The sequence below is a fragment of the Bacillus shivajii genome (genome assembly GCF_020519665.1).
GTDB classification, from domain to species: Bacteria; Bacillota; Bacilli; order Bacillales; family Salisediminibacteriaceae; genus Bacillus_CA; species Bacillus_CA shivajii.
This window is the reverse complement of the sequence record NZ_CP084703.1, coordinates 3,287,281-3,748,653: the sequence shown is the minus strand read 5'-3', so window position 1 is coordinate 3,748,653 and position 461,373 is coordinate 3,287,281. Positions and strand designations below refer to the sequence as shown.

Genomic DNA, 461,373 nt, shown 5'->3' with positions numbered 1-461,373 from the left:
TCAACTTCGCCTAATAGGGTTGGAGCATTTACTTCCGAAGTTCCTCCATGTCAATGAGAATACGGATGATGCTCTTTGGTTAATTCCGGAACCTTTCATAAAGGATGTTCGAGGCTTTGAAATATCAAATCAACTCCATCCCCCGATGCCAAGTTCGTCCCCAGTGACACAATCTCAACTCCCTGATAAACACGACCATCGAACTCCTCGACCGATAACAAAAGAAACCGCGATACGCGCGCAACTCTCAGAACCGAAACCGATCTCCAATTTTAAAGAGACTCAACTTTATTTTTCCCCACCTTATGAATTCACCCATTTTAACGAAGATCTTCACAAATATTTATATGGTCGCCGCTTGCTTTTGGACGAACTCCCATTTTCACTCGCTGAAGTTTACGAGCATGTACGTAATGGCTGGGTTCGCTATGAGCCTGGGGTGGTGAAAGAAGGTTCAACGTACCAATGCCAGCGATGTGGCAATCGCGATCCGGCGATGTTTGGACAATTTAATTGCTTTCGTTGCAAGACGACGTGTCATTATTGCCGAAGTTGTATCATGATGGGCCGTGTGACGACGTGCACGCCGCTTTTTACATGGCAAACTCCACATAACACACCATCTTCTGACACTCACCACAAAATGAAGTGGGAGGGCACACTCTCAATTTTTCAACAAAAGGCTTCAAACGAGTTATGTGAAACGATTAAATCGTACTGGGCAACAGAAAAAAATGAGCCGGACGAGTTTTTGATGTGGGCGGTCTGTGGAGCAGGGAAAACGGAAATGTTGTTTCATGGCATTGAGTTAGCACTCAATAAAGGACTGAGAGTGTTAATTGCGACACCGAGAACGGATGTTGTCCTTGAATTGGAGCCACGTATTCAGGAGGCGTTTCCAGACACGGACGTGCGCGCTTTTTACGGTGGAGTGAAAGATCGTTTTGCTCAAGGAGAGCTAGTTATAAGCACGACGCATCAACTTTTGCGTTTTTATCACGCATTTGATCTTGTCATCATTGATGAAGTTGATGCTTTTCCGTATACGGCCGATGAAAAACTAAAGTATGCGGTCCGACACGCTCGAAAGCCTCAAAGTTTATGTGTGTATGTTACGGCAACCCCAGATCCGAAAATGAAAAAATTCGCAGAAGCGGGACGACTAAAGACAGCGAAAGTAGCGAGAAGGTATCACCGTCATCCGTTACCGGTCCCGACGTTTCAGTGGATTGGTTCTTGGAAGAAAAAACTAGGTGCGGGGAAGTTACCTGGCCAGGTCATTTCATGGGTGAAAAAACATGGTGAGGCAAAAAAGCAAATGTTTTTGTTTGTTCCGAGTGTCAACGTGATGAATGAAGTCGTTGAGGTTTTAAAGGAAGCAGTTGATTTCAACGTTGATGGGGTACATTCAGCAGATGAAGACCGACGTCAAAAAGTGATGAAGTTTCGAGACGGCAAAACGCAGGTTCTTGTAACGACAACGATATTAGAGCGAGGTGTCACTGTAAAAGGAGTTCAAGTCGCGGTGCTAGGGGCAGAAGAAGCGATTTTTACAGAGTCAGCGCTCGTCCAAATAGCAGGGCGTGTGGGAAGAAGTCCAGATGAACCGAACGGCGACGTCGTCTACTTTCACTATGGAAAAACAAAGGAAATGATCAAAGCCGTCGAGCATATTAAAGAAATGAACCGATTGGGGGAGGAGGAATTAGAGGGAGCCCCCGTTACCGAATAAATAATTGTTCTTAAAGCGGTGGTTCGCGCGCATAGGAGTTGTGATCTTGCGCATAGAGCAGTGGTTCGCGCGCATAGGAGTTGTGATTTTGCGCATAGAGAGATGGTTCGCGCTCGTAGAAATTGTGATCCTGCACCTAGGCAGTGGTTCGTGCGCATAGAAGGTGTGTGATTCTCCGCATAGGGGTTGTGATTCTGCGCATAGGAGTTGTGATCTTGCGCATAGGAGTTGTGATCTTGCGCATAGAGCAGTGGTTCGCGCGCATAGGAGTTGTGATTTTGCGCATAGAGCAGTGTTTTGCGCGCATAGAAGTGTGATCCCGCGCATAGACCGGTGCCCCACGCGCATAGGAACTTTAATCCATCGATATTAAATGTCCAGTCAAAAAGGGAGGAATATAGATGTCGAGATTCGCTGAGTGGATTCATGAAACGGAACGTTGTTTATGGTGCCATGAGTATTATCACGAGCCTGTCGAGTGGCGATGGGTGCTCGGATTAAAAGAAAGTTCGTCCCTTTGCCCAAGATGCAGTGCACAACTCAAAAAAATAACGAAGGTCAGCTGTGAGATTTGCGGACGCCCTCCGCAACAAAACATGCACATCGAGATTAACCCCGATCAACAAAAAAATCACTTACATAACGAAGAGGTTCCTATTTGCACTGACTGCATTCGTTGGAAAACCGTTGCCCCATGGGATCAGTATCCATTTCAACACCGAGCTCTATATGAATATAATGGATTTTTACAGGAGGTTCTTGCTCGTTTTAAATATCGCGGGGATGCTGAGATTGCCAAGTTGTTTTCCGAAAAAATAAAAGCACTGGTTAAATCGCTGGGGCGGTTTGATCTTGTCACAGTGATTCCGTTAAGTGCGGGGCGTGAGTGGGAGCGGGGCTTTAACCAGGCAGAACTCCTTGCAATGGAGTTGCCAGTGCAAAAAACATTGAGACGTGTAGGCGAACCGAAACGAAAACAAAGTAAATCTTCACGCGAGGAAAGAATAGCTGCATTAAGTGGTACCTTTGAAATAAACGGAGAAACGAAGGTTTCTGGAAAAAAGGTAGTTATAATCGACGACATTTATACGACAGGTGCCACAGTGAGGAGTGCTGCGTCTTGCCTTTACAAGGCAGGGGCAAAACATGTTTCTGCAGTAACAGTCGCAAGAAGCACAGGTGAACGTAAATAGACCCATCTAAAATGGAAAAATAAACCTAAAAGTTAGGTAGTAAGGAGATACTTTTCTTGAAATTGACCTTCTTATATTGGCGGTGACGATTTTTGTCGATATAATAGTAGGCAAAAGAGACGATTGGAGGAGTCCATATGGCTGATTTACAAAACTGTCCGAATTGTGGAGAACTCTTTGTAAAGGCATTTCGCCCAGTTTGTTCGAAGTGTCATCGTGAAATAGAAGAGAAATTCGAGACCGTGTACACGTTCATACGTAAGCGTGAAAACCGACAATCCCCATTAGAAGAAGTCCATGCGAAAACGGGCGTAGAAAGAGATTTAATTACTCAGTTTATTCGCGAAGGACGAATTAATTTATCCCAATTCCCAAACTTAGGCTACCCATGTGAAAAATGTGGAGACAACATTCGCGAAGGCCGCCTATGCCGTAATTGCCGTGAGGGTATTCAGTCTGATTTGGATACAATCGATCGTCAAAAACAGTTTGAAGAGCGGAGAAAAGAAGAAGAACGAAAAAAAGTAACGACATACCACTCATTAAATGGACGAATAGATAGAAGGTAATCACAATCGGCTGGTAAACAGCTGGTTGTTTTTTTTCTGCAAAATTTGAGGGTGTTTTATTCGGACTTGAGGAAGGGGGAATTCCACGCGAAAAGGGATTAATCGCACGTGAGAAGGTGTTTATTCCACGTGAGGAAGGGTTGATCGCACGTGAGAAGGGTTTATTCCACGTGAGGAAGGATTAATCGCACGTAAGCGGAGAATAATTCCACGCGAGACAGAAACAATCCCACGCGATCAGAAGATAACCCCACATGAGAAGCAACCCAATTGCACCTAAAAAACACAATCGAACGACGCACCAGCAAACGAGCGAACTTTTTGTACTATCAGAATTTATATAATTTCGGTTGATAGTACAACTGCAACTAAGGCTTTCGCTATTAGGACTTGGCGATAAGCCAAGTTTTGTATGTCGAAGAGTTTCTTTGATAAACTTCACACGAATGCTTAAACATTTTCGCTTAAGTGTCGATAATAAATGTAGAGTATAGTTACTGTGGTTATAGATAGCCCTGAACGGTTTTACAATAAAAGCAGAAACGTAAGGAGGGATTGGCGTGAAAATTAATCCGATACACTCTCTCAATATGTATCGCAAGAGTCAGGAAGTAAAAGGCAAGCAAGATGTCAATCAAGTGAATAAGCGCGATGAGGTGAAGATCTCATCAGAGGCAAAGCAAATGCAAGCTACACAAAAAACGTCTCTTGATCGCCAAGAAAAAATTAATGACATTAAAGCACAAATCGAGAACGGGACGTATCAAGTAGATGCGAAAGAAGTTGCGCGTAAGTTCCACGATTTCTGGTCGAAATAAAACGAATAGAGGCGTGTCAGAAACGCCTTTAGTAAAAACAAGTGTAAGGAGCTGAACATGATGAGTAAGCAGCTAGCCCAAATTTTGCAAGCGATGACAGCCATTCATAAAAAATTTAATGACCAAGCGAAAGAAAAACAAGCTGTGATTAAAGAAGGCGACATGGCGCAGCTAGAACAGCTTATGAAGGATGAAACGGTCCTTATTCAACAGCTCCGAAAGCTTGAAGCGACACGCCAGCATACCGTGGAACAATGGATGGCGGACAAGGGGCTTGTGAAAGAAGACGTGACGATGGAGACAATCCTTCAGTTTTTCCCAGAAGAACGTACAGAGCTTGAAGAGTGGCAGGAGAAGCTCCTTCACGAAATCGAACAATTAAAACAACAGAACGACTTGAATCAACAGCTGTTAGAAGAGTCGTTGCGTTTTGTCAACATGTCTCTTGATTCGATGCAGCCGCAGTCCCACTTCCAAAATTACGGACGTCCAGATGTAAAAACAGAGGAAGGGCCTGCTCCAGAGCGGTCGTTATTTGATTCGAAAGCGTAAGTAGAGAGAAACAGCGAGAGTTAGGAGAGGAAGACCGATGAAGTCAACATTTCATGGCCTAGAAACGGCGCGGCGAGCAATTTCAACGCAGCAAACAGCGATCCAAACAACAGGTCATAACATCGCAAATGCTAATACACCTGGATACTCGAGACAGCGGGTAAACTTTAGTACAACAGAAGCGTACCCGAGTCCAGGTTTTAATAAACCAAATATGCCAGGGCAGTTGGGGACAGGTGTTAAAGCGGGAGATATTCAACGAGTGCGTGAATCATTTCTCGACATGCAGTACCGTGAAGAGAACAACAAACATGGCTATTGGAGTGCAAGACATACAGCCCTTGAAAAAATGGAAGACATTATGAACGAGCCAACAGAAGATGGGCTTGCTAATACGATGGACCGTTTTTGGCAGTCGCTACAAGATCTATCTGTGCACCCAGAGGATTCTGGTGCTCGTTCTGTTGTCAGGCAGCGCGGATTAGCGGTTGCTGAAACGTTCAACTATACGCATGATTCACTCCAGTCGATTCAACGAGACTACCAAAGTCAAATTGGTGTCCATCAAGATCGGGTTAATTCATTAACGCACCAGATCAACGAAATTAATAAGCAAATTGGTGGGCTTGAACCACACGGTGATTTAGCCAATGACTTATACGATCAACGTGATCTACTAGTGGACGAGCTTTCTCAATTTATGAATATTAGTGTGGAACAAGTAAGCAGTGGTGGGTTAGCGAAAGAGCATGCCGACGGAAAATATACGATAAAACTACTTGATGATGCTGGTCACGACATGGGTGTCACGTTAGTTGACGGACGGAAGCTGGAAGCAAATCAGCTCCACGTATCGTATAACGAAGATACAAACCTTGTGGATCGTATTTTTATCGCACAACCGAAAGCACTTGAAGGCATTGATGAAGTGAGTGACTTAAGTGGTAAAGGTGGCGTAAAAGAATTTAGTCTTGAAGACTTCCGTTCATTCGGTGAACTGCGTGCGACGATTGAAGCGTACGGATACATGGGCAACGATGGAGAAGAAAAAGGTCTTTATCCAGATATGCTTCATGAGCTCGATCAAATGGTTGCTACCTTTGCAGAAGAATTTAATGATGTTCATAGTAATGGCTGGAGCCTGTCTGAAATTGAAGATGGTGAAAAAGCCAATAATGAGGAAGGTTACAACTTTTTCGCTTTTGCCGATGAGTTTGACCAGGATAATGGCATTAAAGGTGCCGCAAAATTCCTTAAGCTTGATGACGCAATGAATGACTTAGATAATATTGCCGCAGCTACTGAAGTAGATGGTGAGGCATTCTCTGGTGATGGTTCGAACGCTCTCAACCTTGCGAATGTGAAAGATGCTCAACTTGATTTTGGCGGGACGACAACGAACGTACAAAGCTTTTACCAAGGTGTCATTGGAGACATGGCAGTACAAACAAACGAAGCAGAGCGAATGACACGAAACTCTGAAACGCTACGTGATTCTGTTGAGGATCGTCGCGAGTCAGTGAGCGGGGTTTCTCTTGACGAAGAAATGTCGAACTTAATTCAATTCCAGCATGCATACAATGCTGCTGCACGTAACTTGACGGCAATAGATGAAATGCTCGATCGCATCATTAACGGCATGGGTGTCGTTGGCCGATAATAAAGAAATTGATGGTGGAGTTTTAAGCTCGCCAATATAAAGAAGGTGAAACAACATGCGTGTAACGCAATCGATGTTAACAAACAACTCATTAAGACACCTCAATCAAAGCTATGAAGGAATGAAAAACCTTCAAGACCAGCTTTCGACGGGGAAAAAAATAAGTAGAGCCTCACAAGATCCTGTCGTTGCCATGAATGGCATGCGCTATCGTACCCAGGTCACAGAGGTAGAACAATTTAAACGAAACTTATCAGAAGTGTATAACTGGATGGATACTTCTGATTCAACATTAGATGAAACGACACAAGCGATGCATCGTATTCGCGAGCTTACTGTACAGGCATCAAACGATACGTATGAAGGAACGCAACGAGCGAATATTGGTAAAGAGGTGGCGCAGCTTCGCGAACACCTCCAATCATTAGCGAATACGCAAGCAAATAATAAATACATTTTTAATGGAACAAACACGACGAATCCGCCTGTTCGAGAAGAGCTGTTAGATGTAAAACTTGATGGCTTTAAAGATCAAATGGGTGAGTTTGATCCAGACGAAGCTGGCGAATTCCCATTAGAAATCTCCCATAACAGTGCTCGTTACACACTCAATCCTGTTGACCAAGCGGGTCCTGAATATACGTTCACACATGTTGATGAAAACGTAGAAAAATCAATCACAGTGAATGCAGACAGTAACCAAATCACATTCATCAACAATGAAGGTGATGAAACAGAAGAAACATCGTTAAAAGAACGCCAAGTCGTTTTCTCTCATGTGGACGCTGTTTCAACGAACGCACAAAACGTTGAAATTGAACTCTTAAAAGGTGTCAATGTTCCAGTTAACGTTGATGCTGGGGAAATCTTCTCCAATGACTTCTTCGGTGATATTATTCAGCTTGAAAAAGCACTGGAAGATCCTAATGCGAGTGCACAAGAACTGACACAAATGCTTGACCGCCTCGATCATCAGATGAATAAGATCGTTGATGAACGTGCCGAACTTGGTGCGCGTCAAAACCGTGTTGAAATGATTGACGATCGCGTTCAAGAGCAAGAAGTCATCTCAAAGCGGATCTTATCTGATAATGAAGACGCTGATATTGAAAAGGTTATTACAGAATTAATGATGCAAGAAAACGTTCATCGTGCGGCGCTTTCAGCAAGTTCACGAATTATCCAGCCGTCACTGATCGATTTCTTACGATAGTACTTATTCAAAGCCATCGGTTCACCGGTGGCTTTTGTTGAATTTCATCATTTATTATGTGAGGCCTTACACGTTGTTGATTTGATGAATCGCTTAAGGCGCACGCTTGCACCTCTAGGCACAAGTGCGACATCCGTTCATGCTGCACTTTGTTTGCATTCACGGTGTCTTCTTTGCCGCGGGCACGGCCTCAACTTCCCAAAACCCAGCACGTTTTGGGTGATTTTCGGCTCGTGCTGTTCCCGCAGGCGTCGGCGCCTTGCTCTTCACATTGTATCAGATAATATTACTTAATTATCCAACTACAACAGAGCCTAGCGAATGAGGAAGATAGTGACTATCTTCAAGTAGATCACTATCAATGGTTCGTCCAAAGACCATAGTGTCATGTACTGTGACATGCCTGGAATTATGATGTTATGTCTATTGAATTAGGTCGATGACTTAAAACCAATTATCTTTTTTATAAACATTTATATTGTCTAAACTAGGAGGGATGAACATGCAATTGCCTCGGGTAGAGATCCAATCACAACAGGCACAAATTGGCATGCAACAGCAAAAACCAGAAATGTCGATCACACAGCGCCCAGCAGACATATCGATTGACCAAGAACTCGTTGGTACGCTCAGAATTAGTACAACAGCATCAAAGCTTCACATCGACCAATCTGAAGCGTTTGCCGATACTGGGTTGAAAGGTCCACTTCGCCGAAATGAAGAATGGGGAGCGCAAGGGAAACAAAGCGTCATGCAATACATTGCGAAAACCGTCCAACAAGGGGAACAGTTAAAGAAGATTGAACATGGAACAGAGGCGATCGCACAACTTGCAAAACAAAACGGGGAACGCCCCACGAAGGAAATCAATGTCGGCTTCGTACCAGAACATGCCTTTAAAGTAAACTTTCAATACGAACCATCCGACATTCAAGTTGATGTGGACTGGCCAGAACCAAACATACATGTACAAAAGCATGACCCTGAGATTCATATTCCGCGTTGGGAAACAAATGTGTACTTACAGCAAAAAGAAAGTATCCAATTTCACGCAGTAGATCCTACGGTAAACCGCACGTTATAACATAAACCAACAAATATTTTTATCTAAAACGAAAAAAAGGTACAATAAGCATTAACGATAGAATGACATACGTGGAGTGATTTTTTATGAAAATCGAAACGAAATACGCAGGAGAAGTAGAAATTAACGAACAAAACATCCTTAAATTCGAACAAGGGATTCCTAGTTTTGAGGAAGAAAAACAGTTTGTGCTGCTTCCATTTAATGATCAACCTAGCCCATTTTATATTTTGCAATCAACGAATACGACTGGACTTGCCTTTGTTGTCATGACGCCATTTTCATTTTTCCCAGACTATGAAGCGAAGCTTTCCGACAGCACAATCGAGCAACTCGGAATCGAAGAAGATAAAGATGTCGCGATCTTTGTCATTCTTACGCTACGCGAGACGCTGGAGGAGTCGACAGCGAACTTACGCGGTCCAATCGTTATTAACAGCGCAAAACAAAAAGGAAAACAAATCGTTTTAAACGACACGGACTATGAAACGAAGCACGCATTAAAAGTTCCTGCAGCCTCCGGGCAAAAGGGGGATGAGTGATGCTCGTTCTAACGCGAAAACTAAATGAATCAATCAAAATCGGGGATGACATTGAAGTAAAAGTGATCGGTGTCGAAGGGGATCAAGTAAAACTCGGGATCAACGCTCCGAAGAACATCGACATCCACCGGAAAGAAATTTATTTAGCCATTCAAGAAGAAAACAATGAAGCGGCCAAAACTTCGGTTGATTTATTAAAACAATTAAATGATTCTGTGCAACATTCGACAAAAACGCAATAGTCCATTGCGTTTTTTCTTATGAAATCAGAAAAAGAGAAACACTATTAAGTTACTACCCAGAAACAAAAAACGGCTTAAAATATAGTAAAATATACTTATGGAAGAGGCATTATTGAAGTAAGTTACTATAACTATTTTCTTTGTAAGCGTGAAAATTCGTGTTCGACAGAAAAAGACATGACTTTTATACCTGAAAATAAATGACTATCGAATCTTGTGAAAATATGACCGAATTTGTAAACTTTAATAACATAAAAGGGGGATGAGAACATGACAACGACATTAAACAAATCACAAACAAAACTCAAAGTTCAAATCTATAGTAGCTGTAATGAAATCTCCCTCGACATCTCAGAAAGACTAGAAAGAAAGTATAAAGATATTCGTTTTGACCCGTTATCTGCACAAGTCCATAAAGAGTCGTGTAACTGCATCTTATTTATCGTCAACGGCTACGAGCGGAAAACAACAGCTTTCATTCATAAACTCGTATCGATGAACTCGAAAATCCCTATTTTACTCGTATATACAGATGGTGAAGATAAAAACCTTTTTACATATTTAAATCACCCAATAAGTGGCATTGCCTCATTAACGTTTGTCGAGGAACACTTCCAAATGATTACGAAAGAACTCGAAAGTCATCACGTATTTATTGAACCAGCTTTTCATAGAGAGCTCGTGTTAGAGATTGAACGGAAAAAACAAAAAGATAAACCGATCGATAAACTTGTGTTAAAACGATCCGAGCTTAAAGGGGTCTTAACGGAAAACGAGCAAAATGTCTTGCAGCTCATTTTAGACGGATTTAACAACCGAACGATTGCAGAAAAACTTTTCCTCGCGCCGTCCACAGTGAGCACGATTATTAGTCACTTGCTACGTAAAATAGGAGCCAATGATCGAACAGAAGCAATCATTCTCGCGATCCGTGAAGGCTGGGTCGACGCATACCGATAAAAAGTGAAGGAGAGATCCTTTGCTTTTTTATTTGGCTAATTTCTAAAAGGTTGTTGTTTTAGGACGAAACCATAATGCTTGGATACGCTAAGGCGGACGCTTTCCGTGGGCAATGCCTCAGCTAAACATGACTAGCGTCATGTTTAGCTGAGGCTATTGCTTTTCCCACTGGAGTGGCCGCCTTCTGCTTCTCCAAGCATTAAAAACAACCACACTTACGAAAACAGTCTTTCGTAAAACTAGAGTCTAGTTTGCACAATATCTATAGAAAGTAGAATTTTTGACAAAAAAATTATATTTTTTTCTTTCAAACTATTAAAACTTTCGTCGTATCGTCCGATAAAAGGAATGTAGCAATCATTAGGGGATAAGGCGGCCGACTTTTCTACTAATGATTCAAAATCTTTCTTCCAATCACAAGGATGTGAACGGAAGTAAACACAACCAAATTCAAGGAGGAATTTTATTATGATTATTAACAACAATATTTCTGCAATGAACACTCATCGCCAGATGGGAATCAACCAACAAGCAAACCAAAACTCTATGGAGAAACTTTCTTCAGGTATGCGTATTAACCGTGCAGGTGACGATGCAGCAGGTCTTGCAATCTCTGAAAAAATGCGTGCACAAATCAACGGTTTAGACCAAGCTAGCCGTAACTCACAAGATGGGATTTCTATGATTCAAACAGCTGAAGGTGCATTAAATGAAACTCATGACATCCTACAACGTATGCGTGAACTAGCGGTTCAATCTTCAAACGATACAAACACAAATGATGATCGTGAAGAGATCCAAAAAGAAATTGATCAATTAGTAACTGAAATTGATCGAATTGCTGATAATACAGAATTTAACACACAAAATCTTTTAGATGGTTCTTTTGACGGAACTTTCCAGATTGGTGCGAATGAAGGTCAATCGATGGATTTATCAATTGGTGCGATGGGTTCTGCAGCACTTGGATTAACTTCTAGTGCGACAGTTCAAACTGGTGTAGATGTATCTGGAGGAACTGGACTTATTGATGGTTCTTACACAGTTGATGATAGTGACAATGTTTTAGATGCTTCCGGAAATGTGGTTGGACGAGTAAATGGTACAGCGATCGAAGATCCAGCAGGTGCACAAATAGGTGATTTTGGTGATGCTGACGCATTAGCAGAAGGCTCAACTATTATTGTGAAAGATGGAGAAGCTGAATTAAGACAAGAGTTAGGTGATAATGCTTTACAACTAGCTGCAGGTGATTATGAAGTTGATGGTGAAAACTTAATAAAAGATGGACAAATTGTAGGAAAAGTAGAGGGTGGCGCAATTACTGAATTAAATGGAGAAGAATTAGAGGTTGCGGATCAGATTGCAGCTGCTGATTTAGGACTTGATGCTATTGCTGATGAGGATGTTTTTAGTATTAATGGGGCTGAGGTATCAAATAGAGAAAGTGCTTCAGGTACAATTACAGCAATTGAAAATGCTATTGCGCAAGTATCTGAACAACGTTCTGACTTAGGTGCTGTTCAAAACCGTTTAGAGCACACAATCTCTAACTTAGACAATGCTTCTGAGAACTTATCAGCTGCGGAATCTCGTATCCGTGACGTTGATATGGCTGCTGAGATGATGGAAATGACTCGTACTAACATCCTTTCACAAGCATCTCAATCAATGCTTGCACAAGCTAATCAACAACCACAATCTGTATTACAATTACTTGGATAATTTTATTATTCAACTTAAGAGAGGCTCTAGTCATGCTAGAGTCTCTTTTCTTATATCTTAGCAAAGGAGAGAGTTTACTGATGCCATTGTTCAGAAAACTAGATGCGGAACTAGTTAGTAAAAGAAATAACTTAAAAACTATTATTTATGAAAGTGGTATTGAAATAAGGTTATATTTGGATCAAGTCGAAAAGGAAAATATACATCTAGGGGCTTTTAAATGGGTTGTAGAAATAGGAGGAGGGAGCTTTACAGTTCCCTTGGATGTCCAAAAAAGATCATCATCGAGAGAAGAAGAAATAAATTTTTATTACTTTTTAGAGGGAGTGATTTGATGGAAAAATACATAGACGTAATGAAACAATCAGTAGACCTGTCACAAACAATTCTTGAAGGGTTACAACACATTCAAAAACTTCAAGGTGAAGGAAAGTTTGAAGAAACGATGTACTTATTTGAGGATGTCGTAGCAGGGTTCTCATCTGTTGAGAAATCAATGCAGCCATTACTAAAAGAATTAAACAACGATGAATTAGAGGCTAGAATGAACAGTGTGAAAATTGCATTAGACCTCGTCGTTAGTTCCTACGAATCTAACAATTACGGTAAGGTACAGGAAATCATGCAGTTTACACTCGTTCCTCAATTCATGAAATTAAAACAAGAGCTTGAGCGTACATTTGAAACGTATCTATTGTCTTAAGTAAAAGAGGTGCAGGATGCACGTACATTGCATTAAATGTTGATGCAGTCTAAAATACAATGCAGGGTGCAGATGCATTGCACAATTGAATAATGTAAAGAGAGGGAAATGAATAAAGGTGGCTCTTTTTCCAACGATAATAATTGGATTTTGGAATCTCTAGTAGTGATCGTGTATTTTCCTTTATAAGCTTCTACGACTTCGACTAATACTTCTGGAACCACTTCCTTTCGATTTCTTTGTACTTTCCCGACAATTCTCCTCGCACTTCATAATAGCTTACCCTTTTTCTTAACTGACATATTTCACTTTCATCATCGAGGCCTTTACTGAAAGCATATTGCTTTCGAATTGGTTGAGATAACTTATGCTCTTCACCATTCATGTACCATCTCATCCAAGTCTTGATTTGTGACCTATATTAATACCAAATTTCTCGATAACCTCTTTGTTCGTTAGTTGCCCTGGAGGTTTTAAGCGTATTACTTCTCTTTTTATTTATTCAGGATAAACCATCTCTTCTTCCCCTTAACAAAAAACACCTCTAAATGTCGATAAATAATTAATACGACTCTAGTGGTGTTTTTTCTTGTCTTATATTATTGGGTCACTCTACTATAGCTGTTTAGTAGTTAGTTTTTCACGAACTTTTGCTAACTTCATTATGAACATCCTCACCTATATAAAATATTTTGACTGTTTAAATCGCAACATAAAGTAGGGAAATGGCACTTCATTACATCGTAGGTCTCATATGATACAGTGGAGGTACGAAAAAATTCGCAGGGTTATAAATGGACATCGGACTTATGTCAATGGCGCTAAGCCAAGGGCAAGTCAAACAGCAGGCAAGTCTTTCTGTTATGAAAAAAGCGATGGGAAGTGCTGAACAAAACGCAGATTTTTTGAACAAAATGGTGGATGAATCACAAGTGTCAAAAATGGAACAAGCTACTCAACCTCATTTAGGGTCGAGTATTGATGTGAAATTGTAGAATTTCTTAAGTGAAGGAGTAGTCACAACAGTGGCTGCTCTTATTTCTTTATAGGAACATTAAGGTATATGGATGTTGACTGTTTTTTATGGGAGAATAGAGATAATCATTATCGATAAACAAACGGAGGGTATCAATGTCAGAGGAAGAACGACGAAAGTTTTTATTAGAGCAGCTGGAATGGGTGAAAGATCGACAGAGAATATATGATGAGATTGACCGGAAATTACGGGAGATGCGAGGCATTGCTGAAATCGCTGCTCGTGAGGCAGTATCTGATGCTGAGCGGGAAGTTCTTCAAGAGCAAATGAATGAGCTTAGGGATGAAGTTGAAAAACTCAATGCACAACTATGTCAAAGCGTTCATTAAATAGATTGAAACTGAGTGACAATAGTGCTGGACTTAGTTTGTTATTGAAGTTGCGATTGTTTGCGGCGAAACGTAACAAAATATGATAAATTGGTTTAATCATTAAACAAAATGTAAAATCATCCGATATAAAAAATAGAATGAATAAGAGTGACTGAAAACAGAAAAAAGAGTGAGCACAACTCACGTTTTTTTCTGTTTTTTATTTATATCGTAAAGAGACATAAAAAGGGTGATACATATGAGACTTTCCGGCTTTGCTTCTGGTATGGATATTAATCAGATGGTATCGGATTTAATGCAGGCTGAGCGACAACCACTTCAAAGAATGCAGCAAGACCAACAAGAATTAGTATTGAAAATGACGGAATATCGAGAAGTGAACCGTGCGTTTATGGACTTTCGAAATAACACATTTGATACAGTTATGCGCCGGTCGAACATGGATGTTAAACAAGTAACGAGTTCAAATGAGAGCTTAGTGAGTGGAACAGCTAATGCTGGTGCTGCAAACGGTACATATACGATCTCAAACGTCCAGCAACTAGCTACTTCGGCTTATAACTTTAGTTCTGGAGAAGATGGCGTTGATGGAGATCACGGGTCAATTGTTATCGATGGAGAAGAGTTTGATCCGAATGATAGTTTACTAGGACAAACTGATAAGTTGCGAGATGAAAACATCACTACTGATGATACTGAGATTGCGTTCGGGATGACGACTTTTGATGAAAACGGAGATCGTGTAGAAGTTGAATTCTCTTTTGACGAAGATGACAGCTTAAATGACATGTTAGATGAAATTAATCGTTCAGAACTAGGCGTACAAAGCTTTTACGATGCAAACAGTGGGCGAGTTTCGCTCACTCGGACAGATACTGGAACTTTTAATCCGGAAGAAGGCGGGAATGAGATTCTTTTCGGTGTTTTTGAGGAAGGTGAAACCGAGGAAGATGAGGAGACGTTTGTTGAGAGTGCATTTTTAACTGAGACGTTAAGGTTTGACCAAGAAAAGGAAGTCGAAGCTCAAAATGCAAAGTTTACGTTAAATGGTCTTGATGGCGTTGAGCGTCGCAGTAATGAGTTTGAAATCGAAGGATTAAACATTTCATTGCATAATCAATTTGATGATCCTGTTACGTTACATGTTTCAAATGATACTGATGATATCTTTGACACAGTCATGGGGTTTGTCGATGAATATAATGAGTTAATTGAAATGGTCGATGAGAAAGTATCCCAAGAGTACCATCGTGATTACGCACCACTAACGGATGAGCAACGTCGTGAAATGTCAGAAAGTGAAATTGAAATGTGGGAAGAGCGTGCTCATAGTGGACTTCTTCGGAATGACCGTATGCTCACTGGTGCATTAGATCAGATGCGTCAAGACTTTTACGGAACGGTTGATTCAGGAGATGCTAACCAAACGTTCGATCAAATTACTGAGCTTGGGATTACGACTACCCGTAACTTTCGTGATAGAGGGCGACTAGAAGTTGATGAGAATAAATTACGTCAAGCGATAGAGCAAGATCCTGATTCTGTTTATCAAATGTTTGCAGCAGATGGTGAGGAATATGAAGAGCGTGGCATTGCACGTCGTCTTCGTGATACGTTATCTGGTCAGATCGACATGATTTCACAACGCGCCGGTCGCTCAGAAATGGCATCAAACCAGCAATTTACGATTGGACGTGAAATTGATCAAGCAGAAGACCGTATTTCAAATTTTGAACGTCGTATGCAACAAGTAGAAGAACGGTATTGGTCTCAGTTTACGGCGATGGAACAAGCGATGGCAGAAGCAAATAATCAGGCAGGACAACTAATGTCACAACTAGGTGGCATGGGTGGCGGCCAAATGTAAAGGTGAGCTAAGGTGTACTCGAGGGAGTGCACCTTTTTCTATAAATATACGATTGTAAATAGGAGGGGAGTGGTCGTGATTGAGTAGGTTTATATCGTTTTTAGGTGAGAGTTTTGGGTTGGGGAGGTCTGACCTTTGTTTTTCTGTATTGACGATAGTTTCTCTCGTGTTTTGAACCCTGCAAAGTTGAAGCTGCTTCACGTGAACATGCTTCAACTTTGCAGGGTTCAATTCAAGAATAAATGAAAAGAAAAATTGAATATTAAAGCCCAAAATATTAATAAATATACAGCGCCTAACCCCCAAAATATAGGTCCATTTAACTAATATTCAACCTTCGCCCTTTTCCCCTCAATATTCGTCATATTTCTTCCGATACTTATAATAGATAACTAGTATTTCATTTTAAGTTTTAAATAGCTGGTAACACAATAAACACCTTTTTAACAGGATAAAAAATAGCATAGACAACAGAATAATGGAAGAGGAGTGGTGGAAGGTGAGACTTTCAGGCTTTGCCACAGGAATGGATATTAATCAAATGGTGCAAGACTTAATGCGTGCTGAACGTATGCCGATGGATCGTATGCAACAAGATCAGCAGTTGTTAGAATGGCGTATGGAAGAGTTCCGTGCGATGAACCTAAAATTGGATCAATTCCGGACAAATATTTTTGATACGATATTAAGAAGATCGAATATGACGGCTAATACAGCGACGAGTTCAAATGAACAGCTCGTTACAGCAACGGCAACTTCTTCTGCAAACCCAGGAACATTACGTATTAGTGAAGTGAAGAATTTAGCGACAGCTGCCTCAAATGCGAGTACGAATCAGATTTCTGGTGATGAGAAGATTGATACGTCAAAACCGATGCATACACAAAGTTTTGCAAATGATTTTTGGGATACAGGGATTATCCATCAAGAGGAGAAGACAGTTGAATCACAGACTGATTTGCTCACTCTTGATCACGAAGGTAATATTCATAACGCTAATTTAACACAAGTCACGGTTAATGGTGTGGCAATAGAAGTCGTCACTGATGAAGCCAACCTCAACGAACACAATGTTTTAGTGAACGAAGATGGAACGTTACAATTTGGAAAAGAATTGCGCTCCAATGATAAAGTAGACGTTAAGTTTTTTACTGAAAATGCAGAGGAACAATTCGAAATTGATCCCGATAACTTATCATTAAAGTTAGATAAGAGCTTCATAGATATAGCTTCATTATCTGTAGAGGGAAATGAGGGCCCGTATGAGGTCGTCACGGAGCTTGACTCAGGTACTGAATTAAGCGCCAATCAAGTTTTTGTTAACCTTGAAACAGGTGAACTCCGTTTTGCAGAAGGCACAACGGATTCGATTGATGTCACATACAGTCAGCAATATTCCTCTTCAAGTATAAAAGTTTATAATGAAGATGGGGATCCTGTTGTTGAGAATTTCTTGATTACCCCAGATCAATCGATGGACGATGTCATTAAGAAAATGAATGATTCAAGTTTAGAGATTAATGTTTACTACGATGAGTTTTCAGATAAACTTTCTGTCATTCGCACGGAAACCGGCCAGTTTAACGAAGACGGACCAGAAATCACGTTTTCAGGCGGCCTCTTTACAGAAGGCTTTCATTTACAAAATGAAAATGAACGTGGCGGTCAAAATGCGAGTTTTACAGTTAATGGTTTAGAGACGGAAAGAAGATCGAATACATTCTCTATCAATGGTGTAACGATGACGCTTCAAGGAACTTTTGCAGAAGGGGAAGATAGTGTCACGATCGGAGCGTCAACGGATGTTGAGTCAATCATGGAGACGATTACTGGGTTTATTGATGAGTACAATGAGTTAGTGGACTTTGCGAATGAAAAACTCCGTGAAGAGCGGCATCGTGATTATCATCCTTTAACAGATGATCAACGTGATGCGATGACGGAAAGAGAAATTGAGCGCTGGGAAGAGCGAGCGATGAGCGGGATGTTGCGAAATGACCGCACGATTCGAAGTGGTTTCAATACATTCCGAAACGATATGTATGCGCCAGTAAACATTGGCCTAGAATCAGAGATTAACCATCTCTCTCAAATTGGGATTACGACGACGAATAACTTCCGTGACGGCGGAAAGCTTGAGATCGATGAGGACAAGCTTCGTGGGGCAATTGAAAATGATGCCGAAGCGGTGTTTCAACTTTTTGCTGGAGATGGTGATACACATGCGGACAAAGGATTGGCTCGTCGCGTTCGTGAAAGTGCAAATGGTTTAATTGATCAAATTTCTCAGCAGGCAGGTGGAATGCGCGGACGAAACTTAAACCACCAGTTTACGATAGGTCGTGAAATGGATCGTATTGATGACCGGGTTTCCAATTTTGAGCGCCGCATGCAGCAAGTTGAACAGCGTTATTGGTCTCAATTTACTGCGATGGAAAAAGCCGTTGCCCAAGCGAACTCTCAAGCAGAATCGTTGTTTGCTCAACTTTATGGTGGTTTTTAATATAGAACGTAGGGCAGCATGATTTTTACATTTTTATTCTTGAATGGAGGCTAAGCATGTCATCAGTTTTACAGGAAGTACATGCCATTACAAAAGCATTATATGAGCATTTAAATGAGCCGCTTCCGAAAGATGAAGGACGCGAAGAATATATTGAAACAGTTGAATCGTATTTAACAAAGCGCGGAAAGTTAATGGAAAAACTGGAGCAGCCAAAAACTGACGAGGAAAAGCAGCTTGCAAAGGAAGTGCTTGACATGAATCAGCCGATTAATGAACGACTGGCTGCAGCTCAAGGAATGATTCGAATTGATTTGAACCAATTAAAAAAACGTAAGAACACGGGAAAAAAGTATGAGACCCCTTATGCAGGTCCAACTGCTGACGGCGTCTTTTTTGACTCGAAAAAATAAAACGATATAAAGGTTTTAGCAAATGGCTTAATAAAAGGCATAGTGCTCTTTTTTGTAAAAGAACCTATGCCTGATTTTATGTCATTTTTCATAGGGAAAATTGAAAAAGGTTTTACACTATCAATCTTTAGTACTATAGTAGTAGAGTGCTGAATCTATGGTTAAAGGTGTATATGTTATGAATCATATTTATCGTCAAATTAATAAAAGGTTATATTATACGGCTATGCTCATGATCATTGCGATGATGTTTATTGGGTTACTTGTTGCTAATCCGCGTATGGGCGAAATGGACGCAGGGTACATTTTGCATGGTTTGCTTGTTGTCAGCTTGTCTGTGTGTTTATTACTTTACCCGAAGTATGAAACGTATCGTTATCGACAATTCATGATTACAGGAATTGCTATTTATTTTTATTTACTATTCTTATTATATGCTGATACGCCATCTACGTTTATTTTTATATGTTTACTTCCCGGACTTTCGATCTTGTTTTTTGACTCGCGGTTGTTCTATTTTACATTGCTATTAAACGGTATTTTTATTTCGGCTCTCTTTTCTTACATTATATACGTTGACCAAGGTAATGTGTATCCATTTATGGAAATGGACGTGTCAGGAAATGTCATTAATTTTGTTGGTAGCCAAGTGATTTTATTTCTTATCTTTAAATTAAATGATGCAAGAATTAAAAATCAGCAGGCGTATTATGAGCAAGTGCAACAATCTGAGCGGTTAAAAACAACAGGGCAATTAGCAGCGGCTGTTGCGCATGAGATTAGAAATCCCTTAACCGTTGTCAAAGGCTTTTTACAAATGTACGAAAAAGATCAATCGCTAGATCATAAAGTTAAACGCAATTTTTCGTTAATGATTAATGAATTAGATTCTGCTGAGTATGTGATTTCTGACTTTCTTTCGATTGCGAAGTCAGATAGCAACCAACCGTTAGAAACGGTAAATGTGAAGGTTGCTTTAGAAGATGTATCAGACTTATTAAATTCTTACGGTCACCTGCACAGTAATGAGGTTGAATTACAAGTAGGGGATGGCTGTAACATCTCAGCGAATACGATTGAATTTAAACAATTAATCATTAATCTTATAAAAAATGCTATCGAAGCATCCAGCCTAAACGACTTTGTATCAGTGACTGCGGTAAGAATGAATGATCATGTAGACATTCGCATTCACGACCAAGGCTGCGGCATGACAGAAGAAGAAATTAAGGCGATTGGAACACCTTTCTATTCGTTAAAAAGTAAAGGAACAGGATTAGGCTTGATGATTTGTTATAATATCGTAGAAAAATATAATGGAGCGATGGAATTTCGTAGTGTGAAAGGTGAAGGAACGACTGTTCATATTACATTTCCAGCAGTAGAAAACCCGATCCAGTGATTAAGGATCGGGTGCTTTACTTTATAAAAATAATCATGTGATCAATGGTAAGTTTTTGGTAGACTATAGTGGTGTGTATGAAGACTAAATTAAAAGGTGTATTATGATGAATTCTATTTATAGTCAAATTAATAAAAAGCAATATTTTATTGCTATGCTCTTAATTATCGCGATGAAGTTCCTCGGGTTATTTATAGGTTACATGCATCATATGGGGGAAATAAATGTAGGGTATATACTGCATGTATTGTTAGTTGTTGGTATTTCTATATGTTTTTTGTTGTACCCGAAGTATGAATCATATCGTTATAGACAATTCATGATTATAGAAATTACGATCTATTATTATCTACTGTTCTTTTTATATCCTGATACTGTGTCTATGATTATCTTGATCTGTTTCCTTCCTGGACTTTCGATCTTGTTTTTTGACTCAAGGCTTTTTTATTTTACGTTAATATTAAATGGCGTATTTATTTCGTTTTTATTTTTCTACATTATATTTATTGATCAAGGAAATGTATACTCGCATATGAAAATGGACGTAGTAGGAAATATGATCAACTTTGCCGCAAGCCAAATTTTTTTATATCTTATCTTTAAACTAAAAGATGCGAGAATTAAAAATCAGCAGGCGTATTATGAGAAGCTGCAACAATCGGAACGGTTAAAGACGACGGGACAGTTAGCAGCAGCGGTGGCACACGAAATTAGAAATCCGCTAACTGTTGTAAAAGGCTTTTTACAAATGTACCAACAAGATCAATCATTGGAGCATCGTGTAAAAAGAAACTTTTCATTAATGATTGATGAATTAAATGCTGCAGAGTACGTCATATCTGACTTTTTAACGATTGCAAAGTCTGATAAAGATCAACCAATGGAAACGGTAGATGTAAAGGTTGCTTTAGAAGATGTTGCAGATTTATTAAATTCTTACGGCAATCTACACAGTAATGAAGTTGAATTACAAGTAGGGGATGGCTGTTACATCTCAGCGAATACGATTGAATTTAAACAATTAGTGATCAACCTTTTAAAAAATGCAATCGAAGCATCCAACGTAAATGACTTTGTTTCAGTGACTGCGGTAAGAATGAATGATCATGTAGACATTCGCATTCACGACCAAGGGTGCGGCATGTCAGATGAAGAAATTCAGTCGGTTGGTACCCCTTTCTATTCGTTAAAAAGTAAAGGAACGGGCTTAGGATTAATGATTTGCTTTAATATCGTTGAAAAATACAATGGTAGTATCAAATTTCATAGTGTGAAAGGTGAAGGAACAACCGTACACATTACATTTCCAGTAGTAGATGAAAGTTAGTAGAGGCCCGATCCCCTTTCAAGGGTTCGGGCCTTTTTCGCGAGTGGCAGCACATGTGCTAAAGGGTGAGAGTCCCGAATGCATCGGCCAGCCGGCAAGCATTAGCTGACAGATAGTGCGTTGACTGTGAAGTAGCGTGCGGAGGATCTGAAGGCAAACCTCTGAACAGAGCTGATATCCCATGTTGGCACGAGAGTTGGATGACTGTGCAAGAGAACAGAAAGTCCGAATAGCTGGAAACTCAAAGTGTTATGAGGGCTGGATTAGAGGGAAAGTACATGATGTGACCCATTGAGATCTCCCTGCTTCCTAAAGTAGGTATTGATGTTACAAGGCTAAGCCAAGGACACAAGATGAGCTTTAAAGGGAGAAGTCAGAGATCGCCATAGTAGTGGAGAAGCTCATGCCAATGACCTACTGGCGACAGTAGCGAGGACAGCACATGAGTGAAACTGTACACAGATACAGTTGCGAACCTATACCCAAAAGGTGAGGAATCGTGCGAAGGGCGTGACCCATAGAAGAACAATGTGAGTAGGCTTACTTATGACTGCGGAAATAGACAGAAGCTGGACAAGAGCCAAGGGGGCTGATGCCAGGGTGGAACAGAAGGGTACACCGTCTATCGCCGAAATGTGAAATATAAGGTATTGCCATCGGCTACCAACCTTGATATGTTCGACATTTCATATGGAGAAGCAGAAGCAAAGGAAGAAACGAAAGCAGTGGCGTAAGGGGAATAACAGATGGAAAGACGTGTATGGTACAGTTTGTACGACAAAGTGTACAAGAAAGCGAATCTAGTAAGTGCCTTTTATCAAGTAAAGAAGAACAAAGGTGCACCAGGGGTCGATAAAGTAACAATTGAAGGATATGAAGCAAAGCTGGAGGACAATCTAGAAGTGCTCCAACAGAAGCTAAAAGGTAAACGATATCGACCCAAACCTGTTCGACGAAAGATGATCGATAAAGATAATGGGAAGAAACAACGTCCACTAGGGATACCAGCGGTGGAAGATCGCATCGTACAAGCTTCTCTACGGAATGTATTGGAACCTATCTTCGAAGAAGAGTTTCTTCCGTGTAGTTATGGTTTCCGCCCAAGGATAAGTGCTCATATGGCTCTAGACAAAGTTACTGAACACTTGAGAGCAGGATACCATTATGTCATTGATGCCGATCTACAGTCCTACTTTGATACGATTCCACATGATAAATTGGAACAACAAATAAGGAAACGAGTGACGGATGGGTCTATTATCGAACTCATTCACCGTTTTCTCAAAGCAGGTGTCATGGTAGAGGATCTTTACGAAGATACTCCCGAGGGAGCTCCGCAAGGTGGTGTGTTAAGTCCGTTACTTTCGAACATCTACTTACATCAGCTTGATCAACTGATGACCGAACGTGGTCACCGTATCGTCCGCTTTGCGGATGATTTTATCATTCTTTGTAAAAGCCCAAAAGGTGCAGAAAGAGTCATGCGAAGTGTCTCAAGATTTCTTGAGAAAGAACTAAGTTTAACTGTCAATCAAGAGAAGACTAAAGTTGTCGACGCCATGAAAGAGCCATTTACATTCTTAGGGTATGAATTCATTGGCAATATTCGAAGAATAGACCCTAAGAAAGAGGTAAAATTCAAGGAGCGAGTGAGAGAAATTACTCGTAGGAACCAAACAGTTGATATCCAACTCCTTATCCAAGACAAGCTGAACCCCTACATTCGAGGTTGGGCAAATTATTTCCGCTACGGCAATGTGAAGAACAAATTCAAAGAGTGGGATAGTTGGATAAGAAGAAGGTTAAGAATGGTACAACTTAGAAGCTGGAGACATATAAAGAACCTCCATCGCCTTCTTAGAAGGAAGGGATGGAGGGAAGAAAACCTCAGAGGAATCCGTATGTTTGCTTGGCGAAGTTCCAAAAGTCCAATGGTTCATGCGGCGTTAGACAATGAGTTCTTTTCAGAGCTGGGACTCGTAAGTTTACCATCTGTTCATGATGAACGTTATCTCTAGAAGGGATATATGGGAAGAGCCACATGCGAAGATCCGCACGTGTGTGCTCTGTGAGAGGCGTGGTCAGTAATGGCGACGCCTACTCGGTACGATTATAAAATGATTAATTCTTTACTAGATGGTGTTAAGTTTTCAATACCATCTTTTTTTATAACGACATCGTCTTCAAGACGAACGCCACCTAAATCAGGAATATAAATTCCTGGTTCAACGGTAAACACCATGTTTTCTTCAAATACTTCATTTGCCGCGACAGTTGGACCTTCGTGAAGATCTAACCCAAGGCCGTGACCGATCCCGTGGATAAAATACTTCCCATATCCTTTTTCTTCAATGTATTCTCTTGCAAGTTGATCGTATTCTTTGACAGTGAGGCCTGGTTTTATTTTTTCCTTCGCGTATTCTAGTGTTTCTCGGACGATGTGATAGATTTTCTTCAGTTCTGCAGGTGGTTCTCCAACGGAAACGGTTCGAGTCATGTCTGAGCGATACCCGTTATAAATCGCGCCAAAGTCGAACGTAATGATGTCTCCTTTTTCAATCACTTTCTCTGATGCTCTTCCATGAGGTAGCGCTGATCTTACTCCAGAAGCAACAATTGGGTCATTGGCAGGACCGCTTGCACCTAGCTTTTGCATTTTGTAAATCAATTCAGCGGAGAGGTCTTTTTCAGTAATTCCTGGTTTGATCATAGTTAGCACGTGCTCGAGTGCTTTTTCAGCAATTCGTGCTGCTTCGCGCATTAATCCAAGTTCTTCTTCTGTTTTCACCATTCTTAGTGATTCAACGATGTTCGATGTCTCGACCATTTCTGCATCAATTTGTTTTTGATAGTTTTTAAATTGGCTTACACTCACATGATCCGCTTCGTAGCTTAACTGTTTTACGTTCATTTTTCCTACTTCGTTTGCAGAGACTTCAAGCAAGTTTTTATTGTGTTCAACGATTTCAAATTGTTTGGCTTGGGCCTTGGCTTGTTCTGTATAACGGCCATCAACAATCACTTTTGCTTCCGTTAAAGAAATGAGGATGACACCAGCGGTCCCAGTAAAATCCGATATGTACCTTCGATTGGATGCATTGGTAATTAAAATCGCATCTAAATCTAGTTCTTGTAACTTCTCACGTATTTTCGTTAGCTTCATAATGTGGATCATCTCCAATATGAAAATTTATAATATTTATATCGTAACATAAAGGGAATTGAGAAGAGGGAGAGAAAGGTATAAGTAGTTTATCTTTTAAATTCGTCTATCCTTCTACTCATCAAGTGTCGTGCATAAATAAGAGGTAAAAGATATTTTTTTATGAACAAAAATAAGGAGTGAGTGGGCCGTGATGAGGAACTTAACTTATACTGAGTTAACCATTTCAGAGGCGCAAGAAATATCAGGAGTAAAAGAATATATAAATAAGCTAAGGACAGGGGCTGATATCCGAGGGTGGAAGACTTTTTTTCGTAATGGTGATGTAGTGGTTGTCATTTCAGCTGGACAAAGAAGGACAGGGGGATATTCTTTAAGTGTTGAAGATGTCATTGGAAATGGGGAGGTCCATATTTATATTAGAGAGCATGAACCGTCCCCAGACCAATTTGTCACACAGGTTTTAACCAACCCATTTATTGTCCTTGAAATTCAAAATGTGAAAGTGAATAAAAAGTGGAAAGTCATTGATGTAAATAAAAGTGAGTATTTTCCTATGTTAAGGAATAATTAGCTATCGATAATTCCGTCAACACGAACTAGAGAATTCATACAATTTTTCACATTGTCTTAAAAAGTGATGACACCCTGCCGATATAAAGATTGATAGTTCAGTTCATGAGTAGGAGTGATACACATGGAAGTGAAGTCATCAGGCTCTATGACGGTAGGGGATTTATACTCTCAAGTAAAATCTGAGCGTAACCCTGCCCAAGACCGAAAAAACGTTGAGACACAAGGAAGTGTAGATACGTCTTCAAGGTTAACGGAGCACGAATCGCGAATGAAGGCGAAGGAATGGTCACTGGACGAGCTCGATCAAGCGGTTGAAGCGATGAATGATTTAAGTATGTTTCGTCATACGTCGCTCCAATTTGAGCAGCATGAAGTGCTTGATCGCACGATGGTAAAAGTCGTCGACCAGGAGACTGAAGAAATTGTGAAAGAGATTCCTCCAGAGGAGTTTCTCGATATGATTTCATCGATGCTAGAATTTGCAGGTATTATTATTGACGAAAAGATTTAATAGGAAAAGCAAAAGAACTCGGGCTAGGGCTCGAGTTTTTTTGTTTGTGTTTTGCTGTTGTTGGTTTTGTGTCTTCGCTTTCGGCGGACGCTTTCCACGGGCACGGCCTCAACTTCCCAAAACTCATCAAATTCGTTTTGGGTGATTTTCAGCTCGCGCTGTTCCCACTGGAGTCGCCGCCTATCGCTCAACACACTATAACCACATCAATATCTCATTTTTTTTAACAACACTAAAACTTAACAGTTACATACGAGAAGTTGTTTTCGAACCATGAAGCATGAAAATAAGTGTTCATCGTTTGAATGAGCGGGTCCACGAGACCCGGTGGGAATAGCAACGAGCAAAACTTCCTTGAAAACAGCTACAAGCTGCCCCGACGTAGGAACTTCAGTGTGTTTACTAGAAGAGGAAGGGGCAACAAACAACACTACACTGATTAAGCTATGAGCTGCGACGACGCATCAAGCTACGTAGCACAGCTATAAGAGGAAGAAGCAATTTAGCTGAGGCATTGCCCACGGTAAAGAAGACACTGCTCTAGCAAGTGGAACGTAGATAGAGCAGATGTCGCACTTATGCCTAGAGGTGAAAGCGAGTGGACAAAAGTGAAGACCTCATTATTAAACATATTTTCAGGTTAGTGTTTTGTTAAGACTTGACGGAGTCGGCATTTAGAGGTTTTGGTAAAAATTGTTGATATTTTTTGAGTGGATTTGTTAAAGGTTGTCGGATTGTGGCCGATAAAAATAGTAGAGTACTATGACAATGTGTCTAGAATTTTTGAAAAAGTAGATGGTTATTCGTTGTGACGTATTCATCCGGCTTAGGGCGGTATGAAATTGAGAGAAGTAGAAAGGGTGTTTTTAGTATGGCTGTTAATAACCCGTATGCAAATTATAAGAAGAATTCGATGGAAACAAAATCTCCAGGGGAGCTTACGTTAATGCTTTACGAAGGGTGTTTAAAGTTTATTAAACGCGCGGAAAAGGCAATCGATGAGAACAACATAGAAGATCGCAATACGAATTTGATTAAAGCGCAAAATATTATTCGTGAACTGATGGTGACGTTGAAAACGGATGTGGAAGTTGCGCAAAATATGATGCAACTGTATGACTTTATTTTAAATCGCCTTGTTGATGCGAATACGAATAATGACAAAAAAGCGTTGAAGGAAGCGGAGCAATTTGTTGTTGAGTTTCGTGATACGTGGAAAGAGGTCATTAAAATAGATCGCCAACGTCGTCACGGTAGCGGTGTCGGTGGAGGACAGCAATTAGGCGCGATGAGGAAGTAACCTTTATAAGATTATATATTTATGAAAGAGCAACAGGCTAAATCCTGTTGCTCTTTTAAATGCTTAATAACAAACGGTATCAAGTTCATAATCTTCAGAGTCATCGGCTTCACCAGTAGTACATGTGAAACAGAAATTCATGTCGGTAATACCAGAGCCAATTGCCCAGATAGGTTTTCCACATTGAATGCATGACTGCCCATTCTTTTTCCTTTGTGCAGCGGCTAATATACTTTCTTTCATTTCCTTCAGTTCTTTTTCGCTATGACCTTTTTCCATACCCTGTATGAACTTCTCAATCGAAATAGGAACCATATAGCACCTCTCAATGTTTTAGGTTTAGTTGTATTTTACGTTAGACCCTATTAGATTGTAAAACTTATATCATTATTTTTTTCCGTTGAGAAATAATGAATTACCAGCCACATTCTCATCCTCCTAACCAAAACGTTGAGAGGAATGAGATGAACGGGATCGTTAACAAAGAAAGTAAGGTAGAAAAAGCGATCGTGATGACAGCTGTTTTTTCATCGTTTAAGTAACGAGCGAAAATAATTGCTGCTAATGTGAAAGTTGGCATCGCGGACAGGATAATCACCACATTTTTTATAAAGTCATCAAGGGGTGTAAAAGAATTGATCGTCATCGTGATGACTGGGATGATTAATAACCGAATGCTCAAAGGAAAATATATTTGCTTGTAAATGGTGAAGCCTGTTTCTTTAAATAAGTTTTGCAGGAGCATCCCGAGATACAGCATGGCTAATGGTGTTGCGAGCCCTGCTAAAAGTCCAGTAAGTTGCTTAATGAAATCGGGTGGATTGAATCCGACGACCGCTGATGTTAACCCGACAATGACTGCAATGAGCGGCATGTTAATTAAAGACTTAAGTACTTGGCGCACGTTGAGTCCTTTCCCTGATTGGAGCATGTAAATGACTAAGCTAAAAAGGATGAGGTCAAGGCCAGCATCGAAAATCGCAGCCATTAGTCCCCCGATTGGTCCGAAGATCGTTGCACATAAGGGGATGCCGATAAAGCCGGTGTTTCCGAGAGCAGCTAAGACGGTCATTTTTTTCGCAAATAACGATTCGAAGCGAAAAACTTTTGTCAGGCACCAGGCAAGAAGGAGTGCGGCTAAATGAAAGATGATTGAGATGACAAAAATGGTGATTGCTTGGCTTAATAGTTGGTCACTGACTTCCGTATTGAAAACACCGTTTAAGATGATCGATGGTACAGCGATGTTTAGTACGATAAGAATAAGCGCTTGTTTTACTTCAGCGGTAATTGGCACTTTATGGGCAAAAAAGGCGCCTATGGCAATGATCACACCCATGACAGCAATGGATGTGGCAACAACGGTTACGTCCATATGTAAAAATCCTTTCAAACAAAAATAGAATGATAGCGTTGATCATGTATCATTTAGCTTACTGATTTTTCAATTATCTGTAAATGATTTCGACCTTTTTATAGAATGTGAGCATGCTGTTTTTTACTTCGTATTTTATTCGCATCATTCGACGAGCCTTGATACAATCGTTCATAAGAGATCATTTTTGAAAGGGTGAGGAGCGTGTCCAAACGTTTGACAGAGGCGCAACTTCAGTTTTTGACAAATTATAAAGATCTTCTTCAAGAAGTTGAGTCAGCGATACAATATGTCAGTGATTGTTACATTCAAGAGGATTTAGATATCGGGGACAGGCTCATGAAAAGTGTAATGGCAGGGCTTATTTCATATAATGAAGAGAATATGACGATGTACTCGGTGTTTGGTGATGACGAAACGGCGATTGAGCATTTGCGATCGTTTCAAGAGGCTGTGACGGGATCAATGAAGATCGAAGAAACTTGTGCAGATACGGAGGAACGAATGCGGTTTGTTCATGAAACTGTGATGCCGCGATTGCAAAAATGGAAACAACTTGTTGAGTTGAAGCTTGTTGAGCGAAACGAGTTAGATTGAAACGGATAGCTAAAAAAAAAGACATGACCTCGAATGGTGAGATCATGTCTTTTTTCTATGGTTGATTCATTACCCTGCTTTTTTCATATCATCAATCATTTCATTGGCGTTAGCAGGTTTTTTCGTAAATAAGCTGACAACGACGGTGAAGAACGTTGCGATTAAAAAGCCAGGAACCGCTTCGTACGTAATACCAAAGAAGTAAGTGTTCAAGAATTCGTGGACGTCGATGAAGCGATACGTCCATTCAGGCTGTTGTTTAACCATAATAACTGTAAAGAGACCGGTGATCATTCCAGTTAGTACGCCTGCACGTGACAAACCTTTCCAATAGAATGATAGAATTAGGGCTGGACCAAAGCATGCGCCTAGTCCACCGAAAGCGAATAGTACCATCCAGAAGACAAACGCTTCGGCTGTCGTAGCTAGCCAAATCGATAACGCCATGATAATAACGATCGTCATTCGGCTGTACATGACGAGACGTTGTTGTGGAATTTCTTTTCCTTTGCCGAACGTTTTATCAACGATATCACGAACGACAGCACTTGATCCGACGAGAAGCTGACTGTCAGCACTACTCATAATCGCGGCTAGAACGGCGACAAGTAGGATACCGGCAAAGAATGGGTTCATTACTTCAGCACCAAGAGAAGTAAAGATTTGCTCATTGTTTTCTCCTGGAAGCATGTCGACACTTGGGAAGTACGCACGCCCGATTAAACCAACCATAACGGCTCCCCAACCCATTATTACGTTCCAAAACGTTGCAATAAGTGCTGCTTGGCGCATTTCTTTCACATTTTTTAAACTCATGTAACGCACGACGATGTGTGGGTTACCTGGGCTTCCAAATCCAATTCCTAATAAACCGATTACAGCACCAAAGGCGAATGCAAACGGGCTTGTAAATCCGCCGCCTTCTGCGTGCATGGTCGCTAGTACTGGTTCGAATCCGCCAAGTTGAACGAGCGCGACAATCGGCAGGATGACGAGTGAGAAAAACATAAATAAAATTTGTAAAACGTCTGTTCTACTAACGGCATGGAATCCACCGAGAATCGTATATAAGAAAATGATTGCTGCTGTTAGCCACATTCCTTGTGTACTTGAAATTCCTAATGCTCCCGAGAACGCTGTTGCTCCACCGACTAATTGACTTCCGACGTAGGCAACCATGAAAAAGAGAATGATTAATGCACTGACAACACGCAAGATTTTCCAAGGGTCACCTAAGCGGCTTTCAAAAATATCAGGGATTGTAATACTTCCTGTTTTTTCACTAAAACTGCGGAACCGTTTTGCGACAAAGAAAAACATAAATACTTCGACTGTTATGTAACCGGCGACCGCCCAAACGGCATTAAGTCCAGTTAGGTATGCTGTACCACTGACACCTAAGACGAGCCAAGAGCTTCTTCCTGAACTAACAGCTGAAAAGGCAACGGTCCATTTACTTAATTTTCTTCCGGCAAGGAAAAAGTCAGTTAGACCACCTGAACTTTTGCGGGAGCTGATAATCCCGATCGCAACAAGTAAAATCAAATATAAAATAAGTACGGTGACGGTAAGCGGATGTGCTGTTATATCCATCGTTAGGTTCCTCCTATTTTTTTGTAGTGGGTTTGTAAGTTAATAGCAACGTTGATGTAGGTTTGTGACTTGTTGTTTGAGGCTATTCGTGGTGTCCATAGTTTGTTAGCTTCGTTCTTTTTGACTTTCTTGTTCTTCTTGCTTACCGGTAATGTAGTAACAAAGAAGTCCAAGTCCAATAATAGAGAGCGGTACGATAACAAGAGCAAAGAAAATATCAAACGTCAACGGCTTCACCTCCTTAGTCCAACATCATAATACAAATAATTCAGAAAATAAAGAATAGTGTTTTGGTAAAAGTTCGGGGACCAGGTCTGTGACAATTTTGTGAACTGGCAGGAGTTTAAGATTATGCGGAGCGGGAAATGTACGGACAACACTAGTTATCTTGGACAAGAGGAGGCAAAGTGAATGCTTTGGACAATTATTACGATTTTACTTGTTTTATGGTTACTTGGGTTGTTGTTTGAAATTGCAGGCGGGCTCATTCATATTTTGCTCGTGATTGCGTTAATTGTGTTTATCTTTAACATGATTACAGGGAGAAATCGGGCGTGACGATTTTCCTTGTTATGAGAGGACAAATAAAGTATGGACGTTAAAACACGGACGGGAAAATTGTCCGTGTTTTTTTAGTTGGATGCGTGATCGTGATCATGATCATGATAAGGGGGAAGGGACGGTTGGATTGTTCTATTGGCGTGAAGGCGAGTGGCCAAAATAAAAGAAAAGAAGCCCTGGTGAGCTCAAAAGGGGGCGAGACATACCAGGGCTTCTTCTATACATATTTGTACCAGGTACAATTCTACCAGGTAGTTTATTACCTGGTACGATCCTACCTGGTACTTCGAACAGTCAAGATTTTATCGTGTGACGGAACCCCGTCCCGATTTTTGTTCCTCAATTTATTTCAAAACTTTATGCAACAATCATGCCAATATCGCCGTTTTCCCAAAAAGTTCGGGGACCAGGTCCCCGAACTTTTTATTGTTCTTTGAGGATGAGGATGCTGAGTGGTTCGGTTGTTATGGTTAGTTCGTTGTTGCGAATCGTGTAGCGTTCGTCCGTAGATACGTCACGGAACGCGCCTTGCTTTACGTCTTTCAGTGTTACTGTTTGTTCTTTTTCATCACCATTTAATACGATGATAAAACGGTCGTTTTCATCCGCGCGCTCATAAGCGACGTAATACGTGCCTTCTTCTGCTGAAAGGAAACGGAATGTGCCGTCTTTTAGTGCGCGGTGATCTTTACGAAGCTTGATCATAGTTTTATAAAAGTTTAAGAGATCATGATCTTGTGCTTCACTGTCCCACACCATTGGTTTACGGCATCCTGGATCTTGACCGCCGTCCATCCCCACTTCATCTCCGTAGTAAATACAAGGGGCTCCCATATAGGTGAGCTTGAAGGCAGCTGCAAGCTTCATACGATCTTTGTTACCGTCCGCAATCGTTAATAGACGTGGTGTGTCATGAGAATCTAATAAATTAAAGGCAACTTCATTGATTTGCTTCGGATAAGCAATTTGCATTTGATCAAGCCGTCCCATAAACTGCTCGGCATCGACTTCTTTTTTGATGAAAAAATCAAGAATACTGTTCGTTACAGGATAGTTCATGACCGCATCAAACTGGTCACCGCCAAGCCATGCCATCGAGTTATGCCAAATCTCACCGAGAATATAAGCATCAGGATTTGCTTTTTTCACGACTTTACGGAAATCGCGCCAAAATTCGTGATCGACTTCGTTAGCAACATCTAAACGCCACGCATCTACACCAATATCTTCCACCCAGTATCGAGCGACTTCAAGAAGGTAAACACGCACTTCAGGGTTTTCGGTATTAAGCTTTGGCATCGCTGGTACGAAAGCGAATGTATCATAGTTTAATGGATCTGTTTCAACCGGGAATTCACGAATGTGGAACCAGTCTTTGAAACGAGACTTCTCCCCATTTTTCAGCACGTCTTGGAAAGGTGGGAAGTAAAAACCAGAGTGGTTAAAGACCGCATCAAGCATGATTTTAATCCCGCGTTTATGTGCTTCATCAACGAGTTTTTTCGCCAGTTCATTATCACCAAATTGCGGATCAACCTTCAAATAATCAATCGTATCGTACTTGTGGTTGGATTTCCCTTCAAAAAACGGTGTGAAATAAATGCAGTTCACCCCAAGGTCAACAAGGTAATCTAGGTGATCGATGACTCCTTGCAAGTCTCCGCCGTAAAAGTTTGTCGCTGTAGGTTCAGCGTCTGGTGTCCATGGCTCGACGTTCTCAGGGTTAAGTGAAGAGTCGCCATTTGCAAAACGCTCCGGGAAAATTTGATAGAAAACAGCGTCTTTCACCCACTCAGGAGGAGTGTTCACATCGACAGGGTTTAAAAACGGAAATTCGAACATGCCAGAAGGGGACCAAAGCATCCCAATTCCAGAATTACTTAAAGTGTCCTTTTTAAAACCTAGTTCATTATAGTAGAGCGTTTCCTCGCCACTTTCGAACTTAAATGCGTACGCAAAACGACGAAAAGGCGGTTTTACAGCTGCTTGGTAATAATCAAACAATGTATCTTGAGCAAAAATCTCCATCTTCGTTGTTTGAATTTTCTCAGGCTGAAAATCATACTTGTCGCCCCATACAACAGAAACATTGTCCATGTCACCACGTTTTGTACGCACACGGATATGAAGCGTTTCTTTGTCATATGCATAAGCATAGTGGGACTTCGGTTGATGATAAATCGCTTCCAATAACATTTGTCAAGTACCTCCTCAAAAAGTTCAGGGACCAAGTCCCGTACAATTTTGTGAACTTTGATTTTTGTTTTGTTTGGTTGATTCCATTAGGATGGAAGGCTAAAATGAAAAAGGAATATGAATGGTTTTGAATCACATTCTTTTTGCATTTGTTTGGAAAAAAATTTTATAACAATAGATTGGTGCAATCGTTTGCGCAAAATGTTATAAAAAAAGAAATACAATTGTGCTCAGTATAACATGACAATGTAAGCGTGTCCATGAAAGCTGAATGAATCAAAACGTCCATGTTGGGGAAGGGGAAGACGACGAATGATGAAAGATATTTTAAAGTTAAAGCCTGTGTTACAAGAGAAGATTTGGGGTGGATCGAAATTAAAGACGCAATTTCATTACGAGATTCCATCATCACAGACGGGAGAATGCTGGGGGATTTCTGGTCATAGTAATGGAACGAACATTATTGAAAGTGGCCCGTATAAAGGAATGACGTTAAGAGAGTTGTGGGCGAGTCACCGAGAACTTTTTGACAATGAAACTGGTGAGGAGTTCCCTCTATTAGTGAAAATTATTGATGCACAAGATGATTTATCTGTGCAAGTTCATCCTGATGATGAGTATGCAAAAAAGAACGAAGGGTATGCGTTTGGAAAGACGGAGTGCTGGTACATTTTAGATGCGGAACCTGGAGCAGAGCTCGTCCTCGGCCACCATGCCAAAACACGCGATGAGCTTAGGGACATGGTCGAAAAGGAAGAGTGGGACGAACTGTTTAGAAAAGTCCCTGTTAAAAAAGGTGACTTCGTCTATGTTCCTAGTGGGACGGTTCATGCAATCGGAAAAGGAATTGTCATTTTAGAAATTCAGCAAAGCTCTGATATTACGTACCGTTTTTACGATTATGATCGAAAAGACAAAGAAGGAAATACGAGAGATCTCCATATTGAAGACTCTATTGCATGCTCGATGGTTCCTCATGAAGATCCGAAGCTGGACCGTGATACATGGGAAACGGACCGGATGAAGGTAGAGCGCTTAATTAAGGAGCATTATTTCACTGTTGATAAATGGCATGTCAATGGAAAAACACAGTTTAACAACCGTACTTATTTATTAATGAGTGTAATTGATGGTGAAGGAACGATTAAGACAGAAGAGGGATCTCACTTTTTGAAAAAAGGAACACACTTCCTTATTCCATCGACCGTTGAAAAGTACACATTGAAAGGGAAAATGACGGTTGTAGTATCTCAAACGACAAAAAAATAAGGAAAATTTAAAAGAGAAAGAGGTGAAATGAGCCTCTTTCTCTTTTTTCAATATCAGGATTAAAAAATACGCACGGACGAATGCTCCTTTTTGATTTGTTTTATCGTTATAATTCCACTGGCTCTGTCGGCTCGAGAATCGACCGCAGTAGCATTTCATCTGAATTAATATTTTCAAGATGTTTCTCATCAACACTTCTTCTTAATTCATGCAATGTATCATACGTTGCTTGGATTTGCTCCTCTTGCTCTTCAAGTTGTACTGTGATTTCACTTATATCTTTTCTTTTAACCATTTCTCCTTCCATTTTGGCCAGTTTATGCAAAATTGTTTTTAACAAATCTAGTTCGGTCATATCGGTCTTCTCCTTTACGTTTGTATGGAAACTAGTGATTTCGAGATTGAGGTGGTGGCGCTTGCTCTTCTGGTGGTGGAAAGGCTTCTGCAGGAAGTTCTTTCGGGGTTTCATCGTTTCGTTGTTTTAATTGGAGGAAGGTGATGTTTTCTGCAACGATATCAGAATAGGAAAGGCGTTTATTGTCTCCAAGGTCATACGTTCTCATCTGGACTCTTCCGGTAACACAAATGAGTGAGCCTTTCGTGCAATAGTCTGCTGTTGTTTCTGCGAGCTTTTTCCAGGCGGTACAAGAAATGAAATCTGTATCGTAGTTTCCTTCTCCGTTTTTAAATGGCCGACGAACAGCAAGGTTAAAACGTGAATACGTCGTGCCTTCCTTTGTTGTCGCAGTTGTTGGGTCTTTCGTTAGGCGCCCAATTAATGTCACTTGGTTATACATATTAATCAGCTCCATTTTTCTTTAATCGTTTTCGTGTGGTATTCGTTGCTCATTCGCTTGTTCTTTTAGTAGCTGCTGTAATTTCCACTCTCTTTCAACGTATCGTTCATAGTGGGGAACAAATGGTGCAGGGAAAAGAGACTCTAGTTTTTCTTTCGTAAAGGGCATTGGTGGGGAGCGGGAAAGTAGCTCGTGGGTGGCTAAGGACTTCCATTCGTTCATGTTAGGGGAAAAATGGAATAGGTGCTCAGTAGAAATGCTAGATGAAAACGGTGTTTTGGTTTCCGAGACGAAGTCGTTATGCGGAAGGGAGATGTTTAAATAATGCGGGTAGCTGCTAAACGGGTAAGAAGCAGGGGTTTCAATGTGTTTTAAACTGCGAGGATTGTTATGAATGTAGGCACTAATAACCATGAAGCGATATTCACTGGGAACGGGGACGCTCGTATATCGTCTTTCAAAGAGATGTCCCGTTGTTTCATATTTTCGATTAAACCATTGTGCGTAAGGGGTGTTAATTGCATGCATGATTTTAGAAATAGGTTGATCTTTTGTACCGGTCAGCATGTGATAATGATTCGTCATAAAGCAATAGGCGTATATGTCGAACGGAGTTCCGATCGCGGCATCATCTATAAATGATTGGAACTTTGCGATATCCTTTGGGTGTAAAAATATAGGCGTTCTCCTGACTCCGCGGCAAATAATATGGTAAATAGCGCCGGGGAACCACTGTCTGTTCTGACTTGGCATGTTGTCATTTCCTCCTTTAGATATGATGATATATTGAAAATATAATGATTTGGCCACATTTGTGATAAAACGATAGATTTGTGAGTAATTCTTATAAATTGTTGTGGTGGAAGATTGCTAGTTCATTTGATGAAATGACTCTCCTTCCACCGCAACATATATTTCGCTTACTGCGTGAGGGTTATGTACACTCCCCTGGAAGGCAGGGCGCAATAAGCACACACTCCACACACAGAGAGTGAACAAATGCATGAAGTGCTTGTAGCATAATAAAAACAAAAAACTATAAAAGTTTATATCGAAAAAAAGATAATATTTGAGAGGATAAAGCTTTTAAAATTAGGTAAAGCAAAAGTAGAAGTAGAATATATGAAGCTAATGGATCAATGTTCAATAAGAAGTAAGGAAAGCTTGTGAGTAATATCTAGGAGAATGGATAATAGGAGAATATTCTATGAAAATGATCCGTTAGCAGGGAAAAAATACAACTAAACAAAAGTTACACCTGATCATCACTATATGTCATAACATAGAAGGAATTAGATAAATTTGTAAATTGTCATTGACTAAAAATATAATAAAAGAATTCTCAGAAAAATACAACCCCTTTTTTAAAGAATTTTATAAAAATTTGTAAAAAAAATAGTGAGTAAGAATGGAAAGAAAATTGTGCGGGACCAGGTCCCGCACAATTTTGTGAACTGTATTGACTATTTTCCTGGTTCTATGGTATTATTTGTGATTTTTATATGGTATTATTTGTGATTTTTATATGATGTTGTTGTGTGAGCGGTCTTTTTTTTCGTTTTCGATGAACTGGTTATGCCATATCATGTAGGTGAGGATTGTCCATATTTTTCTGCTTGCTTCGATTTTCCCAGCTCGGTGCATGTCGAGCATATTCAGACAAGCATCTTTATTAAAGATATGCTCTGTTTGACTTTGGTTCATCCAATTTCTTGCCCATTCATACATCTCATCTTTTAGCCAATGTTTGATCGGCACTGGAAATCCGAGCTTTTTTCGGTTTAATACGTGCTCGGGAACAATGTCGCGCAATGCTTCGCGAAGCCATACTTTCGTTTGTTTGCCGTGTACTTTTCCTTTGATAGGAAGGGAAACAGCTGCTTTAAACACTTCTCGATCAAGAAATGGTACCCGTAGTTCAAGGGAGTGGGCCATCGTCATTTTATCGGCTTTCACGAGAATGTCGCCTCTTAGCCACGTATGAAGGTCAATATGCTGCATCGTTGTCACATCATCATAGTGATTGATCCTTGCTTCTTCATATAAAGGGGCGAGCACATCTCCTGTTTTCCACCCCGGTGAGCGAGGGAACAATACGTGAGATTTTTCTTCGTCTGTAAAAATCTTTGCATTTCCAACAAATCGGTCTTCTAACCGATGACAACCGCGCATTAGAAAACTACGACCTTTCATCCCATAGGGGAGTTGTTCGGCGAACTTACGAATGTGAGGCTTTATCATATCTGGGACGAAACGAAACAACCGTAAAGACTGTGGTTCTCGGTAAATGTTGTAACCACCGAACAATTCATCAGCCCCTTCGCCAGATAAGACAACTTTTACATGTTCACTCGCTTTTTTGGCGACAAAATATAATGGAATAGCCGCTGGATCGGCAACAGGCTCATCCATATGCCAAATGATCTTCGGAAGTTCATTCATGACGTCCTCGGCAGATAGACTAATCCGCTCATGATTAACACCAAGAGCTTTTGCGGTCTCCGCAGCAACGTCAGCTTCGCTATATCCGTCTCTTTCAAACTCAGCCGTGAACGTTCTTATATCAGGGTGATACTGTTTGGCAATAGAAACAATCGCAGATGAATCAATCCCTCCTGATAAAAAGGCCCCGACTGGAACATCACTACGTAAATGTTGTTCCACCGATTTTTTCAATGCTTCAGCAATATTTTGTAAATGATTCTCTTTATTTGTTTTCGTAAATACTGAAAAAGGGTTCCACCTTTGTTTTTCTGGTGTGAACGTTGGTTTCCAATATTGCTTGAATTGAAGTTTGTGATCCGGTTTCCATGTAAAACAAGATCCGGGCTTAACTTTTTTTATTGATGATGTTGCAGTAAATGGTTCTGGAACGTATTGAAAGGTTAAGTAATGAAAGGCGCCTTCACCATAAATGTAACTCCTCTTATTTTCGAAAAATAACGATTTTTTCTCTGAGGAAAAAAGGATTGTGCCGTCAAAAAACTGTTTATAATACAACGGCTTTATCCCGAATGGGTCACGGGCCCCAAATAAAACCTTGTCTTTCGCATCCCAAATCAAAAAAGAAAACATCCCTCGCAAATCATCGACACAATTTTCGCCTTTCTTCTTATATAAATGAAGAATCACTTCTGTATCTGAATGTGTTTTCGTTTCCACCCCTTTTGTTTGCAACCATTCCCTTAGCTCAGGGGTATTATAAATTTCACCGTTAAAAATGATTGTGTAGCGACGGTCATCTGTACTCATTGGTTGTTGGCCACCATCTAAGTCGACGATGCTTAACCGTTGAAAGCCAAATCTCACATAATCACTTTCATATATACCTTTGTCATCAGGTCCTCTATGGTGAATGACAGATGTCATTTTTTCAATCGGAAGTTTATATAAAATATCTTGTTTTGTTGTTGCAATTCCAACAAATCCACACATGATTTTAGCCCCTTTCAACAGATCATTTTTAGCAGTATTGGAAAAAAATAGAGCAGTCATACTTCGATTGTTTTTCGAAAAGTAAATGAAACGAGACTTTTTATCTATAAGTTTCACTTTGATATAGAGGGAAGGGGTATTTTGTCGAAATAGTCAGATATGTTTTGTTTGACGATTGGAAAAATGATTTGTTATAGTGAAATTGTGGTATTGATAGAGCTTGTTGAAACACGAGGATTAAAGCTTAGAAAGCTTGAGGGAGTGTAGGAAAGTACTTACATTCTTAATTGAATCATCATTTCTTGAAAACGTTTACGAAATGGGAAAGAAAAGTACATGGAGAACCTCATTTACTTCGGTTTTCTTGGAATTTTTCTTCAAGTGTTTTTTAAACATGATCTCTGAAAAGCATGCCACGAGATTTTCAAAATGAAAGGGATGTTTAAGTTACATGCAAGGAAAAGTAAAATGGTTTAATGCAGAAAAAGGTTTTGGATTTATTGAGCGTGAAGATGGTGACGATGTATTCGTTCATTTCTCTGCGATCAATGAAGAAGGATTTAAAACGCTTGAAGAAGGTCAAGGTGTTGAATTTGAAATCGTTGAAGGTTCACGCGGACCTCAAGCTTCGAACGTAACAAAAGTATAACAACAACAACGTAAACAAATTTGAATCGTTTTGACCCATTTTTCCTGAGCCATAACATTCAAATCACTGCATATACAAAAGAATTCACACAAGCACTAGCCCGGCTCCCATTTGAGGAGTCCGGGTTTTATTTACACCATACAAAATTGTAAAAATTTAACTGTAGGGCTGGGGTGCCATAACAAAAAGGTAAGGTATTCTGCGATGATTCATTGCAGCTTGAAACTGAAACTAAGAAGTGTAGCTCGTCACAACAACGCGTCATCTTCACGAAAGGCTTGGAATTCGCTGAGTTATCTTAAAAAGTATGGAGTTAATTTAAGCGTTATTGGACACTCTATAAATGAACACAATGTAATATTTAACCATCAGAAGGTTGTGTGTTATAAGAGGAAATTTTACAAAGCTTCAACCACTGTAATATCGGTAGGGGAATCAAGTTCCTGACTTACTGTTCACGGCATTTTTTGTCTACCTCACGCCAATCATAAACGGCAACATTCTTCAGCACGATTAACCGTCATACACTTTATATGAGAGTGACTCATTATTCCATTACAAAATATTCACATTTTCGACATATATTTTTGCTTTTTTCTTATGTTTTAGCAGGAATATATATAGGGTATGAAGAATATTACATACATAACCGAAAGGAGGAGTTTGCTTATGAATTTCAATATTCGTGGCGAAAACCTAGAAATCACTCCAGCACTAAAGGATTACGTAGAAAAAAAGGTAGGCAAACTTGAAAAGTATTTTGATGAACCATTAAAATCTGATGTACACGTCAAAATGAGTGTATTAAACACTGATCAAAAAGTTGAGATTACAATCCCAATGCCAAAGCTGGTACTTCGTGCAGAAGAGAAGCACGCTGATATGTATGCAGCCATCGATTTGGTCATTGAAAAATTAGAACGCCAAATCCGTAAACATAAAACGAAAGTGAACCGTAAATTCAGAGCTGATGACAGCTTAAAGTATATGTTCAAAAATGAGTTAGAGCCATTAGCAGAGGAGGAACCAGAAAGCGATGATTTAGAAATCGTTCGTACGAAGCGATTTGACCTTAAGCCAATGGATACAGAAGAAGCAATTTTACAAATGGACATGTTAGGTCACAACTTCTTCGTCTTCTCAAACTCAGTAAGTGGAGATACAAATGTTGTATACAAACGCCGAGATGGCCGTTACGGCTTAATCGAGCCAGAATAAAATAAGAAGAGGCTGCCAAGCGCAGCCTCTTTTTTTATCAATTTTATTTACCGAAAATATCCATGTGCCAGGCACTTGGATATGGTTTCCATGTGCCTGGTACCTTTACTTGTAAGGGGCTTGGCAAACTGATAAAATGGTGAATAAGTGTTTTAGTAGAATTGACTTGATTTCACATGGGTGGACATGTGAAAGGAAGAATGAGAAACATCTTACATAAACAATCGTTTTACCTATTGAATTTCTAGGCGACTGTCAGTTTAAGGTGCGTGACTTCACATTGATCATAAATCGTGTGTTCGCACTCACATGACACTCGTAAGGACTTATAAACGACGATTCATTAACGTTTTTATGAAAAAATTGATAAGGGAGCAATGTCCGATGTTAGGATTGATAAAAAAGGTCATTGGGGATACTGATGCACGGCATCTGAAAAAACTTCAAAAACGAGTAGACCAAATTGACGCGTTAAAAGATGACATGAAAAAACTGAGTGACGATGATCTCAGAAAGAAGACAGAAGAGTTTAAGGAACGTCACCGTAATGGTGAGTCTTTAGATGATTTAATGCCTGAAGCATTCGCAGTTGTGCGTGAAGGTGCGACTCGATCACTCGGAATGACGCATTACCCTGTTCAGTTACTTGGGGGAATTGTCCTTCATCACGGTGATATTTCTGAGATGAAAACAGGTGAAGGTAAAACGCTCGTTGCAACATTAGCTGTGTACTTAAATGCGATTACAGAAAAAGGGGTACACGTTGTTACAGTAAACGAATACCTTGCTCGTCGTGATGCGGAAGATATGGGTAAACTATATAACTTTCTCGGTTTAACAGTGGGCTTAAACATTTCAGGTTTATCGAAAGAAGAAAAACGTGAAGCTTACCAAGCCGATGTTTTATATGGAACGAACAATGAGTTTGGCTTCGACTATTTACGAGACAACATGGTGCAATATAAAGAACAAATGGTTCAACGTCCTCTTCATTTTGCGATCGTCGATGAGGTTGACTCGATTTTAATTGATGAAGCGCGTACACCGTTAATTATTTCAGGTTCAGCAGAGCGTTCCACGCAGCTATATACTGCGGCCAATTCATTTGTACGTATGCTCGAAGAAGAAGTCGACTACACGTATGATGAAAAAACGAAGAACGTTCAAATTACAGACGAAGGTGTTAGTAAAGCCGAAAGAGCTTTCAATATTGATAACTTATTCGATTCAGAACACGTTCAATTAAATCATCATATTAACCAAGCGTTAAAAGCGCACAAAGTGATGGTCGTTGATGAAGACTATGTTGTACAAGACGGAGAAGTAGTCATCATTGATCAATTTACAGGTCGTCTTATGAGTGGACGTCGTTACAGTGATGGGCTTCACCAAGCAATTGAAGCAAAAGAAGGGCTTGAAATTAAGAAGGAAAGTATGACGCTTGCATCGATTACATTCCAAAACTACTTCCGTATGTACGAAAAATTGTCGGGAATGACAGGTACAGCGAAGACGGAAGAAGAAGAATTCCGAAACATTTACGGTATGAATGTGTACGCTGTTCCAACAAATGAACCGATTGCTCGAAGGGACAACGCTGACTTAATTTTTAAAACAATGGATGCGAAATACCGCGCGATTATTGAAGAAATTGCTGAGTTATATGAAAAAGGACAGCCAGTTCTCGTTGGTACTGTAAACGTTGATACATCTGAGCTTATTTCTTCGATGTTGAAAAAGAAGCGTATACCGCACAACGTGTTAAATGCCAAACACCACGAGCAAGAAGCGGATATCATTGAAAATGCAGGTCAGAAAAAAGCAGTAACAATTGCGACAAATATGGCCGGTCGTGGTACTGATATAAAACTCGGTGATGGCGTAAAAGAACTTGGTGGTTTATACGTCCTTGGTACAGAGCGCCACGAAAGTCGCCGTATCGATAACCAGCTTCGCGGACGTTCTGGTCGTCAAGGTGACCCAGGTATGTCACAATTTTATTTATCGCTTGAAGATACATTGATGCGTCGCTTCGGTTCAGAGAACATGCGAAACATGATGGAAAAGCTCGGGATGGATGAAGATCAACCGATCGAAAGTAAACTCGTTTCACGAGCAGTCGAGCAAGCACAAAAACGAGTTGAAGGGAACAACTTTGACGCTCGTAAACAATTACTTCAATATGATGACGTCATGCGTGAGCAACGTGATGTGATTTATGAACAACGTATGGAAGTGCTTGAATCTGATAATTTACGCTCTGTTGTTGAAAAAATGATTGAATCAACAATCGAAAGAACCGTCGCATCTTATACGCCGGCAGAAGAAGTTCCTGAGGACTGGAACTTACAAGGGATCGTCGATTATGTGAACGCGAATGTCTTCGATGAACATGAAATTGAAGAAAAAGATATTAAAGGTCTTGAACCTGAAGAAATTAATGAACTCATTTGGGACAAAGTTCAAGAAGAGTACAATCGTCGTGAAGAAGAATTCACACCAGAACGTATGCGTGAATTCGAAAAAGTGATTTTATTACGTACGGTTGATACGAAATGGATGAACCATATTGACCAAATGGACCAGCTCCGTCAAGGAATTCATTTACGTGCATACGGTCAAAATGATCCATTACGTGAGTACAAGTTTGAAGGCTTCCAAATGTTCGAAGAAATGGTTGCTTCTATAGAAGAAGAAGTGACACGTTACGCGATGAATGCTCAAATAGAATCCAATCTTGAACGTAAACAAGTTGCTGAAGGAAAAGCGGTTCATAGAAGTACGAATGAAGCGAATGAGCAGAAAAAACGTAAAACGCCATTTAAAAAAGAAAGTACGATCGGAAGAAATGACCCATGTCCATGTGGCTCTGGGAAAAAATATAAACAATGTCACGGACGATAAAGAATTGTTTTTGAAAACGAAGTAACGCACTCTGATGAATAAGAGGCTTTACTCAAGTTTTTCCCAGATTTTAATAGGTGTTTATAACTAGCGGCCTGATATGATGATCATCAGGTCGCTCGCGTGTTAAAGAATATCGTTAGAGGTGAGTGAACAATGGAATTAGTAGAATTAAAACAAGAGCTTTCAAGTATGGCTAAACGACTAGCGGACTTTAGGGGGTCTCTTTGACCTCGAAGAAAAAGAGACACGTATTGCGGAATTAGAAGAGAGAATGGCAGATCCTTCATTTTGGGATGATCAAAATGAAGCACAAAAGGTGATCTCTGAAAACAATGCGTTAAAAGGGATGGCAAATACGTATCGTGATCTTGAAGCAGCACATGAGGATCTCGAAGTTTCCTATGAACTTGTCAAAGAAGAAGGAGATCAGGAGCTTGCTGCAGAGCTTGAAGAAGGGGTAAAAGAACTTGTGGAAAAGTTGAACGAGTTTGAATTACTTCTACTTTTAAGCGAACCACACGACCAAAACAGTGCGATCTTAGAATTGCACCCAGGTGCAGGTGGTACAGAATCACAAGATTGGGCTTCGATGCTTCTACGTATGTACACGCGTTGGGCAGAATCGAGAGACTTTAAAGTCGAAACGCTTGACTACTTACCTGGAGATGAAGCGGGTGTGAAGAGCGTGACGCTTCTTATAAAAGGGCATAATGCTTACGGGTATTTAAAGGCGGAAAAAGGGGTTCACCGACTCGTACGTATTTCGCCATTTGATTCATCAGGAAGAAGACATACATCGTTCGTTTCTTGTGAAGTCATGCCAGAGCTTGATGATAATGTCGAAGTTGAAATTTCAACAGATGAATTGAAGATTGATACGTATCGCTCAAGTGGTGCGGGTGGTCAGCACGTGAATACGACTGACTCTGCCGTACGAATTACACACCTACCGACAAATACGGTCGTGACGTGTCAATCTGAGCGGTCGCAAATTAAAAACCGTGAAAAAGCAATGAAAATGTTAAAAGCAAAGCTTTATCAACTAGAATTAGAAAAACAAAAACAAGAACTTGATGAAATTCGTGGTGAGCAATCGGATATCGGCTGGGGAAGCCAAATTCGTTCATACGTGTTCCATCCATATAATATGGTAAAAGATCACCGTACGAATTATGAAACAGGTAATACGCAATCTGTTATGGACGGGGAACTAGATCCGTTTATCGATGCATATCTGCGTTCAAAAATAAATTAATGCTAAAAGAGGTGCCATCTTGGCATCTCTTTTTCACTCTGATTACTTCTAGTTACCCTAACTCCGCTTTTATGTACCTTTTGTAACCTCATAAAATTCCTAGGTACCTGGCACTTTTGGGGGTGGAAATCATATAGGGATGATATAGGGAAAAACTTAAAAGTCATATGGATTAAATCAAAGCTGAGTGATTGAGTGTAAGTGAAGATTGATGAAAGTTTATTATGGCACGTAAATAAAATGGATATCATGCCCTTTTATCCTGCTAAAGCGTTAATATGACTGCGTTTACACCTTTTGAGGTTGGTGATATACTACTTTAGGGTTTGTCGAAGCGTGGCTATTTTTGAATGATTATTGGCCTTTATTTACATAATAATGTGAAATCATCTTCCTACTTTTGATAACCACGGTGTTCGAAAATCTTATGAATGATACATATTTAAAGGAAAACAGGTGATCATGAATAATGATGAAGCAAATGCAGCGTAGACTTGACAGTCAGCCATTAAATCCAGTACAGCAAACGATTTTTGAATTTGGCCATGTATTTTTAGGTTCAGCGATTGTTGCTATTGCCTTTAATATCTTTTTACTGCCAAATCAAATCGCATCTGGCGGCGTTTCAGGTATTTCAACATTGCTAATGTATACATTTGGTTTTGAACCAGCATTTACGCAATGGGCATTTAATATTCCCTTGTTTATAGCTGGGGTCCTTCTACTAGGGGGAAGTTTAGTCGGAAGTATTTTATATGGAGCAAAGACATTAACAGGAACGCTCTTTTTACCACTCGTAGTTTATCTTACTCGTCATCTAGAGCCAGCAACATTGGACCCACTCCTTGCCGCTATTTTTGGAGGGATCGGTGTTGGACTCGGGTTAGGAATTGTCTTTCGCTCGAATTCATCAACTGGTGGCACCGATTTAGCAGCACAAATCATTAACAAATATACAGGGATGTCATTAGGTGTTTGTGTATTTTTAATGGATGGGCTCGTCGTAATCTCGTCCGCGTTTGTTTTTGGTTTTGAATTTGCACTGTACGCACTCATCGGTTTATTCATTACCGGAAAAACAATTGACCTTGTACAAATAGGTTTTGGATATTCGAAAATGGCAATCATCATTTCTGAGTATGAGGAAGAAGTGAAACAAGGTTTATTAACACAAGTTGACCGAGGCGTGACAAAGCTTTCAGGGTATGGCGGTTATACGAATCATGAAAAACCAGTTTTAATGTGTGTGGTCGGTCGAAATGAAGTCACAAAATTGAAACAAATTGTTCAAACAATTGACCCATCTGCGTTTGTCATCGTTACGAACGCATCTGAAGTACACGGAAAGGGTTTCAAAAAACAATGAATAGGTTATAATATGGTTGGAACACAATTAGCAAAACGTTCCAATTATCAAAAAACTTTGAGGAGGGTTTAACATGAAGAAGTTACTAGCAGCAACGTTGGGGGCAGTGCTAGTCCTAGGAGCTTGTGGAGGTGCAGATGAGCCAGCGCCAGAAGAACCGGCAGACGATACAGGTACTGAAGAAACAGCAGGAGATGCTACATATGATGCTGCCAATGGTGAGTCAGTTTATCAGCAAAGTTGCGTAGCATGCCACGGTGGGAACCTTGAAGGTGCTTCGGGACCAGGGTTAGAAGGTCTTACTTATGATGCAGTTATGACAGCAATCGAAGAAGGCCCAGGGACGATGCCAGCAGGCTTAGTAGAAGGCCAAGATGCTGAAGACGTTTCAGCTTGGATTGCAGATCAATAAAACGAAAATCAATGAACAGTGTTCCTTATATGGGGGCACTGTTTTTTTTGTTTTTATACGGCAATTCCGTATGGAAAAATAAACTAGATGCTAGAAACTTGGTTTATTTTCCCATATAGTGTTACAAAACGTTACTCATTATGCTATGAATGAAATGAAATTGTAAAAAAATATTGCTTAACTTGTCTACTTTTGGTGATATAATGTGTAAGTGAAATAGTTTTGTAGATTTATGAGAGTTTTCTTTGAAATAGATGCTACTATTAATGGATGAATTGACATAAATATTCATAATTCGCACGGAGAAATATTCGATATTTAACTATTACTAAACCACAATTCGCACCACGATCTGTTAACCTTTCGAGTGTTACAACTTAGACTAACTGAAAATAGGAAGTGATATTGTTGATTAGTATGAAGGATGTTTGGAAAACTTACCCAAATGGGGTAATGGCTATAAATGGCATTGATGTTACGATCGATAAAGGAGAATTTGTTTACGTTGTAGGTCCTAGTGGGGCTGGTAAATCTACCTTTATTAAGATGATGTACCGTGAAGAAAAGCCAACTCGCGGTGAAATCATGATAGACGGGAAAAACTTGACAAAAGTAAAAGAACGACACATTCCTTACTTACGGAGAAATATGGGCGTTGTCTTCCAAGACTTTAAGTTATTACCCTCATTAACGGTGTTTGAAAACATCGCCTTTGCAATGGAAGTAATAGAAGAAAGTAAAACAACAATCCGAAAACGTGTCATGAATGTGCTAGACATTGTTCGTCTAAAAAATAAAGCACGTTTCCTTCCTCATGAAATTTCTGGGGGAGAACAACAGCGTGTCGCGATTGCTCGAGCGATCGTCAATAATCCAGCCGTTTTAATTGCCGATGAGCCGACTGGAAACTTAGATCCTGAAACATCATGGGAAATCATGCACATTTTAGAAGAAATCAATGACCGTGGAACAACGATTGTCATGGCTACTCATAACAAAGATATTGTTAATACAATGCGAAAAAGAGTAATTGCTGTCGAAAATGGCAGAATTGCGCGTGATGAAGTGAGGGGTGAATACGGCTATGAAAGGTAGAACCCTCTTTCGTCATATAAAGGAAGGCGGTAAAAATATCGGCCGAAATGGATGGATGACTTTTGCATCTGTCAGTGCTGTAACTGTCATGTTATTTGTTGTTGGTGCTTTCTTACTACTAATAATGAATATTAATCACTTTGCATCTTCCTTAGAAGAAGATGTAGAAGTACAAGTATTTATTGATTTAACTGCATCTGAAGAACAACAAGAAGAACTGAAAGATGAACTTACAGGAATAGGTGGAATAGAGGAAATAACCTATGTATCAAAAGATGAAGGTCTTGATATATTTATTGATAGTTTAGGGGAGCAAGGAGAGTTTTTTGAAACACTCCGAGATGAGAATCCGTTGAATGATAAATTTGTTATCCGTGCGGAAGATCCTCAAGAAACTGTCTATATTGCTAGTGAGGTAGAAGAATTATCTCACGTAGAGACGGTTGAATATGGACAAGACATCTTTGACCAACTCTTTGCTGCTACTGATTTAATTCGTCTTGTCGGCATTATTTTAATTGCAGGATTAATGTTCACAGCGATGTTCCTAATCGCCAATACAATAAAAATCACAATCATTGCTAGAAAACGTGAAATTCAGATTATGAAACTTGTAGGAGCTACAAATTGGTTTATTCGTTGGCCATTCTTTATTGAAGGGCTTCTGCTAGGTGTTTTAGGTGCGGTCATTCCTATCAGTCTACTAACTTATGGTTACATTCACTTTTACGATTCGATTGGAAAACAAACGGGTCTTGACTTCTTCGAGTTTTTACCTGTGTACCCATTAACATTACAAATGGCATTGCTGCTACTTGGGATCGGTGCTTTTGTAGGTGTATGGGGAAGTATTATGAGTGTTCGTAAATTCTTAAAAGTTTAAATGATTAAATCATGACAGAGTTAAATGACAAAATTAGACAATTTCCGCGGAAATACTAAGATGTCGCAAGGGGGAAACGAGATGAATCGGAGACTGTTCATAGTGTCTCTAGCCTTGCTGGTTGCGTTCTCAACATTGTTGGGAACGAACCAGTTGCTTTCAGTTGAAGCGAATACAGGGCAGGATCTAGAGGATAAAATCGACAACTATCAGCAGCAGCAAAGTGACAAAGAGCGTGAAGCAAGAGAAACTGAAGAAGAGTTGCAAAAAGTAGAAGAAGAAATTCAAGAAGTAAATGCAGAGATTCGTCAATTGGATGAGGATACCGCAAGAACAAATGCCAATATCCGAGACAAACAAGCAGAAATTGATGCTACGAATGAAAGAATTGAAGATTTAAGAGAAAGAATTATAGAACTGCAAGAAAGAATTGCAGAACGTGATGAGTTATTAAAGGACCGCGTTCGCTCCATGTACCAAAACGGTGGATCTATCAATTACATAGAAGTAATTTTAGGGGCGCAAAGTTTTGGTGATTTGATTGAGCGTGTTTCAGCATTAAATATGATTGCTCAGCAAGATCAAAATATCCTTGAGCAACATGTTGCAGATATGGAAGAACTAGAAAAAGCTAAGCAACTTCTAGAAGATGAATTAGCATCACTAGAAGCTCAAATGGCTGAACTTGAGAGTTTAAGAGAAAAATTGGAACAACAGCGTGATGAAAAAGAACGTTTAATGAACACGTTAGAACAGAAAGAATCTAGTTTAGCAGACAAGATTATTGGGCTAGAAGAAGAACAAGAGATTTTAGCAGCTCAGGAGGCAGCAGCTAAACAAGAATTAGCAGAATGGGAAGAAGAACAGCGGCGTATTGAAGAAGAAAGAAAGCGTCAAGAAGAAGAACGTAAACGTCAAGAACAGAATAATAACCAAAATAACAATAGTACTAACGACAATTCTGTAAATAGTACACCGAATAATTCAGGAACCTTAATGCGTCCTGCAACAGGAAGGATTACTTCTGGATATGGTCCGAGGTGGGGGAGAGTCCACCATGGGATCGATATAGGCTTAGGTGGAAGAAGTAACGTGGAAGTTGTTGCAGCAGAAGCAGGAATAGTTGTTCGTTCCTACTACTCAGCAAGTTACGGTAATACCGTGTTAATTCGCCATAATGTTAATGGACAAACCATTACGACATTGTATGCTCACCTAGAAAATCGTGCTGTCAGTGATGGTGAGCGTGTGAGTCGAGGTCAATTCCTAGGTTATATGGGGAATACAGGTCGTTCAACAGGACCACACCTTCACTTTGAAGTGCATGAAGGGAATTGGAATGCAGCAAAATCGAACTCTGTTAACCCAATGAATTATATTAACTAAAACTACGATGAAAAAGATCACTAAGAATGAGGTCATCTCCCTCAATTCTAGTGATCTTTTTATTTTTTAGTAAGCTCAAAAAATAGAGTTCACAAGAAGGAAAAGTCATACACATAACATTTTATTTAATCACACATAATAAAGGTTGTTTTTTACTAGCACTTTGAGAATGTAGGAAATTTTAGCACTGGTGCTTATACTTGGCGTAACTAAATTTTTTTGGTGGATTACGGTTATCGGTTAAAAACGTGATGTCTATTCCAACTCCGGTACTAACAAGCCCGATTCGTAGCGACTATTTAGCTCGGCAGACTCGTAGCAGTTTGCAATATTTCTTTGAAGTGGTGTTGTTCGTCGCAATTAAGCCTCTAACTACGTCTAGAACTTCAATTCCGGAGACATGTTCTCTTTATCCGACAAAATTTACGATAGTTAATAGTGTAACGGGCACAATGACGTTCGCCACTACGACTTTGCGATAAGCCAAGTTTTGTTGTAAATATAATATACATAATGAAATGAATAGATGTGCTTCATTCATAATGAAGATTTTGGTATGATAAAGACAACATTAACAGGCTGAAGTTAGCGTGTTTTTGAATGTGTATGCGCTAATTGTAAATTACTAGTCAATCTGTTACGCTATGTTTACTTGTTTTTACTATGGGAAAAGTATATGTTTTTTTATAAGTAACCAATGCATAACAATGAATGAATAGAAAGTGAAGAGTAGAAGATGAGGTGAGTCCATGAATAATAACAAAGCAATTCTCCCAATTGTCATTATCATTTCACTTTTAGTTGGAGCAGGTGGAATGTATGCTGGCGTTCAATTTGCTGAAGGGAATCAAGCAGAGCCAGTGATCGAACAAATTAGTGAAGACGAACTGACTGAGGCAGATTCAAGTGATGAAGAACAAACAGAACCGACTATTTCTACAGAGGAGCAAATGGAAAAGTTCCAAAAAACGTACGAAATGGTATTGAGTCGTTATGTTGATGATTTAGATGAATCGGAGTTACTTGAAGGAGCAATTAACGGTATGCTCGAAAGCTTGGATGACCCATATTCTGTCTATATGGACCAAGAAACAGCACAAGAGTTTATGGAATCACTCGATTCTTCCTTTGAAGGTATTGGTGCTGAAGTAAGTATGACAAATGGGAAAGTGACAATTGTCGCGCCATTTAGAGATTCACCTGCAGAAAAAGCTGGACTACGTCCAAATGACCAAATTATTAAAGTAGATGGCGAGGACATTGAGGGCTTATCGTTATATGATGCTGTACTGCAGATTCGTGGAGAAAAAGGAACGACCGTGACTTTAACGGTTCAGCGTCCAGGTGTAAATGATCTATTAGATTTTGATGTTGTTCGTGATGAGATCCCAATAGAAACGGTTTATAGCGATGTTGTCGAAGAAAATGGTAACCGAATTGGTGTCATTGAATTAACATCGTTTTCAACTAACACATCGCAACGATTTGAAGAAGAATTAACGCAACTTGAAAGTGAAGGCATTGATGGCTTAATCATCGATGTACGCGGAAACCCAGGCGGTTTTCTACAAAGTGTAGAGGAAATAGGGAACCTTATTATTCCGGGTGGAGAGCCTGTTGTACAAATTGAAAATCGAGATGGTGAACGGGTCAGACATATTTCAAGTTTGCAGGAAGATAAAGACTATCCGATGGTTGCTCTCATTAATGAGGGGAGTGCCTCTGCATCAGAAATTTTATCAGCTGCAATGAAAGAAGCTGGCGGGCATGAAGTTATTGGTAGATCAACTTTTGGTAAAGGAACGGTGCAACAAACATTGCAAATAGGGGACGGTAGTGAATTAAAATTAACCATTTATAAATGGCTTACTTCTGATGGCAACTTTATAAATGAAGAAGGTGTTCAGCCAACGATTGAGGTCGATCAACCTGACTTTTTCTACGTCTCACCAATCAATGTTAATGAAGAACCATTAACATTTGATATGAACAATGATCAAATTAAAAATGCACAAACAATGCTTGATGGTTTAGGGTATGATCCAGGGCGATTAGATGGATATTTCGGTGAGAAAACGGAAGATGCCGTGCGTAGCTTCCAAGCGGATGAAGGTTTGGAAGAAACAGGCGAGATCAATGAAGAAACGGCAGAATTTATTCAAAAACGAGTATTTGAAGCTGTTCAAGATCGTGAATATGACAATCAGTTTAAAAAAGCGATTGAAGTGCTTACGCAATAACAAATGTTTAGGAGACCTGACCATAGGTCTCCTTTTCGTTTTCTCCCCTTAAAAAACTAAGGTGATCATTCCGAATTTTTAAACATTCGTCTAGTTTATGAAAAAAAGCACTTTTCTTTTTCTTAATTTGTTTTACAATGAAAGGAAGAACAATTCGGGAAGTGTCTTTTTAAAGAGGTAAGAATATAAATTTTAATTTCAGGGAAATTGTTTAGTCTAAGGTGCCTTGCGTTTTTTCTTAATAGACAAGCATACAGCACATCATTTGAGGAGGGATAGGTTTGGAAGTCATAGGCTTGGAAGTGTTAAAAGCTATTGGACAGTTTTTTATTCATCCCTTAACGTACATATTTTTTCTTGCGGTTCTTTGGCTTGGTACTCGCCGTGTGAAGAGGGAAAGAGAAGATTTTCATACACGTGTTTATGATTTTATACATGAAGTGACGTTTCCACTACTAGTCGGGCTAGTTAGTGCCGTAGCAGTTTCGATCGTTGTAATGACTGTTGGGATTGTCATTCCAGTTGGAATGCTTGTTTTGTTAATGACTTTATGGGGGCTACTTCTTCCATTTAGACAAGTAAGATGGTTAAGTATGACAACGATCGGTTCGGTTGCGATGTTATTAATATTTGTGCTTCCAGAAGGTGGAACACCGTATTCACTATTAAATACATGGTTAATCGATATTCATAATATGAACATGGTTGGATTTGCATGGTTACTTGTGATTTTGTTTACAGCAGAAGCAATTCTTCATCTTGCACAAGGTTGGAAAAGTACAACACCAGCATTAAGTAAAAGTACAAGAGGAAAAACAGTCGGTATTCATAAAGTGGATCGACTTTGGTTTTTACCGATTTTTCTTCTCGTTCCTGCAGGTGCAATTTCCTATTACGAGTGGTGGCCGCTCTTTTCGCCGTCCGGAACTGAAAGTGCAGGTCTTCTGCTTGTCCCATTTGTATTAACGTGCCAAGTTGCCGTACAGAGCCAATTTCCGAAAGACGGAATTAAAATCTATGGGAAACGATTATTACTTTTAAGTATGATTTCCATTGTCGTTGCTGTATGTGCAATTTTTTGGCCTATTTTAGCTCCTGTCGTTGCTGCAACGATTTTGCTGTTAAAAGAAGGATTGTACGTATGGTATCACTCTGTTGACCGTCGTCGTAACAGCATGTTTAGCAATCATGCAGAAGGGTTAGTTGTACTTGGTGTTCTTCCGTACTCAACAGCTGATAAGATGAACATTGAAGTTGGAGAAGTGATTTCGAAAGTAAATGGTTACGAAGTGAATTCACAGCGTGAACTTTATGAAGCGCTCCAAATGAGTCCAGCATACTGTAAATTAGAAGTGATTGACCAAGAAGGAGAAATTAGGTTTACGCAATCTTCAAGGTATGAAGGAGATCACCATCAAGTAGGGTTATTATTTATTCCAGATGATCCATATGGAAACTTGTCACCTCGTGCATTACGCTCTTCTGTCGTGATTTATAAAGATCGTGAAGGTACAAAAGTTGAGGGCGAAGGGTTTGACGAAGTTGCATCGTCTGAAGAAGAACAACAACCAATAAGTGAAAAAGAAACGGAAGCTCACGATAAACTTATCGAAAATAACGGGAATATTGACGTTCCTCAAACTGAAAAGGATAACGAAGTTGCTAGTGAAGAAGAGGTTCAAGTAGAGCCATTTGAGGAAGTGGCAGCAACGACCGAAGACAATGAAGAGGTTTTAGTAGATAAAGAGATAGAGTCCTCACAAGAAGAGGCAAACAGTAATGAAGAAAAAGTAAAACTTTTTTCTAATGAGGAAGAAGCAAAGCAATTAAATGAATCGTTAGCAGAAGATGTATCAAAACCGACACCTACTGTGCAAGATGAGGCTCCATACGGACAAGCATCTGGGTTATCAGCTTTTTACGAAGAGTTTCGAAAAAGTAAACCTTCAAAAGATCAATGGAAACAAGATGCATCTGACGGAGCAAGTGAAACGGAAGAGAATGACGATAAAAAGAGTTAGTAAATCACCGCATACACTGCAAGGTTTACAAAGTATATAAACGAAACGTAAAGTCGCCTGAGGAGCTATATTCCAGAGGCGGCTTTCTTTATTGAATACCTTTATACTTTTTTCCTTGAAGGGACGACATAGTACGAATGTATGTTCGTTATTTTTCATTTATGTGTTATAATGATACACAAAGGTTAAGAATGGGTAATAAAGGTAATATGACCGAGCTCGTTACTTGCATTTTAGAGCTACGTTCGTAATGATAGATACAAGGAAAAGAGAAATGAAACTCGATATTTTCTACTTTATATTAATAATAGTGATTAACAATAGACGAAAAGCTTCTTACTAATTTTTAAAACGAGGGGGTACAGTCATAATGGAACAACCGATGGTCAATACATTTGATTTACACTCCAAATATTCACCTCAAGGAGATCAGCCGAAAGCGATCTCAGAGCTCGTCAAAGGAGTGAATGAAGAAAAGAGATTTCAAACGTTACTTGGAGCGACAGGGACAGGTAAAACATTTACGGTTTCTAACGTCATTAAAGAAGTGAACAAACCGACACTCGTTATTGCCCATAACAAAACATTAGCGGGGCAGCTCTACAGTGAGTTTAAAGAATTTTTCCCGAACAACGCTGTAGAATACTTTGTAAGCTACTATGATTACTACCAGCCAGAAGCATATATTCCACAATCTGATACGTACATAGAGAAAGATGCAAGCATTAATGACGAAATTGATAAGTTACGTCACTCAGCTACAAGTTCACTCTTTGAAAGAAACGATGTCATTATCGTCGCAAGTGTATCGTGTATATACGGTTTAGGTTCGCCTTCAGAATATCGTGATTTAGTTGTTTCGTTGCGTACAGGAATGGAGATTGAACGAAATGATCTTCTACGTAATCTCGTAGACGTGCAATACGAGAGAAACGACATTAATTTTACTCGTGGAACGTTTCGTGTTCGTGGAGATGTCGTTGAAATTTTCCCAGCATCAAGAGATGAACATTGTCTTCGTGTGGAATTTTTCGGTGATGAAATCGACCGAATTACAGAAGTGGACGCTCTAACTGGTGAGGTACTAGGTGAACGAAATCATGCCGCGATTTTCCCAGCTTCTCACTTCGTTACGCGTGAGGAAAAACTAAAACGTGCGATCGTAAACATTGAAAAAGAATTAGAAGAGCGTTTAGCAGATTTGAACGACAAAGGAAAACTCCTAGAAGCACAGCGACTTGAGCAGCGGACAAGGTACGACATCGAAATGATGCAAGAAATGGGATATTGTTCTGGGATCGAGAACTATTCAAGACATTTGACGTTTCGAGAAGCTGGAGCAACGCCTTATACATTATTAGACTTCTTCCCAGATGATTTTCTTATTGTCGTCGATGAATCGCATGTGACGTTACCACAAGTACGTGGGATGTACAATGGTGACCAAGCTAGAAAAGGCGTGCTTGTCGACCACGGGTTCCGTCTCCCTTCAGCAAAAGATAATCGACCGTTGAAATTTGAAGAGTTTGAAAAGCATATTTCACAAACAATTTTTGTTTCAGCAACACCAGGACCGTACGAACTAGAAAAGTGTCCAACTGTTGTCGAACAAATTATTCGTCCGACTGGGCTACTTGATCCATCAATCGATGTTCGTCCGATCGAAGGGCAAATTGACGACCTCATCGAAGAAATCCGTGTTCGAAAAGAACGTAAGGAACGTGTTCTTGTGACAACGTTAACGAAGAAAATGTCTGAGGATTTAACGGATTACTTTAAAGAAATCGGTATTCGTGTGAAGTATTTACATTCTGATATTAAAACGTTAGAACGAATTCAAATCCTTCGCGACTTACGACTCGGAGAATTTGATGTTCTCGTCGGAATTAACCTTTTAAGAGAAGGACTTGATATTCCAGAAGTATCACTAGTCGCTATTCTCGATGCGGATAAAGAAGGCTTCTTAAGAGCAGAGCGTTCGCTAATCCAAACGATGGGGCGTGCTGCACGTAATGCGAATGGACACGTGATTATGTACGCTGATAAAATGACAAAATCAATGAACATTGCGATAGAAGAGACGAAACGCCGTCGTTCCATTCAAAAAGAATTTAATGAGAAACATGGCATAACGCCTCAAACGATTCAAAAAGCAGTGCCAGAACTTATCCAAGCAACATTTGCAGCTGAAGATGAAGAAACGTATGATGTAAAAGAAGTTGCGAAAGCCGAGAAGATGAGTAAGAAAGATCGCGAGAAGGTTATTGAACGAATGGAAGCAGAAATGAAAGAAGCAGCGAAAGGTCTCGACTTCGAACGTGCCGCCGAGTTACGAGATGTCATTATTGAATTAAAAGCAGGAGGATGAAACTGATCATGACTCAACAAAATATCGTTGTTAAAGGGGCGAGGTCCCACAATTTAAAAAATATTGATGTGACGATTCCGAGAAATAATCTAGTCGTTTTAACTGGTTTATCTGGATCAGGAAAGTCATCACTTGCTTTCGATACGATTTACGCAGAAGGGCAACGCAGGTATGTTGAATCGCTGTCTGCTTATGCTCGTCAATTTTTAGGACAGATGGACAAGCCAGATGTTGATACAATTGAAGGACTGTCACCGGCCATTTCGATCGACCAAAAAACAACAAGTAGAAACCCACGTTCAACCGTGGGGACCGTTACCGAAATTTACGATTATTTACGACTTCTTTTTGCTCGTGTCGGAAGACCAATTTGTCCTAAACATGGAGTTGAAATAAGCTCACAAACGGTCCAGCAAATGGTAGATCGCATGACGGCTTACCCTGAGCGAACGAAAATGCAGATTCTTGCCCCTGTTGTATCAGGTCGTAAAGGGACACATGTGAAAGTGCTTGAAGATATAAAAAAACAAGGTTTTGTTCGTATACGTGTTAATGGTGAAATGCGCGAAGCAGCGGAAGAAATCGAACTTGATAAAAATAAAAAGCATAATATCGAAGTGGTCGTTGATCGGATTGTGATCAAAGAGGGAGTTGAATCGCGTTTAGCCGACTCGATAGAAACGGCATTAAATTTAGCAGACGGTAGAGCGATGGTCGATGTGATTGGCGAAGAAGAGCTGTTATTTAGTCAAAAACATGCCTGCCCTCACTGTGGTTTTTCGATTGGTGAACTAGAGCCACGGATGTTTTCTTTTAACAGTCCATTTGGCGCTTGTCAGTCTTGTGATGGTTTAGGAAGTAAACTTGAGGTAGACTTAGAGCTCGTTGTTCCTGATTGGAGCAAGGCGCTTAATGAACATGCAATTGCTCCTTGGGTACCGACGAGCTCACAATACTACCCGCAGTTATTGAAAAGTGTTTGTGAGCATTATGGAATTGATATGGACGTCCCTGTCGAGAACCTTCCAAAACATCAAATCGATAAAGTTTTGTATGGAAGCGGGAATGAGAAAATCTACTTCTATTATGAAAACGAATTTGGTCAAGTAAGAGAAAAAGAAATTTACTTCGAAGGTGTGGTTCACAATATATCACGTCGATATCATGAAACAGCGTCGGATTATATACGCGAGCAAATGGAAGGATATATGGCGCAAAAGCCTTGTCCGACATGTAAAAGTCACCGTCTTCGAAAAGAATCGCTTGCTGTGAAAGTAGACGGTCAACATATTGGGGAAGTGACAAAGCTATCTGTAAAGGATGCCAAAGTATTTTTTTCACAACTTGAATTGACCGATAAGGAACTTGCCATTGCTCGTATGATTCTAAGAGAGATTGAAGAAAGACTAGGCTTTTTAGTAAATGTCGGATTAGAGTATTTGACCTTATCACGGTCTGCTGGAACTCTTTCCGGAGGTGAGGCGCAGCGAATCCGCTTAGCAACGCAAATCGGTTCCTCACTCATGGGCGTTCTCTATATTCTTGATGAACCTTCGATAGGACTTCACCAGCGTGATAATACTCGGTTGATTCGAACGTTAGAAAAAATGCGTGACCTCGGCAACACATTAATTGTCGTTGAGCATGATGAAGATACAATGCTTGCTGCGGATCATATTATTGATGTCGGTCCTGGAGCAGGAGTTCACGGTGGGGAAGTGATCGCAGAAGGTTCACCGAACGAAGTTATGAAAGACGAGAATTCGTTAACGGGACAGTTTTTGTCTGGGAAGAAATTTATTCCTCTACCTGTTGAAAGGCGGAAACCAGATGGTCGAAAACTATCGATCAAAGGGGCCGAAGAGAACAACTTACAAAAAACAAGTGTAGACTTACCGTTAGGTGTGTTCGTTGCTGTAACGGGCGTTTCCGGATCAGGAAAGAGTACCTTAATTAACGATATCCTATATAAATCACTTGCTCAAAAACTAACGACTGCAAAAGATAAGCCAGGTAAACATAAAAAAATTGAAGGTATTGAACACCTCGAAAAAGTCGTTGACATTGATCAATCACCAATCGGGCGTACACCACGGTCAAACCCAGCAACGTATACAGGCGTTTTTGATGATGTTCGCGATGTGTTTGCGATGACAAATGAAGCAAAGGTTCGTGGGTATAAGAAAGGACGTTTTAGTTTTAACGTAAAAGGCGGTCGCTGTGAAGCTTGCCGTGGTGACGGAATTATTAAAATCGAGATGCACTTCTTGCCGGACGTGTACGTCCCTTGTGAAGAATGTGATGGGAAACGATACAATCGTGAAACGCTCGACGTGAATTATAAAGGAAAAACGATTGCTGATGTGTTAAGTATGACAGTGGAAGATGCGTTAAGTTTCTTTGAAAATATTCCGCGTATTAAGCGAAAAGTTCAAACGTTGTATGATGTCGGTTTAGGGTACATGACGCTTGGTCAGCCAGCGACGACCCTATCTGGTGGTGAGGCACAAAGAGTGAAGCTTGCCTCTCAGCTACATCGCAGGTCAAATGGTAAAACTCTTTATATTTTAGATGAACCAACAACTGGACTTCACGTAGCAGACATTGACCGACTTTTAAACGTACTCCAACGACTTGTCGAAAATGGAGATACCGTGTTAGTCATTGAGCATAATTTGGATGTGGTCAAGACTGTAGACTATGTTGTAGACCTCGGACCTGAGGGCGGCGATAAAGGTGGTAAGCTTGTTGCACAAGGAACACCAGAAGAAGTCTCTGAAGTGGATGGGTCTTATACTGGTCAATATTTAAAACCAATCTTAGAGCGTGAGCGAAAAAGAATGGAGAAAAGGTTACAAGAAAAGGAAAACGTGCAAACAACTTCATGAAAATGAATATATTATAAGACTGCTTAAGAACGTGTCAGTGTACCTCAATGATGGAAAATAAGGTGAAATCGTAGTGATTGATCTTATCTTTTTCTCTGAAAGTACCTGGCACTACTTTTTTTGCCATGAGCTTTTCATTGGACTGACCTAGTTTTCCTACGTCTCAAGTCTTAGAAAAAAATCGAATTTGCGACGGTTTTCACATAAAGTGTGAAACCTTTATAATGAACATACGTTAAATATAGTATTGGAAGAAACGATGAAGGAATCACTTCACAACTTGGAATATATGAACATGCATTATAACGAATTCATGAGGAGGAGAAAGGGATGCAAGAAGAAAGAAAGAAAATTTTACAAATGATTGAAGACGGCAAAATATCTGCAGATGAAGGTGTGGATTTACTGAATGCTCTAAAGGAAACTGAAAAGGAAAAACATGGAGCGAAAAGTGACAAGGGATCAGAAACGGAAGAACAGTCGCTTTCACGTGATGTTGACTGGGAAAAAGGCACTGGGTACCGACAAACAGAACAAAAAGTCAGTTCCTTTGCTTCGAAGTTTACAGATTTCATTGAAGATGCTGTTCAAAAAATTAAAGAGTTTGACCTTGATTTCAATTTCGGATCTTCTGTTGAAATTCAGCACATTTTTCAGCATAAAGAGGCAACGGTAAGACATGCCGATATTTCTATCGAAAATGGCAGTATCACTTTCCGCCCGTGGGAAGAAGATGATATTCGAGTCGAGTGTAATGTGAAGGTGTACAAAGTGCGCGATTCAGACGAAGCGCGTCGTCATTTTTTAGATGAAGTCGTTTTTGATTTATCAAATGAAAAGCTTCGTTTAGAATCACGAAAAAAATCAATGAAAGTAAATACCATTGTTTATGTTCCAAAGAAAGACTTAGAACGATTAAAACTGTATGCGTTTAACGGGAAGTTAACAGGGGAACATGTCTCAGTAAAGAAGTTTGAAGCGCAAACCGTTAACGGTCGAATTAGCTTTGATGAAGTTGAGGCTGAAGACGTTCGCTTAGAAACGGTCAATGGGACCATTTCAATTAGCAAGCTTCAATCTGAACATTGTGATGCGAAAACAGTAAACGGGACGGTTGCGATTAGTGCAGCAAAAGGTGATATTGATGCCGAAACGTTAAATGGCACAATCAATTATAAGCTACTTAAGCCAAGTAATAGTCGAGCGTACTTAAAGACGACGACAGGAAGTGTGACATTTACGGTTCCAGAAAACGTGAAAACAGAAGGTGAGCTAAAAACGACAGTTGGTGGCATTCACTGTGACTTACCAAACGTATCTGTTATTGATGAGAAAAAAGAGATTGCAAGTAAGAAGATGACATTTTTATCAAATAGGGATGAGGAATCAGCATCTGTGTATATAGAAGCAGAAGCAACAACAGGGTCAATTACAGTAAGAAATTAACTGGCAGAAAATCTCGCCCTATGGTGAATGAAAAAAAGTATGTGACAGAAAAGGATGTCGCACTTGTGCCTTGAGGTGAAAGCGAGTGGACCAAAGCGAATGATTCATTATTCAACTCTTTTCAGGATCGAAGCTGTGTTGTTCGTATAAATTCACCAACTCTCTATTTTAAGGAGAGCTAGAGACTTGTAAAATTATGTTTTATGCCGGTTCGCGTGATAAAAATGAGTGAAAAGGACAAATTAGGTGTGATTGCGAAAGGAGTGGTCTTATGAAACGACTATACCGTACAGTTGATGATAGAAAAATCGCTGGAGTTTGCGGCGGACTTGGGAAGTATTTTAATATCGATCCGACTGTTGTACGAATTCTTGCATTAGTATTGATGATTGTTACAGCGGTTGCTCCCGTTGTTATTGGTTATTTCATCGGTGTTTTCGTTATGCCAAATGAAACGGAAGCTTACGACTGATGAGTTGGCTTATTCAACTTGTTGTTAATGCCGTTGTCCTTCTTATCATTGCCCATTTCTTTCAAGGGGTCCATGTTGAAGGTTTTACAGCGGCATTGATTGCAAGCTTTATTCTCGCGATCGTCAATGTGATTGTAAAACCGATTCTTGTTGTTCTGACGTTGCCAATTACGGTATTGACACTTGGACTATTCCTCTTTGTCATTAATGCGATCACTTTAATGCTTACATCAGCGTTTATGGGAGACAGCTTTGTTATCGATGGATTTGGGATCGCGATTTTAGCAGCAATCATCTTTGCAATTTTGAGTGCACTCATCCATTCATTTATTGTCGATCCACTAACTAAAAGATAGTTGATCAAATGCTTGCGTTTGCGCCAGCATTTTTTTACATATTTTTTCACAAAATTGTGCGGGACCTGGTCCCGCACAATTTTGTGAAAAAGGAACAGATTTGGGTTCTGGAATATTTGTGATAAAATAAATGCGATTCAATTGTGGTGAAGATGCTATGAATAAATCATACATACAGGAGGGGCTTATAATGGCCAAAATTACTGCGAAAGACTTGATGACACAATTTGACCTAACGTTATTGAATAACAATGAAGAGGTTGTTTTTCGTCCGATTTCTACGAGCGATATTTCTCGCCCTGGTATGGAAATGGCCGGGTACTTTACATATTATCCAGCAAAACGAATTCAACTATTAGGGAAGACCGAGATGTCTTTTTATCATCAACTGGCTGATGAAGAAAAAAGAGATCGAATGGAGCGACTTTGTACATATGACACCCCAGGAATTATTCTTTCTAGAAATATCGAAGCACCAGAATATTTAATTGAGGCAGCAAATGAGGTTGGAGTACCGGTACTTCAATCCGAAGTAACAACGACACGCTTAAGTTCACAACTTGCAAACTATTTAGAGAGTCAGCTAGCTCCAATGACTGCCGTTCACGGGGTTCTGATTGATATTTACGGTATCGGTGTCTTAATTACTGGAAGTAGTGGTGTAGGTAAAAGTGAAACAGCATTAGACCTTGTCCGTCGTGGTCACCGACTTGTTGCTGATGACTCTGTTGAAATTCGTGAAGAGCATGATGGTGTACTCGTTGGACGAGCTCCAGAATTAATTAAACACCTACTTGAAATTCGTGGTCTAGGTATTATTAACGTGATGACGTTATTTGGGGCAGGAGCCGTTCGCAATTTTAAACGTATTGGTCTTGTCATTAATTTGGAGCTTTGGGATCAGAAAAAACAATATGACCGTCTTGGACTCGACGAAGAGACGATGAAAATCTTTAATACAGAGCTGACGAAAATTACGATCCCAGTTCGTCCAGGTAGAAACTTAGCTGTAATTATTGAAGTCGCGGCTATGAACTTCCGATTAAAGCGAATGGGCATTAATGCAGCACAACAGTTTTCAGAGCGTTTAACGAATGTAATGGAAGAAGGAGAAGACCCGAGCGACAGTGACCAATATGAAGATTAGAAAAAAAGTCATCCCTTCATAAAATTTTCACATCTTTCATGTAAAATGTGAAAAAAGAGGAAATATCCTACGCTTATTTTAAGCTAACTTTTTCGTGATATGGTAAAGTGAAAAATAGATTCTTCCTCTAAGGAATTGAAGAAAGATTATTTAGGAACTTCGGCTAAAAGCGAACACGTCTTTTAATCAACGCTGAAGTCAACACGCCCTGTGCAAGTAAAATAAAAGAGGTGTCAAACAATGCTAGGAACAATTGAACCATTAAATCCAGTAGCACTTGAACTTGGACCGTTAACGATATACTGGTACGGTCTGTTAATTGGACTAGGAGCTTTTATCGGATATTTAGTTGTAAACCATGAAGCGAAAAAGCGTGGCTTGCCAAAAGATATGTTTGCAGATTTATTATTATTTGCACTTCCTGCAGCGATCATTGGGGCTAGAATATACTACGTCATTTTCCGTTGGGAGCAATTTGCCGGCGATCCAATGCGTGCTTTCGCCATTTGGGAAGGTGGACTTGCCATCCATGGTGGACTCATTGGGGCATTTCTTACAACGTACATTTTTGCCAAAAAGCGTGGGTTGTCTTTTTGGAAAATATTAGACATCGCTGCCCCTGGTATTTTAATTGGACAAATTGTTGGCCGCTGGGGAAATTTTATGAATCAGGAAGTTTACGGTGGAGAAGTGTCACGCCAGTTTTTAGAAAGCTTGATGCTTCCAGAATTCATCATTAACCAAATGTACATTAACGGAGCGTATTATCAACCGACATTTTTGTATGAGTCGATCTGGAACATCCTCGGTTTAGCGCTCATTTTATCCTTACGTCGTGTCAACTTGCGTAGAGGAGAAATGATTTTAACGTATGCGATTTGGTATTCGATTGGCCGCTTCTTTATCGAAGAAATCCGTACAGACTACTTGTTAATATTTGGCGTATTAAAAACGGCTCAAGTTGTTTCTGTTATAACAATCATCGGTGCAATCATTCTGATTATTTACAGACGTAAGACAGGACTTGCTGATATCGGCTATTTAGATGACGATACCCCACCGAATAAAAAGAAAAAGAACCCAAATAAGAAAAAGAAAAAATAAATGTACTAGCGTTAAGGATTCTAGCCTTGACGCTTTCTTTTTTTTCGCAAATAATGACTAGTATGGGTCAAAACGAAGGAGGCTAAAAATGAAAACAATCAAACAGGGCTTAAAGGTTGGTCTCCAAACCACTTGGAAGTTAGGAAAAATCATTTTTCCGATTACGTTAATTGTGACGATTTTAAGCCAAACGGTGATTATGGATTGGCTAATAAAAATGCTTTCACCGCTTATGGGATATATCGGTTTAAGTGGAGAAGCGGCGATTCCGTTAGTGTTAGGGAATGTCCTTAACTTGTATGCAGCAATTGGAGCTATTTTGACGATGGGTTTAACCGTCAAGGAAGTGTTTATCTTAGCAGTTATGCTATCATTTTCTCATAATTTATTCGTTGAATCTGCCGTTGCTAAGCAAATTGGTATCAAAATTTGGGTTGTCTTACTCGTTCGAATTGGGCTTGCCTTATTTTCAGCGTGGATCATCCACCTTGTTTGGCAAGGTGGAGGAGAGCGTGCTCAATACGGGTTTGTTCCTTCAGGTGGAACAGAGAATATTGAAGGATATGGTGCAATCGCGCTTCACGGAATGGAAAGTGCAGTGATCGGTATTTTACAGTTAGCTGCAATCGTGATTCCACTAATGGTTTTTATTCAAATAATGAAAGATTTGAAATGGCTTGATGTCTTTGCAAAATGGATGGCGCCATTTACAAAGATGTTAGGGATCAGGGAAAATACATCCACTACGTTAGCGGCAGGGCTCATATTTGGTCTAGCATATGGAGCAGGGGTAATGATTCAAGCAGCCAAAGAAGATGGGGTGAAAAAGAAAGACTTATACCTTGTCTTCATATTTTTAGTCGCATGTCACGCAGTAATAGAAGATACATTGATTTTTGCGCCACTAGGGATCCCACTATGGCCACTCTTATTAATCAGGCTCGTTGTCGCGATCCTCTTGACAATTACTGTTGCGATCGTTTGGAACCGTATTGAAAAGAAACAACAGCAACAACAAGAAGAAACCGTCGCCAGCTAAAGAAAACTCGCCGAGGTGAGCCTTTAAGCGAAAGCAACGGCGCAGTTGCAACAAGCATTACTTCAACGAATAATCTTCAAGCTGCATCGAGCAAAAGTTCGGGGACTAGGTCCCCGAACTTTTGCGGAATTGTATTGACAAATGTTTGTCTTGTTGATCAATTTTTTATTATGATAGATTTTGAAGGGAGTTTTTTAGATGACGAAAGAGGCGAATGGAATGAACAAGCAAATTGATACGATTTTATTTGATTTAGACGGAACGTTAATTAATACGATTGAACTGATCGTTGCTTCGTTTTTACATACAATGGAGCATTATTATCCAGGAAAGTACAAGCGTGAAGATGTGATTAACTTTATTGGACCACCTTTGTCTGAAACATTTGAAAAGCTTGATTCGGAGAAGGTTGAAGAAATGTCACACGTGTACCGAACGTTTAACCATGAAAAACATGATGAGCTCGTTCAAGAATACGAAGGCGTTTTTGATACAGTGAAAACACTTCATGAAAAAGGTTATAAGTTAGCAATTGTAACGACAAAGCGCCGTGAAACAGCGGTAAGAGGCATGAAGCTAATGAACCTTGACCAATTTTTCGATGTCGTCGTATCACTAGACGAAGTGACGAAGTACAAGCCAGATCCTGAACCATTACTAATGGCGCTAAACGGCTTAAAAGCGAAGCCTGAAAGTGCACTAATGGTCGGTGATAGCGAACATGACATTTTAGGCGGAAAAAATACTGGAACGAAAACAGCAGGAGTCGCTTGGAGTATTAAAGGTGAAAAGCATTTAGCATCATTTGAGCCAGATGTGATGCTTCATAAAATGCCTGAGCTGCTCACATATTTAGGAATTGAACCAACGTCTGCTTCTTCATAAAACGTAGGATTTACTAAGAAAAAGACCTCCCCATATTTTTTACGGTGAAACAAACAGAAAGAGGTGCGATGCAATGAGACGCACAACGAGGTACCCGGTCAAAGAAGCGAATTCGTTATGGCAAGTGTATAAAACTGTACCGTTTTTTAAAGTTGTAAAAAACTTTATTGTCATTCAGTTAGCTCGATATACGCCATTTCTAGGCATGAAAAATTGGTTATATCGTACGTTTTTACGAATGAAAGTCGGCGATCAGGCAGCAATTGCCTTAATGGTTATGATGGATGTCATGTTTCCGGAGAAGATCAGCATTGGAAAAAACAGTGTCATCGGCTATAATACGACGATTCTTGCCCATGAATACTTAATAGACGAATACCGTTTAGGCGATGTTCGTATAGGTGACAACGTCTTAGTCGGAGCAAATACGACCATTTTACCTGGTGTTGAAATTGGAGACGGAGCAATTGTCTCTGCAGGAACGCTCGTCCATAAAGATGTACCTGCAGGCTCATTTGTTGGGGGAAACCCGATGCAAATGATCAAGACGAAAGAAGAACGTGAAGTTGATGAAGCAAATACGAAGTCCATTTCAGAGTAATGCTCTGAAGTGGACTTTTCTTTGTAGTTACAGGTATCAATATGCAAAGTCATCACAATTGTTTTGGTTGGAAAAAAGGTGAGAATGCGAGCAGGGGAGGAGTGAATTCGCTTGGGAGATGTCTGACCTCGTTCATTCATATACTTACTTGAGTTTTCTTGAAAATCGAGTTCTGCAAAATTGAGTCCGGGTCAACTGAGTCAGACACAAATATGTAGGACTCAATGCATGAATAATAGAAAGAATAAACGAATATACAAGACCTCTTTTTAAATAAATATGTAATCTATAAAAATCTAATATGAGGTACCTAAATACAAAAAAACTTCTGAAAAATCCTCCCTTTTCTGTTGACGGATGGTTCTAACCCTTGTAGACTACTAATTATCATCTTTAATCCGTTATCACATTAGCACACTAAAGCAAAAAACCGAACAAAGAATCGAGAAAGTAACCTTATTTTTACCTGAACTATCCTTATTCAATCAACAAAACTTCCACATACTATAACGTGGATAGCGCAGAAAATACAGAAATCATAAATTTATATTAAATTGAGGTGTCATCACAAATGTCAAAGCGGTATATGTTTGAAAAACCTATTGGTATGAGAGATACATTACCTGAATTGTACGAACTAAAACGCCAAGTGCGTGAATCAATCTTAAGTGAAGTTGCATGTTGGGGCTATTCACCCGTTGAAACGCCGACACTAGAATTTCACGACACTGTTGGAGAAGCATCAGCGATCCTTGATCAACAGCTTTTTAAACTGCTGGACCAAGAAGGAAATACCCTCGTTTTACGTCCAGACATGACAGCCCCGATTGCAAGGATCGTTGCTTCAACGTTAAAAAACGCGGAGCGCCCGTTACGTTTAACGTATGATGCGCCAGTTTTTCGATCACAGCAGCGTGAAGGTGGGAAGTCTGCCGAATTCGAACAAGTCGGTATTGAATTGATCGGTGACAAATCAAATAGTGCTGATGGAGAAGTGATTGCACTGATGATGTCGTCGTTAGAAAAATCTGGTCTTCAATCTTATCAAATTGCGGTCGGACACGTTGGCTTCGTGAATGCTTTACTGAAAGATATTCTCGGGAGTGATGAGCGAGCAGGAGTTTTCCGACGGTATTTATATGAAAAAAACTACGTCGGGTTTCGCCAGGAGGTCGATCAGCTTCCACTTTCATCAATCGATAAACAACGTTTGAATGGCCTTCTCGGATTAAAAGGTGGTCCTACGACCATTGAAAAAGCACGTGACCTTGTTGAAACTGACGAAGGGAAAGAAGCACTTAATGAACTTGAAAACTTGATGAACGTTCTCGAATCTTATAACCTAACAGATCATGTTCTGATCGACTTAAATTTAGTGATGCATATGAGTTATTACACTGGAACCGTTTTTGAAGCGTATAGTGATGAACTCGGCTACCCACTTGGGAGTGGTGGACGATATGATCAATTGTTAAACCAATTCAATGGCGGTGAGCCAGCAACAGGATTTGGCGTTCGCCTGGATCGCTTGACAGAAGCGTTAGGTAAAACGAAAGAAGCGGTCTTACATGATGTTTGCTTTGTTTTCAGTGAAGAACGGCGTAAAGAGGCAATGGAGCAAGCGAAAGAGCTCAGAGCCGAAGGTCGCTCAGCCGTGATGCAAGACATTACAGGACTTACGAACGTCGATGCGTTTACAAAACAGTTTCGTGAAGTCATCTACTTAGTAGGATCGAATGGGAATGGAGGGAGCAAGCAATGATACTACAAGAAGATCTATTAACCGTAGCGATGCCAAAAGGTCGCATCTTTGATGAAGCCGTCTCTCTTCTCCGTGAAGCGGGATACCCTCTACCTCCAGAATTTGACGAATCGAGAAAACTCATTATTGAAGTACCTGAAGCAGGCATGCAATTTATTTTAGCAAAGCCGATGGATGTTCCGACTTATGTTGAACATGGTGTTGCCGATGTCGGTGTTGCCGGTAAAGACACAATGATCGAAGAGAAGCGAGATGTGTATGAAGTACTCGACTTAAAAATTAGCGAGTGTTACATGGCTGTTGCGGGGCTTCCGACATATAATCCGAAAGCAGATATCTCACCAAAAATTGCGACGAAATATCCGAACCTTGCTTCAGAATATTTTAGGCAGCAAGGTGAACAAGTAGAAGTGATTAAGCTGAATGGATCGATCGAATTAGCACCAATTGTTGGTCTTGCAGATCGAATTGTTGATATCGTCTCAACAGGGAGAACACTCCGAGAAAATGGACTTGTTGAATTAGAAACGATGATGTCAATCACCTCTCGTTTTATCGTCAACCCTGTTAGTTATCGCACGAAATCGGCACAAATTGACGAGATGGTTGAACGTTTAGCTACAGTGATTGAAAAGGAGAATGCCGAATGAAGATCATCCCCTTATCAGAAAGCGTGTCGCTAAAACGATCGATTGACCAAGGTACAGAAGAACAAAGGCAATCTGTCATAAATATCATTTCGAACGTAAAAAGTGAAGGAGACGAAGCACTGAAACGGTTTACAGAACAGTTTGACGGTGTCAGCCTCGATGATTTTCGCGTAACAGAAGAAGAAACAAAAGAAGCGTATTCGAAGGTCGATGAAGAAACGATCGCGATTATCCGAGAAGCACGAGACAATATTCAAGACTTTCATGCTCGTCAAGAACAGCAGTCTTGGATGACGACGAAAGATGACGGGACGATTCTCGGACAAAAGGTCACACCACTTGATTCTGTTGGTGTGTATGTTCCAGGGGGAAGAGCGGCATATCCGTCAACAATCTTAATGAATGTTGTTCCAGCGCAAGTTGCGGGTGTTCAGCGGATCGTGATGGTTTCTCCGCCACAAAAAGATGGTTCTCTAAACCCGGTAGTTCTCGTGACAGCAGCAGAACTGGGAGTAAAGGAAATCTATAAAACCGGTGGTGCTCAAGCAGTTGCTGCACTTGCCTACGGAACAGAAACAATTGCGCCAGTAGATAAAATCGTTGGTCCTGGGAATATTTTTGTTGCGATAGCGAAACAACTTGTTTTTGGCACAGTTGATATCGATATGATTGCAGGCCCTAGTGAAATTGTCGTACTCGCTGATCGTAGTGCGAAGCCTTCCTACATTGCCGCTGATTTACTTTCACAAGCAGAGCACGATCCGATGTCCTCTGCTGTTCTCGTTACGACGTGTGAAACAATCGCAAAAGAAGTTGCGTCAGAAGTGGAAAATCAGCTTACATCTCTTCCAAAGCGGGAGATCGCGCAAGCTTCGGTTGAAAACTTCGGTGCGATTTATGTAGCCAATGGTTTGTCTGAAGCAATTGAGGCTGTCAATGAACTCGCTCCTGAACATTTAGAAGTAATGATTGAAGAGGCATGGGCACATCTAGGAAAGATCCGTCATGCTGGGGCAATCTTTATTGGGGAACACAGTTCTGAACCGGTCGGTGATTATTTTGCCGGACCGAACCACGTATTACCAACGAATGGTACGGCGAGGTTTTCCAGTCCGTTAAATGTTGAAGACTTTACGAAAAAATCGAGTATTATCTCTTATTCAAAAGCAGCACTTCAAGACAATGGTGAAAAAATAGCAGCCTTTGCACGCTTAGAAGGATTAGAAGCCCATGCTAGAGCAGTTGAACAACGAATGGAGGATCAAGATGGAGAATCTTAACAGACAAAGTAGCCGAAAAAGAACAACGAATGAAACAGAGATTGAACTTCAGTTTTCGATAGATGGTGAAGGGAACGCAAATATTGGCACGGATGTTCCGTTCATGAGCCATATGCTTGATCTTTTTACCCGACATGGTTTATTTGATTTACATGTCTGTGCTAAGGGGGACACAGAAATTGATGATCATCATACGACGGAAGATGTTGGGATCGTCCTCGGCGAAGTATTAAAAGAGGCGTTAGGAGATAAAAAAGGGATTCGTCGTTACGGAAATGCGTTTGTACCTATGGATGATGCGTTAGCTCAAGTGGTTGTTGATTTAAGTAACCGTCCCCACTTGGAGTTTCGCGGGGAGCTTCCAGCCGCAAAAGTCGGTACGTTTGATACAGAGCTTGTAAAAGAATTTTTATGGAAGTTCGCGTTAGAGTCTCGGATGAATTTGCATGTGATTGTTCATTATGGAGAAAATACGCATCATATTATTGAAGCCATTTTTAAAGCGTTAGGTCGTGCTCTTGATGAAGCGACATCTCTTGATCCGAGAGTGAAAGGTGTACCTTCGACGAAAGGAAGTTTATGATGATTGGAATTATCGATTATGGGATGGGGAATTTACATAGTGTTACCAAAGCGTTGGAGCGTATTGGGGTAACACCGTTTATTTCAGAGGATGTTGAGAAATTGCAGAAAGCCGATAGTCTCATCTTGCCTGGGGTAGGATCTTTCCGCGATGGAATGGAAGAGTTAGAAAAAAGAGACCTCATCTCGTTTATTCAGAATTGGGCATCACAAGGCCGGCCACTCTTAGGGATTTGCCTTGGTATGCAGCTTTTATTTGATGATAGTGAGGAGAATGGGTTAACTGAAGGACTCGGTTTATTACCAGGAAGCGTTCGACGTTTTCCTGGGGTTACAAACGATGGACGATCGTATAAAGTACCACATATGGGTTGGAATCAATTGCGTGTTCATCAACTTAATCATCCCATTCTAAATGAGGTCCCGGCAGGTCATGTGTACTTTGTGCACTCGTACGTGGTTGAAGTATGCGAAGAGGATGTGTTGATTGCTTCAACCCAGTATGGGCAACTCGTTCCAGCCGTCGTTGGACGACAGAACGTGTGGGGAACGCAGTTTCATCCAGAAAAGAGCAGTACATTAGGCATGACAATGCTGAAAAACTTTACAGAGTGGAGAGGAGAGTAAAGTATGTTCACAATTTATCCAGCAATTGATATTCGTGGCGGAAAGTGTGTCCGTCTTTTACAAGGTGATTATAATCAAGAAACCGTGTATGGAGACTCTCCTTTTGACATGGCAAAGTCGTTTTATGAGCAAGGAACGTCATGGGTTCATATGGTCGATTTAGATGGAGCGAAAGAAGGCAAGCCAGTCAATGATGATGTTGTTCGTCAAGCAGCCGCTCAGCTAGGGGCAAACATTCAAATTGGTGGAGGAATCCGTACAGCAGAATGCGTCGCAGCATATTTAGATAATGGTGTTTCACGCGTTATTTTAGGAAGCTCAGCGATTTCAGATCCATCCTTTGTGAAGTCGATGCTTAAACAGTACGGAGGGGAAAAAATCGCGATCGGTATTGACGCACGAGATGGTTATGTGGCTACACATGGCTGGTTGCAAACGTCAGAGGTGAAAGCAGAAGAGCTAGGTGAAGAATTAGCGTCATATGGTGCGAAGACATTTATTATGACAGATATCTCCCGGGACGGGATGATGTCAGGACCAAACGTTGAGGCGATTGCCAATCTTGGTCGCGTGACTGGAAAACAAGTGATTGCTTCAGGTGGCGTCAGCTCTCTTGAAGATGTGAAGACGCTCAAGAAATTTGAAAACGACGGGATATCTGGCGCGATTATCGGAAAGGCAATTTATACAGGGAAAGTGTCACTGAAAGATGCGATTGCGGAGGTGACGTCCTGATGCTTACAAAACGAATCGTTCCGTGTTTAGATGTAAAAGAAGGGCGTGTCGTTAAAGGCGTTCAGTTTGTTGATTTACGAGATGCAGGGGATCCTGTTGAGCTCGCTGCATTTTACGATGAGCAAGGCGCAGACGAACTTGTTTTTTTAGACATTTCCGCATCACACGAAGGCCGTGAAACGATGGTGGACGTTGTTGAAGAAGTTGCAGGGAAGCTGGCCATTCCGTTTACCGTTGGTGGCGGTATTAATACCGTTGATGATATGAAGCGAATTCTACGAGCTGGCGCAGATAAAGTGTCGTTAAATACGGCGGCAGTGAAACGACCAGAAGTAATCACTGAAGGTGCTGACTACTTTGGCTCGCAATGTATTGTCGTTGCGATTGATGCGAAGTGGGATGAAGAGCTCGGGTCATGGCGCGTTTATACACATGGCGGCCGTCAGGAAACAGAGCGTGAAGTCATCGAATGGGCAAAAGAAATCGTTAAGCGTGGCGCAGGCGAAATACTATTAACGAGTATGGACCAAGACGGGGCAAAAACAGGGTTTGACCTCTCCTTAACGAAGGCGGTCAGTGAAGCTGTTTCCGTTCCTGTCATTGCTTCAGGCGGAGCTGGCTCGAAAGAACATTTTTACGATGTATTTGAAGACGCCGGGCAAGCAGATGCAGCTTTAGCTGCGTCAATTTTCCACTATAAAGAAACGTCTGTTGCTGAAGTGAAAGAGTATTTAAAGGAGAGGGGGCTGTCGATCAGATGAACATAGAAAACGTTCGTTTTGATGAAAAGGGGCTAGTACCTGCAATTGTGCAAGATGCGCAAAGTAAAGAAGTATTGACCCTCGCTTATATGAACGAGGAATCGTTGAAAAAAAGTGTGGAAACGCGAGAAACGTGGTTTTTCAGCCGATCAAGGCAGGAATTGTGGCATAAAGGAGCAACGAGCGGGAATACGCAAAAGATCACTGACATTCGTTATGATTGTGATGAGGACGCTCTAGTTGTTCTTGTTGAGCCAGCAGGTCCAGCTTGTCATAAAGGATCATATAGTTGTTTTTCAGACAGTTTACTAGCTGGTGAAGGTGAAGCGGTAGAAGCTAACGATGATCGTTTTGAGATTTTAAATACGTTAGAAGAAGTGATTGCAAAGCGTGATGCAGAACGTCCCGAAGGTTCTTATACGACGTACTTATTTGAAGAAGGTGTCGATAAGATTTTGAAGAAAGTCGGAGAGGAAGCATCAGAAGTGATCATTGCAGCGAAAAACAAAGATAAAGAGGAACTAACATGGGAAAGTGCAGATCTTCTCTTCCACCTACTCGTTCTCTTAAGAGAACAGCAGCTACCACTTGATGATATATTAGCAAGGCTAAAGGAACGCCACGGAAATTAATGCAAAATAAAGTGCCAGGAACCTGGAAAGTGATTTCTAGGCACCTGGCACTTGGTTAAAAATGTAAACCGGAGATAATGACTTATTAGCTATCTTCGTTGATTTCGAACTCCCAAATGGCCTGGCCACTTGTAAAGGGATCTTCAAAAATAAATTCATAATAATTGGATTCATCCGCATCGAAAGCGACTTCACCACGCATCGTTCGGCCTGGTCCAAGTTCTCCATCTAACGAGCCTTTCGTATCTGCCATAAAAGCTAAATCTTGAGAGTAGTGTTCTTCATCAAATAAGCTCATTTGTAGCATCGAAGAGACGTTGTATGATTCCTCTAATGTATTTTCGATTGTTAAATGAACAATCACGTATTGATCGTTGTTTGGAGCGTCCCATTCATCAGTCCCGTGATCAATGCGAACATCATCTAATGTGATTTGAACTCCATTAAACATCACAGCGTCACCAATAGATAGATCTTCTTCAACCTCTTCCTCTTTTTCCTCTTCAGGCTCTACAATATCTTCGACTTCTCCTTCATCTTCGGTTGTTCCAGTTTCTACATCTTCAATGATGTCTTCTTCTGTATCGTCAACACGTTCGATCTCAGCTTCACCGCCACAAGCAACAAGTGCTGTTGCCAATACTAAGAACATGATTTTTTTCATGGTTATATTTCTTCCCTCCATTTATCATCCTCTTCTAACTTACTTATTTTTAATAATGTCCAAAAGCTATATAACTCATCCTTCATCTCTGGATGGTAAAGCTTTCATTAAATTTCAGTGATGAAATAAAAAAGAACTAGTGTCCCTTTCATCACGAATGACACTAGTTCTTCTATAAATAACAGATTGGGCAAGAGCGTGATACTGTTGTGGTTATTTCCAATCCCAGTTCGTATGAAAGGAAATTTGACTAGCTTTTAACATCGTATACATTGGACAACGTAATTCAACTTGCTGGATAAGTTGTTCTTTCACCCCATCGCCAATAGTCCCAGCATGAATCGTCACATGTACATTGATCGTTTGGAAATACGGCCTAATATTACCTTCACCCATTAATCCGCGCTCATCAAATGTCCCGTCTGCCGCAAGTTCAAGGTCATTTATTGTTACCTCTAATTCTTTTGCGACCATTCGAATAATAACGTTCATACAACCAATTAATGCACCTAAACAATACTCTAATGGGTTCGCACCTTGATCCGTTCCGCCTAACTCTTCAGGCTCATCTGTTAAAAATTGATGGGATCGAACATTTATCGTAGTGGAAAATTGTTCCGTTGCTCCTTGTACTGCTAAAGTAGCTAGCTGTTCGTCTTTATTTATGTTTTCTCTCATATCCTTTTCACTCCATACATTCATTATTATTGTCTATCCTGAAAATAAGTTTAATAATCGGACCATTCGCTTTTGTCGACTCGCTTTCACCTCTAGTCAGAAGTACGTTCGTCCTTCACTTGGCTTGTGTTCACGGTGTCTTCTTTGCACCTCTAGGCACAAGTGCGACATCCGTTCGCCCTTCACATTGCTTGGGTTCACGGTGTCTTCTATGTCGCGGACGAAGTGCGATCTACTTATAAAGCTACAATTATCTTGAGGATAAACGAGAAAGAACATGTATATTGCGCAGTAAGTTCACAAAAATGTCAGGGACCAGGTCCCCGACAATTTTGTGAACATTGCGTTGTTCATTCAAAGGCTGCGTGTTATACTCTCTAAAGTGATTGAAAGATAGGAGGGCTCTATACGTGCGGAATACGAATGTAAAAGAAAAAAGAGGGCAGATCATCCCGTTTTTGCAAAATGGTGCATACTTTTATAAAAAGGGGATCGAAGCTTATCAGAACCGCAATATAAAGCACGCGATTAACTTTATTGAAAGAGCAATTCGCATGGAACCAGATGAGCCTGTGTTTAAGTGTCAATTAGCGATTATTTTTGCTGAGCAGGGTAAGTATGAAGAGGCAAATGTTATCTTAGAGAAGCTTATCGAAAAAGGTGATGAGTCATTAAGTGAAAGCTTCTTCTTTTATGCAAATAATCTTGCTCATCTTGGAAAACTTGAAGAAGCAAAAAGCCACCTTAATAAATATTTAGAGCTAGACCCTGAAGGAGACTTTTCTGAGGATGCTCATTCTCTTTTAGATATGATTGATAGTGAAGACATTTTGAGTGAAGACAGTGAGGAAATTGAGCCACTTAAACAAGATGAATTAGTCATTGACTATTTAAATAAAGGTGATTTTGATTGGGCAGAAAAAGAAGCGAGAGGACATCTAACTGAACAACCACAAGATTGGGATGTTTATGCGTATCTTGCTGAAGCTTTAATGAATCAAGGAAACCTTGAAGAAGCGCAGTCGATCTTACAAAACTTATTACTAAAAAATGAACCGAACTTTTTAGCACAATGCCTTATGTGTGATCTATTGAATAGGACAGATGACCCACAAGCAAATACATGGGTAGAAAACGTTGTCCATTTAAGACCGATGACAGAGGCTCATCAATATTATTTAGCAAGAACCTTATACTTTTTAGAACAATATCAACAAGCTTATAAATGGTTTCAAAAACTTCATCGTAGCAGTTCTTTCCAGAAGCCTACTGCTTTTTACCATCAAATGGCGATTTTAGCGTGGAAAAATGGCGAAAAACAAACGGCAGAAAAGCTATGGGAAAGATTGAAACGACTTGATCGTGAAAATGAAGGTATGATTAATGATTATGTAGCTGCGATGGAAAATGAAGCAGATTATCCATTGCCGAAAGATGAATGGTTTTATTACAAAGAGCAGCTAATGACTCAGTAACATTCTTTATCGTATGTTTTAAACTGCAATCGTGAAAACTATATAATAATATACCTGTTCCCCTTTCGTCATTCTTCAACCTTCCAAATATCTTTTTTACTTGAAGTAAAGGTTTTGAAAGGTCTTGCATTTGGCAACTCTTGTAGAAGACACATTTTCGAGAAAGCGTGAGCAGGTTTTTGGATTTTTAGTTAGTTTTAACTTAGGATAGAGTTGAGTCAAACAAGAAGAATGACTAAATACTCATTTCACTAGGGGAGATGAACCATGAGCGAAGAAAAAATTTATGATGTAGCGATTATTGGAGCTGGTCCTGCAGGAATGACAGCGGCTGTTTATACGTCACGAGCAAACCTTTCAACCATTATGATTGAACGTGGGGTTCCTGGCGGACAAATGGCGAACACGGAGGATGTTGAAAACTATCCAGGTTATGACCATATTCTTGGTCCAGACTTGTCGAATAAAATGTTTGAACACTCACGGAAGTTCGGTGCAGAATACAAATATGGTGATGTCAAAGAAATCATCGATGGCAAGGAATATAAACGCATTGTTGCAGGCAACGGTGAATACAAAGCACGTGCGATCATTATTACGACAGGTGCCAAGTATAAATCATTAGATGTACCTGGTGAAAAAGAATTAAGCGGAAAAGGTGTTTCATATTGTGCAGTTTGTGACGGCGCATTCTTTAAAAATAAAGAGCTTGTTGTCGTTGGTGGTGGAGATTCTGCCGTTGAAGAAGCCGTATATTTAACACGTTTTGCAAGTAAAGTAACAGTCATTCACCGTCGTGATGAATTAAGAGCACAAAAGATCTTACAAGACCGTGCGTTTGACAACGAAAAGATTGACTTCATTTGGAGTCACGTCGTAAAAGAAATTAACGAAAAAGATGGCAAAGTAGGCAGTGTCACGCTTATAAACAAGGAAGATGGTTCAGAGCGTGAATTTAAGACAGACGGTGTATTTATTTACATCGGTATGTTACCAATCAATGAGCCGTTCCTTAACTTAGGGGTTACAAATGCAGATGGTTACGTTGAAACAAACGAAGAAATGGAAACGAAAGTTCCTGGTGTTTTTGCAGCAGGAGATATTCGAGAAAAAACGCTTCGTCAAATTGTAACAGCAACAGGTGATGGTAGTATCGCAGCTCAAAATGTCCAGCATTACGTAGAAAATTTAATGGAAGAGTTAAAGGAAACATCCAACTCATAATGAAAAAGGCCTCCAGTCAGGAGGTCTTTTTAAAATTAATATAACTTTAGCCCCTTTTTGTCTACACGCATGACGTATCATTTAAGAGGGTACCGACCATTAGCTATTGCCACGTGCCCCCTAGGATATCCTTTTTGATCTGCCCCTATAAAACCTCCGACAACATAAGCACAGCAAATAGATTTTCCTTGTAATTCAGGCAAAAAAATGAAAAGGATACTGAGGATATAGGTTTCTACCGCAAACGTTTTCATGAACTGTTATATATGTGAAGATGGAGCTGTAATAAAGTTGTATATCTCTATGTTTCATTTATTAATGGGATTTAATAAAAAGTAACTGTCACTTAATTGAACTGTAACAATGCTGAAATAAAAAAAGGTTATTATAAAATTAGTAATTGACCCCCTTTTTATATATTCACTTTGCACGGGCAAATGCCCGTGCCTTTTTTTTTTGTACATATAGAGTTTGATCGTATAATCGGTAACTAACGTGCGTCGCCATAAACTTATAGGGATGAAGACAAGGTTTGTTTCAGTTTAGGAGGAGATTTTTCTTCATCTAATCCAGGCAAAAGGCATACCGTCTTATTGGTTGTGGAAGGCAAGATGTAGTATAATTATAACAACATCTGTTATAATCTTGTCTTTTAAAAGAAATCATTTCCAATGACTCTTCATTGGTCATAGATATATACTGAATGTGTTAATGATGATTTTAATTTTTGCCTTATATACACATTCATAAATAGTGTATTGTAATATAATGGTATAACAACTCGAGCGTACACTGAAAACTTAATAGAGGTGAGACAGTTGCAACGAGTGACAAATTGTTTATTAACAAATGAAGACGAAGTATTAATGTTAAAAAAGCCTAGTAAAGGCTGGTGGGTAGCACCAGGTGGAAAAATGGAACAACGTGAATCCATTTTAGAGAGTGTGACAAGAGAATTTATTGAAGAAACGGGTTTAAAGATAAAAGAGCCAGAACTTAGAGGGATTTTTACGATCATTATCGAAGAAAAAGGGAACGTTGTTGATGAATGGATGATGTTTACATTTCATGCAAAGGACCACTCAGGAAAACTTTTGGAAGAATCACCTGAAGGTCAACTAGCTTGGCAAAAGAAAGATGCTTTTTTGAACCTTCCTATGGCACGTGGTGATTATGAAATTTTTGACCATGTTCTAAAAGGAGAAGGGATTATGTATGGAAACTTTACGTATTCAAAGTCATATGAATTACTTTCCTATCGCCTCGAAGTTGCGGGATTGCCTACAAAGGTATTCGATGTAAAAGAAAATAAATAAAGGTGGGATGGTAATGCCTGTTAATGCAAAAAACCAACAAGAATTTGAACTAGTTATTATTACAGGAATGTCTGGCGCAGGAAAAACGGTTGCTGTGCAAAGCTTTGAAGATATGGGATATTTCTGTATAGATAACTTACCACCTGCACTTATTCCTAAATTTATTGATTTAGTAAAAGAATCAGGCGGGAAGATGCAAAAAGTTGCTCTCGTTATTGACTTAAGAGGAAGAGAGTTTTTCGATCAACTATTTACATCGATTGACAAGATTGGTTCAGAGTCTATGGTAAAGCCACAAATCTTGTTTTTAGATGCGAAAGATCATGCGTTAGTGAGACGCTATAAAGAAACGAGACGTTCACATCCACTTGCAGGTGGAGGTCCTCCACTAGAGGGAATTGCTGTTGAACGTGATTTGTTAGATGATTTAAAAGGTCAAGCTCAAATGATCATTGATACAACTGAATTGAAGCCTTTACAGCTTAGAGAAAGAATCATTCAGCGTTTTTCTTCATCTGATAAGCAAGTATTTAATGTCCACGTTCTTTCATTTGGGTACAAGCACGGGATTCCAATCGATGCGGACTTAGTATTTGATGTTCGCTTCTTACCGAACCCTCACTATATTGAAAGTATGAGGCCTAAAACAGGGCTTGATAAAGAAGTATCCGATTATGTGTTAAAATGGACAGAAACTCAACAGTTTATTGAAAAACTTCATGATTTATTAAAATATATTCTTCCCCAATATAAGCGTGAAGGTAAGAGCCAGCTCATTTTAGCGATCGGTTGCACAGGTGGAAAGCACCGTTCGATTACGTTAGCTGAATACTTTAAAAAACGTCTTGCTGACGATGGGTATCATACGTACGCCACCCATCGAGACTATGAAAAAGGAAAGCGAGAAGGTTGAAGAAAGCCAACGTCGTTGTTATAGGGGGAGGAACGGGGCTCTCTGTTTTACTACGAGGATTAAAAACATTTCCTGTTGATATTACAGCAATTGTGACCGTTGCAGATGACGGTGGAAGCTCTGGGCGATTAAGAAAAGAATTAAGAATCCCACCACCTGGGGATGTGCGGAATGTCTTAATCGCATTATCTGAAGTTGAGCCGCTAGTAGAGGAGTTATTCCAGCACCGTTTTCAAAATGGGAACGGGTTAAGTGGACACTCATTAGGTAATTTACTATTGGCAGGAATGACCTCTATTACAGGTGACTTTTCTCGTGGAGTGCAAGAGCTAAGTAAAGTATTAAATGTAAAAGGGAAGGTTCTGCCGGCAGCGAACGAAGAGATTGTTCTTCATGCAGAGTTTGAAGACGGGACATATATTGAAGGTGAGTCCCAAATCCCTCTTTCTGGAAAGAAGATTAAACGTGTTTTTCTTGAACCTTCACACCCGGAACCGTTGCAAGAGTCGCTACTTGCAATCGAGGAAGCAGACCTCCTTGTATTTGGCCCTGGTAGTTTATATACAAGCATTATTCCAAACTTGCTAGTACCAGAGATGACAGAAGCGATTCGGAATTCGAAGGCGTGGAAAGTTTATATTTGTAACGTCATGACACAACCCGGAGAAACAGATCATTATTCTGCTGGCGATCATATTCAAGCGATTTATGATCACGTCGGCGGAGACTTATTAAACGCTATTTTAGTGAATACACAGAAGATCCCATTTTCATATGCGCAGCGTTACGCAGAAGAAGGGGCAACAGAAGTCGAAGTGGATGAAAGTAGATTAAAGAATATGGGACTAGACATCATCGGTGATGACTTGCTATATTATGAAAATCAATTATTACGTCATGATGCATTGAAGTTATCGCAACGATTAGTATCAATGTTATAAACTTATAGATATCTATCTGTAAAAAAATGTTTAAGAAAGTTGGAGGTGAGACAGGTGTCTTTTGCTTCCATGACGAAAAAAGAACTAACACAATTAGATGTGAAACCATGCTGTGCGAAAGCAGAGCTAGCTGCACTCATTCGCATGAATGGATCGATTTCTTTACGCCAAATGCAAATCACTCTTGATATACAGACAGAAAATGCTGCAATAGCCCGTCGAATATATACGCTTATTAAGAAAATCTTTGATGTCCATGTTGAGCTTCTTGTGCGCCGAAAAATGAGATTGAAAAAGAACAATGTGTATGTCGTAAGAGTTTCAAAAGAAGCAAGGTATATGCTTGAAAATTTAAGTATTGTAGATGCAACATTTGCATTTACGCGAGAAATATCATCAGAGTTAATTAAGAAAGATTGCTGTAAACGTTCGTATTTAAGAGGCGCGTTTTTAGCAGGAGGGTCAGTGAACCACCCGGAGACATCATCTTACCATTTAGAAATTTTCTCTTTTTATGAGGAACACATTCAATCATTACTTTCTTTAATGGATGAATTTGATTTAAAAGCGAAAACATTAGAAAGAAAAAAAGGGTTTATCCTCTACTTAAAAGAAGGAGAACGTATTAGTGAATTTTTAAATGTCATTGGCGCACACCAAGCATTGCTTCGATTTGAAGATGTAAGGATCATGAAGGATATGAGAAACTCGGTTAATCGTCTCGTTAATTGTGAAACAGCAAACTTAAACAAGACGGTCGGAGCAGCGATGCGTCAAGTAGAAAACATCCGTTTTATTCAAAAAGAAGTAGGCTTAGAGACTCTACCTGATAAACTAAGAGAAATTGCGGAATTAAGAGTGAAGCACCAAGATGTGACGTTAAAAGAGCTAGGTGAAATGGTTCAAAGCGGGAAAGTAAGTAAATCAGGTGTCAATCACAGACTACGTAAAATTGATGAATTCGCTACAAAATTAAGAGCAGGAGAGAAGGTTTAACTCCTGCTTCTCAAAAAAAGCGGGATGAAAGCGCTTGAATGAAAATGCAAATAAAATTTGATTCGTTTTTAATGGGATAAGGAGGAAGGACAATGGTGGAAAAACAAGTTGTAGTAAAAAGGAAAACAGGATTACAAGCTAGGCCGGCAGCATTATTTGTACAAGAAGCAAACAAATTCCAATCAGATATTTTTATTGAAAAAGACGATAAAAAAATAAACGCCAAAAGTATCATGGGGATTATGAGTCTTGCGGTTAGTGCTAATACAGAAATCAAATTAATGATTGACGGTACAGATGAAGAAGCGGCTATGGATTCACTCGTATCATTCATTGAATCTGAAGAATAAGAGCGAGGGTCGATCGACATATCCTAAAAAAATGTTGATTGATCAATAACATGATTGTTATTAAAAAAGCCCCTCTGGAAATCCAGAGGGGCTTCAATGTGGATATTAGCTATTCGGCTTTTTGTCCATGACTTCATCAATTAAGCCATACTTTTGCGCTTCTACGGCATCCATGAAGTTGTCACGATCTGTGTCGCGTGCAATGACTTCAAGCGATTGACCAGTGCGTTCAGATAAAATTTTGTTTAGTTTTTCGCGCATTTCAATAATGCGCTTTGCGTGAATTTCAATATCAGAAGCTTGCCCTTGTGCACCACCAAGTGGTTGGTGAATCATGACTTCACTGTTTGGAAGAGCAAAGCGTTTGCCTGGCTCACCAGCAGCAAGTAAAAATGCACCCATAGATGCAGCCATACCGATACAAATTGTTTGTACTTTCGGTTTAATAAACTGCATCGTATCATAAATGGCCATACCTGCAGTGATTGATCCTCCAGGACTATTAATATATAATGAGATGTCCTTATCTGGATCATCGGCTGCTAAGAATAGTAGCTGAGCAACGATCGAATTTGAAACATTATCATCAATCGGCGTTCCTAGCATAATAATGCGGTCTTTAAGTAAGCGTGAATAAATATCATATGCACGTTCCCCGCGGTTTGTTTGTTCAATAACTGTAGGTACTAAATTCATTCTATACTCCTCCTTTATTTATCTTACAGGATGTGATTTTAAAGAGGATGTTCAAAAATATTCGTCAATTGACCCCTTTTTGAACAACACTTTATTATATTGATGGTACACCTTTATGATAACCAAAAAGGTCAATAAAGGTCAAATGATTTACCTCTAAAAAAAGTTATATACATAACATACTCCATCATATCCGAAAATCCTCCTTTTCAAACTATTCATTTGTATAATAAAGAAAATTTCATGAATCAATGACATAGAAGTAATAACGGAAGTGTTATTGTTATGAGTGTCAAAGAAGCTGCCTTGTTTTCGTAAACATTGTTGTTTTTTTACTTGTGTTCGCTAACGGCGGACGCTTACACCTCTAGGTACAAGTGCGACATCCGTTCATGCATCACTTCGTTCGCATTCACGGTGTCTTCTTTGCCGCAGCACGACCAAGCGAGTGAAAATAACCAAAATCAAAAACGAGTTCACAAAAGATTCCATTCGTATTCTTTTCTATGAAAGGCACAAAGGTCGGACGTTATCATGTATAATAGACTTAGGGAGGAAGGCCTTATGAATATGGATTTTGGATTGTTTCAGAAACAATCAATGAAGCTGGTCATGACGAATGAATTACGTCAGGCAATAACAATTTTACAATATTCTGTTCTCGACTTACGTGAATATTTGCATGAGCAGCAGCTTGAAAATCCGTTGATTGAGCTGAAAGATCATGAGGCTCATGAAGACATTCAGCGGCAACAACTTGACTCATCATCCTTAACTTCCTATGGAAGCACCCACCGTAATCAGGACGATGATGATGATGAGTATTCACCACTGGATCATATTAGTGATCAACAAGAAGGACTGCAAGATTACTTATTAAATCAAGTTCGCTACTTGCATTTAGAAGAGCAAATGAAGAGGATTGTCACTTATTTAGCATTAAGTGTCGATGAAAACGGGTATTTAACCCAGACGTATGAAGAAATGGCGCGTGAAATGGATGAACCAATAGAACTTGTAGATGAAGCGATTCAAGTACTACAAAGCTTTGAACCGCATGGGATTGGAGCGTCATCATTAAAGGAATGTTTACTCATCCAGCTTAGACAAATGGAAACTCGTGACGAGTTAGCGGAAGTCATTGTCGATCGTTATCTTGATGAATTAGCCAAAAAACAATATAAAAAAATCGCCCAAGAACTAGAGGTTCAAACCGAAGATATACAACTTGTAGCTGATTATATCCAAACGTTGAATCCAAAGCCTGGAGCGCTTTTTCATACAGAACCAGCAAAGTATGTTGTTCCTGATATAACGTTGAAAAAAGTGCAAGGACAATATATCGTCGTTTTAAATGAACAGCAGTTACCGAAATTACTTATGAATAAGAAATATGAATCTTTGTTAAATGAGCAAGGTAGTGAAATTGAACAATACGTCAAACAAAAGTATGAACAATTTCAATGGATTATAAAAAGTATTCAACAAAGACAAGAAACATTAAAGAAAGTAACTGAAGCCATTGCACGTCACCAATATGAATTTCTTGAGTATGGCCCATCTCATTTGAAACCGTTAACATTAAAGGAGATTGCTGAAGAAGTCGACGTTCACGAATCGACTGTTTCGAGAGCGACGACGAACAAATATGTGCAAACCCCCAAAGGGTTATATGAGTTGAAATATTTCTTTACGTCCTCTGTCGGAAAAGGAACGGAAGAATCTGCATCTTCAGAGAAAGTAAAAATATTTTTGAAAAAAATGGTTGATGCAGAAAATAAGAAAAAGCCTCTTTCTGATCAAAAATTAGCAAATGAGCTGAAAGAGGATCATGGAATTCATGTTTCGAGACGGACGGTAGCAAAATATCGAGAAGAAATGCATATTCCATCATCTTCTCAAAGGAAACGTTTTGATTAAAGGAGCTATTAAGATGCCGACTTATTATTTTTACACGAAAGAGGATTGCCCTCTTTGCATAAAAGGCTTGGCGGTTGTGAAAGAGCTTCAGCGAGATTACCGATTTGACATTGAGATGCGAGACATTTATAAAAATGATAAGTGGTTAGAAACTTATCAAATTCGTATCCCGGTTCTGGAAAGTGATTCTGGTGAAGTATTAGATGAAGGAATTATTTCTTACTATACTCTTGAAGAGAAGCTAAAAAAAATATTTTGTTAATAGCAGTTGCCTGCTGACCATTTCCTTGCTACAATAAGAGTTGAAAGGACTCGAACCTTTTCCAAATTGTTGCAAAAAGAGAAATGGTCTTTTTTTTCGTTTAGGTGGGACACAATAAGTCTACGAGGGACGAAAAGTAACCCACTCGATAAACGAGCGGCAAAAAGGAGCTTTTTACATGAACATGTTATTAGAAATCCAAAAAAAACTTTTACCCGATTTACTCGATGTTTTAGGTATGAGGTTTCGAGTATTGCGATTCATCAGGCTAATGGAACCAATTGGAAGGCGAGCGTTAGCGAATAGTATTGAAATGTCAGAAAGAACACTTCGAACAGAAGTGACATTTCTAAAGGAACAAGGCCTTGTCAATTTTTCCACAGCAGGAATGACGTTAACAGAAGAAGGGAAAAACCTTCTAGTTCAATTAGAAGAGGTAATGAAAGAAGTTTTCGACATCCGTTCGATGGAAGAAAAGCTTCAAAACACTCTCGGATTAAAAGAAGTGATCATCGTCCCTGGTAATAGTGATGAATTCACATGGGTAAAAAAAGAAATGGGAAGAGCTTGTGTTTCTTTTATGAAAAAGAAATTGTCTGAAACAGATAACACAATCGCTGTAACAGGGGGAACTTCGATTGCTGCTGTTGCAGAAATGATGGTTCCAGATACAGACTTAAAACAAGCGTTGTTTGTCCCGGCGCGTGGTGGGCTTGGTGAACAAGTAGAGAACCAAGCGAATACAATTTGTGCAACGATGGCGCGAAAAGCAATGGGCAGTTATAAGTTATTACATGTTCCAGACCAATTAAGTAATGATGCTTACCAATCGTTAATTGAAGAGCCATCAGTTAAGCAAATTTTAGAATTGATTCGTTCTGCAAACATGGTTATCCATGGGATTGGTGATGCGAAAAAGATGGCCGAGCGACGCAACTCTCCAGAAGGAATTATAGAAAAACTGGAAAAAGAGAGAGCAGTTGCTGAAGCCTTTGGTTATTATTTTGATGAGTCGGGGGATATTATACATAAAGTCTTGACTATCGGCTTACAGCTGAAAGATTTGCAAGACATTCCTCACATCATAGCTGTTTCAGGAGGAGCCTCAAAGGCAAAAGCCATTAAAGCATATATGAAGCACGGTCCTAGTGACGTACTTGTCACTGATGAAGGAGCAGCAAGAGCAATTTTGAATGAAGTTTAAGGATTCTTGTTAAGCTATTCAAGGGTTTTCCCTTTGAAAGATAAATTAGCGATTTTTTATATTCTTAAGGAGGAATTTTATTATGGCTACAAAAATTGGTATTAATGGATTTGGACGTATTGGACGTAACGTTTTCCGTGCAGCAATCAATAACCCTGAGGTAGATATTGTTGCAGTAAACGACTTAACAGATGCAAACATGTTAGCACACTTATTACAATATGACACTGTTCACGGTAAGTTTGATGCAACGGTTGAAGTACAAGGCGAAAACCTTGTTGTCGATGGAAAAGAAATTAAAGTATTAGCTGAGCGTGATCCAGCACAATTAGGGTGGAGCGATCTAGGTGTTGAAGTTGTTGTTGAATCAACAGGCCGTTTCACAAAGCGTGACGATGCTGCTAAACATATTGAAGCAGGTGCGAAAAAAGTAATCATCTCTGCTCCAGCTAACCAAGAAGATATCACAATTGTTATGGGTGTTAACGAAGATAAGTATGATGCAGGAAGCCACCATGTTATTTCAAACGCTTCTTGTACAACAAACTGTCTTGCACCATTTGCGAAAGTATTAAATGACAAGTTCGGACTTAAGCGTGGTATGATGACAACGGTTCACTCTTACACAAACGATCAGCAAATTCTTGATCTTCCACATAAAGATTACCGTCGTGCGCGTGCTGCTGCAGAGAACATCATCCCGACATCAACTGGTGCGGCAAAAGCGGTATCACTTGTTCTTCCAGAGCTTGAAGGTAAGTTAAACGGTGGAGCAATGCGCGTACCAACTCCAAACGTTTCTCTAGTTGACCTTGTTGCTGAGTTAGACAAAGATGTAACAGCAGACGAAGTAAATGCAGCATTTAAAGAAGCAGCTGAAGGAGAGCTTAACGGTGTACTAGCTTACAGCGAAGAGCCATTAGTATCTGGTGACTATAACGGAAACCCATCTTCTTCAACAATTGATTCACTTTCTACAATGGTTATGGAAGGAAACATGGTAAAAGTAATTTCTTGGTACGATAACGAAGCTGGTTACTCTCACCGTGTTGTTGACCTTGTTGAATACATTGCTAAGCAAGGACTATAATATCCTCGAACGTAAAACAAACATGTAACACAATGAAGATCAAAAAGCTACCTAATCGTTCTTTTTGATCTTCATTATAAAAGGGGGGGGGAGGCAGATGTAATCCTGTTCTCCTCTTTCATCTTTATTTTCAACTTTCCATGGTTCACTCTGTAAAAAGGGAAAATTGAGCTTTGAATGTGATATCCTAACAATTATGTCATATGATTGTGAACTGGAGGCAGACTAACAAAAAGTCGAGCTTCTTTACATACCATTCATAGAGGCTAATTCCCTTGTATTTAATAATTTAAGGAGGCATTCCGGGATGAACAAAATGTCAGTCCGCAATATTGATGTAAAAGGTAAGCGTGTTTTTTGCCGTGTTGACTTCAATGTTCCGATGAAAAATGGAGAAGTCACTGATGACACAAGAATTCGCGCAGCCCTTCCGACGATTCAGCATTTGACGGAAAATGGTGGGAAGGTTATTTTAGCGAGCCATTTAGGACGTCCGAAAGGGGAAGTTGTTGAGGAACTCCGTTTAGACCCTGTCGCAAAACGTCTTAGTGATCTTCTTGGCAAGGAAGTCATCAAAACGGACGAAGTTTTTGGTGATGAACCGAAGCAAGCAATTGAGCAGCTCGAAGAAGGCGGCGTTGTGTTATTAGAAAACGTCCGTTTTGAAGCTGGAGAAGAAAAAAATGACTCAGACTTAGCTACAAATTTTGCTGAGCTTGCTGATGTTTATGTGAATGATGCGTTTGGAGCGGCACACCGTGCTCATGCTTCAACAGAAGGAATCGCACACCACTTGCCAGCCGTAGCGGGTTTACTCATGGAAAAAGAGCTTGAAGTATTAGGAAAAGCCCTTTTAAATCCAGAACGACCATTTACCGCGATTATCGGTGGAGCAAAAGTTAAGGATAAAATTGGCGTGATCGATAACTTGTTAGACAAAGTAGATAACTTAATTATCGGTGGCGGATTAGCTTATACGTTTGTTAAAGCACAAGGTCATGAAATCGGGAAATCACTTTTAGAAGAAGATAAAATTGATCTTGCCAAACAATTTATGCAAAAAGCAAAAGACAAAGGTGTTAATTTTTATATGCCAGTTGATGCCACAGTTGCAGACGATTTTGGCGAACATGCAAATACACAAGTTGTTGATATTGACAGCATTCCATCTGACTGGGAAGCACTTGATATTGGACCAAGAACAATTGATGCATTCCGTGACGTTATCTTAAATTCAAAACTTGTGATTTGGAATGGCCCAATGGGGGTATTTGAATTAGAAAAGTTTGCAACAGGTACGAAGTCTGTTGCAAGTGCTCTAGCAGATGCACAAGATACTTATACTGTTATTGGTGGCGGTGATTCTGCAGCTGCTGTTGAAAAATTCGGATTTGCAGAAAATATGGATCACATCTCAACAGGTGGAGGCGCTTCCTTAGAATTTATGGAAGGAAAAGATCTTCCAGGTGTTGTGGCTCTAAACGATCAGGAATAAATCATTGTTTTTTACAGGAGGTACTTTAGATGCGTAAACCGATCATTGCAGGAAATTGGAAGATGAATAAAACGAAGGGTGAGGCAATTGAGTTTGTAAACGAAGTCAAGAGCCTTATTCCAGGAAAAGACGCCGTTGAATCGATTGTCTGCGTGCCAGATTTATTCCTTGATGCTCTTGTAAAGGAAGCAGAAGGAACAAATTTAGAAATTGGTGCACAAAACATGCACTTTGAAGAGAGTGGAGCGTTTACAGGTGAAACAAGCCCAGTAGCGTTAAAAGATATTGGTGTAAACTATGCGATCATCGGCCACTCTGAGCGTCGTGAAATGTTTGGAGAGACAGATGAGAGTGTCAACGAAAAGACGCTATCTGCATTTAAACATGACATAACTCCAATCGTTTGTGTTGGTGAAACACTTCAAGAGCGTGAAGCAAACCAAACAGCTGAAGTTGTGACAAAACAAGTGAAGGCTGCTCTAGAAGGATTAACTGAAGAACAAGTGAAGGAAACGGTTATTGCTTATGAGCCAATTTGGGCAATTGGGACAGGAAAAACGGCTTCATCTGAAGATGCGAACGATACGTGTGGCGTTATTCGTAACGTGATTAAAGAAAGTGTCTCTGAAGACGCGGCAAATGCTGTTCGTATTCAATACGGTGGTAGCGTGAAACCAGCAAATATTCATGAGCTACTCTCTCAATCTGATATTGATGGCGCTCTAGTTGGAGGAGCAAGCCTCGAACCGAAATCTTATCTTCAGCTAGTGGAGGCAGGAAATGAGTAAACAACCAACAGCTTTAATTATTCTCGATGGTTATGCCCTTCGAGATGAGGAGAAAGGAAATGCGGTAGCGCAAGCGAATACACCAAACTTCGATCGCTATTGGAATAAGTTTCCTCACTCTACGTTAACAGCGAGTGGTGAAGCAGTAGGGCTACCAGAAGGTCAAATGGGTAATTCTGAGGTAGGTCACATGAACATCGGTGCTGGCCGTATTGTTTACCAAAGTTTAACTCGTGTAAATTTAGCGATTCGTGAAGGCGAGTTTGCAGAAAATGATACGTTCCTTAATGCAATGAAGCACGTCAAAGATAAAGGGACGAACCTTCATGTTTACGGTTTACTTTCTGATGGAGGGATTCATAGTCACATTGAGCATATGTTTGCTCTCTTAGAGCTTGCAAAAGAGCAAGGGATTGAAAATGTGTACATTCATGGATTCTTAGATGGTCGTGATGTTGGACCGCAATCTGCTGAAACGTACTTACAGCAAACGGAAGAGAAAATCGGAGAATTAGGAATTGGTGAGATTGCATCTATTCAAGGACGATATTATGCGATGGACCGCGATAAGCGTTGGGATCGTGTAGAAAAGTCCTACCGCGCGATGGTTTATGGCGAAGGTTTGAAATATAAGAGTGCAGTTGAAGCACTACAAGACTCTTATAAAAACGAGATTCACGATGAATTCGTCCTTCCTTCTGTCATGACAAAAGAAGATGGTGAGACACCACGTGGTACGATTCAAGATGATGATGCAGTTATTTTCTTTAACTTCCGTCCCGACCGTGCCATTCAAATGTCTCAAGTTTTTACTAATAAAAACTTTGACGGATTTGACCGCGGGAATAAGTTCCCTGAAAATCTTCACTATGTATGTATGACACATTTTAGTGAATCGGTGGATGGGTTTGTTGCCTTTAAACCAACGAACTTAGATAACACGATGGGGGAAGTTGTTTCAAAAGCCGGGTTAAATCAATTACGGATTGCAGAAACGGAAAAGTACCCTCACGTAACGTTCTTCTTTAGTGGTGGTCGTGAAGAAACGTTTGCAGGAGAAGAGAGAGCTCTCATTGATTCTCCTAAAGTTGCAACGTACGACTTAAAACCTGAAATGAGCGCTTATGAAGTGACAGACAGGTTATTGGATGAAATTAATGCAGACAAGCATGATGTCATCGTCTTAAACTTTGCTAACCCTGATATGGTTGGACATTCAGGAATGTTAGAACCAACCATTAAGGCAGTTGAAACTGTCGATGAGTGTTTAGGAAAAGTCGTCGATTTAATTGTAGAAAAAGGTGGAAATGCTGTTATTACAGCAGACCACGGAAATGCCGATATGCTTGAAACAGATGAAGGTGGTCCGATGACCGCTCATACGACCAACCCTGTTCCTGTCATTGTAACGAAAAACGGAGCAGAACTTCGTAACGACGGTATATTAGGAGATTTAGCTCCAACAGTTCTTGAGTTACTAAATGTTGAACAACCAGCTGAGATGACAGGGAAATCATTAATTAAGAAGTAAATGTACCCACGATTTGGACAGAATGTTTGATGATAAGTGGATGTTTACATTTATATACAAAGGCTAAACATAGAAAATATCGAAAATAGATAAGCTCAAATCATATAACTTTAAGGAGTGAATGTTTCATGACAATTATTACAGATGTTTATGCACGTCAAGTATTAGATTCTCGTGGTAACCCTACTGTAGAAGTTGAAGTACACACAGAAAGCGGCGCTTATGGTCGCGCACTAGTTCCAAGTGGTGCATCAACTGGTGAGTACGAAGCTGTTGAATTACGTGACGGTGGAGATGCATGGATGGGTAAAGGTGTTTTAAAAGCTGTTGAAAACGTAAACGAAGTCATTGCACCTGAACTAGTAGGTTTCGATGCACTTGATCAACTTGGAATTGACCAATTAATGATCGAGTTAGACGGTACAGACAACAAAGGAAAATTAGGTGCGAATGCAATCCTTGGTGTATCAATGGCTGTTGCTCGTGCTGCTGCTGAAGCATTAGGTTTACCTTTATACGTATACCTTGGTGGATTCAACGCAAAAACTCTACCAACACCAATGATGAATATCTTAAACGGTGGAGAGCATGCGGATAACAACGTAGACATTCAAGAATTCATGGTTATGCCAGTTGGAGCAGAGAGCTTCACTCAAGCACTTCAAATGGGTGCAGAAATCTTCCATAACTTAAAGAAAGTATTAAAAGACAAAGGCTACAACACAGCTGTAGGTGACGAAGGTGGTTTCGCACCAAACTTAGCTTCAAACGAAGAAGCTTTATCTACAATCATTGAAGCGATTGAAGCTGCTGGATATAAGCCAGAAGAGGAAGTTGTTCTTGCAATGGACGTAGCGGCTTCTGAAATTTTCGAAGACGGAAAGTACAACTTAAAAGGTGAAGGTGTTGTAAAAACATCTGAAGAAATGGTTGCTTTCTATGAAGACCTTTGCTCTAAGTACCCAATCGTTTCAATTGAAGACGGCTTAGATGAAAACGACTGGGAAGGCTTCAAACAACTAACTGACAAGCTAGGTGACAAAGTTCAGCTAGTAGGTGACGATCTATTCGTAACAAACACTGAAAAGCTTTCTCGTGGTATTAAAGAAGGCATCGGTAACTCAATCTTAATCAAAGTAAACCAAATCGGTACATTAACAGAAACATTTGATGCAATCGAAATGGCGAAACGCGCAGGTTACACAGCCGTAATCTCTCACCGTTCTGGTGAAACAGAAGACAGCACAATTGCTGACATCGCTGTTGCAACAAATGCTGGACAAATCAAAACAGGTGCACCATCTCGTACAGACCGCGTAGCGAAGTACAACCAGTTACTACGTATTGAAGATGAGCTACAATACATCAGCCAATACGCTGGTAACAGTGCATTCTACAACTTAAACAAATAATTCATCGGTCATTTTTGACCATGAACGAATAGCAAAGGAGGACCTGGTCATAGCACCAAGTCCTCCTTCTTTTTAAGGTGAATTTTCGGGGACCAGGTCCCCGAAAATTTTGTGAACGGTTTTGTGTGGAAAGTTTATACGGAATTTTATTCACTTTTTCTCGTTTTTATTCATGAGTTGAGTCCTACAAAATTGAGTCAGACTCAGCCGACCCGGACTCGATTTTGTAGGACTCAATAATCAAGTAAAATAGAGGTAAAGAGAGAAATTGGAAGGTCAGACAAGACAACCAACTAACTAATGATCACAACAACTAATATTCCGAACATAGACACTCAAAGCCATGGATAAACGTTCTTGAGAAAGTAAAAAAGATAAAGGATGCATGAAATTGTATGTAGGATAATTCCGGCTTTTGCTGTGCTTTTAAATTGATCGGCGGTATCATACCCTTTAGCTCCTAAAAGAATTCCAATGATATTTAAAATGAAATTGAGTGGACCTAAAAAGAAATAGCTAAAAAAACTAATCACTCCTAATGTAAAGCTCCATTTAGCGAAACGATTACCTTTTTTTCTATCCATATCTCCTCTCCTTTCTCACTGAACTTATAATCTATTTATATTTTTTATCACGGACAAGTATGACGATCGTTCAAATATTCATTACATATTGCACACAATAGTATTTCATGGTATTATTTAAACACGTTTAAGTGTCGGTATGGAGGTGTAGGGTTTGCAAACTGTAGCATCAATTTTACTAATTATTGTTTCAATCTTACTTATTACAGTCGTATTATTACAATCTGGTCGAAGCGCTGGGTTATCAGGTGCCATCTCTGGTGGAGCTGAACAAATGGTAGGGAAGCAGAAAGCACGTGGCTTAGAAGCGGTTTTAAGCAAAGCGACGATTGTATTAGCAGTGCTTTTCTTCTTATTAACGATTGCAGTAGCATTTTACATGTAATAAAGATGAAGAACAGAAGCAGTGAGTTTATCCTTAAACTTACTGCTTTTTTACGTCTTAAAATCGTGGCACAGCCAACGACAGAAAAACAAAAAACTCATTCTATCATATACATATGAGTAATAGACCATATGTTGCATAGAGATTAAATTTGCAAACGGAAGGGCATAAAAAAGATAGAGACAATTGACAAGGTCATGCGACCATGATCATATAACATCCCGAATTTGTGAAGGCGGGGAGTGAATAAAAAAATGATTGGATGCTTATGTTTACACGGTTTTGCAGGTACACCAAAAGAGATCGATGTCATAACAAAACATTTTGAAAAGAAGAAGTGGCTCGTATATTCTCCTGTTCTTCCAGGACACGATGACATAGAAACGGGGTTAAAAAAAGTCACGTATAAAGAATGGGTGTATGCAGCGACCGTTGCTGTTGAAGAACTATTAAAGCGTTGTGAAAAAGTATATGTGGTCGGTTTTTCAATGGGGGGCATGATCGCAAGCTATATTGCTTCTAAATATCCAGTTGATAAACTCGTCCTCTTAAGTGCTGCAGCTTATTACATTAATCCAAAACAAATTGTTTCAGAAGTCACTGGCTGGGTTCTTGAAGGGATTCGAGGCAGTCTTGACGATGTTGAGCTATATAAATTTTATCGCGAAAAAATCAAAAAGACCCCACTAGTAGCAACGAAGGAATTTGCAAAAATGGTGAGGCAACTCCGACCATATTTAGATAACATAAAAGCACCAACATTAATTATTCAAGGTGAAAGTGATGGTTTGGTTCCTCGAAAGAGTGCTCAATATATATATGAACATATTCAATCTGAGAATAAAAAGCTTTTTTATTTTCCAAACGCCAAGCATTACATTTGGTTTGGGGACGAACGAGAAGAAATGTTAAAGGAAATCGAGCATTTTCTTTGCGATATGCCAGGTGAAGAAGCAAAATAGTATAGGTGATTATTGCCAAAAAATAAATTATGGAACAAGCAGCGAGAAAAGGAGTTAGTAACTATGAAAGTAAAGCAACCAGAACCATTTACTTTAGAAGGCGGCAACCGTGCTGTACTACTTTTACACGGTTTTACAGGGAACTCAGCAGACGTTCGGATGATCGGACGCTTTTTAAACGGAAAAGGATATACATGTCATGCACCGCACATGAAAGGTCATGGCGTACCACCAGAGGAACTTGTTCACACAGGTCCTGAAGATTGGTGGGATGATGTAGTCAATGCATACAATCATTTAAAGGAAATGGGCCACGATGAAATTGCTGTATGCGGTTTATCGTTAGGCGGTGTATTTTCCTTAAAGCTCGGGTATACACTACCAGTAAAGGGAATTATACCAATGTGTGCACCGATGTATATAAAAAGTGAAGAAACGATGTATCAAGGGGTTCTTGCTTATGCAAGAAAATATAAGAAATGGGAAGGCAAGAGCGATGAGCAAATCGAGGCTGAAATGGAAAAATTCCAAGAGACCCCAATGAATACGTTGAAAGCCTTGCAAAAGTTAAATCAAGAAGTACGTGAAAATGTCAATATGATCTATGCACCGACATTTGTTGTACAAGCACGTCATGATGAAATGATTAACACTGATAGTGCAAATATTATATATGACGAAGTGGAATCTGAAGTGAAAGACCTTAAATGGTTTGAAGAGTCGGGGCATATTATTACTTTAGATAAAGAACGGGATCAGTTGCACGAAGATATTTATGCGTTTCTAGAAAAACTAGACTGGAACGATTAAACATTCGTGTGCAAGTTCCCGCATGAAAGGAGCTGGCAAACAAGATGAGTATGACAAAAGACGAACTACTAGAGTATATGAAAAATGAAGCAGAGAAACCATTAGCAATTTCAGATTTAGAAGAAATATTTGGGCTTGAGGATTCAAGTCAATTTAAGGAGTTTGTGAAGCTGCTCAACGAATTAGAAGAAGCGGGTGAACTTGTTCGCACACGAAGTAACCGATACGGAATACCGGAAAAGTTAAACCTTATTCGTGGTGAAGTGATTATGCACCCGAAAGGTTTTGCTTTTGTAAAAACTGACGAAGGTTTCGATGATATTTATATTGCTAGTGCAGAGATGAATGGAGCAATGAATAAAGATAAAGTGCTTGTTCGTCTCCATGGCGATTCCAAGGGTGAAAAGCCAGAAGGAGCCATCATCCGCATTTTAGAGCGTGGTGTGACACGTACGGTCGGAACGTATGTTGATGATAAGCATTACGGCTTTGTTGTCACTGATGACAAGCGAATTCCAAACGATATTTTTATTCCGAAGAATAAAGAACATGGTGCTGTAGATGGGCATAAAGTCGTTGTCGAGATTACGAAATACCCTGAAGGACGAATGAGTGCTGAAGGTCAAGTCATAGATATTCTTGGTCATAAAAATGACCCAGGAGTCGATATTTTATCTGTCATTTATAAACACGGCTTACCTGGTGAGTTTCCTCAAGAAGTCATTGACCAAGCGAATTCAGTTCCTGATGAAATTGACCCGTCGGAAGTTGAAAACCGTCGTGACCTTCGTGATGAAACAATCGTTACGATTGATGGTGCTGATGCGAAAGACTTAGATGATGCCGTTCAAGTGAAAAAACTAGAGAACGGTAACTATTTATTAGGTGTTCATATTGCCGATGTGTCTTATTACGTGAAGGAAGGATCTCCGATTGATGAGGAAGCATTTGAGCGAGCAACGAGCTGTTATTTAGTGGACCGAGTCATTCCGATGATTCCGCACCGTCTCTCAAATGGGATTTGTTCATTAAACCCACAAGTTGACCGATTAACGCTATCTTGTGAGATGGAAATTTCGCCAACAGGTGAAGTCGTTAATCATGATATTTTCCAAAGTGTTATTAAGACAAACGAACGAATGACATATACAGATGTTCGTAAGATTCTTCTTGAAGAAGACGAAGAAGTGATGAAGCGTTATGAGGACCTCATTCCATTTTTTAAACAAATGGAAGAGCTTGCAGAGATTCTTCGTAAAAAACGGTTCGAACGTGGCGCGATTGACTTTGACTTTAAAGAAGCGAAGGTGGTCGTGGATGAAGAAGGGACACCAACAGATGTTGTTTTACGTGAGCGTTCGGTTGCTGAACGTTTAATCGAAGAGTTTATGCTTGCAGCAAACGAAACGATCGCTGAACACTTCCATTGGATGAAGCTTCCATTCGTTTACCGTATTCACGAAGATCCGAATGAAGAAAAGCTGAATAAGTTTTTAGAGTTTATAACGAATTTCGGTTATGTTGTTAAAGGAACCGCAAACTCTGTGCATCCACAGGCATTACAAAAGCTGTTAGAAGAAGTGAAAGGTGAACCGGAAGAAGCGGTAATTAGTACAGTGATGCTACGCTCGATGCAACAAGCGAAATATGACCCGGAAAACATCGGGCACTTCGGTTTATCAGCAGATTTTTATACACACTTTACTTCACCGATTCGTCGTTATCCTGACTTGATTGTGCACCGATTAATCCGCACGTACTTAATTGAAGGAAAAACAAGTGACAAAGTACAGCATAGTTGGTCAGAGAAACTTCCAGGCATCACGAAGCATTCGTCTGAAATGGAACGTCGTGCAGAAGACGCTTCTCGAGAAACCGATGAGATGAAAAAAGTACAGTACATGGAAGACAAAGTTGGCGAAGAGTACGAAGGAATCATTAGTGGGGTTACGAACTTTGGTTTATTCGTTGAGCTGCCGAATACGATTGAAGGACTTGTCCATGTCAGTTACTTAACCGATGATTACTATCGTTACGATGAGCAACATTATGCGATGATTGGTGAGCGAAGCGGGAATGTCTTTAGAATTGGTGATGGCATTGACGTACGCCTGATTAACGTTAATGTTGAAGAACGAATCATTGACTTTGAAGTCGTCGGCATGAAGCCACGTAAAGAGAAAAAACAAGATCGCCCACGTGTCATTGAAGGTGGAAACCGTAAATCACGTAAGAAAGATCGAAATCCAGACGGGTTGACCCTTGGCGGTAAACCGAAAAAAGATAAGAAGAAAAAGAAAGACCGCGGCGGGTTTTACGAAAATGCACCGAAGAATAAGCGGAAAAAGGGAAAGAAAAAGAGGAAATAGAATAGCTTAAGATCAGGACCACTCAAAACGAGGTGGTCCTGTTTTTTGCTTTTTTAATCGAACCCATAAAATCTAGCATGATATCAGCTCGAAGTAGTGAAAGTCTTTATTTCTAAGTTCGAAGTGCCACTTCAACTCTTTCATTGCACCATGTTGTGTCTTGGTTAAGTTAGAATAATTCTAAGTTACGGATAAAATGACATTTTCGCGGACAAAATGAGATTTTCACGGATAAAACAAAATGTTCGCGGATAAACAGAAAAAGTTACGGATAAAATGACATTTTCGCGGACAAACAGAAAAAGTTACGGATAAATCAAAATGTTCGCGGACAAACAGAAAAAGTTACGGATAAATCAAAATGTTCACGGACAAACAGAAAAAGTTACGGATAAAACAAAATGTTCGCGGACAAACAGAAAAAGTTACGGATAAATCAAAATGTTCACGGATAGACAGAAAAAGTTACGGACAAATCATAGTAGCTTAACAATCACCGAGCTTTCTTTAGATTAACCGAGGGAAAATATGGTAAAATCAGGGAGGGAGAAGTTATAAATAAAGAAAGGGTGGAGGAGAGTAAATGGATCTTTTCTTTTACATTACGGTTATTGTTGCTCTATCACTCATTTACTATGGCTATAAACATAAGGCAGAGCTTTCATTAAAAGAGAAAGAAATAGAACTTGAAGCAAAGAAGGTTGACCTCGAATCAAAAAAATTAGATTTTGCAAAGAAGAATCAAGAAGAACATATGTAACCTATCGTTTACAGTACACTTCGCAGCTGAAGTGTTTTTTTTCTTACCTGAATCCAATTCGAAAGGTGTAAGGGAGCACTCTTATCGATACGATAGTTTCGATAAAAAGTACCAAACCTTGAAATACACACGTCCAAAAGAATGCGCTGATTGTCCATTAGCTAACGATTCCCTATGCCAAAAGGTTTTCAAAATGAAGAATGACACAGACCTTCGCCGTTACAGCGTTCCTGCACCTGAACATGATATTAGATGCTAGAAGCAGTAGAAACACACGAAGACTGTCTCTTCCTCTAATAGCTTTGCTCTGATGTTTTATCAGTCGAGACAAATCGATGTATTCTCGACGAAGCAATGCTCTTTCCTGCGGGAATAGCGCGAGCTGAAGGTCCACTTCGGAAAGAAAAGAGTGTTCTTTCCAAAGTTAGCTGAAGCCGTGCCCGCGGCAAAGAAGACACCGTGAAAGCACTCACCTATTTGCCATAAACGTTTTAATAAAAGAAAGGGGTGGAATGCAGAGAGTAAGACTAGCTGGAGGTGAGTAATATGAATCATATGAACGCTCAACTTGAAGAAATATATGAAGCATTAGAAGATTGTGTGAGAGCTTGTAATCAATGTTACGATGCATGTCTTGAGGAGGAACATATTGATCATATGAGAGAATGCATTCGTACCGATCGCGAATGTGCAGATTTTTGTACTTTGACGTTAAAAGCTATTACTACGAATAGTCCATTTTTAAAAGACATGTTAGCACTTTGTGCGAAAATTTGTCGTGCGTGTGAAAAGGAATGTAGTAAGCATGACCACGACCATTGTAAAGTCTGTGCCGAAGCATGTCATACATGTGCAGAGTTGTGTGAATCATATAGTTAAAAGTGAAAGTAAAAGGCTGCTCTCATTGGAGCGGTCTTTTTCACGTTTAAATTGAAGACTATTGATACATTTGGTATCATATAGGAACGAGCGAATGAGAAAGGATGCAGGAAAATGGGAAAAGGAACTGAAGGAAGTCAAATCGCACAAAATAAAAAAGCCCGTCATGATTATCATATTGAAGAAACGTATGAAGCAGGACTCGTTCTAACTGGGACAGAAATTAAATCGATACGTAACCGTCGCGTCAATTTAAAAGATTCCTTTGCTCGTGTCAGTCGTGGAGAAGCATGGCTTCATAATCTACACATTAGTCCGTATGAACAAGGAAATCGTTATAACCACGATCCTGTTCGTACACGTAAGCTTTTGTTGCACCGTAAAGAGATCAATAAGCTGATCGGTTTAACGAAAGAGAAAGGCTATACGCTCGTTCCGTTAAAGATTTATATTAAAAATGGATTTGCAAAGGTATTGATTGGCCTTGGTAAAGGGAAAAAGAAATACGATAAGCGTGAGGACTTGAAGAAGAAGGCAGCTAAGCGTGACATTGAGCGTGCGTTTAAGGACAGTCAGTTAGGCCGTTAACGTAGGAATTGGAACGGTTGGTGCTCCTTACCATTTGACTGGATACGCACATGTGTTATAATTGTATTTGTCGTTAGGAAAAACAAGTGAATAATATAAACGATCTGTCCTAACTTTTCCATTATAGTTGCTGCGGGTTCCGCAACACACTTAATCATGGGGACGTTCTGGATTCGACAGGGATAGGTCGAGCTTAAGTGGCGAGCCGAGCTGGGTGTCCTCGTATAAAACGCCCATCGCCTATAGTTGGCAAAGAAGATAACAATTTCGCTTTAGCAGCGGCGTAAAAACCCTGCTAGCGGTTCCTCCCTTCATCGCCCATGTGAAGGATCAGGGACTCACTCTAAGTGGGATACGCCTAGAGCCTACCACCTGAAGGTAATAGGAAGAGATCAATCAGGTTAGCCACATGGAAGCCTGTCTGTCGGCCGAAGTGATGGCGAATCGCCAATAGACCGACTACGCTCGTAGAAGCTTAAGTATCGTTATCTCTGGACGTGGGTTCGATTAGTAAATAGTCGCCTTATGTGGCAACACATAAGTGAAAACTTGGCTTAATCGGGGAAACCTACCCTGTTATAAATAGTCGTTCAAAAATGAGGAAAAAAAGAGCCGAGAAGATCGAGGAAGCGAAGATTAGAGTATCAAAGCGTATTCCACATACGTGAGAAACGGATAATCAAGCTGACAAAGAGATTCGATAGCTATTTTTCCCGGAATTTTTGAACAACCAATAACAGAACGGCAATCCCGAGCGGTATGAGGAGTAATCCTTCAGCCGTGTATCGACTCATAGGCTGCCCAAGTGGTAGTACTAGGATGTACATTCCGCCTAATGATAGGCAAAACTATAATGTGCATAATACGCCAAGGGACTCAAGTTTTTTTGAGTTCAAGAGATAGTCAGTGCCATGACGAAAGCATGGAATCACATGTCCCACCGTCTCCACCATACATAATTATGGTGGTTTTTTTATTTTATTTTAAGAAAATCTTCCTCAAATTTCTGCTTTAATGTAAGTGCTTCCTGTGAATACTTTCCATTTCGTACAGTTACTTTCTCATAGTTATTTAAGATAAATTCAGCTCTTTGCTTTTTAGAGGATATTCTTAAATAGGGGTTAATAGATATTAATAAAGCGAAGACTTCTGCTTTCTTTTTTATTGTTAGTGTATAAGAGTCTTTATGACTATTCGGAGAATCGTTTTTCTTTGATGAAATTGAACCTCCTGCGATCGATTTTATGTATTCAAGTAGTTCTATATCTGTTGAAGCAATGGATATTAATGGTCTTCGACGTTCTCCAGTATGATTCCTAGTTAGGGTTATTGACCCTTCTCCATCAATGATTCCAGCTAGGTAAGCGGCTTCTAATTCTTTCAAGGAAACTTCCCCCCCATAACTAAAAAACTGATCTCTTCTTATCATTATAACCATATTAAAGAGTTATTTGAGTAAAGAACTTGCTCCAACGTGAGACTCTAAATCAGGTGAAAATGAATAATCTTGAAAAGTGAAATGACTGATCAATGGTAGTGCCAACGTTTTTGAACAACCCCGACACTTCTATTTTTTGAACAAAACAAATTGAACAGGCTTTAAATAAATACAAAGAAATTAAACGATAATGGTGCTTCCTCCTTGTCAAAAAGCAAAAGAAAATGATAGGAGAGCAGTCATCACATCTGCTTAACCTATCTTTTTTTTTATTTCAAATAACCTCATTTAACCGCACGACAATGTGGTGTTGTTGATCGGCACCATGAAGAGGCTGGTTTGCAAATATTATTTCGTGTCACTAAATTAATTAATAAAATTTATTATGCGAGCTTTAGAATTTTATCGAATGTATTTAATATCACTAGTGTTGCATTAATTTAGGCTAACTATTAAAAATACTCAAAATGTTCAATAAAGTTATTTTGTGCAAAGAAAAAGTCCTTTATAATGGATAAGTCAGGTGGTAATCCCGTCCAAATCCAATAATAAAGGACCAACTCATGGATAAGATTACACGAAAAACTTCATTTGGACAATGGTTTTCACCAATAAATCTTCGATTATTTAATGAACAGGTGAAAACATTGAAATTAGATTTTTATACAAAGAAACTTACGACAGAATCATTCTTGAAATTATTACTATACGCACAGCTAGAAGAGGTAGAAAGTCTCCATGCACTGAGTGATTGTCTCTTTGATGATCAACTACAAAAAGGGATTGATCTTGATTCCATCAGTATTTCTCAGCTTTCACGACGATTGAACGGCATGAATCCAGATTTATTTCAACAGCTATTTTTGGATTTAGTTGGGCAAATACATGCCAAAACACATTACACGAAACTCATTATGCCATTAAAGATCGTTGATTCAAGCACCATGCCGTTGAATTTAACGAATCATAGATGGGCAAAATTCCGCAAAACAAAAGCTGGTGTGAAGTTACATTTGCGACTAGTTTTTATGGAAAAAGGAGTTTCATACCCTGAAAAAGCCTTGATTACAACAGCGAAGGAACACGATCGTAATCAGCTGGAAGTCATGGTTGATGACAAAGAGTGCATGTACGTGTTTGACCGTGGTTATCTCGACTATGAACGCTTCGATCGTATGACTGACGATGGCTACTTTTTCCTGTCAAGGCTAAGGAAGAACGCTGTGATACGGGTAGTTGACGACTTTATACTACCTAAAGAATCATCTGTTTTATCCGATCAAATGGTCTTGATTGGAACAACGCAAAATCGTGCTGAAAATTACTTTCGTCTTTTAAAAGTGATTGATTCTAAAGGGAATGAACTGCAACTGATCACCAATCGATTTGATTTAAGCGCCGAAGAAATTTCAGAGATGTATAAATCACGCTGGGCAATCGAATTGTTTTTCAAGTGGATAAAGCAACATCTCAGAGTCAAGAAGTTCTATGGGCAAAGCGAATGGGCAATCCAAAACCAAATATTTATTGCACTGATTGTTTATTGTCTGCATGTACTCGCTCAAATTGAGACAAATAGTAGGATAAAAACCTTGCAAATTAGCCGTTATTTAAGGGCTGCATTGTGGAAATCAGCGCATATTTGGCTTCGAAAGATTGAAGGGAAAGCCATCCCTTAACAGAGTTTTGTCATTGTCGCACTAGTCTAATTGTAAATTAATTTCCAAATGGATGGAGCCACCTTTAATTGGGTATTTACCTTTTTGGCTCTGAGAAGGTTATACAATTAAACTGAAAATTACGACACTATTTATGCAACACTAGTGATTTAATATATCTTTAGACATGATCACAGGATATGGTGAGATTGATTTTCCTGGTCTCTTCATTTGTTGTGCAAAAAACTAGAGCGTGATGTTAAAACTTACTTCACTATAATAAGTTCGTATTGTTTTTCAGCGAATGAATACTTCAAGACCCTTGAAGAAGATCTGGGTTATTCATGTTTTTAATTATCAGATCAACAATATGTTTATTCAAATGATACGAGGACAATACATTTAACGGCAACCACCATGCTCCTTTAACATGCTTAATACATTTAGCGCTATTACAATGACAAACAAAATGTCTAGCCATATCCCACTCAGTAGTAGGGTAAAAATAATTTAGTTCTTCTCCTGGATAAATATCTTTTTCTGTATATACTAAGCCTTTCTCTGTATTGACAATCAAATTTGGATCACAACTATGATTGAGCAAAACAAGGAAAGATTCCGCAAGATAATGTCTATCCAGTCCAACTTGAATGGTTTGATAGGTCTTTTCTTCTTGATAATAACTTGGATCAAATGAAAACAATTTGGTGCCTGCATGAATCAATTCAGTTGCAATAAGACACTTTCCTGACTCTTCTTCTGAAACCTTGTACATATGATTAACACCTCACTGTTGAATTTAAGGAACAATTATTTGTTACAATATATTGAACTTGAAAAATTGTGTGTGGATTCATTCCTCAAATTTTAATAAGGACAAGTTGTTTAAAGTCCAGTTAGTTTTTGGGCACAGTTTTATCACTATGAGGTACATTATGCATACAATAGGACGAAAGCTCTTTGAATATATGGTTTAGGGAGACTGATTCCTATGTATAGAAAATCGATACAGGTTGTTGTAAAAACTAGAAATAAATCATCTTTAAAAATATTAGTGCCAGAAAAGATTTATAAAATGCTAGATAGTAATCAGCAATTATCACTAAAGGTTGGCATGATGGAATTGGATGTGAAATGCGGGAAAAACATTACTCAAAATAATATTAAGGTACCTCGTCATATTGCGAAAAAAATGGGGCTGTACGATGGGATGGAAGCAAACCTTACTGTCAAAAATAATAAGTTATGTCTTGGCCCCGTAATAGGGGTTTTTGTAAGTAACGGACAAGTGCGGAAGGCTAATAGTCAAAAGCCCATTTTCAGGCTAGTAGAGTTGATGCGTGCAAATAAAGAGGCGAAAGCTATTCTTTATTGGTTTTCGGTCAAGGATGTTGATTTTAATAAGAAAATAATACATGGTACTTATTATCATGCCAGTCAAAAACGTTGGAGGAAGAGCACTTTCCCATTTCCCGATGTGTTATATGACCGGGGAGGCGGAACACTTAGTACACAACAAACAATATCCAACAAAATTAGGAGGAACCTAGAAACAAACAAAGAACTAATAAGAATTAACCCCACATATTACTTTGATAAGTTTGAGGTGTATGAGCGTCTTAAGAATCATAAGGAAATTGAAGCTTATTTGCCGCATACTGTTTTGTATAAAAATCAGGATGATCTGCAAGCGATGTTTGAGGTCTCATCCACAGTTTATATTAAGGATTGTTTAGGGAATAATGGTGTAGGTGTTGGCAGAATCAAGAAGCAATTCAACAACAACTATGAATATAGCTACTACAAGGATCATTTATGCAAGGTCAATTTTGATTCTTTTAGTGACCTGGTAAAAGAGTTAAATGATCTAACTAATGGGAAAAAGTTCTTATTACAAAATGCAATAGATGTTATGGAGGCAGACAATGGAAATGTAGACTTACGGGCAACTGTTCAAAGAAATAGAGAAGGCCAGTTAGTTGTAGGTGCTTGTCCTGTTCGTGTAGGTATAGAAGGAAGCCCAGTTACAAGTACTAAATCTGGTGCATTAGTATATTGCTTTGATGATTTTTTCAGAGAAGAATTAAATTTCAAGGATGAAGACATTGTTAAGCTTAGAAAGAGAACTGAAGAATTTCTACTTGAAATTTGTCGTTATATTGAAATAGAATATGGAACGTTTGGAGACATTGGAATAGACTTTGCTATTGATAAAAGTCAGAATTTTTGGTTTATTGAGTGCAATGCAAAGCCTGGAAAAGACGCATTATACTGTGCTTATGATGATGAAACTGTCAAAGAGGCTTTTCTTAATCCATTAGAGTATGGAAAATATTTATGGGAATAAGGGAGGGTCAATTATGGAAATGAAAGTTAAGCTTAATTGGTTAGAAGAGAGTAACAAGAACAATGTTTGTCTTTTATCTAAAAAAATATTTAGATTATTAAAGCTTTCAGAAAAAGTGGAATATAGCCTTTTCATTGGGCAGAAACGAAGAAAGGTTTATTTCAAACCGACTGAACATACGGAAGATTGTATATACCTTATACCACAACTATTTGACCCTTCATTAACAAAAGAGGATTTAGCTGGTTTTGAGGGTTATAGGATTAACCTTTGGGTGAAGGGGGAAGATCTTCACCTAGGTCCAGTACTTGGTATATTTGTAAAACCTAAACGTCTACAAAAACCCCTATATAAAAATACGGTTTTAGGACATATGGAAGCGGGGTTAGCGGAAGGGTTTTTATGTTATTTTTTCTCCATAGATAGTGTTGATTGGGAAAAGAGTAGAATTAAGGGATTTACATTACTTCCTGGGACGGATAAATGGACATTTAGATGGTTTCCAATTCCTGATGTTATCTATGATAGAGGTGCTGGTTTCAATACTTCCGAGAAGGCCAAAGTTAAGGAAATACGTGAGAAGCTAAGGGAGGAATTAAAGGTACCGTTTATTAATAACCTGGATCAAATCGGTAAATGGAAAACGTACAGCCAGTTATCAAAATATGAAGAGGTTACTGAATACTTCCCCATGACCATTCGTTATAAAAACTTTAATGATTTGTTGATCATGCTAAAACAGCATGGTTTCATTTTCTTAAAAGCCATTTACGGCAGCAAAGGCAAGCAAGTGATGTCAATTGAAAAAATTGATAAGAAATATAAACTTATTTTTTTAACGGATCATATGCAGGAGCTTGTATTAAATGATGTTAAAGAGTTAAGAGAACATATAATGGATTATACTAGTGACAAGAAATACGTTATACAGGAAGGCATTCGGTTGCTTAAATACAAAGAACGACTTTTTGACATGAGGATACTAGTGATTAAAGATAAGATGGGACGTTGGAGAGCTATAAGTAATTATGTGAAAATAGCAAAGTCACGTTTTTCCATCACAAACTACTCACTTGGTGGAGAATGTGACTTGTATGAAAATATTTATCCAAATTTGAGCAGTCCGCTTTCCAATAGAAGCATTCCTGATTATGAAGATATAGCATCGGCAGCTACAAAGATTGCGGAAATCATCGACAAAGAATTTGGCACATTTGGAGAACTAGGAATCGATATGGGAATAGATGAACATGGGAAGTTATGGTTAATTGAAGTTAATACAAAGCCTGATAAAGATCTTGTAGATGGACTTGATGACTTTAATGATATCAATCCCCAATATTCAGCTATATTTGAATATACTAAATACATTTGTCAGTCTAAATAGTGTACATTTTAAAGAGTGGTTTCAAAGTTGTGTGTTGGGCTTTAGAAGCACTCTTTTTTTCATGTAAAGGATCTATAGAGCGAGCCTAGGTCACATCCGATAATGACACTAAATTAAAATGATTTTGTGTAGCTTTGTGTTGCATTTGATAAGCATTGATATTAGGTATAGATTCAGTTTACTTGTGAAAAGTGTGGAGGGGAGGTGTACGAGAGTATTACAAAGGTATAAAGGGAATAGAATACCGCATTGGAGCTATGCTGCGACTGAAAAAGAGCGAGGCACTCCTTACATAAAGAAATATACCATAATTTTCTAAGGTGACTATTGACAAATTTAGAATGTTTTGATAATTATATAGACAACCTCACATTACCACTTGATCTTACCTCTATTTTTTAACACCTTGTAAAATGAAATCCTTCAAAGTGAAACAACTGATCAATGATGCCAACGTTTTTGAACAACCTCTTCATTAATCTTCTCACCATTCTACCTTAACACTCTTTTTTCTCTATCTGTTTCCCTAAAAAATGTTTCATAAAAACACAAACCTGAAAGGAGTGATGAACGATGTAAACAAATCATGATCACTCATAACCTTTTATGCGATTTATAGTAAATAAATGAATTCTAAGGAGGATGAATGACATATGGGTCACGATATTTCTGGATTTAATAAAGCTGGAGAAGAAATTGCTTATGCACGATTTAGCATGTGGAATGATCATGCAACTATACTGTACAGTTTACTTGATGCGAGTGATTACTATGCAGGAGTCAGTGGAATCGGTGATACATCTACTTTTTCAACACAACAAATTGAAAAGGCTTTAAATGAATACAAGAAATTATTTGATAATGGTGATTCTTCCTTGCCAGAAAATGACTTTGTCACATGGGACCTTGAGCAAATCTTAAATTTTATACAAAACTGTTTAGCAATAGCAAAAGAAGAAGGGAGTGTAAAAGTATATTTTGGCTAATAGAGAATGTTCTAGAAGTCCGGTGAAAATGACACATATCGAGAAGGAGAACTTCGATTAATTACCGACATGTCCTGTGTCGAACGTCGAAGTTACCAACGAGTGTTTTCCTCACGATGCCCCTTATAACTACTGTATTTGCTATTACTTCTATATGTAACAAGTCCCTAATGTTACCCCAAATAATACTCGCTCACTATTAGAGGTCGATGACCTTATCGACACAACCAATCCTTGTATCCCTATTTAATAGAAGGACAAGAACGCATTGAAGCTAAAATAGAAAGTTTCGTCAGAGCTACGTAGCGGTTTCAAATATACTCACAACAAATTAGATGAGCATCGTAAAGTTTTTGAAGTAGTCCCTAATGAAATTAAAGGTACTAAAGTAGACATATAATATTTAAGTTCAAAAACTGGTAAGCATGATCTGGAACTCAATTATATATAGTAAACAAACTTAAAGGCTAGATATGACTTTTGATGCATAGTACAAGGATACTGTTTAGGAGGAAATAACAAAAGGCGGTAGTTCAATAAGGCATTGCAGTTATTATTCGTTCAGTCGGGAAGACTGGACTTTTTTTGTTAGTTGCTGGGCATCAGGAGGGCAATGTGTTATATATAAAATAAAAGTTTTTTGTTAAATGGGAATTTTAAGATGTTATGCTTAGTGTATTTCTTTCTGCACTATCACTTTCATGTTATTATATTCAAAACTAGAAAGGAGAATCGTGAATGGAATCTAGAATTCGTATGATCGAATTTGAAGAATCAGAAGGGAAATTAAGAGAGTTATATGAAAAGTTCAATGGGAAAATGGCTAACATTTTAAAGGTTCAATCTCTGAATCCCAAATCATTAGAAGCTCATTTAGAATACTATAAAGTCATGATGTTTGGAAAATCTCCATTACCTCGCCATATACGTGAGGGGATTGCAACAGTCGTATCAGCAGAAAATGAGTGCCATTACTGAATGGAACATCATGGGGCGGCGCTCCATTTGTTAACGAAAGACGATGAGTTAGTAGCAGGCTTAAAAAAAGACTATAAGCAAGTTACTCTTGATGAAAAAACAAGAGCTATTTTTGATTATGCTGTTAAACTGACACAAAAACCAACAAGTGTTCTTGATTCAGACGTTGAAAACTTAAAATCTGTTGGTTGCACAGATGAAGAAATTCTTGATATTTGCCAAATTACATCATACTTTAATTTTGTAAATCGTATGGCTGAAGGATTAGGTGTTCAATTGGAAGGCGAATATAAGTAGGAACAAAAATACAATAAATGTTTAGAGAAGTAGCAGAATCGACGTTGAGTTTTTTTTTTTAGGAACAACGTGTGAGTTTAACTAAGTATCTACCTTCACCTAAAGGCTCGGCAATCGCCGAGTTTCTTTAATAAAACAATGTTTTTATTGCATCAATCAATCAATCAATCAATCAATCAATCCATCGCCCCCTTCTTCCTTTTATTAGTAACTGATTACCATCAAATTTGAACTAGTAATATCCTCTTTAAAAATACTTCATTTGTCACTTCTCCAACATAGCTGTATAATTTTCTATTAGATTCGCGAAATAAATGGACTTTAATTTCAAGATGATAGATAGATAGATTCACGAATCAAAATAGACCGACAAAGAAGGGCTTCTTATGGAAAACGAACAAAATTATAATAAAGTGTTGATCGCAGCGCTGCTTCTTGCTGGTTCCTTCATTGCTGTGTTAAATCAAACATTAATGATTACAGCGATTCCTCCGCTAATGGAAGAGATGGATATTACAGCAAATACTGGTCAGTGGTTAACAACCGTGTTTATGCTTGTAAACGGGATTATGATCCCAATTTCGGCATTTTTAATTGAAAGATTTACGACGCGACAGTTGTTTTTAACGGCAATGGGTATCTTTGCATTTGGAACACTTATCGGTGGTCTAGCAACAAATTTTCCTATGTTGATCACTGGAAGGGTCATTCAATCAGCGGGATCGGGTGTCATGCTTCCATTAATGCAAACCGTGTTTCTCCTTATTTTTCCGGTGGAGCGAAGAGGAACGGCGATGGGTTATATTGGTCTCGTTATTTCGTTTGCACCAGCGATTGGACCGGTACTATCTGGTTTTGTCACATCAAATTATGATTGGCGTTACTTATTTTGGGGAGTGCTCCCATTGTCATTAATCATGATTGTCGTTGCCTTTTTCACAATGAGAAATGTGACTGAATTGAAAAACCCAAAGGTCGATCCGATCTCGATTATTTTATCGACACTTGGTTTTGGTGGATTACTTTACGGTTTTACGAGTGCTGGAAACTTTGGCTGGGGGAACCCGATCACAATTATCGTATTATCGGTTGCGACGATTGCAGTTGTGGCATTTATTTTACGGCAGTTACGAATGGAACATCCAATGCTGGAGTTTCGTGTCTTTAGAAAGCGCGTTTATACGATTTCCGTAATCATTACAAGTATTGGATTTATGGGACTTATCGGTTTGGAGACACTTATTCCATTATATATGCAGACGATGCGAGGTTTTACAGCGGTTGAAGCAGGGATTGTGTTATTACCAGGAGCATTGGTTGCCGGTTTGATGGCTCCAATTACAGGGCGGATTTTTGACCGGATTGGGGCGAAAAAACTGGCAGTACCAGGTCTGATCATTATGACAATCTCAACCTTTGCTTTTCTGTTCATTGATACGACGACATCACTTGTCTATTTATCAGTAATGTATGCGATTCGGATGTTTGGTTTTTCAATGGTAATGATGCCGACAAATACTGCAGGGCTCAATCAAATGCCAAGAAAGCTAATCCCGCACGGAGCGGCAGTGACGAATACAATTCGCCAAATGTCAGCGTCTATTGGAACGGCAATGTTAGTGACAGTAATGACGACGACTGAACGAGCGGCAGGAGATAGGACGGGAGTCGCCAATCCAGATATATTAGGAGCGATTGTAGCATTTGGACTGATCGGTCTGCTGACAGTTGTTGCGCTCATTCTGTCATTCCAGATCAAAAGAACGTTCCCACCGACTGATGAAGAGTGGGATAAAGCAAGTGGTGAATAATGTTAGAAGAGTGATCCTTATTTATCGACAAATAAGGATCATTTTTATGTGGAAAAAATCGAAATATATTTCATGGTCTCCTTCAAGTTTTATTTCATAAATGTAATAATAGACCATTCTTAATGAACAGAATAAATCGATTTTAAATCGTAAAAATTCTTATTTACAAATCGTAATTGTTACGTTATAATCCTTTGTGGGTTTAAAAAACGTAATAGTTACGAAAGGGGAAGCATAATGAAAAGATTTTCAATAATATTTTCTAGCATGTTAATTGCATCTACTTTTCTAGCTGGTTGTGGACAGTCAGAAGAAGAACAAGTTGAGGAAAGTGCTGGAGAAGAAACAAAAGAAGAAGTTGTGGAAGAAATTGAGGAGTTAGAAATATTCACGACTCTTTTTCCTTTAGAAGATTTTGCGAATCGAATTGGTGGAGAGTATGTTAATGTACAAAATCTCGTACCTGTGGGGGCAGATGCACATACATTTGAACCTACAGCAAACCAAATGATTGACATTGCTGATGCTGATTTATTCATATACAATGGAGCAGGATTTGAAGGTTTTGCAGATCGCATTAAAGAAACAGTAGATTCTCATGATGTAAAAGTTATAACTGCTGCAGATGGAATTGATCTCATTGATTATGACCATGACCATGATCACGGACATGGGCATGAAGAAGATGACCACGACCATGATCACGGACACGGACATGAAGAAGATGACCACGACCACGACCATGACCATGACCATGATAATGGACACGGACATGAAGAAGATGATCACGACCATGATCATGATAATGGACACGGACATGAAGAAGATGATCATGACCATGATCATGATAATGGACACGGACATGAAGAAGATGATCACGACCATGATCATGATAATGGACACGGACATGAAGAAGATGATCATGACCATGACCACGGACATGACCATGCACATGGTGACGAAGATCCACATGTTTGGTTAGATCCAATTCGTGCGATTGAACTTGCTGAGAATATTAAATTGGCTTTAATTGAATTGAGACCAGAAGCTGAAGAGGAGTTTACCACTAACTTTGAAGAGCTAAAAGGTGAACTTGAAAAATTAGATGAAGAGTTCGTAGAATTTTCTAATGAAATGACAAAAGATACGATTGTTGTATCTCATGCAGGTTATGGATATTGGGAAGATCGTTACGGTATCCACCAAGTTGGAATTGCAGGTATTTCTCCAACTAATGAGCCTTCAATCAGCCAAATACAAGATATTATTGCACAAATGGAAGAGAATCATATCGAATACGTTATGTTCGAACAAAACATTCCAGTGAGCATTGCTGAGACAGTTCGCGATGAAGTAGGGGCTGAAGCTCTATGGATTCATAATTTAGAATCTTTGACAGAAGAAGATGTAGAAGCTGGTGAAGATTACTTCAGTTTAATGCGAAGTAATATCGAAACGTTAAAAACGGCTTTACAGTAAAATTATAGAAATAAAAAAGAAAAAGTGCACTTACCGTTCTAGGTGTACTTTTTCTTTAAATAAATTGACATGAATGGTCATCTAGACCAAATAAGAAAGTATCTCGTGAAAATGCACAATAAATGACCATAGATTAAAGAGGGAGATTTCAAGTCAGGCGACTATAGGAATCCCCCTCTTTTTACACGTTAAGCGTTTATAAAATTTTAGCGAAGAAGTAGATCGACGAAGAGAAAATTTTAAAGAACTAAGTATAAGTTCACCGGCTAAAAACGCGATGTTCTATCGCAACACCGGTGCTAGCACGTCCTGTGCGTTGGCTCCTGCGGTTACTCGTCGCAGCTCGAAGCTTAATCAAGAAGTAAAGCTCGTCGCAACTAATGCCTCTGTCTTCGCCCAAGGCTCGCCAATCGGCGAGTTTTCTTTATCTGTATACATATTGAAAAAAGAGAATGCATACTTTTTAATACATGTCCAAAATCTTTATTAAAGAGGGCTTCATGAATCTTTTAAAAAAATTGATGGTTATTATTATTGGAGCAACATTCATTAGCGTAGGGGTTAACAGTTTTATAATGCCACATTACATTGTTGACGGGGGAATTATCGGAGTAGCAATTGTTTTAAATTATATGTGGGATTTAAGTGTAGGGATGAGTTTCGTTTTATTGAGCTTTCCCATATTTTTAGTAATATGGTTTTTTCATCGGAGTTATTGTATGAATAGTATAGTTGGTATGATTGTCACTGGGATTTTTATCGATGTGTTAAATTTCGATACTTATATTTACTTTTCAAGTCCTTTATTTAGCGCCTTATTAGGAGGACTCTTTTTAGGTGCTGGTATTGGTATATTATTTTTATACGACATTAGTACGGACAGTATTGATTTGTTAGCTCAATTCATTTCTTTTATGTGGAGGCTCAATGTTGGTATTACCGTTTTTATATTTGACCTTGCTATTGTTGTTTCAGCAATGACAGTTCTACCTAAAGAAGCGGTCATTTTGTCTATGTTAACAATTACAACAAACGGAGTAATGACCACACTCATTGTTTCTCGTGCAAATCTATACATTTAAAAAGAAAAGGTGATACCACAACGGAGGGTATCACCTTTTTTATTCTTAGAAAGCATGATTTGAATTATTGAACATTGACAATTTCAACAGGACCGTGATCATCACAGTGGTCTCCGTGAACGTGGTGAAGTCTACCGTTTACTAAATAATCCATATGATCACCATGTGGAACCATTTCATGGCCACAATCTTCATCATGATTACAACCACAACTAATTTCGTTACATTCATCAGGATTCGTTTCACTTATAGGAATTTTACATTCATCCCAATGCCCGTCGTGTTCATGGTGTAAATGTCCATTATGAACATAATCAATATGATCACCATGACGAATTTTTGTATGACCACAAGCAATGCTATGTTGATGGGTATGATTATCGTGCGTGTGGTGGTCTTGGTTTTCACTCATAAATGGATCCCTCCTTCAATTACATCATTCCCGATCTGTGTAGCAAATATCATGAAGTGAGGGGCGTTACTTATCTTCCCAAGGCTTTAAGTCAGAGACGATTTGTGCGAGGCTTTTACTTTGACTACGTCGCTCTTTTCGCATCCGAATCCTGTCTGGAGACGTTTGGTGTAAATAGACTTCTTCTTCTGACTGAGGCTTTACCGTTGGAACAGATGCTGGTGTTCCATTTTCATCAAGAGCCACAAATGTTAAAAAGCTTGTAGCTGCAAGTCTGCGGTTACCAGTTAGTAGATCTTCGGCAATGACTTTCACAAATACTTCCATTGAACTCGTTCCAGTTGAGGTGACATATGATTCCAGACAAACTGAGTCTGTCTGGCGTATTGGATGAAGGAAGTCAACAGAGTCTGTTGAAGCTGTAACACATTCTTTACGGCAATGTCTTGCTGCAGAAATGGAAGCGACATCATCAATATCGCGCATTAGTTTTCCGCCAAAAAGGGTGTTATGGTTGTTCGTATCTTGAGGAAATACGCGTCCGGTTTTAATTACTTTTGAATCTTTACATACTTTTTCGTCCATTTATTTAACACCTTCATTTCTTTAAAAATAAGGATGTTCATGTAAAAAAAAACTCTAACTGTATGATACCCGACGTGAATATATTCATACTGAGGGATTGGGTAGAAAAAGGTTGCCCGTACATTGAGGGCAACCTATCATGAATTACATATTATTTTACACTCGCCACTTCTGAGTAATACTTCACGAGCATTTCCATCCCTTTATCAAAGTGATCCATTGGAAAACTTTCGTTAGGTGAGTGTAAGTTATCTTCAGGTGTCCCGAAGCCGATCAGGACGACTGGAATATTGAACAGGTTGTCGATTGATTCGACAACAGGAATTGAACCGCCAAGTCGGACGAAGACTGTCTTTTTCCCGAACGATTCTGTTAAACTGTCTGCTGCCTTTGTAATTAACGGGTTGTTCGGATCTACTTTGTATGCCTTAGCCGATAGCGGCTCTTTATGTACGTCTACTGTGACCCCTTTAGGAGCAACTTCATAAATGTAATCTGTTAGCTGCTGTTGAATCTCAGCAGGGTCTTGTCCTGGGACGAGACGGCATGTGATTTTTGCTGTAGCAGAAGAAGGGATGATTGTCTTTGTTCCTTCTCCTTGATAACCACCATACATTCCGTTTACTTCTAATGTTGGACGTGCCATTAAGTGCTCGTTCACTGTGAATCCTTTTTCAGGTGTTGTTTCTGGGATGTTGATTGTCTCTTTATAGTTTTCACCTGGTGCTTTATTCATTAATGCACGTTCTTCTTCTGAAAGATCTTCAACTTGATCGTAAAAACCAGGAACAGTGACTTGTTCCTCTTCATTTTTCAATTTTGCCAAAATATGTGAAAGTGCCATTAATGGATTTTTTACAGCACCTCCATATAGGCCAGAGTGAAGATCGCGACTTGGGCCGTTAACGGTTACTTCAAGGCCAGTAAAGCCTTTTAAACCATATAGCATCGTAGGTTGACCTTTTTCGACCATACCAGAATCAGAGATGAGGGCAAAATCAGCGTCAAATTTTTCTTTTTGCTCTTCAAGAATTGGGTAAAGATGTTCACTACCGACTTCTTCTTCACCTTCAATACATACTTTTACATTAATTGGGAGTTTTCCTTCTGTTTTCATATACGCTTCAAAAACGGCTAAGTGCATGAAGACTTGTCCTTTATCATCGCTCGCGCCACGGGCAAATATTCGACCATCACGTATTTCAGGTTCAAATGGTTCGCTATCCCAAAGTTCATAAGGATCAGCAGGTTGAACGTCGTAATGGCCGTAAAAAAGAGCAGTTGGTGCACTTTCAGCTTCAAGCCATTCTGCATAAACGAGCGGGTGGCCGTTGGTTTCTTGCAACTCCACAGAATGGAAACCAATCTCCTTCAAATAATCAGCGACAAACTGACCAGCCTTCACAACATCTTCTTTGTTTTGACTGTCAGTACTAACACTTGGGATCGCTAGAAACTCTTCCAGTTTTTCAACTAAACGTTCACGATTATCTTGCAAATAACGGATCACATTTTCATTCATCATACATTCCTCCCTCATTTATCTTCTTATATTTTGTCATAAAAATCGTCTAAAAACTATCCTTACCCGAATAAATCTTATCGCTTAACCCTAACTTATAAACGAATTACACGAGCTTTAATAAAGAGCTGTGACATAACAAAGGATGTTAGGAGACGAAAAAAATGAAAGCAGTAACTTATCAAGGGATTAAGGATGTAAAAGTAAAAGAAGTTCCAGATCCAGTGATTGAAAAAAAGGATGACATTCTAGTCCGTATTACAAGTACAGCAATTTGTGGATCAGATTTGCATCTCGTACATGGAATGGTACCGAATTTTCATAAGGACTACATTATCGGTCATGAACCGATGGGGATCGTCGAAGAAACAGGACCAGAAGTGACGAGGGTGAAAAAAGGAGATAGAGTTATCATTCCTTTTAATATTGCGTGTGGTCAATGTTTCTTTTGTCAAAATGAATTAGAAAGTCAATGTGATAACGCAAATCCTCATGGACAATCAGGTGCTTATTTCGGTTATTCGGAAACGTTTGGTGGCTACCCAGGCGGTCAAGCGGAACTGTTACGAGTCCCTTATGGGAACTTTGTGCCTTTTCTTGTACCAGAAGATGCAGAAATGGAGGATGAAAAGCTACTCTTTTTATCTGATATTATCCCTACAGCATGGTGGGGAGTTGAACAAGCCCAAGTCGGACCAGGTGACACGGTCATTGTGCTAGGATGTGGACCAGTCGGTTTGCTCGCACAAAAGTTTGCATGGATGAAAGGCGCAAAACGAGTCATTGCAGTAGATTACGTGCAATATCGCCTTGAGCATGCGAAACAATCCAACAACGTTGAAGTGTTGGATTTTACAAAAATCGATGAACCAGGCACGTATTTGAAGGAAATCACAAAAGGTGGGGCTGATGCCGTTATAGACTGTGTAGGTATGGATGGAAAAAAGACAGCTGTCGAAATGGTTGAAACCGCGCTCAAGCTTCAAGGAGGAACGATGGGGCCGATACAAATTGCAAGTCAATGTGTTAGAAAAGGTGGATCGGTCAGTATTGTCGGAGTGTATGGGACAAGGTATAACATGTTTCCTCTCGGAGATTTCTTCTCGAGAAACATTACCTTAAAAATGGGGCAGGCACCCGTCATTCATTTTATACCGGAATTATACAAAAAGATTAAAAACGAAGAATTCAATCCGACAGATATTATTACACATCAATTGCCGTTAGAAAGAGCAGCATTTGGATACGACGTTTTTGATGAAAAACATGATAACTGTATAAAAGTTGTATTAAAGCCATAATCAATCTGGAAAATCGAAGGTGACTCGAGTAAGCAATCTCGGGCTAAATACAAGCAACATTGTCTGAAATACAAGCAACTTTCGTAAGAATACGAACAACTTTAAGCTAAATACAATCAACTTGGTGTGAATACGTTCAACTTTCGTAAGAATACGAGCAACTTTGCCTAGGATCACAAGTAAATAGAGAAAGTCGCAAACAAAAAATTGCTAAAACACCTCAAGCTCACATGTAGCCTAGGCATAGAAAAAATGATTATGAGCACGATAAAGAATAGGGATTACCCCAAAATTACGTATGAGTAATGGAGGCATGTTATGACACAAATAAATGAGGTACAACAAGCTATCCACCGAGCACAACAAGCGATTCAACAAGTTCAAGCTAATGGATGCTCTCCGGAAATCGAACAAGCTGTCCAAAATGCACAACAAGTCATTCAGCGTGTACAAGCTACTGCACAAAACATTCAACAACAACAAACAACGATACAAGTTGAAGGTAAGCTGCAAGAGGTTGAGAAAGCGAGAAAAGCTGTTTATCATGCTGAATCGGCAGCAAATCAAGCGCATCAAAAATTAATTACTGAAAATCAGCAATTACAAGAAGCGATGCATCAGCTTCATCAAGCACAAGATCAAGTGAAGAAAGAACAATATGACGTACAACAAGCTACACAGCAAGTTGAACAATCCGAACGAACTTATGAACAAGCTCGTCAAAGGGTAGAACAGTTCCAAGATGAAAACCTAAAGCATTAATGACTTTGATTACCATGAAAAGAAGAAAACGATAAGAGGTTGACTACAAATAGCTTTCATCCAACACTGAAAGGAAGTCAGCCTCTTTTTCTTTTTAAAGATAAAAATGACATTGAACGTCCCTATTTCACGTGATTGTGAACAATTGGTTTTCAAAAAAAGTGTGTATTTCTTTTTATCACTTAGGCACTCTATAGGTGTACCATATTTCGATATTTTCAAGGAGGACGATTTTAATGCCAAATAACCAACAACAACAAGCACAACAACAAGCACAACAACAAGCGCAACAAGCGCAGCAGCAAGCTCAACAAGCACAACAAGCTGCTCAAAAGGCTACTCAGCAAGTTCAGCAAGCGCAACAACAAGCTAACCCACAGGCATTACAACAAGCACAGCAAGAGTTACAACAAGCACAACAACAATTGCAGCAAGCACAATCTGGTGCACAGCCTGCACAACAGCAGCAATTGCAACAAGCGCAACAAGAATTACAACAAGCAACTCAACAGTTGCAACAAGCGCAACAATCTCAAAACCAACAACAATAATTCACACGCACTAATAGCAAATCAAGGGGTGACACCGGCATGTTTTATTGCAAGGGTCATCCCTCTTTTATCCATCATGTAACATTAAATGGAGAGGGTTTGATCTGAGATGACCGTCGAAACACAATTAAAAGAAGCATTAGCGAATGCGAAAAGTTTACAAGCAAATTTTGAGACGTTTTCACTTCAAACGAAGGATGAAAAGGCAAAAGAAAAGTATGCACAAGCTGCAGAACAAATGCAAACGTTAGTGACAGGGTTAGAGACAAGAGTAAACAAAGTTGAGCAGAAAGAACCTGAATATCGAAGGCAAGACTAAAGGCTAACTTAACCTGATAGGTAAGTTAGCCTTTATGTTTGTTTAGAGAAATGGGTCATGGGGCACGGAAATTTTTCGAACCTCCTATCGAACTACATCTGTAAGTTTGTTTTAAATATTGTAGAGCTCAAATAACCGATAATGAATATGTTGCAAGCTTTTTTTACTTTCCACTTTGTCTTCATCTTTTACATGCTCTTTAAACATCCTCATTTCAACTTCTAATTCTTCCGCATCATCTGATTCACCGAGAAGTTGCATCTTCCATTTACGTTGTTCGTAATTCTCTTCAAATTCATCAATGGTTTGTAATGCCTTCTCCCAATCCTCGTTTTCAACCGTCTGATTTACTTCTGAAATTTTATTAAATAACCAGTCGTCTTTGTCTGTCTTTAAATATTGGGCAGTATTGTCACACCCAGATATGAAAGAAAGGAATAGCAACAACATACAAAGCGAACGAAGTTTTACCATATTATCACTCCCTCATTTATTGAAGTATTCTTATCTTTACTTTGCCCAATAATATATAATTAGACGCACATAATTGAAGAGGTGGATTGTATTGACTGATTTAGGACAGGTTTTGGTTAGAGGACTTATTGGTTTCATTGTACTGCTTGTATTAGCACGTATTATGGGGAAAAAACAAATTAATCAAATTACATATTTTGAGTATATCGTTGGGATTGCAATCGGTAGTATTGCAGCGGAATTAACGTTCAGTCCAGATATCAGAATATCAAATTTCGTTTTTGGTATGGTTATTTGGTCCATGTTACCGATTGTGGTTTCCAAAATAGAGTTAAAATCTTACGGTTTTCGAATGCTTACTGAAGGTAAGCCAACGGTTGTGATAGAAAATGGAAAAATTCTTGAAGAAAACTTAAAAAAAGAAGACTTGACGGTTGATGAACTGATGATTTATTTACGTGACAAAGATGTGTTTAAATTATCGGATGTAGAAACGGCTATTTTTGAGAGTAGTGGCCAACTAAGTGTGATGAAAAAGAGCGATGTGATGCCGATTACTCCGAAAGATATGAATATGGTTGTCGAACAAGAGCATTCGCCTCGCATCGTCATTGTCGATGGGAATGTAATGGAGAAAAGTTTGAAAGAGTATGGTTATACAAAAGACTGGCTGTTAGGAGAAGTTATGAAGCAAGGAGCAGAGGATTTTTCCGATGTGTTTGTTGCACAAATTGATTCAATGGGAAATGTGTACGTTGACTTGTATAATGATAAGAAGAAGCTCCCGCAAATTAAGCAAAAGTTGTTAGCAGCAGCAACGGTTAAGCAACTACAGGCAAACTTAACGACGTTTTCTTTGCAAACAGAAAATGAACAAGCGAAGAAGATGTATCAAGACTATGCAAAAACAATGGAACAACTGCTAGATGATATGGGGGATTACTTAAAAGAGTAAGGACCTGGGAGAGAGTTTCATTTTTTTATTAAGGGGGAGGGGAGCATGAAAATATTGGTCGGTATCGATCACGAATTAGTACGGAGTGGCTTGATTCAATTATTAAAAGACATTCATAACATTGAATCGATGGTCATTGCACCATCAATCGAAGAATTGATCGATGCGTTAAGAACATATGAGTTTGACTTAATTGTAACTGATGTAAGTTTACAAGGGGCAGGGGGATTAAAGAGTATCTTGTTTGCCTTGGAACCAGTCCATCCAGAAACAAAACGAGTTTTTATGTATAAAGAGCCAACACCAGAGTTGAATAACTTAATGAATGACAAAATCATTCACGGGATTTTCTATGAAAAATCATCATTAGATGACTTAATGTTTTTTTTCCAAAAGGTGTTTAAAGGGGAGTATCCGGTTTTATCGAGTGATAAGAAGGATCACATGTCCTATTCAGCAAATGTAAGGAATGACCTTTTAACAACACGTGAAGAAGAGATTTTACATATGAAGGTGCGCGGTTATACAGTAAAAGAGACAGCTGATATCCTCAATATATCACCAAAAACAATAGAAAATCATCGGCGAAATATAAAGAAAAAGTTAAAAATTGATAAAAGTAGTGAATGGGTTGATTGGGGAAAGAAATTTCGAATGATTTAAACCCGTAATCTGATTCATGTATAATAATTATTGTTATTATTCATTGTTTAGAAACGTTCATTGAATCCCCTTTAGAAACAAAATCTTTCATTTAGGAGACTGAAAAACGTATGAAGCAGCTGAAAGAAATCGCCCGCTCTCAGAAAAAGCAAATATACTTTCTTTATTTGATCGCACTGATGACAGGGGCTGCAATCATTGTTCAAGCTTACTTCATTGTAAAAATTGTTGATGAAGTATTTTTAAAGCAGGCATCATTTCAAAGTATCCTGCCTTATTTAAGTGGACTCATTCTTGTTTTAGTAGGAAGAGCGCTATTTTCATATTTAAATGGTCGAACTGGTGTGAAAATGGCAGCCAAAGTAAAAAACGATTTTCGGGAAGCGTTGTTAAAAAAGTATTCTCGAAACCCAATCCAAGCCTCTTTGAAAGGGCAGTCTGGCGAAAAAGTTAGTGTCATGATGGATTCAGTTGATGAGCTAGATAGTTACTTTAGCAAATACTATCCGCAAATGATCCAGACAAGTGTCATCCCAATCATGATTTTAATTGCTGTTTTTATAGAAAACTGGGTTTCCGGTGTGATCATGATCATTACTGCCCCATTTATTCCAATTTTTATGATCATAATCGGAAGTAAAACACAGCAAAAATCAGAAGAACAAATGGAAAAGCTAGCAGCCTTTTCTGGTAAATTCCTCGATATTTTACAAGGGCTTGCGACGTTAAAGTTTTTTGGTCGTGCAAAAGAGCAGAAGCTTTCAATCCAACAAAGCAGTTTGGATTACCGTGAAGCGACGATGACCGTTTTAAAAATCGCTTTTCTGTCTTCTTTGATGCTAGAATTTATTTCAATGCTCAGTATGGCACTCGTTGCGCTTGAGGTCGGTCTTCGGCTCGTTGTGTATGAACAGCTAACGTTTTTTACCGCGTTTTTTGTTTTAGTGTTAGTACCTGAGTTTTTTGCATCATTAAAGGAATTAGGAAGTGCCTTTCATGCTGGACGTGGTAGTATGGGGGCTGCGAAAAAAGTGACAGCCGAACTTGAAGAAGAGGAGCAACCAGTTGTTTGGGGAGAAAAGCCTTTACATCAAGAGCAGGCAGAGCTGTCTATTCAACTGCGGAATGTTGGCTTCAGTTATGGTGAAGGCCAATTCGCTTTAAACGGTGTTGACGCTGTCATTCCTCCGCAAAGCGAGGTCGCAATTGTTGGTAAAAGTGGTTCAGGGAAAACAACGCTTCTGCATGTGATCTCAGGTCTTGTCGCACCGTCAGAAGGAGAAATTCTCATAAACGGAAAAACGTTATTTGACTATAAGGAAAAAGATTGGTTCGATCAGTTAAGTTACATCTCCCAAAGCCCTTACTTGTTTTCTGGAACAATTGCTGAAAATATAGCGATAGGTGGGACAGGCAACCATTCACGAGAACAGATCGAAAAAGCTGCTGAAAAAGCGGGCATTTCAGAAATGGTAGCTAATTTGGAAGATGGTTACGACACGCTCGTTGGTGAAGCGGGAAGAGGGCTTTCAGGTGGGGAAAAACAAAGAGTTGCTCTCGCACGAGCTTTCTTGAAACAACCGTCGATCATTGTATTTGATGAACCAACTGTCGGACTGGATTTAAAAACGGAACAAATTTTACAAAAGTCGATGAAAGAATTGTCACAATTATCTACGGTCATTACCGTTGCTCATCGCCTACATACGATTAAACGAGCAGATCAAATCTTGCTCTTAGAAGGTGGCTCATTCGTTGCCGCAGGCACCCATGATGAGCTCGTGAAGTCTGAGGCAAAATATCGTGATATGGTCGCTGTACAGCAAGGAGGGGCATCCTAATGAAAGATCTAAAAATTGTAATGAAGCTAGTCGTGGCTGAAAAAAAGGATGTGCTCTTATCGATTTTGTTTGGTTTTCTTGCTGGTATGGCTGCCGTTAGTTTATTTGCAAATAGCGGATACTTAATTTCAAGGGCAGCGATCACACCGCCATTATATATTTTGACGATCAGTATTGCATTATTAAAGCTATTCAGTTTTACGAGAGCATTTAGTCGCTATGCTGAACGGTATTATTCTCACAGAGCGACATTTACGATCTTAAGTAATTTACGTGTTTACTTTTTTGAAAGACTAGAGCCACTCGCGCCACGAATCTTTCATAAGTATCGTAGTGGAGACTTATTGGCGCGCATTGTCGGTGATGTAGAAAGCTTGCAAAACTTTTTCTTACGTGTGTATTATCCGCCGATCGTAATGGTCATTATCTTTTTAGCAACGATTGCGTTTACGTTGTACTTTTCCGTAGCAGTTGCGATAACACTAATCATCGGTCTCATTTTAACAGGCTTTCTCGTTCCTTATGCTTTCGCACTAAAACAGCGAGGGATTGAAAACAAGGTTCGGGAAAAGAGGGGACATTTATCGACAGAAGCAACGGAATTTCTATACGGATTCCGGGATTTAAAGCTATACCAAAAGCTTGACGAACAAGAAGAGAACTTATTAAAGGCTTCGCGTTCATACGTTGGTGAGCAAAACAAGGAAGGCGTTCAAGCAATATTTAGTCAAACGGTCAACCAATTGATTGCTCTTCTTATCTCATGGTTTGTCCTCGCAATGGGGGCTTACTTAGTCACTGGAGGCGAGCTTGATGGTGTGTTTCTAGCGATGCTTGTTATGATCTCGTTAACCGTTTTTGAAAACTCAACACCGATGGCCGTTTTCCCATACCACTTTGAAGATAGCCGATTAGCATCAAAGCGTCTTTTTTCAGTTGTTGATGAACAAGAGGTTGAAAAAGATGAAGGTGGGGAACAGCTTGACAATCAAAGAGCCCCTTCAATAAAAATTGAAAAACTATCGTTTCAATTTCCAGGTGAACATAAACATGTATTGCGTGATATTTCGGTTAATATAACGTCTGGGTCGAAAGTTGCAGTCGTCGGTCCGAGTGGTTCTGGAAAGTCTACAATTCTTCAACTTTTATTGAAAGTTTACAAAGACTTTAAAGGAGACGTAATGCTTGGAGAAAAAAAGGTTTCAAGTCTTGATGAAGAAAGCATTTGGCAAGCAACAAACGTTGTTTTGCAAGAAAATCATTTTTTCTACGGGACGATTCGCGACAATTTGATGTTAGCGAAAGACGGGGTTTCTGATGATGAGATGATAGAAGTCCTGGAAAAAGTAGACCTTACGCAATTCTCATTATCAGGTGAAGTCCTAGAGAAAGGCCAAAACCTTTCTGGTGGGGAAAAACAAAGGCTTGCGATCGCACGAGCGTTGTTAAAAGGCGCTCATTTGTGGCTTCTCGATGAGCCAACTTCGTCTGTTGATGCAATAACCGAAAAGAAGATTTTTGACCACCTGCTTGAGCAAGGACAAGATGATACGATTCTTCTGATTAGTCACCGATTGACAGGGCTTGAAAGTTTTGACCAAATTATTGTGATGGAGCATGGAAAGGTTGTCGAGTCGGGAACGTTCAATGAGTTAATGGAGAAGAAAGGGTATTTTTACGAAATGAAACAAATCGAACAAGATGTGTTTTTATAAAATAGAAGTATGTGCTGAGCACCCGGATTGAATAAATCCGGGTGTTTTTTCGTTTTTGGGGGCGTTTAGACGTGTTCGGTTTAATTCGAAATTTTGAGTTGATATTCACGTGTATTCAATGGTTTTAGTGAGGTATAGGAGGGCGGGAAGTAGGTATTGGGGGTGGTTACGGTGGTTGAGTTGTCTGACCTTTGTTTTCCTTCGATTTTTTCTGTTGTTATCGTGAATTGAAGTGTACAAAATTGAACCTGCTTCACCTGAAGCTGCTTCAATTTCGTAGGGTTCAATTCATGAATAAAAAGGAGTATAAGTGAATAATGAGGATCATAAAATTTATAAATATACAACCCACCAAAAACCCCCGCGACCAACTCGCGGGGGCTTTAACTTCCATAACTTCATTAACTTGCTCCGTCTTTATTTTTACGGCGATGATCGTCCTGTCGTTCCTCTGTGACAAAAGCAGGTGGCTTTGCTTTTGCCCCCCAAACAAAGACAAAAATGATTGAGGCGAACAGTACCAAGACGGGGGCTAACGTAATAAAGAATGTGTGTGAATCCATGTTTTTGCCTCCTTCATTGAATGAAATTCCAAAGTGAAGTTAATATCAAACGTTATTTTTTCCCTTCAATATAATCAGCATCAAACAAAAATAGTTTCATGAGTAAATATAACGATGGGATTAACATTAGTAATCCTCCGATAAAGGCAGCAATTAACCAGACCGCCATCGTTTCATTTGTAAATCCGTCATAGATTGTTAAATACGGATAAAGAATGTAAGGGAGGTGTGATGCTCCGTATCCGAAAAAAGCAGTGAAATATTGAACCATTACCATGATAAAAGCTGTCCCGAAATTACGCCGCTTAAAGATTAAATACGTTGCAGCTGCAAAGGCAATTAGTGAGATACCGAATACCCACCATATATCTAACATGTTTTGATAATGTTCATAATTTCGTTTACTTAGTAGAAAGAAGACAATGACTCCCATCGAGATCGCAGGGAGCGACCAGGTTAAAGCATATTTCCGTAATAGGTCGAGGGCCCCTTTGTCATTCGCACGCGATGCATAATACGTTAAAAAACTAGCAGAGATAAACAGTACGCTAACAATCGCTAAAATAACGACACTCCACGAATAGAGACTGCCAAATAGTTCTCCGTAAAGCAATCGAACATTTCCGTTTTCAACAGTAATATATCCACCTTCAGAAATGGTAAGCACCGTCGTTAATGAGGCAGGAATTAAGAGTCCTGTTGCCCCGTATAAAAAGTTATACATGCGGCTCTCTTTTGCACCGTATGTTGCAAATGCGTAATACGAGCCTCGAACAGCAAGTAAGATGATCGCGATACTACCAGGTATCAGAAGTGCTGTTCCGTAATAATAGGCGGTACTAGGGAAGAATCCAACGATCCCGATGAAGAAAAAGACGAGAAACACGTTGGTAACTTCCCAAACGGGTGACAAATACCGCTGAATGATGTTATGAATGATATGATTTTTATTCGTTCGTTTCGTGTAATAGCTGAAAAATCCAGCTCCGAAGTCAACGGATGCAACGATCAAGTATCCATATAGAAAGAACCACAATACGGTAATACCAATAACTTCATAACTCATCGTTTACCCCCTCCCTTTATTTTGCGATGTGATGAATGCCGCGTTCTTCAAGTTCATGTTCAACTGGATTTGATTTAAACATTCTTCGTAATACTGTTACTGTCGTTGCACCAAGGACAGCATATAAAACAATAAAGACATAAAGCATAATATCTACGTGTTGAGACGTTGTTGCACCTTCTTCTACAGTCATGACTTGGTTAATAATCCAAGGCTGACGGCCAATTTCTGCAAAGAACCAACCTGATTGAATCGCAAGCATCGATAATGGTCCTCCAGCAACAATTGCCCATAATAGCGGTCGGCTAAATCCGTTCCATTTTTTCGTCCAATTTAAAAAGGTAAAAAGAACGGCTACTGCTGCTAAATACATGCCGATAAACACCATTAAATCGAACAAGTAGTGAACAAATAGCGGAGGTAGTTCCTCTTCAGGAAATTCATTTAAACCAATGACCTCTGTATCGGTAGATCCTCCAGCTAAAATACTTAACGCATAAGGAATCTCGAGTGCGTACTTAATTTCATGATCTTCAGTCAGGAAACCACCTAAAATTAACGGTGCTTCTGTTTCCGTTTCAAAGTGCCACTCAGCAGCTGCGAGTTTTTCTGGCTGGTATTCGTGTAAATACTTCCCAGAGAAGTCGCCGATGACCGCTGTTGCAACGGCGAAAATAGCTCCTGTAACCATCGTTAAGTGGAGGGCTTTTTTATGATAAACATGCTTATTTCCTCTTAAAATATGAAACGCTGCAATAGCTCCTAAAACGAACGCTGCCGTTAAATAGCATGTAATAATAACATGGGAAATTTTCGTCGGTGTTGCTGGGTTAAACATTGCTGCTAGCGGACTGACGTCTGTTAAAACTCCATCGACCAACGTAAAACCTTGTGGTGCATTCATAAATGAGTTGACGGTTGTGATAAAGAATGCACTTGCAGTTGCCCCAATGACAACAGGGATAATTAATAAGAAATGCTTCATTTTACTCTTAAAGCGGTCCCAAGTGTAAAGGTAGATTCCGAGGAAAATCGCCTCGAAGAAAAACGCAAAAACTTCCATAAACATTGGTAACCCAATCGTATGTCCGGCTGCTTGCATAAAGTTCGGCCAAAGAAGGCTTAGCTGAAGACCGATTGCAGTACCGGTTACAACACCAACAGCAACTGTGACAACAAAGCCGCGTGCCCAACGCCTTGCCATTAACGTATAGTGTGGATCATTACGTTTAATCCCCATCCATTCTGCGATGGCGATCATAAGTGGTATACCAACACCAAGTGTGGCAAAAATAACGTGAAATGCCAGTGTTACAGACGTTAAGATACGGCTGTATAAGACCGGATCGTATTCAAAAAACATGCTGGTGTTCTCCCTTCTTAATGTGTTTTATGTGAAAAATACGGGGGAAGTCCCCAACTTTGTTAACTTATAAATCGTAAATTGATAGGTGACGTTCTGAGCGATAGGCTTGTTATCTATACTCCTGTCATTATTTTACAAACGTGCCAACCTATGAAATTACATTAAACAAGTCAATATAGACACAGAAAATCCGTTTTAATTGGATACCCTTTGTTTCGATTAAAAAATCATTTTTTTAATCATGGTCGTTACATGTTTTTAACACTACGACTATAGTAAATACTTCTCGGAAAGAAGTTTATAGGTGTTTTCACTCATATTCTGTGAATTTGTGAGCAAAAAATGAACAGACCGTGAAATGTTTGTGAAACCTATACTTACCAAGTTTATAAACCTTTTTGTATAAAAAACGGACGTTTTATTATTCCCCCTGTTGAATTGACGGTAATGAAAAATGGACATGAATTTTTCATTTTTGTCAAACAAGATTTGAAGAAGTGTGTGTTATGATCAAAGAAAGAAATTTGGAAAGATATTCTAGTCAGTTTCATGATCAACATTCTCATTAAGGGGGACGACCCTAATGGATAGCCTTAGAGAGGAATTATTAGCAGCAGAAAAGGTACTAAAAACGTTTCAGCAACTCTTAAAAACGGGTGATCATCGTAACGATCTACGAGAAGCCACCGTGCAAAGGTTCGGATTTACGTTTGATGTATGTTGGAAAATTGGACAGCAATATTTACTAGAAAAAGAAGGAGTGCAAAAGGATTTACCTGAGGACGTTTTCTGTGCGGGCTTAGTGAACAACCTCTTAAATGCCGAAGAAACGGACGTTGCACTTCAAATGGTCAGTGATCGTGAATTAGCTGTTCACATATACAACGAAGATCTCGTTCATACTATATACGATCATTTACCTTCGTACGAAAAGCTGCTGAGTAAATGGCTGCGTCGAATCAAACATAGAATATAACACCGAACCAATAAATTCCAGGTGCCAGGCACCTGGAATTTATTGTAATCCCTAGAGTTCACAAAAAGTTTTCAATTTAAGGTTATAGTTAGATGGAAAGAACGTAAAGGAATGGTTAAAATGTCGAAGGTGATAAATAGTATATTGCTCACTTTATTATTAGTAAGCTGTCAAGAAGGTGAAATAGTATTATGGGATGAAACGGACGATGATTTATTACTTGTTGCTCATATAAAAGAACCATTACTTACGATGATTAATGTAACAAATGGCAACATTCATGAAGAGATTCCGCTTCCTTTTACACCTTCTTATATGGTTCATGATGAGAAAAGAGAGACAGTTTTCATTACGTCAGAAGAAGAAGAGGCTTTATATTCACTCGATTTGAATCATAAAACACTTCAAAAAGTCGTTAACATTGGTGAAGGTTTTTCATCAATGATCCTTGATGAGAAAAAAGAAGCACTTTTTCTTGCTAACTCATATAGAAATCAAGTTGTAAAAGTCGATATCTCAAACAATGTTGTGGAAGAGGAGATAACGACAGGGGATCATCCTTTTTCAATGGATATTGATTATGATAAAAATGAGCTATACATTGTTAATGTTTATAGTAATAATGTTCAAGTTATAAATATGGAATCTATGGAAATGGTAAAACAATTTAATGTGATCGAGCGTCCGAATGGGATATTTTTATTGGAGGATGGTTTTCTTCTAGGAGGTCACGGACCAATTGGAGAATTAAATCGGCAAACATTCTATTATGACGATAACGGAAATGAAATAACCCATCTTGAAACAGGGGTAATGCCTGTAGAATTTTTGTCAGGCACAAAGAACGATGAATTATATGTGTTAAGTCACGGATCACACACAATACATCAAATTGACCGACAAACATTCAAGGTGAATCATACAATTGATGTAGACTTTAACCCATATTTTGGACACGTTCATCATGAGCATTTATTTGTAAGTGCACTTGATGGTCATTCTGTTTCTTTTATCGATCTTCATGAACTTCATGTAGAAAAAACAATTTCAGTTGCACCTGGGCCTCATGCACTTGTGTTTTTGGAGGGTTCAAAATAATGAAGCAAAATATACTTGTTGTTGATGATGAACAGCACATGCAACATTTATTAAACACGATGTTAACAGCTGAAGGGTATCGTGTCTTTACAGCTTTCAACGGCAAAGAAGCGATGGAAACTCTTCGCCAAGGTAACGTAGAGTTTGTGATTTTAGACATTATGATGCCAGGGATTGATGGATACCGCACATGTGAAATGATCCGCGAGATCTCAGATGTTCCGGTTTTAATGTTAACGGCAAAAGCAAGTGATGAAGATAAAGTGAAAGGACTTAGAAAAGGGGCAGATGATTATTTAGTAAAGCCTTTTGGAAAAGAGGAACTTTTAGCTAGAATTGAAGCGATTCTTCGTCGGACAAAAATACAGTCAACAACCACAAAAATTGAAAATAAAAAGGTTGTATTAGGAGAGCTGTTTATTGAACCGGTATCAAAAGAAGTGTTTGTTGGAGGCAAGAAAATCAAGTTAACCAAAAAAGAGTATGAATTGTTACTACTATTAGCTAGCCGTCCACGAGTAGTCTTTGACCGTGAGCAGTTATTAACAAGTATTTGGGGATTTGACTATGAAAATGTTACATCGAGAACAGTAGATACGCATGTTAAAACGCTCCGAATAAAATTAGAAAGTGCAGGTGGATATATTAAAACAGTCTGGGGAATGGGCTATAAATTAGAGGTTGGAGCATGATGAAAACATTTTTTTCAATAAAAGCGAAGGCTTGGTTTATTTTTATCATGATTAGTATTGTTAGTATTACTTTAATGATAGGATTAACCGCATACTTATACCAAGAACTATACCTTAATCATGAAACAGAGAGGTTAGAAACTCAAGTGGCTCAATTAAAAGAGTTACAAATTTCTTCTACTGAAAAGCAGTTTCAAGAAACGGTTGAATGGATTGAGTCGACATCTGCTTCTAAAGTTATTTACACCGATGATCCGATGTTACTTGGGTCAGCTTTGCCGCTAATTGAGAGAGAAGCTGATCTTGTGATTAAACGCGACGAAAGAGAACAACTATTAAACGGCAAGAACGTTGTTTTATATCGTGAGCATAAACAGCTCAATACAGACCTTTTAGGTATAGCAACTCCTATTATGGAAAGGGGGATGTTGAGCGGGATCATTCTCATTTACACCCCGATTTCAGAGTTAAATGAGTCTCTTCGTGACATTCTTCCATTGTTAATCATCATAGGGGCACTCGCTTTTCTCTTTCTTTTTTATATCATGAAAAAAATAGAGAAGAATTATATTCAACCAGTTATAGAGCTTGACCAAGCAACTCAAAAGTTGAAAGAAGGGAAATTTGATACAAATATATCTGTTACAACAAAAAATGAACTTTCTCGTCTTTCAGAGTCTTTTCGGTCATTAGCAGAGTCATTGAAGCAGGAAGAAGAAAAAAAGAGGGAATTTATTCAAAACATTTCTCATGAACTACGTACCCCATTAAGTTATATAAAGGGTTATAGTGAACTGCTTAGAAATCATGATCCAGAACAGAAAGAATACGCAAATATTATTATCAATGAATCTGACCGCATGCATAGACTTGTTGAGCAGTTAATACAATTAACACGATTAGAAAAGAATGAGGGGTTATTAAAGTTTGGTCCTGTTGTCATCTCTGAAGTGGTATATGAAGCTCTGAATAATACGAAAGTGAAAAGGGTGCATAAACAGCAAAAGCTGACAGTGGAAATGGATGAATCGATGATTGTAAGTGGGGATGAGGATAGACTATTACAAATTTTTGTGAACCTCATCGATAATGCTATCGTATATTCAAAGATAAATGGTGAAATCATGGTGAGGGGATGGGAAGAAAAGGGATCTGTGTTTATTTGTATTGAAGATTACGGAGTTGGAATGTCCGAAAAGGATTTAGAGCAAATCACAGAACGTTTTTACCGTGCAGACAAAGCAAGAACGAGAGAAGAAGGTGGATTTGGCATTGGATTGTCGATCGTAAAGCAATTAGTCGATCTCCATCATGGGACCATTCATTTTGAATCTGTTTTAAATAAAGGAACGAAAGTGACAGTGAAACTACCAAAATATGAAGAACACGAAAAAATCTTTAATATTTCACAAATTGTTCATGATCGTCCGCTATAATTTTTTCGTAACACATATTGAATGACTTGGAGGTTTACTCATGAAAAAAATATATGTTCTATTACTCGCACTATGCGTGATCTTTTTAACAGCTTGTGGTGGTGAAGAAGACGACCAATCAGGTAATGTAGTTATTAACACTGATCCTCTTGAAGTAGAAGTTTTGATGAGTGAGCAGAAAAATCCAGATGAAGAAATCTTATTATCTGCACTTGTTACTCAAGGAGAAGAGCCCGTCAATGATGCGGATGAAGTCATTTTTGAAGTGTGGCAGGAAGGACAAAAAGAAGAAAGTGATATGGTAGACTATACCGAAGTTGATGAAGGGGTTTATGTCGCTCCGTATACATTTAAAGAGGAAGCTGTCTACTTTGTTCAACCGCACGTAACAGCACGTGGTATGCACGTGATGCCGGTGCATGAAGTTGCAGTTGGCGATGTGGATCTAACAGGAAAATATGATGAAGGCGGTCACGACCATGACCACGACCATGATACACATGATCATGAAGAACATGGTCACCATCATCATTCGGACATCATTGATGTAAATGCAAACTTTGAACACATTACAAGAGAAAACAACCAATTTGAACTAGAAGTGTTAAAAGAAGGAGAGCCTCTCACAGAAGCAAGAGTTCAGTTGGAAATTTGGCAGCACGGTGATGAAACAAGAACGTGGCATGAGTTAATGGAAGAAGCTGAAGGGGTATACACTGCTACACATCATTTTGAAGAAAGTGGCGAATTCCATGTTGTTATACACATTGAAAATGATGATTTACATGAGCACTTAGATGATTCGTTTACTATTGATGAATAGAGAAGGAAACAGCCGGAGGCTTCTCCGGCTGTTTTTTTAAAATTTACAAAGCTCAGCAATCATCGAGTTTTCTTTATAGCTCGAAAAGCCCAGTGACATGGGGCTGTTTGTTGCCAAATAATATTTTTAAAGCCAACTTTTCTTAACATCGTATCTAACTCATTTACAATTGGATAGTCCTCAGAATTATCCCAGTACTTACCAATCTCTACTTTCGCATCTTCTCTCGCTGCTTCGGAGGCAAACATGATATCAAGAATGAGGAGTTGGCCGTCCGTTTTCATCATGCGATATATATTACGAATTGCTTCCTCGCGTTGTTGAGGAAAGACTTCATGAAATGCAAAACTAGAAATGACATGATCAAAAAAACAGTCAGAAAAGTCGTTATCAAGAAACGTCCCTTGTTTTAGTTCGTACTCGGGATGTTTTTGCTTACATTCTTCTAGCATTTTCTGTGAGATATCGATGCCATAAACGTTCGCTTTTGCATGGGCAATCATGGATGCAAAGGCACCTGTACCAATTCCAATATCTAATATGATCTCGTTTGCGAAACTAGAAGTCATCTGTTTTGCACTGTGTAAACTACTCTCATAGCCAAATAAAGGTCCATTTGCTCTTTTAAGATCACCATCATATGATAAGGCCCACTCATCGAATAGTTTCATTGTCTCATCTTTTTTTCTTAACAAAGGATCACACTCCACTCATTTATTTTGACAAGAGTGATTGAGTTTATTGATTAGGAAAAACCAAATATTACTCTTTCACTCGCTTTTTATTAACTTTTTGTCTTCTTTTTATATTTCTCATATCTATCACCCTTTCCTTCGGTACATACTTAAGTTCTACACGAAGGCATGAACTCCTATGAGAAATTTATTTCGTTTTATGGCGCCCCCTGAAAATAAGTTCACGTAAAAGTAAACGGAGTTGTTTGATTGGAAGCACATGCTGCTTCGCTTGCACTTCTAGGAACAAGGGCGATATTCGCTCATCTTCGTTTCACTTGCTATCGCGGTGTCTTCTTTCCCCATTGCTTTGATAAATTTACTCCTTTTGATATGATGACGGTGAGGTGATTAATATGACAGTAAATATTCGCATTTATTCTGACTTTGTGTGACCGTTTTGCTATTTAGCGGAGGTTCCGCTTTTAGAGGCTATAGATGGAAAAGATGTAGAAATTGAGTGGATGCCATTTGAACTTCGTCCTTACCCTCAAGAAACATTAAGTCCAAACAGTGAATATGTCCAAAAAGGGTGGCATTCATCTGTAAAACCGTTAGCTGAAAAACTTGGTGTAACAATGAACTTGCCGATGATTGACCCGATGCCGCATACACATTACGCACACGAAGGGCTCATGTTTGCGAAAAAGGAAGGAAAAGCTCATGAATATGCTGTACAAGTCTTTCGAGCATATTATGAAGATGGACAAGATATTGGAAACATCAACGTATTAACGGACTTGGCGGAAAAAATAGGGTTAGACCGCTTTGAATTTGAACAGAGTTTACAAAAGCGTACGTTTTCCGATGAACGAGAAAAGCTTGTTAAAGAAACAATGAAAACAGGGGAAGTTTTAGCTGTACCAACAGTATATATTGATGGGGAAAAGCTAACCGGACTTCAGACAAAAGAAAAATATGAGACACTTATAAATCGTGCAAAAAGAAACTGATGAAAAAAGTGCCAGCTTCATCCAGTAAAATGATTATAAGATATGGAGAGCTAGGCACTTTGTTTTTTATTGTTAGAATACAGTCGGTTTTAATAGAGACCTATTTTTTATAGATGTTAATCTTATGAGTCCCTTTCTTGACTTCTCCGAAAAGGACTTCTCCTTCGACAGTATGAATAAACTCAACGTATACATGATTGTGATCCCATACTGTACCGAAATATTGATTGTCTTGATCGACTTTAGGCCTTGTTAAATTTTTTGAGACATGATTTAAAAATGCTTCAATCATCTTTCTTGCTTCTTTTTCGTCTATGGTGGAGTTGACGACGACACTTAACTGAGTCGTTGCTTTATTTTCGTTTAAAGTAAGGGTAGTTTCTATGATTTTTACCTGTTCGACAACATGATGATCGTTAAATATACTTAAAGCGTCTTCCTTATTGATCATGACTTCCTCTTCTGCCCATTTTAATGTAAAAGAATTCTCCTCGTATTGTTCATCACTTGAAGAGACTTGATTACTCTCGTTCATACCAGAATCTGTGATAATAAGCCAAACAGGAACAAGAAATAATGCAAAAACTGTTGTCCTTGATAATAGTCTTACCATACTAGTTTGAGGTGCAGTATACGGCCTTTCTTGGTTATCATCGTTCTTGATTTGTTGTGTCATCGCGTTTTTCTTGCCCCCTAAAATAATGATCTATGAAAGCTACTACTTATAAATAAGTATAGCTCAATAAATATGACAAAATGGAGATAAAAAACTACTAATTTTGTCGAATGAAAAAAAAGATAAAAATTTCAGAACTTTTATGGTATCCTATTAAGAACAAACCTATTAAATTAGGAAATCATATTATTAAGGTAGAGTAGAGGTGCTAGATTATGCTTCGTACGTTACGTAACATCATGCGCGTAGGGGATTTGCGCAACAAAATCATTTTTACACTGCTAATGCTTCTTGTTTTTCGTATTGGTGCACATATTCCAGCTCCAGGGGTGAATGCTGAAGCACTTAATTTTGATGGATTAGCAGCACTAGGTTTTCTTAATGCTTTTGGTGGAGGAGCTCTTGAGAGATTCTCAATTTTTGCAACTGGAATTATGCCTTATATTACTGCTTCAATTATCGTACAGCTCCTTCGAATGGATGTTGTACCAAAATTTGCAGAATGGTCAAGAGAAGGCGAATCAGGCCGAAAGAAGTTAGCGCAAGTAACGCGTTACGGAACGATTGTTATTGCTTTTGTTCAAGCGCTTGGTATGTCAATTGGATTCAATAACTTAATGCCAGGACTTGTTCCAAATCCTACAGTGGCTACATACTTGTTAATTGCTTTAACACTTACTGCAGGTACTGCGTTCCTTATGTGGCTAGGGGAACACATTACATTAAAAGGTGTTGGAAACGGGATCTCAATCCTCATTTTTGCCGGGATTGTTGCAGCCGTTCCAAACGGTGTGAACCAGCTTTACTCCATGTATTTTATTGATGCTGGTGACCAACTATTTTTAAACATCGTAACAGTTGTATTAATTTTATTAGGAATTCTTGCTGTAACTGTTGGGGTTATCTTTGTCCAACAGGCGGTACGAAAAATTCCTGTTCAATATGCGAAAAAAATGGCTGCTGGTGGTCGTCCAACAGGTGGACAATCAACTCACTTGCCAATTAAAGTGAATGCTGCAGGGGTTATTCCAGTCATTTTTGCAATGTCGATATTTATTTTCCCGCCAACTGTTGCAAACTTTTTTGGTGAACAAAATGCCTTTGGACAATGGATTGTAAATGTATTCGACTATTCATCGCCAGTTGGTATGATTGTTTATGCAATTTTAATTATTGGCTTTGCCTATTTCTACACATTTGTTCAAATGAATCCAGAGCAAATGGCTGAGAACTTAAAGAAACAAAATGGGTTTGTTCCAGGCATCCGTCCAGGTAAAACGACAGAAGTGTATATTACACGTTTGTTATATCGCCTAACGTTTGTTGGGGGTATATTCCTTGCCGTTGTATCTGTTATGCCATTGATCGCTGGTGCGTTAATGGGTCTTCCGCCAGCTGTTCAAATTGGTGGTACGGGACTCCTCATCGTTGTTGGTGTTGCATTAACGACAATGCAACAAGTTGAAAGTCAGTTAATTGACAGAAGGTATACTGGATTCTTGAAGAAGTCTTCATAATTGGTAGAAAAAATCCGTGAACAGGTTAACTGTTTCACGGATTTTTTTTATTAGGTTAACCGCTAAAAAGAAGTGCGGTGCCCTAGCGCAACAAACGGTTCTAGTATTTCAGAAAATAACGTTCACAAAATTGTCGGGGACCAGGTCCCCGACAATTTTGTGGTTAATAAAGGAATGGGAGGAGGCGGAAGCGGTGTCTACACCAAACAGGATAAATATCTCCGTATTGTTTTTGGTAGTACGACTCTTCAAGACTCATCCGGTAATGAAGGGCGCTTCCGATAAACAAAAATGTTGAGACGATTGATAACCAATGTCCGCTTATAAACATCGTAATTCCTAACGTGATAAAGAAAAATCCACTATGGTATGGGTGACGTGTAAATCTGTACGGTCCACGACTAAACAAAGGCCTATCTTCTTGAGGAATAATTGTACGTGAGAAATAAGGTTTGGTTACCATGTATGTCCAACATCTGAGTAGCAACCCAATTGCGATCATAAACAACCCAAAGATTTTTACGAATCCAGTATTTGACGTGAGTGTGGAACTGATCCAACCACTAACTAATACTGAACATAAAAACATGAGCAAAATAAAAACCTTAACAAAGATTGCTTGTCCAAAATCCTCCTTTCGATGATGGGCTGTTTCTTTATAAAGGAGCCACTCTAAAAGCCAAAAACTATTCAAAAGAATGAAGAGAATCATATCTGTTTTCATATGCTTAGGTTGTGTCGATTTTTACCACACTAATCATAAAAATGGAAAATAAATAGTGGAAATTTCATAGGAGGATGTAAAAGAGCCAGCTTCGTATGGGGGAGTTTCCCTAACGAAACTGGCTTTATCGTTTTTTGTTTAAGACATAGGAGTATTCTGGTTATACGGAATTTGTGATTGATACCCTACAAATTGTTGATAAGATTGGCTAAGTGTTTGCTGTTGTTCTGCATCAAAACTGTACCAGCCTTTTTCAAACATGACGTTGAATAAGTCTCGCTGACAGCGTTGTGCTTCATTACAAATTTGCTGAATATCTGAATAAAGAGATTCGTGACTTGCTTCATTTGCTGCAACAGAATATGCCGATGTCATGTATTTTTCCGTTGTAAGCATATCATTAATATAATCTCTATCATTCATCTGTGGGGTTTGTGGTACTTGTGTTTTTGGATTTTGAATTTTTTGCTGTTGATTTTGTGCCATACGTAGTCCTCCTTTCTTATTGCATTGGGCTTTGGTTTTGCTGAGATGAATTTTGCTGATTTAAGTGATTTAACAATGTTTGATAGTGCATATAATGCATTTTTCCGGCATCGTCAAGTGCTTGAGCAACATCAGGATCTTGACAATTTGCTGCAAAATCATGTGCCTTTTTCATGGATAACAAGTTCCAAGACAACATATCTGTAATGTACAAATGGTCTTTATTTGTAATGACGTTCGGTGGTTGAGTCATCACATTTTGTTGCCCTTGTTGTCCCATTCCAACATTTTGTTGCTGCATCGATCCTACCTCCTTCAATAAATTTGATCCGCTTTAACATAGAGGAATGTTCAATCATATACATGGAAAAACAACTTCGTCTCACTGTCTTTCCCTTTGAACAGACAATATTATTTTTCTCTTAACATAAAACCCTATGCGGGAAAAAATATGACAAAAAGAAGAAGTCATGAATTAGCTAATAATCTCCAGTTACCCAAAGTGGATTACTAATCATTTCCAGGTGCCAGACACCTGGGATTAAATGGTAAAATATTCTATATAATTATTTGTCCGCACGAATTCAACAAAAATTGAATATTTTAGACGAAATAAAGAAAATTTTCAGTTATTACTATTGCGTGAATTGTTAAAATTTAATATAGTATTAAGTGTAATCATTTCGTGATAAACATTTCTGCACAAAAGGGTGCAAAAATTTTTCATCAAAAAATGAATGAGTATTCATTCAAAGGGAAGAAGGAGGTACTTCATGATTGACAGAATCGGAAAAGTCGCTGTATTAGGCTCTGGAGTGATGGGGGCTGGAATTGCTGCACACTTAGCAAATGCAGGCATTTCATCGCTACTTTTAGACATCGTACCACGAGATCTAACCGAAGCTGAAAAGAAAAAAGGGTTAACACTTGAAGACAACGTTGTGAGAAACCGTTTAGCAGCTGAAGCGATTGAAAAATTAAAAAAGCAAAACCCAGCGCCTCTTGGCAGAAAAGAAAACGCAGACCTCATTGAAGCAGGAAACATGGAGGACGACATGAAGCGTCTTTCAGAAGTAGATTGGGTCATTGAAGTTGTTGTAGAAAACTTAGAAATTAAACAAAAAGTCTTTGCTCAAGTTGATGAGCACCGTAAGCCTGGAAGTATTGTTAGCTCAAATACGTCTGGAATTTCCATTGAAGCAATGGCAGATGGACGTTCTGACGACTTCAAGAAACATTTTTTAGGAACACACTTTTTCAACCCGCCTAGATATTTGAAGTTATTAGAAGTGATACCGACAGAAGATACATTAGATGAAGTATTCAACTTCATAAAGAAATTCGGTGAAGACACGTTAGGCAAAGGTGTCGTTGAAGCAAAAGACACGCCAAACTTCATCGCAAACCGAATCGGCACGTATGGACTTCTTGTAACAGTTCGTGAAATGGTCAAGCGAGGTTTTTCCGTAGGTGAAGTCGATTCAGTCACAGGACCTGCAATTGGACGTCCAAAAAGTGCAACGTTCCGTACATTAGATGTTGTTGGTCTTGATACATTCCTTCACGTTGCAAAAAACGTGTATGACCAAGTTGAAGGAGAAGAAAAAGACGTTTTTGACCCTCCACAATTTATGAAAGATATGGCTGAAAAAGGTTGGTTAGGAAGTAAATCAGGCCAAGGATTTTACTTAAAGAAAAAAGGTGAAAACGGAAGCGAGATCTTAGAGCTTGATTTCGAAACGCTTGAATATGTTCCGCGCAAAAAACTAAAGGCACCGTCTGTTCAGCAAAGTAAGCAGGCGAAGTCAAAAGCCGATAAATTAAAAGCGTTAGTTTACGCAAACGACCGTGCTGGTGAACTCGTATGGAACATTTTAAAACCTGTGTTACTTTACTCAGCAGAAAAACGTACAGAAATTGCAGATTCAATCAATTCGATTGACCTCGCAATGAAATGGGGATTCGGCTGGGAGCTTGGTCCTTTTGAAACGTGGGATGCGATTGGTATAGAAAAATCCGTCCAACGTATGGAAGAAGAAGGTGAAACAGTACCAGCCTGGGTCAAAGGGATGCTCGAGAGTGGCATAACGTCATTCTATCAAGGGTATGACGATTATTATCATAACGGTGAATATGTCAAAGCCGATATCAATCCAAAAGTTATAAATTTGAAAGCGCTTAAAGATGGTGGAGAAAATGTGGTGATGAAAAATACAGGTGCGTCTCTTGTGGATTTAGGAGACGGTATCGCATGTTTGGAATTCCACTCACCAAACAACTCAATTGGCTTAGACGTTATGCAAATGATTAATAAGTCGGTTGAAGAAGTAGAGAAGAACTACAAAGGACTTGTCATTAATAACCAAGGGAAAAATTTCTGTGTTGGTGCGAACTTAATGATGATTTTAATGGAAGCTCAAGACATGAACTTCCCTGAGATTGATTTAGTTGTTCGTCAGTTCCAAAACTCGATGGCAAAGATTCGTTACTCCGCAAAGCCAGTTGTTGTAGCACCATTCCAAATGACACTTGGTGGAGGGACAGAAATCTCACTTCCAGCAGCAGGTATGCAAGCCTCTTTAGAAACATACATGGGTCTTGTTGAAGTCGGTGTCGGATTAATCCCTGGTGGTGGAGGAAATAAAGAGCTTTACCTTCGTCACTTAAACCGTTTACCAGAAGGTGCGCAAATTGATTTACAGGCAATTGCGAACCAAACATTCGAAACGATTGCAATGGCAAAAGTAAGTAAAAGTGCACATGAAGCACAAAAGCTTGGATTCTTACGTCCACAAGACAGTGTAAGTCTGAATGGCGATCACTTATTACATGATGCAAAACAAAAAGCATTATATTTAGCAGAAAGCGGATATCAGTCGCCAAAACGTGATGCCATTCCAGTTGTCGGTGAAACAGGTTACGCAACGATGCTACTTGGAGCAAAAACGATGCACTTTGGAGGGCATATTTCTGATCATGATCTTAAGATTGCTGAAAAACTCGCGTTTGTTTTAGCAGGCGGTCGTGTCCCTAAAGGCACAAAAGTCGATGAACAATATTTATTAGACCTTGAGCGTGAAGCATTCTTAAGCTTAGTAGGAGAGCCAAAAACACAACAAAGAATGCAACACATGTTAGCTAAAGGCAAACCGTTACGTAACTAATGAAAAGTCGACTAAAGGAGGGGAAGTTCTTGAGAGAAGCGGTCATCGTAGCAGGTGCAAGGACGCCTGCAGGAAAAGCGAAAAAAGGAACTTTTAAAGATGTACGCCCAGACGATTTAGGGGCTATCACCATAAAAGAAACATTAAAAAGAGCAAACGATTTTGATGCAAGTAGAATTGATGATGTCATCATCGGATGTGCAATGCCAGAAGCTGAGCAAGGGATGAATATGGCGCGTAACATTTCTGCATTAGCAGGTCTGCCTGAACAAGTGCCAGCAATTACAATCAACAGATATTGTTCTTCTGGTTTACAAAGTATTGCTTATGGTGCAGAACGAATTATGCTAGGCAACGCAAAGTCAGTTCTTGCAGGCGGTGCAGAATCTATGAGTTTAATCCCAATGGGTGGGCATGTTATTGCTCCAAACCCAACACTTGTAGAAAATGCTCCAGAATATTATATGGGCATGGGTCACACAGCGGAAGAAGTAGCAAAACGCTATGAAATAAGCCGTGAGGATCAAGATGCTTTTGCTGTAGAAAGTCATAAACGTGCAGCGAATGCAATTAAAGAAGGGAAATTTAAAGATGAAATAGTCCCAGTTCCAGTAACTCTTCGCTCAGTAGACGAAAAACATAAATTAGTTGAAAAAGAAGTTGTTTTAGACACAGATGAAGGGGTCAGACCAGAAACGACAGTTGATGCATTAGGGAACTTGCGTCCTGCATTTAGCACAACAGGTACGGTAACAGCAGGTAACGCATCTCAAATGAGTGATGGAGCAGCTTCTGTACTTGTGATGGACCGAGAAACAGCAGAAGCAGATGGATTAACTCCACTTGTAAAATTCCGTTCATTTGCTGTAGCAGGAGTTGCACCGGAAGTAATGGGGATTGGCCCTGTAGAAGCAATTCCTAAAGCGGTAAAAATGGCAGGCTTAGAGCTTTCCGACATCGGATTATATGAGTTAAATGAGGCGTTCGCTTCACAATCACTTCAAGTTATTCGTCACTTAAACCTTGACCATGAAAAAGTAAATGTCAATGGTGGTGCGATAGCGTTAGGTCACCCGTTAGGATGTACTGGTACGAAACTAACATTAAGTCTTATTCATGAAATGAAACGACGCAACGAGCAGTTCGGTGTCGTTACCATGTGTATCGGCGGCGGAATGGGTGCAGCGGGTGTGTTTGAACTGATTTAAGAAAATCTAGTTATTTATGATCAAGGGTGGAGTGAAGCTGAGAGTGACTCCTTTCCTTCACCCTATATACTTTTAACCTCAGGGGGGATTTAACATGTCAACAGCGGATAAAACGCTCAAAGGCGGCGGTTTTTTACTAGAAGAAGTTTCACCAGAGCAAGTATTTACGCCAGAAGACTTAACAGATGAGCACGAGATGATTGCGAAAACGACAGAAGATTTTATTGTAGAAAAGGTCGTACCAGAAGTAGAAAAAATTGAGGAGCATCAATTTGACATCTCGGTAGATTTATTAAAACAAGCTGGTGAACTTGGATTATTAGGGGCTGATGTTCCTGAGGAATACGGTGGAATTGGCCTTGATAAAATGAGTTCATCGCTTATTACAGAGAAATTTGCTTTAGCAGGTTCGTTCTCTCTATCACATGGTGCGCATGTTGGTATTGGTACATTACCAATCGTCTTTTTCGGGGATGAAGAGCAAAAGCAAAAGTATTTACCTGGTCTAGCTTCAGGAGAAAAAATTGCTGCATATGCATTAACTGAGCCTAGTTCCGGATCTGATGCATTAGGAGCGAAAACAACAGCGAAGCTAAATGAAGCTGGTACACACTACGTATTAAATGGTGAAAAGCAATGGATTACAAATGCAGGGTTTGCAGATGTCTTTGTTGTTTATGCAAAAATTGATGGAGATCAATTTACTGCTTTTATCGTCGAAAGAGATTATGAAGGTGTATCTACAGGTCCAGAAGAAAAGAAAATGGGGATTAAAGGATCTTCAACTCGTACATTAATTTTAGAAGATGCCCTTGTACCGAAAGAAAATGTTCTTGGTGAAATCGGCAAAGGTCACGTAATTGCCTTTAATATTTTAAATGTTGGACGTTGGAAGCTTGGTGTCGGCTGTGTTGGTGGATCAAAGCGTGCCATTGAAGTTGCTGCAACATACGCAAATGAGCGTAAGCAATTTAAGCTTCCGATCTCCAAGTTTACGTTAATTCAAAAGAAATTAGCGGAAATGGCTGCGAAAACATATGCCGCTGAAAGTACGATTTACCGTACGGGTGGATTAATTGATGAAGCTTTCTCCGCTCTGTCTGATGAAGAGCAGAAAGACGGGACAGCGGTTGGTAAAGCAATCGCAGAGTATGCAATTGAATGTTCATTAAATAAAGTATTCGGTTCAGAAGTTCTTGACTTTGTCGTTGACGAAGCGGTTCAAATCCATGGTGGATACGGCTTTATGTCTGAGTATGAAGTAGAGACAATGTACCGTAACTCTCGTATAAATCGAATTTTTGAAGGTACGAATGAAATTAACCGTATGCTCGTTCCAGCAACGATTATGCGTAAAGCTATGAAAGGTGAATTACCACTTCTAGAGCAAGCGGGTTCTTTACAAGAAGAACTCATGATGATGATGCCGCAAGAAGTTGGTGATGAGCCACTTGAGCAAGAGAAATACTTGCTAGAAAACGCGAAGAAAATCTTTATGATGGTTGCTGGTACTGCTGTACAAAAATATGGCGAAAAGCTTCAAAAAGAGCAAGAGATGTTAGCAAATGTTGCCGATCTTGTCTCTGATGTATTCAACATTGAATCAGTCATTCTTCGTACAGAAAAAGCAATTGCTAAAGATGGTTTAGAAAAAGCTAATCAAAAATTATTAATGACAGAAGTATTTACACAAGAAGCATTTAACCGAATCGAAGCAATTGCAAAAGAATCGTTAGTTGCACTTGAAGATGGTGATAGTTTACGTACAATGCTTTCAATATTGAAGAAGTTAACGCGTCATACCCCAGTCAATGTTGTCGCGAAAAAACGTGAAGTTGCTGCTCGTGTCATTGAAGCAGAAAAGTACGTAGTATAAAACGTTAAATCAGTTTAAACCGTAAAATTTGTTATTCAATTTGGGGCACTCCCCTGCCCCATTAAAAAATAATCCTCCTTTCTAAAAAGGAAGGGCATTCTCCTCTCTACAGTTGTAAAAGAGTCCTATTATAGGGCTCTTTTGCATTTTTATCTTTAATGATGTTAAGTTGAGTTTCTGAAAAAAACTGATGATTTTTCTTACTATTTGTTAAAGAAGGTGTATAACCGTATAAAACTGGCAAGCCGTTGGTGAATTTGTCAATCGAATACGTTTATTTGCATTTTAAAACTTGGATCGCAGTTAAAGTACACTTCGCTTTCACCTCAAGGCACAAGTGCGACATGATGTAAGATAACGTTAAATGTCATTGGAATTGGGAAAGCGAGGGAAATGCTTTCATAAGTTATGCCTCCTATTTATGAACACATACTAAAGGCAAATGGAATTGCTATTGAAAGGGGGATAACTAATGAAGAAACCAAAAAATGAATTTATGTTAAACGAAAGAATTGAGGCTGTAGAAGAGTTTTCCCAAGAGCTAACAAATGGCTTGGATAATCCATTAATGGAAGCGTATGAAGCTTTATCCGAACAAGATACAGAAGTGAAAAATGAGAAATCCCGTCAAAAAAGGTAAACTTTTTTATCGAGCGCTTGTTCTATGTTTAAATAGAGATAAGAAGGAAAAAATGTTGTTAGATTTAATAAAAAAGAGCCTATCGTGTGTAGTATAATGTCCCCTTACTGGCTTTGGTGTTACGAAAAAGGTGTTAGGATTTTATGCGAGGATGTTTCATATATAGCGGTAGGCTAATTTTTTTTGAGGAGGAGAAACAATGAGTATTACTTTTTATCAATATCCTAAGTGTGGCACTTGCAGAAAAGCAAAGAAATGGTTAGATGACAACGGGATATCCTATGAAGATGTCCACATTGTAGACAATCCCCCATCCAAGGAAGAGCTGAAAAGTTTTTATGAGAAAAGCGGATTAGAATTAAAAAAATTCTTCAATACAAGTGGAAAAAAATATCGTGAACTAGGCTTAAAGGATAAAGTGAAGACAGCATCTGAAGAAGAGCTCCTTGATATATTAGCGTCAGATGGCATGTTAATGAAACGTCCAATAGTAACCGATGGTGAAAAAGTGACGGTCGGCTTCAAAGAAGAAACATTTGATTCTACATGGAAGTAAGCCTTTTCATATAATATGGTTGCCCATCATTATCGATATGTAATATAGTTAAGGAGAAGGCTTTTACTGAACTGCTGGTACATAAGATTTGGGCGTGAAACAGTTCAAGAGTCAATGAAGGTTCAGATTGAATAATGGAGGGATTTAAGATGAATTTACCAAAGGATTTTAAGTATTCCGAAGAACATGAGTGGGTAAAAACGGAAGACGGCAAAGTACGTATCGGGATTACAGACTTTGCACAATCAGAACTAGGTGACATCGTATTCGTTGAGCTACCAGAAGTAGGTGACGATATTGAAGCAGACGAGCCATTTGGTAGTGTTGAGTCTGTAAAAACTGTCTCTGAGCTTTACGCACCAATTAGCGGAAAAGTTGTAGAAATTAATGAAGAGCTTGAAGATTCTCCTGAGTTTGTAAACGAATCACCATATGAAAAAGCATGGATGATCGTTGTTGAACCATCTGACAATTCAGAAATGGACAACCTCATGACAGCTGAACAATACGAAGAAATGACTAGTGAAGACTAATCAATAAAAGAGCAAAGGGACCTTGTCCCTTTGCTTTTTCAATACCAAAAAAGTTCACAGACCTGGGTACGTACAATTTTGTTGAATGTATTGAATTTTCAGTGGTTTTGTTGTATATTTATTGGTTTTCTAATAATTTTGGCTTGTGCAATGTATTTGATGGTTTATTATACAAGGCATAGTTGTTCGATATTTTTCTCATCCTAATAACGAAGGAGGGGTGAGATATATGGCAAACAAGCACACGAATGACGAGGTCTATCATAAAATGGGTGATGATGTAAAGCATCCGACGGTCGATAAACGTTTTGTTAATGATGCAACAAATCACGAACCTAAATCTCATGTTGAATTGAACAATAGCCAAGACGGTGAAAAATGCGTATGTGAAAGTGATCTAAAGAAAGGCGAGTCAAAGCGGGAAAGCCAAAACCATGATTATCAGTATGAGTTTGGCGAGGAATTTGAGTTGGATAAAACGAAATTTAATAAAGATGGCGAACGTAAGATACAACAGCCTAAATCCTATGTTGAAGGCTGTGACATGGGCTGGTGTTAATGCACGGGGAAACCCCCGTGTTTTTTTATACTTTTAAAAAGGATAAAATTTTAACGTTGGGGTTTACTCGCCGTAGAGGAAATTTTTATTTTTATTAGGTTTACTAACTAAAAGCGAAATGCTCTGTTGCTATGCCTGTTCTAAATCAGATGCCGAAACAACGGCTATCTTTTCTCCACTCAATATCTATAGATGGTTTTTCTTATAGTTGGGGTCAAAGTCGCTTTTCTGGACGGAGTTTTGTTTTATATGTTTCTTATCAAGCATATGAATACTCTGGGATTATCATAAAGCCTGAAGAACGGCTTCATTTTAAAGGAGAACAACTTTACAATTTCATGTAAGGAATTAAAGGAGCGGTAGAATCAAGAATAAAAGCCGTACTGGGAGTGAATGAAAGAGAATAGACCACAACTAAAGTGAAAAAACTCTTTGCAAATTCTGAATCTTCGTATATCATTGTTATTTAGAGAGTCGAAATATTCAACTAAACAGTCATTTTTGCCTAGACTACATACTTTTCAAAAGCCTCTCTATTAATTTATAACGATTAAATCATCATGGTCTTCGAACCTGGTGATTTTTATTTGGAAGGAGTCCTCACCTTGGGAAGAATTATTGGTGACTGGTCTGATCAATTTAAAGGTTACAACAAAAATGTCCGTCTTTTTTTAGTAAGCTCCATACTTGCACATATCGGTATGGGTATTTTTATGATCATTTATAATTATTACATTCGAGAATTAGGGTATGATGATCAAATGAATGGTAGTGTCATTGCCTTTCAATCGATGGCGACAGCACTCCTTCTACTACCGGCTGGAATATTAAGTGACAGAATTGGCAGGAAAAAACTCATTTTCGTTGGCGCAGTATTTGCAGCGTCTAGTTTATTTTTAAGGGCGATATTATCGCTAGAAGTTCTCTTACTTGGTACAGCGTTTATGACAGGGATGTTTATGGCTTTTATCCAAGTTTCTTCGATTCCTCTTCTGGCAGAAAACTCGACAGAAAAACAACGAGTCCACCTGTTTAGTTTTAACTTTGCGATTATCATGGTGGCAAATGTCATTGGTAATACACTTGGAGGAACATTAAGCGACTTTTTTAATTACATCGTTGGTTTTAATACACTGTGGAGCATTCGGCTTACGTTATTAATTGGGGCAGGCTTCTTTTTTGCAGCGCTCATTCCTATTTTAAAAATTAGAGAAGATCGTAAACTTACGGATAAATCAGACGGGAATAGGTCCTTTAAAAAATTATTTAACACACATAAACAAGGGATTAAGATCATTCTTTTATTTGCCGTTGCACAAATTTTAATTGGTTTTGGTTCAGGGCTTGTGATCCCGTATTTAAACCTATATTTTGTAGACAGGTTTGATATTTCGCATTCACTTGTTGGGATCATCATTTCAGCAGGGCAAGGGATGACCGCTATCGCTCTTCTCATCGGTCCTGCCGTTGTGAAAAAAGTCGGTGAAGTCAATGCGGTCGTCATCTTACAGCTATTGTCGATTCCGTTTTTATTAATTACAGCTTTTACTGAAAATATTTATTGGGCTGTATTTGGTTTTCTATTCCGGCAAGCTTTAATGAACGCAGGAAACCCAATTCAAATGTCACTTATGATGCGAAGTGTTGACGATTCGATCAAAGGACTTGCAAATTCCGTCGGGCAAGCTGTTTTCCAGCTCGGTTGGGCTGTGATGGGTCCAGTTTCAACGACGATCGTCATGGTATATGGCTCATACTCAGGATACGCGATCGTTTTTTCAATTACTGGAGCCCTCTATGTCATTGGAACCGTCTATTTCTTCATTGTTTTCCGAAAGCCCCTTCCGAAATCAGAAAATCTATCAAGAACTGTTGCAGGATAGAGGAAAATAAGAGGAGGAAGTGGAATAAGTTTACAAGGAAATAAGTAAAAAGGCGGGGATAAATTGAAAGAGGTAATTAATGAATTCATAAATCGAGTCCGAGAAAAAGACGCGCTCCAAAAGTTAATGATGAATCGTGTATTAACTGTTTCTTTCAATAATGAACAGGAACTCTGTTATTTAATGGTCGATAACAATTTGTTAAAAATTGTGAGTGGGCTTGATTGCGATAGTCATGTTATCATTGAAGGCAGTGAAGATGATCTAAAAGAATTATTGTACGGTGAGGACTTCCTACTATCTATGAAAAAACGAGAAGACCTGAAAGTAAAAGGGAAGTTAAAAGACTTGTTATTAATAGAATCTTTATTTTATTTGGCAAATACTTCTGATCGAAAAGGTAGGAAACATGTTGACAGTAAAATCGGTTAATGATAATATCCTACTTAACTGATTTAATGAGTTAAATAATTAAAAACAAATTCTCTTATCCAGAGAGGCGGAGGGACTGGCCCGATGAAGCCCGGCAACCACAATGAAAATTGGAAGGTGCCAATTCCAACAAAGCAGATAACTGCTTTGAGAGATGAGAGAAAGGTTTTTCAGTCTTGATATTGGAAACCTTTCAGCTCGTCTTATTGCGCTGAAAGGTTTTTTGTTTTCTATCTTGATTTGAGTATTAAATAGAAAACGACAACAGAGTCTAGAAGCGAAAAGAAAAAAGCTGAGTTTAGTTTATCAATCGGAGACTAAGTGCAGTGAAATAATCATAGATGTTTTAAACCTAGTAATCATATGAGATTAATAAATATATTAGTTAGGTTTATAGAAAGTGAGGCTTATTCAAATGATCTCGTTATCAAAATTGGTGAAAACCTTCAATACGAGGGACGGCAAAGTAACAGCTGTAGATCATATTGACTTGACGATCGAAAAAGGAGAAATCTTTGGGATCATCGGATACAGTGGTGCAGGTAAAAGTACATTAATTCGACTTTTAAATATGTTAGAGGCACCAACTTCTGGTGAAGTCTCTGTTGCCGATAAAAACATGAACAATCTCTCAAAAAAAGAATTAAGAAATGCACGACAAGAGATTGGGATGATTTTTCAACATTTTAATTTATTATGGTCACGTACTGTAAAAGAAAACATTGCATTCCCGCTTGAGATCAAAGGCGTTCCTAAAAAAGAACGTGACAACCGAGTGAATGAATTAATCGAGCTTGTTGGCTTAAGCGGACGTGGAGGATCCTATCCATCACAATTAAGTGGCGGGCAAAAACAACGAGTTGGTATTGCTAGGGCGCTCGCAAATAATCCGAAAGTGTTGCTCTGTGATGAAGCAACTTCTGCATTAGACCCGAAAACAACAGAATCGATCTTGGATTTACTCGTTGACATTAATGAGAAGCTAGGCTTAACAATTGTTCTTATTACTCATGAAATGCACGTCATTCGAAAAATTTGCCACCGCGTAGCAGTGATGGAAGATGGTCAAATTGTGGAACAAGGAAACGTTCTTGATATTTTTAAAAAGCCGAAAGAACACATGACAAAAGAATTTGTTAAGCAAGTGACCGAGCCAGAAGAAACAGAAGAGGCAATCCGTCATTTATTTTCAGAAAATGGCATTCACACCGTCCTTCAGCTTACTTTTGTTGGAGGCGATGCGAAGAAGCCACTTATCAATGATCTCATCAGGTCATATGATGTCACCGTTAATATATTGCAAGGAAAAATTAGTCAAACGCAAAACGGCCCATATGGTTCACTATTTATTAGTGTCGATGGGGCGCAAGAAGAGTTAAATAAAGTCAAAGACTTTATACGTAACCAAGATGTAGAAGTGGAGGTGATCCACGGTGATTAATTTCTTACTCGGAAACATTTTGCTCTTTCCAAATGTGAATTGGGAAAGAATGTGGGATGCGACGTTAGAAACCGTTTATATGACAGTCATTGCCTTAGCATTAACTTTTTTAATTGGTGTGATCTTAGGGTTACTGCTCTTTTTAACAGGCAAAGGCAATTTATTAGAAAATAAAGTGGTTCATGCAATTATAGGTGCCTATGTCAATGTGACAAGGTCCATCCCATTTATTATTTTAATTGTTTTACTCATTCCCTTTACGATAGCGATATTAAAAACATTTTTAGGACCTTCTGCAGCATTACCGGCATTAATCATCGGTTCTGCACCGTTCTATGCAAGGTTAGTTGAAATTGCCTTTCGTGAAATAGATAAAGGGGTCATTGAAGCTTCAAAAGCAATGGGGGCTTCGAACTGGCAAATTATTTATAAAGTCTTATTACCAGAATCCATGCCAGCACTGATCTCAGGATTAACAGTAACAGCGATTGCTCTTGTCAGTTATACAGCAATGGCTGGAGTTATCGGAGCTGGGGGTCTCGGTGATCTCGCTTTCCGGGAAGGATTCCAAAGAAGTCGACATGATGTAACACTAATGGCAACAATTCTTATTTTAGTGATTGTCTTTATTCTTCAAATTATCGGCGATCGCGTAACAAATAAACTAGATAAAAGATAAAAAGATGGGGGTATTATTAATGAAAAAATTTATGTTGAAACTTGGAGCAGTGGTATTATCAGTAGGTTTATTAGCAGCTTGTGGAGCAGGTGAAGCAGAACAATCAACAGGTGATAATGGAGAAACAGTTGAGACGTCATTATTAACAGTAGGAGCTTCAAACGTGCCGCATGCGGAAATCCTAGAGTTTGCAGAACCGTTATTAGAGGAAGAAGGAATTGAGTTAGAGGTTGTCCCTTTTAATGATTATGTATTGCCGAACCAAGCACTAGATTTAGGTGAGCTTGATGCAAACTACTTCCAGCACGTACCTTATTTAGAGTCACAAATTGCAGAGCACGACTATGACTTTGTGAATGCAGGTGGAATTCATATCGAGCCAATCGGTATATATTCTCAAGACTACACAAGCTTAGATGAATTACCTGATGGAGCGAGCATTTTAATGAGTGACTCTGTTGCTGACCATGGGCGTATTTTATCAATGCTTGAAGAAGAAGGGTTGATCACTCTTGAAGATGGTGTTGGCATTAATGCAACATTAGATGACATTGCAGAAAACCCAAGAGATTTTGATTTCCAAGCAAATGTCGAAGCGGCATTACTCCCGACAGCGTACCAAAACAATCAAGCAGATGCGATTTTAATTAACTCTAACTATGCGTTAGATGCAGGTTTAAATCCATTAGAGGACGCGATTGCAACAGAAACAGCTGATTTAGATAACCCTTATGTTAACGTCATTGCTGTTCGCAGTGGAGACGAAGCTGACGAGCGTATCAACACATTAGTAGAGATTTTACGATCTGAAGAAGTACAAGACTATATCATCGAAACGTATGACAATGCAGTGGTACCTGTTTCAGAATAAAAATTAAGTTGAATGGTATTTTGTAAAAGTGGGGAAGAAGTTACGAAACTCGTGAATAAAGAGCTTCAACTATTTCTAATATTTTTATGAAAACAACAGTCACACTTTGTTTTAGAGAACATATGCTATAAATTACAACCTTTATCAAGCCGCAATGCCTGGGTTTCCCTCGGTCATTGCGGTTTTTCTTAAGAATCTGAATCAATTTCATAACTCAAAATATGATGCGGAATTCCGAATGATGAGTGTGAACTTCACTTCAGACGGACGCTTTCCCGAGCGCTTGTCTTCAGCTAACTTAGTCTCAACAACTCTTCGCCTAAGTGGATCTTCAGACTGCGCTTATACTCCGGGAGTCGCCGTCTTTTGTTACGTTCACTTCAAAATAAAACGTAGATTTAATGAAATATTTATCATATCATTCGTTTCACTGCGCAAAAACGTAATTATGAAATTCATTCATCTATATAAAGTTTTTGCTAAGAAGATACTCGGCGTAGTAAAAGGTTTTACGTGTGGAGTATAAGCGCAACTACGGTTTTCCCAACACATGTAGGCTAGGCAATCGCCGAGTTTTCTTTATTTTACAACTTACCTTTCCAAGCGACTGGTATATAGTAAAGCTCTCCCTCATTCTCTCCATAAGAACTTCACTAAGTTCTAACATAATTCCAAATGCACTAGTTAATAATATAGAAGTGAAAATTTTTCAATGAACCTAGGAGGGAATGGATGTATGGAACATCAAGAAATGTCACCAATTCATCAAGCGCTTTATGATTATAAAGCAGGCTTTGCACAGTTTAGCGAGCAAATGCCGCAGGTTGCAGATAAATACGCAGAGTATACAGAATCCTGCTTTGCGGAAGGGAAATTGTCAGCAAAAGAAAAACAGTTAATTGCTCTTGGGATGAGTTTAAATGCTCAAGATGAATATTGTATTATTTATCATACAAAAGGCTGTTTAGAACAAGGATGCTCACAAGATGAAATTTTAGAAGCTGTAGCTGTTACCGGAGCATTTGGAGGAGGAGCAGCAATGAGTCAAGGTTTTACTCTTGTTGAACAATGTTTGCAAGAGTTTGATGGGCAAACACATTAAATGGTGATTTGGAAAACATATGGTAAGCGCAATTTCAAAAACAGAGGATAACGTTGTAATTAGTGGATATTGTATAGATGAATCGGTTGAAATCGTCAGATGGTAATGAGAGTTAATATATCCTTTCATAAGAGAACAAATCAACATTGGGAGATTTCCTGTCAAGTGTTATGATTAATCACGTAGAAAAAATTGATTGAAATTTTACATCTCCCTTACTTACATGGCGTGAGTTAGTGGACAGTGTAAGGTTTTGATCCAAAAAAATTGAAAGGATCGTGATTCATTATCCATCAGATTCAGACGAACTATACGACTGAGATGGAGAAAGCAATGTACCAATCATACGGAATTGGGTATGAGGAGTACAACCGAAATCTTGATAATCGTATGAAAGTTGAAACTGAAAGAGAGAAGGACCATCAACGATCAATAGCTATCGTATCTGAGCATCGTCGACAAATACACACGTAAAGATATAAAGTTAGAACGAAGAAAAAAATAATTGGCCGGAAGGAGGGAGCTCCTTTTCGGTCAATTTTCATTTATATACGATCGGTCCTAAAGAATCACGGACGGTTAACGGCTATTCTCATAGGGGGTGGTGACTCAGGTGGTGATTACAAACGTAGCTTCGAATGTTACGGCGAACCAGATTACTTCAAGTAACTTAAGGCGCAGAACGTCATTTAGCCGAAGTTTGGTAACACTATTTGGTGTTGAGCTATGTGGATTAAATGAAAAAAGGCTGTCCTAATTAAGATTCATTCTCAATTACACCTCAAAAACAGGTGGGAATTGAGAATGGTAAAGTGGTGGGGGGGGGTTGTTTTTTATAAGGAATGGAAAGAACATGCATAATTCATGATTAATTTTACAAAAACTATTGTGAAATATAGAGCAGCTTTCATAAAAACAGATAGATTATACATAGTTTTTCTCGAAGAAAACATTAAAAAAGGAAAAACAAAAGAATAACCGTTTTTCCTTGAACTGAAATTTCATTTGATATAAGATTGTAATGAGAATAGATTGAGAATGGACGGAACTTCCAGTAACGTCAATCTTACCACGTTTGTTTTAAAACGTGCAAAAAAATAAATGGAGGTTGAAATCAATGACAGCACCTAACTTAAAGGTAGAAGATCTTCATGTATCAATTGAAGATAAAGAAATCTTAAAAGGATTTGGAATCGAAGTAAAAGGCGGAGAAATTCACGCAATTATGGGACCAAACGGAACGGGTAAATCTACGCTCGCTTCTGCTTTAATGGGACATCCTAAATATGAAGTAACAAGCGGCAATGCAAGTTTCAATGGTGAAGATTTATTTGAAATGGAAGTTGATGAGCGTGCACGTGCAGGCCTATTTTTAGCAATGCAATATCCAAGTGAAATTAGTGGTGTAACAAATGCAGATTTCATCCGTTCTGCAATCAATGCAAATCGTGAAGAAGGCGATGAAATTTCACTAATGAAGTTCATTCGTAAAATGGATGACAAAATGAATACATTAGATATGGATGACTCTTTCCAACACCGTTATTTAAATGAAGGTTTCTCTGGCGGTGAGAAAAAGCGTAACGAAATTCTTCAATTAATGATGTTAGAACCAAAAATTGCAATCCTTGATGAAATTGATTCAGGGTTAGATATTGACGCATTAAAAGTCGTTTCAAAAGGTATTAATGAACTTCGTAGCGATGACTTCGGTTGCTTAATCATTACTCACTATCAGCGTTTACTTAACTACATTAAACCTGACTTTGTTCACGTAATGATGCAAGGACGTATTGTGAAATCTGGTGGACCAGAATTAGCTGAGCGTTTAGAAGCAGAAGGTTACGATTGGATTAAGGAAGAGCTAGGAATCGAAGACGAAACAGTAGGTCAAGAATAATACGCGGCTTGAATGAGGAGGAATAAAGATGACAGCGGAAACAACAAAATTTCCAGTGGATCTAGATCACGTAAGAAGCTTCTCTAAAGACCGCAATGAGCCAGAATGGTTAGCGAATTTACGTGTTTCGTCTTTAGAGAAAGCAGAAAGCTTGGAATTACCGAAGCCAGATAAAACAAACATTACGAAGTGGAATTTCACTTCATTTGATTTAAATGCAAATGTTACTGGTGACGGAAACTTTGAAAGCCTATCAGATGTTGTAAAAGGACTTGTCGGTGAAGAAGAAAAAATTCAAACACTCATCGCACAAAAAAATGGTGTGACAACGTTTGAGAAGCTTCACGAAGAACTGTCTTCAAAAGGGGTCATTTTCACAGATATCGAAACAGCAGTAAAGGAACATAGTGAGCTTGTCGAGAAGTACTTTATGAAAGAAGCTGTGTTATCTGATGAGAACCGTCTAACTGCTATGCATGCAGCATTAGTAAACGGAGGAACTTTCCTTTACGTTCCGAAAAATGTTGAGGTTGAAGTCCCATTACAAGCGGTATACGTGCAAGAAGGAAGCTTCGGGCTTTTCAACCACGTGTTAATCGTTGCAGAAGAAAATAGTTCTGTCACATATATTGAAAACTATTTAACAGAAGGAGAATCAACTGAAACTGTTTCAAACATCGTTGCAGAAGTTTATGCAGCTGATGGTGCACGTGTGAACTACGGTGCTGTTGATAACTTCGCTGATAAAGTAACAACGTATGTAAACCGTCGTGCACAAGTTGATGGTCGTGATGCACAAGTTTATTGGTCCTTAGGCCAAATGAATGATGGGGACACAGTATCTGAGAATACGACGTATCTTGTAGGAGAAGGTTCTTATGCAGATACAAAAACCGTTTCAATTGGTCGTGGAACTCAGAAACAAAACTTTACAACAAATATCATCCATTGGGGTAAAAACTCTGACGGGCAAATTTTAAAGCATGGTGTAATGAGAGAACAAGCAAGCTCAATCTTTAACGGGATCTCAAAGATTGAACATGGTGCAACGAAAGCAAACGGTGAGCAAACAGAGCGTGTCTTAATGTTAAGTGAAAAGGCTCGAGGTGATGCAAACCCAATTCTCTTAATCGATGAAGATGATGTAACTGCAGGCCACGCTGCTTCTGTTGGTAAAATCGATCCTTTGCAAATGTTTTACTTGATGAGCCGAGGTATTTCTCGTAACGAAGCAGAGCGGTTAGTTATTCATGGATTCCTTGCTCCAGTTGTTAACGAGCTTCCAATTGAATCGGTAAAAGAACGCTTGATTGAGGTTATAGAAAGGAAAGTATACTAATGAATGTTCAAGAAGTCCGTAAAATGTTCCCGATTTTAGATCAACAAGTAAATGGAAAACCTTTAGTGTATCTTGACAGTGCAGCAACTTCTCAAAAGCCAAAGCAAGTCATTGATAAAATTGATGACTATTATCGTCGTTATAATTCGAACGTTCACCGTGGTGTGCATACATTAGGAACCTATGCGACAGATGGATATGAAGGGGCTAGAGAGAAAGTTCGTGCTTTCATTAAGGCAAAAAGCACAGAAGAAATTATATTTACTCGTGGAACAACAACAGCAATTAATTTAGTTGCATCGAGTTACGGACGGGATAACTTGGGGCCAGAAGATGAGATCGTCATTACCCCAATGGAACATCATAGTAATATTATTCCATGGCAGCAAGTTGCGAGAACTACGGGTGCAACGTTAAAGTACATCCCTCTTCAAAAAGATGGTACGATTGATTTAAAAGATGTTGAGGAAACTGTAACTGACAAGACGAAAATCGTCTCAGTCATGCACGTTTCAAATGTACTTGGTTCAATTAATCCGGTAAAAGAAATCGCAAAAGTTGCTCATAAAAACGGTGCAGTCATGGTTGTTGATGGAGCTCAAAGTGTTCCACATATGAGTGTAGATGTGCAAGACCTTGATTGTGATTTCTACGCATTTTCTTCACATAAAATGTGCGGTCCTACTGGAGTCGGTGTTTTATACGGGAAGAAAGAACACTTAGAAAAAATGGAACCGGTAGAATTTGGTGGAGAAATGATCGACTTTGTTGGTCTGTATGAGTCAACGTGGAAAGAGCTACCATGGAAATTTGAAGGTGGAACACCTATTATTGCCGGTGCGATTGGCTTAGGTGAAGCGATTGATTTCCTCAATGAAATCGGTATGGATAATATTTTGGAGCACGAACATAAGCTAGCTCAGTATGCAATTTCCAGATTAGCTGAAATTGATGGAGTCGAGGTTTATGGCCCAAAAGAGCGTGCAGGGGTTGTAACGTTCAACTGTGACGACGTTCATCCACATGATGTTGCTACCGTATTAGATGCTGAAGGTGTTGCTGTAAGAGCTGGTCACCATTGTGCTCAACCATTAATGAAATGGTTGGACGTAACAGCAACAGCAAGAGCTAGCTTTTATTTATATAACACAGAAGAAGATGTTGATGCATTTGTAAATGCATTAATAAAAACAAAGGAGTATTTCGGAGATGTCTTTGGGTAATCAACTCGACACATTGTATCGTCAAGTGATCATGGATCATTATAAAAATCCGCGAAACCGTGGAGAGCTAGAAGGCGAATCATTAAACATCAACATGAATAATCCGACTTGTGGCGACCGTATTCAGCTTCAAATGAAAGTTGAAGATGGGAAAATTGCTGAGGCGAAATTCGTTGGCGAAGGTTGTTCGATCAGCTTGTCATCGGCTTCGATGATGACACAAGCAGTTAAAGGGTTATCTGTTGAAGATGCTCTTAAGCTTTCCGAAATCTTTTCAAAAATGATGCAAGGGAAAGACTTTGATGAAGGAGACTTTGATCTTGGTGATATTGAAGCATTACAAGGTGTATCAAAGTTCCCAGCGAGAATTAAATGTGCCACACTTGCTTGGAAAGCAATGGAGAAAGGCCTTAATGAATAATTTGTAAGATTCAAGGATCAATGTGTATAAATGAACTTCCTATATATGAATAAATAATAATTATTAACGTATACCATCTTGGTTTTTACTACCTCGGTATTGTAAAATAAGAGTATAGACCTTTTAGCCATAGAAGACTTCCCTTTATGGCTGGGAGCAAGTTGGCGGAAGTTTATAAAAGTGCGCATATGCTTGTATGTTTGTAGAATTTTTAAGGGAGGGTTTTTCATGGCAAAAAAAATGCCAGATATCGGCGAATATAAATACGGGTTTTCCGATAAAGACGTGTCGATTTTCCGTTCTAAAAAAGGGTTAACGAAGGAAATCGTTCAGGAAATTTCTAGTATGAAGGAAGAGCCGCAATGGATGTTAGATTTCCGTATGAAATCACTTGAACAGTTTTATAAAATGCCAATGCCACAATGGGGCGGCGATTTATCTGAGTTAAACTTTGATGACATTACGTATTACGTAAAACCATCAGAAAAGTCTGAGCGTTCTTGGGATGAAGTTCCTGAAGAAATTAAAAACACGTTCGACAAACTTGGAATTCCTGAAGCTGAGCAAAAGTACCTTGCAGGTGTTTCTGCACAGTATGAATCAGAGGTAGTATACCACAATATGCAAGAAGATCTTGAAGAGCAAGGAATTATCTTTAAAGATACAGATACAGCATTAAAAGAAGATGAAGAAGTCTTCAGAGAGCATTTCGGTACAGTGATCCCGCCTACAGATAACAAATTCGCAGCACTAAACTCTGCAGTATGGTCAGGTGGATCATTCATCTACATTCCAAAAGGAGTTAAGACAGAAACGCCATTACAAGCGTACTTCCGTATTAACTCGGAAAATATGGGTCAGTTCGAGCGTACGTTAATTATTGCAGACGAAGACAGTTCAGTACACTATGTTGAAGGGTGTACAGCACCTGTTTATACAACAAACTCACTTCACAGTGCGGTTGTTGAAATCATCGTTAAAAAAGACGCATATTGCCGTTATACAACGATTCAAAACTGGGCACCGAACGTATTCAACTTAGTAACGAAGCGTGCTGTAGCTGAGGAAAACGCAACAATGGAATGGGTTGACGGTAACATCGGTTCTAAGTTAACGATGAAATATCCAGCGATCATTATGAAAGGTCGCGGAGCACGTGGTAATGTTCTTTCCATTGCGATTGCTGGTAAAGGGCAGCACCAAGATGCGGGAGCAAAGGCTTTACACTTAGCTCCAGATTGTTCTTCTACAATCGTTTCAAAATCCATCTCAAAACAAGGTGGTAAAGTAACGTATCGTGGAATTTGCCACTTCGGTCGTAAGTCAGAAGGGTCTAAATCAAAAATTGAATGTGATACGTTAATTATGGATAACGAGTCTACTTCAGACACAATTCCTTACAACGAGATCTTCAATAACGATATTACGCTTGAGCACGAAGCGACAGTATCTAAAGTTTCAGAAGACCAACTGTTCTATCTAATGAGCCGTGGTGTTTCTGAACAAGAAGCAACAGAAATGATCGTAATGGGCTTTATTGAACCATTTACGAAAGAGCTTCCGATGGAATATGCTGTTGAGATGAACCGACTAATTAAGTTCGAAATGGAAGGTTCTATTGGATAATAAAGGAAATAAAACGAGTTCAGATGTCAATCTGAACTCGTTTTTTTCATGATCATAAGGGTGTTGAGGTGGATGGAATGTATCGCACTTTACAAAGTATTTTACCAATAATAAACCGGTCCATATGAATAATAATACGGCGGATATGGGTGAGGGAATGGTGGATAGTAGTAATATGGTGGGAACAGTGCACTGCCTAAAAGGCCGCCTAATACACCACCGATAAAAGGCGCTGGATAGTATGGTCTTCTACCATGGTATGGAGGTCTTCTGCCTGGACGTCCTGCCACAAACACTCGTTCATCTTGTTCTTCGGGGTTCATTTCAATATGTGAAGAATCTTGATACACACGTATTCCTCCTTCATAATAATAAAGTGGTTATTTTTCATAAACCTATTAGTGATTACACCTCAACGTATGCATTAGATATTTGTCCCGGAAAGGTAAATGCCTAACTTTGCATCGATTTTTGTTTGAGACAATATACAGTAGAAATAAGAAATAAACGATCATAAAAGGAGAGGAGTTCAATGATCCAAATCGGCCTAACAGGCTGGAGAGACCATGAATCATTATATGAATATGGTTCATCCCAAGATAAGCTCTCCATTTATGCCGGCCACTTTCCAATTGTTGAATTAGACGCCTCTTTCTATGCGATCCAACCAGCTAGAAATATTGAAAAATGGATGAAAGATACACCAGATAATTTTCAATTTGTAGTAAAAGCGTATCAAGGAATGACAGGACACCAAAGAGGGGATATCCCGTTCTCTTCAAAAAAAGAAATGTTTCATGCGTTTTTAGAATCAATCAAACCATTAAAAGAAAATGGGAAGTTAGCAATGACCTTATGTCAATTTCCTCCTTGGTTTTCGTGTAAAAAGGAACATGTCGATTATTTACGTTATTGCCGCGAATGGTTTAAAGACGAGGACGTTGCCCTTGAATTCCGTCATCGTTCATGGTTTGAGGACGTTTATTATGAAAAGACGCTTCATTATATGAAAGAAGCAGGATGGATTCACAGTATCTGTGATGAACCACAAGCTGGTGAACGTTCAATTCCTTTTGTCCCTGTAGTAACAACGAAGGATAAAACGTTAGTACGCTTTCATGGACGTAATATTTATGGATGGAATAAGCCAGCAAATGGCCAAGAGTGGCGTGATGTGAGATATTTATATGATTATAACGATGAAGAACTAGAACATTTAGCGAAGGAAATACAACGAATATCGAAAGATACTCAAAATTGCTATGTTGTCTTTAATAATAATTCAGGTGGGCATGCAGCGGGGAACGCAAAAGCGTTTATTCATAAATTAGGTATTCAGTACGAAGGGTTAGCACCTCGACAGTTAGGTTTATTTGATTGATAATAGAGAATGGAAAACGATAATAAATGAATGCTCTGTTAAAGCTTAGTGTTCTTTATCAACGAAGAAACTTAACAGCGCCAAATGAAAAATAGAAAGAAGGCATTTTTATGGAGTGGGTTTTATTACTGCTGCTCGGTTTAATTGCAGCAATTTTAGGAAGTATTATGGGGTTAGGCGGGGGAATCATTATTGTACCTGCGCTTATGATTTTAAGTAGCTATACAGCGATCTTAGAAGGGATTACGCCTCAAGTTGCAGTTGGTACATCTTTATTAGTCATGATTTTTACAGGGCTTTCTTCCACATTAGCTTATATGAAACAAAAGAAAGTGGATTATCAAAGTGGAGTAATCTTTTTTATTGGTAGTGGTCCAGGAGCTTTATTCGGCGTATGGTTGAATAAAGATATGAACACGGATGCATTTTTAATTTTTTTCGGTGGATTTATTATTATCGTTTCTTTTATATTAATGGTTAGAAAATATGTGAAACCGTTGAAAAGAAAAGCAAAAGGGATCGAGAGAAGTTACATAAATGATCTTGGTGAAACAATCGAATATGGATTTCAGCCAGTAGTAGGGATTCTTATTGCTTTTGTTGTTGGAATGTGTTCTGGTCTTTTTGGAATTGGTGGAGGTTCATTAATGGTACCTGCAATGATCTTATTGTTTGGGTTCCCGGCACACTTAGCTGTAGCTACTTCAATGTTTTTAGTCTTTTTATCAGCAATTATTAGTTCGATATCTCATATTTCTTTAGGTAATGTGGATTGGCTTTATGCATTAGCGCTTATCCCTGGAGCGTGGTTAGGTGGACAAATAGGGGCGGCAATTAATAAACGAATGACGAGTGATGCTGTCGTTCATTTATTGAGAATCTTTTTAGTTATTATCGGAATTCGATTAATATATCAAGGAATTACTGGATCGTAAGCACAATTAAATTTACGACTGGATGTGAAATAATGTCTAAAAAGACGTTGAGAATTTTACATACGAATGATTTGCATAGTCAATTTGAAAATTGGCCTTCTGTTACCGCTTTGTTAAAAGAAAAAAAGGAAGAGGCGGTAAATGCAGGGGAAGAAGTACTTCTTTTTGATATCGGTGATCATGCAGACCGTGTTCATCCGATGACAGAGGGCTTACATGGTAAAGGAAATGTAAGCTTGTTAAACGATCTAAACTATGATGCGGTAACGATAGGAAATAATGAAGGAATGACTTTTGCAAAACAAGAACTAGATGAACTTTACGTAACGGCAAACTTTCCGGTTATTTTAAGTAATTTGTACGATGAAAACGGAAAACGTCCTAAATGGTGTAAACCTTATGATATTATTACGACCCCATCAGGTTTAAAGGTTGGTATTGCAGGTGTCACTGTCCCTTTTTATTTGTTTTATGAAACATTAGGTTGGAAAATTATCGATCCATTTGAGTCCATTGCAGAGACGGTAACAGAGTTGAAAGGGAAAACAGATTTGCTCATATGTTTATCTCATTTAGGTTTATTTGACGATGAGAAAATGGCGGAACAATTTCCGGAATTCGACCTAATATTAGGGGCTCACACGCACCATGTATTAGAGAGTGGTCAAAATCAAAAGGGCACATGGATTAATCAGTCTGGTAGGTCTGGGAAATTTATTGGAGATGTCCGTCTATCATATGAAAGAAGTGAAAATGGTATCGAGTGTATATCAACTTCTATTTCTTCTGTCCCTGTTGACCATGAAGTGAAAGATTTACAAACTGTCGAACGCTTAGAGCAATTAACAAATTTGGCCAAGGAAAAGCTTAGTAGAGAAGTAACTACGCTTTCAAAGCCATTAGAAATAAGCTGGTTCGAAGAGTCTGAATTTGCAAAACTGCTCGCCGAAACGTTGAAAGAATGGTGTGACGCAGACGTAGGCATGGTTAATGCTGGAGTATTACTAGATCGACTATCAGAAGGGCCAGTTACATACGAAGATCTACATAAAATCTGTCCACATCCAATTAATCCTGCGACAGTCATGATCTCAGGAGAAAAATTATTAGAGCTTATTCGACAAGCAAACAAAAAAGAAATGGTAGAATATAAATTAAGAGGTTTTGGATTTCGGGGAAAAATTTTAGGAACTTTAGTTTTTGACGATATAATCATTGATACAAATGCAAGTTATATTCAAGAGCGGGACGTATATGTCCAAGGAAAGCCATTAGATCGTCATAAAGAATATAAACTAGCAACAGTTGATATGTTTACTTTTGGCCATTTATATCCAATCATTAGCTCAATTGAAGAGAAAAGATACTTCATGCCGGAGTTATTACGTGATATTCTTGCATGGAAACTAAAGAGAATGGACCATTAATAGAACAAGCACCAATACCTAATTCGTGAATAAACTGTACATTGATAAACGAAAGAGGTGGGAACAATGGTAGAAGTAGTACCAATGTTTATTGAAGGAAAGCCTTTTACTGCAGTCAGTGTAGAGTTACCAAAAACGAATTTACTCGTTGTCACTAATGAACGAGGCTATATTATGTGTGGTGCGCTTGATGTCGCGTTACTAAACGACAAACTAAAAGACAGAAAAGTGTTAGCAGGTCGTGCAGTAGGTGTAAAAACAATCGAAGAATTAATTGAAGCCCCGCTTGAATCTGTTACACTTGAAGCAGAACAAAAAGGCATTTTTAAAGGGATGACTGGCAAAGAGGCATTGTTGAAGTTTTAACTCAACTAAAATAGGGAAAGTAAAGGGTCACATGTCGTCCGGCGGTCTTTAATGGCCGTCTTCACAAATAATCGGACAAGCATATTTATTAACAAAGGCGGGAAAGTTATGAGACTGCGTTCCATTTACTCAGTGGCAGAAAATGATATGTTAGCGAAGCCGATATTTAATGAACATGGACAAGTTCTTTTAAATACTGGTGTAAAATTAACAAATAATATCATAGGGCGAATGAAAAACAAAGGTGTATCGTTTGTTTATATTGATGATGATGAAACGTCAGATATCGTCGTTGATGAAGTTTTGGCTGAGAAAACAAAGCAAAAATCCATGCAAACGATCCAAAAGAACTTTGCTGAAATATCGAATAGCATGAAGCTTGGAAAATCAATTGATATGGATAAACTAAGCCCATCCTTCTCTTCGGTCGTCAAAAAAGTATTGGAAGATATTCATCAACACGATGAAGCAATTTCAATGCTTACTGATGCATACTGTTATGATTCTTATGTATTTGAACATTCGTTAAACGTGACGATCTATTCATTAGCTCTTGGAAAAAAGTACGGTTTGAGAGAGCAACAACTTGAAGAATTAGGCTTAGGTGCAATTTTACATGACATAGGAAAAATGGCGATACCACTTGAAGTTCTTAATAAGACGGAACCTTTATTAGATGAAGAGTTTCAACTCATTCAAGAGCATGCAAAAATAGGTTTTGATATGCTTCGTCAATCACATACGATCCCTCTATTAGCCGCACATTGTGCTTTCCAACATCATGAAAGGCTAGATGGCTCAGGATATCCGCGTGGTATTAAAGGAGATGACATTCACCTTTATGCAAAGATCATTGGAATAGTTGACGTTTTTGATGCCGTGACAGCTAACCGTGTATATAGAAAAGCGAAGCTGCCCCATGAAGGTTTGGAGCTATTATATTCTGGCGTGAATACGTTATTTGAAAAAGAAATGGTTGAGCAGTTTGCAAAAACCATTGCGATTTATCCAATCGGTCTCGAAGTGAAATTAAGCGATGGGCGTGAAGGTGTTGTAGCAAAGCAAAATGGTGAATTGACGTCAAGACCAGTGATAAAAGTGTTATATGAAAACGGGAAAAAAGTGACACCTTATGAAGTGAACTTGATGAAAGAACTAAACGTTACAATTACTTCATGTGAAGCAACGGTCTCTCAAGTTTCATAAAAGGTGTGTCGAATTACATTCCACATTACGATTTCTTGTAAGAAAGGAAGAGAAAATTGCAGCAATATTTAAATTTATGTAGGCACGTTTTAGACAACGGGACAAAAAAGGATGACCGAACAGGTACAGGAACAATCAGTACCTTCGGTTATCAAATGAGGTTTGATTTAAGTGAAGGATTCCCGGTAGTAACGACAAAAAAACTAGCTTTACGTGCAATCATTCATGAACTGCTTTGGTTTATTAAAGGCGAAACGAATATTCAATATTTAAAAGAAAATAATGTACGAATATGGAACGAATGGGCCGATGAAAACGGGGATCTTGGCCCAATCTATGGAAAACAGTGGCGTTCATGGCCAAAGCCAAATGGCGGGGTTGTCGATCAGCTAGGCGAGGTCATAGAACAAATTAAACATAACCCTGACTCACGCAGGTTAGTTGTAAATGCATGGAACGTCGGAGAGTTAGATGAAATGGCACTGGCTCCTTGCCATTGTTTATTCCAATTTTATGTATCCGATGGAAAATTGTCATGTCAGCTTTACCAACGAAGTGCGGATGTGTTTTTAGGTGTGCCGTTTAATATTGCATCCTATTCATTATTGACAATGATGATCGCTCAAGAATGTGGTCTAGAGCCTGGAGAGTTCATCCATACGTTTGGAGATGTCCATATTTATAATAATCACGTTGAGCAAGTGAAGCTTCAACTTACTCGCGAACCGCGACCACTTCCAACGATGAAATTAAACCCGGAGAAGAAGAAGGTTGAAGACTTCACAATTGATGATTTTGAGCTAATAGGTTATGACCCACATCCACATATTAAAGGTGAGGTGTCTGTATGATCTCTATGATTGCTGCGATGGGAGAAAACCGCGCAATAGGCAAAGATGGAGATATGCCGTGGCACTTACCGAATGACTTAAAGTACTTTAAAGCAGTAACAAGCGGCCACCCTGTTTTAATGGGAAGAAAAACCTTTGAATCCATCGGCAGACCGCTTCCGAAACGAAGAAACCTTGTTTTAACAAGAAGTACAGATTTCCATGTTGATGATGTTGAAGTTATTCATGCATTCGAGGATGTCAAACCATTAGTGGATGAAGCAGAAGAGTTTTTTGTGATTGGTGGTGCAACGATTTATGAACAGCTTATGCCAATTGCAGATCGCCTTTATATAACATGGATTCATGAAACGTTCGAAGCAGATACGTTTTTTCCAAAGATTGATGAGAGCATATGGAAAGTTGTCTCGTCGCAAGAAGGAACAATTGATGAGAAAAATAAATTTGCACACACATTCGTTGTTTACGAACGTAGAAAATAATAATGCTTGGAATGTTAGGAGCGGGAAACTGTAAAGTTGCAGTTTCCTGTTTTTTTTGGAAAGGATTCTATCTTGAAAATAAATCGTATTTTTGGAAGCACATGTTGCTTCTTCCTCTACTAGCTGTTGCTGCGAAGCTGGATGCGTCGTCGCAGCTCTCAGTGGCTCGACGAAGCAGTGTTTGTTGCTTCTTCCTCTACTAGCTGTTGCTACGAAGCTGGATGCGTCGTCGCAGCTCTCAGTGGCTCGACGAAGCTGTGTTTGTTGCTTCTTCCTCTACTAGCTGTTGCAACGTAGCTGGATGCGTCGTCGCAGCTCTCAGTGGCTCGACGAAGCAGTGTTTGTTGCTTCTTCCTCTACTAGCTGTTGCTACGAAGCTGGATGCGTCGTCGCAGCTCATAGCTTAATCAGCGTAGTGTTGTTCGTTGCTTTTCCCGTTGGATCCAGGGTGACTTCGTCGAATAAGCTGTGAGTTGTCTCGACGGACAGGACGTTCTAATGCCGGGCATGCCACAGGACGTGGCGTTTTGTCCGATGGACGGATACACTTCAAAGAATATACTTGTAGAGGAAGAGACAGTCCTCGCAACGTGCTCCCAAACTTACTTTGAAAAAATTAAAAATGAACTCATTTTCATACTTCATGGAGCGAAAATAACTTCGCATGGGTGTCTGTCTTGAAAATAGTTTAAAGATGGTCGATTCGTTTTTGGCCACTCGCTTTTGAATTAGAGTATCAGTTAACGTCCTGCGAAGTTCAGTTCCACTCGCTATCCCGATTACGACATAAGCGTTGAACAAATATACAAACCTGCAAAAAAGAAAACAATGACATTGCGATTAAAAGCTCAGAATTGCAAAACTCATCCTTTTATTCACATGTTTTATATAATGACTCAGTTTTCAGGCTATTTGGAACAATTTTACTAATAAAATACGGTTGCTTTCTATCAAAAGCTTTGATAGAATCAATCTCAGTTTGACAATTACATGACACATAGTACGCCTCATCGCAGCCGATGAGGTAGAGGCGCAAAGTTTAAGAGTAGGAAATGGGAGAATGGACGAACGAAGAACATTTCTGAAAGGGAGCTTTGCCGAAGCAAGACAGTCTCGTCCAAGACTGCTTAGCTGGGGTTACATTGAATAAATGTAACACTGTCACTTCGATCGTGGAAGTGGAGGACTACTAATCATTGTGGTGGGGGAAATCAATTGCTTGATTGTTTCAGGTAACAAAGAATTCCCTTTGTTGCCTTTTTATTTTGCTTAAAACTAAGGTCAGCTCTTATCACTAGCATTTTATAGATTTCTCCTCTTTCTTCACACTGAACAATTGTCGAACAGAAACAACATGCCTTTAAATGAAAATACATTGAAGGCTTGCAGAAAATTAAGGAGGAAGAAGAGATGGAACACGGTATTTTATCTTTATTACCACCAATTTTGGCATTATTAATGGTGATTCTAACGAAACGTGTATTACTTTCTTTAGGAATCGGAATCATCGTTGGGGCACTCATGGTAAACCAAAATCAAGAGCAGTTTATTAATGAGACATTTTCACAAATTTTTTCGATCGTATCAGGTATTTTTATTTCTGATGGCGGAATCAACACTTGGGAATTTTATATTATTCTTTTCTTACTAACGCTTGGTATGATTGCCGCACTAATTACAATGACTGGGGGAAGTCGTGCTTTTGGTGAATGGGCATTAAGCAAAGTAAAGACACGAGTAGGCGCTCAGTTCGTTTCAGGGTTTTTAGGAATTATCATCTTCATTGACGATTACTTTAATAGTTTAACAGTAGGTAACGTTAGTCGTCCGTTTACTGACAGACACAGAGTTTCTCGTGCAAAGCTTGCTTATACGGTTGACTCAACGGCTGCGGCAATGTGTGTCATTGTGCCACTTTCAAGCTGGGGTGCGTACATTATTACAATTATCGGTGATATTTTAGCAGATAGTACAGCAGATTACTCTGCGTTACAAGCATTTATGCTGATTGCACCAATGAACTTCTATGCAGTATTTGCTATTTTACTAGTGTTTGCTGTTGCGTATTTCAAATTAGATATTGGCCCAATGCGTAAACATGAACTACATGCAATGCAAACAGGCGAGCTAGTTGATTTAAATAAAGGTCCAGTACCTGGTGAAAGTGATGATGCAAAGCCAGTGACAGAAGGACGTACAGGCGATTTAATTTGGCCTATTGCAACGTTAATTGCTGCAACAGTCTTCTTTATGATTATTACAGGAATCCAAGGCACAGAAGGTCAAGCGGGATTATTAGCAACATTTGAAAACACAGACGTTGCTGCATCGCTACTTTACGGTGGACTCATTAGTTTACTTGTAACGATTGGTATTAGCTTCTTACGCCAATTACCAGTAAAACATTTAGGAATTGGTCTTTGGGCTGGAGTTAAATCCATGCTTCCTGCGATTTATATTTTAATTTTCGCTTGGACGATTATTGAGATTATTGGTGAGTTAGGCACTGGTGAATATTTAGCAACGTTAGTTGATGGAAATATGAACTTAGGCTTTTTACCTGCTTTATTATTTATCATTGCTGGTTTCATGGCTTTCTCTACGGGAACATCTTGGGGAACATTTGGTATTATGCTGCCGATTGCTGGTCAAATGGCGATCGTTACAGATGTAAACTTATTGTTACCAGTGTTAGCAGCAGTATTAGCAGGTGCGATCTTTGGAGACCACTGTTCACCAATTTCTGATACAACGATTCTTTCTTCAACTGGGGCAGGAAGCCATCACATCGATCACGTGTTAACACAGCTTCCTTATGCACTAATTGTCGGTGGAATAGCAATTGTCGGTTTCCTTATCCTTGGTTTTACAGGAAGTTTATTCGTTTCATTACTAGGAGCGATCGTTGCATTTATTGTTGCGATTCTCATCTTAAAAATTGTTGTCAACAGACTCTATGGCGGACCTGTTGAAAAATAAACGGAAAAGACTTGTTCAATTTATTTGAACAAGTCTTTTTCTATAAGACGCTGTTAAACCTCCTCCTTTAAAAGCCGTAAACTGGGATATATGCGTCCACCTAGTAAAACGCCACGTCCTGTGGTATGTCCGGTATTAGGACGTCCTGTCCGTTCACCGAGCAAAACGCCACGTCCTGTGGCATGCTCGGTATTAGGGCGTCCTGTCCGTTGAGGCAGGTCGTAGCTAACTCGTGAAGTCGATGCTAGTCGCTAGCTTCGTCACCTTTGCTCGTCACAAATTATTTTATTTAACCATTAACCTTCATTATTTAATATTAACACTCAACTTAAACTGAGCTTTCTATAAAAAAGAAAAATGTAGGGTTATGTCGGAATATAAGTTATTTATAAATTTAGATTTATAAAAAAAATCAGAAAATACTTTGACAAGCTTTTGAAAAATAATTATAATAAGACAACATAGTGAATATATTTTACTATCCTTTATTGGAAGGAGGATAGAGAGAATATATTACTATACACATTAAAATCAAAAAAATAAAAAAACTTAATGTGACAAGGAAGGGGAAATTACTATGGCAGAGCGCGAACAATGGGCCACGAGGCTAGGATTTATATTAGCCGCAGTAGGGTCCGCAGTAGGTTTAGGGAACATTTGGCGATTCTCTTATGTCGCTGGTGAAAACGGGGGAGCAGCATTTTTACTTATTTATATTTTATGTATTCTTCTGATCGGTTTACCAGTTATCCTTGCTGAATTTTCCATCGGTCGCAGGGGACAGTCGGATGTCGTGGGATCATTTACAAAAATAGCCCCAGGAAAGCCGTGGGCATTAGGTGGTATCTTTGGTGTTGTCTCAGCATTTACAATTCTATCCTTTTACGGTGTAATCGCCGGTTGGGTTGTTTACTTCTTATATGCTTACGTAACAGGAATTGCGCAAGGTGTTGAAGGTGGAACATACGATGAGTTCTTTTTTGGAGCTATCGGTGGAGCGGTAGGCCCTGTATTCTGGCAGTTCTTATTTATGGCTATTGTTATCTTTATTGTATTTTTTGGTGTAAAGAAAGGTATCGAACTTTCAAACCGTATTTTTATGCCTTTATTAGCAGTTTTAATTATTATCCTTGCAGGCTTTGCTCTTACGCTTGATGGAGCTGGTGAAGGTTTACGCTTTATGTTTAGTCCTGACTGGTCAGCTTTTGGTGAACCAGGTGTTTACGCTGCGGCGATTGGGCAAGCATTCTTCACTTTATCATTAGGTATGGGTGCGATGATCACTTATGCGAGTTATTTACCTAAAGATACGAAGCTTCCAAGTGCAGCGGGTACAGTTGTAACGTTAGATACACTATTTGCAATTGTTGCAGGTATTATGATCTTCCCAGCCGTATTTACGTTTGCAAATATTGATCCAACTGACGGAGCTGGGTTAATCTTTATTACACTCCCTGAAGTATTTAACTTAATGGGTGGCGCGGGTACATTCTTTGCGATCGTCTTCTTCTTCCTAGTAGCGATTGCGGCTTTATCTTCAGCAATTTCATTACTTGAGGTAAGTGTAGCTTACGCGATGCGCCAGTTTAGCTGGAACCGTAAAAAAGCAACGATTGTTGCAGGTGTGATTGTCACATTATTCGGGGTACCATCTGCTTTAAGTTATGGTGGACCATTAAGTGACTTCTTAATTTTCGGAATGCCGTTCTTAGATGCAGTTGATGCATTAACGGATCGTTATTTATTAGCGCTAGGTGGAATGATCAGTGCATTATTCGTTGGGTGGGGCTGGAATAAAGTTGACGCTCTACGTGAAACAGGGTTAACAGATACAACAATTGGAGCAATTTGGATTTGGTTTATTCGAATTGTTGCACCACTAGGTATTCTTTGGATTTTAATTTTGAACATTTTCTAAGATAGTAAGTAGAAGAAAAGCAGCTCTTTTTAGGAGCTGCTTTTTGTTATACTTTAAGAGTTTTTAACTTTGATAAAGGATTAAAGTAACTGCTCCTGCGGTTACTCGTCGCATGTCGGAGTGAATTCGAGGAAGCTGTTGCTTTGTGCTCCTGCGGTTACTCGTCGCATGTCGGAGTGAATTCGAGGAAGCTGTTGCTTTGTGCTCCTGCGGTTACTCGTCGCATGTCGGAGTGAATTCGAGGAAGCTGTTGCTTTGTGCTCCTGCGGTTACTCGTCGCAACTCGTAGTTTAATCAATGGAGTTATGCTTGTGGCAACTAAGGCTTTCGCCATAAGGACTTGCACTAAAGCATAAGAGATTCTAAGTAAGCACACTTCGCTTACTAAGAATCTCTTTAACGATAAGCCAAGTTTTGTTTACTGAAATTTTATTTTTTCTTTCTATCCGCTTTTTCCCACGCACGTAATGATGGGTAAGGATCAAAGGACCACTCAATAAAGCCATTATCTCTATACATTCCATAATGAAGGTGTGGAGGAAACTTCCCTTGAGTACCAGGTTTTCCGTAGCCAGAACTTCCACAATAGCCAATAACTGTTCCTGGTTCAACAATACTTCCTCGTTCAATTCCTTTAGCAAAGCTGCTCATATGAGCGAAGTAGTGGTAGACATTGTTTACATCACGAATTCCAATGCGCCAACCTCCGTATTTATTCCAGCCTTTTAATTCAACGATCCCATAAGTTGTCGCTCTAATAGGAGTACCGTGGCCCGCAAATACATCTGTTCCTTCGTGGATACGGTTGCCACCCCATCCTCTTCGGTCTCCCCATGTACTGCGATAACTATAATTATAATTAAGTGGCATAGGGAATGCACGTTCACTAAGGTCTAATGTATCAAACTGTCGATACACTTTTGCGTGACCCATAACCAACTCGATTGCTTTATCACGTTGGTAATTGTCCCAAAGAGCTATTCGAATATTTTCATCACTGCTACCGAATTTAGCTAAATGTTGTGAGAAAGTATGAAGAACATCCTCATCATTCGTAAGCTCTGCTTTACCATCACCATCTCCGTCAAGACCAATTCCATCAAAGAAGGATATAGAGAGTGGATCGGTATCATCTTTATTTGGGTTTTGTTCTCCTGCCCATTCTTCAGGAGTAAAATAAATCGCGATCAAGCCTTCTTCTTCGGGAAGGTCATTTCTTGCTCTACGCAATCCTCTTTCGTAGCTATCTACTGCAGCAAAATAGTACCACGGTATATGTGAGGTTGCTTCTGCTTTTAAGTATAGCCCCATTCGTTTTTCGTAAATATCTTCTGGTGATAAATCCTGAACATTCTCAGCACTTACTATGTTATATTGAAAAAGAATGAACAAAAAAGGAACGAGCAACATACTTCTCGTTATCCATTTTCTCATTTTATAAATCCTCCTTCGAATCAATAACTGATTTTAGTTTGCGAAAAAGTGGGTGGGTTTGATTCCGACAAATCTTGGAAAAAAACATACTCTTTGAGATTTATCGGCTTTCATGTTAAAGTTACTAATGATTAAAAGGTATTCAGGAATACTGAAAAGAGTTGGAATGTACGTGTGTATGTATATAGTTACGTAAGATATTTTTGTCATCCATTGATGCAAAATAATGAAAACATTTTTTCTTAATAATAAGCAAAACGGGAGCGTGAAGGTTGTGGCTAAAAAAGAAGAATATATCCGTAAACCCGAATGGTTAAAAATTAAATTGAACACGAACGAATCTTATACAGGGTTAAAAAAGATGATGCGTGAAAAAAAATTACATACTGTTTGTGAAGAAGCGCGTTGTCCAAATATTCATGAATGTTGGGCTGAAAGAAAAACAGCAACTTTTATGATTTTAGGAGCTATATGTACACGAGCTTGTCGCTTCTGTGCAGTAAAAACTGGACTTCCAACAGAATTAGATCGTGAAGAACCAGAACGTGTTGCTGAATCTGTGAAACTAATGGGGCTTAAACATGCCGTTATTACGGCTGTTGCAAGAGATGATCTAAAAGACGGTGGTGCTGAGATTTTTGCTGAAACGGTAAGAGCGATTCGTCGTAAAAGCCCATTTACAACAGTAGAAGTTCTTCCGTCTGATATGGGTGGTAAGGAAGAAAACTTAAAGATGCTAATGGACGCAAGGCCTAATATTTTAAACCATAATATTGAAACGGTTAGAAGTTTAACTCCTCGGGTCCGTGCAAGGGCTACTTATGAACGTTCGCTAGAGTTTTTACGAAGAGCGAAAGAAATGCAACCGAAGATTCCAACGAAATCAAGCCTAATGATCGGGCTTGGAGAAACGAAGGAAGAGATTATTGAAACAATGGACGACCTTCGTGCGGTAGATGTTGATATTTTGACAATAGGTCAGTATTTACAGCCAACGAAAAGCCATATCAAGTTGAAAAAATATTGGACACCAGAAGAGTTTGCTGAGCTTAAAGAAATTGCACTAAGTAAAGGATTCAAGCACTGTGAATCTGGTCCACTCGTTCGTTCCTCTTATCATGCAGACGAGCAGGTAAATGCTGCTGAAGAGGCATAAAAAAGGAAAAGACCGTCTCGAAAGATCATTTGTTTGTATCTATTCGAGACGGCCTTTTTGATTTAATTCGCTCGTTATGTTTATAAGTGAATTATTGATTTGGGATAGTACGGTCTTGTCTGTGCTGTCTACGTCCTTCATTAAATCGACGAACGTTATGTTCGTCATCTCCATTATCATCTTCCATACGTAAAGATTCCTCACCTTGCGGGTATCTTTTCATTTGTTCGATTGTTTCTTCTAATGAATCAAGATACTGTGGTTCTTTTGCAGATAACCCTTCAAAACGTTCGATTTCAGCACCCATTTCTGGATCATCACTTACGTATATATCATAGTATGATGGGACGAGCGACATGGCTGTTTTCTTCACTTGGTCAGCGACAAGTTGACGATCGTCTGTTCCATTTGTTTCATAAGTCATTAAGACATACTGATCTGTAACTAGAACGGCGCAGTCTTCAACAGATTGAATGGTCGTTGCCATTTTACTAATACTATCAGCCAATAATGATCGATCATATGTTGCGTAATCTGGTGCATTTTGCCCTGCATAGGCAGTTTTCTTCGTATGACGTTCAAAACCAAAACGGTTATATTGGTCCATGTTACCGGCACCGTTACGGTTTATGACGAAATGGCGTTCGGGCATTTGGTATCCTCGAAATAAATTTTCTGCTTGCTGACCTTCTGCGCCGTTCGTTGCATCTCCACAACCTGTCATGAAAATTGATAAACAGATACTAGACAGAAGAAGGGAGGATAACTTTTTGTTCATGTTCTTCCACCTCCTATTCTTTAGGTTGACCGTTTTGACAGCGTTATAAATGAGGTAATTTGTGGCTGAAGGTCATTGATGGACAGGATTTTTAGGAAAGCCCATTGAATTTTCACGAAAAATAAGGCAAGATAAAGATAGAAAAGAGAGGTGTTTATGGATGATCCGCATTCAAGGGAATACGTTTGAGGTGATTGAAGACGTAAGAAATGGATGGGTTGAAGAAGAATTTAAAAATCGATATAGTGATGTTTTAAATAAATATGATTATATAGTCGGAGACTGGGGATATGAACAGCTTCGTTTAAAAGGATTTTTTGATGATAAGCACCGGAAATCAAGTTTTGATGCAAAAATAAGTTCTCTTCCAGATTATTTATATGAGTACTGTAATTTTGGCTGTGCTTACTTTGTCTTACGTAAAGTAAAAGAGCAAAAGCAATCTTCGTAAAAACAACCGAGCTCCTAAACAGCTCGGTTGTTTTTGTTTGCCTTCGGCCTTAACAAACCCGTTGTAAAATTTAATATGTAAATACCAATAAAATCCATGTGCCTGGCACGTGGGGTTTATTGGTATTTCGTGCTAATTTATTGAAGAGTTTCGGTATGATTTTTGGTAGTCAGTGCGTTTGTCATCATGTGTTGGATGAGAGCCTGGATCTTTTCGTTCAAGTCCTTGATGCAACTCTTTGTTTTCATAAATAAAGGCACTAGCTGAACGTTGCCCTTCCTGCCAAGGTGTGGTTTTTTTAAATGAGGCGTCAATTGGAGAACCGTATGATCCTTCAGGTGTCTGCTCTGGAATGATTTCATTTCTATCTTTTTCAACAGCTGTAAAGTCTGAATAGCGATTCTTTTGCCTATCGTGTTTATTCAAAATAAAAACCTCCTTACCATTAGTATGGAAAGGAGGATAAGATTCATGTAACACTTAATTTTCCAAAATAGATTATAAAATCACTTCATATAAGAACTCACGTAATTCTTTACCGTCTTCTTCGTCTAACTTAAACGTACGTTCTAAATAATTGGGTTCATCTAAGTCATCTTCACCAATGATTGCAAATCGATTGGATTGCATATCTAAAACGAGTTTTTTCCCATAATAACGGGTTGTTGACATAATCGCTAGGTCAAATCTTTGGCTTTCTCCCATAAAGCTAACGTACCTCGTTTTCGTATCTTCTACATCATCGTAAAGATAAAAACGTTCAGTCATAATAAGATCCTCCTTAGTTATCTTCAGGCATAAATAGGTGAGGCTTTTGATTTAAACGGTGGTGTGCTTTAATAAAGCGAACTGTTCCTGTTTTTGCACGCATTACAATGGAGTCTGTCTCGACAAGGTCACTACCTAAAAAGCGAACACCTTCTAATAATTCACCTTGTGAAACGCCTGTTGCTGCAAAGATGGCATCATCGCCTCTTACTAAATCATTTAAAAAGAGTACTTGAGAAACATCTTCAACGCCCATTTTTTTGCAACGTGCAATTTCTTCATCGTTCATAGGGGCTAATCGTGCTTGCATATCTCCTCCGAGTGCTTTGATGGCAGCGGCAGATATCACGCCTTCTGGAGCACCACCTGTACCAACAAATAAATCGATTCCTGTTCGAGGCATTGCAGTAGCGATTGAGGCCCCAACATCACCATCACCAAAAAGCTTTACTCTTGCTCCTTTTGCACGAATCCGGTTAATAAGCTCTTGGTGGCGTTCACGTTCTTGGATAATGACGGTTACGTCTCGAACACGTTTGTTGGTCATCTTCGCAACGATATCAATTGTTTTTTCGATAGGATCATCTAAGCGGACAAGCCCGGCTGCTTCAGGTCCAACAACGAGTTTTTCCATGTACATATCTGGTGCATGTAAAAGAGTTCCTCGGTCACCGACAGCGATAACAGCCATTGCGTTAGGGTGTCCTTTAGCAACGATACTCGTGCCTTCTAGAGGATCGACAGCAATATCTACTTCAGGCCCGTTTCCAGACCCGAGCTTTTCACCGATATACAGCATGGGTGCTTCATCTAATTCCCCTTCACCAATGACAACCGTTCCTTGCATATTAACAGAATCAAACATTTCACGCATTGCGTTTGTTGCAGCATCATCTGCTTCATTTTTCAATCCACGACCCATCCATTGTGCAGAAGCTAGTGATGCAGCTTCTGTAACCCTTACAATTTCTAACGCTAATTCCCGCTCCACAATCATTCCTCCAGTTTCTCATTGTTTCTCTCTCTATGTAAAAAAGTTCGGCTAATTCTTCATCATAATAACAAAAAAATCAAATGAAAGAAATTAAATTTCGGATTTTGTCATGAGATTCCTTAAAATACTTGTTAATGTGTTATACTAATTGTAATGATTTTTTTAAAGAGGGGATTTACATGTATTTTGTTGATAGAAAATTACTAGAAGAGCGATTACAATATATGGAAAGACTTATCGGGGTGTTTTCACAAGAAACATCATTTGAAGATGAAGTGCAAAAGTTAATGTTAGAACGAGTGGCACATATGACAATTGAAGTGATGATCGACGTTGGAAATCAAATGATTGATGGATTTATTATGAGAGATCCTGGGAGCTATGATGATGTCGTCGATATTTTAGTTGATGAAAAAGTCGTATCGAAAGAAGATGGTTCTTCATTGAAAAAGTTAATTCCATGGCGAAAAGCGTTATTACAAGAATATACCGAGATTGATCATAACGCGTTAAAACGAGCATTACAAAACGAGAGTGCTACTTTACTAAGTTTTCCAGGAAAAGTAAGAATGTATTTAGAAAGCGAACTTGGCCCAGTCTCAGCGTTTTTGCCGCAAAAGGACTAACTGTTTCCTTTTGCTAAATAATAATGTGAATGAATGAACAAGGTCTCTCTGAATGGTGGACGGAAGTTAAATTGCGTCAATTTTTCGAACTTTCTTTTGAATAAATTTACTCCAGTATATACATCCGCTAAAATAAAAACAGAAGGATGGTGAGGGAGATGGTCTATAAAACCGCTTCAACACGTGATCAAATTTTAAATTTATTAAAGAAGAAGAAACAATTAACAGTAGCAATAATTGCAGAACAATTGAATATCACGGAAATGGCTGTAAGGAGACACCTCAACACATTAGAAAGAGATGAGATTGTTGAAACAACATTATTGAGGCAGGCAATGGGGAGACCGACGAATGTGTACCAACTGTCAACAAAAGGTCAGGAAATGTTGTTTCCAAGAGATTATGGTAACTTTTCGGTTGATCTTTTGTTAGAGATTGAGCAAATGGATGGACCAGAAAAAGTAAGAGAATTGTTTGACAGAAGGAAAGATAAGATTCAAAAGCGATTTGAAAAGAGGCTTATTTTTGGCAGTTTTGATGAGAACGTTTATGAATTAGGAAAGATGCAAAATGAACAAGGCTATATGACAGAAGTGATCAAAGAAGATGACGGTAGTTTTATTTTAAAAGAGTATAATTGTCCACTTGCAGAGGTAGCTAAGCAGTTTCCTGCAATTTGTGAGGCTGAGCTTGAAATGTTTAAGGATTTGCTTCAAACGGAACACGTTCAATGTCAAATGTGTATGGCAACTGGACACGAGCCACACTGCTATTATAAAATTAAAAAATCAGATAAAACTTATTCGTCACTCTTATAGAGTGGCGGTTATTTTTTTGTCTATATATCACAATATATGATAGTGAATAGATTATTGGAGGATGTATGAATGAAAAAGTATGATGCTTATTTAGTTGATTTAGATGGGACGATGTATCGAGGTAGTGAAAAAATTGAAGCTGCATCGAGATTTATTAAGTCATTAAACGAAAAAGATATTCCATATTTATTTGTAACGAATAATTCTTCGAAAACACCAGAGCAAGTAGCTGCAAAACTTGTCGAAATGGATATTCCTGCAACACCAAAACATGTGATGACGACAAGTATGGCAACAGCAAATTATCTTCATGAGCAAATCAACGAAGCAAATGTTTTTATGATCGGAGAAGAAGGACTAGAAGATGCATTGAAAGAAAAAGGATTTACGTTAACGGATGAAGCTGTTGATGCTGTTGTTATGGGAATTGACCGTAACATTAATTATGAAAAATTAAGTACCGCTTGTTTAGCTGTAAGGTCTGGAGCACTGTTTTTATCAACAAACACTGATGTAGCAATCCCGACAGAAAAAGGCTTGCTACCAGGGAATGGATCACTCACTTCAGTTGTATCTGTATCTACTGGTGTGAACCCAACATTTATCGGTAAACCAGAAGCTATTATCGTCAACCAAGCGCTTGAAGTACTAGGGGTACCTCTTGATCAAACTGTGATGGTTGGTGATAATTACCAAACAGATATTATGGCAGGAATAAAAGCTGGAATGGATACGATCATCGTGCATACAGGTGTTACATCTAAAGAGCAGTTACAAGAACAAAAAGTTCAACCGACATGGTCGATCAATTCGTTAGATGAATGGGAAATTGTATAATATTATAAATGTAAAAATATCCAGGTGCCAGTCACCTGGATATTTTTGGTATTTGATAGGTTAATCATCTTCTTCCGTTCCGTCTTGACTATGAGCGAGTCGGCTAGAAGCAGCTGCTGCAATTGCACCGACAATATCATCTAAAAATGTATGGCATCCTTGACTTTTGTCATTTAGTTTTTTTAAAATTCCTGGCTTTAGTTTGTCGATATATCCGTAGTTCGTAAAACCAATAGATCCATAAACATTTACGATCGATAGTGCAATGACTTCATCGACACCGTAAAGACCTTCATCTCGTTCGATGATTCCTTGCAGTGGATGATCTAACTTTTCTTCTTCGGCTAATCTGTCTAGCTGAATGCCAGTTAATATCGCATTTTGTACTTCACGTTTAGATAAAACACGATTAACATTCTCCTCACAAGCTTCCATAGAAAGGTTCTCTACATATTTTTCTTGTAAGAAATAGACAAGCTCTGCAATATCTTCAATTGTTACTCCTCTTTCGTGTAACCACTTTCTTGCTGTGTTTTCAACTTCTTTATGATGTTCTTTCATGTCATCACCCTAAGTCCTTTTCCAAAATTATATGCTAAGGTCTTACTATTGTTGTCTTGTATGGTTGATCATCTTTATTTTTTGCTTAAAAGTCACGTTTATACTTAAACCTAAAGAATTCTAAATGAAGCAAGCTCTGTATCAATCCAGTAGGCTTTTCGTGTAACGAGTTCTTTAGCTTCCTCGAGTTTAACAAGTTTACAGGATCGTTGAAGATCGTTCTCCCACAGTCGTCCGCTGTCTCCGTGGTAAGTGAAGAAAAAGCCGCAGAGCTGCCCGTTCATATGAAAGTAGCCTTTTCATTAATTAACGTGGGCGATGAAACGGTGATATTTAAATGAAATGAACAAATTGGGCGGATATATCATATGCTATTTTAGGTGTGCATTGGGATTGGGGGGAGTAATGTGTTAGACCGTCAACTTTTCGATCACTTTAGAATTTATTTGGATGACGTTTTATATGTTGGAGATGACCTATATGTTTTAGCAAACGGTGAAGAATATTTAGTTCGAACCGTGGATGACAGAGCTTTAGAGCAATTGAATGAACAAGTAAACATGGCAAATTGGCTAACGTCTTATAGTGAACACGGTGTAGCTCAATTTATCAAACCAGAAGGTAAAAAGAGGACCATCTCTATTGATGGTGGAGAAGCCGTGTTGTTTCAATTAGAAAAACAACAGCATAGGTTAGCTCACTCTGTTACGGGTGAAAAAGTAGGAGCGAAATTAGCAAAGTTTCATGAAAAAGGTTTGTATTATACACCACAACAAACGAAAAGAAGCGTAAGTTCAGGTGCGATAGCATGGAAAGAAAGGTGGGAACGCCGGTTAAATCAATTAGAGAATTGGTATGTCCGTATGAGGCAAGAAAGTTATAAAACCCCTTTCGATGAATTGTTCTTAGTGACTTTTCCTTATTATATTGGGCTATGTGAAAATGCCATTCAAATGATTACTGACTTGATGATTGACAAAGAGGAACATTTATCTAAAGGAAATACAATTTGTCACCGTCGTTTTCATGACTGTACGTGGTTAACCGTTCGAGAGCAGGAGCCATCTTCAATAAAAGTACCAACGGATTTTATGTACGATCATTACACAAGAGATATTACTGAATATGTTCGTTCGGTTTGGACGAATGAACAATCGCCGAATTCGTTGCAAACGATTGAGGCATTTTTAAATGATTATGAATCATATCATCCGTTGTCTCTTTTTGATCAAACATTATTGTTAGCAAGGTCGATGTTTCCGATACATTATTTTGAAGAAATCGAAACGTATTATCAGACAGTGCATAGTGAAGAGCGTAACCAATTGAGTGAACGGTGTACGGCATTATTAAAAAATTCGGCTGAGTATGAAAAGCTTTTTACGTATCTGACATATAGATATCCACAGTTATTGGAGTCAAAACATTGTCCATTATGGTTTCAAGCCTATCCAGTAAAGCACAGTTCATACGGATAAAGAACTGTGCTTACTTTTTTCAAAGAACTAATTATAAGTTCATCGGCTAAAAACGCGATGTCCTATCTTAGGCGCCGGTGCTAGCACGTCCTGTGTGTTGGCTCCTGCGGTTACTCGTCGCAGGTGAAGAGTACTAAGAATCTCTTTAACGATAAGCCAAGTTTTGTTTACACTATAAGAATGTATAAAATTTTAACTAAGAAGCAATTTCGGCGTAGTGAAAATTTCTATGTGTATAGTTATGTTCACCGGCTAATTACTCGACATCCTGTCGGAACGCCGGTGTTAGCACGTCCTGTGTGTTACAACTACGCCTTTGTCTTCGCCTTAAAGGCTCATCATTCGGAATTTCGCACCTTATTTTGAGTTATGAAATTGATTCAATTGATAAAAAGCAGCAATCATTTAGAAAACAGCCTTTATGAAGAAGGTGAAAGTTGATGACCTGCTACTCGAACGTTTATAATTTCCTTAAACATTTATTAAAAAGGGTGTGGGAAATATGACAAAGCCTTATGTATATGTGACACGACGTGTACCTGAAGAAGCGTTGACGCCATTAAGAGATTTTGCGGAAATTCACATGTGGCCAGAGGAAGAAGTACCAGTAAGTAGAGAGGAACTTATAAAGCAAGCGAAAAAAGCAGATGCTCTTTATACGATGCTGTCTGATAAGGTTGATGCAGAGTTGATGCGGGAGGCACCAAACTTAAAAGTCGTTGCAAATTTAGCTGTCGGTTACGACAATATTGATGTCAATGAAGCAACGAAACGTAACATTGCGGTATGTAATACTCCAGACGTTCTTTCGGATACAACAGCCGATTTAACATTCGCATTACTGATGGCAACAGGACGGCGGATTGTTGAATCAGCAGAGTACATAAAAAAAGGCTACTGGAAAAACTGGGGGCCGTTATTATTAGCTGGAACTGATATTCACCATAAAACGATTGGAATTGTTGGCATGGGAAGAATTGGTACAGCCGTGGCAAAACGAGCGACTGGTTTTGACATGGAAATTTTATATCATAATCGCTCAAGAAAAGAGGATGTGGAAAAACAATTAGGGGCAACATACGCATCATTTGATCAGCTCATTGAAATGTCTGATTATATCGTTTGTTTAGCGCCATTAACAGAAGAGACGCGTGACTTATTCACTGAAGATGTATTTAAACGGATGAAGTCTTCTGCCATTTTTATTAATGCATCTCGAGGAGCAGTTGTTGATGAAGAAGCGTTAGAAAAGGCAATCGTCGAAAAGGAAATTGCAGGTGCTGGCTTAGATGTATTTCGTGAGGAACCAATTGGAGAAGATCATGCTCTTCTTAAGCATGATAATGTCGTCGCACTTCCTCATATCGGAAGCTCTAGTGTGGAAACTCGTTATGAAATGGCAAAGCTCGTAAGTCGTAATATCGTTCATGTGTTACAAGGGAAAGAACCAGAGGCGATCGTTAATCAAGAAGTTATATATAAAGAATGAAGTTAAAATAACCGTACAATCATGCAAAAAACGCATTCACAATGAAGTGAATGCGTTTTTAAATAAGCTCTAATTTAGAATACTTGTTCTAATTCAGTTACACCAGGTACTTCTTCTAGAAGAGCGCGTTCGATTCCCGCTTTTAGTGTAATTGTAGAACTTGGGCAAGAGCCGCAAGCACCCATTAAGCGTACTTTTACGACACCCTCGTCAATACCTACTAATTCAACATCTCCACCATCACGCAGGAGGAATGGGCGTAATTTATCAAGCACTTCTTGTACTTGTTCTTCCATTGTTGCGTTTGCCATCGCACAACACTCCTTTCTTTATCTCTATTATAATATCCTTAACAAAAAAAATCCATGAACTCGCATATATATTTTATGTTTGAATGGTGACAATTGTGTTAACATGTCTTATTTTAAACCTTATGTTAAAATAAATATAGATAGAACAGAAAGTGAAAAGTAGAGGAGGCACCTGTTATGGCTTCAATTCAAATGACTGTTTACGGTGCAGAAGTAAAATGTGCAAGCTGTGTTAATTTACCGAGTGCATTGGAAACGAAGGAATGGCTAGAAGCGGCGATTGCAAGGAAGTATCCTGAAAAAGATATTTATATCTCTTATTGCGATATTGATTCTCCTGAAACAGAAGAGGAAAAACAATATGCCGAGCAAATATTAGATGAGGAATATTTTTACCCATTGGTTGTATTAAATGGGGAAGTGGTAGCGGAAGGAAATCCGAGACTGAAAGTCATCTATGACAAAATCGAAGAAAATTCATAAATGATAATAAAAAAGCCTTAAGAATTCATTTCTTAAGGCTTTACTATATAAAAAGTTATGAACCTGAATGATATTTGTACATCCATAAAACACCAGATTTTAGAACGCGTGGAACACGGCCAGTTAGTGCCTTTTCTCCCATTAAACCGAAACCATGTTTTTTTCCAAGAGAACCTAAGACTCCTTTTAATTTAATTTTAGGAAGTTCGTCAGGGTACTCTTCACCATTCCATTTTTTCTCTAATAGCATGGAAACTTGTTCTGCCTGGGCCTCAGCTAACTGTGCACTTGGAGCGTGATCTAATTTCGCACAATCTCCGATGACAAAAACATTATCGTATCCTGGGGCTTCGTGATACTTCGTCACGACAACTCTTCCCATACCATCTTTTTCGACATCTAAGTCACGTACGAGACGGTTTGCTTGAATACCGGCTGTCCAGATAATAGCATCTGCATAAACAGGCTCATCGTGGTTATATAGCGTGTTCTCTTCAACTTTTGTAATATTTGCTTCGTTAATGATTTCAACGCCGTTATCAACAAGCCATTCAGTGACGTAGTTGTAAAGCTTTGGAGGGAACATGGAAAGAATATTTTTTCCGCGGTCAAATAGTTTAACATTTAGATCAGGGCGGCTTTCACGTAGCTCACTCGCTAGTTCTACACCGCTTAAACCAGCGCCAACAATGGCAACGGTTCCATTTACTTGAATACTTTGTAATGCTTGATACGTTTTTCGAGCTTTCCTCATGCTTTGAATGCTCAACGTATGTTCAGGTGCGCCAGGTACATTATGATACTTATCTTCGCAACCAAGACCAATAACAAGGTCATCATACGAAAGTTCTTCATCATTTGCTAGTCTTACAAGATTCTCTTCTAACACAATTTCGGAAACGGTTTCAAATTTCAGTTCAAGACGGACATCGTTAGGAAATGACATTCTTAAGTGTTTGTCTGCAACCGTGCCAGCAGCTAACGCATAGAACTCTGTTTTCAAGCTGTGGTAAGGCTCTTTCTCTATTAAAGTAATGCTCGTATCATGCATACCGCTTGAAGAAAGCAGTTTCTGAATGACACGAAGTCCCCCATATCCGCCACCTAAGATGAGTAATTTACGCACATGATCAGCCTCCTCTTCCTGTGCGACCCATAGTGCCCAGGTGGAAACAGATGAAATCTTCTATATCCACTTTGGAAACAATAATAACGTCGTTTTACCAATATAAATTTTATCAGTTATTTGTCGAAATAACAACATTTTTAAGAATCTTTTATTTTACCATTGAATCACTAATAGAAAGGTGATATAGAAGTTTAATATTATAATAGAAAACTATCATGATCGGTTGGAAAAGTTTGCTTTTAATAATGCATGAAAGTGGTCAAGATCTGAATAGTTGACAAAATAGTAAGTAAGCGTTAGGATGTGTTGGATGATGATCGTTGAAAGACACAGGAGTGGATAAACATGAAACCGATTATTGAGTTTTGTGTTAGCAATTTAGCCAGTGGTACACAAAAAGTAAAAGAGGAACTTGAAAAAGACCCAAACCTGGATGTCATTGAATATGGCTGTCTAAGCTTTTGTGGACAATGTGCAATGAAGAAGTTTGCCCTTGTAAATGGTGAAATGGTAACAGGGGAAACGAATGAAGAATTGCTGACCAATATATATCAATTTTTAGAAGAAAACCCAATGTTTTAAATGTAAAGCTGCTGGCATATGTACCAGCAGCTTTTTCTGCGTCGATAAGAGAACTCAAATTTTGACCTTCAATTAAGATTAAGCGCCCTCCTTTTGGACCATGCCTATTACCATTTATTTACGTGTTCCAGGCACCTAGGAAAAAATGGTTGTTAATGAGAGGGGGCTTCATAGTTGAAAATGAGGTCTAGTGGAGTTTGTCATCGTATATGGATAAGATTAATTAATTTTGCGTGATAAGACAATAACTCTTCAATGGACCTTGGCTTATGATAAAATGTAAGGAATGATTTAGGTAATGTAGAGGAGATGAAACAAAGATGAAGCCAATACCTTTTGATCATACTTGGCCTTATGAAGTTCAAATGGGTGAAGTTTACTTAACGGAATGTCCGTATTGCAACGAATCAAATGTTTTGACACATATGAATAAAGAAGCACTACAACTAGCTAAAGATAAAGTGAAGCAACGGTTAAACCTTCCTTGCTGCTTAAAAACGATGGTCATTATTGAAGCAGATGATGATTATTTTTGGACAAATGAAAAGTTAAGAAGATAGAGAAAGAAGGTAAGCATAACGATGAGATTCACAAAAATGCATGGTCTAGGAAACCAATATATATTTGTTAATACATTTAAAGAGTCATTACATGAAGAAGAGCTGCAATCTTTAGCGGTTGAAGTATCAAACATTCATACTGGGATCGGTTCCGATGGAATGATTTTGATCGGCCCTTCGGATGTGGCACACGTACAAATGCGTGTCTTTAATAAAGATGGATCAGAAGCGAAAAATTGTGGGAATGGCCTCCGTTGTGTAGCGAAATACGCCTATGAAAATGAGCTTGTTCAAGAAAAAACAATGCAAATTGAAACATTAGGCGGGGTAGTAACAGCTACTGTTGAAACGCAAGGAAGCGGTAGAGAGGTTGATCTCATAACGGTAGATATGGGGGAACCGATTTTAACTGCGAGTGAAATTCCTCTTTATAATGCGAAAACATCACCAGTTATTCAAGAATCAATTCAAGCAGGAGAAAGTCCCCTTAAAATGACGGCAGTTTCTATGGGAAATCCTCATGCTGTATTTTTTGTCCATGACATTGAAGAAGCTCCATTAACGACATTAGGACCTTTAGTAGAAAAACATGAACGTTTTCCAGATGGAGTGAATGTTGAGTTTATTGAAGTCGTTTCCCCTAATGAACTGAACTTTCAAGTGTGGGAACGAGGGTCTGGCGTCACTGAAGCGTGTGGAACAGGGGCATGTGCAGCAGTTGTAGCATCTATATTAAACGAGCGTAGTCCAAAAGGAGAAGAGGTTGTTGTTCATTTAGCGGGCGGAGATTTATCGATTAAGTGGGATGTGGATGACCGTGTTTGGATGACAGGTCCTGCTGAAACAATTTGTGAAGGAACTTATTATAAACGAGCTGAAAGATAAGAAAAGGCTGTCCGTTGTGGACAGCCTTTTTAACATATTAATATGTTTTAACGATATTATAGAACGTATCTCTTTCAATTGGAACTTTGTTTGCTCCTTTAATTAAGTGGATCAATTCTTCACGAGTTAACCCTTGAGACGTTAAGGCACCTGCAGAGTGAGAAATTCTTTCTTCAATCAACGTTCCGTGAATATCTGAGCTTCCGAATGTTAAGGCCATTTGCGTAAGTTGAGGGCCAATGTTAATCCAATAAGCTTTAATATGATCGAAGTTATCTAGCATTAAACGACTGATCGCAACTGTACGTAGGTCATCATATGCCGAAGTACGACGCTTCAAACCGGCATTCACACTTTTGGGTTGCATTGCAAGTGGGATAAAGACCATAAATCCATTTGTACGATCTTGAAGTTGACGAAGGCGGTCCATATGGATAAGGCGCTCTTCTGTCTTTTCAATCGATCCGTAAAGCATCGTTGCATGCGTTTTTAACCCTAAGTTATGAGCAATTTCATGTGCTTCTAACCATTCATCAGTTGAAGCTTTTTCTGGACTCATTTTTGCGCGGTAACGTTCCGTTAAAATTTCAGCACCGCCACCAGGAATTGTATCAAGCCCAGCTTTAATTAATTCTTCTAACACTTCCTTCATCGATAAACCAGAAATACGAGCGAAGAATTCAATTTCTGCGCCTGTATAAGCTTTTACAGTACATTGTGGATAATGCTTTTTCAATGTACGAATCGTATCTAAATAATAATCAAACGGCACTTCGTGGTTATGCCCACCGACAATGTGGAACTCGCGAATGTTATCGTTCCAACGTTCTTCAACATATTTTAATAAATCTTCTTCATTCATTGTATAAGCGCCTTCTTCACCTGGCTTACGTTTAAACCCGCAGAAAGCACAGCTTGCTTCACATACATTTGTTGGGTTTATGTACATGTTTTGAATAAAATATACATTGTTCCCATTCTTTTGTTCATTAACTTGATTTGCTAGTTGAGCTACTGTAAGCAAATCAGGTGTATCATAAAGTTTTAAACCGTCTTCAATTGTTAAACGTTCCCCGTTTAAGACTTTATCTTTAATGTCTTGAAGACTTGGATCAAGTAGTAAAGTACTCATAATTTCTCCTCCTTGAAGCTGTAAGTCAACTATCTTTATATTTTGTGAGTAATGGTTGCAGTGTATTTTGTTACATAAATAAATTTCGTCTTTCAAAATATACTCTCTTTATCTTACCATTAATTTTACAAGACTTACAAACAGAAGTTGTATCGATATAAGCAACTTTTCATATACATAATTATGGTATATTTCGATTCCTTGATGGTTATGGCAGAAAACGATATACTAAAACTAACATCCGAACGATTGAAAAGGGGTGAAGGATGATGATAAAAATAAGTGAAGCCGCAGCAACGCAAATTAAAAAAATGATGGAAGACGAAGGCCAAAAAGATGCGTACCTTCGTGTAGGTGTCCAGGGCGGTGGTTGTACAGGTCTTTCATATGCAATGGGCTTTGATTCTGAGGTCAATGACGAAGATCAAACTCTTGAAATCCAAGGATTAAAAGTCGTTGTAGATGGTGAAAGTGCTCCAGCATTAAAAGGAGTAGAAATTGACTATAAACAAAATATGATGGGTGGAGGGTTTACGCTAGATAACCCTAATGCCATCGCGAATTGTGGTTGTGGGGCATCATTCCGCACAGCAACAAATGCAGGAAAACCAGAAGATTGTTAACGTTGGAAAATTCATTTAGAAGTTGTCGCATCCCTTTTGTGGGTGCTCGACAGCTTCTTTTTATTTTTGTACTATCTGAATTTATAAAATTTTATCGAAGAAGTAGATCGACGAAGAAAAAATTTAAAAGAACTAAGTATAAGTTCCCGGCTAAGAACACGATGTCCTATCTTAGGCGCCAGTGATAGCTCGTCCTGTGCGTCGGCTCCTGCGGTTACTCCGGTTAATCATCGCAGTTCGAAGCTTAATCAAGAAGTATAGATCGTCGCAACTAACACCTCTGTCTTCGCCTAAGGCTCGCCAATCGGCGAGTTTTCTTTAAGGGATAAGAAAGTGATAAAATTTTTGTCCTGGATAGTTGTCTAGACTAACAGGCACGAGCGTTTACAACACGAGTAGGCTTCGAGTTGCCTCGACGGATACACTATAAAGCTCCGCTAGTAGAGGAAGAGGCAGCATAATCGGCTCGGGGTCGCTTCGCTCGACATTTGAAGTCTAGTCGACTTCTTCATACCAAGACTCCAGCGCTTTTCTTATATAACTGGTAAGAAAAAAAGAAGAGGGGCTTAACCTCTTCTTTTCGTGAAATAATGCACATTTTAAAATGGAGCTACTTAGAACATGTTCGAATTGTAATTAGTGAACATTTTCGCATCGAGATCGATATAAGCTTTTGGGTTATTAGACTACCGGTTTTAAGTGTATTTCTTAGTACACATCACGCAAGTAGCGATGTTCTTTTTTCATTTGTTTGAGAGTTTCTTCGGCTTCCTCATCAGTTCTATTGCCATGTGTTTTGATAATATCAATTAATGCTTGGTGAACATCTTTTGCCATGCGTTCTTTATCTCCACACACATAAAATATTGCACCGTTTTCGAGCCACTGATAAATCTCTTTACCGTTTTCTTCTAATCGGTGTTGAACGTAGACTTTCTTATCACTGTCTCTTGAAAAAGCGGTTGTAAGATGTGTGAGTGTGCCTCTTTCTAGACTGTTTTTAAATTCTTCTTCATACAAAAAGTCCGTTTTTTCGTGCTGGTCTCCAAAAAACAGCCAAGCCTTTCCTTTATCCTGTTGATGTTCTCTTTCTTGGATAAACGAACGAAACGGAGCGATACCGGTACCAGGTCCAACCATGATGATATCTGTTTCTGCACTTTCTGGTAGACTGAAATGATTGTTTTTTTGAATAAATACCGGGAGTGTATCGCCTGAATCCAGTCTTTCCGAACACTGGACGGAACAAACACCTTTTCTTTCTCTTCCGTGAGAATACCAACGAACAGCGCCAATGGTTAAATGAACTTCTCCAGGGTATGCTTTTAAACTACTTGCAATCGAATAAAGTCTTGGCGGCATGTTTCTTAAAAGACTAACAATATCTTCTTCATTTGCTTTCCATGGCTTAAACTCACGTAAAAGGTCAAATAAGTCTCTACCGTCCATATACTCTTTTAATTGGTCGCTTTCGGCTAATGCCTGTAGTTCTTCATTGTCAGATAATGCCGCTGCTTTTTTTACCATCCGTTTGTTTAACAGAGTAATTTCAAGATGTTTTTCTAACGCTTCTCTTAGTGGAACTTTGTCACCATTTTTGTTGACCACTACTTCTTTTGTATCATCCCATTTCATTTCTTCGATCAAGGCATTTACGAGTTCTGGGTCATTTTCAGGATAAATTCCAAGGCAATCTCCTGGTTTAAATTCTAACCCTGAATCTTTCAATGACAGTTCGATGTGTCTTGTTTCTTTTTTCGATCCCTCTTTGTTTAAATTGATATTCTTTAGGACTTCTGCTTTAAAGGGATTTTTTCTTGAATAGCTTTCACTCAATTTCTCTACCCCCACCTTCAAACTTGACACCTCCACACTTTATTTAAGGCTGTTTTCGTAAACATTGTTGTTTTTTTACTTGCGTTCGCTAACGGCGGACGCATACACCTCTCGGTACAAGTGCGACATCCGTTCATGTTGCGCTTTGCTTGCATTCACGGTGTCTTCTTTGCACCTCTGGACACGACACGGGCTTCCTGAAACTTCTACCGGCGTTTCAGGTGATTTTCAGTTCGTGGCTCCTGCGGTTACTCGTCGCAGTTCGAAGCCGATCGAAGAAGTAATGCTTGTTGTGCCTTTCTCTATCAGCTGATTCTTTGGAGAGGATGTGTCGGCACAGCTCATAGCTTAGTCAGTGTAGTGGCGTTCGTTGCTGTTCCCACCAGGTTTATCGAGTTCAGGTCGATTTGTCTCGACGGACAGGACGTCCTAACACCAGGCAAGTCACAGGACGTGACGCTTTGCCCGGTGGACGGATAAACTACGAAGCGTTGCTTGTAGAGGAAGGGACAGTCGCCGCCTATCGCTCACACATTCAAATTTTTTTATTCATAAAAAGAAACAATCATTTAGAAAAGAGCCTTATTTAAACAATAATCTTACTACATTATTATTATAATCATAAAATTGTTAGAAGAAAAGGTCTTGTGAATATTAAATCAAACAAATCTAAAAATTCAAAAAATACTAATATTTACACCATAAATAATGTTAAAAGTATTAAAAGTAGGGTATTAGGATAATAGTAGGTGCACGAAATGTGGAAAGTTCAAAAATTAGTCAAAAAGTGGTTGAAAAAAAGGGGATGAACGAATATGATGATAGAGGGTAAATAAGTTATTCTTCATGAAAATGGTAAAAACATGCAGGTGTTTTTCTAATATTGGTCTTATATTTAAAATTTCATCTATTTTTACGTCTTGGTACGTGAATTATATCACAAACTTTCGGGTTGTGCATGGAAAAATTCACATGCGTGTAAATATGGGCCATTGGGGAAAATGGAGAATAAGAAGAATTTAATTGGAGTGAGAATGATGAATAAGAAGCCGAAAATAGTCATTTTAGGTGCTGGTTACGGTGGGATGATGACAGCAACACGCCTTCAAAAGGGGCATGCATATCAAGATGCTGAAATCACTTTAGTTAACAAGCACAATTATCATTATCAAACGACATGGTTACATGAACCTGCTGCAGGAACGTTGCATCATGACAAAACAAGAATGCGAATTGAAAGCGTTGTTGACACAAACAAAATTAACTTTATTAAAGATTCTGTTGAAGAAATTAAAACAGAAGAAAAGAAAGTTATTTTAGGCAATGGTGAACTTGATTATGACTATTTAGTCATCGGTTTAGGTTCTGAACCAGAAACATTTGGAATTCCAGGTGTAAATGAACATGCGTTTGCCATTCGTAGTGTAAACTCTGTTCGCCTAATTCGTGAGCATATTGAATATAAGTTCGCAAGTTATAATTCCTCTGATGAAAAACAAGAAGAAGACTTAACATTTATCGTTGCTGGAGCAGGATTCACAGGAATTGAATTCATTGGAGAGCTATCTGAACGAATTCCTGAACTATGCCAAGAATATGACATTGACCGTGAAAAAGTAAAAGTTTACTCTGTAGAAGCTGCACCAACAGCTCTTCCTGGTTTCGATGAGGAACTTGTTGAATACGCGATGAACTTATTAGAAAGCCGTGGGGTTGAATTTAGAATTAATACACCAATCAAAGAAGTGAGAGAAGATGGCGTATTATTAGATGATGATGAAGAAATTAAAGCTGGAACAGTTGTATGGACGACAGGTGTACGTGGTAACTCTGTTGTTGACAAATCTGGCTTTGAAACAATGCGTGGGCGAATTAAAGTAGAAAAAGATTTACGTGCGCCAGGATTTGATGATGTATTTGTCATTGGTGACTGTGCACTAATCATTAATGAAGAAATTAATCGCCCATACCCACCAACTGCACAAATTGCGATTCAGCAATCATACACTTGTTCAAACAACATTAAAGCATTGTTAGCAGGAAAAGAACAATTAGAAGAATTCAAACCAGACCTTAAAGGAACAGTTGCTTCATTAGGTGGTAAAGAAGCAATTGGAGTTGTTGGTTCGAAAAAATTATACGGTTCATCCGCGTCAACAATGAAGAAAATTATCGATAACCGCTACCTATTTTTATTAGGTGGAATGCCGTTAGTTCTAAAAAAAGGAAAATTAAACTTATTTTAAGTAAAAAGTCCCCCCTCGGTGCTGAGCGCCGAGGGGCTGTTAATTATTTTTACACTTTAAGAATTTTTAACTTTGCTAAAGGATTAAAGTAACTGCTCCTGCGGTTACTCGTCGCAGACTACGTGCCTCTTCCTCTTCAAGCACATCATGGAAGCTGATGCGTCGAGGCAGCTCGAAGAATATTCAGAGAAGGGAATGCTCGTTGCTCCTGTGGTTACTCGTCGCAGACTACGTGCCTCTTCCTCTTCAAGCACTTCATGGAAGATGATGCGTCGAGGCAGCTCGAAGAAAGTTCAGAGAAGCGAATGCTCGTTGCTCCTACGCTTGCTCGTCGCAGGTCGGAGTTATTTCGACGAAGCAGTTGCTTTGTGCTCCTGCGCAGCTATGCTTGCTCGTCGCAGGTGAAGAGTACTAAGAATCTCTCTAACAATAAGCTAAGTTTTGTTTATAAAAATTGAAAAACTACATATGTAAAAGAATTATCAAGAAAAGCAAGGATGGTTGCGCTTACATGTAGGAATACAGCTGAAATTGTCCCTTTCATTTCTTATTTAGAATTGTTATATTATCTGAAAGTTCAAACAATAATCTAAAGAGAAGGAGGAGTCTAGATGGCTCTAAACAAGCAGAAGTTGAAAGGGAATGATTGTGAATATTGTACTGGTAAAGGATACTTTCAATTGTTGCTTGGCGGTTCGGAAACATGCGATCATTGCCACGGAACAGGTAAGAACCACCCTTCTAGATAAATATTATGTTTACTCACACTTAGTCTATTGGGCTAAGTGTTTTTTTGTGCATGGCCTTAAGTGGATATCATAATTTAGTACTTTTAGGTATGTGGATAAAAAGATTGACGGAAGATGAAGAATTAAGTAAACTTAAATTTGATAATTCGGGGGTGAAACCACCAATGGAAATAAGCTTACCACAAATTATTATTGCATTAGTATTATATTTAGTTCTCTTTTTTGGAATTGGGTTTATTTTAAATATGTTACTACGTTCAACATGGACGATGGCTGTGATATACCCGATTGTTATATTTCTAATTGTTAACGATATAGGCATTTCGAAATATTTTACAGAACCTGGACAAGCATTTCCAGCGTTTTTTTCACAGCTACTATCTTTAAAAACCCCAGATATCATCATACTGTCTGCTGGCATGGTTGGAGCAATTCTTTCGGGCATTGCTATCCGAATGCTTAGAGATCGTGGATATCAAATGTTTTAAGCTTTCCTTCTTATGGAAAGCTTTTTTATTTTGGTAAGTAGAACGTTCTTTTATATAGGTAATATGTTTCCTTTTTCACTTTGCCTTTATTTACCATCCGATATCCGTATAAAGCTAACGAAAATTGGAAAGGATGTCAAGGTGAGAGGAGTGAAAATAAATGTTGAATCTAAAAAAACATAAAAGTCGTGTTGTTATTTCACTTTTGTTTCTAGGTGCGATGTTTACGACGTTTTCAACTTTATCCAATGTTAATGCTGAACAAATGAGAGATTGGTTAGTAGAACATGATCCTTTTTGGGATCGCCGTCCAATAACAATGTATGGTCATGATTTAGAAGGAAGGGAAACTGCTTTAAGAAGTAGGAGTTTACCATTTGCTTATCAGGAAAGTAAAGTTATGTCTTACGAAGCAATAGAAGGACGACCAGTTACGTTAGAAGAGTCACAAGATTGGTCAGAGTACCCTTCTGTTGAAGTGGTGGCAACTGGATATACAGCTGGTTATGAATCGACTGGAAAAACAGAAAGTCATCCACAATATGGAATCACCTTTTCAGGTGCGACCGTCAAGCGAGACCTATATTCAACAATAGCAGCAGATCCAAGTGTATTCCCAATAGGGACAATCCTTTTTATTCCAGGTTATGGATATGGTGTTGTAGCTGATACTGGTTCAGCAATAAAAGGAAATAAAATCGACCTTTATTATGAGACTGTAGAAGATGTTTACAATCAATGGGGAAAACAATCCGTTGAAGTTTTCATCATCGAACGTGGAGATGGAAGAGTGACAGATGAAGATATCATCGAATTAAATGAAGATGAAGCTGTACAAGTTTTCCGAAGACAATTATCGTTTGTTGATGCTTCATAAACATAACCGAATGTTGATAAATAAGAGGCTGTCTCGTAGTGGTTCAATCGATCTACTACGAGACAGCCTCTTTTTACGTGGTTATATTCGAAATGAAAAGGGTTAATACCTCCATCTCTTTAATTGAAATGATTCACTTTTAATGTAAGATAGCGTGCAATATTAGGGTTAATATAATCCCTAACAGTCCTCCAAAAAAAACTTCAATAGGTTGATGGCCTAATAATTCTTTCAATTCTTTTCGTTTTTGTTGTTCTTCTTTTTCAGGCCAATGCTTCATTTCTTCGACCATTTTATTGAAGTCTAGAACAAGTCTATTAATAACGGTTGCTTGTTCACCTGCATGGCGCCTTACACCTGTGGCGTCAAACATGACGATGATGCCAAAAATGGCAGAAATAGCAAAGAAAGGTGAGCCGAGCCCATATTCTAATGCAATACCTGTAGATAAAGCAGTAACAGCTCCAGAATGTGAACTAGGCATACCTCCTGTGCTTGTTAGTAATGTCCAATCAAATTTTCGTGAAGCTACATATTGAAGAGGTACTTTAATAAATTGTGCAAATCCTATCGCGAAAAGTGCAGCCCATAAGGGGAAATTAGAGAATAATTCCATTGTTTTTATGTCCTTTCTTCATCGTAAGGTGTGCGGATGACTGTAAAGTTTGCTTGTTAATTAATGAAGGTGTATGTATTCCTTTAACCGAATTTGTTTGCAAATAACCTTGAAAAATAACTGTTTTGCATCTCCAACGTGTATCGTACATTATAACAAATTATTTAAAAATTGATTAGTATTTCTTCTTTCTTGCTTATTATATGAAAGATATGACGAACTTCATGTATTCATTTTCTTAAAAATTAAGTAAAAACCGTTAGAGTCACAGGGGGATTTTAATTCTCGCATATAGGAGAGCCTTTACATTTCGGTTAAATAGAGATAAAAAAAGTAGGTTTAATATTATTTTCATCGGGTAAATATCGGGTATCTTCGTAAGCATTGAGCAAATGGGACCTTTTGGAAGGTGTTAAGAGTATTTCTATATTGTGACTATCCAATGTATCTTCACTGGAATATTTACAGAATAATCAAGCTATACGAAAAACTATCCATTTTGTAACAATTGGCTCATTGCTATATCATATTTAATAGAGACTCACACGAAAATTTTCAAAACGTACGGAAGTTATACATAAAATAAAGGTTTACGTACGTTTATGAACGAATAAAAAAAACCAAGTAAACAAGGCGGGGTACTTGTTTTTAATGCCTTTTCAAGAAAGGGGGCTGAGTCGTTGGACAGTATGAAAAAGTGGATAAAACTTTTTTTTCGATCTATAGATGTTGGCTTACATACGTTAGAGAAATTTATTTTAAGCTGGTCAATACTTGTGATCACGTTCATGACTGTTGGGAATGTCATTTATCGAATGAGTACAGGGCAGAGCTGGCATTTCGCTGCTGAAATTAGCCGATTATCGATTATTGTTGCAACTTTTATGGGGATCAGTTATGCAGCTCGAAAAGGTCGACATATAAGTATGTCAGCGTTCTTTGATATTTCACCAAAACGAGTGAGAAAAGTATTGGCAATCGTAAATCCATTAATAACAGCTATTATTTTATTTACCATGAGTTACTACGCTTATGACTACACGATGGGGGTTTACCAGTCGGGAAGAACAACAGCAGCATTACAATTTCCTTTCTGGCTAATGGTGGTCGCTTTGCCTATTGGAATGTTTATTGGAGGTATTCAATTCTTACGGAATATGTGGGTGAATATCGTTAATAAGGAAGTATATTTAGCTGAAGACAAAAAAGATTACGATGAACAATAAACTAAAAATGTGAGGAATTTATTATGGCTTGGACAATGCTGGCAATTATGGTTGTTTTATTGCTTATGGGCTTTCCGATGATGATTCCATTAATTGTCGGTCCGCTTGTCATCTTATTCTTTTTCATGGATGGCTTGGATCCAACAATTATGATTCAACAAATGGTTGAAGGAATCTCTTCTTATGTGTTACTTGCTGTACCCTTATTTATCTTTGCAGCAGATATTATGTCTACAGGAAGAACATCAAAGCGTCTATTAGATTTTGTAGGAGCATTTGTTGGTCACCTGCGAGGCGGATATGCGATTACGACTGCTGCAGCATGTACGTTATTCGGGTCGATTTCTGGATCAACACAGGCGACTGTTGTTGCAATAGGTAAGCCAATGCGAGAGCGGCTATTAAAAGTAGGGTATAAAGATTCGAGTGCGATTGCCCTTATTATTAATGCAAGTGACGTTGCACTTCTTATTCCTCCTAGTATAGGAATGATTATTTATGCACTCGTTACAGGAACATCAGTAGGTGACCTTTTCGTAGCGGGAATTGGTCCAGGGCTACTAATCTTTCTATTCTTTTCCGTATATGCCTTTATTCACGCGAAAATTTATAACATACCTCTTGCCGATAAAATGCCTTGGCGTCAAAGAGGAGATGTCACGTTAAAAGCACTATTACCGTTAGGGTTTCCTGTAATTATTATTTATGGTATTTATGGTGGACATTTTACTCCGACTGAGGCAGCAGGTGTATCCGTTCTTTACGCAATTATATTAGAAGTTCTTGTGTTTCGATCAATAAGGTTTAAACAATTGCCTGAAATTGCCTTATCTTCAGGGATTGTAACTTCAGCAGTATTTGTTTTAGTTGCAGGAGGGCAAGCCTTTTCGTGGGTCATATCCTTTGCAAGAATTCCGCGACAAATGACTGAGGCTGTACTAGGTACAGACCCATCGGCATTATATGTTTTATTAATTGTTGCGTTATTTTTCTTTATCGGGTGTATGTTTGTCGATCCGATTGTCGTGATTTTAATATTGACGCCGATCTTTGCTCCGGTTGCCTTTGATGCTGGGGTAGATCCTGTTCATTTAGGTGTCGTTATTACATTCCAAGCAGCATTAGGTTCAGCAACACCACCATTTGGTGTTGACATATTTACGGCAAGTGCTGTATTTAATCGGTCATATCTTGATGTCATAAGGGGGACACCACCTTATATTATCATGCTGTTGATTGTAGGAATGTTAGTCATACTATTTGAAGATATATCGCTATTCTTACTAAAACTCTTTTAATCTATCAGTAAGGAGTAGCGGAAATCTTTAAAATAATAAATTATATGGGGGTATTATTAAATGTTTAAGAAGAAAGGTTTATTAGCCAGTGTATTATCACTAGGTTTAGTATTAGCTGCTTGTGGCGGCGATGAAGATGCAGGCACTGATGAAAATGGTGGCGATGCTACAGGTGGAGATACGAATGGTGGAGACGAAGAAACAACAGAGATAGAAGCGCAAGAATGGCGTTTCCTTACTGAAGAAACAGAAGGACAAGTACAAATGGTTTATGCTGAGGAGTTCGCTGATATAGTACATGAAAAATCAGATGGTCAAATTACGATCGATGTATATGGCTTTGGTGAACTAGGAAGTGAAGTAGATGCTGTAGAAAACTTAGCAAACGGTGTTATTGAGTTTGCAATTATTTCTCCTGGGTTTACTGGAACACTTGTACCTGAAGGAAACATTTTTGCCCTTCAGTTCCTTTTCCCTGATGACCTAGAGGTAAGTCAGCAAATTTTAAATGAGAGTGAAGCAATTAACACAACGCTTCGTGAACGTTATGAAGAACATAACATTTTACCATTAGCATTCTGGACAGAAGGTGCAATGCAATGGACAGGAAGTACTCCATTACACAATCCAGATGATTTCAACGGTTTCCAAATGAGAACGCAAGAGTCTCCGTTAATTTTAGAGTCTTATGAAGCATATGGAGCGAACCCTACAGCGATGAGTTGGGGAGAACTTTACACAGGTCTTCAACAAGGGGCTGTTGACGGACAAGAAAACCCATTATTCTTTATTGAAGATGCAAACTTCAATGAAGTACAAGATCACTTAACGATTTCTAACCACAATATGTATGTAACAATGACAACAGTGAACCCTGATTTCTATAACGGTTTAGATGATGCGACGAAAGCGATTATTGATGAAGCGGTGGAAGAAATGAGAGACCGTGCGTTTGAAATTCAAGAAGAGCAAAATGGTGCTGCGTTAGACTTAATTGAGCAAGCGACAGATACACCAACAGAAGTATATGAGCTTTCTGAAGAAGAGCGTGAGCAGTTCCGCGAACTAGCGGTTGATGTTCGTGATTTCTACCGTGAAAACGGTGGAGACTATGCTGAAGAAATTCTTGATCAGCTATTAGAAGATATCGAAGCTGCACAATAAAGATTACAAAAGGCCCTGGAAAGTTATTTTCCAGGGCCTTTTATATTAGTACCAAAAAGTTCGGAGACCTGGTCTTCGAACTTTTTAGTTTTTATATTGACAAGATCTCAAAAAGGTGTAATAATAACTACTGTTTTTAATTTAATGATTTATCTCGATAAAGCAATAAAGAAATAAAGAAGTGAAGGATTAGAAGATAAATTCAAAATAAAGAAAACAATAGGGGGATATATATGAATGCAGTAGTAATAGCGGTACTTGTAATGATTGGATTGAGTTTGGCTCGCATTCATGTTGTTATTGCACTTTTAGTAGGAGCATTAGCAGGTGGGCTTACAGCTGGATTTACAACGATGGAAACGATCGAGATTTTCACAAATGGATTAGGTACAAACGTAAATGTAGCTTTAAGTTATGCGTTATTAGGAGCGTTCGCGGTAGCAATCAATTATACTGGATTGCCAAACTTGCTTGTTAAAGCAGCGATTAAAGTTGTTGGTAAACAAGGAGAGGATAGACGAAAAACATTAACAAAGGTATTTGTATTATTTCTTATTGCTTTTGTTGCTTCTTTATCCCAAAATGCCGTTCCGGTGCACATTGCTTTTATACCAATTTTAATACCACCATTACTGAAAGTGTTCAATGAGCTGGCAATGGACCGTCGAGCAACTGCAACAGCTTTAACGTTTGGGTTAAAAGCACCTTATATTTTATTACCAGCTGGGTACGGGTTAATTTTCCACGAAATCATCGTTGAGAATATGAATGAAAGTGGAGCGGCAATTGAAATGGGGATGGTACCTCAAGCAATGCTAATTCCTGTACTAGGGATGTTTATAGGTTTATTGTTTGCTATCTTTGTGACTTATAGAAAGCCTAGAAACTATGAAAATAAGGAACTATCAGATCAAACTTTGAAAGAAAGCGACTACAGTTACTCAATGCCAGGTATAATTTTAGGGGTTATTTCAATTATTGCTGTGTTATATACACAAGTAGAGACAGGAAATATGGTTTTTAGTGCGTTAATCGGATTGTTAATCTTATATATTTACTTTGCGATCCTCCATTTCCAGAAGAAATTATCCTTTAATGATTCCGTTGATTTAATGACTGATGGTATGAAGATGCTTGCGTTCATTGCGTTTGTTATGATTGCTGCTGGTGGATTTGCCGAAGTCATTAGTGAAACAGGGCATGTACAGTCATTAGTAGAAGCTACAGCGGGACCAATAGGAAATAACTTGGCTCTTGGTGCGATTGTCATGTTAATCATAGGTTTGTTTATTACAATGGGAATAGGATCCTCGTTTTCGACGATTCCGATTATCGCCGTTATATTTGTTCCACTTGCTGAAGCAATAGGTTTTAGTCCAATGGCTACGATTGCTCTAATTGGAACCGCTGGTGCACTCGGTGATGCTGGTTCACCTGCTTCGGACAGCACACTAGGCCCAACGGCTGGTTTGAATGCAGATGGACAGCATAACCACATATGGGACACATGTGTTCCAACTTTCATACACTTTAATTTACCATTAATATTATTTGGTTGGATTGCTGCAATGATCTTATAAAGGTATACTTGAAATGAAGTTGTTCATATGAGGAATCGGTCGTAATGTGAAAAACATTACGGCTTTTTCTATATAACATGAAACTTTTACCAAATATGTTTCGTCTATATTATTAGAGAAATATAGATGAGTGGTGATTTAATTGAGTGGAATTACAAAAGTGAGGTTATTATTTGCTTTATTCTTAATAGGTGGAGCTGCTTCCTTTATAATTTTCCAAAAGTCTATACCAACGACTTATACGATAAAAGAGTATGAAATGAAAGGTTATTACTATGACGTAGTTGAGGCTGTTGAACCATTGTTTAGTAATCACCGTAAAAAAGATGGCAAATTCTATAATGATAAATTGCATGAAACTGAAAAAGTGATTAGTTACTTATCTCCTTATATGACAGAAGGAGCAGTGGATAAAGTGATTGAAGAGCTATTTGATGAAGGAGACCCCTTGCTCTATAATGAAGACCTTCAAGAATATTTAAGAAGTACTAGTCAGCATTTGATTCAAGGGGAGGGGAACCAATCTTTTTATTCGACGGTACAACCTTCACTCTTGAATCCAGGCTTGAAGTTAATCAGTAACGAAGACCTCGATGTTAAGGTTAACAGTGAAGAGGTATTAATTGAAGTAAATGAAGTGTCAGTTCGTTTTTATAATCATTTGAATACAGAACAACCTAGGAACTATTATGAGATGTATGGCTATCCTCCTGAAGAAAAATTCACAGTCAAGTTCTCCTTCATTGAAGAAGAAGGTCAATTACTATTAGATAATTATTTGATCGAAGTAAAGGATGGTGTATCTTAGGCAGGGGAATGAGGAAGGTATGTTCGTTTGAAAAAAGCAAGTGACCGAAAAGGTCGACTTGCTTTTTTAGATAATAAAAGATATACATTTGATGAATTTTTCGGATGTTATGAGTAGTATTGGTAGCAAAGAGGTACCAAGTCGCTAGCTCATTTTTTATTTTATGCAGATTTTTGCGTCGTTTTAACTTGAGAAGTTGAAAGCGAGATTGCTTTAACTAATTGAGGACTTAATATTGCAGCAAAAGCAGTTAAAACTGCATCTTTAATAAAGAAAGGTCCCATCCCTATAGAGGTAGCTAATAGTGTAACATCATTTACGCCTAATACGTTAACAGTATATAAATATAAGTATGGAACCCCAATTCCGTAATTGATTAGGAGCCCTATAAAACAAGCGGTAATGTAAACTGGTAATGATGGTTTGTTGAATTTTTCGATAATAAAGCCAACAACATAAGCTAAAACAATAAAAGATAAAATGAAGCCAAACGTTGCTTGGCCAACAATATGTAGGCCTCCTTGAAAGCCGGCGAATACAGGAACGCCAATTAAACCGACGATGGCATATCCGATCATCGCAAAGGTACCTACTTTTTTACCGAGAAGTACTCCTGCTAAGATGGCGATGATTGTTTGGAATGTTAGTGGTACAGCCCCAACGGTGATAAATGCAGTTAAGTTTGCTCCAATTGCCATAAGGGCAATGAACATCGCTGCTTTTGTTAACTCAACAACACTAAAAAATTGATTCTTTTCATTTGTCATTTTGTTTCTCCTCCTTATTGTAAACAATCTTAACTTATCAGTTAACAATATAATAGGTGTGTAAGTCGATGGATGTCAACTCTTCTATCTATATGGTTAACAATATTATTCGACAATTTCTTTTTTTCTTCTATATTAATAAAAGTATTATTTTCTTTATTTTTTTAACTAACCTTTTATCTAGCAAGACTAGGTAGGTGCTAAGTTTTTGTTACAAAAGATCGTTAAACTACAGCTCACTTCTACAGGAGGTAATGTTTCTGCGTTAATGAAATGGATGCTCGAAACAGTTTGTGTAGAGTACTAGTATGCAGCAAGACGAAATGCATTTAGCCGAGGTTTTTCATTAAGCTAGGTTTTGGACACAAAGGGGGCAACTTTAGCTATAGTGTTATTAATATGTTAGTTAAAATATGATAGTTAAATATAATAGGGATGTTTTAGTCATAAGTAAAAATGTTTTTTCTAATTTTTTTATAGAAATAGGTTGCATTACCAATTTGGGCATGATATATTATTATCCGTCGCCGAAAACGGCAGGCATAAACAAAACATCTCGCAAAAAAATATTGACACTGCTCAGGTAGAGTGATATGATATTCAAGTCGCTGTTAAAGAGTAGTTAAAAACACCACAAAAAAAGATGTTGACAACGACATTGCGAAATGTTACGATGAAAAAGTCGTCATTAAACGACAAAGTTTGATTTTGACCTTTGAAAACTAAACAAAAAGCCAAGCGAAATGGGATATGAAAATATCCCGTCAATGAAATTTTTTTATGATGTCAGAGACATCAAACTCACTTTATTGGAGAGTTTGATCCTGGCTCAGGACGAACGCTGGCGGCGTGCCTAATACATGCAAGTCGAGCGGACCAATTAAAAGTTTACTTTTATGAGGTCAGCGGCGGACGGGTGAGTAACACGTGGGCAACCTGCCTTACAGACTGGGATAACTCCGGGAAACCGGGGCTAATACCAGATGACCAATAGAGTCGCATGACTCTATTGTAAAAGTTGGGATTTATCCTAACACTGTAAGATGGGCCCGCGGCGCATTAGCTAGTTGGTGAGGTAAGAGCTTACCAAGGCGACGATGCGTAGCCGACCTGAGAGGGTGATCGGCCACACTGGAACTGAGACACGGTCCAGACTCCTACGGGAGGCAGCAGTAGGGAATCATCCGCAATGGGCGAAAGCCTGACGGTGCAACGCCGCGTGAGTGATGACGGTCTTCGGATTGTAAAGCTCTGTTGTTAGGGAAGAACAAGTGCCGTTCGAATAGGGCGGCACCTTGACGGTACCTAACCAGAAAGCCCCGGCTAACTACGTGCCAGCAGCCGCGGTAATACGTAGGGGGCAAGCGTTGTCCGGAATTATTGGGCGTAAAGCGCGCGCAGGCGGTCTCTTAAGTCTGATGTGAAAGCCCACGGCTCAACCGTGGAGGGTCATTGGAAACTGGGGGACTTGAGTGTAGGAGAGGAAAGTGGAATTCCACGTGTAGCGGTGAAATGCGTAGATATGTGGAGGAACACCAGTGGCGAAGGCGACTTTCTGGCCTACAACTGACGCTGAGGCGCGAAAGCGTGGGGAGCAAACAGGATTAGATACCCTGGTAGTCCACGCCGTAAACGTTGAGTGCTAGGTGTTAGGGGTTTCGATGCCCTTAGTGCCGAAGTTAACACATTAAGCACTCCGCCTGGGGAGTACGGCCGCAAGGCTGAAACTCAAAGGAATTGACGGGGGCCCGCACAAGCAGTGGAGCATGTGGTTTAATTCGAAGCAACGCGAAGAACCTTACCAGGTCTTGACATCCTCTGACAACCCTAGAGATAGGGCTTTCCCCTTCGGGGGACAGAGTGACAGGTGGTGCATGGTTGTCGTCAGCTCGTGTCGTGAGATGTTGGGTTAAGTCCCGCAACGAGCGCAACCCTTGACCTTAGTTGCCAGCATTTAGTTGGGCACTCTAAGGTGACTGCCGGTGACAAACCGGAGGAAGGTGGGGATGACGTCAAATCATCATGCCCCTTATGACCTGGGCTACACACGTGCTACAATGGATGGTACAAAGGGCAGCGAGACCGCGAGGTTGAGCGAATCCCATAAAGCCATTCTCAGTTCGGATTGCAGGCTGCAACTCGCCTGCATGAAGCCGGAATTGCTAGTAATCGCGGATCAGCATGCCGCGGTGAATACGTTCCCGGGCCTTGTACACACCGCCCGTCACACCACGAGAGCTTGTAACACCCGAAGTCGGTGCGGTAACCTTTTGGAGCCAGCCGCCGAAGGTGGGACAGGTGATTGGGGTGAAGTCGTAACAAGGTATCCCTACCGGAAGGTGGGGATGGATCACCTCCTTTCTAAGGAGCTATTAGCTCATTACTTTATCGATCGTTTGCGCTTTTTGTTTAGTTTTGAGAGGTTATACTCTCAAATAAATAACTTTGCAAAGAGGATCAAGCTATTCAAGGAAGCAAGGATTCGAGCGATTGAGCGTATGTTTAAAGGATACGTGACAAGAGCGAGAGACGAAGCTGACGAAGAAGAGCGACGATCATCTGTAGCAAATTGTTCTTTGAAAACTAGATAACAGATTAAGACTGATTGATCTTCACCGGTTGTTTGAAACGAATTCAGTAATGGATTCGACAGAGTACAACCGAGTGTCTTAGAAGGTTAATATGACGCCATACGTGGTAAAACCAATTATGATATTGGTTTGCAAAGAGAACCGAGGAGTTCAAGGAAGCAAGTGATGAGAGGCCACAGCGTACAACATGTACGTGAGGATCTCGAAGATCGCAGCTGACGCAGAAATCCGATGGTTATCTGCCGCAAAGTGGTTAAGCTAGAAAGGGCGCACGGCGAATGCCTTGGCACTAGGAGCCGAAGAAGGACGGGACGAACACCGATATGCTCCGGGGAGCTGTAAGTAAGCTTTGATCCGGAGATTTCCGAATGGGGGAACCCACCACCTGTAATGAGGTGGTATCCATACCTGAATACATAGGGTATGAGAAGGCAGACCTGGGGAACTGAAACATCTTAGTACCCAGAGGAAGAGAAAGCAAATGCGATTTCCTGAGTAGCGGCGAGCGAAACGGAACTAGCCCAAACCAAGAGGCTTGCCTCTTGGGGTTGTAGGACACTCCATACGGAGTTACAAAGAAACGGAGTAGATGAAGCGACCTGGAAAGGTCCGCGGGACAAGGTAAAAGCCCTGTAGTCGAAACTTCGTTTCCTCCGGAGTGGATCCTGAGTACGGCGGGACACGTGAAACCCCGTCGGAATCTGGGAGGACCATCTCCCAAGGCTAAATACTCCCTAGTGACCGATAGTGAACCAGTACCGTGAGGGAAAGGTGAAAAGCACCCCGGGAGGGGAGTGAAAGAGATCTTGAAACCGTGTGCCTACAAGTAGTCGGAGCCCGTTAATGGGTGACGGCGTGCCTTTTGTAGAATGAACCGGCGAGTTACGATTACGTGCAAGGTTAAGTTGAAGAGACGGAGCCGCAGCGAAAGCGAGTCTGAATAGGGCGAATGAGTACGTGGTTGTAGACCCGAAACCGTGTGATCTACCCATGTCCAGGGTGAAGTCCAGGTAACACTGGATGGAGGCCCGAACCCACTCACGTTGAAAAGTGAGGGGATGAGGTGTGGGTAGGGGTGAAATGCCAATCGAACTCGGAAATAGCTGGTTCTCCCCGAAATAGCTTTAGGGCTAGCCTCGAGGGAAGAGTATTGGAGGTAGAGCACTGATTGGACTAGGGGTCCCCACAGGATTACCGAATTCAGTCAAACTCCGAATGCCAAATACTTATCCTCGGGAGTCAGACTGCGAGTGCTAAGATCCGTAGTCAAGAGGGAAACAGCCCAGACCATCAGCTAAGGTCCCCAAGTATACGTTAAGTGGAAAAGGATGTGGAGTTGCTTAGACAACCAGGATGTTGGCTTAGAAGCAGCCACCATTGAAAGAGTGCGTAATAGCTCACTGGTCGAGTGACTCTGCGCCGAAAATGTACCGGGGCTAAACGTATCACCGAAGCTATGGATTGTCCTTACGGACAGTGGTAGGGGAGCGTTCCAAGGGCGTTGAAGCTCAACCGAGAGGATGGGTGGAGCGCTTGGAAGTGAGAATGCCGGTATGAGTAGCGAAAAGAGGGGTGAGAATCCCCTCCGTCGAAAGCCTAAGGTTTCCTGAGGAAGGCTCGTCCGCTCAGGGTTAGTCGGGACCTAAGCCGAGGCCGAAAGGCGTAGGCGATGGAAAACAGGTTGAAATTCCTGTACCACCACGTCACCATTTGAGCAATGGGGGGACGCAGGAAGGTAGGGTAAGCACGGCATTGGATGTCCGTGTCCAAGCAGTTAGGCTGGTAAGTAGGTAAATCCGCTTACCGTAAGGCTGAGCTGTGATGGCGAGCGAAATTTTAGTAGCGAAGTTCCTGATCCTACACTGCCTAGAAAAGCCTCTAGCGAGGTGACTGGTGCCCGTACCGCAAACCGACACAGGTAGGCGGGAAGAGAATTCTAAGACGCGCGGGAGAACTCTCGTTAAGGAACTCGGCAAAATGACCCCGTAACTTCGGGAGAAGGGGTGCTCTATTAGGGTTTACGCCCGAGAGAGCCGCAGTGAATAGGCCCAAACGACTGTTTATCAAAAACACAGGTCTCTGCCAAGCCGCAAGGCGAAGTATAGGGGCTGACACCTGCCCGGTGCTGGAAGGTTAAGAGGAGGGGTTATCCCATTAGGGAGAAGCTCTGAATTGAAGCCCCAGTAAACGGCGGCCGTAACTATAACGGTCCTAAGGTAGCGAAATTCCTTGTCGGGTAAGTTCCGACCCGCACGAAAGGTGCAACGATTTGGGCACTGTCTCAACGAGAGACCCGGTGAAATTATATTACCTGTGAAGATGCAGGTTACCCGCGACAGGACGGAAAGACCCCATGGAGCTTTACTGTAGCTTGATATTGGATTTTGGTACAGCTTGTACAGGATAGGTAGGAGCCTTGGAAGCCGGAGCGCTAGCTTCGGTGGAGGCGTCGGTGGGATACTACCCTGGCTGTACTGGAATTCTAACCTCGGACCGTGATCCGGTTCAGGGACAGTGTCAGGTGGGCAGTTTGACTGGGGCGGTCGCCTCCTAAAAAGTAACGGAGGCGCCCAAAGGTTCCCTCAGAATGGTTGGAAATCATTCGCAGAGTGCAAAGGCATAAGGGAGCTTGACTGCGAGACATACAGGTCGAGCAGGGACGAAAGTCGGGCTTAGTGATCCGGCGGCACCGTATGGAAGGGCCGTCGCTCAACGGATAAAAGCTACCCTGGGGATAACAGGCTAATCTCTCCCAAGAGTCCACATCGACGGGGAGGTTTGGCACCTCGATGTCGGCTCATCGCATCCTGGGGCTGAAGTAGGTCCCAAGGGTTGGGCTGTTCGCCCATTAAAGCGGTACGCGAGCTGGGTTCAGAACGTCGTGAGACAGTTCGGTCCCTATCCGTCGCGGGCGTAGGAAATTTGAGAGGAGCTGTCCTTAGTACGAGAGGACCGGGATGGACACACCGCTGGTGTACCAGTTGTTCTGCCAAGAGCATAGCTGGGTAGCTACGTGTGGACGGGATAAGTGCTGAAAGCATCTAAGCATGAAGCCCCCCTCAAGATGAGATTTCCCATCACGTCAAGTGAGTAAGATCCCTCAGAGATGATGAGGTTGATAGGTCTCATGTGGAAGCGTGGCAACACGTGGAGCTGAGAGATACTAATCGATCGAGGGCTTAACCAAAGTATTACATTAACCTTCAGACCGAAGGTCATCAGTCAAATGTTATCTAGTTTTGAGAGTACAATACTTCTCAATTTCATAAGTCCAGTGACGATAGCGGAGAGGTCACACCCGTTCCCATGCCGAACACGGAAGTTAAGCTCTCCAGCGCCGATGGTAGTTGGGGGCTCTCCCCCTGTGAGAGTAGGACGTTGCTGGGCTTTTTATATGGGGCCTTAGCTCAGCTGGGAGAGCGCCTGCTTTGCACGCAGGAGGTCAGCGGTTCGATCCCGCTAGGCTCCACCAATTGATTTTTATCATTATTTTTGTTTTTATATTGTGGCGGTGTAGCTCAGCTGGCTAGAGCGTACGGTTCATACCCGTGAGGTCGTGGGTTCGACTCCCTCCGCCGCTACCAATATTATACGGAGGAGTACCCAAGTCCGGCTGAAGGGATCGGTCTTGAAAACCGACAGGGGCTTCACGGCCCGCGGGGGTTCGAATCCCTCCTCCTCCGCCATATTTACCTGGTCCCGTGGTGTAGCGGTTAACATGCCTGCCTGTCACGCAGGAGATCGCGGGTTCGATTCCCGTCGGGACCGCCATTTAAATTAGTAGCTGACGAAGAGATTCGCAGTATAAAAAATTGTTTTCTTGACGAGAAACAAGAAGGTCAAGGAAGCAAGTGAGATGACGTTTGAGCGTACTTCTGTACGTGATAAATGGAGTCGAACGTAGCTGACGAAGAGATTCGCAGTTTATCGTCAAGAAAAACGTGGAGGGGTAGCGAAGTGGCTAAACGCGGCGGACTGTAAATCCGCTCCCTCAGGGTTCGGGAGTTCGAATCTCTCCCCCTCCACCATCTTATAGGGGTATAGTTTAATGGTAAAACGAAGGTCTCCAAAACCTTTGATGTGGGTTCGATTCCTACTACCCCTGCCAAATTTAAAATCTTGTGGCGGTTGTGGCGAAGTGGTTAACGCACCGGATTGTGATTCCGGCATTCGTGGGTTCGATTCCCATCAGCCGCCCCATATAATATTTTAAAGGGCTATAGCCAAGCGGTAAGGCATCGGATTTTGATTCCGTGATTCGCAGGTTCGAATCCTGCTAGCCCTGCCATTTATGCGGAAGTAGTTCAGTGGTAGAACACCACCTTGCCAAGGTGGGGGTCGCGAGTTCGAATCTCGTCTTCCGCTCCATAAGCGCCCGTAGCTCAATTGGATAGAGCGTTTGACTACGGATCAAAAGGTTAGGGGTTCGACTCCTCTCGGGCGCGCCATTTTTTAAAATATGCGGGTGTAGTTTAGTGGTAAAACCTCCAGCCGCAAAGCAATACATCATTGAAGTTGCAGCGTGCTGCTTCGACGGATAATTCTCCGAAGCGAAACTTGAAGAGGAAGAAGCAACGTTCAATATTCAGTGTTTACAAACTCTTGGAGTTGTCTCGACGGAAACAGCTACGATAGCTTAGCTAGTAGAGGAAGAGACATGGTAGAGCGTGGTAAGCAATTGAAGTCTTAACAAAATTATATGCGGGTGTAGTTTAGTGGTAAAACCTCAGCCTTCCAAGCTGATGTCGTGAGTTCGATTCTCATCACTCGCTCCATTTTTTTAAATGGGCCTGTAGCTCAGCTGGTTAGAGCGCACGCCTGATAAGCGTGAGGTCGGTGGTTCGAGTCCACTCAGGCCCACCATTCCACAGTAGCTCAGTGGTAGAGCAATCGGCTGTTAACCGATCGGTCGTAGGTTCGAGTCCTACCTGTGGAGCCATTTTTATGGAGAAGTACCCAAGTGGCTGAAGGGGCGCCCCTGCTAAGGGTGTAGGTCGTGTAAGCGGCGCGAGGGTTCAAATCCCTCCTTCTCCGCCATTATTATTAAATTGTAAAAAGGCCCGTTGGTCAAGTGGTTAAGACACCGCCCTTTCACGGCGGTAACAGGGGTTCGAATCCCCTACGGGTCACCATTTTCATTAATAAATAGAATAGATTAGAAGAAACATCAACGCAAATACTGCGAGCCATTAGCTCAGTTACGAGCATTTACATCACGAAACCGCTGCGAGTTGTTTCGACGCATTAGGCATCGAAGACAAGCTAGCAGAGGAAGAAACAGGTACGACAACGAAGTGTTACATCGTCCGTAAGCTTCATGAGATATCATCATCGCAAACACTGCGAGCCATTAGCTCAGTTACGAGCATTTACATCACGAAACCGCTGCGAGTTGTTTCGACGCATTAGGCATCGAAGACAAGCTAGCAGAGGAAGAAACAGGTACGACAACGAAGTGTTACATCGTCCGTAAGCTTGATGAGATAACATCATCGCAAATACTGCGAGCCATTAGCTCAGTTGGTAGAGCATCTGACTTTTAATCAGAGGGTCGAAGGTTCGAGTCCTTCATGGCTCACCATTTTTTTTAGACTTGTATTGAACAGGTCTTTTTATTTTGTCTAAAAATGTAGTAATCCTTCTAATTGATCACCATATATTTCAAGTACTTTTAACCCCTCCTATTAATAATCTTCTACATATATCGATCCAATTTTTTTAAAGTTCAATTTTTTCCTTTAACTCTTTCTTTATACATTCTTCTGTTAGTCATATTTACACACATGCCATTTTATATTTTCTGTATTTCTATGAATTGTTTAAGAGTATTCACATGTTTTAATCGTTACGTCTCGGGGAGTGATCACTTTCCTTTTCTAGGTGTGAAGAGTCAGGTCAAGGTATTAAAAGTGTTGGCCGTAGTATTGAATCAATGATGAATGAAAAAGTAACCGTTCTTCATTTATCATAAAACGCTTCCCCCTTTTGACTAAGGTCATAAGGGGGTTTTCTTTTAAGCATTAGGAACGCTGAATATCATATTTATTAATAGTGGCTTTGATTTATGGGAAGAGGTGGGATATTCAATATGTCAGAAGAAAAAAGAGAATGTGATGGTCATTTTCAGTGTGAATTTCCAAAACGTATCAATCAAATCAGTAGTCAGTTCCTTTATAAATTGTTTGAAAAAAAAGATAATGTATTAATTAGTCCTTATAGTTTGATTGAAGCACTAATGATGACGTTAGTTGGTACAAAGGGAGAAACGAAAAATGAGCTTCTAGAAACTATAGGGTTAATTAAAATTAAGGAAGAGGAAATCTTTCAGTTTTATAAAGACTATCATAAAAGGTTAAAGAATGAAGAAACGATTGAAGTTACTGTAGCAAATTCATTATGGATGAGAGAAGAAAATGAATTTTTTCAAGGGTTTAAACAGATACTTGAGAAACAATTTGAAGCAAAAATTGATTATTTAACAACGAAGGAATCGATTAATAATTGGGTGAGGGAGCAAACTGCTGGGAAAATAAGAGATATGGTAGATACAATTGATGAAAGTACGCTGATGCTTTTACTAAATGCTGTGTATTTCTATGGAGAGTGGAGCAAACCGTTTGACCGTGATCTCACATCAACAGAACGGTTTACAACAAGTGAAGGTATAAGTGTTGAAATTCCTTTTATGCTTAAAAGAGATTACATCATGTATAAAAAGACGGAAAAATATGAGACTGTCCGTCTTTTTTATGGGGATCAGCGTAGTTTTTGTATGGATTTACTACTTCCTCGGGAGAAAGAGAAGTTGCGTGACATAATAAAAGAGATATCCAATAAAGATGTAAAGTGGGAAGTACCAAATGAAGAGAGCTATGGGGTAATAAAAGTTCCGAAGTTTTCAATCGCGGTAGAGCATCAGTTGAAGGATATGTTAATAGATCTTGGGGTGAAGAAAGCATTTGATCCATCAGAAGCAGACTTTTCTGGCATTGCATCTATACCACCGAACCTTTATATTAATGAAGTGAAATCGAAAGCGTTTATTGAACTTAATGAGGAAGGAACAGAAGCTGCGGCAGTAACTTCTGTAGAAGTAAGAGGAGGAGGTGAACAAGAAGTATTTAACTTAGCATTTAACCATCCATTTCTTTTTCGAATATGTGACTGCACAAATGAAACGGTACATTTTGTAGGATATGTTGCAAACCCAAGAAACCAAGGATGAAATAACTTAAGATGAAAAAGGTGTTTCCGGATAAATTCCAGAAACACCTTTTGTACATTTACTTAAAAGCCACCTAAAAAGTCTTCTTCTGTCATTTCTTGAGCATTATTCATGACTTCTTCAGGGACTTGTAAATCATTTAATTCATTGAACCGACTTAAAGTAAGGTGTGATGTTTGTTCCATTGTCATCGACTCACCTTCAATTTCCATGGTCAGCTCCATGTGAATGTTCGCTTCAGTTTGGTAATTCGTTTCTTTATCGATAAAGATTTCATACTCTAACTGATGAATCTCAATATCGGACCAAATGTCATGGAACATCTCATCGAGTCCTTCTCCAGCCATGCCGCCAATTTGTTCAGCGAATGTCTCCATATCAGCACCTTCGCCTTTTAAACGAATGACATAATGACCGTCTGTTTCTTCTAGGCTTAGTTCTGAAATGTGATCTTTAAATGGCTTTATTTGTTCTTCAGGACTTAATTGTGCATCTGTTAAGCTTAAGAATTCATCCATTAATGATTCAGGGAATTTTGCCCACTCTCCTACGAAAGGATCCTCAATGAAAAAGCCGTCTTCCTCAGAGAAGTAAGAGTCATATTCGAATGACATATCCATTCCCATCCCCATGTCACCGAGATCTAGACTTGTTTTCTGAAAGAATGTTAATGGCTCTAAAAGTAAATCCATTTCGATCATTGTATCAAAATCCATTGCTTCGTTTTCATCAATGACCATACTTTGTGTTGAATCCATATTCATAGAATAGCTTGTTAAGCCTTCCATTGCTTCAATAGAGTCATTCAATACACTTTCGACATCATTTACTGTTTCTTCATCATTACATGCTGCCAAGAACATTGTCGTGGCTGCAGCAACTAGCATTACACTTTTTTTCATGTGTTTACCTCCAAGATTCATTTAGCTTTATTTAAGTCCCATTTAAATTTACGTTACCATTGGAGAAAAGTTTCGTGAAAATTAGTTTCATATTTTCAAAGACGTTTCCTTCAAAGGGAGTACTTAATCCCTTTCATATGTTCGAATGCCTTTTAATCGTTCATATGACCAATAGTAACTAAACCGTGGATCGACGATTGATACGCCTTCATCTTTTCGAACGACAAGTAATTGTCCATCTCCTAAGTGAAGAGCTGGTAGTATATAACCTTTGTCTGATTCAAAGAAAAAAATATCTCCTGTTTGTTCTTCGCCAAGCTTTACAGGGGCACCATATTTCCACTGTTTTTTTGCAGTACGAGGGAAATTACGGTCATGTTGTTTCATGATGTAGTACGTAAGTCCAGAATAGTTAAATCCTTGATCTGGTTTTTCCCCATTTTTCGTGTATGGCAGGTTCAGTAGTGTTGAGGCCGTACCAATGATAGGGTCGTTTACATTCAGCTGTATATGATCGAATCGCTTCACGCCCGTAAAATGTTTCATCCATGCGTCACCTAAATAGGAGATGGTTGTTTCTCCTTCTTCAGCGCTAGCATGGATAAAATAGTTGTCACCTAAGTAAATACCGGTGTGGGAAATCCCTTCTTGCCATGTACCAGAAAAATAAAGAACATCCCCTGGTTTAGCGTCGTCTAAAGGTATTTCTTTCCCTACTTTCCATTGCTGGTAAGTTATGCGAGGCAGATGAACATTCAATTCTTCAAAGGCATGTTGCACTAAAAAAGAGCAATCAAATGCGGCTAAGGTGTCCCCAGTTAAAAGATATGGACGATGGAGCATGCGCAATGCTTCTCTTATTGCTGGATGGTCATGGTTTTTATAAGTGGAAGGAGAAAGCCTCTTTTTTTCCTCTTCAGATAACCTTCTTGCTTCAAGGAACCTCTTTTTGTATGAGTTATTTCTAGTGAGGCTCCTAAGCTCAACACCATGGCGAGTGGCAACAATGAACTCGTCATTATTTAAATAAACAGCCGAGAATAACCCTTTCTCTCCTTTGAAAAACAGTAAGTCGCCTTCTTGTAACTCCTGAGTGGAAACGTGCTCCCCAAGCTCGCGCTGCAGTTCAACACGTCTAGAAAGCAGCACTCCTTCAACTTCACGGAACAAATATTGAACAAGCGTTCCTGAAGAGAAACCTTCTTTCGGTGTTGTTCCATTTAGTTTAAATGGGCTGTCGAGCACTTTTTGGGCATGGTGATGATAAGAGTGGTCTTCGATCGAGAGAAAAGCGTCATTCGTTTCGTCATAGACAATGTTTATAGCTTCGTATGCTGGCATAAATAAAAGGAAAAGTGCAAAAACTGCTATTATTGTTCGCATCGTTATACCTTCCTCATTCGTACGGTAAATGGGAGCTAAAATGCCAATTACTATCCATTTTACCGATATAGTAAGTAAAAAGAAAGAATCCTTTAGACTTATTTTTTATCATTCGTTAGAAGAATATGTCCTAAATGTTCACAAAATTGTTGGGGACCAGGTCCCCAACAATTTTGTGAACATTTATTTGTGAAGAAGGTGAAACGATAATAGAAGGAATACGTAAATATAAGTGTTACAGCTAATGATATAGAAAAAGCTTTTTCTATGAAAGGAGAAAACGATGAACGAAGGATTCTTAGAAGAATTAGCAAATGTGCCGTGGGGGCTACTTGCACCGATTCTTGTTATTCAACTTATTTTAGCAGCAGTAGCACTTGTTGATTGTTTTAAACATAACAATACGCGTGGCCCCCAATGGGTGTGGATTTTAATTATTGTTTTTATCAACCTCCTAGGACCTATTCTGTACTTTATTTTCGGGAGGAGAAATGACTAATGAGTTTAATTGAGACTCACCAATTATCAAAGTCGTTTAAAGGAACAACAGCTGTTGAAAATATGAACCTTACAATAAAAGAAGGGGTTTGTACTGCGCTATTAGGGCCAAATGGAGCGGGAAAATCAACGACATTAAACATGCTAACGGGTCTTATGCAACCAACAGAAGGAGCCATTACGTTTGATCCTCGCTACCAAGGGGATCGACGCAAGTATATAGGCTATTTACCACAATACCCAAAGTTTTACGGCTGGATGACGGGTGAAGAATACTTAATGTATTCAGGGCAACTTGGTGGGAAGTCAAAGGAAGAAACGAAGAGAAAAAGTGAAGAATTGTTAGCACTTGTTGGACTAGAAGACGCGAAGAAAAAGAGAATTCAAGGATACTCAGGTGGTATGAAACAAAGGTTAGGAATCGCTCAAGCACTCGTACATGATCCGAAACTCGTTATTCTTGATGAACCAGTTTCAGCCTTAGATCCTATTGGCCGAAGAGAAGTTCTTGATTTAATGAAAAAGTTAAAAAAGAAAACATCGATTCTTTTTTCAACACATGTGTTACATGATGCTGAAGAAGTATGTGAAGAGATTTTCATTATGAAAAAAGGAAAAGTCATCGTTGATGGGGGCCTTCATACTTTACAATCTGAACATCAACAGCCGACTTTTTATATTGAAACGGAAGAGCCACTTCGGAAGTGGTCATATTCTATTGAGAATGCAGATTGGGTTAGGCATATAAACGTGGACGAGCGCAAAGCAACAATAACAGTTGATGAAATTGACCGAGCGAGAACGCTCCTTTTATCTGATGAGAAACTTCAGCAATTAAAGATTGTTAAATTTGAAGTTGTTAAAACAACATTAGAGGACTTGTTTATGAGGGTGACAAAATCATGAATCAGTGGATGACATTGTTTAAAAAAGAAATCAAAGAATCGGTACGAAATTTTAAGTGGGTTTGGATCCCACTAGTTTTCCTATTATTAGGCATCATGCAGCCAGTTACCTCATATTTTTTACCAGATATTCTTGAAAACTTTGGTGGACTTCCTGATGGAGCAGTTATTAATATCCCTCTTCCAACGGGACCACAAGTATTAGCAGAAACGTTAGGGCAGTTTAGCCAAATCGGTCTACTTGTACTTGTTTTAGCATTTATGGGGACGGTTGCTTCAGAGCGAAATAATGGCAGCATTATTATGGTCCTTGTGAAGCCAGTTTCGTATGTTTCATATTTAACAGCTAAATGGGCACACATGACTCTTCTTGCGTTAAGCTCATTTATCGTTGGGTTTGGATTATCTGTGTATTATACGTTTTTGTTAATTGAGCCGGTAGCAGCTTCGGATGTTATAAAGGGTATGCTCATTTACAGTTTATGGATCCTCTTTATTGTAACGCTTGTTCTTTGTTTAAGTGCTTTATTAAAAAGTACCGCAGCAACTGCATTTATTAGTATCGGTGTCACAATTGTTCTCAATTTGTTAAGTAGCTTTGTTCCAGACTTGATGAGGTGGTCGCCAGGTATGCTTATGGATCATACTCAACTGATGTTTCATACAGGTGGCGTAGGAGAGTTTTTTTTACTAAGCATTTTGGTCACGGTTTTAATCATAATCACCATGATGACATTCACATGTTACGTCTTTCAACGAAAAGAAATGGCCATCCATACGACATAAAATTGTCAGGGACCAGGTCCTTGACAATTTTGTGAACAAGAAGGTTAAGGGTCATCATTTCAGTTTTTTAAACATATTTATATAAAAAGTATCCTGATATTTTAAATGTTAAAAAATTTTGTCTATTTGGAAAACTCTCATTTTAGAGGTTGTTACATGATATTTTTTTTGATATAAATAAAGTATGAAATCGCTTTCTGAATAATGGGGATATAAAAAAGAGAAATAGAATGAAAGCATTTCTAAAATTCTACTGACGTGAAGAAGTGAATGAGGGGAGGTTCATTACTCACAATCTTTATGGGGAGCACCACAAAATACTCTAGCCATCATTTTTTCCACATTACACTTTTTATAAGAACCAAGTGATCAATTTGTTTTTTAAAAAAAGTCATTTATTTTTTATCTTACTACGTGAATTATTGAACAAAAACAAGTGCATATGTATTAGTGAATACTTTCACAAATAAAGTGCGTTGTCATTTTTCACGTACGACAAATTTCATAGTTTCATGAATTCAGTGAAAGAGGGTGGGGGAACAAAATGAATATTCTCGTATGTATTAAGCAAGTGCCTGATACAAAGATCATTAAAGTCAACCCGAAGACAAATACGCTGGATCGCTCAAGTGCACCAGCTATATTGAATCCATATGATGCTCACGCTGTTGAGGAAGCGGTAAGACTTAAGGAAATTCATGGTGGCAAAGTGACTGTTCTTTCGATGGGTCCACCGCAAGCAAAGGAAGCGATTAAAAAGTGTGTGGAAATTGGTGCAGATGAAGGTTACTTGATTTCAGATCGACGTTTTGCTGGTGCGGATACGTTAGCGACAAGTTATGCGTTATTTAAAGCGATTGAAAAGTTGATGAAGTTAGAAGGCATTGACTTAGTGTTATGTGGAAAACATGCAATTGACGGGGATACCGGGCAAGTTGGACCTGGGATTGCAAGACGAATGGTCATTCCGCCTCTTACAAATGTCATCAAAGTAGAAGAGGTCGACCTAACTGGTCAAAAAATAGTCGTTCGTAGAAAAATAGAAGATGGATATGAGCAAATTCAATCGACATTACCGTGTCTATTAACGATAGAAAAAGAAATAAATGAGGTTGCTTACTCACCGTTACCAAATATGCTTCGTGCAGCGCGGTATTCGCCAATTGTTTGGACCGTCGATGACTTAGATGATGTTGACATTAAACAGCTTGGATTAAAAGGTTCACCGACAATTGTAGGGAAGATGTGGCCTCCAGAGAAAAGTGACGGAGCAGAAATGATCGCTGGGAATGCAAAAGAGCAAACAAAAGAAGTGTTAAATATTTTACTTGAGAAAAGAGAGCTCTTTGAAGTGAAAGGCGGTGGGAAGTAATGATGAATCTTGATGAGTACAGAGGCGTCTGGGTATTTATTGAACAGAGAGATGGGAAACTTGTCGATGTTGGCTTAGAGCTTTTAGGAGCAGGTCGTGACCTTGCAGACAAGTTGGAAGTTGAGCTTTGCGGTGTCTTATTAGGGAATGGTGTAAAAGACTTATCATCAACATTGTTTGAACATGGTGCAGACAAAGTTTATGTCATCGATGACCCAGTTGTTGAACAATACCGAACAGAAACGTATATGAAAGCAGTTGGTGATCTCGTTCGAAAATATAAACCGGAAATTTTTCTATATGGGGCTACTGCAAACGGGAAGGATTTAGCAAGTGCGGTAGCAACAGAAGTTATGAGTGGTCTTACAGCTGATACGACGCTTCTAGATGTAAACGTAGAAAAACGCCTATTCGAAGCAAGCAGACCAGCTTTTGGTGGTAACATTATGGCGACGATCCTTTGTAAAAAACACCGCCCGCAGATGGCGACAGTTCGACCGAAGGTCATCGCAAAACCAGAGCCTCAGCCAGGTAGAACAGGTGAGGTGATCGAAGAAACGATTACACTCAAAGAAGAGGACTTAAGAACGAAAGTGTTAAATATCGTCCGCAATGCGAAAAAAGCGGTGAATTTAGAAGAGGCAGATGTCATCGTAGCAGCCGGTAAAGGAGTCAAAGATGAAAAAGGCTTCCAAATGGTTAAAGAATTAGCAGAGGTACTTAATGCGACAGTCGGCGCTAGCAGAGATGTTGTTGAAGCGGGACTTTGTAAACATGAGCATCAAGTAGGGCAGACAGGTGCGACAGTGACACCAAAAATCTACATCGCGATTGGAATTTCAGGAGCGGTACAACACGTTGTTGGAATGCAAAACTCGGAACTAATTATTGCGATCAATAATGACCCGGATGCCGCGATATTCAATGCAGCTCACCACGGAGTTGTCGCAGATGCTTTTGAAATCGTCCCAATGTTAACGGAAGAATTCCGTAAAGCGTTACAGAGTGAATCCGAAGCTGGAGGTGTTACGAGTCATGCCTGAAAAATTTGACGTGATCGTTGTTGGAGCTGGACCTGCTGGAACTAGTTGTGCATATACTTGTGCAAAAAATGGTTTAAAAGTGTTATTAATTGAACGAGGAGAATATCCTGGTGCCAAAAACGTCATGGGTGGAATATTATATAGAAAACAGATGGAAGAAATTATTCCTGAGTTTTGGAAAGAAGCTCCGCTTGAGCGTCCGGTTGTTGAACAACGTTTTTGGTTTTTAGATAAAGAATCGATGGTAACAACAAGTTATAAAGGATTGGAATGGGGCAAAGAACCTTTTAATAACTTTACCGTTTTAAGAGCAAAATTCGATAAATGGTTTGCATCAAAAGCGGTTGAACAAGGGGCGGTTTTAATTAATGAGACAGTGGTAACAGAATGTCTTGTAGAAGAAGATCGTGTCGTAGGGGTTCGTACTGACCGCCCAGATGGAGATATTTACGCTGATGTCGTTGTGTTAGCAGACGGTGTTAACTCCTTGCTTGCGAAAAAACTAGGATTTCATAATGAATGGAAACCAGATGAAGTTGCATTAACAGTAATGGAAGTATTAAAGCTTCCGAAAAAAACCATTAATGAACGCTTTAATGTGAACGACGATGAAGGGGTCTCTGTTGAGATTTTTGGAGATTCTACAAAAGGATCGCTAGGAACCGCATTTTTATATACAAACAAAGATAGTCTAAACATTGGTGTGGGAACAACTTTGTCAGCGATGATTAAGAAAAAGATGAAACCTTATGATTTGCTTGAGTATGTGAAAAACCATCCGATGATCAAGCCTTATATTAAAGACAGTGAGACACAAGAATATTTAGCTCATTTAATCCCAGAAGGTGGCTATAAAGCGATTCCGAAGCTTGTCGGAAATGGCGTTATTGTAGCAGGTGATGCGGCACAACTTGTCAATGCGATCCACCGCGAAGGTTCGAATATGGCGATGTCTTCAGGAAAAATGGCAGCAGAAACAATTTTACAAGCGAAAGAACTAGGTGATTTCACCGAAAGAACATTAGATTCTTATCGTACTGACTTATATGACAGCTTTATCGGTAAAGATTTGAAGAAATATAAAGATGTGACACACACATTTGAAGAAAACCCTCAATATTTTGAAGAGTATGTACCACTAATGAACCAAGCGATGAACTCGTTCTTTACTGTAGATGGGACGCCAAAGCGGGAAAAACAGAAGAAGATTATTGAAAAGTTCACTGCTGGTAAAGGGAAGGTTGGCGTAGCGAAAGACCTATATCGCGCATGGAGGGTGATGAAATAATGGCAACAACTGTTGAAGAAAAACAGTACCTCGTCCGTTTTAATTGTGACACGAAATCTCACTTAGAGATTAGAAGTCATGACGTATGTAAAGATCAATGTCCAGATAAGGACTGTACGATTTTTTGTCCAGCAGAAGTGTATAAGTGGGAAGTAGATCGAATGTTTGTCGGCTTTGAAGGTTGTCATGAATGTGGTAGCTGTAGAATCGGATGCCCATTTGATAATATTAAATGGGAGTATCCAAAAGGTGGTCACGGGATCGTTTTCCGCTTGGCATAAAAAGAAATTGGCTAATCTCCAATCGTCAATGGCGATCGGCTAAAGTGTAGTTTTTATAATCATATGTGGTAGAAATCATTAACGATAAAAAAAAAGCCCTTGAGGAACATGTCCTTAAGGGGGTTTGGAAAAAAGTGTGGAAGATATGGCAAAGTTATAAACTTTAACACTATCGTTATAGGAATTATATCCGAATTTTCAAAGATAGTAAATAGATATAGTAAAAGATAGAAAATTCTGACATGTGATAATGGTGTGGGTCTTATATAGACTCACACCATTCATATTTTATTTTTTCTAAATCAAGCTTATCAGAAGTAGTGATGTCTGCTTTTAAGACATGTTCCATTAAGTCAAGGGCTTTAATATTGTCGTCTGGGTTATTCGAGGCGACACAGTCATTTGGGGTATATAAATTGAACCCACGCATATAAGCATCATTCGCTGTAAATTGGACACACATATTCCCTGCTACCCCAGTAATAATGAGTGTCTTTACATTTAAATATTCGAGTAAAAGCTCTAACGGCGTTTGGAAAAACGCAGAAAACTGTGGTTTTAAGACAAAGTAATCATCTTCTGCAGGCTCGATTAATTCCACTAAGTCTTTTCCACGACTATCTTCTCTTTTGCAGTGTTCCACTAACTTCTCAAAGTCAGACTGCCATCTTCCGTAGTTATCATTTATGTATAAAACTGGAATATTCAGCGCTTTTGCCCGCTTTTTTAGTTTGGCAATTTTTTGTGTCATTGGTTTTGCATATCGATATAACTTTTCACCATCGTCAAAGCTATAATCGTTAATGACATCAATTAGTAATAAAGCGACATGTTGATATTCAACAACATGAGGGTTTTTATTTTCATTCATGGGGAACACATCTCCTTATGCCTTGAAAAATTTTGTAATGGAATAAATGTTACATCGTTGAAATTGCACAAATCGACTCTAGAATATTCTTGCTCGTTTGTGTAAAATACACGTTAAACTAAAAAAAAGTGAATCACGATAAGTGTTCCCGATAAGAGGAATATCAAACTTGAGGAGTGTTTTTATGACGGAGAAAGAAAAAGAATTACTACATTTATTAGAGAAAGAAGGCCGCTTACCGGTTGAAAAATTAAGCAAAATGCTAGCCTTATCGGTAGAAGAAGTTACAACGATGATGAATTCATTGGAAAAGAAAAAAGTAATCGCAGGTTATTCGGCAATTGTTGATTGGGAGAAGGTTAACCCGAACGAAAGTGTAACAGCGATGATCGATGTAAAAGTGACACCGAAAAGAGGAGTTGGCTTTGACGGAGTGGCAGAAAGAATTTACAAGTTTAAAGAAGTAAAAGCCTTGTACTTAATGTCCGGTACATATGATTTGTCTGTAGTCATTGAAGCAGAGACAATGTCTGAAATTGCAAGGTTCGTTTCTGAAAAGCTTTCAACACTTGATTCAGTATTATCAACAACAACCCATTTTCAATTAAAAAAATATAAACATGACGGCGTTATTTTTGAAGAAAATGAAACAGATCAACGGATCGTTGTCTCGCCATGACTGTCTCAAATAAAGCTCATCAACCAAAATTATCACAAGTCGTTAAAAAGATTCAGCCTTCAGGAATTCGGCGTTTCTTTGATTTAGCTTCAACGATGGATAATGTCATATCATTAGGAGTTGGGGAACCTGATTTTTCAACACCGTGGAACGTGACAGAAGCAAGTATTTCCTCACTAGAAAGAGGGCATACCTCTTATACAGCAAATGCTGGAATGATTGAACTTCGTGAAGCAATTGCGGATTATTTAACTGAACGTTTTCATACCCATTACAATCCAGAAAGTGAAATCGTTGTAACCGTTGGAGCCAGTGAAGGGATCGATTTAGCCATTCGTTCAACGATAGACCCTGGGGATGAAGTATTGATTGTTGAACCATGTTTTGTTTCTTATGCCCCAGTCGTAACTTTAGCAGGAGGGAATCCTATTCCTGTTCCGACAAAAATTGAAGACGATTTTAAAGTATTGCCTGAAGAAATTGAAAAACGAGTGACGTCAAAAACAAAAGGCATATTGATTTCTTATCCGAATAACCCAACAGGAGCAACGATGAACAAGGCTGAGTTAGAATCTGTAGCCAGTGTTGTAAAAAAGCATGATTTAGTCGTTTATTCTGACGAAATTTATGCTGAGCTCACATATGATGATGAACATATCAGCATCCCTGCTCTTGAAGGTATGCGGGATCGAACGATTTTAATCTCAGGGTTTTCTAAATCTTTTGCGATGACAGGGTGGAGAGTTGGCTTTGTGACAGCCCCAGAGTTATACGCAAAAGAAATGCTGAAAATTCATCAATTTTCGATGATGTGCGCTTCAACGATGGCACAGCATGCCGCATTGGAAGCCTTATTGCACGGGAGAGATGAAATGAATGAGATGATTGTAAGTTACAGGCAGCGACGAAACTTTTTTGTTCAATCATTGAGTGAAATAGGTTTGGAGTGCCCTATGCCAGGAGGAGCTTTTTACGCATTCCCATCGATAAAAGAGACGGGGTTAACTTCCGAACAATTTGCAGAAAAACTCTTATTAGAAAAACAAGTCGCAGCTGTACCTGGAGATGTATTCGGTGCAGGTGGAGCAGGACATCTTCGCTGTTCCTATGCGACATCAATGAGTCAATTAGAGGAAGCCATCGATAGGATCAGTCAGCTGTTAACTGACATGAAAAAACGATAACCGTCAACGTGGATAAAAGAAAAAAGCAAAGTGTCGCTAAAAATGCTCCACTTTGCCGAAAGGGGGAATACTAGGTTGTATACAAACATAGTATTGCCCTTTTTTATTGTCTTATACATTCAAATAAAACGAAGTAAAGATGAAGAAGTAAACAAAAATTTCCAGGTGCCTGGCACCTGGAAATTTTGGGATTTAAAACAAATCGAATGCTCCAAGAACGTGTAAGAATACGATGATAATCGCAATAGGAGTCACATATTTTATAAGAATGTACCAAATATCAAACATGACTCGCTTTAATGATGAACCCCTTCTCATTTCTTCATAAAGCGCATCTTTTTTTAACTTTAGCGGTGTGAAAATTGCAATAAGTAGTGCGCCTAGTGGAAGCATGACATTACTGACGAGAAAGTCCATTAGATCAAAAAATGAATGACCGAAAAAGCTTACACCACTCATAACACCGAAGGATAGCGCTGATGGAATCCCCATAATAAAAATAAGAATACCAGCTACCCATGTCGCTTTTTTTCGTTTCGCTGCATCATTTTTCGTAATCGATGCAACAACCATCTCTAACAGTGAAAAGGCGGATGTTAATGTTGCAAACAGTAATAACGACATAAATAAAATGAAAAAGATATTTCCTAGTGGAATACTACTAAATACAGCTGGTAACACGATAAAAATAAGCGGTGGACCTTCAGCAGGTTCTAATCCAAAGGAGAAGACGGCTGGAAAAATCGCTAATCCTGCTAACAAAGAAATAAAAATCGTTAAACTTACGATTGAAACCGCAGATTTCGGTAAGCTTTCTCCAGATTTTAAATAGGAGCTATATGTGACCATAATGGAGACCCCAAGACTAAGTGCGAAAAATGCTTGACCGAGTGCGAAAAGAATTGTTTCTCCAGTAATTGAAGAAAAGTCGGGCATGAGGAAGAACTGAATTCCTTCACTAGCTCCTTCTAATGTGACAGACCGAATCACAATAATTAAAAATAAAATAAATAAGGCCGGCATCATGATTTTAGAAAAACGTTCAATCCCCTTTTGAACACCACCTTGAACGACAAGGATTGTCATGAGAAGGAAAATGAAATGTGCAAAGACGACTAAAAAAGGGTTACTTATCGTTTCTTCAAACATTTGCCCAAATTGATTAACTTCTAGTCCTTGAACCCCTTGGGTAAAGGAACGAGCTAAATAAATAACGATCCATCCACCGACAACACTATAAAAAGAAAGCAAAAGAAATGACGTACCTACCCCTAATTTTCCGATCCAGTGCCAAAAGCTTCCTGGAGCAATTGTTCGGTAAGCAGAAACTGCTTCTTTTTGTGTATGACGACCAATTGTAAACTCAGCGAGTAACAGTGGTAGGCCTAAGAAGATTGTAAATAATAAAAATATTAGAAAGAAAGCACCGCCACCACTGGTTCCTGCGACATATGGAAGTTTCCATATTGCACCTAAGCCAATAGCTGAGCCAGCTGCAGCCAATATAAAGCCGAGCTTGGATGTCCATTGTTCTTGTTGTTTTTGTCCCAAAATTTTTCCCTCCTTAAATGAATGATTTTTATATGTAATTCACTACTATAAAGCGTTGCATTATCAATGTCAACGGTGTTTGATCAAAAGGTGGAGAAACACGTAATGAATATCTGTAAGATAGAATTGGATAAAATATAAGTGGTTTTTGTCACAGTGACAAACATATGATATAATAGACGAGTTAAAAAATATTTAGGAGTTGTTTTCATGTCAAGTCAATATGAAGTAGGTAGTGTCGTTGAAGGTAAAGTGACTGGTATTAAGCCGTTTGGTGCATTTGTTGCGTTAGACAATAATAAGCAAGGTCTTGTTCATATTTCTCATATCGCTCACGGTTTCGTGAAGGATATTAATGAACATCTTTCTGTTGGTGATGAAGTGAAAGTGAAGGTTCTTTCTGTAGATGAAGAGTCAGGAAAAATTTCACTTTCGATTCGTGAGACACAGCCAAAGCCTGAAAGCGAAGAGCGCAAACCACGTCAAGATCGTCCAAAGCGTCAAGGTGGCGGTGGCGGTGGCAAACGCCAAGAGCAACAACAAGCTCAAGGTTTTAACACACTTGAAGAGAAATTAAAAGGTTGGTTAAAACAGTCTAACGAGATCCAACAAGATCTTAACAAACGCATCAAAAAATAAGCGACTTCAGTCCAAATACTGAAACGACAAAGAGGCAGCTCGTATGTGAGCTACCTCTTTCTTTTTTTCAGTTCGAATGGAAGCATTCGAATGGTTTCATCTAAACTGAAAGAGTGATTACAACATCATCTTACCTCTGTGGTTCTGGACTTCTCTCTAGTTCTTCATCTGGTTTAAATAAGATGGAGATACAATATAACCCTGCCAATCCTACAAGGGCATAGATGAAGCGGGAAAATCCAGCAGCTTGACCACCGAAAATCGCAGCGACAAGATCAAAACGGAAGAAACCAATCAATCCCCAGTTTACCGCTCCGATAATCGCAAGTACAAGGGCTGTTCGTTGTATACCGCTCATGCACTCCTCACCTCCTTATAAGGGGTAAAATCATAATACAGAAGCAAAAACAAGCTCCTGATTTTAGAATGATATTTCTATGCAATCTTTATGCATGTTTTAGAAAAAACTTTTTTATCAACGAATAAATGCAAAGATCCTGGTTTGTATTACCAATTAATACCAGGTGCCTGGAACCTGGTATTAATTGGTAATGATTGTGGTGCTTAAAAAGTGGTTTCATTGTGATTGTTTGTGCCTAACTTTTGATTTTTCTTGAACGTCTGCGAGATAATACTAATGAAGAAGAAAAAATGACAAGGGGGAGTTCTATTTATGGATAACTTTATTTATCAAAATCCAACACGACTGATTTTTGGTCAAGGACAAGTGAAAGAGCAATTAGTTGAACAGTTAAAACCTTACGGAAAAAAGGTGCTTCTTGTTTATGGTGGAGGCAGTATTAAAAGAAACGGGCTTTATGAAGAAGTCATACAGTTACTGAATGATGGTGGGTTTCAAGTAAGTGAATTACCTGGTGTAGAACCAAATCCTCGCCTTTCAACCGTACATAAAGGAGTAGACATTTGTAAAACAGAAGAAATTGATGTACTTCTTGCAGTTGGTGGAGGTAGCGTGATTGATTGCACGAAGGCAATTGCAGCAGGTGCAACATTCGATGGTGATGCATGGGATTTAGTAACGAAGAAGGCAATCCCTAAAGAGGCTCTTCCATTTGGAACGATTTTAACATTAGCAGCGACAGGTTCAGAAATGAACGCAGGATCTGTTATTACAAATTGGGAAACGCACGAGAAGTATGGATGGGGAAGCCCACATGTTTTTCCTAAATTCTCTATCTTGGATCCGAAAAATACAGTAACCGTACCGAAAGATCATACGGCTTATGGCGTCGTCGATATGATGTCTCACGTTTTCGAACAATATTTCCACCAACAAACGAACACACCACTTCAAGAGCACATGTGTGAAGCAGTATTAAAAACAGTGATTGAAGCAGGTCCGAAACTAATGGAAAACTTAGAAGATATAGAGCTTCGTGAAACGATTCTTTACTCTGGAACGATTGCTTTAAACGGAACATTACAAATGGGAACAAGAGGAGATTGGGCTTCTCATAACATTGAGCATGCGGTGTCTGCGGTGTATGATATTCCACACGCAGGTGGCTTAGCGATTCTCTTCCCGCAGTGGATGCGTCACCATAAAGAATTAGGTGAACGTAAGCTCGTTAACTTAGCTACTCGTGTTTGGGGAGTTGAGCCTGAAGGTAAGTCAAATCAGGAAGTAGCAGAAGAAGGGATTCAGCGTCTTGAACAGTTCTGGTCTAGCTTAGGTGCCCCGAGCCGTCTCGCTGATTACGATATTGATGACAGTCAATTAGACACAATGGCAGATAAAGCGATGGCAAATGGGGAATTCGGAAACTTTAATAAGTTAAAAAAAGAGGATGTTCTTTCCATTCTAAAGGCATCATTATAAGGAATAAAATGGCCTTTGACTTGGTTAACACCAATTCAAGGGCTTTTTTTTGCAAAATGGAGGGAAGTAATAAATTAATGCTCTTGCGAAGTGAAAAAACGAGTAAGTAACCAATCCATATGTTGAGGTATAATCACCATCTTTCTACAAAAAATGAAGGTAATAAAAATGTCACAATTGAATGCGTTTACATTGTCTTGAATGCTTGATTATTGGTTTCGGTTTTAATAAAGTGAAAGATGATAGTAATTCGTTTACACTTTAAACTTCTTTAATTTGTTAATAACGAATATAAGAAAAGCATTAAGTTTTCACCAAAAACTTAGTGTTTCTAAAAATGGAGGAGATGAACTGATGACTAAAACGTTATCATTTGATTATTCAAAGGCATCAAGTTTTGTATCACAACACGAAATCGACTATATGCAAGATGCAGTAACAGCTGCACATGAGGCTTTACATAACGGTAGTGGAGCAGGAAGTGACTTTTTAGGGTGGATTGATTTACCTGTAAATTATGACAAAGAAGAGTTCTCCCGTATCCAAAAATCAGCTGAAAAAATTAAATCTGATTCTGATGTACTTCTTGTTATTGGAATTGGTGGATCGTACTTAGGTGCGCGTGCTGCAATTGAGGCACTACAACATTCTTTTTATAATGAGTTGAACAAAGACGATCGTAAAGCGCCACAAATTTATTTTGTCGGTCAAAATATCAGCTCAACTTATTTAAAACATTTACTTCAAGTGATTGAAGGTAAAGATGTATCGGTTAATGTCATTTCAAAGTCTGGTACAACAACAGAGCCAGCGATTGCTTTCCGTATTTTCCGCGAATATGTTGAGAAAAAATATGGTGTTGAAGAAGCGCGTAAACGAATTTATGCAACAACTGATAAAGCAAAAGGTGCATTAAAGCAACTTGCAACCGATGAAGGGTATGAGTCCTTCGTTATTCCAGATGATGTAGGTGGACGTTTCTCGGTCTTGACTGCAGTAGGGTTACTACCGATTGCTGCTACAGGACTTGATATTGAAGCGATGATGAATGGTGCTGCTGATGCACGCGAAGAATATAGTGGTGCAGACCTTACAAAAAACGAAGCATATCAATATGCGGCTGTCCGAAATGCGCTATATAACAAGGGGAAAACAGTTGAGCTTATGGTCAACTATGAGCCAGCGCTTCACTACGTTTCAGAATGGTGGAAACAATTATACGGTGAGAGTGAAGGAAAAGACCAAAAAGGAATTTTCCCTGCAGCAGCTGACTTCTCAACGGACCTTCATTCATTAGGCCAGTACGTTCAAGATGGACGTCGCGACTTATTTGAAACAGTTCTTAATGTAGAGTCTGTCAAAGAACAAGTAAACATTGAAGAAGCAGAGAATAACTTAGATAACTTAAACTACTTAGCAGGACAAACGATGGAATTCGTAAACCAAAAAGCATATGAAGGCACGATGCTTGCTCACTTAGACGGAGGGGTACCAAATTTAATCGTAAACATTCCTGAGCTAGATGAATACAACTTCGGTTACTTAGTGTACTTCTTTGAAAAAGCTTGTGCGATCAGTGGTTATTTACTAGGGGTAAACCCATTCGACCAGCCAGGTGTAGAAGCGTATAAGAAAAACATGTTTGCACTTCTTGGAAAACCAGGGTTTGAAGAGCAGAAAGCAGAGTTAGAAAAACGATTAAATCAATAATAATCACGAAAAAGACATCCTGGCTCAGGGTGTCTTTTTTCTTAGGTTGGAGAAGTCGTAATAAGTTAAATTATAATAATTTTAACTAACGGAGAAAGCGCAATTTTCACGGATAAAACGAATTTTTGACGGATAAAACGATTTTTTCACTGATAAATTGATTTTTTGACGGATAAAACGAATTTCTCACGGACAAAACGAATTTTTCACGGACAAATTGATTTTTTCACGGACAAAAGCTAATAGACCTTTAACAAAACCTCAGGTCACGTCTGAACATAGATTTTTCTTTTTCGGATATGCTAACAAATAAATGAAACGGAGGGATCTCAATGATTGAAGTACCATCACAAATCGAAAACAATGAATATAAACTGATTGATTTAGAGAAAAAGTTAAAGCCGTTAGGTTATGTCATCGGTGGCGGCTGGGAATACGATCACGGTTACTTCGATTATAAAGTGGGTGAAGGTGAGAGGTACTTGTACGTGCGCTTACCTTTTACTGCTGTTGATGGTGAACAACTTGATACGAAAGGTGTTCATGTCCGTTTAGGGCGACCATTTTTGTTAGCACATAAATATCAAGATGGATTAGATGACCACGTTCATGATCCAAGTCCATGGGTGAATCAGTTTTCTGAACCAGAAGATAAAGACGCATCTTTCCCTCCAGAAATGGTGAATACAGGGCGAGAATACGTCCAAGAACTAGAACAAGTGATTATAAACGACATGGAAATCTCCCCATAAGAACATTAATGCTCATATGATCGAATAAAAAAGATTAGCTTATCTCCCTTTAATAATGTTGATGATTTTTGGGGATGAAGAATCGTCTCACCATCTCTAAAAATACCTAATAAAAAACAATCTTCATTTTGCAGTTCATGAATGGCATCTGCAAAGCATGCATCTATGAGCCCAGGCGGAAGCTGTGAGAACTGCAATTGATTTTGTTTTTTATGTTGCAGCATTTCAGAGACAACATCTGTCATGCCATGATTAGCGATCCCGTTTGTCATGAGCAGGCTAACTTGTTTAGAACTTTCGATCACTTCATCTGCTCCAGCTCTATCAATATTTTTTTGCTGGTCACTTGTCAAAAGTTCAACGATTGAATAGATACTGGAGTTCATTCCTTTCGCTGTTAGTAGTGTGACAACAGTGTTCATATCAGCCGTTTTTTCTTCAATATGTGAATTGGCAGTGATAATAATTGTGTGTGCTTCTTTAATGTTTGCTCGTTTGAAAGTTTCATCGACCATTGGTGATCCTTTTACAAAGTTTAACCGTTGAAAGTTTTTTGGGATTTCATGCAATGTGGCATCGACTAATACAAACTCTGACTTAGGGTAAATATTGACTAAATGCTTAAGTAGTTGCTTACTTCGCTCATTCCACCCAACGATAATAAAATGCCCTGAACGATGAAAACTAAGTCTTCCTTTTTCTCGTTTATCTCTGTTTGAAACGGCTGAGCTTGCTAGTTCCGTAATGAATAGAGAGAAAAGTGTAATGCCAGAAATGATAAGGACTACGCCTAATATACGCCCAATGACTCCTTGTGGAACAAAGTCACCGTAACCGACTGTTGAGATTGTGACGATCGACCACCAGAGGCCATCAAAAACAGTCGGGAAAGCATCAGGTTCTAATAAATGAATGACAACTCCAATGATAAACGTTAAAAAAAAGATGATTGCACTAATACGAAGAATACTTGGCAGTTTAATGCCTGATTCATCCATAAAGTCGGATCGAAACATTCTGCTCCCTCCTTTACCCTTAAACGTACTCCTAACCATTATTGGCAAAACTAGGTGCATTTCATTCGCTTTTTTGATACGATTAATGATGTGAAAGGGGCGAAGGGGATGTTAGGAGCTTTAACATTTGCGATCACGATCTTTATCGGATGGATTATATTTGATGCAGTTAAACATAAAAAAATTATTCAAGAAAATGTCTGGGCAGGACTTGTCGCTGCGATTTTTGCAGGCATCGTATGGTACATATTGTTCGTCATTTTTTAGCGAGAATATAGAAAGAGAAGAAGGCAGGTTTTGTGCTGAACAAAAATAAAATGCACTTGATTTGCTCTTTTTTGTACTATCAGAATTTATATAAATCTGGTCGATAGTAACTGCTCCTGCGGTTACTCGTCGCAGCTCGAAGGGATTTCGACGAAGCTGATACTCTGTGCTCCTGCGGTTACTCGTCGCAGGTTATTAAGTAGGCTAATTAAAATGGGGCATTAGTTCAGTGGGAGAACACTTGTCTGGCAGACAAGGGGTCAGCGGTTCAAATCCGCTATGCTCCACCATTACTAGGTGAACGCAACTACGTCGAAAAATCACCAAAGCAAGTGAACATAGTAGTGCCCGAGGTGCACCATTACTAGGTGAACGCAACTACGTCGAAAAATCACCAAAGCAAGCGAACATTGTAGTGCCAGCAGGGTGCACAATAACTAGGTAAACGTCACTACGTCGAAAAAGCAACTTAGCAAGTAAACACTGTAGTGTCCGTAGCGGGCACGCACCATGAATAAGCTAGTAACGACGCGAGTTCTCATCAAATGAGGAGTTGCGTCTTTTTTGTGCACATCTTATCCACCTTTATTCTTTTATTGAGTTACACTCCTTATGAATTCCTCTTTATTTTAGTAAAGCGCAACTGGACCTCAATTGATTTTTTGTAAGTTTGAAGTCGATAATTTTAGCTACATGGCCTGATTTTAAATTGTGAATATTTAAAAAAAACTAAAGGTTCACAGAAATGACAAAAACAAAATTAAATCAAAAACAACCTTGTAAATAGTGAAAAATTGAATTCGCGCCTGTGAAACCCTTCACAAAAAACCTTCAAAAATTGGTAATAAATTCTTCAATATTCCTTCACATTTCACTTAAGGTATTTCAATTTGACTTTAGTAGAATGAGGGTGAATATGGAACGAAGGGAGTGAAGGGGGATGAAAAGGTTAGCGAATGTGTTAAAGAAAAAATCACTGCTCTTTATCTTAGGGGGAATATTTTTAGGTATTGTATTTTCTGTTGGTACTGCCGAGACAATGAAGGCAACAGACTCAGCAGAATTCTGTTCAACGTGTCACCTTATGGATACCGCATATGAATCATTTATGGAGTCTAATCATGCAACACTTTCTTGTAATGACTGCCATGCTCCACGGGATAACATTGTTTCTAAAATGACATTTAAAGCACAAGCTGGATTTAGTCATATGTACATGAATACGATCGGTGCTAATGATGTTCCAGATGTCATACATGCTAAGGCGAAGTCGCAAGAAGTCATCAATGAAAATTGTATCGATTGTCATGAAGCTGGACTTACAAATGTTGAATTTCATGATGTGAAAAATGGCAATTGTATTGATTGTCACCGACAGGTTCCTCATGGAGGCGGTAAGTATAAACCAGATGATTGGTTTGAACCGATGAATGTTGAAGCAAGGAGTTAATCAGAAGCTAGGGGAAAGGGTGAAAAGGGATGGGGATATCAATGAAGAAATTTGTCTTCCTACCTTTATCAGCTTTGTTGATCATTGCTGTTATGGCAGCGTGTGGTGGTCCAGATGACCAAGAAAGCGAAGAGAGAGTAACGACAAATTTATCTCCCGATGAAATTCTTAATAGTGCATTTAAAGATGAGTTTCCGGTTCATTATGAAAGTTACTTAAAAAATATGGAACCAAGTGATGCTCCTACATCTAAGTTTGTAGAGGAGATCGAACCAAATTTACCAATATTATTTCATAATTATGGGTTTATGTTGGAGTACAACAAAACAAGAGGACATACTTACGCATTAGAAGATGCGATGAATATTGCTCGTATTAATGATGACTCAATTGGTTCATGTATGACATGTAAAAGTACGGCTGTTCCTAAATTGTTAGATGAAATGGGAGACGATTATTGGGGAGCGAACTTTAAAGAAGAAATTGTACCGAGAGTGATGGCATACGGAGAAGGTGGAGAAGCAGAAGAATTAGGGGAACACGGACATGTTTCAATTGGTTGTGCCGATTGTCATGACCCTGTAACGATGGATCTGCGAATTACACGACCTTCATTTACAAATGCAATGGATCGTATGGGAGTCGATGTGACAGAGGCTAGTAAAAACGATATGCGAACCTATGTATGTGCACAATGTCACGTAGAATATTATTTTGAGCCAGAAAACCAAAAGGTGACTTTCCCTTGGGACAACGGCTTAAAACCTGAAGATATGTTTGAGTATAAGGAGAACCAAGCGATTGAGCAAGGCTTTGATTATGACTGGGTTCATAGTATTTCAGGTGCTCCAATGATAAAAGCTCAACACCCTGAATTTGAATTATGGAGTTACGGCCCTCACGGGAAAGCTGATGTATCATGTGCAGACTGTCATATGCCTTATGAACGTTCAGATGGTAAAAACAAAATCACCTCTCACCATTGGACGTCTCCAATGGATAATGTTGAACGTTCCTGCCAATCTTGTCATGGTGATAAATCAGTACAAGATTTAGTGGATCGTGTAGATGAGATTCAAGATCGTCATATAGAAGCGATGCACGAAACGCAAGAGCACTCCGTGCGCTCTCACTATTATGTGAATCGAATGATCACTGCAGGAGCACAAGAAGAACGTATTGAGGAAGCGCAACATTATATTAGAAAAGGACAATGGTTCTGGGATATTATTGCTGCAGAAAATTCGGATGGTTTCCATAATCCGCAAGGTGGAGCGGATGCAATGAGAACTTCCTCTGATGCATCGAATAAAGCTATTCAAATCGCTATTGCAGAGTTAACAAGATTAGGCGTTGATTTGGAAGAGCTTGAAAGAGAGATCGAAAAAGTTGTAGATGATGTATACAGTGAAGAGGATCCATTTAAAAAGCATGAACATGCGACCAATGACTTTTTCCCAAATGTTCTAGAGTTAGGGAATTAAAAGAGGTAAGGATGACTCATAAGGGTCATCCTTTTCTTTAGCTTAAAAGTAGTCATGTAACATAAAAGCGTTATCAGGACCTTCTTAAAATAATTCATAAAGTGTATAAACATTTGTCACAAAAACGCCAACACGAATTGTGAGAAATATCACAGTTAAAAGCTAGTATTGATAATAAAGTCAAAGTATACAAAGTTCATATGTAGCGGTATTGAGGGGGAATATTCCATGAGAGATAAAGTGTTCCGTTGGTTTATAATCAGTATTCTTATTTTTTCTCAGTTTTTATTTGTTCCAAAAGGGGTTGAGGCAGGACTAGAGGTAACGAATGATCAGCTTCCATATGAGGAAGTTGGTATTCAAGTAATGCCCGAATATGTAACGCCAGAAAGCTGGGAGTCAGAAGAGCGAGCGATGTTAATCGGTTACCACGGCCTTATAAGGAATGACACAGGTTCAACTTATATTGGGGATTTAAGTGTTGTGGTTCCTGCCAATGAGACGAACTTTTTTGTCGCTTTAATTGGGGAGTATAGTGATGAAGGTGATGTCCAAGACGTAGATTTTGACCTTGATGAAGAAAACGGTTTAGTTACGTGGCAACCGAATCAGCCGATCGATGAGAATGGTACGTACCGTTTTGTTATTGAATATTACTATTCTCCGTTTGTAGAAGGAGACAATCATCATGTTTCTTTTGATTTCTCCACTAATTTTCAAAGGCCTGTAGAGCAAGGTGGAGTCATGTTTATGGTCCCTTATGCTGCAGAAAATTTCACGATCAATGAAGAGGCAGATCAAATTTCTGACATGTTCGGTGTTCCAGTTCATGCATTTGAATTTAATCAATTATCTACAGAACAGCAAATTGAATTTGAAACCTCCTATGAAAGAGAAAAAGGGATGCTTTCGACATTAGAAGCATTAGAAACTCAATCACCTCCTGATGATGATGTTCATGCAGGGCTAGTAAATAATGCACAACAACCTCCAACTGGTAACTCTGAATTAATTAGTACAGAAAATGCCGTGATGATCAGTTTATCAGTTGTAATCGCTGGACTATTTGTTTTCTTAGGTCTGCGGGGATATAAACGTACAGCTTTAATATCGGGTGACGAAGGGTTGAGAAAAGATAAGAAAACGAAAAGGGAAAATATAGAATTAGAGAAAAAACGATTAAAAAAACAGTTCATAAATGGAGACATTGATGAAAAAACATATCGCTCTAAATTATCTAACTTATCGTAAATGGGGAGGTTAAAGCATTGAAAAAAAATACAAAGGTTATCTTTGGAGGCAGTTTAATTCTTGTTAGTATTTTGATTTTGTTAGTTGCTGCCACTCCAAGTTCGAGTGGTTCTGAAATTAACATATCAGAAGCATTAGAAAATGCATCCCAGTATGATGGTCGCTATGTAACGACAGAAGGTTTTTTAATTGAAGAAACAATCATTTGGGATGCAGACAATATCGAGATTAGGTTTGAAATCGAAGATGAGGATGGGAACCGTCTTCCTGTTTATCATCATGGGGTTCGCCCAGATAATTTTTCAGATGGCGTGATTGTGATTGTGCATGGGTACTTAAATCAAGATGATTATTTTGAAGCAGAGCGTGTTCAAACTCGTTGTCCTTCAGTATATGAAGGGAAGGATCCTGAAGAGTATGATAAAGAGTTTCATAGAGAGCTTTTACAAAATGAAGATTAAAAGTGTTACTTAATACAACAAAGTAGGTGAACAACTTGCATATTATAGGAAATTTATCGATTTATTTAGCTTTAATTTTATCGATTTATGCCTTTGTGATACTTGTCGCTGGTATACGAAAGCAAGACCAACGTTTTATAGATAGTGGCAGAGGGGCAATATTAGGAATCTTTATTTTAGCTAGTATTTCATCACTTCTTTTATTTATTTTATTAGCAACAAGTCAATTTCAATTTAGTTACGTTTATCAAAATACGAGTTCAGGATTACCTTTAATCTATAAGTTATCAGCTTTTTGGGCAGGAAATGCTGGTTCATTATTACTTTGGACGTTTTTCTTAACGATGTATACAGCAATGGTCGTCTACTCTAAGAAAATGAAAAAGAACCCAATGACACCGTATATTGCTTCAATTATGCTGTTAAACACAATTTTCTTTTACTTAATTTTAGGGTTTGTGACAAAGCCTTTTGAGTTACTTGACCAAGTTCCGATAGATGGGAGAGGTCTTAACCCAATGTTGCAAGACCCAGGTATGATCTTACATCCTATTACAATCTACCTTGGGTATGTTGGCTTAGCTGTTCCGTTTGCTTTTGCTATTGCAGCATTAATGATAAAAAACATGGACTCATTTTGGGTGAAGATGACTCGTCGTTGGACCATTTTAGCGTGGATGTTTTTAACGTTAGGAAATGTTATCGGTGGTTGGTGGGCTTATCTAGAACTAGGTTGGGGAGGATACTGGGCATGGGATCCAGTAGAAAATGCTTCTTTTATGCCTTGGTTAACGGTTACTGCCTACCTTCATTCTGTGATGATTCAAGAGCGGAAAAATATGCTTAAAGTCTGGAATTTAAGCTTAATTATCATCTCTTATGCCTTGACATTATTCGGGACTTTCCTTGTACGTAGTGGTGTCTTGACTTCTGTCCATGCCTTTTCAGAAACGAACTTAGGTGCTTACTTCCTTATTTTCATGGCATTTATGGTCCTTATTTCACTTTATGTTTTAATGAGCAGATATCATTTATTGAAAAAAGATACTGGTCAGTTTGAGTCGTTCCTTTCAAAGGAAAGTAGCTTTTTAATGAATAACTTAATTTTAGTAGGGGCAACATTTGCCGTGTTTTGGGGAACGGTTTTCCCACTCGTTAGTGAAGCGGTAAGAGGAACAACGGTTACCGTAGGAGAGCCCTTCTTTAATACAGTCATGTCGCCAATTCTATTAGCGTTACTATTTTTGTTGGCGGTTTGTCCACTTATTGCTTGGCAGCGCTCGTCGATGAAGAATATCCGTGATAACTTCTTAATTCCAGCCGTTATTAGTGTGATTATTGCAGCACTATTAATGATTTTTGGTATTCGAGGCGCATACCCAATTATTTCATTTGGAATTATTAGCTTTATGTTGTTAACACACTTAGTGGAATTCATTCGAGGAACAAAAGCACGCCGTAAGGTAACGAAAGAATCGATACCGACGGCGTTATATAACTTAACGATCCGCAATCGACGAAGGTATGGAGGATATATCGTTCACATTGGGATTGCCCTTATCGCTATCGGGATTGTTGGTTCGAACTTTGACCAAGAACGTATGCAAACGATCCCTCCTGGAGAATCGATCGAAATCGATAACTATAAAGTGACATATGAAGGGTTGCAACAACGAAGAGAAGGAGAAAATGATGTTGTTTTTGCAACGATGAAGATGGAAAGAGACGGAGAGGAAATCGGCTATATTACGCCTGAACGTATCTTTCATGCGAACTTTGATGAACCTTCAACGGAAGTAGCTGTTCATAGCACATTAAGAGAAGATTTATATGTTGTTTTAAGTTCTTGGGAAGCTGATCAACGAGCAACCTTTATTGTTCGTGTGAACCCATTAGTGAAGTGGATATGGATTGGCAGTTATGTTCTTGTTATTGGGTCACTATTTGCGATTTGGGGTGGTCGTTACGGAAATATAACACCACGGTATGCAGGGCCACAAAGGCAGGTGCATTAAATGGTTAAACGGACACTAATCATTGTTTTGTTTTTCCTAGTAGCTAGTTTCCCTGTCATGGCTAATGGAGAGGTTGAAGTATATGACTATAACTCTCCTGAATTTCGTGATACAGCAAAGCAATTACAATGTTTGTGCGGATGTGGGCAAGATCATTTTGAATGTAACATGGATGGTTGCGGATTAAATGATGCTTTTAAACAGGAGATTGTAGAAAGGTTAAATGAAGGGGAAACGGACGAGGAGATTGTAAACTATTACTTAAACTTATACGGGGAGGAGATTTTAACAGCTCCAGAAAAACGTGGTTTTAGTTTAACTGCTTGGATTACTCCCTTTGCAACACTCGGTGTCGCTTCTGCAGGGCTTATTATGTTGATCCGCAGATGGGTAAATAAGTCGAAAAAGGAAGCATCAATGATTGAAGAAGTTGAGCCAGAGCGATCTGAAGAAGACGAATTAGAAGAGGAGATTCTACGTTCGATGATCGACCAAGAACGGAAAAAAGATTATTAAATTATTTAATGAGTATGTCGTTAGTTCAGAATAGGTTATATCTTACAGTTATAAAAGATGGTTGATAAGGTCGGAGCGAATGAGACTCCTGCCGGAAAAGCAACGACTGAAGACCCCGCAGGGTGATTTTTCCGAGGAGGATGAAGAGTTGCCCGCGGCAAAGTAGACACCGCGAACGCAAGTGGAACGAAGCTAGAGCGGATGTCGCACTTGTGCCCAGAGGTGCAAAGTAGACACCGCGAACGCAAGTGGAACGAAGCTAGAGCGGATGTCGCACTTGTGCCCAGAGGTGCAAAGTAGACACCGCGAACGCAAGTGGAACGAAGCTAGAGCGGATGTCGCACTTGTGCCCAGAGGTGAAAGCGAGTTCGCGCAGAGCGCATCAACACACCTAGACGTCAAAATAGCAAGCGATCATTCTGAACAAGAGGGATACTCATAATTTATTTTAAAAAATGTTTTGTCTCTTTTAAAACCATCTAATGAGGGAGATATGAAACGATGAGGATGTGGCGAACATGGCATACATTACAAGTCTTTTAATTGTGGCTTTGTGCGGATATTTAATCATTATGCCATTCTTACAAAAAAAGCAAAGATGGCAAACGACTGATATAAAAGACGATTTATATGAATTGAGTAAGGAACAAATTTTTGCAACCTTAAATGAACTGGAAATGGAATATAATATGGGGAAATTACCAGCAGAAGACTATAAACATATGAAAAGTCAATATGAGAAATTAGCAGCGCAAAAATTAAAAATGGAGAAAGAAACGAAAGAAAAGCAAATAGAAAAGAAAGTGGGAGAACTCCCTAATAGTGACGTAAATGTTCTTGATTTAGATCTTGAAAAAGAAGTAGAAGAGGAACTTAGAAAAATGAAAGAAAAGCGAAAGGGGGAGTAACATGACTGTAGTTCCGTTGGTTTTATCTGCCGTTACTCGCTCCTCCCCTTCATTTCATAATCCAGGGCATATACGTATGTGGTATGACTCTCCATTGAGAAACTTTGAACCACATTTAGTAACAGGTATTCTGTTGTTAATTATTTTAGCTGGCATTGGCTACTTTATTTACTTTCAATTAAAACAGCGAAATAGTGAGCAAGAAGTGAAAGAGGATGCTTCGGAAAAAGCTTTTGAAGAGTTAGTTGCTAGAAAAAATATATTAATGAATAAGTTATTAGAGTTAGAGGAGGCGTATGAATCAGGTGAGCTAAAAAAAGAAGAGTATGAAGATAAAGAACAAAAGTATAAACAGTATCTCTTAAAAGTAAAAAAAGAGCTTAATCAATACCTTGAATAGTAGGGGATTTGCCATGATACAAACGAAAAGATTGATAAAAACAATTGGTGACAAAATGATCTTAAAAGGTGTTGATACTTCGGTTCAGAAAGGGGAAGCTGTCGCTATCCTTGGACCTAATGGTGCTGGGAAAAGTACTTATTTAAAAGTGGTTGCTGGCTTAATGAAACCGAATGAAGGAGAAGTATGTATTAATGAAAAGCCAATAAAGAAAGATCATTATGATGAACAAAGAATGATTGGTTACTTAGGGCATCAAAGTTTTTTATATGACCATTTATCTCCAATTGAAAATCTGCGCTTTTATAGTAAGCTTTATCAAATTGAGAATATGGATGAAAAGGTAGATGAACTCATTGACGAGGTAGGGTTAACATTATTTAAACATGAGCCAGTCCGTTCTTTTTCAAGAGGGATGGTACAACGTTTGGCAATCGCTCGTGCGATATTACATGATCCAAGTGTGTTATTACTAGATGAACCGCATACAGGATTAGATCAACAAGCAATTCACATCTTAAATTCTGTTTTAGAACGGTTAAAACTTAATGAAGTAACAATTATGATGGCGACACATGATTTCCCACAAGTTATAGAATCGTGTGATAGAATTTTTATCTTACGAAAAGGACGCTTAGTAAAGGACTCACCAATTGTAGATCATCACTTGGCTTGGTTGCATGACTGTTACGATGAGCAGGTGAGTCTGTCATGAAACATTTATTAAAGCCTGCGTTAGCAATAGCGGGAAAAGATTTATATTCTGAATGGAAAACAAAACAAGTATTAACGACGATGCTTATTTTTTCCGGGCTTGTCATTGTAACGTTTAGCTTTGCATTTGATCCATCGAATCAAGCTGTGCAAGTACTCGTACCAGGAATGGTTTGGGTTATAACGATTTTTTCTGGGATTCTCGGTTTAAACAGGTCGTTTCTATCAGAACAAAAGAATGATAATATTCATGGGTTTATTGTTGCTCCTATTGACCCTTCAAGTGTTTTTCTAGGGAAACTCCTAGCAAATTTTGTGCTCGTTTTGATTGTACAACTCGTCTCTGTACCGATGTTATTTATTTTATTTGATTTTAGAGTTTTAGATAGCACAAGCATTGTCTATCTCTCTTTGATTCTTGTATTAGGTGCTTTTGGATTTATTAGCATAGGCACCTTACTAGCTGCATTGTCCGCACATTCTAAAAGCAGTGAGATGTTACTGCCGATCCTACTGTTCCCATTAGTTACTCCAGTCATCATCGCTGCAGTCCAAGCAACGAGTATTGTTTTAAGTGATTTGGATGGTCTGTCGAATGCCTTTTCATGGATGCAGTTAATGGCAGCTTATAATCTTATATTCTTTGTTGTTGGTTTCATATTATTTGAACATGTTTTGGAGGTGTAAGTAATGTTGAATTCTAATCTAGGAAAAGAGCTTTCTCCTAGCCTTTTACATCGAGTGTTACTATTTTTATCGGTTCCAATGGTTATTACCGCGCTTTACCTTATATTTATATGGACTCCTGTTGAGCGAACGATGGGAGTCGTTCAAAAAATCTTTTATTTTCATGTCGGTGCAGCCTGGAATGCTTTCTTTGCTTTCTTTGTCGTTTTTATTTTCAGCATTTTATATTTAATAAAGCGAAAACGTGTGTATGACATGATTGCTGGAGTAAGTGCTGAAATTGGCGTTGTCTTTACAGTGATTGTCTTAACGACAGGCCCAATTTGGGGACGTTCGGCATGGAATACATGGTGGACATGGGAACCGCGTTTAACAACGACGTTAATTCTTTTATTTATTTACGTTGCATATATTATGATTCGCAGTCTTGATATGCCTTGGGAAAAGAAAGGGCGCTTAGCTTCAGTATTTGGTGTGATTGGATTTCTCAATGTTCCCATCGTCTATATGTCAGTAAGGTGGTGGGAAACAAACCTTCATCCAGTCGTTATGGGGGATGGTGCTGACCAAGCGGGAGGTGGGTTAGAGCCTAGTATGTTGTTTACTCTTATATTCAGTGTGTTCACTATGGCTTTACTATATTTCATCCTTCTACAAAAAGGGTTATATATTGAAAAATTACGTCTAGAAGCATCAAGGTTAAAAATAAAAGCTCATGAAAAATTAAGTAGCTAGGGGGAATAAAAATGGAATATTTATTTGCAGCATATACGATCATTTGGTTGCTAATTATCACTTATGTATTCGTATTAGGAAGAAGACAAAAGCAAGTTGTAAAGGAACTAGAATTTTTGAAGGATTTACATGATCGATAGAAAGGCATTTTTTCAACATGCTCAATTGAGAGGGGGAGTAGAGTGGAAAAACGAAGAGTCATGCAGGGGATTGTTTTCGTTTTTGTCGTTGGGATGCTCGTTACATTTGTAATGGGTATTCAAGCTCAAACAAATAGCATGAGTATAGGAGATCAAGCTGATGATTTTGAGTTGGAGGACTTAGAGGGAGAAGTGCACCGATTATCGGACTATGAAGGAGATTTTGTAGTTATAACATTTTTTTCGACATGGTGCCAAGCTTGTGTTGCTCAAGCTCCAGAAGTCAATCAATTTTACATGGACTTTAAAGATGATATAGAGCTTCTCTATATTGTTCGTTCAGATACACCGAGGCAAGTGAATGGATTTATTGAGGAGACAGGTTTTAATGCATATCCTTATTTATTTGATGGTAATAATAACGTTGCGAAAAGTTTCGGAGTAGTTGGCCAGCCGGAAACAATTATCATTGACCCAGATGGGGTTATTCAAGAGCACTTTATCGGTTCGGTCACACGTGATTTATTAGCTAAAACGACTACGGATATCATGGATTCAAGGTAATGATAAACTGTAGCTTTATTTAAAACTTTATTAATTATCAGGGTGTAGTAAAGGCAGCTTCGCTACACCTTTTTCGTTGTTTACCAATTTAGATTAACTTAATTAGTACAAATAATTCCCCCATACTAACGGTACAAAAAATGTAAGGGCTTTATCTCTGGAATAAAAAAAGGTATCCTAATGAAATGAACATAAATGATCACCGTCCCAGCCTTAGTTGCAAAGCACGGATTAGAAACGAAGGAGCATTAATTAACTATGATTCACGTAAAGAAAGCTTTAAATAACAATGTTATTATTGCTGAACATCCAGAATATGAAGAAATTATTTTGATCGGCAAAGGACTTGGCTTTGGCAAAAGGGAAGGCGATATCGTTGCCGGAGAGCGTGCGGAGAAGTTTTTTGTTCTTAAGAATACAGAGGAACAAAAGCAATATTTGAAGCTACTTGAATACGTAGATGAGTCATTTATTGAAATGATGAATGACATGATCACTGGAATCGAAGAACGGTTTGGCGTCCAGTTGAATGAGCATATTCATGTCGGCTTAACGGACCATTTATTCTTTGCCATCAAACGGATCAGAGAAGGTCTCGGTGTGAAAAATCCATTCCGTAGAGAAACGGAGCTTGCTTATCCAAAGGAATACGCGATGGCGGAAGAAATTGTTGAAACTCTCAGTGACAGACTAAACATTACGATTCCGGAAGGGGAAACAGGGTTTATTGCGCTCCACATACACAGTGCACTCACAAACCGCGCCCTAGCAGAGATTAATAAAGATACACAACTTGTCTCAGAGTTGGTTCAAGTGATTGAAGAAAACCTAAACATCACGGTCGATAAAAAGGATATGAATTACCTTCGCCTTGTCCGTCATATCCACCATACGATTGAACGTGTGCAGACCGGGAATTATATGGAAGAACAGGAAACATTAAAAAGTGTCTTGCAAGAACAATATCCTGTGTGCTACAATTTGTCTTGGAAATTGATGAAAGTCATGCAACAAAAATTAAAAAAGCCGGTCCCAGATGCTGAAGCTGTTTATCTGACGCTTCACTTACAAAGACTAATGAAAAGGTAACCATTTAAAAACTGGACCTTTTCAGAAATAAGCTACCGGCTAAAAATATAAATAAAACACCAACATACATTTTTTCCGTGTTACTGGTTATGCAGGCATGAGCGAAAAGGTTGTATAGTGTGTGGATTTCAAAGGGAATTTAACTTTTTATTCGTTAATCTCCCTTGTCTTCTGTATGCTATATTACTTTTTCTCTCATGCCTTTTTTGTTGTCATGATTTTTGTCTTTCAATGATCCGTAACTTATAAAAAATCTTAAAAAAGGAGTTGTGTCACATGTTTAAAAGACTTTTTGGACAACTGCAGCGTATTGGGAAATCACTCATGCTGCCCGTTGCGATCTTGCCGGCTGCAGGTCTATTGCTAGCTTTCGGTAACGCGATGAGAAATGATAACATGATTAACCTCATGCCGTTTTTGGAAAATGACTTTTTCACTAGTTTAGCAACAATGATGGAATCTGCTGGCGGAATTATTTTTGACAATTTAGCACTTATTTTTGCTCTTGGAGTTGCCGTTGGTTTAACGAATGGTGCAGGTGTTGCAGCATTAGCTGCACTTGTCGGTTACTTAGTTATGAACGTAACGATGGGGGTAATGGGTGGCCTTACGCTTGAACAAGTTGTAGCAGGTGAAGATCCAGCTTATGCCCTCGTACTAGGTATTCCAACACTTCAAACAGGTGTTTTTGGTGGAATTATTGTGGGTGCGCTTGCTGCATGGGCGTATAACAGATATTATACGATTGAACTTCCGGCATTCTTAGGTTTCTTTGCTGGAAAACGTTTCGTACCGATTGTTACAGCATTCTCTGCGTTCTTTATCGGGGTAGCACTATTCTTTATTTGGCCTCCGATTCAGACTGGAATGAATAACTTTTCAGAGTTCTTAATGGAAGAAGCGATGACTGTTGCCGTATTCTTCTTCGGTTTTGTAAAACGTCTATTAATTCCTTTTGGTCTCCACCATATTTTCCACGCGCCATTTTGGTTTGAATTTGGAGCATACACAAATGCTGCTGGAGACATTGTACGCGGAGATATGAATATTTTCTTCGCACAACTTCGTGACGGCGTAGAGATTACTGCTGGTCACTTTATGGCTGGGGAATTCCCGATTATGATGTTTGGTCTTCCAGCTGCAGCACTTGCGATGTATCATCAAGCCCGTCCTGAAAACAAAAAGCTTGTTGGTGGATTATTAGGTTCTGCTGCACTGACTTCGTTCTTAACAGGGATTACAGAGCCAATTGAATTCTCATTCTTGTTCTTATCACCACTGTTGTTCGTCATTCACGCATTTTTAGATGGATTGTCATTCGTTATCCTCTATCACTTGAACATTAATATGGGTTATACCTTCTCAGGTGGTGCGATCGACTTCTTCCTATTTGGAGTTGTTCCGGGTAGAGAAGCATGGTGGGTCGTTATTCTTGTAGGTCTAGTCTTTGCGGTTATTTACTACTTCCTATTTACATTTATGATTAAGAAGTTCAACCTTATGACTCCAGGTCGTGAGAAGAACGATGACGCTGTTCAAGGCAACACGGATAAAGGGAAAGCAAATACTGAGCTTCCTTACAATGTGCTTAAAGCACTTGGAGGTAAAGAAAACTTAACGCATTTAGATGCATGTATTACTCGTCTACGTGTATCTGTATCTGATATTGATCAAGTACAAAAAGACCGACTGAAAGAACTTGGTGCATCAGGCGTTATGCAAGTGGATAAAAATATTCAAGCAATTTTTGGACCTCGTTCTGAAACAATTAAATCACAGATTGAAGATATTATTGCAGGAAAAACTCCGGTACTTGAAGAAACTCCGGAAACGCCTGTATCACCGACTCCTGCTGAAGCATCTGTAGAAAGCATGGAAATTGCACTTCCTATGGCTGGTGCGGTGAAACCAATTACAGAAGTTCCAGACAAGATGTTTGCTGAAAAGATGATGGGTGACGGATTTGCCATTGATCCAACAGAAGCTGATGGGACATTAACAGTGACAGCTCCTGTAGCAGGAACAATCGTGAACTTGTTCCCAACAAAGCATGCGATCGGTCTACAAGCAAATAACGGAAAAGAAATCTTAATTCACGTTGGTATTGATACAGTTAACTTAAAAGGTAAAGGCTTCGAAGCTCTGATCGAACAAGGACAAACAGTTGAACAGGGACAGCCATTACTGGAAGTTGATTTAAATGTTGTCAAAAACGAAGCGACTTCTGCAGTAACGCCAATTGTTTTCACGAACTTAGCTGACGACGAATACATCGTCATCGAAAAAGAAGGCTCAGCAGAAGCAGGAGAAACAAACCGCGTAAAAGTCGCGAAAAAATAACGTTTACTTTGGTGCCTGGCACATGTGGAGAAATCCCCATGGTGCCAGGTGTTTTTATTTCTGAAGGTGTGATTTTATGAATAATGTCAGTAAATACACGGCTTTTTATTTTCAAATGGATACAGGTAGAATTTGTGTCGAATTCGTTAAATATTCTTTTTTTTATTGAAAAAAATGTTTTGAACGAATACCCTGAAAAAGTCTATAAGGCATTCTATGGAAAATTAATAAGGTCTCTTTATCAGAAAAGTGGTTTGGGGAGAGAGGGGGAACTTCTAGTTGAGTACTTGTAGTCTTTCAAGAAGTGACAATTCAATAGGCGTTATGTGGAAGACTGTTTCTGAATCGTGTAATCTAGCTTGCGATTATTGTTATTACAGTCGTTGTAATGGTAAGCCGAAGAAAAACGATATAATAGCTGAAGATGTATTAGAAAAATTTATACAGGAGTACATGGCTCTTTCCAATGGTGCAGTTAGTTTTGCCTGGCAAGGGGGGGAACCTTTATTAGCTGGATTCGACTTTTTTAAGAGGGTTGTATACTTGCAAGCAAAATACGCTCCAAGGAATACAATTATAGCTAATTCTATTCAAACGAATGGGACATTAATAAATAAAGAATGGGCTGCTTTTTTCAAACAATACAATTTTTTAGTAGGTATTAGTTTGGATGGTCCGAAACATATTAACGATGCTAGACGTACTACCGGCTCAGGAAAAGGAAGCTTTGAATCGGTAATGAAAGGAATTAATTATTTAAAGGAAAATAATGTTGATTTTAATATTCTGACGGTCATTCATGAGGGGAATGTATCAAAGTCAAAAGAATTAATGGATTTTTATCAACTTGAAGGGTTTAGACATATTCAATTCATCCCATGTATGGATTTTCAGTCACATGAAGTAGACAAGCCTGGTAATTATTTAATTACACCCAAACAATACGGTGATTTTCTATGTAATATATTTGATGTTTGGTACAATGATGGTCATCCGACGATTTCTATTCGTTTCTTTGATAATTTGTTAGCAAATTATTTAAATCGAGAGCCAGAGCTTTGTACTCACCGTAAAGAGTGTCCTAAGATGGTTGTATTTGAAAAGAATGGAGATGCATATCCTTGTGATTTTTTTCTACATGAAGATTTTCGGTTAGGTAATATTAAAGAAGACCGCTTTCTTGACATATTGGATAATAAAACATATGATCACTTTCTTAAAAACAAAGCATCTCTTCCTGGTGAATGTAAGAAATGTGATTTCCTACATTTGTGTTATGGAGGTTGTCCGAGAAATCGCAATGGGAGTTTAATAGTACAGGAAAGCGATGTTGATTACTTTTGTGAGAGTTATAAAAAAATTTATAGTTATGCCCATGAAAGGATGGAAATTGTTGCACGTAACTTAAAGAGAAAGTGGCTAGATGAATATAAAGAGAAGAGTGGAAAATTCCCCAACAGAAATGATATTTGCTTGTGCGGAAGTAAGTTAAAATTCAAAAAGTGTTGCGGACAATAACATGAAATATCATTTATTTTTAAATAATCTTTGCATTGGTGTGTGAAATTAATGATTTCATACACCATTTTATCATTGTTGACCATTTAAAGTTTTCAAAAGTCATTTCTTCAATATGAAAAGATGTGAAATACAAGAATATAACAAGCGGTAAAAGTATCACCCTTAACTGTAGCTTATTCCAACGATAACTATTTTAATAAAGGGTTTCGAAAGGTAGTGGGGGGCTCCTCTGGGGGAATTTCGCAAAAAGAAACATTCATTGTTGTTTGGTAAATTAGTTATACAATAAATGAATAAAAAAGAAAGTCTTAAAGTAGATACGGTGCGGTTGCTCGTTTAAACGAGTAGTTGTGTCGTTTTTTTTATTGTTTAGGAAACTATAGATTTTGGCCTTGTGGATAAGTTTTTATTTAGTTGTTACGTCTAGCTCCAGCGCCTACTCGCTCGAGGTCGCTTCGCCCCGTCATTTGAAGTCTTGAACGACTTCTTCATGCCGGGCCTCCAGCGCTTGTCGCTCGTGTACAAGGCGCATGCGCTTTTGTTCTTTCACTGAGCTTTCTTTATCCTGCTTCAACTCAACTAGTGCGTTATTTGCTTTCGGCAGAGATTAAGATCAGAAAATCATATTTACAACAAGGAGATCAAAACACTTTTAACCAAAATGGGTTAAAGTGTGGTAAACTTATGTGAAATGAGAGTGAATGAGGGATGAGGATTGGCGAAACAGAAATGTACACTTAAGGATCTTTTTTTCGTGTTTTTACGAATTGGTCCAGCGACATTTGGTGGGGGTTATGCGATGATTCCGATGATCGAGCGGGAAGTTGTCGAGAAGAAGAAGTGGCTTAATATAAATGATGTTTCTGATGTTTTTGCGATGGCTGAATCAGTCCCTGGGGCAATTGCGATTAATTCTGCGACGTTTATCGGCCATAGGATTAGAGGTATAGCCGGAGCGATTACCGCTTTGCTTGGCGTGTTAATCCCGACTTTTGGTACTGTTTTAATGTTAAGTTTATTGTATTTTTCTTTTAGAGATCATCAATTTATGGAGCTATTCTTTGAGGGGGTTCGGCCAGCGATTGTTGCTTTAATTGTTTATGCGGGCGTGAAAATATCAAAAACAGCATTGATCGATTCGTTTACAGTTGCTCTGTTTGCAGCTATTTTATTATTGCTTTTATTTTCGGGGTTACATCCAATTATCTTTATCATTATTGGTGGGGTGATCGGATATTTGAAACTAGGAAAAAAGTAAAGATAATGAGGGACGCTTATGTATTTTGAGTTATTTATGATGTTTTTTAAAATTGGTGCCGTTTCTTTCGGTGGCGGTTACGCAATGCTTCCGATCATAGAAACAGAAGTAACAAATAAAGGGTGGTTTTCAACCCAAGAGTTTACCGATATCATTGCCGTTGCTGGTATGTCCCCTGGGCCAATTGCGACAAATAGTGCAACAGTTGTCGGATATCACGTTGGCGGGGTTACTGGAGCAATAACAGCTAGTATTGCAATGACATTGCCTTCATTAATGATCATTTTATTATTGTCTTCTCTTATTTTAAAAGTGAAAAATGGGAATGCTCTAAATGCTGTATTTTATGGTTTAAGGCCAGTCGTATTAGGGTTAATTTGTTACGCGGCGATCAAGTTTGCATTAGCAAACAATTTGTTAGCCTTAAGTTTTTCATTTGCGAATTTCATGACAATCGCAATTTTTATTGTGACATTAACAGGTCTTATTAAATATAAATTACACCCAGTTCTCTTAATTATTGCATCAGGGATTATGGGTATTCTTTTATTATAAAGCGAGGTGGAAGAATGGAGAAATGTTGCTGTACCCCAATGAGGAAAAAAAACAGTGATAAAGAGGAGCTTTACCAATTTGACAATAAGCTTGCAAAAAACAATCATCCAGAAGTTCGTTTTCGAGAAATTCCTGGTGGAATAGCCTATTTAGGGACGAATACCATAGTTGGTTATGAAGCTGACATTGAAACGCCACAGTATAAAAAAGCGATTGCTTCTTATTTGATCGATCAGTATGCTGTGACAAATCGTGATTTTAAAAGGTTTATAGACGATACCGGCTATAAAACGGATGCTGAACGTTTTGGCTGGTCGTTTGTGTTTCATTTGTTTATAAGTGAAAAAGATAAGCACAATGTTTTACAAGTTGTTGAAAATACACCGTGGTGGTGTGTCGTTGAAGGAGCAACTTGGAAGCATCCGATGGGCCCAGATTCATCAATTGAAGAAATGATGGATCATCCTGTCGTTCATGTATCTTTGAATGATGCGAATGCTTATTGTGAATGGGCAGGTACGAGGTTACCAACGGAGCTTGAATGGGAGCATGCAGCTCGGGGAGGCACAATTGATACGATTCATCCATGGGGAGATGAGTTAATGATAGATGGAGAACATCAATGTAACACGTGGCAAGGAAAGTTCCCATTAACAAACACCGAAGAAGATGGTTACCTAGCTACTGCGTCTGTTGATTCTTACAAACCAAATGCGTATGGTCTATACAATATGATTGGGAATGTGTGGGAATGGTGTAGTGATAGCTTTTGCAGTGAAATTAAAGGATATAGTAAACAAGAGGATCCTGGATTTAAAGTATTAAAAGGTGGATCTTATTTGTGTCATCATTCGTATTGTAACCGTTACCGGATCGCGGCGAGAATCGGAAACACGAAAGATTCATCAACGGGGAACATCGGTTTTCGAGTAATAAAAAGGTAAGCAAAAAATTTTCAGAAAAAATCTTATATATATAGTTGACTTTTGTCTATACAAGTTGCATAATAACTTATGAAAAGGTTTTCAGAAAAGCTTTTCAAAGAAGACTTAAAACCAAAATGAACAAAATAATAAAATGCTAGCTTATTATATAAACTCTCTATTTAAGAAAAAGATTTGTACTTTTATAGATAGAGATTTTATTTTCAAAAGCTTTGAAAACCTTTTCAAAAAGAGGGATAGCAAATAATTGCTGTTTCTGCATCCTTTGTAGCTGTAAGGCTAAAAAAATAATGGGGGAATGAAACATGAAGAAGAAAGCAGGTTTAGGTTTATCGGCATTACTTAGTGCATCATTATTCTTAGCAGCTTGCGGAAATGACACAAATGAGAATGTCGGAGACGATAACGCAACAGAAGGAGATACTGGCGGTGCTGAGAAGATTACAATCTTCCAAAGTAAAGTAGAAATCTCTGAAGCTCTTGAAAGAATGGCTGAGGAATATGAAGAAGAAACAGGTGTTGAAGTAGAGATCTGGGGTACAACAGGTGACGATTACTTCCAGCAGCTACAAATTCGAATGAACAGTGACCAAGGCCCATCTATTTTCACAATTGGTCACGCATCGGAAGCAAGATTAATGGATTCTTACATTTATGATATGAGTGATGAATCTTATGTAGATAATATCGCAGAAAACATGGCGATGGAGATTGACGGTAAATTAGTTGGCGTTCCATACGGAGTTGAAGGATTCGGCTTCGTTTACAACAAAGATTTAATTGATCCAGAAGATGTGGCTAATTATGAGTCTTTCGTGAATATGTTAGCTCAATTTCAAGAAGAAGATGTTGAAGGTTTATCACTATCACAAGAAGGATACTTCCTTATTGGACATATGAGTAACTATCCATTCTCACTACAAGAAGACAACATTGCGTTTATGGAGCAGGTAACTAATGGAGAAGTAGATTTCACTGATGTAGAAGAGTTCGAGGCGTTTGGACAAATGCTTGAAGATATTCGCGAAAACACTGTAAATCCACTAGAAAAAAACTATGATTCACAAATTGGTGACTTTGCAACTGGAAGAACTGCGATGATTCACCAAGGAAACTGGGCCTACGGAATGTTCGCTGACTACGACTTAGACTTTGAAATTGGGATGCTTCCAGTTCCATTAATGGATAACGATAAGCTTGCTGTAGGTGTAGGTCAAAACTGGGCAGTAAACGCTAATAAAGGTGACGATGAAATTCAAGCGGCATTAGACTTCTTAGATTGGATGCATACGAGTGAAACAGGGCACCGTTATATTGTAGAAGAATTCGATGCAATTCCGGCGTACACAAATATCGAAGCACCTGGTTTAGACACACTATCACAAGATGTTCTTGAGTACACAAATGCAGGACAAACGATCCCTTGGTCACAAGGACACTATCCAGCTAACCTTGTTGTAAATGACTGGGTTCCAGCTGCGCAAAACTTCTTTATTGATGATTCGGTAACTGGTCAGGATGTTATTAATGAGATGTATGAATCATGGAAAAAAACTGTCGAGTAAAATGATATGATTTTTCGGAAGATAGACAAAGATATTTAACTCTTTGTTTATCTTCCAACTATTTATAGCCTATTTAAAAAATGGCACAGATAGAAAGTAGGGATGAACCTTGAAGAGTTGGAAGAATAAAGGCTGGTATATGTTATTTACACTTCCTTTAATACTAATATTTACAACAGTCGTACTTATCCCTTTTGGTATGGGGATCTTTTATTCCTTTTTTAATTGGGATGGAATAAGGGCAAACCCTATGACATTCGCAGGTTTGGATAATTATATAAGACTATTTGGTGATTCGAGATTTATAGATTCTGGAATATTAACGGTTAAATTTACAATCCTATCCTTAATTACAGTAAATGTGATCGCTTTAGGATTAGCATTACTCGTAACAACGAAGCTTAGAACAGTAAACACAGCAAGAGCAATGTTCTTCATGCCTAACTTAATTGGTGGACTGATTTTAGGTTACATCTGGCAGTTTATTTTCTCGGATGCTTTCCGTATTATGGGGCAGCTAACAGGTTTTGAGTCAATCTTCTTTAACTGGTTATTAAACCCTGATTATGCGTTATATGCGTTAGTGTTTGTATTTACATGGCAGATGGCAGGATACATGATGATTATTTACATTACTGGTTTACAAGGTATTTCTAATGAAATTATTGAAGCGTCATATATTGATGGGGCAAATTGGTGGCAAAGACTGAAGAATGTGGTTTTCCCATTATTAATGCCAGCATTTACGATTTGCTTATTCTTAACTCTTTCATTCGGATTTAAAATTTATGATGTGAACTTATCACTAACAGGCGGTGGCCCTGTAAACTCAACAGAGTTATTCGCACTTCATATTTATAATGAAATTTTCGGTTACAGTAACTATGGATATGGACAAGCGAAAGCAGTTGTATTCTTTATCTTAGTAGCCGGTATAACATTAACGCAGGTGTATATGACTAAGAAGCGGGAGGTAGAAATGTAATGAATAAAACATGGAAAGTTGCAAGAGAGGTTCTCCTCCTATTAGGAGCATTATTTTTCTTATCTCCCATCTACATTATGGTTGTCAACTCTTTCAAGACACGATCAGAGATGTACGAAAATGTTCTCGCTTTGCCAGGAGAATTCAGTTTTCAATATTATTTTGAAGCGATGGACCGCATGAATTTCTTAAATGCATTTGGAAACTCGCTTTTTATCACAGTTACGTCTGTTATTTTCATCGTTATCCTATCATCTATGACGGCGTGGATGTTAGCACGCACAGATAACACATTGAGTCGCGTCATCTTTATGGTGTTTATTGCAACGATGTTGATTCCATTCCAAACAATCATGATGCCGTTACTTCAGTTTATGGATCAAATTATGAAAGTAACAGGAATCCCAATGTTGAATACACACGGTGGATTAATTTTCATGCACATCGGATTTAATGCAAGTTTGGCAATTTTCTTATACCATGGTTTCGTAAAATCGATTCCACTTTCTCTTGAAGAAGCTGCAACCATTGATGGATGTACAAAACTTGGGCTTTTCTGGAGAATTGTTTTCCCAATGTTAAAGCCAATTACAGTAACAGTTATGATCTTAAATGTTATTCAAATTTGGAATGACTTCCTATTACCATCTCTTGTATTAACAAGTACAGATTTAAGAACGATTCCATTAACGACATTCTATTTCTTTGGACAATTTAACATTCAGTGGAACATGGCAATGGCTGGATTAACGTTAACCGTTATCCCTGTAGTGATCTTTTATATCTTTGCTCAGCGATTCATTATTAAAGGAATTGGTGAAGGTGCAGTTAAATAATGAGCAGAGGTTGAAGTATAAAAATAATGAACGAAAGACTTAATTGGGGGAAAGGATATGCAACCTAGATCTGGCTTTATGGGTGGAATTCATATTATAGCAGATTGGATTATGAAGCTTAGCATTGTAAACCTTTTATGGTTTATTGTGAACTTACCGATTCTTGTGATTGTTTTCTTTATGATTATAAGCCCAAGTATTAGCGCTATGGTTATGTTCGGGATTCCCTTAATCCTTTCTCTACTTCTGCTCTTTTATCCAAGTACGATTGCAGTGTTCGCTATTGCAAGAAATTGGGTAATGAAAAAAGAACAAGTTTCACTTTGGAAATCATTTTGGAAAAACTTTAAGGTTAATTATAAAGGTGCATTTAAAGTAGGTTTCGTTTTAACAACTTTGTGGGCCGTTTGGGTAGTTGACCTATACTACTTTAATCAACAACACGAAATATTTACAGTTATCTTTACAATAATCGGTATTTTACTTTTTGTTTATACGATGATTTTCTTCTCTATTCATGTACATTACGATATGGGAAAGAAAGCGCAATTGAAAAATGCCTTTTTTGTTACACTCGGTAGCCCGTTATTAACATTAATGATTTTATTTTCACATTTATTAATTGCTTACATGAGCATGAGGTTTTGGTTTGTCGTCGTATTCTTTACAATGTCTGTTAGTGCAGTTGTAACGTTTTACTTTTTTTATCGCTTCACATTAAAAGTTAAAGAAAAGGCAGAACAATAATCACTTCTAAAAAAATAAGTTTGAAAGTTACGATCAATTTAGATTCGTTCACATATGATTTAATTGATTTGCAAAAGGGGAGAGTTGGATGGCAAATAAGAAGCAGCCAAATATCGTTTATATCATTACTCATGATACTGGCACACATTTAGGGTGTTACGGAAAGAAAGTTCAAACACCTGCAGTTGATGAACTTGCAGAGGAGGGAGTAAGGTTTGATCAATACTTCTGCTCCCAACCGCAATGTAGTCCAAGTCGTGGTAGTATTTTAACAGGAAAATATAGTCATAATCACGGAATGATGGGTCTTGGCCACCTTGGGTTTAGCATGACAGAAGACAATAATACATTACCTGGAGAACTAAGTAAGTTAGGTTATGAAACTCATCTATTTGGTTTCTTCCATGAAGCGATGGAAGGGGAACTCGATGCCTATCGTTTGGGCTACGAGCATCATTATAAAGTGCCGGGGAACCCAGCTAAAGAAGTAACAGATAAGTTTATTGATTTTTTAGAGAATGAATTAGATGAAAAAAGGGATGAAAAACCATTATTCCTTTCTTTAGGCTTTGAAGAGACACACCGACCTTTTGACGCGTTTGAACCAGATGAAGATGAATATGTTGATATCCCACCGTATTTACCAGACACTCCTGAAGTACGCGGAGATATTGCACGATTCCAGGGGTCTGTAAAAGAAATGGATAAAGCGATTAAACGTATTACTGATGCAATTGAACATTACGGATTACAAGAAGATACGATTGTCGTGTTTACGACTGATCACGGTATTGCCTTCCCAAGAGCAAAAGGGACATTAAAGGATTCCGGCCTTGAAACGGCATTGATAATGAAGTTCCCGAAAGGCCATGAAGCTACAAAAAGAGGAGTAGCTACTGAACTATTATGTAATGTCGACTTAATGCCTACATTACTTGAAATGGTTGGTGGCGAGGCACCAGAAGATATTGATGGACGCAGTTTCTATCCACTCTTGCAAGAGAAGGAAGAGTATGTTGAGCGTGAAAATTTCTTTTGTGAATTAACATGGCATGATAAGTATCACCCTATGCGAGGCGTTCGGACGAACAAATATAAATATATTCGTAATTTTGAAGAAGGCCCGGCTGTCTATTTACCTCATGACTTACATGCAAGTCCTTCTGGAGAAATAGTCAGAGATAAGTATTATGTTCCGAATACAGAAGAAGAATTATATGATCTAGAAAAAGATCCTATTGAAGAAGTAAATGTCGCAGATCAGCCAGAATACAAAGATGTGTTAGAAAAATTGCGACAAGAAGTTATCAATTGGATGGAAGAAACAGATGACCCTTTATTGAAAGGACCGATCGAAGGTCAAGTTGCGCCTGAGTGGGACGAGGAAATTAAAGCTGGGCGTGCTTATAACAGCAAGAAGTAAAGGAGAAAAGAACTGTTTCAAGTTAACGTGGAACAGTTCTTTTTTAAGACGTAAATTCACGATAAGAGGTGTTGGCAGATGGTTTGGAGTATTAAGGATACAGAGATAAAGGAAAACGACCTAACGCTAAAAGAAACATTATTCTTTTTAGGAAACGGTTATTTAGGTGTGAGAGGAAACTTTGAAGAAGGATATACTGAAGATTTGAAATCTATTCGAGGCACATACATTAATGCCTTTCACGATCGGACAGATATCGAATATGGAGAAAAGTTACACGGGTTTCCTGATCAACAAGAAAAACTATTAAACATAATTGATGCACAAACAGTGAAAATTATGATCAATGGTGAACAATTTTCATTGTTTGATGGAGAAGTTCTAGATTATAAACGAGTACTCTTTTTCGACAAAGGTTATGTTGAGAGGTCTGTTCATTGGCGTTCTAACAAAAGTGATGAAGTGAAAGTTACATTTAAAAGAATCGTCTCCTTTGTGACGAAAGAGTTATTTGCCTTACATGTAACAGTTGAGCCAATGAATAAGAAAATGGACATTCAAATTGTTTCAAATGTAAACGGTAACGTGACGAACTATGTTGACAAGAATGATCCACGAATTGCATCTGGTCATGCAAAACGTTTAAATGTACTCAATTCAGTATTCGAAAATGGCCGTTCAAATGTCGTTGATGAAACGTACGAAACAAAGTATAAAGTCGCAGCTGCTTCGAAAACGAACGTAACTGGCAGTTCATTTGAACATGATATTCAAGAAAGTCAAGAAGCAGGAATTACAGAAACGTACAGCTTTGAAACAAGTGAACCTATAGAGTTTCAAAAGTTTACGATTTTCACAGATACCATTAGACATGGAGAAAGCCTTGTAGAAGCAGGTAATGAGCTGCTTGATGAAGTATTTGTATCAAACTTTGACCAACTCCTTGATAAGCAAAGCGAATATCTTGATCAGTTCTGGAAAATTTCTGATATTGAAATTGAAGGTGACAAAGAGCTTCAAGAAGGAATCCGTTTTAATTTATACCACCTATTACAATCCGTAGGAAAAGACGAAAAGAGTAATATTGCAGCAAAGGGCTTGTCTGGTGAAGGATATGAAGGACATTATTTCTGGGATACAGAAATTTATATGTTCCCAGTGTTCCTCATGACAAATCCAAAGATTGCGAAAAACTTATTGCTAAACCGTTACGGGATTTTAGAATCTGCAAAAGAGCGTGCGAAAGAAGTAGGTCATACAAAAGGGGCGTTATTCCCATGGCGAACGATTAATGGAGGAGAAAGCTCGGCATTCTTCCCAGCTGGTACTGCACAATATCATATTAGCGCAGATATTGCTTACAGCTTTATTCAATATTATCAAGTGACAAAAGATGATGATTTCTTTAAAAATTACAGTGCAGAACTGCTATTTGAGACGGCACGTTTATGGATGGATACGGGGCACTTCCATGAAGGGAAGTTCCGCATTGATGACGTAACAGGTCCAGACGAGTATACTTGTATTGTAAACAATAACTATTATACGAATGCAATGGCAAAATATAATTTAGAGTGGGCTGTAAAAGCATATGCGGCTTTTCAAGAAGATCAAGCCTTCTATGAAAAAGTTCTAGAAAAAACTGCACTTAGCCCTGAAGAAGTGACTGAGTGGCAAGAAGCAGCTGAGAAGATGTATTTGCCATATGATAAAGAACTTAAAATCAATGCCCAAGATGATACGTTCCTTCAAAAGAAGAAATGGGATTTAGATAATACGCCAGAAGAACAGTTCCCATTATTATTAAATTATCATCCATTAACATTATATCGATATCAAGTTTGTAAGCAGGCAGATACGGTTTTAGCACATTTCTTGTTAGATGATATTGAAGACATTGATGTGATGAAACGTTCTTACGACTACTATGAGAAAGTGACAACACACGATTCCTCTCTTTCTTATTGCGTATTCAGTGTCATGGCATCAAAGTTTGGTTATCAAGAAAAGGCATATGACTATTTTAATAAAACGGCACGATTAGATATCGATAATATTCATAAAAACACGAAAGACGGCCTGCATATGGCAAACATGGGTGGAACATGGCTTGCTATCGTTTATGGTTTTGCAGGACTACGCATTAAAAACGGCGAACTACATTTAAAACCTCAGCTACCTGAAAAATGGGAGAAATTATCATTCAAACTTGTCTTCCGAGGGTCGCTGCTTAAAATCGAAATGTCTCAAGGTGGTGTCACTTATTCTCTTGAAGAAGGGGAAGAGCTAGAACTTTTCCACCGTGGAGAAAAGCTCGTTTTGAATGGAGCCAAAGCTATTTATAAATAATATAACGTGAAGAAGTGATCGATATGACCCCAACAATTAAAGATGTAGCCAAAAGGGCTGGTGTTTCGGTAAGTACAGTTTCACGAGTAATGAATTCACCTGACTCTGTTAAAGAAGAGAAACGAAAAAAAGTTCAAGCTGCTATTCAGGAATTAAATTATTCACCGAATGCATTGGCAAGAGGATTAATCTATAAAAAGACACAAACAATCGGTGCACTGATTCCTGATATCTCCAATTCCTATGTGTCAGAAGTTATTTTAGGCATGGAGAATGCGGCTAATCGATTAGATCTCAATTTAATGTTATGTAATACCGATCGAAATGAAGAGCGAGCATTAAACTATTTAAAAGCCTTAAAAGAAAAACAAGCTGATGGTGTAATTATAACGAGTGAAGCGCTAACCGACGCTTATTATGATTTTTGTAAAACTGCGAATCTACCTATTGTTTTAGCATCTACAGAAAGTCAGATGCACGATATTCCAACCGTGAGAATAAACGATGTACGAGCAGGCTATGATGCAGCGTCATATTTGATCAGCAAAAATCATCGATTGATTGGGATGATTAGTGGCCCGTTAGATGATCCTATAGCGGGATATACAAGGCACCAAGGGTTTCGTAAAAGGTTAAATGAAGAGAAGTTACCGAGCGATGCGATTGAATTTGGTGATTTCCGATTTGAAGATGGCTATGAAGCGATGGAGCGCTTTTATAAAAAACATCCCCAAATAACTGCTGTTTTTACAGCAAGTGATGAGATGGCAGTAGGTGCAATTACGTACTTGCATGAAAGAGGCATTAAAGTTCCAGAGCAAATTTCAGTTTTAGGCTTTGATAATACGAAAGTAGGCCGGATGTTCATTCCGAAGCTAACGACGGTCGCACAACCAATGTATGATATTGGTGATCAAGCTGTTGTTAAACTTAATACGATTTTGAATGGAATGAAATTGAAGGATACAAAAAGTTACTTACCGCATGAAATTATAGAAAGGGAATCTGTGAGAACGCTCAATGTTTAAATAGATTTTATAGAACTAAGCCCTGGTAGAATCGGGGCTGTTCTTTCTTCGAAAGTAAATGCGCTTTTTTAAAAAGGGCGTATATGAAAAGATATAACTATTGTAAGTGAGTAAATAAATAGCAGTTGAAGTTAATATCCAAGAGCAGGTGAATCACATGCTAAAACACTTTCTAGAAGATGTTCAAATAAAAAACAAATTAAAAAAGCAAATATACTTTTATATCCAAACGCATGGAGAAACGTCGAAGAATGAGTTAAAAAAGCATTTTAATGTTCCTCAATCGACACTTTCAAGAATGTTGGATTCTTTAGAGCAAGAGCAACTAATCTTCATGTCCGGTCAAGGAACAGCAAGCGGGGGACGACCGCCGATGTTATATCGTGTTTCACCTACTGCTGGATATTACTTTGGTGTGGACCTTTCAAGGACACATGTAACAACTGTTTTGTTAAATGCGAACTTTAATGTTTTAGCAGAAGCTACCTTTAAGCTAGATAAAACGTATACACCTACAAAAACAATCGGACAGATCATTGAACAAATTGAGAAATTTAAAAATCAATATATCGGTAACCAAGAATTAATCATCGGGATGGGCATTGGATCGGTCGGGCCTATTGATCGCGAAAAAGGAGTAATTCTTTCTCCAGAAAGCTTTCAAGCAAATGGATGGGAAAATGTAGAGATTTCTTCGTTGTTATTTGACGCATTAAAAATCCCTACTTACTTATCTAATGGTGTAGACACAGCTGGACTTGCTGAATACCACTTAGGCTCTTACCATAATGAGAAATTATTATATATGATCAGTGGTTATGGAATAAGAGGCGCGAAGATCGAAAATGGAATATCAAGTAATATCAATCCTGGTGATGCAAGTGCTTGGGGACATATGATGATCGAAAAAAACGGGAAATTATGTGTCTGCGGCAACCGTGGTTGTTTAATGGCATATTCATCGTTCAGTGCAATGATCGATGAAGTTCACCAAGTATTTCCAGGGATGAATGTTAACGATGCAGATGACCTCGTTCCTAAAGTCAATAGTGGCAATGGAGAGATACGAAGAATTGTTCATCGCGCTGCAGAATATTACGGACATGGTGTAGCTAATATGGTAAATATTTTACATCCGGATGCGGTCATTTTGCACGGGAAGCTTATTTATGAGTGTGACAGTTACTTTGAAAAAGTGAAAGAAACAATTGAACAATCGAGATACCAGAAAGAAAAGTCATTAATGATAAAAAGGGGGGACCTTGGTGACCGAGCAACGGCTGTTGGGGCTGGCATTGAGGTGCTTTATCGTCTCGTGAAGTTTAGTTAAAAGAAATGAGGAATGAACATGTCTAACCAAATCAACGCTTTTATTTTTGATCTTGATGGCGTTATTACAGATACTGCAGAATACCATTTCAATGCATGGAGTGAACTTGCAAAAGATATCGGCATTGAAATCGATGAGGAATTTAATGAACAGTTAAAAGGCGTTTCGAGGATTGAATCTTTACAGCGTATTTTAAAGCACGGTGGAAAAGAGAATGAGTTTACTGAACAAGAAATCATCGAGCTAGCTGATAAGAAGAACGATCATTATAAAACATTGATTGCCAAAGTAACACCTAATGATATTTTACCTGGGATTGTAGATTTACTAGAAGATATTAAAGCTAGTGGAATTCAAATCGCGCTAGGTTCTGCAAGTAAAAATGCTCCTTTTATTTTAGAGCAATTACAGCTAAATCGTTACTTCGATTATATTGTTGATGCCGGCAAAGTAAAGCAAGGAAAACCTCATCCAGAAACATTTTTAACAGCGGCTGACCATTTTGATGTTCCTTACGAGACTTGTGTAGGAGTTGAAGATGCTGAAGCGGGTGTCACAGCAATTAAGGATGCATCGATGTTTGCCGTTGGAGTTGGGTCCGAACCGATCCTCCACAAAGCAAATATCATTTTTCCTGAAACAAAAAATTTATCATTAGAAAAGATAAAATCCGCATTTAATGCCGAGTCATAAATCGTAGGATGAAAGGCACATAGGAGGGCACAATGGACAACTTTGTTTTAAGAGACCAAGATTTATTTTTAGTAGCAAACATAAATGGTGAAGTTGACCCATCAGAAGATGGTGTTGGCTTATATACAAAAGATACGAGGTTTTTAAGTGAAAATAGGTTAATGATTAATGGTGAAAAACCGGCGCTACTATCGAAACAACCGCAAGCAAATCATTTAACGTCATTTCGTTATATGTATGAAGTACATGATCAAGGTGCTATCGAAATTGTAAGAGAGCCTCTCATTTCTAATGGTGTCTTTTATGAAAAAATGACGTTTACGAACTACTTTCCGACAGAATATCAGTTTGAATCAGTCATTCAATTTCAGGCTGATTTTAAAGATATGTTTCTTGTCCGGGGTTTCCGCGGCGGGAATGTTGGTGAACTAACTGGCACTAATCAAGAAGGAAACAGTCTTGTATTCTCGTACAAAGGTAAAGACGACCTATTAAGAAAAACGAAGGTTTCTTGGGATACGCAGTTACCGTCGTCTGTTAATGGAAATTGTGTTCAATTTGATGTTAACTTGCAAGCTAAAGAATCTGTTGAAGTGGTCGTAAAGGTCACGCCACTATTCGGTGATAATGAAGTAGTAGAAACGGAAACTTATGAAATTGCGAGAAATAACTTAACAAAGAAGTACGAAGGTTGGTATGCATCCTTACCGACTGTTGTAACTGATGATCAGCAATTCATGGACATGTATGGACAAGCTGTCGATGACTTACAAATGCTTTTAGTTGATATTGGTTATGGTGACACGACAGTTGCAGGAATTCCATGGTATGCTGTTCCTTTCGGTAGAGACAGTATTATTACGGCATTATTTATGCTGTCTGTGAAACCAGAAATAGCTAAAAATACACTAAAAACGTTGGCTGCTTATCAAGGGAAAGAAAATAACCCTGAAAAAGATGAAGAACCAGGTAAAATCATGCATGAACTACGTTTTGGAGAGCTGTCAAACACTGGGCAGACACCATTTACGCCATATTACGGGACCGTTGATGCAACATCTTTATTTTTAGTTTTAGCAACAGAATATTACCATTGGACGAAGGATGATAACTTCATCAAGGAAATAAAACCTCACCTAGATATGGCATTAGAGTGGGTTCGTAGTAAAGAAAAATCCTTGGATAATCCATTCGTTCAATATAAGAGAAATGCAGAAAAGGGAATTCCAAACCAAGGTTGGAAAGACTCATCCAATTCCATGGTCCATAAAGATGGTAGCTACGCAGAGTCGCCCATTGCTTTAATTGAAGTGCAAGGCTATGTGTATGCAGCGAAAAAAGGGTTAAGTGCCGTATATGCTGAACTAGGCTACTCTAATGAAGGGGAAGTATTAGCAGAAGAGGCGACTTCCTTACTTTCAGAAATTGAGAATTACTTCTGGATGGAAGACGAGGGCTATTATGCGATGGCATTAGATGGAGATAATGGCCAAGTAGGGTCGGTCTCATCGAACACTGGACATCTTCTTTTTGCAGATGTCGATCATAAAGATGAAATTGTTCATCGTTTATTCGGTAGTCAGTTAAACAGCGGTTACGGTGTTCGAACGATGAGTTCTAGTGAAAAAGGATACTATCCAATGAGTTATCATAATGGAAGTGTTTGGCCTCACGATAACGGGATGATTCTTATCGGATTACAAAAGCATCATTTCAACAGTGCATCACGTCAATTAATGACGCAACTATTAGAAGCTTCACTGCATTTTGAAGATCAGCGTCTTCCAGAATTATATTGTGGGCACGACAGAGGAGAAGAGGATTTGTTAGTCCCTTATTTAACTACGTGCTCTCCACAAGCCTGGGCGGCGGCAACGGCTATTTTGTATGTCCAAATGATAGCTGGAGTGAAGCCGAATGCGTTAAATAAAACTATTGAAGTTAAACCGAATTTGTTAGATTCCATGAATGAATGGACAATCGAAGACATGAAAGTTGGTTTTGGCAAGCTATCATTGAAGGTTCAAAGAAATTCAGATGACTCGGTTACGTTTGAAGTGATAGAAAATAGTACAGGTTATGAAATAATTCGTTAATAAGAGGATGACTCGTAAGTGCTTGGCTCTCTCCTTGTTATGGAGGTGCCTGGCACTTTTCTTTTGAGTCATCCTCTTTCAATATAAGATAACCATGTTAAAATCCTAAAATCCTTCGTACCCTCTGTACATAGCTTTGACTAATCGTCAGTTTCGTTCCTTCTCCATCTTTCAATGTTACTTCTAAGTTTGATGAGATATCTCGAGAGAACTGTTTAATAAAAGAAATATTTACGATAAAAGAACGGTGGATTCGAATAAATGTGTCTGGTAATTGCTGTTCAAGAGTTTTTAACGGGTACTTTGACTGGTAACAACCATCCTCAGTATAAATAAGCGTTTTTTTCTGATGACTTTCGATGTAAATAATCTGCTCGATCGATATTGGAATCCAGATTTCGTCCATTCTCCCAACAACGAAGGAAAGAGTTGTTGGCTTCTGGAATGAATATTCTGGTGGCAAAATGACGGTTAGTGCCCCTTTAAACCCTGAGTCATTATCTTCGAGTGGATAGCCAACACCATAGTACGGAATACCAAACACTGATTTATCCACTAAAGATTCGACTTTTCGTTTTTGATTATACACACGCTCAGTAATACTTCCAGAAGGAATAGGTTGTCCTTGATTAATTTGGATGTCATGCCTACCAGGAAGATAGGAGATATACTTATCTCCACCTGCAATCGCAATGGAAGCCTCTTTTGGAACCCAATCTTCTATGAATGTAGAAAACTGATGAACAACATTATTTTTCAAGATTCCCTCATCCTTCTCCTATAATAGTTTCGAATTTTCTGATTAATCTTATTCATTTTCATTTTATCGGCAAATATAATGTTCTGTCAATTTTTTGTCACAAATTCATGTTCCTCTTTTAAAATGTTACAATATATCGAAAATTTAATATATTCGGATATTTATATTTCAAATGATTTGATGATGGTTCATCAAAAGTTGAAATGTAAGCGCTTTAGTTTGAGGAGAACTCTAGGGGAATGTTTTAACGATTAGTTGCATTGCAAAAAAATGGTTTAAAACAAGGAGGATATTTAAATGGTAGTAAACACACTTTCAGCAAAAAACGAAACGTACAATTTAGGAAGTTACGATGATGTTTACAATTCCTATGATTGGTCACAAGCAGAACAACAGTTTTCTTGGCATAAGACGGGGCTTGTAAACATGGCTTATGAAGCAATTGACCGTCATGCAAATTCCGATAAAGCGGATCACGTAGCATTATATTATTCTGACCAAAGTAGAAAAGAAGACTATACATTTGAAGAAATGAGAGATTTATCTAATAAAGCAGGGAATGTGTTAAAAGATATTGGCGTAACTAAAGGAGATCGTGTCTTTATTTTTATGCCTCGTTCTCCAGAACTCTATTTCATCTTACTTGGAACGATTAAACTCGGTGGGATCGTTGGTCCATTGTTTGAAGCATTTATGGAAGGGGCAGTAAAGGATCGTTTAGAAGATAGTGAGGCAAAAGTGATTGTCACGACCCCTGAATTACTTGAGCGAGTTCCATTTAATGAACTACCAAAACTAGAGAAAGTCGTATTAGTAGGTAAGGATGTGAAAGAAGAAGGGAAAATCGTTGATTTCTATCAACATTTTGATAAGGCAAGTAAAACCCTAGATATTGAATGGGTCGATCGAGAGGATGGAATGATTCTTCATTATACATCTGGTTCCACTGGAAAACCAAAAGGGGTTTTACATGTTCATAATGCGATGATTCAACATTATCAAACGGCTAAATGGGTGTTAGATTTAAAAGAAGATGATGTTTACTGGTGTACAGCAGACCCAGGATGGGTAACGGGTACTTCGTATGGAATCTTTGCACCGTGGCTTGTCGGAGCATCTAATGTGATTAGGGGAGGACGCTTTAGTCCTGATGATTGGTATCAAACAATTGAAGATTATGAAGTGTCGGTATGGTATAGTGCGCCAACAGCCTTCCGAATGTTAATGGGGGCTGGAGAGAAAGTTCTTAAGAAATACAACCTTTCTTCTTTACGACATGTAATGAGTGTCGGAGAGCCGTTAAATCCAGAAGTTGTCAGATGGGGAATGGAGGTCATGGACTTAAGAATTCATGATACTTGGTGGATGACAGAAACAGGTGCTCAGCTTATTTGTAATTATCCATCAATGGATATTAAGCCAGGATCGATGGGAAAGCCAATTCCAGGGGTGAAAGCTGCAATTGTTGACGACCAAGGAAATGAGCTCCCTCCAAATCGAATGGGGAACCTTGCGATTAAAAAAGGATGGCCATCAATGATGCGGGCAATTTGGAACCGTCCCGAAAAATATGAATCGTATTTTCTTAAGGGAGACTGGTATGTATCTGGAGATTCAGCTTATATGGATGAAGACGGGTACTTCTGGTTCCAGGGGCGTGTCGATGATGTCATTATGACAGCTGGTGAACGTGTTGGACCATTTGAGATTGAAAGTAAGCTTGTAGAGCACCCTGCTGTTGCAGAAGCAGGAGTTATCGGAAAGCCAGATGACGTTCGTGGAGAAATAATTAAAGCTTTTATTTCACTCAGGGATGGCTATGAAGCGAGTGAGGAATTGAAGGAAGAAATACGCACGTTTGTTAAAAAAGGGTTAGCCGCACATGCTGCTCCTAGAGAGATTGAATTTAAAAAAGAAGGGTTGCCGAAAACGAGAAGTGGAAAGATCATGAGACGTGTATTAAAAGCTTGGGAACTCGACCTTCCGACTGGTGATTTATCGACAATGGAAAAATAAAGCACATTTTTCTTTTAGGCGCTGTTAAAGTTCAGTGTTGATAAAATGTGTTATTTAACAATTGTTTCCTATGTGAGGAGCGAAGGTGCCGTCAACGTTTCGGGAATTTAGAAAAATGGACGAGGGAGGAAATAAGATGAAAAATACGAAAAACCGGTGGCTCATTGCTTTATCAGCGATTGCCATCCATCTATCTATTGGTGCCGCTTATGCGTATAGTGTCTATACAAATCCTATTCATGATACGATGGGCTGGTCAACGACTGGAATCACACTTTCGTTTACAATAATGATGGCGCTCGCAGGGTTTGCAGCTGCCTTTTTTGGACCATTCGTAGAAAAACACGGTCCAAAGAAATCTGCTATTCTTGCTGCTATTCTTTTCGGGTTAGGGCAAGCTGGAGCGGGTGTCGCCGTTGCTATTGACTCTCTTCTTCTATTTATTCTCACGTATGGTTTAGCAAGTGGGTTAGGTATGGGTCTCGGTTATATTTCACCAGTCTCAACTCTTGTTAAATGGTTTCCTGACCGTAGAGGCTTAGCAACGGGGATGGCTGTATTAGGATTTGGTACAGGAGCTCTTATTACTGCTCCTGTTGCAGCAAGCCTCATGGAAGCGATAAGCATTTCAGTTACTTTCTATATTTTAGGGGTAAGTTATTTTATTCTTATGGTTCTTGGTGCATCATACATTGCACCACCTCCTGAAGGCTGGATGCCAGAAGGGATGAGAAAAGATATTGCGACTGGTAAAAAAGTCGTTAAAAAAGATTTGTCCCAATTAACAGCAAAAGAAGCTGTGAGAACGAGACGTTTTTGGATGTTATGGAGCATGATGCTCATTAACGTTACTGCTGGAATTATGATGATCTCAGTAGCTTCTCCGATGGCACAAGAAGTTGTTGGATTATCAGCAGCTGGGGCGGCAGCAATGGTAGGAATTATGGGGATCTTTAACGGTGGAGGCAGACTTGGTTGGGCAGCGATCTCTGATTATATTGGCAGGCCGGCTGTTTTTATGACGTTTTTCGTTCTGCAATTCATTGCCTTTTTAACAATGCCAAATATCACCAATGTCTTGTTGTTCCAAGTCCTCGTGTTTATTGTTGTTAGTTGTTATGGTGGTGGATTTTCGAACCTCCCTGCTTTCATTGGCGATTTGTTCGGCACAAAACAACTTGGAGCCATTCATGGTTATCTCTTAACAACATGGTCATTAGGTGGGATTTTTGGACCACTTTTAGTAACGCAAATTAGAGAAATGACACAAAGCTATATCCCGGTCTTTTATGTATTTACAGCATTAATTTTATTAGCCGCTTTTGTTTCCGTATTCCTTCAGCTTGATATTAAAAAAATTGAACATGAAAAAGAAAAACAGCAACAACAAGAAACGGCATAATATAAATACGGAAAGTTACAGTTCAAACAACGCAACTCTCATTTCAGTGAGAGGGCGTTGTTTTTTCGTGCGTTTAGATTGGTTGAACTTAAAAAGTAAATATCCATACTAATGATATTTGTACCAAGTCTCATGAAAAAAAGTGTAATGAGTTTTGGGAAGGCCGTGCTGTGCCCGCAGCAAAGAAGACATCGTAAATTCGAACGAAGTGAAGGATGAGCAAATGTCGCACTTGTACCTAGAGGTGAAAGCGAAGCAACAAACAAAGCTTCGTCGAACCGCTGAGAGCTGCGCCGACGCATCCAGCTACGTAGCAAAAGCTAGAAGAGGAAGAAGCAACATATGCTTACAAACTAAGATTTATTTTAAGGGAAGATGGAAGGAAGATTCGACGGTATGGCAAGCGGGTATTTACAAGATGAAGTGATGATTTATCTGTTGCCGTCATAAGTGATAAAAACAACGAATAAAATAATTTGGTCTGAAATTTAATGGGATAAACGAACGATATAAGGAGGAAGAAAACGAAGAAGTTTTAAATCTAAAAAAAGGGTATTTTCTATCGTGGAGGTAAGGTAAAGATGAATGAAGATCAATTAATACAAAAGGTGTTTTACAAAACATATATGGAAGAAAACGAAAACAGACAGCCACTTCAAGTACTAGGTGAAGCCTTCTTTACAGAACAAAAAAAAGATGAGGCTGACCTACCTGCTATCCGTTTTGCGCAAGGAGAAGTATATTATCATAACAAAGATCTAGAAGCGGCGATTTATAAATGGGAGAATGTAAACAACGATTTAAAAGCATGGGCTAAAAAAAATATTGGAGATGCTTATTATGAACTTGGCTGGTTAAATGAGGCAGAAAAAGTGTATACATCGATAGAAACAGATAGTACTGTGCTCTCTGTTGAGACCTCATTACAATTAGTCTCTCTATATAGCGATAAAAATAATCTTGAACGCGTCTATCAATATATTCATAAAGCCATTTCAATTGATCCGGATTATCCTGATGTAACAGAGCTTGCGCGCACTTTTTATGAAGACCAGGAAGACGACCAACGTGCAGTTGAATTAGCTGTCAGTGAGAGTATACGTACAGCATCTGTAAAATGGTTTGATGTTCTTAAAGGGTATATTGATAAAGGATATACGAAAGACTTTCCACCTAGTTATTTTCAAGAAATACTCAAGGTCGTGTACGAAGTAGATGAGCGGATGTTTTCACAGATTACTAAGGCCCTCTGGAATAATTATAAGAAAAGGGATACAGTGCTAGCTTGGGTTCATACTGCTAACATACTTTTTTCAGAGATCGGTGAAGCAAGAGGGAACTCTCGGTATGATTTATCGGTTATCCACTACGAATGTTATCTCGAATTAATGAGCGGCGAATATTTACTTTCACAATTAGAAACGGTTGTTCCAAGCTTATTAAGTAACTGGTTAAATTTCACAAATGAAAAGAGTGGCTTATTTCCGGCAGCTGCAATTATGGCGTGGAATGAATATTTTCCTGCCTCACTAAATGGAGATACTTTGAAAGAGTCAGAGAGAGTGTTGTTTGATTTTAATCATGATGAAGCGACGATGAATGAAACGCTTGATCTATTGCAGAGCTTATTAACTTGGGCGGAATCGAATCAGTTGCAAATGGGTGAAAAGACAAGGTGGGTCGTTTCAAGATTTGCAGATTTGAATAAGAAATTCATGCTGGTAACGGGAACAGTCGGAAGTGGAAAGTCATCTGTCATAAATTCGATCCTTCAGGAGGAATTAGTAGGTGAAGAACCTGCAACAATGTTTATTAAACCGTCAGAGACGAGAGAATTAATTGAAGTTACTGAAGAAGGAAATAAAATCGTTCATGATATTTCAAATCTTAAAGAGGATGCTTTACTAGAGCTTGAATGGCAGTCACCAATTTTACAGCAACTGGACTGTTCGTTGATCAGTTCTCCAAAAATCATTGAGAACATCCAGCAGGAACATACACCATATGATTATTTAAACTTAGTGGATGGGTTACTTTATATCATTGATACACGTCATGCGTTTCAGGAGGAGGAATTACAGGTTCTGCTCGAAATTTATGAGCGAGCTCCTGATTTAAAGGTACATTTCCTCTTGCACGATGCGGATGGAACACCTATGGAGAAAAGGGGCTTACAGGAAGCTCGTTCCAAAATAAATCAATTATTCCCGGAAGCAAAAGTAATTTCTTACTCCTCTTTTAGTAAAGATGGTGCACAAGCGGAAAGCTTAGTAAAATTTTTAAATGAAAGAGTATCTATTCATAAAGAATCTCACCATGTAGAGCAGAAAACTACTAGAGCTTTATCTTTAATTCGTCTTGTTTTATCGGAATTAATGACGAAACGAACGGCAATGGAGGATTCGTGTAATGAAAATGTCGTTTTTAATGAGGATATCATCGGTAGGCTAAAAGCTCTAGTGAACACTCTCAATGATACGGAACATGAAAAGGTGCGTACGATTACCGAATCTTATAGAGCGGTTAAAGAAGGCGCAAAGCATGACGTGAGAAAAGACCTTCCTAAACTGTTGCGAGAATGTGCAGAGGAGATTAAAGAAGACAGTGATTTCCGAGTGTTGCATGATGAACTAAATGACGTAATGAATAAAAAAATAAAGGGATATCTAGAGGAACAGATTATGCCGAAGTTAAGTGATAATCTACAGCAATGGCTTAATGATTCGGAAAACGAACTTCGCGAAACCCAACAATATCTTGATGAAACGAGCGAGTCATTAAATGCATTATATGAACAAAATAAAATCAAGTTGAATTGTGACTTTCAAACCATTTCTGACTGGCGTAGAGATATTAATCGATTTACACATAGAATTGAAATTGGTCAGGAAAATATTATGAATCGTCAGAAGCCAACACAATTGTTGCTGAAAAGTGCAGGAAAACTATTTGGAAATATACAGCACAATAACAATATGCTGTTTAGCCAATATAAAAAACATGTAGAAAATAGTGACTATGAAGATGTTACTCATTCAATTATTCATAAATTCTTTTTAGAATTTGACCTGTTTGAGAAAGCTTTAAAAGCAGATGTTTCTATATTTTTTGAAGAGCCTTTCGAGCAATTAAACAGAAGTATTACAGAAGCTGAATCTGAAAGGGATTCTGTAAAAAGGAAGCTTGAAATAATGAAGGAAAACCCACACCTTTTCTATGACCCTATGAAGATATTTGAAGTTAGGCTTTTGCAATGTGAAATTATGAAGAAAACAAGCGAGAATGATCCTAATGTCATTTATTAACTGAAGGCGCTGAAAGCTTATTTGTTGCACAGCTATTACTTATTATTTATCAATAATAAACGATAACAAAGGTTGACGATTTTTTTGTGTGGCATATCGCGGAATTTTCAGGGTACCTTTAGTGATACAAATGAGAAAAAAGATAATCATCATTCCTGTTTTTTATAATTGTTAGATGTGACATCATTTCTCTTTCTCGATTATAAATTCACTCAAACGGCGTAACTTTTCGCTTAGACGAGGAGTTACGTCTTTTTATTTGGCTAAAATATTTTGTATTGGCGGGTTTTTTTAGTTTCACCAAAAGATATAGAGCGAAACGATCATTCAACTGTAATACTGAAACGGTAGTTTGCTCTTCCTTGGATTGATGCCTTATTTCCATGCCAGCTAACAAGCATATTGTAAGTATAAGTCCCTGGTTCATTAGGAAGTTCTATATAACTCGGTTCACTACGAAGCATGAGATAATAATTAAATAAAGGAAAATCATCTCGTTGAATATAACTCCACCGTTCTTGATAATCAGGTAATTCTTCAACTTCTAAGGTGATTGTATTTGGTAATGGCTTATCGTTATAATTAATTTTTAAAGTCTCACCTGAGGTAACAATATGATGATTCGGTTCTCTTTCATTGTATTGGTTCCCGTTACCTCCCATATCATTCATACAATCGTCCACGCCCCAGCATATCGTATCGGTATCGACCTCTATTGATACATCTCCAGCTTCTATTGAAGGAACATAAGCTCCTTTTCCTTGAACCTTACTAGCAGTTCGAGCCTCGTTTATAAAATACACAGAACCTAGCATACCAACTACTAAGATACTAACTAACAATAAAATCGTATATTTTTTCATCTAACCACTCCATCTACCAAAAACCGAATTTTCTCTAAGTAGAGTCGGTTTCAAATTTTATTCTTGATAAGTTATTGCAACCTTTAAAATACTTAATTATATGAATCAATTTCATAACTCAAAACAAGATGGGAAATTCAAAATGTGAGTGTGAACTTCACTTCAGACGGACGCTTTCACCACTCCGAGTACAAGTGCGACATCCATTCCTGCTGCACGAAGCTTGCACTCATGGTGTCTACTTTGCCCGAGGGCTTGTCTTCAGCTAACTTAGGCTTGATTACTCTTCGCCTAAGTGGATCTTCAGCTCGTTGTTCCTGCGATTACTCGTCGCAGATAAACAGTGTTCCTGCGGTTACTCGTCGCAGCTCGGAGCAGTTCGAAGAAGTATTGCTCGTCGTTGCTCCTGCGGTTACTCGTCGCAGCTCGAAGCAGTTCGAAGAAGTATTGCTCGTCGTTGCTCCTCTGGGAGTCGCCGCCTTTCGTTACGATCACTTCAAAATAAACGTACACTTAATGATAAATTTATAATATCATTCGTTTCATTGCACAAAAAACGGAATGATGAAATTGATTCATATACTAAAAATTAACACTTTTTTATTTAATGTTTCTACCTTTTAGCTTAAGTTTTTTCTTCACAATCTCTGCATATTTCTTATTCCTGTATCCGTGATAATAGTGTTGATATATCATTACCAACTCGCTTTCACTCCATTAGGTCTTTTGGTTTGTTTTTTTGCATAAGAATGACTTAAATAACGAACCGATTAGGAGTGAGAAATGTGACAACGAGTAATCAGTCAAAAACGATTACACATAAACTGACAGGAGAAGAAATCACCTTTTTAAAATCGAGTGAAGATACTAGAGGAGAGTACGAATATATTGAAGTTTATTTGCCACCAAAAGGTGAAGGTCCACCACTTCATTATCACCGTTCTTTCGAAGAAGAGTTTGAAGTTATTGACGGTGAGTTGAAGCTTATCATTGGTGAGGAAGAACGAATACTTACGGCTGGTGAATTATTAACCGTTCCGAAAAAAACTCACCATATGTTTTTAAACGCCTCAAACGAACGTCCTGTCACTTTCCGAGTGAAACTAACACCTGCGCATCACTTTGAAACGTCGATGCGAATCATTTATGGCCTTATTGAAGACGGTGAAGTAGACGAGAAGGGGATGCTAAAGAGCAAAATGTATACAGCAATTGTCTTAGACATGCAAGATTCAAGAATCGTACAAGTGCCGAAAATCGTCCAAAAATTTGTTCTCGATCGTCTTGCAAAAAGAGGGAAGAAACAAGGCATTGATGAAATGTTAATAAAAAAATATGTGAAGGCTTAACACATTGAAATTGTCAGATTGTTTGAAAAAAACATATTAAAATCCCCTTGACTTTATGTCTCGGTTTTAATATGATTGTTACCAATTATAACGACGATGCTTAAAAGCATTATCGCGATAAAGCGTATGAAGTGATTAAAAAAATAAAAAGAGATGTATGGAATAACGCTTTTCATTTCAAAATAACAACGTGATAAGTTTTTTAACTTAAAATATCTATAATTAAATACGAGGAAGAAGATCTGTTCATTGTGAGCGGAATTTCAGAGAGCTAGTGGCTGCTGTGAACTAGTATTACCACACAATGAATAACACTTTGGAGTAGACAGGGTGAACGAGGAGTAGCTCTGTACGGACGATGCACGTTACGCATGTAATGAAGGCCATAAATATGGTGAATTCAGGGTGGTACCGCGCATCAAAAACTTGCGCCCCTATACAACGTAGGGGTTTGCAAGTTTTTTTTATTTTCACTGGATTGTCATTTTCTAACAATATTGAATGTAAACTGAATGAATAAAAAGGAGAGATAAGGAATGTCAACAGTCATTATTCCGCCAGATTATGAACCGAAGTTAGGTATGAAAGAAACAGAAAAAGCCCTTCATTTTGTCAAAGATCAATTTGAGAAAAAACTAAGTGAACATTTACACTTAACAAAAGTTTCTGCACCATTGTTTTTAAAACCGGATACGGGATTAAATGATAACCTTGCTGGTGTTGAAAAGCCGGTTACTTTCACAGTGAAAGAAGCAGAAAATACAAATGTAGAAATCATTCATTCGTTAGCAAAATGGAAAAGGATGGCATTAAAAAGGTATGACTTTACATATGGCGAAGGTATATATACAAACATGAATGCGATTCGAGCAGAGGAAGAGTTGAGTAACCTTCATTCCATATACGTTGATCAGTGGGATTGGGAAAAAGTTATTGCAAAAAGAGATAAAAGTGAAAAATATCTTCAAAAAACGGTAAAAGACGTTTATCAAGTTTTTAAAGATACAGAACGTTACCTAAATGAACTTTATCCTTTTCTTGGTGAGATTTTACCGGAGGAAATTAGCTTTATTACAACACAAGAATTAGAAGACAGATATCCGAACCTTTCACCAAAAGAACGAGAGAACAAGATTGCTGAAGAAAAAAAAGCTGTTTTTATTTCTCAAATCGGTGATGAGTTAAAGTCGGGGACAAAGCATGACGAAAGGTCACCAGACTATGACGATTGGTATTTAAACGGTGACATTGTTTTATGGTATCCAGTTTTAAATAGAGCGATCGAAGTGTCCTCAATGGGGATCAGGGTTGATAAAGATGCTTTATTAAGTCAGCTTAAAAAAGCGAAGTGCGAACAAAGACTTAATTTAGAGTATCACAAAATGGTGCGTGATGAAGAGCTGCCTTATACAGTCGGTGGAGGGATTGGCCAATCAAGAGTATGTTTATTTTTACTAAGAAAAGCGCATATCGGTGAAGTTCAAGCTTCTGTATGGTCCGATAAAATCATAAAAGAGTGCGAAAGAGCTAGAATACATTTATTATAAATCGATATTTAAAGAGGGAGAGGTTGTATGTTGTTAAAAGATCAAGATTTTTTAAGGGTACCTGGTCCGACTCCGATTCCACCAAGTGTTCAACGAGCAATGACAAAACCGATGATCGGCCATCGAAGCTCCGGTTTTAAGGAGATATTTTCAAATCTCGTACCAAGGTTAAAACCTATTTTTGGAACAGAGCAAGAAGTTCTCACAATCGCAGGAAGTGGAACGTCTGGTCTTGAAGCAGCTGTGGTTAATGTAGTAAAGCCAGGAGATGAAGTACTGGTGTTAGTGACAGGGGCATTTGGCGACCGCTTCGCAAAAATTTGCGAACAGTACCACATATATGTTCATCGTATCGATGTTCCTTGGGGGCAAGCTGTTCCCTTGGAAAAGGTTCGTGAATGTATGGAGGAAAACCATAACATTCGTGCCGTATTTGCAACCTTTTGTGAGACATCAACAGGTGTACTTAATCCGATTGCAGATATCGCAAAGGTCATTCACGAATCATCAGAGGCTTTATTTATCGTAGATGGGGTATCGTGTATCGGTGCGGTGAAAACAGAGATGGATTGTTGGGGAGTTGACCTTTTTATTACAGGCTCTCAAAAAGCAATGATGCTTCCTACCGGCCTCGCTTTCCTTGCGATTAGCGAACGTTCTTGGAAAGTAATCGAATTGAATGATCAGCCGCGTTTTTACCTTGATCTTTTAAAGTATAGAAAAAGCATGAATGATCACTCTACTCCATTTACCCCTGCCGTTTCATTATTGTATGGGCTAGAACAGTCGTTAAACTTATTAGAGGAAGAAGGTCTTGAGAATGTATATAAAAGACATCTTCTTATGAAAGAAATGACAAGGTCCGCTTGTCGTGCGTTAGGATTACCGTTACTGACGGCAGACGGTAATGCATCACCAACAGTGACTGCTGTTAAGCCAACTTTATTTTCTTCAGACGATTTGCGTAACTTCTTAAAGAAAGAGTTCTCACTCACATTAGCTGGTGGACAACAATCGTTGAAAGGAGAAATATTTCGTGTTGGTCATATGGGCTATTGCTCACCTGCAGATGTATTACAAACGATTAGCATGCTAGAAGTTGGATTACGAGCATCAGGCGTAGATGTCGAATTAGGGAGAGGAACTGCAGCAGCTCAAGACGTTTATTTGAAAGGGGAAAAATAACGATATGACTTTATATATTTTAATTAGTGACCCAATAAGTGACGATGGAATTAACACGTTATTAGAAACGGAAGATGTTATCGTAGATAAAAAGATCGACCTTTCAAAGAAAGAATTACTAAACTGTATTGGGAAGTACGATGCTCTTCTTGTTCGTAGTCAAACAGAAGTCGATCGTGAATTGATCGCAGCCGGTAAAAACCTTAAAGCAATTGGTAGAGCAGGAGTAGGGGTCGATAATGTCGATTTAAATGCGGCAACAGAACATGGTGTTGTTGTTGTAAACGCTCCTATGGGTAACACGATTTCTACCGCTGAACATACGATGGCAATGCTTATGGCAGCATCACGTAAAATTCCGCAATCATACGAATCATTAACGAAAAATGAATGGAACAGGAAAGCTTACGTCGGTGTTGAACTGTATCAAAAGACATTAGGGATAATCGGATTTGGTAGAATCGGAAATGAAGTTTCAAAGCGTGCAAAAGGTTTTCAGATGAATGTCATTGCCTATGATCCGTTTTTAACAGAGGAAAAAGCTGAAAAACTTGGAATAACATGTGGATCGATTGATGATGTATTAAAACAAGCAGACTTTATAACGATTCATACGCCATTATTAAAAGAAACGAAGCACCTTATTAATCAAACAGCCTTTGAAAAAATGAAAAAAGGTGTCTACATATTAAATTGTGCGCGAGGCGGATTAGTAGATGAAGAAGCCTTGTATCATGCGATTACGACTGGGAAGGTTGCGGGTGCCGCTTTAGACGTGTTTGAGAACGAACCAGTGATTAACCATGAACTATTAAATTTACCTGAAGTAATTGCAACACCACATTTAGGGGCAAGTACGTTCGAAGCGCAAGAAAATGTTGCAGTCGATGTAAGTTTTGATGTTTTAGAGATGCTCCGTGGAAAGCCTGCAAAAAACCCAGTCAATATGCCCTCCGTCTCTTATGAAGTGATCCAAAAGTTAGAGCCTTATTATACACTTGCCGAAAAAATCGGTTCATTCCTTAGTCAAATTGCTAAAGGAGCGATTCGAGAGATCGCTATTGAATATTCAGGGGAATTAAAAGAAATAAATACGGATTTGTTAAACCGAATAACAGTAAAAGGGATGTTAAAAAAACATCTAGGGCACCAAATCAATGATGTGAATGCCTTTCATCTTGCTGAGCAAAAAGAGATCGTCATTAATGAAAAGAAAACGACATTAAATAAAGGGTTCACGAACTTAATGACAATTACTGTTAAAACAAATGAAGAAATGAGAAGCATCTCTGGTACAAGAATTGAAGGGCTAGGCATCGAGTTTGTAAATGTTGATGATTATCGTGTCGATGTTGTTCCTACCAGTCATATGATATTTATTCGTCATTATGATAAACCAGGTATGATCGGTAAAGTAGGTAGCTTTTTAGGGGAATGCGACATTAATATTGCAACAATGCAAGTTGGCCGAAAAGAGCCAGGAGGAGAAGCGATTATGCTCCTTTCTGTTGACAAACATTTAAAACATGATTTCATTGATGATCTAAAACATGTAGCTAATATTATCGATGTAACGCCGATTGAGTTATAAACGAAAAACATTTTGTCAAACCCTTGGGTTGATAATCGGAGAGGACTTCATTTTAATGATTATTTGTCTCTGTTTGAAAAGGCAAAAGATCTTGGTTTACCTGTGAAAATGGGAATTGAAATGGATTATACGCCAGGAAAAGAACAGGAGATGGAGACGTTTATTATCAACGCTTACCCTTTTGATTATGTGATTGGTTCGATTCATTGGATTGGTGATTGGGGAATTGATTTACATGATTTTAAAGAGGAATATGAGAAGCGGGACATTTACGAAGTGTATGAGCAATATTTTGAGCAAGTTGTTACGTTAGCAGAATCAAAGTTATTTGATTTTGTCGGGCATACCGATTTAATTAAAATCTTTAAATATAAGCCAAATGACCAGGCATTTATTGAAGCTCAATATGATCGTGCTGTAAAAGCTCTAGCTACATCTGGAACAATGTATTGAAATAAGTACGGCAGGGTTAAGGAAGCCGGTTGAGGAAATGTACCCCAGTCTGCTGTTTTTAAAAAAGTGCCAACAAAGTGGCGTACCAATCGTTTTATCTTCTGATGCCCACAACCCAAATCACGTTGGCTATGCCTATGATCAAGCGATTCAACTAGCTAAATCAGTTGGTTATAATGAAATTCAAGTTTTCTCTGAAAGGAAAATAAAATCGCCCATAAACTCGGAAAATAACACAGAATAACATGAACGAAAGTACTACGTTTTTTCTTTTTTCACTGTATGAGATTCAATTGTTTTATGTGAAATGAAGAAATACCTTCTTCATTTTTGCATAAGCATAGGTAAGGAGGGGATCTCACGTGGCGATCGAATGTTGTAAAGAGTGTGGGGAATCGTCAATTTTAATTACACATCTTTATGATAATGGTAGGATGTGTGAACGGTGTGGAGGGTGGATTTGTCCGAGTTGTACCTCTTTTTACGATGAAAAATGTAGTGAATGTTGCGAAGGGTCAACGTGAAAAATTCAATTATATCGGTTTTGTATTCATTTTCAATATGGGATTAGACGAAGGCTGATTCATAAGTGCGAGACACTTGTGGATCAGTTTTTTATTCTACCCTAAACATAATATGGTTTGTTTGGCAGCACCTTCTGATACTCTTGATCAAAATGGTCACTTTGGTGATATTGCAATTGACTTTATATTAGATATAGATTTACATGTTTGGATTTTAGAAATAAATAAAAGGTATGGCTATAAAAGTTTTTCTATACTTGAAGAACCCGAATTATTTAATGAAATCATCCGTAATCCCTTTCACTATGCAAGAGCTTTATGTGGCTTTAGCAATGAAGAAGTTTTAGAGGATGATGGAATTAAAAACGAAATTGAAAAGGAAGAAGCTGTACAAAAGCTAATGACGGTCTTAAACAAAATTAACTGTATGAAATCAATAGAAAGTAAAGATTCACCTATAAAGGAACACCAATCAAAGGGTAACTAGTTGCATCTTCATAAAATCTTCACAAACTAGCCACTTTTCCACTACTCACTATACCCTGTAAGGTATATAATGTTTATAAATTGACAATACCAACCAGGGTACAATGTGAGGGGGATATGACCATGGAAGTAAACAGAAGAACCTTTTTAAAGCGTTCAGCACAAGCAACTGTTGCAGCAGGTGTTGTTGCAGCAACAAGTAACTCTGTGTTAGCAAGCGGGGGAGAAAATGAAAACGAATATGTTAGTTCAATCATTGACTTAACAAAATGTGATGGATGTGCCGCTTATGATACACCTTTATGTGTTTCATCCTGTAAAGAGAAAAATGCACATCGATATCCACAGCCGAAAGAACCGATTAAAGATTATTGGCCACGCAAAAGACACGAAGATTATTCAAACGAGCAAGATCGTACAGACCGTTTAACGCCTTATAATTGGACGTATGTGGAACAAGTAGAAGTCGAGCATGAAGGAAAGACAGAAACAGTGTCGATCCCAAGACGTTGTATGCATTGCCTTGATGCACCTTGTCAAAAACTTTGTCCGTTTGGGGTTATTGGAAAAAGTGATCAAGGAGCAGTGAAAATCGATGAAGACTTTTGTATGGGTGGTGCAAAATGTCGTGATGTTTGTCCATGGGAGATTCCACAAAGGCAAGCAGGTGTAGGGATTTATATGCATATAGCTCCAGACTTAGCTGGGGGAGGGGTCATGTATAAATGTGACATGTGTAGTGACCTTTTAGAAAAAGGAGAGAGCCCAGCCTGTCAAACGTCTTGTCCAACTGATGCAATTGAATTTGGTCCAGTCGATGAGATGCGAAAGAAAGCATACCAAAAAGCTGCTGAGATTGACGGATACGTTTATGGGGATAAGGAAAATGGTGGTACATTAACGTTTTATATTTCCAAAGTACCTTATGACAAAATCAATGAAGCCATTGCGAAAAGTAAAGAAGCAGATACAAGTAATAACCCACGTACTTCAGGGCGACCGTATATGGAACCAGATGTCGAGAACATGTTAGATACAGCTCACGGGTTTATGTTAGCAACGTTAGTCGCACCAATCGCAGGGGCGGCGACAGCAGGGATCACAGCTTATCGTGTATTAAAAGGGAAAAACGAAGAGGGAGGGAAGTCTAATGAAGAACAAGAAAGAGAAAGTTTATAGACAACCTCTACCAAATCGATTTGTCCATTGGTTAACAGCAATCTCGATTTTTATGTTAATTATTACTGGCCTAGGACAAATGCCGCTATATGGAAGGTATTTGATATATCAACCTTTTGGTACACAGTGGTTAACAAGTTATGAACTGACACTTTGGGTCCATTACATTTTCGCCGCCGTTTTAGTCTTTATTGTTTTTTACCATATTGTCTATCACGTGATCAAAAAAGAGTTTGATATTGTCCCGAAAAAAGGGGATGTAAAAGGTTCTTATGAAGTTGTAAAGGCTATGATTTTAAGGAAAAAAGAACCACCAAGTGAAAAATATTTACCAGAACAGCGTCTAGCCTATGCATTTTTTTCAGGGGCAATCTTACTTGCGATCGTTACAGGCTTTTTTAAAGTCATAAAAAATATTCAAGGGGTGCAAGCTTCTGATGGTTGGTTGCTTTGGGGAGCACAACTGCATAATTTAGCCACTTTCCTCATTATATTTGGTATCGTCATGCATTTAGCAGCATTTATCGTTAAAGCAAATCGAAAGCTATTACCTGGTATGTTTACAGGATTTGTTGATAAGGAATATGTAAAAGAGAGACATTCATTATGGTATGATAAAAAATCAGAAGAAAAACAAGCAAAGAAATAATTTGATGTCGTTAGAAAGGATGACTCCTTCATGACCGAAAATGAAAAAGATCAAACATGCAACCAAGGAGGTTGAGGAATTTCAAGGTCTCCAAACACAAATGGTCGAAAGGTAAAGAAAGCTTCACCTATATGACCGGGTGTTTGGTTATGGCTCCTGGCAGGAGTCTATATATTCGTATCGTACGTATTTTTTTAATAGGAAATAGATAATGAAAACAAAAGATATGTTTGATTAAAAAGTGTAACAAGGTTGTTACACTTTTTTTGTTTTTTGATTTGTTTAGCATGGTACATTGAGAGTAACTATTCATGAGAAGGATGAAGGGTATGAAAAAAATCATTATTATTTTCATCGGTATTCTCATTGTTTCTTTTATGTTTTATAAAAGTGAAACAGTTGTTGAAGATCCGAGGAAAGTAATTGGTGTATTAATGACAGGAGAAAACCGCCTCTTAAAGCTTGAAGGGCTAAGAGATGGTTTGAATAAATTTGGATACACAGAAAATCAACTTCAATTTCTTATAAAACAAGCAGAGGATGATGCGAGACAGTTGGATGTGTTAGCTTATGAACTCCTTGAGGAAGAAGTTGATATGATTGCATCATTTGGCGGAATTGAAACGCAAGTATTAAATGAAATATTGATTGAAAAAGAGAAAGAAGTTCCTGTCGTGTTTGTAGGGATGGCAGCTCCGCTAGAAGTTGGAATCATTGATGACTTCCGTCAGCCTAAGGGGAATTTCACAGGTGTGAATAATTATCATATGAGCATGTCTTCGAAACGGCTTGAATTATTTCACGAACTTCTCCCTGATTTAGAACGGGTCGTTGTGCTTTACAGTGAAGGGATAGATATTAGTCGCAGGTCATTACAGGTTACGAAGGAAGCAGCAGAGAAAATTGACATGCCAATCTTACCTACAAATATTGAGGAAATTGAAGATTTACAAAAACTGAAAGAGATACTGACAAGCAATGATGGAATATTAACGATGCCTAGTTTTCAAATTGAAGGGCTTACCGATCAAATTGTTGCAGTTTCTATGGAATATCAAATTCCTGCGATGGGGGTCTATAAAGATGATGTCCATGCTGGATATTTAGTAAGTTATGGAACATCCTTCTATGGTCAAGGCTATCAGGCAGCAAGACATATTAGTTTAATTTTACAAGGAAATCAACCACAAGATATCCCTGTAGAACTTCCTGACCAACTCGAGTTTTATTTAAATGAAGGTATGCTGCAAGAACTCAATATTACGATTAATAAAGACTTGATGAACTTTGTAGAAATTGTGGGTGAGGAAAGATGAAAAAGAGATTTCACTTACAGTCGATTCGTTTTAAAGTTCTCCTTTTTGGCATGATGATGTCTACGATCCCACTTCTATTAATTTCTACTTATTATTTATATGAAACAATGAAAGAAGTCGAATCTCGTTCTAGTAAACAACAGCAACTTATTGCAGAAGGCTTTGCAAATGACATATTTAATGAAATTGATGAAACGTATCAACGCTTAAAGATGGTAAGCAGTATCGAAAAGGTAGAAGAACAAAAGGGGATTTTTTATACATTATTAAAAGAGCAAGATTCCATTGATGATGTTGTTTTGCTTAATGGTGAAGGGCATCCACTTTTACGAGTTTCTCGTTACGAATTAAACCAATGGGACCCACAGGAACGCTGGCCGAATGATATGAACTTAATCACTGCGGCATATGAGAATGATTGGGTTTTTAGTGAAGTCGATTTTAATGAGTTTGGTCAACCATACCTTCAGTTAATTACCAGAAATGGTCACAGTCATGAAGAAGAACATTTTCTCGGTATTTCAATACAGCTACAAAAAGTAATTGGTGATCTTGCTTCATACCAGTTTGAGGAAGGAGCCTTACTTTTTTTATTAGATGAACAAGAAAGAATCATTGCTCATAAAGATTACTCTCAACTATGGCAACAAGACGATCGAAGTGCGGTAGAAAGAGAGGAGTATATACAAGTGAGAATCCCAATAGAAAAGGTTCATTGGGAGCTCGTAATAGAGCAGCCAAGGAGTGAAATGCTTGCCCCTGTATATGAAATGATTCGACGAGGGGTATTCACGGTCGTATTAGTCATCTTAGTCGTAAGTTTAATTAGTATATTTGCTGGGCTTAACTTTGTAAGGCCAATTGAAATGTTGCAAAGTGGGATGCGAAAGTTAAAATACGGTTATTTTCCTAAGGAAATGGAAGTAACGAGAAAAGATGAGTTTGGAGAATTGACGGTAGCATTTAATGAAATGAGTAAGGAAATTAAAGAGAAATCAGACCGCATTCTTCAAGAGAAAGAAAGACTTGATATCGTTGTAAACAGTATGGAAGCAGGTTTAGCTATCGTAAAAAGTGACTATACAGTTTCTTGGATGAACCCAACGCTTGAAAAGTGGATTGGTAAAGAGAGGCAGCTGCCTTGTTTTAAATTGTTTAATGATGAAACGTCGCCTTGTTATTCTTGTCCCTTAAATGAATCCCACCATTTAGAAAAATTAGATGACATGATCATGAAAAAAGATGATGGTGGAGAAACAAGGATTTTTCGCCATCGGTTATATCCATTAAAACATACAGCAGATGGTGAGCGTGAGGCACTTGTTGTAATGGAAGATATTACAGAAGAGAAGAAGATGGAAGAGAAACTAATTCAAACAGATAAGTTAAGTGCTTTAGGGTTAATGGCATCAAGTTTTGCGCATGAAGTGAATAATCCACTTGCATCCGTTCAAGTTTATGCGGAAGACCTTTCAGATCGAATCATTGAAGAAAAAGAAGACTTTATTCAAAGTGGAGAAATGGAAGAATACTTGCAAATTATGAGAAAGAACATTGACCGTTGTAAAGAAATCACGACTAACCTTTTGAACTTTTCGAGAAAGTCACAATGGTCTTCAGAAAAGATTGATGTCAAAAAAGTCGTTAAGGAAAGCTTAGCGTTAGTGAGACATACGTTAAAAAAACATCACGTATCTTTATCTATCAACGTCAACGAAACGTTACCTGAACTTGAAGGCGATTCTCTTAAACTAAGTCAAGTGTTTGTGAATCTCATTCAAAATGCCATCGATGCGATGGAAAGCGAAGAGGAGCGGAAGCTTCAAATTGGTGCTACTTTTAACAAGAATGAAAATCAAATTGAAGTTGTATTTAAAGATAGTGGTACCGGCATAGACGAAGCGGACTTATCGAAACTGTTTGACCCGTTTTATACGTCAAAGCCAGTCGGAAAAGGTACAGGACTAGGGCTTTCTGTATGTTATGGCATTATCGAACAATTTGGAGGAAGAATTGATGTCGATAGTGTGAAAGGTGAAGGTACGACATTTACAGTGATTCTCCCATATAAAAACGAAGAAGACGAGAAAGGAGAAGACAAATGAATGAAATAAGGGTATTAGTCGTAGATGATGAACAAGATTTAATGGAGCTACTCGTTCGTAGACTAAACAGAAAAGGGATTAAGGCAAAAGGAGTAGCATCAGCTGAGGAAGCTCTTGAACAATTAAAAGATGAAACATTTGATGTCGGGGTGTTTGATATCCGAATGGAGGGGATGGATGGTTTATCCTTACTTGAGCGAATCAAAAATGAGGGTCTATTACTAGAAGTGATCATGTTAACTGGGCACGGAACGATTGAAACAGCAATAGATGCAATGAAAAAAGGTGCTTATGATTATTTAACGAAACCGTATAATTTAGCTGAGGTGGAAGTTTCTATAAAAAAAGCGTATGAAAAAAAGCAACTTAAAGAAGAAAATGAAAATATCCGTCGGTTATTTCATGCAAAAGAGCAATCATTTCATATAATTGGAGATTCACCACTAATGCAACAGGCAAAAGAGTTAACTGCGAAGGTCGCTAACAGTGATGTTTCTATTCTCGTAGAAGGAGAAAGCGGGACAGGGAAGGAGCTCTTTGCAAAAGCCCTTCATTATTGGAGCAGCAGGCAAGATGAGCCATTTATTGCAATAAATTCAGGCGCTTTACCAGATCAGCTACTAGAAAGTGAATTATTCGGTCATGCAAAAGGGGCATTTACCGGAGCACAAAAAGAGAAAAAGGGTCTTGTTGAAGTTGCTCATAATGGTACACTTTTTCTTGATGAAATCGGTGAAATGCCATTAGATACACAAGTGAAGTTACTACGTTTTCTTGAAACTGGAGAATTTCGTAGAGTTGGAGAAGTGAAAGAACGAAAAGTCAATGTCCGCGTTGTTACGGCAACGAACCGAGATATGGAAGAAGAAGTTAAAAAAGCGAATTTTCGAGAAGATTTATTTTATCGTTTACAAGTGTTAAAGATTACGGTCCCTCCGTTAAGGGAAAGAACTGAAGACATTCCTTCACTTGTACAGTTTTTCTTAGAATCAAAAAAGACAGGTGGTCAAACATTTGAATTATCGGAAGATGCCTTAAAGCACCTACAGCAGTACCAATTTCCAGGCAATGTTCGAGAGTTGTTTCATATTTTGGAAAGAGGGTGTCTATTAAGTCAAGGGACTAAAATTAAGCTAGGAGACTTGCTATTGCCAGGACATGTAAAGAGTCAGGTAAGTGGAAATTATGCTTTCTCTAATGATAAGCTAACGAGAACGCTTGAGGAAGTTGAAAAAGAACATATCGATGCAGTCCTTACTTTTACAGACTGGAATAAATCAGAAGCAGCGAAAGTCTTAGGAATTAGTGTCCGAAATATTTATCGGAAAATCGAACAATATCAGATCTCTCCGAAATAAACGTATCTCACTCTTACGTCATGATGACATTTCGTCGTGTCAAATTGGCATAGACTTCGTTTATTTTAAATATGATAGAAACTCCTTTTGTGGAATTGAAGGGTTCGAAATAAAAATAAAAGACTAATTAACTTTGATATGGCGCGTACTTGGAACAATTTGATTGTTTCAAGTACGCTTTTTTTTGTTTTTGGCATGGAACTTGCATTTAAATAAAGTGAAAGAAAAAGGAGGGAGTATCGTGTTAACAAATATCGGAATTCCAGGACTCATTTTAATATTAATCATTGCACTCATCATTTTTGGACCGAAGAAGCTACCAGAAATGGGGAGAGCAGTAGGTGATACGTTAAAAGAGTTTAAAAAATCAACAAAAGAATTAACGAATGATAGAGATGAAGAGGATCATCGCTTGTAACAAGTATTTTTTTAGGAGGGGGATACGATGAAAAACATATATGACGAGCTTTTAGAAAAAGCAGAAGTAAATGGGGAAGAGGTTTTAAGAGAATCGAGATACGATACGACACTTGGATTGAATATGGCAGAAGATGCTAGGAAGTTATCACGTGGAGAGATCAATGAAGAGACATTTGTAAAGAAGTATCAAGAGTCGGTAAGTAAAGAGTTTAATCAGAAATTAGAAGTTGCTCAAGCTACTGAACCAACAACTGGTCAAAAGTGGGGAATGGTCATTGATTTAAAAAAGTGTGTTGGTTGTGAAACGTGTACCGTTTCTTGTAAAGCCGAGAACTTAACACCACCTGGTGTTAGTTACAATCAAGTCTTTATTAAAGAAGAAGGAACATTTCCAAATGTCTCGAGAACGAACATTCCAAGACCGTGTATGCATTGTGATAAGCCACCATGTGCTGCTGTCTGTCCGGTACGCGCAACGTATAAAGCAGAAGATGGAATTGTGGTTCAAGATACGGATCGATGCATCGGATGCAGGTACTGTATGGTCGCTTGTCCTTATGGAGCAAGAAGCTTCGATTTCGGTGAAGATTACGAAGAAATGCTTGGATATGGAAATGTCACTGCACCAGATCATGGGATCGACCGAGGTGAGAGAAAAAGTGGGAAAGCACCTGTTGGTACGGTAAGAAAATGTACATTTTGCTTTCACCGCTTGCAACGTGGGGAAGAACCAGCCTGTGTAGAAACTTGTATTGGGGATGCAAGATATTTCGGTGATTTAAATGATCCAGAAAGTGTCGTATCAAAGCTTGCAAACAGTTCACGCGCGTTCAGATTAAAAGAAGAGTATGGCACAGAACCACGCGTGTATTACTTAAGGTAATAAATAGAGGGGGGACTTTTGATGAGTCAGAAAATGGCTTTAAAGAATCAAGAAGGATTATCTACTGACCATTTAAATAAAAGATTCAAATTATGGATGACAACACTTATTGTTATGCTCATTGCCGGCGGAGGAGCAATTGCTTATAGAGCGATTGAAGGTTTGGCAGTAACGAACTTAAATACGTTCGTCCCATGGGGAGCTTGGGTTGCTTTTTACATTTTTTTCGTAGGACTAAGTGCAGGAGCGTTTCTATTATCAACATTAATTTTCGTTTTTGGAATGGAGCAATACGAACGCGTTGGTCGCCAGGCGCTATTTACCGCACTTATTTGTATGGTCGTTGCGTTAACGTTTATTCTTCTCGATTTAGGAAGAATGGAGCGAGCGTTTAATGCGATGGCTTATTGGAATGTCATAAGTGTTTTGTCGTGGGAAGTTCGTTTTTACTTAATTTATATGGTTCTTCTTGCGACAGAGCTTTGGTTTGCAATGCGAGTCGATTTAATTAATCTTGCGAAACACGGTAAAGGGATCAAAAAGAAAATTGCGAATTTGCTTCGATTAGGAAGTGAAGATACATCTGAAGTTTCGATGAAAAAGGATCATCATTGGATGAGAATATTAGGGATCATTGGAATTCCAATAGCCATTATTGGTGTACATGGTGGTACAGGGACATTGTTTGCGGCTGTTAAAGCTCAACCATATTGGAATACGCCGCTATTCCCAATTATCTTCGTCGTTTCAGCGCTTGTTTCTGGTACGGCATTATTAATTGCGATGTATGTCATCCAAAGGAAAGTAAAGAAGTTATCGGTCGATGTGAACATGATTAAGAGCCTTGCAGTGTTAATGATTTTCTTCCTAGTGATCGATTTAGTACTTGAGTTTTACGAATTTCTCGTAGCTGGTTTATCGATGAAACCAGATAAAAATGAAGTATTAGCAGTGATGTTTACAGGACCGATGTCGTGGTCGTTCTGGGGAGTGCAAATCTTTTTAGGGGCTGTTGTTCCGATCTATTTAGTCATGAGTAAACGAACGAACACTTCAGTTAAAGCATTAACAACCGCAGCTATTCTTGTTGTGATTGGAATTATAGGCGTTCGTTTTAACATCGTTGTTCCAACACAAATCGTACAATCGTTCAGTCAACTGCCACACGGGTATTACTTCCCAAATTGGGTTGAATGGTTAAGCTCGATTGGTGTCGTGTCTATGGGATTAATTCTTTATACATTAGGAGCAAGGTGGTTACCGTTAGAACTTAAAGAGGATGAGGTGAAAGATCATGGCTAAACCAGTTTTTGAGAAAAAAATGAATCGACGTTCTTTCGTGAAAGGGGCTGGAATATTAAGTGCGATTGCAGTAGCTTCTCCATTTTTTGGAAGTCCATTAAGACAAATAACAAGTGGAGATGTCTTTGCAGATGATGAGCACGGAATTGGTACGGATTATGAAGATTATACCGCAAATGATGTCATTTATACGACGTGTGAACAATGTAATACACATTGTACGATCAAGGCATATGTCAAGGAAGGAAGAATTGAAGGAGGATGTACCTCTCTTGTAAGAAAAATTGCCGGTAACCCTTATAGCCCGATTACGATGAAACCATTTGGTCAAATTGATTATACAAAACCAGCGGCAGCTGCTGCATTAGGTGGAGGCAGTGTTGCTGTAGCAGGAAGAGGTTTCCGTGGTGGGAGAACGTGCTTAAAAGGACAAGCAGGAATTCAAACAGCTTATGACGCATTTCGAGTTAGAAAACCTATGAAACGAGTTGGTCCAAGAGGTAGCGGGAAATGGCAAACGATTTCTTGGGAGCAAGCATACAAGGAAATTATTGAAGGAAGTAATGATCTAAATACACCTGGCCTAAAGCAATTATGGGCTTATGCAGAAGAAGAAAAAGTGATGGGAGATTGGGAAAAAGTAAAAAATGATGATATGACGCAGGGTGAATTTGATCAAAAGTATAAAGATGTGTTAATTGATACGAAGCATCCTGATTTCGGTCCAAAATCAAATCAAATTGCGTGCCTTGGTGGAGACCGAAGACATTTTACGAGAACAAGAATTTGGCAGCAGGGGTTTGGAAGCATTAACTTTGATGACCACGGTGGAATTTGTGGTGTAAGTAGTGTGATTGGTAATAATCGCTCTTTTGAAGGGAATAAACGCCGTACGTACGCTGACTTAGATGAGGCAGAGTTTCTCCTCGTTTTCGGAACGAATCCACTTGTTGCGAACAAAGGACCTACCTGGATGGCCCCTCAAATTACAAATGCCATTGATCGTGGAATGAAAATGGCAGTTGTTGATTCGCGCTTGAGTAAATCAGCTGAAAAAGCAGACATGTGGGTACCCGTGATTCCTGGTACAGACGGGGCGCTTGCATTAGCAATTGGAAGATGGATTGTTGAACATAAACGTTATGACCAAACGTATTTAACAAACCCTAACGAAAATGCAGCTAAAGCAGATGGTGAACCAACTTGGAGTGATGCAACTTACCTTATAAATGTTAGTGATGAAACGAAGCCGAAAGTAAGAGCGAAAGATTTAGGGATAGGTAAAGAAGAGTATGTCGTCATTTCTGGTGGCAATCCAGTATTAGCAACAGATGTAAATGAAGGCACACTTGAAGTTGATACAACAATAAATGGCATGCATGTAAAATCTGCTTTTACCCTTTATAAAGAAGAAGTGATGAAAAAATCGCTCAAAGAGTATGCGAAGATTACAGGTATTACAGTTCAAATGATCGAACAGTTAGGAAAAGAGTTTACGTCTCATGGGAAGAAGGCTGTCGCTTTCGGGTACCGCGGAAATGCGATGCATACGAATGGCTATTATAGCGTTCGAGCGATGAACGTATTGAACCATTTAGTCGGAAATTACGATTGGAAAGGCGGAAGTATTTCCTCTGGTGCGAACTATTCACCATTTAATGGGGTCTACGATTTGGACACTGTTCCAGATGGATATAGGCCCTGGGGGACTCCGATTACACGTAAACAATCAAATTACGAACAAAGTTCGTTATTTGAAAAAGATGGTGGTTATCCAGCGCTTCGTCCATGGTTCCCAGTCACAGGAAATTCATCACATGAGTTACTTCCAAGTGCAGCAACAGGTTACCCATATGACTTAAAAGCATTGTTTATTTATCGCATTAACCCAATTTTATCGTTTCCAGCAGGACATAAATATCGTGATATTTTAAAAGATCAAGAGAAAATTCCTCTCGTTGTGACGTTAGATGTAACGGTGAGTGAAGGAGCTGAGTTGTCAGATTATGTGTTACCAGATCTCACATATTTAGAGCGTTTCGGTCAAGAAACAATTTATCCGAATCAGCTTCTTAAGCTAAGTAGTATTATGCAGCCGACGACTAGAGTCATTCCTGATGCAAAACCAGTTGAAGATGTTTTCATTGATATTATTAAGAAGATGGGACTTCCTGGAGCTGGGGATAATGCTTTCACAGGTGGAAGTGCTTTAAACAAGTATGAAGAATATTATTTAAAAATGGTTGCAAACATTGCTTATAATGAAGAACCTGTCCCAAATGCCGACCACGAAGAACAAAAGATTTTTGAAACGGTGCGTAAAAAAGCATTAGGGAAGTTTTTTGATCTTAATGATTGGAAGCAAGCAGTCAAACCTGAAGAATGGGCGAAGGTCGTCTATGTTTTAAATCGTGGAGGACGTTTTGAAGCTGAAGGCTCGGAATATGAAGGAGAGCATGTAAAATACAAATATGGTGGCCAAGCGAACTTCTACGATGAAGTGACTGCACGTAATAAACATTCATTTACAGGAGAATTTTATTCTGGTGTTCCAATCTATGAACAAATAAAAGAATATGATGAAACTAAGTACGATCGTAATTTACCGCTCGTCATGACAAATTGGAAAGCGAAGCATATCGGTACACATCGAAATATATCTAGTGCTTGGCTACGAGAAGTTCGTTCGGAAAATCCTGTTTGGATGAATGGTAAAGATGCGAGAGCAAGAGGTCTAAAAAATGGAGATAAAGTAAAAGTAGTTGGTAGTGATTATGAAGCAGAAGGCGAAGTACTTGTTACAGAAGGGATTCGTCCTGGTGTAGTCGGTAGTAGCTATAATTTCGGTCATACCGCTTATGGTTCTCAACCGATTAAAATTGATGGAAACTGGACGGGATCAGCGAAAAATTATGGTCACACTTCATATGAGTTTACCAAACCAAAACAAGAATCCGGTTTATACGCGAAAAATCGTGACGCAGGATTTTCGGCTAATAGTTTATTAAGTATCGATCAGACGTTAGAGAATAATGGTTTATTTGACCCGATTGGAGGATCTGCTGCACAGCTCTATACGAAAGTCGAGGTGAGAAAGTTATGAACCATGAAGTGACTGACCGAACATTTTCGATCGAGGAAGAGAGTTATATGTTCTTACTCTTTGCTCACTTCTTTTATGGTAACTTTGATCACGTCAAAGAGCTGTTAAATAGGGACCTTCCAAGCATTATTCTAGAAGAAATCGGACCTATTATCACTAAGTCGAAAAATACGAGTGATGAAGAATTTAAGGTGCAATACGAGAATCTATTTTATATACCAGGCCCGCATTATGTCCCACCATATGTAGCGTCACACTTACATGATAAGCACGATGATCAATCAGAAACAGCATTTTTAGAAACGTTAGCGAAACGTTATGAGAAAGAAGGGTTCCTTCCGTTTGCAGAAGAAAAGTTTTTACGTATCGATCACCTTGGGACATTGTTTATGTTTCAACATTTTCTTCTCATGAAGCAGATGGAAACTGAAGACAATATACATTCAAAAAATAGTACGAATATCTTCCAAGAATACGTCGTTCCATCTTATGGGACTTTTGAGAAGAAGGTATCCGAACAATTAGAATTCGGTATATGTTTAGACTTTGTTCAACAAATTCATAAAATGATGGATATAGAAAATCAATGATGAAATTAGGCAAAATAGAAATGGCTACTGGTAATGTCCCAGTAGCCATTTTTGTAGCAAATAAATCAATGAAAGAGTCAATTGTTACACTATAAGAATGTATTTAGCTAAGAAGCAATTTCGGCGTAGTGAAAATTTAAATGTGTATAGTAAGCCTGACCGGCTAAAGACCCGACGTCCTGTCGGAACGCCGGTGCTAGCACATCCTGTGCGTCGTAACTACTCCTCTGTCTACGCCTTAAAGGGTCGCCAATCGGCGATTTTTATTTATGATTTTTTTGAGGTAGGTAATGTTATATCTACAGTCGTACCTTTATCAACTTCACTATCAATCGTAATTTTCCCTTGATGTGCCTCAATAATTTTGAAACTTACAGTCATCCCTAAGCCAGTCCCTTTTTCTTTCATCGAAAAGAACGGCTCACCAATCTTTGTCAACCGATCTTTTGGGATGCCGCATCCTTTGTCTTTTACTTGTACTTTTATATGATCCTTATTAAGCTTCATTAAGCTCAATTCAATTGTATTCCCATATGAAGAAGCTTCTATTGCGTTTTTCAATATATTAATAAAGACTTGTCTAAGTTGAGATTGTTCACAATGTGTAAGCGGAATGTCCTCTTCTGAAGTAAATGTGATATCCACTCCTTTTAACGTTGCTTCTGACGATAGGATGGAAATGACATTTGATACGATTTTGTTCAGATCACATTGGGCATAATTCAGTGGTTGTGGCTTCGCAATCGTTAATAGTTCATTAACGATGGAATCGATACGATCGAGTTCTCCTAACATAATTTCATAGTGCTCTTTATGTTGTCCGTTGCGGTCTGTCTGCTGAAATAATTGTGTAAATCCTTTTAAAGAAGTTAAAGGGTTTCTAATTTCATGAGCGACCCCAGCCGCTAGTTCTCCTACAACAGCTAGTTTTTCTTTCTTTAATAACATCTCTTCAGATTGCTTCATTTCCGTTACATCTGTACCGATGATAAATAGTCCTTTTTTACGTTTACATGAATATAAGAGAGGAACTTTGACGATTTCAAAGGTCTTCGTTGTTCCGTCTTCTTGTTCTATTTTCTCAACCATTCTTATCGCTTCATTTGTAGAAAGAGCTTGTCGGTCCGTTTTGTCACTAATAGATAATTTTTCCTTATAGGTAGGAGAAAGCTCAGCGACTTCTTTATTCGTTTTACCAGCATATTCATGATGCCTGATACCAAATAGTTGTTGTCCATAGTGGTTTAATTCTACCCATCTTCCACTTTCGTCTTTAAAAAGAATCAATTCAGACATCGAGTTTATTAAGGTTGAAAGCTTCTCTTTTTCATCGTTCACTTTTTGGATTTTCGCGTTTTTATTCACAATGACTCCAAAGAGGGTGCCAGTTACTATAATAAAAAATATGCCTTTATATGTTTGTACAGCATTTATTAATCCAACATCTAATGGAATGTTTATTAATAATGTGTCAGTAACAATGATCCATAAAATACCTAGAGCAATGTACATTAACGGTAGTTTATACAATGAAAGCCCCTTTTTTAATTGCATAATTATAGAGAACCTCCAATCTATATTAAAATAACTTTTAGATTATAACATAGAAACTGGACATAAAATGGTGTTTTTTCAAAGTGGAATGAGATACCATTTCATGTGGTATATAGGGATAGAGCGACTCTTTAATCAAAAAAGTCAATTCATTGATTATCTCGTTCTTTTGCTGATAAACTAAGAGTAATTGTTTTTGTTTCTATGAAAGGAGAAAGAGATGAAAAGATTATTATTTACGATGTTCATGGTAATTTCTATCTCTCTTGTTGTTAGTGGGTGTGGAGCTGAAGAAGAGAGTGAATTTTCAAACTATCAACCAAATGACTATTCATTTGCTCTAGTCGATACGAACAATAATGAAGTAGAGGTAATGACTGAAAATGAAAAAGCAATCTACTTGTACTTTACTGGTGTCGACTGAATGCTTTGTATTTCTCAGCTAGTTGAGCTGAACAATTATATTGAAGAGGTTGAATCGCTTGGTTACACAGTATACGGAATTAGTCCGAGTGATCCAATGAGTCACAGTGCAGTTATGGATGGGGAAGGATTGGATTTTGACCTGCTGACAGATGTCGATGTTCAATTTGGCTCCCAATTAGGGTTTATTGACTTTGATGATGAAGTAATTTACCGAGGCTACACAGCAGTTAATCCTGAAACGAATCAAATGGTAACAGAAATTGATTATCTCGTCGGTGAAAATGCTTTAGACGTACTAAAAGTGTTAGAAGATTTATAAACAAAGTATTGAAGAAGGAGAGTCTTGATGAGTGACCTATACGACAAAGACCGTAAATTCGAAACCGCAACATTTGGCATGGGCTGATTTTGGGGGCCTGATGCCCAGTTCGGTCATCTAAATGGAGTTATTCGAACGCGTGTCGGTTATGCGGGTGGAACGATAGAGAGTCCTACTTATCGTAAGATGGGAGATCATACTGAAACCATTCAAGTTGACTTTGACCGTAGTCTCATTTCTTATGAGGAGCTTTTAGACCATTTTTGGGACAATCATTATGCGGTAGGCGAAAGGTATGGAGGAAGACAATATATGTCACTACTCCTTTATCATACTGAACCTCAAAAGGAAGCTGCTATAAAAAAAAGAAATGAAATAAAAAAGCAACGAGGCACAGAGATCATAACGGAAATTTCGCCATTCATGAAGTTTTATATAGCAGAAGATTATCATCAAAAATATTACTTGAAAAGATATCCATCGGCAGTTGAACGATTATCACTTCTTTATCCTGATCACGAAGACTTTGTAAATGGAACACTCGTTGCTAGGCTAAATGGACTTGTAAAAGGATTTGGTACTTTAAGAAGTATTAAAGACGAAATTGAGTCGGAACTCACGTCACATAATAAAAAGCAACATATGCTTGACGTTGTTGAATCGATAAAATGGTAAATGCAAAGGGGGTGTACCGAGTTATTATTCATACTTAATCGGACAGCCCCTTACGTTTATCAATACATAAAGGTGGAAAAAATGAAATGAATGGTCAAAAACGTACAACAATGATACAAAAACGTTATGATCGGATTGCTCCTATTTTTAATATGATGGATAAAATGGTAAAAGAAGAATGGAGAAAAAGTATTTTTTCTAATTTGAGCGGGAAAGACGTTTTAGAGGTCGGAGTAGGCACAGGTGCAAACTTACCTTATTACCCTAAAAGTGCGAATGTAACAGCGATTGATTTTAGCCCAAAGATGTTGACATTTGCAAAAAGGATGGCCAAAAATCATCATGTGAATGTAGAATTGATTGAAATGGATGCACAAAACATGACATTTCCTGATCAAACGTTTGACGCTGTGGTAACTACTTGTGTATTTTGTTCTGTTCCAGACCCTATAGCTGGTTTAACAGAAATCAGGAGGGTTCTAAAAGATGATGGAGAGCTTTACATGTTAGAGCATATGAGAAGTGATCATCCGGTGTTGGGAAAGATAATGGATTTGATAAATCCGTTAGTGGTTGGAATCGTTGGGGCAAACATTAATCGTAAAACAATGGAAAACTTACAAATGACAAACTTTGAAATTGTAAATGATAAAAAAGTAATGGGATCGGTGATGAGGGAATTACAAATAAAAAAGGCCTAAGACCATATCTTTTGGTCTCAGGCTTTTTTTCACTTTAAGAATTTTTAACTTTGCTAAAGGATTAAAGTAACTGCTCCTGCGGTTACTCGTCGCAACTCGTAGTTTAATCAATGGAGTTTTGCTTGTGGCAACTAAGGCTTTCTCCATTAGGACTTGGCGATAAGCCAAGTTTTGTTTACTAAGCGGCATCTTTATCTTCTCTGTAAAAGAGCATGATCGGCATTTTGAAAACGTATTTTGTAACGATAAATACGCCAATGGCCATCCCGATAATGACAATGAAACTTGCAACAGATAGACCGCCAACGCCGGCTACAACATTTGCCACATTACAGCCAGGAGCAATTCGAGAAGCAACCCCCATTAAGAGACCTCCACCAATCGCAGTTGGCAGGCGACGTGCCTTTGGTAAACGAATTTTAAAGCTTTTACTTAATAGAGAGGAAATAAATGCACCGACAATAATAAAGATGACAAGTGTTTCTTCCGGTCCAATTCCTACAGCTGGGTAAGAAGCAAACATATTATTTAAATACAAATTATTATATATAGCTTGCTCTCCAAAAATGGTGGATAAAATCACGCCACCGATACGTGTTTCAGGGCCTGTTACACTGATCGAAGAGAGAACAATAAATTGGATTGTAGCTGTTATCCCCATTAAGAAGGCAACGAATCGTACATCCCAATGTTGTTGTTTAAGTGGGTTTTTCTCCCAATCAGTTACTGCACCTTTTACCCCATTTAAAAACTCTTTTAAGCCAAACTGTTTTACGGAAATGAAAATCATAAATCCTACGATAAGAAGAGGCAGGACCATAAATGGAAGGCCTAACGCATATAAAGTAACTCCCCCATCAGTAAATGTTAACGGTTCGATGAAAGATTCTCTTCCCCATGGATCATAAATAAATGCGAAAAGAAGATTACCGACGATCATTGAAGCAATAACGATCCAAAAATGAACATAACCCATTCCACTTCGGTAGAGGGCACCAGAAGCACAACTACCTGCAATAGTCATCCCGATACCAAATAATATACCACCGATTAAGTTTGTTGCACCAACAGGAACAGCCCAAACTTGGTCTAAGGATGCAAGCCCAAATGTAAGAGCAAGCCCCCAACCAATTAAAGCAGTAGCCATTAATACGAGAACTCCTTTACCAATTCGAGAATCCTTTACACTGACAAAATCTCGAACAGATGCAACAAAACAAAAATCTGCCTTTTGAAGAAGAAACCCATAAATAAGGCCAAATATTGCAGCTATAATAAATGCATCTATAGTAAACATTGCGATACTCCTTTATATTAGAATGAAAATGAAGACGACCTTAATGAGTAGCATCGCCTTCAACGGAAAAAATCAAATTAAAGTTTTTTTAGGAAGATCGTATACGTTCCAGATTCCTTTAATGTACCTAAGTGTTCTGCTTGTTTGTTCATTTTTACAGCAGCAGGGATTGTTTTCGTTGCAATTGAATGATCAGTAACTTCAACGACGACCTCGCCTGTTTTTGCTTTCTTTAGTTCTGCAAGAGCCATATTCAATGTATGTGGGCAAACTTCACCGATTGCATCAACTTTATGGTCGATTGTTAAATCTTTTAATTCTTGATCTGTTAAACTCATTCTATAACACTCCTTTATTTATATAACTCCTCAATATCTTTGACGATCCATTCTTCGCCTTCGTTTTTAGCAGTATCCCACCCAAGCATGCCATCTGCATAGTTATGGACGTTTTCAATACCATTGTCTTTGAAAAACTTTGCTACTTCATGACTGCGACGTCCACTACGGCAGACGAGAACATACTCTTTTTCTTTGTTGAAGTCATCAATGACATCAACAATTTCACTCATTGGAATGAGAGGGATACCAGGTATATGCCCATTCACGTATTCTTCATGTTCACGAACATCGATTAAAATAGGTTCAGACGCTTGTTTTTCATGAATCTTTCTTACTTCATCATAATTTAGCTGTGAAATATTTTCTTTCATAAATGACATTGTTTACCACCTTAATCAATTTGACTTTCAGGGTCGTTACCCCATTCTGCCCATGAACCTTCATATGGAATAATATTTTCAAAACCTAGTAGTCTTAAAGAGAAATAGGTATGTGCACCACGGACATTAGTTTGGCAATAAGGAACGATTGTTTTGTCACGGTCTACACCTGCAGTTGAAAACAGTTCTTCTAACTCTTCAGCTGATTTAAAAGTAGGAATACCTTCAGCATTTAACGCTTCAGACCATTCGATGTGAGTTGCTCCAGGGATGTGACCGCCTCTTTCAGCTCGAACATCAGACCCGTCATATTCACCGTCAGAACGAGTATCAATGATTACGCATGTGTCATCACCAATAAATTCTTCTACTTTTGTTTGAGATGCTTGTAAGTCAGGATTTAAAGTTGCTGTAAAGTTACCTTCTTCAACAGCTGGTGCTTCGGTTGATAGTTCCAGTTCATCAGATAACCAAGCAGTAAAACCACCATTTAAGATACGTACGTCTTCATGTCCATACAATTCAAGTCCGTAAAAAAGACGTGAAGCCCAAAGACTATTTCCTCCATCATAAATGACAATCGTGGAATCATCATTAATGCCTTTAGATTGCATAACATCTTGGAATACTTCTTCTTCGACAAGGACACCAAATACAGGGTTATCTTGATCTGTTATTTCGCCGCGATCAAGGTGTACAGCACCTGGGATGTGACCTCCTTCATATTCTTCTTCATCACGAATATCAATAACGATCGTGTCTTCTATATTCTCTTCTAACCAATTAGTATCAACAAGAAGATGCTCGTTCTCATAGCCGGAGTCCTCTTCTGAAGTAGTAGTAGTTTCATTTGAGCAAGCAACTATGAAAATACTAAAAAGCAAGGTGAAGCTTAATGTTTTAAATAATTTCATACGTGTTAGTCCTTTCTTCTGTTAGTTTTAAACGGGATAATAACAATTCCATATTGCAAGAATACCATAATTCCGATAAGGTTAAAAGGGATTATTAATTAAATCATATGAGGTTACTCGGGATTTGTGATTATGTATAATGATTCCTATAAAAAATATTTTAAAATTTATAAGAAGAAAGGATAGATTATTTTGTTGAAATCAATATTTACTTTTGGTCTTATGACGATGATTTTGTTAATGACTGCTTGTGCTCTTGAAAGTGGAGAAAATGGAGGGGGCGATCAAACAGACGTTTCAGATGCTGGCGATTTAACGAGTGTACAGTTTTATGTACCAAGTGAGGAAGATAACCTTATTTCAGTCATTGATGTTGTTTCAGGCGAGCATGTAGCTGATATCGATACGGGAATGGCACCAACAATCGTTACCTTTGCAAGTACAATGCGACAAGCGTTTGTGGCAAATCAAGATAGTAGCACAGTAGAAATCGTGAATACACAAAGTTTAGAAGTAGAAAGTGAAATTGAAGTTGGGCCACGTCCTCATGGGCTTGCGTTAAGTTCAAACAATCAAACATTATATGTCGCAACAGTCGGAGATCAATATATAGATGTCGTTAATGTAGGAGAACAGGAAGTTGTCGATCAGTATGATTTAGGTACTGGTGCAAAAACGAATTATGTTTATTTGGAAGACGGAACGTTATTTGTCACTGATCATGAAAATCATGCCGTGTATGCTTTGGATGCAGAAAGTGGAGAGGTTTTAGATACGTTTGAAACTGGTGGTACACCAAGAGTTGTTAGAGCATACGAGAACAAACTTTATGTTGCAACAAGTGAAGGTGGTACACTTGAAGAAATTAATTTAGAAAGTGGAGCAGTCAATGTGATTGATGTAGGTCATGGTGCAACAGATGTCGTCATTACTGAAGGTGGAAATCAGGCAGTTGTTACATCAGTAGAAGAGAGTTTTGTAGCTCTTGTTGACCTTGAGGCTGGTGAAGTGGTTGAACGTATAGAAAATCAAGAAGGTGCTAAACATTTATCTTTTAACCGTGAGCAGTCTCGTGTTTATGTTACTCTAAGTGGTTCAAATGAAGTATCTGTCATCGATATGGAAGCCTTTGAAGAAGAGTATCGAATTGAAATCGGTGGGAACATGCCACACGGAATTGAATTAAAAGCATTGCCAGGAATTGGCGGAAGCTGTTAAACCAATGAAAAAAGAGCGATAAAGGTTATTTCGAAAAAGTTGCAGTATATTAGCTGCAACTTTTTCAATGGAAATATTTATGGAGAAGTTTTGTCACATAACCTTTGAAAAAGTATGCGATAAGTTTCTTTACAACTTTTCCTTCTAATGCTACCTTTACTTAATGAAGATATAAAAAATAAAAATGTTGAAAAAGGTGATAAAGTAGTGAGGAGATTAGGGTTACTATCAATCATATTAACAGTCTTCATCATCGTAACAGGTTGTGGAGATGCGGATGAATCTTCAGCATTAGAAGCTAATGATGATATATTTGAAGTAGCAGTTATACCAGCACAATCAATTGGTGAGATGCAAACTGGCCTTGACCGTCTTGAAGAAGAGTTAGCAAACAAATTAGGTCGTGAAGTTTCAGTTGAGCATTATCCTAGTTATAATGCCGTTGTTGAAGCGATCAATTATAGTCATATTGATTTAGCTTACTTAGGGCCATTAACGTACTTAATCGCTCATGAAAATAGTGGGGCACAAGCGATTTTGACACAATTAATTGACGGTGAACCTTATTATTATTCATATATGATTTCTCATATTGATCAACCGTGGGAAACGTTAGATGAAGCATTGGATAATCCAGGACCTGGTGAGATAGACTTCGCATTTGGGAGCATATCTTCGACGTCTGGTTCACTTATTCCAGGTACAGAACTAGTTGAACGTGGCGTGTTTGAAGATGAGAACAATCATGAGTTTGCTTCTGTTAGATATACAGGCTCACACGACATTACGGCACAATTAGTCGAAAACCAAACAGTTGAAATCGGAGCAATTGACAGTGCGATTTATGATGCACTAGTCGCCGACGGTGCTGTCGATGTTGACCTTATTCAAGTCATTTGGCAATCTGAAAAACTATATCAATACCCATGGGTTGTTCCACATGATATGGACGAAGAATTAATTAAGAAAGTGCAACAGGCGTTTATTTCGATCGAAGATGAAGCAATTTTAAACATTTTCGGCGGGGCTGATGCATTTATTGAGATTGATGATGAGCAATATGAAGATGTATTAGAAGCAGCGAGAGAATTTAACATGCTTGACCCTGAAACACTTGATTAAGCATAATAAAGAGAAGTAAGAGGAATGAGAGCGTCTTCTCATTCCTTTTTATACTAGTAGAATTTATGAGATTATAGTAAATAACTTCTCCTGCGGTTACTCGACACAGGTGAAGGGAACTAAGAATCTCGTTAACGATAAGCGAAGGTTTTTACAGTTTAAAGGCTCGGTAAATACCGAGTCTATTTATTGGTTAGAAAGGGCGTTCGAATGATGGTTTGGTTTCGGAAAAAGCACCTCATATACATTGTTATATTACTAATCATTACATGGTACAGCATGGAAGTCACACATTTTCAGTGGTGGATTTTTCCCCATATGTCGAATGTTCTTTCCTTTATAGAAACACGATTTTTCCCTCCTGATCTGTCTATTTTACCGCTTCTGTTGAGAGAAACAATTGTGACATTAGGCATTGCTTTTTTAGGAACGATATTAGCATTAATTGTTGCTATTCCACTAAGTTTTGCAGCAGCATCCAATACGAGTAGACATTCGTTCATTTATTACATGAGTCGATTTTCCCTTTCAGGGCTAAGGTCTGTTCCTGAAATTGTCTTCGGCTTGATTTTCGTTGTTGCAATCGGATTAGGCCCGTTTGCAGCAGTCCTTGCGATATTACTTCATAATATCGGCGTACTCGGAAAACTCATTTCTGAATTGATCGAAGCAGCAGACCGAGGACCTCAAGAAGCGATGAAATCAGTTGGTGCTACATCGAGGGTTGGGAATATCTTCGCTGTAATTCCACAAATATGGCCAAATATATTATCCCATTATTTTTACCGTTTTGAAGTTGCGATTCGGACGTCGCTAGTCCTTGGCTTTGTTGGTGGTGGTGGTTTAGGTCAACAAATTTTCAACCAATATCAAAGTTTCTATTACGATGGAATGGCAATGTCGATCATCGTTATTATGGTGTTAGTCATTATCGTTGATATGTTTGGTTCATTTGTGAGAAAAAGGGTGATATAAATGATTAAATTGGAGAATGTTACGGTTCGTTACCCGAAAGCTATTGAAGACGCACTAAAGAATATCAATGTGACGTTTGAAAAGCGAGAGTTTGTATGTGTATTAGGACGTAGTGGTGCAGGGAAATCTACGTTTATTCGAACAATTAACGGATTACAGCCGCTTACAAATGGATCTGTCTTTATTGAAGGAACGGACTTACACGAACAAAAAGAACAAGTTCAAAGGGTGTTGCGAACACAAATGGGGATGATTTTTCAACACTTTCAATTAATTCCTAGAATGACAGTAAGACATAATGTACTAACAGGTACTTTCGGAAGAAAGAAAGCATATGAAAGTTTGCTCGGTTTGTTTTCAACTGATGAAAAAAATAAAGCAGCTCGATATGTTCAAGAAGTAGGCTTATCGTCATATATTGATCAAAAAATCGAATTGTTAAGTGGCGGACAAAAGCAACGTGTCGGCATCGCACGTGCACTAATGCAAGAGCCATCGATTTTTTTAGCAGATGAGCCAGTGGCAAGCCTAGATCCAAATACAGCTAAAGAAATTTTTGAATTACTTCAAACGATTCATAACGAAAAGCAACTCATCACAATTATTAATGTCCATGATGTATCGCTTGCGAAACAGTTTGCAACACGTATTATAGGTTTAAAAAACGGTGAACTGATTTTTGATGGACGACCATCACAATTTAATGAAGAGAGTTATCGATTGATATATGATTGATTCTATGAGAGGAAAAAAAGTCAGTTTCAAGAAGTAGAAATGGAAGTTTTTTAAGAAAATATATATCACTTGAATGTAAGTCGATTTGCCAATGTGGCAGGTTGGCTTTTTATGTTTATGAAAAAGTGTGTGTAGTGTTTAGGGGGCTGAAATGAAATAGAAGTTATTTCTAGTTGTGGGTAGTTGTCTGACCTTTGATATAATGCGTAATAATTGAGATTACGTAAAGATTGAGTCCTACAAAAATGAGTCTGACTCACGTGACCCGGACTCAAAATTGTAGGACTCAATTCGTGCATAAACAAAAGAAAAAGTGAATATGAAAGAACCTAAAATTAATAATTATACACACATCCCACTAACAAAAAAGAAGGTCCCACACCGCAGGAACCTTCACCATAACTTATCTTAAGCAAACATATCTCTAATTTTTGGACTCATCATTTCTGGGGTCCACGCCGGTTCCCAAACGAGTTCGACTTCACAGTGATTAACATCTGGATGGTGTTGAACGGCCGACTTGACCCCATTAATCATCGTTTCGTGCAAAGGGCAGCCAGGGGTAGTTAATGTCATGGTTACTTTCACATCAGCATCAGTTATATCAACATGATAGATTAGCCCGAGATTTACGACATCAACACCTAATTCAGGGTCAATCACCGATTCGAGTTGCATCATAATTTCTTCTTTTAGCACACTTTTTTCTTTTTCACTCATCTGAACGTCCTCCTTAATAAGTAAATGTTTTAGCAATCGTCACTAAGTAATATAAAATCGAGCCTGCAAATAAAATTGCAGTCAATTGGATAAATAAGGTCGCCCCAACGACAAGACTTACAATAAATAATAGTAACGCAATGAATTGTAGCCAAAGCTTTTGTAAAACGATTGTTTCATCGATCATATCTGCAAGTGAGGGTGTCTCAACTTCTCCTACACTTTTTCCGTAGCGGAAGGTCCACCATAGAAATGGAATGATTTTCGATAAATAAGCGAGAATGGACATACTCACAAAGCCAAATAAGAAAAAGAAGATTGCAGGTGTCAACACGTTCAGGTTAACAATGAGCGATGAATTGATGACTGATACAATAAAGAACACAACTGATACAGCCATGAATACATAGACGAGGAGTACAAAAAAGCGAATTCCTTTTCCTGGATTTTTCTTAAACTTCTTTTGTTGAACTTCTTTTATTTGCAAAATAAAAAAGATGATACCAACCGTTAAAAAGAATAGGCTCACTGGGAGAAATGCAGTAGCTTTACTGAAAAAAGCTGTAAAAGCCCCTGCAATAATGGCGATATGAAGACTTAAGAGACACCATTTTTGCCATTTCTCCGAAAACCCATGTGATAAATAAAACATGGGGAGCATCTTAAAACTGTACCCAACGATTAAAAAGAGGAAAAAACCGATTAGTCCAAACCATAAATGTGAAACGAGTAGTGACTGGTGAAAACCGATGATTCCAAAACGGAAATTTACAACCATGATGAGCCCACTGACTACAGTTAATCCTAAATATATAAGGGAACTTTTCGTTGCAAAGATCACTTGATTGTTTAGTTCTGAACGAATGATTGTCATAAAAACATTGATTATAAAGATGAGTACGCCGACTATTGTCATTGCACCAAAAACCATCATTCCTTCAAGGTTGAAAGCAGGAATTGAAATTAATAGCCCAGTAACGCCGATGAAATGTAGGAAAAAATGCGTGAATCCTGCTTTTTTACTGTGAATATTTTTTTGCGTAATCACGCTAATTAATTGATAAATTGCTCCCATGACTAATGTGGTCATCCATCCTAAAATAAACAAATGAGAAAGGGCAATACCATGTGGTCCTCTCACCATTTCTGGTGAAAAGGAAGATGGATATAGGATAAACATGACCGAAAAGATAATTAGAAAAAAGAAGCTAGAAATAATAAACGAAAATGGCAAAATAAATTGGTTATCGCTTTTTGATAATGATTGCTGCAAGCCGCTCTGCATACAAGCTCACCTCTATTCTCTCGTTAAATGCACTTTAGCTGAACCATCAGGCTGTTCCTCGATCGAATAGCGAATCCCCATATCTTTTAGTTCTTCGATTAAATAGACTGGAACCCTATCGTTATGGATCGTTAATGTTTCATTAGGTTCGAGCATTTCTAATCGTTTTATTGTTCGAACCATTGGTTGTGGTGGTTCAAGCCCTCGGTTATCAAGAAAAGTGGCGGTTAATTCCTCTTGATTTAGAGGAGAGTTATTTGTTGGCGCAACTTCACGTTTCTTTTTCTTAAAAAACGAAGAAAACAAGCCATTCTTTCTTTTTTGGAAAGTTGTTTGGTAATGTTTTTCTCCGAGCTTTTCGACTTCATTGTCAAATCCTTTTGCTTTCATGACCCCTAATAATGGAGTAGGCTTTATTGTCGAGTGAAGGACGAAAATCTCATCATCATTTAAATTTTTCACCGTGCTCATGATTTTTTTGAACGGATCTTGGTTATTTTCTAAATCTTTGCGAACATCGAGAGTTACCTTTTGACTCATAACAGCCTCCTGTATATTTGACTTAATTTCACTATAAAATACTTCGAAAAAATATGGGGTGATTCATATCACAAAATCACCACGTGCAGCCGAGTAACCGATTCACATGTAACTTTTTGCGTCCGTTTGCGTCAAAAGAAAAAAGAGGGAAGTAGGGGATTAAATATGAGTTCGTTTAAAAAAATGATCACAATTTTGGGTATCACTTTATTGCTTTCGAGTATGGTGAGTGTCAATCTTGTTTTTGCAAATGATGAAGAATTAGATTCGTTTACTGAAAAACTGCAAGATTGGGAAGAAGAAGGAATTGATTCAAATCATACAGAGGTTATTGAAGCATTGCGAAACTATATTTTTGAACAAATAGATGATGATGTGTTTGCTAGTTTGCATATTGATCGAGAGCAACGTGACTTAGGGGTCATTGTTCTCTCTTTTACAGAAGAGATCAATGATGAACATAAAGAACAATTAAAGTCGTTAGCAGAGGATCCAGCAGAACTTGTATTTCGAATCGTCGATTATACAGAAGATGAATTGATCGAAAAGCAGCGTGAAATTGATTTGAATGCTTTTGAAGCGGATGGGATCGAAATTCATTATACGAGTGTTGATGTGGTTGGAAATACTGTTGAAGTTGGGATTTCACCATTCAATGAAACGAATAGGCAAATGATTTATGATCATCATGGATCAGATATGGTAAATGTTGTTGCAGGTGAAAAGGTTATGCCGTTCAACGAAGGAGAAAGTATTGTAGTAGAGGATCAATTGGTAGAAAAGGATGTGCAAAACCAGAATTTCTTCCAAAGTCTTTTTCAATCTATTAGATCTTGGTTTTCAAATATCTTTTAAAAATTCATGAGAAATAATAGAGGTTTCGTTAAAAGGGCTGTCCAAGGTAACATGTTTAACATTAAGTTTTACATGTTGCCTTTTTATTTTGGTTTTTATTAAATAAAGCACTCGAATCCGTTTACAGGCGGATGCTTTCACCTCTAGGCACAAGCGCGACATCCGTTCAAGCTGCACTTCGTTTGCTTTCGCGGTGTCTTCTTTGCACCTCTAGGCACAAGCGCGACATCCGTTCAAGCTGCACTTCGTTTGCTTTCGCGGTGTCTTCTTTGCACCTCTAGGCACAAGCGCGACATCCGTTCAAGCTGCACTTCGTTTGCTTTCGCGGTGTCTTCTTTGCACCTCTAGGCACAAGCGCGACATCCGTTCAAGCTGCACTTCGTTTGCTTTCGCGGTGTCTTCTTTGCACCTCTAGGCACAAGCGCGACATCCGTTCAAGCTGCACTTCGTTTGCTTTCGCGGTGTCTTCTTTGCACCTCTAGGCACAAGCGCGACATCCGTTCAAGCTGCACTTCGTTTGCTTTCGCGGTGTCTTCTTTGCACCTCTAGGCACAAGCGCGACATCCGTTCAAGCTGCACTTCGTTTGCTTTCGCGGTGTCTTCTTTGCACCTCTAGGCACAAGCGCGACATCCGTTCAAGCTGCACTTCGTTTGCTTTCGCGGTGTCTTCTTTGCACCTCTAGGCACAAGCGCGACATCCGTTCAAGCTGCACTTCGTTTGCTTTCGCGGTGTCTTCTTTGCACCTCTAGGCACAAGCGCGACATCCGTTCAAGCTGCACTTCGTTTGCTTTCGCGGTGTCTTCTTTGCACCTCTAGGCACAAGCGCGACATCCGTTCAAGCTGCACTTCGTTTGCTTTCGCGGTGTCTTCTTTGCACCTCTAGGCACAAGCGCGACATCCGTTCAAGCTGCACTTCGTTTGCTTTCGCGGTGTCTTCTTTGCCGCAGGCAATGCGGTCTGCTTCCTCGTGACCCGTGCCTCTTCCTCTGCTAGTAGAGCTTTGAAGTGTATCCGTCGAGGCAACTCGAAGCTTATTCGTGATGTAAACGCTCTTTGCTGATACAAGTCATAGGCGTCACGTGTTTTAAACAGCAACTAAGATTGTAAAGCTTTTTTTAGAAAAATGTACGATTCGATTTGACATTTTTCGCAATAAGTTATAAAGTATTAATTGTTCAAGTCGTTTAATACAAATTAAACAAATAATACAATTTGTACATAGTGGTAACCATTATTTTGCAGGAAACGAGGTGGACCTTATGAACAGTAATGAAGATATGCAAAGAGTAGAAGAAGCACGTGATGTAATGATTAGTGCCCTTGCACAAACGATGGTCATTTACGGAGTCACTCCTTCAGTAGGGAGAATTTACGGTGTTTTATATTTTTCGGAAGTGCCGATGTCTTTAGATGACATAAAAGATGAAGTTGCCATGAGTAAAGCAAGTGTTAGTAACGCGATGCGCGAACTGTTAGAAACAGAAATGGTTATTAAGGTATGGAAAAAGGGTGAGCGAAAAGATCATTTTATTGCAGAAAAAGATTTTATGAGAAATTTTATTAATTTCTTTGTAAAGAACTTACGTCAAGAACGTAGTTTATTTATGAAAGCGAATGAGCAGGCAAAGCCAATATTAGAAGAGCTTTCGGAATCTTCGTCAGATGAAGTAAAAGACATTGCAAAACAAGACTTGGAAAACTTGAACAACTCGCTAGATTATTTTGATTGGACCATGCGATTAGCAAATGCGTTCGAATCGCATGAAATTTTTAAATATATCCCTAAAACTAAAGATAAATAAATGGAGGTAGTTGAGATTTGGATGTAAATAAAACAGCTTTAGTATTAATTGATATACAGAAAGAAAGTAACTTCGGTATTGATGGCGTTGAAGAAGTTGTACAGAATGCGAAAAATTTGATCAGTAAGTGCCGTGAGAAAAACATTCCGGTTATTTACACACGACATATTAATCGTGCTGATACAATCGGCTTATCAGATGGTGAACCGTTGCATGAAGATGGAACACCAATCTATTATTCTACTTCAACTGATAGCTATGAAGTTTTTGAGGAAATAGCTCCTGAGAAAGAAGATGTTGTCATTGATAAGTACCGCTGGAGTGCTTTTTATGAAACTTCTTTAGATCTAATGTTAAGAAACCTAGGAGTTAAGCACGTGATAATCGGAGGATTTGTAACAGATGGTTGTTTAATGACTTCTGTTTTTGATGGTTATTTCAGAGACTATCAAATCAATCTAGTAAAAGATATGTGCGGAGCCTCCAATGAAGGGGCACATATGGCATCGATCTTAATGATGGCCAATTGGGTGTATAACTTACAAGTTTATGATACAGATGAATTAGTTAAAAAGCTAAATGGTGAATCGTATCGAGCATGGAAGTCTCCGGGCGCTGATTCGTTACAATTCACACCAGAAAATATGAGAGAAATGTTTAATAAATTAAATAAATAATAAAGAATCAAGAAAGGTGATTAGGATGAAGAAAAAGTTAGGATTATTACTAGTAGGTTTATCTGTAGCTGTACTAGCAGCATGTGGTGAAGCAAATGACGTTGATGAAACAAATGAGCCTGCAGGTGATGAAGAAGAACAAACGAGTGATGTCGTTGATGGCGAGACGATTGTCTTTGGTTTAACAACGTGGACAAGTACGGAAGCTCCGACAAACATTGCAAAATTAATTTTGGAAGAAGCAGGGTATGAAGTAGAATTTTCAATGTTAGATCAACCAGTTATTTTCGAAGGGTTAGTAAATGAAGACGTTCATTTCTTTATGGATGCATGGCTTCCGTATACTGAAGCAGAACTATGGAGCAGATATGAAGATGATTTACAAAAAGTAGCAACAAGCTATTCTGATGTTCCACTTGGCTGGGTTGTTCCTGCCTATGTAGAGGAAGATTCTATTGAAGATTTAGTAGGAAATGCTGATAAGTATGACGGTCGTGTTGTTTCAATTGATCCAGGAGCTGGGATTGTTACATTATCTGAGGAACTTATCGCAGAGTATGGTATTGGTGATGAGTACACATTAACTACATCTAGTGAATTTGCGATGATGGCTGAAGCTGAAGAAAGAATTGCTGCAGAAGAACCGGTTATTTTTACGGGATGGAGACCACACTCGATGTTTGCGAAGTTTGACCTTAAGTTTTTAGAAGATGAAAAAGAGATCTTTAAGTCAGATGACGTTTATGTTATTTCTTATAACGGAATTGAAGATGAGTATACGAGAGCTTATGAAATTTTATCTAACTGGAGTATTGAAGTAGCAGATCTTGAAGAGATGATGCTAAAGTATGAAGAAGATGACGTTCCATTTGAAGAATCAGCGAAACAATGGATCGAAGACAATCGTGACCAAGTTGATGAAATGCTAGGAAATTAAAGATAGAAAAAGCCGTGTCTTTGAGGCACGGCTTTTCTACATAATAAATCATTGATAGACTTTTTTTAACAAATTTCACAGATAACAGGAAGAGGAATTGTAGTTACGTTTAGAAAAGTCGTGTAAATGATCTTATATGAATGGATTTGTATAAATGAAGTTGGTGAGTCGTTCTCACTTAAATAAATGATAGAATTCTTCTGAAAATCATTCTGTACAGTTTTTTCGGTTTATACGGAATTATGGTTTAATTAAAAAGGATTTTTTAATAAGGCGATCGCAAGTTGCGATGCTTGAAAAAAACTAGAGGAGTGTTTTACGTTTTGGATCAAAGTGATCGGTCAATTTTAAAAGTTTCTGTCGGTATAGCCGTGTTGTTTGTATTAATAGGAGTGATCATTCCACAGCAGTTAGCTTCTGTGATGGGTGTCGCTCAAGGGTTTGTTCTTGAATCATTCGGTTGGTTCTACCAATTAGTTGCAACGTTCTTTTTAGCATTTGCGATCTTTATGATCTTTAGTAAATATGGAAAAATAAAGCTTGGAAAGCCTGACTCAAAGCCAGATTATAACCGTCCAACATGGTTTGCGATGTTGTTTTCAGCAGGGATGGGAATTGGACTTTTATTCTATGGTGTGTCTGAGCCAATCTCACACTTTGCTGTACCACCAACAGGTGATGGAAGTACAGAAGAAGCTGCGACCCTTGGGATGCAGTACACATGGCTTCATTGGGGATTACATGCATGGGCAATTTATGCGATTGTTGCATTAGCTCTTGCTTATCAAAAGTTTAGAAAAGATGCTCCAGGATTAATGAGTTCGACACTTCAACCAGTACTTGGTGAGAAGGTGAAAGGTCCTGTTGGGAAAACAATTGATGTTGTTGCGGTATTTGCTACGTTATTCGGAGTGGCAGCTTCTCTTGGATTAGGTTCTCAACAAATTAATGCAGGGTTAGAATACTTAGTAGGAATTCCAAATAATTTTGGTGTTCAAATGATCATTATGGCGATCATTACAGTACTTTTCATTGTCTCAGCAAGTACCGGTATTTCTAAAGGGATTAAGTATTTAAGTAATGCCAACATGACAATTGCTACATTGTTGTTATTTGCAGTGCTTTTCCTAGGACCGACGTTATTTTTATTAAATATGTTTACGACAGGTTTAGGAAGCTATGTACAAAACGTTGCGTTTATGGGACTTCGTTTGTCACCGTTCGATGCAGATGAGTTAGCATGGACACAAGGATGGACGATCTTTTATTGGGCATGGTGGATTTCATGGACACCATTTGTCGGGATGTTCATTGCACGAGTTTCAAAAGGACGTACAATTCGTGAATTTACGGTTGCAGTATTATTAGTTCCAACGGTTGTATGTGGTTTATGGTTTACGGTGTTTGGTGGAACAGGGATTTATTTAGAGTTATTCCAAGGACTTGATGTATCAGGACAAGGTCTGGAAACGGCGTTATTCTTTGTTTATCAAAACTTACCATTAACAGCTCTTTTATCTGTTTTAACCGTGGCGTTAATTACAACGTTCTTTGTTACATCAGCAGATTCTGCAACATTCGTGTTAGGAATGCTGACGACAGGTGGAAAGTTAAATCCTCCAAATCGAGTGAAAATTACGTGGGGATTAATTTTAGTTGCATCAACATCTGTTTTAATGTACTCAGGTGGATTGGCAGGCTTACAAACGGCGATTATCGTCAGTGCATTACCATTGTCCTTTATTGTGCTTGTGATGTGTTACGGTTTAGTAAAAGCACTGAACAAAGAATTAAAAGAGCTCGGACAAAGCAACAAAGACGGAAAACAAAAGATGAAAAAAGCGAGTTAATATCCAAAGACTGTCACAAATGTGTACGCACAAATGTGGCAGTTTTTTTATGTCCGTTAATCCTCAATTTTGACTATAAAGCATAGGACATTTCCATAATATTACCACGTGCCTGGCACCTGGTAATATTTGGGGGTATTTTGTTATGCGTTTAAAATCCTAGTTTTGTCTATATTTAAAGTTTGTAGGAAAAAACAATAATACTGTATAGGAAGAAATAACTAGCCTGGCTATTGATTTTAGGTAATATTTTATGGTAAAGTACAATGTGCAGAGATTGTTAAAATAAATCAAATTATGTCGAAAAAATAAATAGTAAGGGCAAACTGTTTGAAAAAGCAGGACGCAAAGCTAAAGGGGCTAAATCTAAAAGATACGCCAGCCAGCTGCATAAATGTTTCATTTATTCAAGCTGCCCATTATGTATATGTAAGCAGCTTTTTTTATTTATATAAAAAGACCGTGTACAGCACCTGACTTCAGCTCTTTGCTAAGATTTATTAATAGCGTAATCAATAAATACCTTTAAGTTGCCTCAATGAATACGCATTAGAAAAAAAGGTGAAGAAGAAGAGATGATGGTAAAAACATTTCTCGTACATGATGATCCTTTTACAGAAACGAGGTGAAACGAAAAAGGCAAACCTATGGAAACGTAGTGACGCAAAACTAAAGGGACTAAGGCATAACAAAGCTAAGTCAGCCAGTTGCCGTTTGACAATGACAAACCATAAAAAAAACTTGGGAGGATCTATCATGCTTGAAGTGAAAGAAAGAATCGAAACACAAAGTGCAAAAATCATATATATAGATTCAAATAATGACTTTCCTGAAAATGTAAAAGATGACATATCTAATCAATTAAAAGCAATGTATATGAAAAAAGTCCAAACAGACCACCCTTCAATAATGAAAGAAGGCCATTCGTGGGTTGTACTATTAGTTGAAAAGCTTACACCAGAATCATTTTACCACTTACAAGAAAAGCTTCATTCTTTTAAAGCAGAACATTCTACGATATTGTTAGTGAGTAAAGAGCCAATTGGAAAACAAATTTTTAATTTCTTATCATTACCTATAAATGGAATCGTTTCATTACCATACTTAGAGAATCATTATGAGATCGTGATCAAATCCCTAATAGAAAAGCAAGCATTTCTGGAACCAGAAACACATATTAATCTCACATTAGAAATAGAAAATAAAAAGATGAGGTTAAAGCCGATTAAAACCCTTAAATTAAATAAAGAAAAAATATCTCTAGTATTAACAGAAAGAGAATGTGCTGTTCTTGATTTGATTTTAGATGGCTATAACAATAGTAAAATTGCAGAAAAATTATTTTTTGCTCACTCTACTGTTACAACCGTTATAAGTAGGATTTTAAAGAAAATGGACGCAAATGATCGTACAGATGCAATGGTTAAAGCAATAAAGAATGGTTGGGTAGATGCTGAAAGATAAAAAGGAAGGGGTGACTCATGTCACCTCTTTTTCATAGTTTGGGAATTTAAAAATAAGGAGTTTGTCGATAAGTTTTTATCTAGTTGGTACATCTAGCAACAAAAAAAGTCTGATTTTTGGTATAATGCTAACGTACATCAAAGATTTTCAAGTAAAGAAGCGAGGTATATTATTTATGTTACACCACCGAGTATACATAGCAAATGCCAGTAGACCATGGGTAACATTTATACATGGGGCAGGCGGAGATTCAACGACTTGGCATAAACAAGTAAAAGATTTTAAGAAACACTTTAATGTATTATTAATAGATTTACGAGGGCATGGTAAATCGAATGGTATCCCTTGGCAAAAAGGTGATTCACTAGAAGATATTGCAGATGAGGTTGTAAATGTCCTTGACCATCTACATATTAAGTCAACCCATCTAGTTGGCATTTCTCTTGGAACGATCATTATTCAGACAATGGCACAAAAACATACGGACCGTATTGAATCAATGATTTTAGGTGGTGCAGTCATTCAACTAAATGTTAGGACAAAGTTTTTAATGGCTCTCGGTAATTTAACGAAATATATTATTCCGTATATGTGGCTTTATCGCTTTCTTGCATGGATTATTATGCCAAAGAGTAACCATATTGAGTCGAGGAGTGCATTTGTAGATCAAGCGAAGAAAATGTGTCAAAAAGAGTTTATTCGTTGGTTCGCCCTACTAAAGGCAATGAACCCTCTACTAGAACGATTACAAACAAATTTTAATGGTATTCCAACCATGTTTATTATGGGAGAAGAAGATTATTTGTTTTTGCCAGCAGTAGAAAAGCTGGTTGAAGAAAAAGAAGGGTTATTGTTAAAAAGAATTGAAGATTCAGGCCATGTCTGTAACATCGATCAACCAAGGCAATTTAATGATGAAACGATTAAATTTATATCTACTTATCACAAAACAGAAGCGGTTTAAATTAATGGAGAAAACGAAAAACGAGCATTGGAGAATAACATCCATGCTCGTTTGTTTATTAGGTAAAAATGAAAGCAGCAAAACTAAAAATAAATGTTACTAATGAGGCCATAATAACGGACTAACAGCACCTCTAAAACAAAAAAAATCCCTGGTGCCTGGCACCTGGGGATTTTTGGTTTATGGATGTGTTTTATTTATTTTCCAAATCTCTGATGCATATTCTTGAATCGTTCTGTCACTAGAGAATTTACCAGAGTAAGCGATGTTTGTGACGCTCATGTTCATCCATGTTGAGCGGTCGCGATATGCTTGCTCGACGAGTTCGTGAGTTTCTATATAAGGGTCGAAATCTTTTAAAACAAAATAAGGGTCGTTGTGATATAAAATGTTGTAATAAATATCTTTGAACTCGATCTCCTGTGAGCCAAAAACACCTTCATTTAATTGATCTAAAATACGCCGCACGCGATCGTCTGTGTTATATATGTCTCGCGCTGTATATCCTCCGTGTTCATAGTAATTTAATACTTCATCAGCCTTAAGACCGAACATAAAAATATGTTGATCGCCAACTAAGTCACGAATTTCAATGTTTGCACCATCCATCGTACCTACAGTTAACGCACCATTCATCATCATTTTCATATTCCCTGTACCTGATGCTTCTTTACTCGCTGTGGAGATTTGTTCACTAATATCTGTAGCAGGAATGATTTTTTCTGCAAGGCTTACATTGTAGTTTTCTAAAAAGACGACCTTCAGTTTTCCGCGAATATCAGGATCGTGATTAACAATTGATGCAACGGTATGAATGAGCTTAATCACTTCTTTTGCTAAATGGTAGCTCGGTGCTGCTTTCGCCCCAAAGATAAACGTTCTCGGTGTAAGATCTAAGTTCGGGTTATCTTTTAATTCATTATAAAGGTAAATGACGTGAAAAATATTTAACAGTTGACGTTTATACTCGTGCAACCGTTTAATTTGCACATCAAAAATGGAATGTTCATCAATTTTTATCCCAGTCCGGTCATAAATTAATGACGCTAACGACCGTTTGTTTTCAAGCTTTACTTTGTCGACCTTTTCTAAAAAACTGGCATCTTTCGAGTAACGAAGGAGGCTAATTAATTGGCTCGGTCGACAAATCCAATTTGGGCCAATGACTTCACTAATCACTGTTGATAAGCGAGGGTTTACTTGAAGGAGCCAACGACGGTGAGTTACTCCGTTCGTTTTATTGTTAAAACGATCTGGAAATAGCTGATAAAAGTGTTTCATTTCTTTTTTCTTTAGTATGTCTGTGTGGATCTTCGCAACTCCGTTGACACTAAAGCTTCCGACAATAGCAAGACGTGCCATATGGACTTGTTCATCAGCAATAATGGCAAGCTCAGGAATGACGTCGCGTAATTCAGGGTGGTCAAACCATAAGCCTCGGCAAAAACGTTCATTTATTTCATCAATAATCATGTAAATGCGCGGTAGTAACTCTTGAACCATCGTTTTTGGCCATTTCTCTAACGCTTCACTTAACGTTGTATGATTCGTATAAGCAATTGTATGACGAGTGATCTCCCAGGCCTGATCCCAACCAAGGTTTTCGTCATCCATTAAGATACGCATGAACTCAGGGATTGCAAGACTTGGGTGCGTATCATTAATTTGAATGGCAATATACTCTGGTAAGTCACTGAGTGGTGCACCGATTTGTCGTTTGAAATGTCTTAAAATGTTCTGGATACTAGCTGAAACGAGAAAGTACTGTTGTTTTAACCTTAGCTCTTTACCTTCATAACTTGAATCATCTGGGTATAAAAAACCTGAAATTTGTTCGATCGAATGTTTATGGTCAAGATGGTGGTAATATTTTGAACTTTTGCTCGTTAAATAATCCGTATCTCTTGTAATCGACTCTGCACTCCATAGACGCAATGTATTGACAACTTGGTTATTGTAGCCGACAACAGGAATGTCGTATGGAACGGCATTGACTTGGTCCGTATTCTTATAGTGAAATTCAAGTGACCCATCAATTTTTCGGTGCATATGTACAGAGCCGCGGAAATGAATTTTTACGCTTTCTTCTCCTTTTCGTGTTTCCCATGGGTATTCTTCTTGGAGCCAATAATCAGGGAGCTCGATTTGATGACCGTGAATGATTCGTTGCTCAAACAACCCGTACCGGTAACGAATCCCGCATCCGTGACCTGGATATTTAAGAGATGCTAAAGAATCGAGAAAACAAGCAGCTAACCGTCCTAATCCGCCATTTCCTAAACCGGCATCTGGTTCATTTGCATAAACTTTTTCAGGGTCTTTACCTATTTTTTTTAATGCACCGTTGGCATCATCAAGCAGTCCACAATTTAATAAATTGTTTTCTAATAAACGCCCAACTAAAAACTCCATTGATAAATAAAACACTTGTTTTACTTTTTTCTTTTCATACGTATGGTTTGTCTCTCCCCACTGTGGATGCACTTCATCATTTACAATCGATGCGATTGCATAATATAAATCTTTATTCGTAGCATCTTTTAGTTTTTTGCCAAAAAGGACGTTCGTTTTGGCGGCCATTTGTTCAGTGAAATGATCCACAGTTTTTGTTGTCACGACTGTACCACTCCTTGTTGTTCAAAAACCTTTTCGTAAAGGTCTTTATAATCACTAGCTGACTTTTGCCAACCAAACTTACTTTTATTGATATTCTTTGAAAGTTGTTTCCAATGTTCAGGAGTATGGTAAACGAACAAAGAATAACGAAGCACTGCTAATAAATCATGGGCATTATAGTTTGTAAAGCTAAAACCATTTCCTTTCCCTGTTGCTTCATTGTAAGGTTCTACAGTATCTTTTAGGCCACCTGTCTCACGGACAATCGGCGCAGTTTTATATTGAAGAGCAATTAGCTGTGAAAGACCACATGGTTCAAACAACGACGGCATCACGAAAAAATCAGCGCTAGCATAAAGTTTCCGTGAAAAAGCCTCATCAAAAGTTAGCTGAGTAACGGCTTTATCTGGATACTTTGTAGCAATATATGAAAAATAACTTTCAAACTCTGTTTCACCTGTACCTAAAACAACAAACTGAATATCCTCTTGTAAAAATTCTTCTAAAATATGTTGAATAAGGTGAAGTCCTTTTTGTTCAACGAGCCTTGTTATCATGACGTATAGGGGGATGTCTTCAGAAACCGGTAATCCTAATTGGTTTTGAAGGTCCGTTTTATTTTGTTTTTTCTTTGCGCGTGAATGTCGGTAATTCACGTCAATGTGTGGATCTTTCAATGGGTGGTATTCATTCGTATCCACTCCATTAATAATACCGAGAAAGTCACTAGAGCGGTCATTTAAGACCGAGTGGAGCCCTTCACTAAAATAAGGGTGCTTTAATTCTTCGGCATATGTCGGGCTTACTGTCGTCACTTTATCTGCATGGAAAATCCCGCACTTTAAACAATTAATCATTCCGTTCCATTCCATGCCACCAAGGTGCTCACGGTTTAAGTTGAAAAACTCATCAAACATCTCAACAGGCATGACACCTTGATACTTCATGTTATGGATTGTGAAAACGGTTTTCATATGTTCAACAGGTTGATAAATTTTAGCGAGTGCGACTGATAATCCAGCTTGCCAGTCGTGGGCATGAAGGATATCAGGTGTGAAGTCTAAAAATTTTAAAGATGCGATGACGGCTTGATTGAAAAATACGAACCGTTCACCATCATCGTAATATCCATAAATCCCTTTGCGAGTAAAGTAAAAAGAATTCGAAATAAAGTAATAGACGATTCCGTTATGTTCGATTTGGAAAAGATCGGCGTCTTGTTTTCTCCAGCCAACTTCAACTGAAAATGAAGTGACGTAGCTTAATTTTTCCTTCCATTCTTCTGCAATTTCATCATACATTGGGAGGATGACTCGAACGTTGAGTTTCTCTTCGTTTGCTAATGCATGAGGAAGAGATCCAATTACATCAGCTAATCCTCCTGTTTTTACAAAGGGAGTGCATTCAGAAGCAACAAATAGTATATTTTTCATCTGATCTCTTCTCCTTTCTTCTATTATAAAAATAAATTTTATGTTTTGTTGATTTTGTGATCCGCTTTCGGTGGACGCTTTCCGCGGGCACGGCTTCAGCTAACTTTGTAAAGAATATGCATTATCTTTACAAAGTGGATCTTCAGCTCGTGCCTTTCCCGCAGGAGTCGCCACCTTCGCTCCTCACAAATCAACAAGCGTACAATAATATGTTTTATCAATACTAAGCTTTAAAAAACATTTATGAAAAACTAAATATTAGTTTGGAAGCATATGTTGCTTCTTCCTCTACTAGCTTTTGCTACGTAGCTGGATGCGTCGGCACAGCTCTCAGTGGATCGACGAAGTTGTGTTTGTTGCTTTGTTTTCAATACTAGTAACAAGTGCGATATCAGTTCATACTTACTTCGTTTGCATTGATGATGTCTTCTTTTCTGAGTGGACGGAAAGGCTACATCACTTTTCGTTTGGCGACGACATAAGGTTGTTCTTTACACCCCATTAACCTTTGACCTTTTGTAATGCGAACATCTTTATCGATGATGACATTTTCTAGATGCACATCAGCTTCGATTGTACAGCGCTGCATAATAATTGAATTTTTAATTTTGGCTCCTTCTTTTACTTTAACGCCTCGAAATAGAAGGCTATTTTCAACTTGCCCTTCAACTTCACATCCGTTTGCGAGTAACGATGATTTAACACCTGCATGCTCAAGATATTTCGCTGGTGGTTCATTACTAATTTTTGTACGAATAAACGGCCTTTTGTAAAATAGTTCGCGGTAATTGTCAGCATGTAATAAATTCATATTTTGACGATAGAAGCTATTAATGGAATTAATGAAAGCCGAATACCCTTTATGTTCGAACGTTTGGATCTTTAAGTGATGCAAGTTATCAATAATTCCGTTTAAGAAAATATGATCCTTGTGATAAGCAATACAATCATCGACAATTTCCATTAACCGTTTTTTATTAATAATATAGACCCCCGTAAAGAGGAGGGGGTTCGTAGCATCATTTGTTACGTTCGTTACCCAATCATTCTCATTTTTTTCTACTCGTAATATGGAGCTATGTTCAGGCTGGGAATCTTCAACTGTCGTTGTAATAAACGTTACATCAGCCTCTCGCTCTAAATGAAGATTGAATGCTTCTTTGTAATCACTATTTGAAATAAATTGACTACCGCTTACTAGCACATAATCTGATTTGCTTCGTTCAAAGTAATCTCGGTTATTATGAAAATAGCGTAGGTCTCCTTTTGAAATATCAGTAGGATCGTTCCAGTCAGGAGGGAGGATAAATAGTCCACCATGACGGCGGTCAAGTTCCCAATCAGCTCCTGTACCGAGGTGATCCATTAATGAACGGTACTTACTACGAGTAAAAATCGCGACTTCATGAATGTCGGACTTTACCATATTGGATAATGTGAAATCGATGAGTCTGTATCTTCCAGCAAAAGGTACGGCGGCTCCACAACGAAAATATGTTAATTCATTTAAATAATCACGTTCGTGCTCAAGATTAATTAATCCCATCATTGATTGCATCTATATGTTCCCCCCATGTACAAGTCAGGTCGTTAAACCATTTATTTAGTAGTCATTAGTGCTAAACTATTTTGATCAATTACTAGTGGATCTTCGTTAGGTGAAGAATAAAAATGACTTCCCTCAGGAATTTCGGTGTTTTCCATGACGATGACGCGTTCTAACGTAACATTTTTTCCGACCGTTACATTCGGATGCAAGATGGAGTGTTTAATAGAGCTATCTATATCGACTGTGACATTTTTAAAAAGAATGGAATGGTCGACAGTACCAGAAATCCAACACCCTGAATTAATTAAGGATTTTTCAACAAAGGCGTTATCGTCGATAAATTGTGGTGGGAAATTTGAATCATGTGAGTACATACGCCAATTTTTATTGTTTAAAGAAAGTGATAAATCTTCTTCAAGTAAATCCATATTCGCTTCCCAATAGCTTTGGACCGTTCCGACATCTTTCCAATATCCATCAAAACGGTAGGCAAATAAATTAAGACCATCTTCTAACATCGCTGGAATAATATCCTTTCCAAAGTCATGATCGGAATTAACTTTCAAATAATCATCGGATAAATATGACTTTAACGTCTCCCAGTTAAAAACATAGATCCCCATCGAAGCGAGGTTGTTTTTCGCATTTTTCGGCTTTTCATCAAATTCATAGATTCGTAAGTTATCCGTCGTATTTAAAATGCCAAATCGTGATGTTTCTTCCCAAGGTACTTCCATCACTGAAATGGTTGCTTCAGCGCCCTTTTCTTTATGCTGCTCGATAAGCTTTTGGTAGTTCATTTGATAAATGTGATCCCCAGAAATGACTAATACATATTTAGGGTCGTATTGTTCAATGTAGTGAATGTTCTTATAAATCGCATCAGCTGTTCCAGAGTACCAGCTACCGCCATCTTTCGCTGTATAAGGAGAAAGGATCGACACCCCGTCATATTGTCGATCTAAATCCCATGGTTTTCCGATCCCAATATGTCTGTTTAATTCTAATGGAGAATATTGAGTTAAAACTCCAACTGTGTAGATCCCTGAGTTTGTACAATTACTTAACGTGAAATCAATAATTCGGTATTTTCCGCCAAAGTGGACAGCTGGCTTTGCTAAATTTTTTGTTAATAATCCAAGGCGTTTTCCTTCACCGCCTGCTAATAACATCCCGACACATTCTTTTTTCATTCTGTAGCCTCCTTAGGTGATCGTTGTTCATAATCAGTACGTTGAAAAACAGTGATTGCTAATGGTGGAATTTTAATTTTGATATGTTGATTCATACCGTGCCATTTATTTGGTGAACTAAAGTAGTCACCTTCGTTTAATTGGTGTGATCCCCCAAAATTTTTTGCATCGGAGTTGAAAATTTCACGATACGTTCCAGGGGTAGGAACACCTACTTTGTAGTCGTAATAAACATTTGGTGTAAAGTTGCAAATAATGATGCATACGTCTTTCGGAGAACTTCCCTTTCTTTGAAAGGCGATAATACTTTGGTCAATATTATGAGGATCAATCCATTCAAATCCATTCGGGGAGTGATCGAGCTCATAGAGAGCTGGTTCTTTTAAATAAAAATGGTTAACGTCTCTAACGTATGCAAACATTTTGTTGTGGAGCGGGTATTCTAGTAAATGCCAGTCAAGCTGTTCTTTGTCTTTCCATTCCGCGTATTGACCAAGTTCACCACCCATAAATAAAAGTTTTTTTCCTGGGTGGGTCATCATATAACCATACAATAAACGGAGACTAGCAAATTGTTGCCATTGATCACCTGGCATTTTGTCTAAGAGTGATTTTTTTCCGTGAACAACTTCATCATGAGAAAGGGGAAGAAGAAAATTTTCCGTATCCTTATACATGATCGGGAAGGTAAGGTTTTGGTGATGCCACTTTCTGTATACAGGGTCATGTTCCATATATTCAAGCGTGTCATTCATCCACCCCATGTTCCACTTCAAATGAAAACCGAGTCCTCCAGCATAAGTAGGGGACGTAATAAAAGGGAGGTCGGAGCTATCTTCTGCCATCATCAATGTATGAGGCTTATAATGGGAAATCACCTCATTTAATTTCTTCAAAAACGCACTAGCTTCTAAGTTTTCTTCCCCTCCATAATGGTTGAAAATTTTCTCCTCACCGTCACTCTTATCAAAGTTTAGGTAAAGCATACTAGCTACTGCATCAACGCGAAGTCCGTCAATATGAAACTCTTCAAGCCAGTAAAGCGCATTTGATATGAGGAAGCTTTGTACTTCAGGACGCCCAAAATCAAATGTTAACGTCCCCCAATTTAGTTTTTCTGATTTTTTTTCATCCTCATATTCATAAAGGGGAGTACCATCAAAAAGCCGTAGACCATGATCATCCTTACAGAAGTGACCAGGTACCCAGTCTAAAATGACTCCGATCTCTTGCAAATGGCATTGATCTACGAAAAATTTGAAGTCCTCCATGTCACCATAGCGACTTGTAACCGAGTAATATCCTGTCTGTTGGTATCCCCACGATAAATCAAAGGGGTGTTCACCCAGAGGGAGAAATTCAATATGTGTATATCCGAGTGATTTCACATAAGGAATCAGTTCTTCTACTAAGTCTTTGAATGTATAAAGAGAGCCATCTTCATGTTTTTTCCAAGTACCTGCATGAACTTCGTAAATGTTGATTGGTTCTTTTAAAGGATCGATGCTTTCTTTTTTTGTCTGCCAGTCTTCATCCTTCCATTGATAAGTTGAAGGAGGAGTCGTAATTGATGCTGTCGCTGGTCGGACTTCTGATTGAAACGCGTAGGGATCTGATTTTAAGTGGATCGTACCGTCAGGTCGGGTGATTTCGTATTTGTAACGACTTTCACAAGCGACTGTTTCAAAAAAACGATACCAAAGACCTTCCTCATTTACCTTTTCAAGTTCCGAACCATTTCCTTGCCAATCATTGAAGTCACCAACAACTCGGACTTCTTTCGCATTTGGCGCCCAGACACAGAACGAAAAGCCTTTTTGCCCATCTATAGTCACCTTGTGACTGCCAAGTAGTTGGTAGCAAAAATAATGGGTCCCTTGGTGAAATAAAAATATCTCTTTTTTTGGAATGTGTTTGGTGAGCACTATCTTATTACTCCTTTCGTTATACACAGTTACCTGTATTAGCAAACTTCATTATGTATAAATATTCAGTTTGGTAAATAACATTAAACACTTTCAATTTGGAAAATGTTTCGGTTCGATTTATACTGTATTGATTATGATAATTATTTATTATAGCTGATATAGTGACTGTTTCAATCCCTAACTGTATGACAAATTCAACTGTAAATTGAGGGGTTCTGTCGTATTGTGCCGAAAACATTATTTGGATATAGTTATGTATATATATACGTTTTTGGCTAAGTGTTTTAAATATACAGTTGAGGGTAATAGTGAAAAACCCATATATATATTAAGACCTTTTATTAGTAATGGAGAGATACGCATTCAACGTATGATGAATAAAATAAGGGTATAAGAATTAGGAGAAAAGAGGAGTGTCCTGTGACTAAAAATGTTGCTTGGCTTGACGATGTACATGAATTAATGGTTGAATCAGAGAATTTGGAAGAATCGCTTACTCAAGGTGAACCGATCATTTTAACGCCGAAAAAAGAAATTCGGGCTGAATTTCTTGGATATATAAATGAAAAAATAGGGAAATTCTCATTTTCTGAACCATTAACCCTTGGAGAAAAACAGGTATTATCAGTGGGTGGTAAGCGCTTTCAAATTTATCCTAGGAAAATTGTTAGGACACATTGGTTTGAAAACAATTATTGTACTGAAAGTGCCCAATTAGGTGCAATATATGGGAAAGACGCGACCACTTTTAGAATTTGGGCACCAACTGCAATAAATGTATTATTATATTTAGATAACAATAAAATCAATCTCAAAAAATGTTCAAAAGGTATTTGGGAAGTAGTTATACTAGGTGACTGTCATGAAGCAACGTACGAGTATGGAGTAGAAATAAATGGAAAAGTGGAAAAGGTGATCGACCCTTACGCAAAAGCACTTCTTGCTAATAGTAAAAAAGGTGTAGTTGTCGATTTTTCTCGAACGAATTCTTCTTACATTTTGAATCAACAAAGACCGTTTCTAAAGAATGTGCAAGACGCAATCATTTATGAATTGCATGTTCGGGATGCGACTGTTGATGCTCAGAGTGGAGTAAAGAATAAAGGTAGATTTTTAGGGTTAACAGAAAAGGACACTGTCTCCCAAAACGGACTGTCGTCAGGACTTTCATATATAAAACAATTAGGCATCACGCATGTTCAACTACTACCAATCAATGACTTTGCACGAGTTGATGAAACAAATCCACATGAGTATTATAACTGGGGGTATGATCCACTTTACTTCCAAGTTCCAGAAGGAAGTTATGCTAGTGACCCACACCACCCAATTACAAGAATTTATGAATGTAAAAAAATGATTGCTTCACTTCACAACGAGGGGCTAAGTGTTATTTTAGATGTGGTTTATAATCATGTATTTAAGCGAGAGGAGTCCTCATTTGAAAAAATCGTCCCAGGGTATTATTTCAGATACAAAGAAGATGGGTCTGTCAGTAATGGAACGGGTGTAGGTAATGACTTAGCAACAGAACGTCGGATGGTTAGAAAATTTATTCTTGATACGATAGATTTCTGGTTATCAGAATATAAAGTAGATGGTTTTCGTTTCGATTTAATGGGGGCAATCGACATCGTTACAATGAAAGAAATTGAAAAACGATGCGCTGAAGAAGAGACAAAGATTATTTTGCTCGGAGAAGGGTGGGACTTACCAACAGCACTCCCAAACTCGTTAAAAACAATACCGCATCAATCTCATCAAGTTCGCGGAATTAGTTTTTTTAATGATTTATTTCGTGACTCTTTAAAAGGGACATTATTCGATATGGACGACAGAGGCTATGTTAATGGAGAAGGGAAGTTTATTGAAAGGCTTCCACACTTAGTATCTGGTTCAGTGGATGAAAGATACGGGATACCGTTTGTTTCTGAGGTGCATCAGTCAGTAAATTATGTTGAGTGTCACGATAACCACACGTTATGGGATCGTTTAATGAAAACAAATCGAGATGAGAGCGAAGAACATAAGAAACGCATGCATCAGTTAGCAACCGGTATTACGTTGTTAAGTCAGGGCATTCCATTTCTTCATGCTGGTCAAGAATGGTTTCGAACAAAAAAGGGAGATGGTAACAGCTATATTTCTGGTGATGAAATTAATCAGTTGGATTGGTTGCAAAGGGGGCGAGAAGAAGAAAACATTTCATTTATTCGATCATTAGTACAAATCCGAAAAAAATATGACTCGTTTCGTTTATCGTCAAAAGAAGAAATAAGAAAACATCTTCACATCTTATCAACGCCCAATCCAGTGTTTGGATTTATGCTGTTAACGACAAAGGAAGACCTTGCAATCTATGTGAATCCGACTCGTGAAAAGTATGAGCTCCACTTACCATCTGCAGGTACGTGGGAAGTACTTGCGACTAATTTGCAGCAGAAAGATCTGTCTGGGGAGATTAAAGGGGAATTTAGTTCGGTAAGGTCATATGAACTGATCGTATTAAAAAAATCACGATATTAAGTTGGCCTGAAACAAGAGGCTAGGAAAGGTCTCCTAGTCATCACTATACAGAACCACAACTTTGAATTGAAAAGCTGTCACTAATCAAGGTGACAGCTTTTATCCTTATGAGGCTTCTTTAATTTGGCGTTTTGCTACTTGGATAGCGACTTTATAATCGTCTCTTTCTTTTCCTTTTACAGGTTTGTCAGCATATCGAACAGACTGGTACGTATTTAATATCGTTTGTTTAACAGAGTCTTCTAATGGAAGACGGAAAAGCCACTCTGCTAATGTTTCTGAATAGCCCCTTCCATAGCCGTATTTAGCTGCGACGACCTCTAATTCATATAACCACTTCCGAACGTCATTTTTTGTTAGGAAACGTTTTGTTAATTGTTCAATAAAAGAACGTTTTTTCTCAGGTTTTACAGAAATATCACTAGTTAAATTTCCAGCATCGCTTTTCTTTTCAAAGTTCCATTTCATTTTCAAAATATAAATGAAAGCAATGATTAAAAGAATTGATAAAAGAATCCAATAAAAAGACATCGATCCGATAAATGTATCTTCAACATCTGTTTGGCGCATCTCTTCCATGAAGTTGTCGAGACCTTCTTCATAATCCCCTTCAGCGATATCTAATTCCTGGTCTTCAGGTTGTAAAAAACCGAAGAAATAAAAGATAGGCTGGGCAACTGTGTAACTGATATGGGCAACTAGACTAGCTCCGAATAAAAAGACGGCTTTTACAGCGGGATAAAGCATTCCTATTAAAACGGAAAGGCCACTAAGTGTGAACAAGCCTCCTACAACCCATTTGATTCGAGGGCTTACTTCATCGTTTTGACCAGATGCTTTAAAAATAGAGATCGTTGATTTATACAGTAGAACATGAAAGAACTGGATAAATATGATAACTAGAAAAGCGTAATTCGAATGCAGTTGATAAAACAATAAATAAAAAACAAGCGCAAACCCGAATGTCAAAAAAAATAATTTCGTTTCACGATCTTGCTCCGGATCTTCATACAAAGTCAGGACTCGCCAAAATAAAAGGACAGATAAAAGAGCTGAAGCATAGACCTCGAAGTTTAATAGTACGCCTAATAAAAAAATGAATGGTACAGCGACCGCTGTCAGCTTTACGGAATTCGTTTTACCAATAATCAAGCGGTATGTTGCAGCTGCAATGGTGCATAGGACTAGAAATTCAATGATATATGGAAAACTGCCATTAAATATATATAAAGCATGAACAAACACATAAATAAATGTTATTTCGATAAGAAAGTACATCCAACGAGAAAATTCAGTTTGCGATGGTTTCACGATGAGCCCCTCCTATCTCTTGAGGGTTTTCTTCTACATTTAGAGGTACACGCTGGACATGAATGCCATATTGCTTTGCTTTTGAATAATAGGATTTTTCATTCTCTCCGTATGTGCCAAAGTGGAAAACAAAAGCATGAGAACGAGGATCAGAAATGATTTGATGAAGTGTATTTTCAATCGGTGTTGTCATATTCGCTCTTCTAATTCTCGCTAATACTTCAAGTGCTCTCATCAAATGTTTTTTTCCATGTCCTAGTGGGAGGTACAATCCAAAGTTCGACTTAGGAATACGAAGGTTCACATAAAGGTCAAAGTGAATGTCATTTTTCATAGCATATTTACATGCAAAAGCTACTTGGCGTAATACCTCTTCTAATTGATTAATTGTTGGTTGCAAAGGGTCTTCGTCACGGATATTGACAACAAATGTCCACCGCGAAATCGTTACTTTTTCATAAATTTTTGTTTGTAATTCATTTGATCGAGCTGACGCTTTCCAATTAATTCGGTTAAAAGGATCATTTGATACATATCCACGGCTACCTCTTGTTAACATCATTTCTTCATATAATGAAAAGCGTTGAGGCTGGCTTCCTCGTTCATTTTGGATTACTTTTTTTAACGTGTGAACAGGTGAGAAAGAAGGGTATACGATTGCTTCTTCTCGAAAAGGTCCTTCGTAGTTGAGTTTGATCGAGTTTAATCGAAAAATATCAAAGATTTCGACTTCAATTGCGCGAACTTGGGCAATTCCTCGTTTCTTTGCAATAATAGGTATTTCATATTTTCTTTTTGTTAATGTAGGAATTGAGAATACGAGTTCATACATGGAATTGTTCTCATTAATCTGATCATTTGCTCTGATATTCACTGAGTTGTCAGGGTCATAAAGGTGAAACCACCATTTTCCGTTTAAGATGGGTAACTTTCCTTTGTTTTCAAAAGGAACAATGAGGTTACTTTCATCCTCAGGAAACAGTCTTTTCGTATGCGTATCATGGATGATATGTATTTGTTTTACAACGTTTGATAAGTACCATTTATTAAATAAAATTACCATCCCGAATAAGAAGGAGATACTAATGAGTAAAATTTCACTCGTAATCATTCCTAAGAGGATTAAAAAAGGAATCGATGCATTTAATAAGTAATCAAACTTTGAAACATGTAATTTTTGACGCCAATGGTTTTTCATTTAATATTCCCTGCCTCAACTGGCACTTCGATCTGTTTTATAATCGTCTTTAAAACATCTTGTTTCGTTTTTTTCATCGAACTGTCCAATGTAAGAACTAAACGGTGTGCCAGTACGTATGGAGCGAGTTTTTTCACATCTTCAGGTATCACGTATGTTCTGCCTTGTAAATAAGCGAATGCTTGTGAACTATACATAAAAGCGAGTGTTCCACGAGGACTTACCCCAAGCTCTGTATCTTCTGATTCTCTTGTCGCTTGAATGATTGCTAATAAATATTTTTCAACGGCTTCATTTAATGTTACTTTTTTGACTTCTTGCTGCATTTTTTTTATTTCATCTAATGTAACAACCGGTTCAATTGACTCAATTGGTGACGATTTTTTATACATTTTTAACATTTGTTGTTCTTCCTCAAGTGATGGGTATCCAGCGCGTATTTGCATGAGAAAACGGTCCATTTGTGCTTCTGGAAGGTCGAATGTCCCTTGTTGAGACTCTACAGGATTTTGTGTAGCAATGACGATGAATGGTTCTGGGAGCGGGAGTGTTTCACCATCAATCGTTACTTGTCCTTCCTCCATCACTTCTAACAAACTCGATTGTGTTCTTGGTGTTGCGCGGTTAATTTCATCTGTTAATAAAATATTTGTCATGACTGGACCGGGACGCAGTTCAAAGGTCTTTTCTTTCGGGTTGAAAAATTGAATGCCTGTTACATCATTAGGAAGAACATCTGGTGTGAACTGGACCCTTTTAAATGAAGCATCAATACATTTTGCAATGGATTTTGCGAACATTGTTTTCCCTGTTCCGGGTACATCTTCAAGTAATATGTGCCCTTTACTTAATAAAGCGACCATCATCATTTCAGTCAGTTCTTCTTTTCCCACTAACACTTGACTAACTCTCTCTGAAATTGTCTTTAAAACTTTTTGCTCATTATTCATATTTAGGCTCCTCCTCGTTCGATTGAACGTTTTTTATTTATGTGTTGAACCAGTTTCATAATTCATCTTATTAAAAATGATTACAGTCTCAGAATTTTGTTTATTATGGATTTTGTAGTTTTATACTTTTGATTTGGATGGCAGTTGAAATACACTTCGCTTTCACCCCAGGGCACAAGTGCGACATCCGTTCATGCTTCTCTTCGCTTGCATTCACGGTGTCTTCTTTGCCGCGGGCACGGCTTCAGCTAACATTGGAAAGAACACTCATTTCTTTCCAATGTGAATCTTCAGCTCGCGCTGTTCCCGTCAGGAAAGAGCAGTACATCGTCGAATATGCTTCGATTTGTCTCGACGGATGTAGCTACAGAGCTTAGCTAGTAGAGGAAGAGACAGTCACGTGTATTTCTATTGCTTATAGCACCTATTATTTTGTTCATTTGTATCTAAAGAAATAATCTTTTATAAAGTAGTTTTCATTTTAAGCTGCTAAACACGTATTCGATTGCTGATTTTGAATAAGAAGCTTCGGAAGGAAAAGAATCCAAAACGAGTACCTAGCAATCTAAAGGTCATGCTTTAAACAGGAGCATTGTTGGTTGCTGAAAAAATCTCGATATAACGCTGGGGAGGTTATAATTTATATAAAGCCTCTATACTAAATAGGTACTTCGATATTTGGGAAGGTACTCCTTTTTTCATGTCATAGAACCGTAGATCTACAATGGCTCATATTTATGAAATTCATTTTGTTGTCTATAAATCGTACAAAAGTACTATAAGATTACTCCAAAAGCTGAATAGAGATATTATGATGTTTTTTAGATAATGAAATTAAACTTTACGTAGCGTAAAGTTTTAGGTCTCGATATTGGTTAGTGGCTATGCTATTCGACCAGTTCGAGACCTTTTTTATTTTAGGCTTTGTTAAAGGTTAGTGTTGATTTTTAAAAATACACTCGCTTTCACCTCTAGGCACAAGTGCGACATCCGTTCAAGCTTCACTTTGTTTGCTTTCATAGTGTCTTCTTTGCCACGGACACGGCACGGGCTTCCCAAAACTCGCCACGCTCGTTTTGGGTGATTTTCTGCTAACCTGCTTCTTCCTCTGCTAGCTTTGCTACGTAGTTTAATGCGTCGGCGCAACTCACTGTGACTCGACGAAGCTTTGTTCGTCGCTGTTCCCGCAGGAGTCGTCGCCAATCGCTCGACTCACTACAAGATATCAACACCATTTCTATAACAACATAAACTTTAACAGAGCTTTATATTTCACGTTAAGAATATATAAAATTTTAGCGAAGAAGTAGATCGACGTAGAGAAAATTTTAAAGAACTAAGTATAAGTTCAACTAACGCCTCTGTCTTCGCCCAAGGCTCGCCAATCAGCGAGTTTTCTTTAAAATTTAAGGGAAAGGTCCTTAGATTTTTATTCTTTAAATTGGTATAGTAAAATATAAAGAATGAATATTCAGACAAAGAGGGTAATACAATGCATGCTATCACAAAAGAAAAACAAGCAAATATATTTATGACAGTAGTATCAATTTTTGGATGGCTCTTTGTTCTTTCTCAATTCTTTTTTATAGAAGGAATTGAGTATTTTTCTATATTGGCAATTCTACTTATCTTTTTGTTTTTTACAGAGCGGTACCCATTGCCTGTATGGAAAGGACATTCTTCGTTAAGCTTTCCAATCATCTTTTCAATTGATCTTGTTTACGGACTACCAATATTGACAGTGGCATATGCTTTTATTGTACTACTAGTTAACATTGTACAAAAGCGACCTATAAGAATTTTATTTTTCAATCCAGCCCAGCTTGTAATTAGCTTTGCATGCGCAAAAGGAATTTCTTCATTTCTTTTTTCATTTACGGATCAATTTCAGTATAGTTTCATTTTTTTATCAATGGAAATTGGTGTATTTATTATTCTTTATTTCATTATTAACAATTTGTTAGTTGATGTAGTTTTATGGCTCCGTCCTCAGCCATACAGTTTCTCTCTTTGGAAACAAAAAATGACGTCTGAGCTTTTTAATGCATGTTTCTCTTTTATGTACACATTCCTGATGTTGTTTTTAGGAAGTCAGGAAAGATCCCATTTAGATATTTTTGCTACCTTCTTTTTCTTTTCGCCGTTAGTAGGAGTATCTTTATTATCTTCTAGTGTTGTGAAGTTAAAAAGAGAAAAGCAACGGTTAAAAACATTGTTTAGCTTTACACAACAGTTAAATCAGTCACTTCCATCCAAAAACTGGTTGCTACATTTAGCTGAAGATTTAAGTGAGTTACTGCATTACCAAGGAGCTATGATTTTGAGTAAGGAATCAGGAGAGTGGAAAATTGAATTTGCTGATGGATTAATAAGTGTGGAAAACATTGTAGAGGTTGAGGAGAATGAATGTTTTCACGAGCTGACATTAATTCATAATCGTACGAAGGAAGTAAGTCCTCTAGATCCTTATTTTTATGACACGATAAAAGCGATGATATACGCCCCTTTAAAGTTAGATGGGGAAATAATTGGTGTTATTGCAGTAGGAAGAACAAGAACACATAGCTTCACAGATGAAGATGTACAGTCAGTCGCAACGATCGCAAACCAACTAGCTGTTGCGATTAAAACAAGGACACTTATTAATGAAAAAGAAGAGAAAAAGGTGCTTGAAGAACGCAATCGAATCGCCCGTGAAATTCATGATGGTGTTGCGCAAACGTTAGCCGCGGCCGTCATGAACTTAGAAACAGCGCAAAAAAAGTACTATAGGAATCAAGAAGGCTCATTTTTCCTGGTCAGCGATAGTTTATCAGAATTGCGTCATAGTTTAACGGAAATTCGAGAATCGATTTATGCACTTAGACCGAAACCAACTGAATATGTCGGACTTGAACAAGCGATTAGAAAACGATGTGAAATATTAAAGAAACAACAACCTTTTAAAGTGAATTTTGAAGTAAGAGGTAGTCCTTACGTTTTACCATCAAGTGTGGAAAAAATGATGTTTGAGACTTTTCAAGAAAGTATTCAAAATACGATTAAGCACGCTAAGCCATCGAACGTTGTTGTTTTATTAAGTTACCAGAAAAAACATGTTTTATTAAAAATGAAAGACGATGGTATAGGTTTTTCTTTATATGATGCAATTGTAAAAGCTCAAAGCAATGCACATTTCGGGCTTATTAGTATGAATGACGAAGCAGAGAAAATGGATGCTTCTTTACAAATTGATAGTAAAGAGAGGGAGGGGACTGAGATTACGTTGACGATCCCTATTGAAAAAATAGAAAAGGAGGATGAAGATGATTAAAGTGATGTTAGTCGATGATCACGGTGTGCTCCGAGACGGGTTAAAAAATATTATTGATTTAGAAGATGATTTAATGGTCATTAATGAAAGCGAGTCTGGTGAAGCTGCGTTACAGTCACTAAAAGCAAAAGAGATAAGCCCTGATCTGATCGTATTAGATATTAACTTACCGAGTAAAAATGGGGTAGAGGTTACAAAAGAGCTAAAAAAGTACTATCCTTCAATAAAAATCCTTATTCTAACAATGCATAGTCATAAAGAGTATTTTATGGCAGCTATTAGAGAGGGGGCTGATGGTTATCTATTAAAAGATGCCCCATCAGAGCAAGTTGTAGAAGCGATTCGTACCGTAATGCGCGGGGAATCGGTTATTCATCCAGTGATGACGAAGAAATTATTAAACTTCCATCACGAAAATCAAGGTACGGAAGAAAAGTCTGAGCTTACTGAGCGCGAAAAGGAAGTTTTAGTCTGTTTAGTTGAAGGTTTAAGCAATAAAGAGATTGGAGAAAAATTATTTATTAGTGAAAAGACAGTGAAAATTCACGTCAGTAAAATCTTTCGTAAGTTAAATGTCAAAAGCCGCTCCCAAGCAGTTATTCACGCTGTGCAAAAAAAGCTAGTCACACTCCCATAAATCCCTCGCTCTCTAAAACTTCAAATAAAGTTTCTGCTCACTCTAATTAGATTACAACCCCTTAATTGATTACCATTTATTTCCAGGTGCCTGGCACCTGGAAATAAATTGGAGATGTATTGGGGGGATTTTCTGTAATACTTTCGTAGTATGTAATGTTCATACTTCCGTATATCTTTTTTAAACCTTCTGTTGAATGGTCAAATGCCTCTTTTGTTGGGATAATATTATTAATATTCGAAATATTATCCAAGGAGGAACTCAAATGAAAAAATAGTTAACGGCTTTTTTATCGTTTATGTTGATTTTCACTCTTTCTGTTTCCATGCAGACGACATCTAAGGCAACGACAGGAATAGAAACATTTGTCGATGAATCGTTAAATGAAGTACTGGAAACTGCCACTGGACCAATAGAAGTAATTGTTACGTTTGAGGGGGATGGGGCACCGACAGATGAACAAATATCACTACTTGAACATTTAAACATACAAACAGGAGTAACGTTTGAGAACTTGCCAATCGCTGGAGTTTTAGCGACAAAGGAACAAGTAGAACAGTTAGTGCTACACCAAGAAGTTCGTTCATTATTTTATAATGCAAAAATTGAATATGAGAATGCATATTCAACAGCTTTAACAGGCGTAGATAAAGTAAGAACGGATGATGATTTGCGTAAAGCAAATGGTGGTTTCCCAGTGACTGGGGATGGGATTGGTGTCGTGGTCAATGATAGTGGTGTTGATGGGACACATGATGATCATAAATTTGGGGAAAATCTTGTCCAAAATGTTTTAGCAGCAACAAACTTGAATGCACTGAGTGATTTATTACCGATTACTTACCAAGAAGATGTTCCAAATACTGATTCAGATTCAGGGCATGGTACACATGTCGCTGGTACTGTTGGAGGCACAGGTGCCAAATCAGGAGGTAAATACGAAGGAGTTGCACCAGGAGCAAACCTTATCGGCTATGGATCTGGAGCAGGTGTTGCGATTCTTGATACGATAGGTGGGTTCGACTATGCCTTAACACATCAAAATCGTTATGATATTCGTGTCATTACAAATTCATGGGGAGCAACTGGTGACGCTGGAACGGAGTTTAATCCAGATGACCCGATAAATGTTGCAACGAAAAAAATGTATGACCGAGGGATTGTAACGGTATTTTCTGCAGGGAATTCAGGACCTGGTGAATCATCAATTACTGGTAATTATAAGAAGGCACCTTGGGTGATTACAGTAGCGGCTGGGACAAAAGACGGTACACTTTCTGACTTTTCATCACGTGGAGTGAAAGACAAGTCTGGTACGGTAGAAGTAGATGGTGAAGAATGGGTTTGGGAAGACCGTCCAACGATTACAGCTCCAGGCGTTGATATTATTTCTACTCGAACTATCTCACCTCTTTCAGCATTATCTGCAGAGGATGACCTTGAAAATATTGAAACGGCCTATGTCCCTTATTATACGACGATGAGCGGAACGTCGATGGCTGCTCCACACGTAGCAGGCGTTGTTGCCCTTATGTTAGAAGCTGATCCGACCCTGTCTCCACTTGAAGTAAAAAATATTATTGAAAACACAGCAACGAATATGCCAGGTTACGAAGAATGGGAAGCTGGAGCAGGGTATATCAATGCCTATGCAGCCGTTGATCATGTCTTACATGGTACAGAGTATGGCGATACTGTAAATATGAATCAAGAATTCCATGCGAATGCGGAAGTCGAAGTTACAAGAGAAGACATAACAATTGATTATAACCCACTATCATTAAGTGGAAACTCTATCGAGTTCAAAGTGGAAGAAGGCCTGACAGAGTTGTTAGCAAGAATCGATGCAAGAGGTTTGTTAGGGGAAACAGGAAATCCAGTAAACTTAATATTAACTGATCCAGATGGAAATGAACATCGCTCTGGGATTTCAGCACTCTTTACTTTATTTACTGACCGAACCGTCCAAGTGTTATCACCAACACCTGGCACATGGACAATGGAAGTGGAAGGTTTAGAAGGACTGGCGCTTCCAGAAGAAATTGAAGGTGAACTTACGTTTAAAAAATCAGGGAGTTATACAGGACTTGATGATATAGCTGGTCATGAAGCGGAGGATGCGATTAAATTGGCAGTAAATCACAGATTAGTAGATAGTGATAATGATCGCCGCTTTCGTCCGGATCATCATTTAACGAGAGTCGATTTAGCTAGGTATTTAACGATGGGAAGTGGTATCCGTCAGGGGAAAGAATTGGTAGCGTCAGATGTAAAAGAACATGATGTGCCATTTGTTCAAGCGGTTACTTCTCAAGGTGCAGCATTAAGGGATACCAGTCAAGTACAAAACGGTGTGATGCTTTTAAATCAGAATGGTAAATTTGCTTCGAATCAATCAGTCACACGTGAAGAACTTGCGTACAGTCTTGTACAAAGTTTAGGTTTGCAAGAAAAAGCAGAAGCACATAGCGGTGATTTAACAGTTAGTTATAAAGGTGAAAGAGTTGCTGTACTTGATGCTGAGGACGTTTCAGAAAGGTTTGCAGGTTACGTACAACTTGCTTTAGATTTAAACATCTTACATGCACATTATGAGGTTGAACAAGGACAATTTGATTTAGAGCCAGAAGTTGTCGCAACGTTTGAACCGAAAGAAACGATTACGAGAGGAGAATTTGCTGTCGCGATTACGCGGTTCTATGGAACTTATTTAGATTAATAAACCTATGGAGAAAAGCTAAGGGTGATAATTGACCTTTAGTTTTTTTCGCGAGTGGCAGCACATGTGCTAAAGGGTGAGAGTCCCGAATGCATCGGCCAGCCGGTAAGCATTAGCTGACAGATAGTGCGTTGACTGTGAAGTAGCGTGCGGAGGATCTGAAGGCAAACCTCTGAACAGAGCTGATATCCCATGTTGGCACGAGAGCTGGATGACTGTGCAAGAGAACAGAAAGTCCGAATAGCTGGAAACTCAAAGTGTTATGAGGGCTGGATTAGAGGGAAAGTACATGATGTGACCCATTGAGATCTCCCTGCTTCCTAAAGTAGGTATTGATGTTACAAGGCTAAGCCAAGGACACAAGATGAGTTTTAAAGGGAGAAGTCAGAGATCGCCATAGTAGTGAAGAAGCTCATGCCAATGACCTACTGGCGACAGTAGCGAGGACAGCACATGAGTGAAACTGTACACAGATACAGTTGCGAACCTATACCCAAAAGGTGAGGAATCGTGCGAAGGGCGTGACCCATAGAAGAACAATGTGAGTAGGCTTACTTATGACTGCGGAAATAGACAGAAGCTGGACAAGAGCCAAGGGGGCTGATGCCAGGGTGGAACAGAAGGGTACACCGTCTATCGCCGAAATGTGAAATATAAGGTATTGCCATCGGCTACCAACCTTGATATGTTCGACATTTCATATGGAGAAGCAGAAACAAAGGAAGAAACGAAAGCAGTGGCGTAAGGGGAATAACAGATGAAAAGACGTGTATGGTACAGTTTGTACGACAAAGTGTACAAGACAGCGAATCTAGTAAGTGCCTTTTATCAAGTAAAGAAGAACAAAGGTGCACCAGGGGTTGATAAAGTAACAATTGAAGGATATGAAGCAAAGCTGGAGGACAATCTAGAAGTGCTCCAACAGAAGCTAAAAGATAAACGATATCGACCCAAACCTGTTCGACGAAAGATGATCGATAAAGATAATGGTAAGAAACAACGTCCACTAGGGATACCAGCGGTGGAAGATCGCATCGTACAAACTTCTCTACGGAATGTATTGGAACCTATCTTCGAAGAAGAATTTCTTCCGTGTAGTTATGGTTTCCGCCCAAGGATAAGTGCTCATATGGCTCTAGACAAAGTTACTGAACACTTGAGAGCAGGATATCATTACGTCATTGATGCCGATCTACAGTCCTACTTTGATACAATTCCACATGATAAATTGGAACAACAAATCAGGAAACGAGTGACGGATGGGTCTATTATCGAACTCATTCACCGTTTCCTCGAAGCAGGTGTCATGGTAGGAGATCATTACGAAGATACTCCCGAGGGAGCTCCGCAAGGTGGTGTGTTAAGTCCGTTACTTTCGAACATCTACTTACATCAGCTTGATCAACTGATGACCGAACGTGGTCACCGTATCGTCCGCTTTGCGGATGATTTTATCATTCTTTGTAAAAGCCCAAAAAGTGTAGAAAGAGTCATGCGAAGTGTCTCAAGATTTCTTGAGGAAGAACTAAGTCTAACTGTCAATCAAGAGAAGACTAAAGTTGTCGACGCCATGAAAGAGCCATTTACATTCTTAGGGTATGAATTCATCGGCAATATTCGAAGAATAGATCCTAAGAAAGAGGCGAAATTCAAGGAACGAGTGAAAGAAATTACTCGTAGAAACCAAACAGTTGATATCCAACTCCTTATCCAAGACAAGTTGAACCCCTACATTCGAGGTTGGGCAAATTATTTCCGCTATGGGAATGTGAAGAACAAATTCAAAGAGTGGGATAGTTGGATAAGAAGAAGGTTAAGAATGGTACAACTTAGAAGCTGGAGACATATAAAGAACCTCCATCGCCTTCTTAGAAGGAAGGGATGGAGGGAAGAAAACCTCAGAGGAATCCGTATGTTTGCCTGGCGAAGTTCCAAAAGCCCAATGGTTCATGCGGCGTTAGACAATGAGTTCTTTTCAGAGCTAGGACTCGTAAGTTTATCATCTGTTTATGATGAACGTTATCTCTAGAAGGGATATATGGGAAGAGCCACATGCGAAGATCCGCACGTGTGTGCTCTGTGAGAGGCGTGGTCAGTAATGGCGACGCCTACTCGGTTCTATTTTTATATAAACGAATCGATTTCATAATTCCGTTTTTTGTGCAATGAAACGAATGATATGATATTTTTTCAAAAGGTAAGGAAGTATAAAAATTTATCCTGGATAGTTGTCTAGCTCAGCGACGAACGACACATCGTCGAATATACTTTGAGTTGTCTCGACGCATTTAACTACGCAGCGTAGCTAGAAGAGAAAGAGACAGCATAGGCGACGTGAGAAACTTCCCTCACCTCGTCTACGATAAGTCGAGAATGAAAGACTGACGTCTTTCAACTCTCCTTTATCTCACGAATTCTTCCTCGAATGTGCTCCTCCAACGAGCGGTTACAGCACGATTAAGCTGCGAGCTGCCTCGACGGATATACGACGAAGCGGTACTCGTAGAGGAAGAGGCAGTTTTCATCGTCGATGAGCGAGGGCGCTTGCGCTTTTCTTATAAAATGTACGTTTTATATGGAAGTGAACGTAACAAAAGACGGCGACTCCCAGAGGAGCAACGACGAGCAATACTTCTTCGAACTGCTCCGAGCTGCGACGAGTAACCGCAGGAGCACTGTTTATCTGTGACGAGTAATCGCAGGAACACTGTTTATCTGCGACGAGTAACCGCAGGAGCATTGTTTATCTGCGACGAGTAACCGCAGGAGCATTGTTTATCTGCGACGAGTAACCGCAGGAGCAACGACGAGCAATACTTCTTCGAACTGCTTCGAGCTGCGACGAGTAACCGCAGGAGCACTGTTTATCTGTGACGAGTAATCGCAGGAACACTGTTTATCTGCGACGAGTAACCGCAGGAGCAACGAGCTGAAGATCCACTTAGGCGAAGAATTGTCGAGCCTAAGTTAGCTGAAGACAAGCCCTCGGGAAAGCGTCCGTCTGAAGTGGAGTTCACGCTCATCATTCGGAATTTCGTACCTTATTTTGAGTTATGAAATTGATTCAAACAACGTAAATAAAACTTTAGACTAATGACAAATTAGTACTTTTGAGAAACGATTTTACTCCTTATGATTAATTGTCTGAAAATAAACAAAATAAGACAATAGAATTGTTATTAAAATACCTTAAAAGGGGTGGACAGTTTGAAAAAAATATTTTCCGTATTACTAATTTTGTCTTTGCTCGTACCGTTTTTTATTACAAACTCTGTTAATACAGAAGCAAGTTTATTTGATGGTGTGTCTGTTGATCCGAAGTTAAAAGAGGCTTTAACTACAAATGTATCTGAACTAGAGGTTATTGTTACGTTTGAAGGTGATGAAGCACCGACTAGTGAAAATCTTAAACGATTAGACGATTTAGGGATTGATTTCGGGGTTACTATGCAAAGCCTTCCTATAGCAGGGGTAATTGCTACACCTCAACAAATAGAAAAGCTAAAACAAAATGATGACATCCTTTCTTTATACAGTAATTCTGAACTTGAATTTTATAATGAATCTTCAACAAGTTTGACTGGGGTAGATAAAGTCAGAACAGATGATGACATGAGAAAAAGCAATGGTGGTTTTCCTATTTCAGGAAAAGGAATTGGTGTTGTGATAAACGATAGTGGGGTAGATGGAACCCATGAAGATCATAAATTTGGAGAAAACCTCGTTCAAAATGTTTTAGCGACAACGAATTTAAATGCATACAGTACATTGCTGCCAATTACTTATCAAGAAGATGTTATCAATACGGATACTAATTCTGGTCACGGTACGCATGTTGCAGGAACAGTCGGAGGTACTGGAGCTAAATCAGGTGGGAAGTATGAAGGTGTTGCGCCAGGTGCTAATTTAATAGGGTATGGTTCAGGCGGTGCACTGTTTATTTTAGATGGGATCGGTGGATTTGATTACGCAATGACTAACCAAACAAAATATGACATAAGGGTTGTTAATAACTCATGGGGGTCTGAAGGAGACTTTGACCCTTATCACCCAATAAACGTTGCGACGAAAAAAGCATATGATCGTGGAATCATCTCAGTATTTGCTGCCGGGAACTCAGGGCCGGAGGAAAACACACATAACCCTTATGCTAAAGCACCTTGGGTCATTTCTGTAGCAGCGGGAGTTAAAGATGGTACTTTAGCGAACTTCTCATCACGAGGAACAGATGAAAAAGGCGGTACGTTTGACATGGATGGGCAGGAGTGGACATGGGAAGACCGTCCAGCAGTTACAGCCCCTGGTGTCGATGTGATCTCTACGCGTGTAATAGCTCCGTTATCAGCATTATCAGCGACAGATGATGCAGAGATGATCGACTCAGCTCATTTACCTTATTATACGACAATGAGCGGAACATCTATGGCGTCACCACATGTTGCGGGTATCATTGCTTTAATGTTAGAAGCTAATCCGACGCTTTCACCTGATGAAGTTAAACAAATTCTAGAAGAAACAGCAACAAACATACCGGGAAAAGAACCATGGGAAGTCGGAGCAGGCTATGTGAACGCTTATGCAGCTGTTGAAGCAGCTTTACATGGAACAGAATATGGCCAAACGCTGAATATGAATCAAGATTTTAGCAGTTCTGCAGATATAACTAAATACGAAGAACCATTTTCAATTGATTTCAGTTCTATAGAGTTATTATCAGAGAGTCAATATGAATTTGTGGTTGAAGAAGGAATTTCTAATCTTGTAGCTCGAGTAGAAGGGAAAGGTTTTTTTGATGAAACAGGTAATCCCATTAATCTTGTTTTAACTGCTCCAGACGGTACGGAGTACAGTTCAGGGATTAATATATTATTTTCCATAGAAACGGCTAGGACCGTAACAGTAAATGCACCATTAACTGGAACATGGACAGCTGAAATTAGAGGATTAAGAGGAGAAGAGATTAACCCATTAGGTATTGCTTTGCCTGAGGAAGTAGAAGGGACTTTAACATTTTCTACATTAGACGTGGAGGAAGGTTTAAATGACATTGAAGGTCACCCTGCTGCAACTGCTATAAAACTGGGTATTAGTGAAAGGCTGTTTGATGGTTTTGAAGATGGGAGTTTCCATCCTGATGAACAATTAACAAGATTTGACCTTGCTAAATATTTAGTGATGGGTGCTGGTATTCGTCAAACGAATACCATTGAGTTGAATGATGTCGATGGAGAACAATCTGTTTTTGCAAAAGCTGTATCAGCAAAAGGGGCAGCAATAAGGGATATTAAACAACAGCAAAAGCCAGTTATGTTAATGAACGAAGTGGGTTACTTTAACCCAGATGAAACTGTCACGAGAGAAGAACTTGCCTATTCACTCGTTCAAAGTTTAGGTTTGCAAGAACTGGCTCGAGAACATGAAGGAGACCTTACCGTTCAATATAAAGATGAACGAATCCATTTAGAAGATATGAATGAAATTTCTAGCAATTATAAGGGGTACGTACAAGTAGCATTAGATTTAAACATATTAAATGCTTACTTTGATACTTCTCAAGGAAGGTTTGATCTCTCACCGACTGTAACGGCTTCTTTTAACCCAAATGAGATGGTAAAAAGAGGAGAATTTGCTGTTGCGATGACAAGGTACTACCAGACATTTTTAAAGTAATATTCCGTTGAGGTAGGATGGTATATCAGAAAAAATAAGAGTGGTTTACCAATGCGTCTTCTTACTTAAAGGTTAAGGAATCCTTTAAGTTAAGAAGACGTTTGTTTTATTTCTTTTTACGGGTACTATGGTGTGATGTTTCAAATTATCTTTGACTAGAAAAAAGTTTAAAGGTTCACATGAAGTGGGCAAATAAAAATAGTTAAGAGTGTATTAGCGAATTGCGCTGTTTAAATTAATTCGAGTTGCGAAATAGTTTGTTTTGTGTGAAAATAAAGAAAATATTATACTAGGGGGCTCTATATGTTTAAAGAGCAATTTTTCACACAGTTAAAGGAAGTCGCAGCCATTCAAGGAAGTCCAGGACATGAACAACTCGTTGTTAAAAAGTTAGTGGAATTATTTGAACCTCATGCAGATGAACTTGAAGTCGATCATATGGGAAACATTTATGCTTTTAAAAAAGGAACAAAGCCAGGACCAACGATCATGATTTCCGCTCATTCTGATGAAATAGGTTGTGTCGTTCGAGATATCGATGAACGTGGTTTTTTACGAATTGAACGCACTGGGGGAATGTTAGAAGCTTTAATGATTGGTCGAAAAGTGAATGTAAATGGTCATTTTGGGGTTATTGGTGTAAAAGCAGGTCATCTACAAACTCCAGAAGAGAGAGGGAAAGTTCCTTCTATCTATGATTTGTATGTTGATATTGGCGTATCATCTAGAGATGAAGTATCAGATATGGGAATAAAAGTCGGCGACCCGATTACATATGTTAGTGATATTGAGAGGTTTACCAATAAAGATTTAATCTGTGGTAAGGCGATCGATAATCGAAGTTGTTGTATTTTATTATTAGAACTGTTCAAATCACTCGAAAATGAAGAATTTGCAGGAACGGTTGTAGGAGTAGTTGCCGTTCAAGAAGAAGTTGGACTGCGCGGTGCAAAAGTAGCCACTCATAAAGTAAATCCAGATTATGCGTTTGTTCTTGATACGATTCCATGTGCAGATACACCTGATAGCTTAGGGAGTGGATACCCTGTTGGAATAGGAAAAGGACCAGTTGTTCCAGCTTTAGCCGGTGGTGCTGTAAGAGGAAACATTATGTCTCGACAAATGAAGGAATTAATTGTTAACACGGCCAAAAGAAAGGAACTTCCGTACCAACTAGCGGTTATGAGTGGGGCAACAACAGATTTAGCAGCCGTTCATTTAGAGCGTGATGGTATATTAGGAGGTGCCATCACATTTGCAAGAAGATACTCTCATTCGCCAGTAGAAGTAGCGGATTTGAATGATTTCGAACAAGGTCTTCTCCTATTAACGGCATTGATCAAATCACAAGATGAATGGGGAAGTATGTCGTTTATATAATGAATACTGACAGAACTTAAATGATAGAGCTGTCTCGTAAATGTTATAAAGACAGCTCTATATTCAATTATGTAGAGAGCTGAAATCCATATATATACTTATTTACGAGGAATATCCTCATTGATTAAACACAATAACTATGCTAATAATCTAGTAAGTGAATCACATTTTTTTACAAGCAAGAAGGATGTAAGAGGTGAATGGAAGTGGAGCGAAAAAAAACAGGGATTGAAGGATTAGACCACGTACTAAATGGCGGAATTCCAAAGAATAGCTGTGTCATTCTTGAGGGTGGTCCAGGAACAGGGAAAACGAATATCGGAATGCAGTTTCTAGTGAAAGGAATCCTTGAACACGACGAACCTGGAATTTACGTCACGTTTGAAGAGCTCCCAACACAGTTATATTCAGATATGGCTCAATTTGGCTGGGATTTAAAATCACTTGAGCGTGACAATAAATTACGGATATTATGTCTTTCCCCAAAAATATTGTTAAATGAGGTATTTAAAAAAGATGGTTTAATCGAATCATTGATTAATGAGCTTCAATGTAAGCGAATTGTCATTGATAGTATTAGCTTATTAAAATACGGTTTTGACGAAGAAGAAAAGTATCGACAAAAGTTTTATGCCTTTAGGAATGCATTGAAAAAGTATTCATTAACGTCAGTTTTAATCAATGAACAAAATACATCACCAACTGGACAAGTTCCTCTTGAATATTTCATCGTCGATGGTGTCTTTTCTCTTAAGTTAAAAGAGAATTATGAGATTTACCGTAAACGTACACTAGAAGTAAGAAAAATGCGTGGAACGAAAATCGAATTAGGTGAACATATTTTTGTTATCGAAGAAGGAGAAGGGGTTATCTTAATTCCTTCATTATCGATGGTCGAAGACAAGGTCATCTCAGATCAAAAGAGTTATATTCCTACAGGTTTGAAGCAACTAGACAGTGTTCTTGGTGGAGGGATTCCACGAGGGTCACTGTTTATGATCGATACGAATAGTAAAGCAAACTATCGTTACTTATTAACTTCAATCCATACAAATCGTGTAATAAACGGAGAAAAAATTATTACTCTCCTCTCTAGTTTATCAAATGAAAATGAGATAGACAGGTTATATTCATTATTTGATGTATCAGTAAAAGATGCGACAGATGAAGAGAAGGTTGTTTTTATTGAACCAAATGACCAGACAATGCTAACAGATCTCAAATCTATTTCACTAGGAACACATGTAAGTTCTAGAGAAGAGTTTTTTGAGCAAATGAAAGAAAGTCTCTTTGGTAAGGTTGAAGGTTACGGCCAATGGACGTTCCACCTTGACTTAAATACGCTCTACAAAAAGCTTGGTGAGGAATTCGTGTGGAAATTCTTTTCAGAAGATGTTCCAAAATTACTCGATATGGGCATTACTATAACAGTATTAAATAATTATAGACAAATTGAAGAACACAACTACGCATATTTGGAAAGATTATGTGCAGGTGTGATTAAAACATGGGTAGATGGAAATTATCAACACTTACAAGTCATGAAAGCACCGAACGGAAGAGTATCAAAACCGTTTATCGTACAAAATATCGATGAAAAACCATTTATTCGATTAATATAAGGGGCTTGAGTAAAATGGTGAAAAACTCGGATGAATTATTACCGTTAGAAATCGAATGTATTTCTTTCTTTGAGGAAAACCGATTTACATTTGAAACCGTTGAGGGTATCGCAAACCGTCTTGGAAGACATCCTGAAGATATTCAAATCGCATTAGAGGAATTAAATAAACGAACGATCCTCGCTAAAATCGATTCAGATTTAGAAGCAATTTATCACTACCGTGAACCTGATGAAAGTCTTATTTAAGTGGTGGTACCTGTGATTAATAAAGAACGTATGCAAAAGCTTCAGCAAATCCAAGAGGTTGTTTCAAAACATTTTAATATAACAGTTATGGTGATCAATGGAAGGGGGAGTCTTGTGACGCCCCCTTCGCATATAACCGGTCTTGTTTCGAAATATTTATCGTTTAAAAAAATTGAGCACCCATTGTCTGATGAGATGATGATACTTGCTAACCAAGTGAAAAAGCCAGTAACAGTTGATTCTTCATACATAGGTGTTCCAGGGTTAGAAGCAATGATTGTACCGATGGTTGAAGATGACGAAGTATTAGGCTATCTGTGGGCAGGTTTTTTTGTAGAGAAACAGAAGGTAGAATACATAAAAAAGTTTATTGAAAAGCAAGAGGAAGTTGAAAAGAAACAGTGGACAAAAGCTTTAAATTCCATCCCCCTTGTTGACCAAACTGATATGTCAGAAGTGATGGCTACATTACATACATATTGTGAAATCGCCAATACATACCTTCATGTTAACAGTGATCAACTTTTAATCAATAGGCAGGACCTTTTACAAGAAGTCATAAAACATCATGATCCAATTGATGCTTTGAAAGCATATTTTCAAAACGCATCAAAAAATAAAGGTCAATTTACGATTTCCTTTTGGGGAACATGTGAGATGGAAGATGACTTTACATATAAAATAACGAATTTATTTAATGAAAGCGGGGAGTCTGTTACTGTTTCTGACCCCTATTTCATGTATGGACAGCGCTTTTTAGGTCAAGGAGTTATGAGTACAGAACCTCGCTTTTGGAATCGTATTGAAGAAGATGATGATAGGAAGTACTTTTTTGAAAGTTTAGGATTAAACTTTTCTTCGCTATTAACAATTCCTGTTATGCGTCAAGAACGAGTTCGAACACTATACTTCTTTGCAAGTAAAAAAAGAGATGTGTTTAGTCAAAACTTTGTTCAATTTACAAAAATTATATCAAGCTTGTTTCAACAAAAGTTATTAAAAGAAGATATGCAGACGAGGGTAAAGGATTTAACTTTGAGGCTCGAAGGGTTAACAGAAGTCTTTTCAGTTCTTTCTGAAGTCAATGATTATGAACGGCTGCTTTATTTATTAACAGACATGAGCTTGAACATTGTCCCAGCAAGTTGCTCTGCATTCATTGTCAAAAGTGACATACACCATGGACGTTATAAAGTTATTTCTCGGGGCATGCCCAAAAATGTATTAAAGGCATATAGTGAACACATAAAACAGCAAGTTGAAGCCATTGATGAATTACCAAAAAGTCGTCTAATTGAGGTAGAAGGTAATTACTTCTGTGAGTGTCCGATATTGTATGATAATCAAGTGTATTACCTTTCAGTAGGAATAAAGAACGAAAGTGACTATGAAAAATATAAAATGATATTAATAAGTTTTGCTGGCTTAGGAAGTCTCGCCTTAGAAAAAGTTAGTCAAAAACAAGGGCACGGCGTTGAATCAACTATTCATGATTTATTTGAATGCGCTGTTGAATTAAACACTTTTTCAAATGAACAGTATGAGGAAACCTCAGAGCTGTTACAAAATTTTAGTACTTATATGAAATATGATATAAGTCAACTGAATCTGCTAAAAAACATTTTAAAGTTGCAAACATATTCAGCTGAGTTTTTACAAAAAAGAAAGATTCCTCCAGAATTGATTAAAGCAGTAGATCAATTTAGGCAGTTAAAACAAGGGAATATGATCGCGGGTCCCATAAAAGAAGAAAGCCAAACTGCCTATTTGGTGACTCAATATGTCTCAAGTAGGAAAGTTGTAGGACATGATCAAATAGATAAAGATCTATACATGCATATTCACACATTTTTGGACCGTTGGAAAACGGTTGAACTTAATGTTGAAACGAGGGGAACGACATTTCAGTCGAAAGCACAACTTGAAGACTATGGTCTCTCAAAGCGTGAACTAGAAGTGCTCAAATGTATTGTAGAAGGGAAGAACAATAAAAATATTGCTGAAAAACTATATATTAGTGAACATACGGTGAAAAATCATTTAACAAATTTGTTTCGAAAGTTGGATGTTAAAGACCGTGTACAAGCAATTTCGAAATACTATCAAATGACATAAGAATATAGTATAGGACTTGTTCGATAGGAGTAGGAGACTACTCCTATTTTTTTATGGGAAAAGAAAATAGGAAGAGTAACTGATACAAAATATGTAGAAAAAGAACGATGATAAGGACATAGTAAGATTCAGAAAATTCATAGGATCTGTTATAAATTGGAAATCATGGAGGTTGTGTCTTATGGGAAAACACAATTATTTGAACTACTTAAAAGAAATTAAATCAGAAGAGGAATTCATTCAAGAGTTAGACACAATTATAAATATATATATGAGTGAATTTTCTGATTCACAAGTGAAAAAAGAAATGATCGAAAAGCTAAAGCTTGCAGTAAATGTTGTAAAGGTGTCATAAAGGAGGAAAAATCATGACTGCTCTCACTAAAGAACAAGTAACAATTCCAAATAATGAAGAATTAAATGCAATAGTCATAAAATATAAACCATTAGTCATGAAGTTTGCCCATAAATATGCTAGTAGTAATAAAGAGAATTTAGAGGACCTCATTCAAGCGGGGATGATTGGATTACTACTTGCCGCGAAAAGATATGATTCTTCGAAAAATGTATCGTTTCATAGTTACGCGATTCCAAATATTATAGGAGAAATCAAACATTATTTACGAGACTACACATGGTCAATGAAGGTTTCACGGACGATAAAAGATATTGGCTCAAAATTAACGTCAGCAACGGAAGAATTAAGAAACAAGTTAGGTAGAATGCCACAACAGGACGAATTGGCAAGGTATTTAGATATTACCGAGGAGCAACTAACTGAAATTGTTATGGCTTGGGACTCTTATCAACCCATGTCATTATCACAACCCGTACAAAATGAAGAAGATGCAGTGTTGATAGATATATTGACATCAGAAGAAAAAGGTTACGATGATATTGATATGCAACTTTTTTTAGATGAGTTAAAACAATACTTAACCCCAATGGAACAAGAAGTTTTTTATTATACAGTGATGAAAGGTTTATCTCAAAACAAAGCGTCATTGGAAATAGGAATCTCACAAATGCACGTATCTCGCCTTCGTAGAAGAGTAGTAGAAAAATTGAGTAAGGTACCGATCGTGCACGAATGGAAAAATGATTTGAAATAAAACGGCGAACCAGTCAAGGTCAAGTTCGTTATATAATTGTTTACTTATTATATATAACCATAATTATCCAGGTGCCTGGTACTTGGATATTTATGGTATTTTAATATGTTGATTAATACGAGGATGCGTATATACACATTCATACATTTAACACGTCACAAATGTGTCAAACTTATCTGATGACTAATGCGTTATAATAGAGTTGTAGATAAACATGTACAGCAAAAATGAATATAAAGTAATGTTTATGAAATTTTTTTAAAAGAGTATGTGAATGTTGTCACATACAAGAGAGGGAGTTGTCATTAATGGAACAATGGGGAAACTTTAAAGCAGGAGATTGGACAAAGGAGATTAATGTTCGTGACTTTATTTTACGAAATGTTCGTTCTTATACAGGAACAGATGAATTTTTAGAAAAGCCGACTGAAACAACAAAAGAATTGTGGAATCAGCTATTAGAACTGATGAAACAAGAGCGGGATAATGGAGGCGTGCTTGATATTGATACGAAGACCGTCTCAACGATTACATCCCATAACCCTGGCTTTATCGACAAAGACAAAGAAAAAATCGTCGGTTTACAAACGGATGCTCCGTTAAAACGCTCCGTCCAGCCTTTTGGCGGAATTCGCATGATGAAGCAAGGAGCTGAAGCATACGGGTTTGATTTAGACCCTGAAATTGAGAAAGTTTTTACAGACTATCGTAAAACGCATAACCAAGGTGTCTTTGATGCATACACTGATGAAATGAAACTAGCGAGAAAATCAGCAGTAATCACTGGTCTACCTGATGCATATGGCAGAGGAAGAATCATTGGTGATTACCGTCGTGTAGCTCTATATGGTGTGGACCGCCTCATTGAAGATAAGAAAGCTGAACTTAAAACATTAACAAGTGTGATGAGTGAAGAGACGATCCGAAATCGTGAAGAAATATCTGAACAAGTTCGTTCACTCGTAGAATTAAAAGAGATGGCCGCTTCATATGGGCACGATATTTCGCAACCTGCAAATAATGCTCAAGAAGCCTTTCAATGGCTATACTTTGGCTATTTAGCAGCAATTAAAGAGCAAAATGGTGCAGCGATGAGTATTGGAAGAATTTCAACTTTCCTAGATATATATATTGAACGCGACATTGAAAGTGGTCTATTAACAGAAGTAGAAGCACAAGAACTCGTTGACCACTTTGTTATGAAGCTTCGTATCGTAAAGTTTTTACGTACACCAGATTATGATGAATTATTTAGTGGAGACCCAACATGGGTAACAGAATCAATTGGTGGTATGTCATTAAGCGGAGAACCACTTGTTACAAAAAACTCATTCCGTTTTATGCACACATTGAAAAACTTAGGACCTGCTCCTGAACCAAACTTGACGGTATTATGGTCCGAACAGCTACCAGAAGGGTTTAAAAAATATTGCTCAAAAATGTCGATTGAAACGAGTTCTATTCAATATGAAAACGACGATTTAATGAGAGAAGATTATGGTGATGATTACGGAATTGCTTGCTGTGTATCAGCAATGCGTATCGGAAAGCAAATGCAATTTTTCGGTGCACGAGCAAACTTAGCAAAAGCCCTCTTATATGCAATTAATGGCGGAAAAGATGAAAAACTTAACATTCAAGTAGCACCTGAGCTTGAGCGGATTACTTCAGAGTATTTAGATTACGACGATGTTATGGAAAATTTCGAAAAAATCCAAGACTGGTTAGCTGATCTATACATTCAAACATTAAATGTTATTCATTACATGCATGATAAATATTCGTATGAACGAATTGAAATGGCTCTACACGACCGTGACGTATTAAGAACGATGGCGTGTGGAATTGCTGGATTATCTGTTGTTGCCGACAGTTTAAGTGCCATTAAACACACAAAAGTCAAGGTCATCCGAGATGAAAATGGCTTAGCAACTGATTTTGAAATTGAAGGAGATTATCCGAAATACGGTAATAATGATTCGCGTGCCGATGAAATCGCAACAAATCTCGTAAGTTCCTTTATGAATAAACTTCGTGAACAACCGACATATCGTAATTCTGTTCCAACGCAATCCGTTCTTACGATTACATCAAACGTTGTTTACGGTAAGAAAACTGGAAACACTCCTGATGGCCGAAAAGCTGGCGAACCATTTGCCCCGGGAGCGAACCCAATGCACGGAAGAGACCAAAAAGGTGCGCTTGCTTCCCTTAATTCAGTAGCTAAGCTACCTTATGAAAATGCGCAAGACGGAATCTCTTACACATTTTCGATCGTTCCTAAAGCATTAGGGAAAGAGACGGTAGATCGAATCAATAATATGTCAGCGATCATTGACGGATATATGACGCAAGGTGGACACCACCTTAATATTAATGTTTTTGACCGCGATCACTTATTAGATGCAATCGAACACCCAGAGAAATACCCGCAACTGACGATTCGTGTATCTGGATATGCTGTAAACTTCATTAAACTCACGAGGGAACAGCAAATGGATGTTGTGAATCGAACCTTCCATGAAAGTATGTGATTAATATGAAAGCCAATGTTCATTCAGTAGAATCTTGTGGTACCGTTGATGGCCCAGGCCTACGCTTCGTCATTTTTTTACAAGGCTGTCCGTTAAGGTGCTTGTATTGCCATAACCCTGACACGTGGAATCCACAAGGTGGGGAAGAGATGGATGTCAATACTCTTATGGCAGAGGTCGAAGCATACATTCCGTATATGAAGTTTTCAAACGGAGGTGTAACGGTAAGTGGTGGTGAACCACTTTTGCAACCAGACTTCATTGAAGCCTTGTTTAAACAGTGTAAAGAAAAAGGCATTCATACCACTCTTGATACCGCAGGTTCTGTCATTCCAAAGAACATTGACAACATATTAGAATTAACGGACCTTGTTTTAATGGACATTAAACAAATTGATCCAGTAAAACATGAACAATTAACAAGTCTTTCAAATAAGAACACGTTAAAACTTGCTAGAAAACTAGATGAACGAAACATTCCGATTTGGGTTCGATATGTACTCGTTCCTACGTATACAGATCGTGTAGAAGATTTGGAAGGACTGCATAACTTTATTAATACATTGTCTAACGTTGAAAAGGTCGATGTCCTTCCGTATCATAAGATGGGAGAATACAAGTGGGAACAGCTCGGATTAGAAAATAAACTGACTCACTTAGCCCCACCGACAGACGGTGAAGTCGAAGCTGCATATGAACGGATCTGTGGTAAAAAAATCGTAAATATTTAATTTAAAGTGGAGCTGTTTCACAATCTAAGATATTAAAAAACTTAGAATTGATGAGACAGCTTCATTTTGTTTTCATCGTTTGTGAAATCGGTGTATTTGAACTAGTGGCGTAAGCTACCTACGAATATGAAATATCTGAAAAATATGATAAAATAAGTGTATTATTTCAAATTTCGAAATATTTTAGGAGGGTTAGGATGGGGGGCGGACACGATCATACCATTCATAGTCATTGCCATCATTTTGTTTGGGATAAATCGATTGATCCTGTATTATCAATTGCACCAGGGAAAAGTATTCATTTTGAAGTGTTAGATGCTTCTGGTGGACAACTTACACAACAGTCAAAAACAGAAGATGTGCCGAATTTAGATTTCTCAAAAGTTAACCCTGTAACAGGTCCTGTATTCGTGGAGGGGGCAAAGCCAGGAGATACATTAGAAGTTGAAATTGAAGGATTTGGTCCTCAAAGCTGGGGGTGGACAGCTGTAATTCCTGGGTTTGGATTATTGAACGAACAATTCAACGACCCTTTTTTAAAAATTTGGGACTTGCAAAAGGACAAGAAAGCAGAGTTTTTGCCAGGGATTGAAATCCCAACAAATCCATTTCCAGGAACGATTGGTGTCGCGTTACCTGAAGCTGGCGAGCATAGTGTTGTACCTCCGAGAAAAAACGGTGGCAACATGGATATTCGCCATTTGACGAAAGGAACGAAACTGTACTTACCAGTGTGGGTTGAAGGTGCGTTGTTTTCTGTCGGTGATACACACGCTGCGCAAGGCGATGGTGAAGTATGTGGGACAGCCATTGAAGCCCCAATGGACATACAATTAAAGTTTAAATTGCACAAAGGAAAGCAAATCCAAGAACCGCAATTTACTACACCAGGACCGTTATTATCTGGACAAAGTAAGAAAGGGTATCATGTGACAACCGGCTATGGAGAAGATTTAATGACAGCAACAAAGAAGTCCGTAAGTTACATGATTGAGCACCTTACAGCCGTTTATGGACTTAATGATCAAGAAGCGTACGCGTTATGTAGTGTCGCTGTCGATTTAAAGATTAGTGAAGTCGTTGATGTGCCGCATTATCTCGTTTCATCATTCTTGCCTCTAGATATTTTTAAATAAGAAATCATTGTTTGAAGGCTGTTATATGCTAAGTGTCATTCAGTCACTTCAAATATATTTGACACTATACAGCATATTAATAGCCTTTTTACTATGCAAAAAATAGTTACACGTTTTTTTTTGAAAAAATGAAACTTTTCTTAAATATCACACGTATACAAAAAGTAAAATCACTTAAAATTGAGTATGTTTCTATTCATATTGAGGGAGGAAAAGAAGTTGATCAATGAAGCGACATTAATTATTTCTTTACTAATATTATTTTTCCTTATTTTTGTTAGTGTTGGCTACCTTTTCTTTATTTTTATTGAAAGACTCGAGATGACGGGGAAGAAATCCACGTTATATATATCGGCTCAAGTATTGGGGTCTGTACTGTTGACTTTTATCATTTATCATTTTTTAAGTCCTTACGTTGACCCATCAGGCTTGTATATTGAAAATTTACGTAATTATAGCTTTTATTATGTTTTAGGCTGGAATGCATTTTTTGCCATAATGGCAGCTATTTTTTTTATTAATGCAATTTGCCACCACATCTATGCGCGCAAAAAAGAACGTGATTGGGAAAGTCAACATACGTAAAGAGCATAAACCTCATTTGCTGAGGTTTATGCTCTTTTTTAGAGGTTGCCATGCCATGTCATTTGGATTAAAGAGCAGCTCCGATGATTACGAGTAAGATGAACAGTACAAGAATTAATACAAATCCGTTTCCATAAGATGGTTGATAACCATATCCATAATCATATCCATATCCGTAACCAGAACCGTAACAGCCACATCCTCCATATCCATAGTAATAACTCATCATCGCACCACCTTTCGATGTGGATACTATACCTTATGCAATAAAACCCAGATCGGCATGAACAAGAGCGGAGATTTTTGAAATTGGACGGGTATCCCAGTTATGAACGTGTTATTTTTAAATGTAATATTCGTTTCTTTTTTTTTACTAAAAACATAGAAATAAAGTATGGCCTTATATAAAGCTACTGATAAGGACCATTGTATCGTGTGGGTCTGGAGGAGTTTGCATGGAACAATCATTCATCAAGTTTATTACTATAATGATCCCGATGGTTCTTTTGTTTTTGGGAGGATATTTTATCCTGAAAAAAGAGATATATGATCTTATCTCTGGATTTGCGTTAAAAAGTAAGGAAGAAAAACGAAAGTTAATTAATAATGGGTATCCGCAAGCGGTAGGAAGAGTTTTAATTAATAGCGGGATAATTCTCCTTATTGGGTTCATACTTGCCCTTTTATCAGTTCCGTTTTCAGTTGAGGGTTCTTTCCTCGCTGTAGTTGTTTATATGTTTACTCATCTGCTTATGATTAATAAGAAGCGTTCAGAGAAAAATCAAAAACGTACGTTATTAATCATTCTAGGTGCGCAATTTATTACAGTTAGCATTATTGCATTTGTCATGTTTGCTGCTTATCAATCAAGCGAATTATCTGTAAATGAAGAAGAAATTCGTGTTTCTGGTTATTACGGAGGGAAGTGGCAAGTAGCTGATATTAGATACGTCGAAATTGTCGATCAACTACCAGAAGTAAAGTTGAGAGCACATGGCTTTTCAATCGGCCAACGAGCAAAAGGAAGGTATAGGTTAAAAGAAGTTGGAGATGCCTGGCTTTTCGTCCACAAAGATTCCCCACCGTTTATTTTAATAGAAACTGAAAACGAGTCATTATACATCAATGCGAAGAACCAAACGAAAACGAAAGAATGGTTTCAAGCCTTAAAGAGGAATGTAGAGGGTGAATAAAGGCGCAAGCAGTTTAGTAAAGCGTCCTTAGAATACTGCATCGAAGAAAAGTTATGCCCAAAAGGACCTAGCTTGGGCTGTTGTTCCCTCGCTAGGTTTTTCGATTCATACATTTTTCTTCACATGTTATTTGAATTGTTTAAAACGAAACATTTACAGGTATTTGTTCAAAGAAGAGAGAAATAACGTTGTCGCAAGTAAGGAGTGGAAGTCGCAAGTAAAGAGTTCATGTAGTAATGTATCGAAAATAAAATATTAGCCAAGACATAATCTCTAGCTTCATATCGAAAAAATATTCGAAGAAACATGCCCAAAGAAAAGATCTCTACATACATTATTTAAAAATAGGCTAATAAGCGAGTACGGGTGGAAACTAGGGATAAATTAGTATTTAACTTAGAAGCGAAAATGTTACAATGAGAAGGATAAATCGTTATGGAGGGTGAACATGATTAAACTAGGATTATTGTATGGTGGAAAATCCGCTGAACATAAAGTTTCATTACAAACTGCAAAAGCTGTTATTAAAGCATTAGACTTAACAAAGTATGAAGTCCATCCAATATATATTACAGAAACTGGAGAGTGGGTCAGGGGAGCTCAGCTTCAAGGTCCCGTTGATGATGTCAAGAAGCTTCGACTAAAAGAAGAAGGCGAATCAATCTCTCCTCTTGCGTTAAACTCAGAAATCTTCTCCGTTGCAACAAAAGCTGACAACAACGATACGTCTGAAAATAAAATTGATGTCGTTTTCCCGTTACTGCACGGGCCGAACGGGGAAGATGGGACTGTTCAAGGATTGTTAGAACTGTTGAACATTCCTTATGTCGGTAATGGCGTGCTAGCTTCCGCTGCCGGAATGGATAAAGTCATGATGAAAAACATCTATGAACAGGCGGGTATTAAGCAGGCTAGATATGTATGGTATTTACGTGGAGATTGGGAAAAGGACGCGGAAACAGCATACAAAAGCGTCGAAGAAAAACTTGGCTACCCTTGTTTTGTCAAGCCGGCGAACTTAGGCTCAAGTGTAGGAATCAGTAAATGTAAGGATCGCCAAAGTTTAGCAAAAGCCTTTGAGGAAGCTTTTGAATATGACCGCAAAATTATTATTGAAGAAGGGATTGACGGTCGAGAAGTGGAAATCGCCGTTTTAGGAAACGATGATCCTGAATGTTCGGTTGTAGGTGAAATCGTTCCGAAAACAGACTTTTATGACTATAAAGCGAAATATGAAGATGGCGATACTGGGCTTATTATTCCTGCTAATATTTCCGACGAAGAATATGAGGAAATTAAGCTTGTAGCTATTCAATCTTTTCAAGCTCTCGATTGCTCCGGTCTTGTCCGCGCAGATTTCTTTATCACAAAAGACGGTGAGGTCCTCATGAACGAAGTGAACACAATGCCAGGTTTCACACCATTTAGTATGTTCCCGATGCTTTGGCAAGAATCGGGCTTAGAGTATTCTGAGCTAATTGAAAAACTTGTCGAACTTGGCGTTGAGCGTCACGAGGAAAAACAAAAGATTAAACATACGTTTTAAGGAATAAAATAGTTCTGAGGTTGACTCCAATACGAGTCAGCCTTCTTTATACATAAAATAAAACGAGCAAATAGAGAAGGCCGACGATGGTGCATAAAAATGGTTTTAGCTTTTATATTTAGGCTCTGTTAATCTTCAATGTTGATTTTCAAAAATCACGAGACGCCTGCGGGAAAGCAAGAGCTGAAGATCCATCGGGGTGCTTTTTCCCGATTAGCTGAAGCCTTGCCCGCGGCAAGCGAGTGTAATTTTGTAAAATCAACACTAGCCTTTAACAAAGCCTATATTTAAGGTGAATTTGGAAGCATGTTGCGAGCACTGTCTCTTCCTTTACAAGCAAAGCTTCGTAGTGTATCTGTCGAGACAACTCGTTGCATTATCGGCGAAGCATTGCTCGTTCCTGCGGGAACAGCGACGAACAAAGCTTCGTCGAGTCACAGTGAGTTGCGCCGACGCATTAAGCTACGTAGCAAAACTAGCAGAGGAAGAAGCAGGTTAGCAGAAAATCACCCAAAACGAACTTTGAGAGTTTTGGGAAGTTGAGGCCGTGCCCGCGGCAAAGAAGACACCGCGAAAGCAAACGAAGTGCAGCTTGAACGGATGTCGCGCTTGTGCCTAGAGGTGCAAAGAAGACACTGTGATAACAAGTGGAACGAAGCTAGAACAGATGTTGCACTTGTACCTAGAGGTGAAAGCGAGCACATAAACTGTCAAACATCAGCACTTATTTTCAGGGTAGCTTGTATAAAACATACGATACGATTAACAAGAAGGAGCGAGTCCGATGATAAAAAGGAAGTTAAAGGATATTGCTACATGGGTGAATGGAGAAACTGTTGGTCCAGACACTTCTACCACCGAGGTTGCAGGAGTTTCCACAGATACAAGAACAATACAAAAAGGAAATCTGTATATCCCTATTGTTGGCGAGAATTTTAATGGCCACGATTTTATGAGAGCAGCTGTCGAGAATGGAGCATCTGGAGGCCTATGGCAAAAGGACCAGCCGAACCCGCCAGAAGGTGTACCACTTATATATGTTGAAGACACTTTATTGGCGTTGCAGAATTTAGCAAAAAACTATTTAGCGAGCCTTCCCGCAAAAGTCGTTGGAATTACTGGAAGCAATGGAAAAACAACGACGAAGGACATGGTCACTTCTGTACTTAGTTCAACTTACAAGGTCCAAAAAACAGAGGGGAATTACAATAACCATATTGGGCTCCCACTTACCATTCTCAGCTTAGAGGAAGATACGGAACTGGCTGTGTTAGAAATGGGAATGAGCGGAAGAGGAGAAATTGAGCTTCTTTCAAACATTGCGCAACCCGAGGCTGCAATCATTACTAATATTGGAGAATCCCATTTACAAGATTTAGGATCACGGGAAGGAATTTCTGAGGCAAAATTTGAAATTACGGCAGGCCTCAAGGAACATGGGAGCCTCGTGATCCATGGAGATGAACCGCTCTTAACAGAAAAAGTGACGAACTGTCCGTTTCATGTTAAAACCTTTGGCAGTTCTGAGAAAAACGACTATTACCCGGTGCAGATTGACCAGAAGACGAATGGCACTTATTTTACGATCAATGGAGAAAACGAGACAGAATTTTTTATTCCAGTTCTCGGTAAACATAATATAAATAATGCGCTATCTGCCATTGCTATTGCTAAACAGTTTGATGTGTCGATGCCTAACATAAAAAAAGGGCTGGAAATGATTCAGATTACGGGCATGCGAACGGAATTGATCCAAGGCGAGGATGGAGTGGCAGTGATTAATGATGCGTATAATGCGAGCCCAACATCCATGCAAGCAGCGATTGAGTTACTTCAAGATTTAAACGGATATAAGAAAAAAATTGTCGTTTTAGGCGATATGTTAGAACTAGGTGATAGTGAAGAGGCCTTCCACTATGATGTCGGAGAAGGTATTGACAATAGTAAAATTAATTATGTTTTCACGATAGGAGAACTTGGGAGGAAAATTGCAGAAGGGGCAAAAGTAAATTTTTCACCTAATCATGTTTTGGCATTCGATGACAAACAAATGTTAATTGCTAAACTAAAAGAAGTCGTCGAAGAAGGGGCTATTGTCTTAGTCAAAGGCTCCCGCGGCATGAAATTAGAAGAGGTAGTCAATGCATTAACTTAATACTATATGGGATCACTTCCCATTAAAGTCTTTAATACTAAAAAAGTGATATACATTAGCGATAGCTTACTTAGCTATCGCTATTCCTCTCAATAATTTCACTTAATTGTAACTCAGTGATTGTACCTTGATGGAAATATAATTGCCATCTACCATCACTGTGCTTCCATATAGAACTTCGAAGTGTGTTTCGACTTCTAGTTTTGTCCTCGATGTAGTAAGTAGATAGTACTACGTCAGAAGCTAAAGGATATATTTCATAATTGTGAAGTGTCATTTCCGTCAAAATAACGCCACTTTCTAAACATTCCTTTTTATTATACATATAGCCTGAACTACTTATTTCGAAAAAACGGTCATCAAGAATATTGTTTAATTCATCTGTACTTTTACGAATCTCAAGGTTTGTATGCCTTTCCTCTAATTCTTTTAAATGTTGCTTCAAATTAACGTCCATAACACCATCCCTTTTTTAACCATAATTATTTCAACACCTTCTAAAACTTTTTTTCTCGTTCGTTGAAGAAACGCATTTCTTCTTTCAAAAAACCTGACATCCTCTATGTATCATAAGTTTCTTCAATTGGTAATCATTTTCCTTTAATGTTCACGTAATTATTTACATTTCGCTCACTCTATGAAATTCATACAAATACGAAACTGTTTAAGGTTAAGTTTCGTCCAATGATAAGGAGAATAAGAAAATGGTAGAAAGGGTAAAAAGGTACTAGAGCGATGAAATGGCATAAGAGGTTATTCATCTATTATTAGTGGAGGTTGGATGGAACAATGAAATGGTTTTGGATTTCTAGTTTATTGATATTTTTAGTTGCGTGTGAAATAAATGGGACAGAGAATGTTGAAGATCATGGAACCGGACATGGTGAAGGAAAACAACCTGACCATGTTGAAGCAACTACTGATCATGAAGGCTATATTGATTCTTTTGAAAATGTCACAACAGAGAATTGGACTGTTGAGATTATTGCTGAGAATTTAAATATACCATGGAACATACGTGTTTCAGATGACAAATTTTTCATTCCAGAACGAGAAGGTATGATAGCGCTCATTGAAAACGGAGATTTGACTCGTCAAGAGTTCATCACTTCTGATGAGATCGTTCATGAAGGAGAAGGCGGACTTCTAGGGATGGTGTTAACGGATGATTTTCAGCAAACTCGAGAGGCGATCCTGTACTATACATATCGTGACCAAAATGGATTATTAGCAAATAAGGTTGTTAAGGCTCGTCATCATGATGATGTATGGGAAGAAACTGATGTTTTATTAGATGAGATACCAGGTGATCGGATTCACAACGGAGGGAGAATAGAGATTGGCCCAGACGATTATTTATATGTGACGACAGGAGATGCGAATGATCCAAATGTAGCTCAAGAACCGAGGAATCTTGCTGGAAAAATCTTGCGTATGACATTAGAAGGTGAAATACCAGAAGAACAACCATTTGAAAATTCTTATGTTTACTCGTATGGGCACAGAAATCCACAAGGGTTAGCATGGAATGAAGCTGGAGAGCTATATAGTTCAGAACACGGACCGGTAGGGCATGATGAAATTAATGTCATAGAAGCTGGTAAAAACTATGGTTGGCCAAATATTATTGGCGATGAAGAAGCTGAAGGGATGGAGAATCCCCTTGTCCATTCTGGAGATGATACATGGGCGCCATCGGGTATAACATTTTTTGAAGATGAATTATTTGTGACCGGTTTAAGGGGAGAAAGCTTATATTGGCTTAATGAAGAAGAAAGAAAATTAGAGGTTGTTTTTGAAGGCGAAGGCAGGTTAAGAGACGTTATTTCTTATCAAGGTTCGTTATTTGTAATCACGAATAATACAGATGGAAGAGGGACACCAAGAGAAAATGATGATAAGTTGTTGAAATTGACTTTAGAATAAGATGAGTTTCTAGAAGCCCCAGTTGTAGACTGGGGTTTTTGATTTTCAGTCATATGATGATGCTGACTGCAGTGAGTGCGGTCTCACGTGAGAAGTATTGGTCGCACGCGGGAAGTGATGATCGCATGTGAGAAGAAGTTCATTCCACGTGAGGAGGTGTTTATTACACATAAGAAGTAGCCCATTCCACGTGAGAAGTAGCCCATTCCACATGAGAAGTAGCCCATTCCACATGAGAAGTAGCCCATTCCACATGAGAAGTAGCTCATTCCACATGAGAAAGTGTATATTCCACGTGAAAAGCAATAATCGCATGCGAGAATCAAATAGGTGAAGAATTGTCCAACAAAGAAATAACTACTTGGACAATCTTTGAAAACGTTTTAAAATGGAAAGGAGATGAAAGGAAGGGGTTATATTGTATCAATCAGCCATTCAAAAAGCACCGAATAAAAAAGGGAATCGGATAAAATGGATCGTTGCTGTGTTAGGAATCCTTTTGGTTAGTTGGCTTGTCATTTATTTCTTCCCGGTAGCGGAGCGACCAGCACAATCTTTTTTTGAAAACGATCGACCTTTAGTAATCGCCCATCAGGGTGGAGAACATTTGGCACCGTCAAACACGCTAGCAGCATTTGAACAAGCAAGAGAACTTGGCGTTGATGTAATTGAATTTGATGTACATATGACAAAAGATGGCTATCTTGTTGCGATTCATGATAACACGGTTGACAGAACAACGGATGGGATCGGAAAAGTGAATGACCTAACGTTAGAAGAAATTAGAGCACTTGATGCAGCTGATTACTTTCAAGATCTAAATGGAGAGTATTCTTACAAGGAACAAGGGGTTACAATCCCTACTGTTGAAGAGATTTTTGACGAGTTTTCAGACATGCGCTTAAATATTGAGTTGAAAGCCACGAATGACCCTGAATTTTATGAGCCGATGAGCAAAAGGCTGTGGGAATTAATTGAGGAGTATGGGAACGCTAAACGTGTATTAGTCGCCTCTTTTGAGCATGACATTATAGAAATGTTTCAAGAGGTTTCTAATGGTCAAGTTCCAGTGAGTGGGGGTAGACAAGAAGTAACAAAATTTGTCGTATTCCACAAATTATTTTTAAACGGGTTATATCGAGCGAATGTCGATGCGATACAAATTCCGACAGAAGAAAGCATTTTTAACTTAAAGGACGAAAAATTGATTCATGGTGCTAAGAAGCGTGGAATGGATGTACATTATTGGACAATTAACGATCAAGACAAAATGCGTGAACTCGTTGAGTTGGGTGCTGATGGAATCATCACCGACCGACCAGACCTATTAATTGAAGTCCTAGAAGAACAATGATACACGCAAAAATTGTCTTATGATTCATACTGCATAACCGTATAAATATAGGTATAATAAAAAACTATAGTCTTTATTGTTGTGAAATAACAAGATACGTTAAAGGGGAGAAGACAGATGCAATGGAAAGAGGAGTTTGAACGTTGGAAGAATAATCCAAATATTGATGTGAATACAAAAGATGAGCTAGCATCTCTTACATCTGAGGAGCTTATAGAAGAAAGTTTTTATAAAGATCTAGAGTTTGGCACTGGTGGAATGAGAGGCGAAACAGGTCCTGGTACGAATCGAATGAATCGCTACACGGTTCGAAAAGCAACGACAGGTCTTGCAGAAATGGTTAAGCGCAAAGGTCAAGAGGCATGTGAAAAAGGGGTCGCGATCGCTTACGATGTTAGGCACTACTCACGAGAATTTGCTGAAGAGGCTGCTCGTACTTTAGCTTATCATGGGATTCGTGTTTATTTATTTACAAGTATCCAACCAACACCTGTCTTATCTTTTGCGGTACGATACTACAATACACAAGCAGGTATCGTCATTACTGCTAGTCATAATCCACCAGAATATAATGGATATAAAGTGTATGGAGAAGATGGTGCTCAACTAACACCAGAACCAGCAAAAGAGTTAATTGAAGACATTGTAAAGATAGAAGATGAACTATCATTACCTATCGCAACAGAAGATCGTCTAGAAGATATCGAGAAAATTACGTTCATTGGTGATGAGGTTTTATCATCGTATCAAGATCATTTATCTTCTGTAATTATAGATGAAAAACTCGTTGAAGAACATGGTGATAACTTGTCTGTTGTTTTTACGCCATTACATGGAACGAGTTATGAGTCTGTTACATATGCATTAAAAAACAATGGATTTAAAAACTTACATCTGGTTGAAGAGCAAGTTGATGCAGACCCGGAATTCTCAACGGTTGCATCACCTAATCCGGAAGAACATGCCGCCTTTGAATTAGCTTTACAATATGGGGAAAAGGTGAATGGTGATATCCTCATTGGTACCGACCCTGATGCGGATCGCTTAGGAATAGCAGCAATAAATAACGAGGGAAAGTATCAAGTTCTAACCGGGAACCAGACAGGTGCATTACTTTTACATTATTTATTATCGACACGAAAAAGTTTAGGAACCCTTCCATCTAATGGGGTTATGTTAACAACGATCGTTTCTTCGGATATAGGAGAGGAAATTGCTAAATCGTTTGGAGTGGAAACAGTAAAAACGCTAACTGGGTTTAAATTCATCGGTGAAAAAATTAAGGAATATGAACATAGTGGGGAAGCAACATTCCTATTTGGTTATGAAGAAAGTTACGGATACTTAGCACGTCCATTTGTTCGTGATAAAGATGCTGTTCAAATCGCCCTTATGGCTTGTGAAGTAGCTGCAGCATGGAAAGCAAAAGGAAAGACGTTATTTGAAGGGCTAAAAGATATATACGAAGAGTATGGGTATTATCAAGAGCATTTAGAATCGATGACATTAAAAGGGAAAAAAGGTGTCGAGCAAATTACAACTATGATGGAGAATCTCCGTACAAAACCATTGCGTCAATTAGCAGGAATGCCAATTACACATATGGAAGATTATCAAGCAGGTGTACGTATTCATACGGAAAATGGTGCAGAAGAAAAACTGACATTGCCTTTAGCTAATGTCGTAAAATATACATTTGAAAATGGCTGGGTATGCTTTAGACCATCTGGAACAGAGCCGAAAATGAAAGTGTATTTCTCTTTAAAAGCAGCAACAGATGAAGAAGGAAAAAAACAGCTTGAAAAATTAAAAGATGAAGTTTTAGCATCCTTACAAGTATAAAAAGAAAGACAAAAAGAGCTTGAATCATTCAAGCTCTTTTTACTTCCACTAATAACCATAATTATCCAGGTACCTGGCAGCTGGATAATTATGGTTATATTTTTGAGTTATGTAGGTTTCATGCAATGGCCGATTAAAAAGTTCGGTTTCAGGGTATTCAACCATAAAGTTCATTATCTTAACGTTATAGCTGAAGGGGTGGGGGGATTATGGTTGAGTTAATCTTAGATATATTACAGCAATTAGGTTGGGTTGGTTTAATATTTGGTGTAGCCATTGAAGCTTTATCAATACCGTTTCCAGCCGCCCTTTTTGTACTCACATATGGATATTTACTGGACCCTTCATGGGGAGAGGTATTTTTATTTTCTATTTTCACAACAGTTACGTATGTAATCGTAAGTTTTGTTCCACTTCTAATTAGTGTGAAATATGAACATGTCATTAAAAAGAAACTCCCGCAATCGAAAGTTGAATTTGCACACCGAAAGATCGAAAAGTATGGAGATTGGATGATCGCTTTAGGAAGGTTTGTTGGAATGGGATATATTTCTTATATTGCAGGCTTCTGCAAAATCAAACCATTTAAATTTGCAGTTCTAACGTTTGTTGGCTTTTATCCGATATCAGTAATGATGTTTTATTTAGGCTCTTTAGGTAATGTTGAAGAAATGGCTAACTGGCTTCAAAACACCCAAGGAATCATAATGGGCGCATTGATCTTACTTGGCAGTAGTTATATCTTTTTTCGATTTCGCCGTAAGAAGAAGTACCATCATCGAAACATAAGGAATAGAGAGTATCAATCATAAATAAGCAGGTGAGTTAAGATGCCGTTGTTTCGGTTTCTATTAACAGGAATTGCAAAAATGTTAAGTAAGGTTTTTAGTATGGCGACATTAACGTTTTTTGGAAGAGTTCCTTCAAAAGATGATTCAAAGATTAGCTTAATGGGACTTCTTTCGTTATATTGGGTGTATGTGCTCGTCTCAATCTTTTTTCCGAAGCTAGCAAAATATTTTATTCCTTTTCTAGCTGAGGATGAGTCAATTATTCGAATGATTTCGGCTACAATTTTAGTTGTACTACCGTTACTCATCGGTTATATGTCTTCGAAATTGGAAAATCGCGATAAAGGGAAATCAACGTTGAAACAAATGGTGATGGGGTATCCATATACTTTCATACTTGGTATTCTCTCTACTTTCCTTCTTATTTTCATCCCGATGTTGAAGATTCCTAATATGATGAAAGGACATATACAAACACAATTTGCTTTGATGGTTGAAGAAGGGAAATATGACGATGTATTAGAGGATGTTTGTTTGATATTAAATGCGAAAGAAATTGAGACGTCTATTCACTCTCCTAGGAAAACAACGTGGACCGTCTTTATGACATTGTCTTACGTATTAGAACATATTTTTAACCGACAGATGGCAAAAAAGATGAAATATATTTATGCAGTGTTAAATGAGAAGAAGGTCGTTATTACGTTACATGCCACAGATCTATCCATTTTAGGGGAGCGGGATGAAGTGTATTATATGAAACATTTATTATCAGAAGAGCTAGAGCCCAATCATCTTTATTTTTCGTGGGATGATTCTGTTCAAAAAATAGAAGATCGCATAAAAAAATATAAACATTTAATAGCTTCACACTCAGGGGAGGGTGTGAAAATAGGGGAGATCGAAGAACTCGCTACTTTATTAAGAGAAAAGCCTTTATCAAATGAAGATTGGAATGCTGTTAGAAGACAAATTTATAAGTTAGAAAGAGATTATTATAAACGTCAACGACAAAAAGATAGGAGCAGTGAATTAACTTGACTGCTCCTTTTTAAAAATGACAATTGTAGCAGGAGAATCAAGTGTGTTTGGGTCTCCTTTGAAGTTTCCGAGTACTGAATATTTTTCAAAACCAGCTTCAGACCCTAGGTTAACTAATGTCTCCTTTTTTAAGGGAACAAGCTCAGTACTTATTTTTTTCGTTTCAAGTTGGTCTGAACGAGGAAAACGAAGTTCTCCGTTAAAAATGATTTTATCGTTTTTTAATTCGTAGTTCCGAAGAAACTGAATGCCTTTCGACTCGTTTGATATTAGTGGAAGTTCATAAGCTTTTTTAGCGAGAACACGGTCGTAATTGACAATTTGCACGATAAAAACACCGTCGTTTTCAAGTAGTTCATAAATATTTCGTAAAGTATTTTTCATTTCAGTGGTATCACTTAAGTGAACAAAAGAATTACCGATACAAAGAATCCCATCAAATTTTTCGTCATTAAATAAGTGTAGTTCGTTCATATTGCGTTTATATGAGCGAAGCTGCAGCCAGTCTTTATCGGCTTTTATCTCCATCTGTTTAACCATTTCGGCACTTATATCAATTGCAGTTACGTCATGGCCTCTCTGAACAAGTTCAAGTGCTTCCTTTCCAGAGCCTGCTGCAAGGTCTAACACTCTTGATTTAGGGTTATTAGTGGGTAAGTGCTCTTCAAATAAATGAATCGCTTTTTCATTAAGTTGAAAGATATCATCATAGTAGTGCGCTAATGTTGAATAAAATTCCATCGTTTTTCCTCCTCTCTATATAAATTATCTCCCTTTTTGTAGTTCATGTCAGTGTTCCATCTCACACTATTTTCATTTTAATTTGTTAAGCTATTTTTTTCAAAAACACAGTGTTTATTTGTAAGGTGAGCATAAAATATAGTAATATGATAAGAAAGAAAGGAATTTAATTCTTATTATAAATGATTAACACAAAATAAGTTAGGTGGTGGCAATGATGGAATATTCAGCAGATATGAAAAATCGGTTAAAGCGTGTAGAAGGACAAGTACGTGGTGTCATAAAAATGATGGATGATGAAAAAGACTGTAAATCAATCATTACACAAATGACTGCGATCCGTTCTGCAATTGACCGTGCAACAGCTTATGTTGTCGCAAAAAACTTAGAAGTATGTTTAAGAGAACAAACAGAGACGGAAGAAGAGCGCGACGAAGTGATTGAAGAAGCAATAAAAATGCTCGTTAAAAGTCGCTAATCAAAATATATGCAAATGGAAACGAGAGAAATCTCGTTTTTTTATTTATATTGTTCACAAAATTGTCGAGGACCTGGTCCTTGACAATTTTCGTTAGAAAAAGGACCTGCTTTTTAATGCAGGTCCTTTTGATTATGAAATTTTTAAGGGGCGTTTTTCTTGGTCGAATGTAAAGCCTTCTCCGCCAACTTCTTTTACATCATTCACTGAGAAGAATGCGTATGGATCAATATCATCAATAAGATTTTTTAACTGAATAAGTTCATTACGGTTAACAACACAATACAAAACTTGGCGTTCATCCGATGTGAAGCTACCTTTTCCAGTTAAGACAGTAGAGCCACGAGACATTTGCTGAATGATTGCCTTTGAAAGTTCATCAGTTTTGTTTGAAATAATCATTGCAGACTTTGCTGCACTTGCTCCTTCAATAATGAAGTCGATGACGCGGCTAGCAACAAAAACGGTGACGAGCGTATACATGGCAAGGTCTATTGATAAGTGAATTAATGATATTGAAATGACAAATGCATCAAATGTGAACATAAATCGTCCTAAACTCATTCCAGTATACTTATTTGCAAGCCGAGCGAGGATATCAGCGCCTCCTGTTGTTCCACCAGCGCGAAAAATTAGGCCTAGTCCTATTCCTACACAAGCTCCAGCAAAAAGTGAGACAAGGATCATGTCATTATGTAGCGGAAGCTCAGTAATAGGGTACGTTTCAAATAACCTTAGAGATGCAGATAAAGCGATCGTTCCGATAATACTGTAAATTAACATTAATCTACCAAGCAATTTATACCCGATCAAAAATAGGGGGATATTTAATAAAAGGTTGGATAGTGACGGCTCGATTGTAAATAAGTAATAAAGTAGTAAAGTAATCCCTGTAAAACCACCGTGAGCCAATCCATGTTGCATATTAAAATGAATGATTCCAAATCCGAATATCAACGTTCCAACTATAATAATGATGATAGGTTTCATACGAACACCTTCAAATAATTGGGCCATCTTCTATACAACCTCCTTCAATGATTTTTCTCAAATCCAGACGAAGTATAACACAGCCTTTATCCTTCCCCAACACAATTAAGGGAAGTAAATAAATTCAGAAAATGAAAACCGTTTACAACAAAAGCGATGTAATGTAGAAAAAATATGAAGATTATAAGATATGTATTGACCGCACTGAATATAAGTGTTAATATTCAAATAATTCTAACTTTTACTTACTACGTATTTCCTGACAACCTCACCTTTTTTTTAAACTCTTATCAAGAGTGGCGGAGGGACTGGCCCTTTGAAGCCCGGCAACCAGCTATCCACACAAGTATGGTGCTAATTCCTGAAAGATAAGAGGCATTCTTTTTTAGATCTCCAAAAGTTAATTTACATCTATTCCAAGGCCATGTAGCTAAGAACATTTGTTCAACCTATCATTTTTCACCTTATGCATTGTATAATAAGTAATTGGTGAAGGACGGGATGAACGAATGATAAAAAAAATGGCGGTTAGTATAATTGTAATGACGATGTTTACGACTGTACTGTTGTTACTAGTATTTCAATTCGTATCTCCCTCTACATTTGGAGAGGGAAATGAGCAAGATGATGACATTATTACTCATTCATTTCATAATGAAGATTACTATTATTACTTAACAGATGAACAAGTAAATGAGGCGATTGAGCAAGGGAAGGAAAGTTTAACGACATTAGAAGGTTATCAGCTTCCAAAATTAGATTCAACAATAGAATCACAAGACATTGCTTTTGTTTATATAAACACGCCTTATTTAAAGACAAAGTTACTTGCTCGTGATACGTATGATCAATATGGGAGAACAATGAGGCCACAAGAAGTAAAATTAGAGTTAATGGACAAGTTTCTTTCTTTTTCATCCAGGTTTCAAGGTAATAAGGGGTATATATATGAAATTGAAATGGTGCAAGATGGTGAAATGATCGATCCAGTGGAGGTAACAGTATCTGGAAATGGTACATTAAAAACCGTTTATTTCGAGGTTGATGAGATTTCGTTTACTAAAAATGCGCAGTTAATGATAAGTGACCGTTTAGATGATTCAAAATATGAATCTTATGAAATTGATTTTACTCAATATAAATGACTGAGCAGACAAAATAAGGATATTCTCTTTTATCGGGAGAAAGTAAAAACGGGTTGTCTCAATGATGAGACAGCCCGTTACGATTGTATGCAAGCTAAAAATTTTAAGGTGTTCCATCCACAACTTCAGGATAATTCTCAATTAAGTATTCGAACACATCTTGTTCGAACTCATAATACATACGGAAATTGTATTCTTCTTCTGTTTCATCTTCTTTCATCTCTTCTGTTGCCATAACATCAGATTTTATTTCATTCCAAATATAAGGTTTTAAGAACCGGAATTCTAATTGTCTAACAAGTAAAAGTTCGTTTTCTTTTTCTAATTCATTTAGAAATACTCGTGCACTGTCTTCTAGTTCCTCTCTTAAACCATTATTTTCAACAAAGGAAAGAAAGGTGTTTTCATTGTACTCAAACCCTTTTCTTTGTTGTGCGACTTCTAACCAAGATACTAACTCGATCGCGGTTAATCTAGCATCATATTCATTAGCTTCCTCTTCCTCTAAATGGAATCCATCGGTTAACATTGTATATTCTTGGTTTAAAAGTGCATGATCAAAGAAAGATTGCTTTGTAGGGTATTCATGATGTGGTAAGTAATGTTCATTTATTACTGTTTGTGCATGCTCTTTATATTCTTTTTCCTCCAACTCATCTTCGTTTGTAGAATCAGAAAGATGTTCTTCATTTTCATTATTATTTTCATTTGTAATATTTATATTTTCCATATTATCTGTGTTTTCGTTAACTGTTGTATCTTGTTCCTGTTCATTATTCCTTTCAATTGGATAACTCGTAGGATCTGTTTGGTATAAATACAACATCAATACACTAAGAGCTACAAGGATGATTGCTCCTGCAATGATAAAAAACTTTTGACGATTCGCCATCTTGTCACCTCGAATAGTTTTGAGAAAATGAAGATGTCCTTATTATAATGGATATTTGCGAGAAACGAAACAAGAAAGCCTGCCTTATTATAAGGAACTGCTTCAACTTGTAAGGGGTTTACACAACATCTTAGAAAAACGGAGTTTGAAGGTTTACGTTGTTATGAGAAAAGTACCACTTATATCTAGGACTTTATTAGGTGATATTATGGTTCGAAATAGACTATCTACTCAAAATAGTGTGATAAATATAAATATACCGGTCATTTTCAGAAATCTCATTTATGTTTAAAATCTGAAAATTTACTCTGGATTGGAAGATAAAGCCTTCTTTTTAACTATGATATATGTTACGATAATTTTACAAATAATCTGTCATTTTTTATCGAATTATTACATTTTTATCTTTGTCTAATTCAAAAGTACTACAATTTAATGCAGAAGGAAGTGTAAGAAGGGTGATTAAAAAATTTCTTAATAACAAAAAGCATGAGTCGAAACGTAAAAATAATAAGAAATCATCTAGTAAATTTTCTCTGAAGAACTTTTCAATTCGCGTAAAAATATTAGGGGCATTTGGTTTAATTGTATTTTTATTGTTAATTGGTGCGGGATTTAGTTATCTACAAATGAATGAAATTAGAAGTGAAATGACTACATACTCAGAACAGAGTGAACGAGCTGTCATTGCAACAGATATTGGATCGATTATTCGATCGAAATATATTATCGTTCAAGAAGCTGTTCAAAATAGGGAAGATACATACACAGCATATTATCACCAACAAGATGAACTACTTCAAAGCCATATGAACCACTTAGATGGACGTCTATATTCTCAGCATTCTTTGCAATTATTTAGACAAATCAATTCGCAACTAACTGAATTTGATGAGAAAGTTACACAAATTTCCGATACAATGGGCCCAGCGCAGGTAAGGATGTTAGGAGAGCTCGCTGAATTAAGACATGAAATTATTCAAGATGCACTTGAACTATCAGAAGTTATTTTAGCAGAGGCGAATGAAGCTCAAGCAAGTGCTGAAAGTGTTATAGACTTTAATGTCATTACACTTCTTGCGATGATTGGTTTAATTATCGTGACTGGGTTAGTTTTGTTCACATTTTTAGCGAATATGATCTCTAATTCATTGAGAAGAGTTGTAAAAACAACGGAAGAAGTAAGTAAAGGGAATTTAGCAGTTGCAAAACTAGAATCGGGATCAAAAGATGAAATCGGTAGGATGAGTGAAGCGATAAATGATATGGTTGAGAACTTAAGACGTATGATTACGCAAATTAGCCATACGTCAGAACAAGTAGCGGCAAGTTCTGAACAAATGTTAGCTAGCTCTAATGAAACAAGTAAAGCGACAGAAGAAATTACACAATCGATCCAAGAAGTGTCGAGTGGAGCAGAGAAACAAGTAGAAAAAGCAACAGAAAATGAACAAACAGTTAATGAAATGTCCCAAAGTATTGATCAAATTTCTTCTAGTATACAAGAGGTTAATGAAGCTTCGATTGATTCTGCGCAAAAAGCAGAACACGGAACAGAAGTCATTCATTCAACGGTAGGACAAATGAAAACGATCCATTCATTAACAGAAAAAATAGATACCTCTGTTAATGAACTAGCGGTTCAATCAAATAAAATTGGCTCGATCGTTTCTCTAATAACTGAGGTTGCTGAACAAACGAACTTATTAGCATTAAATGCAGCAATTGAAGCAGCAAGGGCAGGAGAGCACGGTAGAGGTTTTGCAGTTGTTGCTGATGAGGTTAGAAAATTAGCAGAACAAACATCAAATGCAACAAGTGATATTTCTGATATTATTGAAAAAATCCAAGAGGATGTTAAAGAGTCCGTTGTATACACGAATGATGGGAGAAAAGCTGTTGAATCTGGGTTGAATTATGTTGATGAAGCAGGGAAATCGTTCGAAGATCTTTCTCAAGCAATTCATGGTGTTTCAACAAAAATTCAAGGTGTAACAGCGGCTATTCAACAAATTGATGCTGGAGCTGAAGGTGTTTTCGAATCATTGAAAGAAACAACCTCAATTGCACAACAATCTGCGGGCTATACGCAAAATGTTGCTGCATCAGCAGAGGAACAAAATGCTTCGATGGAAGAAGTTAGTACATCGTCTACGCAATTAGCAAAAATGGCTGAAGAATTGCAAGAAGTTGTCAATGAGTTTAAAACATCCTAATGAAACGAGCTTGGAGGATTCTCCAAGCTTCATTTTTTTTTATTTAATCAAAGGAGCATGGAAATGAAACCAATTACTTTTATTGTTATGCGACATGGCCAATCCGTTGCTGACCTGATAGATTGTCATGAAGGGCGTGCAAACCTTCCATTAACTGAACTAGGTGAAAAACAAGTGAAGCGAAGTATTGAGCGAATCATTGAATGTGATAATAAGGTCACGAGAATATATTCAAGCCCTTTAGAGCGTGCTAGAAGAACAGCACAATTCTGTGAGGAAAAAATGAATGTTAAAGTTATCGAGGATGATCGCTTAATGGAATGGAATAATGGCGACTTAGCTGGACTAAAAAAAGATGAAGCAAGGGAAAAGTTCCCGCTACCTAAAGGAGGAAGGCGAGGACACCATACTTATGCAAATACAGAATCTATGATTGAATTTCGTGCACGTTTAGAGTCATTTTTATCTGAACTCATTGAAATACACGAAAAAGCAGGTGGCACAATTTTAATCGTTTGTCACGGTGGAACGATACAAATGCTTTTTCGAAGTTTTTTTCAATTACCTTTTGACTCCAACCAATATGTATTTTCAGGTGACGGTGGATATCATAAATGGAAATTAGATAATACAAAGCGAATCTATTTAGAGCTTTTTCCAGGGCATTGAGTGCCCTTGTTCTCTAACGTAGACAAAGACTTTTTCCACATGTGCCCACACATTATTGTTCGTATAGGCATATGATGGCATTGGTTTAGAGAATAAGGAGGGATACTCTATGTATGATCAAGAACAGTATGAACAAGAAGAGCGAAATGGTGAAGTAGAGTATGTTGCGATGTATGATCCATTTGTCGTTCATACATTACAATCGGTGATGGGGAACAATGTTGTTGTACAAACGACAGAAGGCAGTGTTCGAGGAAAAGTTGCAGATGTAAAGCCAGATCATGTTGTCATCCAAAAAGCAGATGCTTCATTTTTTATCCGTGTACAAGAAATTGTTTGGATTATGCCAAATTAATAAACGCCATCCATCTTTTTACGACAACAAAACGAATTACTTTAAAAGGCCACAGTTACAAGGGCGAGCCCTTGTATGCTGTGGCTTTCTTTATACTAAGTAGGATGGAAATTTAGGGTGTATGATCCCCGTTGTAGTATAAAAATTAAGATTAATAAGGTCACACGACTAAAAATGAGTTGCCGTATTACAACGCTAGCTTTAGCTTACAGGGAATGGTGACGTCGGTATCAGTTTACATTGAGTCATCGTAGACAAAAGTATTCGCTGACATACCTTTCTTTACAAAACTTTAGTATATAACGTGTTGATTATATAAGTGATTGATTATATACTGTGTAGAGTAAGTTTCTAGAGGGGAGGAATAGATATTAGTGGACAACAATCATTTACTCCAATATGTAACATTGTTTAAGTATTTAGGTGATTCAACTCGTTTGAATGTTCTAATGCTATTGAAAGAGGAAGAGCTTTGCGTTTGTGAACTACAAGCAATTTTAACAATCAGTCAACCAGCAGTCAGTCAGCAACTTCGGAAAATGAAAGAAGAAGGCTTACTACTTGTTAGACGACATAATCAATGGCTTTTTTATCGATTGAATGAAGAATACGAACACTACGAATTTTTAATAAACGTATTGAATCAGTTACCTTCACAAGAGGATTCGATTCATACATTAAGAGCCTCAGGTTTAAAGGTGAGTTGTGAACGGATAGGGGGAGAAAGATGACACCAATTATTTTTGCATCAGTGATTTTTTTATTTACTTTAACACTTGTCATTTGGCAACCAAAAGGATTATCGATTGGATGGTCAGCAACAATTGGTGCGGTCCTAGCCCTTCTTGTAGGTGTGGTTGATTTTTACGATGTTGTTGAAGTGACAGGGATTGTCTGGAATGCAACTTTGACATTTATTGCAATCATCATTATTTCATTAATTTTAGATGAGATCGGTTTCTTTGAATGGTCAGCGTTACATATGGCACGGGTAGCGAAAGGCAACGGCGTAAAAATGTTTATTTATGTTTCAATACTAGGATCAGTCGTTGCAGCATTTTTTGCAAATGATGGTGCTGCCCTCATTTTAACACCAATTGTCTTAGCAATGGTTCGTGCGCTACGCTTTAAAGAAGCGATGATTTTGCCATTTATTATGGCAAGTGGATTTATAGCTGATACGACGTCATTACCATTAATCGTTAGTAACTTAGTTAATATTGTATCAGCTGATTTCTTTGGTATAGGATTTATTGAATATGCGACATATATGATTGTTCCGAACTTCTTTGCACTAGGAGCAAGTATTCTTGTTCTTTACTTATATTTTCGAAAAAGCATTCCAAAGACGTATGAAATGGATATGTTAAAAGAACCGAAAGAAGCAATTAAAGATCCCAAAATGTTTAAACTATCTTGGTTCGTTCTAAGCTTACTTCTTGTTGGTTACTTTGCTAGTGAATTCATCTATATTACTGGACCAATCTCAGGTGAGGTAAGAACCTTTCCTGTCTCGTTTGTAGCAGGTGTGATTGCCATTTTCTTTTTGTTCATGGCAAGAAAAAGTCCGGTCGTCAATACAGGAACGGTTATGAAAGGTGCGCCTTGGGCAATCGTTGTGTTTTCAATTGGGATGTATGTGGTCGTTTATGGACTTAGAAATGTTGGGTTAACAGATGTTCTTGCAACGGTACTAGAAGGCGCTGCAGGTCAAGGAATGTTTGTCGCGACAATTTCAATGGGCTTTATCGCAGCGATCTTATCTTCAGTAATGAACAATATGCCAACTGTCATGATCAATGCATTAGCGATTAATGATGCAGCCGTATCTGGACCCATTAAAGATGCGTTTATTTATGCCAATGTCATTGGCTCTGACTTAGGACCGAAAATTACACCGATTGGCTCTTTAGCCACTTTATTATGGCTTCACGTACTAGCACTTAAAGGTGTGAAAATTTCTTGGGGATATTATCTTAAAGTTGGGATTATCTTAACGATTCCAACACTGTTTATAACACTTACAGGGTTGTATTTATGGATGTTATTCATTAGCTAACAGATTTGAAAACGATTTATGAAAAAGGAGTGCTTATGATGGGGAAAAAAGTTGAAATTTTTGATCCGGCATTATGTTGTCCAACTGGGGTTTGCGGGCCGAGTGTTGATCCTGAGTTGACACGTATTTCAAGAATGGTGATGAAACTTGAAAGTGAAGGCTACGACATTGTTCGTTATAATCTAGCACAAGAACCCGATCCGTTTGTAAGCCAAAAAGAAGTCAATGCTCTCTTGGAAAAGAAAGGGCCTGACGCATTACCAGCAACTGTTGTTGATGGCGTACTCGTTAAAGAAGGGTCTTACCCGACAAAAGAGGAATTTGTTAATTGGCTTGGGATTTCCGAAGATCTACTAGCAGTTCATGCACCAAAGAAAAAACTAAACTTCGACATCAATTAATAAAGGGGACTTTCTAATGGAACGGTTAACACCTGAATATATTTCAGGAACGAAACATATTTTTTTCACTGGAAAAGGTGGCGTTGGGAAGACTTCAACAGCTTGTGCCACTGCGGTTGCTATAGCCAATAAAGGTAAAAAAGTATTACTTGTTAGCACAGATCCAGCTTCAAATTTACAAGACGTGTTTGAAACAACGATTAAAAGTCATCCGACAGAAATTGAAGGTGTCCCTAACCTTTATGCAGTTAACTTAGATCCAGAAGAGGCTGCAAGAGCGTATAAAGATAAGATGATTGAACCATATAGAGGAAAGCTACCTGAAGCTGCTTTAAAAAGCATGGAAGAACAACTTTCTGGAGCTTGTACGGTTGAAGTAGCAGCCTTTGATGAATTTACTAACTTATTAGGAGATACTAAAACAACTGACGAATTTGATCATATTTTATTTGATACGGCACCAACCGGGCATACACTAAGGTTATTGCAACTACCAAGTGCTTGGAATAACTTCTTAGAAGAGAACACACATGGAGCCTCTTGCCTTGGACCGTTATCAGGACTAGGAGAAAAGAAAGACTTATATGAAAAAACAGTTGGTACGTTAGCAAACAAAGAAGAAACGACGTTGGTGCTCGTATCTCGCCCAGAATACGGTTCACTTGATGAGGCAAGGCGAGCATCAAAAGAATTACAACAGCTAGGAATGACGAATCAACAAATGATCGTTAATGGGGTATTTGAAAGAAACTCTGAAGATAAGCTAGCAAAGGCTTTGGAAAAGAAGCAGCTAGATGCATTAGATTATCAAAAAAAATGGTTGAATGACTTCCCTTTATATTACTTACCACTCGTACCATACAATTTAACAGGACTTGAGAGTCTTGAAATGATTTTTGACGATGAGAAGAATAGAAAGCGAAATTCTTTTGATGAACCTAATGGCCTTTCATATGATTTACCACCAATAAATTCACTGATTGATCAATATGCGGAAAAAACGAACGGTGTCATTATGACGATGGGGAAAGGTGGAGTAGGAAAAACAACGATGGCAGCGGTTATTGCGATCGGTTTAGCTGAAAAAGGACATCGTGTTCATTTAACAACAACAGATCCAGCTGCTCATTTGCAACACGTTTTGAAAAATCAAGAATCACTGAACAATATTACATTAAGTAATATAGACCCGAAAGCAGAAGTTGAGCGGTACAAACGAGAAGTTCTCGAACGGTTAGATGAAGATTTATCACAAGAAGAAATTGATTATGTAAAAGAAGATTTAGAATCTCCTTGTACAGAGGAAATTGCTGTTTTTCAAGCGTTTGCGAAAGTCGTTGAAAGATCAAAAGAAGAATTTGTTGTCGTCGATACCGCACCAACAGGGCATACGTTGCTACTTCTAGATGCTACACAAAGTTATCATTTAGAAGTCGAACGTTCATCTGGGGATTTACCTGAATCTGTACGAAACTTGTTACCACGGTTACGTGATTCAAATGAAACACATGTTGTTCTCGTCACTTTACCTGAGGCGACACCAGTATTTGAAGCTGAGCGACTCCAAGAAGATCTTAAAAGAGCCCATATTGAACCACAATGGTGGATTATCAATCAAAGCTTCTCTGCAACGAATACTGATGACCCAGTGTTGAGAGGAAGAGCAAATGCTGAACAAAGATGGATCGAAAAAGTGACAAATCATTTAGGTGAAAATACAGTATTAGTTCCTTGGAGTGAGAAAGAAGTTATTGGGCTAGAGATGTTAAAATCAATGATCTAATCATAGAAGACTTGATATGGAAAGCGCAGTTGTGTTGAAAACGACACGGTGCGCTTCTTTTTATTACAGTCCTTTTAAACCACAGGCTCTGCCTGTGTGAAAATAAACCTTTAAGGGTTGTAATAGGAAAAAATCCCCTCTCGTTTATATAATAGAAGTGGCCGCCAAACCAACTTCATAAAACGAGAGGGGATATGCTCATGTCGAGCGACAATAGTTTATCACACACAAGGTGGAATTGTAAGTACCACATTGTGTTTATTTTATGTAGTAACTAGGTGAAGAACGCGTTGAAAGTAGGTAAGTACATCAAGCAACAATAGTGCTAACATCAATCCATTAAATCGTAATCTTTTACATGAACGAACTCAAACCCTCTTTCTCTTAAAAGAGGAATGGCCTTTTTAACCCCTTGAGCTGTACCACTTGAAGGTTGGTTCATATGTAAAAGTGGAATAGAGCCAGGTTCAGATTGTAAAAGGGCATTAGCAACTTGACTAATTGAATAAGTAGCTCCAGCGTCACCGAGGATATCGTAGTTTACAACTTTTAATCCTAAGTCTTCAACGATTTCGACTGCTACTTCATCGTAAAAGGCTGTACCAGATCGGAAAAATCGAGGTGCTTCTCCGGTGAGCTCAATGATTCGTTCTTGGTTAATCATTACTTCATCGATGACTTCTTTTGCAGAAGTAGTTCCTGTAATTCCCCATGCTCCTCGTCCATGTACAGATAGTGGCAAATGGGCTGTACCATGATTTTCGATTGTGAATAACTCATCTTTATGCAATTCAAGGAATATATCTTTGTTTTCTTCGACCCATCTATAATTCACAAAAAGCGTAGCAGGTACTTGTTCATTACGTAAAAACTCAATTAACGCTTCATCATATCCACTTCCGAATGTCCCTCCACAAGCATCAAAGGTTAACGCGATAACTTGATTATCGGTATCAAGTTTATTTTTGACACCTGTCACTTGTTCCCCCCATTCAGAAGCACTTAAATCCGTACCTTCCCATTTATTTTTTACAGCATCGACATCAATTTGTTCTAGGTTGTTATCTTTAGTAAGCCAATCATTTAAAAGTGGGTCTCTCTTCTTATTTAATTGTTCTAAATCTGTCACAAAAAGTTGATTGTTACTATTAAATGGAACGTTCGTTACGATATAAACGATGATAACGGTGATAGTAAATAGTGGAAAAAATATTTTAATGGATGAGCTCAAGTTTATTCCTCCTGTAATCCTTCAATGTATCTCATGATTGATTCACATTAATTGTAGCCTAATTCTACGCTTTTTTGACAAAAACGTTATCAAAAAAGGGGGATTTTGTCGAATTCAAATTTTCTTATATTTAGAGGTTTTAACATCTACCACCTAATAGACTGTGAGTAACATCACAGATTTTTTTTCTCACTCATTTTACCATATGACTACAGCACACTTTGGCTATACAAGTTGAACTGTGCGAGAGGGGCGAAGGGGGTGTGCTCAATGAGACTAAGTTGTCCTGAAGAATATCCGGTCACATTGTTTGTGAACGGGAAAGAATTATCAACATATCAGCTTACTAAGCATGATTTAATCGATTGGACATACGGTCATTTATTTTCAGAAGGAATTATTAATTCGAGAAATGATATTAAGAAAGTTCATCAATCTGAGGGGATCGTTTCAGTGATTCTTAAAGAGTCCGTTGACTTTACGTCGACAGAGAAGAAAAAGAAGCATCGCACGTCCGGTTGCGGAAATGGTGTTACGTTTTTTTCGATGTCTGATGTGAAAAAACTACCGAAAGTTGATACAGATCTTCAGCTTTCATTGACTTACTTATTAAAGAAACGCCATGAGTTTGCAAAAGCATCCACGATGTATAACGAAACAGGTGGAATGCATGGAGCTTGTATCGTAAAAAGAAGTGGAGAAATCGTTGTTCGCGAAGATATCGGTAGACATAATGCAGTAGACAAAATAATTGGCTATGCATTGCGAAATAACTTGAATCCGCGTGAACTCGTTTTGTTAACGACGGGAAGAGTTTCTTATGAGATGTTGGCCAAGTCTGCAAGATTCGGCTTTGGTATTATTGGAAGTCGAACGGCTGCAACAAAGCAAGCTGTGCAGCTAGCAAATTATTTAGGAGTCGAAGTCGTAGGTTATATTCGTGGCAGAATGTCTCTTGTATATACGAAACACGGAAAGGTTTATAACGACTTGACAGCGGTTTCATCAACTTAATTTTTCGCGAATAAGGGAGTTCCTACAAATGTAGGACAACCCATTATTCATAGATTGCACAATGTAAGCGAGGGGGAGTTTTTCATGTTTGATGTGACGAGAAGACAGTTTCTAAAACTGTCTGGGGCAACTGCAGCGACACTCGCTGTTGTTGAATTAGGATTTGACCCACATAAAGCAAAAGCGAAGTCACGTGAACTGAAAACAGCAAACACAGAAGTAACACCGACAATATGTCCTTATTGCTCTGTAGGCTGCGGAATTTTAGTTCATGTAAAAGACGATGATGTGGTGTATACGGAGGGGGATCCGGATCATCCAATTAACAAAGGTTCTTTATGTAGTAAAGGGACATCAATCAGACAATTATATACGTCTGAACGTCGAGTGAAAAAACCAATGTATCGCGCTCCAGGAAGCGATAAATGGGAAGAAAAAGAATGGGATTGGGTACTAGAACGTATTGCGAAAAATATTAAGAGCACGCGTGATGAGAATTTTGTTACCCATGAAAATGGTATTCCTGTTAATCGCACAGAAGCAATTGCAAGTTTAGGCGGAGCGGCACTTGAAAATGAAGAATGTTACTTAATTCAAAAGTTAATGCGCGGGCTTGGTTCAACATTTATTGAGCACCAAGCGAGGATATGACACTCCTCAACGGTTGCCGGTCTGGCACCAAGTTTTGGTCGTGGCGCAATGACAAATCATTGGAATGATATTCAGCATAGTGATTGTATGATGGTTATCGGAGGTAACCCTGCTGAAAATCACCCAATTAGTATGAAATATGTTCAAAAAGCAAAGGATCGTGGCGGAAAGTTAATTACCGTTGATCCGCGCTATACAAGAACTGCACAAATGTCTAACAACTACGCACCGATGCGTTCAGGGACAGACATTCCTTTCATTGGCGGACTCATAAATTATGCGTTAGAAAATGGGTTATACCATGAGGAATACGTGAAGCAGTATACAAATGCAACATATATTGTCAAAGAAGACTTCGAGTTTAATGATGGCTTGTTTTCTGGTTATGACGAGGAAACAAGAAGTTATGACAGAAGCTCTTGGACATTTGAAACTGATGAAGAAGGCAACATCGTGACAGATGAGACGATGACGCATCCTCGTTCTGTGTTCCAACTTATGAAGAATCATTATTCTAGATATGATGTTGAAACGGTTTGTGCAGTAACAGGTACACCTGAAAAGGATTATGTGGACATTGCAAAAACGTTTTGTGGCACAAGTGATCCAAATAAAACAGGAACAATAATGTATGCAATGGGGACAACTCAGCATACTGTAGGATCACAAAATGTTCGAAGCTACGCAATTATTCAGCTTTTACTTGGAAACGTGGGACGCCCTGGAGGCGGTGTAAACGCCCTTCGTGGCGAATGTAATGTACAAGGTTCAACAGACTTTGCTTTACTATTCCACTTAATGCCAGGTTACATCGGAGCACCAACCGCAAGTGAAAACCATAAGTCACTTGCTGCGTACAACAAAAATGAAACACCTGAATCTGGGTATTGGTCAAACAAACCGAAGTTTTTAGCAAGCTTACTTAAAGCTTACTACGGGAAAAATGCAACAAAAGAAAATGACTTTTTGTATGATTACTTCCCTAAAAACACAAGAAACTCCTCACATATTGCACTCTTTGAAGCAATGTACGAAGGAGACATTAAAGGGCTATTAGTTTGGGGACAAAACCCAGTAGTCGGTGGTCCTAACGTTCGAAAAGAAAAGAAAGCGATGGAAAACCTCGACTGGCTCGTATGTTTAGATTTATGGGAGACAGAAACGGCCTCGTTTTGGAAGGATAAAGCCGGAAGTGACCCAGCTAGTATCAATACAGAAGTCTTTATGCTGCCAGCGTGTGGACCATACGAAAAAGAAGGATCGGTCACAAACAGTGGAAGATGGATGCAATATCGTTGGCAAGCACTAGAGCCTAAAAATGATTCCCGTTCTGATGCATGGTTTGCACATAATATAACGAGAAAGTTGAAAGAGCTTTACAAAAATGACCAAAGTGAGATTGCCAAACCATTTAAAGCATTAGATTGGAACTTTGGTGAAACGGATTATCCTGAAGTTGACCTTATTGCTCGTGAAATTAATGGTTATGACTTAACAACAGGTAAAACGATTACTAGTTTTGCTCAATTGAAAGACGATGGGACAACAACAAGTGGAAACTGGATTTACTCTGGTTTTTATCCAGATGCAGATCCTTCTGAAGACAAGAATATGTCGAAAAACCGTGACAACGAAGATACGGGGATGGAAAACTATTTGAACTGGTCGTATTCATGGCCAATGAACCGCCGTATCTTATATAACCGTGCGTCAGCTACACCAGAAGGAAAACCGTGGAATAACAAGAAAGAGGTCATTTGGTGGGATGCACTAGCTGGAAGTTGGACAGGGCATGATGTTCCTGACTTTGGTGCAACTGTCGCTCCAAAAGATCAAGGAGGGAAAAATCCGTTTATTATGCTACCAAATGGTGTAGGCAGCTTGTTTACAGATGGTACTGCAGACGGACCATTCCCAGAGCATTATGAGCCGTATGAAAGCCCAGTGCCAAATGCATTTAGTTCCGTTCAATTAAACCCAGCCGTATACATTTGGAAAGGTAAAGGTAACGAAAGAGGAGATCGCACCGAATTCCCGATTGTTGCTACGACTTATCGTCTTACGGAACATTGGCAGTCAGGCTCAATGACAAGAAACTTAGAGTGGCCGTCAGAGTTAATGCCACATATGTTCGTTGAAATTAGTGAAGAGTTAGCGAAACAAAAAGGAATCAAAGCGAAAGACCGTGTCATCATTAAATCAGCCCGAGCAGAGATTGAAGCGTATGCGATGATTACGAAGCGATTTAAACCGTATAAAATTCGAGGCCAGGAAGTTCATCACGTTGGAATGCCTTGGCATTACGGATATGAAGGAATCGCAACTGGATCGATTGCAAACTATTTAACGCCTCATATTGGCGATGCAAACACGATGATCCCAGAGTATAAAGCGTTTCTCTGTGATGTAAGGAGGGCTGAAGGATGAGTTATGCAAAGTTTGTTGATGTAACAAGATGTACCGCCTGCAGAGCTTGTATGGTAGCTTGTAAAAACTGGAATGACTTACCGGTTAATCCACAAGAGTTTTCCGGAACTTATCAATCGCATGAAAAGTGTGACGGTGAGACGTGGAACGTTTTACAAATGAAGGAACATGAAACAGCAAGCGGTGGTTTTGAATGGTTATTCCGTCACCAATCATGTATGCATTGTGAAGATGCGGCTTGTATGAAAGTTTGTCCTGAAGGGGCAATTGAAACAAAGCAGTTTGGTAACGTTGTTATCGACCAAGAAAAGTGTGTCGGTTGTACGTACTGTGTACAAAATTGTCCATTTGGTATTGTTGAACTCGCTTCTTATGTGAATGAAGATGGTGAAACAAAACAACGAGCACAAAAATGTACATTATGTAATGATCGTCTCGAAGAAGGGCTAATGCCAGCGTGTGCAGATATTTGTACAATGGATGCGATTGTATTCGGTTCGAAAGAAGAAATGATGAAGCTTGCAAAAGAACGTTTAGCAGAAGTGAAAGACCGTTTTCCGAATGCACAAATCTATGATCCACAAGGTGTTGGAGGCACACATACATTTTATTTACTAGCAGATCGACCATCTGTTTATGATCTTCCTGAAAATCCAACAGTTCCAACGTCAGCTGTCGTTTGGAAAGATTACGCTCAACCGATAGGAAAAGCGATGTTAGGAATGACAACGATGGCAGTTCTTACAGGGTATGTGACCAATAAGCTCTTCAATAAAGATGGGCATGGCGAAGGAGGGGACGATCATGAAACAACAAACGAATGAACCGACCGTTAAACGTTTTTCCAAGTGGGTCATTTTCGCCCATTGGACAAATGCTGTTGCCTTTTTTGCCTTGTATATTACGGCATTACCGCTTTATACAGACTTTTTCCATTGGTTGTATCCATTATTAGGTGGACCAGAAAATGCAAGATTGTTACACAGAATTTTTGCAGTGATATTCATCCTACCGCCACTTCTCGTCTTACTATTTGACCCGAAAAGTTTATTCCATTGGGTTAAACAGACGTTAACGTGGAGAAAGAACGATTTTAAATTTTTCTTAGCTTTTCCAAAGGAGTTTTTTGGTGGAAAAGCGAAGATACCTAAACAAGGGTTCTTTAACGCAGGGGAAAAATTAAATTCACTTTTAACGATTATATGTGCCATTCTATTAATCGGTTCAGGAGTGGTCATGTGGGCTCCAGGTGCTTTCTCTACAACTGTTGTTCAATGGGCGTACCCGATTCATAATATTGCTTTCGGGCTTGCGATGGCAGTAGTCGTCGGACATATTTTCTTAAGTATCGGTCACCCAAACTCGAAGCCTTCAATGAAAGGGATGACGAAAGGTGACGTTAGCGTGAAGTATGCAAAAGAGCACCACGGTGAATGGTACGATGAGCTCGTAAAAGAAGGGAAGATTAAGAAGGATAAAGGGGCATAAGGAAAGGTTTCATGCTTTCATTCTTAATATGATAAAAATAAAAAAGGCTGTCCATCTTCGGGCGGCCTTTCCCAAAAATTGATTAGTAGATAAGCATATTGGAAACATGCTTAACATATCGAAGAAATGAGGGGGGAGTAAGATGAATCCAAATGTTGTTTCAGAAGAGTATTTAAATCTGCAAAAAGGGATTATGGCAGTACAAAAAGAAGTTCGACAAGTCGTTGAACAAAAGATCAACATTGCGGTTGATCTTGACGATTATAACCGAACGATCCCGGTCTTGCCTCAACTTAAGACAAGTCCGGTACCTGTTCCGCTGTACAAAGAAGCGGTTACTAAAATTACTTCTTATTTGCAGGAAGAACATCCTGCGATTGCTGAAGACTTAAATAAGATGGAGCAAGGATTATCCGATGAGGAGTTGCAAAGTTGGATCAAAGAAGCAATTACGTTTAATACCTTTTACTTCCAAGATCTTTCTGAAAAAAGAGAGGTAGCGCCTTGGTTACCGCATTTTGTTGCTGAACAAGCATTACGTCCGTTTATGCAAGTATTAAGCAAAGCATTTCAGTCACACTTAGATGAGTGGAGTGTGATGGGAACGTGTCCATGTTGCGGTGAACCTCCACGACTTGCAAAGATCGGAAATAAAGGGGAAAAACAGATGCAATGCCCTCGCTGTGAGTCTGAATGGAAAGAAAAACGACTCGCATGCGTGCATTGTGGTGAAGACAGACACGAACATCTTTTTTATGTAACATTAGAAGAAGATGAGAAAGTGAAAATCGAAGTATGTAAAACATGTTCTAACTATTTAAAACTTATTGATACGAAGAAAACGTTTATCAAAAAAGAAGCAGCACTCCTTGATTTAGAGACCATTCATCTAGATTTTATCGCCCAAGAGGAAGGGTACGGAGATGAATCGGACGGACAACCGGTGTAGTTAAGGTACGAAAGGCGGGTCTATTGTGGAAGATATCACGGGTGTCATACTAGCAGGTGGGAAATCGAGCAGAATGGGAAAAAACAAAGCATTACTCCCAGTAAACGGTATGACGAACATCGAACGAATGAAAAACGAATTAGAACAATTAACGACGGATGTCGTCATTGCTGCAAATGATAAAGAAACGTATCAGTTTTTAAATAAAAAAATCATTTCAGATGTTTATGCTGGGAAAGGCCCTCTTGCTGGGATTCATGGCTCTCTAGCTGAATCTAAAACAAAATGGAACCTCTTTATCGCATGCGATATGCCTTTCTTTTCCACAGATATAGCAAGTTATTTAATCGAAAAAACTAGGAACTCAAAGCTTGACGGGATCGTTCCTATGATTGATGGTAGGATTCACCCATTATACGCCGTATATAAAACAGAATCTGTAACGCTTTTTGAAGACTGTTTAAAAAAAGATCAGTTGAGAATCAGAGATGCTTTGAGTCAGTTAAAGGTCGAATATGTAACAAAAGAAGAGCTGGTGGATACCGGTATTAATGCAGAAGAAATTGAGAAAGCCTTTTACAATATGAATCATCCAGAAGAATACGATTGGGTGATAGAACAATTAAAGAAAAATGGTTGTTAAAACTATATGGGTAGACATTCATGCGAAGTTATTTTCGCCACCATGTCGCATGAAAATTGATTTAGATTGAGACATGAAAATATTTTTTTATTTATAGATATGTTTGACAGCTTGTGCGAGACTCCAACGGGAAAAGCGCGAGCCGGAAATCACCCAAAACGAACTTAATGAGTTTTGGGAAGTTGAGGCCGTGCCCGTGGAATGCGAGCACATTTGCAGTCAAACATAAGCAATATTTTTAGGGTAGAGTCCTAAATCTAGCAAAAGTTAAGAAGGTGGAGAGACGATGAAATTTTTTCGAGTACAATCAGTAGAAAAAATGACGCAAATCATGGATGAAAATATTAAATCTACAAATCAAATAGAAGAGGTACCGATCCATGGTGCTCTTCACCGAGTGCTAGCCGAGGACGTATTAGCAAACGAAGATGTACCGCCATTTTCTCGTTCTGTCGTTGACGGATATGCTGTCGTTGCAAAAGATACATTCGGGGTAAGTGAATCAATGCCAGGATTTTTGCAATATATCGGTGAAGTTGAAATGGGTAAAGGTGTCGATAAAAAGGTTCGACAAGGAGAAGCGATGTATGTGCCGACAGGGGGAATGCTCCCACCAGGCGCAGATGCTGTTGTTATGATCGAAGATTGCGAAGTGAACCGAGATTTAGTCAACGTACAGCGCTCTGTTGCAAAAAATGAAAATGTCATTTTTCAGGGAGAGGACGCAACAAAAGGAGACCTATTGTTACGGAAGGGAAAGCGGCTTCGTGCTCAAGAACTTGGTGCAATAGCTTCAATGGGTTACACAAATGTAAAAGTGAAAAAACAGGTTACTGTCGGTTATTTATCATCAGGTGATGAAATTGTACCTCATGAAGAAGAGGAAATTAGTGGGGGGCAAGTACGTGATGTAAATGGTGTAACAATTCCTGTTTTATCAGAGCAGTGGGGTTATAATGCTGTCGTCAGTTCGATTGCAAGAGACGACTACGATGACTTTTATGAGAAGGCAAAAGCACTATTTGAAACTTGTGACGCTGTCGTGATCTCAGGAGGAAGCTCAGTTGGAACGAGAGATTATACAACAGATGTTATCGAAGCATTAGGTGACGGCGATCCAGGCATTTTAGCACACGGGGTTTCTGTTAAGCCGGGGAAACCTACGATCTTTTCGATGTCATCAAATAAGCCGATTCTAGGGTTACCGGGGCACCCAGCTTCAGCGATGGTTATTTATCAATTGTTCGGAAAACGAATGTTGTCGAACTTGCAAGGAGAAGACCAGCTTCCAACACCAACTGTCACTCGTGGTGTTGTTTCGCAAAATATCCCATCAGCACCAGGAAGAACGGATTATATACGTGTAAAACTAACAAAGCAAGATGATGGGCGATTTGAAGCAGTTCCCGTCTTAGGAAAATCAGGTCTTGTAAAAACGCTCGTTGATAGTGATGGCCTTTTAGAAATTGAAGAGAAAAAAGAAGGCGTTAGAAAAGGTGAAGACGTTCCAATTCATCTTTTTACTTAAAGAAAGTGTGGAGTAGGTAAGGGAGATATAAATAGAGATAGATAGAAATAGAGATAGATATCTGAACATGAGAAATTGTGGGCGTACGTGGAATGATCGCACACAAGTCGAGATAATCGCACGTGAGAAGGAATGATCACACGCAAGACAGGATGATCACACGCAAGACAGGATGATCACACGCAAGACAGGATGATCACACGCAAGACAGAATGATCACACACGAGAAAAATGAACGCACTGGAGAATGAGAAACTGAATGGGAGGAGCAGTTGAGCAAATGGGATATGAAAGGACGATTTATTTAGAAGACAAACCAAGAAAAGTTGCACAACAAGAATGTCTACATCTTGCTGAATTCAAAAGGAAAACGGAAACAATTTCAGTGACAGAAGCGGGAGGAAGAGTGACAGCAAAGCCTATCTATGCCCATATGTCGAACCCGCACTTTCATGCATCTGCAATGGATGGCATTGCCGTATTAGCTGAAAAAACAGAAGACGCCCATGAATCGAATCCTATTCATTTAAAAGAAGGTACAGACTTTGTCTATGTTGATACAGGAAATGTAATTCCACATGGATATAATGCGGTTATTATGATAGAAGATGTCAATGAGGTTGAACCAGGAATATTAGAAATTGTTGCACCAGCGACTCCTTGGCAACGCATTCGCCCGATCGGTGAAGATATCACATACGGAGAAATGCTGCTTCCACAAGGTCATACGATTCGACCGGTCGATATTGGTGCTCTTCTAGCTTCTGGTCAAACAACGGTTTCTGTTGTGAAAAAACCCGTTGTCCATATCCTTCCTTCAGGAAATGAGCTCGTTTCTCCAGGTGAACCTATAAAACCAGGAAACATTATTGAGTTTAACGGTTCCATTTTTTCCGAATTCGTAAAAGAATGGGGCGGCGAACCTCAGCTTCAACCCATTGTTCAAGATAACCCTGAAGATATACGAAAAGCGCTAATTAAAAGTACAGAAGAAGCGGATATCGTGGTCATTAATGCTGGATCTTCAGCCGGATCAAAAGATTATACCGTTCACATTATGAGAGAACTAGGTGAAGTCATCACTCATGGAATTGCAACAAGGCCAGGAAAACCTATGAGTGTAGGGAAGATAAATGGAACGATTGTTGTCGGGGTACCAGGCTATCCAGTAAGTGCGTGCTTGACGTTAGAATGGTTCGTTCAGCCATTAGTGTGCGATTATTTACAAACGCCTATCAAAAAACGAGAAACGATTAAAGTAAAAGCTGGCCGACGCATTGTATCAAATATGGGTTCGGAAGATTTTGTTCGTGTTCATATCGGTAAAGTGGACGGAGAATATGTTGCCAACCCATTAACGAGGTCAGCAAGTGTAACGATGTCATTAGTAAAAGCGGATGGTTTATTAGTTATTCCAGCAGAGCACTTAGGAGTCGAACAAGGTGAGGAAGTTGAAGTTGAATTGTATAAGTCATTGCCTGAAATTGATTCAGCTACCTTGTTTTCCGGAAGTCATGACCTCTGTATCGATGTACTCTCATCAATGCTTAAAGAACAGGATGCGACAGCACAAATTACTGCAAGCCACACAGGAAGTATGGCAGGATTGATGGCGATTAAACGGAAAGAAGCACATATGGCTGGCGTACATTTGTTAGACCCTGAAACAGGTGTTTATAATATATCGTATTTAGAGAGGTTCCTTCACGGTGAAGATGTCGTCTTGCTTCCGTTTTTAAAAAGAGAGCAAGGGTTAATCGTTCCGAAAGGTAATCCACTAAACATTCAAGGCGTTCGTTGTTTGGCTGAAAAAAATTCAGTGTATGTAAACAGACAACGTGGTGCTGGAACTCGTATACTTTTTGATCATTTATTAAATGATCAAGGGATTGAACCTGACGAAATTACAGGCTATGATCGTGAAATGTTTACACATTTAAGTGTTGCAGCTGAAGTAAGAATGAGTGAAAGAAATGTCGGAATGGGCATCTATTCAGCGTCCAAAGCGATGGATCTTGACTTCATTCCTATTGGAGACGAGTCATATGATTTAGTGATGCGTACGTCTTTCTTAGAAAGTGAGCAAGGCCAAAACTTACTAAATGTCATAAAAAGTGAAGTGTTTAAACAAAATGTAGAACGTTTAGGCGGATATAAAGTCCAAGAAAATATTGAACCGTATTACTTAGCAAAAGTTTAAAAAATAGACATTGTTTTTTGTCAAAAACTCGTGTAATTTAAACGTAGGAGGTGCGTTATTTATGCTTTCAAACATCGGAATTCCAGGCTTAGTTTTAATTCTCGTCATCGCACTAATTATTTTTGGACCGAAAAAGCTACCTGAAATGGGAAGAGCTGTCGGGCAGACGTTAAAAGAATTTAAGAAATCAACAAAAGAATTAACAAATGAAGTTACAGAACCAATTGACGATATAAAAAATGAAGCAAAAAAAGTGACAGAAGATAAATAATAAGAGTAAACGTCTGGTAAAGGGGAACCCCTTAATCAGGCGTTTTTCTATTGTGTGAATGATCACCACTTCATATGGTGCCAGGCACCTGGGAAAAGAATGGGATTTGATGGTAGGGCACGTATTTTATACATTGTTATACAAGGTTGGGCAAGGGGATCAGTTACAGGATTCGTGACTGTTTGTGTTTTCAACGACGTGTGGTTGTCTGACCTTGCTTTTCCTTGATATTATGGGATATTGCTTGAGTTTTGAATCCTGCAAAAATGAGTCTGATTCACGTGACCCGGACTCAATGTTGTAGGACTCAATCCATGAATAAACAGGTGTAATAATGAATATGAAATCTCGTTAAGTGTATAAAAATACAAATATAATCCTAAATTAAAATCATCCATCATATTTTACTTTCAAACATCGTACAATAAAAAAACATCACTAAATATTTTGACACTTTTTATGATAAGTGTTATGATCTTCATCAACTTCATATTTTTACAAATGTCAAAGAAATTCTTTATCAAGAGAGGCGGAGGGACTGGCCCGACGAAGCCCGGCAACCAGCATGGTATCAATACGATTCAACCATATCATGCAAGGTGCTAATTCCTGCAAAGCAAATTAGCTTTGGGAGATGAGAATGATCCATTTTGTTTTGACAAAATGGCCGCTCAAACATTCATTCACTGATCCCTTTGCTATAACACTTAGCAAAGGGATTTATGTTACATTTTCCATTTTTGCTAAAAAATCTAATAAAAGTTGTTGACGGTAATGCATTAAAGTGTTAATCTTTTAACAAGTTAATCAATAAAAATAATTCAAAAAAATAAAAATATAATTCTCTTATCAAGAGAGGTGGAGGGACTGGCCCGATGAAGCCCGGCAACCAGCATAAATGTGATGTATTATTTACATCCCATATGCAAGGTGCCAATTCCAACAAAGCAGTTGCTTTGAAAGATGAGAGAGGGATCTTTGTCATACATAAGTCTCTCTGTCTCTTTCAGGCAGAGGGACTTTTTTAGTGAAAAAATGATGAATGATGATTAGGAGGTGACAAGGTGAAAGTCAAGCAAAAAACCAACATAACAACTGGTACCGTTACGCTTCCAAAAATCAAGCTCGATTCTGGAGTTGAACTTATAAATGTCACCTTAGCATATGAACGGGCAGGACCTCCAAATGGTGAAACGATTCTTGTCTGTCATGCACTTACTGGAAATCAACATACAGTAGGGACTGAAGATCAGCCAGGTTGGTGGCGAGGATTAATTAATGATCAAAGCTTTATTGATATTCAAACATATGAAGTGATAACGTTTAATGTTTTAGGAGGGTGCAACGGATCGACGGGTCCAACTTCAACAAATCCTTTAACGAGGGAAACTTACAAAGGTGATTTTCCATTTATTACTATACGAGATATTGTTCGAGCTCAACAATTGGCATTACAACAATTAAACATTAACAAATTAAAAGCTGTGATCGGTGGCTCTTTAGGAGGAATGCAAGCACTTGAATGGGCAGTCATGTACCCGGACTTGATTGATCAAGTGATCGTATTAGCTGCCACGCCATCGTTAAGTGATTACGGCATAAGCTATAATGCAATCGCAAGAAAAGCAATTATCGATGACCCAAATTGGAACGGTGGGAACTACACGGATCAAGCCTTTCCGGAAAATGGATTTGCAACCGCTCGAATGATCGGGATGATTACGTATCGATCGGACGGTCTTTTTAACCAAAGATTTCATCGGGACCAAAGAGACGCTTGGGGAAAACGTCACGATGAAATTGCTTATCAAGTAGAGTCTTATCTCCTATATCAAGGAGAAAAATTCACAAAACGTTTTGATCCAAACAGCTACTTGTATTTACTAAAAGCTATGGATCACCACGACTTAGAATATCGAAGAGGGCCACTTACTGAAGTGCTCAGTCGCTTTAAAAAAAATGTTCAGTTAATTGCATTTCAAGGAGATTTACTTTATCCTCCTGATGAAATGAAAAGACTTGCTAATGTGTGGGAAAAAGCTGGTGCTAACGTTCAGTTTCAGGGCATTCAAACGGCCTTTGGTCATGACGGGTTTTTAACCGAATTTGAAAAATGGGGTGAGACCATTCAAAAAACATTACAAAAATAAATAATGAACACAACTCTTATAAAGAGTGGCAGAGGGACTGGCCCGATGAAGCCCGGCAACCACAAAGGACCTTACTTTGGAAGGTGCCAAATCCTGCAAAATGACAGCGTTCATTTTGAGAGATAAGAGAAAGGACACGAGATCACGTCAACCTTTCTCTTATCGCGAAAGGTTTTTATTTTTGGCTCTTTTCGTAAACTTTGTTGCTATTTTTAAAAAGATTGGTTGAGTGAAAGGCGGCGATTCCAGCGCCGAGCGTAGCATTATAAATAAGCTGCGAGTTGTCTCGACGGACAAAGCTGCATAGCGTTGCTCGCAGAGGAAGAGACAGGAAACATATTGGCTGAAGCGTTGCCCACGGCAAAGAAGACACTGTGAATTCGAAAGAAGTGAAGAATGAACAGATGTCGCACTTGTGCCTAGAGGTGCAAAGAAGACACTGTGAATTCGAACGAAGGGAAGAATAAACAGATGTCGCACTTGTGCTCTGGAGTGAAAGCGCCCGTCTGTAACGTAAACCAAGCCTGAAAGATTTCTCAAAAACAACAATCTATGCGAAAAGAGCCTTATTTTTAGATAGCTTGTAAAGAGAACGAAGTGAATTTAAAAGGACAATCGCATTTCTACCCATGATTAAACTTATTTCAGGATAGAATCTTTAAAAAATTAGGAGGAATGACAAATGAGTAACAATCAAAACTTTGAAACTTATAACTTAGAAACAGTGGCTTTACACGGAGGGCAGGCACCAGATCCAACGACAGGTTCACGAGCTGTCCCGATTTATCAAACGAGTTCATACGTTTTCCATGATACGGATCATGCAGAAAGTCTTTTTTCACTTGATGAGCCTGGTAACATTTATAGCCGTATTGGAAATCCGACTGTCGACGTTTTTGAAAAACGAATTGCCCTATTAGAAGAAGGAGTCGCATCTGTTGCAACAGCGTCAGGAATGGCCGGCATTGCACTATCCATTTTTAACATTGCAAGTGCTGGCGATGAAATTGTTGCAGCAACAAACCTTTATGGTGGTACGTACAATTTGTTTTCGATCACTTTACCACGATACGGAATTAACGTTCGTTTTGTAGATCCAACAGACCCACAAAACTTTAAAGATGCGATTAATGACAAAACGAAAGCTGTTTTTGCTGAAACGATTGGAAACCCGAGTCTCCACGTTTTAGACATTGAAGGAGTCGCTGATGTTGCGCATGAAGCAGGAATTCCACTCATTATTGATAACACGTTTGCAACACCTTATGTGTGTAAGCCGATCGCTCTAGGAGCAGACATCGTCATTCACTCCGCAACAAAATGGATTGGTGGTCATGGAACATCGATTGGTGGAGTGGTTGTTGATGGTGGACGATTTAACTGGCAGTCAGAAAAGTTTCCGCAATTTACAGAGCCAGATCAAAGCTACAATGGCGTTGTTTACGCAAAAGATTTCGGAACATTAGCATTTGCCACAAAATTTAGAGTTCAGTTACTCCGTGACTTTGGGGCTTGCTTAAGTCCATTTAACGCTTTTCAGCTATTACAAGGATTAGAAACACTTCACCTTAGAGTAGAGCGACACAATGAAAATGCGTTAAAACTTGCGAAGTATTTAGAAGATCATCCTGCAGTAGAATGGGTTGCTTACCCAGGTTTAGAATCTCACCCGTCGCATGAATTAGCGACTGAAGTATTACAGCACGGTTATGGATCAATCGTTAACTTTGGTATTAAAGGCGGCCGTGAAGCAGGAAGAACACTTATTGACAACATTTCACTTTGGTCACATTTAGCAAATGTCGGGGATGCGAAGAGTTTAATCATTCATCCAGCAACGACGACACACCAGCAATTATCTGCTGAGGACCTTGTGACAACAGGGGTAACAGAAGACCTTGTCCGTCTATCTGTTGGAATCGAAAACGTGGAAGATTTATATAAAGACTTAGATCAAGCTTTGCAAAAAGCGACCGGTCAAGGAAACGCAAACAATAAAGTAATTAACGATGAAGGGGTTATTAAGTGGGCACTCGGCACACCTAATCTGACAGAAACAAAAAATGGCGAAGAAGTGCAGCGTCAAAAAACGTTAGCGATCGTCGGACTTAGTTCCAACCCAGCGCGTCCAAGTCACCGTCTTGCTCGTAAAATGCAAAGACTTGGCTATAAAGTGATACCAGTAAACCCTCGCGAAACTGAAGTGTTAGGAGAAAAAGCGTATCCAGATCTAAAAAGTATTGAAGGTCCAATTGATATTGCACAAATTTTTAGAAGTCCTGATGCAGCAGTGGAACTTGCAAAAGAAGCCGCTGTCGTTCAGCCGAAAATCTTTTGGTTACAAGAAGGAGTTGTTTCAGAAAAGGCAGCTGTTATAGCAAAAGAATCAGGAATTGATGTTGTGCATAACCGCTGCACATATAAAGAGGCCCAACGATTAAGAGGGACGATTTCCACATTTGCATGTGAAATATAAGAATTTAACGTAGAGGAGAGATGAAGATGATAACACGAAAGCATATATTATTCCTTTTCATTACTGTTTTCACTTTACTGATCACCGCAGCATGTAGCTCCTCTACGTCAGGAGCAGACGAAGGATTACCAAGTGAAATCACGTTAGATTATGCCTATTATTCACCGACTAGTTTAGTAGTGAAAGAGTTTGGTTGGTTAGAAGAAGAATTTGCAGAAGAGGGCGTAGAAATTGAATTTGTTTTAAGTCAAGGGAGCAATCGAGCACTTGAATTTTTAAACAGTAATAGCATTGATTTTGGCTCAACAGCTGGAGCGGCAGCCCTTATGGCTAAAGGAAACAATGCAGCGATAAAAAATGTTTATATTTACTCTCAGCCAGAGTGGACGGCACTAGTGACATCGCCTGAGTCAAACATTCAATCGATCGAAGATTTAGCAGGAAAAACAGTTGCTGCAACGCTTGGAACTGACCCTTACATTTTCTTAGTTCGCGCGTTAAATGAGCACGGTTTAACAGTAGATGATGTGGAAGTTATCAACTTACAACATAGTGATGGGGCGAATGCTTTAGCAACAGGTCAAGTCGAAGCATGGGCAGGTCTTGACCCTCACATGGCTCGTCAAGAATTAGAAACAGGTGCTGAGTTGTTTTTTAGGGAAACGAGTTTTAATACGTACGGTTTTTTGAATGTGCGAGAGCAGTTTGCTGAAGATTATCCAGAAGTAGTTGAAAGAGTCATCGAGGTTTATGAAAAAGCGCGTAAATGGGTGTTAGAAAACCCAGAAGAAACGGTTGAAATAATGGCAAAAGAAGCACAAATGGATGAGTCAGTTGCAGATTTACAGCTTGAAAGAAATAACTTTGCAAATCCTATTCCTGGAAGTGAGCATGTCGACAGTTTGACAGAAGCGGGCCTAGTTTTACAAGAAGCAGGTGTCATGGATGAGGAGCATGATATCGAGAAGTTAGTCGAGTCATTAATCGATCCTGCATTTGCTGAAAATGTCATTGACTAAAAAGGAGGAGTGAAAATGGGGATTCCTCAAGAGGAAATTCGTGAAAAACAAACGGAAAAACAAGCAAACATAAAAAAGGGCGTTCAAGGAAAAGGGCGATCCACAAAGAGAGCATCTTGGGGAACTCTCAGTTTATCTCTTCTTTTTCCAACGGTTCTTCTCTTGTTTTGGGAGCTAGGGACGAGGTTTGGGTTTGTTAACTCAAATCTCTTTCCAGCCCCTACGACAATTCTCGGTACAATTTGGTCGATGGGAGTAGATGGTAGTCTTTGGCAGCATACTGGAATTACCCTTTATCGTATTTTTTGGGGCTTTATATGGGGCACGCTCATTGCAGTTGTAATCGGTTCGGTCGTTGGGATGAGTAAAAAAGCAGAGACAATCGTTGATCCGTCCGTTCAAGCACTTAGAGCCATTCCATCATTAGCTTGGGTCCCTTTATTTATTTTATGGCTTGGCATTGGGGAAGGTTCAAAAGTCACATTGATCGCTGTCGGTGTGTTTTTCCCAGTTTATTTAAATGTCATCGGTGGGATCCATTCTGTTGATAGAAAGCTCATTGAAGTAGGTAAAGCATACGGGTTATCGACGTTCCAACTCGTTCGCAGAATCATTTTACCGGCATCGCTACCTTCATTTTTTATTGGATTGAGAAGTGGTCTTGGGCTTGGCTGGATGTTTGTTGTTGCCGCGGAATTGATGGGAGCAAGTCAAGGGTTAGGGTACTTACTCGTTCTCGGCCAAAACACGCTACAGCCTGAAGTCATTCTAGCAAGTATCATCTTATTTGCGATTCTCGGAAAAGTAACGGATACGGTTTTAAAGAAGTATCAAACAAAAGCATTACATTGGCAAGATCAAATGGAAAATGCAAACGCGAAATAACGAAGAGGGGGCATTCTAGTGAGCTTATCAGTAGAAAATGTGAGCCGAAGCTTTAAAGGGGATATTGCGGTGACAGATGTATCTTTTCAAGCTGAAAAAGGTGAAATCGTTGGTTTGTTAGGAACGAGTGGCTGTGGGAAAAGTACGATTTTACGTGCGATCTCTGGATTAGATACCGGATACGATGGAACAATTCGAATCGATGGAAAAAAGAAACGGTCTGTCACAAAAGATCTCGGCATCATTTTTCAAGAGCCACGCCTCATGCCTTGGTTAACCGTTCTCGAGAACGTTTGTTTCGGTTTAGAAGGTGAAAAAGAAGCAAAGAAGGAAAAAGCGATCAAACTATTAAAACAAGTTGGCTTAAATGGGTTTGAACACTACTATCCGAAGCAACTGTCAGGTGGGATGGCCCAAAGAACAGCCATTGCAAGAGCACTAGTAACTGAGCCATCAACATTACTTTTAGATGAACCATTTAGTGCGTTAGATGCGTTTACGAAAATTCAACTGCAAAATATGCTTCTTGATTTGTGGGGGAGTTATCGTCCAACAATGGTTATTGTCACACATGATATTGATGAAGCTTTGGCACTTTGTGATCGGATTATCGTTTTAAAAGGTCAACCAGGTGTCGTTTATGAAAACCTCACGATTCGCAAGCAAAAACCACGTTCCAAGACGGATACAGAGTTAGTAAAAATAAAAGAGAAAATTTTAAAAGCGTTAGAAATTGAAAAGAAAGCTGAGGAACCTACTCAGAAGGCGCTTTAATCAGTTTACATTGACATGAAAATAGATATGCAATTTCCCAATGAAGGAGGTTTACGTAATGACAACAAAATTAGAAAGAGAGAATGTGATTTTCCCTCAAGAAAGCAGGGATCATCATTTAAAGAACTATGAAAACACAGCAAAAAACTTCCATTGGGAAGATGCGATATCCGAGTTAAGTAAGGCTCCACTAGGAAAGTGGAATGCTGCTTATGAATGTATTGACCGCCACGTAGAAGAAGGGCATGGAGAGAAAGAGGCACTTTTATTTACTAATGGAGAAATAGAGGATCGCTTTACTTTTTCTGAGGTGAAAAAAATAACCGATCAATATGCACATGTATTAAAAAAGCAAGGCGTCCATGTCGGAGATCGTGTTTTTATTTTTCTACCAAAGTCTCCTGACTGTTACTTTGCGATATTAGCAGCCATTAAAGTAGGTGCAATCGCCGGTCCGTTATTTGAAGCATTTATGGAAGATGCCGTCAGAGAGAGAATGGTCGATTGCGATGCACAATATTTAATTACTGATGAAGAATTAGGCAAAAGGGTACCTGCCAATGACATTCCATCACTGATTAAAACGTGGACGATTGATGAGTTGCGTGAAGAAGGGAGCAATATTGAGACAGACGAAGAACCGATTGTCTGGCTTCATAAAGAAGCGGGAATGCTCATTCATTATACGTCAGGTTCGACTGGGAAGCCAAAAGGTGTATTGCATGCTCACCGCACCATCTCCCATCACATCATCACTGGAAAATGGGTGTTAGATGTGCACGATGATGATGTGTATTGGTGTACATCGCACCCAGGTTGGGTAACAGGGAGTATTTACGGTGTATTTGCCCCATGGTTAAACCGCGCGACAGTTGTCATTCATGGGGAACGGTTTCGTGCAGAGGAGTGGTACCGACTCATTGAACGGTTTGGCGTAACGATCTGGTACAGTGCCCCAACTGCTTTTCGAATGCTCATGAGTGAAGGCAATGTATATAAAAACTATGACTTATCTTCTTTACGTCATTTACTAAGTGTGGGTGAACCGTTAAACCCTGAAGTGATTCACTGGGCATATGAATCGTTTAATGTGCGCATCCATGATACGTGGTGGATGACAGAAACAGGTGGCCATTTGATCGTTAACTTCCCGTCTCAAAAGATTAAACTAGGTTCGATGGGACGCGCTTTTCCAGGTGTGACAGTCGCAATATTAGATGAAAATAACGAACCGCTCCCTGCAAATGAAATCGGAAAGCTCGCTATAAAGGCACCATGGCCGGGACTTATGAAAGAAATTTGGAAAAATAAAGAAAAATATTTATCTTACTTTACGGATAATGGTTGGTACATTTCTGGTGATACCGCTTATCAAGATAAGGAAGGATATGTATTTTTTCACGGCCGAGATGATGATTTAATTAACACGTCAGGGGAAAGAGTCGGACCGTTTGAAATTGAAAGTAAATTGATTGAACACGAAGCAGTAGCCGAAGCTGGCGTGATCGGAAAACCTGATGACGTCCGTGGTGAAATTATTAAAGCATTCGTCACTTTGCGAGAAGGTTACGAGGATACTTCTGAGCTCCTAGAAGACATTCGTAAGTATGTAAAAAGTGAGCTTGCTGCTCATGCTGCTCCTAGAGAGATTGAGGTTCTCGAGGAACTTCCAAAAACAAAAATTAGCGGAAAAATATTACGTAGGCAATTAAAAGAAAAAGAAATTCAAAAGCTGCCCGAAAGAACGGAGGGGAAGATAATATGAGTGGTCAGCCGTTTAAACTTGCAATCATCGGATTTGGTACTGTTGGCGAAGGGGTGTATCGCACGTTAGAACATAAATCAGAAAAACTGAAGACGATTTTAGGTGAATCACTGACCGTTCCTTATATCGTTGTGAAGAATGAAGAGAAAAAGCGGGATGTACGTAGTGAAACGATCGTGACGAGCTCGCTTGAAGAAGTTATGACCGCTGACAACTTGGATGCTGTAATTGAAGCAACACCTGATGCTCAAACTGGTTATCCTTATGTTCTTGAACTACTAAAAAACGGTGTTTCTGTCGTTTCAGCAAATAAAGAGCTCCTAGCCAAACATGGAGAAGAACTGGAGAAAACAGCTCAAGAAAACAATTGCCATTTGCTTTACGAAGCAGCAGTAGCAGGAGGCATTCCATTATTAAATACGTTACGCCATACATTAAAAACGAATACAATTGAAAGATTTGAAGGAATCTTAAACGGAACTTCGAACTTTATTTTAAGTAAAATGCGAGAAGAAGGAGCACCATTTGACCAAGCGTTATCAGAAGCACAAGAAAAAGGATTTGCAGAAACTGTTCCTGATAAAGATGTTGACGGGTGGGATGCGTCATTTAAAACAGAGATTTTATCACGGTGGATTTACGGGTGTTCTCCAATTTGGGAGAATGAAGTGCCAGTAGGAATTCGCTCAGTACGTGTCGACGATCTCGTTCTTGCCCATCAATTAAGTGGACGAATCAAACATGTCGCTTCATTAAGAAGGATTGGTGAGGATGTTCATGCTTCGGTGAAACCGAGTTTTGTTTTTAACGATCATCCACTATACAGTGTGGAAGCTGAAAACAACGGTGTTCATATTGAAGGAAGTATTGTTGGATCAGTAATGCTACAAGGTCCTGGTGCGGGAAAATATCCAACGGCAAGCGCGGTTGTAGAAGATGCTGTTAATTTATTAACAAATAAGCATGAGGGGAACCAAAAAGAATCTTTAGAGTTTTATGATCACGGTTTTCATTCGAACGAAACTACAGTAGAAGCAGAAGCAGAGGGATCCCTTTGGTTTGTAACAGGTGGCCGAAAACTAGAAAACTGTCTAAATTATGTTGGAGCAGAACCACTTTGTTCGATTGCAAGAAACGGTCATAAAGGAGCAACGGTTGTTTATGAAAAAATAGCGAAGTTGGTAGAACTACAAAGGTTAGCGAAAGGGACGATTCAGTTTTATCCTGTATTAGGCGATAAACAAGAGATTGTATTGAAGCATTTGCATGGTGATGTAAAAAATATTGTCTCTTTTTAGCTGAAGCTAGTTCCCCTCATTCGAATATTAAACGATCAAAGACTTTCTCCTTTCACTGGAAGGCTCGGCAACTGCCGAGTCTTCTTTATGCTTTTAGTGATGTTTGTTTACTTGAATATTTATACATATATGGGTGTGTTTTACTCGCTTTTTCGCTTGCATATTCAAGAATTGAGTCCGCCACAATTGACTCCGGGTCAACTGAGTCAGACTCGATTGTGTAGGATTAAAAAAGTAATTAAAAGACAGATTATGGACGAATACTGAAGGTCAGACAACTTCCGCATGGGAAACGCATTGGACCATGCTTCATAAAATGAGCCGCGATACAATTTTTGACGTATAAACATAGAAACAGACCAAAATAGGAATAATGGAGCGTGGAAGGGGACGATTTATCTAATTCTACAAAAAGTTTCTTTATTTTTTGGACATTGACGAATGAGAACATTAAAATAAAGAATAGATAAATTGCAGACGAATGAAAAAGGAGTGATGGTCCTGGGACTAGAATATAATTTCAAAGATTATTACAACAATACAGTAGCATTCTCGACTGATGACCATCCATACTCAAAAACTCCGAAACATGTTTGGGTCGTGAGTAAATATCGTGGGAACTGGTTATTAACGATTCACCCGTCACGAGGACTTGAGTTTCCAGGAGGTAAGATCGAGAAAGGAGAATCAGCAGAAGAAGCGGCAAAACGAGAAGTATTTGAAGAAACAGGTGGTACTGTAAAAGAGCTTTATTATATCGGTCAATATAAAGTCGATGGTAAAAAAGAAACGGTGATAAAAAATGTGTACTTTGCAATCATCGATAATCTCATTACGAAAAATAATTATTTCGAAACGAAAGGGCCGAAAATTTTAAAAAGGTTACCTAAAGATATTCGTTCCAACCATGAATATAGCTTTATTATGAAAGACGATGTGTTGCCAAACAGTTTACAAGAAATTGAACGCCGAAACTTCCTCATCACAAGCGATTAGCAAATTTATACGAATGAAAGAAGCCTGTGCATACGAATGAATGCACAGGCTTCTTTTATTGTCAATAATGTTCACAAAATCGTACCAGACCTGGTCCCCGACAGTTTTATTTTCTGTGGCTTGGGATGAGTTTGCGTTCGAGTAGTTCGACGAGTTGGTACATGATTGTTGCAAGAATGGCGATGATTATGAGTGATAGCATAACCATCGTGAAGTTAAACACTTGAAAGCCATAAATGATCATATACCCGAGTCCTTGCTTTGAGACGAGAAATTCACCGACGATGACACCTACCCAAGCGAGACCGACGTTAACTTTTAATGTTGAAATAATCGTAGGGTACGATGCGGGAAAGATGACAGAGAAGAAGGACTGTCTTTTGCTCGCACCAAATGATTGAATGACTTTTAAATAATTTTCATCAACATTTTTAAAGGCGTTGTAGACAACGATCGTCGTAATAATGACCGAGATAAGGGCCCCCATCGCAATGATGGAGCTAAATCCTGGTCCGAGTCCAACGATCAAAATTGGCCCAAGAGCCACTTTTGGCATCGAATTCAACACGACGAGATATGGGTCAGCAACTCTAGAAATGAATGGTGACCACCATAAAATTGCGGCAAATAACGTTCCTAAAAACGTTCCAAGTAAAAAGCCAAGAACGGTTTCAAATAACGTAATTCCAATATGATTAAATAAGCTACCATCTTGAATTCGAGTTAAAAACAAATCCCATACTCTCGAGGGAGAACTAAAAAGTAACGGGTCAACCCAACGTTGTGATGCAGCAATTTCCCAAAAGCTGAAAAATAAGATGAGGATGCTAATTTGTGTAAAGCGAATGAGACGTTTTTCTTTTTTTTGCCGGCGAATATGTGCCTCATGCATTTGTTTTAATTTATTGTTCAAGGGACTCCAGCTCCTTCCAAATGTCTTGGAACCACTTGTTGAAAAGCGGGTGATTTCGAGCTTCAAAAGGGAGTCTCGTTTTTAATTCTTCAGGGGTCTCGAAGGTTTTTACGATGGTACCTGGTCTATGACCTAATAAAATGACACGATCACTCATTGCAATGGCTTCACCGATATCATGGGTGACTAAGATTGCTGTTTTTTGCTGCTCTTTAATCGTCGTGAAAACGAGATCTTCAAGTTTCAGTTTCGTTTGGTAATCCAACGCTGAAAATGGCTCATCTAATAAAAGGAGTTTCGGATCAGTTGAAAGCATTCTAACGAGGGCGACTCTCTGCCTCATTCCGCCTGATAACTCATTTGGATAATCCTTGACTTTATCAACTAATCCCATTTGATCTAATAGGAACCGAGCGTGCATTTTCTTCTCATTTGTCAGTTCCTTCATCGTTTTTAAACCGAGCGTAATATTATTTTCAATTGTCAGCCACGGGAATAAATAATCTTGTTGCAACATGTAACCCGTTTCAGGTGTTGGCTTATCGATCACTTTTCCAGCAAGTTCAATTGTTCCATCCGATGGCTTAGATAATCCAGATATGAGGGAAAGGAGGGTTGTTTTGCCACACCCACTAGGTCCAATTAATGAAACAAATTCCCCTTTTTCAACGGAAAAATTAACGTCTTTTACTGCCACAGTGACGGCTTCTTTTGAAAAAAAGGTCTTTCCGACATTGGAAAGTTTTAATAGTGCCATAGCTGACTCCTCCTCTCACCCTTTAATTTACTCATTCATTATTTTTGTAGGGATTTCGGTATTAACTAAATCATCATAGGATACTTCTTTTGGAAGTTCTCCTGCTTCCTCCATAATGGCTTGAAGGTGATACCAAGCTTGTTCTTGGAGTAATGGTGACTCTGCAAATGAGCCTTGGTCACGGTAACGAATGACAACTTGCTCAATGACATCTAATGGTGTATCGTCAAAAAAATCTGCAATCGATTCAGCAACGACATCTGCTGGCTGCTCATGTACCCATTTCTGAGCACGATGTAAAGCACGCGTGAATTTTTCAATCGTTTCCGCATCTTTATCTATAAAACTCTCTTTCGCCATATAAACAGTATATGGGACATTACCAGATTGGGTTCCAAATGAATCGATGATATGACCAATTCCTTCTTGCTCAAACAGTGTAGCCTGTGGTTCGAAAAGCTGTACATAATCACCAGTTCCTGATGCAAAGGCGGACGGTATGTTCCCAAAGTCAATGTTTTGAATTAATTCTAGATCGTTATGAGGATCAATTCCGTTTTCTTTAAGCACATATTCACCAACCATTTGTGGCATTCCGCCAACACGTTGACCGAGGAATGTGCTACCTTTTAAGTCATCCCAAGAAAAATCGTCTACTGGTTCACGTGAGACGAGAAATGTACCGTCGGTCTGTGTTAATTGTGCAAAATTAATGGCCGGATCATTTGAATCTTGTGCATACACATAAATCGATGTTTCAGCACCGACTAGTGCGATATCCGCACCATCAGACAATAATGTGACCATCGTGTTGTCACCGCCCCACGTTGTTGTAAGGTCGACATCAAGTCCTTCTTCCTCAAAGAATCCTTCAGACATCGCTACGTATTGCGGAGCGTAAAAAATTGAGCGCGTAACTTCTGCAACACTTACTTCTGTCAAATCTTCATCAGAACCGCACGCTGTCATAAACAAAACTCCGACAAAAAGTATTAAGGGAAGTAACCCTATTTTTATAAATTTCATCTTCCAACCCTCCTGAAAATTAGGTATACGCTGATACGATAAAATATGTTGAATAGCACAAATGTGTGCGGCAGTACCAATTGTCCGATAAAAATCTAAAAGCTGTGACAAGGTAAAATACGAACGAATCAATTTTCGCACGATGATGCATGAAAATAGATTTAGTTTTATATTTAAGATTAATTGGGAAGCACGTTACGAGCACTGCCTCTTCCTTTACAAACACAGCTGCGCCGACTCATCCAGCTACGTTGCAACAGCTAGTCGAGGAAGAAGCAACATGTGCTTCCAAATTCATAACCTATTTTCAGGTTAGAAAATCAAAAAAGCCTAAGATCGACATGATCCTAAGCTTTGTGTCTATGCTTTTAAACTGTTGGTCCTGCATTTATCACTTCTGCAGGAACGTCTTCGAATTTTTTGAAGTTGGCTTTAAATTGCTGTGCGAGTTCTGTTGCTTTTTTGTCATATGCTTCTTTATCTGTCCAAGTTTCTCTTGGCTGAAGCACTTCATCTGGAACACCAGGGCAATGAAGTGGGACATTTAAACCGAAGATTGGATCTTTTACTGTTTCTGCTGATTTTAGTTCTCCTTCAAGAGCTGCTTGCACCATTGCACGCGTATAAGGGAGGTTCATTCGTTTTCCGATACCGTACGAACCACCAGACCATCCAGTATTGACGAGATAAACGTCTACGTCATGTTCATTGATTTTTTCTCCGAGCATTTTCGCATATGTCATTGCTGGAAGGGGTAAGAACGGTGAACCAAAGCATGTTGAAAACGTCGCTTCTGGCTCAGTAATACCACGTTCTGTTCCAGCAAGTTTACTTGTGTAACCGGATAAGAAATGATACATTGCTTGCTCTTTCGTTAATTTGCTGATAGGAGGTAAAACTCCAAACGCATCTGCTGTTAAGAAAATGATCGTGTTTGGATGTCCAGCAATGCTTGGAGTCGCACAATTCGGAATAGACTCAATTGGATAAGCAGCACGCGTATTTTCTGTATATAAATTGTCATCATAATCTGGCTCACGTGTATTATCATCGATGACGACATTTTCTAAAACTGAGCCGAAGCGGATCGCGTTATAAATTTGTGGCTCTTTTTCTTCTGACAAGTTAATACACTTTGCGTAACAACCACCTTCAATGTTAAATACACCAGTATTAGACCAGCCATGTTCATCGTCACCAATTAAGCTACGATGTGGATCAGCTGAAAGTGTTGTTTTCCCTGTGCCGGATAAACCGAAAAATAAAGCAACGTCTCCCTCAACACCTACATTTGCTGAACAATGCATCGACAAGACATTTCTTTCAGGCAATAAATAATTCATGACAGAGAAGATCGATTTCTTCATTTCCCCTGCATATTCTGTTCCCCCGATTAAGATCGTACGTTTTTCCAAAGAAACCATAATGAATGTTTCAGACTTAGTACCATCTACTTCAGGATTTGCTTTAAATCCAGGTGCTGAAACAATTGTAAACTCAGGAATGAGAGAAGCTAATTCCTCTGCAATTGGGCGAATAAACAATTGCTGAACAAATAAGTTATGCCAAGCATACTCATTTACGATGCGAATTGGAAGGCGGTGTGCTTTGTCTGCACCAGCAAAACCGTGACGGACAAAAAGTTCATCTTTCTCACTTAAATAGTGTAACACTTTTAAGTATAAACGCTCGAATACATCCGAAGAAACTGGTTGATTTACCGTCCCCCAGTCAACTTTATCTACAGTAGAACGCTCTTCCACGACGAAGCGGTCTTTTGGAGAACGTCCTGTATATTTTCCAGTAGTCGCACAAAACGCACCAGTAGATGTTAATCGACCTTCGTTGCGTTCTAATGCTTTTTCTATTAAGCAAGTTGTTGACAAATCAGTGTGCACATTATCATTACGTAAAATTCGTTCAAGTTCAGTTTCGAAGTGGATTGTACTCATGAAATCTCATCCTTTCATCATCACTCAAGACCATTATATTAGTAACTTGTTTCATCTAATCTGTAAATTAGTATAACACATATTTTTAAATAGTCTATACTAATTGTACTGAAATGTGCATCGTTTTTAAAAACAGTTTTTCACCTATTAGAAATTTCATATTTTAAGAAGGTTTTATAATCAATGATGGTCATTCGTTTATAAATAGAAGAAATGAGTTGATCGGTATGTAGGTCAATTGATGGAATACGTAGAGAATTGCAAATGTGTTTTACTCAGTTAAAAGTATTTTCTCAATGAATGATGAGAGAATAAGTGTGTCAAAATTTAAATAAGATATGTCGTCATTTTATGTATGTTATAAAAGAAGGATATAGAGGTAGAGTACTTAATTGTTCGTGTAGATTCATTTTCCCCTCTTGGACAAATGAGTGTAATAAGACTTAATGAATTGTCATGAATTCGACAAGTACCTCAATTTAATAACGCCTAATTTTGCCTATTTGTTGCGGATTCTGTTGACAGTTTACCGAAAATCAGTTATTCTTTTTGCGAACGGATACTCTTATCCCGAGTAGGCGGAGGGACAGGCCCGACGAAGCCCAGCAACCATCATCACATCAAAAATGATGAACGGTGCTAACCTGCAAGGCGTATCTACGAGTATGTCTTGACCGATAAGAGGTGAAAGGCGAATGGGACATAACCTTTTCCTCGCTAGGGAAAAGGTTTTTTTAATTACTTTAAAATTGTTGTGAAAAGCAGAGCATTAGTCTCCTTTTCTAGTTAAGGTAACTATTGAAACTGATTTATACCATTCTGCTGGGAGAACGAGTACCGTCAATTCAATAAACATATCCTATAGGATAGATATTACGAAGGAGGTACGTACTGTGGCAGAGAAACGTCGTTTGTTTACTTCTGAATCAGTCACGGAAGGTCACCCGGATAAAATTTGTGACCAAATTTCAGATGCAATTTTAGATGAGATCATGAAAAATGATCCAAATGCACGTGTTGCTTGTGAAACGTCAGTGAACACAGGACTTGTGTTAGTAGCGGGGGAGATTTCAACTTCAACGTATGTAGATATTCCAAAAATCGTTCGTGAAACGGTAAAGGGAATTGGCTACACTCGTGCAAAATACGGTTTTGACTATGAAACATGTGCTGTTTTAACATCTATTGATGAACAATCCGCAGATATTGCACAAGGTGTTGACCAAGCGCTTGAAGCACGAGAAGGCCAAATGACAGAGGAAGAAATCGAGGCAATTGGAGCTGGTGACCAAGGGTTAATGTTTGGATATGCAGATAACCAAACAGAAGAACTTATGCCACTGCCAATTTCTTTATCTCATAAATTGGCACGCCGCTTGAGTGAAGTTCGTAAAAATGAAACGATCGATTACCTACGACCAGATGCTAAAACACAAGTTACGATTGAATATGATGAAAATGATCAGCCAATAAGAGTTGATACGATCGTCATCTCAACACAGCATCACCCAGAAATAACCCTTGATCAAATTAAAAAAGACTTGCATGAGCACGTCATTAAACCCGTTGTTCCAGCGAATCTTCTAGATGATAAAACAAAATACTTCATCAATCCAACGGGCCGTTTTGTAATCGGTGGTCCTCAAGGTGATGCTGGTTTAACAGGCAGAAAGATTATTGTTGACACTTACGGAGGTTATGCTCGTCACGGCGGCGGTGCATTCTCTGGTAAAGATGCAACGAAAGTAGACCGATCAGCAGCATATGCCGCTCGTTACGTAGCGAAAAACATTGTTGCATCAGGTCTTGCAGATCGTTGTGAAGTACAACTTGCATACGCAATTGGTGTTGCACAGCCTGTATCAATTGCGATCGACACCTTCGGAACAGGCAAAGTATCTGAAGATGTTTTAGTTGAAGTTGTTCGTAATAACTTTGACTTGCGCCCAGCAGGAATTATTAAAATGCTTGACTTACGACGCCCGATCTATAAACAGACTGCGGCATATGGACACTTTGGTCGTACAGATGTTGACCTACCTTGGGAGCGTACGGACAAAGCAGAAATTATTAAAGAACAAGCAGCAAATGGCGAAAAAAAATAATGTGTTATATGAAAGAACAAAGAGGAGCTAATCTTCTTTGTTTTTTTTGCCCTTGTTTTGTGAAGAGGATGGTGTCATATGGGTACCTATAGAGTTAAAGCGCTTAAAATCTGAGTTATGAAAGCCAGCAAAAAACGCTCAGCTATGAAGCCCTTGCGATGTGGAAAAGAAGAAGAAAGGAAATCATGAAGCTGTATTGCTGAAGTTACTCAGAAAGAATGAAGAGAAAGGTAATCTATGGTTGCTTCGACCACTCCTTAAGGTGAACAATCTAAAGTACAGCTATCTGCTACAAAAGAAAAAGCCCTAACAATGGGCTTTTTCAAAAGGGCTTTATGTTTTATAAAGATTACTTATTTTTTTTCATTTCTTCAATTACTTCTTTATAATGTTGGCCTTTCTCCACATACTCGCGCTGAATCCTTTGCATATCATTTATATCCTCTTCTGTAAGATCACGAACGATTTTTGCTGGACGACCAAATGCTAATGTATTTGGCGGGATTTTTTTTCCTTGTGGGACGAGGCTGCCTGCACCTATAAATGCTCCTTCACCTATTTCAGCACCGTCTAAGATCGTTGATCCCATACCAACTAATGCATCTTTTCGAATGACGCAGCTATGTAAAATACATTGATGACCGATCGTTACACCATCTTCTAGAATGAGAGGATTATTTGGACTTTGATGTAAAACGCTATTATCTTGAACGTTCACATTTTTTCCAATAACTGTTGGCGCAACGTCACCGCGAATCACTGTGTTAAACCATAAACTTGATTTTTCACCTATTTCAACATCACCTGTGACAATTACTCCGTCAGCGAGAAAGACCGTCTCATTGATCTTAGGCCATTTATTTTTATAAGGATAAAGCAATTGAACATCCCTCCATCATCGTAAAATATCATTCCTTATGATAGTGTAACAAATTTTTCGAATAGAAAGAATGAATGAGTTTTTTCTTGACGAACGAGCGTAATATAGGGAATGATGATAAATAGAACATTACCTGTGAAAGGGATGAAAGAAATGTGGAAGTGGGAATCAGAAAAAGCTAAAGGGGTATTTGTGATTGTTCATGGAGCTGGAGAATATCATGTAAGATATCAATGGGTTGTTAAACAACTAACAGGGCTCGGTTATCATGTGATTATGGGTGATTTACCAGGACAAGGGACAACGGAGGGCCCCCGCGGACATGTTGACCGATTTTCAAATTATATAAATGTCGTAAAAAGCTGGCTGACAGAAGCAAGGAAGTACGAGCTTCCAATCACACTACTTGGTCATAGCATGGGTGGGCTGATCTCGATTCATACACTCATGAGTTTGCAAAAGAGTGAGCTGCCAAATGTCGCAATCTTATCTTCACCATGTCTTGGCCTTGTCAATAATCCTCCTGCATATAAAAAAGTAGCAAGTTATGTGTTAAATGGGGTTGCACCGAAAGTATTGTTTCCATCTGGGCTAGAGTCTGGCTCGGGAACGCGTGACGAATGGATGAGAAAGCGTGATAAAGCCGATGATCGCCTCATAAAACATGTCAGTGTTAGATGGTACCAGGAACTATGTAAGGCAATGGAAAAAGCACATAAGAACACAGATTCACTTCCTGACGTTCCGCTCTTAGTAACACAAGGTGGTGACGACCGGATTGTGAATAAACAGGAAGTAAAACGTTGGTTCGATGCATTACCGTTAACCGATAAATATTATAAAGAATGGCCTGAAGTTTACCATGAGGTGCTTAACGATCCTGGAAAAGAAGAAGTGTTAGCCCATTTATTAGGGTTTGTCACACTTCATGAAGCGTGGTAATGTTTTTAGCAGCAAACAGTATGAAATCGATATTTTTGACGGAGGGTTATTGTGAGGGTTCCAACGAAATCTTGGACATTAATGTTTAAAATATATAAAGAAGTCATCCCGGTTGTACATGAATATTTAGATGAATGGAAAGAGAAGGCACGACAAATCCCTGATAAAGAATTGCGATCACAAGCATTAGCTAGTATTGAGACGAAAACCTTTCACTGTGAAGGTGGTGCGATATATGGTTTACTAGCCGGTGAAAAAAGGAAGGATGTCATTCGTTTTATTGTAGCCTACCAAACAATCAGTGATTATTTGGATAACTTATGTGACCGAAGTACGTCACTTGATCCTAACGATTTTGCTTCGCTCCATGAATCAATGCCAGATGCATTAACTCCTGGCGCTCCTTTACGAGACTATTATCGGTTTCGTAATGATAAAGATGATGGTGGTTATTTGCTCGATTTAGTAAAGACGTGCCAAGATTGTGTGGCAAGCTTTCCTAATTATTCAGCTGTAAAAAAGGAGATTCTTTTTTTAGCTGAAATTTATTGTGATCTGCAAGTTCATAAACATGTTGTTCATGATGAACGTGTTCCTCGTTTAAAAACGTGGTTTGAAAAATATCAACAACAAGTTCCTCCAATGAACTGGTATGAGTTTTCAGCATGTGCGGGTTCTACTCTTGGGATTTTTTGTTTAACGGCTTATTCTGCAAGCGAACGAAACTTAACGGAAAATGATGCGATATTAATAAAAAAAGGGTACTTCCCTTTCGTACAAGGGTTACATATTTTAATGGACTACTTTATTGATCAGGAAGAAGACCGCGAGGGTGGCGATTTGAATTTCTGTTTTTATTATGAAAATGATGAAGAGATGCTTGAACGAATGGAGCATTTCTTTAAAAAAGCAGATGAATCACTATCGACGATGCCTGACAGTAAATTTCATAAATTAATTAATAACGGTTTATTAGCAATTTATTTAGCAGATGATAAAGTAAAAAAAGATCGAGAATTAAAACTGAAGGGGAAACGTCTGATCCAACGTGGTGGCGCACCAACATTTTTTTTCTACATGAATGGATGGGTATACCGCCGAAAAAGTGGGACGTAAAGAAACTAGGAACGCATGAGAGGGAAAGGTAGCTCTCATGCGTTTCATTATATATTAAGAATAATGATCGTTCTCTCGATGACGCTTTTCAACGTTTTTCAATTTTTCGATTGTCCACTTAAAGATGATTGCAAGAGCAATATAGATTGGAAATGAATAAATGTGGTGCCAATGATAAGCTTCGTAAATGTTTAGCCATTCTAATAAAGGCTCTAATACAAAAGAGAACACAAATGAAGTGATTGTAATTACTATGATAAAGGGTATCCATGACCGAAAATATTGATAAATTAACATATAAATAATCGGCATATGTAATTTATGAATTTCTAAAGTCGGTTGCAATAAAGGGAGTATTCTATCGGGATATGACCAGAGCACCATCGTAATGCCAATTAAATCTAAGATAAAAGCGAACGTAGAGATTAAAAGTCCAAAGGCGATAATTTCAATAATGATCTTTTTGTTCAACAGAATGAACCACACGATAAATATGCCAATAGCAGTTGTTAATAGTAACCACCAATTAAATGTAAAGAGTGTTTCTTCAACCCAATAGCTGTATATCTTCTCCCAAAGTTGTATTCGTAAATCAATGATGTCATTCCATTTATCATCCCTTCCCATTATCACACCTCCTTAATATTAGAATGCAAATTCCTTCTTTGGTTTATACATTGTAAAAAAAAGATGGAGAATGAAGTAACCCGAGTGATTCTGAACCATTTGATATAGTACGCAATATACAATACCCATACCTCGAGTCGGTTTCGTTATCGGAATGTTTCACCTTTAAAATTATGGCTCTTTTCGTAAACTTTGTTGCTTTTAAAAAAAAGCTTGGTGGAGTGAAAGGCGGCGACTCCAGCGACTAGCATTCACATCACGAGTAAGCTACGAGTTGCTTCGACGCATGTAGCGTCAGAGAAAAACTATAAGAGGAAGAAGCAGAAAAGCAACGGCTGAAGACCCCGCAGGGAAGAGGAGGCTGAAGCGTTGCCCGCGGCAAAGAAGACACTATGAAAGCAAACGAAGTGAAGCTTGAATAGATGTCGCGCTTGTGCCCAGAGGTGCAAAGAAGACACTATGAAAGCAAACGAAGTGAAGCTTGAATAGATGTCGCGCTTGTGCCCAGATGTCGCACTTGTGCCTAGAGGTGAAAGCGTCCGCTTGTAGCGTAACAAAGCTAAAAATATTGTTTAAAAACAACAATCTATGCGAAAAGAGCCAAAAGTATAAAAAAAGCGAGCTTAGTTAGGCTCACTTCAGGTCGATCTTATCTTTTTTCTATTGCTATAATAAAAGGTGGATCATTTTTTTGGTTTGTAAATTGGTATTCTAACACGTGATAGTCCTCTTGAGGCAAGTTACGAACAAAGGGGAGTAGTTGATCTTTTTCTACTTTCCCTTCATGGTGACCATGATAAACGACTAAAACGAGAATACCTTCTTTTTTTAACTCGTTTAAAATTTTGCCGATCGCTTCAATTGTTGTATCAGGGGTTGTCGTAACAGTCTTATCACTACCAGGCAAGTATCCTAAGTTAAAAATGGCCCCGTTAATCCCGTTTTGATGTTCTTGTTTTAAATACAAGTCAATGTTCTCATGACCATCATGGATGACTTGAACTTGAGTTTTTACATCTTGCTCTTGAATTCGTTGGTTTGTTTTTTCAATCGCTTGCTCTTGAACATCGAAACTGTATACAGTACCGTGTTCTTTAACCAGTTTTGCGAGAAAAACGGTGTCGTGGCCATTCCCAGCAGTGGCGTCGATTGCAACACCATTAACAGGAACGGATTTTTCTAATAATGTTCGGGCAAAAGGAAGGATTCCGTCAAGCTTCATTTTGATGGAACCTCCTTTTGTGCGTTGTAATATTTTCCTTGCCAGCTGTTACGGCGTTTTAATTCATGGTCAATCGAGTTTAATACGTCCCATTTATTCAAACTCCACATTGGGCCGATCATTAAATCTGCTGGACCATCTCCAGTTAATCGATGGACAATCATTGATGAGGGGATCACTTCAAGTTGGTCACAGACGAGCTTGACGTATTCGTCTAAACTCATAAATTCGAGCATCCCTTTTTCATATTGTTTTACCATCGGTGTCTTTTTTAATAAATGCAGTAAGTGAATCTTGATTCCTTGAACGTCAAGCTTTGCAACTTCTCGAGCAGTTTCCATCATCATATTGTAATCTTCAAGTGGAAGACCATTAATGATATGAGAGCATACACGAATGTTATGTTTTCTTAATTTGTTTACTCCATCAACATAACATTGGTAATCATGTGCTCGATTAATTAAGTCACCTGTTCGGTCGTGGACGGTTTGTAATCCTAATTCTACCCAAAGGTACGTTCGTTCGTTTAATTCAGCTAAGTATTCAACGACGTCATCAGGAAGGCAATCAGGGCGAGTCGCGATGGAAAGGCCGACGACGTCCTCTTGTTCTAAAATCACTTCAAACATTTCACGCAGTTCTTCAACAGGCGCGTACGTATTTGTATACGCTTGAAAGTAACCGATATACTTTCCTTTTTTCCATTTATTATGGAGCTTTTCTTTAATTGTTGTAAATTGAGTGACAAGATCATCTTTGCGGTTACCAGCGAAGTCTCCTGAGCCACGCTCACTACAAAATGTACAGCCACCACTTGCGACGTTTCCATCGCGATTTGGACAATCAAAACCAGCATCTAATGGGACTTTAAAGATTTTTTCACCAAACGTTCTTTTTAAATGAGAATTCCATGTGTGGTATCTTTTTTCCCCGAAAGATAGGGGGGGATGTTGTTCATTCATTAGGTGTTAAACTTCCTTTCAACTTTCTATTTGCTTTAATGTATTGATCACTTTTTCAATGTCGTCTTTTGATATATCGCGGTGTGTGACAAATCGGATTGTTGTTGATGTAAAGGCATTTGCATGAATATCATGTTCTTTTAAAAGCTCTAGCCACTCATCGGCATTTTTATTCGTTGGTGTAGTATCAACATAAAGAATGTTAGTTTCTACATCATTTATAAGGGCTAGTTTGGTATGGTCTTCAAAAGCCTTTGCGAGCATTTTTGCATGTTCATGATCTTCTGCTAAGCGATAAATGCTTGTTTTCAATGAATGAAGAGCAGGAGCTGCGATCACGCCAACCTGTCTTAATCCTCCGCCCAACATTTTACGTTTTTTCCTTGCTGTATCAATAAACGATTTGTCTCCAACTAACATTGAGCCTATCGGAGCGCCGAGGCCTTTTGATAAACAAAATTGTACAGAATCTGCACATGCTGAAAGTTCTTTTACTGAAACATTGTTTGCCACAGCTGCATTAAATAAACGAGCGCCGTCAACGTGGACTGGGATGTTATGCTTTTCTGCAATTTGTTGAACTTGCATCATATACGAAAGTGGAAGAACAGAACCACCGCTACGGTTGTGAGTATTTTCTAACCAAATAAGACCTGTTTCTGGAAAATGAACGTCTTCAGGACGGATTGCTGCTTCTAATTGTTCTAGGTCGATTTGTCCTCTATCATGTGGCAAGGTTCTAGATTGTACCCCGGCAAAAGCAGCAGCTGCTGCTCCTTCATATAAAAACACGTGAGATTCATCATCCATAATCACTTCTTGACCAGGTCTCGTATGAGCGAGGATGGCTGCCTGATTCCCTTGTGTTCCGCTCGTTACGAATAACCCAGCTTCTTTTCCAAGCATTTCAGCTGCATATGCTTCTAATTCATTTACAGTCGGATCTTCGCCATATACATCATCCCCAACATCAGCGTTAGCCATTAACTGTCTCATCTCATCTGTTGGTTTTGTAACCGTATCACTTCTTAAATCGATCATCGAGTCATCACTCTTTCCTAAATAGTCGTTAATATTAAGTGTAGCACTCACTACATAGCGTGAAAAGACTAAACAAACTGAAAGAATTGTGAACCCTAAATATTACCATCCTTTAATGTTATTAATAATTACTCACGATTCTCTAAGTTATTTAGTTCAAGAATGTTTTGTAGAAATCGATCCATAAACCACGGGGGATTTACATGTAGATGTCGCCTGTTAATACCTGGAACTTTTTAAGAGCTCAGTATGGATTTCTGTTAAACTTAGAGATGACAATTAATGTAATGGATAGGGAGGAGAAGCTGGATGTTATATACATTTAAAGCGATTGATCATGTCCAATTAGCAGCACCAAAAGGTTCTGAGCATCAGGCGCGTGAATTTTTTACCAATGTACTTGGATTTGAAGAAATCGAAAAACCAGAACCATTAAAAAAACGTGGGGGTGTCTGGTTTAAGTCTGGAAACATTCAAATTCACATTGGAATTGAGGACCCGTTTTCACCTGCCAAAAAAGCCCACCCAGCCTTTGAAATCGAAAAAATTGAAGAGTTAAAAGTATATTTGAAAAAATGCAATGTGATGTTTAAAGAGGATGGCAACCTACCAGGGGCAAATCGTATTTACGTTGATGATCCATTTGGTAATAGGCTTGAAATACTAGAGTGGATATAAAAATGAAGATTCCATTTAATCCCATTCGCTAGGCATCTGGGATTAAATGGAATCTAATGGTGAGGGATAGTCGGTGTCAAGATTTATGAGATCTTTTTATTCTTTTTTTGTGCTCGTGAGCGCAACTTGATCGTAATATAACCAAAGAAGATGCCTGTAACAGTCAAGATAACTGAAAGTATCCCGACGATTCCACCTAATTTTTCTACTTCAACGATTGATGAAGGAGCAAAAGCTGTTAAAAAAACTAAGATAATAATCAATGGTGTATAAAATTTATTCCCTTTGTTCTTTAATTCATCTTCTAGCACTAAGATCATGATTAAATGAATACTTAGTAACGTTCCATAAATCGCTAAAATCCAAATAGTAAGAAATAATGGATCTAAGCGTTCTATGAAACCGCCGGGGATTTCTATTTCTTTTACAATCTCCATCGTAGGAAACGTTAAGTAATTATTTACTTCTAAACCTAGTACACCGTAACAAATGGTCACGATTGCAGTGAATAAAAATATCGGCATAAGTGACAAGCCATTAATAACTAATGGCTTCAGTTCATTTTGTTTCATATAGGCCATAAAGATAAATAAAATAGGGACGCCACCAATAAATGGTACCGTTGTTGCAGGAATGCCTTGTAACACAGGAAGGACGCCTTCACCTAAGATAGGGAGTAGATGTCTATAATCAACCTCCGTAATATTTGCAACGAGGACAAACAATAATACAGCCGTGATAATAGGAAAGAACATTAAATGTAAATGGACCACTCCTTGAACACGCTTTGATACACCGTAAGAGGTGATTAGTAACATGGAAGCTACCACCACTTCTAGAGGTGTTTTATCTAATAAGTAAAATTGAATGGTTTCACTAAAGAGTCGAATGACAACGGCCATTATTAATACAGAATATATCATGATGAATGTACTAAATAGTTTTGACCCCCATTTTCCCCAACTTCCATTACGAAAAAATTGTATAAGCGTTTGACCTGGAAAATGTTTTTGTATATTTGAATAAATATAAATGAGTAGCATCATAATGGCTCCTGATATAATGATCGAAAGCCAACCATCTGGAGTTCCTATTTGTTCGATGAGATGTCTAGGAATAATAAGGAGAGAGATACCTAAGATTGTAGAAATCAGCACGATACCTAGTTCGACTGCTGAAATAGAGTACTCACTTTGCTTCATAAGATCCCCTTTTGAACGTTTTCCCTAAGCTTTTGTATTTTAATGTGTTTTTATCCAAAAATGATGTAGAAAACTTTTATCCATCAACTACTTTAGGGAAAAAATAGATTGCGAAAACGACACTCATCCTCTAAAATTACTTAGAGAGACGAAATAGAATGGATAGGGAGGATTCTGCTCATGCCTAGAGCTATATGGATTCTCGTTATTGGCATGGCCATTAATGTCACAGGGGCCTCTTTTTTATGGCCTTTAAACACGATTTATATGAGCCAGGAGCTCGGACAAACGTTGACTGTGGCAGGAACGGTTCTTATGTTTAATGCGGGAGCAGGGGTAATTGGAAATTTAATAGGCGGTCAGCTTTTTGATCGTATAGGCGGTTATAAGACAATTATGAGCGGTCTGACGATTACCTTGAGCAGTGCTTTTATGCTAGCATGGCTGCATAGCTCGATCATAGCTTATGTGATTCTCCTAGTTTGCCTTGGATTCGGTGCAGGAATGATGATTCCTTGTATGTACGCGATGGCAGGGTCGCTATGGCCGGAAGGTGGCAGAAGGCCATTTAATGCGATGTATGTGGCACAAAACGTTGGTGTTGCAACAGGAGCAGCTCTTGGGGGGCTATTAGCAAGTTATCGCTTTGATTTTGTGTTTTTTGGCAATGGAATTATGTATTTGTCGTTTTTTATTCTAGCTTTTATCTTTTTTAGAAACTTACAAGTGAATCAAGACGTGTCTGCGCAAACTTCAAACGTATTTGAGCAGTCACAAGTTGTTGAAAATAAAAAGAGGTTTCATGCTTTAATTATTCTATGTATTGGCTTTTTAATTTGTTGGATTGCTTACGTACAATGGCAAACGACAATTAGTGTTCATACACAAAATTTAGGCATTCCATTAAATCAATATAGCATTCTATGGACCATTAATGGGGCAATGATTGTGTTTTGTCAGCCGTTCATTAAATTTTTCATCGTGCGCTGGGTCCATTCATTAAAAGCACAAATTTATGTCGGCGTATCGATTTTTATGGTCGCTTATCTCGTCCTATCACAAGCTGAAGTGTTTACGGCATTTGTCGTTGCAATGGTGATTTTAACAATTGGTGAGATGTTCGTATGGCCGGCTGTGCCGACGATTGCCCATAAGCTTGCACCAGAAGGGAAAGCTGGTTTCTATCAAGGAATTGTAAATAGTGTTGGTACTGGAGGGAGGCTGTTAGGGCCATTCATTGGTGGTGTTTTAGCAGACGTGTTTGGGATGACTGTACTGTTTTATGTTTTAGTTGTTTTATTTATTATTCCGTTTATTTCAACGACATTATTTGATCGGAATATTAAAGAAACATTTGAGAGACCAGAAGCACAAGCATCATAAATCGTGTTTATTTGACAAGAGATTTGGCAAAGATATGAAAAAGCCTTGACATCAGGCATTTACGTGCATAGAATACAAAGTAATTAGTAAATTTGAAATAAAGATGATGATAAGGAGTAGTAATGAATTGTCGAGCCTCAGAGAGTTAACGGCTGGTGGAAGTTAACCTCGATACTCATGAACTCGCCTTTGAATTGCAAAAGGGAACAGTGTTCAAAATGTGAGAAAAATTTCGAATGATACTTAACGTACCTTTTGACGTTTCACCGACGTTACAGGTTTAATGAGTGAACACGAATTTTGTGTTAATTCGGGTGGTACCGCGGGAAGGATAATCAACCTCTCGTCCCTTGTCAATGCTTGGGATGGGAGGTTTTTTTATTTTTTTAACACTTATCATCAACATTGACAAAGTATTGATTGGTTAAGACAGCTTTTAATATGAAAAGAGAAATGAACATTCAAGGAGGTTTTACAAAATGGCCTTTGACCATCAAGCCATAGAAAATAAGTGGCAAAAACATTGGGAAGAAAATAAAACGTTTAAAACAGAAGAAGATGCAACGAAAGAGAAGTTTTATGCATTGGATATGTTTCCATACCCTTCAGGAGCGGGCCTTCACGTAGGTCATCCAGAAGGATATACCGCAACAGACATTTTGTCTCGTATGAAACGAATGCAAGGGTATAACGTTTTGCATCCGATGGGGTGGGATGCGTTCGGCCTTCCAGCTGAGCAATATGCATTAGATACAGGAAACCATCCACGTGAATTTACACTACAAAATGTCGACACGTTCAGAAGACAAATTAAAGCACTCGGTTTTTCTTACGATTGGGACCGCGAAGTAAATACGACAGATGAAAACTATTACAAATGGACGCAATGGATTTTCTTAAAGCTTTATGAAAAAGGTCTTGCGTATGTTGATGAAGTTGCCGTGAATTGGTGCCCTGCACTTGGTACAGTACTTGCCAACGAAGAAGTTATCGATGGAAAGAGCGAACGTGGCGGACACCCAGTAGAACGTCGTCCGATGAAGCAGTGGATGTTAAAAATTACAGCATATGCTGATCGGCTATTAGAGGACCTTGATGACCTTGACTGGCCAGAAAGCTTAAAGGATATGCAACGTAATTGGATTGGCCGCTCTGAAGGGGCAGATGTTCACTTTGATATCGATGGAACAGACGACACGATCACGGTATTTACAACTCGTCCAGACACCCTATATGGATCGACATATCTTGTTCTATCCCCAGAGCATATACTCGTTGAGAAAATTACGACGTCTGAGCAAGAGCAAGATGTATCCGATTATAAACAAAAAGTTGCAACGAAAAGTGATCTAGAGAGAACAGAGCTTGCGAAAGAAAAAACAGGTGTATTTACTGGAGCATTTGCACTTCATCCAGTCACGGGTGAAAAGCTGCCAATTTGGATTGCAGACTATGTACTTGTCAACTACGGAACTGGAGCGATTATGGCTGTTCCAGGTCATGACGAACGCGACTATGAATTTGCACAAACATTTAACCTACCTATTAAAGAAGTCGTTTCAGGTGGAGATTTATCAAAAGAAGCCTACACTGGTGATGGTCCACACGTAAACTCGGATTTCCTTAATGGTCTGGAAAATGAAGAAGCAATTAAGAAAATGATTCAATGGTTAGAAGAGAATAAAAAAGGGACGCAAAAGGTCACGTACCGCCTTCGTGATTGGTTATTTAGCCGTCAACGTTATTGGGGGGAGCCAATTCCAATCATTCACTTTGAAGATGGGACGATGAAACCTGTTCCAGAAGAAGAACTGCCGCTTACCCTTCCAGAAATGGATGACTTTAAGCCAGCAGGAACAGGGGAATCCCCATTAGCGAATAACGAAGAGTGGCTTTATGTAAAGGATAAAGAAACAGGAGAAATTGGCCGTCGTGAAACGAATACGATGCCACAGTGGGCAGGAAGTTGCTGGTATTATCTTCGTTACATTGATCCAAATAACGATGAACAATTAGCAGATCCTGAAAAACTAAAGAAGTGGCTACCAGTCGACATTTATATTGGTGGAGCAGAACATGCTGTACTCCACTTGTTATATGCGAGGTTCTGGCATAAGTTCTTATATGATATTGGGGTTGTTCCAACGAAAGAGCCATTCCAGAAGCTGTTTAACCAAGGGATGATTCTTGGGGAAAACAACGAGAAAATGAGTAAGTCAAAAGGGAATGTTGTAAATCCTGATGACATTATTGAGTCACATGGTGCTGATACGCTTCGCCTTTACGAAATGTTTATGGGTCCACTGGATGCATCGATTGCATGGAGTACAACAGGATTAGATGGAGCACGTCGTTTCTTAGATCGTGTTTGGAGATTAATTGTCACTGATGGTGATGAGTTGAATTCTGTGATTGTCGACGATGAAGTAAGCGAATCAATGACGAGAACGTACCATCAAACAGTAAAGAAAGTGACGGAAGACTTTGAAGAGCTTCGCTTTAACACAGGCATCTCACAAATGATGGTATTTGTTAACGAAGCCTATAAAGAAGAAAAACTTTCTAAATCACAACTAGAAGGGTTCGTGAAGCTTCTTTCACCAGTCGCTCCTCATATTGCTGAAGAGCTATGGACCCGTCTCGGACATACGGAGTCAATCACTTATCAATCTTGGCCAGTGTACGACGAAACCTTACTTGTCGAAAACGAAGTAGAAATTGTTGTCCAAGTTAATGGGAAAGTCCGTTCAAAGCTTGTTATCGCCAAAGATGCAACAAAAGAAGAAATGGAGCAAAAAGCAGTTGCTCTTGAGAAAGTCCAAGAAGAAATCAGTGGCAAAACTGTTCGAAAAGTTATTGCTGTTCCAGGAAAACTTGTAAATATTGTTGCAAATTAAATAAATGATTCATGAATGCCCTTCAATTTGGAGGGCATTTTTCTTTTTGCATGAGGACAGTTAGTAGTCTTGGTCCGAGTTAGGGGACTTTAAGAACATCTAATAAAAGTATAGTTACATGGAATAATAACGACTGTTTTAACAAAGCTAATATAGAAATATTACATACAGTAAGGAGGGCTTGATATGTTGAAAAGAACCTTCAAATTTCTATTTCTACTATATTTAATTTTTGCAATAGCAGCATGTGTCCCAGAAGACCCTAATCAACAAACGGAAGAAAAGGGTGATGATCCAATTGAAGAAGAGCAAGATGACGAAGATGACGATGACGAAGATGAAGATGACGATGACGATGATGACGAAGATGATGACTAATAAGCCGAACTAAAAAATGTTATCGGCATGAGTGGTGACGGGTATGTGAATAGGATAAATGAAGGTCGATCATCTATTTAGTATGGAAAATAAGTTAAATAATCGTTGAATTTTTGAAGGGTAACTAGAACTGAATGTTTTAGTTATCCTTTTTTAGACTTTAAGAATGTCTAAAATTTTAATGTGTAAAGTAAGGCTTACCGGCTTAAGACCCGACGTCCTGTAGGAACGCCGGTGCTAGCACATCTTGTGGGTCGCAACTACGCCTCTGTCTTCGCCATAGAGGTTAGCCAATAGGCGAGTTTTCTTTACACTTTAAGAATTTTTAACTTTGCTAAAGGATTAAAGTATAACGGCAACTAAGGCTTTCGCCATTAGGACTTGGCGATAAGCCAAGTTTTCTTTAGGATAAAAAAATTTTGCATTTCATTATTACTAATTCTTTTAACAATTTTTTGAGTCATTCTAAGAATAATATTTTATTTTATAACAAAGCTAATATAGAAAATATTACATAATTGAAGGAGGTTCTATAATGTTAATAAAGAGTTTACGGATCCTTATGCTAATTTGTTTAATTTTTGCAATTGCAGCGTGTGCGCCAGAAGAAGATCAAAATCAAACAGAAGATGTGACAGGAGACAATGGTATAGAAGAAGAGCAAGCTGAAGAAGGCGAAGGGGAAGAAGCCGGAGCTCCACAACCTAAAAATGTCATTGTCATGATTGGTGACGGAATGGGGATGGGCCAAATGGAGGTTGCCCGTCTCTTCGAGCATGGAAAAGAAGGCGAATTGTTTATGGAAACACTACCTAACGTCGCACTTTCAAGAACATATTCTGCAGACAACATTGTTACTGACTCAGCAGCAGCAGGGACAGCTTTAGCAAACGGTGATAAAACAAATAACGGGATGCTTGGGGTAGGACCAGATGGCGATGAGTTAACGAGTGTCATCGATATTTTTAAAGAACAAGGCAAAACAGTTGGGATTGTCTCTACGAACACGGTAACAGATGCAACACCTGCAGGGTTTGTTGCAAAAGTTGAGCACCGTTCAGGGCAAGATGAAATTGCACGGCATATCTTTGATGGTCAGTATGATATTGCATTAGGTGGTGGAGAAAACTTCTTTTTACCTGATGCTCAAGATGGGAATGACTTACTTCAAGACTTTGAAGACGAAGGCTATGACATTGTTCGGAATCAAGAAGAGTTAGATGATTATGAGCCTGCCGCTGACTCGAAACTCTTAGGTTTATTCAACCCATCTTTTATGAATTACGTAAGTGACCGAGAAGTAAGAGATAGTGAAGAGCCGACATTAATTGAAATGTCTGAAAAAGCAATAGAAATTGCATCACAAAATGAAGATGGCTTTTTCCTAATGCTAGAAGGAGCTAGAATTGACCACGCTTCTCACGCAGCAGATTTTGTTGGGATTTGGAAAGAGACAGTAGAATTTGATAATGCGGTCGAGACTGTTGTAGATTGGGCCGAAGAGGATGGTGAAACGTTAGTTGTTGTTTTATCTGACCATGAAACGATGGGGATCGCAGCTTCTGAGGTAATGGATATTGAAGCACTAAAAGAAGTTGGCGTCTCGCCGGAGTATATTTCACAACAATTAGAGATCGATGAAGATACAGGAAACTTTACTGCTGCAAGCATTCGTGAAGTACTTCAAGAGTATGCAAATATTGAAGTAACAGAGGAAGAAATTAGTGAGTTCCAAGAAAATGTATGGGATAACGACGATCCTGAAGGACGCCTGATTTTAGCACACGAAATTGGTTGGGAAGTAGGAAGTATTATTGCGAACCATTACCGAGCTGGTGTGATGGATCGCCAAGTGAGAGAAGAAAGTGCAACTGGCGGTCATACTGGAAATATGGTTCCGGTGTTCGCAACGGGTGTAGGCGCTGAAAAATTTAATGGTGTACTTGATAATACTGAAATCCCAAGAATGGTTGCTGAAATAAGTGGTTTTGAATTTGAACTTCAAGAAGCTGAATAACAACTAATTTTTATATTAAAAAGGAGGATAACTAGTAGTTTTTGACTAGTTATCCTTCTCTTTTTCACTATTTACATGAATCAATTTCATAAGTTCGTTTCTTTCGCAATGAAACGAAATATCATAATTTGTAAATTTATTGTCGATAGATTAGTGCCTCTTCCTCTTCAAGCACTTCTTGGAAGATGATGCGTCGAGGCAGCTCGAAGAATATTCGGAGAAGCGAATGCTCGGTGCTCCTGCGCCGCTATGCTTGCTCGTCGTAGCTCGGAGCTTATTCGTGGAGGTATTGCTCGTTGCTCCTGCGGTTACTCGTCGCAGGTCGTAGTTGATTCAAGATGTATTAGCTTGTGCAACTACGCCTTTGTCTTCGCCTTAAAGGCTCTGTTAATCTTCATTGTTGATTTTTGAAAATCACGAGACGCCTGTGGGAAAAGCAAGTGCTGAAGATCCATCGGGATGTTTTCCCCGATTAGCTGAAGCCTTGCCCACGGCAAGCGAGTGTATTTTTGTAAAATCAACACTAGCCTTTAACAAAGCCTATTAAAAAGATAATATAGAAAATACCTCAAGAATATAAGGAGGATATAAAATCTTGAAACGAATTTTAAGTTTTCTATTTCTAACTTATTTAATCTTTGCAATTACAGCTTGTGTTCCAGAAGACCCTAATCAAAAAACTGACGAAAAAGGGGATGATCCAATTGAAGAAGAACAAGAAGACGATGAAGAATATGACGAAGAAGAAGACGACGATGAATGAACCGAATCTTAAAATGATATCACTATGATTTGGTGACGGTATGGGATTTAATAACAGTGGAGAGCTCAGCGTGTTGACTGAATATTGCAGGATAACTAGAACTTTATGTTTTAGTTATCCTATTTTCTAATTATATGCGTTATTGTTACGATTAATTTTTTGTGGTTTTTAAGGTCTCCTTCTGGGAACTTTAAAGTTATAGGAAAACGAAAAAAGGTGTCAGAAGAGGTGCATTTCTTGTTACTAGCTAATATTAATCGAAGTGGACAATTGTTACGTTATTTACTATCAGGGAGTTTTTTATTTACTACTGTTTTTATGACATATTGGTTGAACCAAGTCGATGTTGAATCTTATACATATATCTTGTTGTTTGTGTCGATATTCTTTTGTCTTCTATCGTTTTTTGCAGCAAGGGAGAAAACATGAGTGATTTTTGCTGTGCGTGGTACGCATAATATAGGTGATGGAATTGAAAGGATAAACAGTGTTGAAAAAGTTCAGAAACTTCGAGAAAAAGCTAAGGGTATTTTAATAAAATCTTTATTGTTGACTATGATTATTTTTGCAATCACTATATTGTTTTTTATTTAAAAATTCGTGTTTAGGGATGTTCTCTATCTTTTCTAAAACAAGGGTAATCCCATATCAAATAAAATAGCGAGCTAAGGCGGTTAATCACCTAGCTCGCATATGAAGTCTTTTAATTTTCCAATCGTTTGATAGTCTCGACAATTATGATTCCCATTGATTCATTGCAGCGGATCGTCCAGCGGTATATCCGGTTGAAAAGGCAACGGTGATGTTGTATCCACCTGTATAGCCGTGAAGATCAAGAACTTCACCACAGAAAAATAGACCTTTCATAAATTTTGATTCCATTTCTTTTGGTTTCACTTCTTTTACTGATACACCTCCGCCAGTTACGAACGCTTTTTCAATCGATAATGTCCCCGTTGCATGGAGCGGGAAGTGTTTTAAATGGTACGATAATTTTCGCATCTTTTCTTTGGAAATCTCCGCTTTTACTGTTAGTGGATTAATCTCTGATAGATGAAGCATGACTGGGATCAAACGCTCTGGGATGAATCCGTTTAGCGCATTTTTTATTGCCTTTTTGGGCTGTTGATTTAACGTTTTTTCAATGTCTTGTATTATTTGATCTTCATGTTTTTCAGGGAACAGATCTATCTCCATTGGTACACGATTGACTTTATGTTTTTGTTTTACTTTTACAACATATTGACTACACCGAAGCGCAATGGGCCCAGAGACTCCAAAATGAGTAAAAACCATATCACCTTCATGCGTTTTGATCGGTTTGTTTTTCTTCGGATCAATAACTGTTAATGTGACATCACGCAGTGAAAGTCCTTGAAGAGACTTATCTTTAATGAATGAGTCGTTTGCCGTAATTGGAACTTCTGTTGGGTATAGGTCTGTAATCTTATGACCAGCTTTTTTCGCCCATGGGTAGCCGTCTCCAGTTGAGCCAGTGTGTGGAACTGATTTTCCTCCGACAGCAACGATGACATTAGGAGCCTCAATTTTTTCTCCAGACATCAATTGTACACCTTGAACAACTTTGTTTTCCTGGTCTAATAACAGGTCTTTCACTTCTGTTTTGGTCTTTAATTCAACATTAAGAGTTCTTACCCGTTCGAGTAATGTGCGAACGACCGTAATCGCTTTGTCGTTTACAGGAAACATTCGGCCACGGTCCTCCTGCTTTAACTCGATTCCTAAGTTCTCGAAAAACGAGATAATATCTTCATTGTTAAAAACCGAAAACGGACTATACATGAATCGGCCATTTCCTGGAATGTTGTTTATGATCTCTTCAACATCGGCTCGATTGGTGACATTACATCTTCCCCCACCAGAGATCGCAAGTTTTCTCCCTAATTTATTTCCCTTATCAATAAGAAGAACCTTTGCTCCGTGTTCTCCTGCTGCTACAGAGGCCATTAGTCCTGCAGGGCCTCCTCCTATAACAATTACGTCATACATGTGAACAAAACTCCATCCGTTAATAATATTCCTTTTGATTTTACTCTTTTCAAGCATGCTACTTCAACTTTTTCCTTGGATTAGCTGAAAATGACTCGTTTGAATTATCTGAAATATTACAGTATAGTGTCAAATATGGTCATTTAAACCTAAATATAAGGATGAGGGCTAATCAGTATTAAAATTATCAATATTTTTTCCGAAAACTCTATTTTATTCCTTTTCTCAATGTGATACACTTCATGTGTAAAACAAAATAAGGATTTTTATGGAAGGAGGAGAGGCACATGTTTCAAACATTAAAAGAGAAGTTTGAAGCAAAACGTGCTGTGTGGGCAGAGGAAACACAGCAACGCATCGCTCAATATGCGGAGCAAGAACAATTATCCTCATTAAAAAGTATGAACAAGGAAGAACAAGAACAAAATTTTTTGAATGTAGAGGTAGAGAAGTACTTGAAAACAGTACACCCTGCTTTCCTATTGAAACCAGAAGTGACAAAAGCAATCTTTAACATGTTGCACGCTCGCTCCGAAGGTACAGTCAGCATAAATATTAATATGACAAAAGAAATGCGTAAGGCATACTCTTTTTACCATAATGAACTAAAAGTATTTTTACGTCTTCTAGAACGAAAAGGTTTTTGCCTTGAGGGAAATGAAGAGAAGTTTTTAACAACAATTATCACAAAACTACGTGAAAAGAATTATCACGAGTGTCTAGAACAATACGGCGATTTTTTACCGGAAAATGCCACAATTGTTGAAGCGTTTGAATGTTATTTAGAAACAGTGGAAAAAGAACGTAAATATGACTGTGGAAAACTTGATTTTTTCACTTCGTATTTAAACCAAAAAGGGATCGCTGGTATAACTTGGTCACCGGCAAAACTGAAACGTAAATTAAAGCAGTTTGAACGAATGAATAAAGATGAGTTTAAAATGAAACAACTTGAAAAGCGCCTTGAGAAGATTAGCTAAGTATGAAAACTAAATGACGCTAAAAAAGCTTTAGAGAGAAGAGTCTCTAAAGCTTTTTAATTTTGTAATCAATCAATTATTTATGTCATTTTTTTAATTGAAGTGTTACTTTTAGTGTTGTTGTTCGTCTAATAGCAAGAAGGGGGCACAGAGATGGAGGAATTCGAAAGAGCTTATTTCTTACATAGTGATGAAATTTATTCATATATTCGTTTGCTCGTCAAAGATGAAAAACTAGCAGAAGACTTGACTCAAGAGACTTTCGTAAAAGCTTATGAAGGTTTTCATCAGTTTCGACATGAGGCAAAACCAACAACATGGTTGATTCGTATTGCTAGAAACGTAACGATCGATTACTTGCGCAAGAAAAAACCACTTTTGTACTTCTCCCTTGAAGTCGGGTTGCATTTTCAGAGTCAGAGTAACGTAGAATCTTCCGTTGTTAATGATGAGCAAGTGCAAGAATTATACGAAAAAATCTCAAGGTTGAAACGTTCGTACCGTGAAGTGATTATGTTAAGAAAGATTCATGAACTTTCAATTCATGAAACAGCAAATATATTGAACTGGTCAGAATCGAAGGTGAAAATGACACTTCATCGAGCTTTGAAAAAACTGCAGGAACAGTACGGTGAAGAGGAGGTTTTTCAAGATGAAAGAAAATCCTAATTGGCCAAAGTTACGTCACCTAAATCGTTCAGAAGGAGCAAAAAAAGCGACATTTTTACATATACAGTCACGAATTCATAAGCAAAAAAAGCATTCAAGTAAATTTAATTGGCAACCGATATTAACATTCGCTGTACTTAGTATCCTGTCATTTCTTGTAGTTACGGAGCTTGTTCAAAATGGTCAGGGCCCTTATAAAGCAACTTTTATAGAAGCGAACTCTCACATTGATCATATAGCTATGGAAAGAGGTACGAATGAACGGCATTACTTATTGGATCGTTATACAGATGGAACTTTACAAATACACAATGAAAAACAAGTTGATGAATTTATGGAATTGGTAGTGGGAGAGAAAATAATAACTGATCATGTTCTTAATAGTGAACTTCAGGTCCTTATTGCGTATGAAGATGGTGATAAAGATCTAGTTTTATTCGAATTTCACGAAGGTGTAACATATGCATCGATCGCAGGGGAGTCTAAAACTTATCAGTTACCGGCTAATATAGGAGACCGATTACTTTCTTGGAATACTTTTTGGCCGAATGTAACCATTCGTGAGGGAGAATTAAGAAGACCCACATCTGATGATGAAAGTAGATGGGTAGAAAGTGAGGAGATCGAACCGATTGCGATCACAGATCGAGAGAGGCTTCTACGCCTGCAAGAACAATTTGAAAATGAATTGCCAGAACGGGTAGAAGAAAGAATGTCTCGAAATCGTTTCAGTTTGGGACTAAGGTTTGAAGATCGTGAAGGATACGTTTCTTATGAAGTTGATATTAGAGAAAGTGATGTACTCATTTCGACTAATCCTAATCGTCATGACATCTTCCGATATGGTTCGGAAATGAAAGATTTGATGCAAGAATTATATGAGAAAAGCACCCAATAAGTTTAGGGTGCTTTTCTTATCAATAAAACCTCTCAGGTGAAAAAGCTTCGATCGACACGTCGCTGTTTTTGTTATCTAATAAGTCAGCAACAACTTCACCTGTCACTGGACTTAGTAAAATTCCGTTTCTGTAGTGCCCCGTTGCGAATATTATATGAGGAGCATGAGATAGTTTGCCGATTAATGGAAAACCATCGAGCGTTGCAGGTCGCAATCCTGCCCATTTATGAAAAGGATTTTCGTTTTCTAAGAAAGGAAGGATTTTCTTATTCCATTTCGTTAGTCTAGCAATACCTTTTTCAGTTACAGACGTATCAAAACCTGAAATATCTTCGCTCGCGCCATTCACAAGCGTACCATTTCCTTTTGGAACAAGATAACCTTGGCTAGAAAAAATAATATGATTTACTTTTCCTTGTGGTACTTCATACGCACAAATTTGCCCACGAATTGGCTGAACTGGAATGGGCACTTCAAACGTTTCCTCTAATTCCAAAGCCCAAGCTCCAGAACAAACGACGAGCCTATCACCATGAAAAATTTGTCCACCTTTTGCTCTTAGAGAAACTTCGTCTTGCCAGCTTTTTACGTCGACTTGTTCTAAATGATCGTAGATTTTAACGCCAATATTACGGCAAGCTTGTTCTAACGCTTTTACATAATCAGGAGCATAAACGTGACTTTCTTCAGGATAATACATTGCAGCAATAATATCTTTTGAAAGTTCTGGTTCACGCGTAAAAAGTTCATCACCTTGTAAAATGTAGGCTTCAGCTCCAAAATCCCCTTGCCATTGTTGTCTCGACTGAAGCGATAGTAAGTCTGCTTCATGATAAACACAATGTAAGCTTCCTGAGTTCGTATATTCAAAATCAATGTTTGATTCTTTTCTAACGGCTTCTTGCCATGAAGGGAATAGCTTCAAGCTTTTTAAGCAGAGTCTGAAAAAGTCGTCTGGATCTTCTTCGATCTCAGAGTAAGGAGCAAGCATACCAGCTGCAGCACCGGATGCTTGTCCTCCACAAGCGACTTTTTCAAGAACAGTTACGTCATACCCGCGCTTTTGACTCTCGTAGGCAACGGATAAGCCAATAATCCCTCCACCTAAAACAATGACTCGTTCTCCCATTTTTAGGTCACTTCTTTCTATCTGTTCAACTTTTTATTGTTAATTATTTTATGTTTGGAAGTAGACAAAAGCGAATGGTTCATTATCAATCTTTTTTTAGTGTAACTTTTATTTTAAAATTTGATCTTTATATTCACTACTTGCTGTTGCATAACGTTTTTTCGGGATGCGACCAGCTAGATAAGACATGCGTCCAGCTTCAATCGCCATTTTCATTGCTTTTGCCATTTTTACTGGGTCTTTTGCTTTTGCAACAGGTGTGTTCATTAAAATGCCGTCTACACCTAACTCCATTGCCTGCACAACGTCTTGTGCTGAGCCAATCCCAGCATCAACAATGATAGGAACATTTGCTTCTTCAACAATTAAAGATAAGTTGTAAGGATTTAAGATTCCTAACCCTGTCCCAATCGGAGCAGCTCCGGGCATGACAGCGGCAGCGCCTGCTTCTTCTAGACGTTTACAAAGAACAGGATCATCAGACGTATAAGGAAGAACGGTGAAACCTTCGTTTGCTAATACTTCCGTAGCTTTTAACGTCTCCACAGGATCGGGTAACAACGTTTTTTCATTAACACTTACTTCAATTTTTATCCAGTCACTTAACCCAGATGCTCTTGCTAGTCTTGCAATTCGAATCGCTTCTTCTGCTGTATTTGCTCCTGATGTGTTCGGTAAATAGGTGAATGGTTGTCCATCCAGATGTTGTAAAATCGCATCTTCATCTGGTTCTTCAAGGTTAACTCTACGAATAGCAAACGTTAAAACTTCTGATCCTGAAGCTTTAATTGCTTCATTTTGTACAAAAGGATTTGGGTATCTACCAGTTCCAATGAAAAAGCGGGAATTTAATTCTTTACCGCCAATGATTAGTTTATCGTTATGATTCATGTTGATCATTCCTCCACATTTATTACAAGTTAACGAATCGGTCAACCTTTATTAAATATCATGTTCAATGGTATTCTATCATAGATTGATTTTGTTATTAAAACGAATTGAAAAGTAGAACTGTTTTGTCTTTTTATTGGCTTTGTTAAAGTTGGTTGCCTTTTCTTCTGATTGTTTTTGATTTTGTGCTCCTACGTCACTTTGTTTTACTCGTCGCAGTTCGAGGTGATTTCGGAGAAGCGAATGCCATGTGTTCCGCTTTCGGTGGACGCTTTCCGCGGGCACGGCTTCAGCTAACTTTGGGAAGAAAATAAATTTTCTTCCCAAAGTGGATCTTCACCTCGTGCTTTTCCCGCCGGAGTCGCCACCTTCGCTCTTAAAAAGATAACAACTGTACAATAACACTTTTTATCAACACTGAACTTGAACAACACCTTTTCATTAAAAGAACTTCGCGTTCATCATATGACTCAAATGTAAATTCATGTTAATGTAATCAGTAGTTAAAGGAGCTGAATGACGATGAAGAAAACAAGGATACTTATGGTTGGTGCTGGTAGAATGGCTGAAGCGATTCTTTCAGGCCTTGTTACCACTGACCACCCATCACTAGAAAAAATTACGATGACGAATAAGTCAGATAAAAGTAAATTAACTTACATAAAAGACAAATATAATGTTTCAATCTCTCAAAAATGGGAAGATGAAGTAAAAAATCATGATGTCATCTTACTAGCTTCACCTCCACATACACATGAAGACTTATTACATAAACTAAATGAACGTATGTCAAACCAGTTAGTTGTTACAGTTGCCGCTGGTATTGACCCAAGCTATATGGAAAAAAGACTTCCAAAAGGAGCGCCAGTTTGTTGGATTATGCCTAATACAGCTGCGCAAGTTGGAAAATCCATGTCTACGTATGTTTGTGGAAAGCATGTTCAAAGAGAACACCGTGAAGTGATCTCACTTATTTTATCTTCAATAGGTGAGGCTGGAGAACTTACTGAACAACAAGTTCATGATTTAACAGCGATTACTGGAAGTGCCCCAGCTTTTGTATATGCGTTTGTCGAAGCGCTAGAAGATGCAGCAGTAGAAAATGGCGTAACACGTGATCAAGCAAGACAACTTGTGAAAACAATGTTAAATGGATCCGTCGCGATGATCGAAGCAGGACATGAACCAAAAGATCTTTGTGAGCAAGTTGCGTCACCTGGCGGGTCTACAGCAGAAGGGTTAAAAGTACTAGAAAAAAAAGGGTTTCACGATCTAGTAAAAGAAGCCGTTCGTGCTACGAATGAACACGCGAGAAGCCAAGGCGAAAAATAAAGTGAAATGCCTATCATATTATAAAGTGAAAGGTGTGAACGACATGTCAATGGTTAAAAAGGTTTCATTGAATACAAATCACCGTGATGAAATGATTGATGTGACAAAAGCAGTGAGAGACTATGTCGACTCTACTGGTGTAGAAAGTGGTGTTGTTTATATTTACTGTGCACACACTACTGCAGGCATTACAATAAATGAAAATGCTGATCCAGACGTAAAGCACGATATGCTCATGCGGTTAGATGAAGTATATCCTTGGACACATGAAAAATACCGTCATGCGGAAGGAAATTCTGCGTCTCACTTAAAAGCAAGTACAGTAGGCCCCTCACAGATGGTGATCATTGAAGAGGGAAAATTAATTCTTGGAACGTGGCAAGGCATTTATTTTTGTGAATTTGACGGACCGAGATCAAGAAACTTTTACTTAAAAGTAATAGAAGGATAAAGATAAGTGGGGTGTCGCATTAAATTGGCGACACCCTTACTAATAACTTATTTTTCTTGTAAAGGCCATTCTTCGATTTTGTAAGCCATATCAAAGAACATATACTCTAACTGACAACTTGTCATAAAATGATCTTTCATACGTTCTTTTTCTTCGTTGGACGCATGTTCTGCTAATTGATCAAGTTTGTCTAGATATTTTTGCATGCGAGGTTCTGTTTGTACACCATAAAAAGAAATCCACTCATAAAAGGGGTGATTTTCATCTGGCTTATACTCTTCCATGATTCGCTCACCGATGTGTAAATAAATCCAAGGGCAAGGTAAGGTAACTGCAATAAGTTCACCAATCGTTCCTTCGTGAGCAACATTTAACATGAATTTTGAATAATGTTGAGCTGTAGGTGCTAACTTGTAACCTTGTAAATCTTCATAATCTACGCCAGCGACTTGGCAGAAATTATTATGCGGGTGAATTTCACTGTTCAAAATGAACCCGATACTCGTGTTGAACATTTCCATATCTTCACGATTTGAAGATTTGGCAATCCCCAACGCACGAGCTTGAATCATCGCGTTTAAATACTCGAAATCTTGTTTTACGTAATGAATCAATTGTTCTTTTCCGAGTTTTCCTTCTGCAACTCCTCTTACAAATGGGTGATTGTACGTTGCCTCAAAAATGTAATCTGCTTCCTTACGTAAATGCTGTGAAAATGACATACTCCATTCCTCCTTTAAATGTTTGAAGTCCATCATAGAGGGATAAAAGGCTGACGAGGCCCAATAAAAAAAGCCCCTCCGAAATGGAGCGACTCACAGCACGAAAATGATTACAAATGGTACGACCAGTAATCAATAACGTCACGATACACGTGACGATGCGTCGACTCCACTTCCCTACGTTGGTACTAACCAAATCAGGTTCAAAGGGACCAAGGAAAATCCTTATCTCAGCTCAAAAGCGCCCCTAGTGGACTTCTTATGAAATTAATTATTTCAAGTTTTACGATAGTTGAAAAAGTGAGAATTGTCAATAAATATTGAAACCCTTATTTCGACAATTTTATTTGCTTATAGGCTGATCATGCCATTTTTAAAAGAACTATGATAAAATGCAAACAGTGTGATGAAAGCATTCGTTCAAAGAGAGTAAGTCTTTTTGAACAGTTTTTTATAGAGAAAGGACCATTACGTATGTCTGATCAACAACTAATTAGAGGAACGATGATCTTAACGGCAAGTATCTTTATATCGAAAATGCTGGGATTAATCTATGTGTTCCCATTTAAAGCGATCGTCGGTGCTGAAGGTCTAGCACTATATCAATATGGTTATGCACCTTACACGTTAATATTAAGTTTAGCTACACTAGGGATTCCATTAGCGGTATCAAAATTTGTGTCAAAATATAATGCACTAGGTGACTATCGAACAGGTCAGCGATTGTTCCGCTCAGGACTTGTCGTTATGTCCATTACCGGTCTTATCGCATTTTTACTTTTATTTTTCCTAGCCAATCCGATTGCGCATCGCGTTGTGGACCCTGAACAACTAGAAGGGAATACGATTGGCGATGTCGTGTTTACAATACGGATGGTAAGTGTCGCCTTATTTGTTGTACCAATTATGTCGCTTATTCGTGGTTATTTCCAAGGTTTTGGTTCGATGGGACCAACTGCCGTATCGCAAGTGATTGAACAAATTATTCGGATTATTTTCATCTTGATCTTAACCTTTTTAATCATTGATGTTTGGGGCGGTGGACTTGGAACAGCTGTCGGTTTTGCAACATTTGGGGCGTTTGTTGGAGCACTTGGTGGACTGGCAGTATTAATTGTCTATTGGAAAAAACGCAATGCAGAACTAAACAAACAAGTAGAAGAAAGTACGGTAGACCATAACATTCCGCTACCAAAAATGTATAAAGAACTATTGAAGTATGCGTTGCCAATTTCTTTTGTTGGTCTATCCATTCCGTTATATCAAAATGTTGATTTATTAACGTTTAACAATGCATTAGATCAAACTGGAATGCCACAAAGAATTGCAGAAATGTACTTTGGGGTATTCGCTCAAGCAACTCACAAGCTCATTTTAATTCCTGTATCAATTGCAACAGCGATGTCTTTAACAATTCTGCCGACAATTACGAAGTCATTTACAAATAACGATACAGATTTATTGCAAAGGCAAATTACGCAAACGTATCAAATCATTTTGTTTTTAAGCGTTCCGGCTGCAGTTGGTTTAATGTTATTAAGTGATTCTGCCTATGGTGCACTCTTTGGCGTCGGGGAGGACTTCCATATCGGTTCAGAGATGCTCACGTATTATGCACCGGTTGCGATTTTGTTTTCAATATTTGCCGTAACATCAGCACTTCTTCAAGGGATAAACCGACAAAAATATGCAGTTATCGCTTTACTTGCTGGAATTTTGTTTAAGCTTGTAACGAATCACTTGTTTATTGTCACGATCGGACCAGGAGGGGCTGTACTAAGTACGGCGATAGGCTACGGTATTGCGATTGCGGTAAATGTTTGGGCGATTGGAAAGTTTGCTGACTATGATTATCAATATTTAATAAAGCGAATCTTATTAATCGTTCTGTTTACTGCCGTTATGGCTGGTGCTGTTGTTATTATTAGTTTAGGCTTGCAACAATGGTTCCCATTAGATAGCCGCGTGAATGCGTTTGTCGTACTCGGCTTCTCTGTTATAAGTGGAATGATCGTTTACATGTACATTAGTATTCGTTCAGGGTTGGCAGGCCAAATTTTAGGCCATCGTTTTAAAGTTTTACAAAAACAATAATAAAAGAAAAATCGCATGGACTTTTCATTTAGAAAATCCGTGCGATTTTTTCATCATATGAAATAACTGATAAAGGAACTTTTTTTCTGTATAGTTCGTAAAAATTATATAGGGGAAATATAGCAGGAATAGTTTCAATTCATTAATCGGTAGGGGGAATAAGGGTGGATGACCTTACACTTTTAGGGTTTATCGGTATTCTAATACTATATTTATTCATTTCCGTACTAACGGCCATAGATTGGACTAAGGGTGAACGGAGCCTAAAGAGGAGAATATATGACCTAGCGTTTATAGGTGTCGGCCTTTTATTTGTATTGATGATTGTTTTGAATGCACAAACGTTTCTTATATACCTCTTTGGTTTGTTTATGCTAATCTTTATTCTAAATTATCAATCCAATAAAGTTTCGTGAAAATATTGTTAAAGTTAAAACGTTAAAAAATAAGATGACTCATAAGTGTCTGTCACTTATGAGTCATTCTATTTCATCTTAAACTAACGCGTCCAAACGCTAGCTAGCTCTGCTGTTGCAACGGTAGGGTCTTCTGCTTTTGAAATTGCAGTAATGACTGAAAGTCCATCAGCTTTTCCGCGAACTACTTTTGCAGCGTTAGCTTGGTTAATACCACCAATAGCAACAATTGGTGCATCAATCCCTTTCTCTCTAAGTTCTGCAATAAAATGTGGACCGCACACTTTCTCAGTATCTTGTTTCGTCGAAGTGGCATAAACTGGACCTACACCAAGGTAATCTGCTCCATCACGTAATGCATTGTTTGCTTCATCAATGTTATGAGCAGATACTCCGAGAATGCGGTCACCAATTTTCTTTCTAACCTCAGGGACATTTCCGTCATCTTGTCCGATATGAACTCCATCTGCATCAAGTTTTAACGCAAGATCAATGTCATCATTTACGATAAAAGGGATATTTCTTGTTTGGCAAATGTCTTTCAGTTCTTTACCTAAACGTTCTTTTTCTTCACCAGTTAGAGCTTCCTCACCTTTTTCACGGTATTGAAAAATCGTTACACCACCGTCAATGGCTTGTTTTAAAACGTGAGAGAGATCAGTTGAGACATTTGTACTTCCAGAGATGAAGTACACCTTTAATAGATCTCGCATTACGCTTGAATCGATTCTTGCCACGAGATCACCTCCTCATGTTCAGGGTGATTTCTGTATGCAGAGTGATTAGTTGGTCCGTGCCCACCACCAATTTTTAAAGAATGGATGATTGCAAGGTGAATAAATTCCTTCGCTTTTTCAATCGCTGGCTGTAACGGAGTTCCTTTTGCTAATTCAGCAGTGACAGCTGACGCAAATGTACAGCCTGTACCGTGTGTGTTTTTCGTATCAATTCGCGGTGTTTTGAAAAAGTGAAAAGAGTTTCCATCAAATAATAAATCAACGACCGAATCGTCTTCATCACTATGCCCACCTTTTATGACAACTGTTTTTACACCCATGTTAATAAAATCTTGTGCAACTTTTTTTCGATCCTCCATTGATTCAATCGTTCTTCCAGTGATCGCTTCTGCTTCTGGAATGTTCGGTGTTGTCACTGTTGCAAGTGGAAGGAGGTCTTCAATAAGTGCGTTTGTTGAGTCATTTGTTAACAAAGAAGCGCCACCTTTTGCGACCATCACAGGGTCAACGACGACATTGTTCCATTTGTAATAACGAATTTTTTCAGCGACAAGTCGAATACGTTCTTGATCAAATAACATACCCGTTTTGACCGCATCAACACCGATGTCTTCGGCGATGGAGGTGATTTGCTCATCAAGCCCTTTTAACTCAACAGGGTAAACGCCTTGAACACCTAATGTATTTTGAGCAGTGATCGCAGTGATTGCCGACATACCGAAAACGTCTAGTTCTTGAAATGTTTTTAAATCGGCTTGGATCCCAGCTCCACCTCCACTGTCGGAGCCAGCAATTGTTAATGCTTTTGCTATCATATTATCTCTCACCCTTCATTGAAAATTTCCAAAAAGAAAGCACCGCTCGAAAAGGGGAACGGTGCGACGATTTTAGAAGGTAGAAGCTATTTAGAATAATCATACTGAAACCTTCGTATTCTCAGTTGTATCCGTTCCACTTCCCTACGCTAGTATCACCTAGATCAGGTTCAAAGGGACCAAGTAAGGATCTTGTCTCAGCCTCGCGGCGCCCCTAGTGGAAACTATTTATTTTGTTATATTTATGCTACCATAAATCATTTTAACATGTCGATCATGTTTGAAGTGGGGGACTGATAAGTTTTTGCAGATCGATATTACATAACACTATAATATTTGTTATGATTAAACGTGTAAGATAAAAATAAAGCTGTTTTCTAAATGTTTGCTCCTGCGATTACTAGTCGCAGGTAAAAAGTGTTGCTTATGAAGTGATAAGTATAAACTCGAAACAGTGAAAGGCGGCGACTCCGGCGGGAATAGCACGAGCTGAAGATCCAGTTTGGAAAGAAAGTGCATTTTCTTTCCAAACTTAGCTAAAGCCGTGCCCGCGGCAAAGAAGACACCGTGATAGCGAGTAAAGCGAAGCTAGAACGGATGTCGCACTAGTGCCTTGAGGTGAAAGCGTCCGCCTGTAACGGTTTTGTGAAGCAACAAGTTATACGAAAAGAGCCAAAAAGCTAGGGGTGCCAATTTGATTGGCTGAGAGGGTCTATGATCCAACTCTTTGAACCTGAATTGGTTAAGGCCAACGGAGGGAAGCAATTGCGTTAACGTTATCAAAGTTATCACTCAATGCTTACCTCCTTCAGGTGAGCATTTTTTTATTGGGGACAAATCAAGAATCTACTAGACGGAGGGGTACAAATGAATGATGTATTAACAATTGGGGGAAAAACACTTTCGAATCGATTATTTGTCGGGACTGGCAAATTTGCGGATCATGAGAAAATGGGGGAAGCGATCCGCAAGTCACAGTCTAAAGTTGTAACGGTTGCATTACGCCGTGTTGATATAGAAGCGAAAGAAGAGGATATCCTAAATGATATTCCAAAAGATTGTATCTTAATGCCGAACACATCTGGCGCGAGAACCGCAGAAGAAGCGATTAGAATTGCTAGACTTGCAAAAGCTTGTGGGATGGGGAATTGGATTAAAATTGAAGTGATTTCAGACAATAAATATTTACTTCCAGACAATGAAGAAACGACGAAAGCTACTGAAATCTTAGCAAATGAAGGTTTCGTTGTATTCCCTTACATGAATCCAGATTTAATGTCTGCAAAGAAAATGGTTGATGCAGGGGCGGCAGCGACTATGCCACTTGGTGCACCGATAGGTTCAAATAAAGGGATACGTATGAAAGAAATGGTTCAAATAATTATTGATGAAATTGACGTACCAGTTATCGTTGATGCTGGTATTGGTAAACCGTCTGAAGCAGCTGAAGCGATGGAGATGGGAGCTGATGCAGTTCTTGTAAACACAGCAATTGCAACAGCTGAAGACCCTGTAGAAATGGCAGAAGCATTTGATTTAGCTGTAAAAGCTGGTAGGAAAGGTTATTTAGCGGGGTTAGGCCCAATATCATCAAAAGCGAAAGCATCTTCACCTTTAACAGGCTTTTTAAACACATAATGGGAGGCGAAAAACATGAGTTTTTACAATGAACTGTTAGAAATTCGCGACCTCCCGTATGGTAAAATGTTTGAGTCGATCACAGGATGGGATGTTGAGCGAGTATTACAAAAAGACCGTTTAAATGAACGAGATTATTTCATTTTACTTTCTCCAGCTGCAGAAGGTTATTTAGAGGAAATGGCGCAAAAAGCTCATCGATTAACAGTACAGCATTTCGGAAAAACAATGCAGCTATATTTACCACTCTATTTATCTGATTACTGTGTGAACATCTGTAAATATTGTAGTTTTAGTGTCAATCATGATTTTCCAAGACGTAGGTTGACGATGGAAGAAGTCGACCGAGAAGCAAAGATTATTGCTGACAGAGGGATTAAACATATTATTTTACTCTCGGGAGAATCTCGCCTTCATTCATCAGTTGATTATTTAAAAGATAGTATGACTGTTTTGAAGAAGTATTTCTCATCTGTTGGTCTTGAAATTCAACCGCTAGATGAACAAGAATATAAAGAGCTTGTTGAATGCGGTGTCGATGGACTAACGGTTTATCAAGAAGTTTATAACGAAGAAATTTATCGAGATATTCATGTTGCTGGTCCGAAGCGAGATTATAAGTATCGTCTTGATACACCAGAACGAGGAGCGAAAGCCGGGATGCGCTCAGTAAATATTGGGGCACTACTGGGGATGGATGATTGGCGAAAAGAATGCTATATGACAGGAAGGCACGCGAGTTATTTACAAAATAATTTTCTAGAAACAGAAGTCGGTGTGTCGTTTCCAAGAATGCGTCCACACGCTGGGAGTTTCCAGCCGAAAGTAAATGTTACAGATAAAAACCTTGTTCAAGCGATCTTGGCACTTCGCTTGTTTTTACCGAGGACAGGTATTAATATTTCTACTAGAGAAACACCAGACTTTCGTGACAAGTTAATTCCACTTGGTGTTACAAAAATGTCAACTGATTCTTCGACTGTTGTCGGGGGATATGCTGAACCAGATGCGACACAAAGCCAATTTGAAATTTGTGATGAACGTTCTGTTGAGGAAATAAAATCTCTTTTGAAAGAAAAAGAATATCAACCTGTCGTGAAAGATTGGCAGATGTTATAACTCGTTGTATGATGGTTTGTGAGGTGATGAGGTGGAGATTCATGTTATCTCGAATGGAAAACAACCTTTAGATAAATTTGTACAAACTGCAAAAACAATTGAACCTTACGTCGATTATTTTCACCTTCGTGAAAAAAAGCGTACAGCTTCTGAAGTTGTCGAAGGTGTAGAGTTATTAAAGAGTGCTGGGATTCCAGCTTCAAAGTTGGTAATCAATGACCGCGTCGATGTCGCTGCCGCGATGAAGACAGCTGGAACGCAACTTGCTTATCATAGTTTACCTATTCAAGCGGTAAAAAGTACGTTTCCTCACTTACGAATTGGTAAGTCTGTTCACTCAGTTACGGAGGCATGTGAAGCGGAGAAAAATGGGGCAGATTATATATTGTATGGACACGTATTTCCATCAAATTCAAAGCCAGGATTAGAGCCAAGAGGCGTTGAACAGTTACGTGATATCGTCGAATCGGTCGATATTCCTGTTATCGCGATTGGAGGAATTAACCCTGATCGTGTTAACGTAGTAAGAGAGGCAGGTGCTAAAGGGATTGCTGTCATGTCTGGAGTATTAGAGGCTCAATGCCCGTTAACAGCAATACAAGCATATGTTGTAGATTGAAGGAGGGAAAGTTAATGGTGATTCAAGTGAATGGAAAGAAAAGTGAATTACCTGCGGATGTTAAAACCGTATCAGATTTATTAAATTACTATGAATTAGATAAAAAAGTCGTTATCGTCGAATTGAATGAAAGTATTATGAATAAAGATGATCATGATGGAACTGAGATCAAAGAAGGCGACCAAATTGAGCTTGTTCAATTTGTTGGCGGCGGATGATCGAGAAGGGAAGTAACAATCATGAATAACCGTTATTCAAGACAGCAATTGTTTTCTCCGATTGGAGAACAAGGTCAAGGGAAGATTCATCACAAACACGTTTTAATTATTGGAGCAGGTGCATTAGGTACAGGGAATGCGGAAAATCTTGTACGAGCAGGAATAGGTAAGGTTACAATAGTTGATCGTGACTATGTAGAATTTAGTAACTTACAGCGTCAACAGCTATATGCTGAGTTAGATGCAAAAGAACGAATTCCGAAAGCCGTAGCTGCAAAACAACGTTTGTCTGCTATTAATTCTGAAGTCGATATTGAAGCACATGTACTCGATGTGACGAAGGAAGAATTAGAACAGTTAATAGACGGCGTTGATATTATGCTAGATGCAACAGATAATTTCGATACGCGCCTACTCATGAATGACATTGCTCAAAAATATGACATTCCATGGATTTATGGTGCGTGTGTAGGTAGCTATGGTCTAAGTTATACAATTATTCCAGGGGAAACGCCATGCCTACATTGTTTATTAGAGACGGTTCCACTAGGGGGAGCAACGTGTGATACGGTTGGTGTCATAAGTCCAGCTGTGCAAATGGTAGTTGCTTATCAGACAGCAGAAGTACTCAAACTCCTTGTTGAAGATAAAGAATCGCTCAGGAAAAAACTTGTCTGCTTTGATTTATGGAAAAATGAACATACTTCAATCAAAGTGGATCGAGTGCGTAAAGACGATTGTTCATCGTGTGGTACTGACCGTTCTTATCCGTTTTTATCTTATGAAGCACAAACAAAGACGGCTGTTCTATGTGGCAGGAATACTGTACAAATTCGTCCACCGAAGCGAATGGAGAGAGACTTAGAAGAATTAGCTGACATTTTAAGTCAGCAAGAAGGTACAGTTGAACAAAACCCATATTTACTTTCGTACCGATATGGTGATCATCGCATCGTTTTCTTTAAAGATGGACGAGTGCTCGTGCATGGGACAAGTGACATTGCTGAAGCGAAAACTTTGTATCATCGGATTTTAGGATAGTAAACCAAATAAAAAACAGGTCAACCTCATCCACAGGTTGGCCTGTTCTTTATTTCATCCATGTTTCTGCCCATTTCTGGAGTTCATTCATGGTAGGTTCAAGTGCATGACCTTTTTCTGTTAATTTATACTCAATTCGAACGGGTGTTTCTGGGTAAACGATACGTTCGACAAGGTCTGCTTCTTCCAGGTTTTTCAGTCGATCAACGAGCATTTTATCACTCATGTTGGGGATGACAGAAGATATATCTTTAAACCGCTTCGGCCCTTGTTGGAGTACTCGTAAAATTAATCCATTCCAGCGTTTTCCTAACATTTGAAAAGCTGCTTCAAATTTTGGGCATAAGTGAATTTGATCCATTGGCAACCACTCCTTTTTATGCAGTGGGAATAATAGTAAGTCTATGTCTATTATATCATACGCCACTATTCTTGTAATTAATGGGTGTGGACATTATGTATGAAGAGTGGGGTTATTTATCGGGGCATCATAGTGGATTTTTGTCGTTTAAGCATCCAGTGTGAGAAAAATGTGTATGGATGCTAGCCTTTACATTTACAAAGGGAGAGGTATAAAAGTGTCTAATAGATTTCACTTCATTAAAATATAATGACTCTGTTTCATTATATTTAATATGAGTTGCTAGGCACTTTGTCTTTATTCAATAAGTAGAATTTATCCATAATAACAATTACGAAGTCTCTTTTAGAGTGGGGAGGCATCTGCTATAATGATAGAATTAATGGTGTATGTTCATAAACTTGTCGCCAAGAGCGTTTTATGCCAATCAATCATGACATTGGGATTTACGCATGTCGACGATAATCAAAGATTAATCACCTAAAAAAATAGGCGGGTGAATAAATTGCAAGAGCCAAAAAAGAAAAACCTCTACATAGATTGGGTTTTAATTGTTAGTGTAGCATTACTTACATTATTCGGACTCGTTATGATATATAGCTCTAGTTTTGTTATTGGTTATGAAAGATTTGATAACATTACTCATTTTTTTGACCGTCAGCTCCAATGGGTTATCGTATCTGCATTTCTATTTATGTTTTTTATGTTTTTTCCATACAGGCATTTTAGAAAGCTCGCACCATGGATCGTACTAGGGTCGATCATTCTCCTAGCCCTCGTACAAGTTCCTGGTGTTGGTGTCAGTGTTAACGAAGCAACAAGGTGGGTATCCATTGCAGGATTTCAAATTCAGCCATCCGAATTTGTGAAATTAGGTTCGATTATTTACTTATCGTACGTATACTCAAGAAAGCAAGCGTACATTAATAAGTTCTTAAGCGGTGTATTACCACCGTTAATTGTTGTTGTTATTTTTTTCGGCCTTATTATGTTACAACCAGATTTAGGAACAGCGACGTCCATTGTTATTGTAGCAGGCCTTATTGCTTTTTGTTCTGGTGCGAGGAAGCTACATATCATTTCATTAGGTACTGTAGCAGGCTGGGCCGTTTATCATTATGCACAATCAGCAGAATATCGGATGAATCGTTTAATTGGCTACCGTACCCCATTTGAATTAGAAGCAGGAGTTGGATACCAACTCGTTCAATCTTACATTGCGATCGCTCACGGTGGCTTAACAGGGGCTGGTTTTGGTCAAAGTGTGCAGAAATTATTTTATTTACCAGAAGCACATACTGATTTTATCCTTGCAATTGTCAGTGAAGAATTAGGAATATTAGGTATTGCCTTTGTTTTTGCATGTATGTTGATTATTATTATAAGAGGGGTTGTAATTGGGGCCAGATGCAAGGACGCTTTTGGTAGCCTTCTAGCGTTTGGAATCGTCTTTCAGCTCTCTATACAAGTGTTATTTAATGCAGGAGCGGTCAGTGGTGTTTTACCAATTACAGGAATTCCATTTCCTTTCATAAGCTATGGTGGTTCTTCTCTTATGGTTACATTAGCATCAATGGGGATCTTAGCGAACATTTCAAGAAAAACAGAAAAGGACCGTCATGAAAATCGCGAAGATGAAGAATATGTAGAAGAGGAAGAAACTCCTAAAGTTACATATGGAAAGAAACAACATCTTCGCCCAGTTCGATAATTTGTAAAACATATAGTAGGTGGAATAGATGCAAGAACGGAAAAGTTCTTTTCAACAACTAGATTTTTCTTTATTATTTTTTCTGTTTGTTTTAATGTGCATTAGTTTAGTTGCCATATATAGTGGGACGAATGAAGCTATTTATAATGTCGATCAATCATTTTTCGTAAGGCGACAAATTATTTGGTTTGGAATCGGTATTATTCTTATGCTTGCAGCAATGAGTATCGATTATGAATTATTTAAGAATTTCTCAGTACCATTGTACGCTGTCGGTATGGTCTTACTTGTTTTGGTTCACTTCATTGGGGAAAGCAGGTTAGGAGCGCAACGTTGGCTTAATGTCGGAGGAATATTTAGCTTTCAGCCATCTGAGTTTGTGAAAATCTTTGTTTTGATTGCCCTTGCACACTTGTTGTACAAGATTTCAAAAACACCAAGGGAAAAGTCATTTAAAGCGGATTGTATCGTCGTCGGGAAGGTACTTGCGGTTGGAATGCCCCCGTTTGCCTTCATTTTAGTTCAACCTGACTTAGGAACGTCTCTTGTTATTGGTGCAATTATGTTCAGCATGATTGTTTTATCGGGGGTAACCTATAGGATGATTGGTTTGTTAGTCGGTATGGTTGTTTCATCGATTGCTTTTCTCATCTGGTTGCATAATAACTTCTTTCATCTTTTTAATATGATTATTAAAGATCATCAATTGCGAAGAATTTATGCTTGGCTTGATCCTGCAGCAAATATTAGTGATGAAGGCTACCAACTTTACCACGCACTTCAAGGTATTGGTGCCGGACAATTATATGGTAGTGGATTTATTCAAGGGGCAAAAACACAAAGTGGAATGATTCCAGAACTTCATACAGACTTCATTTTTACAGTGATTGGTGAAGAATTTGGTTTTGTTGGGGCAACGATTTTGATCGTCGTTTATTTTCTTTTGCTATACCGAATGATCATTATTGCCTTTACGTGTAATAATACGTTCGGTTCTTATCTTGTTGCAGGAACGATTGGCTTAATCGTCTTTCAAGTTTTCCAAAACATCGGGATGACAATCGGCCTAATGCCAATTACAGGTTTAGCACTTCCGTTTATTAGTTACGGGGGAAGTGCCTTGATGACGAATATGATTGCGATAGGGATCGTCCTTAATGTAAATATACGAACGAAACATTATATGTTTGGTGAGGAAGACTAAACTTGAGAGTTGCTTTTGCAGCTCTCTTTTTTCATAATAATAATGGAGTGGAAAATATCTTGACTACAGTTTAAGGCTCGCCCTTTTGGCGAGTTTTCTTTACTTATAATTTAGCTACCCTAAAAATAAGTGCTTATGTTTGACAGTTTTGTGCTCGCTTTCACTTCTAGGAACAAGTGTAGTCTTCTTTCAATTCTTTAAATTTAACACAGCCAAAATCTAAATAGGAAAGGGGAGGTACGATTGGCTCTTTTTATCGGCTATGGAAAACTAACGAAGTCATTAGTTGAGTTACTTGATGATCGAAAAATAACCATTTTTTCACGCACAAAAGAAAAAGTGTTGGAGGGTATCAAGGAGCACTCTCACATTCAATGGAGAAGTCCAAACTCTTTTCATAAAGAACGAGAAGTATGGTTGTTACTTCCTAATGATCAAGTTCGTCCTTTTTTAGAAAAATACGATCGTTTTTTTCATGAAGAGACGATTTTTTATTTTTGTGCAACAAAAGGAAGGCTGGGAGATTATGAACATCTTTTATCGGAAAAACAAAAGATGATTCCAGTAAAGTTTATAACTGAAGCGAGGCAATTAAAGAAGGACAAAAAAGGGTTAGCGGCTATACCATATCATTGTTCAGATTACGAAGTAACATTACAAAAATGGTTTGGCAAACGGATTGAGGTTGTTTTCGCGGAAGAAGAACAAGTTTTTTTCATAAATCAAACGGCAACTAGAAAGGCAATTGAATTAATGGAGGAGATGCGATATGAACTGGTGAATCAAGGGATTTCACAGAAACTTATTGATCATGCTGGGCTACAAATTGTCCCTGGTGTGATTCGATCATATCTTGAAGATCAGTTAGGTGGATTTGGAAAACAAGTCGTCGAAGAAATGAATAGAAAGAGGGAAGGTCATGAGAACGGATAAATTACTTGCGAATATGGGCTATGGCTCAAGAAAAGAAGTGAAGAAGCTACTTAAAAAAGGTGGTTTATTAGTTAATGGTGAGAAAGTGACAGATGGAAAAACACATATCGATCCAGAAAATGATGTTATTGAAGTATTCGGAGAAAAAGTAGAATATAAATCATTTATATATTTAATGATGAATAAGCCACAAGGCGTTATCTCTGCAACAGAAGATATATCAGAAGAAACCGTAATAGATATTTTAGAACCAGAAGATGTGATATTTGAACCTTTTCCAGTTGGGAGATTAGATAAAGACACTACGGGTTTACTTCTTTTAACGAACGACGGGAAATTAGCGCATCAGCTAACCTCACCCAAGAAGAAAGTTGATAAAACATATCGTGTACATATTGACGCTCCGCTTGAAGAGGGAGATAAAGAAGCTCTTGAAGCAGGGGTTGTCCTAGATGATGGTTATGAGACAAAGCCAGCGAAACTAGAATATATCAATGGTGAAAGTGGGACAGTTGTAAATTTAACGATTACAGAAGGGAAATTTCATCAAGTGAAACGAATGTTTGAAGCGCGTGGCAGAAAAGTCGTTGCTTTAAAGCGAGAGTCGATGGGGCCTTTATCGTTAGATCCTAATTTAGATCTAGGAACTTATCGTGAGTTAACGGATGAGGAAATTGAATGGTTGAAAAGTGCGAATGAGTAATTGACAAAAAAGAAGACCTCCAATGGAGGTAAATGGTTGAATCTATGACACTTTTGTTTTTTTGGAGGTAACCGACCATGTTCCACGTTCAGGACTGAAGACGAGCTTGTTATACTCTAAAACATTGAGGTCTCGCTGAATCGTCCGTTGAGTTGTTCCGAATTCTTCAACTAGTTCCTTTGTGGAGACGCTCTCCTTTCGTTTAATGTAAAGGTAGATGGATTTAATCCTGGTCAACATACGGTCTGTTGAAGGTTTCAAAAAACCACTCCTTGTTCATTTTTATCCCGTTTTTGATGGGGGGAAGCTTGGTGATAACAACCATTGTGATCGTTATCGTATCACTGATTCAAGCGGGCCTCCTATTTTTTATTTTAACGCAATTTGATCCTTGTCGTAAAGGTCTGGGAATATAAAAAGTTCTAAAAAATCTGTCAATTAGGTCGGACACACGATAACTTTGCGAAAAACAGGAGTTCAATTCGATCAATTTCATAATTACGTTTTTTGTGCAATGAAACGAACGATATTTTAATTTTCCCATTAAATCTACGTTTTATTTGTACTATCAGAATTTATAAATTTATGGTCGATAGAATAAGTGCCTCTTCCTCTTCAAGCACTTCTTGGAAGGTGATGCGTCGAGGCAGCTCGAAGAATATTCGAGAAGCGAATGCTCGTTGCTCCTGCGGTTACTCGTCGCAGGTCGAAGTAATGTCGAGGAAGCCGTTGCTTGGTGCTCCTGCGGTTACTCGTCGCAGCTCGAAGCATAATCAAGGAGTATAGCTCGTCGCAACTACGCCTTTGTCTTCGCCTTAAAGGATCGCCAATCGGCAAGTTTTCTTTAAAAGTGAACGTAACGAAAGACGGCGACTCCCAGAGGATCAGCGTAGTCTGAAGATCCACTTAGACGAAGAGTTGTCGAGCCTAAGTTAGCTGAAGGCAAGCCCTCGGGAAAGCGTCCGTCTGAAGTCAAGTTCAATCTCATTATTCGGTATTTCCCACCTTATTTTGAGTTATGAAATTAATTCAATTATATACTAATATGGAGGAAGGGAGAGGTAATATGGTCAATTGGAAACAAGAAGTTGTAAATTTAGAAAATGAGATGATTACAGAAACACAAACGTTTTTACAAATGAAAAGCGTATTAGATGAGAGAACAGTACGACCTGGTGCACCTTTTGGAGAAGGTATACGAAAAACGTATGATTGGCTTTTAAATAAAGCAAATGAAGATGGTTTTCGTACGAAAGATATAGACGGCTATGCTGGACATATTGAATGGGGAGAAGGTGAGGGGCTAATTGGTATCCTTTGTCACATTGATGTTGTACCAGAAGGAGATGGCTGGACTTTTGATCCGTATTCAGCCAAGATCAAAGATGGGAAGATATATGCTCGAGGAGCAATTGATGATAAAGGGCCGACAATGGCAGCTTACTATGCACTGAAAATAGTGAAAGATTTAGGAGTGTCTTTGAATAAACGTGTGAGGCTTATCATAGGTACAGATGAAGAAAGCAATTGGCGCTGTGTTGACCATTATTTTAAACATGAAGAAATGCCTTCGGCTGGATTTGCACCAGATGCTGATTTTCCAATCATATATGCAGAAAAAGGGATATGTGACTTAGAACTTAAGATAAACAATATCTCAAATAAACGAACGGTACAGTTTTTTCAGTCAGGTGAAAGGCTCAATATGGTACCAGAAAAAGCAATTGCGAAGGTGAGGTTAGATTTAACGACTGACCTTGAAAACAAATTTACATCGTTCTTACAAAAGTGCAACATTAAAGGCGCTTATATTGAGGATGAAGCGGTCGCCGTGCTTTCTTTGGAAGGAAAGTCAGCTCATGGTATGGAGCCAGATAAAGGAATAAATAGTGGACTTTTATTAGCTAGCTTTATAAATGAATACGTACCGCTTTCAGATGAAGAAAGTACATATTTCAGTTTTCTTTCGAACTATTATACCGGTGATTCGCGTGGAGAAAACCTAGGTGTGGCATATCACGATGAAGAAAAAGGTGATGTTACTTTTAATGTCGGATTCATGCTGTTAGATGAACAGCAAGGGGAAATCGGTGTAAACCTTCGTTACCCTGACGGAGTAGGGTTTCCCAATATTTTGTCAAAAGTAGAAAAGGTCGTAAAGGATCACAAAATGTCTTTAGAAGTCAGCACACACGAACCCCCACATGCAGTTGATCGCTATCATCCATTAATTGAAACGTTATCAAACGTATATGAAGTACAAACAGGTGAAAAAGCTGAGCTTATAGCAATTGGAGGAGGGACTTATGCTCGCTCATTAAAAGCAGGGGTTGCCTTTGGACCATTATTTCCAGGTCAAGAAGATGTTGCGCATGAGCGAGATGAGTATATTTCAATTGATCAATTAAAAAGAGCTACATCAATTTATGCACAAGCGATTTATGATCTTGCAAAATAATATGACGAGGTCATGAAAAGAATGTAAAGATCGATCGGCGAGTTAGGATGGGACAAATGAACAATCATCGTAGAACAATCTTTCATATGAAATTTTTTTATTTTTTAGCTTACTTTTCTTTTGGCGGGCTTTTTCCGCTATTAAGTGTCTATTTACAAAATGAAGTTGGATTGACCGGAGCTCAGATTGGAATGATTATGTCAATCGGCCCAATTGTTATGCTATTATCTCAGCCTGTTTGGGGGATTCTTAGCGACTATACAAGAAAACCGAGAATATTATTAAGCATCGCAGCTGTAGGAACAGGTGCGATGGGACTTATGTATTTATTTGCAGAAGATTATATATGGTTAGTTGTGATTGCCGCTGGTGTTGCACTCTTTCAAAGTGCTGTCATTCCTTTATCAGACAGTATGGCGATGAATTATGTTCATGAACATGGTGGAGACTATGGGAGTATACGCCTTTGGGGAGCAGCAGGATTTGCTGTTTCTGTATTAATTATGGGAAGCTTATCTGATTGGCTAGGACAGAGTGTCATTTTTTATGGGTTTGCAATCGTTTTATTTATAAGTGCGTTTTATGCTTTGAAAATGCCTAAAGATACGACAGTTGTAAGGGTTGAAATTCTCAAAGGAATGAAGCAGTTAATTAAGGTTCCGAGATTTGTTCTTTTTCTAATCATTACGTTTTTAGTTTTTGGACCAATTATGGCCAACAACTTTTACTTTAGCTTACTTATTCAATTTGCAGGGGGGACTCTTGCTGGTGTAGGGTTTGCGTTTTTACTTGCAGCAGGTAGTGAGATTCCTTTTATGCGTTGGGTAGGTGGCTGGATTAAAAAACGTGGCATAATTATGGTGTTATTTTTAGCAGCACTTGCTTCTGGTTTACGTTGGCTATTTTATGCTGCAGGGCCAAGTCCAACATTTATTTATGTAACAACAATTATACAAGGTTTTTCCATCGGCTTATTTATTCCTGCTGCCTTACAATATGTAACAGAATTAGCTCCGAAAGAAATAAAAGCAACGGCTGTAGCGATATATTCCGCTGTAGGTAATGGACTTGGGGCTTGGTTTTTTACATATACAGCAGGAGTGATTATGGATTGGGACAGTATTTTAGGCGTATATTTATTTTATGGCATCATGACATTGATTGGAGCAGCGTTAATCTTAGTAATTATGCGCCAAGAGAAAAAGAGTTCAATTCAACAGCAGGTAACATAAAAGGGAGAATGGCTCATGAGTGTTACTTATGAGCCATCCTTAAACAATAACGTTTTATTATTCATCTTTTTGGTTAAAATCAAATAAATCCGTTGATAAGTACCGCTCACCAGTATCACAAGCGATAGCAATAACGACATCGTCTGGAGTTAGTCGCTTTGCCACTTGGAGAGCAGAATAACAAGCGGCTCCTGATGATGGACCTACTAAGATTCCTTCTTCTTGTGATAGGCGTCGAGTAATGTCATAAGCATCTTCATCAGAGATACAGAAAATTTCACCATACACATCTTGGTTTAAGATTGGCGGGATAAACCCAGGACTCGTTCCAACGAGCTTATGAGGACCAGGTTTTCCTCCAGAAAGGACAGGCGATCCTTTCGGTTCTACAACGTGAACAGTTAAATCTGGATAATGGTCCTTTAACACTTCTCCAGTACCAGTTACTGTTCCCCCTGTTCCTGAAGCTGCAACAAATGCAGAAAGTGGTTTACCGATTTGTTTCATTGCTTCTATAATTTCTAGGGCTGTTGCTTTTCTGTGAGCATCAGGGTTAGCAGCATTCTCAAACTGCATTGGCATAAAGCTGTTTGGAATCTCTTTTACAAGTTCATGTGCTTTTTCAATTGCTCCTGGCATTTTTTTATCACCAGGAGTTAAAACGACTTCAGCTCCATATGCTTTTAATAAATTGATTCTTTCTTGGCTCATTGTATCAGGCATAGTTAAAATGGCACGATACCCTTTTGCTGCACAATTCATTGCAAGTCCAATCCCTGTATTTCCAGAAGTCGGTTCAATGATAACAGAATCAGGAGTTAGCAACCCGTCTTTTTCGGCTTGATCAATCATGTTAAATGCAGCTCGGTCTTTTACACTTCCACTAGGGTTCATAAGTTCTAATTTTAAATATACATCAGCGCCACCTTTTTCAGGCAGTTGCTGAAGCTTTACTAGAGGCGTATCACCGATTAATTCGGCCATATTATTTACGACACGCATCAGCTCACATCCTTTCGGGTAACTTTACTTTACCATGTATAAATCTTGTTTAAACTGATTTGTAAAATCGGATTTATAATCTACTTAATTGTACCACAATAAATGACGATATAAAAAGAAGGTGACACATATGAGTCAAGCCCATTATTTTATTGGAGTTCATACATCAAATGAAGTACAAAATCATTTACAAACACTTCAACAAGAGGCAAGTTTAACTCAATATTATCGAAAGTTAACCTATGTTAACGACTTTCACTTAACGTTGCTTTTTTTAGGAGGTTGGGAGAGCGAAAAACGAAGAAATTTATGGAGTGCCCTTCAAGAACAAGGACCACATTTACAACCTTTTCAACTAACATTAAGTGAAGTAGGAATGTTCGGAAATAAAACGTTACCCAGGGTATATTGGGTAGGTGTTGAAAAAAATGATGCATTATTTAAGTTCCAATCCCTTGTTGAACAGCAGGCAAAATCCTCTGACTTTCCAGTTCAAGACCGTCCTTTCAGACCGCATATAACGTTAGGAAAGGGATTAAAAGATAGTAAGGTCAAAGAAGTACCTCAAAAGGTAAATGTCAAGCCTTTGTCTTGGGATATACGACAATTAAACCTTTATAAAGTAAAGCCGGGGGAGAAACCGATGTATGAAATTGAATCATCAATCTATTTCTCTCACCCTCGAAAAAAAATGATAAAATATGAATGAGGTATAAGGTAGGAGGGGTGTCGGTGGCACAGTTAGTTAAACTATCTGATTACATTTCACGTTATGAAATAGACCTTTATCGGTATACGAGCCGATATACCCGTCTTAAAAAGGAACGATGGGAGAATGCAAAACGTGAGTGGATCAGGTCAAAAGAGGGGAATCATACTACATCAATACCGACTAATAACATTTTAGATCAATCATTGAAAGGCCGGTTTAGAAAACTCCCCTGGTTTACGAAGAAAAAAGAAGAAAACTTAGAAGCTAACGGTAATTTACAAAGAGAAATTAAAAATAAATCAGAAGAAGCGTTTAAGGAGTCATTTAAGGAAGAAATTTTTCAGTTCCAATTAAATTGGGCGAGTTCAACAATTTCAGAGAAATCGAGGATTAAACCTCAATTTAAGTTCGATCATTGGCTCACATTATTGACAAAAGACTTTCCAGATTCGTATATCTTGTTTTATAAACCAGTTCTTATTTTGAAAAAAGCTCCGGTAGATTTAGAAGTAATACTCGTCACCCCAACTGAACTTTGGTTAATTGCTCCATTAGAAGGTGATGAAAGTACGATATATGATGAAGTTTCCGATCGGTTTTGGTTGAAAAGAACGAACGATCGAGAAGAAAAGATTTTGCATCCAGCCATTCAATTAAAAAGGATGAGGACAGTAGCTGAACATTTATTACTACAAGAAGAACTGTCTTTTCCGATTCGTACAGTGATTATTGCAAAAGATGGCTATATTGACGTTCCACAAGCAAGTCAGCGGATTAAAATGCTTGATAAACGTACATTTCCTGAATGGTTTGAAAAAATGAGACAAAACCGTACGCCGATGAAGCATCAACAATTAAAAGTTAGTGATGCGTTACTAAAACATAGTTTAACGGTCTCAGAGGTTCGAGGAGAAAGCTTAGACGAAGAAAATGATACAACATCATTTAAATAAATGGCTGTTTTGCTAAACTTTGTAGTTTTTTTTGCTTGTAATAGCGGAGGGCGACGAATCCAAAGAGAACGGACGTCGCCCTTGTACCACCTAGAGGAGTTGGCTTCTAGCGTATCAAAATGCTATTAACGTTTACTAAAAACAATGATCTTATAGAAGGCAGAAAAAATAAAAGGTATTTGGTGAATTTTGTAGAAAATAATAGTGTTGTTATATTTTTTAATCGAAATTTGAATCTTTAAGTTGAACAAATAGGAATTATTTTTTACAATGATAAAAGGCTTTTTTAACAAATTTAATTTTTCTACGGAGTTATGGTTAAAGATAAGGTATAATAAAACTTTGTGATTGTCTGTAATTAACGATTTATATAGATAAGGAAAAGTTTTCATGAACCTGAAGTACACTTATTTTCAATTGAGGTCTTCAGACGTCGATCATGAATAACAGCAAAAGTCCTGATGAAAATGTGGGTGAAATGATTGAAACACTTAATGGGCGAAGAGTGGAAATTACACCCTGCTGGGGGAGCAACAGGTGAAGCGTATGTTGCCCAGCAGGGAGACGAAAAAATCTTCATAAAGAGAAACTCTTCTCCATTTTTAGCCGTTTTGTCTGCGGAAGGTATTGTTCCAAAGCTTTTATGGACAAAGCGTCTAGAAAATGGAGATGTGATTACAGCCCAGCGGTGGGTCAATGGTCGTGAGCTAAAGTCATCCGAAATGAAGGCGGGGCGTGTTGCGAACCTTTTATCAAGGATTCATCGTTCGGTCGAACTGCGGGATATGTTTATGCGAATGGGAAATCGTCCGTTGACGCCGCGGGATTTATATTATGATTTGAAAGGACGTACTGCTAGGATCGGTATTCAAGACCCATACATTCAACATGCATTGGAGTGGCTTGATTACCAAGTGTCATTTATACAAACGCCAGAGCATGTTGTCTGTCATGCTGATGTAAATCATAATAATTGGATTGAATCTGAAGAAAATGGCTTGTTTTTAATTGATTGGGATGGTGCAATTGTCGCTGATCCAGCACTAGACCTTGCACCACTGCTATATATATACGTTCCGAAAAGTGATTGGGGAGAATGGCTAGCACATTATGGTGAACCATTAACAAATGAACTTGAAAAACGTTTGCAATGGTATATGGTAGCTCAATGCGTTGAAGGGATGATTTGGCGCTTTGAACGTCAAGAGTACCATGAAATTACGAAATGGTCAGACTTACTAAGTGAAATTTTAAAGGAATCAGAGCACCATTCTTTATAAATAAAAAAACTGTGCGACGTCGATTTCGCACAGTTTTTTTATGTTTACATAAAAGTTGAATCCCCTTGGGCATTGCTTTCAATTTGTTGAATATTACTTACATACTGTTGTAGAGCACTTATATCTACATTTGCGTGTTGTTCTTGAATATCATGCTGCTTTGCATATTGTCTTATATTTGAGACTAGTGACTTAACTTCATTTGGAACACTGTGGTTATCAATCAGTGAATTCGCTAGGCTTTCGACTTGAATGTATTCGCCATGAGTACCATAATGTTCATCTTGTTGGTTTTGTAAAATATCAACGAGCAGTTGTAATTGATGGTGATAATTCATTGCCATTTGTGCCACATCCTCATTTGAATTTTGCATAGTCATTTAAAGGATGTGACAGTTTCAAGAATTTATGCTTACCAGATTAGACTTCACGACCTTTTCTTTGTTCATAATCGATGGTGACAGCACCACCCCCATTTAAGAACAGTGTTAATTCCTCTTTCCAACGTGACATATGGTGTAAGTGATTATTAATATGTTCGTCAAGAGTTACTGACTCTTTTCTCTTTTGGGCATAAGCTTTGATTTCCTGAAGTGTCCCTTGAAAGTTTTCGTTATAGACATCATTTCTAAATTCATAAATGATATTTACTAACCTTTGGAAGTCTCTCTCCGACCCTTTCTCCGTTCGCTCTTGATTATCTATGATGGATATCATTTCTCTAATTAGATGAGCTTTTTCCATCCATAACCCCTCCAATATTTTATGATTTTTGTACAGGCATAAAAGGTTGTTTTTCTATTCCTTTTTATCAATGCATTTAAACTAGCCTGACATATATCATTTTTTTATCAACTTTAAAAAGTTATAGTCGATACTATATCGGTATCGAAGGCTCACAGGGTGTGACCGAATTTTGTCGATGTTCTAGTGATCAACCAAGTTTTGTTTAACGATATAAACGTTTCTATGGTAAGCTATACGTTGAGAATTGTTTAGAAATAATGGAGTGTGAATGAAGTATGCGACTACGTAATAAACCTTGGGCATCAGAAATGATTGCGAATCACCCCCAGATTGTAGAACCAGACCCAAAAAATTGGAAAGGTCGTTGGAGTGAATTGTTTGAAAATGATCATCCATTACATGTAGAAGTCGGAACAGGTAAAGGACGATTTGTCACTCGTATGGGAGAGCAATATCCAGAACGAAACATCATTGGTGTTGAAAAGTTTGACAGTGTCATTATTACTGGGGTGGAGCGATTGATTGAAAACCCCCAAGAAAATGTCCGCCTCTTAAAAGAAGATGTTAATGAAATCACTGACTTTTTTGGTGAAAAAGAAGTTGATCGGTTATATATAAATTTTACTGACCCTTGGCCGAAAAATAGACATGCCAAACGTCGGTTAACACATGAAGGATTTTTACAGAAATATGCCGAAATATTAAAGGAAGACGGAGAAATTCACTTTAAAACAGATAACCAAGGCCTCTTTGAATATTCGATTGAGAGTATGACGAATTTCGGATTTAAACTGAAAAACGTTAGTTTAGACCTTCATAAAAGTGAAATGAAAGATAATGTAATGACAGAGTATGAAGAAAAATTTTCGTCAAAAGGGATGAGAATCTATCGTCTTGAGGCTTATCTGTAAACTCAATACAGTTAAGGAGGGCGTAACATGGCATTAGAGCAATTAAAGGTTGGGGATATGACCTTTACCTGGTTAAATGGTGGAGTTACTCATATGGATGGAGGAGCAATGTTTGGGGTTGTTCCAAAACCATTATGGTCAAAAAAATATCCACATAATGATAAAGAACAAATAGAACTAAGGACCGACCCAATTTTGATTCAAGTGGATAACCTGAATATTCTTGTTGAAACTGGTATTGGTAATGGAAAGTTTTCAGACAAGGCGAAACGAAATTTCGGTATTACACAAGAGTCAAAAATAATAGATAGCCTTACTGCTCTTAAATTAACGGCTAATGATATTGATCATGTTTTAATGACCCACATGCATTTTGATCATGCTAGTGGGGCATCGAAATGGGAGAATGAAGAGCTTGTTCCGATGTTTCCAAATGCGACGTTTTGGGTGCAGGAAACCGAATGGAATGAACTAAAGAACCCTAATATTCGATCCAAAAATACGTACTTTGAAGAGAACTGGAAGCCAATAGAGCATCAAGTAAAGAACTTTCAAGAATCTGTAGAAGTTGTTGAAGGGATTAAATTAATCCATACTAGTGGTCATAGTAACGGCCATTGTATTTTAAAAATTGAGCGTGGCGGAAAAAAAGTTTATCATATGGCTGATTTAATGCCGACACATGCACATCAAAATGTCTTATGGGTACTTGCTTATGACGATTATCCAATGGATTCAATTGCTGCAAAACAAAAGTATTTACTGCCTGCCATCGAAGACGGTGCATGGTTCATTTTCTACCATGACTATAAATACCGGGCTTTAAAGTGGGATGAATCAGGGAAAGAATTTGTTGAAGCGGTGTTGAGGAATAGGGAAAATGAATAACCGAAAGTTGGAAGCCGTCCCTGTATTGAGGCGGTTTTTCTCTGTGGAGGAGAAGTATGACGTTTGTTTGGATAGGTATACATGTATAATCGACTCTTCCAGGAGGGCGGGATGGTAGATTTATTGTGAGGTTGGGTTGTCTGACCTAGCTTTTTCTTGGCCAAAATTCGAATTTCTAAGTTTTTGAACCCTACATAATTGAACGTGCTTCAATTGTGTAGGGTTTAATTAGTGAATAATCTAGAGAAAAAACGCATATACAATAGCCGGAATTTTATAAAAATACAAAGGGGATTTATATAAAAAAAGGATAATAAAAATACCGTGTATTTTAAATAAAAAAACCTGAACTGAATTCAACATCAGTCCAGGCTTCGTTTTTACATTTAGTTAAGATCTAAGAAGAATTTGGGTTTCAAAACTAAATAAGAATAAAAAACCTTCTGTGTTAAGCAGAAGGTTGATGTGAAATTAATCATCATGCTTTTTCAATTGAAGAACCGCTCCGGTAGCGGCATCCACGTAAAACTCATAGGCGCTCATTTGCCCATGTTCGTCTGTGCATGTGATCCCTCCACGGTAAACTTTAAATGTAAGGTCATCCATTTCAAGGTCTTCAGTAATCATATGAATCCATGAACCATCAACAGTACCAAGAGATTTTGATTTTTGTTTAACAAGTTTTAATGCTTTTTCTGGTGAAAGCTGTTCTTGTCGTTTTTCTAATTGATTTTTTGCAAGTACCGTAACAGCGACTCCGGCGCCTACACCGGCTACGAATCTTTTCCAACCCATGAACACAACACCCTCTTTTTTTATGTATTCTATGCATTTCAATAGAAAATGCTTGTAATTAACTTGTTCTATTATTATTACTTAAGATTTACATTCTTCTTAAGTATAGACAAGAAGTGTTAAAAAGAAAATGAGAACGACTTATAATTGGATTTATCCTATATTTTACAATGGAAAGAAGAATATTAAAAGATGTATTCAAAAACGCATAAATCAAAATCTTTTATTTCGTTTTCCGAAAAAAAGTGGAAACGTGTCTGACTATTCGTTAAAATAAAACTATCGTACATAAAGTTGTAAAATAGAAAGGGGATTCATAATGAAGCAGGAAACGTTTGATATGTTTAATACGTTAACACAGTTACCAGGAGCACCTGGATTTGAGCACCAAGTTCGTGCTTATGTTCGCGAAGAATTAAAGAAGTATAGTGATGAAGTTATTCAAGACCGCCTTGGTGGTGTCTTTGGCGTAAAAAAAGGTGATGAGCAAGGTCCTCGCGTGATGGTAGCGGGACATATGGATGAAGTTGGTTTTATGGTTACACAAATTACGGATAAAGGTCTAATCCGTTTTCAAACGTTAGGTGGATGGTGGAGTCAAGTTCTTCTTGCTCAGCGTCTTCAGATCATAACAGAAAATGGACCTGTAACAGGCGTTGTTGGTTCAATTCCTCCACATTTACTAGATGAAGCAAAGCGTAAAAAGCCGATGGAAATTAAAAATATGTACATTGATATCGGTGCTGATGACAAAGCAGATGCTGAACGCATTGGGATCAAACCAGGTCAACAAATCGTACCAATTTGCCCGTTAGAGAAAATGGCGAACGAGAAAAAGCTTCTAGCTAAGGCATGGGATAACCGTTATGGTGTAGGTTTATCGATTGAGTTATTAAAAGAGCTTCAAGGAGAAAAAACACCGAATATGCTATTTTCAGGTGCAACCGTTCAAGAAGAAGTAGGATTACGCGGGGCTCAAGTAGCTGCAAATATGATTGAGCCAGATCTTTTCTATGCACTAGATGCGAGTCCAGCCAATGATGCTACAGGGGACAAAGATGCATTCGGCCAGTTAGGGAAAGGTGCTCTTCTTCGTATTTATGACCGTACAATGGTCACTCACAGAGGAATGCGTGAATTCATTTTAGATACGGCAGAAACGAACGACATTCCTTACCAATTCTTTATTTCACAAGGAGGAACAGATGCAGGTCGTGTTCATACTTCAGGTAGTGGTGTACCATCAGCAGTAATTGGTGTGTGCTCAAGGTACATCCATACGTCTTCATCTATTATCCATGTTGATGATTATGCAGCAGCAAAAGAGCTACTGACAACACTTGTTAGAAAAACAGATAAAACATCTCTTGAAAGTATCCGTGATAACGTTTAATTTAATTGGTGGGGAGAGTGACTATACGGTCATTCTCCTTTTTTTCAGGACTTTTCCTTAGGCTCTTTTCGTAAACTATGTTGCTATTTATAAAAAGCATGGTGGAGTGAAAGGCGGCGACTCCAGCGGGTAATGCAACGGCTGAAGACCCCGCAGGAACGAGGAGGCTGAAGTGTTGCCCGCGGCAAAGAAGACACCGTGAATGCAAGTGAAGCGCAGCTTGAACGGATGTCGCGCTTGTGCCTAGAGGTGAAAGCGTCCGCCTGTAACGTAAACCAAGCCCGAAAGATTTCTCGAAAATTACAATCTATGCGAAAAGAGCCTTTCATTAAAAATGGTGTTAAAAAAGGTTAAAACGAGGAGGAATACGTTAGTGAAAATTGGGATTGGGTCAACGAACGAAGCGAAGGTTCAAGCTGTAAAATCAGTGTTTAATGATACATATGATATCGAAGCATTATCTGTACAAAGTGAGGTATCTAATCAACCATTTTCAGATCTTGAGACAAAGCAAGGTGCGATTCATCGTGCAAGAAATATTGTATTAAATGATTCATTTGAAATCGGGATTGGCTTAGAAGGTGGAGTTGCCGAAGAAAATCATCAAATGTTCATTTGTAATTGGGGATCACTAGTTACAAAGAGTGGACAAGTTTTCATTGCCGGAGGAGCTAGAATTCCTCTACCTGATGAGATTGCAGACGAACTGAGAAAAGGAGAAGAACTTGGAGATGTCATTGATCGTTGGACGAACAAAACAGGAGTCAGAAAAAATGAAGGAACAGTAGGAGTTTTAACAATGGGAATAGTTACAAGAGATAAGATGTTTGAACACGTTGTTCAACTACTTTATGGACAATGGATGTTTCATGAAGAAACGAAAAAGTAACATGATTGATATAACCAATATATTTCACCATACAAAAAACCTAAGTTTTATCATATAGCTAATGACAAAAACTTAGGTTCAACATTTTATGATCTATTACTTACTTTTCCTCAAAAATATAAGATAATGCCTTTAAGGCTTGATCAACTGTTTCAACAGTTACTTGTGCCTTTTCGGAAATTTCCTTTAATGGGTGATGAAGTGACTCAGGGCGTATGAGAATTAAAGGTTTGTTTAGAGCAATGGCTGATGATGCATCCATCGCACTATTCCATTGTTTGTACTTTTCGCCAAACAAAGCAATCACAACATCAGATTTTTTCAGTAAAACTTGTGTCCGTAAGTTGTTAAACTTTGAAGCAGCTTCGTCTTTAATAATCTGATTTGGTTGTTCACCAAGAATTTCTTCTCCGATATGATCAGAACGATCATGATCTTCCATAGGACCAACAAAATTAAGAGGTAAATTCATTTCTTTTGCTTTATCCTTTACTTCTTGTCGCCAATTGTCGTGAATTTGGCCTGCTAAATAGATCGTTAGTTCCATACTTTACCACTCCTCTTCGAAATTATTTCGTTGTATGGTATATATATGTTTATTTTACAGAACATCGAGCGAAAAGAAAATTAATGTCACTTTTTTTGCACAATTTGTGAAATTAATATCAAATTGTTTGTCATTCAATGTCGAAAATGTGTTAATATGGAACCAATAAATAGAGAGAAAAGTACTAGGAGGGAGAAAATTTGAGTGGGGAAAAGTGGAAAGGCACTTTCATTCTATTAGCGGTTATATTGTTGTTAGTAGCTTGTAACGTGTCTGAAGCAAGTGTAGCGGATGATAGTGCTGAAACTTTCATGGAGAAAATGAATCAAGAAAAGATGGAGCCGACTTATGATGAAGGGGACTTATCAATATATATTCCTAATTCATTAGATGTACATATAGTGGATGAGTACAACATTGAATTAACAAGAAATAACCAGCCTTTTTTATTGTTTTTAAACGATCAAGTCGTTTATGAGTCAAAACAATCGCTTTTAGATGAGCTTATGGTCGATGAGGAAGACACGATTATCTTAGAAAAAGCCGAAGAAAATGGAGAGCAAGGTTATATTATTGCAACACATTTCGATGAAGAGCATTACCGAGTTGTTGTTGGATATAATAAGGCAAAAGTGACAACAATAAGTGAACTAGAAAACATCCATGATGATATCGATATGATGTTTGATATCGTTCAATCAATTGAAGTACAATAACTTTTGGGAATAAGGGAGGACTCTTATTCCTTTTTTGTACGGTTAGATTTTATCAATTTTTTGTTAGTATGATAGTAAATATGATTTCGTCATTAGAATTTGCACAAAGTTAAGATTGAATATGTATTAGAATGAAACTCATAATTACGTTTTTTGCGCAATGAAACGAATGATATTATAAATTTTTCATTAAATGTACGTTTTATTTGGACTATCATAATTTATAAATTTATGGTCGATAGAATAAATGCTCCTGCGCCGCTACGCTTGCTCGTCGCAGCTCGAAGGGATTTCGAAGAAGCCGTTGCTCGTTGCTCCTGCGGTTACTCGTCGCAGGTGAAGAGTACTAAGAATCTCTTTAACGAAAAGCCAAGTTTTGTTTAAAAGTGAACGTAACTAAAGACGGCGACTCCCGGAGGATCAGCGCAGTCTGAAGATCCACTTAGGCGAAGAGTTGCCGAGCCTAAGTTAGCTGAAGACAAGCACTCGGGAAAGCGTCCGTCTGAAGTGAAGTTCACGCTTATCATTCGGAATTTCCCATCTTATTTTGAGTTATGAAATTGATTCATTAAAGTGTGCATTGGAAATTTCTTTATTTTTATCGGAAATCTTTACTATTATATATACAGTGAGTAAAACTTATAGAAACAGGTGAATAAAATGAAACAATTTTTAGAAAAGAAGGGAGTAAATCCATCCTTTCATACATACGTCATTCGTACATTGAGCTTTATGGCATTAGGGTTATTTTCGTCTCTGATTATTGGGTTGATTATGGAAACTGCGGGTGGGTTGCTTGGACTTGCCATATTAGAATCAATGGGGTCAACTGCGATGTCTTTATATGGACCAGCAATTGGGGTCGCGGTTGCATACGGCTTAAATGCTCCACGACTTGTTTTATTTGCTGCCGTAATCACCGGAGCAGCAGGTGCAGAGGTTGGTGGACCAGCAGGAAGCTTAATTGCAGCACTGCTATCTACGGAGATTGGAAAACTAGTATCACAAGAAACGAAACTTGATATTATCGTTACGCCACTTGTTACAATCGTAACTGGTATTGGTGCGGCATCGATCATCAGTCCGCAAATTGCTTTTGGTTTAAGACGATTTGGAGACTTTTTAGGTTGGTCGACTGCGCAACAGCCATTTATTATGGGGATTATTATTGCCATTTTTATGGGGCTGGCATTAACAGCACCGATATCAAGTGTAGCGATCGCAATCATGATTGAAATTGATGGAATTGCGGCTGGAGCAGCGACCGTTGGGTGTGCAGCACAAATGATCGGCTTTGCGACAAGTAGTTTCCGTGAGAATCGTTGGTCAGGCTTTATCGCACAAGGAATTGGTACATCGATGTTGCAAATCGCAAATATTATGAAAAATCCATGGATTATATTGCCACCTACTTTAACGGCAGCCATATTAGGGCCAGTAGCAACTGTTATTTTTCAAATGAAAAATAATGATGCAGGTGCAGGGATGGGAACAAGTGGCTTTGTAGGACAAATAATGACGATCCATACGATGGGTAGTAGTATGTCTGTATGGATTGCTATTGTTTTATTGCATTTTATTGCACCAGCGATCCTTGCACTTATATTCTCGGAATGGCTTAGAAAAGCTGGTAAAATAAAATATGGTGATATGAAGATTGAACAATCCTAAGGGGGAAGTATAATGAAAGAAATTATTTCACTTGATCACTTTAATGAAGTTGTCGAAAATGAAAATGCCGTGTTAATGTTTACAGCTGGTTGGTGTCCTGATTGTGTCGTTATTGAGCCACATTTACCAGAAGTCGAAGAAAGGTTTAAAGAGTTTTCATTTTATAAAGTAAATCGAGATGAGTTTATTGAGCAATGTCAACAATATGACATTTTTGGAATCCCTAGTTTTCTTGTTTTCAAAAATGGACAAGAGATCGATCGTTTCGTAAGTAAAGCAAGGAAGTCTAAGGAAGACATTATTCAGTTTTTAGATGAGGCAAAACAAAAGTAATGAAGGGCAGGGAGCTGGATATTAAGTAATTCGTTTTCGAGATGAAAAATAATAGTAATAATAGAACTGGCAACACGTTAAACATTAAGTTTTACATGTTGCCTTTTTATTGTGTTTTTTTATGAAGATAAATACTCGAATCTGTTTTACAGGCGGACGTTTTCACCTCTAGGCACAAGTGCGATCGTCCTTCAATTCTTCACTTCGTTCGAATTCACTGTAGTTTGATGCGTTGAAGCAGTTCGTAGCTTACTCGAGAAGCTGATGCTTGTATTGGAGTCACCTCCTTTTGCTCTTCAAATTCACTGGAAATCAACACTGCCCTTTTACAGAAGGTGAAAGCGAGTGGACATAAGAGAATGGTCCATTATTAAATTTATTTTTAGGGTAGACAAAATACAAAGCCGTACACTTTCGATGTCATTCTTTCTCATGTTAAAATAGTTATTGTGTAAACTAGGAGGTATGAAACAGGATGAAACCGATACAAATAAAACGAGCTATAGAAAGTAAAATAACAGATGAAAATTGGGTAACGACATTTGACCGTGAAAAAGAAACATTACGCATTGTCGATAAAAGGTATGATAAAGGTGTCACACTGAACTTGACTGCCTTAAAAGAAAAATTTCAAGAGGATGAAAAGAAGGCAGTAGAACAAACGATGGCAAATGTTTCTGAAGGTCTTCGATTATTAAATACTACGATTAAAGTA

At 38.6% G+C, this 461,373-nt stretch carries 411 protein-coding genes, 17 tRNA genes, 3 rRNA genes, 1 other RNA gene, 4 pseudogenes, 12 riboswitches and 2 other annotated features (2 of these 450 cut by a window edge); of the genes and pseudogenes, 342 read left to right on the top strand and 94 right to left on the bottom strand.

Annotation, left to right across the window (positions count from 1 at the left end; all coding sequences use genetic code 11):
* From LGQ02_RS18110 to ltrA (LGQ02_RS18005), 22 genes are all read left to right on the top strand, one after another.
* Nucleotides 1-1,732 carry the 3' portion of an ATP-dependent helicase ComFA gene (locus tag LGQ02_RS18110; protein WP_319003491.1) on the top strand. It extends 35 nt beyond the left edge of the window, so the window shows 1,732 of its 1,767 coding nt (coding positions 36-1,767); the start codon falls outside the window, past its left edge; it ends in the stop codon at nucleotides 1,730-1,732.
* Between the two features lie 401 nt (nucleotides 1,733-2,133).
* Nucleotides 2,134-2,925 carry a ComF family protein gene (locus LGQ02_RS18105; RefSeq protein ID WP_226515706.1) on the top strand — a complete coding sequence of 264 codons (792 nt, stop codon included), beginning with the start codon at nucleotides 2,134-2,136 and terminating at the stop codon, nucleotides 2,923-2,925.
* A 137-nt stretch (nucleotides 2,926-3,062) separates the two neighbouring features.
* The gene (locus tag LGQ02_RS18100) at nucleotides 3,063-3,494 is read left to right on the top strand and encodes a TIGR03826 family flagellar region protein (RefSeq protein WP_226515705.1); all 432 of its coding nucleotides are present in this window, start codon (nucleotides 3,063-3,065) and stop codon (nucleotides 3,492-3,494) included.
* Between the two features lie 560 nt (nucleotides 3,495-4,054).
* The gene (flgM, locus tag LGQ02_RS18095; RefSeq protein WP_226515704.1) at nucleotides 4,055-4,312 is read left to right on the top strand and encodes a flagellar biosynthesis anti-sigma factor FlgM; all 258 of its coding nucleotides are present in this window, start codon (nucleotides 4,055-4,057) and stop codon (nucleotides 4,310-4,312) included.
* 57 nt (nucleotides 4,313-4,369) lie between these two features.
* Entirely contained in the window at nucleotides 4,370-4,864 is a 495-nt protein-coding gene (locus tag LGQ02_RS18090; RefSeq protein ID WP_226515703.1) for a flagellar protein FlgN, read from the top strand.
* Between the two features lie 37 nt (nucleotides 4,865-4,901).
* Complete coding sequence (gene flgK / locus LGQ02_RS18085; protein ID WP_226515702.1) at nucleotides 4,902-6,524, top strand: flagellar hook-associated protein FlgK; 1,623 nt, start codon at nucleotides 4,902-4,904, stop codon at nucleotides 6,522-6,524.
* Nucleotides 6,525-6,579: 55 nt separating this feature from the next.
* Nucleotides 6,580-7,737 (top strand): flagellar hook-associated protein FlgL, encoded by a 1,158-nt coding sequence (gene flgL / locus LGQ02_RS18080; protein ID WP_226515701.1) that lies wholly within the window; start codon nucleotides 6,580-6,582, stop codon nucleotides 7,735-7,737.
* Nucleotides 7,738-8,239: 502 nt separating this feature from the next.
* Complete coding sequence (locus tag LGQ02_RS18075) at nucleotides 8,240-8,821, top strand: DUF6470 family protein (protein WP_226515700.1); 582 nt, start codon at nucleotides 8,240-8,242, stop codon at nucleotides 8,819-8,821.
* Nucleotides 8,822-8,907: 86 nt separating this feature from the next.
* Complete coding sequence (fliW, locus tag LGQ02_RS18070; protein ID WP_226515699.1) at nucleotides 8,908-9,363, top strand: flagellar assembly protein FliW; 456 nt, start codon at nucleotides 8,908-8,910, stop codon at nucleotides 9,361-9,363.
* Nucleotides 9,363-9,605 (top strand): carbon storage regulator CsrA, encoded by a 243-nt coding sequence (gene csrA, locus LGQ02_RS18065; protein ID WP_226515698.1) that lies wholly within the window; start codon nucleotides 9,363-9,365, stop codon nucleotides 9,603-9,605. The genes fliW and csrA overlap by 1 nt, the downstream gene beginning before the upstream one ends.
* Before the next feature lie 270 nt (nucleotides 9,606-9,875).
* On the top strand, nucleotides 9,876-10,565 hold the full coding sequence (locus tag LGQ02_RS18060; RefSeq protein ID WP_226515697.1) for a response regulator transcription factor: 690 nt from the start codon (nucleotides 9,876-9,878) through the stop codon (nucleotides 10,563-10,565).
* 468 nt (nucleotides 10,566-11,033) lie between these two features.
* Complete coding sequence (locus LGQ02_RS18055) at nucleotides 11,034-12,290, top strand: flagellin N-terminal helical domain-containing protein (protein ID WP_226515696.1); 1,257 nt, start codon at nucleotides 11,034-11,036, stop codon at nucleotides 12,288-12,290.
* Between the two features lie 32 nt (nucleotides 12,291-12,322).
* On the top strand, nucleotides 12,323-12,625 hold the full coding sequence (locus LGQ02_RS18050; RefSeq protein ID WP_226515695.1) for a hypothetical protein: 303 nt from the start codon (nucleotides 12,323-12,325) through the stop codon (nucleotides 12,623-12,625).
* On the top strand, nucleotides 12,625-12,993 hold the full coding sequence (locus LGQ02_RS18045) for a DUF8042 domain-containing protein (RefSeq protein ID WP_226515694.1): 369 nt from the start codon (nucleotides 12,625-12,627) through the stop codon (nucleotides 12,991-12,993). Before LGQ02_RS18050 ends, LGQ02_RS18045 begins: the two co-directional genes overlap by 1 nt.
* Before the next feature lie 794 nt (nucleotides 12,994-13,787).
* Nucleotides 13,788-13,988, top strand: coding sequence for a YjfB family protein (locus tag LGQ02_RS18040; protein ID WP_226515693.1), 201 nt, complete (start codon nucleotides 13,788-13,790; stop codon nucleotides 13,986-13,988).
* A gap of 136 nt (nucleotides 13,989-14,124) precedes the next feature.
* Complete coding sequence (locus LGQ02_RS18035) at nucleotides 14,125-14,358, top strand: hypothetical protein (protein WP_226515692.1); 234 nt, start codon at nucleotides 14,125-14,127, stop codon at nucleotides 14,356-14,358.
* 241 nt (nucleotides 14,359-14,599) lie between these two features.
* Nucleotides 14,600-16,228, top strand: a complete 1,629-nt coding sequence (locus LGQ02_RS18030) for a flagellar hook-associated protein 2 (protein ID WP_226515691.1) — start codon at nucleotides 14,600-14,602, stop codon at nucleotides 16,226-16,228.
* Between the two features lie 499 nt (nucleotides 16,229-16,727).
* Nucleotides 16,728-18,731: a flagellar filament capping protein FliD gene (gene fliD / locus LGQ02_RS18025; RefSeq protein ID WP_226515690.1), complete on the top strand. Its 2,004-nt coding sequence runs from the start codon at nucleotides 16,728-16,730 to the stop codon at nucleotides 18,729-18,731.
* Between the two features lie 56 nt (nucleotides 18,732-18,787).
* Entirely contained in the window at nucleotides 18,788-19,144 is a 357-nt protein-coding gene (locus tag LGQ02_RS18020; protein ID WP_226515689.1) for a flagellar protein FliT, read from the top strand.
* A 178-nt stretch (nucleotides 19,145-19,322) separates the two neighbouring features.
* The gene (locus LGQ02_RS18015) at nucleotides 19,323-20,546 is read left to right on the top strand and encodes a sensor histidine kinase (protein WP_226515688.1); all 1,224 of its coding nucleotides are present in this window, start codon (nucleotides 19,323-19,325) and stop codon (nucleotides 20,544-20,546) included.
* A gap of 103 nt (nucleotides 20,547-20,649) precedes the next feature.
* Complete coding sequence (locus LGQ02_RS18010; protein WP_226515687.1) at nucleotides 20,650-21,873, top strand: sensor histidine kinase; 1,224 nt, start codon at nucleotides 20,650-20,652, stop codon at nucleotides 21,871-21,873.
* Between the two features lie 746 nt (nucleotides 21,874-22,619).
* Nucleotides 22,620-23,891 carry a group II intron reverse transcriptase/maturase gene (ltrA, locus tag LGQ02_RS18005; RefSeq protein WP_226515686.1) on the top strand — a complete coding sequence of 424 codons (1,272 nt, stop codon included), beginning with the start codon at nucleotides 22,620-22,622 and terminating at the stop codon, nucleotides 23,889-23,891.
* A gap of 92 nt (nucleotides 23,892-23,983) precedes the next feature.
* On the opposite strand, the gene LGQ02_RS18000 is transcribed toward ltrA (LGQ02_RS18005), so the two are convergent.
* Nucleotides 23,984-25,039, bottom strand: a complete 1,056-nt coding sequence (locus LGQ02_RS18000) for a M24 family metallopeptidase (RefSeq protein ID WP_404802434.1) — start codon at nucleotides 25,037-25,039, stop codon at nucleotides 23,984-23,986.
* A 190-nt stretch (nucleotides 25,040-25,229) separates the two neighbouring features.
* Here LGQ02_RS18000 and LGQ02_RS17995 point away from each other — a divergent pair, with 190 nt between their 5' ends.
* The 3 genes from LGQ02_RS17995 to fliS all read left to right on the top strand — a co-directional run bounded on the left by LGQ02_RS17995 (nucleotide 25,230) and on the right by fliS (nucleotide 27,423).
* Complete coding sequence (locus tag LGQ02_RS17995; protein ID WP_226518370.1) at nucleotides 25,230-25,610, top strand: protease complex subunit PrcB family protein; 381 nt, start codon at nucleotides 25,230-25,232, stop codon at nucleotides 25,608-25,610.
* A 123-nt stretch (nucleotides 25,611-25,733) separates the two neighbouring features.
* Complete coding sequence (locus tag LGQ02_RS17990; RefSeq protein ID WP_226515684.1) at nucleotides 25,734-26,123, top strand: flagellar protein FlaG; 390 nt, start codon at nucleotides 25,734-25,736, stop codon at nucleotides 26,121-26,123.
* An 871-nt stretch (nucleotides 26,124-26,994) separates the two neighbouring features.
* Nucleotides 26,995-27,423, top strand: a complete 429-nt coding sequence (gene fliS, locus LGQ02_RS17985; RefSeq protein WP_226515683.1) for a flagellar export chaperone FliS — start codon at nucleotides 26,995-26,997, stop codon at nucleotides 27,421-27,423.
* Between the two features lie 63 nt (nucleotides 27,424-27,486).
* On the opposite strand, the gene LGQ02_RS17980 is transcribed toward fliS, so the two are convergent.
* Together LGQ02_RS17980 and LGQ02_RS17975 are read right to left on the bottom strand one after the other, a co-directional pair.
* A complete protein-coding gene (locus LGQ02_RS17980) occupies nucleotides 27,487-27,738 on the bottom strand; it encodes a hypothetical protein (protein ID WP_226515682.1) in 252 nt (83 codons plus the stop codon).
* A gap of 115 nt (nucleotides 27,739-27,853) precedes the next feature.
* The gene (locus LGQ02_RS17975; protein ID WP_226515681.1) at nucleotides 27,854-28,798 is read right to left on the bottom strand and encodes an AEC family transporter; all 945 of its coding nucleotides are present in this window, start codon (nucleotides 28,796-28,798) and stop codon (nucleotides 27,854-27,856) included.
* Nucleotides 28,799-29,002: 204 nt separating this feature from the next.
* Here LGQ02_RS17975 and LGQ02_RS17970 point away from each other — a divergent pair, with 204 nt between their 5' ends.
* Nucleotides 29,003-29,395 carry a DUF8042 domain-containing protein gene (locus LGQ02_RS17970; RefSeq protein WP_226515680.1) on the top strand — a complete coding sequence of 131 codons (393 nt, stop codon included), beginning with the start codon at nucleotides 29,003-29,005 and terminating at the stop codon, nucleotides 29,393-29,395.
* 69 nt (nucleotides 29,396-29,464) lie between these two features.
* Here LGQ02_RS17970 and LGQ02_RS17965 read toward each other — a convergent pair whose 3' ends face one another.
* Nucleotides 29,465-30,988, bottom strand: a complete 1,524-nt coding sequence (locus LGQ02_RS17965; protein ID WP_226515679.1) for a sodium/proline symporter — start codon at nucleotides 30,986-30,988, stop codon at nucleotides 29,465-29,467.
* Nucleotides 30,989-31,093: 105 nt separating this feature from the next.
* Nucleotides 31,094-31,216, bottom strand: a complete 123-nt coding sequence (locus LGQ02_RS21355; RefSeq protein WP_264183991.1) for a hypothetical protein — start codon at nucleotides 31,214-31,216, stop codon at nucleotides 31,094-31,096.
* A gap of 183 nt (nucleotides 31,217-31,399) precedes the next feature.
* On the opposite strand from LGQ02_RS21355, the gene LGQ02_RS17960 reads away from it, so the two are divergent.
* Nucleotides 31,400-31,546, top strand: a complete 147-nt coding sequence (locus LGQ02_RS17960; RefSeq protein WP_226515678.1) for a lmo0937 family membrane protein — start codon at nucleotides 31,400-31,402, stop codon at nucleotides 31,544-31,546.
* A gap of 426 nt (nucleotides 31,547-31,972) precedes the next feature.
* Here the strand turns inward: LGQ02_RS17960 and LGQ02_RS17955 are convergent, their stop codons facing one another.
* A complete protein-coding gene (locus LGQ02_RS17955; protein WP_226515677.1) occupies nucleotides 31,973-33,745 on the bottom strand; it encodes an alpha-glycosidase in 1,773 nt (590 codons plus the stop codon).
* Nucleotides 33,746-34,057: 312 nt separating this feature from the next.
* Between LGQ02_RS17955 and manA the strand changes: the two genes are divergently transcribed.
* Entirely contained in the window at nucleotides 34,058-35,014 is a 957-nt protein-coding gene (manA, locus tag LGQ02_RS17950) for a mannose-6-phosphate isomerase, class I (RefSeq protein WP_226515676.1), read from the top strand.
* A gap of 106 nt (nucleotides 35,015-35,120) precedes the next feature.
* Here the strand turns inward: manA and LGQ02_RS17945 are convergent, their stop codons facing one another.
* The 4 genes from LGQ02_RS17945 to asnB form a co-directional block, all read right to left on the bottom strand.
* A complete protein-coding gene (locus LGQ02_RS17945; RefSeq protein WP_226515675.1) occupies nucleotides 35,121-35,369 on the bottom strand; it encodes a hypothetical protein in 249 nt (82 codons plus the stop codon).
* A gap of 31 nt (nucleotides 35,370-35,400) precedes the next feature.
* Nucleotides 35,401-35,811 (bottom strand): single-stranded DNA-binding protein, encoded by a 411-nt coding sequence (locus LGQ02_RS17940; protein WP_226515674.1) that lies wholly within the window; start codon nucleotides 35,809-35,811, stop codon nucleotides 35,401-35,403.
* A gap of 21 nt (nucleotides 35,812-35,832) precedes the next feature.
* On the bottom strand, nucleotides 35,833-36,564 hold the full coding sequence (locus LGQ02_RS17935) for a transposase (protein ID WP_226515673.1): 732 nt from the start codon (nucleotides 36,562-36,564) through the stop codon (nucleotides 35,833-35,835).
* Between the two features lie 768 nt (nucleotides 36,565-37,332).
* A complete protein-coding gene (asnB, locus tag LGQ02_RS17930; protein ID WP_226515672.1) occupies nucleotides 37,333-39,246 on the bottom strand; it encodes an asparagine synthase (glutamine-hydrolyzing) in 1,914 nt (637 codons plus the stop codon).
* A 451-nt stretch (nucleotides 39,247-39,697) separates the two neighbouring features.
* Here asnB and LGQ02_RS17925 point away from each other — a divergent pair, with 451 nt between their 5' ends.
* The 29 genes from LGQ02_RS17925 to hisIE all read left to right on the top strand — a co-directional run bounded on the left by LGQ02_RS17925 (nucleotide 39,698) and on the right by hisIE (nucleotide 74,013).
* The gene (locus LGQ02_RS17925) at nucleotides 39,698-39,895 is read left to right on the top strand and encodes a cold shock domain-containing protein (RefSeq protein WP_226515671.1); all 198 of its coding nucleotides are present in this window, start codon (nucleotides 39,698-39,700) and stop codon (nucleotides 39,893-39,895) included.
* Between the two features lie 669 nt (nucleotides 39,896-40,564).
* Nucleotides 40,565-41,113, top strand: a complete 549-nt coding sequence (hpf, locus tag LGQ02_RS17920) for a ribosome hibernation-promoting factor, HPF/YfiA family (RefSeq protein WP_226515670.1) — start codon at nucleotides 40,565-40,567, stop codon at nucleotides 41,111-41,113.
* Between the two features lie 384 nt (nucleotides 41,114-41,497).
* Nucleotides 41,498-44,017, top strand: a complete 2,520-nt coding sequence (gene secA, locus LGQ02_RS17915) for a preprotein translocase subunit SecA (RefSeq protein ID WP_226515669.1) — start codon at nucleotides 41,498-41,500, stop codon at nucleotides 44,015-44,017.
* Between the two features lie 156 nt (nucleotides 44,018-44,173).
* A protein-coding gene (gene prfB, locus LGQ02_RS17910) for a peptide chain release factor 2 (protein ID WP_226515668.1) occupies nucleotides 44,174-45,275 on the top strand; the annotation gives its coding sequence in 2 pieces (ribosomal slippage) (nucleotides 44,174-44,245 and nucleotides 44,247-45,275; 1,101 coding nt in all).
* A gap of 469 nt (nucleotides 45,276-45,744) precedes the next feature.
* A complete protein-coding gene (locus LGQ02_RS17905) occupies nucleotides 45,745-46,641 on the top strand; it encodes a YitT family protein (RefSeq protein ID WP_226515667.1) in 897 nt (298 codons plus the stop codon).
* Between the two features lie 73 nt (nucleotides 46,642-46,714).
* Complete coding sequence (locus LGQ02_RS17900; RefSeq protein WP_226515666.1) at nucleotides 46,715-47,053, top strand: c-type cytochrome; 339 nt, start codon at nucleotides 46,715-46,717, stop codon at nucleotides 47,051-47,053.
* A 408-nt stretch (nucleotides 47,054-47,461) separates the two neighbouring features.
* Nucleotides 47,462-48,148 carry a cell division ATP-binding protein FtsE gene (ftsE, locus tag LGQ02_RS17895; protein WP_226515665.1) on the top strand — a complete coding sequence of 229 codons (687 nt, stop codon included), beginning with the start codon at nucleotides 47,462-47,464 and terminating at the stop codon, nucleotides 48,146-48,148.
* Nucleotides 48,138-49,031, top strand: coding sequence for a permease-like cell division protein FtsX (gene ftsX, locus LGQ02_RS17890; RefSeq protein WP_226515664.1), 894 nt, complete (start codon nucleotides 48,138-48,140; stop codon nucleotides 49,029-49,031). Before ftsE ends, ftsX begins: the two co-directional genes overlap by 11 nt.
* An 81-nt stretch (nucleotides 49,032-49,112) precedes the next feature.
* Nucleotides 49,113-50,417, top strand: a complete 1,305-nt coding sequence (locus LGQ02_RS21410) for a murein hydrolase activator EnvC family protein (RefSeq protein WP_319003490.1) — start codon at nucleotides 49,113-49,115, stop codon at nucleotides 50,415-50,417.
* 749 nt (nucleotides 50,418-51,166) lie between these two features.
* A complete protein-coding gene (locus tag LGQ02_RS17880) occupies nucleotides 51,167-52,657 on the top strand; it encodes a S41 family peptidase (RefSeq protein WP_226515663.1) in 1,491 nt (496 codons plus the stop codon).
* 281 nt (nucleotides 52,658-52,938) lie between these two features.
* Nucleotides 52,939-54,678 carry a PDZ domain-containing protein gene (locus LGQ02_RS17875; protein ID WP_226515662.1) on the top strand — a complete coding sequence of 580 codons (1,740 nt, stop codon included), beginning with the start codon at nucleotides 52,939-52,941 and terminating at the stop codon, nucleotides 54,676-54,678.
* Between the two features lie 382 nt (nucleotides 54,679-55,060).
* Entirely contained in the window at nucleotides 55,061-57,046 is a 1,986-nt protein-coding gene (uvrB, locus tag LGQ02_RS17870) for an excinuclease ABC subunit UvrB (protein ID WP_226518369.1), read from the top strand.
* An 8-nt stretch (nucleotides 57,047-57,054) separates the two neighbouring features.
* Nucleotides 57,055-59,934 (top strand): excinuclease ABC subunit UvrA, encoded by a 2,880-nt coding sequence (gene uvrA, locus LGQ02_RS17865; protein ID WP_226515661.1) that lies wholly within the window; start codon nucleotides 57,055-57,057, stop codon nucleotides 59,932-59,934.
* A gap of 330 nt (nucleotides 59,935-60,264) precedes the next feature.
* On the top strand, nucleotides 60,265-61,380 hold the full coding sequence (locus LGQ02_RS17860; RefSeq protein ID WP_226515660.1) for a DUF4097 family beta strand repeat-containing protein: 1,116 nt from the start codon (nucleotides 60,265-60,267) through the stop codon (nucleotides 61,378-61,380).
* Nucleotides 61,381-61,651: 271 nt separating this feature from the next.
* Nucleotides 61,652-61,852, top strand: a complete 201-nt coding sequence (locus tag LGQ02_RS17855) for a PspC domain-containing protein (RefSeq protein WP_226515659.1) — start codon at nucleotides 61,652-61,654, stop codon at nucleotides 61,850-61,852.
* Entirely contained in the window at nucleotides 61,852-62,208 is a 357-nt protein-coding gene (locus LGQ02_RS17850) for a phage holin family protein (RefSeq protein WP_226515658.1), read from the top strand. The genes LGQ02_RS17855 and LGQ02_RS17850 overlap by 1 nt, the downstream gene beginning before the upstream one ends.
* Nucleotides 62,209-62,398: 190 nt before the next feature.
* A complete protein-coding gene (gene hprK, locus LGQ02_RS17845) occupies nucleotides 62,399-63,355 on the top strand; it encodes an HPr(Ser) kinase/phosphatase (RefSeq protein WP_226515657.1) in 957 nt (318 codons plus the stop codon).
* Nucleotides 63,356-63,595: 240 nt separating this feature from the next.
* Complete coding sequence (lgt, locus tag LGQ02_RS17840; RefSeq protein ID WP_226515656.1) at nucleotides 63,596-64,459, top strand: prolipoprotein diacylglyceryl transferase; 864 nt, start codon at nucleotides 63,596-63,598, stop codon at nucleotides 64,457-64,459.
* Nucleotides 64,460-64,547: 88 nt separating this feature from the next.
* The gene (locus tag LGQ02_RS17835; RefSeq protein ID WP_226515655.1) at nucleotides 64,548-65,498 is read left to right on the top strand and encodes a nucleoside recognition domain-containing protein; all 951 of its coding nucleotides are present in this window, start codon (nucleotides 64,548-64,550) and stop codon (nucleotides 65,496-65,498) included.
* Between the two features lie 198 nt (nucleotides 65,499-65,696).
* Entirely contained in the window at nucleotides 65,697-66,383 is a 687-nt protein-coding gene (gene ppaX / locus LGQ02_RS17830) for a pyrophosphatase PpaX (protein ID WP_226515654.1), read from the top strand.
* A gap of 73 nt (nucleotides 66,384-66,456) precedes the next feature.
* The gene (locus LGQ02_RS17825) at nucleotides 66,457-66,984 is read left to right on the top strand and encodes an acyltransferase (protein ID WP_226515653.1); all 528 of its coding nucleotides are present in this window, start codon (nucleotides 66,457-66,459) and stop codon (nucleotides 66,982-66,984) included.
* Between the two features lie 571 nt (nucleotides 66,985-67,555).
* The gene (locus LGQ02_RS17820) at nucleotides 67,556-68,746 is read left to right on the top strand and encodes an ATP phosphoribosyltransferase regulatory subunit (RefSeq protein ID WP_226515652.1); all 1,191 of its coding nucleotides are present in this window, start codon (nucleotides 67,556-67,558) and stop codon (nucleotides 68,744-68,746) included.
* Nucleotides 68,743-69,396, top strand: a complete 654-nt coding sequence (gene hisG / locus LGQ02_RS17815; RefSeq protein ID WP_226515651.1) for an ATP phosphoribosyltransferase — start codon at nucleotides 68,743-68,745, stop codon at nucleotides 69,394-69,396. Before LGQ02_RS17820 ends, hisG begins: the two co-directional genes overlap by 4 nt.
* Nucleotides 69,393-70,676 (top strand): histidinol dehydrogenase, encoded by a 1,284-nt coding sequence (gene hisD / locus LGQ02_RS17810; protein WP_226515650.1) that lies wholly within the window; start codon nucleotides 69,393-69,395, stop codon nucleotides 70,674-70,676. Before hisG ends, hisD begins: the two co-directional genes overlap by 4 nt.
* Entirely contained in the window at nucleotides 70,663-71,259 is a 597-nt protein-coding gene (hisB, locus tag LGQ02_RS17805; protein ID WP_226515649.1) for an imidazoleglycerol-phosphate dehydratase HisB, read from the top strand. The genes hisD and hisB overlap by 14 nt, the downstream gene beginning before the upstream one ends.
* A complete protein-coding gene (gene hisH / locus LGQ02_RS17800; protein WP_226518368.1) occupies nucleotides 71,259-71,885 on the top strand; it encodes an imidazole glycerol phosphate synthase subunit HisH in 627 nt (208 codons plus the stop codon). The genes hisB and hisH overlap by 1 nt, the downstream gene beginning before the upstream one ends.
* A 3-nt stretch (nucleotides 71,886-71,888) precedes the next feature.
* A complete protein-coding gene (gene hisA / locus LGQ02_RS17795; protein WP_226515648.1) occupies nucleotides 71,889-72,620 on the top strand; it encodes a 1-(5-phosphoribosyl)-5-[(5-phosphoribosylamino)methylideneamino]imidazole-4-carboxamide isomerase in 732 nt (243 codons plus the stop codon).
* Nucleotides 72,620-73,381, top strand: coding sequence for an imidazole glycerol phosphate synthase subunit HisF (gene hisF, locus LGQ02_RS17790; RefSeq protein WP_226515647.1), 762 nt, complete (start codon nucleotides 72,620-72,622; stop codon nucleotides 73,379-73,381). Before hisA ends, hisF begins: the two co-directional genes overlap by 1 nt.
* A complete protein-coding gene (hisIE, locus tag LGQ02_RS17785; RefSeq protein WP_226515646.1) occupies nucleotides 73,378-74,013 on the top strand; it encodes a bifunctional phosphoribosyl-AMP cyclohydrolase/phosphoribosyl-ATP diphosphatase HisIE in 636 nt (211 codons plus the stop codon). The genes hisF and hisIE overlap by 4 nt, the downstream gene beginning before the upstream one ends.
* Nucleotides 74,014-74,098: 85 nt before the next feature.
* On the opposite strand, the gene LGQ02_RS17780 is transcribed toward hisIE, so the two are convergent.
* Both LGQ02_RS17780 and LGQ02_RS17775 read right to left on the bottom strand, forming a co-directional pair.
* Nucleotides 74,099-74,677 (bottom strand): DUF4352 domain-containing protein, encoded by a 579-nt coding sequence (locus LGQ02_RS17780; RefSeq protein WP_226515645.1) that lies wholly within the window; start codon nucleotides 74,675-74,677, stop codon nucleotides 74,099-74,101.
* Between the two features lie 213 nt (nucleotides 74,678-74,890).
* Nucleotides 74,891-75,355, bottom strand: coding sequence for an OsmC family protein (locus tag LGQ02_RS17775; protein WP_226515644.1), 465 nt, complete (start codon nucleotides 75,353-75,355; stop codon nucleotides 74,891-74,893).
* A 410-nt stretch (nucleotides 75,356-75,765) separates the two neighbouring features.
* On the opposite strand from LGQ02_RS17775, the gene LGQ02_RS17770 reads away from it, so the two are divergent.
* From LGQ02_RS17770 to LGQ02_RS17740, 7 genes are all read left to right on the top strand, one after another.
* Nucleotides 75,766-76,830 (top strand): tetratricopeptide repeat protein, encoded by a 1,065-nt coding sequence (locus LGQ02_RS17770; RefSeq protein WP_226515643.1) that lies wholly within the window; start codon nucleotides 75,766-75,768, stop codon nucleotides 76,828-76,830.
* Between the two features lie 267 nt (nucleotides 76,831-77,097).
* The gene (trxB, locus tag LGQ02_RS17765; protein WP_226515642.1) at nucleotides 77,098-78,054 is read left to right on the top strand and encodes a thioredoxin-disulfide reductase; all 957 of its coding nucleotides are present in this window, start codon (nucleotides 77,098-77,100) and stop codon (nucleotides 78,052-78,054) included.
* Nucleotides 78,055-78,863: 809 nt separating this feature from the next.
* Entirely contained in the window at nucleotides 78,864-79,370 is a 507-nt protein-coding gene (locus LGQ02_RS17760) for an NUDIX hydrolase (RefSeq protein WP_319003489.1), read from the top strand.
* Nucleotides 79,371-79,383: 13 nt separating this feature from the next.
* Nucleotides 79,384-80,283: an RNase adapter RapZ gene (rapZ, locus tag LGQ02_RS17755; RefSeq protein ID WP_226515640.1), complete on the top strand. Its 900-nt coding sequence runs from the start codon at nucleotides 79,384-79,386 to the stop codon at nucleotides 80,281-80,283.
* Nucleotides 80,280-81,224, top strand: coding sequence for a gluconeogenesis factor YvcK family protein (locus LGQ02_RS17750; protein ID WP_226515639.1), 945 nt, complete (start codon nucleotides 80,280-80,282; stop codon nucleotides 81,222-81,224). Before rapZ ends, LGQ02_RS17750 begins: the two co-directional genes overlap by 4 nt.
* A 54-nt stretch (nucleotides 81,225-81,278) precedes the next feature.
* The gene (whiA, locus tag LGQ02_RS17745; protein WP_226515638.1) at nucleotides 81,279-82,220 is read left to right on the top strand and encodes a DNA-binding protein WhiA; all 942 of its coding nucleotides are present in this window, start codon (nucleotides 81,279-81,281) and stop codon (nucleotides 82,218-82,220) included.
* 92 nt (nucleotides 82,221-82,312) lie between these two features.
* On the top strand, nucleotides 82,313-82,570 hold the full coding sequence (locus LGQ02_RS17740) for an HPr family phosphocarrier protein (RefSeq protein WP_226515637.1): 258 nt from the start codon (nucleotides 82,313-82,315) through the stop codon (nucleotides 82,568-82,570).
* 105 nt (nucleotides 82,571-82,675) lie between these two features.
* Here the strand turns inward: LGQ02_RS17740 and clpP are convergent, their stop codons facing one another.
* Nucleotides 82,676-83,266 carry an ATP-dependent Clp endopeptidase proteolytic subunit ClpP gene (gene clpP / locus LGQ02_RS17735; protein WP_226515636.1) on the bottom strand — a complete coding sequence of 197 codons (591 nt, stop codon included), beginning with the start codon at nucleotides 83,264-83,266 and terminating at the stop codon, nucleotides 82,676-82,678.
* Between the two features lie 564 nt (nucleotides 83,267-83,830).
* Here clpP and rpoN point away from each other — a divergent pair.
* The 8 genes from rpoN (at nucleotide 83,831) to eno (ending at nucleotide 92,968) form a co-directional block, all read left to right on the top strand.
* Nucleotides 83,831-85,186 (top strand): RNA polymerase factor sigma-54, encoded by a 1,356-nt coding sequence (rpoN, locus tag LGQ02_RS17730; protein WP_226515635.1) that lies wholly within the window; start codon nucleotides 83,831-83,833, stop codon nucleotides 85,184-85,186.
* A gap of 13 nt (nucleotides 85,187-85,199) precedes the next feature.
* The gene (locus LGQ02_RS17725; protein WP_226515634.1) at nucleotides 85,200-85,448 is read left to right on the top strand and encodes a glutaredoxin family protein; all 249 of its coding nucleotides are present in this window, start codon (nucleotides 85,200-85,202) and stop codon (nucleotides 85,446-85,448) included.
* Between the two features lie 178 nt (nucleotides 85,449-85,626).
* The gene (locus tag LGQ02_RS17720; RefSeq protein WP_226515633.1) at nucleotides 85,627-86,652 is read left to right on the top strand and encodes a sugar-binding transcriptional regulator; all 1,026 of its coding nucleotides are present in this window, start codon (nucleotides 85,627-85,629) and stop codon (nucleotides 86,650-86,652) included.
* A gap of 82 nt (nucleotides 86,653-86,734) precedes the next feature.
* Nucleotides 86,735-87,742, top strand: a complete 1,008-nt coding sequence (gap, locus tag LGQ02_RS17715) for a type I glyceraldehyde-3-phosphate dehydrogenase (protein WP_226515632.1) — start codon at nucleotides 86,735-86,737, stop codon at nucleotides 87,740-87,742.
* A 307-nt stretch (nucleotides 87,743-88,049) separates the two neighbouring features.
* Nucleotides 88,050-89,237 (top strand): phosphoglycerate kinase, encoded by a 1,188-nt coding sequence (locus tag LGQ02_RS17710; RefSeq protein ID WP_226515631.1) that lies wholly within the window; start codon nucleotides 88,050-88,052, stop codon nucleotides 89,235-89,237.
* A 29-nt stretch (nucleotides 89,238-89,266) separates the two neighbouring features.
* On the top strand, nucleotides 89,267-90,025 hold the full coding sequence (tpiA, locus tag LGQ02_RS17705; protein WP_226515630.1) for a triose-phosphate isomerase: 759 nt from the start codon (nucleotides 89,267-89,269) through the stop codon (nucleotides 90,023-90,025).
* Nucleotides 90,018-91,556, top strand: coding sequence for a 2,3-bisphosphoglycerate-independent phosphoglycerate mutase (gpmI, locus tag LGQ02_RS17700; protein ID WP_226515629.1), 1,539 nt, complete (start codon nucleotides 90,018-90,020; stop codon nucleotides 91,554-91,556). The genes tpiA and gpmI overlap by 8 nt, the downstream gene beginning before the upstream one ends.
* A 128-nt stretch (nucleotides 91,557-91,684) precedes the next feature.
* The gene (gene eno / locus LGQ02_RS17695) at nucleotides 91,685-92,968 is read left to right on the top strand and encodes a phosphopyruvate hydratase (protein WP_226515628.1); all 1,284 of its coding nucleotides are present in this window, start codon (nucleotides 91,685-91,687) and stop codon (nucleotides 92,966-92,968) included.
* Nucleotides 92,969-93,303: 335 nt separating this feature from the next.
* On the opposite strand, the gene LGQ02_RS17690 is transcribed toward eno, so the two are convergent.
* Nucleotides 93,304-93,552, bottom strand: a complete 249-nt coding sequence (locus tag LGQ02_RS17690; protein WP_226515627.1) for a hypothetical protein — start codon at nucleotides 93,550-93,552, stop codon at nucleotides 93,304-93,306.
* Between the two features lie 154 nt (nucleotides 93,553-93,706).
* Here LGQ02_RS17690 and secG point away from each other — a divergent pair, with 154 nt between their 5' ends.
* The 9 genes and pseudogenes from secG (at nucleotide 93,707) to ssrA (ending at nucleotide 100,815) form a co-directional block, all read left to right on the top strand.
* On the top strand, nucleotides 93,707-93,937 hold the full coding sequence (gene secG, locus LGQ02_RS17685; RefSeq protein ID WP_226515626.1) for a preprotein translocase subunit SecG: 231 nt from the start codon (nucleotides 93,707-93,709) through the stop codon (nucleotides 93,935-93,937).
* Nucleotides 93,938-94,191: 254 nt separating this feature from the next.
* Nucleotides 94,192-94,899: an alpha/beta hydrolase gene (locus LGQ02_RS17680; protein ID WP_226515625.1), complete on the top strand. Its 708-nt coding sequence runs from the start codon at nucleotides 94,192-94,194 to the stop codon at nucleotides 94,897-94,899.
* A 63-nt stretch (nucleotides 94,900-94,962) separates the two neighbouring features.
* A complete protein-coding gene (locus LGQ02_RS17675) occupies nucleotides 94,963-95,709 on the top strand; it encodes an alpha/beta hydrolase (RefSeq protein WP_226515624.1) in 747 nt (248 codons plus the stop codon).
* A gap of 44 nt (nucleotides 95,710-95,753) precedes the next feature.
* Nucleotides 95,754-98,078: a ribonuclease R gene (gene rnr / locus LGQ02_RS17670; RefSeq protein WP_226515623.1), complete on the top strand. Its 2,325-nt coding sequence runs from the start codon at nucleotides 95,754-95,756 to the stop codon at nucleotides 98,076-98,078.
* A gap of 583 nt (nucleotides 98,079-98,661) precedes the next feature.
* The gene (locus LGQ02_RS17665) at nucleotides 98,662-98,838 is read left to right on the top strand and encodes a hypothetical protein (protein ID WP_226515622.1); all 177 of its coding nucleotides are present in this window, start codon (nucleotides 98,662-98,664) and stop codon (nucleotides 98,836-98,838) included.
* A gap of 7 nt (nucleotides 98,839-98,845) precedes the next feature.
* A pseudogene (locus tag LGQ02_RS17660) lies at nucleotides 98,846-99,073 on the top strand (hypothetical protein); the annotation flags it as partial.
* A 311-nt stretch (nucleotides 99,074-99,384) separates the two neighbouring features.
* Nucleotides 99,385-99,717: a four-helix bundle copper-binding protein gene (locus tag LGQ02_RS17655; RefSeq protein ID WP_404802366.1), complete on the top strand. Its 333-nt coding sequence runs from the start codon at nucleotides 99,385-99,387 to the stop codon at nucleotides 99,715-99,717.
* A 114-nt stretch (nucleotides 99,718-99,831) separates the two neighbouring features.
* Nucleotides 99,832-100,305 carry an SsrA-binding protein SmpB gene (gene smpB / locus LGQ02_RS17650; protein WP_226515621.1) on the top strand — a complete coding sequence of 158 codons (474 nt, stop codon included), beginning with the start codon at nucleotides 99,832-99,834 and terminating at the stop codon, nucleotides 100,303-100,305.
* A gap of 166 nt (nucleotides 100,306-100,471) precedes the next feature.
* Nucleotides 100,472-100,815: a transfer-messenger RNA gene (gene ssrA / locus LGQ02_RS17645) on the top strand.
* Between the two features lie 463 nt (nucleotides 100,816-101,278).
* Here the strand turns inward: ssrA and LGQ02_RS17640 are convergent.
* A complete protein-coding gene (locus LGQ02_RS17640) occupies nucleotides 101,279-101,689 on the bottom strand; it encodes an LAGLIDADG family homing endonuclease (protein WP_226515620.1) in 411 nt (136 codons plus the stop codon).
* 617 nt (nucleotides 101,690-102,306) lie between these two features.
* Between LGQ02_RS17640 and LGQ02_RS17635 the strand changes: the two genes are divergently transcribed.
* Nucleotides 102,307-103,422, top strand: a complete 1,116-nt coding sequence (locus tag LGQ02_RS17635; protein WP_226514820.1) for an IS4 family transposase — start codon at nucleotides 102,307-102,309, stop codon at nucleotides 103,420-103,422.
* 292 nt (nucleotides 103,423-103,714) lie between these two features.
* Here LGQ02_RS17635 and LGQ02_RS17630 read toward each other — a convergent pair whose 3' ends face one another.
* Nucleotides 103,715-104,176, bottom strand: coding sequence for an SET domain-containing protein-lysine N-methyltransferase (locus LGQ02_RS17630; RefSeq protein WP_226515619.1), 462 nt, complete (start codon nucleotides 104,174-104,176; stop codon nucleotides 103,715-103,717).
* Between the two features lie 216 nt (nucleotides 104,177-104,392).
* On the opposite strand from LGQ02_RS17630, the gene LGQ02_RS17625 reads away from it, so the two are divergent.
* From LGQ02_RS17625 to LGQ02_RS17590, 7 genes are all read left to right on the top strand, one after another.
* On the top strand, nucleotides 104,393-105,748 hold the full coding sequence (locus LGQ02_RS17625; protein WP_226515618.1) for a YheC/YheD family endospore coat-associated protein: 1,356 nt from the start codon (nucleotides 104,393-104,395) through the stop codon (nucleotides 105,746-105,748).
* Between the two features lie 13 nt (nucleotides 105,749-105,761).
* Nucleotides 105,762-107,135 (top strand): YheC/YheD family endospore coat-associated protein, encoded by a 1,374-nt coding sequence (locus LGQ02_RS17620; protein WP_226515617.1) that lies wholly within the window; start codon nucleotides 105,762-105,764, stop codon nucleotides 107,133-107,135.
* Nucleotides 107,136-107,788: 653 nt separating this feature from the next.
* The gene (locus LGQ02_RS17615; protein ID WP_226515616.1) at nucleotides 107,789-108,121 is read left to right on the top strand and encodes a hypothetical protein; all 333 of its coding nucleotides are present in this window, start codon (nucleotides 107,789-107,791) and stop codon (nucleotides 108,119-108,121) included.
* A 738-nt stretch (nucleotides 108,122-108,859) separates the two neighbouring features.
* Entirely contained in the window at nucleotides 108,860-109,396 is a 537-nt protein-coding gene (locus tag LGQ02_RS21405; RefSeq protein WP_319003488.1) for a peroxidase-related enzyme, read from the top strand.
* Nucleotides 109,397-109,782: 386 nt separating this feature from the next.
* Entirely contained in the window at nucleotides 109,783-111,207 is a 1,425-nt protein-coding gene (locus LGQ02_RS17600; RefSeq protein WP_226515613.1) for an MDR family MFS transporter, read from the top strand.
* A gap of 237 nt (nucleotides 111,208-111,444) precedes the next feature.
* Nucleotides 111,445-112,686, top strand: a complete 1,242-nt coding sequence (locus LGQ02_RS17595; RefSeq protein ID WP_226515612.1) for a metal ABC transporter solute-binding protein, Zn/Mn family — start codon at nucleotides 111,445-111,447, stop codon at nucleotides 112,684-112,686.
* A 470-nt stretch (nucleotides 112,687-113,156) separates the two neighbouring features.
* Entirely contained in the window at nucleotides 113,157-113,768 is a 612-nt protein-coding gene (locus LGQ02_RS17590; RefSeq protein ID WP_319003487.1) for a YitT family protein, read from the top strand.
* Between the two features lie 64 nt (nucleotides 113,769-113,832).
* On the opposite strand, the gene LGQ02_RS17585 is transcribed toward LGQ02_RS17590, so the two are convergent.
* The 3 genes from LGQ02_RS17585 to LGQ02_RS17575 all read right to left on the bottom strand — a co-directional run bounded on the left by LGQ02_RS17585 (nucleotide 113,833) and on the right by LGQ02_RS17575 (nucleotide 116,287).
* Nucleotides 113,833-114,180, bottom strand: coding sequence for a hypothetical protein (locus LGQ02_RS17585; protein WP_226515610.1), 348 nt, complete (start codon nucleotides 114,178-114,180; stop codon nucleotides 113,833-113,835).
* 66 nt (nucleotides 114,181-114,246) lie between these two features.
* The gene (locus LGQ02_RS17580) at nucleotides 114,247-114,765 is read right to left on the bottom strand and encodes an acyl-CoA thioesterase (RefSeq protein WP_226515609.1); all 519 of its coding nucleotides are present in this window, start codon (nucleotides 114,763-114,765) and stop codon (nucleotides 114,247-114,249) included.
* Nucleotides 114,766-114,916: 151 nt separating this feature from the next.
* Nucleotides 114,917-116,287, bottom strand: coding sequence for a dipeptidase (locus tag LGQ02_RS17575; protein ID WP_226518366.1), 1,371 nt, complete (start codon nucleotides 116,285-116,287; stop codon nucleotides 114,917-114,919).
* 164 nt (nucleotides 116,288-116,451) lie between these two features.
* Here LGQ02_RS17575 and LGQ02_RS17570 point away from each other — a divergent pair, with 164 nt between their 5' ends.
* From LGQ02_RS17570 to LGQ02_RS17555, 4 genes are all read left to right on the top strand, one after another.
* Entirely contained in the window at nucleotides 116,452-117,588 is a 1,137-nt protein-coding gene (locus tag LGQ02_RS17570) for a zinc-dependent alcohol dehydrogenase (RefSeq protein WP_226515608.1), read from the top strand.
* Between the two features lie 318 nt (nucleotides 117,589-117,906).
* Nucleotides 117,907-118,350, top strand: coding sequence for a hypothetical protein (locus LGQ02_RS17565; protein WP_226515607.1), 444 nt, complete (start codon nucleotides 117,907-117,909; stop codon nucleotides 118,348-118,350).
* A 236-nt stretch (nucleotides 118,351-118,586) separates the two neighbouring features.
* Nucleotides 118,587-118,901, top strand: a complete 315-nt coding sequence (locus tag LGQ02_RS17560) for a hypothetical protein (protein WP_226515606.1) — start codon at nucleotides 118,587-118,589, stop codon at nucleotides 118,899-118,901.
* A gap of 109 nt (nucleotides 118,902-119,010) precedes the next feature.
* Nucleotides 119,011-119,220 (top strand): DUF1657 domain-containing protein, encoded by a 210-nt coding sequence (locus LGQ02_RS17555; protein ID WP_226515605.1) that lies wholly within the window; start codon nucleotides 119,011-119,013, stop codon nucleotides 119,218-119,220.
* Between the two features lie 111 nt (nucleotides 119,221-119,331).
* Here the strand turns inward: LGQ02_RS17555 and LGQ02_RS17550 are convergent, their stop codons facing one another.
* Entirely contained in the window at nucleotides 119,332-119,694 is a 363-nt protein-coding gene (locus LGQ02_RS17550) for a DUF4363 family protein (RefSeq protein WP_226515604.1), read from the bottom strand.
* 91 nt (nucleotides 119,695-119,785) lie between these two features.
* Here LGQ02_RS17550 and LGQ02_RS17545 point away from each other — a divergent pair, with 91 nt between their 5' ends.
* The 4 genes from LGQ02_RS17545 (at nucleotide 119,786) to cydC (ending at nucleotide 124,868) form a co-directional block, all read left to right on the top strand.
* Nucleotides 119,786-120,649, top strand: coding sequence for a DUF421 domain-containing protein (locus LGQ02_RS17545; protein WP_226515603.1), 864 nt, complete (start codon nucleotides 119,786-119,788; stop codon nucleotides 120,647-120,649).
* 45 nt (nucleotides 120,650-120,694) lie between these two features.
* Complete coding sequence (locus LGQ02_RS17540; RefSeq protein ID WP_226515602.1) at nucleotides 120,695-121,312, top strand: response regulator transcription factor; 618 nt, start codon at nucleotides 120,695-120,697, stop codon at nucleotides 121,310-121,312.
* A gap of 110 nt (nucleotides 121,313-121,422) precedes the next feature.
* Nucleotides 121,423-123,153: a thiol reductant ABC exporter subunit CydD gene (gene cydD, locus LGQ02_RS17535; RefSeq protein ID WP_226515601.1), complete on the top strand. Its 1,731-nt coding sequence runs from the start codon at nucleotides 121,423-121,425 to the stop codon at nucleotides 123,151-123,153.
* Complete coding sequence (gene cydC / locus LGQ02_RS17530) at nucleotides 123,153-124,868, top strand: thiol reductant ABC exporter subunit CydC (RefSeq protein WP_226515600.1); 1,716 nt, start codon at nucleotides 123,153-123,155, stop codon at nucleotides 124,866-124,868. Before cydD ends, cydC begins: the two co-directional genes overlap by 1 nt.
* Before the next feature lie 401 nt (nucleotides 124,869-125,269).
* Here cydC and cydS read toward each other — a convergent pair whose 3' ends face one another.
* The 3 genes from cydS to LGQ02_RS17515 are packed head-to-tail and all read right to left on the bottom strand — an operon-like array spanning nucleotide 125,270 to nucleotide 127,860.
* Entirely contained in the window at nucleotides 125,270-125,431 is a 162-nt protein-coding gene (gene cydS / locus LGQ02_RS17525) for a cytochrome bd oxidase small subunit CydS family protein (RefSeq protein ID WP_226515599.1), read from the bottom strand.
* Nucleotides 125,432-125,483: 52 nt separating this feature from the next.
* On the bottom strand, nucleotides 125,484-126,497 hold the full coding sequence (locus tag LGQ02_RS17520) for a cytochrome d ubiquinol oxidase subunit II (protein WP_226515598.1): 1,014 nt from the start codon (nucleotides 126,495-126,497) through the stop codon (nucleotides 125,484-125,486).
* Between the two features lie 16 nt (nucleotides 126,498-126,513).
* Nucleotides 126,514-127,860 carry a cytochrome ubiquinol oxidase subunit I gene (locus LGQ02_RS17515; protein ID WP_226515597.1) on the bottom strand — a complete coding sequence of 449 codons (1,347 nt, stop codon included), beginning with the start codon at nucleotides 127,858-127,860 and terminating at the stop codon, nucleotides 126,514-126,516.
* A gap of 586 nt (nucleotides 127,861-128,446) precedes the next feature.
* Here LGQ02_RS17515 and LGQ02_RS17510 point away from each other — a divergent pair.
* The 5 genes from LGQ02_RS17510 (at nucleotide 128,447) to LGQ02_RS17490 (ending at nucleotide 132,888) form a co-directional block, all read left to right on the top strand.
* Nucleotides 128,447-128,839, top strand: coding sequence for a nucleotidyltransferase substrate binding protein (locus tag LGQ02_RS17510; RefSeq protein WP_226515596.1), 393 nt, complete (start codon nucleotides 128,447-128,449; stop codon nucleotides 128,837-128,839).
* A 120-nt stretch (nucleotides 128,840-128,959) separates the two neighbouring features.
* Nucleotides 128,960-129,937 carry a YncE family protein gene (locus tag LGQ02_RS17505; RefSeq protein WP_226515595.1) on the top strand — a complete coding sequence of 326 codons (978 nt, stop codon included), beginning with the start codon at nucleotides 128,960-128,962 and terminating at the stop codon, nucleotides 129,935-129,937.
* Nucleotides 129,934-130,629, top strand: a complete 696-nt coding sequence (locus tag LGQ02_RS17500; protein ID WP_226518365.1) for a response regulator transcription factor — start codon at nucleotides 129,934-129,936, stop codon at nucleotides 130,627-130,629. The genes LGQ02_RS17505 and LGQ02_RS17500 overlap by 4 nt, the downstream gene beginning before the upstream one ends.
* The gene (locus tag LGQ02_RS17495; RefSeq protein WP_226515594.1) at nucleotides 130,626-132,065 is read left to right on the top strand and encodes a sensor histidine kinase; all 1,440 of its coding nucleotides are present in this window, start codon (nucleotides 130,626-130,628) and stop codon (nucleotides 132,063-132,065) included. Before LGQ02_RS17500 ends, LGQ02_RS17495 begins: the two co-directional genes overlap by 4 nt.
* Nucleotides 132,066-132,105: 40 nt before the next feature.
* Complete coding sequence (locus LGQ02_RS17490) at nucleotides 132,106-132,888, top strand: FixH family protein (protein WP_226515593.1); 783 nt, start codon at nucleotides 132,106-132,108, stop codon at nucleotides 132,886-132,888.
* Nucleotides 132,889-132,947: 59 nt separating this feature from the next.
* Here the strand turns inward: LGQ02_RS17490 and LGQ02_RS17485 are convergent, their stop codons facing one another.
* Nucleotides 132,948-133,583, bottom strand: a complete 636-nt coding sequence (locus tag LGQ02_RS17485) for a class I SAM-dependent methyltransferase (protein ID WP_226515592.1) — start codon at nucleotides 133,581-133,583, stop codon at nucleotides 132,948-132,950.
* Nucleotides 133,584-134,056: 473 nt separating this feature from the next.
* On the opposite strand from LGQ02_RS17485, the gene LGQ02_RS17480 reads away from it, so the two are divergent.
* Complete coding sequence (locus LGQ02_RS17480; RefSeq protein WP_226518364.1) at nucleotides 134,057-134,575, top strand: DsbA family oxidoreductase; 519 nt, start codon at nucleotides 134,057-134,059, stop codon at nucleotides 134,573-134,575.
* A gap of 100 nt (nucleotides 134,576-134,675) precedes the next feature.
* Here LGQ02_RS17480 and LGQ02_RS17475 read toward each other — a convergent pair whose 3' ends face one another.
* Nucleotides 134,676-135,251, bottom strand: coding sequence for a hypothetical protein (locus LGQ02_RS17475; RefSeq protein WP_226515591.1), 576 nt, complete (start codon nucleotides 135,249-135,251; stop codon nucleotides 134,676-134,678).
* 215 nt (nucleotides 135,252-135,466) lie between these two features.
* Between LGQ02_RS17475 and secY the strand changes: the two genes are divergently transcribed.
* Nucleotides 135,467-136,768, top strand: a complete 1,302-nt coding sequence (secY, locus tag LGQ02_RS17470) for a preprotein translocase subunit SecY (RefSeq protein ID WP_226515590.1) — start codon at nucleotides 135,467-135,469, stop codon at nucleotides 136,766-136,768.
* 163 nt (nucleotides 136,769-136,931) lie between these two features.
* On the opposite strand, the gene LGQ02_RS17465 is transcribed toward secY, so the two are convergent.
* The 3 genes from LGQ02_RS17465 to LGQ02_RS17455 all read right to left on the bottom strand — a co-directional run bounded on the left by LGQ02_RS17465 (nucleotide 136,932) and on the right by LGQ02_RS17455 (nucleotide 138,279).
* Nucleotides 136,932-137,231 (bottom strand): methyltransferase family protein, encoded by a 300-nt coding sequence (locus tag LGQ02_RS17465; protein ID WP_264183990.1) that lies wholly within the window; start codon nucleotides 137,229-137,231, stop codon nucleotides 136,932-136,934.
* Between the two features lie 399 nt (nucleotides 137,232-137,630).
* Nucleotides 137,631-137,978, bottom strand: a complete 348-nt coding sequence (locus LGQ02_RS17460; protein ID WP_226515589.1) for a spore coat protein — start codon at nucleotides 137,976-137,978, stop codon at nucleotides 137,631-137,633.
* A 16-nt stretch (nucleotides 137,979-137,994) separates the two neighbouring features.
* Nucleotides 137,995-138,279 carry a hypothetical protein gene (locus tag LGQ02_RS17455; RefSeq protein WP_226515588.1) on the bottom strand — a complete coding sequence of 95 codons (285 nt, stop codon included), beginning with the start codon at nucleotides 138,277-138,279 and terminating at the stop codon, nucleotides 137,995-137,997.
* Nucleotides 138,280-138,751: 472 nt separating this feature from the next.
* Here LGQ02_RS17455 and LGQ02_RS17450 point away from each other — a divergent pair, with 472 nt between their 5' ends.
* The 19 genes from LGQ02_RS17450 to sufB all read left to right on the top strand — a co-directional run bounded on the left by LGQ02_RS17450 (nucleotide 138,752) and on the right by sufB (nucleotide 159,431).
* The gene (locus LGQ02_RS17450; protein WP_226515587.1) at nucleotides 138,752-141,142 is read left to right on the top strand and encodes a 3-hydroxyacyl-CoA dehydrogenase/enoyl-CoA hydratase family protein; all 2,391 of its coding nucleotides are present in this window, start codon (nucleotides 138,752-138,754) and stop codon (nucleotides 141,140-141,142) included.
* A gap of 29 nt (nucleotides 141,143-141,171) precedes the next feature.
* The gene (locus LGQ02_RS17445) at nucleotides 141,172-142,350 is read left to right on the top strand and encodes an acetyl-CoA C-acetyltransferase (protein ID WP_226515586.1); all 1,179 of its coding nucleotides are present in this window, start codon (nucleotides 141,172-141,174) and stop codon (nucleotides 142,348-142,350) included.
* A 94-nt stretch (nucleotides 142,351-142,444) separates the two neighbouring features.
* The gene (locus LGQ02_RS17440; protein WP_226515585.1) at nucleotides 142,445-144,226 is read left to right on the top strand and encodes an acyl-CoA dehydrogenase family protein; all 1,782 of its coding nucleotides are present in this window, start codon (nucleotides 142,445-142,447) and stop codon (nucleotides 144,224-144,226) included.
* 472 nt (nucleotides 144,227-144,698) lie between these two features.
* A complete protein-coding gene (locus LGQ02_RS17435) occupies nucleotides 144,699-144,866 on the top strand; it encodes a hypothetical protein (protein WP_226515584.1) in 168 nt (55 codons plus the stop codon).
* A gap of 199 nt (nucleotides 144,867-145,065) precedes the next feature.
* Nucleotides 145,066-145,422 carry an arsenate reductase family protein gene (locus LGQ02_RS17430; protein WP_226515583.1) on the top strand — a complete coding sequence of 119 codons (357 nt, stop codon included), beginning with the start codon at nucleotides 145,066-145,068 and terminating at the stop codon, nucleotides 145,420-145,422.
* 149 nt (nucleotides 145,423-145,571) lie between these two features.
* Nucleotides 145,572-145,955 carry a glycine cleavage system protein GcvH gene (gene gcvH / locus LGQ02_RS17425; protein ID WP_226515582.1) on the top strand — a complete coding sequence of 128 codons (384 nt, stop codon included), beginning with the start codon at nucleotides 145,572-145,574 and terminating at the stop codon, nucleotides 145,953-145,955.
* A gap of 229 nt (nucleotides 145,956-146,184) precedes the next feature.
* Nucleotides 146,185-146,514 carry a DUF2553 family protein gene (locus LGQ02_RS17420; RefSeq protein ID WP_226515581.1) on the top strand — a complete coding sequence of 110 codons (330 nt, stop codon included), beginning with the start codon at nucleotides 146,185-146,187 and terminating at the stop codon, nucleotides 146,512-146,514.
* Between the two features lie 605 nt (nucleotides 146,515-147,119).
* The gene (locus LGQ02_RS17415) at nucleotides 147,120-148,397 is read left to right on the top strand and encodes an MFS transporter (RefSeq protein WP_226515580.1); all 1,278 of its coding nucleotides are present in this window, start codon (nucleotides 147,120-147,122) and stop codon (nucleotides 148,395-148,397) included.
* 63 nt (nucleotides 148,398-148,460) lie between these two features.
* Nucleotides 148,461-148,829 carry a hypothetical protein gene (locus tag LGQ02_RS17410; protein ID WP_226515579.1) on the top strand — a complete coding sequence of 123 codons (369 nt, stop codon included), beginning with the start codon at nucleotides 148,461-148,463 and terminating at the stop codon, nucleotides 148,827-148,829.
* 52 nt (nucleotides 148,830-148,881) lie between these two features.
* A riboswitch (SAM riboswitch) is annotated at nucleotides 148,882-148,990 on the top strand.
* Between the two features lie 254 nt (nucleotides 148,991-149,244).
* Nucleotides 149,245-150,270 carry a methionine ABC transporter ATP-binding protein gene (locus tag LGQ02_RS17405; RefSeq protein WP_226515578.1) on the top strand — a complete coding sequence of 342 codons (1,026 nt, stop codon included), beginning with the start codon at nucleotides 149,245-149,247 and terminating at the stop codon, nucleotides 150,268-150,270.
* Nucleotides 150,271-150,319: 49 nt separating this feature from the next.
* Nucleotides 150,320-150,949, top strand: a complete 630-nt coding sequence (locus tag LGQ02_RS17400; RefSeq protein ID WP_226518362.1) for a methionine ABC transporter permease — start codon at nucleotides 150,320-150,322, stop codon at nucleotides 150,947-150,949.
* 19 nt (nucleotides 150,950-150,968) lie between these two features.
* Nucleotides 150,969-151,820: a MetQ/NlpA family ABC transporter substrate-binding protein gene (locus LGQ02_RS17395; protein WP_226515577.1), complete on the top strand. Its 852-nt coding sequence runs from the start codon at nucleotides 150,969-150,971 to the stop codon at nucleotides 151,818-151,820.
* A gap of 736 nt (nucleotides 151,821-152,556) precedes the next feature.
* Nucleotides 152,557-152,922, top strand: a complete 366-nt coding sequence (locus LGQ02_RS17390) for a carboxymuconolactone decarboxylase family protein (protein ID WP_226515576.1) — start codon at nucleotides 152,557-152,559, stop codon at nucleotides 152,920-152,922.
* A gap of 333 nt (nucleotides 152,923-153,255) precedes the next feature.
* Nucleotides 153,256-153,396, top strand: coding sequence for a YuzK family famiily protein (locus tag LGQ02_RS17385; RefSeq protein ID WP_226518402.1), 141 nt, complete (start codon nucleotides 153,256-153,258; stop codon nucleotides 153,394-153,396).
* 643 nt (nucleotides 153,397-154,039) lie between these two features.
* Nucleotides 154,040-154,822, top strand: coding sequence for a Fe-S cluster assembly ATPase SufC (gene sufC / locus LGQ02_RS17380; RefSeq protein WP_226515575.1), 783 nt, complete (start codon nucleotides 154,040-154,042; stop codon nucleotides 154,820-154,822).
* 28 nt (nucleotides 154,823-154,850) lie between these two features.
* Nucleotides 154,851-156,161, top strand: coding sequence for a Fe-S cluster assembly protein SufD (sufD, locus tag LGQ02_RS17375; RefSeq protein WP_226515574.1), 1,311 nt, complete (start codon nucleotides 154,851-154,853; stop codon nucleotides 156,159-156,161).
* On the top strand, nucleotides 156,161-157,384 hold the full coding sequence (locus LGQ02_RS17370) for a cysteine desulfurase (protein ID WP_226515573.1): 1,224 nt from the start codon (nucleotides 156,161-156,163) through the stop codon (nucleotides 157,382-157,384). Before sufD ends, LGQ02_RS17370 begins: the two co-directional genes overlap by 1 nt.
* A complete protein-coding gene (gene sufU, locus LGQ02_RS17365) occupies nucleotides 157,371-157,805 on the top strand; it encodes a Fe-S cluster assembly sulfur transfer protein SufU (protein WP_226515572.1) in 435 nt (144 codons plus the stop codon). Before LGQ02_RS17370 ends, sufU begins: the two co-directional genes overlap by 14 nt.
* A 228-nt stretch (nucleotides 157,806-158,033) precedes the next feature.
* Nucleotides 158,034-159,431 (top strand): Fe-S cluster assembly protein SufB, encoded by a 1,398-nt coding sequence (gene sufB, locus LGQ02_RS17360; protein WP_226515571.1) that lies wholly within the window; start codon nucleotides 158,034-158,036, stop codon nucleotides 159,429-159,431.
* 101 nt (nucleotides 159,432-159,532) lie between these two features.
* Here sufB and LGQ02_RS17355 read toward each other — a convergent pair whose 3' ends face one another.
* The gene (locus tag LGQ02_RS17355) at nucleotides 159,533-159,781 is read right to left on the bottom strand and encodes a hypothetical protein (RefSeq protein WP_319003486.1); all 249 of its coding nucleotides are present in this window, start codon (nucleotides 159,779-159,781) and stop codon (nucleotides 159,533-159,535) included.
* 182 nt (nucleotides 159,782-159,963) lie between these two features.
* On the opposite strand from LGQ02_RS17355, the gene LGQ02_RS17350 reads away from it, so the two are divergent.
* From LGQ02_RS17350 to LGQ02_RS17310, 9 genes are all read left to right on the top strand, one after another.
* Complete coding sequence (locus LGQ02_RS17350) at nucleotides 159,964-160,812, top strand: DUF72 domain-containing protein (protein WP_226515570.1); 849 nt, start codon at nucleotides 159,964-159,966, stop codon at nucleotides 160,810-160,812.
* Nucleotides 160,813-160,922: 110 nt separating this feature from the next.
* Nucleotides 160,923-161,747 (top strand): sulfite exporter TauE/SafE family protein, encoded by an 825-nt coding sequence (locus LGQ02_RS17345; RefSeq protein ID WP_226515569.1) that lies wholly within the window; start codon nucleotides 160,923-160,925, stop codon nucleotides 161,745-161,747.
* Nucleotides 161,748-161,779: 32 nt separating this feature from the next.
* Nucleotides 161,780-163,174: a bifunctional metallophosphatase/5'-nucleotidase gene (locus tag LGQ02_RS17340; RefSeq protein ID WP_226515568.1), complete on the top strand. Its 1,395-nt coding sequence runs from the start codon at nucleotides 161,780-161,782 to the stop codon at nucleotides 163,172-163,174.
* Nucleotides 163,175-163,240: 66 nt separating this feature from the next.
* Nucleotides 163,241-163,540, top strand: a complete 300-nt coding sequence (locus LGQ02_RS17335; protein WP_226515567.1) for a YunC family protein — start codon at nucleotides 163,241-163,243, stop codon at nucleotides 163,538-163,540.
* Nucleotides 163,541-163,648: 108 nt separating this feature from the next.
* Entirely contained in the window at nucleotides 163,649-164,746 is a 1,098-nt protein-coding gene (locus LGQ02_RS17330; RefSeq protein WP_226515566.1) for an HD-GYP domain-containing protein, read from the top strand.
* 56 nt (nucleotides 164,747-164,802) lie between these two features.
* Entirely contained in the window at nucleotides 164,803-165,597 is a 795-nt protein-coding gene (locus tag LGQ02_RS17325; protein WP_226515565.1) for a thymidylate synthase, read from the top strand.
* On the top strand, nucleotides 165,594-166,079 hold the full coding sequence (locus tag LGQ02_RS17320; RefSeq protein ID WP_226515564.1) for a dihydrofolate reductase: 486 nt from the start codon (nucleotides 165,594-165,596) through the stop codon (nucleotides 166,077-166,079). Before LGQ02_RS17325 ends, LGQ02_RS17320 begins: the two co-directional genes overlap by 4 nt.
* Nucleotides 166,080-167,096: 1,017 nt before the next feature.
* Nucleotides 167,097-167,276, top strand: a riboswitch (Lysine riboswitch).
* 213 nt (nucleotides 167,277-167,489) lie between these two features.
* A complete protein-coding gene (locus LGQ02_RS17315) occupies nucleotides 167,490-169,058 on the top strand; it encodes a Na+/H+ antiporter NhaC family protein (RefSeq protein WP_226515563.1) in 1,569 nt (522 codons plus the stop codon).
* A gap of 577 nt (nucleotides 169,059-169,635) precedes the next feature.
* A complete protein-coding gene (locus tag LGQ02_RS17310; RefSeq protein WP_226515562.1) occupies nucleotides 169,636-170,976 on the top strand; it encodes a sodium-dependent transporter in 1,341 nt (446 codons plus the stop codon).
* Between the two features lie 429 nt (nucleotides 170,977-171,405).
* Here LGQ02_RS17310 and LGQ02_RS17305 read toward each other — a convergent pair whose 3' ends face one another.
* Complete coding sequence (locus LGQ02_RS17305) at nucleotides 171,406-172,410, bottom strand: M23 family metallopeptidase (RefSeq protein ID WP_226515561.1); 1,005 nt, start codon at nucleotides 172,408-172,410, stop codon at nucleotides 171,406-171,408.
* Nucleotides 172,411-172,684: 274 nt separating this feature from the next.
* Between LGQ02_RS17305 and lipA the strand changes: the two genes are divergently transcribed.
* Nucleotides 172,685-173,566, top strand: coding sequence for a lipoyl synthase (gene lipA / locus LGQ02_RS17300; protein WP_226515560.1), 882 nt, complete (start codon nucleotides 172,685-172,687; stop codon nucleotides 173,564-173,566).
* A 91-nt stretch (nucleotides 173,567-173,657) separates the two neighbouring features.
* On the opposite strand, the gene LGQ02_RS17295 is transcribed toward lipA, so the two are convergent.
* Nucleotides 173,658-174,344: a YhcN/YlaJ family sporulation lipoprotein gene (locus LGQ02_RS17295; protein WP_226515559.1), complete on the bottom strand. Its 687-nt coding sequence runs from the start codon at nucleotides 174,342-174,344 to the stop codon at nucleotides 173,658-173,660.
* A 160-nt stretch (nucleotides 174,345-174,504) separates the two neighbouring features.
* Between LGQ02_RS17295 and LGQ02_RS17290 the strand changes: the two genes are divergently transcribed.
* The gene (locus LGQ02_RS17290; RefSeq protein ID WP_226515558.1) at nucleotides 174,505-174,795 is read left to right on the top strand and encodes a YutD family protein; all 291 of its coding nucleotides are present in this window, start codon (nucleotides 174,505-174,507) and stop codon (nucleotides 174,793-174,795) included.
* Nucleotides 174,796-174,927: 132 nt separating this feature from the next.
* Here LGQ02_RS17290 and LGQ02_RS17285 read toward each other — a convergent pair whose 3' ends face one another.
* The 3 genes from LGQ02_RS17285 to glpX form a co-directional block, all read right to left on the bottom strand.
* Nucleotides 174,928-175,221 carry a hypothetical protein gene (locus LGQ02_RS17285; RefSeq protein ID WP_226515557.1) on the bottom strand — a complete coding sequence of 98 codons (294 nt, stop codon included), beginning with the start codon at nucleotides 175,219-175,221 and terminating at the stop codon, nucleotides 174,928-174,930.
* 72 nt (nucleotides 175,222-175,293) lie between these two features.
* Complete coding sequence (locus LGQ02_RS17280; RefSeq protein ID WP_226515556.1) at nucleotides 175,294-175,563, bottom strand: DUF3055 domain-containing protein; 270 nt, start codon at nucleotides 175,561-175,563, stop codon at nucleotides 175,294-175,296.
* A 13-nt stretch (nucleotides 175,564-175,576) separates the two neighbouring features.
* Nucleotides 175,577-176,554 (bottom strand): class II fructose-bisphosphatase, encoded by a 978-nt coding sequence (glpX, locus tag LGQ02_RS17275; protein ID WP_226515555.1) that lies wholly within the window; start codon nucleotides 176,552-176,554, stop codon nucleotides 175,577-175,579.
* A gap of 182 nt (nucleotides 176,555-176,736) precedes the next feature.
* On the opposite strand from glpX, the gene LGQ02_RS17270 reads away from it, so the two are divergent.
* The 3 genes from LGQ02_RS17270 (at nucleotide 176,737) to LGQ02_RS17260 (ending at nucleotide 178,838) form a co-directional block, all read left to right on the top strand.
* Complete coding sequence (locus LGQ02_RS17270) at nucleotides 176,737-177,183, top strand: DUF86 domain-containing protein (protein ID WP_226515554.1); 447 nt, start codon at nucleotides 176,737-176,739, stop codon at nucleotides 177,181-177,183.
* 158 nt (nucleotides 177,184-177,341) lie between these two features.
* Nucleotides 177,342-178,001: a helix-turn-helix transcriptional regulator gene (locus LGQ02_RS17265; protein WP_226515553.1), complete on the top strand. Its 660-nt coding sequence runs from the start codon at nucleotides 177,342-177,344 to the stop codon at nucleotides 177,999-178,001.
* A 69-nt stretch (nucleotides 178,002-178,070) separates the two neighbouring features.
* The gene (locus LGQ02_RS17260; RefSeq protein ID WP_226515552.1) at nucleotides 178,071-178,838 is read left to right on the top strand and encodes a TIGR01457 family HAD-type hydrolase; all 768 of its coding nucleotides are present in this window, start codon (nucleotides 178,071-178,073) and stop codon (nucleotides 178,836-178,838) included.
* Between the two features lie 60 nt (nucleotides 178,839-178,898).
* Here LGQ02_RS17260 and LGQ02_RS17255 read toward each other — a convergent pair whose 3' ends face one another.
* Nucleotides 178,899-179,399, bottom strand: coding sequence for a phosphatidylglycerophosphatase A family protein (locus tag LGQ02_RS17255; protein WP_226515551.1), 501 nt, complete (start codon nucleotides 179,397-179,399; stop codon nucleotides 178,899-178,901).
* A 407-nt stretch (nucleotides 179,400-179,806) separates the two neighbouring features.
* On the opposite strand from LGQ02_RS17255, the gene yutH reads away from it, so the two are divergent.
* Nucleotides 179,807-180,877: a spore coat putative kinase YutH gene (gene yutH, locus LGQ02_RS17250; RefSeq protein ID WP_226515550.1), complete on the top strand. Its 1,071-nt coding sequence runs from the start codon at nucleotides 179,807-179,809 to the stop codon at nucleotides 180,875-180,877.
* Nucleotides 180,878-181,379: 502 nt separating this feature from the next.
* Nucleotides 181,380-182,366, top strand: a complete 987-nt coding sequence (locus tag LGQ02_RS17245; protein ID WP_226515549.1) for a 2-hydroxyacid dehydrogenase — start codon at nucleotides 181,380-181,382, stop codon at nucleotides 182,364-182,366.
* A gap of 74 nt (nucleotides 182,367-182,440) precedes the next feature.
* Here the strand turns inward: LGQ02_RS17245 and LGQ02_RS17240 are convergent, their stop codons facing one another.
* Nucleotides 182,441-182,677, bottom strand: coding sequence for a NifU family protein (locus LGQ02_RS17240; RefSeq protein ID WP_226515548.1), 237 nt, complete (start codon nucleotides 182,675-182,677; stop codon nucleotides 182,441-182,443).
* A 177-nt stretch (nucleotides 182,678-182,854) separates the two neighbouring features.
* On the opposite strand from LGQ02_RS17240, the gene LGQ02_RS17235 reads away from it, so the two are divergent.
* Entirely contained in the window at nucleotides 182,855-183,160 is a 306-nt protein-coding gene (locus LGQ02_RS17235; RefSeq protein ID WP_226515547.1) for a YuzD family protein, read from the top strand.
* 55 nt (nucleotides 183,161-183,215) lie between these two features.
* On the opposite strand, the gene LGQ02_RS17230 is transcribed toward LGQ02_RS17235, so the two are convergent.
* On the bottom strand, nucleotides 183,216-184,286 hold the full coding sequence (locus LGQ02_RS17230; RefSeq protein ID WP_226515546.1) for an NAD(P)/FAD-dependent oxidoreductase: 1,071 nt from the start codon (nucleotides 184,284-184,286) through the stop codon (nucleotides 183,216-183,218).
* A gap of 348 nt (nucleotides 184,287-184,634) precedes the next feature.
* Here LGQ02_RS17230 and LGQ02_RS17225 point away from each other — a divergent pair, with 348 nt between their 5' ends.
* From LGQ02_RS17225 to dapF, 3 genes are all read left to right on the top strand, one after another.
* Complete coding sequence (locus LGQ02_RS17225; RefSeq protein ID WP_226515545.1) at nucleotides 184,635-184,871, top strand: YuzB family protein; 237 nt, start codon at nucleotides 184,635-184,637, stop codon at nucleotides 184,869-184,871.
* A 320-nt stretch (nucleotides 184,872-185,191) separates the two neighbouring features.
* Nucleotides 185,192-185,431 (top strand): hypothetical protein, encoded by a 240-nt coding sequence (locus LGQ02_RS17220; RefSeq protein ID WP_226515544.1) that lies wholly within the window; start codon nucleotides 185,192-185,194, stop codon nucleotides 185,429-185,431.
* 21 nt (nucleotides 185,432-185,452) lie between these two features.
* Entirely contained in the window at nucleotides 185,453-186,316 is an 864-nt protein-coding gene (dapF, locus tag LGQ02_RS17215) for a diaminopimelate epimerase (RefSeq protein ID WP_226515543.1), read from the top strand.
* A 37-nt stretch (nucleotides 186,317-186,353) separates the two neighbouring features.
* On the opposite strand, the gene mqnE is transcribed toward dapF, so the two are convergent.
* Entirely contained in the window at nucleotides 186,354-187,448 is a 1,095-nt protein-coding gene (gene mqnE / locus LGQ02_RS17210) for an aminofutalosine synthase MqnE (protein ID WP_226515542.1), read from the bottom strand.
* A gap of 269 nt (nucleotides 187,449-187,717) precedes the next feature.
* Between mqnE and LGQ02_RS17205 the strand changes: the two genes are divergently transcribed.
* Nucleotides 187,718-188,071: a HesB/IscA family protein gene (locus LGQ02_RS17205; protein ID WP_226518360.1), complete on the top strand. Its 354-nt coding sequence runs from the start codon at nucleotides 187,718-187,720 to the stop codon at nucleotides 188,069-188,071.
* A gap of 708 nt (nucleotides 188,072-188,779) precedes the next feature.
* Here LGQ02_RS17205 and LGQ02_RS17200 read toward each other — a convergent pair.
* A complete protein-coding gene (locus LGQ02_RS17200; protein ID WP_264183989.1) occupies nucleotides 188,780-189,907 on the bottom strand; it encodes a sulfite reductase subunit alpha in 1,128 nt (375 codons plus the stop codon).
* Between the two features lie 1,034 nt (nucleotides 189,908-190,941).
* Between LGQ02_RS17200 and LGQ02_RS17195 the strand changes: the two genes are divergently transcribed.
* From LGQ02_RS17195 to LGQ02_RS17180, 4 genes are all read left to right on the top strand, one after another.
* Nucleotides 190,942-192,153, top strand: coding sequence for an NAD(P)/FAD-dependent oxidoreductase (locus LGQ02_RS17195; protein WP_404802365.1), 1,212 nt, complete (start codon nucleotides 190,942-190,944; stop codon nucleotides 192,151-192,153).
* Between the two features lie 611 nt (nucleotides 192,154-192,764).
* Nucleotides 192,765-192,902 (top strand): YuiA family protein, encoded by a 138-nt coding sequence (locus LGQ02_RS17190; RefSeq protein ID WP_226515541.1) that lies wholly within the window; start codon nucleotides 192,765-192,767, stop codon nucleotides 192,900-192,902.
* Nucleotides 192,903-193,066: 164 nt separating this feature from the next.
* The gene (locus LGQ02_RS17185; RefSeq protein WP_226515540.1) at nucleotides 193,067-193,390 is read left to right on the top strand and encodes a YuiB family protein; all 324 of its coding nucleotides are present in this window, start codon (nucleotides 193,067-193,069) and stop codon (nucleotides 193,388-193,390) included.
* 160 nt (nucleotides 193,391-193,550) lie between these two features.
* On the top strand, nucleotides 193,551-194,267 hold the full coding sequence (locus LGQ02_RS17180; protein ID WP_226515539.1) for a 3D domain-containing protein: 717 nt from the start codon (nucleotides 193,551-193,553) through the stop codon (nucleotides 194,265-194,267).
* A gap of 139 nt (nucleotides 194,268-194,406) precedes the next feature.
* Here the strand turns inward: LGQ02_RS17180 and LGQ02_RS17175 are convergent, their stop codons facing one another.
* Complete coding sequence (locus tag LGQ02_RS17175; RefSeq protein ID WP_226515538.1) at nucleotides 194,407-194,883, bottom strand: divergent PAP2 family protein; 477 nt, start codon at nucleotides 194,881-194,883, stop codon at nucleotides 194,407-194,409.
* 689 nt (nucleotides 194,884-195,572) lie between these two features.
* Here LGQ02_RS17175 and LGQ02_RS17170 point away from each other — a divergent pair.
* The 5 genes from LGQ02_RS17170 (at nucleotide 195,573) to LGQ02_RS17150 (ending at nucleotide 200,959) form a co-directional block, all read left to right on the top strand.
* A complete protein-coding gene (locus LGQ02_RS17170) occupies nucleotides 195,573-196,109 on the top strand; it encodes a TRAP transporter small permease (protein ID WP_226518357.1) in 537 nt (178 codons plus the stop codon).
* Nucleotides 196,110-196,132: 23 nt separating this feature from the next.
* Nucleotides 196,133-197,407 carry a TRAP transporter large permease gene (locus tag LGQ02_RS17165; protein WP_226515537.1) on the top strand — a complete coding sequence of 425 codons (1,275 nt, stop codon included), beginning with the start codon at nucleotides 196,133-196,135 and terminating at the stop codon, nucleotides 197,405-197,407.
* 60 nt (nucleotides 197,408-197,467) lie between these two features.
* On the top strand, nucleotides 197,468-198,571 hold the full coding sequence (locus tag LGQ02_RS17160) for a DctP family TRAP transporter solute-binding subunit (protein WP_226515536.1): 1,104 nt from the start codon (nucleotides 197,468-197,470) through the stop codon (nucleotides 198,569-198,571).
* A gap of 233 nt (nucleotides 198,572-198,804) precedes the next feature.
* On the top strand, nucleotides 198,805-200,151 hold the full coding sequence (locus LGQ02_RS17155; RefSeq protein ID WP_226515535.1) for a Na+/H+ antiporter family protein: 1,347 nt from the start codon (nucleotides 198,805-198,807) through the stop codon (nucleotides 200,149-200,151).
* 142 nt (nucleotides 200,152-200,293) lie between these two features.
* On the top strand, nucleotides 200,294-200,959 hold the full coding sequence (locus tag LGQ02_RS17150; protein ID WP_226515534.1) for a hypothetical protein: 666 nt from the start codon (nucleotides 200,294-200,296) through the stop codon (nucleotides 200,957-200,959).
* A gap of 161 nt (nucleotides 200,960-201,120) precedes the next feature.
* Here LGQ02_RS17150 and LGQ02_RS17145 read toward each other — a convergent pair whose 3' ends face one another.
* A complete protein-coding gene (locus LGQ02_RS17145) occupies nucleotides 201,121-201,726 on the bottom strand; it encodes a biotin transporter BioY (RefSeq protein WP_226515533.1) in 606 nt (201 codons plus the stop codon).
* An 806-nt stretch (nucleotides 201,727-202,532) separates the two neighbouring features.
* On the opposite strand from LGQ02_RS17145, the gene LGQ02_RS17140 reads away from it, so the two are divergent.
* The 20 genes from LGQ02_RS17140 (at nucleotide 202,533) to LGQ02_RS17045 (ending at nucleotide 211,542) form a co-directional block, all read left to right on the top strand.
* A 16S ribosomal RNA gene (locus LGQ02_RS17140) occupies nucleotides 202,533-204,087 on the top strand.
* 481 nt (nucleotides 204,088-204,568) lie between these two features.
* Nucleotides 204,569-207,504 (top strand): 23S ribosomal RNA (locus tag LGQ02_RS17135).
* A gap of 83 nt (nucleotides 207,505-207,587) precedes the next feature.
* A 5S ribosomal RNA gene (gene rrf / locus LGQ02_RS17130) occupies nucleotides 207,588-207,704 on the top strand.
* The 16S, 23S and 5S rRNA genes sit together here with 16 tRNA genes alongside, the layout of an rRNA operon.
* Nucleotides 207,705-207,713: 9 nt before the next feature.
* Nucleotides 207,714-207,789: transfer RNA gene (locus LGQ02_RS17125), tRNA-Ala, on the top strand.
* 35 nt (nucleotides 207,790-207,824) lie between these two features.
* Nucleotides 207,825-207,901, top strand: a tRNA-Met gene (locus LGQ02_RS17120).
* Between the two features lie 9 nt (nucleotides 207,902-207,910).
* Nucleotides 207,911-208,003: transfer RNA gene (locus LGQ02_RS17115), tRNA-Ser, on the top strand.
* A gap of 9 nt (nucleotides 208,004-208,012) precedes the next feature.
* Nucleotides 208,013-208,088, top strand: a tRNA-Asp gene (locus tag LGQ02_RS17110).
* A gap of 172 nt (nucleotides 208,089-208,260) precedes the next feature.
* Nucleotides 208,261-208,345: transfer RNA gene (locus LGQ02_RS17105), tRNA-Tyr, on the top strand.
* Between the two features lie 6 nt (nucleotides 208,346-208,351).
* Nucleotides 208,352-208,425 (top strand) — tRNA-Trp (locus LGQ02_RS17100).
* Nucleotides 208,426-208,441: 16 nt separating this feature from the next.
* Nucleotides 208,442-208,517 (top strand) — tRNA-His (locus LGQ02_RS17095).
* Between the two features lie 13 nt (nucleotides 208,518-208,530).
* Nucleotides 208,531-208,605 (top strand) — tRNA-Gln (locus LGQ02_RS17090).
* A 5-nt stretch (nucleotides 208,606-208,610) separates the two neighbouring features.
* Nucleotides 208,611-208,685: transfer RNA gene (locus tag LGQ02_RS17085), tRNA-Gly, on the top strand.
* Between the two features lie 3 nt (nucleotides 208,686-208,688).
* A tRNA-Arg gene (locus LGQ02_RS17080) sits at nucleotides 208,689-208,765 on the top strand.
* A gap of 253 nt (nucleotides 208,766-209,018) precedes the next feature.
* Nucleotides 209,019-209,092: transfer RNA gene (locus LGQ02_RS17075), tRNA-Gly, on the top strand.
* Between the two features lie 11 nt (nucleotides 209,093-209,103).
* Nucleotides 209,104-209,180: transfer RNA gene (locus LGQ02_RS17070), tRNA-Ile, on the top strand.
* A 1-nt stretch (nucleotide 209,181) separates the two neighbouring features.
* Nucleotides 209,182-209,256, top strand: a tRNA-Asn gene (locus tag LGQ02_RS17065).
* A gap of 7 nt (nucleotides 209,257-209,263) precedes the next feature.
* A tRNA-Ser gene (locus LGQ02_RS17060) sits at nucleotides 209,264-209,354 on the top strand.
* Nucleotides 209,355-209,374: 20 nt separating this feature from the next.
* Nucleotides 209,375-209,449, top strand: a tRNA-Glu gene (locus LGQ02_RS17055).
* 373 nt (nucleotides 209,450-209,822) lie between these two features.
* Nucleotides 209,823-209,898 (top strand) — tRNA-Lys (locus LGQ02_RS17050).
* 507 nt (nucleotides 209,899-210,405) lie between these two features.
* Nucleotides 210,406-211,542 carry a serpin family protein gene (locus LGQ02_RS17045; RefSeq protein WP_226515532.1) on the top strand — a complete coding sequence of 379 codons (1,137 nt, stop codon included), beginning with the start codon at nucleotides 210,406-210,408 and terminating at the stop codon, nucleotides 211,540-211,542.
* A gap of 62 nt (nucleotides 211,543-211,604) precedes the next feature.
* On the opposite strand, the gene LGQ02_RS17040 is transcribed toward LGQ02_RS17045, so the two are convergent.
* Together LGQ02_RS17040 and LGQ02_RS17035 are read right to left on the bottom strand one after the other, a co-directional pair.
* Nucleotides 211,605-212,444 (bottom strand): DUF6612 family protein, encoded by an 840-nt coding sequence (locus tag LGQ02_RS17040; protein WP_226515531.1) that lies wholly within the window; start codon nucleotides 212,442-212,444, stop codon nucleotides 211,605-211,607.
* Between the two features lie 123 nt (nucleotides 212,445-212,567).
* Entirely contained in the window at nucleotides 212,568-213,827 is a 1,260-nt protein-coding gene (locus LGQ02_RS17035; RefSeq protein ID WP_226515530.1) for a C40 family peptidase, read from the bottom strand.
* Nucleotides 213,828-214,110: 283 nt separating this feature from the next.
* On the opposite strand from LGQ02_RS17035, the gene LGQ02_RS17030 reads away from it, so the two are divergent.
* The 7 genes from LGQ02_RS17030 to LGQ02_RS17000 all read left to right on the top strand — a co-directional run bounded on the left by LGQ02_RS17030 (nucleotide 214,111) and on the right by LGQ02_RS17000 (nucleotide 220,000).
* A complete protein-coding gene (locus LGQ02_RS17030; protein ID WP_226515529.1) occupies nucleotides 214,111-214,326 on the top strand; it encodes a PLD nuclease N-terminal domain-containing protein in 216 nt (71 codons plus the stop codon).
* Nucleotides 214,326-215,231 carry an ABC transporter ATP-binding protein gene (locus LGQ02_RS17025; protein ID WP_226515528.1) on the top strand — a complete coding sequence of 302 codons (906 nt, stop codon included), beginning with the start codon at nucleotides 214,326-214,328 and terminating at the stop codon, nucleotides 215,229-215,231. Before LGQ02_RS17030 ends, LGQ02_RS17025 begins: the two co-directional genes overlap by 1 nt.
* A complete protein-coding gene (locus LGQ02_RS17020; protein ID WP_226515527.1) occupies nucleotides 215,228-216,016 on the top strand; it encodes an ABC transporter permease in 789 nt (262 codons plus the stop codon). The genes LGQ02_RS17025 and LGQ02_RS17020 overlap by 4 nt, the downstream gene beginning before the upstream one ends.
* A gap of 544 nt (nucleotides 216,017-216,560) precedes the next feature.
* The gene (locus tag LGQ02_RS17015; protein WP_226515526.1) at nucleotides 216,561-217,388 is read left to right on the top strand and encodes an electron transfer flavoprotein subunit beta/FixA family protein; all 828 of its coding nucleotides are present in this window, start codon (nucleotides 216,561-216,563) and stop codon (nucleotides 217,386-217,388) included.
* Nucleotides 217,389-217,390: 2 nt separating this feature from the next.
* The gene (locus LGQ02_RS17010; RefSeq protein ID WP_226518356.1) at nucleotides 217,391-218,431 is read left to right on the top strand and encodes an electron transfer flavoprotein subunit alpha/FixB family protein; all 1,041 of its coding nucleotides are present in this window, start codon (nucleotides 217,391-217,393) and stop codon (nucleotides 218,429-218,431) included.
* The gene (locus tag LGQ02_RS17005; RefSeq protein WP_226515525.1) at nucleotides 218,424-219,719 is read left to right on the top strand and encodes an FAD-dependent oxidoreductase; all 1,296 of its coding nucleotides are present in this window, start codon (nucleotides 218,424-218,426) and stop codon (nucleotides 219,717-219,719) included. Before LGQ02_RS17010 ends, LGQ02_RS17005 begins: the two co-directional genes overlap by 8 nt.
* Nucleotides 219,701-220,000, top strand: coding sequence for a ferredoxin family protein (locus LGQ02_RS17000; protein ID WP_404802364.1), 300 nt, complete (start codon nucleotides 219,701-219,703; stop codon nucleotides 219,998-220,000). The genes LGQ02_RS17005 and LGQ02_RS17000 overlap by 19 nt, the downstream gene beginning before the upstream one ends.
* 262 nt (nucleotides 220,001-220,262) lie before the next feature.
* On the opposite strand, the gene LGQ02_RS16995 is transcribed toward LGQ02_RS17000, so the two are convergent.
* Nucleotides 220,263-220,871: a cysteine hydrolase family protein gene (locus LGQ02_RS16995; RefSeq protein WP_226515523.1), complete on the bottom strand. Its 609-nt coding sequence runs from the start codon at nucleotides 220,869-220,871 to the stop codon at nucleotides 220,263-220,265.
* 184 nt (nucleotides 220,872-221,055) lie between these two features.
* Here LGQ02_RS16995 and LGQ02_RS16990 point away from each other — a divergent pair, with 184 nt between their 5' ends.
* Nucleotides 221,056-221,550: an Lrp/AsnC family transcriptional regulator gene (locus tag LGQ02_RS16990; protein WP_226515522.1), complete on the top strand. Its 495-nt coding sequence runs from the start codon at nucleotides 221,056-221,058 to the stop codon at nucleotides 221,548-221,550.
* Entirely contained in the window at nucleotides 221,547-222,734 is a 1,188-nt protein-coding gene (locus LGQ02_RS16985) for an aminotransferase (protein WP_226515521.1), read from the top strand. The genes LGQ02_RS16990 and LGQ02_RS16985 overlap by 4 nt, the downstream gene beginning before the upstream one ends.
* A 192-nt stretch (nucleotides 222,735-222,926) precedes the next feature.
* On the opposite strand, the gene LGQ02_RS16980 is transcribed toward LGQ02_RS16985, so the two are convergent.
* The gene (locus tag LGQ02_RS16980) at nucleotides 222,927-224,285 is read right to left on the bottom strand and encodes a sodium-dependent transporter (RefSeq protein WP_226515520.1); all 1,359 of its coding nucleotides are present in this window, start codon (nucleotides 224,283-224,285) and stop codon (nucleotides 222,927-222,929) included.
* Nucleotides 224,286-224,495: 210 nt separating this feature from the next.
* On the opposite strand from LGQ02_RS16980, the gene yugI reads away from it, so the two are divergent.
* Complete coding sequence (yugI, locus tag LGQ02_RS16975; RefSeq protein ID WP_226515519.1) at nucleotides 224,496-224,924, top strand: S1 domain-containing post-transcriptional regulator GSP13; 429 nt, start codon at nucleotides 224,496-224,498, stop codon at nucleotides 224,922-224,924.
* Between the two features lie 130 nt (nucleotides 224,925-225,054).
* On the opposite strand, the gene LGQ02_RS16970 is transcribed toward yugI, so the two are convergent.
* On the bottom strand, nucleotides 225,055-225,282 hold the full coding sequence (locus LGQ02_RS16970) for a DUF378 domain-containing protein (protein WP_026690818.1): 228 nt from the start codon (nucleotides 225,280-225,282) through the stop codon (nucleotides 225,055-225,057).
* A 315-nt stretch (nucleotides 225,283-225,597) separates the two neighbouring features.
* Here LGQ02_RS16970 and LGQ02_RS16965 point away from each other — a divergent pair, with 315 nt between their 5' ends.
* The 3 genes from LGQ02_RS16965 (at nucleotide 225,598) to LGQ02_RS16955 (ending at nucleotide 229,226) form a co-directional block, all read left to right on the top strand.
* Complete coding sequence (locus LGQ02_RS16965) at nucleotides 225,598-226,764, top strand: iron-containing alcohol dehydrogenase (RefSeq protein ID WP_226515518.1); 1,167 nt, start codon at nucleotides 225,598-225,600, stop codon at nucleotides 226,762-226,764.
* Between the two features lie 354 nt (nucleotides 226,765-227,118).
* Nucleotides 227,119-228,474 (top strand): glucose-6-phosphate isomerase, encoded by a 1,356-nt coding sequence (locus tag LGQ02_RS16960; protein ID WP_226515517.1) that lies wholly within the window; start codon nucleotides 227,119-227,121, stop codon nucleotides 228,472-228,474.
* Between the two features lie 332 nt (nucleotides 228,475-228,806).
* Nucleotides 228,807-229,226, top strand: a complete 420-nt coding sequence (locus tag LGQ02_RS16955; RefSeq protein ID WP_226515516.1) for a YugN-like family protein — start codon at nucleotides 228,807-228,809, stop codon at nucleotides 229,224-229,226.
* Between the two features lie 5 nt (nucleotides 229,227-229,231).
* Here LGQ02_RS16955 and LGQ02_RS16950 read toward each other — a convergent pair whose 3' ends face one another.
* The gene (locus LGQ02_RS16950; RefSeq protein ID WP_226515515.1) at nucleotides 229,232-230,242 is read right to left on the bottom strand and encodes a potassium channel family protein; all 1,011 of its coding nucleotides are present in this window, start codon (nucleotides 230,240-230,242) and stop codon (nucleotides 229,232-229,234) included.
* Nucleotides 230,243-230,350: 108 nt separating this feature from the next.
* Between LGQ02_RS16950 and LGQ02_RS16945 the strand changes: the two genes are divergently transcribed.
* The 31 genes from LGQ02_RS16945 (at nucleotide 230,351) to LGQ02_RS16795 (ending at nucleotide 262,593) form a co-directional block, all read left to right on the top strand.
* On the top strand, nucleotides 230,351-230,509 hold the full coding sequence (locus LGQ02_RS16945) for a hypothetical protein (RefSeq protein WP_226515514.1): 159 nt from the start codon (nucleotides 230,351-230,353) through the stop codon (nucleotides 230,507-230,509).
* A gap of 215 nt (nucleotides 230,510-230,724) precedes the next feature.
* A tRNA-Ala gene (locus LGQ02_RS16940) sits at nucleotides 230,725-230,799 on the top strand.
* A gap of 650 nt (nucleotides 230,800-231,449) precedes the next feature.
* The gene (locus LGQ02_RS16935) at nucleotides 231,450-231,959 is read left to right on the top strand and encodes a cytochrome c3 family protein (RefSeq protein ID WP_226515513.1); all 510 of its coding nucleotides are present in this window, start codon (nucleotides 231,450-231,452) and stop codon (nucleotides 231,957-231,959) included.
* Nucleotides 231,960-231,988: 29 nt separating this feature from the next.
* The gene (locus LGQ02_RS16930; protein WP_319003485.1) at nucleotides 231,989-233,443 is read left to right on the top strand and encodes an ammonia-forming cytochrome c nitrite reductase subunit c552; all 1,455 of its coding nucleotides are present in this window, start codon (nucleotides 231,989-231,991) and stop codon (nucleotides 233,441-233,443) included.
* Between the two features lie 228 nt (nucleotides 233,444-233,671).
* Nucleotides 233,672-234,694 (top strand): hypothetical protein, encoded by a 1,023-nt coding sequence (locus LGQ02_RS16925; RefSeq protein WP_226515512.1) that lies wholly within the window; start codon nucleotides 233,672-233,674, stop codon nucleotides 234,692-234,694.
* Nucleotides 234,695-234,711: 17 nt separating this feature from the next.
* Nucleotides 234,712-235,155 (top strand): cytochrome c maturation protein CcmE, encoded by a 444-nt coding sequence (locus LGQ02_RS16920; protein WP_226515511.1) that lies wholly within the window; start codon nucleotides 234,712-234,714, stop codon nucleotides 235,153-235,155.
* 26 nt (nucleotides 235,156-235,181) lie between these two features.
* Nucleotides 235,182-237,170: a heme lyase CcmF/NrfE family subunit gene (locus tag LGQ02_RS16915; RefSeq protein ID WP_319003484.1), complete on the top strand. Its 1,989-nt coding sequence runs from the start codon at nucleotides 235,182-235,184 to the stop codon at nucleotides 237,168-237,170.
* The gene (locus tag LGQ02_RS16910) at nucleotides 237,171-237,686 is read left to right on the top strand and encodes a cytochrome c-type biogenesis protein (protein ID WP_226515509.1); all 516 of its coding nucleotides are present in this window, start codon (nucleotides 237,171-237,173) and stop codon (nucleotides 237,684-237,686) included.
* Nucleotides 237,687-238,204: 518 nt separating this feature from the next.
* Nucleotides 238,205-238,594: a hypothetical protein gene (locus LGQ02_RS16905; protein WP_226515508.1), complete on the top strand. Its 390-nt coding sequence runs from the start codon at nucleotides 238,205-238,207 to the stop codon at nucleotides 238,592-238,594.
* A gap of 1 nt (nucleotide 238,595) precedes the next feature.
* Nucleotides 238,596-238,994: a hypothetical protein gene (locus LGQ02_RS16900; protein WP_226515507.1), complete on the top strand. Its 399-nt coding sequence runs from the start codon at nucleotides 238,596-238,598 to the stop codon at nucleotides 238,992-238,994.
* Between the two features lie 13 nt (nucleotides 238,995-239,007).
* Nucleotides 239,008-239,709: a heme ABC exporter ATP-binding protein CcmA gene (gene ccmA, locus LGQ02_RS16895; RefSeq protein ID WP_226515506.1), complete on the top strand. Its 702-nt coding sequence runs from the start codon at nucleotides 239,008-239,010 to the stop codon at nucleotides 239,707-239,709.
* Entirely contained in the window at nucleotides 239,706-240,395 is a 690-nt protein-coding gene (locus tag LGQ02_RS16890; RefSeq protein WP_226515505.1) for a heme exporter protein CcmB, read from the top strand. The genes ccmA and LGQ02_RS16890 overlap by 4 nt, the downstream gene beginning before the upstream one ends.
* A gap of 3 nt (nucleotides 240,396-240,398) precedes the next feature.
* Nucleotides 240,399-241,130, top strand: a complete 732-nt coding sequence (locus LGQ02_RS16885) for a cytochrome c biogenesis protein (protein ID WP_226515504.1) — start codon at nucleotides 240,399-240,401, stop codon at nucleotides 241,128-241,130.
* 11 nt (nucleotides 241,131-241,141) lie between these two features.
* Entirely contained in the window at nucleotides 241,142-241,270 is a 129-nt protein-coding gene (locus tag LGQ02_RS16880; RefSeq protein ID WP_226515503.1) for a CcmD family protein, read from the top strand.
* A gap of 42 nt (nucleotides 241,271-241,312) precedes the next feature.
* Nucleotides 241,313-241,834, top strand: coding sequence for a peroxiredoxin family protein (locus LGQ02_RS16875; RefSeq protein WP_226515502.1), 522 nt, complete (start codon nucleotides 241,313-241,315; stop codon nucleotides 241,832-241,834).
* A 258-nt stretch (nucleotides 241,835-242,092) separates the two neighbouring features.
* The gene (glcT, locus tag LGQ02_RS16870) at nucleotides 242,093-242,923 is read left to right on the top strand and encodes a glucose PTS transporter transcription antiterminator GlcT (protein WP_226515501.1); all 831 of its coding nucleotides are present in this window, start codon (nucleotides 242,093-242,095) and stop codon (nucleotides 242,921-242,923) included.
* 276 nt (nucleotides 242,924-243,199) lie between these two features.
* Entirely contained in the window at nucleotides 243,200-245,263 is a 2,064-nt protein-coding gene (gene ptsG / locus LGQ02_RS16865; protein WP_226515500.1) for a glucose-specific PTS transporter subunit IIBC, read from the top strand.
* Nucleotides 245,264-245,542: 279 nt separating this feature from the next.
* On the top strand, nucleotides 245,543-246,781 hold the full coding sequence (locus tag LGQ02_RS16860) for an anaerobic sulfatase maturase (RefSeq protein ID WP_226515499.1): 1,239 nt from the start codon (nucleotides 245,543-245,545) through the stop codon (nucleotides 246,779-246,781).
* Nucleotides 246,782-247,499: 718 nt separating this feature from the next.
* Nucleotides 247,500-248,042, top strand: coding sequence for a chromate transporter (locus LGQ02_RS16855; RefSeq protein ID WP_226515498.1), 543 nt, complete (start codon nucleotides 247,500-247,502; stop codon nucleotides 248,040-248,042).
* 18 nt (nucleotides 248,043-248,060) lie between these two features.
* A complete protein-coding gene (locus LGQ02_RS16850) occupies nucleotides 248,061-248,597 on the top strand; it encodes a chromate transporter (protein ID WP_226515497.1) in 537 nt (178 codons plus the stop codon).
* Between the two features lie 14 nt (nucleotides 248,598-248,611).
* Nucleotides 248,612-249,541 carry a formylglycine-generating enzyme family protein gene (locus LGQ02_RS16845; RefSeq protein ID WP_226515496.1) on the top strand — a complete coding sequence of 310 codons (930 nt, stop codon included), beginning with the start codon at nucleotides 248,612-248,614 and terminating at the stop codon, nucleotides 249,539-249,541.
* Nucleotides 249,542-249,846: 305 nt separating this feature from the next.
* Complete coding sequence (locus LGQ02_RS16840; protein ID WP_226515495.1) at nucleotides 249,847-251,106, top strand: sugar ABC transporter substrate-binding protein; 1,260 nt, start codon at nucleotides 249,847-249,849, stop codon at nucleotides 251,104-251,106.
* A 139-nt stretch (nucleotides 251,107-251,245) separates the two neighbouring features.
* Nucleotides 251,246-252,091 carry a carbohydrate ABC transporter permease gene (locus LGQ02_RS16835; RefSeq protein WP_404802433.1) on the top strand — a complete coding sequence of 282 codons (846 nt, stop codon included), beginning with the start codon at nucleotides 251,246-251,248 and terminating at the stop codon, nucleotides 252,089-252,091.
* Nucleotides 252,091-252,927, top strand: coding sequence for a carbohydrate ABC transporter permease (locus LGQ02_RS16830; RefSeq protein ID WP_226515493.1), 837 nt, complete (start codon nucleotides 252,091-252,093; stop codon nucleotides 252,925-252,927). Before LGQ02_RS16835 ends, LGQ02_RS16830 begins: the two co-directional genes overlap by 1 nt.
* A gap of 57 nt (nucleotides 252,928-252,984) precedes the next feature.
* Nucleotides 252,985-253,674, top strand: coding sequence for a YesL family protein (locus LGQ02_RS16825; RefSeq protein WP_226515492.1), 690 nt, complete (start codon nucleotides 252,985-252,987; stop codon nucleotides 253,672-253,674).
* 88 nt (nucleotides 253,675-253,762) lie between these two features.
* A complete protein-coding gene (locus LGQ02_RS16820) occupies nucleotides 253,763-255,097 on the top strand; it encodes a sulfatase family protein (RefSeq protein WP_226515491.1) in 1,335 nt (444 codons plus the stop codon).
* A 78-nt stretch (nucleotides 255,098-255,175) separates the two neighbouring features.
* On the top strand, nucleotides 255,176-257,446 hold the full coding sequence (locus tag LGQ02_RS16815) for a glycoside hydrolase family 65 protein (protein ID WP_226515490.1): 2,271 nt from the start codon (nucleotides 255,176-255,178) through the stop codon (nucleotides 257,444-257,446).
* 23 nt (nucleotides 257,447-257,469) lie between these two features.
* Complete coding sequence (locus LGQ02_RS16810; RefSeq protein WP_226515489.1) at nucleotides 257,470-258,474, top strand: LacI family DNA-binding transcriptional regulator; 1,005 nt, start codon at nucleotides 257,470-257,472, stop codon at nucleotides 258,472-258,474.
* Between the two features lie 157 nt (nucleotides 258,475-258,631).
* Complete coding sequence (locus LGQ02_RS16805) at nucleotides 258,632-259,804, top strand: ROK family protein (protein WP_226515488.1); 1,173 nt, start codon at nucleotides 258,632-258,634, stop codon at nucleotides 259,802-259,804.
* Nucleotides 259,805-259,822: 18 nt separating this feature from the next.
* The gene (gene pgmB, locus LGQ02_RS16800; RefSeq protein ID WP_226515487.1) at nucleotides 259,823-260,497 is read left to right on the top strand and encodes a beta-phosphoglucomutase; all 675 of its coding nucleotides are present in this window, start codon (nucleotides 259,823-259,825) and stop codon (nucleotides 260,495-260,497) included.
* A gap of 32 nt (nucleotides 260,498-260,529) precedes the next feature.
* Nucleotides 260,530-262,593, top strand: a complete 2,064-nt coding sequence (locus LGQ02_RS16795; protein WP_226515486.1) for an amylo-alpha-1,6-glucosidase — start codon at nucleotides 260,530-260,532, stop codon at nucleotides 262,591-262,593.
* Nucleotides 262,594-262,690: 97 nt separating this feature from the next.
* On the opposite strand, the gene LGQ02_RS16790 is transcribed toward LGQ02_RS16795, so the two are convergent.
* On the bottom strand, nucleotides 262,691-263,353 hold the full coding sequence (locus LGQ02_RS16790; protein ID WP_226515485.1) for a LytTR family DNA-binding domain-containing protein: 663 nt from the start codon (nucleotides 263,351-263,353) through the stop codon (nucleotides 262,691-262,693).
* Between the two features lie 297 nt (nucleotides 263,354-263,650).
* Between LGQ02_RS16790 and acsA (LGQ02_RS16785) the strand changes: the two genes are divergently transcribed.
* From acsA (LGQ02_RS16785) to LGQ02_RS16775, 3 genes are all read left to right on the top strand, one after another.
* On the top strand, nucleotides 263,651-265,369 hold the full coding sequence (acsA, locus tag LGQ02_RS16785; RefSeq protein WP_226515484.1) for an acetate--CoA ligase: 1,719 nt from the start codon (nucleotides 263,651-263,653) through the stop codon (nucleotides 265,367-265,369).
* Between the two features lie 136 nt (nucleotides 265,370-265,505).
* Nucleotides 265,506-266,771: an L-lactate MFS transporter gene (locus LGQ02_RS16780; protein ID WP_226515483.1), complete on the top strand. Its 1,266-nt coding sequence runs from the start codon at nucleotides 265,506-265,508 to the stop codon at nucleotides 266,769-266,771.
* A 581-nt stretch (nucleotides 266,772-267,352) separates the two neighbouring features.
* Nucleotides 267,353-270,076, top strand: coding sequence for an SMC family protein (locus LGQ02_RS16775; RefSeq protein WP_226515482.1), 2,724 nt, complete (start codon nucleotides 267,353-267,355; stop codon nucleotides 270,074-270,076).
* Nucleotides 270,077-270,399: 323 nt separating this feature from the next.
* Here LGQ02_RS16775 and LGQ02_RS16770 read toward each other — a convergent pair whose 3' ends face one another.
* Nucleotides 270,400-270,939 carry a hypothetical protein gene (locus LGQ02_RS16770; protein WP_226515481.1) on the bottom strand — a complete coding sequence of 180 codons (540 nt, stop codon included), beginning with the start codon at nucleotides 270,937-270,939 and terminating at the stop codon, nucleotides 270,400-270,402.
* Nucleotides 270,940-271,724: 785 nt separating this feature from the next.
* Here LGQ02_RS16770 and LGQ02_RS16765 point away from each other — a divergent pair.
* The 16 genes and pseudogenes from LGQ02_RS16765 to LGQ02_RS16690 all read left to right on the top strand — a co-directional run bounded on the left by LGQ02_RS16765 (nucleotide 271,725) and on the right by LGQ02_RS16690 (nucleotide 290,979).
* Nucleotides 271,725-272,288, top strand: a complete 564-nt coding sequence (locus LGQ02_RS16765; protein WP_226515480.1) for a cupin domain-containing protein — start codon at nucleotides 271,725-271,727, stop codon at nucleotides 272,286-272,288.
* A 222-nt stretch (nucleotides 272,289-272,510) separates the two neighbouring features.
* Nucleotides 272,511-272,727 (top strand) — a binding site (T-box leader).
* Between the two features lie 97 nt (nucleotides 272,728-272,824).
* The gene (asnA, locus tag LGQ02_RS16760; protein WP_226515479.1) at nucleotides 272,825-273,835 is read left to right on the top strand and encodes an aspartate--ammonia ligase; all 1,011 of its coding nucleotides are present in this window, start codon (nucleotides 272,825-272,827) and stop codon (nucleotides 273,833-273,835) included.
* 30 nt (nucleotides 273,836-273,865) lie between these two features.
* Nucleotides 273,866-275,020 carry a pyridoxal-phosphate-dependent aminotransferase family protein gene (locus LGQ02_RS16755; RefSeq protein ID WP_226518354.1) on the top strand — a complete coding sequence of 385 codons (1,155 nt, stop codon included), beginning with the start codon at nucleotides 273,866-273,868 and terminating at the stop codon, nucleotides 275,018-275,020.
* A 4-nt stretch (nucleotides 275,021-275,024) separates the two neighbouring features.
* A complete protein-coding gene (gene serA, locus LGQ02_RS16750) occupies nucleotides 275,025-276,611 on the top strand; it encodes a phosphoglycerate dehydrogenase (RefSeq protein ID WP_226515478.1) in 1,587 nt (528 codons plus the stop codon).
* A pseudogene (locus LGQ02_RS16745) lies at nucleotides 276,612-277,308 on the top strand (histidinol-phosphatase HisJ family protein); the annotation flags it as partial. It abuts the gene before it with no gap.
* Nucleotides 277,309-277,709: 401 nt separating this feature from the next.
* Nucleotides 277,710-278,075 (top strand): YheC/YheD family protein, encoded by a 366-nt coding sequence (locus LGQ02_RS16740; RefSeq protein ID WP_226515477.1) that lies wholly within the window; start codon nucleotides 277,710-277,712, stop codon nucleotides 278,073-278,075.
* 122 nt (nucleotides 278,076-278,197) lie between these two features.
* Nucleotides 278,198-279,253, top strand: a complete 1,056-nt coding sequence (locus LGQ02_RS16735) for a 4Fe-4S dicluster domain-containing protein (protein ID WP_226515476.1) — start codon at nucleotides 278,198-278,200, stop codon at nucleotides 279,251-279,253.
* On the top strand, nucleotides 279,225-279,902 hold the full coding sequence (locus tag LGQ02_RS16730) for a formate dehydrogenase subunit gamma (protein WP_226515475.1): 678 nt from the start codon (nucleotides 279,225-279,227) through the stop codon (nucleotides 279,900-279,902). The genes LGQ02_RS16735 and LGQ02_RS16730 overlap by 29 nt, the downstream gene beginning before the upstream one ends.
* Before the next feature lie 329 nt (nucleotides 279,903-280,231).
* A complete protein-coding gene (locus tag LGQ02_RS16725; protein WP_226515474.1) occupies nucleotides 280,232-281,218 on the top strand; it encodes an ABC transporter substrate-binding protein in 987 nt (328 codons plus the stop codon).
* On the top strand, nucleotides 281,215-283,323 hold the full coding sequence (locus LGQ02_RS16720; RefSeq protein WP_226515473.1) for an ATP-binding protein: 2,109 nt from the start codon (nucleotides 281,215-281,217) through the stop codon (nucleotides 283,321-283,323). Before LGQ02_RS16725 ends, LGQ02_RS16720 begins: the two co-directional genes overlap by 4 nt.
* Nucleotides 283,320-284,681, top strand: coding sequence for a sigma-54-dependent transcriptional regulator (locus LGQ02_RS16715; protein WP_226515472.1), 1,362 nt, complete (start codon nucleotides 283,320-283,322; stop codon nucleotides 284,679-284,681). The genes LGQ02_RS16720 and LGQ02_RS16715 overlap by 4 nt, the downstream gene beginning before the upstream one ends.
* A gap of 241 nt (nucleotides 284,682-284,922) precedes the next feature.
* Nucleotides 284,923-285,099, top strand: a complete 177-nt coding sequence (tatA, locus tag LGQ02_RS16710; protein ID WP_226515471.1) for a twin-arginine translocase TatA/TatE family subunit — start codon at nucleotides 284,923-284,925, stop codon at nucleotides 285,097-285,099.
* Nucleotides 285,100-285,126: 27 nt separating this feature from the next.
* On the top strand, nucleotides 285,127-285,984 hold the full coding sequence (dsrO, locus tag LGQ02_RS16705; protein WP_226515470.1) for a sulfate reduction electron transfer complex DsrMKJOP subunit DsrO: 858 nt from the start codon (nucleotides 285,127-285,129) through the stop codon (nucleotides 285,982-285,984).
* A gap of 21 nt (nucleotides 285,985-286,005) precedes the next feature.
* Nucleotides 286,006-287,286 (top strand): NrfD/PsrC family molybdoenzyme membrane anchor subunit, encoded by a 1,281-nt coding sequence (nrfD, locus tag LGQ02_RS16700; protein ID WP_226515469.1) that lies wholly within the window; start codon nucleotides 286,006-286,008, stop codon nucleotides 287,284-287,286.
* Nucleotides 287,279-290,389, top strand: a complete 3,111-nt coding sequence (locus LGQ02_RS16695) for a molybdopterin-dependent oxidoreductase (RefSeq protein ID WP_226515468.1) — start codon at nucleotides 287,279-287,281, stop codon at nucleotides 290,387-290,389. The genes nrfD and LGQ02_RS16695 overlap by 8 nt, the downstream gene beginning before the upstream one ends.
* Nucleotides 290,386-290,979 carry a molecular chaperone TorD family protein gene (locus tag LGQ02_RS16690; RefSeq protein ID WP_226515467.1) on the top strand — a complete coding sequence of 198 codons (594 nt, stop codon included), beginning with the start codon at nucleotides 290,386-290,388 and terminating at the stop codon, nucleotides 290,977-290,979. The genes LGQ02_RS16695 and LGQ02_RS16690 overlap by 4 nt, the downstream gene beginning before the upstream one ends.
* Nucleotides 290,980-291,246: 267 nt before the next feature.
* Here the strand turns inward: LGQ02_RS16690 and LGQ02_RS16685 are convergent, their stop codons facing one another.
* Complete coding sequence (locus LGQ02_RS16685) at nucleotides 291,247-292,533, bottom strand: ATP-binding protein (protein WP_226515466.1); 1,287 nt, start codon at nucleotides 292,531-292,533, stop codon at nucleotides 291,247-291,249.
* Between the two features lie 220 nt (nucleotides 292,534-292,753).
* On the opposite strand from LGQ02_RS16685, the gene LGQ02_RS16680 reads away from it, so the two are divergent.
* The 4 genes from LGQ02_RS16680 to LGQ02_RS16665 all read left to right on the top strand — a co-directional run bounded on the left by LGQ02_RS16680 (nucleotide 292,754) and on the right by LGQ02_RS16665 (nucleotide 294,654).
* Complete coding sequence (locus tag LGQ02_RS16680) at nucleotides 292,754-292,957, top strand: hypothetical protein (RefSeq protein ID WP_226515465.1); 204 nt, start codon at nucleotides 292,754-292,756, stop codon at nucleotides 292,955-292,957.
* Entirely contained in the window at nucleotides 292,958-293,278 is a 321-nt protein-coding gene (locus tag LGQ02_RS16675; protein WP_226515464.1) for a redoxin domain-containing protein, read from the top strand.
* Between the two features lie 129 nt (nucleotides 293,279-293,407).
* Nucleotides 293,408-293,953 (top strand): peptide-methionine (S)-S-oxide reductase, encoded by a 546-nt coding sequence (locus tag LGQ02_RS16670; RefSeq protein WP_226518353.1) that lies wholly within the window; start codon nucleotides 293,408-293,410, stop codon nucleotides 293,951-293,953.
* A gap of 86 nt (nucleotides 293,954-294,039) precedes the next feature.
* Nucleotides 294,040-294,654, top strand: coding sequence for a class I SAM-dependent methyltransferase (locus tag LGQ02_RS16665; protein ID WP_226515463.1), 615 nt, complete (start codon nucleotides 294,040-294,042; stop codon nucleotides 294,652-294,654).
* Between the two features lie 178 nt (nucleotides 294,655-294,832).
* On the opposite strand, the gene LGQ02_RS16660 is transcribed toward LGQ02_RS16665, so the two are convergent.
* From LGQ02_RS16660 to LGQ02_RS16645, 4 genes are all read right to left on the bottom strand, one after another.
* Nucleotides 294,833-295,951: a YeeE/YedE family protein gene (locus tag LGQ02_RS16660; protein ID WP_226515462.1), complete on the bottom strand. Its 1,119-nt coding sequence runs from the start codon at nucleotides 295,949-295,951 to the stop codon at nucleotides 294,833-294,835.
* A gap of 77 nt (nucleotides 295,952-296,028) precedes the next feature.
* Nucleotides 296,029-296,289: a sulfurtransferase TusA family protein gene (locus tag LGQ02_RS16655; RefSeq protein WP_226515461.1), complete on the bottom strand. Its 261-nt coding sequence runs from the start codon at nucleotides 296,287-296,289 to the stop codon at nucleotides 296,029-296,031.
* Between the two features lie 14 nt (nucleotides 296,290-296,303).
* Nucleotides 296,304-296,672 (bottom strand): rhodanese-like domain-containing protein, encoded by a 369-nt coding sequence (locus LGQ02_RS16650; RefSeq protein WP_226515460.1) that lies wholly within the window; start codon nucleotides 296,670-296,672, stop codon nucleotides 296,304-296,306.
* An 11-nt stretch (nucleotides 296,673-296,683) separates the two neighbouring features.
* Entirely contained in the window at nucleotides 296,684-297,586 is a 903-nt protein-coding gene (locus LGQ02_RS16645) for a sulfurtransferase (protein WP_226515459.1), read from the bottom strand.
* A 192-nt stretch (nucleotides 297,587-297,778) separates the two neighbouring features.
* Between LGQ02_RS16645 and LGQ02_RS16640 the strand changes: the two genes are divergently transcribed.
* The 4 genes from LGQ02_RS16640 to phnC all read left to right on the top strand — a co-directional run bounded on the left by LGQ02_RS16640 (nucleotide 297,779) and on the right by phnC (nucleotide 301,636).
* Nucleotides 297,779-298,804 (top strand): YVTN family beta-propeller repeat protein, encoded by a 1,026-nt coding sequence (locus LGQ02_RS16640; protein ID WP_226515458.1) that lies wholly within the window; start codon nucleotides 297,779-297,781, stop codon nucleotides 298,802-298,804.
* Nucleotides 298,805-299,011: 207 nt separating this feature from the next.
* Nucleotides 299,012-299,926: a phosphate/phosphite/phosphonate ABC transporter substrate-binding protein gene (gene phnD, locus LGQ02_RS16635; protein ID WP_226515457.1), complete on the top strand. Its 915-nt coding sequence runs from the start codon at nucleotides 299,012-299,014 to the stop codon at nucleotides 299,924-299,926.
* Between the two features lie 210 nt (nucleotides 299,927-300,136).
* Nucleotides 300,137-300,901: a phosphonate ABC transporter, permease protein PhnE gene (gene phnE / locus LGQ02_RS16630; RefSeq protein WP_319003483.1), complete on the top strand. Its 765-nt coding sequence runs from the start codon at nucleotides 300,137-300,139 to the stop codon at nucleotides 300,899-300,901.
* Nucleotides 300,902-301,636 carry a phosphonate ABC transporter ATP-binding protein gene (phnC, locus tag LGQ02_RS16625; protein WP_226515456.1) on the top strand — a complete coding sequence of 245 codons (735 nt, stop codon included), beginning with the start codon at nucleotides 300,902-300,904 and terminating at the stop codon, nucleotides 301,634-301,636.
* 408 nt (nucleotides 301,637-302,044) lie between these two features.
* On the opposite strand, the gene LGQ02_RS16620 is transcribed toward phnC, so the two are convergent.
* From LGQ02_RS16620 to LGQ02_RS16610, 3 genes are read right to left on the bottom strand one after another with little or no spacing between them, the layout of a single operon-like run.
* Nucleotides 302,045-302,356: a metal-sulfur cluster assembly factor gene (locus tag LGQ02_RS16620; protein ID WP_226515455.1), complete on the bottom strand. Its 312-nt coding sequence runs from the start codon at nucleotides 302,354-302,356 to the stop codon at nucleotides 302,045-302,047.
* Nucleotides 302,357-302,369: 13 nt separating this feature from the next.
* A complete protein-coding gene (locus tag LGQ02_RS16615; protein ID WP_226515454.1) occupies nucleotides 302,370-303,641 on the bottom strand; it encodes a hypothetical protein in 1,272 nt (423 codons plus the stop codon).
* Nucleotides 303,642-303,653: 12 nt separating this feature from the next.
* Complete coding sequence (locus tag LGQ02_RS16610; RefSeq protein ID WP_226515453.1) at nucleotides 303,654-304,181, bottom strand: DUF2249 domain-containing protein; 528 nt, start codon at nucleotides 304,179-304,181, stop codon at nucleotides 303,654-303,656.
* Nucleotides 304,182-304,346: 165 nt separating this feature from the next.
* On the opposite strand from LGQ02_RS16610, the gene LGQ02_RS16605 reads away from it, so the two are divergent.
* From LGQ02_RS16605 to LGQ02_RS16575, 7 genes are all read left to right on the top strand, one after another.
* Complete coding sequence (locus tag LGQ02_RS16605; RefSeq protein WP_226515452.1) at nucleotides 304,347-305,036, top strand: hypothetical protein; 690 nt, start codon at nucleotides 304,347-304,349, stop codon at nucleotides 305,034-305,036.
* A 1,260-nt stretch (nucleotides 305,037-306,296) separates the two neighbouring features.
* A complete protein-coding gene (locus tag LGQ02_RS16600) occupies nucleotides 306,297-306,839 on the top strand; it encodes a GbsR/MarR family transcriptional regulator (RefSeq protein WP_226515451.1) in 543 nt (180 codons plus the stop codon).
* Between the two features lie 17 nt (nucleotides 306,840-306,856).
* Nucleotides 306,857-307,516, top strand: coding sequence for a cysteine hydrolase family protein (locus LGQ02_RS16595; protein WP_226515450.1), 660 nt, complete (start codon nucleotides 306,857-306,859; stop codon nucleotides 307,514-307,516).
* 25 nt (nucleotides 307,517-307,541) lie between these two features.
* Complete coding sequence (locus tag LGQ02_RS16590; RefSeq protein ID WP_226515449.1) at nucleotides 307,542-308,453, top strand: glycine betaine ABC transporter substrate-binding protein; 912 nt, start codon at nucleotides 307,542-307,544, stop codon at nucleotides 308,451-308,453.
* A 323-nt stretch (nucleotides 308,454-308,776) separates the two neighbouring features.
* A complete protein-coding gene (locus LGQ02_RS16585; RefSeq protein ID WP_226515448.1) occupies nucleotides 308,777-310,303 on the top strand; it encodes a glycine betaine uptake BCCT transporter in 1,527 nt (508 codons plus the stop codon).
* 310 nt (nucleotides 310,304-310,613) lie between these two features.
* A riboswitch (cyclic di-GMP riboswitch) is annotated at nucleotides 310,614-310,697 on the top strand.
* A gap of 234 nt (nucleotides 310,698-310,931) precedes the next feature.
* A riboswitch (cyclic di-GMP riboswitch) is annotated at nucleotides 310,932-311,018 on the top strand.
* Nucleotides 311,019-311,059: 41 nt separating this feature from the next.
* Entirely contained in the window at nucleotides 311,060-311,767 is a 708-nt protein-coding gene (locus LGQ02_RS16580) for a response regulator transcription factor (protein WP_226515447.1), read from the top strand.
* Between the two features lie 175 nt (nucleotides 311,768-311,942).
* A complete protein-coding gene (locus LGQ02_RS16575) occupies nucleotides 311,943-312,731 on the top strand; it encodes an alpha/beta fold hydrolase (RefSeq protein WP_226515446.1) in 789 nt (262 codons plus the stop codon).
* 180 nt (nucleotides 312,732-312,911) lie between these two features.
* On the opposite strand, the gene LGQ02_RS16570 is transcribed toward LGQ02_RS16575, so the two are convergent.
* The 5 genes from LGQ02_RS16570 to glgB form a co-directional block, all read right to left on the bottom strand.
* On the bottom strand, nucleotides 312,912-315,311 hold the full coding sequence (locus LGQ02_RS16570; RefSeq protein WP_264184035.1) for a glycogen/starch/alpha-glucan phosphorylase: 2,400 nt from the start codon (nucleotides 315,309-315,311) through the stop codon (nucleotides 312,912-312,914).
* Nucleotides 315,312-315,343: 32 nt separating this feature from the next.
* Entirely contained in the window at nucleotides 315,344-316,780 is a 1,437-nt protein-coding gene (gene glgA / locus LGQ02_RS16565) for a glycogen synthase GlgA (protein ID WP_226515444.1), read from the bottom strand.
* A 451-nt stretch (nucleotides 316,781-317,231) separates the two neighbouring features.
* Entirely contained in the window at nucleotides 317,232-318,338 is a 1,107-nt protein-coding gene (gene glgD, locus LGQ02_RS16560; protein WP_226515443.1) for a glucose-1-phosphate adenylyltransferase subunit GlgD, read from the bottom strand.
* A gap of 41 nt (nucleotides 318,339-318,379) precedes the next feature.
* Nucleotides 318,380-319,522, bottom strand: a complete 1,143-nt coding sequence (locus LGQ02_RS16555; RefSeq protein WP_226515442.1) for a glucose-1-phosphate adenylyltransferase — start codon at nucleotides 319,520-319,522, stop codon at nucleotides 318,380-318,382.
* Nucleotides 319,519-321,447 (bottom strand): 1,4-alpha-glucan branching protein GlgB, encoded by a 1,929-nt coding sequence (gene glgB, locus LGQ02_RS16550; RefSeq protein ID WP_226515441.1) that lies wholly within the window; start codon nucleotides 321,445-321,447, stop codon nucleotides 319,519-319,521. Before glgB ends, LGQ02_RS16555 begins: the two co-directional genes overlap by 4 nt.
* A 423-nt stretch (nucleotides 321,448-321,870) precedes the next feature.
* On the opposite strand from glgB, the gene pulA reads away from it, so the two are divergent.
* Nucleotides 321,871-323,976 carry a type I pullulanase gene (gene pulA / locus LGQ02_RS16545; RefSeq protein WP_226515440.1) on the top strand — a complete coding sequence of 702 codons (2,106 nt, stop codon included), beginning with the start codon at nucleotides 321,871-321,873 and terminating at the stop codon, nucleotides 323,974-323,976.
* 105 nt (nucleotides 323,977-324,081) lie between these two features.
* Here the strand turns inward: pulA and LGQ02_RS16540 are convergent, their stop codons facing one another.
* The 3 genes from LGQ02_RS16540 to LGQ02_RS16530 are packed head-to-tail and all read right to left on the bottom strand — an operon-like array spanning nucleotide 324,082 to nucleotide 327,435.
* Nucleotides 324,082-325,287 carry a DUF4129 domain-containing protein gene (locus tag LGQ02_RS16540; protein ID WP_226515439.1) on the bottom strand — a complete coding sequence of 402 codons (1,206 nt, stop codon included), beginning with the start codon at nucleotides 325,285-325,287 and terminating at the stop codon, nucleotides 324,082-324,084.
* The gene (locus LGQ02_RS16535) at nucleotides 325,268-326,485 is read right to left on the bottom strand and encodes a DUF58 domain-containing protein (protein ID WP_226515438.1); all 1,218 of its coding nucleotides are present in this window, start codon (nucleotides 326,483-326,485) and stop codon (nucleotides 325,268-325,270) included. The genes LGQ02_RS16540 and LGQ02_RS16535 overlap by 20 nt, the downstream gene beginning before the upstream one ends.
* The gene (locus LGQ02_RS16530; RefSeq protein WP_226515437.1) at nucleotides 326,482-327,435 is read right to left on the bottom strand and encodes an AAA family ATPase; all 954 of its coding nucleotides are present in this window, start codon (nucleotides 327,433-327,435) and stop codon (nucleotides 326,482-326,484) included. The genes LGQ02_RS16535 and LGQ02_RS16530 overlap by 4 nt, the downstream gene beginning before the upstream one ends.
* Before the next feature lie 1,492 nt (nucleotides 327,436-328,927).
* On the opposite strand from LGQ02_RS16530, the gene LGQ02_RS16525 reads away from it, so the two are divergent.
* The 15 genes from LGQ02_RS16525 (at nucleotide 328,928) to LGQ02_RS16450 (ending at nucleotide 351,237) form a co-directional block, all read left to right on the top strand.
* Nucleotides 328,928-330,748 carry a GAF domain-containing sensor histidine kinase gene (locus LGQ02_RS16525; protein WP_226515436.1) on the top strand — a complete coding sequence of 607 codons (1,821 nt, stop codon included), beginning with the start codon at nucleotides 328,928-328,930 and terminating at the stop codon, nucleotides 330,746-330,748.
* Entirely contained in the window at nucleotides 330,741-331,385 is a 645-nt protein-coding gene (locus LGQ02_RS16520; protein ID WP_226515435.1) for a response regulator, read from the top strand. Before LGQ02_RS16525 ends, LGQ02_RS16520 begins: the two co-directional genes overlap by 8 nt.
* A 298-nt stretch (nucleotides 331,386-331,683) precedes the next feature.
* Entirely contained in the window at nucleotides 331,684-334,104 is a 2,421-nt protein-coding gene (locus LGQ02_RS16515) for a S8 family serine peptidase (RefSeq protein WP_226515434.1), read from the top strand.
* Between the two features lie 757 nt (nucleotides 334,105-334,861).
* Nucleotides 334,862-336,133, top strand: a complete 1,272-nt coding sequence (gene ltrA, locus LGQ02_RS16510; protein ID WP_226515433.1) for a group II intron reverse transcriptase/maturase — start codon at nucleotides 334,862-334,864, stop codon at nucleotides 336,131-336,133.
* Nucleotides 336,134-337,311: 1,178 nt separating this feature from the next.
* Complete coding sequence (locus LGQ02_RS16505; RefSeq protein ID WP_226515432.1) at nucleotides 337,312-339,774, top strand: S8 family serine peptidase; 2,463 nt, start codon at nucleotides 337,312-337,314, stop codon at nucleotides 339,772-339,774.
* Nucleotides 339,775-340,077: 303 nt separating this feature from the next.
* On the top strand, nucleotides 340,078-341,154 hold the full coding sequence (locus tag LGQ02_RS16500) for a M42 family metallopeptidase (protein WP_226515431.1): 1,077 nt from the start codon (nucleotides 340,078-340,080) through the stop codon (nucleotides 341,152-341,154).
* Between the two features lie 200 nt (nucleotides 341,155-341,354).
* A complete protein-coding gene (locus LGQ02_RS16495; protein ID WP_226515430.1) occupies nucleotides 341,355-342,776 on the top strand; it encodes an ATPase domain-containing protein in 1,422 nt (473 codons plus the stop codon).
* 14 nt (nucleotides 342,777-342,790) lie between these two features.
* Complete coding sequence (locus LGQ02_RS16490; RefSeq protein ID WP_226515429.1) at nucleotides 342,791-343,024, top strand: hypothetical protein; 234 nt, start codon at nucleotides 342,791-342,793, stop codon at nucleotides 343,022-343,024.
* A 12-nt stretch (nucleotides 343,025-343,036) separates the two neighbouring features.
* Entirely contained in the window at nucleotides 343,037-345,139 is a 2,103-nt protein-coding gene (locus tag LGQ02_RS21400; RefSeq protein WP_319003482.1) for a response regulator transcription factor, read from the top strand.
* 181 nt (nucleotides 345,140-345,320) lie between these two features.
* Nucleotides 345,321-345,494 carry a hypothetical protein gene (locus LGQ02_RS16475; protein ID WP_226515428.1) on the top strand — a complete coding sequence of 58 codons (174 nt, stop codon included), beginning with the start codon at nucleotides 345,321-345,323 and terminating at the stop codon, nucleotides 345,492-345,494.
* A 13-nt stretch (nucleotides 345,495-345,507) separates the two neighbouring features.
* Nucleotides 345,508-346,251 carry a sigma-70 family RNA polymerase sigma factor gene (locus LGQ02_RS16470; protein ID WP_226515427.1) on the top strand — a complete coding sequence of 248 codons (744 nt, stop codon included), beginning with the start codon at nucleotides 345,508-345,510 and terminating at the stop codon, nucleotides 346,249-346,251.
* A 308-nt stretch (nucleotides 346,252-346,559) separates the two neighbouring features.
* Nucleotides 346,560-348,785: a formate C-acetyltransferase gene (gene pflB, locus LGQ02_RS16465; RefSeq protein WP_226515426.1), complete on the top strand. Its 2,226-nt coding sequence runs from the start codon at nucleotides 346,560-346,562 to the stop codon at nucleotides 348,783-348,785.
* A gap of 5 nt (nucleotides 348,786-348,790) precedes the next feature.
* Nucleotides 348,791-349,516, top strand: a complete 726-nt coding sequence (gene pflA, locus LGQ02_RS16460) for a pyruvate formate-lyase-activating protein (RefSeq protein WP_226515425.1) — start codon at nucleotides 348,791-348,793, stop codon at nucleotides 349,514-349,516.
* 197 nt (nucleotides 349,517-349,713) lie between these two features.
* Nucleotides 349,714-350,652: an acetamidase/formamidase family protein gene (locus tag LGQ02_RS16455; RefSeq protein WP_226515424.1), complete on the top strand. Its 939-nt coding sequence runs from the start codon at nucleotides 349,714-349,716 to the stop codon at nucleotides 350,650-350,652.
* A 219-nt stretch (nucleotides 350,653-350,871) separates the two neighbouring features.
* Entirely contained in the window at nucleotides 350,872-351,237 is a 366-nt protein-coding gene (locus LGQ02_RS16450; RefSeq protein ID WP_226515423.1) for a hypothetical protein, read from the top strand.
* A gap of 67 nt (nucleotides 351,238-351,304) precedes the next feature.
* Here the strand turns inward: LGQ02_RS16450 and LGQ02_RS16445 are convergent, their stop codons facing one another.
* A complete protein-coding gene (locus tag LGQ02_RS16445; RefSeq protein WP_226518351.1) occupies nucleotides 351,305-351,463 on the bottom strand; it encodes a YjcZ family sporulation protein in 159 nt (52 codons plus the stop codon).
* Nucleotides 351,464-351,692: 229 nt separating this feature from the next.
* On the opposite strand from LGQ02_RS16445, the gene LGQ02_RS16440 reads away from it, so the two are divergent.
* From LGQ02_RS16440 to LGQ02_RS16430, 3 genes are all read left to right on the top strand, one after another.
* Entirely contained in the window at nucleotides 351,693-352,430 is a 738-nt protein-coding gene (locus LGQ02_RS16440) for a DUF3784 domain-containing protein (RefSeq protein WP_226515422.1), read from the top strand.
* A gap of 448 nt (nucleotides 352,431-352,878) precedes the next feature.
* The gene (locus LGQ02_RS16435) at nucleotides 352,879-353,976 is read left to right on the top strand and encodes a D-alanine--D-alanine ligase (RefSeq protein ID WP_226515421.1); all 1,098 of its coding nucleotides are present in this window, start codon (nucleotides 352,879-352,881) and stop codon (nucleotides 353,974-353,976) included.
* Between the two features lie 784 nt (nucleotides 353,977-354,760).
* Complete coding sequence (locus LGQ02_RS16430) at nucleotides 354,761-356,131, top strand: UDP-N-acetylmuramoyl-tripeptide--D-alanyl-D-alanine ligase (RefSeq protein WP_226515420.1); 1,371 nt, start codon at nucleotides 354,761-354,763, stop codon at nucleotides 356,129-356,131.
* A 70-nt stretch (nucleotides 356,132-356,201) separates the two neighbouring features.
* On the opposite strand, the gene LGQ02_RS16425 is transcribed toward LGQ02_RS16430, so the two are convergent.
* On the bottom strand, nucleotides 356,202-356,588 hold the full coding sequence (locus LGQ02_RS16425; protein ID WP_226515419.1) for a nuclear transport factor 2 family protein: 387 nt from the start codon (nucleotides 356,586-356,588) through the stop codon (nucleotides 356,202-356,204).
* A gap of 332 nt (nucleotides 356,589-356,920) precedes the next feature.
* On the opposite strand from LGQ02_RS16425, the gene LGQ02_RS16420 reads away from it, so the two are divergent.
* The 5 genes from LGQ02_RS16420 to LGQ02_RS16400 all read left to right on the top strand — a co-directional run bounded on the left by LGQ02_RS16420 (nucleotide 356,921) and on the right by LGQ02_RS16400 (nucleotide 363,085).
* Nucleotides 356,921-358,057, top strand: a complete 1,137-nt coding sequence (locus LGQ02_RS16420) for a PQQ-dependent sugar dehydrogenase (RefSeq protein WP_226515418.1) — start codon at nucleotides 356,921-356,923, stop codon at nucleotides 358,055-358,057.
* Nucleotides 358,058-358,475: 418 nt separating this feature from the next.
* Complete coding sequence (locus tag LGQ02_RS16415; RefSeq protein WP_226515417.1) at nucleotides 358,476-359,411, top strand: glycerophosphodiester phosphodiesterase family protein; 936 nt, start codon at nucleotides 358,476-358,478, stop codon at nucleotides 359,409-359,411.
* Between the two features lie 117 nt (nucleotides 359,412-359,528).
* The gene (locus LGQ02_RS16410) at nucleotides 359,529-361,253 is read left to right on the top strand and encodes a phospho-sugar mutase (protein ID WP_226515416.1); all 1,725 of its coding nucleotides are present in this window, start codon (nucleotides 359,529-359,531) and stop codon (nucleotides 361,251-361,253) included.
* 209 nt (nucleotides 361,254-361,462) lie between these two features.
* Entirely contained in the window at nucleotides 361,463-362,065 is a 603-nt protein-coding gene (locus tag LGQ02_RS16405) for a DedA family protein (protein WP_226515415.1), read from the top strand.
* Nucleotides 362,066-362,083: 18 nt separating this feature from the next.
* The gene (locus LGQ02_RS16400) at nucleotides 362,084-363,085 is read left to right on the top strand and encodes a hypothetical protein (protein ID WP_226515414.1); all 1,002 of its coding nucleotides are present in this window, start codon (nucleotides 362,084-362,086) and stop codon (nucleotides 363,083-363,085) included.
* On the opposite strand, the gene LGQ02_RS16395 is transcribed toward LGQ02_RS16400, so the two are convergent.
* Nucleotides 363,077-363,826 carry a class I SAM-dependent methyltransferase gene (locus LGQ02_RS16395; protein WP_226515413.1) on the bottom strand — a complete coding sequence of 250 codons (750 nt, stop codon included), beginning with the start codon at nucleotides 363,824-363,826 and terminating at the stop codon, nucleotides 363,077-363,079. The two genes, LGQ02_RS16400 and LGQ02_RS16395, sit on opposite strands and share 9 nt — an antisense overlap.
* Before the next feature lie 217 nt (nucleotides 363,827-364,043).
* Here LGQ02_RS16395 and LGQ02_RS16390 point away from each other — a divergent pair, with 217 nt between their 5' ends.
* Entirely contained in the window at nucleotides 364,044-364,304 is a 261-nt protein-coding gene (locus LGQ02_RS16390) for a metal-sensitive transcriptional regulator (RefSeq protein ID WP_226518350.1), read from the top strand.
* Nucleotides 364,305-364,436: 132 nt separating this feature from the next.
* On the opposite strand, the gene LGQ02_RS16385 is transcribed toward LGQ02_RS16390, so the two are convergent.
* Nucleotides 364,437-365,321, bottom strand: a complete 885-nt coding sequence (locus LGQ02_RS16385; protein ID WP_226515412.1) for a YitT family protein — start codon at nucleotides 365,319-365,321, stop codon at nucleotides 364,437-364,439.
* Between the two features lie 257 nt (nucleotides 365,322-365,578).
* A riboswitch (SAM riboswitch) is annotated at nucleotides 365,579-365,669 on the top strand.
* A 134-nt stretch (nucleotides 365,670-365,803) separates the two neighbouring features.
* Here LGQ02_RS16385 and LGQ02_RS16380 point away from each other — a divergent pair.
* Entirely contained in the window at nucleotides 365,804-366,439 is a 636-nt protein-coding gene (locus LGQ02_RS16380; RefSeq protein ID WP_226515411.1) for a hypothetical protein, read from the top strand.
* Nucleotides 366,440-366,542: 103 nt separating this feature from the next.
* Here the strand turns inward: LGQ02_RS16380 and LGQ02_RS16375 are convergent, their stop codons facing one another.
* Nucleotides 366,543-367,331, bottom strand: a complete 789-nt coding sequence (locus LGQ02_RS16375) for a hypothetical protein (protein WP_226515410.1) — start codon at nucleotides 367,329-367,331, stop codon at nucleotides 366,543-366,545.
* Between the two features lie 629 nt (nucleotides 367,332-367,960).
* On the opposite strand from LGQ02_RS16375, the pseudogene LGQ02_RS21540 reads away from it, so the two are divergent.
* From LGQ02_RS21540 to LGQ02_RS21590, 9 genes and pseudogenes are all read left to right on the top strand, one after another.
* A pseudogene (locus tag LGQ02_RS21540) lies at nucleotides 367,961-368,557 on the top strand (hypothetical protein); the annotation flags it as partial.
* Between the two features lie 18 nt (nucleotides 368,558-368,575).
* On the top strand, nucleotides 368,576-369,547 hold the full coding sequence (locus LGQ02_RS21535) for a methyl-accepting chemotaxis protein (RefSeq protein ID WP_404802432.1): 972 nt from the start codon (nucleotides 368,576-368,578) through the stop codon (nucleotides 369,545-369,547).
* A gap of 63 nt (nucleotides 369,548-369,610) precedes the next feature.
* Nucleotides 369,611-370,216 carry a histidine phosphatase family protein gene (locus LGQ02_RS16365; RefSeq protein ID WP_226515408.1) on the top strand — a complete coding sequence of 202 codons (606 nt, stop codon included), beginning with the start codon at nucleotides 369,611-369,613 and terminating at the stop codon, nucleotides 370,214-370,216.
* Nucleotides 370,217-370,325: 109 nt separating this feature from the next.
* Nucleotides 370,326-370,571, top strand: coding sequence for a YuzF family protein (locus LGQ02_RS16360; RefSeq protein ID WP_226515407.1), 246 nt, complete (start codon nucleotides 370,326-370,328; stop codon nucleotides 370,569-370,571).
* Nucleotides 370,572-370,945: 374 nt separating this feature from the next.
* Entirely contained in the window at nucleotides 370,946-371,302 is a 357-nt protein-coding gene (locus LGQ02_RS16355) for an ArsR/SmtB family transcription factor (RefSeq protein ID WP_226515406.1), read from the top strand.
* A complete protein-coding gene (locus tag LGQ02_RS16350; RefSeq protein WP_319003480.1) occupies nucleotides 371,299-372,630 on the top strand; it encodes an arsenic transporter in 1,332 nt (443 codons plus the stop codon). Before LGQ02_RS16355 ends, LGQ02_RS16350 begins: the two co-directional genes overlap by 4 nt.
* Nucleotides 372,631-372,665: 35 nt before the next feature.
* A complete protein-coding gene (gene arsD / locus LGQ02_RS16345; RefSeq protein WP_319003479.1) occupies nucleotides 372,666-373,031 on the top strand; it encodes an arsenite efflux transporter metallochaperone ArsD in 366 nt (121 codons plus the stop codon).
* Between the two features lie 16 nt (nucleotides 373,032-373,047).
* On the top strand, nucleotides 373,048-374,814 hold the full coding sequence (gene arsA / locus LGQ02_RS16340) for an arsenical pump-driving ATPase (protein WP_226515405.1): 1,767 nt from the start codon (nucleotides 373,048-373,050) through the stop codon (nucleotides 374,812-374,814).
* 200 nt (nucleotides 374,815-375,014) lie between these two features.
* Nucleotides 375,015-375,077: pseudogene (locus LGQ02_RS21590) on the top strand (IS200/IS605 family transposase); the annotation flags it as partial.
* A 68-nt stretch (nucleotides 375,078-375,145) separates the two neighbouring features.
* Here the strand turns inward: LGQ02_RS21590 and LGQ02_RS16335 are convergent.
* The gene (locus LGQ02_RS16335; protein ID WP_226515404.1) at nucleotides 375,146-376,045 is read right to left on the bottom strand and encodes a polysaccharide deacetylase family protein; all 900 of its coding nucleotides are present in this window, start codon (nucleotides 376,043-376,045) and stop codon (nucleotides 375,146-375,148) included.
* Nucleotides 376,046-376,315: 270 nt separating this feature from the next.
* Between LGQ02_RS16335 and fdhD the strand changes: the two genes are divergently transcribed.
* The 17 genes from fdhD (at nucleotide 376,316) to ytkD (ending at nucleotide 398,579) form a co-directional block, all read left to right on the top strand.
* Nucleotides 376,316-377,059, top strand: coding sequence for a formate dehydrogenase accessory sulfurtransferase FdhD (gene fdhD / locus LGQ02_RS16330; RefSeq protein ID WP_226515403.1), 744 nt, complete (start codon nucleotides 376,316-376,318; stop codon nucleotides 377,057-377,059).
* 84 nt (nucleotides 377,060-377,143) lie between these two features.
* Entirely contained in the window at nucleotides 377,144-380,137 is a 2,994-nt protein-coding gene (fdnG, locus tag LGQ02_RS16325) for a formate dehydrogenase-N subunit alpha (protein ID WP_226515402.1), read from the top strand.
* Nucleotides 380,134-380,961 (top strand): 4Fe-4S dicluster domain-containing protein, encoded by an 828-nt coding sequence (locus LGQ02_RS16320; RefSeq protein ID WP_226515401.1) that lies wholly within the window; start codon nucleotides 380,134-380,136, stop codon nucleotides 380,959-380,961. Before fdnG ends, LGQ02_RS16320 begins: the two co-directional genes overlap by 4 nt.
* Nucleotides 380,942-381,625, top strand: coding sequence for a formate dehydrogenase subunit gamma (locus tag LGQ02_RS16315; RefSeq protein WP_226515400.1), 684 nt, complete (start codon nucleotides 380,942-380,944; stop codon nucleotides 381,623-381,625). The genes LGQ02_RS16320 and LGQ02_RS16315 overlap by 20 nt, the downstream gene beginning before the upstream one ends.
* A 142-nt stretch (nucleotides 381,626-381,767) precedes the next feature.
* Nucleotides 381,768-382,574 (top strand): formate dehydrogenase accessory protein FdhE, encoded by an 807-nt coding sequence (locus LGQ02_RS16310; RefSeq protein ID WP_226515399.1) that lies wholly within the window; start codon nucleotides 381,768-381,770, stop codon nucleotides 382,572-382,574.
* Between the two features lie 25 nt (nucleotides 382,575-382,599).
* The gene (gene mobA / locus LGQ02_RS16305) at nucleotides 382,600-383,217 is read left to right on the top strand and encodes a molybdenum cofactor guanylyltransferase (RefSeq protein WP_226515398.1); all 618 of its coding nucleotides are present in this window, start codon (nucleotides 382,600-382,602) and stop codon (nucleotides 383,215-383,217) included.
* A gap of 286 nt (nucleotides 383,218-383,503) precedes the next feature.
* The gene (locus tag LGQ02_RS16300) at nucleotides 383,504-384,745 is read left to right on the top strand and encodes a molybdopterin molybdotransferase MoeA (RefSeq protein ID WP_226515397.1); all 1,242 of its coding nucleotides are present in this window, start codon (nucleotides 383,504-383,506) and stop codon (nucleotides 384,743-384,745) included.
* Between the two features lie 259 nt (nucleotides 384,746-385,004).
* Nucleotides 385,005-386,945: a molybdopterin biosynthesis protein gene (locus LGQ02_RS16295; protein WP_226515396.1), complete on the top strand. Its 1,941-nt coding sequence runs from the start codon at nucleotides 385,005-385,007 to the stop codon at nucleotides 386,943-386,945.
* A gap of 61 nt (nucleotides 386,946-387,006) precedes the next feature.
* Nucleotides 387,007-387,216: a twin-arginine translocase TatA/TatE family subunit gene (locus tag LGQ02_RS16290; protein ID WP_226515395.1), complete on the top strand. Its 210-nt coding sequence runs from the start codon at nucleotides 387,007-387,009 to the stop codon at nucleotides 387,214-387,216.
* 514 nt (nucleotides 387,217-387,730) lie between these two features.
* Nucleotides 387,731-387,857: riboswitch (SAM riboswitch) on the top strand.
* A 202-nt stretch (nucleotides 387,858-388,059) separates the two neighbouring features.
* Nucleotides 388,060-388,186: riboswitch (SAM riboswitch) on the top strand.
* Nucleotides 388,187-388,280: 94 nt separating this feature from the next.
* Nucleotides 388,281-389,366, top strand: a complete 1,086-nt coding sequence (gene metX, locus LGQ02_RS16285) for a homoserine O-acetyltransferase MetX (protein WP_226515394.1) — start codon at nucleotides 388,281-388,283, stop codon at nucleotides 389,364-389,366.
* 13 nt (nucleotides 389,367-389,379) lie between these two features.
* Nucleotides 389,380-389,495, top strand: a riboswitch (SAM riboswitch).
* Between the two features lie 553 nt (nucleotides 389,496-390,048).
* Nucleotides 390,049-391,842 (top strand): PLP-dependent aspartate aminotransferase family protein, encoded by a 1,794-nt coding sequence (locus LGQ02_RS16280; RefSeq protein WP_226515393.1) that lies wholly within the window; start codon nucleotides 390,049-390,051, stop codon nucleotides 391,840-391,842.
* Between the two features lie 26 nt (nucleotides 391,843-391,868).
* On the top strand, nucleotides 391,869-392,861 hold the full coding sequence (locus tag LGQ02_RS16275) for an aliphatic sulfonate ABC transporter substrate-binding protein (RefSeq protein ID WP_226515392.1): 993 nt from the start codon (nucleotides 391,869-391,871) through the stop codon (nucleotides 392,859-392,861).
* A 15-nt stretch (nucleotides 392,862-392,876) separates the two neighbouring features.
* Nucleotides 392,877-393,746 (top strand): ABC transporter permease, encoded by an 870-nt coding sequence (locus tag LGQ02_RS16270; RefSeq protein WP_226515391.1) that lies wholly within the window; start codon nucleotides 392,877-392,879, stop codon nucleotides 393,744-393,746.
* Nucleotides 393,747-393,764: 18 nt separating this feature from the next.
* Nucleotides 393,765-394,520, top strand: a complete 756-nt coding sequence (locus LGQ02_RS16265; RefSeq protein ID WP_226515390.1) for an ABC transporter ATP-binding protein — start codon at nucleotides 393,765-393,767, stop codon at nucleotides 394,518-394,520.
* 58 nt (nucleotides 394,521-394,578) lie between these two features.
* Complete coding sequence (acsA, locus tag LGQ02_RS16260; RefSeq protein ID WP_226515389.1) at nucleotides 394,579-396,285, top strand: acetate--CoA ligase; 1,707 nt, start codon at nucleotides 394,579-394,581, stop codon at nucleotides 396,283-396,285.
* Entirely contained in the window at nucleotides 396,282-397,583 is a 1,302-nt protein-coding gene (locus LGQ02_RS16255) for a homoserine dehydrogenase (RefSeq protein ID WP_226515388.1), read from the top strand. The genes acsA (LGQ02_RS16260) and LGQ02_RS16255 overlap by 4 nt, the downstream gene beginning before the upstream one ends.
* 495 nt (nucleotides 397,584-398,078) lie before the next feature.
* Nucleotides 398,079-398,579: an RNA deprotection pyrophosphohydrolase gene (ytkD, locus tag LGQ02_RS16250; RefSeq protein ID WP_226515387.1), complete on the top strand. Its 501-nt coding sequence runs from the start codon at nucleotides 398,079-398,081 to the stop codon at nucleotides 398,577-398,579.
* Between the two features lie 106 nt (nucleotides 398,580-398,685).
* Here ytkD and LGQ02_RS16245 read toward each other — a convergent pair whose 3' ends face one another.
* From LGQ02_RS16245 to pckA, 4 genes are all read right to left on the bottom strand, one after another.
* Nucleotides 398,686-399,471 (bottom strand): ABC transporter permease, encoded by a 786-nt coding sequence (locus tag LGQ02_RS16245; protein WP_226518347.1) that lies wholly within the window; start codon nucleotides 399,469-399,471, stop codon nucleotides 398,686-398,688.
* A gap of 10 nt (nucleotides 399,472-399,481) precedes the next feature.
* Nucleotides 399,482-400,249: an ABC transporter ATP-binding protein gene (locus LGQ02_RS16240; protein WP_226515386.1), complete on the bottom strand. Its 768-nt coding sequence runs from the start codon at nucleotides 400,247-400,249 to the stop codon at nucleotides 399,482-399,484.
* A 27-nt stretch (nucleotides 400,250-400,276) separates the two neighbouring features.
* On the bottom strand, nucleotides 400,277-401,275 hold the full coding sequence (locus LGQ02_RS16235; RefSeq protein ID WP_226515385.1) for an ABC transporter substrate-binding protein: 999 nt from the start codon (nucleotides 401,273-401,275) through the stop codon (nucleotides 400,277-400,279).
* 368 nt (nucleotides 401,276-401,643) lie between these two features.
* On the bottom strand, nucleotides 401,644-403,227 hold the full coding sequence (gene pckA / locus LGQ02_RS16230) for a phosphoenolpyruvate carboxykinase (ATP) (protein ID WP_226515384.1): 1,584 nt from the start codon (nucleotides 403,225-403,227) through the stop codon (nucleotides 401,644-401,646).
* A gap of 562 nt (nucleotides 403,228-403,789) precedes the next feature.
* Nucleotides 403,790-403,911: riboswitch (SAM riboswitch) on the top strand.
* A 209-nt stretch (nucleotides 403,912-404,120) separates the two neighbouring features.
* Here pckA and metK point away from each other — a divergent pair.
* On the top strand, nucleotides 404,121-405,332 hold the full coding sequence (gene metK / locus LGQ02_RS16225) for a methionine adenosyltransferase (protein ID WP_226515383.1): 1,212 nt from the start codon (nucleotides 404,121-404,123) through the stop codon (nucleotides 405,330-405,332).
* 349 nt (nucleotides 405,333-405,681) lie between these two features.
* Here the strand turns inward: metK and LGQ02_RS16220 are convergent, their stop codons facing one another.
* The gene (locus LGQ02_RS16220; protein ID WP_226515382.1) at nucleotides 405,682-406,212 is read right to left on the bottom strand and encodes a gamma carbonic anhydrase; all 531 of its coding nucleotides are present in this window, start codon (nucleotides 406,210-406,212) and stop codon (nucleotides 405,682-405,684) included.
* Between the two features lie 111 nt (nucleotides 406,213-406,323).
* On the opposite strand from LGQ02_RS16220, the gene LGQ02_RS16215 reads away from it, so the two are divergent.
* Nucleotides 406,324-407,154: an alpha/beta hydrolase gene (locus LGQ02_RS16215; protein WP_319003478.1), complete on the top strand. Its 831-nt coding sequence runs from the start codon at nucleotides 406,324-406,326 to the stop codon at nucleotides 407,152-407,154.
* 51 nt (nucleotides 407,155-407,205) lie between these two features.
* Nucleotides 407,206-408,270, top strand: coding sequence for a tetraprenyl-beta-curcumene synthase family protein (locus tag LGQ02_RS16210; protein WP_319003477.1), 1,065 nt, complete (start codon nucleotides 407,206-407,208; stop codon nucleotides 408,268-408,270).
* 54 nt (nucleotides 408,271-408,324) lie between these two features.
* On the opposite strand, the gene LGQ02_RS16205 is transcribed toward LGQ02_RS16210, so the two are convergent.
* The 4 genes from LGQ02_RS16205 to ltaE all read right to left on the bottom strand — a co-directional run bounded on the left by LGQ02_RS16205 (nucleotide 408,325) and on the right by ltaE (nucleotide 412,122).
* Entirely contained in the window at nucleotides 408,325-408,897 is a 573-nt protein-coding gene (locus LGQ02_RS16205) for a CBO0543 family protein (protein ID WP_226515381.1), read from the bottom strand.
* 649 nt (nucleotides 408,898-409,546) lie between these two features.
* Nucleotides 409,547-410,119, bottom strand: coding sequence for a tRNA 5-(aminomethyl)-2-thiouridylate-methyltransferase MnmM (locus tag LGQ02_RS16200; protein ID WP_226515380.1), 573 nt, complete (start codon nucleotides 410,117-410,119; stop codon nucleotides 409,547-409,549).
* On the bottom strand, nucleotides 410,116-411,081 hold the full coding sequence (locus LGQ02_RS16195) for a tRNA modification radical SAM protein MnmL/YtqA (RefSeq protein ID WP_226515379.1): 966 nt from the start codon (nucleotides 411,079-411,081) through the stop codon (nucleotides 410,116-410,118). Before LGQ02_RS16195 ends, LGQ02_RS16200 begins: the two co-directional genes overlap by 4 nt.
* 18 nt (nucleotides 411,082-411,099) lie before the next feature.
* Nucleotides 411,100-412,122 (bottom strand): low-specificity L-threonine aldolase, encoded by a 1,023-nt coding sequence (gene ltaE, locus LGQ02_RS16190; protein WP_226515378.1) that lies wholly within the window; start codon nucleotides 412,120-412,122, stop codon nucleotides 411,100-411,102.
* Between the two features lie 309 nt (nucleotides 412,123-412,431).
* On the opposite strand from ltaE, the gene LGQ02_RS16185 reads away from it, so the two are divergent.
* Nucleotides 412,432-412,800 carry a VOC family protein gene (locus tag LGQ02_RS16185; protein ID WP_226515377.1) on the top strand — a complete coding sequence of 123 codons (369 nt, stop codon included), beginning with the start codon at nucleotides 412,432-412,434 and terminating at the stop codon, nucleotides 412,798-412,800.
* An 83-nt stretch (nucleotides 412,801-412,883) separates the two neighbouring features.
* Here LGQ02_RS16185 and LGQ02_RS16180 read toward each other — a convergent pair whose 3' ends face one another.
* Nucleotides 412,884-414,002: a GerAB/ArcD/ProY family transporter gene (locus LGQ02_RS16180; protein ID WP_226515376.1), complete on the bottom strand. Its 1,119-nt coding sequence runs from the start codon at nucleotides 414,000-414,002 to the stop codon at nucleotides 412,884-412,886.
* A gap of 180 nt (nucleotides 414,003-414,182) precedes the next feature.
* On the opposite strand from LGQ02_RS16180, the gene LGQ02_RS16175 reads away from it, so the two are divergent.
* From LGQ02_RS16175 to LGQ02_RS16145, 7 genes are all read left to right on the top strand, one after another.
* Entirely contained in the window at nucleotides 414,183-415,385 is a 1,203-nt protein-coding gene (locus tag LGQ02_RS16175; RefSeq protein ID WP_226515375.1) for an MDR family MFS transporter, read from the top strand.
* Nucleotides 415,386-415,482: 97 nt separating this feature from the next.
* Nucleotides 415,483-415,739, top strand: a binding site (T-box leader).
* A gap of 125 nt (nucleotides 415,740-415,864) precedes the next feature.
* Nucleotides 415,865-418,282 carry a leucine--tRNA ligase gene (leuS, locus tag LGQ02_RS16170; RefSeq protein WP_226515374.1) on the top strand — a complete coding sequence of 806 codons (2,418 nt, stop codon included), beginning with the start codon at nucleotides 415,865-415,867 and terminating at the stop codon, nucleotides 418,280-418,282.
* A 186-nt stretch (nucleotides 418,283-418,468) separates the two neighbouring features.
* Nucleotides 418,469-418,660: a hypothetical protein gene (locus tag LGQ02_RS16165; protein ID WP_226515373.1), complete on the top strand. Its 192-nt coding sequence runs from the start codon at nucleotides 418,469-418,471 to the stop codon at nucleotides 418,658-418,660.
* A 535-nt stretch (nucleotides 418,661-419,195) separates the two neighbouring features.
* Nucleotides 419,196-420,677, top strand: a complete 1,482-nt coding sequence (locus LGQ02_RS16160) for an alkaline phosphatase (protein WP_226515372.1) — start codon at nucleotides 419,196-419,198, stop codon at nucleotides 420,675-420,677.
* 595 nt (nucleotides 420,678-421,272) lie between these two features.
* A complete protein-coding gene (locus LGQ02_RS16155) occupies nucleotides 421,273-421,440 on the top strand; it encodes a hypothetical protein (RefSeq protein WP_226515371.1) in 168 nt (55 codons plus the stop codon).
* Between the two features lie 237 nt (nucleotides 421,441-421,677).
* The gene (locus LGQ02_RS16150) at nucleotides 421,678-421,869 is read left to right on the top strand and encodes a hypothetical protein (RefSeq protein ID WP_226515370.1); all 192 of its coding nucleotides are present in this window, start codon (nucleotides 421,678-421,680) and stop codon (nucleotides 421,867-421,869) included.
* Entirely contained in the window at nucleotides 421,870-422,034 is a 165-nt protein-coding gene (locus LGQ02_RS16145; protein WP_226515369.1) for a hypothetical protein, read from the top strand.
* Nucleotides 422,035-422,175: 141 nt separating this feature from the next.
* Here the strand turns inward: LGQ02_RS16145 and LGQ02_RS16140 are convergent, their stop codons facing one another.
* On the bottom strand, nucleotides 422,176-423,450 hold the full coding sequence (locus tag LGQ02_RS16140; RefSeq protein WP_226515368.1) for a BaiN/RdsA family NAD(P)/FAD-dependent oxidoreductase: 1,275 nt from the start codon (nucleotides 423,448-423,450) through the stop codon (nucleotides 422,176-422,178).
* Nucleotides 423,451-423,737: 287 nt separating this feature from the next.
* Between LGQ02_RS16140 and LGQ02_RS16135 the strand changes: the two genes are divergently transcribed.
* The 3 genes from LGQ02_RS16135 to LGQ02_RS16125 all read left to right on the top strand — a co-directional run bounded on the left by LGQ02_RS16135 (nucleotide 423,738) and on the right by LGQ02_RS16125 (nucleotide 425,997).
* Nucleotides 423,738-424,430 carry a hypothetical protein gene (locus LGQ02_RS16135; protein WP_226515367.1) on the top strand — a complete coding sequence of 231 codons (693 nt, stop codon included), beginning with the start codon at nucleotides 423,738-423,740 and terminating at the stop codon, nucleotides 424,428-424,430.
* 153 nt (nucleotides 424,431-424,583) lie between these two features.
* Nucleotides 424,584-425,099, top strand: a complete 516-nt coding sequence (locus LGQ02_RS16130; protein WP_226515366.1) for an RNA polymerase sigma factor — start codon at nucleotides 424,584-424,586, stop codon at nucleotides 425,097-425,099.
* Complete coding sequence (locus LGQ02_RS16125; protein WP_226515365.1) at nucleotides 425,083-425,997, top strand: hypothetical protein; 915 nt, start codon at nucleotides 425,083-425,085, stop codon at nucleotides 425,995-425,997. The genes LGQ02_RS16130 and LGQ02_RS16125 overlap by 17 nt, the downstream gene beginning before the upstream one ends.
* Before the next feature lie 19 nt (nucleotides 425,998-426,016).
* Here the strand turns inward: LGQ02_RS16125 and thiO are convergent, their stop codons facing one another.
* Nucleotides 426,017-427,126: a glycine oxidase ThiO gene (gene thiO / locus LGQ02_RS16120; protein ID WP_226515364.1), complete on the bottom strand. Its 1,110-nt coding sequence runs from the start codon at nucleotides 427,124-427,126 to the stop codon at nucleotides 426,017-426,019.
* Between the two features lie 108 nt (nucleotides 427,127-427,234).
* Nucleotides 427,235-428,017 carry a thiazole synthase gene (locus tag LGQ02_RS16115; protein WP_226515363.1) on the bottom strand — a complete coding sequence of 261 codons (783 nt, stop codon included), beginning with the start codon at nucleotides 428,015-428,017 and terminating at the stop codon, nucleotides 427,235-427,237.
* Nucleotides 428,018-428,539: 522 nt separating this feature from the next.
* Between LGQ02_RS16115 and proC the strand changes: the two genes are divergently transcribed.
* Nucleotides 428,540-429,349, top strand: coding sequence for a pyrroline-5-carboxylate reductase (proC, locus tag LGQ02_RS16110; protein ID WP_226515362.1), 810 nt, complete (start codon nucleotides 428,540-428,542; stop codon nucleotides 429,347-429,349).
* 49 nt (nucleotides 429,350-429,398) lie between these two features.
* Nucleotides 429,399-429,800 (top strand): secondary thiamine-phosphate synthase enzyme YjbQ, encoded by a 402-nt coding sequence (locus tag LGQ02_RS16105; protein ID WP_226518345.1) that lies wholly within the window; start codon nucleotides 429,399-429,401, stop codon nucleotides 429,798-429,800.
* 47 nt (nucleotides 429,801-429,847) lie between these two features.
* Here LGQ02_RS16105 and tenA read toward each other — a convergent pair whose 3' ends face one another.
* On the bottom strand, nucleotides 429,848-430,522 hold the full coding sequence (gene tenA, locus LGQ02_RS16100; RefSeq protein ID WP_226515361.1) for a thiaminase II: 675 nt from the start codon (nucleotides 430,520-430,522) through the stop codon (nucleotides 429,848-429,850).
* 157 nt (nucleotides 430,523-430,679) lie between these two features.
* Nucleotides 430,680-430,781: riboswitch (TPP riboswitch) on the bottom strand.
* A gap of 215 nt (nucleotides 430,782-430,996) precedes the next feature.
* Between tenA and LGQ02_RS16095 the strand changes: the two genes are divergently transcribed.
* The gene (locus tag LGQ02_RS16095; RefSeq protein WP_226515360.1) at nucleotides 430,997-432,616 is read left to right on the top strand and encodes a putative polysaccharide biosynthesis protein; all 1,620 of its coding nucleotides are present in this window, start codon (nucleotides 430,997-430,999) and stop codon (nucleotides 432,614-432,616) included.
* 499 nt (nucleotides 432,617-433,115) lie between these two features.
* Here LGQ02_RS16095 and thiE read toward each other — a convergent pair whose 3' ends face one another.
* Entirely contained in the window at nucleotides 433,116-433,769 is a 654-nt protein-coding gene (gene thiE / locus LGQ02_RS16090) for a thiamine phosphate synthase (protein WP_226515359.1), read from the bottom strand.
* Nucleotides 433,745-434,584: a bifunctional hydroxymethylpyrimidine kinase/phosphomethylpyrimidine kinase gene (thiD, locus tag LGQ02_RS16085; RefSeq protein ID WP_226515358.1), complete on the bottom strand. Its 840-nt coding sequence runs from the start codon at nucleotides 434,582-434,584 to the stop codon at nucleotides 433,745-433,747. Before thiD ends, thiE begins: the two co-directional genes overlap by 25 nt.
* Before the next feature lie 124 nt (nucleotides 434,585-434,708).
* A riboswitch (TPP riboswitch) is annotated at nucleotides 434,709-434,810 on the bottom strand.
* A gap of 446 nt (nucleotides 434,811-435,256) precedes the next feature.
* Nucleotides 435,257-435,361: riboswitch (TPP riboswitch) on the top strand.
* A 90-nt stretch (nucleotides 435,362-435,451) separates the two neighbouring features.
* Between thiD and LGQ02_RS16080 the strand changes: the two genes are divergently transcribed.
* Genes LGQ02_RS16080 through LGQ02_RS16060 form a run of 5 tightly spaced genes read left to right on the top strand, consistent with a single transcriptional unit; the run spans nucleotide 435,452 to nucleotide 439,219 of the window.
* The gene (locus LGQ02_RS16080; protein WP_226515357.1) at nucleotides 435,452-436,222 is read left to right on the top strand and encodes a thiazole synthase; all 771 of its coding nucleotides are present in this window, start codon (nucleotides 435,452-435,454) and stop codon (nucleotides 436,220-436,222) included.
* Between the two features lie 15 nt (nucleotides 436,223-436,237).
* Nucleotides 436,238-437,341: a 2-iminoacetate synthase ThiH gene (gene thiH, locus LGQ02_RS16075; RefSeq protein WP_226515356.1), complete on the top strand. Its 1,104-nt coding sequence runs from the start codon at nucleotides 436,238-436,240 to the stop codon at nucleotides 437,339-437,341.
* A gap of 31 nt (nucleotides 437,342-437,372) precedes the next feature.
* Entirely contained in the window at nucleotides 437,373-437,960 is a 588-nt protein-coding gene (gene tenI, locus LGQ02_RS16070) for a thiazole tautomerase TenI (RefSeq protein ID WP_226515355.1), read from the top strand.
* 14 nt (nucleotides 437,961-437,974) lie between these two features.
* Entirely contained in the window at nucleotides 437,975-438,178 is a 204-nt protein-coding gene (gene thiS, locus LGQ02_RS16065) for a sulfur carrier protein ThiS (RefSeq protein WP_226515354.1), read from the top strand.
* Between the two features lie 21 nt (nucleotides 438,179-438,199).
* Nucleotides 438,200-439,219: a thiazole biosynthesis adenylyltransferase ThiF gene (locus LGQ02_RS16060; protein ID WP_226515353.1), complete on the top strand. Its 1,020-nt coding sequence runs from the start codon at nucleotides 438,200-438,202 to the stop codon at nucleotides 439,217-439,219.
* Nucleotides 439,220-439,268: 49 nt separating this feature from the next.
* Here the strand turns inward: LGQ02_RS16060 and LGQ02_RS16055 are convergent, their stop codons facing one another.
* Nucleotides 439,269-439,580, bottom strand: coding sequence for a winged helix-turn-helix transcriptional regulator (locus LGQ02_RS16055; RefSeq protein WP_226515352.1), 312 nt, complete (start codon nucleotides 439,578-439,580; stop codon nucleotides 439,269-439,271).
* Between the two features lie 505 nt (nucleotides 439,581-440,085).
* On the opposite strand from LGQ02_RS16055, the gene ftsW reads away from it, so the two are divergent.
* From ftsW to LGQ02_RS16035, 4 genes are all read left to right on the top strand, one after another.
* Nucleotides 440,086-441,291, top strand: a complete 1,206-nt coding sequence (gene ftsW / locus LGQ02_RS16050; RefSeq protein WP_226515351.1) for a putative lipid II flippase FtsW — start codon at nucleotides 440,086-440,088, stop codon at nucleotides 441,289-441,291.
* A 28-nt stretch (nucleotides 441,292-441,319) separates the two neighbouring features.
* Nucleotides 441,320-442,495, top strand: a complete 1,176-nt coding sequence (rodA, locus tag LGQ02_RS16045) for a rod shape-determining protein RodA (protein WP_226515350.1) — start codon at nucleotides 441,320-441,322, stop codon at nucleotides 442,493-442,495.
* A gap of 243 nt (nucleotides 442,496-442,738) precedes the next feature.
* Nucleotides 442,739-443,428 carry a hypothetical protein gene (locus LGQ02_RS16040; RefSeq protein WP_226515349.1) on the top strand — a complete coding sequence of 230 codons (690 nt, stop codon included), beginning with the start codon at nucleotides 442,739-442,741 and terminating at the stop codon, nucleotides 443,426-443,428.
* Nucleotides 443,415-444,131: a pseudouridine synthase gene (locus LGQ02_RS16035; protein WP_226515348.1), complete on the top strand. Its 717-nt coding sequence runs from the start codon at nucleotides 443,415-443,417 to the stop codon at nucleotides 444,129-444,131. The genes LGQ02_RS16040 and LGQ02_RS16035 overlap by 14 nt, the downstream gene beginning before the upstream one ends.
* A 42-nt stretch (nucleotides 444,132-444,173) precedes the next feature.
* Here the strand turns inward: LGQ02_RS16035 and LGQ02_RS16030 are convergent, their stop codons facing one another.
* Nucleotides 444,174-444,392: a DeoR family transcriptional regulator gene (locus LGQ02_RS16030; protein ID WP_226515347.1), complete on the bottom strand. Its 219-nt coding sequence runs from the start codon at nucleotides 444,390-444,392 to the stop codon at nucleotides 444,174-444,176.
* 805 nt (nucleotides 444,393-445,197) lie between these two features.
* Between LGQ02_RS16030 and pepV the strand changes: the two genes are divergently transcribed.
* Both pepV and LGQ02_RS16020 read left to right on the top strand, forming a co-directional pair.
* Entirely contained in the window at nucleotides 445,198-446,589 is a 1,392-nt protein-coding gene (gene pepV, locus LGQ02_RS16025) for a dipeptidase PepV (RefSeq protein ID WP_226515346.1), read from the top strand.
* A gap of 56 nt (nucleotides 446,590-446,645) precedes the next feature.
* Complete coding sequence (locus LGQ02_RS16020; protein ID WP_226515345.1) at nucleotides 446,646-447,821, top strand: MFS transporter; 1,176 nt, start codon at nucleotides 446,646-446,648, stop codon at nucleotides 447,819-447,821.
* Between the two features lie 57 nt (nucleotides 447,822-447,878).
* Here LGQ02_RS16020 and cysK read toward each other — a convergent pair whose 3' ends face one another.
* A complete protein-coding gene (cysK, locus tag LGQ02_RS16015) occupies nucleotides 447,879-448,823 on the bottom strand; it encodes a cysteine synthase A (RefSeq protein WP_226515344.1) in 945 nt (314 codons plus the stop codon).
* Nucleotides 448,824-448,953: 130 nt separating this feature from the next.
* Between cysK and thpR the strand changes: the two genes are divergently transcribed.
* From thpR to LGQ02_RS16000, 3 genes are all read left to right on the top strand, one after another.
* Nucleotides 448,954-449,532 carry an RNA 2',3'-cyclic phosphodiesterase gene (thpR, locus tag LGQ02_RS16010; RefSeq protein ID WP_226515343.1) on the top strand — a complete coding sequence of 193 codons (579 nt, stop codon included), beginning with the start codon at nucleotides 448,954-448,956 and terminating at the stop codon, nucleotides 449,530-449,532.
* A gap of 23 nt (nucleotides 449,533-449,555) precedes the next feature.
* Nucleotides 449,556-450,488 (top strand): hypothetical protein, encoded by a 933-nt coding sequence (locus LGQ02_RS16005; RefSeq protein WP_226515342.1) that lies wholly within the window; start codon nucleotides 449,556-449,558, stop codon nucleotides 450,486-450,488.
* A gap of 482 nt (nucleotides 450,489-450,970) precedes the next feature.
* Nucleotides 450,971-451,768, top strand: coding sequence for a phosphotransferase family protein (locus LGQ02_RS16000; protein ID WP_226515341.1), 798 nt, complete (start codon nucleotides 450,971-450,973; stop codon nucleotides 451,766-451,768).
* A gap of 44 nt (nucleotides 451,769-451,812) precedes the next feature.
* On the opposite strand, the gene LGQ02_RS15995 is transcribed toward LGQ02_RS16000, so the two are convergent.
* Together LGQ02_RS15995 and LGQ02_RS15990 are read right to left on the bottom strand one after the other, a co-directional pair.
* Nucleotides 451,813-452,112 carry a YtzH-like family protein gene (locus tag LGQ02_RS15995; RefSeq protein ID WP_226515340.1) on the bottom strand — a complete coding sequence of 100 codons (300 nt, stop codon included), beginning with the start codon at nucleotides 452,110-452,112 and terminating at the stop codon, nucleotides 451,813-451,815.
* A gap of 76 nt (nucleotides 452,113-452,188) precedes the next feature.
* Complete coding sequence (locus LGQ02_RS15990; protein WP_226515339.1) at nucleotides 452,189-452,512, bottom strand: YtzH-like family protein; 324 nt, start codon at nucleotides 452,510-452,512, stop codon at nucleotides 452,189-452,191.
* A 278-nt stretch (nucleotides 452,513-452,790) separates the two neighbouring features.
* Between LGQ02_RS15990 and trmB the strand changes: the two genes are divergently transcribed.
* The gene (trmB, locus tag LGQ02_RS15985) at nucleotides 452,791-453,426 is read left to right on the top strand and encodes a tRNA (guanosine(46)-N7)-methyltransferase TrmB (protein ID WP_226515338.1); all 636 of its coding nucleotides are present in this window, start codon (nucleotides 452,791-452,793) and stop codon (nucleotides 453,424-453,426) included.
* 27 nt (nucleotides 453,427-453,453) lie between these two features.
* Nucleotides 453,454-454,314, top strand: a complete 861-nt coding sequence (locus tag LGQ02_RS15980; protein WP_226515337.1) for a YtnP family quorum-quenching lactonase — start codon at nucleotides 453,454-453,456, stop codon at nucleotides 454,312-454,314.
* Between the two features lie 471 nt (nucleotides 454,315-454,785).
* Here LGQ02_RS15980 and LGQ02_RS15975 read toward each other — a convergent pair whose 3' ends face one another.
* Nucleotides 454,786-455,109, bottom strand: a complete 324-nt coding sequence (locus tag LGQ02_RS15975; protein WP_226515336.1) for a PepSY domain-containing protein — start codon at nucleotides 455,107-455,109, stop codon at nucleotides 454,786-454,788.
* Between the two features lie 319 nt (nucleotides 455,110-455,428).
* Between LGQ02_RS15975 and LGQ02_RS15970 the strand changes: the two genes are divergently transcribed.
* Both LGQ02_RS15970 and LGQ02_RS15965 read left to right on the top strand, forming a co-directional pair.
* Nucleotides 455,429-456,502, top strand: coding sequence for a M42 family metallopeptidase (locus LGQ02_RS15970; protein ID WP_319003476.1), 1,074 nt, complete (start codon nucleotides 455,429-455,431; stop codon nucleotides 456,500-456,502).
* Between the two features lie 373 nt (nucleotides 456,503-456,875).
* Complete coding sequence (locus LGQ02_RS15965; protein WP_226515335.1) at nucleotides 456,876-457,391, top strand: DUF84 family protein; 516 nt, start codon at nucleotides 456,876-456,878, stop codon at nucleotides 457,389-457,391.
* 100 nt (nucleotides 457,392-457,491) lie between these two features.
* On the opposite strand, the gene LGQ02_RS15960 is transcribed toward LGQ02_RS15965, so the two are convergent.
* Nucleotides 457,492-457,938, bottom strand: coding sequence for a YtoQ family protein (locus tag LGQ02_RS15960; protein WP_226515334.1), 447 nt, complete (start codon nucleotides 457,936-457,938; stop codon nucleotides 457,492-457,494).
* Nucleotides 457,939-458,138: 200 nt separating this feature from the next.
* Between LGQ02_RS15960 and LGQ02_RS15955 the strand changes: the two genes are divergently transcribed.
* The 4 genes from LGQ02_RS15955 to LGQ02_RS15940 form a co-directional block, all read left to right on the top strand.
* A complete protein-coding gene (locus LGQ02_RS15955) occupies nucleotides 458,139-458,654 on the top strand; it encodes a hypothetical protein (protein WP_226515333.1) in 516 nt (171 codons plus the stop codon).
* A gap of 660 nt (nucleotides 458,655-459,314) precedes the next feature.
* Nucleotides 459,315-460,325, top strand: a complete 1,011-nt coding sequence (locus LGQ02_RS15950) for a PTS sugar transporter subunit IIC (RefSeq protein WP_226515332.1) — start codon at nucleotides 459,315-459,317, stop codon at nucleotides 460,323-460,325.
* Between the two features lie 12 nt (nucleotides 460,326-460,337).
* The gene (locus LGQ02_RS15945; protein WP_226515331.1) at nucleotides 460,338-460,658 is read left to right on the top strand and encodes a thioredoxin family protein; all 321 of its coding nucleotides are present in this window, start codon (nucleotides 460,338-460,340) and stop codon (nucleotides 460,656-460,658) included.
* A 475-nt stretch (nucleotides 460,659-461,133) separates the two neighbouring features.
* Nucleotides 461,134-461,373 carry the 5' portion of a DUF1444 domain-containing protein gene (locus LGQ02_RS15940; RefSeq protein WP_226515330.1) on the top strand. Its footprint extends 570 nt past the window's final position, so the window shows 240 of its 810 coding nt (coding positions 1-240); it begins with the start codon at nucleotides 461,134-461,136; the stop codon falls past the right edge of the window.

Coding starts and splice junctions, on each gene's coding strand:
- LGQ02_RS18105 (WP_226515706.1), top strand. CDS start 2,134: ATGTCGAGATTCGCTGAGTGGATTCATGAAACGGAACGTTGTTTATGG.
- LGQ02_RS18100 (WP_226515705.1), top strand. CDS start 3,063: ATGGCTGATTTACAAAACTGTCCGAATTGTGGAGAACTCTTTGTAAAG.
- LGQ02_RS18090 (WP_226515703.1), top strand. CDS start 4,370: ATGATGAGTAAGCAGCTAGCCCAAATTTTGCAAGCGATGACAGCCATT.
- flgK (WP_226515702.1), top strand. CDS start 4,902: ATGAAGTCAACATTTCATGGCCTAGAAACGGCGCGGCGAGCAATTTCA.
- flgL (WP_226515701.1), top strand. CDS start 6,580: ATGCGTGTAACGCAATCGATGTTAACAAACAACTCATTAAGACACCTC.
- LGQ02_RS18075 (WP_226515700.1), top strand. CDS start 8,240: ATGCAATTGCCTCGGGTAGAGATCCAATCACAACAGGCACAAATTGGC.
- fliW (WP_226515699.1), top strand. CDS start 8,908: ATGAAAATCGAAACGAAATACGCAGGAGAAGTAGAAATTAACGAACAA.
- csrA (WP_226515698.1), top strand. CDS start 9,363: ATGCTCGTTCTAACGCGAAAACTAAATGAATCAATCAAAATCGGGGAT.
- LGQ02_RS18060 (WP_226515697.1), top strand. CDS start 9,876: ATGACAACGACATTAAACAAATCACAAACAAAACTCAAAGTTCAAATC.
- LGQ02_RS18055 (WP_226515696.1), top strand. CDS start 11,034: ATGATTATTAACAACAATATTTCTGCAATGAACACTCATCGCCAGATG.
- LGQ02_RS18050 (WP_226515695.1), top strand. CDS start 12,323: ATGCTAGAGTCTCTTTTCTTATATCTTAGCAAAGGAGAGAGTTTACTG.
- LGQ02_RS18045 (WP_226515694.1), top strand. CDS start 12,625: ATGGAAAAATACATAGACGTAATGAAACAATCAGTAGACCTGTCACAA.
- LGQ02_RS18040 (WP_226515693.1), top strand. CDS start 13,788: ATGGACATCGGACTTATGTCAATGGCGCTAAGCCAAGGGCAAGTCAAA.
- LGQ02_RS18035 (WP_226515692.1), top strand. CDS start 14,125: ATGTCAGAGGAAGAACGACGAAAGTTTTTATTAGAGCAGCTGGAATGG.
- LGQ02_RS18030 (WP_226515691.1), top strand. CDS start 14,600: ATGAGACTTTCCGGCTTTGCTTCTGGTATGGATATTAATCAGATGGTA.
- LGQ02_RS18020 (WP_226515689.1), top strand. CDS start 18,788: ATGTCATCAGTTTTACAGGAAGTACATGCCATTACAAAAGCATTATAT.
- LGQ02_RS18015 (WP_226515688.1), top strand. CDS start 19,323: ATGAATCATATTTATCGTCAAATTAATAAAAGGTTATATTATACGGCT.
- LGQ02_RS18010 (WP_226515687.1), top strand. CDS start 20,650: ATGATGAATTCTATTTATAGTCAAATTAATAAAAAGCAATATTTTATT.
- ltrA (WP_226515686.1), top strand. CDS start 22,620: ATGGAAAGACGTGTATGGTACAGTTTGTACGACAAAGTGTACAAGAAA.
- LGQ02_RS17995 (WP_226518370.1), top strand. CDS start 25,230: ATGAGGAACTTAACTTATACTGAGTTAACCATTTCAGAGGCGCAAGAA.
- LGQ02_RS17990 (WP_226515684.1), top strand. CDS start 25,734: ATGGAAGTGAAGTCATCAGGCTCTATGACGGTAGGGGATTTATACTCT.
- fliS (WP_226515683.1), top strand. CDS start 26,995: ATGGCTGTTAATAACCCGTATGCAAATTATAAGAAGAATTCGATGGAA.
- LGQ02_RS17980 (WP_226515682.1), bottom strand. CDS start 27,738: ATGGTTCCTATTTCGATTGAGAAGTTCATACAGGGTATGGAAAAAGGT.
- LGQ02_RS17975 (WP_226515681.1), bottom strand. CDS start 28,798: ATGGACGTAACCGTTGTTGCCACATCCATTGCTGTCATGGGTGTGATC.
- LGQ02_RS17965 (WP_226515679.1), bottom strand. CDS start 30,988: ATGGATATAACAGCACATCCGCTTACCGTCACCGTACTTATTTTATAT.
- LGQ02_RS17960 (WP_226515678.1), top strand. CDS start 31,400: ATGCTTTGGACAATTATTACGATTTTACTTGTTTTATGGTTACTTGGG.
- LGQ02_RS17955 (WP_226515677.1), bottom strand. CDS start 33,745: ATGTTATTGGAAGCGATTTATCATCAACCGAAGTCCCACTATGCTTAT.
- manA (WP_226515676.1), top strand. CDS start 34,058: ATGATGAAAGATATTTTAAAGTTAAAGCCTGTGTTACAAGAGAAGATT.
- LGQ02_RS17945 (WP_226515675.1), bottom strand. CDS start 35,369: ATGACCGAACTAGATTTGTTAAAAACAATTTTGCATAAACTGGCCAAA.
- LGQ02_RS17940 (WP_226515674.1), bottom strand. CDS start 35,811: ATGTATAACCAAGTGACATTAATTGGGCGCCTAACGAAAGACCCAACA.
- LGQ02_RS17935 (WP_226515673.1), bottom strand. CDS start 36,564: ATGCCAAGTCAGAACAGACAGTGGTTCCCCGGCGCTATTTACCATATT.
- asnB (WP_226515672.1), bottom strand. CDS start 39,246: ATGTGTGGATTTGTTGGAATTGCAACAACAAAACAAGATATTTTATAT.
- LGQ02_RS17925 (WP_226515671.1), top strand. CDS start 39,698: ATGCAAGGAAAAGTAAAATGGTTTAATGCAGAAAAAGGTTTTGGATTT.
- hpf (WP_226515670.1), top strand. CDS start 40,565: ATGAATTTCAATATTCGTGGCGAAAACCTAGAAATCACTCCAGCACTA.
- secA (WP_226515669.1), top strand. CDS start 41,498: ATGTTAGGATTGATAAAAAAGGTCATTGGGGATACTGATGCACGGCAT.
- LGQ02_RS17905 (WP_226515667.1), top strand. CDS start 45,745: ATGATGAAGCAAATGCAGCGTAGACTTGACAGTCAGCCATTAAATCCA.
- LGQ02_RS17900 (WP_226515666.1), top strand. CDS start 46,715: ATGAAGAAGTTACTAGCAGCAACGTTGGGGGCAGTGCTAGTCCTAGGA.
- ftsX (WP_226515664.1), top strand. CDS start 48,138: ATGAAAGGTAGAACCCTCTTTCGTCATATAAAGGAAGGCGGTAAAAAT.
- LGQ02_RS21410 (WP_319003490.1), top strand. CDS start 49,113: ATGAATCGGAGACTGTTCATAGTGTCTCTAGCCTTGCTGGTTGCGTTC.
- LGQ02_RS17880 (WP_226515663.1), top strand. CDS start 51,167: ATGAATAATAACAAAGCAATTCTCCCAATTGTCATTATCATTTCACTT.
- uvrB (WP_226518369.1), top strand. CDS start 55,061: ATGGTCAATACATTTGATTTACACTCCAAATATTCACCTCAAGGAGAT.
- uvrA (WP_226515661.1), top strand. CDS start 57,055: ATGACTCAACAAAATATCGTTGTTAAAGGGGCGAGGTCCCACAATTTA.
- LGQ02_RS17860 (WP_226515660.1), top strand. CDS start 60,265: ATGCAAGAAGAAAGAAAGAAAATTTTACAAATGATTGAAGACGGCAAA.
- LGQ02_RS17855 (WP_226515659.1), top strand. CDS start 61,652: ATGAAACGACTATACCGTACAGTTGATGATAGAAAAATCGCTGGAGTT.
- LGQ02_RS17850 (WP_226515658.1), top strand. CDS start 61,852: ATGAGTTGGCTTATTCAACTTGTTGTTAATGCCGTTGTCCTTCTTATC.
- hprK (WP_226515657.1), top strand. CDS start 62,399: ATGGCCAAAATTACTGCGAAAGACTTGATGACACAATTTGACCTAACG.
- lgt (WP_226515656.1), top strand. CDS start 63,596: ATGCTAGGAACAATTGAACCATTAAATCCAGTAGCACTTGAACTTGGA.
- LGQ02_RS17835 (WP_226515655.1), top strand. CDS start 64,548: ATGAAAACAATCAAACAGGGCTTAAAGGTTGGTCTCCAAACCACTTGG.
- ppaX (WP_226515654.1), top strand. CDS start 65,697: ATGACGAAAGAGGCGAATGGAATGAACAAGCAAATTGATACGATTTTA.
- LGQ02_RS17825 (WP_226515653.1), top strand. CDS start 66,457: ATGAGACGCACAACGAGGTACCCGGTCAAAGAAGCGAATTCGTTATGG.
- LGQ02_RS17820 (WP_226515652.1), top strand. CDS start 67,556: ATGTCAAAGCGGTATATGTTTGAAAAACCTATTGGTATGAGAGATACA.
- hisG (WP_226515651.1), top strand. CDS start 68,743: ATGATACTACAAGAAGATCTATTAACCGTAGCGATGCCAAAAGGTCGC.
- hisD (WP_226515650.1), top strand. CDS start 69,393: ATGAAGATCATCCCCTTATCAGAAAGCGTGTCGCTAAAACGATCGATT.
- hisB (WP_226515649.1), top strand. CDS start 70,663: ATGGAGAATCTTAACAGACAAAGTAGCCGAAAAAGAACAACGAATGAA.
- hisH (WP_226518368.1), top strand. CDS start 71,259: ATGATTGGAATTATCGATTATGGGATGGGGAATTTACATAGTGTTACC.
- hisA (WP_226515648.1), top strand. CDS start 71,889: ATGTTCACAATTTATCCAGCAATTGATATTCGTGGCGGAAAGTGTGTC.
- hisF (WP_226515647.1), top strand. CDS start 72,620: ATGCTTACAAAACGAATCGTTCCGTGTTTAGATGTAAAAGAAGGGCGT.
- hisIE (WP_226515646.1), top strand. CDS start 73,378: ATGAACATAGAAAACGTTCGTTTTGATGAAAAGGGGCTAGTACCTGCA.
- LGQ02_RS17780 (WP_226515645.1), bottom strand. CDS start 74,677: ATGAAAAAAATCATGTTCTTAGTATTGGCAACAGCACTTGTTGCTTGT.
- LGQ02_RS17775 (WP_226515644.1), bottom strand. CDS start 75,355: ATGAGAGAAAACATAAATAAAGACGAACAGCTAGCTACTTTAGCAGTA.
- trxB (WP_226515642.1), top strand. CDS start 77,098: ATGAGCGAAGAAAAAATTTATGATGTAGCGATTATTGGAGCTGGTCCT.
- rapZ (WP_226515640.1), top strand. CDS start 79,384: ATGCCTGTTAATGCAAAAAACCAACAAGAATTTGAACTAGTTATTATT.
- LGQ02_RS17740 (WP_226515637.1), top strand. CDS start 82,313: ATGGTGGAAAAACAAGTTGTAGTAAAAAGGAAAACAGGATTACAAGCT.
- clpP (WP_226515636.1), bottom strand. CDS start 83,266: ATGAATTTAGTACCTACAGTTATTGAACAAACAAACCGCGGGGAACGT.
- rpoN (WP_226515635.1), top strand. CDS start 83,831: ATGAATATGGATTTTGGATTGTTTCAGAAACAATCAATGAAGCTGGTC.
- LGQ02_RS17725 (WP_226515634.1), top strand. CDS start 85,200: ATGCCGACTTATTATTTTTACACGAAAGAGGATTGCCCTCTTTGCATA.
- LGQ02_RS17720 (WP_226515633.1), top strand. CDS start 85,627: ATGAACATGTTATTAGAAATCCAAAAAAAACTTTTACCCGATTTACTC.
- gap (WP_226515632.1), top strand. CDS start 86,735: ATGGCTACAAAAATTGGTATTAATGGATTTGGACGTATTGGACGTAAC.
- LGQ02_RS17710 (WP_226515631.1), top strand. CDS start 88,050: ATGAACAAAATGTCAGTCCGCAATATTGATGTAAAAGGTAAGCGTGTT.
- tpiA (WP_226515630.1), top strand. CDS start 89,267: ATGCGTAAACCGATCATTGCAGGAAATTGGAAGATGAATAAAACGAAG.
- gpmI (WP_226515629.1), top strand. CDS start 90,018: ATGAGTAAACAACCAACAGCTTTAATTATTCTCGATGGTTATGCCCTT.
- eno (WP_226515628.1), top strand. CDS start 91,685: ATGACAATTATTACAGATGTTTATGCACGTCAAGTATTAGATTCTCGT.
- LGQ02_RS17690 (WP_226515627.1), bottom strand. CDS start 93,552: ATGGATAGAAAAAAAGGTAATCGTTTCGCTAAATGGAGCTTTACATTA.
- LGQ02_RS17680 (WP_226515625.1), top strand. CDS start 94,192: ATGATTGGATGCTTATGTTTACACGGTTTTGCAGGTACACCAAAAGAG.
- LGQ02_RS17675 (WP_226515624.1), top strand. CDS start 94,963: ATGAAAGTAAAGCAACCAGAACCATTTACTTTAGAAGGCGGCAACCGT.
- rnr (WP_226515623.1), top strand. CDS start 95,754: ATGAGTATGACAAAAGACGAACTACTAGAGTATATGAAAAATGAAGCA.
- LGQ02_RS17665 (WP_226515622.1), top strand. CDS start 98,662: ATGGATCTTTTCTTTTACATTACGGTTATTGTTGCTCTATCACTCATT.
- LGQ02_RS17655 (WP_404802366.1), top strand. CDS start 99,385: ATGAATCATATGAACGCTCAACTTGAAGAAATATATGAAGCATTAGAA.
- smpB (WP_226515621.1), top strand. CDS start 99,832: ATGGGAAAAGGAACTGAAGGAAGTCAAATCGCACAAAATAAAAAAGCC.
- LGQ02_RS17635 (WP_226514820.1), top strand. CDS start 102,307: ATGGATAAGATTACACGAAAAACTTCATTTGGACAATGGTTTTCACCA.
- LGQ02_RS17630 (WP_226515619.1), bottom strand. CDS start 104,176: ATGTACAAGGTTTCAGAAGAAGAGTCAGGAAAGTGTCTTATTGCAACT.
- LGQ02_RS17625 (WP_226515618.1), top strand. CDS start 104,393: ATGTATAGAAAATCGATACAGGTTGTTGTAAAAACTAGAAATAAATCA.
- LGQ02_RS17620 (WP_226515617.1), top strand. CDS start 105,762: ATGGAAATGAAAGTTAAGCTTAATTGGTTAGAAGAGAGTAACAAGAAC.
- LGQ02_RS17615 (WP_226515616.1), top strand. CDS start 107,789: ATGGGTCACGATATTTCTGGATTTAATAAAGCTGGAGAAGAAATTGCT.
- LGQ02_RS17600 (WP_226515613.1), top strand. CDS start 109,783: ATGGAAAACGAACAAAATTATAATAAAGTGTTGATCGCAGCGCTGCTT.
- LGQ02_RS17595 (WP_226515612.1), top strand. CDS start 111,445: ATGAAAAGATTTTCAATAATATTTTCTAGCATGTTAATTGCATCTACT.
- LGQ02_RS17590 (WP_319003487.1), top strand. CDS start 113,157: ATGTCCAAAATCTTTATTAAAGAGGGCTTCATGAATCTTTTAAAAAAA.
- LGQ02_RS17585 (WP_226515610.1), bottom strand. CDS start 114,180: ATGAGTGAAAACCAAGACCACCACACGCACGATAATCATACCCATCAA.
- LGQ02_RS17580 (WP_226515609.1), bottom strand. CDS start 114,765: ATGGACGAAAAAGTATGTAAAGATTCAAAAGTAATTAAAACCGGACGC.
- LGQ02_RS17575 (WP_226518366.1), bottom strand. CDS start 116,287: ATGAATGAAAATGTGATCCGTTATTTGCAAGATAATCGTGAACGTTTA.
- LGQ02_RS17570 (WP_226515608.1), top strand. CDS start 116,452: ATGAAAGCAGTAACTTATCAAGGGATTAAGGATGTAAAAGTAAAAGAA.
- LGQ02_RS17565 (WP_226515607.1), top strand. CDS start 117,907: ATGACACAAATAAATGAGGTACAACAAGCTATCCACCGAGCACAACAA.
- LGQ02_RS17560 (WP_226515606.1), top strand. CDS start 118,587: ATGCCAAATAACCAACAACAACAAGCACAACAACAAGCACAACAACAA.
- LGQ02_RS17555 (WP_226515605.1), top strand. CDS start 119,011: ATGACCGTCGAAACACAATTAAAAGAAGCATTAGCGAATGCGAAAAGT.
- LGQ02_RS17550 (WP_226515604.1), bottom strand. CDS start 119,694: ATGGTAAAACTTCGTTCGCTTTGTATGTTGTTGCTATTCCTTTCTTTC.
- LGQ02_RS17540 (WP_226515602.1), top strand. CDS start 120,695: ATGAAAATATTGGTCGGTATCGATCACGAATTAGTACGGAGTGGCTTG.
- cydD (WP_226515601.1), top strand. CDS start 121,423: ATGAAGCAGCTGAAAGAAATCGCCCGCTCTCAGAAAAAGCAAATATAC.
- cydC (WP_226515600.1), top strand. CDS start 123,153: ATGAAAGATCTAAAAATTGTAATGAAGCTAGTCGTGGCTGAAAAAAAG.
- cydS (WP_226515599.1), bottom strand. CDS start 125,431: ATGGATTCACACACATTCTTTATTACGTTAGCCCCCGTCTTGGTACTG.
- LGQ02_RS17520 (WP_226515598.1), bottom strand. CDS start 126,497: ATGAGTTATGAAGTTATTGGTATTACCGTATTGTGGTTCTTTCTATAT.
- LGQ02_RS17515 (WP_226515597.1), bottom strand. CDS start 127,860: ATGTTTTTTGAATACGATCCGGTCTTATACAGCCGTATCTTAACGTCT.
- LGQ02_RS17510 (WP_226515596.1), top strand. CDS start 128,447: ATGGATAGCCTTAGAGAGGAATTATTAGCAGCAGAAAAGGTACTAAAA.
- LGQ02_RS17505 (WP_226515595.1), top strand. CDS start 128,960: ATGTCGAAGGTGATAAATAGTATATTGCTCACTTTATTATTAGTAAGC.
- LGQ02_RS17495 (WP_226515594.1), top strand. CDS start 130,626: ATGATGAAAACATTTTTTTCAATAAAAGCGAAGGCTTGGTTTATTTTT.
- LGQ02_RS17490 (WP_226515593.1), top strand. CDS start 132,106: ATGAAAAAAATATATGTTCTATTACTCGCACTATGCGTGATCTTTTTA.
- LGQ02_RS17475 (WP_226515591.1), bottom strand. CDS start 135,251: ATGACACAACAAATCAAGAACGATGATAACCAAGAAAGGCCGTATACT.
- secY (WP_226515590.1), top strand. CDS start 135,467: ATGCTTCGTACGTTACGTAACATCATGCGCGTAGGGGATTTGCGCAAC.
- LGQ02_RS17465 (WP_264183990.1), bottom strand. CDS start 137,231: ATGGTAACCAAACCTTATTTCTCACGTACAATTATTCCTCAAGAAGAT.
- LGQ02_RS17460 (WP_226515589.1), bottom strand. CDS start 137,978: ATGGCACAAAATCAACAGCAAAAAATTCAAAATCCAAAAACACAAGTA.
- LGQ02_RS17455 (WP_226515588.1), bottom strand. CDS start 138,279: ATGCAGCAACAAAATGTTGGAATGGGACAACAAGGGCAACAAAATGTG.
- LGQ02_RS17450 (WP_226515587.1), top strand. CDS start 138,752: ATGATTGACAGAATCGGAAAAGTCGCTGTATTAGGCTCTGGAGTGATG.
- LGQ02_RS17440 (WP_226515585.1), top strand. CDS start 142,445: ATGTCAACAGCGGATAAAACGCTCAAAGGCGGCGGTTTTTTACTAGAA.
- LGQ02_RS17435 (WP_226515584.1), top strand. CDS start 144,699: ATGAAGAAACCAAAAAATGAATTTATGTTAAACGAAAGAATTGAGGCT.
- LGQ02_RS17430 (WP_226515583.1), top strand. CDS start 145,066: ATGAGTATTACTTTTTATCAATATCCTAAGTGTGGCACTTGCAGAAAA.
- gcvH (WP_226515582.1), top strand. CDS start 145,572: ATGAATTTACCAAAGGATTTTAAGTATTCCGAAGAACATGAGTGGGTA.
- LGQ02_RS17420 (WP_226515581.1), top strand. CDS start 146,185: ATGGCAAACAAGCACACGAATGACGAGGTCTATCATAAAATGGGTGAT.
- LGQ02_RS17405 (WP_226515578.1), top strand. CDS start 149,245: ATGATCTCGTTATCAAAATTGGTGAAAACCTTCAATACGAGGGACGGC.
- LGQ02_RS17400 (WP_226518362.1), top strand. CDS start 150,320: ATGTGGGATGCGACGTTAGAAACCGTTTATATGACAGTCATTGCCTTA.
- LGQ02_RS17395 (WP_226515577.1), top strand. CDS start 150,969: ATGAAAAAATTTATGTTGAAACTTGGAGCAGTGGTATTATCAGTAGGT.
- LGQ02_RS17390 (WP_226515576.1), top strand. CDS start 152,557: ATGGAACATCAAGAAATGTCACCAATTCATCAAGCGCTTTATGATTAT.
- LGQ02_RS17385 (WP_226518402.1), top strand. CDS start 153,256: ATGTACCAATCATACGGAATTGGGTATGAGGAGTACAACCGAAATCTT.
- sufC (WP_226515575.1), top strand. CDS start 154,040: ATGACAGCACCTAACTTAAAGGTAGAAGATCTTCATGTATCAATTGAA.
- sufD (WP_226515574.1), top strand. CDS start 154,851: ATGACAGCGGAAACAACAAAATTTCCAGTGGATCTAGATCACGTAAGA.
- LGQ02_RS17370 (WP_226515573.1), top strand. CDS start 156,161: ATGAATGTTCAAGAAGTCCGTAAAATGTTCCCGATTTTAGATCAACAA.
- sufU (WP_226515572.1), top strand. CDS start 157,371: ATGTCTTTGGGTAATCAACTCGACACATTGTATCGTCAAGTGATCATG.
- sufB (WP_226515571.1), top strand. CDS start 158,034: ATGGCAAAAAAAATGCCAGATATCGGCGAATATAAATACGGGTTTTCC.
- LGQ02_RS17350 (WP_226515570.1), top strand. CDS start 159,964: ATGATCCAAATCGGCCTAACAGGCTGGAGAGACCATGAATCATTATAT.
- LGQ02_RS17345 (WP_226515569.1), top strand. CDS start 160,923: ATGGAGTGGGTTTTATTACTGCTGCTCGGTTTAATTGCAGCAATTTTA.
- LGQ02_RS17340 (WP_226515568.1), top strand. CDS start 161,780: ATGTCTAAAAAGACGTTGAGAATTTTACATACGAATGATTTGCATAGT.
- LGQ02_RS17335 (WP_226515567.1), top strand. CDS start 163,241: ATGGTAGAAGTAGTACCAATGTTTATTGAAGGAAAGCCTTTTACTGCA.
- LGQ02_RS17330 (WP_226515566.1), top strand. CDS start 163,649: ATGAGACTGCGTTCCATTTACTCAGTGGCAGAAAATGATATGTTAGCG.
- LGQ02_RS17320 (WP_226515564.1), top strand. CDS start 165,594: ATGATCTCTATGATTGCTGCGATGGGAGAAAACCGCGCAATAGGCAAA.
- LGQ02_RS17315 (WP_226515563.1), top strand. CDS start 167,490: ATGGAACACGGTATTTTATCTTTATTACCACCAATTTTGGCATTATTA.
- LGQ02_RS17310 (WP_226515562.1), top strand. CDS start 169,636: ATGGCAGAGCGCGAACAATGGGCCACGAGGCTAGGATTTATATTAGCC.
- LGQ02_RS17305 (WP_226515561.1), bottom strand. CDS start 172,410: ATGAGAAAATGGATAACGAGAAGTATGTTGCTCGTTCCTTTTTTGTTC.
- LGQ02_RS17295 (WP_226515559.1), bottom strand. CDS start 174,344: ATGAACAAAAAGTTATCCTCCCTTCTTCTGTCTAGTATCTGTTTATCA.
- LGQ02_RS17290 (WP_226515558.1), top strand. CDS start 174,505: ATGATCCGCATTCAAGGGAATACGTTTGAGGTGATTGAAGACGTAAGA.
- LGQ02_RS17280 (WP_226515556.1), bottom strand. CDS start 175,563: ATGACTGAACGTTTTTATCTTTACGATGATGTAGAAGATACGAAAACG.
- LGQ02_RS17270 (WP_226515554.1), top strand. CDS start 176,737: ATGTATTTTGTTGATAGAAAATTACTAGAAGAGCGATTACAATATATG.
- LGQ02_RS17265 (WP_226515553.1), top strand. CDS start 177,342: ATGGTCTATAAAACCGCTTCAACACGTGATCAAATTTTAAATTTATTA.
- LGQ02_RS17260 (WP_226515552.1), top strand. CDS start 178,071: ATGAAAAAGTATGATGCTTATTTAGTTGATTTAGATGGGACGATGTAT.
- LGQ02_RS17255 (WP_226515551.1), bottom strand. CDS start 179,399: ATGAAAGAACATCATAAAGAAGTTGAAAACACAGCAAGAAAGTGGTTA.
- LGQ02_RS17245 (WP_226515549.1), top strand. CDS start 181,380: ATGACAAAGCCTTATGTATATGTGACACGACGTGTACCTGAAGAAGCG.
- LGQ02_RS17240 (WP_226515548.1), bottom strand. CDS start 182,677: ATGGCAAACGCAACAATGGAAGAACAAGTACAAGAAGTGCTTGATAAA.
- LGQ02_RS17235 (WP_226515547.1), top strand. CDS start 182,855: ATGGCTTCAATTCAAATGACTGTTTACGGTGCAGAAGTAAAATGTGCA.
- LGQ02_RS17225 (WP_226515545.1), top strand. CDS start 184,635: ATGAAACCGATTATTGAGTTTTGTGTTAGCAATTTAGCCAGTGGTACA.
- LGQ02_RS17220 (WP_226515544.1), top strand. CDS start 185,192: ATGAAGCCAATACCTTTTGATCATACTTGGCCTTATGAAGTTCAAATG.
- dapF (WP_226515543.1), top strand. CDS start 185,453: ATGAGATTCACAAAAATGCATGGTCTAGGAAACCAATATATATTTGTT.
- mqnE (WP_226515542.1), bottom strand. CDS start 187,448: ATGAGTACTTTACTACTTGATCCAAGTCTTCAAGACATTAAAGATAAA.
- LGQ02_RS17205 (WP_226518360.1), top strand. CDS start 187,718: ATGATAAAAATAAGTGAAGCCGCAGCAACGCAAATTAAAAAAATGATG.
- LGQ02_RS17195 (WP_404802365.1), top strand. CDS start 190,942: ATGATGAATAAGAAGCCGAAAATAGTCATTTTAGGTGCTGGTTACGGT.
- LGQ02_RS17190 (WP_226515541.1), top strand. CDS start 192,765: ATGGCTCTAAACAAGCAGAAGTTGAAAGGGAATGATTGTGAATATTGT.
- LGQ02_RS17185 (WP_226515540.1), top strand. CDS start 193,067: ATGGAAATAAGCTTACCACAAATTATTATTGCATTAGTATTATATTTA.
- LGQ02_RS17180 (WP_226515539.1), top strand. CDS start 193,551: ATGTTGAATCTAAAAAAACATAAAAGTCGTGTTGTTATTTCACTTTTG.
- LGQ02_RS17175 (WP_226515538.1), bottom strand. CDS start 194,883: ATGGAATTATTCTCTAATTTCCCCTTATGGGCTGCACTTTTCGCGATA.
- LGQ02_RS17170 (WP_226518357.1), top strand. CDS start 195,573: ATGAAAAAGTGGATAAAACTTTTTTTTCGATCTATAGATGTTGGCTTA.
- LGQ02_RS17165 (WP_226515537.1), top strand. CDS start 196,133: ATGGCTTGGACAATGCTGGCAATTATGGTTGTTTTATTGCTTATGGGC.
- LGQ02_RS17160 (WP_226515536.1), top strand. CDS start 197,468: ATGTTTAAGAAGAAAGGTTTATTAGCCAGTGTATTATCACTAGGTTTA.
- LGQ02_RS17155 (WP_226515535.1), top strand. CDS start 198,805: ATGAATGCAGTAGTAATAGCGGTACTTGTAATGATTGGATTGAGTTTG.
- LGQ02_RS17145 (WP_226515533.1), bottom strand. CDS start 201,726: ATGACAAATGAAAAGAATCAATTTTTTAGTGTTGTTGAGTTAACAAAA.
- LGQ02_RS17045 (WP_226515532.1), top strand. CDS start 210,406: ATGTCAGAAGAAAAAAGAGAATGTGATGGTCATTTTCAGTGTGAATTT.
- LGQ02_RS17040 (WP_226515531.1), bottom strand. CDS start 212,444: ATGAAAAAAAGTGTAATGCTAGTTGCTGCAGCCACGACAATGTTCTTG.
- LGQ02_RS17035 (WP_226515530.1), bottom strand. CDS start 213,827: ATGCGAACAATAATAGCAGTTTTTGCACTTTTCCTTTTATTTATGCCA.
- LGQ02_RS17030 (WP_226515529.1), top strand. CDS start 214,111: ATGAACGAAGGATTCTTAGAAGAATTAGCAAATGTGCCGTGGGGGCTA.
- LGQ02_RS17025 (WP_226515528.1), top strand. CDS start 214,326: ATGAGTTTAATTGAGACTCACCAATTATCAAAGTCGTTTAAAGGAACA.
- LGQ02_RS17020 (WP_226515527.1), top strand. CDS start 215,228: ATGAATCAGTGGATGACATTGTTTAAAAAAGAAATCAAAGAATCGGTA.
- LGQ02_RS17015 (WP_226515526.1), top strand. CDS start 216,561: ATGAATATTCTCGTATGTATTAAGCAAGTGCCTGATACAAAGATCATT.
- LGQ02_RS17010 (WP_226518356.1), top strand. CDS start 217,391: ATGAATCTTGATGAGTACAGAGGCGTCTGGGTATTTATTGAACAGAGA.
- LGQ02_RS17005 (WP_226515525.1), top strand. CDS start 218,424: ATGCCTGAAAAATTTGACGTGATCGTTGTTGGAGCTGGACCTGCTGGA.
- LGQ02_RS17000 (WP_404802364.1), top strand. CDS start 219,701: ATGGAGGGTGATGAAATAATGGCAACAACTGTTGAAGAAAAACAGTAC.
- LGQ02_RS16995 (WP_226515523.1), bottom strand. CDS start 220,871: ATGAATGAAAATAAAAACCCTCATGTTGTTGAATATCAACATGTCGCT.
- LGQ02_RS16990 (WP_226515522.1), top strand. CDS start 221,056: ATGACGGAGAAAGAAAAAGAATTACTACATTTATTAGAGAAAGAAGGC.
- LGQ02_RS16985 (WP_226515521.1), top strand. CDS start 221,547: ATGACTGTCTCAAATAAAGCTCATCAACCAAAATTATCACAAGTCGTT.
- yugI (WP_226515519.1), top strand. CDS start 224,496: ATGTCAAGTCAATATGAAGTAGGTAGTGTCGTTGAAGGTAAAGTGACT.
- LGQ02_RS16970 (WP_026690818.1), bottom strand. CDS start 225,282: ATGAGCGGTATACAACGAACAGCCCTTGTACTTGCGATTATCGGAGCG.
- LGQ02_RS16965 (WP_226515518.1), top strand. CDS start 225,598: ATGGATAACTTTATTTATCAAAATCCAACACGACTGATTTTTGGTCAA.
- LGQ02_RS16960 (WP_226515517.1), top strand. CDS start 227,119: ATGACTAAAACGTTATCATTTGATTATTCAAAGGCATCAAGTTTTGTA.
- LGQ02_RS16955 (WP_226515516.1), top strand. CDS start 228,807: ATGATTGAAGTACCATCACAAATCGAAAACAATGAATATAAACTGATT.
- LGQ02_RS16950 (WP_226515515.1), bottom strand. CDS start 230,242: ATGTTTCGATCCGACTTTATGGATGAATCAGGCATTAAACTGCCAAGT.
- LGQ02_RS16945 (WP_226515514.1), top strand. CDS start 230,351: ATGTTAGGAGCTTTAACATTTGCGATCACGATCTTTATCGGATGGATT.
- LGQ02_RS16935 (WP_226515513.1), top strand. CDS start 231,450: ATGAAAAGGTTAGCGAATGTGTTAAAGAAAAAATCACTGCTCTTTATC.
- LGQ02_RS16930 (WP_319003485.1), top strand. CDS start 231,989: ATGGGGATATCAATGAAGAAATTTGTCTTCCTACCTTTATCAGCTTTG.
- LGQ02_RS16925 (WP_226515512.1), top strand. CDS start 233,672: ATGAGAGATAAAGTGTTCCGTTGGTTTATAATCAGTATTCTTATTTTT.
- LGQ02_RS16910 (WP_226515509.1), top strand. CDS start 237,171: ATGGTTAAACGGACACTAATCATTGTTTTGTTTTTCCTAGTAGCTAGT.
- LGQ02_RS16905 (WP_226515508.1), top strand. CDS start 238,205: ATGGCATACATTACAAGTCTTTTAATTGTGGCTTTGTGCGGATATTTA.
- LGQ02_RS16900 (WP_226515507.1), top strand. CDS start 238,596: ATGACTGTAGTTCCGTTGGTTTTATCTGCCGTTACTCGCTCCTCCCCT.
- ccmA (WP_226515506.1), top strand. CDS start 239,008: ATGATACAAACGAAAAGATTGATAAAAACAATTGGTGACAAAATGATC.
- LGQ02_RS16890 (WP_226515505.1), top strand. CDS start 239,706: ATGAAACATTTATTAAAGCCTGCGTTAGCAATAGCGGGAAAAGATTTA.
- LGQ02_RS16885 (WP_226515504.1), top strand. CDS start 240,399: ATGTTGAATTCTAATCTAGGAAAAGAGCTTTCTCCTAGCCTTTTACAT.
- LGQ02_RS16880 (WP_226515503.1), top strand. CDS start 241,142: ATGGAATATTTATTTGCAGCATATACGATCATTTGGTTGCTAATTATC.
- glcT (WP_226515501.1), top strand. CDS start 242,093: ATGATTCACGTAAAGAAAGCTTTAAATAACAATGTTATTATTGCTGAA.
- ptsG (WP_226515500.1), top strand. CDS start 243,200: ATGTTTAAAAGACTTTTTGGACAACTGCAGCGTATTGGGAAATCACTC.
- LGQ02_RS16850 (WP_226515497.1), top strand. CDS start 248,061: ATGTATTTTGAGTTATTTATGATGTTTTTTAAAATTGGTGCCGTTTCT.
- LGQ02_RS16845 (WP_226515496.1), top strand. CDS start 248,612: ATGGAGAAATGTTGCTGTACCCCAATGAGGAAAAAAAACAGTGATAAA.
- LGQ02_RS16840 (WP_226515495.1), top strand. CDS start 249,847: ATGAAGAAGAAAGCAGGTTTAGGTTTATCGGCATTACTTAGTGCATCA.
- LGQ02_RS16835 (WP_404802433.1), top strand. CDS start 251,246: ATGTTATTTACACTTCCTTTAATACTAATATTTACAACAGTCGTACTT.
- LGQ02_RS16830 (WP_226515493.1), top strand. CDS start 252,091: ATGAATAAAACATGGAAAGTTGCAAGAGAGGTTCTCCTCCTATTAGGA.
- LGQ02_RS16825 (WP_226515492.1), top strand. CDS start 252,985: ATGCAACCTAGATCTGGCTTTATGGGTGGAATTCATATTATAGCAGAT.
- LGQ02_RS16820 (WP_226515491.1), top strand. CDS start 253,763: ATGGCAAATAAGAAGCAGCCAAATATCGTTTATATCATTACTCATGAT.
- LGQ02_RS16815 (WP_226515490.1), top strand. CDS start 255,176: ATGGTTTGGAGTATTAAGGATACAGAGATAAAGGAAAACGACCTAACG.
- LGQ02_RS16810 (WP_226515489.1), top strand. CDS start 257,470: ATGACCCCAACAATTAAAGATGTAGCCAAAAGGGCTGGTGTTTCGGTA.
- LGQ02_RS16805 (WP_226515488.1), top strand. CDS start 258,632: ATGCTAAAACACTTTCTAGAAGATGTTCAAATAAAAAACAAATTAAAA.
- pgmB (WP_226515487.1), top strand. CDS start 259,823: ATGTCTAACCAAATCAACGCTTTTATTTTTGATCTTGATGGCGTTATT.
- LGQ02_RS16795 (WP_226515486.1), top strand. CDS start 260,530: ATGGACAACTTTGTTTTAAGAGACCAAGATTTATTTTTAGTAGCAAAC.
- acsA (WP_226515484.1), top strand. CDS start 263,651: ATGGTAGTAAACACACTTTCAGCAAAAAACGAAACGTACAATTTAGGA.
- LGQ02_RS16780 (WP_226515483.1), top strand. CDS start 265,506: ATGAAAAATACGAAAAACCGGTGGCTCATTGCTTTATCAGCGATTGCC.
- LGQ02_RS16775 (WP_226515482.1), top strand. CDS start 267,353: ATGAATGAAGATCAATTAATACAAAAGGTGTTTTACAAAACATATATG.
- LGQ02_RS16770 (WP_226515481.1), bottom strand. CDS start 270,939: ATGAAAAAATATACGATTTTATTGTTAGTTAGTATCTTAGTAGTTGGT.
- asnA (WP_226515479.1), top strand. CDS start 272,825: ATGTCAACAGTCATTATTCCGCCAGATTATGAACCGAAGTTAGGTATG.
- serA (WP_226515478.1), top strand. CDS start 275,025: ATGACTTTATATATTTTAATTAGTGACCCAATAAGTGACGATGGAATT.
- LGQ02_RS16735 (WP_226515476.1), top strand. CDS start 278,198: ATGGAAGTAAACAGAAGAACCTTTTTAAAGCGTTCAGCACAAGCAACT.
- LGQ02_RS16730 (WP_226515475.1), top strand. CDS start 279,225: ATGAAGAACAAGAAAGAGAAAGTTTATAGACAACCTCTACCAAATCGA.
- LGQ02_RS16725 (WP_226515474.1), top strand. CDS start 280,232: ATGAAAAAAATCATTATTATTTTCATCGGTATTCTCATTGTTTCTTTT.
- LGQ02_RS16720 (WP_226515473.1), top strand. CDS start 281,215: ATGAAAAAGAGATTTCACTTACAGTCGATTCGTTTTAAAGTTCTCCTT.
- LGQ02_RS16715 (WP_226515472.1), top strand. CDS start 283,320: ATGAATGAAATAAGGGTATTAGTCGTAGATGATGAACAAGATTTAATG.
- dsrO (WP_226515470.1), top strand. CDS start 285,127: ATGAAAAACATATATGACGAGCTTTTAGAAAAAGCAGAAGTAAATGGG.
- nrfD (WP_226515469.1), top strand. CDS start 286,006: ATGAGTCAGAAAATGGCTTTAAAGAATCAAGAAGGATTATCTACTGAC.
- LGQ02_RS16695 (WP_226515468.1), top strand. CDS start 287,279: ATGGCTAAACCAGTTTTTGAGAAAAAAATGAATCGACGTTCTTTCGTG.
- LGQ02_RS16690 (WP_226515467.1), top strand. CDS start 290,386: ATGAACCATGAAGTGACTGACCGAACATTTTCGATCGAGGAAGAGAGT.
- LGQ02_RS16685 (WP_226515466.1), bottom strand. CDS start 292,533: ATGCAATTAAAAAAGGGGCTTTCATTGTATAAACTACCGTTAATGTAC.
- LGQ02_RS16680 (WP_226515465.1), top strand. CDS start 292,754: ATGAAAAGATTATTATTTACGATGTTCATGGTAATTTCTATCTCTCTT.
- LGQ02_RS16675 (WP_226515464.1), top strand. CDS start 292,958: ATGCTTTGTATTTCTCAGCTAGTTGAGCTGAACAATTATATTGAAGAG.
- LGQ02_RS16665 (WP_226515463.1), top strand. CDS start 294,040: ATGAATGGTCAAAAACGTACAACAATGATACAAAAACGTTATGATCGG.
- LGQ02_RS16660 (WP_226515462.1), bottom strand. CDS start 295,951: ATGTTTACTATAGATGCATTTATTATAGCTGCAATATTTGGCCTTATT.
- LGQ02_RS16655 (WP_226515461.1), bottom strand. CDS start 296,289: ATGAGTTTAACAGATCAAGAATTAAAAGATTTAACAATCGACCATAAA.
- LGQ02_RS16650 (WP_226515460.1), bottom strand. CDS start 296,672: ATGTCATTTATGAAAGAAAATATTTCACAGCTAAATTATGATGAAGTA.
- LGQ02_RS16645 (WP_226515459.1), bottom strand. CDS start 297,586: ATGAAATTATTTAAAACATTAAGCTTCACCTTGCTTTTTAGTATTTTC.
- phnE (WP_319003483.1), top strand. CDS start 300,137: ATGATGGTTTGGTTTCGGAAAAAGCACCTCATATACATTGTTATATTA.
- phnC (WP_226515456.1), top strand. CDS start 300,902: ATGATTAAATTGGAGAATGTTACGGTTCGTTACCCGAAAGCTATTGAA.
- LGQ02_RS16620 (WP_226515455.1), bottom strand. CDS start 302,356: ATGAGTGAAAAAGAAAAAAGTGTGCTAAAAGAAGAAATTATGATGCAA.
- LGQ02_RS16615 (WP_226515454.1), bottom strand. CDS start 303,641: ATGCAGAGCGGCTTGCAGCAATCATTATCAAAAAGCGATAACCAATTT.
- LGQ02_RS16610 (WP_226515453.1), bottom strand. CDS start 304,181: ATGAGTCAAAAGGTAACTCTCGATGTTCGCAAAGATTTAGAAAATAAC.
- LGQ02_RS16605 (WP_226515452.1), top strand. CDS start 304,347: ATGAGTTCGTTTAAAAAAATGATCACAATTTTGGGTATCACTTTATTG.
- LGQ02_RS16600 (WP_226515451.1), top strand. CDS start 306,297: ATGAACAGTAATGAAGATATGCAAAGAGTAGAAGAAGCACGTGATGTA.
- LGQ02_RS16590 (WP_226515449.1), top strand. CDS start 307,542: ATGAAGAAAAAGTTAGGATTATTACTAGTAGGTTTATCTGTAGCTGTA.
- LGQ02_RS16580 (WP_226515447.1), top strand. CDS start 311,060: ATGCTTGAAGTGAAAGAAAGAATCGAAACACAAAGTGCAAAAATCATA.
- LGQ02_RS16575 (WP_226515446.1), top strand. CDS start 311,943: ATGTTACACCACCGAGTATACATAGCAAATGCCAGTAGACCATGGGTA.
- LGQ02_RS16570 (WP_264184035.1), bottom strand. CDS start 315,311: ATGGCCGCCAAAACGAACGTCCTTTTTGGCAAAAAACTAAAAGATGCT.
- glgA (WP_226515444.1), bottom strand. CDS start 316,780: ATGAAAAATATACTATTTGTTGCTTCTGAATGCACTCCCTTTGTAAAA.
- glgD (WP_226515443.1), bottom strand. CDS start 318,338: ATGCAATCAATGATGGGATTAATTAATCTTGAGCACGAACGTGATTAT.
- LGQ02_RS16555 (WP_226515442.1), bottom strand. CDS start 319,522: ATGAAAAAAGAATGTGTCGGGATGTTATTAGCAGGCGGTGAAGGAAAA.
- LGQ02_RS16535 (WP_226515438.1), bottom strand. CDS start 326,485: ATGAAAAACCATTGGCGTCAAAAATTACATGTTTCAAAGTTTGATTAC.
- LGQ02_RS16530 (WP_226515437.1), bottom strand. CDS start 327,435: ATGAATAATGAGCAAAAAGTTTTAAAGACAATTTCAGAGAGAGTTAGT.
- LGQ02_RS16525 (WP_226515436.1), top strand. CDS start 328,928: ATGCATGCTATCACAAAAGAAAAACAAGCAAATATATTTATGACAGTA.
- LGQ02_RS16520 (WP_226515435.1), top strand. CDS start 330,741: ATGATTAAAGTGATGTTAGTCGATGATCACGGTGTGCTCCGAGACGGG.
- LGQ02_RS16515 (WP_226515434.1), top strand. CDS start 331,684: ATGTTGATTTTCACTCTTTCTGTTTCCATGCAGACGACATCTAAGGCA.
- ltrA (WP_226515433.1), top strand. CDS start 334,862: ATGAAAAGACGTGTATGGTACAGTTTGTACGACAAAGTGTACAAGACA.
- LGQ02_RS16500 (WP_226515431.1), top strand. CDS start 340,078: ATGTTTAAAGAGCAATTTTTCACACAGTTAAAGGAAGTCGCAGCCATT.
- LGQ02_RS16495 (WP_226515430.1), top strand. CDS start 341,355: ATGGAAGTGGAGCGAAAAAAAACAGGGATTGAAGGATTAGACCACGTA.
- LGQ02_RS16490 (WP_226515429.1), top strand. CDS start 342,791: ATGGTGAAAAACTCGGATGAATTATTACCGTTAGAAATCGAATGTATT.
- LGQ02_RS16475 (WP_226515428.1), top strand. CDS start 345,321: ATGGGAAAACACAATTATTTGAACTACTTAAAAGAAATTAAATCAGAA.
- LGQ02_RS16470 (WP_226515427.1), top strand. CDS start 345,508: ATGACTGCTCTCACTAAAGAACAAGTAACAATTCCAAATAATGAAGAA.
- pflB (WP_226515426.1), top strand. CDS start 346,560: ATGGAACAATGGGGAAACTTTAAAGCAGGAGATTGGACAAAGGAGATT.
- pflA (WP_226515425.1), top strand. CDS start 348,791: ATGAAAGCCAATGTTCATTCAGTAGAATCTTGTGGTACCGTTGATGGC.
- LGQ02_RS16455 (WP_226515424.1), top strand. CDS start 349,714: ATGGGGGGCGGACACGATCATACCATTCATAGTCATTGCCATCATTTT.
- LGQ02_RS16445 (WP_226518351.1), bottom strand. CDS start 351,463: ATGAGTTATTACTATGGATATGGAGGATGTGGCTGTTACGGTTCTGGT.
- LGQ02_RS16440 (WP_226515422.1), top strand. CDS start 351,693: ATGGAACAATCATTCATCAAGTTTATTACTATAATGATCCCGATGGTT.
- LGQ02_RS16435 (WP_226515421.1), top strand. CDS start 352,879: ATGATTAAACTAGGATTATTGTATGGTGGAAAATCCGCTGAACATAAA.
- LGQ02_RS16430 (WP_226515420.1), top strand. CDS start 354,761: ATGATAAAAAGGAAGTTAAAGGATATTGCTACATGGGTGAATGGAGAA.
- LGQ02_RS16425 (WP_226515419.1), bottom strand. CDS start 356,588: ATGGACGTTAATTTGAAGCAACATTTAAAAGAATTAGAGGAAAGGCAT.
- LGQ02_RS16420 (WP_226515418.1), top strand. CDS start 356,921: ATGAAATGGTTTTGGATTTCTAGTTTATTGATATTTTTAGTTGCGTGT.
- LGQ02_RS16410 (WP_226515416.1), top strand. CDS start 359,529: ATGCAATGGAAAGAGGAGTTTGAACGTTGGAAGAATAATCCAAATATT.
- LGQ02_RS16405 (WP_226515415.1), top strand. CDS start 361,463: ATGGTTGAGTTAATCTTAGATATATTACAGCAATTAGGTTGGGTTGGT.
- LGQ02_RS16400 (WP_226515414.1), top strand. CDS start 362,084: ATGCCGTTGTTTCGGTTTCTATTAACAGGAATTGCAAAAATGTTAAGT.
- LGQ02_RS16395 (WP_226515413.1), bottom strand. CDS start 363,826: ATGGAATTTTATTCAACATTAGCGCACTACTATGATGATATCTTTCAA.
- LGQ02_RS16390 (WP_226518350.1), top strand. CDS start 364,044: ATGGAATATTCAGCAGATATGAAAAATCGGTTAAAGCGTGTAGAAGGA.
- LGQ02_RS16385 (WP_226515412.1), bottom strand. CDS start 365,321: ATGGCCCAATTATTTGAAGGTGTTCGTATGAAACCTATCATCATTATT.
- LGQ02_RS16380 (WP_226515411.1), top strand. CDS start 365,804: ATGATAAAAAAAATGGCGGTTAGTATAATTGTAATGACGATGTTTACG.
- LGQ02_RS16375 (WP_226515410.1), bottom strand. CDS start 367,331: ATGGCGAATCGTCAAAAGTTTTTTATCATTGCAGGAGCAATCATCCTT.
- LGQ02_RS21535 (WP_404802432.1), top strand. CDS start 368,576: ATGAGTGAAGCGATAAATGATATGGTTGAGAACTTAAGACGTATGATT.
- LGQ02_RS16365 (WP_226515408.1), top strand. CDS start 369,611: ATGAAACCAATTACTTTTATTGTTATGCGACATGGCCAATCCGTTGCT.
- LGQ02_RS16360 (WP_226515407.1), top strand. CDS start 370,326: ATGTATGATCAAGAACAGTATGAACAAGAAGAGCGAAATGGTGAAGTA.
- LGQ02_RS16350 (WP_319003480.1), top strand. CDS start 371,299: ATGACACCAATTATTTTTGCATCAGTGATTTTTTTATTTACTTTAACA.
- arsD (WP_319003479.1), top strand. CDS start 372,666: ATGATGGGGAAAAAAGTTGAAATTTTTGATCCGGCATTATGTTGTCCA.
- arsA (WP_226515405.1), top strand. CDS start 373,048: ATGGAACGGTTAACACCTGAATATATTTCAGGAACGAAACATATTTTT.
- fdhD (WP_226515403.1), top strand. CDS start 376,316: ATGAGACTAAGTTGTCCTGAAGAATATCCGGTCACATTGTTTGTGAAC.
- LGQ02_RS16320 (WP_226515401.1), top strand. CDS start 380,134: ATGAGTTATGCAAAGTTTGTTGATGTAACAAGATGTACCGCCTGCAGA.
- LGQ02_RS16315 (WP_226515400.1), top strand. CDS start 380,942: ATGAAACAACAAACGAATGAACCGACCGTTAAACGTTTTTCCAAGTGG.
- LGQ02_RS16310 (WP_226515399.1), top strand. CDS start 381,768: ATGAATCCAAATGTTGTTTCAGAAGAGTATTTAAATCTGCAAAAAGGG.
- LGQ02_RS16300 (WP_226515397.1), top strand. CDS start 383,504: ATGAAATTTTTTCGAGTACAATCAGTAGAAAAAATGACGCAAATCATG.
- LGQ02_RS16295 (WP_226515396.1), top strand. CDS start 385,005: ATGGGAGGAGCAGTTGAGCAAATGGGATATGAAAGGACGATTTATTTA.
- LGQ02_RS16290 (WP_226515395.1), top strand. CDS start 387,007: ATGCTTTCAAACATCGGAATTCCAGGCTTAGTTTTAATTCTCGTCATC.
- LGQ02_RS16280 (WP_226515393.1), top strand. CDS start 390,049: ATGAGTAACAATCAAAACTTTGAAACTTATAACTTAGAAACAGTGGCT.
- LGQ02_RS16275 (WP_226515392.1), top strand. CDS start 391,869: ATGATAACACGAAAGCATATATTATTCCTTTTCATTACTGTTTTCACT.
- LGQ02_RS16270 (WP_226515391.1), top strand. CDS start 392,877: ATGGGGATTCCTCAAGAGGAAATTCGTGAAAAACAAACGGAAAAACAA.
- acsA (WP_226515389.1), top strand. CDS start 394,579: ATGACAACAAAATTAGAAAGAGAGAATGTGATTTTCCCTCAAGAAAGC.
- LGQ02_RS16255 (WP_226515388.1), top strand. CDS start 396,282: ATGAGTGGTCAGCCGTTTAAACTTGCAATCATCGGATTTGGTACTGTT.
- ytkD (WP_226515387.1), top strand. CDS start 398,079: ATGGTCCTGGGACTAGAATATAATTTCAAAGATTATTACAACAATACA.
- LGQ02_RS16245 (WP_226518347.1), bottom strand. CDS start 399,471: ATGCATGAGGCACATATTCGCCGGCAAAAAAAAGAAAAACGTCTCATT.
- LGQ02_RS16240 (WP_226515386.1), bottom strand. CDS start 400,249: ATGGCACTATTAAAACTTTCCAATGTCGGAAAGACCTTTTTTTCAAAA.
- LGQ02_RS16235 (WP_226515385.1), bottom strand. CDS start 401,275: ATGAAATTTATAAAAATAGGGTTACTTCCCTTAATACTTTTTGTCGGA.
- pckA (WP_226515384.1), bottom strand. CDS start 403,227: ATGAGTACAATCCACTTCGAAACTGAACTTGAACGAATTTTACGTAAT.
- LGQ02_RS16215 (WP_319003478.1), top strand. CDS start 406,324: ATGATGATAAATAGAACATTACCTGTGAAAGGGATGAAAGAAATGTGG.
- LGQ02_RS16205 (WP_226515381.1), bottom strand. CDS start 408,897: ATGGGAAGGGATGATAAATGGAATGACATCATTGATTTACGAATACAA.
- LGQ02_RS16200 (WP_226515380.1), bottom strand. CDS start 410,119: ATGAAGCTTGACGGAATCCTTCCTTTTGCCCGAACATTATTAGAAAAA.
- LGQ02_RS16195 (WP_226515379.1), bottom strand. CDS start 411,081: ATGAATGAACAACATCCCCCCCTATCTTTCGGGGAAAAAAGATACCAC.
- ltaE (WP_226515378.1), bottom strand. CDS start 412,122: ATGATCGATTTAAGAAGTGATACGGTTACAAAACCAACAGATGAGATG.
- LGQ02_RS16185 (WP_226515377.1), top strand. CDS start 412,432: ATGTTATATACATTTAAAGCGATTGATCATGTCCAATTAGCAGCACCA.
- LGQ02_RS16180 (WP_226515376.1), bottom strand. CDS start 414,002: ATGAAGCAAAGTGAGTACTCTATTTCAGCAGTCGAACTAGGTATCGTG.
- LGQ02_RS16175 (WP_226515375.1), top strand. CDS start 414,183: ATGCCTAGAGCTATATGGATTCTCGTTATTGGCATGGCCATTAATGTC.
- leuS (WP_226515374.1), top strand. CDS start 415,865: ATGGCCTTTGACCATCAAGCCATAGAAAATAAGTGGCAAAAACATTGG.
- LGQ02_RS16165 (WP_226515373.1), top strand. CDS start 418,469: ATGTTGAAAAGAACCTTCAAATTTCTATTTCTACTATATTTAATTTTT.
- LGQ02_RS16160 (WP_226515372.1), top strand. CDS start 419,196: ATGTTAATAAAGAGTTTACGGATCCTTATGCTAATTTGTTTAATTTTT.
- LGQ02_RS16140 (WP_226515368.1), bottom strand. CDS start 423,450: ATGTATGACGTAATTGTTATAGGAGGAGGCCCTGCAGGACTAATGGCC.
- LGQ02_RS16135 (WP_226515367.1), top strand. CDS start 423,738: ATGTTTCAAACATTAAAAGAGAAGTTTGAAGCAAAACGTGCTGTGTGG.
- LGQ02_RS16130 (WP_226515366.1), top strand. CDS start 424,584: ATGGAGGAATTCGAAAGAGCTTATTTCTTACATAGTGATGAAATTTAT.
- LGQ02_RS16125 (WP_226515365.1), top strand. CDS start 425,083: ATGAAAGAAAATCCTAATTGGCCAAAGTTACGTCACCTAAATCGTTCA.
- thiO (WP_226515364.1), bottom strand. CDS start 427,126: ATGGGAGAACGAGTCATTGTTTTAGGTGGAGGGATTATTGGCTTATCC.
- LGQ02_RS16115 (WP_226515363.1), bottom strand. CDS start 428,017: ATGAATCATAACGATAAACTAATCATTGGCGGTAAAGAATTAAATTCC.
- proC (WP_226515362.1), top strand. CDS start 428,540: ATGAAGAAAACAAGGATACTTATGGTTGGTGCTGGTAGAATGGCTGAA.
- LGQ02_RS16105 (WP_226518345.1), top strand. CDS start 429,399: ATGGTTAAAAAGGTTTCATTGAATACAAATCACCGTGATGAAATGATT.
- tenA (WP_226515361.1), bottom strand. CDS start 430,522: ATGTCATTTTCACAGCATTTACGTAAGGAAGCAGATTACATTTTTGAG.
- LGQ02_RS16095 (WP_226515360.1), top strand. CDS start 430,997: ATGTCTGATCAACAACTAATTAGAGGAACGATGATCTTAACGGCAAGT.
- thiD (WP_226515358.1), bottom strand. CDS start 434,584: ATGATAGCAAAAGCATTAACAATTGCTGGCTCCGACAGTGGAGGTGGA.
- LGQ02_RS16080 (WP_226515357.1), top strand. CDS start 435,452: ATGAATGATGTATTAACAATTGGGGGAAAAACACTTTCGAATCGATTA.
- thiH (WP_226515356.1), top strand. CDS start 436,238: ATGAGTTTTTACAATGAACTGTTAGAAATTCGCGACCTCCCGTATGGT.
- thiS (WP_226515354.1), top strand. CDS start 437,975: ATGGTGATTCAAGTGAATGGAAAGAAAAGTGAATTACCTGCGGATGTT.
- LGQ02_RS16060 (WP_226515353.1), top strand. CDS start 438,200: ATGAATAACCGTTATTCAAGACAGCAATTGTTTTCTCCGATTGGAGAA.
- LGQ02_RS16055 (WP_226515352.1), bottom strand. CDS start 439,580: ATGGATCAAATTCACTTATGCCCAAAATTTGAAGCAGCTTTTCAAATG.
- rodA (WP_226515350.1), top strand. CDS start 441,320: ATGCAAGAACGGAAAAGTTCTTTTCAACAACTAGATTTTTCTTTATTA.
- LGQ02_RS16035 (WP_226515348.1), top strand. CDS start 443,415: ATGAGAACGGATAAATTACTTGCGAATATGGGCTATGGCTCAAGAAAA.
- pepV (WP_226515346.1), top strand. CDS start 445,198: ATGGTCAATTGGAAACAAGAAGTTGTAAATTTAGAAAATGAGATGATT.
- LGQ02_RS16020 (WP_226515345.1), top strand. CDS start 446,646: ATGAACAATCATCGTAGAACAATCTTTCATATGAAATTTTTTTATTTT.
- cysK (WP_226515344.1), bottom strand. CDS start 448,823: ATGCGTGTCGTAAATAATATGGCCGAATTAATCGGTGATACGCCTCTA.
- thpR (WP_226515343.1), top strand. CDS start 448,954: ATGAGTCAAGCCCATTATTTTATTGGAGTTCATACATCAAATGAAGTA.
- LGQ02_RS15995 (WP_226515340.1), bottom strand. CDS start 452,112: ATGGCAATGAATTATCACCATCAATTACAACTGCTCGTTGATATTTTA.
- LGQ02_RS15990 (WP_226515339.1), bottom strand. CDS start 452,512: ATGGAAAAAGCTCATCTAATTAGAGAAATGATATCCATCATAGATAAT.
- trmB (WP_226515338.1), top strand. CDS start 452,791: ATGCGACTACGTAATAAACCTTGGGCATCAGAAATGATTGCGAATCAC.
- LGQ02_RS15980 (WP_226515337.1), top strand. CDS start 453,454: ATGGCATTAGAGCAATTAAAGGTTGGGGATATGACCTTTACCTGGTTA.
- LGQ02_RS15975 (WP_226515336.1), bottom strand. CDS start 455,109: ATGGGTTGGAAAAGATTCGTAGCCGGTGTAGGCGCCGGAGTCGCTGTT.
- LGQ02_RS15970 (WP_319003476.1), top strand. CDS start 455,429: ATGAAGCAGGAAACGTTTGATATGTTTAATACGTTAACACAGTTACCA.
- LGQ02_RS15960 (WP_226515334.1), bottom strand. CDS start 457,938: ATGGAACTAACGATCTATTTAGCAGGCCAAATTCACGACAATTGGCGA.
- LGQ02_RS15950 (WP_226515332.1), top strand. CDS start 459,315: ATGAAACAATTTTTAGAAAAGAAGGGAGTAAATCCATCCTTTCATACA.
- LGQ02_RS15945 (WP_226515331.1), top strand. CDS start 460,338: ATGAAAGAAATTATTTCACTTGATCACTTTAATGAAGTTGTCGAAAAT.